Annotated in this window: 394 protein-coding genes, 12 tRNA genes, 1 other RNA gene, 4 pseudogenes and 1 riboswitch (1 of these 412 running past the window's edge); of the genes and pseudogenes, 161 read left to right on the top strand and 250 right to left on the bottom strand. The window is 65.6% G+C overall.

Features of this window, described 5'->3' with window-relative positions:
* The first annotated feature begins 298 nt into the window (after positions 1–298).
* From FS388_RS12935 to FS388_RS12900, 8 genes are all read left to right on the top strand, one after another.
* Positions 299–646: a helix-turn-helix transcriptional regulator gene (locus tag FS388_RS12935; RefSeq protein ID WP_146341785.1), complete on the top strand. Its 348-nt coding sequence runs from the start codon at positions 299–301 to the stop codon at positions 644–646.
* Positions 647–698: 52 nt separating this feature from the next.
* Positions 699–1,307, top strand: a complete 609-nt coding sequence (locus tag FS388_RS12930; RefSeq protein WP_146341784.1) for an ABC transporter substrate-binding protein — start codon at positions 699–701, stop codon at positions 1,305–1,307.
* Positions 1,294–1,755, top strand: a complete 462-nt coding sequence (locus tag FS388_RS12925; protein WP_146341783.1) for a hypothetical protein — start codon at positions 1,294–1,296, stop codon at positions 1,753–1,755. The genes FS388_RS12930 and FS388_RS12925 overlap by 14 nt, the downstream gene beginning before the upstream one ends.
* Positions 1,745–2,785, top strand: a complete 1,041-nt coding sequence (locus FS388_RS12920; protein WP_146341782.1) for an ABC transporter substrate-binding protein — start codon at positions 1,745–1,747, stop codon at positions 2,783–2,785. Before FS388_RS12925 ends, FS388_RS12920 begins: the two co-directional genes overlap by 11 nt.
* Positions 2,782–3,630 (top strand): siderophore-interacting protein, encoded by an 849-nt coding sequence (locus FS388_RS12915; RefSeq protein ID WP_146341781.1) that lies wholly within the window; start codon positions 2,782–2,784, stop codon positions 3,628–3,630. The genes FS388_RS12920 and FS388_RS12915 overlap by 4 nt, the downstream gene beginning before the upstream one ends.
* Positions 3,631–3,658: 28 nt before the next feature.
* Entirely contained in the window at positions 3,659–4,714 is a 1,056-nt protein-coding gene (locus FS388_RS13310; protein ID WP_146341780.1) for an iron ABC transporter permease, read from the top strand.
* Positions 4,711–5,772: an iron chelate uptake ABC transporter family permease subunit gene (locus FS388_RS12905; RefSeq protein WP_146341779.1), complete on the top strand. Its 1,062-nt coding sequence runs from the start codon at positions 4,711–4,713 to the stop codon at positions 5,770–5,772. Before FS388_RS13310 ends, FS388_RS12905 begins: the two co-directional genes overlap by 4 nt.
* Positions 5,773–5,940: 168 nt before the next feature.
* Positions 5,941–6,702 (top strand): lipoate--protein ligase family protein, encoded by a 762-nt coding sequence (locus FS388_RS12900; protein WP_146341778.1) that lies wholly within the window; start codon positions 5,941–5,943, stop codon positions 6,700–6,702.
* Between the two features lie 81 nt (positions 6,703–6,783).
* On the opposite strand, the gene FS388_RS12895 is transcribed toward FS388_RS12900, so the two are convergent.
* From FS388_RS12895 to FS388_RS12885, 3 genes are all read right to left on the bottom strand, one after another.
* A complete protein-coding gene (locus tag FS388_RS12895) occupies positions 6,784–7,422 on the bottom strand; it encodes an MBL fold metallo-hydrolase (protein ID WP_146341777.1) in 639 nt (212 codons plus the stop codon).
* 58 nt (positions 7,423–7,480) lie between these two features.
* A complete protein-coding gene (locus FS388_RS12890) occupies positions 7,481–8,578 on the bottom strand; it encodes an S-(hydroxymethyl)mycothiol dehydrogenase (protein ID WP_146341776.1) in 1,098 nt (365 codons plus the stop codon).
* Positions 8,579–8,707: 129 nt separating this feature from the next.
* Complete coding sequence (locus FS388_RS12885; RefSeq protein ID WP_146341775.1) at positions 8,708–9,289, bottom strand: vitamin K epoxide reductase family protein; 582 nt, start codon at positions 9,287–9,289, stop codon at positions 8,708–8,710.
* Positions 9,290–9,639: 350 nt separating this feature from the next.
* On the opposite strand from FS388_RS12885, the gene FS388_RS12880 reads away from it, so the two are divergent.
* From FS388_RS12880 to FS388_RS12835, 11 genes are all read left to right on the top strand, one after another.
* On the top strand, positions 9,640–12,294 hold the full coding sequence (locus tag FS388_RS12880; protein WP_146341774.1) for an Rne/Rng family ribonuclease: 2,655 nt from the start codon (positions 9,640–9,642) through the stop codon (positions 12,292–12,294).
* Positions 12,295–12,394: 100 nt separating this feature from the next.
* Positions 12,395–12,706: a 50S ribosomal protein L21 gene (rplU, locus tag FS388_RS12875; protein ID WP_146341773.1), complete on the top strand. Its 312-nt coding sequence runs from the start codon at positions 12,395–12,397 to the stop codon at positions 12,704–12,706.
* A gap of 50 nt (positions 12,707–12,756) precedes the next feature.
* On the top strand, positions 12,757–13,014 hold the full coding sequence (rpmA, locus tag FS388_RS12870; RefSeq protein WP_146341772.1) for a 50S ribosomal protein L27: 258 nt from the start codon (positions 12,757–12,759) through the stop codon (positions 13,012–13,014).
* Between the two features lie 202 nt (positions 13,015–13,216).
* Positions 13,217–14,803, top strand: a complete 1,587-nt coding sequence (obgE, locus tag FS388_RS12865; protein WP_146341771.1) for a GTPase ObgE — start codon at positions 13,217–13,219, stop codon at positions 14,801–14,803.
* On the top strand, positions 14,800–15,945 hold the full coding sequence (gene proB, locus FS388_RS12860) for a glutamate 5-kinase (RefSeq protein WP_146341770.1): 1,146 nt from the start codon (positions 14,800–14,802) through the stop codon (positions 15,943–15,945). The genes obgE and proB overlap by 4 nt, the downstream gene beginning before the upstream one ends.
* Positions 15,942–17,264, top strand: coding sequence for a glutamate-5-semialdehyde dehydrogenase (locus FS388_RS12855; RefSeq protein WP_146341769.1), 1,323 nt, complete (start codon positions 15,942–15,944; stop codon positions 17,262–17,264). The genes proB and FS388_RS12855 overlap by 4 nt, the downstream gene beginning before the upstream one ends.
* A gap of 27 nt (positions 17,265–17,291) precedes the next feature.
* On the top strand, positions 17,292–17,468 hold the full coding sequence (locus FS388_RS13090) for a hypothetical protein (RefSeq protein WP_168198716.1): 177 nt from the start codon (positions 17,292–17,294) through the stop codon (positions 17,466–17,468).
* Between the two features lie 62 nt (positions 17,469–17,530).
* Positions 17,531–18,175, top strand: coding sequence for a nicotinate-nucleotide adenylyltransferase (gene nadD / locus FS388_RS12850; RefSeq protein ID WP_146341768.1), 645 nt, complete (start codon positions 17,531–17,533; stop codon positions 18,173–18,175).
* A complete protein-coding gene (locus FS388_RS12845) occupies positions 18,172–19,500 on the top strand; it encodes a hypothetical protein (RefSeq protein WP_146341767.1) in 1,329 nt (442 codons plus the stop codon). Before nadD ends, FS388_RS12845 begins: the two co-directional genes overlap by 4 nt.
* A gap of 11 nt (positions 19,501–19,511) precedes the next feature.
* Positions 19,512–19,892, top strand: a complete 381-nt coding sequence (rsfS, locus tag FS388_RS12840) for a ribosome silencing factor (RefSeq protein WP_146341766.1) — start codon at positions 19,512–19,514, stop codon at positions 19,890–19,892.
* A 50-nt stretch (positions 19,893–19,942) separates the two neighbouring features.
* Positions 19,943–20,015: transfer RNA gene (locus tag FS388_RS12835), tRNA-Ala, on the top strand.
* Positions 20,016–20,120: 105 nt separating this feature from the next.
* Here the strand turns inward: FS388_RS12835 and FS388_RS13370 are convergent.
* On the bottom strand, positions 20,121–20,243 hold the full coding sequence (locus FS388_RS13370) for a hypothetical protein (protein WP_256369555.1): 123 nt from the start codon (positions 20,241–20,243) through the stop codon (positions 20,121–20,123).
* 249 nt (positions 20,244–20,492) lie between these two features.
* Between FS388_RS13370 and FS388_RS12820 the strand changes: the two genes are divergently transcribed.
* Both FS388_RS12820 and FS388_RS12815 read left to right on the top strand, forming a co-directional pair.
* Complete coding sequence (locus FS388_RS12820; protein WP_146341765.1) at positions 20,493–21,959, top strand: aldehyde dehydrogenase; 1,467 nt, start codon at positions 20,493–20,495, stop codon at positions 21,957–21,959.
* Between the two features lie 118 nt (positions 21,960–22,077).
* The gene (locus FS388_RS12815; RefSeq protein ID WP_146341764.1) at positions 22,078–23,931 is read left to right on the top strand and encodes a DUF2075 domain-containing protein; all 1,854 of its coding nucleotides are present in this window, start codon (positions 22,078–22,080) and stop codon (positions 23,929–23,931) included.
* A gap of 14 nt (positions 23,932–23,945) precedes the next feature.
* On the opposite strand, the gene FS388_RS12810 is transcribed toward FS388_RS12815, so the two are convergent.
* On the bottom strand, positions 23,946–24,260 hold the full coding sequence (locus FS388_RS12810) for a hypothetical protein (protein ID WP_146341763.1): 315 nt from the start codon (positions 24,258–24,260) through the stop codon (positions 23,946–23,948).
* A 43-nt stretch (positions 24,261–24,303) separates the two neighbouring features.
* Here FS388_RS12810 and FS388_RS12805 point away from each other — a divergent pair, with 43 nt between their 5' ends.
* A complete protein-coding gene (locus tag FS388_RS12805; RefSeq protein ID WP_146341762.1) occupies positions 24,304–25,056 on the top strand; it encodes an SOS response-associated peptidase in 753 nt (250 codons plus the stop codon).
* A 14-nt stretch (positions 25,057–25,070) separates the two neighbouring features.
* A complete protein-coding gene (locus FS388_RS12800) occupies positions 25,071–25,610 on the top strand; it encodes a DUF4269 domain-containing protein (RefSeq protein ID WP_168198715.1) in 540 nt (179 codons plus the stop codon).
* Between the two features lie 157 nt (positions 25,611–25,767).
* Here the strand turns inward: FS388_RS12800 and FS388_RS12795 are convergent, their stop codons facing one another.
* A complete protein-coding gene (locus FS388_RS12795) occupies positions 25,768–26,622 on the bottom strand; it encodes a hypothetical protein (protein ID WP_146341760.1) in 855 nt (284 codons plus the stop codon).
* A 535-nt stretch (positions 26,623–27,157) separates the two neighbouring features.
* On the opposite strand from FS388_RS12795, the gene FS388_RS12790 reads away from it, so the two are divergent.
* The 6 genes from FS388_RS12790 to FS388_RS12765 all read left to right on the top strand — a co-directional run bounded on the left by FS388_RS12790 (position 27,158) and on the right by FS388_RS12765 (position 33,916).
* A complete protein-coding gene (locus FS388_RS12790; RefSeq protein WP_146341759.1) occupies positions 27,158–28,075 on the top strand; it encodes a metalloregulator ArsR/SmtB family transcription factor in 918 nt (305 codons plus the stop codon).
* On the top strand, positions 28,072–29,550 hold the full coding sequence (sufB, locus tag FS388_RS12785) for a Fe-S cluster assembly protein SufB (RefSeq protein ID WP_146341758.1): 1,479 nt from the start codon (positions 28,072–28,074) through the stop codon (positions 29,548–29,550). Before FS388_RS12790 ends, sufB begins: the two co-directional genes overlap by 4 nt.
* Positions 29,551–29,670: 120 nt before the next feature.
* A complete protein-coding gene (gene sufD, locus FS388_RS12780) occupies positions 29,671–30,954 on the top strand; it encodes a Fe-S cluster assembly protein SufD (protein WP_146341757.1) in 1,284 nt (427 codons plus the stop codon).
* 51 nt (positions 30,955–31,005) lie between these two features.
* Positions 31,006–31,761: a Fe-S cluster assembly ATPase SufC gene (gene sufC / locus FS388_RS12775; protein WP_146341756.1), complete on the top strand. Its 756-nt coding sequence runs from the start codon at positions 31,006–31,008 to the stop codon at positions 31,759–31,761.
* Between the two features lie 77 nt (positions 31,762–31,838).
* Entirely contained in the window at positions 31,839–32,165 is a 327-nt protein-coding gene (locus tag FS388_RS12770) for a metal-sulfur cluster assembly factor (protein ID WP_146341755.1), read from the top strand.
* Between the two features lie 152 nt (positions 32,166–32,317).
* Positions 32,318–33,916: an ABC-F family ATP-binding cassette domain-containing protein gene (locus tag FS388_RS12765; RefSeq protein ID WP_146341754.1), complete on the top strand. Its 1,599-nt coding sequence runs from the start codon at positions 32,318–32,320 to the stop codon at positions 33,914–33,916.
* Positions 33,917–33,925: 9 nt separating this feature from the next.
* Here FS388_RS12765 and FS388_RS12760 read toward each other — a convergent pair whose 3' ends face one another.
* The 3 genes from FS388_RS12760 to FS388_RS12750 are packed head-to-tail and all read right to left on the bottom strand — an operon-like array spanning position 33,926 to position 35,504.
* Complete coding sequence (locus tag FS388_RS12760) at positions 33,926–34,831, bottom strand: SURF1 family cytochrome oxidase biogenesis protein (protein ID WP_246836225.1); 906 nt, start codon at positions 34,829–34,831, stop codon at positions 33,926–33,928.
* A complete protein-coding gene (locus tag FS388_RS12755; RefSeq protein ID WP_146341753.1) occupies positions 34,828–35,091 on the bottom strand; it encodes an acetone carboxylase in 264 nt (87 codons plus the stop codon). Before FS388_RS12755 ends, FS388_RS12760 begins: the two co-directional genes overlap by 4 nt.
* On the bottom strand, positions 35,091–35,504 hold the full coding sequence (locus FS388_RS12750) for a DUF3099 domain-containing protein (protein WP_168198714.1): 414 nt from the start codon (positions 35,502–35,504) through the stop codon (positions 35,091–35,093). Before FS388_RS12750 ends, FS388_RS12755 begins: the two co-directional genes overlap by 1 nt.
* 79 nt (positions 35,505–35,583) lie before the next feature.
* On the opposite strand from FS388_RS12750, the gene FS388_RS12745 reads away from it, so the two are divergent.
* From FS388_RS12745 to FS388_RS12735, 3 genes are read left to right on the top strand one after another with little or no spacing between them, the layout of a single operon-like run.
* The gene (locus FS388_RS12745) at positions 35,584–36,291 is read left to right on the top strand and encodes a beta-ketoacyl-ACP reductase (protein WP_146341751.1); all 708 of its coding nucleotides are present in this window, start codon (positions 35,584–35,586) and stop codon (positions 36,289–36,291) included.
* 24 nt (positions 36,292–36,315) lie between these two features.
* Complete coding sequence (locus FS388_RS12740; RefSeq protein WP_146341750.1) at positions 36,316–37,077, top strand: SDR family oxidoreductase; 762 nt, start codon at positions 36,316–36,318, stop codon at positions 37,075–37,077.
* A 9-nt stretch (positions 37,078–37,086) separates the two neighbouring features.
* On the top strand, positions 37,087–37,311 hold the full coding sequence (locus FS388_RS12735) for a hypothetical protein (RefSeq protein WP_146341749.1): 225 nt from the start codon (positions 37,087–37,089) through the stop codon (positions 37,309–37,311).
* Between the two features lie 21 nt (positions 37,312–37,332).
* Here FS388_RS12735 and FS388_RS12730 read toward each other — a convergent pair whose 3' ends face one another.
* From FS388_RS12730 to FS388_RS12720, 3 genes are all read right to left on the bottom strand, one after another.
* On the bottom strand, positions 37,333–38,301 hold the full coding sequence (locus tag FS388_RS12730; RefSeq protein WP_246836224.1) for a M56 family metallopeptidase: 969 nt from the start codon (positions 38,299–38,301) through the stop codon (positions 37,333–37,335).
* Positions 38,302–38,339: 38 nt separating this feature from the next.
* Complete coding sequence (locus FS388_RS12725; protein ID WP_146342033.1) at positions 38,340–38,678, bottom strand: BlaI/MecI/CopY family transcriptional regulator; 339 nt, start codon at positions 38,676–38,678, stop codon at positions 38,340–38,342.
* Positions 38,679–38,769: 91 nt separating this feature from the next.
* Positions 38,770–41,283 (bottom strand): DNA topoisomerase (ATP-hydrolyzing) subunit A, encoded by a 2,514-nt coding sequence (locus FS388_RS12720; RefSeq protein WP_146341748.1) that lies wholly within the window; start codon positions 41,281–41,283, stop codon positions 38,770–38,772.
* Positions 41,284–41,366: 83 nt separating this feature from the next.
* Here FS388_RS12720 and FS388_RS12715 point away from each other — a divergent pair, with 83 nt between their 5' ends.
* Together FS388_RS12715 and rraA are read left to right on the top strand one after the other, a co-directional pair.
* Positions 41,367–44,099 carry a GNAT family N-acetyltransferase gene (locus FS388_RS12715; protein ID WP_146341747.1) on the top strand — a complete coding sequence of 911 codons (2,733 nt, stop codon included), beginning with the start codon at positions 41,367–41,369 and terminating at the stop codon, positions 44,097–44,099.
* Between the two features lie 51 nt (positions 44,100–44,150).
* Positions 44,151–44,621, top strand: a complete 471-nt coding sequence (gene rraA / locus FS388_RS12710; protein WP_146341746.1) for a ribonuclease E activity regulator RraA — start codon at positions 44,151–44,153, stop codon at positions 44,619–44,621.
* A gap of 3 nt (positions 44,622–44,624) precedes the next feature.
* Here rraA and FS388_RS12705 read toward each other — a convergent pair whose 3' ends face one another.
* Genes FS388_RS12705 through FS388_RS12695 form a run of 3 tightly spaced genes read right to left on the bottom strand, consistent with a single transcriptional unit; the run spans position 44,625 to position 49,490 of the window.
* Positions 44,625–45,662: an NAD(P)-dependent oxidoreductase gene (locus FS388_RS12705; RefSeq protein ID WP_146341745.1), complete on the bottom strand. Its 1,038-nt coding sequence runs from the start codon at positions 45,660–45,662 to the stop codon at positions 44,625–44,627.
* Positions 45,659–48,409, bottom strand: a complete 2,751-nt coding sequence (locus FS388_RS12700) for an alpha/beta fold hydrolase (RefSeq protein ID WP_146341744.1) — start codon at positions 48,407–48,409, stop codon at positions 45,659–45,661. Before FS388_RS12700 ends, FS388_RS12705 begins: the two co-directional genes overlap by 4 nt.
* 7 nt (positions 48,410–48,416) lie before the next feature.
* Positions 48,417–49,490: a 3-oxoacyl-ACP synthase III gene (locus FS388_RS12695; RefSeq protein ID WP_146341743.1), complete on the bottom strand. Its 1,074-nt coding sequence runs from the start codon at positions 49,488–49,490 to the stop codon at positions 48,417–48,419.
* Between the two features lie 101 nt (positions 49,491–49,591).
* On the opposite strand from FS388_RS12695, the gene FS388_RS12690 reads away from it, so the two are divergent.
* On the top strand, positions 49,592–50,203 hold the full coding sequence (locus FS388_RS12690) for a DUF5998 family protein (RefSeq protein WP_146341742.1): 612 nt from the start codon (positions 49,592–49,594) through the stop codon (positions 50,201–50,203).
* On the top strand, positions 50,203–51,420 hold the full coding sequence (locus FS388_RS12685; RefSeq protein WP_246836223.1) for an alkaline phosphatase family protein: 1,218 nt from the start codon (positions 50,203–50,205) through the stop codon (positions 51,418–51,420). The genes FS388_RS12690 and FS388_RS12685 overlap by 1 nt, the downstream gene beginning before the upstream one ends.
* Positions 51,421–51,429: 9 nt before the next feature.
* On the opposite strand, the gene sepH is transcribed toward FS388_RS12685, so the two are convergent.
* Positions 51,430–52,662, bottom strand: coding sequence for a septation protein SepH (gene sepH / locus FS388_RS12680; protein WP_168198713.1), 1,233 nt, complete (start codon positions 52,660–52,662; stop codon positions 51,430–51,432).
* A gap of 282 nt (positions 52,663–52,944) precedes the next feature.
* Between sepH and FS388_RS12675 the strand changes: the two genes are divergently transcribed.
* The 8 genes from FS388_RS12675 to dxs all read left to right on the top strand — a co-directional run bounded on the left by FS388_RS12675 (position 52,945) and on the right by dxs (position 62,420).
* Positions 52,945–53,241, top strand: coding sequence for a DUF4193 domain-containing protein (locus FS388_RS12675; RefSeq protein WP_146341739.1), 297 nt, complete (start codon positions 52,945–52,947; stop codon positions 53,239–53,241).
* Between the two features lie 6 nt (positions 53,242–53,247).
* Entirely contained in the window at positions 53,248–53,727 is a 480-nt protein-coding gene (locus tag FS388_RS12670) for a DUF3093 domain-containing protein (protein WP_146341738.1), read from the top strand.
* A gap of 58 nt (positions 53,728–53,785) precedes the next feature.
* On the top strand, positions 53,786–54,238 hold the full coding sequence (gene dut, locus FS388_RS12665) for a dUTP diphosphatase (RefSeq protein ID WP_246836222.1): 453 nt from the start codon (positions 53,786–53,788) through the stop codon (positions 54,236–54,238).
* A 59-nt stretch (positions 54,239–54,297) separates the two neighbouring features.
* Positions 54,298–55,146 carry a DUF3710 domain-containing protein gene (locus FS388_RS12660; protein WP_146341737.1) on the top strand — a complete coding sequence of 283 codons (849 nt, stop codon included), beginning with the start codon at positions 54,298–54,300 and terminating at the stop codon, positions 55,144–55,146.
* A gap of 2 nt (positions 55,147–55,148) precedes the next feature.
* Positions 55,149–55,916 carry a DUF3159 domain-containing protein gene (locus tag FS388_RS12655; RefSeq protein WP_146341736.1) on the top strand — a complete coding sequence of 256 codons (768 nt, stop codon included), beginning with the start codon at positions 55,149–55,151 and terminating at the stop codon, positions 55,914–55,916.
* Positions 55,891–57,345: a class I SAM-dependent RNA methyltransferase gene (locus FS388_RS12650; protein ID WP_146341735.1), complete on the top strand. Its 1,455-nt coding sequence runs from the start codon at positions 55,891–55,893 to the stop codon at positions 57,343–57,345. The genes FS388_RS12655 and FS388_RS12650 overlap by 26 nt, the downstream gene beginning before the upstream one ends.
* A 134-nt stretch (positions 57,346–57,479) precedes the next feature.
* The gene (locus FS388_RS12645) at positions 57,480–60,311 is read left to right on the top strand and encodes an aconitate hydratase (RefSeq protein WP_146341734.1); all 2,832 of its coding nucleotides are present in this window, start codon (positions 57,480–57,482) and stop codon (positions 60,309–60,311) included.
* A 111-nt stretch (positions 60,312–60,422) separates the two neighbouring features.
* Positions 60,423–62,420, top strand: coding sequence for a 1-deoxy-D-xylulose-5-phosphate synthase (gene dxs / locus FS388_RS12640; RefSeq protein ID WP_146341733.1), 1,998 nt, complete (start codon positions 60,423–60,425; stop codon positions 62,418–62,420).
* Positions 62,421–62,462: 42 nt separating this feature from the next.
* Here the strand turns inward: dxs and FS388_RS12635 are convergent, their stop codons facing one another.
* Genes FS388_RS12635 through FS388_RS12625 form a run of 3 tightly spaced genes read right to left on the bottom strand, consistent with a single transcriptional unit; the run spans position 62,463 to position 64,843 of the window.
* Complete coding sequence (locus FS388_RS12635; protein ID WP_146341732.1) at positions 62,463–62,885, bottom strand: ubiquinol-cytochrome c reductase iron-sulfur subunit; 423 nt, start codon at positions 62,883–62,885, stop codon at positions 62,463–62,465.
* The gene (locus FS388_RS12630; RefSeq protein ID WP_146342031.1) at positions 62,885–64,120 is read right to left on the bottom strand and encodes an HRDC domain-containing protein; all 1,236 of its coding nucleotides are present in this window, start codon (positions 64,118–64,120) and stop codon (positions 62,885–62,887) included. Before FS388_RS12630 ends, FS388_RS12635 begins: the two co-directional genes overlap by 1 nt.
* A 30-nt stretch (positions 64,121–64,150) precedes the next feature.
* Complete coding sequence (locus tag FS388_RS12625) at positions 64,151–64,843, bottom strand: DUF3000 domain-containing protein (RefSeq protein ID WP_146341731.1); 693 nt, start codon at positions 64,841–64,843, stop codon at positions 64,151–64,153.
* 164 nt (positions 64,844–65,007) lie between these two features.
* Here FS388_RS12625 and FS388_RS12620 point away from each other — a divergent pair, with 164 nt between their 5' ends.
* From FS388_RS12620 to FS388_RS12605, 4 genes are all read left to right on the top strand, one after another.
* Entirely contained in the window at positions 65,008–66,657 is a 1,650-nt protein-coding gene (locus tag FS388_RS12620; RefSeq protein ID WP_146341730.1) for an NAD-dependent epimerase/dehydratase family protein, read from the top strand.
* 104 nt (positions 66,658–66,761) lie between these two features.
* Positions 66,762–68,444 carry a catalase gene (locus FS388_RS12615; protein WP_146341729.1) on the top strand — a complete coding sequence of 561 codons (1,683 nt, stop codon included), beginning with the start codon at positions 66,762–66,764 and terminating at the stop codon, positions 68,442–68,444.
* 144 nt (positions 68,445–68,588) lie between these two features.
* Positions 68,589–69,797 (top strand): D-arabinono-1,4-lactone oxidase, encoded by a 1,209-nt coding sequence (locus FS388_RS12610; RefSeq protein ID WP_146341728.1) that lies wholly within the window; start codon positions 68,589–68,591, stop codon positions 69,795–69,797.
* 22 nt (positions 69,798–69,819) lie between these two features.
* A complete protein-coding gene (locus FS388_RS12605; protein ID WP_146341727.1) occupies positions 69,820–70,239 on the top strand; it encodes a sensory rhodopsin transducer in 420 nt (139 codons plus the stop codon).
* 1 nt (position 70,240) lies between these two features.
* Here the strand turns inward: FS388_RS12605 and FS388_RS12600 are convergent, their stop codons facing one another.
* The 5 genes from FS388_RS12600 to FS388_RS12580 all read right to left on the bottom strand — a co-directional run bounded on the left by FS388_RS12600 (position 70,241) and on the right by FS388_RS12580 (position 74,210).
* Entirely contained in the window at positions 70,241–71,095 is an 855-nt protein-coding gene (locus FS388_RS12600) for an NAD-dependent epimerase/dehydratase family protein (RefSeq protein WP_146341726.1), read from the bottom strand.
* 110 nt (positions 71,096–71,205) lie between these two features.
* Entirely contained in the window at positions 71,206–71,475 is a 270-nt protein-coding gene (locus tag FS388_RS12595; protein ID WP_146341725.1) for a Rho termination factor N-terminal domain-containing protein, read from the bottom strand.
* A gap of 6 nt (positions 71,476–71,481) precedes the next feature.
* Complete coding sequence (locus tag FS388_RS12590) at positions 71,482–72,381, bottom strand: SDR family oxidoreductase (RefSeq protein WP_146341724.1); 900 nt, start codon at positions 72,379–72,381, stop codon at positions 71,482–71,484.
* Positions 72,382–72,437: 56 nt separating this feature from the next.
* A complete protein-coding gene (locus tag FS388_RS12585; protein WP_146341723.1) occupies positions 72,438–73,628 on the bottom strand; it encodes an alcohol dehydrogenase catalytic domain-containing protein in 1,191 nt (396 codons plus the stop codon).
* Positions 73,629–73,778: 150 nt separating this feature from the next.
* The gene (locus FS388_RS12580) at positions 73,779–74,210 is read right to left on the bottom strand and encodes a DUF3054 domain-containing protein (protein ID WP_146341722.1); all 432 of its coding nucleotides are present in this window, start codon (positions 74,208–74,210) and stop codon (positions 73,779–73,781) included.
* Between the two features lie 159 nt (positions 74,211–74,369).
* Between FS388_RS12580 and FS388_RS13495 the strand changes: the two are divergent.
* The 5 genes and pseudogenes from FS388_RS13495 to FS388_RS12560 form a co-directional block, all read left to right on the top strand.
* Positions 74,370–74,561: pseudogene (locus FS388_RS13495) on the top strand (hypothetical protein); the annotation flags it as partial.
* A gap of 3 nt (positions 74,562–74,564) precedes the next feature.
* Positions 74,565–75,278: a hypothetical protein gene (locus FS388_RS12575; RefSeq protein ID WP_210410202.1), complete on the top strand. Its 714-nt coding sequence runs from the start codon at positions 74,565–74,567 to the stop codon at positions 75,276–75,278.
* Between the two features lie 81 nt (positions 75,279–75,359).
* Entirely contained in the window at positions 75,360–75,842 is a 483-nt protein-coding gene (locus tag FS388_RS12570) for an NfeD family protein (RefSeq protein ID WP_146341720.1), read from the top strand.
* 39 nt (positions 75,843–75,881) lie between these two features.
* On the top strand, positions 75,882–77,114 hold the full coding sequence (locus FS388_RS12565; protein ID WP_146341719.1) for an SPFH domain-containing protein: 1,233 nt from the start codon (positions 75,882–75,884) through the stop codon (positions 77,112–77,114).
* Positions 77,115–77,236: 122 nt separating this feature from the next.
* Positions 77,237–77,578, top strand: a complete 342-nt coding sequence (locus FS388_RS12560) for an RNA polymerase-binding protein RbpA (protein WP_146341718.1) — start codon at positions 77,237–77,239, stop codon at positions 77,576–77,578.
* A 74-nt stretch (positions 77,579–77,652) separates the two neighbouring features.
* Here FS388_RS12560 and FS388_RS12555 read toward each other — a convergent pair whose 3' ends face one another.
* The 5 genes from FS388_RS12555 to adh all read right to left on the bottom strand — a co-directional run bounded on the left by FS388_RS12555 (position 77,653) and on the right by adh (position 84,582).
* On the bottom strand, positions 77,653–78,390 hold the full coding sequence (locus FS388_RS12555) for a polyprenol monophosphomannose synthase (protein ID WP_146341717.1): 738 nt from the start codon (positions 78,388–78,390) through the stop codon (positions 77,653–77,655).
* A 10-nt stretch (positions 78,391–78,400) separates the two neighbouring features.
* Positions 78,401–79,615 (bottom strand): hypothetical protein, encoded by a 1,215-nt coding sequence (locus FS388_RS12550; RefSeq protein WP_146341716.1) that lies wholly within the window; start codon positions 79,613–79,615, stop codon positions 78,401–78,403.
* Positions 79,602–82,538, bottom strand: coding sequence for an RNA helicase (locus FS388_RS12545; protein WP_146341715.1), 2,937 nt, complete (start codon positions 82,536–82,538; stop codon positions 79,602–79,604). Before FS388_RS12545 ends, FS388_RS12550 begins: the two co-directional genes overlap by 14 nt.
* A 39-nt stretch (positions 82,539–82,577) precedes the next feature.
* A complete protein-coding gene (locus FS388_RS12540) occupies positions 82,578–82,967 on the bottom strand; it encodes a DUF779 domain-containing protein (protein ID WP_146341714.1) in 390 nt (129 codons plus the stop codon).
* Positions 82,968–83,058: 91 nt separating this feature from the next.
* The gene (gene adh, locus FS388_RS12535) at positions 83,059–84,582 is read right to left on the bottom strand and encodes an aldehyde dehydrogenase (protein WP_146341713.1); all 1,524 of its coding nucleotides are present in this window, start codon (positions 84,580–84,582) and stop codon (positions 83,059–83,061) included.
* 146 nt (positions 84,583–84,728) lie between these two features.
* Between adh and FS388_RS12530 the strand changes: the two genes are divergently transcribed.
* Positions 84,729–85,934 (top strand): GAF domain-containing protein, encoded by a 1,206-nt coding sequence (locus tag FS388_RS12530; protein ID WP_146341712.1) that lies wholly within the window; start codon positions 84,729–84,731, stop codon positions 85,932–85,934.
* A gap of 53 nt (positions 85,935–85,987) precedes the next feature.
* Here FS388_RS12530 and FS388_RS12525 read toward each other — a convergent pair whose 3' ends face one another.
* Together FS388_RS12525 and FS388_RS12520 are read right to left on the bottom strand one after the other, a co-directional pair.
* A complete protein-coding gene (locus FS388_RS12525) occupies positions 85,988–86,932 on the bottom strand; it encodes a heme o synthase (RefSeq protein WP_146341711.1) in 945 nt (314 codons plus the stop codon).
* A 65-nt stretch (positions 86,933–86,997) separates the two neighbouring features.
* The gene (locus tag FS388_RS12520; RefSeq protein WP_146341710.1) at positions 86,998–89,058 is read right to left on the bottom strand and encodes a type IIA DNA topoisomerase subunit B; all 2,061 of its coding nucleotides are present in this window, start codon (positions 89,056–89,058) and stop codon (positions 86,998–87,000) included.
* A gap of 129 nt (positions 89,059–89,187) precedes the next feature.
* Here FS388_RS12520 and FS388_RS12515 point away from each other — a divergent pair, with 129 nt between their 5' ends.
* Positions 89,188–89,394 (top strand): hypothetical protein, encoded by a 207-nt coding sequence (locus FS388_RS12515; RefSeq protein ID WP_146341709.1) that lies wholly within the window; start codon positions 89,188–89,190, stop codon positions 89,392–89,394.
* 65 nt (positions 89,395–89,459) lie between these two features.
* Here FS388_RS12515 and FS388_RS12510 read toward each other — a convergent pair whose 3' ends face one another.
* The 3 genes from FS388_RS12510 to FS388_RS12500 all read right to left on the bottom strand — a co-directional run bounded on the left by FS388_RS12510 (position 89,460) and on the right by FS388_RS12500 (position 93,558).
* Positions 89,460–90,884, bottom strand: coding sequence for an RNA polymerase sigma factor (locus FS388_RS12510; protein WP_371708782.1), 1,425 nt, complete (start codon positions 90,882–90,884; stop codon positions 89,460–89,462).
* Between the two features lie 409 nt (positions 90,885–91,293).
* On the bottom strand, positions 91,294–92,328 hold the full coding sequence (locus FS388_RS12505) for a DUF4192 family protein (RefSeq protein ID WP_146341707.1): 1,035 nt from the start codon (positions 92,326–92,328) through the stop codon (positions 91,294–91,296).
* Positions 92,329–92,442: 114 nt separating this feature from the next.
* A complete protein-coding gene (locus FS388_RS12500; RefSeq protein ID WP_246836221.1) occupies positions 92,443–93,558 on the bottom strand; it encodes a PAC2 family protein in 1,116 nt (371 codons plus the stop codon).
* A 148-nt stretch (positions 93,559–93,706) separates the two neighbouring features.
* Here FS388_RS12500 and FS388_RS12495 point away from each other — a divergent pair, with 148 nt between their 5' ends.
* From FS388_RS12495 to sucB, 3 genes are all read left to right on the top strand, one after another.
* Positions 93,707–95,260 (top strand): leucyl aminopeptidase, encoded by a 1,554-nt coding sequence (locus tag FS388_RS12495; protein WP_146341706.1) that lies wholly within the window; start codon positions 93,707–93,709, stop codon positions 95,258–95,260.
* Between the two features lie 96 nt (positions 95,261–95,356).
* Positions 95,357–96,721 carry a dihydrolipoyl dehydrogenase gene (gene lpdA, locus FS388_RS12490; RefSeq protein WP_168198712.1) on the top strand — a complete coding sequence of 455 codons (1,365 nt, stop codon included), beginning with the start codon at positions 95,357–95,359 and terminating at the stop codon, positions 96,719–96,721.
* Between the two features lie 43 nt (positions 96,722–96,764).
* Entirely contained in the window at positions 96,765–98,585 is a 1,821-nt protein-coding gene (gene sucB, locus FS388_RS12485) for a 2-oxoglutarate dehydrogenase, E2 component, dihydrolipoamide succinyltransferase (protein WP_146341704.1), read from the top strand.
* Here the strand turns inward: sucB and FS388_RS12480 are convergent.
* Complete coding sequence (locus FS388_RS12480) at positions 98,536–99,543, bottom strand: protein kinase (protein ID WP_168198711.1); 1,008 nt, start codon at positions 99,541–99,543, stop codon at positions 98,536–98,538. The two genes, sucB and FS388_RS12480, sit on opposite strands and share 50 nt — an antisense overlap.
* 82 nt (positions 99,544–99,625) lie before the next feature.
* Here FS388_RS12480 and lipB point away from each other — a divergent pair, with 82 nt between their 5' ends.
* The 7 genes from lipB (at position 99,626) to FS388_RS12445 (ending at position 107,136) form a co-directional block, all read left to right on the top strand.
* Positions 99,626–100,384: a lipoyl(octanoyl) transferase LipB gene (gene lipB, locus FS388_RS12475; RefSeq protein WP_146341702.1), complete on the top strand. Its 759-nt coding sequence runs from the start codon at positions 99,626–99,628 to the stop codon at positions 100,382–100,384.
* Between the two features lie 56 nt (positions 100,385–100,440).
* Complete coding sequence (gene lipA, locus FS388_RS12470; protein ID WP_146342029.1) at positions 100,441–101,421, top strand: lipoyl synthase; 981 nt, start codon at positions 100,441–100,443, stop codon at positions 101,419–101,421.
* Positions 101,422–101,470: 49 nt separating this feature from the next.
* Positions 101,471–102,277 carry a DUF4191 domain-containing protein gene (locus FS388_RS12465; RefSeq protein WP_146341701.1) on the top strand — a complete coding sequence of 269 codons (807 nt, stop codon included), beginning with the start codon at positions 101,471–101,473 and terminating at the stop codon, positions 102,275–102,277.
* Between the two features lie 188 nt (positions 102,278–102,465).
* Positions 102,466–103,098 (top strand): 30S ribosomal protein S4, encoded by a 633-nt coding sequence (gene rpsD, locus FS388_RS12460; RefSeq protein WP_146341700.1) that lies wholly within the window; start codon positions 102,466–102,468, stop codon positions 103,096–103,098.
* Positions 103,099–103,203: 105 nt separating this feature from the next.
* A complete protein-coding gene (alaS, locus tag FS388_RS12455; protein ID WP_146341699.1) occupies positions 103,204–105,900 on the top strand; it encodes an alanine--tRNA ligase in 2,697 nt (898 codons plus the stop codon).
* A complete protein-coding gene (ruvX, locus tag FS388_RS12450) occupies positions 105,897–106,355 on the top strand; it encodes a Holliday junction resolvase RuvX (RefSeq protein ID WP_146341698.1) in 459 nt (152 codons plus the stop codon). Before alaS ends, ruvX begins: the two co-directional genes overlap by 4 nt.
* 40 nt (positions 106,356–106,395) lie before the next feature.
* Positions 106,396–107,136: a hypothetical protein gene (locus FS388_RS12445; protein WP_146341697.1), complete on the top strand. Its 741-nt coding sequence runs from the start codon at positions 106,396–106,398 to the stop codon at positions 107,134–107,136.
* Here FS388_RS12445 and FS388_RS12440 read toward each other — a convergent pair.
* From FS388_RS12440 to FS388_RS12380, 13 genes are all read right to left on the bottom strand, one after another.
* Positions 107,100–109,400 carry a bifunctional (p)ppGpp synthetase/guanosine-3',5'-bis(diphosphate) 3'-pyrophosphohydrolase gene (locus FS388_RS12440; RefSeq protein ID WP_146341696.1) on the bottom strand — a complete coding sequence of 767 codons (2,301 nt, stop codon included), beginning with the start codon at positions 109,398–109,400 and terminating at the stop codon, positions 107,100–107,102. The two genes, FS388_RS12445 and FS388_RS12440, sit on opposite strands and share 37 nt — an antisense overlap.
* Before the next feature lie 22 nt (positions 109,401–109,422).
* A complete protein-coding gene (secF, locus tag FS388_RS12435) occupies positions 109,423–110,616 on the bottom strand; it encodes a protein translocase subunit SecF (RefSeq protein ID WP_146341695.1) in 1,194 nt (397 codons plus the stop codon).
* A complete protein-coding gene (gene secD, locus FS388_RS12430; protein ID WP_146341694.1) occupies positions 110,616–112,556 on the bottom strand; it encodes a protein translocase subunit SecD in 1,941 nt (646 codons plus the stop codon). The genes secF and secD overlap by 1 nt, the downstream gene beginning before the upstream one ends.
* Positions 112,556–112,933, bottom strand: a complete 378-nt coding sequence (gene yajC / locus FS388_RS12425) for a preprotein translocase subunit YajC (protein ID WP_146341693.1) — start codon at positions 112,931–112,933, stop codon at positions 112,556–112,558. Before yajC ends, secD begins: the two co-directional genes overlap by 1 nt.
* Positions 112,934–112,984: 51 nt before the next feature.
* Positions 112,985–114,055 carry a Holliday junction branch migration DNA helicase RuvB gene (gene ruvB, locus FS388_RS12420; RefSeq protein WP_146341692.1) on the bottom strand — a complete coding sequence of 357 codons (1,071 nt, stop codon included), beginning with the start codon at positions 114,053–114,055 and terminating at the stop codon, positions 112,985–112,987.
* A complete protein-coding gene (ruvA, locus tag FS388_RS12415) occupies positions 114,042–114,683 on the bottom strand; it encodes a Holliday junction branch migration protein RuvA (RefSeq protein ID WP_146341691.1) in 642 nt (213 codons plus the stop codon). Before ruvA ends, ruvB begins: the two co-directional genes overlap by 14 nt.
* 62 nt (positions 114,684–114,745) lie before the next feature.
* Positions 114,746–115,432, bottom strand: coding sequence for a crossover junction endodeoxyribonuclease RuvC (ruvC, locus tag FS388_RS12410; protein WP_246836220.1), 687 nt, complete (start codon positions 115,430–115,432; stop codon positions 114,746–114,748).
* Positions 115,433–115,436: 4 nt separating this feature from the next.
* The gene (locus FS388_RS12405) at positions 115,437–116,198 is read right to left on the bottom strand and encodes a YebC/PmpR family DNA-binding transcriptional regulator (protein ID WP_146341689.1); all 762 of its coding nucleotides are present in this window, start codon (positions 116,196–116,198) and stop codon (positions 115,437–115,439) included.
* A 76-nt stretch (positions 116,199–116,274) separates the two neighbouring features.
* Positions 116,275–116,889: a phosphatidylinositol phosphate synthase gene (gene pgsA / locus FS388_RS12400; protein ID WP_371708387.1), complete on the bottom strand. Its 615-nt coding sequence runs from the start codon at positions 116,887–116,889 to the stop codon at positions 116,275–116,277.
* The gene (locus FS388_RS12395) at positions 116,889–117,452 is read right to left on the bottom strand and encodes an HIT domain-containing protein (protein ID WP_146341688.1); all 564 of its coding nucleotides are present in this window, start codon (positions 117,450–117,452) and stop codon (positions 116,889–116,891) included. Before FS388_RS12395 ends, pgsA begins: the two co-directional genes overlap by 1 nt.
* Positions 117,453–117,458: 6 nt before the next feature.
* Positions 117,459–119,465 (bottom strand): threonine--tRNA ligase, encoded by a 2,007-nt coding sequence (gene thrS / locus FS388_RS12390; protein ID WP_146341687.1) that lies wholly within the window; start codon positions 119,463–119,465, stop codon positions 117,459–117,461.
* 48 nt (positions 119,466–119,513) lie between these two features.
* Positions 119,514–120,401, bottom strand: coding sequence for an Fpg/Nei family DNA glycosylase (locus FS388_RS12385; RefSeq protein WP_146341686.1), 888 nt, complete (start codon positions 120,399–120,401; stop codon positions 119,514–119,516).
* Positions 120,394–120,867, bottom strand: coding sequence for a ribose-5-phosphate isomerase (locus FS388_RS12380; protein WP_146341685.1), 474 nt, complete (start codon positions 120,865–120,867; stop codon positions 120,394–120,396). The genes FS388_RS12385 and FS388_RS12380 overlap by 8 nt, the downstream gene beginning before the upstream one ends.
* A gap of 156 nt (positions 120,868–121,023) precedes the next feature.
* Between FS388_RS12380 and FS388_RS13365 the strand changes: the two genes are divergently transcribed.
* Positions 121,024–121,575 (top strand): globin, encoded by a 552-nt coding sequence (locus FS388_RS13365; protein ID WP_256369554.1) that lies wholly within the window; start codon positions 121,024–121,026, stop codon positions 121,573–121,575.
* Here the strand turns inward: FS388_RS13365 and FS388_RS12370 are convergent.
* Positions 121,572–122,231: a hypothetical protein gene (locus tag FS388_RS12370; protein ID WP_246836219.1), complete on the bottom strand. Its 660-nt coding sequence runs from the start codon at positions 122,229–122,231 to the stop codon at positions 121,572–121,574. The genes FS388_RS13365 and FS388_RS12370 overlap by 4 nt on opposite strands.
* A 94-nt stretch (positions 122,232–122,325) precedes the next feature.
* Between FS388_RS12370 and FS388_RS12365 the strand changes: the two genes are divergently transcribed.
* Complete coding sequence (locus FS388_RS12365) at positions 122,326–123,339, top strand: acyl-CoA thioesterase II (RefSeq protein WP_246836218.1); 1,014 nt, start codon at positions 122,326–122,328, stop codon at positions 123,337–123,339.
* Positions 123,340–123,345: 6 nt separating this feature from the next.
* Here FS388_RS12365 and FS388_RS12360 read toward each other — a convergent pair whose 3' ends face one another.
* The 5 genes from FS388_RS12360 to FS388_RS12340 form a co-directional block, all read right to left on the bottom strand.
* Positions 123,346–124,602 (bottom strand): glycosyltransferase, encoded by a 1,257-nt coding sequence (locus FS388_RS12360; RefSeq protein ID WP_146341683.1) that lies wholly within the window; start codon positions 124,600–124,602, stop codon positions 123,346–123,348.
* 157 nt (positions 124,603–124,759) lie between these two features.
* A complete protein-coding gene (locus tag FS388_RS12355; RefSeq protein ID WP_146341682.1) occupies positions 124,760–126,166 on the bottom strand; it encodes a 3-oxoacid CoA-transferase in 1,407 nt (468 codons plus the stop codon).
* A gap of 94 nt (positions 126,167–126,260) precedes the next feature.
* The gene (locus FS388_RS12350; RefSeq protein ID WP_210410200.1) at positions 126,261–127,112 is read right to left on the bottom strand and encodes an SDR family NAD(P)-dependent oxidoreductase; all 852 of its coding nucleotides are present in this window, start codon (positions 127,110–127,112) and stop codon (positions 126,261–126,263) included.
* Positions 127,113–127,147: 35 nt separating this feature from the next.
* Positions 127,148–128,113, bottom strand: a complete 966-nt coding sequence (locus FS388_RS12345) for a hypothetical protein (RefSeq protein WP_210410199.1) — start codon at positions 128,111–128,113, stop codon at positions 127,148–127,150.
* 227 nt (positions 128,114–128,340) lie between these two features.
* Complete coding sequence (locus tag FS388_RS12340) at positions 128,341–128,598, bottom strand: hypothetical protein (RefSeq protein WP_146341680.1); 258 nt, start codon at positions 128,596–128,598, stop codon at positions 128,341–128,343.
* Positions 128,599–128,878: 280 nt separating this feature from the next.
* Between FS388_RS12340 and FS388_RS12335 the strand changes: the two genes are divergently transcribed.
* From FS388_RS12335 to FS388_RS12285, 11 genes are all read left to right on the top strand, one after another.
* On the top strand, positions 128,879–130,039 hold the full coding sequence (locus tag FS388_RS12335; protein WP_146341679.1) for an NDMA-dependent alcohol dehydrogenase: 1,161 nt from the start codon (positions 128,879–128,881) through the stop codon (positions 130,037–130,039).
* Positions 130,040–130,083: 44 nt separating this feature from the next.
* On the top strand, positions 130,084–131,553 hold the full coding sequence (locus FS388_RS12330; RefSeq protein WP_146341678.1) for an aldehyde dehydrogenase: 1,470 nt from the start codon (positions 130,084–130,086) through the stop codon (positions 131,551–131,553).
* Between the two features lie 20 nt (positions 131,554–131,573).
* Positions 131,574–132,695 (top strand): NDMA-dependent alcohol dehydrogenase, encoded by a 1,122-nt coding sequence (locus FS388_RS12325; RefSeq protein WP_146341677.1) that lies wholly within the window; start codon positions 131,574–131,576, stop codon positions 132,693–132,695.
* Between the two features lie 10 nt (positions 132,696–132,705).
* Complete coding sequence (locus FS388_RS12320) at positions 132,706–133,248, top strand: UGSC family (seleno)protein (protein ID WP_146341676.1); 543 nt, start codon at positions 132,706–132,708, stop codon at positions 133,246–133,248.
* 29 nt (positions 133,249–133,277) lie between these two features.
* Complete coding sequence (locus FS388_RS12315) at positions 133,278–134,384, top strand: zinc-binding dehydrogenase (RefSeq protein WP_146341675.1); 1,107 nt, start codon at positions 133,278–133,280, stop codon at positions 134,382–134,384.
* 14 nt (positions 134,385–134,398) lie between these two features.
* Positions 134,399–135,397 (top strand): amidohydrolase family protein, encoded by a 999-nt coding sequence (locus tag FS388_RS12310; protein WP_146341674.1) that lies wholly within the window; start codon positions 134,399–134,401, stop codon positions 135,395–135,397.
* A gap of 212 nt (positions 135,398–135,609) precedes the next feature.
* A complete protein-coding gene (locus FS388_RS12305) occupies positions 135,610–137,427 on the top strand; it encodes an ABC transporter substrate-binding protein (RefSeq protein WP_146341673.1) in 1,818 nt (605 codons plus the stop codon).
* Complete coding sequence (locus FS388_RS12300) at positions 137,424–138,461, top strand: ABC transporter permease (RefSeq protein ID WP_146341672.1); 1,038 nt, start codon at positions 137,424–137,426, stop codon at positions 138,459–138,461. The genes FS388_RS12305 and FS388_RS12300 overlap by 4 nt, the downstream gene beginning before the upstream one ends.
* 88 nt (positions 138,462–138,549) lie before the next feature.
* Positions 138,550–139,344: an ABC transporter permease gene (locus tag FS388_RS12295; protein WP_146341671.1), complete on the top strand. Its 795-nt coding sequence runs from the start codon at positions 138,550–138,552 to the stop codon at positions 139,342–139,344.
* A gap of 26 nt (positions 139,345–139,370) precedes the next feature.
* Positions 139,371–140,498, top strand: a complete 1,128-nt coding sequence (locus FS388_RS12290; RefSeq protein WP_210410198.1) for an ABC transporter ATP-binding protein — start codon at positions 139,371–139,373, stop codon at positions 140,496–140,498.
* On the top strand, positions 140,495–141,631 hold the full coding sequence (locus tag FS388_RS12285; protein WP_146341669.1) for an ABC transporter ATP-binding protein: 1,137 nt from the start codon (positions 140,495–140,497) through the stop codon (positions 141,629–141,631). The genes FS388_RS12290 and FS388_RS12285 overlap by 4 nt, the downstream gene beginning before the upstream one ends.
* A 67-nt stretch (positions 141,632–141,698) precedes the next feature.
* Here the strand turns inward: FS388_RS12285 and mftB are convergent, their stop codons facing one another.
* The gene (gene mftB, locus FS388_RS12280; protein ID WP_146341668.1) at positions 141,699–141,974 is read right to left on the bottom strand and encodes a mycofactocin biosynthesis chaperone MftB; all 276 of its coding nucleotides are present in this window, start codon (positions 141,972–141,974) and stop codon (positions 141,699–141,701) included.
* A 7-nt stretch (positions 141,975–141,981) separates the two neighbouring features.
* Positions 141,982–142,095 (bottom strand): mycofactocin precursor MftA, encoded by a 114-nt coding sequence (mftA, locus tag FS388_RS12275; RefSeq protein WP_146341667.1) that lies wholly within the window; start codon positions 142,093–142,095, stop codon positions 141,982–141,984.
* Between the two features lie 181 nt (positions 142,096–142,276).
* Between mftA and mftR the strand changes: the two genes are divergently transcribed.
* Both mftR and FS388_RS12265 read left to right on the top strand, forming a co-directional pair.
* Positions 142,277–142,891, top strand: a complete 615-nt coding sequence (gene mftR / locus FS388_RS12270) for a mycofactocin system transcriptional regulator (protein WP_146341666.1) — start codon at positions 142,277–142,279, stop codon at positions 142,889–142,891.
* Between the two features lie 4 nt (positions 142,892–142,895).
* A complete protein-coding gene (locus tag FS388_RS12265) occupies positions 142,896–144,542 on the top strand; it encodes an FAD-dependent oxidoreductase (protein ID WP_146341665.1) in 1,647 nt (548 codons plus the stop codon).
* A 13-nt stretch (positions 144,543–144,555) separates the two neighbouring features.
* On the opposite strand, the gene trxB is transcribed toward FS388_RS12265, so the two are convergent.
* The 5 genes from trxB to mftC form a co-directional block, all read right to left on the bottom strand.
* On the bottom strand, positions 144,556–145,545 hold the full coding sequence (trxB, locus tag FS388_RS12260) for a thioredoxin-disulfide reductase (protein WP_146341664.1): 990 nt from the start codon (positions 145,543–145,545) through the stop codon (positions 144,556–144,558).
* Between the two features lie 134 nt (positions 145,546–145,679).
* Positions 145,680–147,167 carry a mycofactocin biosynthesis glycosyltransferase MftF gene (mftF, locus tag FS388_RS12255; protein WP_146341663.1) on the bottom strand — a complete coding sequence of 496 codons (1,488 nt, stop codon included), beginning with the start codon at positions 147,165–147,167 and terminating at the stop codon, positions 145,680–145,682.
* Positions 147,168–147,193: 26 nt separating this feature from the next.
* Positions 147,194–147,958 (bottom strand): mycofactocin biosynthesis peptidyl-dipeptidase MftE, encoded by a 765-nt coding sequence (mftE, locus tag FS388_RS12250; RefSeq protein ID WP_146341662.1) that lies wholly within the window; start codon positions 147,956–147,958, stop codon positions 147,194–147,196.
* Positions 147,955–149,253, bottom strand: a complete 1,299-nt coding sequence (gene mftD, locus FS388_RS12245) for a pre-mycofactocin synthase MftD (RefSeq protein WP_146341661.1) — start codon at positions 149,251–149,253, stop codon at positions 147,955–147,957. The genes mftE and mftD overlap by 4 nt, the downstream gene beginning before the upstream one ends.
* Before the next feature lie 33 nt (positions 149,254–149,286).
* Positions 149,287–150,603 carry a mycofactocin radical SAM maturase gene (mftC, locus tag FS388_RS12240; RefSeq protein WP_246836217.1) on the bottom strand — a complete coding sequence of 439 codons (1,317 nt, stop codon included), beginning with the start codon at positions 150,601–150,603 and terminating at the stop codon, positions 149,287–149,289.
* A gap of 207 nt (positions 150,604–150,810) precedes the next feature.
* On the opposite strand from mftC, the gene FS388_RS12235 reads away from it, so the two are divergent.
* Together FS388_RS12235 and FS388_RS12230 are read left to right on the top strand one after the other, a co-directional pair.
* Positions 150,811–151,713 carry an SDR family oxidoreductase gene (locus tag FS388_RS12235; protein ID WP_168198710.1) on the top strand — a complete coding sequence of 301 codons (903 nt, stop codon included), beginning with the start codon at positions 150,811–150,813 and terminating at the stop codon, positions 151,711–151,713.
* A 115-nt stretch (positions 151,714–151,828) separates the two neighbouring features.
* Positions 151,829–152,635, top strand: coding sequence for an IclR family transcriptional regulator (locus tag FS388_RS12230; protein WP_146341659.1), 807 nt, complete (start codon positions 151,829–151,831; stop codon positions 152,633–152,635).
* A gap of 18 nt (positions 152,636–152,653) precedes the next feature.
* Here FS388_RS12230 and FS388_RS12225 read toward each other — a convergent pair whose 3' ends face one another.
* Entirely contained in the window at positions 152,654–154,153 is a 1,500-nt protein-coding gene (locus FS388_RS12225; RefSeq protein ID WP_246836216.1) for a DUF2079 domain-containing protein, read from the bottom strand.
* A 100-nt stretch (positions 154,154–154,253) separates the two neighbouring features.
* Positions 154,254–154,326: transfer RNA gene (locus FS388_RS12220), tRNA-Arg, on the bottom strand.
* A 194-nt stretch (positions 154,327–154,520) separates the two neighbouring features.
* Here FS388_RS12220 and FS388_RS12215 point away from each other — a divergent pair.
* Entirely contained in the window at positions 154,521–154,961 is a 441-nt protein-coding gene (locus tag FS388_RS12215; RefSeq protein WP_146341657.1) for a single-stranded DNA-binding protein, read from the top strand.
* Positions 154,962–155,058: 97 nt separating this feature from the next.
* On the opposite strand, the gene ettA is transcribed toward FS388_RS12215, so the two are convergent.
* A complete protein-coding gene (ettA, locus tag FS388_RS12210) occupies positions 155,059–156,741 on the bottom strand; it encodes an energy-dependent translational throttle protein EttA (protein ID WP_146341656.1) in 1,683 nt (560 codons plus the stop codon).
* A 140-nt stretch (positions 156,742–156,881) separates the two neighbouring features.
* Positions 156,882–157,448, bottom strand: a complete 567-nt coding sequence (locus tag FS388_RS12205; RefSeq protein WP_371708781.1) for a type IIL restriction-modification enzyme MmeI — start codon at positions 157,446–157,448, stop codon at positions 156,882–156,884.
* Positions 157,449–157,465: 17 nt separating this feature from the next.
* Here FS388_RS12205 and FS388_RS12200 point away from each other — a divergent pair.
* The 3 genes and pseudogenes from FS388_RS12200 (at position 157,466) to FS388_RS12190 (ending at position 159,714) form a co-directional block, all read left to right on the top strand.
* Positions 157,466–158,646, top strand: a pseudogene (locus tag FS388_RS12200) (IS3 family transposase).
* Positions 158,647–158,670: 24 nt separating this feature from the next.
* Positions 158,671–158,889 (top strand): annotated as a pseudogene (locus tag FS388_RS12195) (integrase core domain-containing protein); the annotation flags it as partial.
* A 69-nt stretch (positions 158,890–158,958) separates the two neighbouring features.
* On the top strand, positions 158,959–159,714 hold the full coding sequence (locus FS388_RS12190; RefSeq protein WP_146341654.1) for a sulfite exporter TauE/SafE family protein: 756 nt from the start codon (positions 158,959–158,961) through the stop codon (positions 159,712–159,714).
* A 17-nt stretch (positions 159,715–159,731) separates the two neighbouring features.
* Here FS388_RS12190 and FS388_RS12185 read toward each other — a convergent pair whose 3' ends face one another.
* The 4 genes from FS388_RS12185 to FS388_RS12170 are packed head-to-tail and all read right to left on the bottom strand — an operon-like array spanning position 159,732 to position 162,734.
* Positions 159,732–160,829 (bottom strand): ABC transporter ATP-binding protein, encoded by a 1,098-nt coding sequence (locus tag FS388_RS12185; RefSeq protein WP_146341653.1) that lies wholly within the window; start codon positions 160,827–160,829, stop codon positions 159,732–159,734.
* Complete coding sequence (modB, locus tag FS388_RS12180; protein WP_146341652.1) at positions 160,814–161,488, bottom strand: molybdate ABC transporter permease subunit; 675 nt, start codon at positions 161,486–161,488, stop codon at positions 160,814–160,816. Before modB ends, FS388_RS12185 begins: the two co-directional genes overlap by 16 nt.
* Before the next feature lie 6 nt (positions 161,489–161,494).
* Positions 161,495–162,340, bottom strand: a complete 846-nt coding sequence (modA, locus tag FS388_RS12175) for a molybdate ABC transporter substrate-binding protein (RefSeq protein WP_146341651.1) — start codon at positions 162,338–162,340, stop codon at positions 161,495–161,497.
* The gene (locus FS388_RS12170) at positions 162,330–162,734 is read right to left on the bottom strand and encodes a molybdopterin-binding protein (protein WP_146341650.1); all 405 of its coding nucleotides are present in this window, start codon (positions 162,732–162,734) and stop codon (positions 162,330–162,332) included. The genes modA and FS388_RS12170 overlap by 11 nt, the downstream gene beginning before the upstream one ends.
* Before the next feature lie 676 nt (positions 162,735–163,410).
* Here FS388_RS12170 and mgtE point away from each other — a divergent pair.
* Positions 163,411–164,778, top strand: a complete 1,368-nt coding sequence (gene mgtE, locus FS388_RS12165) for a magnesium transporter (RefSeq protein ID WP_146341649.1) — start codon at positions 163,411–163,413, stop codon at positions 164,776–164,778.
* A gap of 726 nt (positions 164,779–165,504) precedes the next feature.
* On the opposite strand, the gene FS388_RS12160 is transcribed toward mgtE, so the two are convergent.
* The 3 genes from FS388_RS12160 to FS388_RS12150 form a co-directional block, all read right to left on the bottom strand.
* Positions 165,505–166,950: a glyceraldehyde-3-phosphate dehydrogenase gene (locus FS388_RS12160; protein WP_146341648.1), complete on the bottom strand. Its 1,446-nt coding sequence runs from the start codon at positions 166,948–166,950 to the stop codon at positions 165,505–165,507.
* 120 nt (positions 166,951–167,070) lie between these two features.
* Positions 167,071–167,435, bottom strand: an RNA gene (gene rnpB, locus FS388_RS12155) — RNase P RNA component class A.
* Positions 167,436–167,467: 32 nt separating this feature from the next.
* Positions 167,468–168,457: an aldo/keto reductase gene (locus FS388_RS12150; protein WP_146341647.1), complete on the bottom strand. Its 990-nt coding sequence runs from the start codon at positions 168,455–168,457 to the stop codon at positions 167,468–167,470.
* A 117-nt stretch (positions 168,458–168,574) separates the two neighbouring features.
* On the opposite strand from FS388_RS12150, the gene FS388_RS12145 reads away from it, so the two are divergent.
* Positions 168,575–169,345 carry a YaaA family protein gene (locus FS388_RS12145; RefSeq protein WP_146341646.1) on the top strand — a complete coding sequence of 257 codons (771 nt, stop codon included), beginning with the start codon at positions 168,575–168,577 and terminating at the stop codon, positions 169,343–169,345.
* Here FS388_RS12145 and FS388_RS12140 read toward each other — a convergent pair whose 3' ends face one another.
* Both FS388_RS12140 and FS388_RS12135 read right to left on the bottom strand, forming a co-directional pair.
* A complete protein-coding gene (locus tag FS388_RS12140; protein WP_371708370.1) occupies positions 169,346–169,795 on the bottom strand; it encodes a reverse transcriptase-like protein in 450 nt (149 codons plus the stop codon).
* A gap of 65 nt (positions 169,796–169,860) precedes the next feature.
* Complete coding sequence (locus FS388_RS12135) at positions 169,861–170,703, bottom strand: Nif3-like dinuclear metal center hexameric protein (RefSeq protein ID WP_146341644.1); 843 nt, start codon at positions 170,701–170,703, stop codon at positions 169,861–169,863.
* A 51-nt stretch (positions 170,704–170,754) separates the two neighbouring features.
* Here FS388_RS12135 and msrA point away from each other — a divergent pair, with 51 nt between their 5' ends.
* The 3 genes from msrA to epsC are packed head-to-tail and all read left to right on the top strand — an operon-like array spanning position 170,755 to position 172,848.
* Positions 170,755–171,318 (top strand): peptide-methionine (S)-S-oxide reductase MsrA, encoded by a 564-nt coding sequence (gene msrA, locus FS388_RS12130; protein ID WP_146341643.1) that lies wholly within the window; start codon positions 170,755–170,757, stop codon positions 171,316–171,318.
* 13 nt (positions 171,319–171,331) lie between these two features.
* Positions 171,332–172,258 carry a cysteine synthase A gene (gene cysK / locus FS388_RS12125; RefSeq protein WP_146341642.1) on the top strand — a complete coding sequence of 309 codons (927 nt, stop codon included), beginning with the start codon at positions 171,332–171,334 and terminating at the stop codon, positions 172,256–172,258.
* Positions 172,259–172,260: 2 nt separating this feature from the next.
* Entirely contained in the window at positions 172,261–172,848 is a 588-nt protein-coding gene (gene epsC / locus FS388_RS12120) for a serine O-acetyltransferase EpsC (protein WP_146341641.1), read from the top strand.
* A gap of 69 nt (positions 172,849–172,917) precedes the next feature.
* On the opposite strand, the gene gndA is transcribed toward epsC, so the two are convergent.
* The 3 genes from gndA to zapE all read right to left on the bottom strand — a co-directional run bounded on the left by gndA (position 172,918) and on the right by zapE (position 176,492).
* Complete coding sequence (gndA, locus tag FS388_RS12115) at positions 172,918–174,378, bottom strand: NADP-dependent phosphogluconate dehydrogenase (protein WP_146341640.1); 1,461 nt, start codon at positions 174,376–174,378, stop codon at positions 172,918–172,920.
* A 47-nt stretch (positions 174,379–174,425) separates the two neighbouring features.
* Positions 174,426–175,346, bottom strand: coding sequence for a polyphosphate kinase 2 (gene ppk2 / locus FS388_RS12110; RefSeq protein ID WP_146342022.1), 921 nt, complete (start codon positions 175,344–175,346; stop codon positions 174,426–174,428).
* Between the two features lie 78 nt (positions 175,347–175,424).
* The gene (gene zapE / locus FS388_RS12105; RefSeq protein ID WP_146341639.1) at positions 175,425–176,492 is read right to left on the bottom strand and encodes a cell division protein ZapE; all 1,068 of its coding nucleotides are present in this window, start codon (positions 176,490–176,492) and stop codon (positions 175,425–175,427) included.
* A 172-nt stretch (positions 176,493–176,664) separates the two neighbouring features.
* Here zapE and FS388_RS12100 point away from each other — a divergent pair, with 172 nt between their 5' ends.
* A complete protein-coding gene (locus tag FS388_RS12100; RefSeq protein ID WP_146341638.1) occupies positions 176,665–177,558 on the top strand; it encodes a sulfurtransferase in 894 nt (297 codons plus the stop codon).
* A 98-nt stretch (positions 177,559–177,656) separates the two neighbouring features.
* Entirely contained in the window at positions 177,657–178,106 is a 450-nt protein-coding gene (locus tag FS388_RS12095; RefSeq protein WP_146341637.1) for a SufE family protein, read from the top strand.
* A gap of 6 nt (positions 178,107–178,112) precedes the next feature.
* Here FS388_RS12095 and FS388_RS12090 read toward each other — a convergent pair whose 3' ends face one another.
* Positions 178,113–179,525, bottom strand: coding sequence for a S9 family peptidase (locus FS388_RS12090; RefSeq protein WP_146341636.1), 1,413 nt, complete (start codon positions 179,523–179,525; stop codon positions 178,113–178,115).
* Positions 179,526–179,599: 74 nt separating this feature from the next.
* Between FS388_RS12090 and msrB the strand changes: the two genes are divergently transcribed.
* Both msrB and FS388_RS12080 read left to right on the top strand, forming a co-directional pair.
* Entirely contained in the window at positions 179,600–179,983 is a 384-nt protein-coding gene (gene msrB / locus FS388_RS12085) for a peptide-methionine (R)-S-oxide reductase MsrB (RefSeq protein ID WP_371708365.1), read from the top strand.
* Entirely contained in the window at positions 179,980–181,329 is a 1,350-nt protein-coding gene (locus FS388_RS12080; protein ID WP_146341634.1) for a replication-associated recombination protein A, read from the top strand. Before msrB ends, FS388_RS12080 begins: the two co-directional genes overlap by 4 nt.
* 77 nt (positions 181,330–181,406) lie before the next feature.
* Here the strand turns inward: FS388_RS12080 and FS388_RS12075 are convergent, their stop codons facing one another.
* The 4 genes from FS388_RS12075 to FS388_RS12060 are packed head-to-tail and all read right to left on the bottom strand — an operon-like array spanning position 181,407 to position 185,765.
* Positions 181,407–183,131: a cytochrome bc complex cytochrome b subunit gene (locus FS388_RS12075; protein WP_146341633.1), complete on the bottom strand. Its 1,725-nt coding sequence runs from the start codon at positions 183,129–183,131 to the stop codon at positions 181,407–181,409.
* Entirely contained in the window at positions 183,128–184,213 is a 1,086-nt protein-coding gene (locus FS388_RS12070) for a ubiquinol-cytochrome c reductase iron-sulfur subunit (protein ID WP_146341632.1), read from the bottom strand. The genes FS388_RS12075 and FS388_RS12070 overlap by 4 nt, the downstream gene beginning before the upstream one ends.
* A gap of 55 nt (positions 184,214–184,268) precedes the next feature.
* A complete protein-coding gene (locus FS388_RS12065) occupies positions 184,269–185,066 on the bottom strand; it encodes a c-type cytochrome (RefSeq protein ID WP_146341631.1) in 798 nt (265 codons plus the stop codon).
* A 51-nt stretch (positions 185,067–185,117) separates the two neighbouring features.
* Positions 185,118–185,765, bottom strand: a complete 648-nt coding sequence (locus FS388_RS12060; protein ID WP_371708362.1) for a heme-copper oxidase subunit III — start codon at positions 185,763–185,765, stop codon at positions 185,118–185,120.
* 184 nt (positions 185,766–185,949) lie between these two features.
* On the opposite strand from FS388_RS12060, the gene trpD reads away from it, so the two are divergent.
* Positions 185,950–186,987 carry an anthranilate phosphoribosyltransferase gene (gene trpD / locus FS388_RS12055; protein WP_146341630.1) on the top strand — a complete coding sequence of 346 codons (1,038 nt, stop codon included), beginning with the start codon at positions 185,950–185,952 and terminating at the stop codon, positions 186,985–186,987.
* Positions 186,988–186,999: 12 nt separating this feature from the next.
* On the opposite strand, the gene def is transcribed toward trpD, so the two are convergent.
* The 7 genes from def to FS388_RS12020 form a co-directional block, all read right to left on the bottom strand.
* Positions 187,000–187,608, bottom strand: a complete 609-nt coding sequence (gene def / locus FS388_RS12050; protein WP_146341629.1) for a peptide deformylase — start codon at positions 187,606–187,608, stop codon at positions 187,000–187,002.
* Between the two features lie 4 nt (positions 187,609–187,612).
* Positions 187,613–188,050, bottom strand: a complete 438-nt coding sequence (locus FS388_RS12045) for a cytochrome c oxidase subunit 4 (protein WP_146341628.1) — start codon at positions 188,048–188,050, stop codon at positions 187,613–187,615.
* Between the two features lie 2 nt (positions 188,051–188,052).
* Positions 188,053–189,777: a cytochrome c oxidase subunit I gene (ctaD, locus tag FS388_RS12040; protein ID WP_146341627.1), complete on the bottom strand. Its 1,725-nt coding sequence runs from the start codon at positions 189,775–189,777 to the stop codon at positions 188,053–188,055.
* Between the two features lie 2 nt (positions 189,778–189,779).
* On the bottom strand, positions 189,780–190,655 hold the full coding sequence (gene coxB / locus FS388_RS12035; RefSeq protein ID WP_210410197.1) for a cytochrome c oxidase subunit II: 876 nt from the start codon (positions 190,653–190,655) through the stop codon (positions 189,780–189,782).
* A gap of 240 nt (positions 190,656–190,895) precedes the next feature.
* The gene (locus FS388_RS12030; RefSeq protein ID WP_146341625.1) at positions 190,896–191,291 is read right to left on the bottom strand and encodes an iron-sulfur cluster assembly accessory protein; all 396 of its coding nucleotides are present in this window, start codon (positions 191,289–191,291) and stop codon (positions 190,896–190,898) included.
* A gap of 115 nt (positions 191,292–191,406) precedes the next feature.
* The gene (locus tag FS388_RS12025) at positions 191,407–192,036 is read right to left on the bottom strand and encodes a DUF3043 domain-containing protein (protein ID WP_246836215.1); all 630 of its coding nucleotides are present in this window, start codon (positions 192,034–192,036) and stop codon (positions 191,407–191,409) included.
* Between the two features lie 4 nt (positions 192,037–192,040).
* Positions 192,041–193,123: a quinone-dependent dihydroorotate dehydrogenase gene (locus tag FS388_RS12020; RefSeq protein WP_146341624.1), complete on the bottom strand. Its 1,083-nt coding sequence runs from the start codon at positions 193,121–193,123 to the stop codon at positions 192,041–192,043.
* 64 nt (positions 193,124–193,187) lie between these two features.
* Between FS388_RS12020 and FS388_RS12015 the strand changes: the two genes are divergently transcribed.
* Complete coding sequence (locus FS388_RS12015; RefSeq protein ID WP_168198708.1) at positions 193,188–194,276, top strand: alpha/beta hydrolase; 1,089 nt, start codon at positions 193,188–193,190, stop codon at positions 194,274–194,276.
* A 4-nt stretch (positions 194,277–194,280) separates the two neighbouring features.
* On the opposite strand, the gene FS388_RS12010 is transcribed toward FS388_RS12015, so the two are convergent.
* Genes FS388_RS12010 through leuA form a run of 3 tightly spaced genes read right to left on the bottom strand, consistent with a single transcriptional unit; the run spans position 194,281 to position 197,603 of the window.
* Positions 194,281–195,069 (bottom strand): isoprenyl transferase, encoded by a 789-nt coding sequence (locus FS388_RS12010; RefSeq protein ID WP_146341622.1) that lies wholly within the window; start codon positions 195,067–195,069, stop codon positions 194,281–194,283.
* 23 nt (positions 195,070–195,092) lie between these two features.
* A complete protein-coding gene (gene recO / locus FS388_RS12005; protein WP_146341621.1) occupies positions 195,093–195,839 on the bottom strand; it encodes a DNA repair protein RecO in 747 nt (248 codons plus the stop codon).
* 30 nt (positions 195,840–195,869) lie between these two features.
* On the bottom strand, positions 195,870–197,603 hold the full coding sequence (gene leuA, locus FS388_RS12000) for a 2-isopropylmalate synthase (protein ID WP_146341620.1): 1,734 nt from the start codon (positions 197,601–197,603) through the stop codon (positions 195,870–195,872).
* 282 nt (positions 197,604–197,885) lie between these two features.
* Here leuA and FS388_RS11995 point away from each other — a divergent pair, with 282 nt between their 5' ends.
* Genes FS388_RS11995 through FS388_RS11980 form a run of 4 tightly spaced genes read left to right on the top strand, consistent with a single transcriptional unit; the run spans position 197,886 to position 201,810 of the window.
* Complete coding sequence (locus FS388_RS11995; protein WP_146341619.1) at positions 197,886–198,902, top strand: ABC transporter ATP-binding protein; 1,017 nt, start codon at positions 197,886–197,888, stop codon at positions 198,900–198,902.
* A complete protein-coding gene (locus tag FS388_RS11990; protein ID WP_146341618.1) occupies positions 198,899–199,666 on the top strand; it encodes an ABC transporter permease in 768 nt (255 codons plus the stop codon). Before FS388_RS11995 ends, FS388_RS11990 begins: the two co-directional genes overlap by 4 nt.
* 10 nt (positions 199,667–199,676) lie before the next feature.
* Complete coding sequence (locus FS388_RS11985; protein WP_246836214.1) at positions 199,677–200,714, top strand: heme A synthase; 1,038 nt, start codon at positions 199,677–199,679, stop codon at positions 200,712–200,714.
* A gap of 58 nt (positions 200,715–200,772) precedes the next feature.
* Entirely contained in the window at positions 200,773–201,810 is a 1,038-nt protein-coding gene (locus FS388_RS11980) for an LLM class flavin-dependent oxidoreductase (RefSeq protein WP_146341617.1), read from the top strand.
* On the opposite strand, the gene FS388_RS11975 is transcribed toward FS388_RS11980, so the two are convergent.
* Positions 201,795–204,803, bottom strand: coding sequence for a bifunctional [glutamine synthetase] adenylyltransferase/[glutamine synthetase]-adenylyl-L-tyrosine phosphorylase (locus FS388_RS11975; RefSeq protein WP_146341616.1), 3,009 nt, complete (start codon positions 204,801–204,803; stop codon positions 201,795–201,797). The genes FS388_RS11980 and FS388_RS11975 overlap by 16 nt on opposite strands.
* Positions 204,804–204,828: 25 nt before the next feature.
* Complete coding sequence (gene glnA / locus FS388_RS11970) at positions 204,829–206,169, bottom strand: type I glutamate--ammonia ligase (RefSeq protein WP_146341615.1); 1,341 nt, start codon at positions 206,167–206,169, stop codon at positions 204,829–204,831.
* 81 nt (positions 206,170–206,250) lie between these two features.
* Between glnA and panB the strand changes: the two genes are divergently transcribed.
* Positions 206,251–207,126 carry a 3-methyl-2-oxobutanoate hydroxymethyltransferase gene (gene panB / locus FS388_RS11965; protein WP_146341614.1) on the top strand — a complete coding sequence of 292 codons (876 nt, stop codon included), beginning with the start codon at positions 206,251–206,253 and terminating at the stop codon, positions 207,124–207,126.
* An 18-nt stretch (positions 207,127–207,144) separates the two neighbouring features.
* On the opposite strand, the gene FS388_RS11960 is transcribed toward panB, so the two are convergent.
* Complete coding sequence (locus FS388_RS11960) at positions 207,145–207,321, bottom strand: SPOR domain-containing protein (protein ID WP_146341613.1); 177 nt, start codon at positions 207,319–207,321, stop codon at positions 207,145–207,147.
* Between the two features lie 70 nt (positions 207,322–207,391).
* Here FS388_RS11960 and map point away from each other — a divergent pair, with 70 nt between their 5' ends.
* From map to FS388_RS11930, 6 genes are all read left to right on the top strand, one after another.
* Positions 207,392–208,282 carry a type I methionyl aminopeptidase gene (gene map, locus FS388_RS11955; protein ID WP_146341612.1) on the top strand — a complete coding sequence of 297 codons (891 nt, stop codon included), beginning with the start codon at positions 207,392–207,394 and terminating at the stop codon, positions 208,280–208,282.
* A gap of 14 nt (positions 208,283–208,296) precedes the next feature.
* Entirely contained in the window at positions 208,297–209,169 is an 873-nt protein-coding gene (gene ppgK / locus FS388_RS11950) for a polyphosphate--glucose phosphotransferase (RefSeq protein ID WP_146341611.1), read from the top strand.
* Between the two features lie 47 nt (positions 209,170–209,216).
* Positions 209,217–209,290 (top strand) — tRNA-Val (locus FS388_RS11945).
* 117 nt (positions 209,291–209,407) lie between these two features.
* Complete coding sequence (locus FS388_RS11940) at positions 209,408–209,827, top strand: hypothetical protein (RefSeq protein WP_146341610.1); 420 nt, start codon at positions 209,408–209,410, stop codon at positions 209,825–209,827.
* Positions 209,828–209,930: 103 nt separating this feature from the next.
* Positions 209,931–210,155, top strand: coding sequence for a hypothetical protein (locus FS388_RS11935; RefSeq protein ID WP_146341609.1), 225 nt, complete (start codon positions 209,931–209,933; stop codon positions 210,153–210,155).
* Positions 210,156–210,284: 129 nt separating this feature from the next.
* Complete coding sequence (locus FS388_RS11930; protein ID WP_146341608.1) at positions 210,285–211,301, top strand: MDR family oxidoreductase; 1,017 nt, start codon at positions 210,285–210,287, stop codon at positions 211,299–211,301.
* Here FS388_RS11930 and FS388_RS13360 read toward each other — a convergent pair.
* On the bottom strand, positions 211,279–211,551 hold the full coding sequence (locus FS388_RS13360) for a LysR substrate-binding domain-containing protein (RefSeq protein WP_168198707.1): 273 nt from the start codon (positions 211,549–211,551) through the stop codon (positions 211,279–211,281). The genes FS388_RS11930 and FS388_RS13360 overlap by 23 nt on opposite strands.
* A 58-nt stretch (positions 211,552–211,609) precedes the next feature.
* Positions 211,610–212,128, bottom strand: a pseudogene (locus tag FS388_RS13490) (LysR family transcriptional regulator); the annotation flags it as partial.
* A gap of 69 nt (positions 212,129–212,197) precedes the next feature.
* On the opposite strand from FS388_RS13490, the gene FS388_RS11915 reads away from it, so the two are divergent.
* From FS388_RS11915 to pepN, 3 genes are read left to right on the top strand one after another with little or no spacing between them, the layout of a single operon-like run.
* Positions 212,198–213,106, top strand: coding sequence for a DMT family transporter (locus FS388_RS11915; protein WP_246836213.1), 909 nt, complete (start codon positions 212,198–212,200; stop codon positions 213,104–213,106).
* 40 nt (positions 213,107–213,146) lie between these two features.
* Positions 213,147–214,139, top strand: a complete 993-nt coding sequence (locus FS388_RS11910) for an aldo/keto reductase (RefSeq protein WP_146341606.1) — start codon at positions 213,147–213,149, stop codon at positions 214,137–214,139.
* A 60-nt stretch (positions 214,140–214,199) separates the two neighbouring features.
* Complete coding sequence (pepN, locus tag FS388_RS11905; RefSeq protein WP_246836212.1) at positions 214,200–216,905, top strand: aminopeptidase N; 2,706 nt, start codon at positions 214,200–214,202, stop codon at positions 216,903–216,905.
* Here pepN and tatC read toward each other — a convergent pair.
* From tatC to FS388_RS11840, 13 genes are all read right to left on the bottom strand, one after another.
* Positions 216,884–217,633, bottom strand: coding sequence for a twin-arginine translocase subunit TatC (gene tatC / locus FS388_RS11900; protein ID WP_146341605.1), 750 nt, complete (start codon positions 217,631–217,633; stop codon positions 216,884–216,886). The two genes, pepN and tatC, sit on opposite strands and share 22 nt — an antisense overlap.
* 100 nt (positions 217,634–217,733) lie before the next feature.
* Positions 217,734–217,985 (bottom strand): twin-arginine translocase TatA/TatE family subunit, encoded by a 252-nt coding sequence (gene tatA, locus FS388_RS13385; RefSeq protein WP_146341604.1) that lies wholly within the window; start codon positions 217,983–217,985, stop codon positions 217,734–217,736.
* A 47-nt stretch (positions 217,986–218,032) separates the two neighbouring features.
* The gene (locus FS388_RS11890) at positions 218,033–219,052 is read right to left on the bottom strand and encodes a YafY family protein (RefSeq protein WP_168198706.1); all 1,020 of its coding nucleotides are present in this window, start codon (positions 219,050–219,052) and stop codon (positions 218,033–218,035) included.
* A 156-nt stretch (positions 219,053–219,208) separates the two neighbouring features.
* Positions 219,209–219,448 (bottom strand): WYL domain-containing protein, encoded by a 240-nt coding sequence (locus tag FS388_RS11885; RefSeq protein ID WP_168198705.1) that lies wholly within the window; start codon positions 219,446–219,448, stop codon positions 219,209–219,211.
* The gene (locus FS388_RS11880) at positions 219,448–219,978 is read right to left on the bottom strand and encodes a hypothetical protein (protein ID WP_146341601.1); all 531 of its coding nucleotides are present in this window, start codon (positions 219,976–219,978) and stop codon (positions 219,448–219,450) included. The genes FS388_RS11885 and FS388_RS11880 overlap by 1 nt, the downstream gene beginning before the upstream one ends.
* 7 nt (positions 219,979–219,985) lie before the next feature.
* A complete protein-coding gene (locus FS388_RS11875) occupies positions 219,986–220,387 on the bottom strand; it encodes an FKBP-type peptidyl-prolyl cis-trans isomerase (RefSeq protein WP_146341600.1) in 402 nt (133 codons plus the stop codon).
* Complete coding sequence (locus tag FS388_RS11870) at positions 220,387–221,634, bottom strand: FKBP-type peptidyl-prolyl cis-trans isomerase (protein ID WP_246836377.1); 1,248 nt, start codon at positions 221,632–221,634, stop codon at positions 220,387–220,389. The genes FS388_RS11875 and FS388_RS11870 overlap by 1 nt, the downstream gene beginning before the upstream one ends.
* A 71-nt stretch (positions 221,635–221,705) precedes the next feature.
* Entirely contained in the window at positions 221,706–223,196 is a 1,491-nt protein-coding gene (gene pafA, locus FS388_RS11865; protein ID WP_146341598.1) for a Pup--protein ligase, read from the bottom strand.
* A 3-nt stretch (positions 223,197–223,199) separates the two neighbouring features.
* A complete protein-coding gene (locus FS388_RS11860; protein WP_146341597.1) occupies positions 223,200–223,400 on the bottom strand; it encodes a ubiquitin-like protein Pup in 201 nt (66 codons plus the stop codon).
* 45 nt (positions 223,401–223,445) lie between these two features.
* On the bottom strand, positions 223,446–225,176 hold the full coding sequence (gene dop / locus FS388_RS11855; RefSeq protein ID WP_146341596.1) for a depupylase/deamidase Dop: 1,731 nt from the start codon (positions 225,174–225,176) through the stop codon (positions 223,446–223,448).
* On the bottom strand, positions 225,173–226,729 hold the full coding sequence (arc, locus tag FS388_RS11850; protein ID WP_146341595.1) for a proteasome ATPase: 1,557 nt from the start codon (positions 226,727–226,729) through the stop codon (positions 225,173–225,175). The genes dop and arc overlap by 4 nt, the downstream gene beginning before the upstream one ends.
* Complete coding sequence (locus FS388_RS11845) at positions 226,716–227,729, bottom strand: tRNA (adenine-N1)-methyltransferase (protein WP_371708350.1); 1,014 nt, start codon at positions 227,727–227,729, stop codon at positions 226,716–226,718. Before FS388_RS11845 ends, arc begins: the two co-directional genes overlap by 14 nt.
* Before the next feature lie 47 nt (positions 227,730–227,776).
* Positions 227,777–228,472 (bottom strand): HAD family phosphatase, encoded by a 696-nt coding sequence (locus FS388_RS11840; RefSeq protein ID WP_246836211.1) that lies wholly within the window; start codon positions 228,470–228,472, stop codon positions 227,777–227,779.
* Positions 228,473–228,525: 53 nt separating this feature from the next.
* On the opposite strand from FS388_RS11840, the gene FS388_RS11835 reads away from it, so the two are divergent.
* Positions 228,526–229,494 carry a PAC2 family protein gene (locus FS388_RS11835; protein ID WP_246836210.1) on the top strand — a complete coding sequence of 323 codons (969 nt, stop codon included), beginning with the start codon at positions 228,526–228,528 and terminating at the stop codon, positions 229,492–229,494.
* 30 nt (positions 229,495–229,524) lie between these two features.
* Here FS388_RS11835 and mshC read toward each other — a convergent pair whose 3' ends face one another.
* The 6 genes from mshC to FS388_RS11805 form a co-directional block, all read right to left on the bottom strand.
* Positions 229,525–230,796: a cysteine--1-D-myo-inosityl 2-amino-2-deoxy-alpha-D-glucopyranoside ligase gene (gene mshC, locus FS388_RS11830; RefSeq protein ID WP_146341592.1), complete on the bottom strand. Its 1,272-nt coding sequence runs from the start codon at positions 230,794–230,796 to the stop codon at positions 229,525–229,527.
* A gap of 100 nt (positions 230,797–230,896) precedes the next feature.
* Positions 230,897–231,169, bottom strand: a complete 273-nt coding sequence (locus FS388_RS11825; RefSeq protein WP_146341591.1) for a hypothetical protein — start codon at positions 231,167–231,169, stop codon at positions 230,897–230,899.
* 79 nt (positions 231,170–231,248) lie between these two features.
* The gene (locus FS388_RS11820; protein WP_146341590.1) at positions 231,249–231,494 is read right to left on the bottom strand and encodes a DUF5703 family protein; all 246 of its coding nucleotides are present in this window, start codon (positions 231,492–231,494) and stop codon (positions 231,249–231,251) included.
* Positions 231,495–231,560: 66 nt separating this feature from the next.
* Positions 231,561–232,880: a M20/M25/M40 family metallo-hydrolase gene (locus FS388_RS11815; protein ID WP_146341589.1), complete on the bottom strand. Its 1,320-nt coding sequence runs from the start codon at positions 232,878–232,880 to the stop codon at positions 231,561–231,563.
* Positions 232,881–232,916: 36 nt separating this feature from the next.
* Positions 232,917–233,105 carry a hypothetical protein gene (locus tag FS388_RS11810; protein ID WP_146341588.1) on the bottom strand — a complete coding sequence of 63 codons (189 nt, stop codon included), beginning with the start codon at positions 233,103–233,105 and terminating at the stop codon, positions 232,917–232,919.
* Complete coding sequence (locus FS388_RS11805) at positions 233,102–233,485, bottom strand: hypothetical protein (RefSeq protein ID WP_210410196.1); 384 nt, start codon at positions 233,483–233,485, stop codon at positions 233,102–233,104. Before FS388_RS11805 ends, FS388_RS11810 begins: the two co-directional genes overlap by 4 nt.
* A 132-nt stretch (positions 233,486–233,617) precedes the next feature.
* On the opposite strand from FS388_RS11805, the gene FS388_RS11800 reads away from it, so the two are divergent.
* Positions 233,618–234,202 carry a MarR family winged helix-turn-helix transcriptional regulator gene (locus FS388_RS11800; protein WP_146341586.1) on the top strand — a complete coding sequence of 195 codons (585 nt, stop codon included), beginning with the start codon at positions 233,618–233,620 and terminating at the stop codon, positions 234,200–234,202.
* Between the two features lie 124 nt (positions 234,203–234,326).
* On the opposite strand, the gene FS388_RS11795 is transcribed toward FS388_RS11800, so the two are convergent.
* The 5 genes from FS388_RS11795 to FS388_RS11775 are packed head-to-tail and all read right to left on the bottom strand — an operon-like array spanning position 234,327 to position 240,261.
* Positions 234,327–235,331 carry a sugar phosphate isomerase/epimerase gene (locus tag FS388_RS11795; protein WP_146341585.1) on the bottom strand — a complete coding sequence of 335 codons (1,005 nt, stop codon included), beginning with the start codon at positions 235,329–235,331 and terminating at the stop codon, positions 234,327–234,329.
* 22 nt (positions 235,332–235,353) lie between these two features.
* Positions 235,354–236,553 carry a Gfo/Idh/MocA family protein gene (locus FS388_RS11790; RefSeq protein ID WP_146341584.1) on the bottom strand — a complete coding sequence of 400 codons (1,200 nt, stop codon included), beginning with the start codon at positions 236,551–236,553 and terminating at the stop codon, positions 235,354–235,356.
* Positions 236,554–236,570: 17 nt separating this feature from the next.
* Positions 236,571–237,629: a substrate-binding domain-containing protein gene (locus FS388_RS11785; RefSeq protein ID WP_146341583.1), complete on the bottom strand. Its 1,059-nt coding sequence runs from the start codon at positions 237,627–237,629 to the stop codon at positions 236,571–236,573.
* A gap of 59 nt (positions 237,630–237,688) precedes the next feature.
* On the bottom strand, positions 237,689–238,744 hold the full coding sequence (locus FS388_RS11780; RefSeq protein ID WP_146341582.1) for an ABC transporter permease: 1,056 nt from the start codon (positions 238,742–238,744) through the stop codon (positions 237,689–237,691).
* Positions 238,741–240,261, bottom strand: a complete 1,521-nt coding sequence (locus FS388_RS11775; RefSeq protein WP_146341581.1) for a sugar ABC transporter ATP-binding protein — start codon at positions 240,259–240,261, stop codon at positions 238,741–238,743. Before FS388_RS11775 ends, FS388_RS11780 begins: the two co-directional genes overlap by 4 nt.
* A 107-nt stretch (positions 240,262–240,368) precedes the next feature.
* On the opposite strand from FS388_RS11775, the gene FS388_RS11770 reads away from it, so the two are divergent.
* Positions 240,369–241,589, top strand: a complete 1,221-nt coding sequence (locus tag FS388_RS11770; RefSeq protein ID WP_146341580.1) for an ROK family protein — start codon at positions 240,369–240,371, stop codon at positions 241,587–241,589.
* Between the two features lie 126 nt (positions 241,590–241,715).
* On the opposite strand, the gene FS388_RS11765 is transcribed toward FS388_RS11770, so the two are convergent.
* The 4 genes from FS388_RS11765 to FS388_RS11750 form a co-directional block, all read right to left on the bottom strand.
* A tRNA-Leu gene (locus tag FS388_RS11765) sits at positions 241,716–241,802 on the bottom strand.
* Between the two features lie 84 nt (positions 241,803–241,886).
* Positions 241,887–242,144 carry a type B 50S ribosomal protein L31 gene (locus FS388_RS11760; protein WP_146341579.1) on the bottom strand — a complete coding sequence of 86 codons (258 nt, stop codon included), beginning with the start codon at positions 242,142–242,144 and terminating at the stop codon, positions 241,887–241,889.
* A gap of 139 nt (positions 242,145–242,283) precedes the next feature.
* Complete coding sequence (locus FS388_RS11755) at positions 242,284–243,171, bottom strand: sulfite exporter TauE/SafE family protein (protein ID WP_146341578.1); 888 nt, start codon at positions 243,169–243,171, stop codon at positions 242,284–242,286.
* A complete protein-coding gene (locus FS388_RS11750; RefSeq protein ID WP_146341577.1) occupies positions 243,171–243,956 on the bottom strand; it encodes an ABC transporter ATP-binding protein in 786 nt (261 codons plus the stop codon). Before FS388_RS11750 ends, FS388_RS11755 begins: the two co-directional genes overlap by 1 nt.
* Before the next feature lie 86 nt (positions 243,957–244,042).
* On the opposite strand from FS388_RS11750, the gene serB reads away from it, so the two are divergent.
* From serB to pgl, 6 genes are all read left to right on the top strand, one after another.
* Positions 244,043–244,756 (top strand): phosphoserine phosphatase SerB, encoded by a 714-nt coding sequence (gene serB, locus FS388_RS11745; protein WP_146341576.1) that lies wholly within the window; start codon positions 244,043–244,045, stop codon positions 244,754–244,756.
* 186 nt (positions 244,757–244,942) lie between these two features.
* Positions 244,943–247,069: a transketolase gene (gene tkt, locus FS388_RS11740; protein WP_246836209.1), complete on the top strand. Its 2,127-nt coding sequence runs from the start codon at positions 244,943–244,945 to the stop codon at positions 247,067–247,069.
* A gap of 31 nt (positions 247,070–247,100) precedes the next feature.
* Complete coding sequence (gene tal / locus FS388_RS11735) at positions 247,101–248,219, top strand: transaldolase (RefSeq protein WP_146341574.1); 1,119 nt, start codon at positions 247,101–247,103, stop codon at positions 248,217–248,219.
* Between the two features lie 67 nt (positions 248,220–248,286).
* Complete coding sequence (locus tag FS388_RS11730) at positions 248,287–249,933, top strand: glucose-6-phosphate isomerase (protein ID WP_146341573.1); 1,647 nt, start codon at positions 248,287–248,289, stop codon at positions 249,931–249,933.
* Complete coding sequence (gene zwf, locus FS388_RS11725; protein ID WP_146341572.1) at positions 249,930–251,471, top strand: glucose-6-phosphate dehydrogenase; 1,542 nt, start codon at positions 249,930–249,932, stop codon at positions 251,469–251,471. Before FS388_RS11730 ends, zwf begins: the two co-directional genes overlap by 4 nt.
* Before the next feature lie 101 nt (positions 251,472–251,572).
* Positions 251,573–252,382: a 6-phosphogluconolactonase gene (gene pgl, locus FS388_RS11720; protein WP_146341571.1), complete on the top strand. Its 810-nt coding sequence runs from the start codon at positions 251,573–251,575 to the stop codon at positions 252,380–252,382.
* A gap of 79 nt (positions 252,383–252,461) precedes the next feature.
* On the opposite strand, the gene secG is transcribed toward pgl, so the two are convergent.
* From secG to FS388_RS11660, 12 genes are all read right to left on the bottom strand, one after another.
* On the bottom strand, positions 252,462–252,713 hold the full coding sequence (gene secG, locus FS388_RS11715; RefSeq protein WP_146341570.1) for a preprotein translocase subunit SecG: 252 nt from the start codon (positions 252,711–252,713) through the stop codon (positions 252,462–252,464).
* Between the two features lie 62 nt (positions 252,714–252,775).
* Positions 252,776–253,588: a triose-phosphate isomerase gene (tpiA, locus tag FS388_RS11710; RefSeq protein ID WP_146341569.1), complete on the bottom strand. Its 813-nt coding sequence runs from the start codon at positions 253,586–253,588 to the stop codon at positions 252,776–252,778.
* Positions 253,589–253,617: 29 nt separating this feature from the next.
* The gene (gene pgk / locus FS388_RS11705) at positions 253,618–254,844 is read right to left on the bottom strand and encodes a phosphoglycerate kinase (RefSeq protein ID WP_146341568.1); all 1,227 of its coding nucleotides are present in this window, start codon (positions 254,842–254,844) and stop codon (positions 253,618–253,620) included.
* 90 nt (positions 254,845–254,934) lie between these two features.
* Positions 254,935–255,942: a type I glyceraldehyde-3-phosphate dehydrogenase gene (gene gap, locus FS388_RS11700; protein WP_146341567.1), complete on the bottom strand. Its 1,008-nt coding sequence runs from the start codon at positions 255,940–255,942 to the stop codon at positions 254,935–254,937.
* A gap of 160 nt (positions 255,943–256,102) precedes the next feature.
* Entirely contained in the window at positions 256,103–256,726 is a 624-nt protein-coding gene (locus tag FS388_RS11695) for a superoxide dismutase (RefSeq protein ID WP_146341566.1), read from the bottom strand.
* Between the two features lie 159 nt (positions 256,727–256,885).
* Positions 256,886–257,863, bottom strand: coding sequence for a DNA-binding protein WhiA (gene whiA / locus FS388_RS11690; RefSeq protein WP_146341565.1), 978 nt, complete (start codon positions 257,861–257,863; stop codon positions 256,886–256,888).
* A gap of 113 nt (positions 257,864–257,976) precedes the next feature.
* Positions 257,977–259,026: a uridine diphosphate-N-acetylglucosamine-binding protein YvcK gene (gene yvcK / locus FS388_RS11685; protein ID WP_146341564.1), complete on the bottom strand. Its 1,050-nt coding sequence runs from the start codon at positions 259,024–259,026 to the stop codon at positions 257,977–257,979.
* Between the two features lie 9 nt (positions 259,027–259,035).
* Positions 259,036–259,908, bottom strand: a complete 873-nt coding sequence (rapZ, locus tag FS388_RS11680; RefSeq protein WP_146342015.1) for an RNase adapter RapZ — start codon at positions 259,906–259,908, stop codon at positions 259,036–259,038.
* Between the two features lie 61 nt (positions 259,909–259,969).
* Complete coding sequence (uvrC, locus tag FS388_RS11675; RefSeq protein WP_146341563.1) at positions 259,970–261,955, bottom strand: excinuclease ABC subunit UvrC; 1,986 nt, start codon at positions 261,953–261,955, stop codon at positions 259,970–259,972.
* Between the two features lie 3 nt (positions 261,956–261,958).
* On the bottom strand, positions 261,959–262,705 hold the full coding sequence (locus tag FS388_RS11670) for a lysophospholipid acyltransferase family protein (RefSeq protein ID WP_146341562.1): 747 nt from the start codon (positions 262,703–262,705) through the stop codon (positions 261,959–261,961).
* A complete protein-coding gene (gene uvrA / locus FS388_RS11665; protein ID WP_246836375.1) occupies positions 262,702–265,593 on the bottom strand; it encodes an excinuclease ABC subunit UvrA in 2,892 nt (963 codons plus the stop codon). Before uvrA ends, FS388_RS11670 begins: the two co-directional genes overlap by 4 nt.
* Positions 265,594–265,755: 162 nt before the next feature.
* Entirely contained in the window at positions 265,756–266,472 is a 717-nt protein-coding gene (locus FS388_RS11660) for a type 1 glutamine amidotransferase (RefSeq protein WP_168198704.1), read from the bottom strand.
* A gap of 47 nt (positions 266,473–266,519) precedes the next feature.
* Here FS388_RS11660 and FS388_RS11655 point away from each other — a divergent pair, with 47 nt between their 5' ends.
* Complete coding sequence (locus FS388_RS11655; RefSeq protein WP_146341560.1) at positions 266,520–267,218, top strand: HAD hydrolase-like protein; 699 nt, start codon at positions 266,520–266,522, stop codon at positions 267,216–267,218.
* Positions 267,219–267,272: 54 nt separating this feature from the next.
* On the opposite strand, the gene FS388_RS11650 is transcribed toward FS388_RS11655, so the two are convergent.
* Entirely contained in the window at positions 267,273–268,556 is a 1,284-nt protein-coding gene (locus tag FS388_RS11650; RefSeq protein ID WP_146341559.1) for an MFS transporter, read from the bottom strand.
* A gap of 139 nt (positions 268,557–268,695) precedes the next feature.
* Between FS388_RS11650 and FS388_RS11645 the strand changes: the two genes are divergently transcribed.
* The 3 genes from FS388_RS11645 to FS388_RS11635 all read left to right on the top strand — a co-directional run bounded on the left by FS388_RS11645 (position 268,696) and on the right by FS388_RS11635 (position 272,598).
* Entirely contained in the window at positions 268,696–269,265 is a 570-nt protein-coding gene (locus tag FS388_RS11645) for a TetR/AcrR family transcriptional regulator (RefSeq protein ID WP_146341558.1), read from the top strand.
* Positions 269,266–269,335: 70 nt separating this feature from the next.
* Complete coding sequence (locus tag FS388_RS11640) at positions 269,336–270,001, top strand: MBL fold metallo-hydrolase (protein ID WP_146341557.1); 666 nt, start codon at positions 269,336–269,338, stop codon at positions 269,999–270,001.
* A complete protein-coding gene (locus FS388_RS11635; protein ID WP_246836208.1) occupies positions 269,998–272,598 on the top strand; it encodes an RNA helicase in 2,601 nt (866 codons plus the stop codon). The genes FS388_RS11640 and FS388_RS11635 overlap by 4 nt, the downstream gene beginning before the upstream one ends.
* 38 nt (positions 272,599–272,636) lie before the next feature.
* Here FS388_RS11635 and FS388_RS11630 read toward each other — a convergent pair whose 3' ends face one another.
* The 8 genes from FS388_RS11630 to polA form a co-directional block, all read right to left on the bottom strand.
* Entirely contained in the window at positions 272,637–274,019 is a 1,383-nt protein-coding gene (locus FS388_RS11630; protein WP_168198703.1) for a GNAT family N-acetyltransferase, read from the bottom strand.
* Between the two features lie 31 nt (positions 274,020–274,050).
* Complete coding sequence (gene uvrB, locus FS388_RS11625; protein WP_146341555.1) at positions 274,051–276,189, bottom strand: excinuclease ABC subunit UvrB; 2,139 nt, start codon at positions 276,187–276,189, stop codon at positions 274,051–274,053.
* Between the two features lie 7 nt (positions 276,190–276,196).
* Positions 276,197–276,793, bottom strand: a complete 597-nt coding sequence (coaE, locus tag FS388_RS11620) for a dephospho-CoA kinase (RefSeq protein WP_146341554.1) — start codon at positions 276,791–276,793, stop codon at positions 276,197–276,199.
* A gap of 10 nt (positions 276,794–276,803) precedes the next feature.
* Positions 276,804–278,921: an MMPL family transporter gene (locus FS388_RS11615; protein WP_146341553.1), complete on the bottom strand. Its 2,118-nt coding sequence runs from the start codon at positions 278,919–278,921 to the stop codon at positions 276,804–276,806.
* A 96-nt stretch (positions 278,922–279,017) separates the two neighbouring features.
* Entirely contained in the window at positions 279,018–279,344 is a 327-nt protein-coding gene (locus FS388_RS11610; protein WP_146341552.1) for a GNAT family N-acetyltransferase, read from the bottom strand.
* An 84-nt stretch (positions 279,345–279,428) separates the two neighbouring features.
* On the bottom strand, positions 279,429–281,246 hold the full coding sequence (locus FS388_RS11605; protein WP_146341551.1) for a BCCT family transporter: 1,818 nt from the start codon (positions 281,244–281,246) through the stop codon (positions 279,429–279,431).
* A 169-nt stretch (positions 281,247–281,415) separates the two neighbouring features.
* Positions 281,416–282,936 (bottom strand): 30S ribosomal protein S1, encoded by a 1,521-nt coding sequence (gene rpsA / locus FS388_RS11600; RefSeq protein ID WP_146341550.1) that lies wholly within the window; start codon positions 282,934–282,936, stop codon positions 281,416–281,418.
* Between the two features lie 214 nt (positions 282,937–283,150).
* Positions 283,151–285,949 (bottom strand): DNA polymerase I, encoded by a 2,799-nt coding sequence (gene polA / locus FS388_RS11595; RefSeq protein WP_256369552.1) that lies wholly within the window; start codon positions 285,947–285,949, stop codon positions 283,151–283,153.
* Between the two features lie 45 nt (positions 285,950–285,994).
* On the opposite strand from polA, the gene FS388_RS11590 reads away from it, so the two are divergent.
* A complete protein-coding gene (locus FS388_RS11590) occupies positions 285,995–286,522 on the top strand; it encodes a hotdog fold thioesterase (RefSeq protein WP_146341549.1) in 528 nt (175 codons plus the stop codon).
* Between the two features lie 38 nt (positions 286,523–286,560).
* Here FS388_RS11590 and FS388_RS11585 read toward each other — a convergent pair whose 3' ends face one another.
* The gene (locus FS388_RS11585; protein WP_146341548.1) at positions 286,561–287,667 is read right to left on the bottom strand and encodes a glycosyltransferase family 4 protein; all 1,107 of its coding nucleotides are present in this window, start codon (positions 287,665–287,667) and stop codon (positions 286,561–286,563) included.
* Between the two features lie 40 nt (positions 287,668–287,707).
* On the opposite strand from FS388_RS11585, the gene FS388_RS11580 reads away from it, so the two are divergent.
* Both FS388_RS11580 and FS388_RS11575 read left to right on the top strand, forming a co-directional pair.
* Positions 287,708–287,778, top strand: a tRNA-Gly gene (locus FS388_RS11580).
* A gap of 106 nt (positions 287,779–287,884) precedes the next feature.
* The gene (locus tag FS388_RS11575) at positions 287,885–288,979 is read left to right on the top strand and encodes a glycosyltransferase family A protein (RefSeq protein WP_168198702.1); all 1,095 of its coding nucleotides are present in this window, start codon (positions 287,885–287,887) and stop codon (positions 288,977–288,979) included.
* Here the strand turns inward: FS388_RS11575 and FS388_RS11570 are convergent.
* The 11 genes from FS388_RS11570 to FS388_RS11520 all read right to left on the bottom strand — a co-directional run bounded on the left by FS388_RS11570 (position 288,915) and on the right by FS388_RS11520 (position 299,323).
* Positions 288,915–289,877, bottom strand: coding sequence for a glycosyltransferase family 2 protein (locus FS388_RS11570; RefSeq protein ID WP_146341546.1), 963 nt, complete (start codon positions 289,875–289,877; stop codon positions 288,915–288,917). The genes FS388_RS11575 and FS388_RS11570 overlap by 65 nt on opposite strands.
* Positions 289,877–291,094 carry an LCP family protein gene (locus tag FS388_RS11565; RefSeq protein ID WP_146341545.1) on the bottom strand — a complete coding sequence of 406 codons (1,218 nt, stop codon included), beginning with the start codon at positions 291,092–291,094 and terminating at the stop codon, positions 289,877–289,879. Before FS388_RS11565 ends, FS388_RS11570 begins: the two co-directional genes overlap by 1 nt.
* A gap of 10 nt (positions 291,095–291,104) precedes the next feature.
* Entirely contained in the window at positions 291,105–291,824 is a 720-nt protein-coding gene (gene rnc / locus FS388_RS11560; protein WP_146341544.1) for a ribonuclease III, read from the bottom strand.
* A 5-nt stretch (positions 291,825–291,829) separates the two neighbouring features.
* Positions 291,830–292,033 carry a 50S ribosomal protein L32 gene (rpmF, locus tag FS388_RS11555; RefSeq protein WP_146341543.1) on the bottom strand — a complete coding sequence of 68 codons (204 nt, stop codon included), beginning with the start codon at positions 292,031–292,033 and terminating at the stop codon, positions 291,830–291,832.
* A 40-nt stretch (positions 292,034–292,073) separates the two neighbouring features.
* Positions 292,074–292,616 (bottom strand): DUF177 domain-containing protein, encoded by a 543-nt coding sequence (locus FS388_RS11550; RefSeq protein ID WP_246836207.1) that lies wholly within the window; start codon positions 292,614–292,616, stop codon positions 292,074–292,076.
* Between the two features lie 158 nt (positions 292,617–292,774).
* Positions 292,775–293,683 (bottom strand): UTP--glucose-1-phosphate uridylyltransferase GalU, encoded by a 909-nt coding sequence (gene galU, locus FS388_RS11545; protein WP_146341541.1) that lies wholly within the window; start codon positions 293,681–293,683, stop codon positions 292,775–292,777.
* Positions 293,684–293,744: 61 nt separating this feature from the next.
* On the bottom strand, positions 293,745–294,221 hold the full coding sequence (coaD, locus tag FS388_RS11540; RefSeq protein WP_146341540.1) for a pantetheine-phosphate adenylyltransferase: 477 nt from the start codon (positions 294,219–294,221) through the stop codon (positions 293,745–293,747).
* A 4-nt stretch (positions 294,222–294,225) separates the two neighbouring features.
* Positions 294,226–295,419: a glycosyltransferase family 4 protein gene (locus FS388_RS11535; RefSeq protein WP_146341539.1), complete on the bottom strand. Its 1,194-nt coding sequence runs from the start codon at positions 295,417–295,419 to the stop codon at positions 294,226–294,228.
* A 34-nt stretch (positions 295,420–295,453) separates the two neighbouring features.
* The gene (gene rsmD, locus FS388_RS11530; RefSeq protein WP_146341538.1) at positions 295,454–296,011 is read right to left on the bottom strand and encodes a 16S rRNA (guanine(966)-N(2))-methyltransferase RsmD; all 558 of its coding nucleotides are present in this window, start codon (positions 296,009–296,011) and stop codon (positions 295,454–295,456) included.
* Complete coding sequence (locus FS388_RS11525) at positions 296,011–298,176, bottom strand: ATP-dependent DNA helicase RecG (RefSeq protein ID WP_146341537.1); 2,166 nt, start codon at positions 298,174–298,176, stop codon at positions 296,011–296,013. Before FS388_RS11525 ends, rsmD begins: the two co-directional genes overlap by 1 nt.
* Before the next feature lie 19 nt (positions 298,177–298,195).
* The gene (locus tag FS388_RS11520) at positions 298,196–299,323 is read right to left on the bottom strand and encodes an LCP family protein (protein WP_146341536.1); all 1,128 of its coding nucleotides are present in this window, start codon (positions 299,321–299,323) and stop codon (positions 298,196–298,198) included.
* Between the two features lie 97 nt (positions 299,324–299,420).
* Here FS388_RS11520 and FS388_RS11515 point away from each other — a divergent pair, with 97 nt between their 5' ends.
* Positions 299,421–299,951 carry a DUF3515 domain-containing protein gene (locus tag FS388_RS11515; protein WP_146341535.1) on the top strand — a complete coding sequence of 177 codons (531 nt, stop codon included), beginning with the start codon at positions 299,421–299,423 and terminating at the stop codon, positions 299,949–299,951.
* 90 nt (positions 299,952–300,041) lie between these two features.
* Here FS388_RS11515 and aceE read toward each other — a convergent pair whose 3' ends face one another.
* On the bottom strand, positions 300,042–302,768 hold the full coding sequence (gene aceE, locus FS388_RS11510) for a pyruvate dehydrogenase (acetyl-transferring), homodimeric type (RefSeq protein ID WP_146341534.1): 2,727 nt from the start codon (positions 302,766–302,768) through the stop codon (positions 300,042–300,044).
* A 183-nt stretch (positions 302,769–302,951) separates the two neighbouring features.
* On the opposite strand from aceE, the gene FS388_RS11505 reads away from it, so the two are divergent.
* Positions 302,952–303,401, top strand: coding sequence for a DUF3052 domain-containing protein (locus FS388_RS11505; protein ID WP_371708327.1), 450 nt, complete (start codon positions 302,952–302,954; stop codon positions 303,399–303,401).
* A 2-nt stretch (positions 303,402–303,403) separates the two neighbouring features.
* Positions 303,404–303,886: a redoxin domain-containing protein gene (locus FS388_RS11500; RefSeq protein ID WP_168198701.1), complete on the top strand. Its 483-nt coding sequence runs from the start codon at positions 303,404–303,406 to the stop codon at positions 303,884–303,886.
* On the opposite strand, the gene FS388_RS11495 is transcribed toward FS388_RS11500, so the two are convergent.
* The 21 genes from FS388_RS11495 to ffh form a co-directional block, all read right to left on the bottom strand.
* The gene (locus tag FS388_RS11495) at positions 303,880–305,478 is read right to left on the bottom strand and encodes a hypothetical protein (RefSeq protein ID WP_146341531.1); all 1,599 of its coding nucleotides are present in this window, start codon (positions 305,476–305,478) and stop codon (positions 303,880–303,882) included. The genes FS388_RS11500 and FS388_RS11495 overlap by 7 nt on opposite strands.
* Positions 305,463–306,230, bottom strand: a complete 768-nt coding sequence (locus FS388_RS11490) for an ABC transporter ATP-binding protein (RefSeq protein ID WP_146341530.1) — start codon at positions 306,228–306,230, stop codon at positions 305,463–305,465. The genes FS388_RS11495 and FS388_RS11490 overlap by 16 nt, the downstream gene beginning before the upstream one ends.
* Before the next feature lie 74 nt (positions 306,231–306,304).
* Positions 306,305–307,561, bottom strand: a complete 1,257-nt coding sequence (locus FS388_RS11485) for a beta-ketoacyl synthase (protein ID WP_146341529.1) — start codon at positions 307,559–307,561, stop codon at positions 306,305–306,307.
* A 56-nt stretch (positions 307,562–307,617) separates the two neighbouring features.
* Positions 307,618–307,863 carry an acyl carrier protein gene (locus FS388_RS11480; protein ID WP_146341528.1) on the bottom strand — a complete coding sequence of 82 codons (246 nt, stop codon included), beginning with the start codon at positions 307,861–307,863 and terminating at the stop codon, positions 307,618–307,620.
* A 38-nt stretch (positions 307,864–307,901) separates the two neighbouring features.
* Positions 307,902–308,963: a beta-ketoacyl-ACP synthase III gene (locus tag FS388_RS11475; protein WP_246836206.1), complete on the bottom strand. Its 1,062-nt coding sequence runs from the start codon at positions 308,961–308,963 to the stop codon at positions 307,902–307,904.
* 23 nt (positions 308,964–308,986) lie between these two features.
* Positions 308,987–309,922 (bottom strand): ACP S-malonyltransferase, encoded by a 936-nt coding sequence (locus FS388_RS11470; RefSeq protein ID WP_146341527.1) that lies wholly within the window; start codon positions 309,920–309,922, stop codon positions 308,987–308,989.
* Between the two features lie 84 nt (positions 309,923–310,006).
* Positions 310,007–311,170 carry a CdaR family transcriptional regulator gene (locus tag FS388_RS11465; RefSeq protein ID WP_146341526.1) on the bottom strand — a complete coding sequence of 388 codons (1,164 nt, stop codon included), beginning with the start codon at positions 311,168–311,170 and terminating at the stop codon, positions 310,007–310,009.
* Positions 311,171–311,216: 46 nt separating this feature from the next.
* Positions 311,217–311,735, bottom strand: coding sequence for a DUF3145 domain-containing protein (locus FS388_RS11460; RefSeq protein ID WP_146341525.1), 519 nt, complete (start codon positions 311,733–311,735; stop codon positions 311,217–311,219).
* A gap of 112 nt (positions 311,736–311,847) precedes the next feature.
* Positions 311,848–312,780, bottom strand: a complete 933-nt coding sequence (locus FS388_RS11455) for a tyrosine recombinase XerC (protein ID WP_146341524.1) — start codon at positions 312,778–312,780, stop codon at positions 311,848–311,850.
* A gap of 10 nt (positions 312,781–312,790) precedes the next feature.
* On the bottom strand, positions 312,791–314,062 hold the full coding sequence (locus tag FS388_RS11450; protein ID WP_146341523.1) for a DNA-processing protein DprA: 1,272 nt from the start codon (positions 314,060–314,062) through the stop codon (positions 312,791–312,793).
* Positions 314,059–315,654: a YifB family Mg chelatase-like AAA ATPase gene (locus tag FS388_RS11445; protein WP_371708322.1), complete on the bottom strand. Its 1,596-nt coding sequence runs from the start codon at positions 315,652–315,654 to the stop codon at positions 314,059–314,061. The genes FS388_RS11450 and FS388_RS11445 overlap by 4 nt, the downstream gene beginning before the upstream one ends.
* A complete protein-coding gene (locus tag FS388_RS11440) occupies positions 315,654–316,013 on the bottom strand; it encodes a YraN family protein (protein ID WP_146341522.1) in 360 nt (119 codons plus the stop codon). Before FS388_RS11440 ends, FS388_RS11445 begins: the two co-directional genes overlap by 1 nt.
* Before the next feature lie 135 nt (positions 316,014–316,148).
* Entirely contained in the window at positions 316,149–316,838 is a 690-nt protein-coding gene (locus tag FS388_RS11435) for a ribonuclease HII (protein WP_146341521.1), read from the bottom strand.
* A complete protein-coding gene (gene lepB, locus FS388_RS11430; RefSeq protein WP_246836205.1) occupies positions 316,835–317,569 on the bottom strand; it encodes a signal peptidase I in 735 nt (244 codons plus the stop codon). Before lepB (FS388_RS11430) ends, FS388_RS11435 begins: the two co-directional genes overlap by 4 nt.
* Entirely contained in the window at positions 317,566–318,192 is a 627-nt protein-coding gene (lepB, locus tag FS388_RS11425; protein WP_168198700.1) for a signal peptidase I, read from the bottom strand. The genes lepB (FS388_RS11430) and lepB (FS388_RS11425) overlap by 4 nt, the downstream gene beginning before the upstream one ends.
* Before the next feature lie 14 nt (positions 318,193–318,206).
* Entirely contained in the window at positions 318,207–318,605 is a 399-nt protein-coding gene (gene rplS / locus FS388_RS11420) for a 50S ribosomal protein L19 (RefSeq protein ID WP_146341519.1), read from the bottom strand.
* A gap of 276 nt (positions 318,606–318,881) precedes the next feature.
* Entirely contained in the window at positions 318,882–319,583 is a 702-nt protein-coding gene (gene trmD / locus FS388_RS11415; protein WP_146341518.1) for a tRNA (guanosine(37)-N1)-methyltransferase TrmD, read from the bottom strand.
* Positions 319,584–320,144, bottom strand: a complete 561-nt coding sequence (rimM, locus tag FS388_RS11410) for a ribosome maturation factor RimM (protein ID WP_146341517.1) — start codon at positions 320,142–320,144, stop codon at positions 319,584–319,586. It lies immediately after the preceding gene.
* 13 nt (positions 320,145–320,157) lie between these two features.
* Positions 320,158–320,400 carry an RNA-binding protein gene (locus FS388_RS11405; protein ID WP_146342008.1) on the bottom strand — a complete coding sequence of 81 codons (243 nt, stop codon included), beginning with the start codon at positions 320,398–320,400 and terminating at the stop codon, positions 320,158–320,160.
* 11 nt (positions 320,401–320,411) lie between these two features.
* Positions 320,412–320,876 (bottom strand): 30S ribosomal protein S16, encoded by a 465-nt coding sequence (rpsP, locus tag FS388_RS11400; protein ID WP_146341516.1) that lies wholly within the window; start codon positions 320,874–320,876, stop codon positions 320,412–320,414.
* Between the two features lie 151 nt (positions 320,877–321,027).
* A complete protein-coding gene (gene ffh / locus FS388_RS11395) occupies positions 321,028–322,611 on the bottom strand; it encodes a signal recognition particle protein (RefSeq protein WP_146342007.1) in 1,584 nt (527 codons plus the stop codon).
* A 19-nt stretch (positions 322,612–322,630) separates the two neighbouring features.
* Here ffh and FS388_RS11390 point away from each other — a divergent pair, with 19 nt between their 5' ends.
* The 4 genes from FS388_RS11390 to FS388_RS11375 all read left to right on the top strand — a co-directional run bounded on the left by FS388_RS11390 (position 322,631) and on the right by FS388_RS11375 (position 326,262).
* On the top strand, positions 322,631–323,047 hold the full coding sequence (locus FS388_RS11390; protein WP_146341515.1) for a hypothetical protein: 417 nt from the start codon (positions 322,631–322,633) through the stop codon (positions 323,045–323,047).
* 10 nt (positions 323,048–323,057) lie between these two features.
* A complete protein-coding gene (locus FS388_RS11385) occupies positions 323,058–323,666 on the top strand; it encodes a hypothetical protein (RefSeq protein WP_146341514.1) in 609 nt (202 codons plus the stop codon).
* Between the two features lie 23 nt (positions 323,667–323,689).
* Positions 323,690–324,853 (top strand): signal recognition particle-docking protein FtsY, encoded by a 1,164-nt coding sequence (gene ftsY, locus FS388_RS11380; protein ID WP_146341513.1) that lies wholly within the window; start codon positions 323,690–323,692, stop codon positions 324,851–324,853.
* Between the two features lie 161 nt (positions 324,854–325,014).
* Positions 325,015–326,262 (top strand): ammonium transporter, encoded by a 1,248-nt coding sequence (locus tag FS388_RS11375; RefSeq protein WP_146341512.1) that lies wholly within the window; start codon positions 325,015–325,017, stop codon positions 326,260–326,262.
* A 134-nt stretch (positions 326,263–326,396) separates the two neighbouring features.
* On the opposite strand, the gene FS388_RS11370 is transcribed toward FS388_RS11375, so the two are convergent.
* The 5 genes from FS388_RS11370 to FS388_RS11350 all read right to left on the bottom strand — a co-directional run bounded on the left by FS388_RS11370 (position 326,397) and on the right by FS388_RS11350 (position 331,772).
* The gene (locus tag FS388_RS11370) at positions 326,397–326,627 is read right to left on the bottom strand and encodes a hypothetical protein (protein WP_146341511.1); all 231 of its coding nucleotides are present in this window, start codon (positions 326,625–326,627) and stop codon (positions 326,397–326,399) included.
* Positions 326,597–327,754 (bottom strand): hypothetical protein, encoded by a 1,158-nt coding sequence (locus tag FS388_RS13485; RefSeq protein ID WP_371708780.1) that lies wholly within the window; start codon positions 327,752–327,754, stop codon positions 326,597–326,599. Before FS388_RS13485 ends, FS388_RS11370 begins: the two co-directional genes overlap by 31 nt.
* Before the next feature lie 1,245 nt (positions 327,755–328,999).
* Positions 329,000–329,728, bottom strand: coding sequence for a hypothetical protein (locus FS388_RS11360; RefSeq protein ID WP_146341510.1), 729 nt, complete (start codon positions 329,726–329,728; stop codon positions 329,000–329,002).
* Positions 329,729–329,965: 237 nt separating this feature from the next.
* The gene (locus FS388_RS11355; protein ID WP_146341509.1) at positions 329,966–330,415 is read right to left on the bottom strand and encodes a hypothetical protein; all 450 of its coding nucleotides are present in this window, start codon (positions 330,413–330,415) and stop codon (positions 329,966–329,968) included.
* 115 nt (positions 330,416–330,530) lie between these two features.
* A complete protein-coding gene (locus tag FS388_RS11350) occupies positions 330,531–331,772 on the bottom strand; it encodes an MFS transporter (protein WP_371708319.1) in 1,242 nt (413 codons plus the stop codon).
* Positions 331,773–331,961: 189 nt separating this feature from the next.
* Here FS388_RS11350 and FS388_RS11345 point away from each other — a divergent pair, with 189 nt between their 5' ends.
* From FS388_RS11345 to FS388_RS11315, 7 genes are all read left to right on the top strand, one after another.
* Positions 331,962–332,762: a hypothetical protein gene (locus tag FS388_RS11345; protein ID WP_146341508.1), complete on the top strand. Its 801-nt coding sequence runs from the start codon at positions 331,962–331,964 to the stop codon at positions 332,760–332,762.
* 38 nt (positions 332,763–332,800) lie between these two features.
* Positions 332,801–333,151: a hypothetical protein gene (locus FS388_RS11340; protein ID WP_146341507.1), complete on the top strand. Its 351-nt coding sequence runs from the start codon at positions 332,801–332,803 to the stop codon at positions 333,149–333,151.
* Positions 333,144–333,722, top strand: a complete 579-nt coding sequence (locus tag FS388_RS11335) for a hypothetical protein (RefSeq protein WP_146341506.1) — start codon at positions 333,144–333,146, stop codon at positions 333,720–333,722. Before FS388_RS11340 ends, FS388_RS11335 begins: the two co-directional genes overlap by 8 nt.
* 57 nt (positions 333,723–333,779) lie before the next feature.
* Positions 333,780–334,796 (top strand): ATP-grasp domain-containing protein, encoded by a 1,017-nt coding sequence (locus tag FS388_RS11330; RefSeq protein ID WP_168198698.1) that lies wholly within the window; start codon positions 333,780–333,782, stop codon positions 334,794–334,796.
* Positions 334,715–334,993 (top strand): acylphosphatase, encoded by a 279-nt coding sequence (locus tag FS388_RS13480; RefSeq protein ID WP_146342004.1) that lies wholly within the window; start codon positions 334,715–334,717, stop codon positions 334,991–334,993. Before FS388_RS11330 ends, FS388_RS13480 begins: the two co-directional genes overlap by 82 nt.
* Positions 334,994–335,036: 43 nt before the next feature.
* Positions 335,037–335,720 (top strand): ATP-grasp domain-containing protein, encoded by a 684-nt coding sequence (locus tag FS388_RS11320; RefSeq protein WP_146341504.1) that lies wholly within the window; start codon positions 335,037–335,039, stop codon positions 335,718–335,720.
* Positions 335,721–336,659: 939 nt separating this feature from the next.
* Positions 336,660–336,884 (top strand): hypothetical protein, encoded by a 225-nt coding sequence (locus FS388_RS11315; protein ID WP_146341503.1) that lies wholly within the window; start codon positions 336,660–336,662, stop codon positions 336,882–336,884.
* A gap of 4 nt (positions 336,885–336,888) precedes the next feature.
* On the opposite strand, the gene FS388_RS11310 is transcribed toward FS388_RS11315, so the two are convergent.
* Together FS388_RS11310 and FS388_RS11305 are read right to left on the bottom strand one after the other, a co-directional pair.
* Positions 336,889–338,124 carry a sugar-transfer associated ATP-grasp domain-containing protein gene (locus FS388_RS11310; protein WP_168198697.1) on the bottom strand — a complete coding sequence of 412 codons (1,236 nt, stop codon included), beginning with the start codon at positions 338,122–338,124 and terminating at the stop codon, positions 336,889–336,891.
* Between the two features lie 247 nt (positions 338,125–338,371).
* Entirely contained in the window at positions 338,372–341,686 is a 3,315-nt protein-coding gene (locus FS388_RS11305) for a chromosome segregation SMC family protein (protein ID WP_146341501.1), read from the bottom strand.
* 41 nt (positions 341,687–341,727) lie between these two features.
* On the opposite strand from FS388_RS11305, the gene FS388_RS11300 reads away from it, so the two are divergent.
* Positions 341,728–342,840, top strand: coding sequence for a sugar-transfer associated ATP-grasp domain-containing protein (locus tag FS388_RS11300; protein ID WP_168198696.1), 1,113 nt, complete (start codon positions 341,728–341,730; stop codon positions 342,838–342,840).
* 9 nt (positions 342,841–342,849) lie between these two features.
* Here the strand turns inward: FS388_RS11300 and FS388_RS11295 are convergent, their stop codons facing one another.
* Genes FS388_RS11295 through ileS form a run of 10 tightly spaced genes read right to left on the bottom strand, consistent with a single transcriptional unit; the run spans position 342,850 to position 354,850 of the window.
* Positions 342,850–343,362: a hypothetical protein gene (locus FS388_RS11295; protein WP_146341499.1), complete on the bottom strand. Its 513-nt coding sequence runs from the start codon at positions 343,360–343,362 to the stop codon at positions 342,850–342,852.
* Complete coding sequence (locus tag FS388_RS11290) at positions 343,355–345,022, bottom strand: hypothetical protein (RefSeq protein ID WP_146341498.1); 1,668 nt, start codon at positions 345,020–345,022, stop codon at positions 343,355–343,357. Before FS388_RS11290 ends, FS388_RS11295 begins: the two co-directional genes overlap by 8 nt.
* Positions 345,023–345,063: 41 nt before the next feature.
* A complete protein-coding gene (locus FS388_RS11285; protein ID WP_146341497.1) occupies positions 345,064–346,266 on the bottom strand; it encodes a glycosyltransferase in 1,203 nt (400 codons plus the stop codon).
* Positions 346,267–346,276: 10 nt separating this feature from the next.
* Positions 346,277–347,317, bottom strand: a complete 1,041-nt coding sequence (locus tag FS388_RS11280; RefSeq protein ID WP_246836203.1) for an ABC transporter ATP-binding protein — start codon at positions 347,315–347,317, stop codon at positions 346,277–346,279.
* Positions 347,318–347,323: 6 nt separating this feature from the next.
* On the bottom strand, positions 347,324–348,298 hold the full coding sequence (locus FS388_RS11275; RefSeq protein WP_146341496.1) for an ABC transporter permease: 975 nt from the start codon (positions 348,296–348,298) through the stop codon (positions 347,324–347,326).
* A 16-nt stretch (positions 348,299–348,314) separates the two neighbouring features.
* A complete protein-coding gene (locus FS388_RS11270; RefSeq protein ID WP_146341495.1) occupies positions 348,315–349,271 on the bottom strand; it encodes a hypothetical protein in 957 nt (318 codons plus the stop codon).
* A 17-nt stretch (positions 349,272–349,288) separates the two neighbouring features.
* Positions 349,289–349,702 carry a nucleoside-diphosphate kinase gene (gene ndk, locus FS388_RS11265; protein WP_146341494.1) on the bottom strand — a complete coding sequence of 138 codons (414 nt, stop codon included), beginning with the start codon at positions 349,700–349,702 and terminating at the stop codon, positions 349,289–349,291.
* Complete coding sequence (locus FS388_RS11260; RefSeq protein ID WP_146341493.1) at positions 349,699–350,178, bottom strand: DUF4233 domain-containing protein; 480 nt, start codon at positions 350,176–350,178, stop codon at positions 349,699–349,701. The genes ndk and FS388_RS11260 overlap by 4 nt, the downstream gene beginning before the upstream one ends.
* Positions 350,178–351,590, bottom strand: coding sequence for a folylpolyglutamate synthase/dihydrofolate synthase family protein (locus tag FS388_RS11255; protein WP_146341492.1), 1,413 nt, complete (start codon positions 351,588–351,590; stop codon positions 350,178–350,180). The genes FS388_RS11260 and FS388_RS11255 overlap by 1 nt, the downstream gene beginning before the upstream one ends.
* Entirely contained in the window at positions 351,590–354,850 is a 3,261-nt protein-coding gene (ileS, locus tag FS388_RS11250; RefSeq protein ID WP_146341491.1) for an isoleucine--tRNA ligase, read from the bottom strand. Before ileS ends, FS388_RS11255 begins: the two co-directional genes overlap by 1 nt.
* A 294-nt stretch (positions 354,851–355,144) precedes the next feature.
* On the opposite strand from ileS, the gene FS388_RS11245 reads away from it, so the two are divergent.
* Complete coding sequence (locus tag FS388_RS11245; RefSeq protein ID WP_146341490.1) at positions 355,145–355,852, top strand: MgtC/SapB family protein; 708 nt, start codon at positions 355,145–355,147, stop codon at positions 355,850–355,852.
* Between the two features lie 91 nt (positions 355,853–355,943).
* On the opposite strand, the gene valS is transcribed toward FS388_RS11245, so the two are convergent.
* From valS to FS388_RS11230, 3 genes are all read right to left on the bottom strand, one after another.
* On the bottom strand, positions 355,944–358,559 hold the full coding sequence (valS, locus tag FS388_RS11240; protein ID WP_146341489.1) for a valine--tRNA ligase: 2,616 nt from the start codon (positions 358,557–358,559) through the stop codon (positions 355,944–355,946).
* A 43-nt stretch (positions 358,560–358,602) separates the two neighbouring features.
* On the bottom strand, positions 358,603–359,205 hold the full coding sequence (locus FS388_RS11235) for a DsbA family protein (protein WP_146341488.1): 603 nt from the start codon (positions 359,203–359,205) through the stop codon (positions 358,603–358,605).
* 88 nt (positions 359,206–359,293) lie between these two features.
* Positions 359,294–360,748, bottom strand: coding sequence for a mycothione reductase (locus FS388_RS11230; protein WP_146341487.1), 1,455 nt, complete (start codon positions 360,746–360,748; stop codon positions 359,294–359,296).
* A 101-nt stretch (positions 360,749–360,849) separates the two neighbouring features.
* Here FS388_RS11230 and FS388_RS11225 point away from each other — a divergent pair, with 101 nt between their 5' ends.
* Both FS388_RS11225 and FS388_RS11220 read left to right on the top strand, forming a co-directional pair.
* Positions 360,850–361,179, top strand: coding sequence for a putative quinol monooxygenase (locus FS388_RS11225; protein ID WP_146341486.1), 330 nt, complete (start codon positions 360,850–360,852; stop codon positions 361,177–361,179).
* Between the two features lie 80 nt (positions 361,180–361,259).
* The gene (locus FS388_RS11220; protein ID WP_146341485.1) at positions 361,260–362,054 is read left to right on the top strand and encodes a ParA family protein; all 795 of its coding nucleotides are present in this window, start codon (positions 361,260–361,262) and stop codon (positions 362,052–362,054) included.
* Positions 362,055–362,094: 40 nt separating this feature from the next.
* Here the strand turns inward: FS388_RS11220 and FS388_RS11215 are convergent, their stop codons facing one another.
* The 12 genes from FS388_RS11215 to FS388_RS11160 all read right to left on the bottom strand — a co-directional run bounded on the left by FS388_RS11215 (position 362,095) and on the right by FS388_RS11160 (position 370,435).
* The gene (locus tag FS388_RS11215; protein ID WP_371708311.1) at positions 362,095–362,700 is read right to left on the bottom strand and encodes a MerR family transcriptional regulator; all 606 of its coding nucleotides are present in this window, start codon (positions 362,698–362,700) and stop codon (positions 362,095–362,097) included.
* Between the two features lie 100 nt (positions 362,701–362,800).
* The gene (locus tag FS388_RS11210) at positions 362,801–363,385 is read right to left on the bottom strand and encodes a bifunctional nuclease family protein (RefSeq protein ID WP_146341484.1); all 585 of its coding nucleotides are present in this window, start codon (positions 363,383–363,385) and stop codon (positions 362,801–362,803) included.
* A gap of 23 nt (positions 363,386–363,408) precedes the next feature.
* Positions 363,409–364,083: a MerR family transcriptional regulator gene (locus tag FS388_RS11205; RefSeq protein WP_246836202.1), complete on the bottom strand. Its 675-nt coding sequence runs from the start codon at positions 364,081–364,083 to the stop codon at positions 363,409–363,411.
* A gap of 187 nt (positions 364,084–364,270) precedes the next feature.
* Complete coding sequence (locus FS388_RS11200) at positions 364,271–364,714, bottom strand: FHA domain-containing protein (RefSeq protein ID WP_146341482.1); 444 nt, start codon at positions 364,712–364,714, stop codon at positions 364,271–364,273.
* Between the two features lie 134 nt (positions 364,715–364,848).
* On the bottom strand, positions 364,849–365,235 hold the full coding sequence (gcvH, locus tag FS388_RS11195) for a glycine cleavage system protein GcvH (RefSeq protein ID WP_146341481.1): 387 nt from the start codon (positions 365,233–365,235) through the stop codon (positions 364,849–364,851).
* Positions 365,236–365,279: 44 nt separating this feature from the next.
* The gene (gene clpX / locus FS388_RS11190; RefSeq protein ID WP_146341480.1) at positions 365,280–366,572 is read right to left on the bottom strand and encodes an ATP-dependent Clp protease ATP-binding subunit ClpX; all 1,293 of its coding nucleotides are present in this window, start codon (positions 366,570–366,572) and stop codon (positions 365,280–365,282) included.
* An 18-nt stretch (positions 366,573–366,590) separates the two neighbouring features.
* A complete protein-coding gene (locus FS388_RS11185; RefSeq protein WP_146341479.1) occupies positions 366,591–367,232 on the bottom strand; it encodes an ATP-dependent Clp protease proteolytic subunit in 642 nt (213 codons plus the stop codon).
* A 32-nt stretch (positions 367,233–367,264) separates the two neighbouring features.
* Positions 367,265–367,870, bottom strand: a complete 606-nt coding sequence (locus FS388_RS11180; protein WP_210410195.1) for an ATP-dependent Clp protease proteolytic subunit — start codon at positions 367,868–367,870, stop codon at positions 367,265–367,267.
* 183 nt (positions 367,871–368,053) lie between these two features.
* Complete coding sequence (gene tig, locus FS388_RS11175; RefSeq protein WP_146341478.1) at positions 368,054–369,403, bottom strand: trigger factor; 1,350 nt, start codon at positions 369,401–369,403, stop codon at positions 368,054–368,056.
* A 119-nt stretch (positions 369,404–369,522) separates the two neighbouring features.
* A tRNA-Pro gene (locus FS388_RS11170) sits at positions 369,523–369,596 on the bottom strand.
* A gap of 133 nt (positions 369,597–369,729) precedes the next feature.
* Positions 369,730–369,802: transfer RNA gene (locus FS388_RS11165), tRNA-Lys, on the bottom strand.
* A gap of 105 nt (positions 369,803–369,907) precedes the next feature.
* Positions 369,908–370,435 (bottom strand): hypothetical protein, encoded by a 528-nt coding sequence (locus FS388_RS11160; protein WP_146341477.1) that lies wholly within the window; start codon positions 370,433–370,435, stop codon positions 369,908–369,910.
* A 101-nt stretch (positions 370,436–370,536) separates the two neighbouring features.
* Between FS388_RS11160 and bcp the strand changes: the two genes are divergently transcribed.
* The 6 genes from bcp (at position 370,537) to FS388_RS11130 (ending at position 376,769) form a co-directional block, all read left to right on the top strand.
* Positions 370,537–371,010, top strand: a complete 474-nt coding sequence (gene bcp / locus FS388_RS11155) for a thioredoxin-dependent thiol peroxidase (RefSeq protein ID WP_146341476.1) — start codon at positions 370,537–370,539, stop codon at positions 371,008–371,010.
* A gap of 34 nt (positions 371,011–371,044) precedes the next feature.
* A tRNA-Leu gene (locus FS388_RS11150) sits at positions 371,045–371,126 on the top strand.
* 403 nt (positions 371,127–371,529) lie between these two features.
* On the top strand, positions 371,530–372,507 hold the full coding sequence (locus FS388_RS11145) for a DUF5996 family protein (RefSeq protein WP_146341475.1): 978 nt from the start codon (positions 371,530–371,532) through the stop codon (positions 372,505–372,507).
* A 149-nt stretch (positions 372,508–372,656) separates the two neighbouring features.
* Complete coding sequence (locus FS388_RS11140; protein ID WP_146341474.1) at positions 372,657–374,378, top strand: ABC transporter substrate-binding protein; 1,722 nt, start codon at positions 372,657–372,659, stop codon at positions 374,376–374,378.
* Between the two features lie 93 nt (positions 374,379–374,471).
* Entirely contained in the window at positions 374,472–375,980 is a 1,509-nt protein-coding gene (locus FS388_RS11135) for a malate:quinone oxidoreductase (protein WP_146341473.1), read from the top strand.
* The gene (locus FS388_RS11130) at positions 375,981–376,769 is read left to right on the top strand and encodes an alpha/beta fold hydrolase (RefSeq protein ID WP_146341472.1); all 789 of its coding nucleotides are present in this window, start codon (positions 375,981–375,983) and stop codon (positions 376,767–376,769) included. It abuts the gene before it with no gap.
* Here FS388_RS11130 and FS388_RS11125 read toward each other — a convergent pair.
* Genes FS388_RS11125 through FS388_RS11115 form a run of 3 tightly spaced genes read right to left on the bottom strand, consistent with a single transcriptional unit; the run spans position 376,741 to position 381,609 of the window.
* Complete coding sequence (locus FS388_RS11125; protein WP_168198695.1) at positions 376,741–377,334, bottom strand: hypothetical protein; 594 nt, start codon at positions 377,332–377,334, stop codon at positions 376,741–376,743. The two genes, FS388_RS11130 and FS388_RS11125, sit on opposite strands and share 29 nt — an antisense overlap.
* 7 nt (positions 377,335–377,341) lie before the next feature.
* Positions 377,342–380,440 carry an AAA family ATPase gene (locus FS388_RS11120; RefSeq protein WP_146341470.1) on the bottom strand — a complete coding sequence of 1,033 codons (3,099 nt, stop codon included), beginning with the start codon at positions 380,438–380,440 and terminating at the stop codon, positions 377,342–377,344.
* Positions 380,437–381,609 (bottom strand): exonuclease SbcCD subunit D, encoded by a 1,173-nt coding sequence (locus FS388_RS11115; protein WP_146341469.1) that lies wholly within the window; start codon positions 381,607–381,609, stop codon positions 380,437–380,439. Before FS388_RS11115 ends, FS388_RS11120 begins: the two co-directional genes overlap by 4 nt.
* A 99-nt stretch (positions 381,610–381,708) precedes the next feature.
* Positions 381,709–381,826, top strand: a riboswitch (TPP riboswitch).
* On the opposite strand from FS388_RS11115, the gene FS388_RS11110 reads away from it, so the two are divergent.
* The 3 genes from FS388_RS11110 to FS388_RS11100 all read left to right on the top strand — a co-directional run bounded on the left by FS388_RS11110 (position 381,816) and on the right by FS388_RS11100 (position 385,585).
* Entirely contained in the window at positions 381,816–382,481 is a 666-nt protein-coding gene (locus FS388_RS11110) for an ECF transporter S component (RefSeq protein ID WP_146341468.1), read from the top strand. (Overlaps the previous riboswitch by 11 nt.)
* On the top strand, positions 382,471–384,885 hold the full coding sequence (locus FS388_RS11105; RefSeq protein WP_146341467.1) for an ATP-binding cassette domain-containing protein: 2,415 nt from the start codon (positions 382,471–382,473) through the stop codon (positions 384,883–384,885). Before FS388_RS11110 ends, FS388_RS11105 begins: the two co-directional genes overlap by 11 nt.
* A 31-nt stretch (positions 384,886–384,916) precedes the next feature.
* Entirely contained in the window at positions 384,917–385,585 is a 669-nt protein-coding gene (locus FS388_RS11100) for an ADP-ribosylglycohydrolase family protein (RefSeq protein ID WP_168198694.1), read from the top strand.
* Here FS388_RS11100 and FS388_RS11095 read toward each other — a convergent pair.
* Genes FS388_RS11095 through clpS form a run of 6 tightly spaced genes read right to left on the bottom strand, consistent with a single transcriptional unit; the run spans position 385,573 to position 389,846 of the window.
* Positions 385,573–386,616, bottom strand: coding sequence for an exonuclease domain-containing protein (locus FS388_RS11095; protein WP_146341465.1), 1,044 nt, complete (start codon positions 386,614–386,616; stop codon positions 385,573–385,575). The two genes, FS388_RS11100 and FS388_RS11095, sit on opposite strands and share 13 nt — an antisense overlap.
* Positions 386,613–387,239, bottom strand: coding sequence for an RdgB/HAM1 family non-canonical purine NTP pyrophosphatase (rdgB, locus tag FS388_RS11090; protein WP_146341464.1), 627 nt, complete (start codon positions 387,237–387,239; stop codon positions 386,613–386,615). Before rdgB ends, FS388_RS11095 begins: the two co-directional genes overlap by 4 nt.
* The gene (rph, locus tag FS388_RS11085; protein WP_210410194.1) at positions 387,236–387,985 is read right to left on the bottom strand and encodes a ribonuclease PH; all 750 of its coding nucleotides are present in this window, start codon (positions 387,983–387,985) and stop codon (positions 387,236–387,238) included. The genes rdgB and rph overlap by 4 nt, the downstream gene beginning before the upstream one ends.
* Positions 387,986–388,040: 55 nt before the next feature.
* Positions 388,041–388,826, bottom strand: coding sequence for an MBL fold metallo-hydrolase (locus FS388_RS11080; RefSeq protein WP_146341463.1), 786 nt, complete (start codon positions 388,824–388,826; stop codon positions 388,041–388,043).
* Positions 388,827–388,836: 10 nt separating this feature from the next.
* Complete coding sequence (locus FS388_RS11075; protein ID WP_146341462.1) at positions 388,837–389,550, bottom strand: DUF2017 family protein; 714 nt, start codon at positions 389,548–389,550, stop codon at positions 388,837–388,839.
* Positions 389,550–389,846: an ATP-dependent Clp protease adapter ClpS gene (gene clpS, locus FS388_RS11070; RefSeq protein ID WP_146341461.1), complete on the bottom strand. Its 297-nt coding sequence runs from the start codon at positions 389,844–389,846 to the stop codon at positions 389,550–389,552. Before clpS ends, FS388_RS11075 begins: the two co-directional genes overlap by 1 nt.
* 18 nt (positions 389,847–389,864) lie before the next feature.
* Here clpS and FS388_RS11065 point away from each other — a divergent pair, with 18 nt between their 5' ends.
* Genes FS388_RS11065 through FS388_RS11055 form a run of 3 tightly spaced genes read left to right on the top strand, consistent with a single transcriptional unit; the run spans position 389,865 to position 392,251 of the window.
* On the top strand, positions 389,865–391,205 hold the full coding sequence (locus FS388_RS11065) for a nicotinate phosphoribosyltransferase (protein ID WP_256369551.1): 1,341 nt from the start codon (positions 389,865–389,867) through the stop codon (positions 391,203–391,205).
* 33 nt (positions 391,206–391,238) lie between these two features.
* Entirely contained in the window at positions 391,239–391,883 is a 645-nt protein-coding gene (locus tag FS388_RS11060) for an isochorismatase family protein (RefSeq protein ID WP_146341460.1), read from the top strand.
* A gap of 29 nt (positions 391,884–391,912) precedes the next feature.
* Complete coding sequence (locus tag FS388_RS11055; RefSeq protein WP_246836200.1) at positions 391,913–392,251, top strand: VOC family protein; 339 nt, start codon at positions 391,913–391,915, stop codon at positions 392,249–392,251.
* Positions 392,252–392,314: 63 nt separating this feature from the next.
* On the opposite strand, the gene FS388_RS11050 is transcribed toward FS388_RS11055, so the two are convergent.
* From FS388_RS11050 to leuC, 8 genes are all read right to left on the bottom strand, one after another.
* The gene (locus FS388_RS11050; protein ID WP_146341458.1) at positions 392,315–394,090 is read right to left on the bottom strand and encodes a DEAD/DEAH box helicase; all 1,776 of its coding nucleotides are present in this window, start codon (positions 394,088–394,090) and stop codon (positions 392,315–392,317) included.
* Positions 394,091–394,435: a DUF3039 domain-containing protein gene (locus tag FS388_RS11045; RefSeq protein WP_210410193.1), complete on the bottom strand. Its 345-nt coding sequence runs from the start codon at positions 394,433–394,435 to the stop codon at positions 394,091–394,093.
* 34 nt (positions 394,436–394,469) lie between these two features.
* Positions 394,470–395,633, bottom strand: a complete 1,164-nt coding sequence (locus FS388_RS11040) for a D-alanine--D-alanine ligase family protein (RefSeq protein ID WP_168198692.1) — start codon at positions 395,631–395,633, stop codon at positions 394,470–394,472.
* Positions 395,630–396,631, bottom strand: coding sequence for an NAD(P)H-dependent glycerol-3-phosphate dehydrogenase (locus tag FS388_RS11035; protein WP_146341457.1), 1,002 nt, complete (start codon positions 396,629–396,631; stop codon positions 395,630–395,632). The genes FS388_RS11040 and FS388_RS11035 overlap by 4 nt, the downstream gene beginning before the upstream one ends.
* The gene (locus FS388_RS11030) at positions 396,628–397,440 is read right to left on the bottom strand and encodes a 1-acyl-sn-glycerol-3-phosphate acyltransferase (protein ID WP_246836199.1); all 813 of its coding nucleotides are present in this window, start codon (positions 397,438–397,440) and stop codon (positions 396,628–396,630) included. Before FS388_RS11030 ends, FS388_RS11035 begins: the two co-directional genes overlap by 4 nt.
* Before the next feature lie 8 nt (positions 397,441–397,448).
* A complete protein-coding gene (gene murA / locus FS388_RS11025; RefSeq protein ID WP_146341455.1) occupies positions 397,449–398,813 on the bottom strand; it encodes a UDP-N-acetylglucosamine 1-carboxyvinyltransferase in 1,365 nt (454 codons plus the stop codon).
* Between the two features lie 108 nt (positions 398,814–398,921).
* Positions 398,922–399,521, bottom strand: a complete 600-nt coding sequence (gene leuD / locus FS388_RS11020) for a 3-isopropylmalate dehydratase small subunit (RefSeq protein ID WP_146341454.1) — start codon at positions 399,519–399,521, stop codon at positions 398,922–398,924.
* A gap of 85 nt (positions 399,522–399,606) precedes the next feature.
* Positions 399,607–401,067, bottom strand: a complete 1,461-nt coding sequence (gene leuC, locus FS388_RS11015) for a 3-isopropylmalate dehydratase large subunit (protein ID WP_146341453.1) — start codon at positions 401,065–401,067, stop codon at positions 399,607–399,609.
* 78 nt (positions 401,068–401,145) lie between these two features.
* Between leuC and FS388_RS11010 the strand changes: the two genes are divergently transcribed.
* Positions 401,146–401,892, top strand: a complete 747-nt coding sequence (locus FS388_RS11010) for an IclR family transcriptional regulator (protein WP_146341452.1) — start codon at positions 401,146–401,148, stop codon at positions 401,890–401,892.
* A gap of 19 nt (positions 401,893–401,911) precedes the next feature.
* Positions 401,912–403,267 (top strand): UDP-glucose/GDP-mannose dehydrogenase family protein, encoded by a 1,356-nt coding sequence (locus FS388_RS11005; RefSeq protein WP_146341451.1) that lies wholly within the window; start codon positions 401,912–401,914, stop codon positions 403,265–403,267.
* Between the two features lies 1 nt (position 403,268).
* Here the strand turns inward: FS388_RS11005 and thiL are convergent, their stop codons facing one another.
* Both thiL and FS388_RS10995 read right to left on the bottom strand, forming a co-directional pair.
* Positions 403,269–404,360, bottom strand: a complete 1,092-nt coding sequence (gene thiL, locus FS388_RS11000; protein WP_146341450.1) for a thiamine-phosphate kinase — start codon at positions 404,358–404,360, stop codon at positions 403,269–403,271.
* Positions 404,351–404,653, bottom strand: a complete 303-nt coding sequence (locus FS388_RS10995; RefSeq protein ID WP_146341449.1) for a MazG nucleotide pyrophosphohydrolase domain-containing protein — start codon at positions 404,651–404,653, stop codon at positions 404,351–404,353. The genes thiL and FS388_RS10995 overlap by 10 nt, the downstream gene beginning before the upstream one ends.
* A gap of 33 nt (positions 404,654–404,686) precedes the next feature.
* On the opposite strand from FS388_RS10995, the gene FS388_RS10990 reads away from it, so the two are divergent.
* Complete coding sequence (locus FS388_RS10990) at positions 404,687–405,412, top strand: TIGR02206 family membrane protein (RefSeq protein ID WP_146341996.1); 726 nt, start codon at positions 404,687–404,689, stop codon at positions 405,410–405,412.
* Positions 405,363–406,595, top strand: coding sequence for an aminotransferase class I/II-fold pyridoxal phosphate-dependent enzyme (locus FS388_RS10985; RefSeq protein WP_246836198.1), 1,233 nt, complete (start codon positions 405,363–405,365; stop codon positions 406,593–406,595). Before FS388_RS10990 ends, FS388_RS10985 begins: the two co-directional genes overlap by 50 nt.
* A gap of 1 nt (position 406,596) precedes the next feature.
* On the opposite strand, the gene FS388_RS10980 is transcribed toward FS388_RS10985, so the two are convergent.
* The 19 genes from FS388_RS10980 to FS388_RS10890 form a co-directional block, all read right to left on the bottom strand.
* The gene (locus FS388_RS10980; protein WP_146341447.1) at positions 406,597–407,517 is read right to left on the bottom strand and encodes a DMT family transporter; all 921 of its coding nucleotides are present in this window, start codon (positions 407,515–407,517) and stop codon (positions 406,597–406,599) included.
* Positions 407,518–407,567: 50 nt separating this feature from the next.
* Positions 407,568–408,416: an alpha/beta fold hydrolase gene (locus tag FS388_RS10975; protein WP_146341446.1), complete on the bottom strand. Its 849-nt coding sequence runs from the start codon at positions 408,414–408,416 to the stop codon at positions 407,568–407,570.
* Between the two features lie 228 nt (positions 408,417–408,644).
* Positions 408,645–408,720: transfer RNA gene (locus tag FS388_RS10970), tRNA-Glu, on the bottom strand.
* 64 nt (positions 408,721–408,784) lie between these two features.
* A tRNA-Glu gene (locus FS388_RS10965) sits at positions 408,785–408,857 on the bottom strand.
* A gap of 42 nt (positions 408,858–408,899) precedes the next feature.
* Positions 408,900–408,971 (bottom strand) — tRNA-Gln (locus FS388_RS10960).
* 70 nt (positions 408,972–409,041) lie between these two features.
* Positions 409,042–410,580: a glutamate--tRNA ligase gene (gene gltX, locus FS388_RS10955; protein ID WP_146341445.1), complete on the bottom strand. Its 1,539-nt coding sequence runs from the start codon at positions 410,578–410,580 to the stop codon at positions 409,042–409,044.
* A 74-nt stretch (positions 410,581–410,654) separates the two neighbouring features.
* The gene (locus FS388_RS10950; protein WP_146341444.1) at positions 410,655–411,419 is read right to left on the bottom strand and encodes a fumarylacetoacetate hydrolase family protein; all 765 of its coding nucleotides are present in this window, start codon (positions 411,417–411,419) and stop codon (positions 410,655–410,657) included.
* A 32-nt stretch (positions 411,420–411,451) separates the two neighbouring features.
* A complete protein-coding gene (locus tag FS388_RS10945) occupies positions 411,452–412,525 on the bottom strand; it encodes a branched-chain amino acid aminotransferase (protein WP_146341443.1) in 1,074 nt (357 codons plus the stop codon).
* 33 nt (positions 412,526–412,558) lie between these two features.
* Positions 412,559–413,632 carry a 3-isopropylmalate dehydrogenase gene (locus tag FS388_RS10940; RefSeq protein WP_146341442.1) on the bottom strand — a complete coding sequence of 358 codons (1,074 nt, stop codon included), beginning with the start codon at positions 413,630–413,632 and terminating at the stop codon, positions 412,559–412,561.
* 5 nt (positions 413,633–413,637) lie between these two features.
* A complete protein-coding gene (metG, locus tag FS388_RS10935) occupies positions 413,638–415,239 on the bottom strand; it encodes a methionine--tRNA ligase (protein ID WP_146341441.1) in 1,602 nt (533 codons plus the stop codon).
* Between the two features lie 11 nt (positions 415,240–415,250).
* Positions 415,251–416,840, bottom strand: coding sequence for a phosphoglycerate dehydrogenase (gene serA / locus FS388_RS10930; protein WP_146341440.1), 1,590 nt, complete (start codon positions 416,838–416,840; stop codon positions 415,251–415,253).
* Entirely contained in the window at positions 416,837–417,865 is a 1,029-nt protein-coding gene (gene ilvC, locus FS388_RS10925) for a ketol-acid reductoisomerase (RefSeq protein ID WP_146341439.1), read from the bottom strand. The genes serA and ilvC overlap by 4 nt, the downstream gene beginning before the upstream one ends.
* Positions 417,866–417,921: 56 nt before the next feature.
* The gene (gene ilvN, locus FS388_RS10920) at positions 417,922–418,440 is read right to left on the bottom strand and encodes an acetolactate synthase small subunit (RefSeq protein ID WP_146341438.1); all 519 of its coding nucleotides are present in this window, start codon (positions 418,438–418,440) and stop codon (positions 417,922–417,924) included.
* On the bottom strand, positions 418,440–420,344 hold the full coding sequence (locus FS388_RS10915) for an acetolactate synthase large subunit (RefSeq protein WP_146341437.1): 1,905 nt from the start codon (positions 420,342–420,344) through the stop codon (positions 418,440–418,442). The genes ilvN and FS388_RS10915 overlap by 1 nt, the downstream gene beginning before the upstream one ends.
* Positions 420,345–420,600: 256 nt before the next feature.
* Positions 420,601–422,352, bottom strand: coding sequence for a dihydroxy-acid dehydratase (ilvD, locus tag FS388_RS10910; RefSeq protein ID WP_146341436.1), 1,752 nt, complete (start codon positions 422,350–422,352; stop codon positions 420,601–420,603).
* A 107-nt stretch (positions 422,353–422,459) separates the two neighbouring features.
* Positions 422,460–423,083 carry an ANTAR domain-containing response regulator gene (locus FS388_RS10905; protein ID WP_146341435.1) on the bottom strand — a complete coding sequence of 208 codons (624 nt, stop codon included), beginning with the start codon at positions 423,081–423,083 and terminating at the stop codon, positions 422,460–422,462.
* A 34-nt stretch (positions 423,084–423,117) separates the two neighbouring features.
* Positions 423,118–423,198: transfer RNA gene (locus FS388_RS10900), tRNA-Leu, on the bottom strand.
* Between the two features lie 83 nt (positions 423,199–423,281).
* Complete coding sequence (pyk, locus tag FS388_RS10895; protein ID WP_146341434.1) at positions 423,282–424,820, bottom strand: pyruvate kinase; 1,539 nt, start codon at positions 424,818–424,820, stop codon at positions 423,282–423,284.
* Between the two features lie 181 nt (positions 424,821–425,001).
* On the bottom strand, positions 425,002–425,089 hold the final stretch of the coding sequence (locus FS388_RS10890) for a glutamate synthase subunit beta (protein WP_146341433.1). 1,376 nt of this gene lie beyond the right edge of the window; 88 of the gene's 1,464 nt are visible here — the last part of the coding sequence; its start codon lies off the right edge, out of view; its stop codon occupies positions 425,002–425,004.

Raw genomic sequence — 425,089 nt, 5'->3', positions numbered from 1 at the left:
GACGGCACCTTTTGGACCGTGGGCCCGGGGCAGGCCGTGTGGCTCACCGCAGGGACCCAGCACGCCGTCACCGCCTCCGCGTCGGGCTCATTCGGAGCCACGCACCTTCCCTCAGGGTTGGTTGGAGTACACGCCCCGGGCACGGGGGCGGCCTCTCTGGAGGACGCAGCGCGTGAACTTCTCGTCTACATGAACGCACAGGAGATGACGGAAGCCGTCCGCCTGCGATTCCAGCACGCATGTCTGGACCTTCTGCGCGCATCGGACCAGGTGCGGCCCGGAGTCGCACTGCCCCGGGATGCGCGCCCTCCAGCCTATGGTCGCTGTCCTCGCCCGCAACCCCGCGGACGAGCGCTCCCTGAAGGGGTGGAGTGAGACGCTTCACCTCAGCGAACGCACGATCAACCGGGCACTCCTCGACGACATCGGCATGACGTTCGCCCCGTGGAGACGCCTGCTGCGCATCGACCGCGCTCGATCGCTGATCGCTGACGGGGAGAGCGTCAGCACCACCAGCTGGAGAGTCGGATACGCCTCACCCAGTGCGTTCATCAGCGCCTACCGGCAGGTCGTGGGCGAGACCCCGGGCGGCAGAGGAGCGATGACGGGTGGACGAGACAGAGTGTCCACATTGCAACACATCTGAGTCACGCCGCTCCCTAAGCTGAGGCTGTCCTAATGTCGGTGAGGGGAGAACAATGCTGGTTCCATGGAAGGCGCGTCGCACTCGAAGCCTCAGCAGCGTATCGATGGCAGGGCTTCTGCTGGTCGGACTGCTGACGGGCTGCTCCGGCAGTCTTGAGGAAGCAGACCCGCAGGAGAGCGACCCCGGCGAGGCCCCGGCCGCAGGGGAGGAGGCAGGCAGCGCCTATCCGCGCACGATCGAGCACGAGTTCGGCGAGACCGTCCTGGAGGAGAAGCCTGAGCGCCTCGTGACTCTCGGCGCCCAAGACCACGACTACGCCTTAGCCCTGGGCAGCGTGCCGGTGGGCAACTCCGGCTTCACCTTCTACGAGGACGGAATCGGTCCCTGGGCCGAAGAGTACGTCGAAGACGCCGACCTGACGTTCTTCAGAGGCTCGGAACTGCAGCTGGAGGAGGTCGCGGCCCTTGAGCCGGACGTCATCACCAGCGTGACCTCCGAACTCCCGGAGGAGATCCTCGCGCAGCTCGAAGACATCGCCCCGGTCATCGGCCGACCGTCAGGTCCCCTCGAAGACGGAGTCACGATGGGCCAGGCCGCTGAAGCATTCGGCCAGATCCTCGATCAGAAGGATCAGGCCGCCGACCAAAATGACCGCCGCTGACGAGCACGTCAGACGTACGCGTGAAGCCCACCCGGAGTTTGAAGGGCTCACTGCCTCGGTGGTCCTCACCAGCTCGGATGAGAGCGGCTTCTGGATCCTGCTCGACAACGACCCACGAGGGAACTTCTTCACCTCGTTGGGGTTCGAGATCCCCGAAGCCGTCGCCGACATGGCCTCGGAATACGACTGGACGACCGAGATCTCCCACGAAAACGTCGAGCTCCTCGACGCTGACCTCCTCGTCGTCCTCGTCATTGACGAAGACCCCGACTTCGACCTCGTGGACTACAGCCCGCTGACCGAGAATCTCGAGGCGGTCCAGGAAGGACGCGTGGTCATCGCAGACCGCGACGAGCGCGGTGCCATCAGCTACAACTCGGTGCTGTCGAACCCGTACGCACTCGAGCACCTGGTCCCACGCATCGCGGAGGTGCTCGATGAGAGCTGAACCGCGCCGTTCCTCCCAGACCCTCCGCGCCCCCGCGAATCTCTCACAGTGTCTGCGCAGGCCGATCACATCTGAGCTGGACCGTCGCCGATTCCTCGGATGGAGCGCCTTCGCCTCGGCATCGTTCCTGGCGGGATGCTCCGCGTCCCCCGGCCGCGAGGCTGCCCCTGAGAACCGCACCGTACGCTACGACTACGAATCGTTCACCGGCCGAATCCCCGCCGACCCGCAGCGAGTCCTCGTCATCGAGGGGAGGGCCGATCTCGAATTCGCTCTGACCTGCGGCTACCCCGTCTTCGCCTCAGGCTTCTACTTCGGTCAAGAAGGTGCCCTCCTCGATGAGATGCAGGAGCTGATGCCTGCAGATCTCGAGACCATCGGCTTCGCCGACAGCGGAGAGCCCGACCACGAACTCATCGCCTCACTCGGCCCAGACCTCATCATCATGCGCCAGAACGCATACAGCAGCGACTTCTACGGCAACAGCCGACTGGAAGAGGTCGCACCTGTGCTCGCCGTCGAGAGCGGCTCCACCGGCTGGCAGGATGCCATGCGTGAGCAGGCCCGCATGCTCGAACGTGACGAAGCCGTCGACGAGGAGATCGCTCGCTACAACGAGCTGACAGAGACCATCCGTGAGCGTTCAGGCGAAGAGCTCAGCCGCATGAGCCTCATCTGCGGGACCGCCATGGACACCGCAGGCATGCTGGTCATCACCAACTCGTTGGGCAATGAAGTAGCGACCGACTTGGGCATAGAAGTGCCCATGTACGACCCAACAGACGAAGAGGGCTCATACGAACTGTCCGAAGAGAATCTCGGTGACCTCGCCGACGTTGGAACCCTCGCGGTGTTCGCCTTCGAGGAGCGCCCCGCACTCGGGCAGTCAGAAGCCTTCCGGAGACTGCCCGCGGCTCAGAACGAGCGCGTCTTCAATCTCGACCTCACCCTTAACCAGGGACTGGCCCGAGCCGCCTGCGCACTCGCCCGCCAGCTCGAAGAGATGGCCGCACCAGGAGGTGCAGGATGAGCCGAGCAAGCACCAAAGCCACGGGCGCCAGGATGCACCCGCCGCGCGAACGCCACCGAGCCTTCGCCTGCACCGTCCAGGCAGCGCGTGCCATCACACCCGGGATGCGCCGCATCACCCTGAGCGCTCCCGAACTCACAGACTTCCAGCAGGGCGCCAAGGACGAATTCTTCGCACTGATGATCCCGGCAGCCTATGGCCTGCGCCTTCCGGAGAGCACCCCGGAAGGAACCCCGCCGCGCGCTCTCGCCGCGATGATCCCTGAGGAGCAGAGACCCCTGCTGCGCTGGTACACGATCCGGGCACACCGCCCCGAGGCTGGTGAAGTCGACGTCGACATGGTGCTCCATGGGGAAGGCAGCAGCAGCGGACCCGGAAGCAGCTGGGCAGCAGAGGCGCGTCCGGGCGACATCGTCGGATTCTGCGAAGGAAACGGCATCTACTACCCGCCCGCTGGGGCCGAGACTCAGATCTTCTTCGCCGACGAGACCGCACTGCCCGCCCTGGCAGCGCTGCTGGAATCGCCGAAGCCCCACCCGGACCGGCCCGCGCCGAAGCCGGAGAGCACCCACGTCCACATCGAAGTGCCGGCGGCCTCCGAGATCCAACCGATCAGCACCGAGACCACGGTGCACTGGCACGTGCGCGATGACCGACCACCAGGTGCCGCTCTCACCGAAGCCCTTCACGGCATGGACCTGCCCGCACGAGCGGACTACGCCTGGGTATGCGCAGAAGCGGGAACCGTCCGCACCGTACGGAGGCACCTGGTGAGAACCCTCGGGATGCCCAAGGAGAAGATCTTCTTCTCCGGGTACTGGCGACGCGGAGAGGCCCGCACCTGAGGTGACAGCCACCATCAGGCCCGTCAGGATGACCACGGCACCGGACCGAGCCGAACGCACCGCATCACGTGCAGGACTGGCCCGCACCAATGCCCGGCGCGCAGGCGGCCTCGTTCTGCTGGTCGCGTGCCTCACCCTCGTTTGTCTGCTCAGCGTGTCCGTAGGATCAAAATCGATCCCCCCTGGCACCGTCTTCGAAGCGTTCAGCGACTACAGCCCCCAGCACGACGAGCTGTTCATCGTCCGCGAGCTGCGGCTTCCCAGAACCATCGTCGCCGTCGTCGTCGGAACCGCCCTCGGCGTGGCCGGAGCGCTCGTCCAGGCCCTCACCCGCAACCCCCTCGCAGACCCCGGCATCCTAGGCGTCAACGCCGGCGCGGCCTTCATGGTCGCCATCGGCATCGGAGTCTTCGGCGCCGCCTCCGTCCAGAGCTACGTCTGGTTCGCCTTCCTCGGCGCCCTCATCGTGACCCTCGCCGTCTACCTCATCGGCTCCGCCGGCCGCGGCCCCACAGACCCCGTCCGGCTGACCCTCGCCGGAGTCGCCCTCGGAGCCGTCCTATCCGGCGCCACGACAGGTCTCATGCTCATCGACCCGCAGACCTTCGACCACATGCGCGCATGGAACGCCGGAAGCGTCGTCGGCCGAGGCTACGGCGTCCTGCTGCCCGTAGTTCCGTTCATCGCCGCAGGTGTCTTCATCGCACTCGCCGTCACCCGATCCCTCAACGCGATCGCCCTCGGCGAGGACCTCGCCGTCGCCATGGGCGCCCGCGTCCGCACCACCCGGGTGCTCGGGGTGATCGCCGTGACTCTGCTCGCCGGCGGCGCGACCGCCCTCGCTGGGCCCATCGGATTCGTAGGACTGATGATCCCCCACGCGGCCCGCTGGATCACAGGTCCGGATCAGCGATGGATCTTTGCCTACACGATGATCATGGCACCTCTGCTGCTGGTGCTGTCCGACACCCTCGGCCGCATCGTGATGCGGCCCGGCGAACTGCCGGTCGGGATCGTCACAGCCTTCGTTGGCGCCCCAGTGCTCATTGTTCTGGTGCGCAGGAAGAGAGCGAGCGGGCTGTGACCGAGCAGCAGGGAAGCCAAGTCGACTTCGGCCGTGAAAGCAGAGTCCTCCGCGCGGGGCGCTGCTCGGTGCGACTCACCGTCCGCCCGCTTCTCGTATGCGCACTCATCGCAGCCATCACATGCGCCTTGGCCGTCTATGCCCTCTCGGCAGGCACCTACTCGCTGACACTGTCGGACATGGTGGACGTGCTCACCGGAGCCGACCAGAGCTTCAACAGGGTCGTAGTGCTGGAATGGCGGGCTCCGCGAATTCTGGCTGCCATCGTCTTCGGGGCGGCTCTCGGCGTCTCCGGGGCAATATTCCAATCGTTGACCCGCAACCCTCTGGCCAGCCCGGACGTGATCGGCTTCGCCTCCGGGTCCTATACGGGAGCCCTCATCGTCATCATCGTCATCGGAGGCGGCTACGGACAGGTCGCAGGCGGTGCGCTCGTCGGCGGCATCATGACTGCGGGCCTGGTGTATCTGCTGGCCTACAGGGGAGGCATCAAAGGCTTCCGGCTGATCATCGTGGGCATCGGCTTCTCCGCCATGCTGAGCAGCCTCAATACGTACATGCTGCTGCGAGCCGACCTCGACGTCGCCATGAGCGCGGCCGCGTGGGGTGCCGGCTCTCTGAATTCGACGTCGTGGGAACAGGTCGGCATCGGCAGCCTGGCGATTCTGCTCCTCTTCGGAGTCGTCGGCCCCCTGATCACCCCCATGCAGCAGATGGAGCTGGGCGACGATGCGGCGCGCGCCCTCGGGGTACGGGTGGAGCGGTCGCGGCTGATCCTGATCCTCTCCGGAGTCGGACTGACCGCGGCGGTCACCGCAGCCGTCGGGCCGATCGCGTTCGTCGCCCTGGCTGCGCCCCAGATTGCCCGGCGGCTCGCCCGGTCGCCCGGCATAGCTGTGTGGCCGGCAGCGTTCATGGGCGCGGCACTGCTCCTGGGGGCCGACATCCTCGCTCAGCAGCTGCCCCCAACGCCTCTTCCGGTCGGCGTGGTCACCGTCGTCATCGGGGGCGGCTACCTGATCTGGCTGCTGGTTCACGAGGTTCGACGACGGGCATGAGATCTGCGCCCTGAGCCCGACCCCAGGCAGGCCCGTCGTAAAGCGGCCCCCGCGAGCATCTCGCCGGGTAAACTCTTGCGGCGTGACAGCGATCCACTCCACCAGCGAAGCACCTGATCCCCCTGAGGGTCGCGCACGCCGACACACCATCAGGCTCGACGGCACCCGATGAGCGCATCTGGCAACGGCCGATCGGGTCGCCGCAGCACCCCCCGCGGCCCTCAGCTGCAGCTGATCCGACAGACTTCGAGCCTCGGCGCAGAGGCAGACCTCCAGCGGGCCCTCGACCTGCTGCAGAGCACGCGCGAGCCAGGCGTGGGGCCGATGCTGCGCATCTACCGCCCCCAGCCCACCGTCGCCTTCGGGCAGCGGGACGCGAAGCTCCCCGGTTTCGAAGAGGCCGCGCGCCGCAGCCGTGCCCTCGGGTTCGAGCCCCTCGTCCGTCGAGCCGGAGGCCGGGCAGCCGCCTACAGCCCAGGCTCCCTCGTCGTGGACCACATCGAGCCGGACGCAGACCCTATCCGCGAATCCCGAGATCGATTCGTCGCCTTCGGAGAGCTCTTCGCCGACGCGCTGCAGAACGCCGGACTGGACGCAGTGATGGCGCCCCTTCCCGCCGAGTACTGCTACGGAGACCACTCCGTGCACGGCATCCACCCGGACCAGGCCGACGTTCGCCTGAAGCTGGTCGGCACCGCCCAGCGACAAGTAGCCAGCGGGTGGCTGTTCTCCACCTCCATCGTCATCGAAGACGGACCCCGCATCCGGCGCGTGCTCGCCGAGGTGTATGACGCGCTCGGGCTGGAATGGGACCCGCTGACAGCAGGATCAGCCGACGAGCTCAACCCCGACCTCACCGTCTACAGCGTCGAACAGGCCATCCTCGAAACGTACAGCACCTACTGGAACGTGCTCGAACCCATCGGCTGACCATGCCGCCCCGCGCACAGAAACGCCCGGGCCCACGCATCATACGGATGGAGGCCCGGGCGAACCCGCTGGAGCGTCAGGTCACTCGGCGTTCTTCAGCGCCTCTTCGACGTTGGGCTTCTCCGTGCCGATCGTGGTCGACGGACCGTGCCCCGTGTTGACCTGCGTCTGATCCGGCAGCTCGAACAGGCGGGACTTGATGGAGTCCACAATGGTCTCGAAGCTGCTGTAGGAGCGCCCGGTGGCCCCGGGTCCGCCGTTGAACAGCGTGTCACCCGAGAAGAGGACGGGCTCACCATCGAGGTTCTCGGCGTAGTAGCACGTGGAGCCGGGGGAGTGGCCCGGTGTGTGAATGGCCGTCAGGACCGTCTCACCAATGGTGAATGTATCCCCGTCAGTGATCTTGACCTCCGGCTCAGCGTCTCCGTACACCTGCTCCCAAAGGACCTTGTCGTCCCAGTTCAGGTGGATGTCGCCGCCGACCCGGGACTGGACGTCCCGGACCTGCCGGATGTGGTCGTCGTGGGCATGGGTCAGCAGGATCGCTGCGACCCGACGGCCACCCACCTGCTTCTCCACCGCCTCGGCATCGTGTGCAGGGTCGATGATGATGACCTCCTCCTCCGTGCCGACGATCCACACGTTGTTGTCCACGTTGTGCGTCTCTCCGTCCAGGGAGAAGGTTCCGGAGGTCTCCAGGTGCTCAATGCGTGCGCTCATGAGGTCGTCCTCTCGTATCCGTAGTGGTGGTGCTGCATGTGCGGCGGGGCTGCTGATCTCAGGCGTCGATCTCCACCACCGACCGCAGCACCTCGCCGCGGTTCATGGTGTCGAAGGCAGTCTGAACGTCTTCGAGGCGGACCCTTTCGGTGACGAAGGCGTCGAGGTCGAGACGACCCTGCTGATACATGTCCACCAGCATGGGGAAGTCGCGGGAGGGAAGGCAGTCGCCGTACCAGGAGGACTTCAGGGAGCCGCCCCGGCTGAAGAAGTCCTGCAGGGGAAGCTCCAAGGTGAGGGAGGGGTCGGGGACGCCGACCAGCACGACCCGCCCGGCGAGGTCACGGGCGTAGAACGCCTGCTTGTAGGTGGCGGGCACGCCCACCGCGTCGATGACGACGTCCGCGCCGAAGCCTCCGGTCAGCTCGCGGATGCCCTCCACCGCATCGGTCTCGCCCGAGTTGATCGTGTGGGTGGCGCCGAGCTTCTTGGCGGTCTCCAGCTTCCGAGGGTCCAGGTCCACGGCGATGATCTTCGTCGCACCCGCGAGCTTCGCGCCTGCGACTGCGGCGGTGCCCACACCTCCGACGCCGATGACGGCCACGGACTCGCCGCGCTTCACCTCACCGGTGTTCATGGCGGCGCCGATGCCTGCCATCACGCCGCAGCCGAGCAGCCCTACCGCGGCGTTGGAGGCGTCGTCCACGTCGTCGACCACGGTGCACTGCCCGGCGGCCACGAGCGTCTTCTCCGCGAAGGCGCCGATGCCCAGGGCGGCCTCGAGCTCGGTGCCGTCCTCCAGCGTCATCCTCTGGGACGCGTTGTGGGTGTCGAAGCAGTACTGCAGCTGACCCTTCCGGCAGGCGCGGCACTCGCCGCACACGGCACGCCAGTTCAGAATGACTTTGTCGCCCACGGACACGTTGGTCACGCCGTCTCCGATCTCGGAGACGCGGGCTGTGGCCTCGTGGCCGAGCAGGTAGGGGAAGTTGTCCCCGACCTCACCCTGCTGGAAGTGCTGGTCGGTCTGGCAGACCCCGCACGTGAGAACGTCGACGACCACTTCTCCCGGGCCGGGATCAGGGATCACGATCTTCTCGACCGTAGCCGGAGCGTTCTTGGTGAGAGCGACGATTGCGTTGACGGTCTGAGGCACGGTGTTCTCCTTGAGCGGGGGCAGCCTAAAACCCCATTCAATCATTGGCGCCCCCAGGGGCTCGATCAGTTTCTTCTGTGAGCCCTGCCTCACCTCTGACCTGCGGGGAGGCTCAGCCCACGATTGGGCTCAGCCTGTGAACGCCCAGGAGAACTGGATCAGGATGCTGGCGAAGACCCCCAGGAAGATGAGAACCACCAGTGCCCACCACCACGCTGCCGTGAGCTCGCGGACGCGGGGAGGTGCCGGAATCACCCCGGTGAGGATGTTGCGGGTCGTCACGACCACGAAGAGAGGGATCACGGCCGACCACACGACCATGCAGTAGGGGCACAGAACCCCTATGACGTAGACGGCCGAGTACCAGAGCCAGATGCAGAATCCGAAGGCGAACGTCGCCCCGGCCTGCACGCCCCAGTGATACCAGCGCGGGAGCCTCGCTCCGGCAAGAACCGTCACCGCGACGAGCACCATCAGGGGAAAGCCGACGACGCCCAGAAAGATGTTCGGGAATCCGAAGGTGGAGGCCTGCCAGGCGTTCATCACCTCGCCGCACGAGACCCACGGGTTCACATCGCAGGCCGTGACGTGGTCAGGATCCCCCCACAGCAGCACCCGCTCATGGAGGAGGAGGAAGCTGGCCGCAGCTCCGACGAGCGCGCTGACCAGCAGCCACACCCCGTAGGCGCGGTCCTTCACAAGATGCGACATGCCCCCATGCTATGCCGTTCACCTGGTCATAGATGTGCATGTGCCATACTGAAAGACATCGAGGGCAGACCACACCTGATCCTTGAGAAAGCTTTGAATGCAGAGCTGCGGCAGGCGCCCGTCGTGAACCACCAGAACGAAGGTACGCACGGAAAGCCACAGAGCAAGTCGCCGCCGCAGATGCTGCGCAGACCATAGTCCGGCATCGGGCTCCCCGCGCAGAGCGCGCCTCACACAGCGGAGGCAGCGCCCGGGGAGGAGCAGGTCGGGCGTTCGAAGGACGAGACAGAGCCGTCGTCCGGCGTTGAGTGTGGCTCCGCTGGAGGTCGGCGGAAATGCATTGGCCCACCATGAGCAACGAGAACTCCACAGAATCCTCCGCCGAGACGGCGGAGGAGGTCTACAGCCCATTCTCCGTCCCTGAGCCCGGTCACCCTGGGGCGGACGCGTCGCCGAAGCGGCCCGCTGACCCTGAGCCGGCCGAAGACCCTCTGGACGTCCTGTTCCAGGCTCCTGACCTCTCGTCCGTGAAGCGGACGCCGAAGAAGGAGAAGGAGCCCGAGCCGGAGTCCCACGACGACGGCGGCGATGACGAGGACGACTCAGACCAGGAGTCCTCCCAGCAGTCGAACGCCGACTCCGGCGGCGACGGCGGCAGGAGGTCCCGGCGGAAGCGCCGCAGGGGAGGGCGCAACCGCGGACGCAGCGCCGACGAGTCATCGCAGGGCTCCGATGACGATTCCTCGGGCGGCGGCGACCGCTCTGAGCAGAAGTCTGACTCATCCGACGCAGACGGCTCTTCCGGCTCCGACGACGAGGGCCGCGCCGAGTCGACTGATGAGAGCGGCACCGTAGTCCGGCGGACCCGCAAGCGGCGCCGCGGCTCCTCAGACATGGAGATCGAGGACGAGGACGGCCACACCGTCACCCGGGTGCGCTCCGGACGCGAAGCAAGCTCCGACGCCTCGGACAAGGTCTCCTCCGTCAAAGGCTCCACCCGGCTCGAGGCCAAGCGCCAGCGCCGACGCGGGAACCGTCAGTCGAACCGTCGCGGGATCGTCACCGAGGCGGAGTTCCTGGCCCGCCGGGAGTCCGTGGACCGGAAGATGATCGTGCGCCACCGCGACGGACGCATCCAGATCGGAGTGCTGGAGGACGAGGTGCTGGCAGAGCACTACGTCTCGCACACCACCCAGGACTCCCTGATCGGCAACGTGTACCTCGGCAAAGTCCAGAACGTGCTGCCCTCCATGGAGGCTGCCTTCGTCGACATCGGACGCGGCCGCAACGCCGTGCTCTACGCCGGTGAGGTGGACTGGGAGTCTGCAGGCATCGGCAACGCACCCCGAAAGATCGAGAACGCCCTGAAGTCCGGCGACTCCGTCCTGGTGCAGGTCACCAAGGACCCCGTCGGGCACAAGGGCGCCCGGCTGACCAGCCAGGTCTCCCTGCCCGGGCGCTACCTGGTGTTCGTGCCAGGGGGATCCATGACGGGCATCAGCCGCAAACTCCCGGACACGGAGCGGTCGCGGCTGAAGAAGATCCTGAAGGAGAACATGCCCCAGAACTCCGGGGTCATCGTTCGCACTGCCGCTGAGGGCGCCTCCGAAGAGGAGCTCACCAACGACATCAACAGGCTTCGCGCACTGTGGGACTCCATCCAGGACCAGACCAACGACCGCAAGGTCCTGGCCCCTGAGATGCTCTATGCCGAGCCCGATCTCACCATCAAGGTCGTCCGCGACGTCTTCAACGAAGACTTCTCCTCCATGGAGATCCAGGACGACGAGACGTGGGACAACGTCGAGGCCTACGTCACCTACGTGGCGCCGCACCTGCTGGACCGCCTGAAGAAGTGGGACCCCGCCGAGCATGACGGGCAGGACATCTTCGCCCACCACCGCATCGACGAGCAGCTGAACAAGGCCCTCGGGCGCAACGTGAAGCTGCCCTCCGGCGGCTCCCTGGTCTTCGACCGCACCGAGGCGATGACCGTGGTCGACGTCAACACGGGCAAGTTCACCGGCTCCGGCGGAAACCTCGAAGAGACGGTCACCAAGAACAACCTGGAGGCCGCCGAAGAGATCGTGCGCCAGCTGCGGCTGCGCGACATCGGCGGCATCATCGTCATCGACTTCATCGACATGGTCCTGGAGTCCAACCGCGACCTGGTCCTTCGCCGGATGGTGGAGTGCCTCGGCCGGGACCGGACCAAGCACCAGGTCGCCGAGGTCACCTCGCTCGGACTCGTTCAGATGACGCGCAAGCGCATGGGCACCGGGCTTCTGGAGGTCTTCTCCTCTGAGTGTGAGCACTGCGCAGGACGCGGCATCGTCACCCACGAGGAGCCGATCCACCACCAGCCCGCCTTCAACTCGCAGGGCGAGCAGCGGTCCAACGGCAGCAAGAAGTCCAAGAAGCGCAAGAACAAGCCCAAGAAGGACGACGACTCCGGGCGGCAGACCGACCCCAGGGAGCTGAAGAAGCTCGAGCGGGCGAGCGCGGGCATGGCCAAGGTCGCCGCGGCCACCGCCGGAGCTGGTGAGTCCGAGAAGAACGACGAGCAGGCGCCTTCGGCGGACACCGGCAGCAGCTCCAAGAATGAGGGTCAGGCGAAGAGCGGGCAGTCGACGCTGAAGATCGGCGGCGAGCCGGTCGAGGTTCCGCGCGGTGAGAAGTCCGGCGCGCAGAAGCGCGCAGAGGAGCCTGCGGAGCAGCCCAAGACCTCCTCCCTCGACTCCTTGGAGGAGGCGCTGGCCTCGCGGAGCGAGCAGCCGCGGCGCAGTGCACCTGCTCGACGTCGCCGTCGCGCGGCGGGGTCGGCACAGGGCTCCGGGGGAGAGGTGCACCAGGTGCAGTCTGCGGAGAAGGAGCAGCAGAGTGCCAGCTTCTCCGCCGCAGCTCCCCAGAAGAGCGCCGATGAGAAGTCAGCGGCCAAGGCTGACACCGCTCCGATGATGCTCGGAGTGGGCGTGTCCGCCGATGAGATTGGCAAATCGGAGTAGAACCGCGTAGGATTGACGGCTGGTGCTATTGCGCCCAAAGTCTTTTTTGCGCGCTCCGCGCACGTATTTATTGCACGTTCAACGAGAGAAGTGAGTCCAAGTGGTGTACGCGATTGTCCGCGCAGGCGGCCGCCAGGAAAAGGTTTCCGTCGGAGATCTGGTGACCCTTGACCGCGTCGACGCCGAGGAAGGCAGCACCATTCAGCTGCCGGCAGTGATGCTGGTCGACGGCGACAAGGTCACCACCGGAGCTGACGAGCTCAACAAGGTGACGGTCTCGGCCGAGGTGCAGGGCAACCTGCGCGGCCAGAAGATCGTCATCCACAAGTACAAGAACAAGACCGGCTACCACAAGCGCCAGGGCCACCGCTCTGAGCTCACGCGGGTCAAGATCACCGATATCGCGGCCTGAGCCGTAGAATCGTCCTGATACAGGTTTAAGCGAGAGGCAGGCAAAACGCTATGGCACATAAGAAGGGTGCGAGCTCGACTCGCAACGGTCGCGACTCCAACGCCCAGCGACTGGGCGTCAAGCGCTTCGGCGGCCAGACCGTCAACGCAGGCGAGATCCTCATCCGCCAGCGCGGCACCAAGTTCCACCCCGGCAGCAATGTCGGACGCGGCGGCGACGACACTCTCTTCGCCCTGTCAGACGGATCCGTAGAGTTCGGCTCCCGTCGCGGCCGCAAGGTCGTCAACATCGTTCCAGCAGCCGCCTGAGCGGCAGTGCTGGTCTCGGCCTCTGATCAGAATCAGCGGCCAACCGGTCAGTGAGAGCTGACCACACACCGAAAGCCCCGCAGCTCACACGGCTGGCGGGGCTTTCGGTGTTTCAGGGCTGACGCCCTGTTCAGGCACGTAAGGTCAGCGCACCAGCAGGTGGCTGTGACAAGACGAGGATTCTCGTCGACGGGAGGTTCCAGTGGCGCATTTTGTTGATCGCGCGGTCCTGCACGCCGCAGGCGGAAACGGCGGACACGGATGCGTCTCCGTCCACCGAGAGAAGTTCAAGCCCCTGGGCGGCCCCGACGGCGGCGACGGCGGCGACGGCGGGCACGTCGAGCTGGTCGCCGACGCGCAGACCACCACGCTGCTCGACTACCACCACCGGCCGCACCGGCGCGCCGGCAACGGCGGCGTCGGAGAGGGCGACCACCGTCACGGGTCCAAGGGAGAGACCCTCGAGCTCCCCGTCCCCGAGGGCACCGTGGTCAAAGATCGCGAGGGCAACGTGCTGGCCGACCTCGTCGGCATCGGCTCCAGGATCCGCATCGCCGAAGGAGGACACGGCGGGCTCGGCAACGCACGCCTGGCTTCGAAGAAGCGCAAAGCCCCCGGCTTCGCGCTGCTGGGGACGCCGGGCGAGCAGGTGGAGATCGAGCTCGAGGTGAAGTCGGTGGCCGACATCGCCCTGGTGGGCTTCCCCTCGGCAGGCAAGTCGAGCCTTATCGCCGCGATGTCTGCGGCGCGCCCCAAGATTGCCGACTACCCGTTCACCACCCTGGTCCCCAACCTCGGCGTCGTCGAGGCCGGCTCCACCCGATTCACCGTGGCTGACGTGCCCGGACTGATCCCTGGCGCCGCCGAGGGCAAGGGGCTGGGCCACCAGTTCCTCCGCCACGTGGAGCGCTGCGCAGCCCTCGTCCACGTCCTGGACTGCGGCAGCCTCGAAACCGACCGTGACCCCCTTGGGGACCTCGACGCCATCGAGAAAGAGCTGGCCGCGTACGCCCCCGACGCGATCACCGGATCCGCGTCCTACGGCGTGGAGTCCCTCCTGCTGAACGAGCGGCCCCAGCTGATCGCCCTGAACAAGACGGACCTTCCGGATGGCCAGGCCATGGCCGAGATGGTCCGCGGCGAGCTTGAAGGGCGCGGCTGGAGGGTCTTCGAGGTCTCCGCAGTGGCACGCCAAGGCCTGCGCGAGCTCGGCTTTGCCATGGCCGAACTGGTGGAGGCCGCGCGCGCCCAGCGCGAGACCGAGCACGCCCCCGTCCAGGTCACGGTTCGACCGAAGCCGGTGGACGAGAAGGGCTTCAGCATCTCCCGTGAGGAGAAGAACGCGGCACCGCTGTGGCGAGTGCGCGGCGCAAAGCCCGAGCGGTGGATTCACCAGACGGACTTCAACAACGATGAGGCAGTCGGCTACCTGGCGGATCGTCTGGCTGCCATCGGCATCGAGGACGAGCTGTTCAAGCAGGGGGCCGCCCCAGGTGACTCAGTCGTCATCGGCTCCGACGACGACGGGGTGGTCTTCGACTGGGAGCCCACCATGGCAGCGGGTGCCGAGCATCTCGCCGGTCCGCGCGGCACCGACGTGAGGTTCGACGACCTGCACAGGCCCACTCGCGCCGAGAAGAAGCAGGAGCAGGCCGATCGTCGTGCGGCCAAGGCCCTCACACGCGAAGAGATGGCCGCGTTCTACGACCAAGACGACACCAGCGGCACTGAAGTGGTGTACAGCCACTGGGATCCCGACGCCGAAGATGACGAGCAGGAGTCTCGGTGAGGACCAAGCTTGCCGGCGTGGTGAGCTCAGCGGCGGAGCTCCCCGCCGCGCGCCGCATCGTGATCAAGGTGGGCTCCTCATCGCTGACCACCGTCGATGACGGAATCAACGTTGAGGCGCTGCTGCACCTGGTCGACGCCTGCCAGCAGCTGCGAGACGGCGGCACCGAAGTGGTGCTGGTCTCCTCGGGTGCGATCGCAGCCGGACTGGCGCCGCTGAGCATGCCCAGCCGCCCCACCGACCTGGCGGCGCAGCAGGCGGCCGCTGCTGTGGGACAGGGCCTGCTCCTGGCTCACTACACGCAGGGGTTCGCGCGCCACGGCTCACCGGTCGCTCAGGTCCTGCTGACAGTGGAGGACCTCATCCGCAGGGCCACGTACACCAATGCGCTGCGCAGCCTGGAGAAGCTGCTTGCCCTGGGTGCTGTGCCCGTGGTCAATGAGAATGATGCGGTGGCCACAGCCGAAATCCGCTTCGGCGACAACGACCGACTCGCGGCGCTGACCGCGAACCTCCTGCACGCCGACGCCCTGGTGATGCTCTCCGACGTCGACGCACTGTTCGACGGCCCACCTTCGCAGGGCGGCAGTCCCCTTCGGGACGTTCGCGGGGAACAGGATCTGACAGGTGTCACCCTCGGCCCGCGCGGCCGAGCCGGCGTAGGCACCGGGGGCATGGTCACCAAAGTGGAGGCGGCGCGAATCGTCACGGCCCACGGGATTCCTGCGATGCTGACCTCCGCGAAGAACGCCCCCAGGCTGCTGGCGGGAGAAGAGGTCGGCACCTTCTTCCACCCGAGGGGCCGGCGCCGCGGTGCGCGCACCGCATGGCTCGCCCACCTCGCATCGACGAAGGGTCGGATCGTGGTGGATGAGGGAGCGGTGCGAGCTGTCGCTGTAGGCCGAAGCTCCCTCCTTGCCGCGGGCATCACCGCCGTGGAGGGCGACTTCGAATCCGGCGACGTGATTGAAGTGGTCGATGCCCACGGAACGGTTCACGCCCGCGGCGTCACCGGGTACTCTGCGGAGGAGCTGCCTCAGATGATGGGCCGGTCCACGGCAGAGCTGGCCGCTGAGCTGGGCCCTGACTACGAGCGGGCAGTGGTCCATACTGATGACATGGCACGAGTGAGGAGCGTATGAGCGCCGAGACGTCCGACGAGCTGAGAACCGAGGTCACCCAGGGCGTCGCCGAGGTGAGCCGCCGCGCCCGAGAGGGTGCGCGTCCGCTGGGCTCCATGGACCGTCAGCACAAGGACCGCATACTTCTTGCCCTCGCGCGCGGTCTCCGCGAGTCTGTCGCCTCACTGGTCGAGGCCAATCGGCAGGACCTGGAGCAGGGGCGTGAGAACGGGCTCTCCAAGCCGCTGCTGGATCGTCTTCAGCTCAGCGAAGCACGCATCGAGGCCCTGGCCGAGGCCGTCGAGGACGTCATGGCTCTGGAGGACCCCATCGGACGTGTCCTGAACGGCCGAACCCTCCCCAACGGCGCCAGGCTGACCCAGACCTCTGTTCCCCTGGGCGTCATCGGAGTCATCTACGAGGCGCGGCCCAACGTGACCGTGGACATCGCCGCCCTGGCACTGAAGTCCGGCAACGCAGCGATTCTCCGGGGAGGCTCCGCAGCGTCCCACACCAACGAGATGCTCCTGAGCATCATTCGCAATGCTCTCCGAGCCTGCTCAGCTCCCGTGGACGCGGTGCAGTCCATCGACGAGTACGGCCGGGAGGGCGCCACCGCCCTGATGAATACCCGAGGCAGCGTCGACGTTCTCATTCCCCGCGGCGGCAGCGACCTCATACAGCACGTGGTGCAGAACGCCAGGGTCCCCGTCATCGAAACCGGCGAAGGCAACGTCCACGTCTACCTGGACGAGAGTGCGGACCCTGACATTGCTCGCAACGTCGCGATGAATGCAAAGACGTCGCGGCCCAGCGTCTGCAATGCCGCTGAGACCCTTTTGATCCACGAAGGCGCCGAAGGAGCGGCCGTCGAGGCGCTCCGGGCGCTGCACCGCGCGGGGGTGACTCTCCATGTGGACCCCCGTGCCCGCCAGTGGCTGCCGGACTACGGCCCCGACCTGGTCTCGCCCAACGACTACGGCGAGGTCCACGAGGTCAGCAGCGAACACTTCTCGACCGAGTTCCTGGGCCTGGAGATGGCGGTCGGGGTGGTCTCCTCACTCGATGAGGCCATCGATCACATCGCTCGATACTCCACAGGCCACACCGAAGCCATCGTGACCGACTCGGTGCGCAGCGCAGAGAAGTTCATCGCGGAGGTCGACGCAGCCGCTGTGGTGGTCAACGCGTCGACGCGGTTCACCGACGGCGGTCAGTTCGGACTGGGCGCCGAGGTGGGAATCTCCACTCAGAAGATCCACGCCCGCGGTCCGATGGGTATGGGCGAGCTGACCACCACCAAATGGATTCTGCGCGGCGAGGGTCAGATCCGTCCGTAGGTCCGCGATGTGGGTAGACTAGCGCCCATGAGTTTTCCTGTTCTGACCCTGCTCGCCGAGGAGCACAGCGAGGCGCTGTTCATGCCGGCCCCCTGGTTCGGCATCCTGATGTTCGCATTCCTGATGCTGGCTATGCTGGTGGCTCTGAGCTTCGCGCAGAAGAACCGCTCACCTCAGGCTGACCCCGAGGCCGGCGGTCACTGACCAGCTTGGCTCACACCTCCACCACTCCCGACCCGGGCAGCCGGCCCCCTCGACTGGGGATCATGGGAGGGACGTTCGATCCCATTCACCATGGTCACCTCGTCGCTGCGAGCGAGGTTGCGGCGGAGTTCGGCCTCGACGAGGTTATCTTCGTGCCCACCGGGCAGCCGTGGCAGAAGCAGGAGCGCGACGTCACGCCTCCGGAGCACCGGTACCTGCTCACGGTCATCGCCACGGCGTCCAATCCGCGCTTCACGGTCTCCCGGGCAGACATCAACCGCGGCGGAGCCACGTACACCATTGATACGCTGCGCGATTTCCGCGAGATGTATCCGACGGCCGAGCTCTTCTTCATCACAGGGGCCGACGCGATGGCCCAGATCCTGTCGTGGAAGAACGTCGAGGAGCTGTGGAGCCTCGCTCACTTCGTATCGGTGAGCAGGCCGGGCTACATCAACGCGGATCTGGGCCGCAGCGACCAGGTGTCTCTGATGGAGATTCCGGCCATGGCGATCAGCTCAACTGACCTGCGTGAGCGTGCCGAAACGGGAAAGCCGGTCTGGTACCTGGTGCCCGACGGGGTGGTTCAGTACATCGCGAAGCACAGGCTGTACCGCCCTGACTCGGCCACACACGCCCATGGTGCCCCCTCCAGCGACGCAGTGGGGCATAGCATGGACCAAAACGATCAGGAGGCGTCACGATGAGTGATTCAATCCCCGAGCAGATCAGCGGCGGAGACAATCTCCGTGAGCGCTATCTGCCGGTCTCCCGCAAGGAGCTGCGGCGCCGTCGTGAGGCCGAGCTGGCCGTGCACCGCGGCGCCTTCGAAGAGGCTGACGCGGCGGCGGACGAGCTGGACCCTCCGGAGACGGACGCGACAGCAGCGCCGGAGCCTGAGGCATCTGTGGAGGCGCAGGTGCCTGGGGTTCCGGACGACGCCGGTGAGGACGAACTGGCCCGCACGCTCAAGGACGTGCAGACCATGGAGGATCCCGCCGCCGGTGACTTGGCGGAGGCAGAGCGGGAGGCTCAGGAGGCCGATTCCGAGGAGGCGCCCGAGGCGGAGCGTCCTCTGGATGAGGATCCCGAAGCCACTCAGGAGTTTCAGCCCGGCGACTACGTCACTGCACCTGTCCAGCAGGTGGCGCACGACGCCGAATGGCCCGACGAGGAGCAGACCGAAGCGGCACCTTCCTACTCGGGGTCTCATTTCGGCCAGCCCGGACCGGCGGAGCGTGACGATGACGAAGCTGAGGAGGAGACCTCCTGGGCAGCTCCGGAAGATGCCCCCGAGGCGCCGCTGCCTGAGCCCGCGGAGCCGGACCAGTCACGGCCCGAAGAAGAGGTCGCCGATGCTCTCGGCGAGGACACCTGGGGCCTCGGTGACATCGACCACGTGCCGAGCTTCGAGGAGCAGGACTCCTCCGAGCCGGAGGCGAACGATGAGCCTGACTCCGGTGCCTCCACAGAGCTGATCACGTACCCGCAGGCCGACAGCGGTGAAGTCGCCCCTATTCCGGCATCGCGCCGGGCCTGGCGCCTGCTGCGGGAAACGTCGAGCATTCCCCGGCTCGATGAGGACATGCTCGCAGAGCTGGATGAGCTCACCAGCGAGATCAAGCTCCACGACGATCCGGAGAACGTGGACCCTGAGCTGCTGCGCCGCCAGCAGGCCTTCGCCGCGAAGGCGATGCAGGCCAACCAGGCGCGTCTGCGTCAGGAGCAGGCGGAGCGCGAAGCGAGGGAGGCCGAGGAGCGGCGGTGGCGTCGTCACCACCCCCCGGAGTCCGACGTCATTGCTTCCAAGACGGTCCGCGATGCCATGGACTCCGAGCACGACTACGTGGAGCTGCCGTCGGGCAGCATCGAACCGGTCGAAGCTCGCGGGGCCCACGGCTTGGATATCGACAAGCTCGTCGATGAGACCTCCAAGGAGGCGAACCGTCCCAACGTGATGCTGTGGCTGGTGATTGTTCTGGCGCTGCTGCTCGCAGCCGCCGTTGTTGTTCTGTTTACTGTGGTGCTTTGAGGCTTGGTGTGATGACTGTTCCTGACAATGTGATTGCTGAACTGCGGACCGCGGCGCACGCCGCGTCTGAGAAGTTGGCGACGAATATCTCCGGCCTGGATGTGGGGGAGAGGCTCGGCATCACCGATGCGTTCCTGATCTGCTCTGCGCCGTCGGAGCGGCAGATCAATGCGATCACCGATGAGATTGAGCTGAAGGTGAAGCAGGAGCACGGCTCCTCGCCTCTGCGGCGTGAGGGCAAGGACTCCGGGACCTGGGTGCTGTTGGACTACGGGCACATGGTGGTCCACATTCAGAACGAGGAGCAGCGTTCCCTGTATGGACTGGACCGCCTCTACGCAGACGTGCCGGTGGTGGACCTTGATTTGGCTCCCGGCTCTGAGCAGGTGTAATATATAGGGGTTGCCGACGCAGAGATGCTGAAGCAGTCAAGCAGGAAAATGGGGCATTGGCGCAGCTGGTAGCGCGCCTGCATGGCATGCAGGAGGTCATCGGTTCGAGTCCGATATGCTCCACAATCTGGAAAAAGACCCGCCCGGTGTGGCGGGTCTTTTTCGTGCGTCTCTGTCCGCCAGCGATAGAACGTCCGAAGACTGATCTGGACCGAAGCGGCGTGTGCGTCAGAGTGCAAGCAGCCCATCGACCACGTCAACGAGGTCGTCGCCCCGAACGTCCGGCGCGAGGAAGACTTCGCCAAGCTCACCTTCCAGCCGTTGGAACCGCATAATGAACGGTTCCAACATGGAAGCATGCTATCCCACCTCCTCGAGCCGTTCTCCAATGGGGCAAGGTCGAGCAGAGTCTCGAGCACATCGAGCACCACAGCATCTACGTGACCAGACATGAGGAGCTCATTCGCATCGGGGGCATACGTGTGTTCATCGTTGCTGCGGCAACACGCGGAGAGGAGTCCCACAGGATAAGAACGACTCTTGTAGCCCCTCGACCGCAGATCTATGATCCAAGTCACATTTCGCGTGAGGAGCCCGATCATGTCAGAGCAAGGGAACATCCGGAACAATCTCTGGATCAACGGACAATGGGTCGCCCCGGCAGAAGGGACGGCCTACGACGTAGAAGACCCCGCGACAGGCAAGGTGGTCGGCCAGGCCGCAGCCGCCTCGCCGGCTGACGCACACACGGCAGTGCGAGCAGCACGCGCAGCCTTCGACGACCAGCGATGGTCAGGCATGCCCGCGCGGGAGCGCTCCCGCATTCTGCTCAGAGCCGCATCCCTGATGCGTGAGCACACCGAGGAGCTCGCCCAGGCGGAGAGCCTCGACGTCGGCAAACCCATTACCTTTGCGCGGAACATCGACGTACCGAACGCCGCGGACCACTTCGAGTACTACGGGGCGCTTGCCCAGCAGCTCGACGGATCCGTCAGGAACACTCCGCTTCCGGCGCTGGCCTACACTCGCCGCGAACCCCACGGGGTTGTCGCAGCCATCAGCCCCTACAACTTCCCTCTGATCCTCAGCTGCTCAAAGATCGCCCCCGCACTTGCGGCCGGCAACACGGTGGTCCACAAGCCCGCACCCCACACTCCGCAGACCGCTCAGCTGCTCGCCGGCATCCTCCAGGAGGCGGGTGTGCCTGATGGGGTATACAACCTCCTCACTGGGCCCAGCCCGGAGCTCGGTGCGGCCTTGGTGGAGCATCCTGACGTCAACGCCATCGCGTTCACCGGCTCAACCGCTGTCGGCCGCCAGGTGGCACGGACCGCGGGGGAGCACCTGAAGCCTGTGGTCGCGGAGCTCGGCGGCAACGGTCCGAACATCATCTTCGAAGACGCGGACCTCGAGGCGGCGGTCAACACAGCCATCAGCGGGTTCATCTTCAACACCGGCCAGTTCTGCATGGCCGGCCCCCGACTCCTGGTCCAAGAGTCCGCCTACGAAGCGGTCCTGAACATTCTGGAAGGCGCCGTGCCGCACGTTCCGGTCGGCCGACCCAGCGACCCCGGAACCGTGATCGGCCCGCTCATCAGCAGGTCCCAGCTCGAAGGCGTCGAGGCCAAGATCCAGCAGGCGCTGGATCAGGGCGGGCGGCTCATCACCGGAGGTTCGCGCCTGGAGCAGGACGGCGGCTTCTACTTGGAGCCCACGGTGCTCGCCGACCTTCCCCAGGACGCGCCAATCATCCAGGAAGAGGTGTTCGGGCCGGTCCTCACCGTGCAGTCATTCAGCACGGAGGAGGAGGCCATTCGGCTCGCCAACAGCACCCCCTACGGTCTCGCGGCCGGGCTCCAGTCGCAGAACATCAGCCGCGCGCACAGAGTCTCGGCGAAGCTCGACGCCGGCATCGTCTGGGTCAACGGCTGGGGCATGCTCGATGCGGCAGTGCCCTTCGGCGGAGTCGGCGACTCCGGATGGGGGAGGGAGTCAGGGCCTGAAGCGCTGGCCTCCTACACACGCACCAAATCCGTCATCGTCGCAGTCGACCAGGAAGCCTCCTGACGACCGAAACAGCCAATGTCGCGCTGAGCGGCGTACGCCGCGGGTAGGCTGACAGAATGATGACGGCGAGGATGCGGCGCATCTGCGCCAGCCTGCCCCGACCTTTTGCGGGGTCGCCATGACGAAGACGTCGGAAACCCTGGACATCATCTCCTTCGACTTTGCTCCTGGGGCTGAGCACAAACTCCGCGAAGAAGGAACCCGCCTGCAGAACTGGCCGGCCGTCTACCTGATCAGGAACGAGCAGAACCGCACCATCTACGTCGGCGAATCCACTAATGTTTCCAAACGCATCAGCCAGCACTACGCCAACCATGAGAAGACCAAGCTCAGGGCGCTGCATGGTTCACGCGCCAGAGAGTCGCGCGTCATCTTGGACGACGAGTTCAACAAGTCGGCCGCCCTGGATCTTGAGGCTTTCCTCATCCAACACCTCGCGGGAGACGGCAAGTACCACCTGCTTAATCGCAATGACGGCATTGTCGATCGCAATTACCACGGCAAGAACAGCTTCCAAGCTCGATTCCGCGGCCAGCTTTTCGATCAGCTCAGACAGCATGAGATCTTTCGCAAGAGCATCGAAGAGATCGAAAACGACGACCTGTACAAACTCTCCCCGTTCAAATCACTTGAGGAAAACCAAGAACGAGCTGTTCGAGACATTGTCTCGCTGCTGCTGAGAAGTCTCAGCGGTAGGACCGCGGCAGGCTCCATCGTCGTCGAAGGAGACCCCGGGACGGGGAAGACAATCGTCGCAGTCTTCCTCCTCAAACTGCTCGTAGACATCGGCACAGCTGCTGACACCGATCCCGTGCAGGAGGAAGGTGAAGGGTCAGAGTTCAGCGAGTTCTTCACCCGAGAGAACCGGCTGGCCATCAGGTCCCTCCTGGAGACCGGTAACGGGATCGGCCTAGTAGTCCCTCAGCAGTCGCTGCGCGAATCGATACAACGGGTGTTCCGGCGAATCCCGCATCTCCGTGCGGACATGGTGGTCAGTCCCTTCACAGTGGGGAACTCCGACACCCGCTATTCCTTGCTCGTTGTCGACGAGACGCATCGCCTCTCTCAGAAAGCTGCCCAAGCGTCGGGCCCGCTGAACGGAACCTACCGCGACATCAACAGTCGACTCTTCGGGGATGAGCCCGACGGGGCACTTAAGACGCAGCTGGACTGGGTGCAGCGGCTGAGCGACCACCAGATCCTGCTTGCTGATCTGTCGCAGACCGTTCACGCCTCGGACCTGCCCAGGGAGCACCTTCGCGGCGTCATTGCCAAAGCCGAAGGGGAGGGCAAACACCACAGGCTCCGCTCCCAGATGCGAGTCCTCGGCGGCAACGACTACATCAAGTACATCAAGTCGCTCGTCGGCGGAGAACCCCCTCGTCATCCCACACGCTTCGGCAGCGATTACGAGTTCACCATGTTCGAGGATCCGGCGCAGATGCACCACGTGATCCGTGAACGCAATCAGGAGTTCGGGCTCGCCCGCATGGCAGCGGGCTACGCGTGGGAGTGGGTGAGCAAGAAGGACGGGTCGCTCACCGACATCCGCATTGGTGACTACCAGGCGCGCTGGAACTCGCGAGTGAAGGATTGGGTGGACTCACCCGGCTCGCTCGAGGAGGTCGGCTCCATCCATACCCTTCAGGGTTATGACCTCAACTACGCCGGGGTCATCATCGGCCCCGATCTGCGATACGACCCGGATGAGGACTCGCTATGGTTCGACCGAAGCAGCTTCTTCGACAAGCGGGCCATCTATCGCAATAAGCAGAAGGGACGAGACTGGACTCCCGAGGAGCTCCTCGAGTGGGTCCGCAATGTCTACTACGTTCTGCTCACTCGCGGCCGCCGTGGAACATTCGTCTACGTGTGCGATCACAACCTCCGCGAGTACCTTCGCCCGTATGTGCCCGATTTCGAATGGTCCGACCAGAAGGCCACATACAGGCGAAACCGCGACCACCGGTGACGTGAGACTTCAGATCACGGGCGCACCGTATCGACGGCCCATTCCCGTGCCTCGCTGATCTCGAGGTCGAAGGTGAGGATCTCGCCATTGTCTATATCTTTGGCCTGGACCTGGTACATCGGGCGCTCCAGCAGCTTCGCCGCGTCGGTCTTCGGCAGACGGCGGACCCTGGTCCACCACCCCTCATGGCGGCCGATCCAAAAAATGGGCCGCGAACAGACCACAAACCGGCGATCCTCAAAGATAAACTTCAGCGGGGCACCACCCGCAGTGGTCCACACCTGTGCGGTGCGCACCTGCTGCCCAGTCTCCAGAGTCTCAGCGCTCATAGAAACAAGAGTAGAACCAGATCCTGACACGTAAGCTGACAGCATGTGCGGCCGCTACGTCCAAGCTCGAGCCACCGGCGATCTCGCCGCCGCACTCCACGCCGACCACGACCCCGACTACCAGCACCAGCCCAGCTGGAACATCGCACCCACCGATACAGTCCCCATCGTTGTGGAAACCCTCGTCGACGGAGAAATCCTGAGGCGCCTCGGCCCCGCCCGGTGGGGACTGCTGCCCCCGTGGGCCAAGGACAGAACCTTCTCCTCAAGAACTTTCAACGCCCGTTCTGAAACCGTCACCACCAAACCCAGCTTCCGCTCCGCAGTACGGCGCAAGCGCGCCATCGTCCCAGCCGAGGGCTATTACGAATGGCGCACCGAGGGGCGGACGAAGACCCCGCACCTCATCAGACCCGCCGACGGCTCTCTCATGCTGTTCGCCGGCCTCTGGGAGAGCTGGACGGACGGAGAGGAGACGATCGTCTCCACCACCATTCTCACCGGCCCAGCACCCACAGCTGATGACGCAGTCCTGCGTGAGCTCGGTGCCCTGCACGACCGCACCCCACTGGCTATGACGCCCACACTTGCCGACCAATGGGTTCAGCCCGGCGAGCCCACCAGCACAGAGCTGGAAGAGCTTCTCGACGAAGTGCGCGGGGGAGTGCCCGAGGTGGCACGCCTCTGGGAGATTCACCCGGTCGGCCCCGAGGTCGGCAATGTGCGCAACAACGGCCCCGAACTCATGGCGCCCGTGCCGAGGCTGTTCTTTTCCCCTGAAAGCGACCCCGCATGACTGAGGCACCCTGCATGACTGCAGCAGAGGCTGAGCGACAGCTCTTAACCAGCGACTATCTGCGCAAGGGGAACAGCAGGCAGCAGCGCGCTGCCCGGACTCTGGACCAGCTGCCCCTCGATTCGATGCCGCAGGTCGAGGAATGGGCCCTAGCAGGCACCGTGCCGCTGGACATCGATCTCCCGAACTCCGACCTGGACATCCTTATATCGACCAGCCAGCCCGCGAAGGTTCGCGATGACCTCACGACCTGCTTCTCCCATCGGTCCGATTTCAGCTCGTGGGCACATGGCCGTGAAGCAGGTGCGTGGTGCGCAGCCTTCACCATGGGGACATACCCGATCGAATTCTTCATCCAACCCACTCCCGTCAGGAAACAGCGGGCCTTCAGGCACTTAGTGGCTGAATACGTGCTGCTCACCCGACACGGTGAGGAGTTCCGCGAACAGATTCGGCAGCTGAAGAGCAGCGGTATGAAGACTGAACCAGCCTTCGCCGCTGTCCTGGGCCTACGCGGAGACCCATATCTAGCACTGCTTGAATTGCCGCTATAACGACCTTGGCGCCCAACGCATGCGCCCATTTCCGCGTATTCGAAGCGTCTTAGCAAGCATCCCTCTTCCTGCCGTTCAACACGAGTGGCCGTGACTCGCTCTGCGGAAGGGCGCTGCCGAAGTTGGGACGCGAGCGTTGATTTCTGAGCCCGTGATCTTAGACGCAACGCGCCCCAGTTGGGGCCGGTGCTCCGCCCCCAACCTGGACATCAATGCGGAGGTTTCGCCCGCCCGGACAGCTTCCAACTTCGCGTATGTACTCGCTGGCTGACGCAATAGCACCAGATGCCACGACGCAAGCCACCACGTTAATGGCACAGATTGAGGCGGTCAGGACAGCTGTTGAGCCGGCCCTAATCGCGCTCTGGTCTGTTTGATTGAGCAGAATGTAGAACCCCTGATCTGTGTCGCCGAAGCTCAGATCTGGCGTGACGTGCCCCGGTTCAGTGGGAGGAGCGGAAGCGTTCTGAGAGATGCCGAAGACGCTTCCGTCAGTCAGCGAATACTCGTGAAAAGTAGTGCCATCAGACTGAGTGACGGTGTATGAAGCTCCCGTGTCCTTAAGGTCCCCTTCGATCGATGCCAAGTCCGCTGTCGAGAGGTGTACTTCTTCGGAGCTGAATGTTTGCTCTTCTGAAAGGGTCTCGGTGGAGGTCTGCTGGGTTTCGGGCTTCGCGCTTGCCGCGCCTGCATAGGCAGGCGGACCTCCGAAAAGGACCGCCAAGACTGATATCAGCGGGACTGCGGCCAGGCTGCGGCTAGTTGTCTTTGTATGCTTCATCTTGGACACCTTCGGTAGGGGACTTCCGTTCTCTTCCCGCACCCGCAGAGCATCTGCTTGGCGGCCGACCCAGGCATTGACCAGCGCACCGAGGAAAATGATGAAGAGCGCTGGTAGTACGTCAGCCGGGGCCCAGCTGGTGTTGGGCAGGAGAACTTTGAGAAGCAGGTAACCAACGCTCCCTCCCAGCATTACAACTGCAAATCGGGGAGCGAATTTTCGCGCTGGCATGATTTCAGTCTCCTTGCCCTTCTACTGGACAGATAGTCCCCTGGGGCGGACGTTCTGGGACCCGAGGCATGGGGTGGTCCGGCCGAGGGTTGGAGATGCCTGCGGGGTCGCCGGAGCCTTAGACCTCGCCAGATTCGCTCAGTTCCCAGCCGGAATGGGTCCCCCACACAGGCACATTTGGGACAGAAATGACCCAGTCTCGGCGAGGAACAAGTCCACGGAGGCGAGCACATCCTGCCGTCCGCGGCGACCAGGGCCACAGTCGCGTATACATCCTCCGACTCTTCTGACCTACGGCTGGTTCCCATATGACCCCGCCATGACTGACGATGCTGCCCCGGACATACCGGCTGAAGCCTGAACCATCACCTCCAAGGGGAGACGTGGGATGTCAGGGCGGGGAGCGCAGACATCACGGATGCACTCCCAGAAGAATCCGGTGGTGAGCAGACCTTACCGGGCGGAGACGCGCTGAAGGCCACCACTAAGGCCTGCCTTGCTGGTGCCGCAGATGCGAATAGGTCAGAATTGACTTATGCAATCGGAAGCCGGCACTCCAGCGCCAGCAGCGGAGACCCTCGCGCCCGAAGCGGACGGGTCCACCCGTGAGCGGGTGCTGCAGCTCGTCGTGGAGGAGGGGCCAATCTCTGCGGCCCAGCTCGGCAAGAGGCTCAGCCTCACCCCCGCAGCGGTCCGCCGGCACCTCGACGCCATGACCGAGCAGGGCATCGTCGAGATCAAAACCGTCACAGGATCCAAGCGCGCGGCCGGACGGCCCTCGCGCCGCTACGTGCTGTCCTCCCGCGGGCAGCAGATCCTGGGCGACGACTACCTGAACCTCGTCCGGGCCGCTCTCCAGGTGCTGGACCAGCACGCTTCCGGCGAGCCACTCGCAGAAGCAGGAGCCGACCCTCAGCTCACGCCCGTGGACCAAGCCGGGATCGATACCCGTCAGGAAGCGGCCGCCGACTCCTACGGGGCACGCACCCTCGCCAAGGAATACTTCTCCGGCTTCGAGGCCCGCTACTGGGAGCAGCTCAGCAGCATCGAGGACCTCGACGAACGCTCCGAGAAGCTCGCCGAGCTCTTCAACGACGACGGATTCTCGGGATTCACCCGGCTTGTGGGCCGCGACAACCCCCTTCTGGCCATGCAGTCCACCCAACTCTGCCAAGGTCATTGCCCCGTCCGGGAAATAGCCGCCGCCCATCCGGTGTTCTGCGAGGAAGAGACCGCCATGATCTCCCGACTGCTGGAGGTCGATGTCCGGCGGCTCTCAACCCAGGCCGCGGGAGCACATGTATGCACAACACACGTCCCGGTCGGACGCGAGAAGCTCGCTGCTGAACGCAGAGCCCGTGCAGAACAGGGACCACAGACCACCGCCGCACCCAGAAGGGGCGGCCGGAAGCGAATCGTAATCTCCCCGCGTCAACAAGAGAGGCTGTCATGACGGACACTCAGAAGGCTGAAGAGACCCTCAAGAACACCGACGACCCCGGAGTCATCTCCGAGATCCTCGAGTCCAACCCCGAGCTCAAAGACCTCGGCAAAGGCTACGAGTACGGGTGGTCAGACTCCGACGCCGCCGGCGCCGCCGCCAAGCGCGGCATCAGCACCGAAGTGGTCGCCGACATCTCCGGCAAGAAGAGCGAGCCCGAGTGGATGCTCAAGCTCCGCCAGAAGGGCCTGAAGTACTTCGACCGCAAGCCCATGCCCACCTGGGGCGCGGACCTCTCCGGCATCGACTTCGACCAGATCAAGTACTTCGTGCGCTCCACTGAGAAGCAGGCACGCACCTGGGAGGACCTCCCCGAAGACATCCGCAACACCTACGAGCGCCTCGGCATCCCTGAGGCAGAGCGCGACCGCCTCGTCTCCGGCGTGGCAGCCCAGTACGAATCAGAGGTGGTCTACCACCAGATCCGCGAGGACCTGGAGGAGCAGGGTGTCATCTTCATGGACACCGACACCGCCCTGAAGGAGCACCCCGAGTTCTTCGAGGAGTACTTCGGCTCCGTGATCCCCGTGGGCGACAACAAGTTCGCCGCCCTCAACACCGCCGTGTGGTCAGGCGGCTCCTTCGTCTACGTTCCCAAGGGCGTCCACGTCGAGATCCCCCTCCAGGCCTACTTCCGCATCAACACGGAGAACATGGGCCAGTTTGAGCGGACGCTGATCATCGCCGACGAGGACTCCTACGTCCACTACATCGAAGGCTGCACCGCACCCATCTACGACACTGACTCACTGCACTCCGCAGTCGTCGAGATCGTCGTGAAGAAGAACGCCCGCGTGAGGTACACGACCATCCAGAACTGGTCCAACAACGTGTACAACCTCGTCACCAAGCGTGCCGTGGTGGACCAGGGCGGCACCATGGAGTGGATCGACGGCAACATCGGATCCAAGGTCACCATGAAGTACCCAGCCGTCTACCTCACCGGTGAGCACGCCAAGGGCGAAACCCTCTCGGTGGCGTTCGCAGGCGAAGGTCAGCACCAGGACACCGGCTCCAAGATGGTGCACATGGCCCCCAACACCTCCAGCAGCATCGTGTCCAAGTCAGTGGCACGCTCCGGGGGGCGGGCCTCCTACCGCGGACTCGTCCAGATCAACTCGGAGGCTAAGAACTCAGCGAACTCCGTGGTCTGCGACGCGTTGCTGGTCGACACCATCTCCAAGACCGACACCTACCCGTACATCGACATCCGGGAGGACGACGTCACCCTCGGACACGAGGCCACCGTCTCCAAGGTCTCCGAGGACCAGCTGTTCTACCTCATGTCACGCGGCATGGCAGAGGACGAAGCAATGGCCATGATCGTGCGCGGCTTCATCGAGCCCATCGCCCGTGAGCTGCCCATGGAATACGCCCTTGAGCTCAACCGGCTCATCGAGCTGCAGATGGAAGGCTCAGTGGGCTGACCACCCCCTCGCACGCTGTCCGCGGTCCCACCCTTGGGGCCGCGGACGAGCTGTGAGAGGCTCACTCAGTCCCCACCCCTGACACCGCGTCAACACACACCACAGAGGGAAGAGAAAACGATGACCAACACCCCTGCCGAGCAGGAGGAGAAAGTCGCCGGAGTAGACGTCGGCGAACGCCGCATCTCCATTCCGGGCTTCACCGAAGAGGGCGAGACCCTCGCCGAGACTATGGACGACAGCCACAGCCACGGCGGCCTCGGCGAAAGCCAGGAGATCACCTCCGGCGCCGGCTCGCGCGCCAAGCGCACCGTGAGCTTCGACCCCGCCGACTACCCGCAGCCCACCGGCAGGGAAGAGGAGTGGCGCTTCTCACCGCTGAAGAAGCTGGCCTCAGTCCTCGAAGACACCCCCACCGAGGGCGCTCCCGTCGACTACCAGATCTCCGCCCCCGAAACCGCTGCAGTGTCATCCCTCACCGCCGACACCAGCCCTCGCGGATCCGTGCTGCAGCCTGCCGATCGCGCAGCTGCTATCGCCTCCAAGCAGACACCGGAAGCTCTCTACATCCAGATCCCCGCCGACACCGAGATCGAAGAGCCCATTCGCGTCGACATCACCGGAGTCGAAGCAGGCAAACGAGCCAACAGCCACATCGTCCTCGAAGCCGCCGCGCACGCCAAAGGCACCATCGTCCTCGAGCACCGCGGATCCGCGATCTTCAACGGCAACGTCGAGATCAAAGTCGGTGACGGCGCAGACCTCAAAGTCATCAGCCTCCAGCGCTGGAACAGCGACGCCATCCACACCGGCCAGCACGACGCCGAAGTGGGACGCGACGCGAAGTACAAGCACGTGGCCATCAGCCTCGGCGGCGAAATCGTCCGGCTCAACGTCAACTTCCGCTACGCCGCAGAAGGCGCCGAAGCCGAAATGTACGGGCTCTACTTCGCCGACTCCGGCCAGCACATCGAGCACCGCACCTTCGTGGACCACAACTCGCCGTCCAACAAGTCCAACGTGCTCTACAAGGGCGCGCTCCAAGGGCAGACGGCACGCACCGTGTGGATCGGCGACGTTCTCATCCGCAAAGAGGCAGAGAACACCGACTCCTACGAGAAGAACGAAAACCTGGTCCTCACCGACGGCGCCCGAGCGGACTCCGTGCCCAACCTGGAGATCGAGACCGGCGTCATCGACGGCGCAGGCCACGCATCCTCCACCGGACGCTTCGACGAGAACCACCTGTTCTACCTCATGGCCCGCGGCATCCCAGAGGAGATCGCCCGTCAGCTGGTGGTCCGCGGCTTCCTCCACGAAATCATCCAGAAGATCGGCGTGCCCGCCATCGAAGAGGCCCTCCAGGAGGACCTCGAGAACGAGCTCAAGATCCACGGCAACTGACCTCATCCCCGGTCGCCCGCACACTTCCCAGACACAGAAAAGGACACTGACATGTCTACCCTTGAGATCAAGGACCTCCACGTTTCCATCGAGACCGAGCAGGGCTCCAAAGAGATCCTGAAGGGCGTCACCCTGAGCATCACCTCAGGTGAGAAGCACGCCATCATGGGGCCCAACGGCTCCGGCAAGTCGACCCTGGCCTCGACCATCGCAGGCCACCCCCGGTACGAGGTCACCTCTGGCTCCATCACCCTCGACGGTGAGGACGTCCTGGAGATGGGACCCGACGAGCGGGCCCAGGCAGGACTCTTCCTGGCCATGCAGTACCCCGTGGAGGTTCCCGGCGTCACCATGACCAACTTCCTGCGCACCGCCAAGACCGCCATCGAAGGCGAAGCGCCCAAGCTGCGAACCTGGACCAAAGAGGTCAAGGACGCCATGGAGAAGCTCAAGATCGATGCCGACTTCGCCAACCGAAACGTCAACGAAGGCTTCTCCGGCGGTGAGAAGAAGCGCGTGGAGATCCTCCAGCTGGAGCTCTTCAAGCCCAAGTTCGCCATCCTGGACGAAACGGACTCAGGCCTCGACATCGACGCCCTGCACGTGGTCTCCGAAGGCGTGAACCGCGCCCACGAGAGCAACAGCATGGGCACGCTGCTGATCACCCACTACACGCGCATCCTCAACTACATCAAGCCCGACTACGTCCACGTCTTCGTGGACGGCCGAGTGGCCGAGCAGGGAGGCCCCGAGCTGGCAGACGAGCTCGAAGCCAACGGCTACGACCGGTTCCTCGCAGCCGCCTGATTTCCCTCAACGAGGAATCAACCCTTGTGCGACATCGTTATGACGCGCAGGATTGAATGCAGAGAAAGGAGCGGTACATGACTGACACCGCAACACAGGCGCCGCTCGAGGACGTCGAAGAGGCGCTCAAAGACGTCATCGACCCCGAGCTCGGCATCAACATCGTAGACCTCGGACTGCTCTACGGCCTCCGCTACGAGGAGGACGGCGCTCTGGTGATCGACATGACACTCACCACCGCCGCATGCCCCCTGACGGACGTGCTCGAGGAGCAGGTCGGCCAAAACATCGGCACCATGGTCGACGAATGGCGGCTCAACTGGGTCTGGATGCCGCCATGGGGCCCCGAGAAGATCACCGACGACGGCCGCGAGCAGATGCGGGCCCTCGGATTCAACATCTGATCAGGCTCCACGCCTCACACTGAAACCGCGCACATGCGGCCCGGCTCCCGACAGGGACCGGGCCGCTGTCGTGCCCGGAACGCACCAACCCCAGCCCGGTACACTGACACGGGCCTCCCGCACCCTCAACAACCCCCTTTGGAGCAGAACCCTTGATCAGCGTGTCCAACCTCGAACTGCGCGTCGGCGCGCGCCTGCTCATGGACGAGGTCTCCTTCCGGATCGACGCAGGGGACAAAGTCGGGCTCGTCGGCCGAAACGGGGCGGGAAAGACCACCATGACCCGAATCCTCGCCGGAGCCGGACAGCCCACCGACGGCACAGTCGAACGCCGCGGAGAGATCGGGTACCTGCCCCAGGACCCCAAGGTCGAGAACATGGACCAGCTCGCGCGCGAACGCATCCTCTCGGCCCGAAACCTCGACCAGGTCACCACCAAGCTGCGCGAAGCCGAGAAGGGCATGGCCTCAGAGGACGGAAACGTCCAAGAGAAAGCCATGAAGCGCTACGCCCGCCTCGAAGACGAATTCCAAGCAGGAGGGGGATACGCCGCCGAGGCCGAAGCAGCAACCATCTGCGCCAACCTCGACCTCCCTGAACGCATCCTCACCCAGCCGCTGCACACGCTCTCCGGCGGTCAGCGCCGGCGCGTCGAGCTCGCCCGCATCCTGTTCTCCCAAGCCGAGACGCTGCTGCTCGATGAGCCCACCAACCACCTCGACGCCGACTCCATCACCTGGCTGCGCGAACACATCAAGAACTTCCCCGGCGGAGTGCTGATGATCTCCCACGACGTCGACCTCATCGAAGACACCGTCAACAAGGTTCTGTACCTCGACGCCATGCGCCAAACGGTGGACGTCTACAACATGGGCTGGAAGAAGTACCTCGTCCAGCGTGAGCAGGACGAATCCCGGCGCAAGCGCGAATACGCCAACGCGGAGAAGAAGGCCTCCCAGCTGCGGCAGCAGGCTGACAAGATGAAGGCCACCGCGACCAAAGCCACTGCCGCCCAATCCATGCTCAAGCGCGCTGAGCGCATGATGCGCGGCCTCGAAGGGGAGCGGGCCACCGACAAGGTCGCCAAAATCCGCTTCCCAGAGCCCCAGTCCTGCGGCAAGACCCCGCTTATGGCGGAATCTCTCTCGAAGTCCTACGGCTCCCTCGAGATCTTCACCGGAGTCGATCTAGCCATCGACCGCGGCTCACGCGTCGTCATCCTCGGATACAACGGCGCCGGCAAGACAACGCTCATGCGGCTGCTCGCAGGAACCGCCGAGCCCGACACCGGGAACATCATCTCCGGTCACGGGCTCAAGCTCGGATACTTCGCCCAGGAGCACGACACCCTCGACACCGAGCGCTCCGTGCTGGAGAACATGAAGACGGCAGCACCGTGCCTCAACGACACAGATCAGCGAAAGATCCTCGGATCCTTCCTCTTCTCCGGGGACGACACCGCAAAACCGGCGTCAGTGCTCTCAGGAGGCGAGAAGACGCGCCTGGCCCTGGCCACACTCGTGGCCTCCAGGGCCAACGTGCTGCTGCTCGACGAGCCGACCAACAACCTCGACCCAGCCTCCCGCGAAGAGATCCTCGCGGCGCTGCGGACCTACGAAGGCGCGGTCGTCCTCATCTCCCACGACCCCGGTGCCGTCGAAGCGCTCGACCCCGAACGCGTCGTGCTGCTTCCCGACGGCGTCGAAGACCTCTACACAGCGGAGTACGAGGACCTCATCCAGCTGGAGTGAGGCCCGTCCTCACCGGCCCGCCATATGCTCGTCGACCCAGGCGTCTTCGGCATCCTCATCCGTCAGGCGTCCCTGCTGACGCATCCGCTCGGCCCGTGCGCGCCTGAGAACCTCACGCTTAGGTATGCCCGCCGGCAGCTCACCGTCGTCCTCCTCCGCATAAGCCACGTCATTGCTCCGGGCCTGCAGGCGGGCCGCATAGCCCCAGCCGACAAAGCTGAGCATGCCGAACGCGATCCACTGCATCGAATAGCCCAGGTGCGGCCCCTCGTCCACGCTGGGACGAGCGAATCCCCGAGGCTGCTCAGCCGGCTGCGGAGACTCCGATAACATCTCTCCGTAGGCGCCGCCCATGACGCTGTAGCCGACCTGATCCTCAATCTCGTCAAGCTCGATGGACGCCAGCTGGCCCTCGGGCGCATCACGGCCGATCTCAGGCTCGCCGGGCTTGATCCGCACCGTCACCTCGGCCTGCCCGCTCGGCGGCTCAGGGTTCGACGCAGGCAGCGATCCGTCCTCGCTTCCCGGGGCAAGCCAGCCCCGGGAAATGATCACCACGTCACCCGTCGAGGCCTCACGGAAGGGCACGACCTGCTCGTAGCCGACCTGCCCGGAGTTCGCACGGTTGCGGGCGAAGAGATGGTCCTGCGCCAGATACTCGCCGACGAGCTCCACGCTCTTCCACTCATCGTCCTCATCAGCAGAGGCGAAGATGTCCCGGGCCTCTGAGTAGGGAATGGGGCCCTGATCGTAGTTGGCCTGGATGGTCCCGATCTCATCCAATGCGGCATCTCGGCGGTCCCACTGCCATTGGCCCAAGAAGTAGCAGACCACCATGAAGAGGATGCAGACCGCGAACCACCCGATCCAGGTGGGTGAGGCCAAGAACGAATACCGCTGACGAAAGTCCGTCACTCCTGAGTCCCCTGGACAGCCTGGGACGGCTCAGCCTCAAGCGGCTCAGTGGATCGCCAGAACAGCCGAGCCTGCAGGAACTGCTCCAGCCAATCCCGGTGCTCACCGCATGCAAGCCATATCTTGCGACGCTCTGCGTCGTGAATCTTGGGGTTGTTCCACAGGACCTTCCAAGCGGCAGGTTCGCGGCATCCCTTGCGGGAGCATTCCGGCGCCTGAGGGCCTTCAGCGCCAGACGAGAGGGAGCCCAGCAGATCCATTACGGCTCACCCCTCTCCACCTCGCCGGAAACGATCTCACCTTCAATGACTGTGTCCCCGCTCTGCACGCCCACGGGCTCCTCGGGCTGCTCCTCCCACCATTGGCGGGGCTCATCCTCGGGCTCCTCATGCTCCGCGGTCAGCTGCCGCTGCGGATCAACGCCTTCGCGGGCCGCCCCGAGGTACCGATCCCCGCTGGCCGTGGCGCCGACCACCGCGGTGTAGGGCAGAATAATGGCTGCGACGACGAAGACGGCGGCCCACCATGACTGCCAGACCACCGCTGTAAGACCCGCGAGCAGGAAGCACACCATGCGCAGGCTCATCTGGACGGTGTAAGCCACCATCCGTGATCTCTGCTCCACACTGTGGCGCATCGGCGCGTCGGTGACGGAGTAAACGGGTTCTGACATCTGTCCTATTCTACCGCTCACCCCTGCGGCCCCGATAGGGTGAGCACCGGCAGACCGGCAGACACGAAGCAGGAGACACATGAGCGATCGATCCATACTGATCACCGGCGGAAATCGTGGCATCGGCCGGGCGATCGCCGAAGCCTTCATCGCCAACGGCGACAAGGTCGCCGTCACCACACGCAGCGGCGAAGCCCCGGAAGGAGCCCTCGGGGTCGCAGCAGATGTGACCGACTCTGCGAGCATCGACGCCGCCTTCAAACAGGTCGAGGAGGCCCACGGTCCAGTCGAGGTCCTGGTTGCGAACGCGGGCATCACTCGTGACACGCTTCTGATGCGTATGAGCGAGGACGACTTCTCCGAGGTTCTCGACACCAACCTCACCGGAGCCTTCCGCGTCGTCAAGCGCGCCAATAAGGGCATGCTGAAGCAGAAGAAGGGGCGAATCGTGCTGATCGGCTCCGTCGTGGGCCTCTACGGCACGCCCGGGCAGATCAACTACGCCTCCTCCAAGGCGGCCCTGGTGGGCATGGCCAGGTCCCTGACTCGGGAGCTGGGCGGCCGCGGAATCACAGCCAACGTGGTGGCGCCCGGATTCGTCCGCTCGGACATGACTGATGCACTGGACGAGGACACCCAGAAGAAATACCTGGAGTCCATCCCTGCCGGACGGTTCGCCGAAGCCGAAGAGGTCGCCAAAGTTGTCGCCTGGCTCGGCTCCGACGACGCCGCCTACATCAGCGGGGCCGTCATCCCGGTCGACGGCGGCCTCGGCATGGGTCACTGACAGAATCTCGAAAGGACTGATCGCATGACTTCACAGGATCTCGCCGGCAGGGGAGCCGTCATCACCGGCTCCTCCCGCGGCATCGGCGCCGCCACCGCTCAGCTCGTGGCAGAGCGCGGCGCAGGCGTTGTCGTCAACTATCGCGCCAAGGCGCCGCGCGCCAAGAAGGTTGTCAAGGGCATTGAGGAGGCCGGCGGCCGCGCGGTCCCGGTCCAGGCCGACATCACCGAGGCCGAGGGAGCACAGGCTCTTGTCGACGCGGCCGTCGAAAACTTCGGCAGTCTCGACCTGCTCATCCTCAACGCGTCCGGGGGCATGGAGTCCGACCGGGGTGAGGACTACGCGCTCATGCTCAACCGCGATGCGCAGGTGAACCTGGTGCGCACCGCACTTGAGGTCATGCCGCGCGGCTCCCAGATTGTGTTCGTCACCAGCCACCAGGCCCACTTCATCAACCAGACAGCAACGATGGACGCATACGAGCCCGTGGCCCGCTCCAAGCGCGCTGGTGAGGATGCCCTCCGGGAGATGACGCCTGAGCTCGATGAGAAGGGCGTCTCGCTGACAGTGGTCTCCGGCGACATGATCGAAGGCACCATCACTGCGACCCTCCTTGATCGGGCACAGCCCGGCGCTCTCGAAGCCCGCCGCGACGCGGCCGGCCGCCTCTACACCGTTGAGGAGTTCGCGGCCGAGATCGCCTCCATCGTGAACCGAGAGGGTCTCGAGCAGGCCCATACGGAGCTGGTGGGCGGCGCTGAGGACTTCCTGGCCAACAACACCTGAGAAATCATCATGACGCAGCAGCCCCCGCCCCAAGAGAGCCAAGTGCGGCGCCTGTTCACCCTCGCGGTCCTCTTCGGGCTGGGGGCGCTCGGAATGGTGCTCCTGAACCTCACCCTGGACTTGGGGCTCAGCTTCGCCCCGGTGTTTCTGAGCCTCTTCGCCGTCATATGGACAGTGATCGGTCTTTTCGCCTGGCGGTACGAACGAAAGCAGTCCGACAGCCCCGATCACTAGAGCCTCCGCCAGACTGTGCAGTCAGCTGACAAGGATCAGCGTCGTCGGCCCCACGAGAAGCAGAGCGCTCACCGCAAGCAGGCCGGCTGACGCAGGCCACGCCAGAGGACGGGGCCGCGTGAGCAGCCGCTGCAGCCTGATGCCGGTGATGAGTCCCGAATCGCCTGGCTGAAGATCGGCCCGCGTTCCGTCGCCTGAGGTGCTTGTGGTGGCAATGGACCGCAGAAGCACATCACTGCCGTGCTCGGCCAGCGCACCGTCGTCGGCCAGCATCTCGGTGAGCTCCAGAACGGCCTCACGCCCGTAGCGGGTCGTCGGAAGCCAGGGGAGAGCGCGGTACCACGCCTCAAAGGCCATGGTTAGCAGGTGGTGCCGCTGACGCAGGTGCGTCCGCTCATGCGCGACCACCGCGGCAAGCTCAGCATCGGTGAGCTGGTCCAGGAGGCCTCGCGAGAGCACAGTCACCGAGCCGGCGTTCGTCCGCCCGGGAAGGCAGTAGGCCAGGGGAGCGTCGTGCTCGATCACCTGGGCATCGAAGTCGGGAACGCTCGTCATCTCTCCGAAGGAGGGGGAGCGCAGCGGCGTCGAGAGGAGCTGAACCATCTGGCGGTGACGCGCTCGGGCCCTGCGCACCCGGTAGAACGTCCGGGCCAGAGTCAGCAGCAGATGGGCTCCCAGCACAAGGCCCAGGCAGAGAGCGAAGATGTGCCAGGGGTGGACATCCATGGCCGCCAGGGCCTCGTAGTCCTCTGCGGTGGTCAGCTCGACCGCGGTCCCAACTGCCTCCGGGAACGATGATCCGAACGGCGAGAGCCCGTAGATGATCGGCGAGCCCACCATGGACAGTCCGCCGCTCAGCGCAATAGCCTGCCAGAGCACCATCCAGACCCATGGAGAGCGTGCCCTGGCCGGCGCCTCATGAAGGAGCATAGGAACGGGCACAGCAAGGGCAACGGCTAGCAGGGCGAGGCCAAGGGCAAGAATCTCCACTGAGCGAAGATTCTATCTGCTGAGGTGAGGGCCGTGCGTCAGCTCAGAATGCGGCGCAGCGCAGCCGCTTCCTCTTCCGAAACGCCGCCGATGAACCGAGCGAGGACCGCTTCGCGGTCACCGGCCTGGCCGAGCACCTCGTTGAGCATCTCCACGGTGTGGTCCTCGCGTGAAGCCTCTGCCGTGTAGCGGTGGGGGCGAGACCCGCGGTCACGCCGGACGAGGCCCTTCTTCTCCAAACGGGAAAGCACCGTGAGGACTGTGGTGACAGCGAGGGCGTCATCCAGCTCATCACGCACATCGTTGGCCGACAGCTGGGAGCCCGTGTCCCACAGCAATGTCATCACCTGACGCTCAAGTTCGCCGAGACTGGCCATCATTCGGTGCTCCTTTCAGCAACGCACTACTACGATACTGCTGAAATCACCATTCTTCTACGCTCTGTAGTAAAAGTGTGTCGAATGTTACCTATGCCTCGGGGGCATAGACCGATGAGAGCGCCTCAGGGCTCGACGCCACCGCGGTGATCCGCTGCTCCAGAGCCACGCCTGAAGCGTCGCGCCTGGCCATCTCCGCCGGGAGTGTGCGCGCGGAGCCCGAGCTGTCCGCAGCCATAGGAGCCGCAAGAACGGCCGCGCCGACCATCAGGCGCTCCTCGCCGCGCAGGAACCGATGTGCCCGCACACCTCCCGTCGCCCTGCCCTTGATGGGGAACTCAGAAAGCTCAGACACTTTGATCGTCCCGCTCTCCAGGCCCTCCAGGGTGCCGTCACCGGCTGCCGCCGTCACCACCACCGCGGCACCGGGAGCATCAGCCACCGCAGCGGGGATGGCGCCGAACCCGATGACCTCGTCGCCCGGCGCCAGCTTGATGCCCGCGATGCCCGAGCCGGTACGCCCCTGCGGACGAACCTTGTCGGCGCCGAATCTGAGCAGCTGAGCGCCCGCAGTGATCAGGACCATCTGGTCGGACTCATCAGCGGACGGGACGGCGGCCACCACCGTGTCCTTCTCCTTCAGAGCAATGACCTCCCACTCATCCCGGTTGGCCGGGTAGTCAGGATTGATCCGCTTGATGCGCCCCTGGGCCGTGGCCACCGCAAGGACCTTCTCAAGGGGCACCAGCCCGACCACCTGCTCCCCGCGCGCCAGGCTGAAGTAGTCCTTCGCCTTTCCGCCCTGGTTCAGGTTGATGGTGCCGCCTGCAACCTCCAGAACGGGCATGTCCATCACAGAGAGCCTGATCATCCGACCTGCCGTGGTGATGGCGCCGACTGCCTCACGAGCGGTCGCCGGGACCAGGGAGCTCAGCGCGTCGTGCTTTCTGCGCCGTCCCGGGTGCACCAGCTGCGCACGATCAGCGGTGCGAGCGAGCATGCCGGAGGTGGAGAGCACAGCCCAGCACGGAGCGTCCGGGATCCGCAGCGCGGCTTCAGGATCCTCACCCTTGGCCGGCGTGAGAGCAGGCACAGGCTCCGCGTCCTCCGTCTCCACCAGCTCAGTCCGACGCTCGTCGCCGTACTTGTCGGCGATGCTGTCGAGCTCGTCAGCCACAGTGGTCCGCAGGACCTCCTCAGAGTCCAAGATCGCGGCGAGGTGTGCAATCTCCTCCTCAAGCCGCTGCTTCTCCTTCTCCAGCTCGAGAGTCGAATAGCGAGTGAGCTGCCTGAGCCGCAGCTCCAGGATGTGCTCAGCCTGCGCCTCGGAGAGATCGAAGACCGTCATGAGCCGCTGCTTCGCCGTAGGTCCGTCCTCAGCGGCACGAATGATCTGGATGACCTCATCGATGTCCACGATGGCGATCAGCAGCCCTTCGACCAGATGCAGACGGTCCCGTCGCTTGGAGAGGCGGAACGCTGTGCGACGCCGGACCACGTCGATGCGGTGATCCACGTAGACCTGCAGCAGCTCGAGCAGGCCCATGGTGCGAGGCTGCCCGTCCACCAGAGCCACATTGTTGATGCCGAAGCTGTTCTCCAGAGGCGTGAGCTTGTACAGCTGCGCGAGGACCGCCTGGGGATTGAAGCCGGCTTTGAGCTCGATGACCATGCGCAGTCCGTGCTTGCGGTCCGTCAGGTCCAGAACATCCGACACCCCCGCGAGCTTCTTGGCCTGCACCGCCTCCTTGACCTTTTCGATCACCGTTTCGGGCCCCACCATGTAGGGAAGCTCATCGACGATGATGCCGGTTCGCCGGGGGGAGACCTGCTCAATACGCGTCTTCGAGCGGACTTTGAAGGACCCTCGCCCCGTCCTGTAAGCATCTCGGATGCCGTTCAGGCCGACGATGCGTCCGCCTCCGGGGAAGTCCGGGCCGGGGATCAGCTCCATCATCTCTTCGAGCGTCGCCTCGGGGTGAAGGATGAGGTGCTTGGCCCCGGACACCACCTCCCGGAGATTGTGCGGGGCCATGTTCGTCGCCATGCCCACAGCGATGCCGCTGGCCCCGTTGACCAGGAGGTTGGGGAATGCGCTGGGAAGAACAGACGGCTGCGTGAGCTGATTGTCGTAGTTGGGCTCGAAGTCCACGACATCCTCATCGAGGTCCGCGGTCATCGCCAGGGCAGCGGGAGCCATACGCGCTTCGGTGTAGCGCGAAGCGGCCGGGCCGTCATCCAGGGACCCGAAGTTGCCGTGGCCGTCCACCAGCGGCAGGCGCAGCGCCCAGGACTGCGCCATGCGCACCAGAGCGTCATAGATGGCGGAATCGCCGTGGGGATGGAGCTTGCCCATCACCTCACCGACGGTCCTCGCCGACTTCACATGACCCTTCTCGGGGCGAAGACCCATCTGGGACATCATGTACAGGATGCGGCGCTGCACCGGCTTCAGGCCGTCCCTTGCGTCGGGAAGGGCCCTTGAGTAGATCACCGAGTACGCGTACTCGAGGAATGAGGTCTCCATCTCCGAAGAGACGTCGATGTCGGTGATGTTGTCTTCCGGGGTCACCGGGGGTGCGGTCTCAGTGCTGCGGCGGGCCATAGGCTGGTGCTTCAGATCCCTCAGGTTCGGCGTGTTCGATCATCGCAGACGATGACGCCGCGGCGGCGGCTACAGTTGATCGTATGGGTTCAACGGCAGCTCGGCGTGGATATCCGGCCCATTGGGAGGCCGATGTCGTCCTGCGCGACGGCGCTGCGGCGCAGCTGCGCCCTGTCTGGGAGGAGGATGCCCCGCGGCTTCAGCGGATGCACGCGGAGCAGTCGGAGTCGTCAAGATACCTGCGCTACTTCTCCTACAAGCCGAGCCTCTCAGCTGCTGAGCTGGAGCGATTCACCGACGTCGACCATGCGGATCGGGTCTGCCTGGTCGTTCTGGTGGCTGACCGCTCCGGCGAAAGTGACATCATCGGTGTGGGCGGCTATGACCGCATCGGCTCCACTGACGAGGCAGAAGTCTCCTTCTACATCTCCGACGCGCACCAGGGGCGGGGCGTGGGCTCCATCCTTCTGGAGCACCTCGCCGCGGCAGGCCGAGAGCGCGCACTCACCCGCTTCTCAGCGGAAGTCCTCCCCGCCAACCGGAAGATGCTCTCCGTGTTCCATGAGGCGGGCTACGAGATCGATCGCAGCTTCGAGGAGGACGTCATACTCGTCGGCTTCAGCATCGATCCCAATGACCGCTCCCGCCAGGTCATGGAAGCACGGGAGCATCGGGCCGAGGCTCAGAGCGTGGCTCAGCTGCTGAATCCGCAGCAGGTCGCGGTGATCGGCAGCTCCCGGCTCTACGGCTCCGTGGGCTACCACCTCCTCCATCACCTCATGGAGGCACGGTTCACAGGCGGCGTGCACTCGGTCAGCCCCGAAGCGTACGAACGAACTGACGACGATGCGTCGTCGCGTTCGATGCTGGACCACATTGAGCCAAAGATTGATCTCGCGGTGATCGCCGCCGAGCCTGACCGGATGATCGCCGCCGTCACCGACTGCGGCCGGGCCGGCGTCAAAGGCGTGCTGATCGTGACGGAGACCAGCGGAGACCATCAGCGCGAACTCGTCCGGCTGGCGCGCAGCTACGGAATGCGCTTGGTCGGCCCGGCGTCCATGGGACTGATCAGCACTGACCCCGACGTGCGGCTCAACGCCTCGCGGCTGCCTCAGATGCCCATCCGCGGAGGAGCCGGAATCTTCAGCCAATCGGCGTCCATGGGCCTCTCCCTCATAGCTCAGGCTCAAAGACGCTCTTTGGGTGTGACATCGGCGATCTCGGCAGGCAACAGGGCCGACGTATCCGGCAACGACGCCATGCAGCATTTCGAAGACGACTCAGCCACACGCACCGTAGGCATCCACCTCGAATCCTTCGGCAACCCGAGAAAATTCGTGCGAATCGCCCGACGACTCTCGCAGGCGAAACCCGTGGTCGTCTCAAAGTCGGAGCTGATGGGTGTGCGGGTGCCTCCCGGCCATGAGACACGCACCACCGCGGCGCCGCCCGCGGCAGTCGACGCCATGCTCGAACGCTCGGGCGTCATCCAGACAGCCAACAGCGACTCGCTCATGGACGTGCTCCAAGTGCTCGCCACTCAGCCCATACCCGCCGGCCCGCGACTCGGCATCCTCACCAACTCGCCCTCCATGGGCCGACTTCTGGCCGACTCCGCCGAAGCCGAAGGGCTCGACCCCACCCGCGTGGACCCGGACCTGTGCATCGAAGGCACTGAGGACGAGGCTCGAGCCGCCCTTCAGCAGGCGCTGCAGGCGCAGTTCGACGACGACTCAGTCGACGCGGTGGCGCTCTGCCTGCAGCCCACCATCCCCGGCGCGCAGCATGATTTCTATCGCGCCATCTCCGACGTAGCACGTCAGCAGACGAAGCCCATGGTCATGTCCCTCATCGGGGTCACCGATCCGCATGTGCCTCTGAACTTCATCGGCAACGCCGGACCCGTCATCGAAGACGGTGCCCTGCAGCAGGGAGTCCCCGTCTTCTCCTCGCCGGCACGCTCGGTGACTGTGCTCAGCAAGATCGCGGCCTACCGCACCTGGCGCGAGCGCGGAGTCGGCGAGCCCGTCGTGCCCGAGGGGCTGGAGGGTTCGGCGGCCTACCGCGCGGCAGAGGCACTCATCGCCGACTGGGTCCCTGCAGAGGGGGAGACCCTGCTCGATCAGAAGCAGACGCAGGAGCTCCTCGGCCTCTACGGAATCGAGCTCATGGGTGCAGCCCGGGTGGCCACAGCTGACGAGGCCTGCGATGCCGCCCGCCGAATCGGGTTCCCTGTGGCCCTGAAGACGACGCATCCGTACCTGAGGCAGCGGCTCGACCTCGGGGGAGTCCAGCTCGGACTGGAGGACGAGGCGGACCTGCGTCGCGCTGTCGTCGAGATGCGCCGCACACTGGCGCCGCTGACAGGATCGAATGCTGCCGATGAGCCTGACTTGGAGGTTCAGGCGATGGCTCCCACCGGGCAGGCCTGCACGGTCCGTGGACTCGAGGACCCGCTCATCGGACCCGTTGTGTCATTCGGCATGTCGGGCGATGCGTCCGACCTGCTCCAGGACTGGGCGTACGCAGTCCCTCCGATGACCGATCAGGACCTCGACCAGCTCGTCACAGGACCGAAGGCCGCAGTCAAGCTGACAGGCCACCGCGGACTGCCCCGCGTGGACATGGAGTCAGTCAAGGACGTGGTTCAGCGCATCGCCTCGCTGAAGGACAACCACTCGGAAGTCTCGCGACTGGAGCTCACTCCTCTGCTAGCCTCGCCGGAGGGGGTCCGTGTTCTTCACGCGTCGGTGCACCTGCGCGAGCCGGACCAGCGCACCGATTCTCCACGCCGGGTGATCTCCAGATACTGAGCGTCGTATGTAATATGCGGGGGTACGACAAAGACGTCGAGAAGGGAAGCCATGAACTCAGACTTCAGCACCTGCGACCTCTACGATGAGGACGAATCCCTGCAGTCCCTGCCCCTGCAGATGCAGAACCTCGGAGGTCTGCAGCGCTTCACCGGCCCGATCCGCACCGTGCGCTGCTATCGCGACAACGGCCTGCTGAAGTCCATCCTCAACGGTCCGGGTGACGGCGCCGTGCTGGTGGTCGACGGAGACGGGTCGCTCGAGTCTGCCCTGATGGGGGACATGATCGCCGAGGCCGCGCTGGCGAACAGCTGGACTGGAGTGGTCATCAACGGTGCGGTGCGGGACAAAACCGCCTTGTCGCAGCTGACGATAGGAGTCCGTGCGCTCGGCACCAATCCGAGGAAGTCGGCCAAGCAGAGCGTAGGAGAAGCGGACTCGGTCCTCAGCTTCGGAGGCGTGACGTTCCGTCCCGGAGCAACGCTGTGGAGCGACGAGGACGGAATCCTCGTCACGGCCTGAGGATCAGAGGACCTGCCCAGTTCGCCGCACATGACGGGCCAGGCGCTCCAGCCCCTCGTCGAGGGTGATCTGCGGCGTCCAGTCCAGGATCGCACGCGTGCGTCGCTGATCGAACCAGTGTGCTGTGGAGAGCTGCTCAGCAAGGAAACGGGTCATAGGCGGCTCATCGGCGTGCGGACCCGTGGCAGCCCACAGCTTCTCGACCACCCAGCCAGCAGCCTTCGCCGCAGCCGGCGAAACCCTCATAGAGGGAGCCTTCGCGCCACCGGCCTGGGCGATGCCCGCCAGAAGCTCACCGATCGGCCGCGGCTCGCCGTTGGTGACGACAAGCCTGCGGTCCTCCACCGGCCCCTTGGCAATCTGCGGCAGGCGTCGGAGGCCGGCGACGAACGCATCCACGGCATTGTCGATGTACAGGGTGTCCACCAGCGGCGCGCCCGTGCCGAGCAGCGGAAGCCTTCCTGAGCGCGCACGATCGACGATCCGTTTGGTGAGCTGACCGTCGCCGGGACCCCACACCAGGTGAGGACGCAGAACCAGCACCTTCATGCCCACCTCGGCGTAGGACTCGGCGATCAGCTCAGCCTGCGCCTTCGTCACGGCGTAGCTTCCCTCAGCATGCTCAGGATCCGGGCGCCCTGCTTCGGCCCCGATCAGCGACGAACCGGCATGCGCCACACTTGGGGAGGACACGTGCAGCACGTGCTCCACCCCGGCGCCCCAGGCAGCCTCGAAGAGTGTGTCCGTGCCGCGAAGATTGACGTTCTCAAAGTCCTCGTGCTTGCCGGAGACCGACACCTTGGCCGCCATATGGACCACAGCGTCCTGGCCGTGGACAGCAGACGCCACATCGACCGGCTCTGTCAGCGAACCTCGGACGTCCTCGGCCCCATCGACGCCGGACGCGGACCGCTGGAACGTCCGCACCTCAAAGCCCGCTTCGAGGAGCCCACGGGCGACGCTGCGTCCCAGCAGCCCCGAAGCGCCGGTCACCAGCACTCGGGAGCCCACAGGCAGCTCAGAAGCAAATGCCGGACTCATGGCGAACCCACCTTCTCTCCCGCCAGGACCCGTTCGGCCCACTCTGCGAGGACTCCGCGTTCGATCTTCGAGTTGTGCCTGATGTCGGTGGGAAGCTCCTCGACCACCAGCACCGCAGAGACCGCGAGGGGGGAAATCTCGCGCACGCGGGCTGAGAATTCGGGCGAGGCCAGAGGCGAGGACCCATACGAGAGAGAGGCGCCGGACTCCGGCTCCACGATCACTGCGACAGCTTGGGCGCCCTCGGGCCCCACCCCGACCGTGGCCGAGCGGGCGACGCCGTCCAACGAATCGACGGGGGTCTCCACCACGCCGGGGCCGAAGGGACCCTCGGCTGTCGTCATCACATGCTGCAGGCGGCCCTGGATCCACAGCCGGCCGGCTGCGTCGACGTGGCCGACGTCGCCCGTGCGATGCCAGCGCAGCCCCTCGGCGTCATCGCGGGACGACCGACGCTCGGTGTGCCACAGCCTGTCGTAGCCCGCTTTGAGGTGAGCGGCGGAGACCACCAGTTCGCCCAATACGCCGACGGCATCCTCGGGGGCGCTGAGCTCCTCAGAGGGCCTCCCCAGCTCATCCAAAGCCGCCACGGCAAAGCGGACGCCCTTCACCGGTCGGCCCACACAGACGCCGGCTTGGCCTGTGGACATCGCTTCGTGCACCTCATCGCGCGTGATGTCCGCTTGGAGCAGACCCTCGGTCATGCCGTAGGGGGTGTGAATCTCCGCTGAGGGGAAGATGCTCTGCACCGAGTCGAGAATGTCCGGGTGCACGGGTGCGCCCGCCGAAAGGACAAGCCTGATGTGCCTCAGCGCCTTGGTCTGCTTCGCCGACAGGTCGCCGGCAGTCGCCACTACATTCCGCAGTGCCGCAGGGGATCCGAAGAACATCGTCGCCTCGCCGGCCAGGGCAGCATCAGCCACCGCAGACGCGGTCAGAGTCGCGGGCTTGGTCACCGACATGTCCGGCGTCACCGAGGTGGCCCCGATGGCCGGCCCCAGCAGAGCGAAGGGAGCGAAGCCTGCAATCAGCGAGGCGCCCGGCTTCACGTCGAAGGTCCGACGAAGCAGGGCCACCAGAGCACCGAGCCGCGCATGGGTGTATCGCACGCCCTTGGCCGGCCCCGTTGAGCCGGAGGTGAAGAGGATCGCGGCGTCATCGCTGGGCTCAGGACGCGGCACCTGATCCAGAAGCGCGCCGGCGTGACGTCGCAGCAGCCTCTCCACGGACGCTTCAGTGCCCAGCAGGGCGGACTGGCGGTCGGACAGGGCCGACACACTGATCCTGCGGCCCGGCCAGCCCAGCGCACGCGCGGCCGCCAGACCCGGTCGCGCACCGATCACCCACGCGGGGCGCGCACTGCGTGCTGCCCGCGTCAGACCCTTGACTCCGAGCCCAGCATCAGCAACCACAGCCACCGCCCCGAGGCGGAGCAGGGCATACAGAATGACGGTCAGATCGTTGCCGGGCTGCACCAGCAGCGACACACGGTCCCCGCGTCGAACACCCTGCTCGTGCAGGCCGACGGCCAGAGCCTCAACCTTCTCCCTAAGCTCACCCCAGGTCACGGATTCGCCGCTACGAGTCATGTCGACCGCAGCAGGCTCGGTGCGGCGCCACGTGAACGTCAGCTCAGTCAGCTGGTGGTGGAGCGGGGTGACCTCACCTGCCGGGGGAGGGGACTGGCGCTGCTCAGCCGGTGCGTGAGATGCGCCGAAGACATCCCCCAACCATTGAAAGAGCGGGCCGGTCAGGTCTCGATCCTCGATGAGAAGATGGCTCGCACCCTCATAGCGGTGAAGGTCAGCGTGCGGGACGCGTTCACGCAGGTCGGCGAGATAGCGATCCCGGAAGACGGGATCCTTGGGCCCCCACAGAAGAAGCGTCGGCTTGTCCCAGGCGCTCAGACCGCTGGAGATCTCCTCAAGAACCGTCCTGGAGCTGTGTGCCGCCAGCGCCGGAATATCGGCCACGAATCCTCCGATGCCGCCTCGACCCAGTCGGGAGACATAGGGGGAGCGGTACGCGGCAGCCACCTCCGGAGGAAGCCCCTTGGCCGATCCCTGAGGTGCGGCGAGGGCCAACGTCGTGCGCAGGAACGCATCTGTGAGCACGGTGGCCGAAGGAAGCACCGCAGGGGACATTGCCGCCCTCAGCGCCGGCGGAACCGGTTCGCCCGAGGGGTGATCGACCGCAGTATTGAGCGAGACGGCGGCGTCGACCACGTTGCTGTGCCGGACGGCCCAACCCAAGGAGATGATTCCGCCCCAGTCGTGGCCGAGGGTCACCAAGGGATGTGAGACGTCGACGTCGAGCTCGTCCATGAGCCCGTCAAGATCCCCCAGCCGCTCCTCGAGACGCCGATACCCGGAGGCGAAGGCGGAGGGAGGCTCAGTGTGCTCGAGGCGATCGGAGAACCCCATGTCCAGCTGATCCGGCGCAATGACTCTCCACGCGTGGCCGGGACGTGCCTGCTGCAGCGACGCCGCCAGCACGCTGCGCCACAGGTATGACCAGGTCGGGTTGCCGTGCACAGCCAGGATGGTGCCGGTGGCCTCAATCCCCCGGGCAGCGAGCTCAGGGCCCGTGTCAAGGACGTGGAAGGTGTGCTCCCCGTCGTCGGTCTTGGCTGTCACGAGCCGCGACCAGGCGGGGTCGAGCCCCGGCAGGGGAGTCTCGGTGAGCGTCTTGAAGGGCAGCCGCGCAGAGGCAGCCGGAATGCTGCGCCACCAGGGGAAGCTCGCCATCAGTGCCTCACCATTCGATCTCGACCATTGCTGTGTTGAGACCCGACCCTACCCCCATGCAGAGGACGCGCGAGCCCCTCTCCAGGCGGCCTGCGGCCTCCTCCCTCGCCAACGTGATCGGCAGGGATGCGGGCCCCACGTTTCCCAGCTCCGGGTAGGTGACGGGCACCTTCTTCTTGTCCAGCTTCGCCGCCTTGATGATCGACGACGTGTGCAGCTGGGAGACCTGATGGGTCACATAGGAATCCATGCCGTTCCAGTCGAAGTCTTCCTGAGCGTCCTCCCAGGCGTCCATGACCAGCTCCAGGCCGCCTTCCAGAAGGCCTCGGGCATCGGTGAACATACCCCGATGGTCGCCGACGCAGAGCTCGTGGTGCTGCGTGGCCGCACGCGTGACTCCGCCCTTGATCCGGTGACCCTCCGGATGCTCGTCCGCCGGCCCGATCACCGCTGCGGCGGCGCCGCACCCAAGCGTCAGCGACGCAAACTCCTTCATGAAGTCGTCGCGGGCCACGTGCTCCAGGGTGTTGATGCGCTCGATCGTGGCATCCTGCACTCGGCGAGCGTCCTCTCCATTCACGATGAGGACATAGCGCGCCTGGCCCGCATCGATCAGCGAGCTGCCCAGCGTCATAGCATTGACGAAGCCCAGGCACGCATTCGTGATGTCGAAGTTCATCGCGGAGCTCGGCAGGCCCAGCTCATGATGGACGCCTACCGCCACCGATGGCTCCAAGTGCTCCCGAGTGACCGAGGTGTTGATCATGACGGAGACGTCTTCGCCGGATATCCCAGCCGCCTTCAGCGCTCGGCGCGCGGCCTCAACGGTGCCCGTGCGGACCTCGTCATCGCTGCGCCAGTTGCGCCGCGCCCGGACCCCGGCGACGCGCTGGAGCAGTCCTGCCGGAAGCTTCAGCCGCTTGCGGGCGTCGGCCAGGCGTGCGTCGAGATCCTTGGACGATACGACGACCGGCGCCTCAACCTCCGTCACTGAGAGAAGGGCAGCGTTGCGGTGGTGGAACGTGGCGTTCCCACCGGCGGAGCGTGCGGCTGGGGAGGAGGCTGGTCGGGTCTGAAGCACCCCGCCATTATCCAGAATGCCCCCTGCCGGAGCGAACTTGGCGCGCCCTTTCTGCTCAGCGCAGATCCTCGGGGCCGAGCGGCGGCGATACGATGGCCTCTATGACTCTGACCCGGAGCCTCAAAGAGGCTATCGATCGAGGCGGCTTCTACCCAGACCTGGTGCACCACACGGTCGCCGAGGCTCTCGACGGACGTGAAGCGAGCCACCAGATCGTTCACGTGGACACCCATTTCGATATGGAGGAGGTCCACCGCCACATCACCGTGCTCGCCCTGGCCGACAATGTGGTGGTCGTCGCACACCTGGACGATCACGACGCCGACGAAGATCCCAACTTCGCCCACGACGACGGCGGAAGACGCAGCTCGGGGGAGGTTGTGGCGCGCATTTCGACAGAGGTGGTGCCGGTGGCCCGAATGGGCTCAGTGATCCTCTCCGAAGTCCACAGGAGCCCCCAGAACTTCCGGCCGGACCGAGGCCTGATCGAAGTCACACTGACGATGAACTGGTCCGGCGGCGCTCGGCTCGACACGATGCCTGCGGACTGCGGCAACCCCGAGTGCATGGCTGATCACGGCGACACAGGGAACGTGTCTCCCGAGGACATCACCCTGCGCATCGCCTCTACGGCCGAGGGGGACACAGCTGTCCGGGAGGCCCGGGCGTTCGTCCGGGCCCTGCGGCGGGCCCAGGTGCACCAGACCCGCTGATGGCCACCGCACTTCCGGCTCCGCCCGACTACGCCGGCGCCCACCTGCGCCACGTCATGACGTCCGCAGCCGCTGCTCTGGGCGTGGAGGGCTTTGAGAACCGGCTCGGAGTGCCCGAGTCCAGCATCGCCGTCGTCGTCATGGTCGACGGGCTCGGCGACGAGAATCTGGCTCGGCACACCGGGCACGCACGCTTTCTCGCCTCAGCCTGGCGAAGCGGCCGAAGCGCCCGAACCCTGGATGTGGGGGCTCCAGCCACCACGGCCGTCTCACTGACCTCCCTCGGCACAGGGCTCACCCCGGGGGAGACAGGAATGCTCGGCTACGACCTCTACGCCCCACATCTGGGGCGCGTGGTCAACATGCTCAGCGGCTGGCCCGACGACCTCGACCCCTCATCCTGGCAGCCCCATCCCACGGTGCTCCAGAGGGCGCAGTCCGCGGGGGCTGAGGTCCTCACCGTCTCACGGCCGCAGTTCCGGAGCTCCCAGCTGACCCGCGCATCACTCTCAGGCGGGGAGTTCCGGGGCGCTGAGCGCATCGAGCATCGATTCGCCGCCGCCGCCGACTGGATCGGCGGGCACCGGAAGTCAGGGGGAACTCGGCGCGGGCCGGCCACCCCGCTGCTGGTGTACCTCTACGTCGACGAGCTCGACCGAACAGGCCACCGAGAAGGAACAGCCTCACCGCGCTGGCGCGAATACCTTGAGGGACTCAACGCCGCGGCCGAGCGATTCAGCATGCAGCTGGCGCAGCGGTTCGGCGAGAGGGCGACCGTGCTGCTGACGGCGGACCACGGCATGGTCGACGTGCCGCACGCTGCGGGCATAGACGTCGCAGAGCGCGAGGACCTGCTCGGGGGAGTCGAGCACACAGCCGGAGACCCACGGATGATGTACCTGCACACGCTTCCCCACGCCGATCCGGGGCAGATCGCCGACCTATGGCGCCGCGCCCTCGGAGAGTCCGCCTGGGTGCTCACCCGTCAGGAAGCCGTCGACGCGGGATGGTTCGGCCCCGTGAACGACACGGCCCTGCCGCGCATCGGAAATGTCATCATCGCGGCGCGCGATGACATCGCTTTCTTCGACACGAGGCGCAGCGGCCCCGGAGTGCGCGAGATGGTAGGCCAGCACGGATCGCTCACAGAGCTGGAGAGGAAGGTTCCTCTCCTGGAGCTCACAGGCCGCACCTTCGACCCGGCGACCCCCGTCTGACCGCCGGCCTCAGTCTGATTTGCTGCCGAAGAGGATGTCGTCCCAGCTCGGCATCGAGGGACGACGGCTCTTCCTTCGACCCCGCTTCGGCGCGTCGTCCGCCTCCGTGCCCGCCTCCGCACCAGCGTCCGCCTCGGGCCGTTCCAGGGGAGTCGTCTCCTGATCGTCTGCGTAGCTGAAGCCCCAGGCGTCGACGTCCTGAGCACCTGAGGCCGGCTCAGCCTCGGAGCCGGTCTCGGCCTCAGGCGCACCAGCTTCTTCGGACCCTCCCCGTCGCTGGATCTCGTCCAGGCCCGGGAGGGTCTCGGTGACGTGCTCCTCCGGATCCTCATCCTCCACCGGTTCGACGGGCTGCAGCCGCGGCGCCACCGGCGCTTCCTCATCGCGAGTGATGAGGGTCGCCAGTTTGTCGTCCGCGGCTTCGTCGGTGCCGAGTCTCTGTCCGCGGCGCGCGCGCAGAATGTCCAGAAGGTCCTCCGCGTCCGCGCCTGCAGGCATCTCATGGCCTGCCCCCGCATCAGGAACCCTGCGCGAAGCCGGAGCCGACGCCGAATCGACGTCGAAAGGCTCCTCCACGGCAGCCAGTCGACGGCCCGGCTGCCTGCGCGAGGCATCCCGAGGAAGTGAGGAGAGCGCCTCAGCCCACTTGTTCTGAGGATGGAGGGCACGGGTGGTCGGGTCGTAGCTCCACAGGGCCGGCGGCTGCTCCCCCACGCTCTCGGAGTGAGCCGTCGCCGGGTCCAGATCGAAGTCGCAGCTGACCGTCCAGAGACCGTCCTCCCGGCGCCACGCGTCCCACGAAGCCGTTCCAGGGGGAGCGCCGACTGCGCGCAGCCTCACGCGCACCATCGCCTCCAGCGTCGCCGGAGCGTCGCCGAAGGCCAGTCGATGATTCTCCGATGAGGAGCTGCGGGCAATGACAGCGGCTCGAGCACGAGCACCGTGGAAGGCCCGCTCGTCGGCCACGGGTCCTGCGAAGCGGATGACATATTCACGATCATGGCCGCTTGCCTCCACGACCTCCTCGACAGAGGCGCCGGCTCGGAGGCGCGCCTGGATCTCTCGAGGCCCGAAGGCTCCGGGCTCCTCAACCCGCGCGGCACGATGGGCGCCGGTGCCCCCCACCGCTGCGCGGAGCGCTTCGCTGATCTCCACGCTGTACTCGACGCCGTCCTTGTCAGAGAGCAGTAGGACCGGGGGGCGCTGCTGCGACTCGACCCCGACTATCCGGAGCTGCTGCATCCTGAACGGACCTCCCCATGAAGGCGTGCAATAACTGATGTAGGCACGGCCGCCTCCGCGGGCAGACCGTCCTGATGGGCCACCATACTCCGCGCCGGCGCAGCCCACACCTGAGCCGCTCAAGCCGAGGTTGAGGCCGTCCGGCGTCCCTTCATTTCGCCCCTGACAGAATGGATTTGTCCCTGCACGGCTCATAAGACACAATCTGTGCGACCTGAAGTGTCCCCCCACCGGTGCACCGACCTGTGCGGGGCGTCCGGACTCACGAGTGGAGCAGCAGATATGGCTACCGATTACGACGCGCCGCGCAAGAACGACGACGAGTCCAACGAAGACTCCATCGAGGAGCTGAAGAACCGCTCCGGCAGCCGTCAGTCCGCCGTCGTCGATGAGGACGAAGCGGAGGCGGCGGAAGGATTCGAGCTGCCCGGAGCCGACCTCTCCGACGAGGAGCTCCAGGTACGCGTCCTTCCTGCGCAGACCGATGAGTTCACCTGCGGATCATGCTTCCTGGTCCGCCACCGCTCCCAGGCTGTGGAGCGCAACGGCGTGCTGATCTGCGCCGACTGCGAGGCCTGAGCACCCATGCCCGAGGACCCGATCTACTCGGAGAAGCTCTGGCCAGCCTGGTGGCTCTGGACAGCAGCTGTGATCATCGGGGCCAGCTTCTCGACCATCTTCTTCCCGATCGATGTCTTCTGGGGCGTCCTGGCGATGATCGTAGGCATCGCCTTATGCGTCTTTGCGCTCATCATCACCACCCCCCGGGTGGAGGTGACAGAGACGCATCTGCGCGCGGGTCGCGCCCGCATCGAGCGGAAGCACCTGGGCAGAATCGTCGGCCACACCGGGGACGCGGCCCGGAATCAGCTGGGACCGGGCTTCGACGCGCGGTCCTACCAGTGCGTGCGAGGCTGGATCGGCTCCGTCCTGACGGCCGAGATCACAGATCCCAAGGACCCGACGCCGTACTGGCTCGTATCCACCCGCCAGCCCGAGGCTCTGGCATCGGCCCTTGCCGGTGCGGCAGAGTCCGGCCGGACTGCATCGCCCGGCACACTCTGAGCCCCGCGCTGACGATCTCCTCGACGATCAGCTCTCCTCGGCCAGTAGACTCATTCCTGTGACCACCCCGTACGACGCCGTCGACGTCCCGCTCCGCCTCCTGGACTCTGAGCTTCCTCCGCCCTCCTATGCGTCCGAGGGCGACGCCGGCGCGGATCTCCGAAGCACGGAAGACATTGTTCTGCAGCCGGGGGAGCGGCGCATGGTGCCGACAGGCGTTGCCCTCGCCATCCCCCCAGGGTGGGTAGGCCTCGTCCACCCGCGCTCCGGCCTTGCGGCCAAGCACGGCATCGCGCTGGTCAACGCGCCGGGGACGATCGATGCCGGCTACCGCGGTGAGATCAAGGTCCTCCTCCTGAACACCGACAGGGCAGAGTCTGCGGCTTTGGCCCGCGGAGACCGCATCGCCCAGCTGGTGCTTCAGCGCGTAGGCCAGGCAGTCTTCAGGACAGTCGAGGAGCTGCCCGGCAGCGAGCGGGGAACAGGCGGATTCGGCTCCAGCGGACGCTGACCACACGCTTCACGGCCGAACAGAACGGCCAGGCAGAGACATACAGCGAAGGAGAGACCATGGCGCTTTTCGGCAGGAAGAGCAAAGACTCGGCCAACAAACCCGCAACCATCAGGGAGGCCCTCGCCCACGACGCCGAGGACCCCGCCGACCAGGTGGACATCACAGAGGCTGATGCCGGGCGTCCTGACGATGACGCAGATGTGGTGTCCTCGCCGGACCCTCAGCAGCTTGCCGCCGGGGAGGAAGGTGCTCAGCGGGCAGCGTCGATCCTCTCCGAACGGACACCGCGCGACGTCTCGGACCTGACGTCGACGAAGGGATACATCAACTTCGGCTCGCTCCTGGTGCCAGGAGTGAAGAACCAGCAGGTACGGCTGGACATCGACCAGAAGTCGAAGAAGATCGTGTCGCTGACTATCAGGATCGGCGAGGCCAGCCTGCAGGTCCAGGCTTTCTCGGCGCCGAAGTCCGGCGGAACATGGGATCACGTCCGAAGCCAGATCGAGGAGTCGGTCGTCAAGCAGAAGGGGCGGGCCAAGCACGTCGACGGACCCTTCGGCAAGGAGCTGCACGCCCGGGTGCCCACCACGCTGAAGGACGGCAGGCAGGGCTGGCGAGCTGCCCGGTTCATCGGCTTCGAAGGTCGCCGCTGGTTCCTGCGCGGCGTGATCGGAGGCAAAGGGGCGATTGACCGGAAGGCCGCAGCCGGGGTCGAGACGCTGTTCTCCCACTTGGTCGTCAATCGCGGCGACGAGCCTCTTCCCCCTCGTGAGCTCCTGCCGCTGAATCCTCCCGAGGGCGCAAAGCGCGTGCGTGTGCCCCGCAGAGGACAGGCCGGACAGCGAGGCAATGCGACGCCGACCAACGGAGTGCACCCCGGATCACCTGGAAACGCGCAGAACTGACCATGGCGGATCAGCAGAGCAGCCGACAGGCGGAGACGCCCGACGAAGATAAGAGCCGCGCCGATGAGGTGGGGGAGCAGCTGTCTGCCCAGGCGGCCTCCAAGCTGCACGCCCGGGACGACGGGTCCCTTGAGGTGTGGAGCTCCCTCGGCGGGTGGAGAGGCCTCGCTGAGGCAACCCTCCCGCCGGCCGCCTTCCTCCTTGTCTTCCTGTTCACGGAGGAGCTGGGCCCAGCCCTGCTGAGCTCACTGCTCGTGGCCGGCGCCTTCGGGATCGCCCGGCTCATCCAGCGGGGCACGCTCGTCCAGTCCGTCTCCGGAATAGTGGGAGTGGGACTGTGTGCGCTCGTCGCGCAGCAGACCGGGGAGGCGCGTGACTTCTACGTTTTAGGAATCCTGGTCAACGTCGTCTACACCACGGCATTCGTCATTTCGATCGCGGTGCGCTGGCCTGTGGTGGGGCTGCTCTTCGGGTTCATCCGCGGTCAGGGGGTCGCGTGGCGCCATCAGGCCAATCTCAGGCGTCGCTACGCACTGGCCACCTGGATCCTGGTGGCCATCATGGTCGCGCGCTTCGCAGTTCAGGTTCCGCTCTACGTGGCCGATGCCTTCGGCCCGCTGGGGACCTCGCGTCTGGTGATGGGTGTGCCTCTGTGGGCCCTCGGCCTCTGGCTGGGCTGGATGATCACACGGCCTGAGTCCGCAGGAGAAGCAGCCGACACCGACGAAGGTTCGGCCGCACGCGATGACCGCGAGCCCGTCCGTGACTGACCTGCTCACCCTTGAGGTGGGCCCGATGGCCCACGGCGGTCACTGCGTCGCCCGACACCAGGGGCGCGTCGTGTTTGTGCGGCATGCCATTCCGGGAGAGACCGTTCGAGCAGCGGTGACCCAAGGGGGAGCGTCCGCGAAGTTCTGGCGGGCCGACGCGGTGTCCGTGATCGAGCGCTCGGAGCATCGGCGCACGCACCCCTGGCCAGCTGCCGATGCCCACACGGCGCACGCCTCCGGAGCTCTGCCGGTGGGTGGTGCGGAGCTGGGCCACATCAGCCTTGCCCATCAGCGACGCCTGAAGGCCCACGTCTTCCGCGATCAGCTCGCGCGCATCGGCGACCTCACCCTCGACCGAACACTGCTGGGCGGGTTCGACCGAGACCATCTCACCGCCGAGGGAGAGCCCCGGGTGACAGCCCTGGACGGCTCCAGCGACGGGCTGCACTGGCGCACACGCGCGGACTTCGCCGTGACCCCAGAGGGTCAGCTGGGTATGCATCCCCATCGGGAGCACGAGGTCATACCCATTTCCGATATGCCTCTGGCGGTGGAGGCTCTGACCGAATCGCCCGTCTTCGGCTGGGACTTCTCAGGCGCGGAGCACGTCGATCTCATCGCACCCGGCGCCAGAGGGCCCCTGACCGTGATCGTCCGAACCCGCGGAGAGGTCTCCAGCCTTGAGGAGCGTCTGGTCGACGCTGCCGGCAGCTCCCCGGGAGAGTTCAATCTTGTCCTCGCGCGCATCAGACCATCGGAGCCCCGCCGCTCACCCCGCCGAGAGAGTTCGCGACGACGCCAGAACTCGGGGCTGCGACTCGTGCATGAGACGCTCCTGGGCCGGCATACCGTCGACGAGCCCCTTCCTCACCCTGTGGCGGCGCCCGACGGCCCTCGTACCCATGTGACGCTGCGAGCGGAGAGCTTCTGGCAGATCCACCGGCGTGCACCGCAGGCACTCATCTCCGCAGTCGACCGGATGGCCGACATCGGCCCCGGGGAGTCCGTGGCCGATCTGTATGCGGGGGCGGGACTGTTCACCGCGTGGGCCGCAGAGCGCGTAGGGCCCACCGGCCATGTGCTCTCCGTCGAAGCGGCCGAGGCATCCTCCGCCAGTGCGAAGGATCTCTTTCAGGGCCTCAATCATGTCGAGGTGCTGAAGGCACCGGTCGAGCGAATCCTGTCGCGCCTCCGGAGCTCAGACCTGGTCCTCCTGGATCCGCCGCGGGCAGGGGCAGGTGAGCGCGCCATTGCGGGAATCGACGCGGCGGCCCCGAGACAGATCATCTACGTCTCGTGCGATCCTGCCTCCTTCGCCCGAGACGCCAAAGCCCTTGCGGTCCGAGGATGGCGCCTGCGAGACCTTGAGGTCATCGATATGTACCCCAACACTCACCACATGGAGTCCGTCGCCGTCTTCGCGCGGTGACGACAGACCTGTGTCTGCGGACACGCCAACGATTCACGTGTGAGTAGGATGGTCTCTGAATCACGACGAGGTCATCGGTCGCGCCCAAGTCCGAGGCCCGCGTCAGTTCGGACAACCAGACAAAGGAGTCCCGCATGAGCACTGTGGACAGCTTCGGAGCAAAGGACGTTCTCAACGTCAACGGCGCCGACTACGAAATCTATCGACTGGACAAGGTCGAGGGCTACGACACCCTTCCCTACAGCCTCAAGGTGCTGCTGGAGAACCAGCTGCGCACCGAGGACGGCGCAAACGTCACCGCTGAGCACATCAAGGCCCTCGGGTCATGGGACAAGGACGCCCAGCCGAACGTCGAGATCCAGTTCACCCCCGGACGGGTGCTCATGCAGGACTTCACCGGAGTTCCCTGCGTGGTGGACCTCGCCACGATGCGCGAGGCCGTCGCTGACCTGGGCGGCGATCCCGAGAAGATCAACCCGCTGGCTCCGGCCGAGATGGTCATCGATCACTCCGTGCAGATCGACGCCTTCGGATCCCATGATGCGATCGAGCGCAACATGGACATCGAGTACCAGCGCAACGGCGAGCGGTACCAGTTCCTGCGCTGGGGACAGACCGCCTTCGAGAACTTCAAGGTCGTTCCCCCAGGGATGGGAATCGTCCACCAGGTCAACATCGAGTCCCTTGCCCGCGTGGTCATGACCCGGCAGACTCAGAACGGCCTGCAGGCGTACCCCGACACATGTGTGGGCACTGACTCCCACACCACCATGGAGAATGGACTGGGCGTGCTCGGCTGGGGCGTCGGCGGCATCGAGGCCGAGGCAGCGATGCTCGGCCAGCCGATCTCCATGCTCATCCCTCGCGTGGTCGGCTTCCGCCTCACCGGCGAGATCCCCGCGGGTGCCACCGCCACCGACGTCGTGCTGACGATCACGCAGATGCTTCGTGAGCACGGAGTCGTCGGAAAGTTCGTCGAGTTCTACGGCGACGGCGTGGCCGAGGTTCCGCTCGCCAACCGAGCCACGATCGGCAACATGAGCCCTGAGTTCGGCTCCACTGCGGCGATGTTCCCCATCGACCAGGTGACGATGGACTACATGCGGCTCACGGGCCGCACCGAGGAGCAGCTGGCCCTGGTCGAGGCCTATGCCAAAGAGCAGAAGATGTGGCACGACCCGTCGAAGGAGCTTCGCTTCTCCGAGCAGCTCGAACTGGACCTCTCCACCATCGTCCCGTCGATCTCCGGTCCAAAGCGTCCGCAGGACCGCATCGAACTCACCGATGCGAAGGAGCAGTTCCGCAAGGACATCCACAACTACGTCGACAACGGTGCCGACACCGCCGAAGGCACGGTCGACGAGGCCGTGGAGGAGAGCTTCCCCGCGTCCGACGCGCCCACTCCCGCAGCCGGGCAGGAGCAGGACGCCGCCGACAAGCCCCGCACCGGTCAGGGCGGTCAGCCCGCCGCCGGCCGTCCGTCGAAGCCTGTGGCCGTCAAGATGCCCGACGGTCGGGAGTTCCACCTCGACCATGGCGCAGTCTCGATCGCCTCGATCACGTCCTGCACCAACACATCGAACCCCAATGTGATGCTCGCCGCCGGCGTGCTCGCGCGCAACGCGGTGGAGAAGGGGCTCGTGCAGAAGCCCTGGGTCAAGACCTCCATCGCCCCCGGCTCAAAGGTTGTCACCGACTACTACGAGCGCTCAGGCCTGATCGAATACCTGGAGAAGATCGGCTTCTTCATCGTCGGGTACGGCTGCACCACCTGCATCGGAAACTCCGGGCCTCTTGAGGATGAGATCTCGAAGACCGTCCAGGACGAGGACCTCGCTGTGACCTCCGTTCTCTCCGGAAACCGAAACTTCGAGGGCCGCATCAACCCCGATGTGAAGATGAACTACCTGGCCTCGCCTCCGCTGGTGGTCGCCTACGCGCTGGCCGGATCGATGGACTTCGACTTCGAGAACGAACCCCTGGGTCAGGATTCCGAGGGCAAGGACATCTACCTGAAGGACATCTGGCCCGACCCGACTGAGGTCCAGACCATCATCGACGAGTCCATCGACACGGAGATGTTCACTTCCAAGTACGACACTGTCTTCGACGGAGATCACCGCTGGAAGGCGATGGACACCCCCGAAGGCTCCACCTTCTCGTGGGACGAGGCATCGACCTACGTGCGCAAGGCGCCCTACTTCGACGGTATGGACATGGAGCCTGGCCCGGTGACCGACGTCAAGGGAGCTCGGGTGCTCCTGAAGCTGGGCGACTCCGTGACCACGGACCACATCTCCCCAGCCGGCTCCTTCAAGTCGGACACACCCGCAGGCCGGTACCTTCTGGAGAACGGCGTGGAGCGCAAGGACTTCAACTCCTACGGCTCGCGACGCGGCAACCATGAGGTGATGATCCGGGGCACCTTCGCCAACATCCGCATCAAGAACGAGCTGCTGGACGGCGTGGAGGGCGGCTTCACCCGCGACTTCACTCAGGACGGCGCACCTCAGGCGTACGTCTACGACGCTGCGGAGAACTACCAGGAGGCAGGGATTCCCCTCGTCGTCCTGGGAGGCAAGGAATACGGCTCAGGCTCCTCCCGCGACTGGGCGGCAAAGGGCACCCGGCTCCTCGGAGTGAAGGCCGTCATCACCGAGTCCTTCGAGCGCATCCACCGGTCGAACCTCATCGGTATGGGCGTCCTGCCGCTCCAGTTCCCCGAGGGCGAGTCGGCGGACACTCTCGGCCTCACCGGCTTCGAGACCTTCGACATCGAAGGCATCGAAGCGCTGAACAATGGAGAGACTCCGGCAACGGTCAAGGTCACTGCCACGAAGGACGACGGCGGCACTGTCGAGTTCGACGCCGATGTGCGGATCGACACCCCGGGCGAGGCAGGCTATTACCGCAACGGCGGCATCCTGCAGTACGTGCTGCGAAGCCTGGTGAAGAACGCCTCCTAGGCGTCAGCGCCCATCAGAAGCGGCGAGGGCGGGGTCAGACCATACGGTCTGACCCCGCCCTCGCTCGTCGCGTGTTGGGACCGTGCAGGTCGGGCTGGGTACCATAGCCGAATGAGCATTCTGCCCACTATCGGGGCTCCTCAGGACCTGAGCCGACTCAACGCCGAGCAGCTCGAGAATCTTGCGGAAGAGATCCGCGCATTCCTCATCGCCAATGTCTCCGCCACCGGCGGCCATCTCGGCCCGAACCTGGGCGTCGTCGAGCTCACGCTCGCCATCCACCGAGTGTTCGACTCTCCTCGGGACTCCGTCATCTTCGACACCGGGCACCAGTCGTATGTGCACAAGCTGGTCACCGGACGGCAGGACTTCACGACGCTTCGCAAGGAAGGCGGGCTCTCCGGGTATCCGGATCGCGACGAATCCCCCCACGACATCGTCGAATCCTCGCATGCCTCCTCCTCACTCTCCTGGGCAGATGGGATCTCGCGGGCTTATCAGCTGCAGGGCGAGGGCGACCGCTTCGTCATTCCCATCATCGGCGACGGCGCGCTGACCGGGGGCATGGCCTGGGAAGCCGTGAACAACATTGCCGCCGACAAGGACCGGCGCGTGGTGATCGTTGTCAATGACAACGGGCGCTCCTACGCACCGACCGTCGGCGGGCTGGCCGACCAGCTCTCCAAGCTGCGCAGAGGCGTGCTGGACAAGGTCCGCACGCACCGCGCCTACGAAGACATGCTGGACGGCACGAAGCGCCGCCTTCAGCAGGGCGGCGCGGTCTCGCGGATGATGTACCGCAGCCTTCATGCGGCGAAGAAGGGAGCCAAAGACTTCTGGAGTCCCCAGGGACTCTTCGAGGATCTCGGCATCAAGTACATCGGGCCCGTCAACGGCCACGACCAGCGCGCCCTCGAGGATGCCCTGGCTGACGCTCGCAACTACGGCGGACCGGTGCTCGTGCACGCCATGACGGAGAAGGGCCGAGGATTCGCGCCCGCCCGCGCGGACACAGCCGATCAGATGCACGCCGTGGGCGTCATCGACCCCGAGACCGGGGATCCCGTCTCGCGCGGCTCCGCCCGCTCATGGACATCCGTCTTCGAAGAGGAGATCGCAGCCATTGCTGAAGAGCGGCAGGACGTCGTGGCTCTCACCGGGGCCATGATGATGCCCGTAGGACTCTCCACGATGGCCAAGCGGTTCCCGGACCGGGTGTACGACGTGGGCATCGCCGAACAGCACGCAGTCGCGTCGGCGGCGGGTCTGGCGTACGGCGGCCTCCACCCGGTGATAGCCGTCTACGCCACATTCCTCAATCGCGCGTTCGATCAGCTTCTGATGGATGTGGCCCTGCACAGGGCAGGAGTCACCCTCGTGCTCGATCGCGCCGGCGTCACAGGTCCCGACGGGCCGAGCCACCATGGCATGTGGGACCTGTCGCTGCTTCAGATCGTGCCGGGCCTGCGGATCGCGGCGCCTCGTGACTCCACCCGACTGCGTGAAGAGCTGCGCGAAGCCGTGGCTGTCGAAGACGCCCCCACCGTGGTGCGCTTCTCCAAAGGATCGGTCAATGACGAGATTCATGCCCTCGAGCGGCTCGACGACGGGGTCGACGTGCTGCACAGCACTGCGGCGGCTACGAACGGCGACTATGCGAACGACGTCCTGATCGTCTCAGTGGGAACAATGGGGGAGCTGTCCCTCGACCTGGCCAAGAGGCTGGAGGACCAAGGGATCACTGCCACCGTCGTCGACCCGCGCTGGGTGCTTCCGGTCCCGGAGACGGTCGTGTCCCTTGCCGCACGCCACCGGATCGTGGTGTGCATCGAGGACGGCGTCAGAGCAGGAGGCGTGGGCTCCCGAATCCGGCAGGAGATGCGAGCTGCCGGAGTGGACACCGCTCTGAACGAAGTGGGACTGCCGGTGACGTTCCTCGCCCATGGGTCCAGGGACCAGGTGCTCGAGAGAGTCGGACTCACCTCTGCCCAGATCGCCCAGGACACTGTGGCCCAGGTCCTCGGCACCAAAGTGCCCTTCGCGCGTCGCCTGCCGGGAGAAGCGATGCCCACCGGAGAGATCCCTCTCTTTCAGCAGCGCCCGCACTGAGCGTCGATCCGACCCCTGGCACCGCCCGGATCCGGGCACGCCTCAGGTGAGCCGTGCCCGGATCGTCCCCTCGCTGATCTCCGCATCGTAGGACGTCAGTCCACGGGGTGCTGGTCCGGCGATCCGCTCACCCGTGAACTCGAACTGGGAGCCGTGGCACGGGCATTCGAAGCGATCCTCGTCCATGCCGACCGTGCACCCCTCATGGGGGCAGACGGCTGAGAACACCATCACCGAGTCTTCGTCCGGGCGATTGACCAGAAGCGTGTGCTCACCCACCTCCGCAATGCCCGCCTCTCCAACCGGCAGGCTCTCCGCTGGTGCGATGTCAGTCCAGTCCTGGTCGTCGCCGGCGTCCTCGGAGTCTCTTCCGCCGCCGCAGGCAGTCAGCGACAGCGCCCCTGCCCCCAGAAGAGCTCCTCGGAGGAACTGCCGCCGAGGAGAGCAGCCGGTGAAGCACGACATCAGTCGTCGACCGGTTCTGGGTCGAGCAGGGCGACGGTGACGATCGCTGCGGTCTGCTGGATCTGCCAGGGACGCGCTCCGAGGGCCTCGAGCGCCGATGCCACGGTGTCGAAGTCCACCGGATTCGGCGGTGTCCAGCAGAGCTGCTTCAGCGCCGCGGGGGTCAGCAGCGTCTCAGGCATGACGTCGATCTGCTCCGCATGACGATGCACCCGCGCCCGCGCAGTCCGAAACTGCGCGAATGCCTCGGGGTTCCGGTCGCGCCACGTTCTGGGCGGGGGAGGGGCGCCCCCGCCCCGGGCCTGCTTGACGGGAAGATCGTCCGAACGCGCGCCGGCCTGAACGGCAGCGAGCCAGCGCCGCGCCTCCTTCTTGGCGGCACGGCCGTGGAATCCTTGGACATCGAGCAGCTGGGGCACAGTCCGCGGCTGGGCATCGGCGGCTGCGATCAGCGCGGAATCGGGGATCAGGTGCCCCGGAGCGACGTCCTTGCTCTCCGCGAGCGATTCCCGCACGTTCCACAGCTCCCGGAGTACGGCGAGCTTGCGCGGCGACTTCAGCCTGTTCAGTCCGGACGTCCTCCGCCACCTGTCTTCGGGCGGCTGCTGAGCAGGTTTGAAGGTGCGCAGGTATTCGAACTCCTGCTCAGCCCACTCCGTCTTTCCCTGATCGTCCAAGAGCTGGCTGAGCTCCTTGCGAAGCTCCACGAGCAGCTCTACGTCCAGGGCTGCATAGCGGAGCCAATCCTCCGGAAGCGGCCTTCTGGACCAGTCCGCTGCCGAGTGCTCCTTGGCCAGGCGCAGACCCAGCAGGTTCTCGACCACCGCCCCGAGACCCACTTTGGGAAGGCCAGCCAGCCGTGCGGCGTGCTCCGTGTCGAAGAGGCGGGTCGGCTGCATGCCTACCTCCTCCAAGCAGGGAAGGTCCTGGGTGGAGGCATGAAGAATCCACTCGGCATCGCCCAACGCCTCCTGAATGGGAGCGAGCGGCTCCAAGGCGTCGAATGCCTCGGGGTCGATCAGCCAGATGCCCGAGTCCTCCCGCTTGAGCTGCACCAAGAAGGCCCGCTGACCGTAGCGGAACCCCGAAGCACGTTCGGCGTCCACTGCAACGGGTCCCTGGCCCTGGGCCAGGGCCTCCGCCGCTCTCATCAGCCCCCGCTGCGTGCTGATGACCCCAGGAACGCCGTCCTGGGGCTCGGTCAGCAGGGGGAGCGCTTCGCTGTCCTGCGGCATTGACTGCTCGGGGTGAGGGGGCACGTTCTCCTATATTCTCCGGATGTGCGGCATCGCAAGCACGCCGTCGGGCTGTGAGGGAAGCCCGGCGAATGAGCAGACCATGTCCGCCCAGGCTTCCAGGTGAGCGCCGAATCCCTCGCCGGCCGGCGTCCACGACGCGCGCAGCTCCACATCATTGGTCGACTCGCGCGAATTCAGGGACCCGAACGATTCAGACAGAATCCTTGTCGCCGTTCCCCCTGCGGCCGTGTGCTCCACGCCGTGCTGGGCCAGTGAGTCAGAGAGCCAGGTCCACGCCACCTCGGCAAGAAGGGGGTCGTTCCCCATCTCGGGCTCCAGCTCAGCTCTGATGTAGATCACCACGCGAAACGTTCCGCCCCACAGGGGCTGCCCGGCCGGGTCGTGAAGAAGGATGAAGCGCCCGCTTGCCAAGGTCTGACCCGAATCTGTGTCCGGACGCTGCGCGCCGGAGGCGACCGGGGCCGAGGACCCGTCGACCGAAACTTCTGCCCGAAGCGCCACAGCGTATGGAGCGAGTCTGACGGGAGCCGGAACCTCTTCGACGAAGGCCTCGTGCCGCGGTGCGGCAGCACGAAGCTGTTCCAAGGCGGACCTGAAGCTGCCGGGAAGGCCGGATGGCTCAGGCGAGTCGGCCGCGTCGCTCGCCGGCTGTGGGGCGAGACGTGCCGCCGCCTCGGCTGCGGGCCCGAAAACACTCACGTGCCCAGGCTAGGCAGGCCGGGGAGCATCGGACCGCAGGCACGCCGTGGCGGTCGCCCCAGAGTCGCAGGCATCCAGGCGACGCACACGCGAGATCCAGGATCGGGTGGTGTGGTGGTGGCAGCGCCCAGAGCAAGAACGTTTCTGCAGGAGGATTTACAGGTATGCGCATCGCCGTCGTCGGAGCAAGCGGAAATCTCGGAACCGCCGTGCTGAACGAGCTCATGGAGCGCGGTGAGGCTGACAGCATCAGGGCCATCGCCCGTCGCCGTCCGAACACCGATGTGGACCCCTACCGGCAGGCCGATTGGCTGAGCATCGATGTCCAGTGGGAGGAATCCGTGGACGAGCTCACGGAGGCCTTCGACGGAGCCGATGCGGTCATCCACCTTGCCTGGCTCATTCAGCCCAACCACGACCGTGAGCTCCTGCGCCGCGTCAACGTCGACGGAACCGCCCACGTCCTCGAGGCGGCTGCCAGGGCGGGGGTGAAGCACGTGGCCCTCGCATCCTCTGTGGGTGCGTACTCGCCGGTCGAGGATCACGAGCTGCGGGACGAGACCTGGCGCACCGACGGCATTCAGACGGCCCACTACAGCGTGGACAAGGCGGCTCAGGAGCGAGCCGTCGATGCGTTCGAGGCCGAGCATCCCGACGTCGCGGTGGCTCGGATCCGCCCCGCTCTGATCTTCCAGGGAGCAGCGGCTTCGGAGATTCAGCGCTATTTCCTGGGCAAGCTTCTGCCCAACAATCTTCTCGGGACGGTCAGGCCGCCCCGCCTTCCTATGCCCGACGGCATCCGACTGCAGGCTCTCCATGCTCGGGATGCTGCGGCCGCCTTCGTCGAGGCTGTGCTGCGAGGTGCGCACGGCCCCTTCAACGTGGCAGCCGATGACATCCTCGACGGCGAGGCCCTCGCATCCGCGCTGTCGAACACGGAGGCTGCCCAGCAGGCTGAGATGGGCAAAGTGGACTCTGCGTACAAGGCCGTGGAGAAGAGCTCATTCCCCGTGCCGAGCTTCCCGATCCGCCCTCTGATCAAGCTGGCCCATCGCAGCCGTCTGCTCCCCATGGACGAGGGCTGGCTGGACATGGCGATGCGGTCCCCGCTGATGAATACGGACCGGGCCCGTGAGGAGCTCGGCTGGAAGCCGACCAGGACTGGCCTGGAGGCACTCGAGGACCTGATCGACGGCATGTCCCGAGGCAATGGTGCAGATTCGGGCCCGATGCGGGCCGAGACGAAGGACCCGGCGTCGCAGGCGAACCTGCCGCTGCCCGGGGCAGACCACTCATTGGATGAGGATGCGGTCAGCAGCGACCTCCTGGGCCAATATCTCAGAGACCACCTGTCGGGGGCCGCGGCGGGCCTGGACCGCATCACGGCGATGGCGGAGGGGTATCAGGACACCCCCGTGTACGCGCAGCTCGCCGCCGTGGCCGAGAGCATCGCCGGTGAGCGTGCGTGGCTTGAGGGCCTGATCGAGCGGCAGGGCTTCACCCGGCCCACGATCATGGAGCAGGCGGCCTCAGCCGCGGAGAAGCTTGCTCGGCTCAAGCCCTTCGGCACGGGTGTGACGGATCGCTCTCCCTCGGAGATGGTTCTTGAAGTTGAGCTGATGATGGGGGCCATCACAGCAAAGATGCATGCCTGGCTCGTGGTGGCCGACTACTGCGAGGAGCTGGGGGTCAAGCGCGACGTGGCGGACGAGCTCCTCGAGACCGCAGAGGCTCAGCGGGAGACGCTGGCAGGCGTCCACGAATACGCCCGACGGAGGGCGTACCGCCCCGATGCCAACGCCTTTCCCAAATAGAAGCTCCGGCGCAGGAGCCGACGTGCCCGGTGCGTGACAGTTCTGACTCATTCAGAATAAGCGTTAGACTGAGGCCCTCCACCCAAGGACGAAAGGAGTGCCCCATGGCTGAGCAGACACTCACCACCCGACAGGGCCACCCAGTTCAGCACAACCAGAACATGCGCACGGTCGGCTCACGCGGACCCGCCACACTGGAGAATTACCACTTCCTCGAGAAGATCTCCCACTTCGACCGCGAGCGGATTCCCGAGCGCGTCGTGCATGCGCGCGGATTCGTAGCCTACGGCGAGTTCGAGGCAACCGGCATGATCGGCGACGAGCCCGCCTCGAAGTACACCCGCGCCAAGCTCTTCCAGGAAGCCGGCAAGAAGACCGACCTCGCCATCCGCTTCTCCACCGTGATCCACGGCCGCGACTCAGCAGAGACCCTGCGGGACCCCCGCGGCTTCGCCGTGAAGTTCTACACCGAGGACGGCAACTGGGACCTCGTCGGGAACAACCTGGCCGTGTTCTTCATCCGTGACGCCATCAAGTTCCCCGATGTGATCCACTCCCTGAAGCCGGACCCCGTCTCCTTCCGACAGGAACCGGCGCGCATCCTCGACTTCATGAGCCAGGCGCCTGAGTCGATGCACATGCTCACCCACCTCTTCAGCCCTCGAGGCATCCCGGCCACGTACCGGCACATGGAGGGCTTCGGCGTCAACACCTATAAAATGATCAACGCCGAGGGTGAGTCGGTCCTCGTCAAGTACCACTGGCATCCCAGAGCCGGCGTCGCCTCCCTCAGCAGCGAGGAGGCCGCCAAGGTGCAGGGTCAGGACCTCGGCCACGCCAGCCGCGACCTCTTCGACTCCATCGAGCGCGGCGAGCACCCCCAGTGGGACTTCTACGTCCAGATCATGGAAGACGCGGAGCACCCCGAACTGGACTTCGACCCCCTGGATGACACGAAGATCTGGCCGGAGGACCAGTTCCCGCTGCGCCACGTCGGCACCATGACGCTGAACCGCAACGTGGACGATCACCACAACGAAAACGAGCAGATCGCCATGGGCACCGGAGTGCTGGTGGACGGGCTCGACTTCTCGGACGACAAGATGCTGATCGGCCGCACCTTCTCGTACTCGGACACCCAGCGCTACCGGGTGGGCCCGAACTACCTGCAGCTGCCCGTGAACTCGCCCAAGGGCGTCAAGTCGGTGCACACCCACCAGCGCGGCGGCCTCATGTCCTACGGCGTTGACCTCGCCGAAGGCCAGAACCCGCACGTAAACTACGAGCCCTCCATTACCGGCGGTCTCACCGAGGCGGAGAAGAAGCCGAACAACCAGCCCGAGATCACCGGTCGCGTTGCTCCTGCGAACATCGAGCGCCGCAACGACTACATGCAAGCACGCGCCCGCTACGTCACGATGAATGCGTGGGAGCGCGACGGGCTGGTCGAGGAGCTCGGCGGCATGATTCAGGAGGCCGCACCGCAGGTGCAGGAGCGCTTCCTCTGGCACCTGTTCATGATCCACGATGACTACGGCACACGCGTCGGCGAGTTCATCAGCAAGAGCGCCGATGACGTCAAGCACCTCGAACCCCTGTCGACGCAGACGCTCACGGAGGAGGAGCAGAAGCGCCTGCAGAACCTCGGTCGCAACGGTGACGAGTTCGACTCCACCGTCTGGGGCACGTGGACCTCTTCGGTGGTCAACCACCAGGTCACCGCAGAGCAGGTGATGAACGGCCTGGGCAGCCTCGAGTACACCCGCGAGGACGCACCGGCCGCCTGACCGGGAGCGCATCCCACTCTGACAGCTGAAGGGCCCCGCAGCGTGACGCTGCGGGGCCCTTCAGCATTTGCCCAGGCTCGACCGTTTGACTGGGCAGCTGAGCAGAGATCATCTCCGTACGACAGGTCTATGAGGTCGAAGCGTATGCCAGACACCTTCCGAAACTGGTCCGGGAGCATCAAGTTCACCCCGAAGAGCAGAGCCGCCCCGCGAAGCTCCCGCCAGGTGCAGCAGCTCGTTGCCAAAGCGCGCGCCGAGGGGAAGACGCTGCGGCCCGTGGGCTCGGGCCACTCCTCGACTCCGCTGTTCAACACCCCCGAGACGCTCGTCTCCCTCGAGAGGCTCTCCGGCGTGAAAGCTGCGGACTATGAAAGCCGCACCGCACGGGTGCTTCCCGGAACCGGGCTGCGGGATCTGGGAGCGATGCTGGGCGAGCACGACCTCGCCATGATGAACCTCGGCGACGTCGACTATCAGGCCATCGCAGGAGCACTCTCGACAGGAACCCACGGGTCAGGCATCTCACTGGGCAACCTCTCGTCAATGGTCATCGGCGGGGTGCTTGTCAACGGACTGGGGGAGGAGATCCCGTTCGGCGTCGACGCGGGTGAAGGCGAGGACCATGACCTCAGCCGTGCCGCGGCGCTCAGCCTGGGGACGCTGGGAATCATCACTTCCCTCACCCTGCGGCTCGAGTCCTCCTACATGCTGCACCGACAGAACTTCATGATCCATATCGATTGGGTCCTCGAGCACTTCGCCGAGCTGGTGGAGCAGAACCGCAGCTTCGACTTCTACTGGTACCCGCGCTCCGACATGGCTCAGGTCCGTCTTCTCAACGAGCCGGGAGAGGAGCCGACCCTTCTGCCTCCCGGTGAGCTGAAGAAGGAGGTGACAGGACCCTCCTACGAAGTGATCCCGAATGACCGGCACCTTGTCTTCGAGGAGATGGAGTACATGCTGCCCTTCGACGAGCAGCTGGCCGCCTTCCGCGAAGTGCGGGAACGCGTGAAGTCGGAGCATCGCGCTCTTGTCGGCTGGCGGGTGCTGGTGCGCACGATTGCGGCAGACAACGTCATGATCTCCAATGCCCAAGGGCGAGACACCATGACCATTGCGCTGCTGCAGAACAATACTCTGCCGTTCAAGGAGTATTTCGATGACATCGAGCCGATCTTCCAGCGGCACGGCGGTCGGCCGCACTGGGGCAAGAAGCACACGATGAAGGCTCCTGAACTGGCGCGGCTCTACCCGGAGTGGGAGCGGTTCCAACAGATTCGGAAGCAGATGGACCCGGACGGAGTCATGATGAACGACTATCTGAAAGAGCTTCTCGGAGAGGAAGGCGAGTAGAGACGTGGCGCTGAAGCACTCCATGAAACGTGGCAGCTCGAAGGAACGTGCACGCGGGCGCAAGCGCGATGCGGGACTGGGACGCACCTCCTGGGTCTTCTCCGCCGGCTTCGCTCCCAGTCAGAGCACAGGCCAGGAGCCTGAGTTCACCTCACGCAATACCCTCTGTCTGCTGAACACTGCGTTCGAGGAGGCCTGCGTTCGCCTCACCGTGTTCCACGATGACGCAGAACCCGTCGGGCCGTACGAAATCCTCGTGGACCCAAGACGAGTGCGGCACCAGCGGATCAACGATCTCATCGAACCCGAAGCCGTCCCGCTGGACGCGCCGTTCGGCCTCGTCGTCGAGTCTGATGTTCCGGTGGTGGCTCAGCTCTACTACTTCGACTCGCGGGGAGGCGCCCTGAGCGCCTCCCACCTGAATCCGGCTCCGGCGGACTGATCTAGCCTCGCTCTGCCTCGGCGGCATCGATGAGCGCGCCATACCCTTCGCGGAACGTCGGGTAGCGAAGTCCGTCCCGCGGAAGAAGCGAATGGAGCAGGCTGGCATCGATCGTCTTGCCCGAAAGCGTCCCGTTGCCCGAATCTTCCGGCACGGGCACTCCGAGACGGGCGGCAACGTAGGTGAGCACCTCACCCATCGTGGACGGTGCGCGATCCACCGCGTGGACCAGCGACGGAGGCTCCTCCAGCTCGAGGAGCGTCACGATGGCGCTGGCCAGATCGTCTGAGTGGATCCTGTTGGTGATGCGTCCGTGATCGGCCGGCTTGCCGGCCCGGACGCGGTCAATCGTCCGTGTCCGCCCGGGCCCGTATATCCCTGCCGGCCGCACCACGGTCACCTCCGGAAACTGCGCGTATGCATCGCTCTCTGCACTGTGAAGAACCTTGGCTGTTGCTCTTTTCGGCGACGGCGGGGTCTGCTCGGTGACAGTGTCACCGTCCCAGTCGCCCAGGACACCGGTCGATGAGACGAACACCAGGCGGGGGAGCGGGCGCGGCAGGATCGAGGCGAGGCCTGCGAGAGTCTGCCGGTACGCGCGCTCATACCCCTCATGAGTGGGCTCGTCCGCTGTCATGGCAATAACGACGGCATCTGCCGCCGGCAGCTCGTGCCTGCGGTCGGGTTCAGCGAGATCCATTCCCAGCACCGGGAAGGGGAGCCCATGAGGCTTCGGGCGGCGCCTGATGCCGGTCACTGGCGTACCCTGTGCGTGCAGCAGCGTCCCGACCCGTTCACCCAGGTCGCCGCATCCGGCCAGCAGCACATGCTGCAGCGGGCTTGTTCTCGCTGTCATTCGGAGCTCCTTGAGGGTCGAATGAGTCCCCGGAGCAGACTGCTCGGGCGGACACATATGGCGGAACCAGAATACTGAGATCCCGGTCCCGCCACGAACGATGAGCGCGCCTAGCGGTCTCGCAGGGCTTCGATCAGCTCATCCTTCTTCATCTGTGAGTAGCCGTCGACGTCGAGCTCCTTGGCGCGCTGCTGAAGCTCCTCCACGGTCCTGTCCTCATAGTTCTCAGAGTTGCCGCCCTTCTCGCCCTGCTTCTGCCGCCCCTCTTTGGCGGCAGAGTTGGCGATGCGGGCTGCCTTCTCCTTGGAGTACCCCTGGTCCTCACGGAGCTTCTCGTAGAGCCCTTCGTCCTTGACTGAGCTGCGCTCCTCCTCAGGCATCTGAACTCACGCTCCTGTGAACGGCTTGCCGCCGGTGACGGGGATGACGGCGCCCGAAGTGTAGCTCGCCTCCTCGGAGGCCAGGTATACGTAGGCTCCAGCGAGCTCGGCCGGCTGCCCGGCGCGCTCCATAGGGGTGTCGCCGCCGAAGTTCTCCACCTTTGACTCGGGGAAGCCGGTGGCCGGGATGAGAGGGGTCCAGATCGGTCCCGGAGCGACCGCGTTGACGCGGATGCCGCGAGGCGTGAGCTCTTGTGCCAACGACTCCGTGAAGGCGACCTGGGCCGCCTTCGTCATCGCGTAGTCGAACAGCGGGGGAGCGGGGCCTGCTGCCTGCACGGATGTGGTCGTGATGATCGAACCGCCCTCGGGGATGTGCGGCACCGCGTGCTTGGTCAGCGCAACGTGAGCGGTGAGGTTGGTGCCGAACACCTTCTTCACGTCATCCATGGATACGTGCTCGATGCCGCTGCGCTTGCGCTGGTAGGCCGCGTTCAGAATGAGCACGTCGATTCCGCCCAGGTCCTTCAGCGCATTGCCGACGACGCCTTCCGCAGCGTCGTCCTTCGTCAGGTCAGCCGCGTATGCGTGCCCGCGCCGGCCAGCATCGTGAACATGCTTGAGCGTCTCTTGGGCGTCCTCCTTCTCCTCCGGGAGATGGACGAACGCTATGTCGGCCCCCTCCCGCGCGAAGGCGATGGCGGTTGCTCGCCCGATCCCGGAGTCTCCGCCGGTGATCAGCACCTTCTTCCCCTTGAGGCGATCGGCGCCGACGTAGGAGTCTTCGCCGTGGTCAGGGGTGGGTGCTGTTTCGCTGTCCAGGCCTGGCTGACCCACATCCCCATGCGCGGGGAACTGATCGTCATGATGCTTGGTGGTCGGGTCCGTCTGGTTCTTCTCAGTCATGGCGTCCTCCTCGGGATCGCTCGAACGGTTTCAGAAGCTCTTCGAGACGCAGGCCTTCAGCTTGCCTGGGGGTCGAGGACGACCTTGATGCAGCCGTCCTCCTTCTTCTGGAAGGTCTGGTACGCCTCAGGCGCCTGGTCAAGGGGGAGATGGTGAGTCACGAAGTCGTCGACGCCGAGAGGGTCCTTCGTGTCCTCCACGAGGGGGAGAATGTCGTCGACCCAGTTCTTGACGTTGGCCTGACCCATAGTCACTCGGATCTGCTTGTCGAACATGGTCAGCATCGGCAGGGGAGAGGCCTGGCCGCCGTAGACGCCGGAGAGGCTGATGGTCCCACCCCGGCGCACCAGATCGATGGCTGTGTAGACAGCACCCAGCCTGTCCATGCCCACGGTGTCCATCATCGGCTGCGAGATCTTCTTCGGCATGAACTGTGCGCCGAGCTGCGCGAACTTCGCCACCGCGGACTGGACACCTCCGTGGGCCTCCATGCCGACTGCATCGATGACAGCATCGGGCCCGCGTCCCTGTGTCTTCTCCTTGATGGTCGCCACCGCGTCCTCGGTCTGGGGGAAGACCTCGATGCCGTGGCGCGCTGCCATCTCTCGGCGCTCGGCTTCGGGCTCAATGGCATACACCGTCATGCCCAGGTGCCGTGCGATGCGCGCGCAGAACTGACCGATCGGTCCGAGGCCGAGCACCGCGACGCTGTCGCCCTTCTTAACCCCGGCGTACTGAACTGCCTGCCACGCGGTGGGCAGCACATCCGAGAGGAAGAGGTAGCGGTGGTCGGGAAGCTCGTCGCCGACCTTGATGGGCCCATAGTCGGCGTGGGGCACACGAAGGAACTGTGCCTGCCCGCCGGGGATCGCGCCGTAGAGCTGCGAATATCCGAACAGCGGCGCACCGGTGCCCATGTCTGTGTTCTGCGTCGTCTCGCACTGGGTCTGGAGCCCCTTGCTGCAGAAGTAGCAGTTGCCGCAGGCGATCTGGAACGGAACGACGACCCGGTCGCCGACCTTGAGGTCGGTTCCGGACCCGGTCTCGACGACGCGCCCCATCGGCTCGTGGCCAACGATGTCCCCAGGCGTCATAAAAGGGCCCAGGACTTCGTAGAGGTGAAGATCCGAGCCGCAGATCGCGGTGGAGGTCACCTCGATCACGGCGTCGCTGGGCTTTTCGATGGTCGGGTCGGGGACGGTCTCGACCGACATCTTGTGCGTGCCTTGCCAAGTTACTGCTTTCACGCTCTAACGCTCCTTTATGGAATGTGGTGCAACTCGTGATGAGCTTTACCCACACTAGAGAGACCGACCTTGGCAGGTGCTGGACGTATGCATGAGATCCGGTCAGAGTCTGCCGGGCGTCGCCGCGGAGCCCCTCGGATCGCTATTATGTCAACTTGTGGACATGCGCTCTGCTCGGCCCGCCAGCAGCTTCGAGATCGCTCGACGCCCCATCAGCAGAACGCCGAGGCTGAGGGTGGCCACCACGACGAAGCTGGTCTGCACACCTCCGTCAGTGAGCAGAAGGCGCAGCAGCATGCCAATAAGCACTGTGCAGGCCACCACGACGACGCCATGGGGCCACAGCCGGTGTGGGGAGCGAGGGCTTCCACTGATCAGCCACGCGAGCGCCAGCGCGGCGAGGAACGGCCATGCAGTGGACAGGATCTCCCATGGACTGAGTCCGGATTCGTGCGAGCGGTTGCCCACCACGGCGAAGATCACCACGAGGCCGGCGTCGGCTGCGAAGGCTGCGGAAGCAGAACCTGTGCGGGCTCGCTTGTCAGCGTCGTGGCTCGCTCGGCGGCCGGGGGTGTGGGTCATCCGTTCAGGGTAGCCGGGAGTCGCACTCACCCTTACGTTGACATAATGTAGATTATCGGTCATTCAGGCAACGCGTGAGCGCGGTGATGAGCACCACCCGCCGCGTGCAGTCTGTCCTGAGCACGTGACAGCCAGCATTCGGGTCTAGCCTTGGGCATCATGGATGACGCGACGCTGACCGCCGCAGCGAGCCGGAGCGTGCAGCGCACGTGGCCGGTGCTGTGCCCAAACTGCCGTCAAAGACTCATCGTCACACCCGGACCCGGACCCGGAGGCGGACCGGAACGCCTCTCAGCACTGCTATGCCCCGCCGGCCACCGCTTCGATGCGGCCAGGCAGGGTTATGTCAACCTCATGTCCGGAGCGGGCACCCGCCTCACCCCGGATACCCCGGAGATGATCATGTCCCGTGAGCGGGTCCAGCGCTCCGGCATCTTCCAGCCTGTCCTCGACTGCCTGAAGACCCTTGTCGTCGCAGCGGATGAGATGGTTGCGGACTGCGGCGCGGGCACCGGCTACTATCTGCACGGCCTCCTGGATGAGAATCCCACCCGCAGCGGCATAGCTCTCGACATCTCCGCAGCGGGCATGAAGCGCGCGTCCAAGCATCCACAGACCCTGGCGCTGGTATGGGACCTCTGGAAGCAGCTGCCCCTCAGCAGCGGCTCGATCACCACCGTTGTCAACGTCTTCGCGCCTCGGCACCCAGCTGAGTATGCACGCGTCCTGCAGCCCGGCGGACAAGCCCTCATCGTCATTCCCCTGCCGGATCATCTCCACGAGCTCCAGCAGCACGGTCTCATCTCTCAGCAGCGGGCCAAGCGCGATCACGTGATCGCTGACCTGGAGCCGCACATGGGTCGCCCCGTCAGCACCCAAGAAGTGCGCACCGAAGTCAGCGTGGACTCCGTCTCCGCCGCCGACCTGATCCACATGGGCCCAGCAGGACATCACCGCACACGAGCGGCAGTCGAGGAAGAGATCGCATCCTCCGACGTCGCACGCGTGACCGTGGCGGTAGAGGTGATGGTGTGGACGAAGGCCTCTGCCTCTGCACACGAGGAGTAACACCTGTTTCGTCCGAGCCTCCGCACCGCTAAGGTGAGATGACTAGGGTCAGCAGCAGAGACGAATGAAGGTGAGCCGCACATGATCGAATGGTTCGGCGAGAACCTCTGGGCAGCGTGGTTGGCCCTGTGCTTCATTCTCCTGATGTTCGAAGTCTTCAGCCTCGACCTCATCTTCATCATGCTTGCCGCGGGAGCAGTGGCAGCGGGAGCCGTCGCTTTGGCGGGCGGCGCTGTCTGGGCGCAGCTTCTGGTCGGCGGAGTCGTCGCTCTGCTGATGATCGGAGCTATCCGGCCCGTCGCACTGAAGCACCTCAAGAGCCGATCGCCCGAGACCCTCACGGGCGTCGACCGGCTGACCGGGATCGAGGCCGCCGCGGTCGAGACGGTCACTCAGACGTCCGGCCTCGCAGAGGTCGACGGAGACACCTGGACCGCCCGAGCGTCCGGCGACTTCATCCTGGAGCCCGGTGCGCCGGCCGTCGTCGACTCAGTGGACGGCGCGACGGTGTACCTCTCCCCCATTCGTTCCATCGACTGGAACCCGGAGCCCGAACAGGCTTGACCCCTGCCCCTGCCCAATAACCCCTAGGAACGGACCTCTATGGACTTCTTACTCCTCATTGTCGGCGTCGTCTTCCTGCTCTTCGTCGTGGTGATCCTGGTCAACTCGGTCAAGATCGTCCCGCAGGCGCGGGCAGGAATCGTTGAGCGCCTCGGCAAGTATCACCGAACGCTCCAGCCCGGCCTGGCGCTGCTCGTCCCTTTCCTCGACAGGCTCGCCCCGCTCCTGGACATGCGTGAGCAGGTCGTATCGTTCCCGCCGCAGTCGGTGATCACCGAGGACAACCTGGTCGTGGACATCGACACCGTGGTCTACTTCCAGCTCACGGATCCCAAGGCTGCCAGCTATGAGATCCAGAACTACATCGTCGGCGTCGAGCAGCTGACCACTACGACCCTGCGAAACGTCGTCGGCGGAATGAACCTCGAGAAGGCTCTCACCTCACGAGATGACATCAACTCGATGCTCCGCGGCGAGCTCGACAAAGTCACCGGGCGCTGGGGCATCCGCGTCGCCCGTGTGGAGCTTAAGGCCATCGACCCGCCGCACAGCATCCAGGACTCCATGGAGCAGCAGATGCGTGCCGAGAGAAACCGCCGCGCAGCGATCCTGACTGCCGAAGGAAACAAGCAGTCTGCCGTGCTCAACGCTGAGGGCGAGAGGCAGGCGGCCATCCTCCAGGCGGAGGGTGAGGCGCAGTCCCGCATCCTGGGCGCGAACGCTGAAGCCCAGGCCATCGAGACCGTGTTCAATGCTGTGCACGCCTCAGAGCCGTCGCCTGAGCTGCTCTCCTACCAGTACCTGCAGTCCCTCCCCGAGATGGCCAAATCGGAGTCGAACACCATGTTCTTCATCCCCGGCGAGTTCGGCGAGGCGCTGAAGAGCCTTGCGGGTGCCTTCGGCGGAGGAAGCGGCGGCGAACAGGAGGTCTCCTTCGAGGAGAAGGAGAAGATGAGGGAAGCACGCGCCGAGCGTCTGCGCGCACGGCGCGAGGAAGAACAGGCCAAGACCGGCAGAGCGGCACGGCCGGGCATTTCGCACTCCATCGCCGACCTCGCAGAATCTGCGCGAGCAACCTCCGTCACGGACGACGCGGCACAGTATGAGTCTGCCGCCGACTTGGAGGATGCCGCACGGCAGGCTAAGCCGGGTCGACAGAGCGGCAAGCCGTCCCTGGGCGAGGAGTCTGCCGAGGACGTCATCGCCCGCGTGTCTGAGGAGAGCCCAGGTGCCGCACCCTCGACCGGCAGCGGAGACCAGCAGAGCAGCTGAACCCCTTCCCCCAGCAGGTCACAGCCGTTCAGGGTCCCGTGGAATAATCTGCGGGACCCTGCTGGTTGGAGTAGGGAGACCAGCACCACAGAACGTAGTCGACGAAGAGAGCCGAAAACCCGATGAGTGATCGCAGTCTGCGCGGCATGCGCCTCGGCGCCCAATCCATGGAGACAGAGACGGGCGTCGAGCCAGCGCCCCGCCAAGATGTGGAATACGTCTGCGAGGATGGCGAGAAGATCGTCGTCACCTTCGCCTCCGACGCGGACCTGCCCACCACGTGGACAGCCTCGAGCGGCAAAGTGGGCGTTCTCGCCCAGGGCGACAAGCCCGACGAGGAGCCCGAGAAGCCCGCCCGAACCCACTGGGACATGCTCCTGGAACGGCGCTCGACCGACGAGCTTGAGGAAATTCTTCAGGACCGTATGAAGATTCTGCGCGAACGCCGCGGCGAAAAGGTCTGAGACTCGCCTGAGCCGCTGACAGTGAAGGCCCGCCCCTCAGGGGGCGGGCCTTCACTGTCAGCACGGCCGAACGTTCACCGGGTTCCGGCCAGCTTCCCAGCGAGCGTCGAGGCCCGGGCCGCCAGGCCCCACCTGGTCACGTTGGTGACGGCCTCCACCACGATGCCGCCGCTCATCTTCGACTCGCCGACCGTTCGTTCGACGAAGGTGATGGGCACCTCCCGAATCGTCTTGCGCTGACGGGCAACGCGGAAGGTCATGTCCACTTGAAAGCCGTAACCCGCCGACTTGATCGACTTCAGGTCAATGTCCTCCAAGGTGGAGCGCCGGAATACACGGAAACCCGCAGTGATATCTCTCACATTGAGTCCGAGCATGGTGCGGGAGTAAAAGCTGCCCGCTCGCGAAATGAGCTCACGGTGCAGCGGCCAGTTGACGACAGAGCCCCCCGGGACCCATCGCGACCCAATGACGAGGTCTGCTTCGTCGAGCAGGGCGATGAGATCCGGCAGCTGCTCGGGCTGGTGCGAGCCGTCGGCATCAAGTTCGACGAAGGCGTCGTAATCGCGTCGGAGCCCCCACGTGAATCCGGCGATGTAAGCTCCGCCCAACCCGTCCTTCTTGGTCCGATGAATGACGTGGACCTTCTCGTCGGCGGCCGCCATCTCTTCCGCCAGCTGGCCTGTGCCATCAGGGCTGGAGTCATCGACGATGAGCACGTCGGACTCAGGCAGAGCGGCCCGAAGCCGGTCGAGCGTCACCGGCAGGGCGTCGATCTCGTTGAAGGTGGGAATGACGGTCAGGATCTTCATGCGGACCACGTTAGCTCACTGCCTCCCCGCGAATGACCGTCGCTCTCCACCGAGGCAGGCCTCCCTCCTCATCGCGTCCGGGGAGGTACGGGAGCAGCGGTGTGCGGGCACGGGTATCTGTGCTCCACGCCGACACAGCCGAGTGGGGAGTCTGCACTGACAGGGAGTCCGCCTCCCACACCACATATGTCGCCTCCGACCCAGGATTCAGGGTTCCCGCCTCCGGCTGGCCACCTGGCAGGGAGCGGAACGCTCCTCGGGTCTGCGCATTGAAGCCGGCACGCACAGACACCGGGTCGCTCTGGTGATGCACGTGCTCACTGATCAGCTGCCACGGGCTCTCCCCCTCAGGCGGGGCCGCCGACGTAGGGACTCCCACGCTCAGGGCAGTGGAGAGATGGATGGCCCGCCGGGCGAGCACCTGCGCCCCAGTGTTGAGCAGGTCTTCCCAATGAGCCCGCTGCGAGGAGTCGAAGCCGACCAGGACCGTGGGGTTCTCAGCGCTCGGGGTGTGCTTCAGCTGCCGGAGCTGGGACGTGGTTGCTGCGAGAGACTGGACCACCTCCCCCGGGTCCTCACCGGTGACGTCAATCAGAAGCTGGCGGGACTCCTCCGCCATCCAGGTGCGGACACCGATGAGGTTCTCGGCCACCTCCGCATAGGACACGGCCACAGAGATGCGTCGGCCCTCCGCCTCTTCGACCTCGTGGGCGTCCCCCAGCAGCGTCAGGAGTTCGTTCAGTGCCCTCAGACCGCCCGCTCCGGCCACATCGTGCAGCCCGGAGAGCTGCACAACCGGGTATGTGTCCATCGGATGCGCGGCCGCCGTGCGCAGAGAGCTGGTCAGTCCCGTGACGACGCTCTGCAGCGACTCACCTGTGAGCAGCTCCGCCGGGATGGCCAGCCCCATTCTGAGGGTCGTGTAGCCCAGAGCTGCTGCGGCGTCGAGACGCTCGGCCAGATCACCTGAGTCCCCCTCAGCGACACCGCGCGTAATCCACCCAACGAATCCGGGCGCAACCAGCGTCCGGTCGAGGTCCTGCTCCTGGACGACACCCTCGGGATACTGCTCCTTGAGCCGAGAGGCGGTCTCGTCGGATCCGAGCCACGCCACGTGTCCCTTCTCGACGAGCATCGCCTCGGCGTAGGGCTCCGCAGTGGAATGGATCGTCCCGTTGTTCAGAAGGTGCACGCTCTCGAGCGAGGCGGCTTCATTCATCGTCAAGTTCTTCGTCCTCCATGGATTGGTACGCGACTGAGGAGTATGCCACCACTCCCCTGCTGATGAGGCTGACCGCGTCCTGGCAGGCCGTGGCGAGCTTGCTGGTGGCCGTCGGCACCTTTGACAGCTGGTCGAGCGCGTCGATGCACTGCTTGGCCCACCGCACAAAATCTCCGGCGGCCAAAGGGGACTCCTCAAGGGCGGCTCGGAGGCTGGCGCCCGAGGCCCACCGATGCATCGGCAGCGTCAGGCCCATCTCCGGCGCAGCAGTCGGCTCGAGGTGATGCCGCTTCTCCAGCGCTTCCAGCTCGGTGTGCACCTCCAACGCTTCGCGGACCGCACGCGTGAGACCCGTCGTGGGCATCTGCGGCATCGCGCCCTCGTCCTCGCGCTTTGCCTGGTAGACCAGCAGGGTTGCGAACGACGCAAGCTCCTGCGGTCTCAGCGCGCTCAAGGCACCCCGCTCCACAAGCATCTCCGTGAAGAGATCCCGCTCGCCGTAGATGCGCCGGAGCCTCTGTCCCCGCTCCGTGACGACGAACTCCTCGGCCCGGAACTCATCCGCCACGGGCGCCGCCGTCGGCATCCGTTCATCGTCGGCGGGCACCATGTGCCCGAGGTCGAAGAGCACCCCGCACACTCGGTCGAACGTCTTCGCGATGGAGCCGGTGCGCAGATCAATCTTGGCCTTGAGCTGATCCGTCTCCCTCTGCAGCTTCCACCAGCGCTCCGCCCAGCGGACGTGGTCCTCCCGATCGCTGCAGGAGTGGCAGGGATGCTTGCGAAGGGCGTTTTCGAGCTGCTCGGTGTGTTCGCTGTCACCCGGCTGTTCGGCGAAGCCGAACCCAGGCTGCGGTGCGTTCTGACGAGGCGGAACCCGCTCCTGCAGGGCGGCCCTGAAGCTGGAGGCGAGATCCCTGCGGATCTTGGGCACCTTGACCTGGGGTTTGCGAGGAAGCCGTATGGAGGAGATCACCTCAGGCGGCTGGGCGAAATCCTCGACTGTGATGCTGCGAAGCTTGCCGTCATGGGTCACAACGCCGGGCCGCGGGTCGTGCTCCGGCGCGGCATGGACGACCAGGCACTCCCCCAGATGACGCTTCGCCTTGCCGACCGAGCCGACGTCGACGATGTCCCCAGGCTCGAGGGCGGAGAGGACACGCACGATGTCCCGACGTCGCTGACGGTTTCTTGCCTTGGCCTGGTCCTTCTGCTGCTCGTTCAGCCTGCGTCTCAGCTCGAAGTACTCCTTGAAGCTGCCGAGGTGGCACTCCATGGATTCCTCGTAGCCGGCCAACGAGGACTCGCGCTTGGCGACGTCGCGCGCCAGGCCCACCACGGCACGGTCGGCCTGGAACTGCGCGAAGGAGGACTCCAGAATGGTGCGGGCCCTGCGCCGTCCGAACTGAGCCGTGAGATTCACGGCCATGTTGTAGCTCGGGCTGAACGAGGAGTTCAGCGGGTAGGTGCGCTTCGACGCCAGACCTGCCACCTGCCGCGGATCCATGCCCGGCTGCCAGACGACCACCGCGTGCCCTTCGACGTCGATGCCGCGTCGGCCCGCACGTCCGGTCAGCTGCGTGAATTCGCCTGGCGTGATGTCGACGTGCGACTCGCCGTTGAACTTGTCGAGCTTCTCCAGAACGACGGTCCGGGCTGGCATGTTGATGCCCAGGGCCAGCGTTTCTGTGGCGAAGACCACCTTGAGCAGTCCCTCGGCGAAGAGGCTCTCGACCAGCTCTTTGAAGGGAGGCAGCATGCCGGCGTGGTGAGCGGCGACACCGCTGACGAGCGCCTCCCGGAATGTGTCGAAGCCGAGCACGGAGAGATCTTCGGCCGGCAGCTCCCACCCCATCGCTTCAACTCGTGAGCTGATTTCGGCCGCCTCTTCCTTCGACGTCAGTCGCAGGTCCTGCTGGACGCACTGCTCCACTGCGGCCTCGCAGCCAGCCCTGGAGAAGATGAAGGCGATGCAGGGCAGCAGAGCCTGGCGGTCCAATGCGCGGATCATCTTGGGGCGAGAGAGCCTGTGCGTGCGCGATGGGGCCCCTGACAAGCTGGAGACCTGAGAGGACCCGCCTCCGCGCGCAGACGTGCGCTGCTCCCGCTGCGGACCTCCTCGGCCTCTCCCACGACCACGATGGCCGCCCGGGCGGCGCGAGCCGGGTGACTGCTGCAGCTGGACCATCCGCTGAAGCTGCGGATTCACGAGTGCCTGACGGTCGTCAGCCTCCTCCTCGTCAGCCTCGCCGGTGAACAGGTCGTACAGCTGGTGATCCACCACCATGTGCTGCCACAGCGGCACGGGACGGTGCTCTGAGACCACCACGGCGGTCTCGCCGCGCACGGTGTCCATCCATGCGCCGAACTCTTCTGCGTTGGAGACCGTGGCCGAAAGCGCAGCCACCTGAACCGACTCCGGCAGGTGGATGATCACCTCTTCCCACACGGCGCCGCGGAAGCGGTCAGCCAGGTAGTGCACCTCGTCCATGACGACGTACCGAAGCTGCTCGAGGGTCGATGAGTCCTGGTACAGCATGTTCCTCAGGACTTCGGTGGTCATCACGACCACGTCCGCTTCGGAGTTCACCGAGGTGTCGCCGGTGAGAAGCCCCACACGCGCGGCGCCGTAGTCCTCAACGAGCTCCTGATACTTCTGGTTGCTCAGCGCTTTGATGGGAGTGGTGTAGAAGGCCTTCTTGCCCTGGGCCAGGGCAAGGTGAACCGCGAACTCCCCGACGATCGTCTTGCCGGCTCCCGTGGGCGCGGCGACCAGCACCGCCTTTCCGGCTTCCAGTTCACGGCATGCCTGCACCTGAAATTCGTCCAGGTCGAAGGCCTGCGCCGCCCTGAAGGCACCCAACTGTGTCTTGGCCTCCGCGGCGCGACGGCGAGAGGCTGCATAGCGTTCGGCCGGTGAGCTCATGGCTCACACCCTATCGGCCGGAACTGACCATCCCCTTGTCTAGCCCGACTGGACGGGCGCCAAGCTCTCGCTCTCCTCCTCAGTGAAGAGACGGGACCTCACGAGGAAGCGGTGACCGGTGGGACCCTCAATGCTGAACCCTGCTCCCCTGCCCTGCGTGACGTCGATGGTGATGTGGGTGTGGGACCAGTACTCGTACTGCGCTTTGGAGATCCAGACCGGGACGGGCTCGCCCGTTCCCGCATCCAGCTCCCCCAGAAGAACGTCCGCCGGACCCGTGGCGAAGGTTCCCTGGGTGTAGCACATCGGGGCCGAGCCGTCGCAGCAGCCTCCGGACTGATGAAACATCAGAGGTTGGCCATGGTCCTCGCGCAGCTGCCGCAGGAGCGCAGCAGCCTCTTCGGTGATCGCGACACGTTCGGCACTCATAGGGGCCTCCTTCAGACTTTGGGACGTCGCTCACTCGGCGGGATGGCCGGTGCGCACCAGCTGCGATGCGCACCGGCCCCTGCCGTCTGGATCAGAAGAAGCCGAGCTTGTCCTCTGAGTAGCTCACCAGCATGTTCTTCGTCTGCTGATAGTGCGCCAGCATCATGAGGTGGTTCTCACGGCCGATGCCCGACTGCTTGTATCCGCCGAATGCCGCATGCGCCGGGTACTGGTGGTAGCAGTTCGTCCAGACCCTGCCTGCCTGAATGTCTCTTCCTGCACGATACGAAATATTGGCATCGCGGGACCACACACCGGCGCCGAGTCCGTAGAGCGTGTCATTGGCGGTGGAGATGGCATCGCGGTAGTCGGAGAACCCCGTCACCGACACGACAGGACCGAAGATCTCCTCTTGGAAGACGCGCATTCTGTTGCTGCCGCGGAAGATCGTCGGCTCCACGTAGTAGCCTCCGGCCAGGTCTCCGTCCAGCTCGGCCCGAGCACCTCCAGTCAGCACCTGGGCACCCTCCTTCTGGCCGATGTCGAGGTAGCTGAGGATCTTCTCCAGCTGGTCGTTGCTGGCTTGGGCTCCGACCTGGGTGTCGGTGTCCAGAGGGTTGCCCTGAACGACGGCCTTCGTCCTCTCCACCGCTGCTTCGAGGAAGCTGTCGATGATGCTGTCCTGGATGAGCGCTCGTGAAGGACAGGTGCACACCTCGCCTTGGTTGAGCGCGAACATCGTGAAGCCTTCAAGTGCTTTGTCGTAGAAGGCGTCATCGGCCCGGCTTACATCCTCGAAGAAGATGTTCGGACTCTTCCCGCCGAGCTCCAGCGTGACCGGAATGAGGTTCTGGGATGCGTTCTGCATGATGAGCCGACCCGTGGTGGTCTCACCGGTGAAGGCAATCTTACGGATCCTCGAGCTCGATGCCAGCGGAGCGCCGGCCTCGGCTCCGAAGCCGTTGACCACATTGAGCACGCCATCAGGGAGCAGGTCTGCGATGAGCTCCATCAGCAGCAGGATGCTGCTGGGAGTCTGCTCCGCGGGCTTCAGGACGACCGCGTTGCCTGCCGCCAGCGCGGGCGCAAGCTTCCATGTGGCCATCAGAATGGGGAAGTTCCACGGGATGATCTGCCCGACGACGCCCAGCGGCTCGTGGAAATGGTAGGCGACGGTGTCGTTGTCTATCTCACTGATGCCACCTTCTTGGGCTCGAATTGCACCGGCGAAGTAGCGGAAATGATCGACAGCGAGCGGGAGATCCGCAGCAAGGGTCTCTCTGACCGGCTTGCCGTTCTCCCAGGTCTCGGCCACAGCAAGCATCTCGAGGTTCTCCTCGATCCTGTCCGCGATTCGAGTGAGAATGAGCGCGCGCTCTGCCACCGATGTCTTGCCCCACGCCGGGGCGGCCTTGTGAGCTGCATCGAGGGCCAGTTCGATGTCTTCGGCGGTGGACCTGGGGACTTCCGTGAATGTTCGTCCGTTCACGGGCGAGGGATTTTCGAAGTACTGTCCTTTGACGGGAGCGACCCAGCCCCCTCCGATGAAGTTCTCGTATCGGGGCTTGAAGCTCACGACACTGCCTTCAGTGCCCGGCTGCGAGTATGTGCCCATGGTGGCCTCCTTCGACGGCTCGACTGGTGTGAGTTAGCTCACACTCACGAGGCTAGGGTGCCTGAGGTTGCATATGCGTTGCATAGCCCCACGCGCACCGCTCCGCTAGAATGTGATGTGCCACACACCCTCGAGGCGGAAGGGCAATGATGAGGGCAGTTCCTGATCAGCCTGATACATGGAACGCCCTTGCGCCCGGGCTGCGTGCATCGTGGCGACGGTCGGCTGAGTACCTGAGCGACCCCGCGGCCGCCCTTGCGCCTGTGGACACCTCCGATGACGACCTCGAAAGGCTGCGGGCATCCAGCCCCCTTCAGGGCGTACTGCCGGTCCTCGACCAGCTGCTCATCCGCCCCGCATCCGAAGCTGGCCTCATCGTCGCGATAGGCGACGCCCAGGGTCGCCTTCTGTGGGTCAACGGGGACCGCCAGGCTCTGAGGCGCGCGGAGGCCTCCGCGTTTCAGCCCGGGGCCCGGTGGTCCGAACGCGCCATCGGCACCTCCGCCCCGGGCGTAGCGCTGGCGACGGGACGAGGCGCCCAAGTCCACCAGGGCGAGCACTTCGCGTTCTCCGCGCATCAGTTCTCCTGCTCAGCCGCACCGATTCGCAATCCGCACACCGGCGCGGTTCTCGGCGTCGTGGATCTCACGGGCGGACCCGAAGCGGTGGCCGTCCATTCGCTCCCCCTCATCTATGCCGCGATCTCCGCCGCAGAGGCAGAGCTGAAAGTGCTCACCAGCGATACTGGGCTGGCCCAGCTCATCACCTTGGGCACAGCAGTTCCGCTGCTGAGCACCGGCAGCCATCGAGTGCGTCTCAGCCTGCGGCACGCTGAGATCCTGACACTGCTTGCCTGGCACGGGGATGCTGACCGGGGCAGGGGCCTCAGCTCCGGGGAGCTTGCCGAGATGCTCTTCGGCGAACGCGGCCACGAGGTGGCGCTCCGCGCTGAAATGGTGCGACTGCGCCGGGCGCTCGCGAAGGTCTCGGACGGTGCAGGCGTCGATCTGCTCTCCAAGCCCTACCGGCTCACGTCGCCCTGCGAACTCGATGCCCTCACCGTGCGCCGGGCTCTGGCGTCGGGCGCCCGCAGCCTCGCTCTGGACATATACGGGGGCCAGCTCCTCCCCGGCTCCGAGGCGCCGGGAATCCTCATGCTGCGCCGAGCTTTGGAGGCTGAGATGCGGGAGACGATGCTTGCTGACGGCAGTGCGGAGGATCTCTGGAGGTACCTCCAGCTTCCTGAGACAACGGGAGACCTGCAGGCCCTCTATACCGCCCTTAAGCTCCTCCCGACGAACTCTCCGCAGCGCGCGGCCCTGGTTGCACGGGCCGGGCACGCACGGCTCTGAACCTGGTGTCTGCGCGCCTCCTCATCCCATGGTGAGGCGAACGAGAGCTGGATTCAGCCCATCAGAGGATTGCCGATGAAGGGATCAATCCACAGGCCGACGAAGAGGAGGGTGAGATAGAGGATCGACAGGTGGAAGACCTTCATGGCTTCCTTCTGCTTCAGGCTTCCGAGCTGGGCCTTGCGGTGCAGCACGTGGCACTCCCACACAAACCATGCTCCGGAGATGGCTGCCACCGCCGTGTACGTGATCCCAGCCCATCCCAGCGGCACGAGCAGGAGCGAGCAGACGACGGTGGCCCAGGCGTACAGCACGACCTGAACCGACACGGTGTCTTCCGTGGCGACCGCACCGAGCATGGGCACGTCGGCCTTCTGATAGTCGGTCCGGTACTTCATGGACAGCGGCCAGTAGTGCGGCGGGGTCCACAGGAAGATGATCACGAAGAGCACCAGGGCCGGCCAGTCCAAGGTTTCGCGCACAGCAGCCCAAGCGATCACCACGGGGAAGCATCCTGCGATGCCGCCCCAGATGATGTTCTGCTCAGTTCTGCGCTTGAGGACCATGGTGTAGACCACCACGTAGAAGAAGATGGCCGTCGCTCCGAGGAGCGTCGCCAAGGGGTTCGTGCCCACCCAGAGCACAGCCAGTGCGAGCAGGCCCAGCACCGAAGCGAAGACCAGGGCCTCACGCGGGCTCACCTCTCCGGTGACCAGCGGCCTCTTCTTCGTCCGGTTCATCAGCCGGTCCATGTCCCGATCCAGATAGCAGTTGAAGGCGCCGGCTGAGCCTGCCGCCATCGCACCGCCGATCATTGTGGCCACCGCGATCCAGAAGTCGGGGATCCCGCGCTGGGCGAAGAACATAGTGGGCAGAGTGGTGACGAGCAGAAGCTCGATCACACGAGGCTTCGTCAGTGACCAGTACGCTGCAGCCTTGCGCTTGAGCCCGGTCGAAGCGGGTGCGTCAGCTGCGGTGCGGGCGGGGGAAGTGGTCACCGGGACAGTCTAGCTGTTCTACGCCCTGTAGAAAACGTTCTGTGACAATGCGCACGATGGGCGCCTCAGGCGTCGATCCTATCCTTGTCGAGCGCACGCGACCCTTCGATGATGAAGTCCTTGCGCGGAGCGACGACGCTGCCCATCAGCAGGTCGAATGCCTTCTCCGCGGCATCGGCATCTTCGACCCGAATGCGTCGCAGGGACCGCCTCTGCGGGTCCATGGTGGTCTCCGCGAGCTGATCGGCGTCCATCTCTCCGAGTCCCTTGTACCGCTGGATCGGCTCCTTGTAGCGCAGGCCTGACGTTTCCAGCTCGGCCAGCAGCGCGATCAGCTCGGACTCCGAGTATGTGTAGCGAACATCGTTGGGCCTGCTGCCCGGCTGCACAATCTCCACCCGGTGCAGGGGCGGCACTGCGGCGAAGACCCGGCCTTCTTCGATCATGGGACGCATATAGCGGAAGAAGAGCGTCAGAAGCAGGGTCCTGATGTGGGCGCCGTCAACGTCAGCGTCGGTCATCAGCACGACTTTGCCGTAGCGAACCGCACTGACGTCGAAGCTGCGCCCCGTGCCGGCCCCGATGACCTGGATCAGCGCCGCGCACTCCTGGTTCGACAGCATGTCGGAGACGGAGGCCTTCTGAACATTGAGAATCTTGCCGCGGATGGGAAGGAGAGCCTGGTAGTCCGAGGATCGCGCCAGCTTCGCGGTGCCGAGCGCCGAATCGCCCTCGACGATGAAGAGCTCCGAGGACTCGACCTCCTTAGCCCGGCATTCGACGAGCTTGGCCGGCATGGATGAGTTCTCCAGGGCGTTCTTCCGCCGCTGGGTCTCCTTCAGCTGCCGCGCGGAGATTCTGGACTTCATCTCAGAGACGATCTTCTCGAGCAGCACAGAGGTCTGCTGCTTGTCAGCCTTCTTCGCGGAGGCCAGCTTCTTCTCGAGCTCGCCGGCCACAACCTTGGACACGATCTGGCGCGCCGCGGGCGTGCCGAGAATCTCCTTGGTCTGCCCCTCGAACTGCGGCTCAGCGATGCGAACTGTGATCACGGCTGTCAGGCCTGCGAGCACATCGTCCTTCTCCAGCTTGTCGCTGCCTGCCTTGAGCTTTCGCGCATTTGCCTCGACCGCCTTGCGGAATACTCGAAGCATGGCCTGCTCGAAGCCGCTGAGATGCGTGCCGCCCTTGGGCGTGGCGATGATGTTGACGAAGCTGCGAACCGTGATGTCGTAGCCGGTCCCCCACTGCAGGGCTATATCCACCTCGCAGTCGCGCTGAACCTCCTGCATCTGCCCGTCGACCGGGACAGTTTCGGCAAAGGTGCCGTGCCCCTGTATGCGCCAGGTATCCGTGACCGGCGCGTCCGGCGTCAGGTGCTCGACGAATTCGCTGATGCCTCCGTCGTACTGGAAGACCTGCTCCGCTCGCTCAGCACCGCGGAGGTCCTTGACGACGATCTTCAGGCCGGGCACCAGGAACGCCGTCTGCCTGGCGCGAGCGAAGAGCTCCTCGTCATTGAAGGCGGCGTCGGGTGTGAAGATCTGCCGGTCGGCCCAGTAGCGAACGGTGGTTCCGGTCATGCCGCGCTTGGCCCTGCCGGAGACCTGCAGCGGCGATCCGGCCTGAGCCGCTTCGAAGTGGTCAGTGGGCTTCGAACCGTCGAAGGTGCCCGGCTCGCCGCGGCGGAAGGACAGGGCGTGAACCTTGCCGCCACGGGTGACGGTGGCGTCGAGACGGGCCGAGAGCGCGTTGACGACCGAGGCGCCCACGCCGTGAAGGCCCCCGACTGCGTTGTAGCTTCCGCCTCCGAACTTGCCCCCGGCGTGCAGCTTGGTGAAGACGACCTCGAGTCCCGACAGGCCGGTGCGAGGTTCGATGTCGACGGGGATTCCGCGTCCGTCGTCGCTCACCTCCACCGAATCATCCGCATGCAGGGTGACGGTGATGGCCGAGGCGTAGCCGGCCAGCGCCTCGTCGACTGAGTTGTCGATGATCTCCCACAGGCAGTGCATCAGCCCCCGGGAGTCGGTCGATCCGACGTACATCCCGGGGCGCTTCCGCACAGCTTCCAGACCCTCGAGAACAGAGAGGTGCCGGGCGCTGTAGTCGTCGCGGGATGCCATGGTGCTCAGGGTAGTCGCCGGGGTACGCGGTGAGCGAAAGGCGCGCCCCTCCCCCTGTGTTGGGGACTTTTCTCGAGGTCGACATGGTTGGATGGTCTGACATCGCTTGACGCAACGCTAGGAGGCGACATGACAAGCACCACCGGCACGCTCGAGGGTCAGACTCAGCTGACCGCCCTGGACCGCTGCGACCGCTGCGGCGCACAGGCGTACGTGCGCGCAGAGCTCGCTTCCGGAGGAGCACTCCTGTTCTGCAACCACCACGGACGCGCCGTCGAAGGGACCCTGCGCCCGAAGACGCTCAACTGGATCGACGAGTCTGACCGCATCAGCTGACAGCGCCAAGCTACACGTGGGGCCCCCGACCGATCAGGTCGGGGGCCCCACGTGTCTGAGGATCGTCAGTCGAGATAGTCGCGAAGAACCTGGCTGCGGCTCGGGTGCCGCAGCTTGGACATTGTCTTGGACTCTATCTGCCTTATACGCTCCCGGGTGACCCCGTAGACCTTGCCGATCTCATCCAGCGTCTTCGGCTGCCCATCGGTGAGCCCGAAGCGCATTGCGACGACGCCTGCCTCGCGCTCGGCGAGCGTATCCAGGACGGAGTGCAGCTGCTCCTGAAGGAGCGTGAAGCTCACCGCATCGGAGGGGACGACAGCTTCTGAGTCTTCGATCAGGTCGCCGAACTCTGAGTCGCCGTCCTCGCCGAGAGGAGTGTGCAGAGAGATCGGCTCACGCCCATACTTCTGGACTTCGACGACCTTCTCAGGCGTCATGTCCAGCTCCGCTGCCAGCTCTTCGGGGGCGGGCTCGCGTCCGAGGTCCTGCAGCATCTGCCGCTGGACACGCGCAAGCTTGTTGATGACCTCGACCATGTGGACCGGAATACGAATGGTGCGTGCCTGGTCGGCCATTGCACGGGTGATGGCCTGGCGAATCCACCACGTGGCGTAGGTCGAGAACTTGAAGCCCTTGGTGTAGTCGAACTTCTCCACAGCACGGATCAGCCCCAGGTTGCCTTCCTGAATCAGATCCAGGAAGAGCATGCCGCGGCCCGTGTAGCGCTTGGCCAGGGAGACGACAAGACGCAGGTTCGCCTCGAGAAGGTGGTTCTTCGCCTTTCTGCCGTCTGCAACGATGAGCTGCAGGTCGCGCCGCAGCTTGCGGTCCGTGATGTCGTCGTTGGCCAGCTTGTGGTCGGCGAAGAGGCCAGCCTCGATCCTAAGAGCCAGGTCCACCTCCTGCTCGGCGTTCAGCAGCGCGACTTTGCCGATCTGCTTGAGGTAGTCCTTCACCGGATCGGCGGTGGCACCTGCCGAGACGACCTGTACGGCGGGCGCATCGTCATCATCCGCATTGGAGATGACGAAGCCGCGGCCGGAGGTCGACTCGTCCTCCTTGGGCTCCGCTGTGTCAGTGTCGACCAGCTTCTCGGCGTCTTCGCCCTCCTCCTCGGCCTTCGCCACAGCATTGGCGAGCGCCTGGGTGGGAGAATCCTCCTCACTGTCCACTTCAGCGAGGATCTCGTCGACAGCGTCAGTGGCTTTGCGCCGACCGCCCCCGGCCTTCTTGGCGGCAGGGGCCTTCTTGGCAGCTCCAGCCTTGGTCGAGGCGGTCTTTTTGGTCGCGGTCGACTTCTTGGCCGCAGAACCGGCCTTGGTCGAGGACTTGGAGGCTGTCGACTTGCTCGCCGCGCTGGTACGGGCAGTTGTCTTCTGCTCGCCGACTGCGGCAGTCTCTTCCTCGGTCTTGCTAGTGGGCACGTTGACCTTCCGACTCGACACGTTCGCTTTCCCGAGCTTCGCAGCACGGACAGGCACTGCCAGACCCCTCTTGAGCCCAACACGCCTATGACCCTGTCAAGCCCGGCTGACGGGCACGCTCATCACGTTCGCCGCCAAAACGCCGGATCTGCAGGGTCTTAGGTGTCCTAACGATACGCAGTCAGCGCTCATTCCCGAAATGCGAAGCAGTTTTCGGCGAGGCGCCGCGGTCCGACTTCCACCAGCTGTAGCTCTGGACCTTCACGCGGGCCCATGGGGAAACGCCGAAAACCCCGAGAGAATCTGTCGACCAGCTCCGCCATGGTGCAGTCGGAGCTGTCCCCGAATTCCCTGCGGATCAGGTCCACAGCTTCGCTCGATACGGAGCTTCTGCCCTTCACCCACTCAATCCATGCTTTCAGAGTCAAGGCGGCCTCACGCTCTTCGGCCTCCGCATAGGGCAGCAGCTCTTTCAGCAGAGCCTCAAGAACTTCGATTCCCCTCCAGTCGGGACGGGATCCCGTTGCGCCGAGCCAGCAGTTTGCGTAGTCCTGCAGAAGGCGGTCCAACGCCTGCGCGTCCAACCCCTGGGGCAGTCTCGGGGCGAGTCTGCCCCAGAGTTCACCGTCTTCGAGACGCGCGGCCCCCCTGGGTCCCTGCGCAGCTCCTCGTGAAAGAGCGTTCCTGCAACGGCCGCCGGGTACCCCACAGAGGCCAGCGGAACGAGAGCATCTCGGACTCTCTTTCGGGCCAGCGTGCGCAGCATCGACGCGGCTGCCTCCTCCGCTGTGTGCAGCCACATCGAGGGCTCAGAGCCTCGGCCGCGTGAGAGCGCCTCGCCCCACAGCGTGAGCTCGTCCTCCACGCTCTCGGACGCGGCAGCGGTCTTCACCATCCTGCGCACCACACGCTGCGACGCCTCCGATGGAGCATGCACAGGGGTTAGGAACTCGTCCAGCAGGTCCGCCGGACCGGCCGCAGCACCTGCCCGGACGGTCAGCTGGGGAAGACGCTCGAGCGAGGAATCGAGCTCCGCGGAGATGCTGAAGCCCGGATACGGACAGCACGTCTCGTCGCGGCAGGTGTAGTTCCGCACAGCGTCGCCTCCGGCATGCCACACGTGAAGAAGCTCGACGCCGTACTCGGAGTCGAGGCAGCCCGCCAGCGTGTGGACGAGACCGTCATACAGCTGGCTGTGGAGCGGCGACGGCGCATGCTGTGTGAAGAGGAGAGCTATGGCCGTCTCGGGCGAAGGCTGCGAGTGTGGGCCGGCGAGCCATTCGGCGCACTGACGGGCCATTGCATAGGGATCCGCCGCACCTCCGGCGAGGTCTACGCGGAGGTGCCCGCCGCTCGAGCCTCCCGCGAGTCCGATCAGGACCAACGACTCCTGCGGCATGTACCCGAAGGTGTGCTGCACGAGGGCCAGGGCGTCGCCCGGACGGTCGAGATGAGCGGAAGGCAACTTCTCCTGGGGCTGGGAGCGCGGGGCGTTCTCTGCTGTCATGGAGCAAGCGTGTCGTCGATCGCGGACAGGCGTCTGCGCCCCCGGGCCGGGCTGAAGGAGCCGGCGCGGCTCTAGGCGCCTTCCTGCCCCGTGGAAAAGTCGTCGCAGCGACAGTCAGTCGCGAGGGCCCTCGTCTTCGTCTGAGCCGTGCTGGGAGTCATTGCCCAAGGTTTCGTCGATGTCGCCCTCTGGCCCCCTGAAGATACTGTCGCCCGGCTGAGAGCGCAGGTACTGCTCAACGGCAGCCCCCAGCTCCTCGGCATCCGGCACCGCATCGTCACTGTGCACCAGCAGAGAGCGCTGCTGCTTGGTCGCGTACTGGTCGAAGTTCTGCTCCAGCTGCTCCACCACCTGCGCAACCTGAGGATTCTGCTGGACCTGGCGCGTAATGTCCGATTCGACCGCGCGAGCAGCCTCACGCAGATCATCAGTCGGAAGCATCAGCGCGCTCGCGGCGCCGACGTACTCCAGCGCGGCCACTGCCACTTGGGGGTACTTGCCCGACGCCAAATAGTGGGGCACGTGAACGGTGTACCCGACCACGTCATGGCCGGCGGCATCGAACCGGTGCTCCAGCATCTGAGAAAGGCCCGCCTCGACTTGGGCATTGGGCGACCACGTCGAGATGCCGCTCACCAGGTCCTCGCGATTGCCGTGGGCCGTCACTCCCAATGGACGAGTGTGCGGAGCAGGCAGCCCCAGCGCATCGGCGAAGACTGTCAGGCTCACCCCGAGATGGTTCGCCAGCTCGAGCAGCGTCTCCGCCACCTTCTCCCAGTGAAAGTCAGGCTCATCCCCGGTCAGAAGCAGGAAGTTTCGCCCCAGGGCGTCCTGCAGCTCGTACAGATCCAGCCGCGGCCCCTGGAATTCTGAGAAGCGGCTGTCGGTGAAGAGCATCCGCGGTCGACGGGACCGATAGTCGAACAGGGCGTCCACATCAAAGCTGGCCATCTGCCGGTGCGGCAGCGCAGAGAGCAGCGAGTCGGCCATCTGCTCGGAGAGCTGGCCGGCGTCGGTGTGTCCCGCCACAGACACCAGCATGCTCAGGCCTTCGGCACTGCTGGGACCGTCCTGCCCGGGCTCGTTGGAGCGCAGGACAAGTTCTCCCGCCTGACCGCCGTCCTCATCGGGGTGCGCCTCGTTCTGAGGCTCGGCGTGCAGGTGCAGGAGGCTGAAGCGGTCTCCATCGACACCTGACTGGCCGGGATCGAACTGATCGTTGGGGCCCACACTGCTCCTTCGCCGGGTAGCCATTCTGTTCCTTGGGATGTGTGAGGAACAGTCTGCCCACGTCCGTCATTCCCGGCGCCGCGCCACGCCCGGTCTGCGCCGAAGAGCGCCGGTTGTGCCGACGGCGCCGACGAGTAGGATCGGGCACGTGATCAACGACTTCAAACCTTCACTGTCCGCTGTCTCCTCCGCCGTCGAGAAGGTCGACGCAGACGCGTTGGTGCTCGGAGTGGCAAAGGGGCCGAAAGGCCCCGTGCTCCTGCCCAACCCGTTGGCTGACAATGCCGCGCGAAGCGTCGCCGACTCGCTGCAGGCTCTCGGCGCCTCAGGCTCCGAGGACCAGATTCTGCGCCTCCCCGGCGTCGACGGCTTCAAGTCCGAGACGCTCGTTCTGGTGGGAGTGGGAACTCTGACGGGCGAAGTCGACGGCGGCGTTTCGACGGAGGCCCTGCGGCGCGCGGCGGGATCCGCGGTCCGGCAGCTCTCGGGAGCCGACTCCATCGCTCTTGCACTTCCCTCGGCCACTGTCGAACAGGTCTCCGCTGTCGCAGAGGGCGCTGCGATCGGCGCGTACAGCTTCAACCACTTCAAAGGCAGCGAAGATGCTCGCCGCAAGGGACCTGCCTCGGAGGTCGTGGTGCTGACTCCGCTGAAGGAGAAGCACACCAAGGCAGCCATGGCCAGGGCCGGAGTGGTCGGCCATGCGGTTCGGGCCACTCGGGACCTCGTCAACACTCCCCCAAGCCACCTGTACCCGGAGTCCTTTGCGCAGATTGCGGAGAAGGCGGCGAAGGACTCGAAGACCAAGGTGAAGGTCTGGGCCCCCAAGGATCTGGAGAAGGAGGGCTTTGGGGGTCTGCTCGGAGTGGGCAATGGGTCCTCCCGGGGACCCCGGATGGTCCGCATCGAGCACGCACCCTCGCGGCCCGCCGCGCACATCGCCCTGGTCGGCAAAGGCATCACGTTCGATTCGGGGGGTCTCTCCCTCAAGCCGGCCAATGCAATGACTACCATGAAGCTCGACATGGCCGGGGCCGCGACGGTCCTCTCCATCGTGCTCGCCGCAGCCGAGCTCAACCTGCCGATCAGAGTGACGGGATGGCTCTGCCTTGCGGAGAACATGCCCTCCTCGACGGCGCAGCGACCGGAAGACGTGATCAGCATCTACGGGGGCAAGACGGTGGAGGTGCTGAACACCGATGCCGAAGGGCGTCTGGTCCTGGCCGACGGCATCGTTGCTGCCTCTGAGGAACAGCCGGACGCCATCGTCGACGTGGCCACGCTCACCGGCGCTCAGATGATCGCCCTGGGCAACCGCACCTTCGGCGTCATGGGCCACGAGAGTCTCCGCGACAGCCTCGTAGAGGCGGCCGGCGTGGCCGGGGAGTCCGCATGGGGCATGCCGATTCCTGAGGAGGCGCTCGCAGGGTTCCGCTCTGATGTGGCGGACCTGACGAACACTGGCGCACGCGAGGGAGGCATGCTCAACGCCGCAGCCTTCCTCCGAGAGTTCGTCGGCGACCGGGCAGACGCGGATGAGGATGCGCTGGACCCGGAGACACGGCGGATCCCATGGGCCCATGTCGATATCGCTGGCCCCTCCTTCAACGACAAAGGCCCCTACGGTTACATTCCCAAGGGAGGCACAGGAGTGACTGTACGGACGCTGATTTCGTATCTCGAAGGCCTGGCCCGAGCCTGATCGCCGAGCCTATCGGCGCGGATTCGCACTGATAGGCTGACTTCCAGCGAAGAGGGCGATCCAGCCCTTCAACGTCTCACTCAAGGAGCACATATCGTGGCCGAAGAATTCGACGTCCTCGTTCTCGGCGGAGGGAGCGCCGGCTATGCCGCCGCCCTTCGCGCAGTGCAGCACGGCTTCAGCGTCGGACTGATCGAGAAGTCAAAGCTCGGCGGGACATGCCTGCACACCGGGTGCATACCCACCAAGGCATACCTGCACGCCGCTGAGATCGCCGACGAGGCGCGGTCCTCAGAGAAGTACGGCGTCAGAACCACCTTCGAGGGCGTCGACCTTGCGAAGGTGAAGGAGTACAAGGACGGAATCGTCGCCGGCAAGCACAAAGGCCTCACCGGTCTGCTGAAGATGCGGAAGATTCAGGTGATCGAGGGGGAAGGCAAGCTCGTGTCCCCCACAGAGATCGACGTGGACGGCACCAGCTACAGCGCTCAGAACATCGTCCTGGCGACCGGTTCGACGGCGAAGACGTTCGGCCTGCCGCTGAGCGACAAAGTCATCACATCCACCGAGGCGCTCGAGATGGAGGAGCTCCCCAAGTCAGCGATCGTTCTGGGCGGCGGAGTGATCGGCTCCGAATTCGCCTCAGTATGGAAGTCCTATGGGGTCGACGTCACCATCATCGAAGGGGCGCCCAGCCTGGTCCCCAACGAGGACCCTGACATCATCAAGCAGCTCGAGAAGACGTTCAAGGCTCGCGGCATCTCCTTCAGCACCGGAACCTTCTTCAAAGATGTGGAGGAGACCGCCGACGGGGTGAAGGTCACGCTGGAAGACGGCACGACGTTCGAGGCAGACCTGTGCTTGGTCGCGGTGGGCCGAGGACCGGTCACCGATGGCCTGGGGCTCGAGGACCAGGGCATCACCCTGGATCGAGGCTTTGTCATGACGGACGACCGCCTTCACACCGGCGTTGGAAACATCTACGCAGTGGGCGACATCGTCCCCGGCCTTCAGCTCGCGCACCGGGGCTATCAGCACGGCATCTTCGTTGCTGAGGAGATCGCCGGCAACAGCCCTATGACTGTGCTGGACATCAACATCCCCAAGGTGACGTACTGCGAGCCCGAGATCATGTCCATCGGCTACACGCAGCCGATGGCGGAAGAGACCTACGGCAAGGACCAGATCGAGGTCACCAAGTACAACTTGGCCGGCAACGGGAAGTCGTCCATCCTCGGGACCGGCGGAATCATCAAGATGATCGCTGTCAAGGGCGGCCCGATCGTGGGAGTCCACGGCATCGGCACCCGCATCGGTGAGCAGATCGGCGAAGCGCAGCTGATCGTCAACTGGGAGGCATACCCCGAAGACGTAGCCAGCCTTCTCCACGCACACCCCACCCAGAACGAAGCAATGGGTGAAGCGGCGATGGCGCTCTTCGGCCACCCCCTGCACGGATAACGACCACTCGTCGACCACTCATATCGATTAGGAGCCGGACATCATGTCTGAGACTGTGAACCTTCCCGCCCTTGGTGAGTCCGTCACCGAGGGCACCGTGACCCGCTGGCTCGTCGAGGTCGGAGAGGAGGTCGAGGTCGACCAGCCCATTGTGGAGGTGTCCACGGACAAGGTCGACACCGAGGTCCCCTCACCTATGGCCGGCACCATCGAGGAGAAGCTCGTCGACGAGGACGAGACCGTGGAGGTCGGCGCCCCGCTCGTCAAGATCGGCGACGGCTCGGGCGGCGAGTCCGACGGGTCAGAGGGCGCTGAGCAGGACGACAGCGCCGATGAGTCCAACCAGCAGACGAAAGAGGAGCCCGAGGAGACTGCCGACTCGGCCGAGGAGGAGACCGCCGAAAGCGGCGCCGCAGACACCTCTCCTGCCGCGGAGTCAGGCTCCGGAGGTGGAGGCGATGGTGAAGAGGTCACCCTCCCCGCCCTGGGCGAGTCCGTGACAGAAGGCACTGTCACGCGTTGGCTGGTTGCCGTGGGCGACGAGGTCGAGGTCGATCAGCCGCTGCTCGAAGTCTCCACCGACAAGGTCGACACTGAGGTTCCCTCCCCCGTCGCAGGAACAGTCCAGGAGCTCAAGGTCTCTGAGGATGAGACCGTCGAGGTGGGAGCGGTTCTCGCTCTCATAGGATCCGGATCTGCAGGCGGCGGTTCCGCGCCCAGCGCCGAGCCCGAGCCCGAGCCGGAATCTGAGCCTGAGACTCAGCCGGAAGGTGAGCCCGAGCCGGAATCGCGGAAGGACACCGCCCCGCAGGAGGAAGAAGCAGCTGAGGCCGCATCCTCTGAGCAGGCGTCCGCAGACGACGCGGTGGAGTCGAGCAGTCATGAAGACCCCTCCCCCGTGGAGAAGGAATCTGCTGCGGCCTCCGATGCTTCCGGCGAAGCATCCGGAGAGAGCTATGTGACTCCCCTCGTCCGGAAGCTTGCGAAGAAGGAGGGCATCGACCTCTCCGAGATCCAAGGCACCGGAGTCGGAGGGCGCATCCGCAAACAGGATGTGCTCGACGCGGCAGAGTCCAAGAAGTCGGAGCCGGCCCAGGGCGAAGCAGCTTCGCAGCCCGCTCCGGTGCAGCCCGACACCTCACAGCGCGGCAAGACCGAGAAGGCACCGCGCATCCGTCAGGTCATCGCCCAGCGCATGACCGAGTCGCTGCAGGTCTCGGCTCAGCTGACTCAGGTCCATGAGGTCGACATGACTCGCATAGTCAACCTCCGGTCCAAGGCCAAGGCGTCCTTCCAGGAAGCCAACGGAGTGAAGCTGACCTACCTTCCCTTCATCGCTCAGGCCGTGACGGAGGCCCTCAAGCAGCACGCAGTCCTCAACGCTCAGTACGACGCGGACACCAAGGAGATCACGTACCACGACGCTGAGCACCTTGCGCTTGCTGTCGACACTGACAAGGGTCTCTTCGTCCCCGTGGTCAAGGACGCCGGAGAGCTGAACCTCGGCGGCCTCGCCAAGAAGATCTCCGACGTCGCGCAGCGGACCCGTCAGGGCAGCATCTCTCCCGAGGAGCTCAGCGGCGGAACCTTCACGATCACCAACCTGGGCTCGTTCGGGGCACTGTTCGACACCCCGATCATCAATCAGCCGCAGGCTGCGATCCTGGGCACCGGAACGATCGAAAAGCGGCCTGCCGTAGTGGCCGACGCCGATGGCAACGAGAGCATCGGCATCCGCCACCTGATGTACCTCTCGCTGACGTATGACCACCGCCTCGTCGACGGTGCAGACGCCGGCCGGTTCCTTCAGACGCTCAAGGCGAGGCTCGAAGAGGCTCGCTTCGAAGGAGAGCTCGGCCTCTAGCACGAGGCGATCCCCTTCGGCCTGCGCGCAGCAGGCGACTGAGGCCGCCGGCGAGTGATTCTCGCCGGCGGCCTCTCCTCTTCCCCGGCGGACCAGAGGGAAGCATCGTCGGCAGCTCTGCCAGGACTTCCTCATCAGTCTGAGCGCGAAGGTTCAGCGGCTCGGGATCAGCCGAAGCATAGACCTCTGCGGCAAACTCCCAGGCACCAGGCATATCGCCGTCCCCTGCTTCCAGACACTCCTCGAGGAGGTCAGCAAGCCCCTCGCTCACCTGGGGACAGATCACTCGCAGCGGCGTGCGGCGACGACCCCGGCCCGGCGCCTCGCCGGCCAAGCACAGCCAGGCGACCCTCGCCAGCGCCCTGACATCCTGTTCGCCGCTCACCGCATCATTGCCCATGCCCAGCAGATACGCGTCTCCCAAATCGGCAAGCACGGGTTTCCCCTCAGGCGTCAGGAGAATGTTCGCGGCCGTGACATCGCCATGGGAGGCACCCTGGGTGTGAAGATGGGCGCATGCCTCCGCGATAGGGCTCAGCGCGGTCACCATCCGCGAGGGCGAGAGCACACCGCCATGGGTCAGCAGACCCGCCAGGGAACCCGCAGCAGCGACGTCGAGAAGCAGTCCGCGGTCGCCGTCCCCAGTATCCAGAGCGATGCCCCAGGCCCGCACCAGATGCGGATGCGCCAGCGGGACCATGGCGTCGAGCTCCGCTCGAAGGCTGTGCGACGACGGCGCGCTCCGAGGAGACTCCAGAGGCACCTTCAGCGCCAAGACCTCCGGAACAGCATCCCCCGACGAGATCCACATGCACCCCGATGCCTCCGTCTCAAGACGCCGAACCTGCCATACCGCGCAGCGGCCGCCGATGCCCAGCAGACGTTCGCTCCTCAGACCAGCCACCCGCGGGCGGTGGGGAATCGACACTCTGCCGAAGTCGGAGGGCTCCAAAGTCATAGGATCAGCATTCAGCAGATCGCTGAACCCTGCAGAGCCTTTCCACAGATCGCGCCAGTCCATAGGGCGTAGAGTGGGCGGCATGGCTCTTGAATACCGGCGCCTGGGCTTCGACCCGCACCTGGTTGATTATGCAGACGCGTTCGCGCTTCAGAAACAGCTCCACGTTGACGCAATGGCGGACCCCTCACGCTCCACAGTCCTCCTCCTGGAGCATGCTGACGTCTACACGGCCGGTAAGCGCACCGAGGACCACGAGAAGCCCCGCGACGGCACACCAGTGGTGGAGGTTGATCGCGGGGGAAAGATCACCTGGCACGGACGAGGGCAGCTCATCGGCTACCCCATTCTCCACCTCAAGCACCGGACTCTCGTGAAGAAATATGTCTGTGCCCTCGAGGACACCATTATGAAGGTGCTTCGAGAGAGCTACGGCATCACCTCCACCCGGGTGGAGGGGCGCGTCGGAGTCTGGATCGTGGGCGACTCGGCATCCGGAACGCCCGACCGGAAGATCGCAGCGATCGGCGTGCGCAATCACCGCGGAGTCACCACTCACGGCTTTGCGCTGAACTGTTCGAATGCGCAGTCTCCGTTCGAGAACATTGTTCCCTGCGGCATCGATGACGCTGAGACAACGTCCATCACCCGGGAGATCGGGCGTGTGGTCACGCCCGCGGACGTCGTCGATCAGATAGAGCAGGAATTGCGTGCGGTCCTTCCACGTTTCGTCAAGGAGAGCGCAGACCAGGAAAGCAGCGGCTATGCCGACCCGGCGGCCAACTCCGAGCGGGCCGCCCCCTCTAACACCTCGACCTTGAAGGAAGGTTCCATCACGTGAGCGGATGCGCACCGACAAACTCAGCCTCCACCTCCATCGCACCAGAGGGCCGACGCATGCTTCGCGTCGAGGCCAAGAACGCCGCGGTTCCGGTGGAGCGCAAACCGGAGTGGATGCGGACCAAGGTCAAGATGGGCCCGGAGTTCGCCGCCATGAAGAAGCGCGTCGGCGGGTCCGGGCTGCACACCGTGTGCGAAGAAGCAGGGTGTCCCAATATCTTCGAGTGCTGGGAGGATCGTGAAGCGACCTTCCTCATCGGAGGATCAGCCTGCACACGACGCTGCGACTTCTGCGAGATCGACACCGGCCGGCCCGCGGCGCTCGATGAGATGGAGCCGCTCCAGGTGGCACGATCGGTCGCCGAAATGCAGCTCCGGTACGCGACGGTGACGGGGGTGGCCCGGGACGACCTCGCCGACGAGGGAGTCTGGCTCTACGCCGAAACGATCCGCAAGATACACGAGCTCAACCCCGGCACCGGCGTGGAGATCCTCATCCCTGACTTCTCCGGCAAGGAGGAGAACATCGCAGGCATCTGCGAGGCCAAGCCAGAGGTCTTCGCGCACAACGTCGAAACTGTTCCGCGCATCTTCCGACGCATCCGTCCGGCGTTCCGCTACGAGAGGTCTCTCGACGTCCTCACCCAGGGCCAGCGCCACGGCATGATCACCAAGTCCAACCTCATACTCGGCATGGGTGAAACGCGAGAAGAGATATCCGAGGCGCTGCGCGATCTGCACGACGCGGGCTGCGACCTGCTGACCATCACCCAGTACCTGCGCCCGACGCCCCGCCACCTTCCCGTGGACCGGTGGGTCAAGCCCCAAGAGTTCATGGAGATCTCCCAGGAGGCCGAAGAGATCGGCTTCCTCGGCGTGATGTCCGGCCCCCTTGTCCGTTCGTCCTACCGCGCCGGCTCGCTCTGGGCGAAGGCGATGCAGAGAAAGGGCTTCGACATCCCTGCGGAGCTTGCCCACATTGAGCCCTCCGGCCAGACCAAGCAGGAAGCCTCCACACTCGTCGCCGCAGGCTTCTGACCGATCCGCAGACGCACAGGCACGGCGATCCGGTACCCTGGAACGCATCATGGCAAAGTCCGAATCCTCCCCCACGCTCACCAAAGAGCAGGCCAAGGCCGAGCTGAAGCAGCTCCGCGCGCAGAACAAGCGGCAGAAGGCCGAGAAGAAGTCGCAGAAGAAGGCCAATAAGGGAAAGAAGAGCGGCCAGGACGGCTTCTTCTCCCGCATCAAGCAGGTCTTCAGCATGACGCGCACCTACGACCCGAACATCGGGTGGTGGATGGCGCTCGCAGCACTGCTGGCTTTCGCCGTCACATTCGTGGTCGCGACCCTGCTGCTCAACTGGATCACAGGCCTCCTGGTCGGCCTCCCCAGCGCCTTGCTGGGCGCCCTCATTGTGATGAACCGACGCGCGGAGAAGGCCGCCTTCGCCCGCATCGAAGGAAGACCAGGCGCTGCTGCAGCAGCCCTGGGCACTCTCCGGCGAGGGTGGATCGTCGAGGAGGAGCCCATCCAGATGGACCCCAAGACACAGGATGCTGTGTTCCGGGTCATCGGCAAGCCAGGCGTCGTTCTCGTCACCGAAGGTCCGGCGGGCCGCGCCCAGAAACTGGGCGAGAAGACTCGCAAACGTCTCAAGCCCGTGCTCCGCAACGAGGTGCCGGTCCATGTCGTGCAGACTGGACGCGGGGACAAGCAGGTTCCGCTGTCCAAGCTGACCAAGCACATCAAGAAGCTGGACAAGAAGCTCACCAAGCACGAAGTGCACGAGGTCGACCGGCGCATGTCCGCTCTCCCCTCGGCTCGGCCGCCGATTCCCAAAGGTGTGGATCCCTACAGAGCGCGACCGGACCGCAAAGCCCTCCGCGGCTAGGTGGTAGAGTAGGCGGCTGTCTGGCAGGCGCGGGCTCAGCCCGTTGTCGTAGTCACCGAGCAATCGGCAGCTCGAGCTCTCCTTCAGGTCGTGAACCTGTTCCGGAGGCCAGGTACCGCGCACATCACTGCTGTGCGCGGCGCAATAAACACAATGCCGTCGCCATTGAGCAGAAAGTTGCATGATCTATGCCTAAGACCCCATTGCGCGCCCGACGGACGGTGAAGGCCTCCCGCGCCCTCGGCGTTGCGCTGACTCCCAAGGCCCAGAAGTACCTCGACCGTCGCCCCTACGGTCCCGGTCAGCACGGCCGTACGCGTCGTCGCACCGACTCGGACTACGCAGTGCGTCTGCGCGAAAAGCAGAAGCTCCGCGCCCAGTACGGCATCCGTGAGTCCCAGATGCTCCGCTACTACGAAGAGGCGAAGCGCCAGTCGGAGGGCCTGACGGGTGAGAACCTGATCGAGCTCCTCGAATCTCGCCTTGACGCTCTCGTGCTCCGCTCGGGCTTCGCTCGCACCATCGCCCAGGCGCGGCAGTTCGTGACCCACCGTCACATCACCGTGAACGGCAAGCGCGTGGACCGGCCCTCATACCGCGTCAAGCCCGGTCAGATCGTGCAGGTCCACGAGCGCTCCGAGAAGTTTGAGCCCTTCCAGGTTGCCGCTGCCGGCGCGCACCAGGAGGTCCTCCCGTCCGTTCCCGGCTACCTGAGCGTGGATATCGAGAAGCTTCAGGCCACCTTGGTCCGCAAGCCTGCACGCGCGGAAGTTCCCGTGACGTGCGAAGAGCAGCTGGTCGTCGAGTACTACGCCCGCTGAGTCCTTTTCATGGCTGAGAGAGCCCGCCGCTGCCTCCGGGCACGGCGGGCTCTCTCATTCCCGCTAAACTTGCACGGCACCGCATTCGAATGAGTTGGAGGACCAGTGAAGTCTGAGGAGATCGCCCGCACCTGGTACGACTACTTCGGTGCCCGGGGGCACGAAAGGGTTCCCTCGGCGTCGTTGGTCTCTCCTGACCCCTCGCTGCTGTTTACGGTGGCCGGCATGGTGCCCTTCATTCCCTACTTCCTCGGTGCGGAGACGCCTCCCTACAGCCGTGCTGTCTCGGTGCAGAAGTGCATCCGCACAGCCGACATCGAAGAGGTGGGCAAGACTGCGCGGCACGGAACCTTCTTCCAGATGTGCGGCAACTTCAGCTTCGGCGACTATTTCAAGGAGAAGGCCATCCCCATGGCCTGGGAGCTGCTGACCGGCTCTCGGGACACGGACGGATCGAGTCCGAGAGGATTCGGCCTCGACCCCGACCGCCTCTGGGTCACCGTCTACCAGGACGATGACGAGGCCTACAGCATCTGGCGGGACGACGTCGGCGTTCCCGAGAACCGGATCCAGAGGTTCGGTCCCGAGGACAACTACTGGAACACCGGGCAGCCGGGTCCAGGCGGGCCATGCTCGGAGGTTTACTACGACCGCGGGCCTGCCTACGGGATCGAAGGCGGCCCCGCAGCGGACGAGACACGCTACGTCGAAATCTGGAACCTCGTCTTCATGCAGGATCGACTCTCGGCAGTGCATTCCAAGTCGGAGTTCGAAGTGGCCGGTCCTCTTCAGAGCAAGAGCATCGACACCGGCCTCGGCCTCGAGCGCCTCGCCATGGTCCTCCAGGGCGTGGAGAACATGTACGAGACGGACCAGGTCCGACCAGTCCTTGACCGTGCCGCCGAGCTGGCCGGCATCACCTATACCTCGACAGAAGACCCTGAGGATCCCAACCACAGCAACGACGTGCGGCTCCGCATGATTGCCGATCACGTCCGGTCCGCTCTGATGCTGATCAGCGACGGGGTCCGGCCCTCCAATGAAGGAGGAGGCTTCATTCTTCGCCGCCTCATCCGACGGGTGATCCTGGCGATGCGCCTCCTCGGGGCAGAAGACTCCACGTTCGGCAGCCTGATCAGCGTGTCCCGCGATGCGATGAAGGGCGTCTACCCTGAGGTCGAGCAGCGCTTCGACACCATCCTTCGCGTCGCCGAGAAGGAGGAGCAGGCCTTTCTCCGTACGCTCTCAGCGGGCACTGCACGCCTGGACTCGGCAGTCGGAAGCGCGAAGGCACAGGGCGGACGCCTCTCTGGCGAGGACGCGTTCGCGCTGCACGACACCTACGGCTTCCCGATCGATCTGACCCTTGAGATGGCCGAAGAAGCCGGCGTTGATGTCGACCAGGACACTTTCCGCGAACTGATGGCGGAGCAGCGGCAGCGCGCGCGGGCAGACGCGAAGGGCAAAAAGTCCGGGCACGCGAACACCGAGGTCTACCGAGAGCTGCTCCGGGACGTGCCGACCCACTTCACGGGGTACACCGAGCACACCACCGAATCGCGCATCCGCGGCCTCGTCGTCGACGGGGCCGAGGCCTCCTCGGCGGGCGCAGGCCAGGAGATCGAGATCGTCCTCGACGCGACGCCCTTCTACGCCGAGGCGGGCGGTCAGGCACCCGACACTGGGCGCATCACCGGCGACGGCTTCATCCTCGAAGTCAGTGACGTCCAGTCCCCTATCAAGGGGCTGTCGGTGCATCGGGCCAGGGTCCTCGAGGGCGAGGTTCCAGCCGGAGCAGAGGCGCTCGGCACCATCGACGTCCGGCGACGCCTTGATGCGCAGAAGGCGCACTCGGCGACCCACCTGATCCACGCGGCACTCCACGATGTTCTCGGACCCGACGCCGTGCAGGCCGGCTCGTTCAACAAGGAGGGCTTCCTCAGGTTCGACTTCACCCACGACGAGGCCCTCTCCCCCGGAGCCCGCCAGGAGCTGGAGGAGATTACGAACTTGGCCGTTCGGGACAACTTCGCCGTGGAGACGAAGACGATGGCGCTGGATGAGGCTGAGGCGATAGGCGCCATGATGCTGTTCGGAGAGAAGTACGGCGACCAGGTGCGGGTGGTCGAGATGAACGGTCCATGGTCGCGAGAGCTCTGCGGGGGAACCCACGTCTCCTCCACCGCTGAGATCGGGACCGTTGCGCTGATGTCGGAAGCGTCCGTGGGATCGGGCAACCGTCGCGTCGAAGCTTTGGTGGGCCTGGATGCCTTCAAGCACTTCGCAGCCGAGCGTACGCTCGTGAGCCAGCTCACCGAGATGCTCAAGGTCCCCGCGGATCAGGTGCCTGACCGCATCGCCTCGACGCTCTCGAAGCTCCGGGAGGCCGAACGTGAGCTTGAACGGCTTCGGGGCGAGCAGCTGCGCGCCGCAGCAGGCCAGCTTGCCGACCAGGCCGTCGATGCTGACGGCGTCTCCGTCGTTGCGCACCATGCCGGGAGCGCCACTGGCGACGACCTCCGCCAACTCGTCATGGACCTGCGTCAGCGCTTCGGATCGCGAGCGGCCGTTGCGGCTGCAGCCGGGGAGTCCAAAGGACGTCCCGTCGTCGTCATCGGGACGACAGAGGCAGCCAGGGAAGAGGGCCTGAGCGCAGGCGATCTGGTCAAGGTAGCCTGCGGTGTGCTGGGCGGCGGAGGCGGCGGCAAGCCCGACCTCGCACAGGGCGGCGGCCAGGACGCCTCCGCCATTCCGGCAGCTCTGGACGCCGTGGTCGCCGCCGTTCGTGCACGCAGCGCATGAGCAGTCCGCCTCGCCCCGGCGTCCGTCTCGCAGTCGACGTGGGCGACGCGCGTGTGGGGCTCGCTGCCTCCGATCCTGATGCACTGGTCGCCACGCCCGTGATGACCCTCCGCAGAGACGCGCGGAGAGGCTCTGACCTGCGCATGCTCGTGAAGATCGCGCAGGAGCGTCGCGCCCGCGTCATCTATGTCGGGCTGCCCCTCTCCCTCTCAGGCCAGGAGACCCCCTCGACGCAGAAGGCGCGCGAGTATGCCGCAGAATTGACCCAGCGCCTCGAAGAGGCCAGTGTCGGCGCGGAGGTGACTCTTGTCGATGAGAGGCTCTCCACGGTGAGCGCGCAGAGCAAGATGCGCGCGGCCGGGGTCGAGGCACGTGACCAGCGGGACAGCATCGACCAAGCAGCGGCGGTCGAGATCCTCACGCATGCCCTGGAGGTTTTCCACAGGCAGCCGTGAGTCCGTTGCTCTCGCAGCCAGGTCGGGAGATGCTGACGCTATGGACGCTGCGCAGAGCCGGACGGATCACTTCTATCGCCCCGGCTCGCCCTTCACGTCAGCCGAGCTTCAGACCCTCGCCTCCGAGGGCGCGCTGAGACCGGTTCTCGCCGACGTATTCGTACGCGCGGCGGTGAGAGGCTCCCGCAGCGTCAGAGCCCAAGCGGCGCACGCGCTGCTCGGACCGAAGATTCGACCACGAGCCACACTCTGCGGCGAAACTGCCGCTTGGGCTCATCTCAGCGGGAGCGCACCGCAGCGCATCAATATCATCGCCCCCGGCGCCACGCCACGGCCGAACCTGAGAGAACCGATACTCTGGCAGGTCCACAGTGTGCCCCTGGAGGAGGAGGAGCAGATGCGACTGGGCGGGGCAGCCTTGACCACACCTGAGCGCACCGCAGAGGACATCTTCCTCGGGATCGGGACGGTGGGCACGCGCAAGCCCGCTGACCGACTCATCACCGTCAACGGATGGCTGCGGGAGGACCTGTGCTTCTGGCCGCAGCGTCCTGGCAAGGACGAGCACGTCTACACGCCCGGAGACGACGAGCAGAATACTCTGAGCCGCCGGCTCGACCTGATCGGCCAGCTTCTCCAAGGCGTCGACGACCTGGAGGCCATGGCTGAGAGGATCGTTGAACGGACCAAACGCTCAGCGAACGGCGAAAAGGGACGCGCCGCACGCATCGCAGAGCTCCTCGATCAGTGTATTTCTCGACGCTTTCCGACAGTTCGGTAGACGTCGTACACGCCGTCGATCCTTCGCACCGAGTTCAGCACGTGGTTGAGGTACCGCGGATCTCCCATCTCAAAGCTGAAGCGGGACACCGCCACACGGTCCTTCGACGTCTGCACAGTGGCCGAGAGAATATTCACGTGCGACTCCGCGAGTATCCGTGTGACATCGGAGAGGAGCGACTTGCGGTCCAGCGCCTCCACCTGAATCTCGACCAGGAAGACCGACGACTTGGTCGGGGCCCACTCGACATCGACGAGCCGCCCCGGCTGTTCGCGAAGCTGGCTGACGTTGCGGCAGTCTGCCCGGTGCACCGAAACTCCCTGACCACGGGTCACGAACCCTTCGATCTCGTCCGGCGGAACGGGTGTGCAGCAGCGGGCCAGCTTGGCCAGCACATTGCCTGCACCCTTGATGACCACTCCGGCATCCGAGTACTCCGTGGGCCGCGGCGCCGGCGACGTGATGGGGGTGGTGTCATGCTCCTCGTCCTCGGCATCCTCTGGGTCGAAGAGGCTGTTGAGGTGCTCGATGACGTTCTGCGTCGACACGTGTTCTTCGCCGACCCCGGCATAGAAGCCCGAAATGTCCGAATAGTGGAGCTCCCCAGCGACTGCTGAGAGGACCTCAGGGTTCATCACCTTCTGCAGGGGCAGGTTCGATTTCCGGATCGCCTTGGTGAGCATCTCCTTGCCGCGCTCGATGGACTCTTCACGGCGCTCCTTGGAGAACCAGTGACGAATCTTGTTCCTCGCGCGAGGCGACTTCACAAACATCAGCCAGTCGTACGAGGGTCCGGCGCCCTCCGCCTTCGAGGTGAAGATCTCCACCCAGTCGCCGTGCTGCAGCTCTGAGTTCAGCGGTACGAGCTTTCCGTTGACTCGAGCGCCGATGGTCTTGTGGCCCACATCCGTGTGAATGCTGTAGGCGAAGTCCACGGGCGTCGCTCCCGCAGGCAGTGAGATGACCTCGCCCTTGGGCGTATAGACGAAGACCTCTTTGGCGTTGATCTCGTAGCGCAGCGAATCCAGGAACTCGTCCGGGTCCTTGGTCTCGGACTGCCAGTCGACCAATGAGCGCAGCCACCCGATGTCAGCTGTGGCCTGCGACTGCTGACGGGCCTCATTGGGGCTGTCTCCGGGGCTGACCGCCGTCCCGCCGTCAGCGCTCAGCGATGCGGGCGCTGCAGTTCCGTCCTCTTTGTACTTCCAGTGCGCCGCCACACCGTACTCGGCGCGCCGGTGCATCTCGTAGGTTCTGATCTGAACCTCAACCGGCTTGCCGGAGGGACCCAGCACTGTCGTATGCAGCGACTGGTACATGTTGAACTTGGGCATCGCGATGTAGTCCTTGAAACGCCCTGGAAGGGGATTCCAACGCGCATGAAGGGCACCCAAGGCCGCATAGCAGTCACGGACCGAGTCCACCAGAACACGGACGCCCATCAGGTCATGGATGTCGTCGAACTCTTTGCCGCGCACGATCATCTTCTGGTAGATCGAGTAGTAGTGCTTCGGCCGTCCCGTGATGGTGGCAGCGATGCTGGCCTCATTGAGGTCATCGGCAATGGTCGCGCGGACCTCGGCGAGGAACTTCTCTCTCTGCGGGGTCCGATCCCCCACCAGACGAACGATCTCCTCATACACCTTGGGGTAGAGGGCAGCGAAGGAGAGATCCTCAAGCTCCCACTTGATGGTGTTGACTCCGAGGCGGTGAGCCAGCGGCGAGAAGATCTCCAGCGTCTCCTTCGCCTTGCGCGCGCTGGACTCCGCGGGCACGTAGCGCCATGTGCGGGCGTTGTGGAGCCGGTCGGCCAGCTTGATCATCAGGACACGTATGTCCTTGGCCATAGCCAGGACCATCTTGCGCACCGTCTCAGCCTGTGCAGCATCCCCGAACTTCAGCTTGTCGAGCTTCGTCACGCCGTCGACGAGCAGCGAAATCTCTTCGCCGAAATCTTTGGTCAGCTGCTCCAGGGAGTACTTGGTGTCTTCGACGGTGTCGTGCAGCAGGGCAGCCGCCAGGGTGGGCCCGTCCAGGCCCAGCTCGGCCAGGATGGTCGCCACCGCCACCGGATGGGTGATGTAAGGATCGCCCGACTTGCGCTTCTGACCCTCGTGATGGTGGTGGGCCACGTCAAAGGCCCGCCGAATGAGGGCAAGATCAGCCTCAGCACTGTTCGCCTTGACCGCGCGCACCAGAGGCTCCAGCAGCGGCGAGTCGTCTGAGTGGGCCAGGGTGCCCACTGACCGGGTAGGTCGCGTCATGATTCGCTTATTCTAAGCGCTTTCATGGCTCTCTACGCTCCCCACCTTGACGTCCGCCTTCAACGTCACGGGCGTCGGCGGCGAACAGCGACTCCCAGTCGGGCACTTCGGCCTCTTCCACGTCGGGGCCTGCCGTCTCTGACTCGGTCTCGGGCAGAGGCGGGAAGGAAACCGGCTGCCCGTCGTCTCCCAGCGGAGTGCCTGATGCTGTGATGGTGCGGATGCCCCCCTGCGCCATTCGCTCATCGCGCATCGACAGGACCATCTGGGTATGCTCGCGAATGCTCGCGTCTCCCCGGCGGATGCGGGCGTACAGCGGAGCCTGGACGAAGATCGTCGCAACGGTGCCCACGATGATGCCGGTGAAGAGCGCCAGCGCGATGTCCTGAAGGGTTCCCGCCCCCAGCAGCCATGCTCCGATGAAGAGAATCGACCCCACGGGCAGCAGCCCGACGACTGAGGTGTTCACAGATCGGACCAGGGTCTGATTGATGGCCAGATTCGTCCGCTCGGTGAACGTCTGGTCCTTCTGATCATGCAGCGGGGTCAGGTTCTCTCTGATCTTGTCGAACACAACCATCGTGTCGTACAGGGCGTAGGAGAGGATCGTCAGAAACCCGATGACTGCGCTCGGGGTGACCTCGAAGCCGGTCGCCGAGTAGATGCCGACCGTCGTGACGACGACGAAGCCCAGCCCCGTGAGGGCTGCCACAGACATCGTCCAGGTTCGGAAGTAGGCCGCCATATAGAGCGCGACCAGCACCAGAAAGACGACCAGTCCGATCATCATCTGCTGAGAGACGTGCTCGCCCCACACTGGACCGACGAATGTCGACGAGACCTGGTCGGCACTGACGCCGTAGCCGTCCTGCAGCGCATCGGCTACCTGGATCGTCTCTGCGTCGTCCAGCTCATCGGTCTGCACCCGCATGGTGCCCGGTGCAATGTTCGTGACCGTCGCGTCCTGGCCGGTGGTATCAGCCACGGCCTCCTCACCGATCCCGGGCTCTGTCTGCTCAGTCTGGGAGATGGTGAACTCGCTGCCCCCCGTGAACTCGATGCCGAGATTGAAGCCGCCGCGGAGAAAGGGGATCGCGATGGAGATAAGGACCAAGGCAGCCGCAATCGCGAACCAGATGTTGGAACGCTGAATGAAGGGGTAGGCCTTCTCCCCCGTGTAGAGCTGGTTGCCGGCCTTGGCAAAACCTGCTGCCATCAGTCGTCCCTCCTTTCCTCGGAGGACGGAGAGGCAGAGGCGCTCAGCACCTGTCCGTCCTCTGTCTCGGCCCGCTCTCGGCGGCGGGCCGCACGCTCACGGGCACGACGACGCTCGGCGATCGTCATCTCGGCCCATTCCTCCTCGCTGTGCTCAGGAACCTCTTGGGCACGATCTGCCGCAGCGGACTCCTGCTCGGGGGTCTGCGCCGGCACCCCTGCTGCCTGGGGATCCGAATACACGACCTGGCTGCGCGAGAAGCGGCCCGCTCCCTTATAGAGCACGTCGACGCCCAGCTCCCGCGCCGAGAGACCGGAGAAGCGCTTCCCCGAGGCGAAGAAGCGTCGTCGCGCAAGAAGCTGCATCAGGGGGTGGGTGAACAGGAAGACGAGGATCACGTCGATGAGGGCCGTGAGACCCAGAGTGAACGCGAAGCCTCGCACATTGCCCACTGCGACGAGGTAGAGAACCACAGCAGCGATGATGTTCACCGCTTTGGACGCGAGAATCGTTCTGCGGGCCCTCTGCCATCCGGATTCGACCGCGCCCGCCAGAGAACGGCCTTCACGGAGCTCATCCTTGACCCGTTCGAAATAGACGACGAAGGAGTCGGCGGTCAGGCCGATGGAGAGAATGAGCCCGGCGATGCCCGCCAAAGAAAGCCGGTATCCGTCCGACCACCCGAGCAGGGAGATGGCCCACCAGGTCAGCGCGCCGACCACGATCAGTGACGGCATGGTCACGGCGAGGGCAAGCGCCCTGTACTGGTACACGGCATATCCCGCCGTCAGCAGAAGACCGATCAGGCCTGCGAGGAGGCCCATCCGCAGCTGGTCGGCTCCCAGCGTCGCAGAGATCTGCTGCTCCGACTCGATCTGGAAGCTCATGGGCAAGGAGCCGTAGCGCAGCTGCTCTGCCAGCCCCCGCGCTTCGTCCTCGGTGAATTCCCCGCTGATCTGCGCGTTGCCGTCGTAGATGGGCGCGTTCATGGAGGGCGCGATGATCACGTGGCCGTCCAGAACAATGCCGAAGTGGTTGCGGTCGCCTTCGAGCCCATAGAGCCTGGAGGACGAATCCGCGAAGAGCTGAGTGCCCTCACTGTCGAAGCTGACGGTGGTGATCCAGTTGTTCTCCTCCAGCCCGAAGTCCGCGTCGGCGATGAACTCGCCCGGGACGTCAACGGGCCCCAGGAGGAATGTCGCACCGGTGTCCGGGTTGCAGGTGATGATGGGTTCCTCATCGGACCAGTCCGCGCGATCATCGAGGGAGATGTCGTCGCTGCACCGGTAGTTCTCGAACTCAGCGGCGAGCTCGGGCGTGACCCAGTTCGGGTCAGATGCATCCGTGGGCTCACCAGTCGGCTCGTCGAAGTCCTCCGGCTGGGCCTGGGCCTCCTCAGCTTCGGCGGCCTCCTCCTCGGCCTGCTGCGTCTGCTGGTCCAGCTGCTCCTGGAGAGCGTCGAACTCGTCGTCGCTCATGTCCTCTTCAGCGGCATCGAGTGTGTCCTGGCGCATCTGCTCCTGCTGCTGCAGTGAGTAGATGGGGTCGTTCCCCTGCTGCAGCACCGGACGGAACTCCATGTCGGCACTGGCCTGGATCAGCTCCCGTGTGGCCTCGTCGGGAGTTCCGGGGAGATTCACGACGATGTTCTCCGAACCCTGAACTGCGATCTCGGCCTCGGCGACGCCCGTGCCGTCCACTCGCTGACGAATGATCTCGACGGCCTGCTCAAGCTGCTCGTCGTCGACCTCCTCGCCCGTCTCCACCTGCGGGGAAAGCACCATCTGCGTGCCGCCCTCGAGATCGAGCGCGAGCAGCGGCGCCCATTGGGCCCGTCCGTCCTGCACTCCGTAGAGGAGCAGACCGCCCATTGTGACGAGGATGATCAGCAGCGCAGTCAGCGCCGCGAGCGCCCGACGCACGGGCTTGGGTGCAGACATCAGTCGCGGGGCCGGGACGTGTCGTCGTCTGTGGAGTCGCCTGACTCGCTCGGCGCCGGCTCGGTGATCTGCTGGACGGCCCCGAGGAGGAAGTCTGCGCGGTTGCCGGAGGAGAACTCAAGAGTGAGCCTCTGGCGCTCCTCATCGCGGTGTACGACAGTGCCGACGAGACCACCGGCGGTGACCACCTCGGCGCCCACTGTGGCCTGCGCGTGCGCCTGCTGCTGCTTATCGCGCATCTTCTTGCCGCGACGGAAGGTGAAGACCATGAACAGGACCAGAAGGCCCAGCATGATCCAGATGAACGGGTCGCCGGCCGCGTTGCCCGCGGGGTCGCCGTTGCCTGCCAAGAGCGTGAGAAGAGGAAGATGATTCACAACGCGCCAGATTATCAGGTCAGACCCGAAGCGCGCCCTGCACCGTGAGGTTCACGACATGGTGCCGGGCAGCGGGTTCTGCGGAGGCGCCGGCTCTGCGCCCGGCGGCGTCAGTCCCAGATGCCTCCAGGCGGCCTCTGTCGCGACACGGCCTCTTGGGGTTCTGGCGAGCAGACCCTCCCGAACAAGATATGGCTCCGCGACCGTCTCCACCGTTTCCGTCTCCTCGCCCACGATGACTGCCAGTGTCGAAAGCCCCACGGGACCGCCGCGGAAGGTGCGGCACAGGGCATGGAGCACCGCCCGGTCGAGACGGTCCAGCCCCAGCTCATCGACCTCATAGGTGTTCAGCGCCTCCGATGCCGCCCCCAGATCCACGAGCGGCACCTGTTTCACCAGCGCCCAATCTCGGACTCGTCGCAGCAGCCTGTTCGTGATGCGGGGGGTGCCCCTGGACCGGGAGGCAATCTCGGAGAACGCCTCATCCGTCACGCTGATGTCGAGCATTGCGGCCGAGCGCCGGAGAACCTTCTCGAGGTCGTCGGCGGAGTAGTACTCCAAGTGAGCTGTGAAGCCGAAGCGATCACGGAGCGGACCCGGCAGAAGCCCCGCGCGCGTCGTGGCCCCGACGAGGGTGAATCGGGGCAGCTCCAGAGGAATGGAGGTGGCTCCGGCTCCCTTGCCCACGATGATGTCGACGCGAAAGTCCTCCATCGCCAGGTAGAGCATCTCTTCCGCCGGTCGGGACATGCGGTGTATCTCATCGATGAAGAGCACCTCGCCCTCGGTGAGCGACGAGAGGATGGCTGCGAGGTCGCCGGCGTGCTGGATGGCTGGGCCGGAGCTGATCCGCAGCGGCGCGGCCATCTCCGCAGCAATGATCATCGACAGGGTGGTTTTGCCCAAGCCGGGAGGGCCGGAGAGCAGGACGTGATCAGCAGCGGTGTCCCGCATGCGTGAAGACTCCAGCACTAGGGACAGCTGATTGCGCACCGTCGGCTGCCCGACGAAGTCGTCCAAGGTTCTGGGGCGCAGTGCCGCTTCGAGCTGCTTCTCCTCCGCCCCGGGGGCAGGACTCACCAGAGGTGAGCCTCCCGCGTCGGAGCGCTCAGCGTCGGACATCTGATGCTCCCGCGCCGCTCAGGCCGCGCAGGGCCGCACGCAGCAGCGTTGAGGTGTCCGCCTCGGAGAGTGTCGGCTCGGCGTGGAGCGCCGCACCCAGTGCCTTCTCGGCATCCTTCTCGCTCCAACCCAGAGAGACCAGCGCAGCAGTCACTTCGGCGGATGCCCCACTCGGCGCAGACCCCTCTGATTGCGGGGCGCCCGGAGCCGCACTTTCGACCTCATCGAGAACAAGCTTGCCGGCCAGCTCGAGAAGGATCCTCTGCGCCGTCTTCTTGCCTATGCCCGGCACGCGGGTGAAGGCGGCGGTGTCCGAGTCGCGAATTGCGCGACGGACATCCTGCGGAGAATGCACGGAAAGCACGGCGAGAGCAAGCCTGGGACCCACGCCGGAGATCGACAGCATCGACGTGAAGATCTCTCGCTCCCCCGTCTCGGCGAAGCCGAAGAGCAGAGGGGCCTCGTCCTGGCGGGGCACGTAGCTGGTCCTCAGCATGACCTGCTCGCCGACGCGCAGCTGGGACAGGGTCTGTGCCGTCGCGCTGACATGCAGGCCAAAGCCGGAGACGTCGATGACGGCGTGGTCCAGCCCAGTGTGGAGGACCTCACCCCTAATGCTTGAGATCACGCCGTCGTCTCCTTCGCTGCTGAGTCCCCTATTAGAACAAACCTTCGAGTACTCTAGCGGCCTCAGCGGCCCTGAGCTCGCTTCTCAGCGGCGCGCCACGCCTTCTGGGCAGGGGTTTCGGCTCCGCCGCGCGCCTCTGCGGCCTTCTGCAGCGTGGTCTTCGCTCCCTGATGAGTCCGGGTGCCCGCCGACATGCTGTACGCGGCCCCCACCCCTGAGCGCCACGCATGGCAGATGGCCACCGCATACGCATCGGTCGCGTCGACCGGTGTGGGCAGCGTCGGCAGGCGCAGTATGCGCTGAACCATCCGTGCCACAGCAGCCTTGCCCGCGGTGCCGTCGTCGGTCACCGCCGCCTTCACCTCTGAGGGCGTGTGCCAGGCCACCGGAATGTCCCGCGCGGCAGCCGCGGCAATGATGACCCCCACCGCCTGCGCTGTGGCCATGGCCGTCGGAGCGTTGCTGCTCGCAAAGACCCGCTCGACGGCAACCACGTCAGGGGCGAACGAGTCGAGAAGCTTCTCCGCGGCCCTCTGGATGCTCAGAATGCGCCAGGCCAGATCCTCGTCGGGCTTGGTGCTCGTCACCTGCACATGGACCGAGGAGCCGCTTCGGTTGGGCGCCATCTCGATGACGGCGAACCCGCATCGTGTCAGCCCCGGGTCCACGCCGAGAATCCGCTGGAGCGTACGCGACCTGCCCGCCGTCCCCGACAGGCCACCTGACTGCTGGGAAGCGCGGACGCTCACACGCTCAGCCTTCGGCGTCCAGGGCCGCGAGCGTCTCCTCGCTGAGATCTGCGTTGGTGTGGATGCTCTGAACATCGTCGAGATCGTCCAGGGCGTCGTGCAGCCTGAGGAACTTCTTGGCGTCCTTGAGATCAAGATCGACCTTGATGTCGGAGAGGAAGGCCACCTCGTCGCCGTCATAGGATATTCCTGCCTCATCCAGACTCTTCGTCACCGCCTGAAGGTCGCCGGGCTCAGCGCGCACCTCGAAGCGATCGTCCTGGTCGTACACCTCCTCGACGCCCGCGTCGAGGACAGCCGCGAGCACATCGTCCTCTGAGACTCCGTCCCGCTGAGGCACAGATACGACGCCTTTGCGCTGAAACATAAAGGCGACCGAGCCCGGATCCGCCAGAGTGCCCCCAGACTTCGACACTGCCGTCCGCACATCCGCAGCGGCACGGTTGCGGTTGTCCGTCAGGCATTCCACCAGCAGCGCCGAACCGGCAGGACCGCGCACCTCGTAGGTGACTTCTTCGTAGTCCACGGCGTCGCCGGAGAGGCCGGCGCCCCGCTTGATGGCACGGTCGATGTTGTCATTGGGCACCGACTCCTTCTTGGCCTTCGACACTGCAAGCTCCAGCGCCGGGTTTCCCGCAGCGTCCGGGCCGCCGTTGCGGGCCGCAACTTCGATCTGCTTGGTATAGCGCGCGTTGATCTTCGCCCGCTTCGCGTCGACCGCAGCCTTGCGATGCTTCGTGTTGGCCCATTTGGAGTGTCCGGCCATTATTCTCCTCGTAGTCGGCGGGATGATCGTTTCAGCTTCCGACCAGGCTAACGGAGAGGGCTCCCTCCGTCCTCCATCAGCCGGCGCGGGGCTCGTTCGCCTGCTGTGCAACAGTCGTGATCCTCTGCGCCACGGTGATGCCCGACGCTATGGCGAGAAGCACAAGCACCACGTGCAGGACCCCCTCATGGAGCCCCAGGCCCACGAGTCCGGCAGTCACCAGAGTGGAAACCATGCGTTCCGGGCGCTCCGCAATTCCGACGTTCGCGTCGAAGCCCATCGACTCTGCGCGTGCACGGATGTATGACACCAACAGTCCCAAGACCATGCAGATGGCTGCGGCCGACCCGATCATGGCGTTCTCACCGGTGGTGTAGAACCACATCATCAGTCCCAGAAAGACCGCACTGTCCTGCACTCGGTCCAGAACCGAGTCGAGGAAGCCGCCGAGGACGCTGCTCTGCCCGCCCAGCCGAGCCATGAGGCCGTCGACCAGATCGCTGAACACGAACAGGGTGATGACGACGGTCCCCCAGAACAGCTCACCCAAGGGATACAGGATCAGAGCGCCGCCGCTGACACCGAGGGTGCCTATCACGGTCACCGCATTGGGGGTCAGACCTACGCGGAGCAGAAGGCGTGCCACAGGCGTGAAGAGGCGAGAGAAGAACGAGCGTGCGTGCTTGAGCATCAGTCGGAGCCTTCGGCGACGTCGGGGGTCCACGTCGTGGCAATGAGCTCACGAGTCTGTCCCAGCGTGGCGGAGAGATTCTTCGTCTGCGCGATGATCGGCATGAAGTTCGCGTCTCCCTGCCACCGCGGGACCACGTGCTGATGCAGATGCGGCGCGATCCCTGCACCTCCGGCCTGCCCCTGGTTGATGCCCAGATTGAAGCCCATAGGCCGCGCCGCAGCTGTGAGGACGCGCATGCTCGACTGAGCCAGCGAGGTGAATTCGCGGGACTCTTCAGCGGTGAGGTCGGTGAGGTCCGGGACATGCCGGTAGGGGCACACGAGCAGGTGGCCCGGATTGTAGGGATACAGATTCAGCAGAACGAAGCACGTCTTACCGCGGTGGACGATGAGCGACTCCTCGTCGGTGCGCTCGGGACCCTGGCAGAAGGGGCAGTCGCCCTCACCTGTGACCTGGTTCTGTCCGCGGCTCTGATACGCCGCCCGATGCGGGTTCCACAGGCGTTGGAAGCCGTCGGGCGCGCCCGCCAGCTCAAACTCGTCGAAGACCTCTGAATCCATGGCTGCTCAGGCTTCGTGGTCCTCTATGGCCCGCACGATCTTTGCCACAGCGTCGTCGATCGGCACCTGATTCTCCTGGGTGCCGTCGCGGTAGCGGAAGGACACGGCCTGCGCCTCCTGGTCCTCTCCCCCGGCAATCAGCACGAACGGAATCTTGTCCTTCGAGGCCGTGCGGATCTTCTTGGGGAACCGGTCCGACCCGTCGTCCAGCTCAGCACGGACGCCGAGCGCCTGGAGCCGCCGGATCACCTCCCCGAGGTGATCGTTGAACGGCTCAGCCACCGGAATCCCCCGGACCTGAACGGGTGCCAGCCATGCGGGGAACGCACCGGCGTAGTGCTCGAGCAGAATGGCGAAGAAACGCTCGATCGACCCGAAGAGGGCTCGGTGGATCATGATGGGCCGCTGCCGTGAGCCGTCCTCGGCCGTGTACTCCAGCTCGAAGCGCTCGGGCAGGTTTGGGTCGACCTGAACGGTGGAGAGCTGCCACCTGCGCCCGATCGCATCCGTGACCTTCAGGTCGATCTTCGGTCCGTAGAAGGCCGCCTCGCCGGGGATCTCCGTCATTTTGAGCCCAGAGCCGACCGCTACGTTGCGCAGGGCCTGAGTCGCCGATTCCCAGTACTCCTCGGAGCCCACCCATTTGCCGCTGTCGTCATCCTTCATGGATAGCTCAAGCTCGAACTGCTCGAGCCCGAAGTCCCGCAGAAGGTCGACGACGAACTCGACGACTTTGGTGACCTCTGCCTCGAGCTGGTCCGGCCGCACGAAGAGGTGAGCGTCATCCTGAGTGAACCCGCGCACACGCGTGAGGCCGTGGAGGGCGCCCGAACGTTCGTTGCGGTACACCGTGCCGTTCTCCGCGAACCGCAGGGGAAGGTCGCGGTAGCTTCGCCCGCGCTCCTTGTAGATGAGGATGTGCATGGGGCAGTTCATGGGCTTGAGGTAATAGTCCTGCCCCTGCTTCGTGACGTTCCCGTCCTCGTCCGTCTCCTCGTCCATCGAGATCGCAGGCCACATGTCGTCTTTGTAGTTGGCAAGGTGGCCAGAGGCGGCGAACAGGTCTGCTTTGGAGATGTGCGGCGTGTAGACGTAGGTGTAGCCGCCCTGCAGGTGCTTCGTGCGGGCATGCTGCTCCATGATTCCCCGCACGAGACCGCCTTTGGGGTGCCAGACCGACAGACCCGAGCCGATCTCCTCTGGGAAGCTGAAGAGATCGAGCTCGCGCCCCAGTCGACGGTGATCCCTGCGCTCGGCCTCCGCGAGCCTCTCCTTGTACGCCTTGAGGTCATCCTTGGTGGGCCAGGCAGTTCCGTAGAGGCGTTGAAGCTGAGGGTTGCCCTCCTTGCCGCGCCAGTAGGCGCCGGCGGCCCGCATCACGGAGAACGCGTTGGCTATCAGCTTTGTGCTGGGCACGTGCGGGCCGCGGCAGAGATCGGACCAGACTCGCTCCCCGCTGCGGTCCACGTTGTGGTAAATGGTGATTTCGGGGCCGCCCACTTCAACGCCGGCACCTTCGGCAGCCGTCTCAGCGTCGTCGCCCTCGCCGAGCAGCTCCAGCTTGTAGGGCTCCTCCGCCATCTGGCGCTTCGCCTCATCCAGGGTCACGACCTCGCGTTCGAAGCGCTGCCCCTGGTTGATGATCTTCTTCATGGTCTTTTCGATGCTCTTCAAGTCATCTGGGGTGAACGGCCTCTGGGCATCGAAGTCGAAGTAGAACCCATCTCGTATGTAGGGGCCGATGCCGAGCTTGGTCCCTTCGAAGAGCTGCTGGACCGCCTGGGCCATGACATGCGCCGCCGAGTGGCGCAGCACATCGAGACCCTCCGGCTCAGAGACGTCGACTCTCTGCACGTCAGCGCCGGCGGGCACTTCGCGGGCAAGGTCCCACAGTTCGCCGTCGACCCGCATCACCGCAGTGGACTTATCATCGGCGAACAGATCCGTTCCGGTGGTGCCCTGTGCGACCGTCGTGGGTGCGCCGCTGACTGTGATGCTGATCTGCTCGGACACGGGGCTTCGGATCTCCTGCGGGTTGATGCGTCGGCTGACCCGGCGATTCTACGGGACGACCTGGCACCCGGGGCACCAGTACAGACGTCTGCCCTGCAGCTCTTCAGCACGTATGCGCGCCGCGCATCGCAGACAGGCTGTGCCCTCGTGCTTGTAGACCCAGTGGGGGCGCGGACCGGCGGCCGCGCCGGCGCCCGGCCTGAGAGTCCGTATCGCACCCTCAGCCACGCCGTCCCGCATCTGCCGGGTGAGCCTCGTCCAGAGGTCGCGCACGCGCTGCTCGGGAATCTCGGCCGCACCCGCGTGCGGGCTCATCCGTTCCAGGAACAGGGATTCGGCGCGGTAGATGTTTCCGACCCCCGCGATGACGGCCTGGTCCATGAGAGCCGCCCCGATGCTCACGCGCCGCCGGGCAAGACGCCGAAGGAAGAGCTCGAACGGAGCCTCTTCAACCCCAAGGCCCGCTTGTCGCAGCGGATCCGGCCCCAATCGCTCCAGCACCGAGAGGTGCTCGTCATACGTGACCACTCGGCACACCGCGGGTCCCCGAAGGTCAGCCCAGCCGTCGCGCCCCCGTACGCGAGCTCGGACGGCACCCTGGGGAGCTTCGGGAACGATCCATCCCTCATCGTCGCGCTCACCGCCTCCTCCCGCGCGAGCGGCGCGGGGGGCTCCCACTGCGCCTACGCCGGCGAACTGCTCATCGCCGCGGAAGCTGAAGGCGCCATAGAGGCCGAGGTGGATCTGCCACACCGCATCGTCCACGTGGACGAAGAGCTGCTTGCCGTGAGCTTGGGCCCGCTCGGGAACGCGCTCGGTGAGCATAGCCGCGCCCTCGGCGAACCTGCCCTGAGGTGAGCTCACCTGCCAGCTCCGGCCCGCGAAGAGCCGGCTGATCACCTCGGCGAGACGATGAAGGGTGTGGCCCTCAGGCACCGATGGCGCCGGTGCTCTCGTACTGGGAGATCTTTCCGATCCGGCGGGCGTGACGCTCCGCCTCGGACCACTGAGCAGTCAGGAACGCTTCGGTGATGGCCGTGGCCTCAGGCAGTCCGTGCTGGCGTCCTCCCAGGCCAAGGACATTGGCATCGTTGTGCTCACGGGCCAGCTGGGCTGTTTCGCGGTTCCACGCGAGCGCCGCACGGATGCCGCGGACCTTATTCGCCGCGATCTGCTCGCCGTTGCCCGAGCCTCCGAGAACGATGCCCAGCGAATCCTGCCCCTCAGCCCGTTCGGCAGCCACGGCCTCGGCGGCGGGCAGGACGAAGTCCGGGTAGTCGTCCTCAGCGTCGTAGTCGGTCGGCCCATGGTCGATGACCTCATAGCCGAGCTCGGTCAGATGCTTGACCAGATGGGCGGAAAGCTCCATACCGGCGTGGTCGGTGGCGATGTGAACGCGCATAGGGATCCTTAGGTGAGGTTCCGGAACAAACACCGGACATTCTATGCTGTGCAGACTATGTCCGATGAGCAGCAGCCCTCCCGTTTGCCTCAGTTCTCCCAGCGTCTGGGCGCACCCATCGCTACAGTCCGCCCCGCCGGAAGGCCGCCCTCCCGCGTGACCGGCCTCCCTTCCCAGGAGGATGAGGCCCAGAGTCAGGAGCCGTCCGGCGAGAGCGACGCCGCTTCGGCTCCGACGAACGCAGAAGGAGCACCCACCCCGCCGAGGCCCACGGACCTCGGAGTCCTCCCCGGCCCGGACGGTCAGCCCGTCGAGGGAGACGGCACGGAGGACGTCGATCCGAACAGCTTCTACGCCCAAGTCGGCGGCCGGAGGACGTTCCAGAGGATCGTCGATTCGTTCTATGCGCAGGTCGCCGAGGACGAGGATTTTCGAGCCATGTACCCCGAGGAGGACCTTGAGCCGGCCAAGCACCGGCTCCTGACGTTCCTCGAGCAGTATTGGGGCGGTCCGCGCACCTACCAGGCAGAGCGTGGCCACCCTCGACTGCGCATGCGCCACATGCCCTTCACCGTCGACAGCCGGGCGCGCGACAAATGGCTGACGTTCATGGGCAACGCGGTGAAGTCAGCGGAGCTCTCACCCATGCATGAAGAGGTCCTGTGGGACTACCTCGAGCGCGCAGCCCACTCGATGGTCAACGCCTAGTTCAGCTGAGTGCCTGAGGAGCGGGCGAGGATGTAGCCGCCCTTCGAGGTGAGCCGGGTCCATCGCCCCAGGGTGTGGACACTGGTGACTGCGTCGTCGGACCCTAAGAATCCTAGAGAGAGGGCGCCGAACGCAGCGCCTGCAGGGATCGGCGGCGTCTGGGTCACAGGCTCGCCCCAGACGCGCTCCCTCACCTGCTCGACGGCAGCGGCACCGGCGGAGCTCGGCACCGCGTCGGCAATCTGGGTGATGCCGCGCTCTGCGGTCTCTCGGAGCAGCGCATCGGTGACAGTTCCCTGGGGCTCCCAGCCGGAGCGGGGCGGGGTGACGGCGGCCCATGGGGCATTGACCTGTGACGGAGGCAGAGCAAGCTCAAGGTCAGAGCTGGTCAGGCGCGCCAGACGCTCCGTGATGGAGCCCAGTTCAACCGTCACGTCGGCTGAGGAGCTCTCGCCCAGCGCCATGGTGCGCAGTCCGAGAACGGCGGGCAGCCGGCCCATCAGGGAGCTGGGAGTCATCACGGGGACCCAGGCAGCCACGACGCTGCCCGCGGCTTGGAGCCGGATGCCCTGCTGCTCGATCCTCTTAGCCCGCGCGACGTAGGTCGACAGGTCCTGCAGGGCGGCTGCCTCAGCGAATTTCAGAGTCTGCGTCATCTCCTTCATTGTCGCAGGCACACAGCCAAGAGGGCGCCTCAAAGGGTATTGTGGCGACGAATTACCCGACGGTAGGCACAGCAGAGGGAGAGCGATGGCCGGCAGCGTCAATGACGAAGAGATGGAGAGCGCGCAGCCTGCGCCGGACGAGACGATGAGGCAGTTCACGTCCATGTTCGAACTCGAGGCGCTCGAGCAGGCGGACAGATTTCGCGCTCCGACATATGCGCAGGCATTCTGGCGGGTCTTCGGCGGCCAGGTTCTTGCACAGTCGGCTGCCGCGGCCATGCACACTGTTCAGCCCGAGCGGGCCATTCACTCCGTCCACGGCTACTTCCTCCGGCCAGGGGACGCAAAGAAGCCCATCGAGATCAGTGTTGAGAGGCTCCGCGACGGTGGGTCGTTCTCGGCACGAAGGGCGCAGGCCTACCAGGACGACCAACCGATCCTGTCGATGATCGCGAGCTTCCAGGTCAGCGCACACAGCCCCGCGCATCAGATGCAGATGCCGACGAATCTGCCCGCGCCCGAGGAGCTCCCAGAACCGGCTGAGCTGCTGGCCCACGTGAAGCATCCCGTGGTTCAGGAATGGGGCGTGGGCCGCCCGTTCGACATACGGCATATCGACCGCCCGGTGTATTTGGAAGCAGACCGGGATCGCCGCCCCACATCGGCGGTGTGGCTGCGCACGAAGGGGACGCTCCCGGATGATCCGAACATACATCGGGCCGCCATCCTCTACGCCTCGGACTACTTGCCCTTCGAGCCGATGATGCGCCAGCACGGGCTGTACTGGGCAAAGCCGGGGCTGAAGATGGCCTCCCTGGACCATGCGATGTGGTGGCACCGACCAGCGCGGGCGGACGAGTGGCTGCTCTTCGTGATGGATTCGCCTTCGGCGCAGGGCGCACGCGGGCTCGCCACCGGGTGGATCTTCAATCGGAACGGAGATCTGGTGGCCTCGGTGGCTCAGGAAGGGATGATCCGGGCGCCGCAGGGCCTGAAGCCGTGGATCCAGGAGACGGTGCAGCGCACCGCGGCGCGCACTCCGAAGGAGGCGCATGCGAAATACTCCGAGACCTGGCGCTCCCGCTATCTCGGGCGGTGAGTGAGCTCACCCGCAGAGTGCCGGCACTGCTGCGCAGTATGCCCTGAGGGCGGCCTCCGCCGTGTCGGACCACGAATGCCCCGACGCCTGCGAGGCGGCCGTCTCGGAGTAGCGGGCCCACGCCCTGCGGTGGATCACCAGCCAGTTCATCTGCTCGGCCCAGCTGTGGGGATTCAGATCACTCACCAGCCGACCTGTACGCCGGTGTGTGACGAGTTCGCTCAGTCCCCCCACGTCGTGCGCCAGCACCGGTGTGCCGCAGGCCAGAGCTTCGAGAGCGACAAGGCCGAATGATTCGGATCGGCTCGGGACGAGCACCGCATCGGAGCGGCGAAACAGCTCGGCGAGGTCTGGGTGGGGCAGGGGGTCCACGAATCGTACGCGATGCGCGATGCCCTCTCGGTCGGCCAGCTGCCGAACATCGAGAGCGTCGGGACCGGACTGCCGCCCTGCCACGGTGAGCTCCACCGGCTGCTGCGGATGCATGCGGCCCAGCTCTGCGACAGCCGAGACTGCGACGTGGGGTCCCTTGTGCTCCTGGAGTCGCCCTGCGAATGTCAGTCTCAGAGGTCGACCGTCCAAGGGACCGATGCGGGGGTCCGCACCCTGAGGGGGATGGAAGATATCGACGTCCACACCTGGGCGAACCTCGACCACCCTCTCCTGAGGCACGCCGAAGACTCGCACCAGGTCGGCGGCATCGCCTGACGTGTTGGCAGTCAGTGCGGCAGCCGCCTCGGCGATCTTGGTTTCCGCTGCGTGTCTGCGCGGATCCTCCCACAGTCGAGCGTCGAGCTCCTGCTTGACCTGTCCGATGGTGTGCATCGTGTGCACGAGCTCCGCATTCAGCTCCTCCGCCATCTGCAGGCCCGCCAGTCCCGAGATCCAGTAGTGGGAATGGAGGACATCGACACGGCCGGTGCCGGTGCTTACGAGACTGAGTACGGCGCGGCGAGCCAGGTCGTCGAGACATTCGAGCAGCCGGTTCTTATCCTGCTGACACGTGTGAGCGACCGGGAGCACGTGGATCCTGCGCCCATCCTCGAGCTCAGTGACCCGGTCAGCCCTGTCAGGCCCGTCCAGGTCGGTGGTGACCAGGTCAACTTCGACGCCTTGGGCGGCCAGGGCTGCGGACAAGGCATTGACATACACGTTGAGACCCCCAGCGTCGCCGATCCCGGCCTGCGCCAGCGGAGACGTATGAAGACTGAGCATCGCGACGCGGCCCGGTCTTCCGGCGATTCCGGCCTGGTGTGTGTCCAATATGTGTGTCCTCCAGCCTGAGTTCTGCGCTCGAGCCCGGATCTCAGCCGGCGCTCCAAGTCCGCCTCAGGGTATCGGACCAGACAGCCGCCCAGGCCAGCGGGGGCCCTGGACGGGTGCGCACGTCACCTCCGACAGTCGTGTCCGGTCCTGAGACTCACCATGCTTCCTGCATCACACCAAGATCTTCTGCCACATCGACTTCCATCGCCGTCAGCTCAAGAATCTCCTCAGCGGTGAAGCCGGCGGCAACCTCTTCAAGCACGAACCGCCCGTGCTCACTGCGTCGCAGGAGCGCCAGATCAGTCACCACGACGCTGGTGCACTCAGACGCGGTAATGGGGTAGTCGCACTCCTGCACCAGCTTAGGACGTCCTTTGGAGTCCACATGCTCCATGGTGACAATCACCGACTTGGCGCCGACGGCGAGATCCATGGCTCCCCCGATGCCGCCGCCTGGACGCCCTGGGTGCATCCAGTTCGCCAGATCACCGTTGCTGCCGACCTGATAGGCCCCCAGGATGACGGCGTCCAGTCTCTTTCCGCGTGCAATTTCGAATGATGTGACCGAGTCGAAGAAGCTCACGCCGGGCAGAACATCGATGAAGTTCCCTCCAGCATCGTGAAAATCTGGGTCCGCCCTCTCGATATCGGCGAACCCCCCGTAATTCAGCATCCCATTCTCTGCATGCAGGACAACGTCGCGCCCGTTCAGATAGTTCACGACCTGATTCGGCAGACCCGCCCCAAGGTTGATGATGCTCCTGTCCTCGAGGAGAGCCGCCGCCCGACGTCCGATCTCAGCGCGCGACAAGGCGGGCTTGCCGCCGTACTCACGGTGAGAGTCCGCCGAGCGGGCTGAGCGCTGAGGCAGGGAGGAGACGTCGACCGTCGTGGTGGTCCTGACCACACGGGCGATGAAGACCCCGGGGAGGTGAATCTCTTCGGGCTTCAGCTCACCCACCTCGAGGATCTCCTCCACTTCGATGATCGCTGTCCGCGCCGCCTTGGCAAAACTGTCGTTGAAGTTTCGGCTGCCGCCGCGGAACTGGACATTGCCGAACCGGTCCGCCCGGTATCCGCGGAGTATGGCGAAGTCGGTGGTGATGCCGTGCTCCAAGATGTGGGGTCGCCCACCGAAATGGCGAACCTCTTTGCCCTCTGCCACTTTGGTTCCGGCACCGACTTCTGTGTAGAACGCGGGAATACCAGCACCGCCGGCGCGCATACGCTCCACAAGGATTCCCTGCGGAACCACCTCAAACTCCAACGTGCCGGCAAGAATCTGCTCCTCGGCCAAGGTGGGCGGCCCGGGACGGGAGGAGAAGCTGGCGACGAGCATGGAGATCTGTTCGTTCTCGGCCAGCAGCTGCGCGGTCGGCGCCCCCTGGCTCCCCAATCCGTTGCAGTAGACGGTCAGGTCACGTGCGCCCTGGTCCTGCAGGGCTTCCAACAGGGTGGAGGGGAAGCGGTGGGAGATGCCGAACCCGGCGACCGCCACTGAGGCTCCGTCTGGGATGTCCGCCACGGCTTCGGCAGCGGTTGAGACGACTTTGTCTTCCATGAAGGGTCTCCAAATGGTGTCGAGGAATGTCACGTAGCCGAATAGACAGGAAGCAGGCCCGAGTTCAGGGCTCGCCTGGGGGTGCTGCGCCGCATCACTGCTTCTTCACCGTGTCGGCGCCGGCTGCGCCGGTGCTGCGCATCGCGAAACCCCCACCGTCGACCGAAAGAACCTGCCCGGATATCCACCGAGCCTGGTCTGTTGAGAGGAAAAGGGCAGCCGAGGCGATGTCCCATGGGTTTCCCTCAGTCTGAAGAGCAACATTCTTCCGACGAACCTCCCGCAGCTCTTCATCCATGCCGCGGGCCGCGAATGCACCCCAAATCATGCCTACGCGAATGCAGTTGACCCTGATGCCTCTCGGGGCCAAAGTGGCCGCGGCTCCTGTCGTGAGCTTCTCCACGCCCGCTTTCGCCACGCTGTAGGGCATCGCTGGACCGCGCCCCTCTGCGGCCCCCGACGAGACAGTGACGATGGAGCCTCCTGCCGTCATATGGGGCTCGGAAGCGACCATGAGCCTCCAGGCAGATTTCAGGTTCAGGTCGAATGCTCGGTCCCAGTCCTCCTCCGAAAGGCCGAAGACGCTTGTTGCGCCTCCTCCGCCGATGGAGGTCGCGACCACGTCCAAGCTTCCGAACTCCTCGGCAGCAGCAGCGACCGCTGCGGACGTAGAAGCTTGTGAGAGGACATCCGTCTCGAACGCTTTGGCAGTACCACCATCATCTTCGATGGCTGCGACCGTCCGTTCGGCGGCCACGAGATCCCGGTCGAGCACAGCGACCTTCGCTCCGGCTCTGTGGTAGAGCCACGCCAGGGCAAAGCCCACGTTGCCCAAGGGGCCGGAGAGCCCGCCCCCGGCGACCGCCGCTGTCCTTCCGGCCAACCACTGAGCATCGGATGAGGCCAGCGGGTCACTGAGAGGGACGGGAAACTCTTGGTTCGACATTGAACACTCCTTGATCATGTGAAAGGGACGAAGCGCTATGCTCCGGAGTTCTCGACCGGGAAGGATGCCGCTGACCAGTCGGAGAAGACTCGCACCACCATAGAGATCGCAGCGTTCGGGGATCCTGCGACCACGATGGGGAGAGCCTTGGGGCTGTTCTCGGCGAACACGCGGTGAAAATGCTCGTCATCAAAGGGACCGTCCGGCTGCTTCGCGCCGAGCCCCTTCCCCACCGACTTCAGCTGCTGCTCGGTCTTCCCGCAGTGCTCCACCAACCATTCGCGCACGTCCTGCTTGGAGTAGCCTGCCGTCGCCAGCACACGGGCATGGTCCGGGTTCATCACGATGCCCACGGAGGAGTGTCTGAAGATCCAGGGTCCTGACCGGGAAATGGTGTCCGCGAAGTCCCGCAGGATCTCAACAGGTTCGTGGAAGTGTCGGTTGTCAAGGAACTCACAGGTGCGGACGAGCATTGTGCTCACTCGGCTCTCGCCAGCGGCGGCGCCCAGCTCCACCGAGAGCGGCTCCCATGGGGAGTGCTCCTCATCCTCGCCGATGAGCTGACTCCAGCGACCCGGAACACCCTGGGTTGCCTGTTCGAGCTCATGGGGCAGCAGCCCGAAGCTGTTGCGGACCGTCAGGCCGACCGCTCGTGGGATGGTCATGTTGGGACGAAAGCCGGGACCGTACACGCCCCCGGTGCTGTTGATGCCCAGCTGCTCGCGAATCGGTCCATTGACAATGACCCAGGGTGCGGGGCCGGAGGTGGACTGCCATCCGCCGCCCAAGGCCGCACGTTCGTTCGTCAGCGCATCCCAGGTGGCCAGCACGACAGGGAAGTACTCCGGCCGACAGCCCGCCATGACGGCATGCACGGCGACCTCGCGCACCGTGGCTGTTCTCTTGAGCTGCGGCAGCTTAGCGATGACCTCATCAGGGGATCGCGACGTCTGAGCGAGAAATTCGTCGACGTGCGCTTCCGTGGCAGGCAGAACGGGCAATCCGTCTGACCAGCCGTGTTCGTAGAGGTAGTCGCTTACTCGGTGCGCATTCTGAGGATCGAGCTCTACCGCCTGTTGAGCGTTCACTAGGCTCCCTTTCAACCGTGTCGTGCGAGCAGATCGAGTCTGGGTCCGCTCAGCCCATGTGGCACGTATCACTATCCATGGAGGCCGGGAGAGGTGTCATGGACACTTCCGTGCCATGGAATGGCGTCAGGGGCGGCCGCTCAGTGTTCGTTGGGCAGGACAACACGGTCCAGGGTGTAAGGCGTGCCAGAGAGCGCCTCGCCCATGATTGCCTCCATCACCGGCGTGGGAGAGAGGCAGTCGGCGCAGGCTTCGGGCCCTGCCTCGATCTCCACAGTCACCTTCTCGTCCTCATTCAGGGACCATTTCAGGTGATAGTCGTCCTTCTCCATGGTCTCGCGGAAGTTGGCAAGCGCCTGATCGACCGACGACGAGCCGGCAGCGTTCTGGTCGTTCATAGTGGTGCTCCGATTCTGAGTTCCGCGGTGACGTTCACCGCGCACCGCGCACGAGCGGCACTTCGAATATGACCCTCCATGTGCCGGATGGGAAAGGACTTCCCGTGTGCTGGAAGGGGACTTTTTGGCCTAGCCAGGCGCTCATCGGAGCCCGGAGCGTTTCACCCTTCCATCCTGAGGAAGTGACGTGCACCACATTCCGACTTGTGAGCATCATGGACTACCAGGACATCTCCGCACCGGGGCTGCCCAGAGCGAAAATGACGACCGAAGGGGGCTCATGAGCACCACCGTTGATGCGCCGGGACCTGCCGAGCAGGCGCTGGAAACCATTAGAACGAAGGCTGTCGTCTGCTACGAGGGCGGAAAGCCGTGGGAACTGACCGAGTTGGAACTCGACCCCCCGAAGGCCAACGAGGTCAGGGTCAAGTGGTACGCCGCAGGCCTCTGCCACTCAGATGACCACATCCAGAAGGGCGATGCGCCGATGCGCATGCCGGTCGTCGGCGGACACGAGGGAGCTGGCGTCGTAGACGCCGTCGGCCCCGGGGTGACCAGAGTGGAATTGGGGGACCACGTCGTGGCCTCCTTCATCCCGGCGTGCGGCAACTGCCGCTACTGCTCCTCCGGCAGGCAGAACCTGTGCGACGACGGCAAGAACGCTGGGATCGGCATTCTCAAAGACGACACCTTCCGTTTCCACAAAGACGGAGTGGACTACGGCGGGCTCTGCGTGCTCGGCACCTTCACCCAGTTCTCGGTGGTCTCTGAGGCCTCTGTGATCAAGATCCCCAAGGACATTCCGTGGGAAGTGGCCTCACTGTGCGGCTGCGCCGTTCCCACCGGCTGGGGCACTGCGGTGCGGGCGGCTGGAGTGCAGGCGGGTCAGACGGTCGTCATCTACGGCGCCGGCGGCGTCGGCGCCAATGCGGTGCAGGGGGCTGCCATGGCTGGTGCCGAGCGCGTCATCGTGGTGGATCCGGTGGAGTTCAAGCGGGACATGGCGAAGGTCTTCGGCGCCACGCACACCTTCGAAACAGCGGAGGAAGCCTTGGAGTTCGTTCGAGGCATCACGTGGGGCGAACTTGCGGATCATGCGCTCATCACCGTCGGACAGCTGCACGACAAGGTCATCGCCGACGCGCTGAACATCATCGGCAAGAGCGGACAGGTCACCATCACCGCGGTGGGTCCGGGCAAGATCAGGGCCAATCCTGGCCAGTTCATCGGCTACCAGCGGCGCATCAAGGGTCACGTCTACGGCGCCTGCAATCCGCTGGTCGACGTTCCCCGCCTGCTGAGCATGTATCAGGCCGGCAAGCTCAAGCTCCATGAATTGGTGACCCGCACCTACAGCCTCGAAGAGGTCAATCAGGGGTATCAGGACATGCTCGACGGCAAGAACATCCGCGGGGTCGTTCTCATCGACCACGACGACTGATCCGCACCTCTCCTCATGAACAGAATTGACGAAGGACACGCATTATGACTGCCACAGCAGAAGCACCTCTGGACCTCGACCCTGAACTGCTCATCAGCGGAGCCCAGCTGATCGGCGGCGAATGGGTCCCCGCCTCCAGCGGGGAGACCATCGAGGTCATCAACCCCGCCAACGGCCACGTGATCGCCACCATCCCGCGCTCCGACGCAGCAGATGTGGACCTTGCGGTCCAGGCCGCCGAGAAGGCCCTCCCCGCCTGGCGCGATCTCAGCGCCACGCGCCGAGCCGATCTCATCTTCGCGTGGGCGGACCTCGTGGAGCAGAAGGTCCAAGAGCTGGACCAGCTCGAGTCCCAAGAAGTCGGTCGACCCGCGAGGGGCATGGTTCCCATGGCGAGCCAGCTGCGCTTCATCGCCGGGCAGGCGGACAAGGTGCAGGGCGTGTCCCTTCCCACCCACTCCCCTGACACCCTTGGATTCACGCTGCGGGAACCCTTCGGCGTCGTAGGCGCCATCATTCCGTGGAACGCCCCCGGGCCCATGTTCGCTGTCGAGGTGGGCGCCGCCATTGCGGCAGGGAACACCATCATCATCAAGCCTGCCGAAGACGCCCCGCTGGCAGCCCTTGCGCTGGCCAAGCTTGGCGTTCAGGCCGGCATACCGGCCGGCGTCGTCAACGTGGTCACCGGCTACGGGGCCGAAGCTGGAGCCCCCATTCCGGCCCACCCAAAGGTCACGCGCATGGGGTTCGTCGGCTCGCCGCAGACTGGACGCGCAATTATGGAGTCCTGCGCCAGGAATCTCACTCCGCTGCACTTGGAGCTGGGCGGCAAGTCACCGCAGGTGGTCTTCGACGACGCCGACCTGGACCGGGCCATCTCCGGCATGGCATTCGCCATCACCATCAACACCGGTCAGGTCTGCGCGGCCGGGTCGCGCGTGGTGGTTCAGCGCAGCATCCATCAGGAAGTGGTGGAACGCCTGGCAGCGGAACTGCAGAAGACCACGATCGGTCCCTGGTACGAGAACGTGAGCATGGGGCCGGTGGTGAACCAGAAGCAGTATGAGCGCGTGCTGGGGTACATGGATGTCGGCCGACAGGAGGGCGCCGACCTCGTGATCGGAGGCGGCAAGCCATCCGGTGACAAGTACGCGAACGGGTTCTTCGTCGAGCCGACGATCTTCGACAAAGTGGATCCCGACAGCCGCCTGGCACAGGAGGAGATCTTCGGTCCTGTTCTCTCGGTGATTCCGGTCGACGACGACGACGAGGCCCTCCAGGTCGCGAACAACACCGAGTACGGACTCGTGTCTTCGGTGTGGACAAGCGACACCGGGCGCGCCGTGAAGTTCGCCCGCGGACTGCAGGCCGGCCAGGTCGGCATCAACAGCCCTATCGGCGCCGGCGTCATCGGCGGGCCTTTCGGAGGCTACAAGAACTCCGGCTTCGGCCGAACAATGGGAGCCGACTCCGTCCTGGAGTGGACCCAGGTCAAGACCGTTTCAATCCGCTGAAGTGAGGCTGCGTACAACTCATGACTGACACCATTACTACTCGCGCCGCCGTGACCCACCAGGCGCACACCGGCTGGGAGATCACCGAGCTGGAGCTCGACGCACCCAAGGCCTTTGAGGTGCGCATCAAGTTCTACGCCTCGGGGCTCTGCCACTCCGATCATCACATCACCGAAGGCGACGCTCCGGTGCGTATGCCAGTGGTGGGAGGACACGAAGGCGCTGGGATCGTCGAATCCGTCGGCGAGCACGTCAGGCGCGTCAAGCCGGGGGACCGAGTGGTGTGCTCGTACATCCCTGCCTGCGGCACCTGCCGACCATGCTCGGAGGGCCACCAGAGCATGTGCGTCAAGGGTCTCAACGCCGGCACCGGCATGTTCCTCGACGGCACATTCCGATTCCACAAGGACGGCGAGGACTACGGGGGGTTCTGCTCACTGGGGACGTTCTCCCAGTACGCAGTGGTGTCCGAGTACGCCGTCATCCCGCTCTTCGACGACATTCCCTTCGACCTGGCTTCGATCTCCGGGTGCGGAGTGCCCACCGGTTGGGGCTCAGCGGTGTACGCCGCGGGAGTCCGTGCCGGGCAGACTGTCGTCGTCTTCGGCGCCGGCGGTGTGGGCTCCAACGCGGTTCAGGGAGCACGCTACGCAGGTGCTCGCGACGTCATCGTGGTGGATCCCGTGGAGTTCAAGCGCGAAAACTCCAAGACATTGGGCGCCACTCATGCGTTCGCCGATGCTGCGGAAGCACACGACTTCGTCGTCGCCCATACCTGGGGCCAGCTGGCCGATCATGTCATCCTCACCCCGCATATCGTCACCGAGGAGATGGTCAACGCGGCAGTCCAGATGACCGGAAAGGGCGGCAAGGTCACCATCACCGGCATAGGCCGCGGAGAGGCCGTCACGCTGCCCGGCGGCTTCCTGATCGGGTACCAGAGAGAGATACGCGGGGCCCTCTTCGGCGACTGCAATCCCACCTACGACATTCCGCGCCTCCTCCGGATGTACATGGAGGGCGACCTCAAGCTCGACGAACTCATCACCCGCCGATACACCCTCGACCAGGTCAACGATGCTTATCAGGACCTCGTTGACGGCAAGAACATCCGCGGTGTGATCATCCACGAAGAAGAATAGGAACACAGCCGTGACACCGAATGGAATCCTGAACCCCACTCAGGTCTCAGCCGGGGCCGATGAGTCGGCGAAAGCCCACGCACAGCGGACCTCCGAGCTCAAAGGGCTCCGTGTTGGCCTGCTGGACAACACCAAGCACAACGCCCTCCTCTTCCTCCAGGAGGTGGGAAGTCTCCTCACCGAAGAATACGGCGCCAAGGAGGTGAGCATCGTAGAGACCAAGCAGAACTTCTCGGTGCCGGTCGATAGAGACATCATCGACCGATTCAAAGAGTCTTCTGACGTTGTCGTGATCGGCATAGGCGACTGCGGTTCGTGCAGTGCCGCAGCAGTGGCCGACGGCATTCAGTTCGAAGGAGGCGGCCTGCCCGCAGCGGTGGTGATCACTGATGCATTCGATACGACGGGCAGGTCTATGGCCAAGATTCAGGGGGACGCCGAGTATCAGTGGATCACCACGGAGCATCCTGTCGCGCCGCTGAGCGAGGACGAGGTCAAGGAGCGCGCACGTCAGCTGACGCCCTCCATCGTTGAGACCCTGACCTCCGCCTGACCACACTCACACATCACGAGGGAGCAGACATGGCTGAAATGGTGCGCGCCGCTGTCCAGACCGAACCACGAACGATCGAGATCCGCGAATACCCACGTCCCACCATCGGGCGCGACGATGGACTGATTCGCGTGGAGGCCAACGGAATCTGCGGGTCCGATGTCGAGATATTCAGCGGTGAGCTGGGCGGCGCCCGTGGCCCGTTCATCCCTGGTCATGAACCGATGGGAATCATCGAAGAGCTGGGCGAGCTCGCCTCCGAGCGGTGGGGCGTCGAGGTCGGAGACCGCGTGGGCCTGGAAGTCATTGTGCCGTGCCGCCAATGCAGGGACTGCCTGATCGGCCGATACCAGGCATGCCGCTTCCGGCAAGGCGGACACGGTGTGACGCCGGTCGCGGTGGAGCCCATTCTGTGGGGCGGCTTCGCGGAGCACATGTACCTCTCCCCCACCTCGGTGATGCACAAGATCGACAAGAGTCTGCCCGAGGAGATCGCTGCCATGTATAACCCCATTGGCGCCGGCGTCCGATGGGCGGTCGATCTGGGAGGGGTGGGCCTGGGCGACACGGTGGTCATTCTGGGAGCGGGCCAGCGCGGCCTCGGAGCCGTCATCGCCGCCAAATCTGTAGGGGCGTCGAAGGTCATCATCACCGGCCTGGAGAAGGACCAGCACAAACTGGCTTTGGCCCGGGAACTCGGGGCCGACCACGCCGTCGTGGTCGACGGCCCAGATGCCGTGGACATTGTTGAGTTCGTCGGGGATGTCACCCACGGCGCAATGGCTGACGTGGCCGTCGAACTGACTCCCATGGCGGCGGGTCCGGTGAACGATGCCCTCAGATCCGTCCGGCACGGAGGAACGGTGGTCTTGGCGGGGCTGAAAGGGGGGCGGGAGATCCCCATGGTGACGGACACCATCATCCAGCGCGGACTGACCTTCAAGGGCGCGTTCGGAGTGGACGCTCCCGCGCAGCGCAAAGCCATCGAGATCATCGAATCGGGGCGCTTCCCTCTGGAGAAGCTTCACACCCACACCTTTGGGCTGGAAGAGGTGGGCGAGGCCATCGACACTCTGTCAGGCAGGGCAGGCAGCGGCGATGCCGTCCACGTCTCCGTTCATCCTCACAAGAACTGATCGGGAGAGCACTGATGATCGTTGACGCACATGCCCACTATCTGCCCAAGGACTACCCTGCAGACGCACCCGCCTGCTTTCCCGCCATGGAAGCCGTGCCCGACAGCACTGATCGTCAGCTGATCTTCGGACAGATGAGGTTCCGGGCGAAGGACGTCTTCTTCGAAGCAGAGAAGCGCCTGGAGGCTCAGGACGCTTCCGGGGTGGACGTCGAGGTGATCAGCCCCATGCCTCCCCTGCTGCGCTATGACCTTCCGTCACCGGACGGACTGGCGCTTGCCCGTCACACCAATGAGTTCACCGTCGAGCTGACCTCGCATTCGCCGCAGCGACTCATCGGTCTCGGCATGGTCCCCATGCAGGATCCAGAGGCAGCCACGACGGAGCTGAAGCACATCAAGGAGATGGGCCTCGCCGGGGTGGAGATCGCCTCCAATGTGCTGGGCAGCTCCATCGGCGACGAGAAGTTCCTGGAGTTCTTCAAGGAGCTGGAGCGCTTGGATCTGGCCCTCTTCGTCCACGCTATGCCCTCCCCCAATGACCGACTCCCGATGTCTGCCATGGGCACCTACGTAGTCGGCATCGAGGGCATGTATGCGGCCGCGTCGCTGATCCTCGGCGGCACAGCAGCTGCCTGTCCGAACCTGCGCGTCTCCTTCAGCCACGCCGCCGGCGGCTTCCCCATGATGCTTCCCCGCGCCAACTATTTCTGGGGCGGCTCATGGAATGAGGAGCCGAAGAACCTGGAGCGTGCGGTAATGCCGGATGATGGACCTTCGCCTCTGGAATACGCCAGGCGCTTCTACTACGACTCGATGGTCTTCGACCGCCGGACCATCCGGTACCTCATCGACCTCCTCGGCTCGGACCGTCTCATGGTCGGCTCAGACTTCCCGGCCATGCTGCGCGAGGAGCCGGCCGCGAAGACGCTGAAGTCCATGGATCTGCCTGCCGCCGAGTGGGAGAACATCAGCCATCACAACGCCTACCGATGGCTGGGCCTGTCAGCCTGACGCCGATCGTCGACCCGTGCCCGCAGAAGGCTCTGCAGGCACGGGTCATGTGCGTTCGTGGGCGTCCTCCCGGACTCCCGTATTGCACTTCCTCCCGACGGAAGGAATGTGATTCGGCTCACACACATCCGTCAGGCTTTGAAGACCGGAGGAACATACTCCGGTGGATGCTCGGGAAGTACTCCGCACTATCGTTCTAAGGGGAACTTGTCATGAGGGACACAGACTCGTCAGCACGTCAGCCCGCCTACCTGCGGCTCCTCACGGTCGCCGCAGTGGGAGCCCTAGCGCTCGTCTCGTGCGGCGACGACGGGGGCGGCGCCGCTGGCGGGAACGGCAACGGCAACGGCGACGGCAGCGCCAACGGCGATGGAGAAGAAGCCGGCGAACCGCAGCAGGGCGGGGAGCTCACCGCGATTCTGGACGCCGCCTTCGCCGGAGACTGGTCAACGGGCCTCGACCCCGCCAGGAGCAACAGCGTAGGGGCCAACCTGGGCCAGAACGCGGCAATCTTCGGCGGGCTCTTCCTTCTGGAGCCCGAAGAGGACGGGGACGGCGCAGAGCTTGTGCCGAACCAGGCCGAAAGCGCGGAGTGGTCGGAGGACGAGCTCACACTGTCTGTCACCCTCCGAGAGGGGATTGAGTTCTCCGACGGCACGCCGATGGACGCCGATGCCGTCGTGTGGAACTGGATTCGAGCGATCAGCTGGGGCAGCACTGCCACAGTGGACGTGGACTTCGACTTGGAGCGGGAAGCGCCCGAACTGGACGACGAATGGCTGGACAGCCTCTTCGACGCCCTTCCCGATGACGTGGACGAAGATCTCATCATGTCTCGGCTGGGCGCCATTCAGGCCGTCGATGACAGGACTGTGGAGATTCACCTGTCGAACCCCAACGCCGCGCTGCTCAATGGCTTCCCAGGAACGAACCTGAACTATGTCGGCTCACCCACAGCCTACGCAGAATCGGGCGGGGAAGAGTTCAGCAGGTCACCCGTGGGGGCAGGCCCCTTCATCGTCACGAGCAACCAGCAGAATGAGCGGCTGGAGATGGAGCGCAACGACAACTACTACCAGGACGATCTCCCCTACCTTGACGCGCTGAACTTCCAGTCCGTCGGGGGTGACCAGGTCGGCTACCAAACCATTCAAGCTGGTCAGGGAGACGTTGTTGAAGGTCTGAGCGACGTGAACCTCATCGGCGAAGCTGAACAGAACCCAGATCTGAGCGTCCACCTTGGTGCTCCCACCTCCCCGTATGTGGTTCAGCTGAACACCCGCACCGAGCCCTTCGACGATGAACGCGCTCGCGAGGCCATCTACTACGCCACCGACTTTGAGGCCATCAATGAAGGGCTCTTCAACGGCGAGGGTGACATGAGCGAGTCCTTCACGGCCTCCGGCGGGCTGTTCCACCACGCAGAAGTGCCCGGCTACCGCGAACACGACGTCGAGCGGGCCGCCGAGCTGGTGGAGGAGATCGGCGGTCTGGAAGTGGAGCTGAGCACCACCGATCTCTCCACAGCACGGCAGGTCACCACAGCGCTGCAGACACAGTGGCAGGAAGCAGGCATCGATGTGATCATCAACTCCGCTGGTTTGGGGGACATCATCACCAACTTCGTCGGCGGGGAGTGGGAATCCGTCCTCCAAACCGCCGGCGCGTGGGACCCTGCCGCCGGCATCGGCGTGAACGTCCGCTTCGGCTCGACCTCCCCATACAGCGGCACGCCGCTGCCTGAGGGCGCTGAGACCGTGGAAGAAGCACAGGCGGAAGGCTTGGAGACCGAGCTTGATGAGCTGCTCAATGAGGCGGCCTCCACGACTGACGAAGATGAGCGTCAGGAGCTCTATGAGGAGATCTCCGAGTACATCTCAGAAGAGGCCTACGCACCCTTCGGCCCCGCCTTCAGCCCCGCCCAGGTAGTTCGCGATGGCGTCTATGGTCCGGGGCTGACCGAACCCATCCCCGCCCTCGCGGTGAACCAGCAGGTCCTCTACGACCGCGTTTGGATAGAGCAAGAATGACCTCGAATGCCGACACGCAGGTCACCAGCCCTCGGTCCAAGAAGCCCGGCAGCTTCTTGGGCCGGGCGGCCGGCTCCCCGCTCCTGAGGCTCATCGGCCGCAGGGTGCTGCTGGCCGTACCGCTTCTTCTTGCAGTGAGTATTCTCGTCTTCATCCTGCTCGAAGCCATGCCAGGGGATCCTGCCCGGAATGAGGCCGGCATGGACGCCACGGAGGAGCAGGTCCAGGCGGTGCGCGAGCGCATGGGGCTCGACCGTCCGGCTCCCGAGCGCTACATCACGTGGCTGTTCGGGTTTCTCCGAGGTGACCTCGGCGTCTCATCCGTGAATGGCCGACCGGTCGCCGAGCTGCTCTCCGAGCGACTTCCCGTGACGCTTGAACTGGTCGGATTGGCGTTCGTGCTCTCGGTGGCGCTGGCTCTGCCGGTCGCGCTTCTCGCTGCGCGGAAGCCCGGCGGAATTGTCGACCGTCTCATCATGGTGCTCTCCATGACTCTGCTCGCCATACCCAACTTTGTGATGGCTCTGCTTCTTGTTCTGGTCTTCGCAGTGACCCTGCAGATGCTGCCGGCCATCGGCTATGTTCCTGTCCAGGTCAGCCTGATCGACAATCTGCGCTCCGTCACCCTGCCGGTGCTGGCTCTCGCCATCCCGATGGCATGCTTCTACGCTCGCTTCCTTCGAGGTGATCTGGGCGAGCAGCTGCTCGGAGCCGGCTACATCGATACAGCTCGCGCCAAGGGCGCAGGCATCTGGCGGATTCTCTGGCTCCATGCATTCAGGAACTCCAGCTTCGGGCTGCTCACACTCGTGGGACTGAACATCGGAGCACTCATCGGCGGAACGGTCATCATTGAGCAGATCTTCGCCATGCCCGGCATGGGAATGCTGATGCTGCAAGGCGTGATCAGCCTGGATCTTGCGGTCGTGCAGAGCTGCGTGTTCATCTTCGCGGCGGTCGCAATATTCGCCAACCTCTTCGTCGACATCATGTATGCCGTTCTCGACCCTAGGATTCGATATGGCAGTCACTAGTGCACCAACCAGGCCCGAACTCGGAGCCGCCGCCCCTGCTCCGACCTCACCGCGAGCCGGCGTTCGCTGGTCCACGTTCAGGCGCCGCATGATCACCTGGCTTTCGGGCAGCACCGTCGTACTGCTGATCCTGCTCTGCTTTGTGGGGCCGTACGTCCTGCCGCTGCAGTCCCCGGTGGGGGGCAGCGTGCTGGACAGCGCACTGCCCCCCGGGTCGCCCGGCCACCCTCTGGGCACCGACGTCAACGGCAACGATGTCCTGTCGCGGCTCATCCACGGCGGCCAGGCCTCTCTCACCGTCGGCATAGCCGTCAACGTCATAGGCTTGGTGGTCGGCGGATCGGTCGGAGCGGTCTCGGGCTATCTCGGAGGAAAATCCGACACCGCGATCATGAGAGTCCTGGATGTTCTCATCGCGTTCCCCTCACTGGTCCTCGTGATCGTCTTGGCTCAGGTCTTGGGGCCGAGCCTGCCGAACACCATCATTGCGCTGACAGCATTCAGCATTCCCGCCGTGGCGCGCATCGCACGCTCATCGACGATGAAAGTCATGAGCATGCCGTATCTCCAGGCGGCTCAATTGGCGGGCAGCCCGTGGTGGCGCATTCTTTTCCGCCACATCGTTCCCAATATTGTGCCGCAGCTGACGAATTTCCTGATGCTTGGCATGGCGATAGTGATCGTGACGGAGGGTGCGCTGTCCTTCTTGGGCCTGGGCATCCCCGCACCCAACCCCAGTTGGGGAAACATGGTCTATGAGGCCCAACAGTCAATGTCCGCCACCCCGCAGCTTGTGCTGTGGCCTGCCCTGGCACTCTTGGTGACCGTGCTGTCGTTCAACCTCTTGGGCGAGAGCATTCGAGATGAGGTGAACACACGATGAGCTCACTGCAGGCAGAGAGGAGCCACGTGGATCAGAACGAGCCAGGACCAGAGAATGCGCCAGTGCTGACGGTTGAGAACCTCCGAGTGGTGTTCGCCAAACACGGTCGCGAGGTCCAAGCAGTCAATGGCCTGAACTATCAGCTGTCCCCCGGCCGGACTTTGGCCATCATCGGCGAGTCCGGCTCCGGCAAGTCGGTCGGAGTGCGGGCCCTGATGGGGCTCCTGCCGCCGAGTGCGAAAGTGACCGGATCGGTCCGGCTCAACGGGCGGGAGCTCGTCGGTCTCAGCGAGAAGGCTCTGATGAGCGTGCGCGGACGAGAGATCGCCATGATCTTCCAAGACCCGGCGGCATCCCTCAACCCGACGATGAATGTGGGAAGCCAGATTATGGAGGCAATACGGCTCCATAGCCCGATGAAGAAGCACGCCGCCGAAGCGAAGGCCATCGAGCTTCTCAAGCTGGTGCGTCTGCCCTCGCCGGAAACGCGGATCAGTCAGTATCCCCACCAGCTCTCCGGGGGCATGCGGCAGCGCATCGTCATCGCGATAGCGTTGGCCTCGGACCCCAAAGTTCTCATCGCGGACGAAGCCACGACAGCATTGGACGTCACCACCCAGGCTCAGATCATGGAGCTGCTCGTGGACATTCAGGAGCGGCTGGGAACTGCGGTCATCATGATCAGCCACGACATCGGCCTGGCTGCGAACTATGCGCACGATGTGATGGTGATGTATGCAGGCAAGGTCGTCGAGCACGCGAACACCAAATCCTTGTTCAGCAACGTGCAGATGCCCTACACCAAGGCACTCCTGGGGGCCGTTCCGCAGCTCACCACAGTCCCGCATTCCAAACTCACGGTCATCGGAGGACACCCCCCGGACCTGAGCAGCCTGCCGCAGGGGTGCCCCTTTGCTCCACGCTGCCCCCGCGCCACGGACGTGTGCACGGAGGAGGAACCGCCATTGGCGCAGCAGAACGACCAGCACAGCTACGCGTGCTGGCATCCCGTCGGCGGTCAGCGGCTGGAGACTGCGGGAACCGCAGAGCTTCTCACGGCAGAGGGGCAGCAAGGCGCCCATTCCGAGGAGCCAGCATCGACAGAAGGACGCGATGGATTCGCGTCATCACTAGATGAAAGAGCCAAACGATGACCGGCAGATCAGCGAACATCGGCACTGTGCCCTCCGCATCCACACGGGAAGTGCCAGATTCCGCCGCGCACAGTGGGGCGGCTTCGGAGCAGGAGCCGCTGCTCGTGGTCAAAGATTTGGTCCAGGAATACGCCACCCGCGGGCCGGGAGGCGTGAAGACCGGAACAGTGCATGCGCTATCCGGCGTCTCGTTCGAGCTGTACCCGGGCGAAGCTCTGGGCATCGTCGGTGAGACGGGCTCCGGAAAATCGACATTGGCCCGCGCCGTGATCAACGTGGAGGAGCCAGTTTCGGGGACCGTCGAGTTTCGCGGCAGGCGCATGAGCGGCATGTCCCGAAAGGACCTTCGGGCCGTCCGCGCCGAAATGCAGATGGTGTATCAGGACCCCTTCGGCTCGCTGAACCCCCGCTGGCGCGTGTCTGATGTCATCTCCGAACCCATGCTGGGGCATACCAATATGTCCAAGCAGCAGCGTCGGGAGCGCGTCGAGAAGCTCCTGGAGATCGTCGGCCTCGACCCCAGCATCTACTGCAATCGCCGACCCATAGAGCTTTCCGGCGGGCAGGCCCAGCGCGTAGCCATCGCCCGCGCTGTCGCGCTCGAGCCGGCTCTCATCATCTGCGATGAGGCCATCTCCTCCTTGGACGTGCTCATTCAAGCCCAAGTGCTCAACCTCTTCGAGGAGCTGCGCCAGGACATTGGCCTGGCCTACCTCTTCATCGCTCACGACTTGGCCACGGTCAAGCAGATCAGTGATTCAGTCGCAGTGATGCACCTCGGCCAACTGGCAGAGATCGGACCGGCCGAGACCATCTATGACGCTCCCCGGCACCCCTACACCCGCGCCCTGCTGGATTCGATTCCGATACTGAACGTCGAGACCGGAGAGGCCAAACGGCCCGTCCCGCTGAAGGGCGATCCGCCGTCCCCGCTGGACCCCCCGTCCGGCTGTCGCTTCCGCACGCGCTGCCCTTTGGCGCAGGATATCTGCGCCGAGGTTGAACCGATCCCCAGCGACGTGGACGACGGCAGCCGCAGGCCGCACAAAGTCGCGTGCCACTTCCCGCTGGAGCCTGGCCAGATGCTGCCGAACCGGCCGGCCCGGCCGGCGGCGGCCGCGGCATCGGTGTAGCTGCCCCGCAGACGCAGAGGAGGGGCTGGAGATGATCATCTCCAGCCCCTCCTCTGCGTCTGTTCGTCTAGGCTTCTTGGGCGACCACCATGTTCGAGTCCACCAAAGAGCTCACGGCCCTGATGTAGACGTCCTGATACGGTTCCGCTACGCCGGCGGCGACGATTGCCGCACGAGCACTGGGCTGGTCGCGCAGGGACTCGACGATCTGCACCAAGGTGCGGTCCTTGAGAAAGGACAGCTTGCGGGTTCCAAAGTGGTACAGCAGGGCGCCGAACGGCTCAGGCCGCACCGACACCTGTGAACTCAGCTTCCACGCCGATTCTGGGTCAAACACTGTCACGGGAGACTCAGTACACGCCGCACATGCCGTCGATGGAGACTTCCTCGATCAACGAATCCGCCTCCACTGTGCTCTCTGTGTCCTCTGCGTCCGTTCGGTCGGGCTCGATGTGGTCGTTCATGGGACAGTCCTTTCGATTGAGCCGTCAGGAAATTCGAGACAGCGGATTCAGAACGTGATATGCATCATAGTATTGGCACAGAGTGTCGATGAGAAGAGATGGAGGGAAAAACCCCCTCCGACTACTGTCAGGCGGAAGAGTGATGTGGGACTTGAGCGAGTCGTGCTGAGGTGAAGGTGTGATGCAGGCTGTTGCAGCAGCGCCAGGCAAGAGCCCTCCCAGGCGGGTGGGCAGAGCGCGACTGACCACTGCTGACAGCCTGGGCCGCACTGGTCTGGATCTCTTCATCAAGTATGGATTCGACCATGTCACGGTCGAAGACATCGCGGAAGCCGAAGGCATTGGCCGTCGCACCTTTTTCCGATACTTCTCTTCTAAGAATGACTTGCCATGGGGCGATTTCGACGGTCTCCTGCTCCGGATGCGTTCCCGGCTGGCTCAAGCACCCGCAGAGACCCCGCTCTTCGACGCACTGCGGGAATCGGTCGTCGACTTCAACCGCTTTCCGCACGATGAAGTCCCTTTTCTGCGTCAACGCATGACGGTCCTCCTGACCACCCCGACCCTGGTGGCCCATTCTGCCCTCCGGTACCAGGCCTGGAGGAGGGTGGTGGCAGAGTTCGTGGCAGAGCGTCTCGGCGTGGCGCGGGACTCCCATATGGCGATCACCCTGGGCCAGGTGTGTCTGGGCATCAGCCTGTCGGCCTACGAGGAGTGGCTGGTCGATGATTCACTCGTGCTGGCTGACTTGATCAGCGGCGGTTTTCACGACGTCCGCGCAGTGTTCGCCGGCTGACGACATGACCAAGCACTACGACGTCGTGGTGGTAGGCGGCGGAGCCTCCGGCTGCGCCCTTGCGGCCCGACTCAGCGAGAACCCAGACATGTCTGTTCTGCTCATCGAAGCTGGGCCAGTCCCCGGAGCGGGCGAGACGCACACCGGAGACACGCAGCCGGCGAGCTCCCTCCAGTCAGCCGGCTCAGGCCACGACCTGAACTGGGACTACCCCAGTTCCCTGTTCGAGGGGCGGGAGTGGAAGGTGGCCCGCGGCAGGGCCTTGGGCGGGTCGATGGCCATCAATGGGGGGTACTTCGTAAGGGCCCACCCGGGAGACTTCGCCGAATGGGCGGCCGCCTCCGGCGACGATCCGCGCCACTCGTCATGGTCGTACCCCAACGCCCTCCCGATTCTCCGAGCACTCGAGACGGACCTGGACTATCCGGATTCGACGCTGCATGGCAGAACGGGGCCCATGAAGATTGCTCGCGCGTGGACACAGTCTCCGCGCGAGGGTGCATCAGGACCATTGGACGACTGCTTCCTCGCCGCAGCGCTCAGCGGCGGTGCCGTGTGGGAAGCGGACAAGAACGCCGGTGGCATACCCGGTATAGGTCCTGTGCCGATGAACTCAATCGGCGGTGTCCGACTGCATCCCGGGATGCAGTACGCGGCACCGGCCAGGGAGCGGCCCAACCTGGAGGTCCGGGGCAGCTCTCGCGCGCTCAGACTGCGCCTTCATGGACGGCGAGTCGTCGGAGTTGACGTCAGTGCTGCTGCCCATGGAGGCATTGCCGCCGGCGTGGAGAGCATCGACTGCGGAGAAGTGGTGCTCACCGCAGGGGCTATCGCAACACCGCAGCTGCTCCTTCTGTCCGGGATCGGGCCGGCCGAACAGCTGCACCGTCACGGAGTGAGCGTGCGTGCAGACCTTCCCGGCGTGGGCCAGGGAGTGAGCGAGCATCCGGACGTCAGCCTCCCCCTGGTGGTGCGCCCGGGGGTTGAGCAGACCGACGCCGCAGCAGCTTTCACGCTGTCCTGGAACTTTTCTGCCGGAACCCGGCGAGACGGTGCGCCGGGGGGCGGAACGCGGCAGGCCGCTGAGCCCCGATCAGCAGAACGAGGTGATATCGAGCTGCTCCTGACGTCGGTGCCCCACAGCCGCCTCTTCGGAATTGAAACTGAGCTCGCGCGGCGAACCTACTCGCTGATGGTCGGACTCCAGCGCCCCGAATCCCGAGGTCTGATTTCGCTCCGTTCGAACAGTCCGTTCACTCCGCCGAGCATCGACTACCGCTTCCTCACTGCCGAGGAGGACCTGGAGAGGCTCCGCGTCGGCATGCGGACCGCGGTGGATGTGCTGGACGCGGAACCTGTGCGCGCACTTCTTGCGGATTCAGCCGGAGAACATCTGGGGGCGGTGATGGACGACAAGGCGACGTGGCAGAGGTGGCTGCGCGCACATATCGGTCTCCGCTTCCACACGTGCGGCAGCGCGAGGATGGGACCGGCGTCCCGCGCCGACTCTGTGACGGACTCCGCAGGAGTGGTGCACGGCGTGGAAGGTCTGCGAGTGGCGGACCTGTCTCTGCTGCCCTCAGCTCCCTCGCGGGGACCGGCGAACACTGCAGTGTTCATCGGAGAGATGATCGCGCGCGCCATGGCGTAGCGGTCCGGCTTCGTCACCCCGCGGTCTGCAGAGCCGCGTCGTCGGCCGCGTCGGACTCCGCCGCATCAGCCAGCCAGTGCTCCACGTCGATCGCAGCGGTGCAGCCTGAGCCTGCCGCAGTGACGGCCTGGCGATACGTGGGGTCCAGAACGTCCCCGGCAGCGAAGACGCCGGGGAGGGAGGTCCTGGAGCTTCGACCGTCGACCCAGGCAGTGCCCGCGTCAGTGAGCCTCAGCTGGTCTCGGAACAGCGCCGTGCGGGGGTCGTGACCGATCGCGACGAACACTCCTGTGACGTCGAGCACGGACGCATCTCCGGTCACGGTGTCCCGGAGAATCAGGCGACTGACCTTGTCTTCGCCCTGAACCTCGGTCACCTCCGCGTTCCAGAGGAAGCTGATCTTCTCATTGGCCTTCGCCCGATCCTCCATGATTCTGGAGGCTCGAAGCTCCTCACGGCGGTGCACGACCGTCACACGGGAGGCAAACTTGGTCAGAAAGAGGGCTTCCTCCATGGCGGAGTCGCCGCCGCCGACCACGGCGATGTGCTGCTCACGGAAGAAGAAGCCGTCGCAGGTGGCGCACCAGCTCACTCCGTGCCCTGAGAATTCCTTCTCCCCGGGCACGCCCAGCTCACGGTAAGCCGACCCGGTGGCGAGAATGACGGCCCTCGAGTGCAGCACGGCTCCGGCGCCGGTGGTGATCTCCTTGATGGGGCGGTCCAGGATCAGTGCCGCGGCGTCCTCGTGACGGATGTCGGTGCCGAAGCGACGCGCCTGCTGCTCCATCTTCATCATGAGGTCGGGCCCCATGATTCCTTCGGGGAAGCCTGGGTAGTTCTCCACATCGGTGGTGTTCATCAGCTCACCGCCTGCGGTCACCGATCCGGCCAGCAGTATGGGCTTCAGGTTGGCTCGGGCCGCGTAGACGGCAGCGGTGTAGCCCGCAGGGCCGGAGCCGACGATGATGAGGTCATGGACCAGGTCTGGGGTCTGTTCTGTCACGATGGGTCCTTCATGCTAGAGAGTGCTGCGTCACTCACTCATGGTCACCGGCTTCGCGTCCTCGAACAGAGTTCGTTCCATCACATGGAACGTGGAGGAGGCGGCGACGGCCCCGTGCGGCCGCTGCGCAGCAGCTAACCCCGGGACCGCTTGGGTCGCGTCGGCAGCAGCGCTCGGACTGAACGCGCACGCCACGCCCCGATCCACACACCCAGGCCGTAGGCGCAGTCGTCCAGCCGACGGGCCAGGGCGAAGCGGAAGGGGTCCATCCGGGGTTTCAGCCGCCCGTACTCCCATCCTGCATCTGCAAGTGCGGCCATCAGCACAAGACGGCGAGCGCGCGGAGAGATGCTCGCGGCAGCTGCGACCGCAGGCCACCAGTGGCGAAGCGTCAGTGCCAGACCCTGGGCTGCCGCGGAGGTCAGTCCGAAGGTCGACAGCCGGAGGGCCAGCACCGTGCGTGCGCCCAGCTCTGGCGTCGTCCTGCGCAGCCGATGGAGATTGACCGCCGTGGCGATCAGGGTGGCGGCGGATGCCGCAGGCACTGACCAGGCCCTCTGGGCTGCGAGCGCGCCCAGAACGATGCCCGCCCATGGAGACATCACAGCAGGGGCGACGAGTGCTCCGTGCCGCTGTGCCAGCAGCGCCGCTCCGGTGCCGTAGATGAACTTGCGGCCGAGCCAGGCTTCCACGCTGGAACGGTGCTGGTGCTCGACGACGGACTGCGGCTCGTAGCGGACTCGCCACCCGTCATGGACCAGGCGCCACACGAGGTCGACATCCTCGGCCACTCGCATGTCAGCGCGGAAGCCTTCCCCGATTGCTCTGGTTCGGGCGAGCAGGCAGGTGGTCGAGAGCCAGGAGTGTGGCGAGTGCGGGCGCACTGAGGAGGCATCCGGACCATGGTCCAGTGAGGACCGGGCGTTCTCGTACCTCAGGACCCAGCTTGACTCTTTCTGCGGAAGGCCCCGAACGCGGGGAGCTGCGGCAGCGAGCTGCGGATCTGCGAAGTGTCGCAGCAGCAGGGGGATGCTGCCGGCGCGCAGCACGACGTCTGTGTCGATGAACACGACGAATTGAGTCTGCACCTGTGCCAGCCCATGGTTTCTCGCGGCCGCGGGTCCTCCGTTCTCAGGGAGTCTCATGACCTGGGCGCCGAAGGTCCTGCAGAGAGCTGCGATCTGCGGGCTGGCGTCGCCGGAGGCGTCGTCGACGACGATCACCGAGGAGGTGGGAAGCTCCGCGGCGACACTCTGCAGCAGCCTGCGCAGCGCCTCGGTTCTGCGAAAGCAGGGGATGACGACGGTGATGTCAGCGGTGCTCAGTGCTGGCAGGGTCTCCGGCTCGGGATCGGCCATGCCGGCCCTCACCAGGTATCCGGCTACACGTTGGCTGGTCGCCCCCGTGATCGTGAGCCGCCGCCCCTTCTGAGGCAGCGTCTTTCGGTCATGGTCCGAATCTGCATGCGAGAACGCCTGTGCCGCCTGGGGGGTGAGCCGCGCCACTCGGGAGGGGGAGCCTCCCATGAGGATCCGTCCTGCGTCGAACACGTATGTGTGGGCGTTGAGCCGCACTGAGGCGCCGAGCGGCAGAGCCAGCCTGTCCTCTCCCGGGGTGCTCATATGCTCACTGCTTCGTCAGTCCTCTATCATCCTGATCGCTGCTCCGCCGGCAGGGCGAGACAGCCGGTCTCTGCCACATTCCATGCCCGGTAGCGACGATAGACGCTCTCGACGACAGAGCTGAGCAGCTCTTCTCCCTCGGCTGGATCGGCGCCTGTGGGGTCACCCAGCACACCGTTGGACGCCACTGCTTTGACCCCGCCCGCCATCAGGTCAGGCAGAATCTTCTCCAACGGCTCGGTGACGCCTGGTTCTGCCTTGGACAGGTGAACGAGATCAGGCTGAATGTGCAGCATCAGTGAGGTCTCCACTCGGCCCGCGTGCGCGTCCTCTTCCGGACCGGGCAGGCCATAGCCGTTGGCGCACGGCAGCCATCCGGTCTCCCTGCCCTCGTAGCGAAGGCGGGGCACCGCACGGGACAGGGACGCCACGTTCCCACCGTGACCGTTGACAATCACGAGCCTCGCCGCCCAGTCCGACACAGAGCGGCCGTATTCCAGCAGCAGACCGCCCAGTGCTTCATGCCCGATCGAGATGGTGCCCTGAAAGCCGGCATGCTCCCCGCTGGCTCCGTAGGCGACCGCGGGAGCGATGAGGACGTTCTCGGAGTCGGCGCTGAGACGCTGCCCCAGATGCTCGGCGACAGCCTGCGCGATGCGGGTGTCAGTATCGACCGGCAGGTGGGGGCCGTGCTGCTCGGTGGATCCCAGCGGCAGCAGAACAACGGGCTCGTGAATCTCCGGCCACGGCCATCGGCTGAGCTGCAGCTGGGGCCCGACGGTCTGCATCATTGGCTGCTGAGGGCGGCAGTCGGTCGAGGCTGCGGGGCCGGCCCCGTCGCAGCGGCGTCGCTGGCGGCTGTTGTGCGACTCGTCGAGTTCCTGGTGTCGACCACCGGACCCGCAGTGTCACGGGGCTCCCCCAGGCGCAGGAAGAATCCTTCCGGCACCACAAGGTCGTCGGGAGAGAGATCGTGAATCGACGCCTTGCCCTGCCCGAGAACCGCGGCCTCCAGACCTCCGCGCATGATGTCCAGGACGTTTTCGACGCCGGCTTGACCATTCGCGGCCAGACCCCAGAGGTAGGCCCGCCCGATCATCACCGCCTTGGCACCCAGTGCCACGGCCTTAGCCACATCGGAGCCGCGGCGGACACCGCCGTCGAGGAGCACTTCGATCTCGTCGCCCACGGCCTCCGCAATGCCGGGCAGCACACGGATGGTCGCCGGCGTTGTGTCAAGGTTGTTGCCCCCGTGATTCGATACTGAGATCGCGGTGACGCCGGCATCCACAGCACGTTTTGCGTCGTCGATGCGGGTGACGCCCTTGAGCATGAATGGTCCGTCCCACTGCTCGCGCAGCCAGGCGACATCTTCCCAGGTAGGCGGTGGGGTGCCCATCCATTCTCCATAGGCGCCGAAGAAGGTGGGCGCTTCTCCCCCGGGTGCCTGGAGATTCGGTGCGGTGAGGTCGGGAACGCGGCCAGATTTCAGGAAGCTGTAGAGCCATTTCGGGCGAGTGAGCGCCTGGGGCGCAAACTTCATGGCTGTTCTGAGGTCCAAGCGCTCGGGGATCCAGGGGCTCCCCCAGTCCCGTCCGTTGGAGAAGGACCAGTCCAGGGTGGCGATAATGCCTCGAGCGCCGGCCTTCTTTGCGCGGTCCATGCGCTGCAGCATCTGCTCCCGGGTGCCGCACCAGTACATCTGGAAGAGCGTGTTCTCGTTCGCCGCTGCGACGTCTTCGACCGACTTTGATGCGAAGGAGCTCAATCCGATGGCGGTGCCCCTATTGGCGGCAGCGCGCGCCACCGCGATCTCTCCTTCTGGGTGCACCGCCTGCACTCCTGTGGGGGAGATCAGCACAGGCATGGAGAGCTGCATGCCCATGACTTCTGTGCTCAGTTCGCGGTGAGGCTTGTGCCCGGCCACGTGCGGCGCGAAGCCGATCTGAGCGAAGGCTTCCTTGTTCTGCTCGATGGTCACGCCCTTCTCTGAACCGGCTATCAGCGCGCCGTATACGGAGGGCGGCAGGTGCTCCTTGGCCCGCTGCTCGGCGAGGGAGACTGTTTCGAACCAGTGGTTGGCCATGGGGTCGCTTCCTTAGGTGACTTTGGGCTTGAATTACTCGGCGGCCGCCTGGTCGGGCGCGAATCCGGCCAGCGGATTGTCATTGCATGCGGAGACAGGAGGGGCGCTCGGCGCCGGCGGCTTGGCCCCAATGGTGACGGAGACTTTGCGGTTCGTCGTAGGCCGGCTCGAGCCCGCTCGTGGTCTTGGCGGTGAGGTGCGGTGCGAGTGGTCCCCAGAGGGCTTGGGGAGCTCAGCGCCGTCGCGATCGTTGAGCAGCTCCTCGCCGAAGCCGCGCACGCATTCCGGGTCCGGGCCGTCCAGGGGCAGTCCGGTGAAGAATTTCGCGGCCATACAGCCGCCCTTGCAGCTGTCGAAGAAGGAACAGGTCGAGCAGGCTCCGCCTGCCTGCGGTTCGCGCAGATCCTTGAACAGCGTCGACTCTTTCCAGACCGTTTCGAATCCGCCCTCGTCACGTACATTCCCCGCAAGGAAGTCATCGTGGATGGCGAAAGGACACGCGTAGACCTCGCCGATAGGGTCAATGAGGCAGACCACGCGTCCTGCGCCGCAGAGGTTGAGTCCAGGCAGCGATTCGCCGAAGGCAGAGAGGTGGAAGAACGAATCGCCGGTGAGAACATCCTCACCGTGGGCCAGCAGCCATTCGTAAAGCTCCCTCTGCTGCTCCTTCGTCGGGTGCAGGTCGTCCCACACGTCGACGGCCCGCCCCGAGGGGCGAAGCCGTGTCAGGCGCAGCTGGGCTCCATATCGATCCGCAATCGCTTTGAACTCGTCCAACTGGGGGATGTTCCATCGTGTGCAGACGACGGAGAGCTTGAAGTTCTTCATACCCGCGTTCTGCAGATTCTCCATGGCTCGAATGGCCATGTCGTACGAGCCTGCGGAGCGAATATAGTCATTCACTTCGGCGTCCGCGCCGTCCAAGGAAATCTGCACATCCACATAGTCGTTCGCCGCGAGCATCTCTGCATTCTCGGGAGTGAGCTTCACGCCATTTGTGGAGAACTTCACGCCGACGCTGTTGCTCGTGGCGTACTCGAGCAGCTCCCAGAAGTCGCTTCGGACCGTAGGCTCTCCACCACCGATGTTCACATAGAAGACCTGCATCTTCTGCAGCTCGTCGATCACGGCTTTGCACTCCTCGGTGCTGAGCTCGCGGGGGTCCCTGCGGCCCGAGCTGGACAGACAATGCGTGCATGTGAGGTTGCACGCGTAGGTCAGTTCCCACGTCAGACATATGGGCGCATCCAGCCCATATTCGAAGTGGTCCACCAGGCGCATCGGCTTCGCGCCAGCAGGAGCCCCCGCGGAAGCTGAAGGTCGGGCCATGGCAACGGGCTCTGCCGTCATGAGAGCTGCCTTTCGGTTGCATCGACACATTGCAGAAGTCCCACTCTGACGGAGGCCGAACAAGCACCCATCAGTGTGACGCATCCCACACTAATGGCACCGAGTGCCATCCGTGTGGTGCTCCTTCTGCCTCACGGAAGACACCCCCCTGACTGCCTCGGCCGATGGTGGCATCAGAGCATGGATGCAGAAGTGCCGATGCGAAGTATGGATAAGAAAGTGGCCGTCGTGACCGGCGGCTCAAGCGGCATCGGCCGAGGCATCGCCTTAGCTTTCGCCGAAGCCGGCATGAAGGTGATCGTGACGGGCCGGCGCCAGAGCCTGCTGGATGAGACCCGCGACCTGTTCCGCTCGAAGGGCCTCAAGGTCGAGGGCCAATGCGTGGATGTCACTGACCTTGGAAGTATGCGTGGACTGGCGGATGACGTGCAGACTCGCTACGGCAGAGTGGACGTGCTGGTCAACAATGCCGGAATCGGCCTGACCGGTCCGGTGGCAGACGCCACCGAAGATGACTGGAACTGGGTCATCGATGTCAACATTCGTGGCGTCGGCCACAGCATCCAAGCGTTCCTGCCGAAGATCCAGGAACACGGCGAGGGAGGCTGGATCATCAACACGTCCTCGATGGGCGGACTGCTGCCCATCGTCGCCGGCCTGTACTCCATGACGAAAGCCGCCATCATCGCTCTCTCTGAGGCGCTGCACATTGAGCTGCTTGATCAGCAGATCGGCGTTTCTGCCTATCTGCCCGGACCGGTGCACAGCAACATCGCCCTCGGCACCAGCACGAGACCGTCGCACTACGGCGAGTCGGGGTATGCGCCCGCTTCAGCCGAGTTCGCAGCAAGGGCCAAGCAGCAGCCGTACATGTCTGCCGAAGAGGCCGGCCGGCGGGTGCTCCACGGATTACGACGTGGGGACATGTTTATTCTGACGCACCCCGAATTCAAGGCCGGAGTCGTGAAGCGCCACCGAGCGATTGAACAGTCCTTTCCCCAGGAACCGATCCACGAAGACCGCGCAGCTGCGATTCCCTTCCTCACGGACTCCCCCGTCTACTGGGAGGAGAACCGGAGTTCGCCCCCTGGGCCCCCTTCACCCTCGTAACGGACCCGCAGCTATGAGCCCCTGCCGAGACTTTCTCGGGCCTGTTGTGATTTACGACACTGCGTGCCATAGTGATCGAGAGATCATACAGTGTCGTATGTTAGGGGTGCCGTGAATGAACGACCTTGCCGAACCGAAGCTGACTGCTGCGGGCCGAGTCCTAGCGCTGCTGGACGCCTTCACCAAAGCAGGCAATCCACTTTCCCTCTCAGAGATAAGCCGGCAGGCGGGACTCACGCTGACCACCACACACCGCCTGGTGAAGGAAGTAGTGCAGTGGGGCGGGCTGGAGCTTGACGAGTCGGGCCGCTACTACCTGAGCGGCAAGATGCTGGGACTCGCTTCCACGTCTCAGGCGATGTGCCTGCGAGAACGAGCGCTTCCGCACCTCATGGAGCTGCACTACCAGACAGGCATGAGCGTACAGCTTGCCGTTCGCGAGAAGCATGAGGTGATGTATGTGGAAGCCCTGCGCGCTCACCCGAACTACACCGGGCGGAACAAGATGGGCGGCCACTTTCAGCTCCACGTCACGGCCAGCGGACTCGTTCTGCTTGCCCACGAACGCGATGAATACGTTGAGGATTACCTGCAGCATCCGCTGAAGCGCTACACCGAACACACTATTGCCGATCCTGGCCACCTTCGCTCCACGCTGAAAGACATCCGGCAGCAGGGGTACTTCGTGGCTCATCGCTGCGTCTCCCCGTCGGCTGGCGGGATAGCGGCACCGATTGTCGGACTCGACGGCGAGGTGCGCGCTGCCGTGGGCCTCACCTACGAAGTCGGGAAGGTCAACCCTGCAGCGCTGGTGGATCTGGTCCGGGTCAACGCCACTCGGATCACACGGGCTCTGCGTGAAAAGCCTCAGCTGGATCCGCGAACGGTGGATTTCAATCGTCGCCAGGCAGGCATCGCCTGACGAGCCGGGTCCTGCGCACTACCTCTCCAGATAGTCGGAGCATTTGTCGGCGGCAGGGAGGTCTCGGCGGAGCAGCCACAGGCCTTCGTCATCCTCCACGACGGGCTCGAAGCCCAGCCGCTCAGCCCGATCGAAGGCCTCGTCAGGGCTCAGCGGACTGCTGCCGCCGAGCTCTTGGACCCGGTCATCGATGATCAGCCACTGAAGATCCTCCTCGGCAGTCGTGCCATTCAGCCCCGCGTAGGTGCGGTCCGTCAGATGCGGAACTGCGGTGTCGGCAGCCTCGACGCACGCGTCGTCAGGAACCATCTCCACCACGCGCTGATGAGCGAGAGCTCGCTCTCCCATGCTCCAGTTCTGGCCCGTCACGGTGTGGTGGAAGGGGAAGACCTGGGGGAATGCGAGCGTGCCGACCACTGCCGCTGCACACATCGCCGCAGGGACGGCGTAGGCGACGGCGGCCCGGTATGACGTTCTTCGAGGCCCCCTATAGGTATTCCCCCACGGGACTGGAGGCAGCAGCTGCCGCTGGTGGACGATCCGTCGAGCCACATCCATCGCTGCCAGCAGGAAGATCGGCGCAAGGATGGCGTCGTACTGGTACACCGGCGCCCAGACGTTGAGCCGGTCGTTCCACAGCCTGGACAGCAGGACCGGCAGTCCCAGCAGCACGTAGGGACTCAGCAGAGGAAGCATCAGAGTCGGCAGAAGGTGGAGAAGCCACAGGCCCACCTTCAGAGGATGGTCGAAGAGGGCGGCCACGGCCTGCCAAGGCTGTGTGACGATCGTGAGGAGAGCGGCCGTCGCGCCAGCTCCGAGGGCCGTGTACTCCCAGTACTGGAACTCCCCCGCCGGCGCGAAGTGGGGAATGACGACTCCCACGGCGAACCACAGGCCCAGCAGGCCCAGTGCCGCTGTGGCCAGCGCACACTTCCATGCCCCTCTGATGAGAAGAACCGCAGACAGAGCGAGCAGAGTCGCCCCCATGTCCTCGCGCACCAGCAGAAGCAGAGCGCCCAGGCTCACGGCGTACGCGAAGCGGCGACGCTCCACCGCCCATATGATCCAGGCGACGAGAGGGACACCGAAGGCAATCTCGTGAAAGTCCCAGTTCACCAGTGCTTGGAACGGCCAGAACAGGAGCAGCCCTGCAGCTCCCATGAGTGCGGGTCCGTGGCTGAACCACCCACGGATCACGAGATAGACAGGAATCGCTGCCGAGACCAGCAGAAGGACCATCCCGACGTTGAGCACCCGCGGGTCGTCCCAGAGCCAGTAGAGCGGTGCGAAGAGCGCGATGATGGGGTGAAAGTGATCGCCGAGGAGATGGAAGTCCTCGCCCTTGATGGGAACGATCGGCGCATTGAAGAGCGAATACTGCCGCACCGCCTGGTCGAAGATGCCCAGGTCGTAGCCCTTCGCCTCGAAATTCCGGAACCGCAGCAGTGAATGGGTGAGAGAGAGCGCTGCAGCTGCCGCCATGACGAGCCCAAGGTGAAGCTGATGGCGCAGAGGCAAGGGAGGCTTCTCCTTCGAGGCGAGGCTCGGGTCCAAGGGTTCCGGGGCATCCCGGGCCCATCATGCGCTGGGGCCACGGCCCTCGTACGATCCAGCACTGCGCCCCGGGAGGGATTCGAACCCCCGACCAGCGGATTAGAAGGCCGCTGCTCTATCCCCTGAGCTACCGGGGCAATGACCTGACCAGTCTACTCGAGCTCTGTTTTGCACGCCGCATCGAATTGCCGGCCGACTCCCAAGCGCGTCCACGGGCGGTCACGATCCGGCCGCGCCTCTCCAACGACGCGGCAGAGTTCGACAGACGACGCTCACAGTCCACCTGTGAATCGTCGCCTGATCACCAGCCGCGTCAGAAGGAGAGCACGTCATGACGGACACCATCGTCGTTCGGGGCAACGTGGGAGCAAGCCCGCAGTCCCCCTCGAGCGAGGGCAGCTTTGCGAGCTTCCGGATCGCCTCGACGCACAGCGTCTACAGCGGCGGACAGTGGGAGGAGCGCAACACCACCTGGTACACCGTGAAATGCTGGCAGCGCTTGGCCTCCAATGCCTGCGCGTCGCTCAGCAAAGGAGACCCCGTCATAGTGGTGGGCCGACCGCAGCTGCGGTCGTGGCAGAGTGACGACGGCAAGAGCGGGCAGGACCTGGAGATCTTCGCGGAGAGCGTCGGCCACGATCTCTCGCGAGGGACCGCCGCGTTCACCCGAACGGGGCATAAGGCTGGCGGCGCAGGCAGCGACGGGACTGCCGCCGAGCCTGAGACCGTGCCGAACTGGGAGGCAGCATCAGGCGAGGACCCCCCGTTCTGAGCCCGCACGCCCCGGCGGGGAGGCACCTGTCGTCGGCGGACCGACCGCTAGGGCCGACCACAGCCGTCAACGTGCATCCCCGCCCGGCGAGGAGGGGTCAGTCGCGGGTGAGGCGCCGGTGCGTCACACGGCTTGGCCGTGCGGCGTCGGCGCCGAGCCGCTCAACCTTGTTCTCCTGGTAAGCCTCGAAGTTCCCCTCGAACCAGTACCAGTTGGCGGGATTCTCGTCGGTACCCTCCCACGCCAGGACGTGGGTGGCCACACGGTCCAGGAACCACCGGTCGTGGGAGATGACCACGGCGCATCCCGGGAACTCCAGCAGAGCATTCTCCAGGGAGCTGAGGGTCTCGACGTCGAGGTCGTTGGTGGGCTCGTCGAGCAGGAGGAGGTTGCCGCCCTGCTTGAGAGTCAGTGCCAGGTTCAGGCGGTTGCGCTCTCCTCCGGACAGCACCCCGGCCTTCTTCTGCTGGTCCGGGCCTTTGAACCCGAAAGCGGAGACGTAGGCGCGCGAGGGCATCTCCACGTTTCCGACCTTGATGAAGTCAAGACCGTCGGAGACCACCTCCCACAGGCTCTTGTCGGAGTCGATGCCGCCGCGGTTCTGGTCCACGTATGAGATCTTCACAGAATCGCCGACCGTCAGGTCGCCGGCGTCGTGATTCTCCATACCCACGATGGTCTTGAAGAGCGTCGACTTCCCGACGCCGTTCGGACCGATGACGCCGACGATGCCGTTCCTGGGGAGCGAGAAGGAGAGCCCGTCGATCAGAATGCGATCGCCGAATCCCTTCCTCAGCTCCTCCGCCTCGATCACCTGCGTGCCCAGGCGAGGTCCGGGCGGGATCTGGATCTCTTCGAAGTCGAGCTTCTTGGTGCGCTCGGCCTCCTCAGCCATCTCCTCATAGCGGGCCAGGCGAGCCTTGGACTTCGCCTGGCGGCCTTTGGTGTTGGAACGAACCCACTCGAGCTCGTCCGAGAGCCGCCGTGCCAGTTTGGCGTCCTTTTTGCCCTGTACCTCCATGCGGGCCTTCTTCTTCTCCAAGTATGTGGAGTAGTTGCCTTCGTAGGGGTAGAGCCGACCGCGATCCACTTCGCAGATCCACTCCGCCACGTGGTCGAGGAAGTACCGGTCGTGAGTGACGGCCAGGACAGCGCCGGGGTAGGAGGCGAGGTGCTGCTCGAGCCAAAGAACCGACTCGGCGTCCAAGTGGTTGGTGGGCTCATCGAGGAGGAGCAGGTCCGGCTTGGCAAGCAGGAGCTTGCAGAGGGCTACTCGACGGCGCTCGCCGCCGGAGAGATGGGTGACGGCCTCCTCGCCCGGGGGACACCGCAGCGCGTCCATCGCCTGCTCGAGCTGGGAGTCGAGATCCCATGCGTTGGCGGCATCGATGTCACCCTGCAGCGCGCCCATCTCCTCCATCAGGGCGTCGAAGTCAGCGTCCGGATCAGCCATCAGCTCAGAGATCTCGTTGTACCGCACGAGCTTCTGGTAGATCTCGCCGACGCCTTCCTGCACGTTGCCCAGGACGGTCTTGTCCTCGTTGAGCGGGGGCTCCTGCTGAAGGATTCCGACCGAGTAGCCGGGCGACAGCCGCGCCTCACCGTTGGACGGCTCGTCGAGGCCGGCCATGATCTTGAGAATCGTTGACTTGCCCGCACCGTTCGGACCGACGACGCCGATCTTCGCCCCCGGGAGGAACGACATCGTCACGTCATCGAGGATGACCTTGTCGCCCACTTTTTTTCGGGCTTTGACCATGGTGTAGATGAACTCTGCCATTTATAACGAAACTCCCTATGGATATCGGCCGGTCTTAATACGGCCACCCTAGTGGAACAGCACCCTTCCGGACACATGGAGTCCTTGGGCCATGTCAGGTGGCAGAGAACCACCTCCTAGCTAGCCGCCGCTCACCACGGTTAGTCCGCTTTCAACATTTCTGCGTATCGAGCGAAGAGGAGTTCCTGACGTTCCTTCTCTGACTGGCACATCCCTTCAGCTCCGAAGGCGCGATCCACTGCAGCATCGAGCTTGTCGTGCGCCTTGATGAGAGCCGGGTCCATCACCAGGGCGTTGTAATGGTCTGCCAAGGAGCGATACGGGTGGCGCTCTCTTGCTTTCAGAACCGCTTTACTTGCGGAAATGATCTCCTCCTGAAGGCCATCGCCGACGGCCGGGAGTGGGAGCGTGTACCAAGACAATGTCGAGCCGAAGCGGAGGTCGGATTTGATACGCCCTCCGATAGTCCTCTGCCAAGTGATAAACATGGAGGAAGACATGATCGCGAAATTGAATCCTGCCGGATCCGCGATGGTGAAATTTGCGTCTCCAGCAATGACCTCAGGGCCGAAATGAGAAACAGTGAAGTAGACCCGGCTCTCCGAAACATGTCGAGGCACACACACGTAGGGCACTTCTTGTTTGGCTCGCTGCCGGAACAGATGGGGTCTGCTGACGGTTCGGTTGACTTCCTGACTGCTAAGAATGCAGAGAGGATAGTCCCGTGCCGAAGATCTACTCCGAGGAGTTCAAAGCCTCCGCGCTGGAGCTGCTCGATTCCGGGATGACACAGAAGCAGGTCTGCCAGGACCTGGGCATCTCGAAATCATCGCTGCAACTGTGGGTGAACCATCAACGCGCAGAGCAGCACGGGTTCGTCCCTGCGGAGAACACCGCAGACCGGGCCGAGCAGACGAAGATGCTCAAACGCATCCGTGAACTCGAACAAGAAAACGAGATCCTTCGGCGAGCCACGGCGTACTTGTCGCAGGCAAATCTGAAGGTCGGGCAGGCCCGCCCAAAATGATGTTCCCGCTGGTCCGTGACCTTGCCGCCGCCGGTGTTCCGGTGGCGGTGACCTGTCGGGTGTTGGGGTTCTCCAAACAGGCGTTCTATCAGTGGGCGGTGAACCCCGTCTCGGAGCGTGACTGGCAGGAGGCCGAGCTGCTCAACGCCGCCTATGACATCCAGGCTGATGATCCCGAGTTCGGGCACAGGTTCATCGCTGATGAGCTCTGCGCGGCCGGGCATCGTGTGTCAGAGCGCAGGGTCTGGCGACTGTGTTCTCAGCAGCGGATCTTCTCGGCCACCATCCGCAGAGCCAGAAGGATGAACAAGAAGCCGGGTCCGCCGGTGTGTGATGACCGGGTGGAACGCGATTTCACTGCGACTGCTCCGAACCAGCTATGGCTCACGGACATCACGGGGCATCGGACCGCGGAAGGCAAGCTCTATGCCTGCGCGGTCAAGGACGTGTTCTCGAACCGGATCGTGGGCTACTCGATCGGAGCACGGATGAAGTCACACCTTGCGGTGGCCGCGTTGAACGATGCGGTGGCCCGCCGAGGAGCGCGCGCAGTGGCCGGATGCACGGTTCATAGCGACCGAGGGTCTCAATTTCGTTCCAGGAAATACCAGCGGATGATTAAGGTTCATGGTCTGCTCGGATCGATGGGCAGAGTTGGCGCTGCAGGTGATAACGCGGCGATGGAGAGCTTCTTCTCCACGCTGCAGAAGAACGTCCTCAACAAGCGCTGCTGGTCCTCGCGCGATGAGCTCCGCAGGGAGATCATCTACTGGATCGAGCGAACGTATCACCGGCGTCGTCGACAGCGTCGTCTGGGTAAGCTGACTCCGGTTGAGTACGAGACCGTTTACAGAACGACTGTCGCTCTGGCGGCATAAACCCCGAGGTCAATCGAACCGTCAGCAGACCCAGTCAATGGGCTGTACAAGACCGAGTTGATCTACTCCCAGCCCTCATGGCGATCCCTGACCGAGGTCGAGTTCGCCACGATGAACTGGGTTCACTGGTGGAACACCACCAGGCTTCACGAACACCTGGGCCACCAGACACCCGCTGAGATTGAAGCGGCATATTACGAACACCAGCGGGAGGAACTTCCCGCACCCATGCAGCGGAACTAAACCCAGTACGGTTCAAGAAACCTCCCTACTTTGGTCGGCTCCTCCGGTCGTTCGTTGCCGCTAGCGTTCATGATCGGAGCTCTGGTGGGGGTTCTCGGTGGGTTGATAGGGCTTGGTGGCGCCGAATTCCGATTGCCCTTCCTGATCGGCGTATTCGGTTTCGCAGCGCTGCATGCCGTAGTGATGAACAAAGCGATGAGCCTGGTAGTCGTGGTGACCGCCATCCCCGCCCGCTTGATCGTGACCCCACTGGAGCAGGTGAGCCCACACTGGGACGTCGTGATAAACCTCCTCATCGGGAGCTTTATCGGCGCCTGGGTGGGGGCCACTTGGGCCACCAAAATCGCATCAGAAACTCTTTACAAGGTGCTGGGCACACTGCTGCTTCTGATTGCTGTGTTGTTGGCAGTGACCCATATCTGGGCCACACCCACGTTGGAGCTGACGATAGGGGCGCAATGGGCCGCCGGTGTCGTTGCGGGGTTCATATTCGGTGTGGTGGCAGCACTTATGGGAGTGGCCGGCGGGGAGCTACTCATCCCCACTCTGGTCTTACTCTACGGGATCGATATCAGCACTGCGGGCACCTTATCTCTGCTGGTGTCATTGCCGACGATGCTTGTCGCGTTCGCTCGATTTAGCCGCGATGACAGCTTCCAGGTACTCCGGCGTAACCCGGGCTTCTTCTTATCAATGACTGCCGGATCGATACTGGGCACGATTATCGGTGGGCTGCTCTCCGGAGTGGTCTCTGCTGCGGTGATTGTGCCGCTTCTCGTCGCGCTGTTGGTGTTCTCTGCCTGGAAGGTATGGCATCACAAATAGTCGCGAAAGGACTCTGTCTAGGAAGTCTCCGTGGGGGCGTGTGCACTCGCGATGATGTGGCACCGCTCGATGACCACGTCCACGGTCACCAGCGAGCCCGCCTGCAGGATGCTGTGAGAACCTGAACCCAGCGCATAGGCGGTGATCACCGGGTTGGTCGCGACCCGGATCTGGTGCAGCGAGCCGCGCTCCCTGATTTCGGTCACTCGTGCTGTGAATCGGTTGGGAGCTGGCGTCGGCGTCGGGGCGTCTGACATCAGCGAGACGTTCTCCGCCCGGACGCACAACGCCACGGACTCGCCCACCTCGAGCCCTTCCGGGTTGCCGGTGAGCAGCACCAGGTCCCCCACACGGACTTCGACGTTGCCTCCCACACGTTCGGTGATCTCGCCCCGGAGGATGTTCTCCACCCCCACCGCCCGGGCTGCTGGGACCGTGGCCGGACGGTTGAACACCTCCTCCACCGACCCGATCTGTTGGACCCCGCCGTCAACGAGGCTGATCACTCGATCTGCCAGCGCCCAGGCCTCGGCGCGGTCATGAGTGACCAGCAGCGCCGGGGTGCCCGTGGCAACGAGGATCTCGCGCAGCTCCCCGCGCAGCTGATCGCGGGTTGGGGCGTCCAACGCGCTGAAGGGCTCATCGAGGAGCAGTAACTTCGGCGCCGATGCCAGCGCGCGGGCCAGCGCCACGCGTTGCGCCTCCCCGCCCGAGAGGCTCGCGGTGTCTCGGCCGAGCAGATGACCGGCGCGCGCATTCTCCAGGGCCGTTCGGACCCGCTGTTCGCGCAGTGATTGCGGCAGCTTCGCGATCCCATAGGCGACGTTCGCTTCGACGGAGAGGTGCGGGAACAGCGCATGGTCCTGGAACAGGTACCCGATCCCGCGCCGTCGCACGGGAACGGTGCTCTGGCCCTGCTGCCACACCTGCGCGCCCAGTGCGATGTGCGCGTCATCTCCGGGGTGGGCGAGACCTGCGATACAGCGCAACAGCGTCGTCTTTCCTGCACCGGAGGGGCCGAACACCACAGTGATCGGGGTATCCACCTCAAGGGGCAGCGACAGATCCACATCGAGGACCTCGTGGCGGATCCGCACGCTCAGACTCTCGGCCATGTGGTCCTTCCCTTGCTGTTAAGCCCATAAGTCAGCCCGAGGACAACGACGGAGAACAGCAGCAGCCACAGGCTCGTGGTGGCCGCGGTGTCGTAGTCGAAGGCCTGGACGCTGTCGTAGATGGAGATCGCGATGGTCCGGGTCTCACCGGGGATGTTACCGCCCACCATGAGCACCACGCCGAACTCGCCGATCGTGTGCGCGAAGGTCAGCACCGCGGCGGTGGTCAGCCCGGTGCGGGAGAGCGGCAGCACCACACGCAGGACCGTTGATGCCCAGGAGCGCCCCAGAACAGTGGAGGCCTCGAGCAGTCGCCGATCCACGCCGACGAAGGCCGCCACCATCGGCTGCACTGCAAAGGGGAGGCTGTAGATCACCGAGGCGATGAGCAGCCCGTTAAAGGAAAACGCCAGCGGGGACCCGGTCAGCTCGATCCACCATCTCCCGATCGGTGACTGGTTCCCCAGCGCCACCAGCACATAGAAGCCCAGAACCGTAGGGGGAAGCACCAGCGGCAGCGCTACCACCGCTTCGATGATCGCGGTCCAGCGCTGCTTCGAATACGCCAGCCACGCCGCCAGTGGTACCGCCAGGACCATCAGGATCAACGTTGTCAGCACTGCCAGCTGGATGCTGAGCTGGACAGCATCCCAGTCCATCCCGGCTCAGTCCTCACCCGCAGGCGGATAGAAACCGTAGTCAGAGAGGGTTGCCTGCCCCTGCTCCGAGCCGATGAAGTCCACGAAGTCTTCGTCCTCGGCGGTTGCGTCATCGAGGAGCATCCCGCCCTGGCGCAGGGTGGGAAAAGAATCCAGCGGCACCTCGGCGTAGCTGCCCGCACCGGTCATCGGCGGCGAAAGCGCCAACGAGAGCGCCACGATGCCTACATCAGCGTTGCCGCTGAGCACGAACTCCGCCGCCTGGGCGATGTTCTCCCCGAGCACCAACTTGGTCTGCAGCTCCTCAGCCACACCGGCAGTCTCCATCGCGGATTCGGCGGCCTCCCCATAGGGGGCATGCTCCGGATTCGCGATAGCCACCGTGCGCACATCCTCTGAGACCAACCCCTCAATTCCAGCCTCGACATCCGCCGGGGAATCCTCAGGCGCCCAGACGACCAACCGGCCCACCGCGTAGTCGAACACCGAGTCCGGGTCGCCGAAGCCGTCCGCGGCGAGATCCTGCGCCAGGTCGATGTCCGCGGAGAGATATACGTCGAAGGGCGCTCCATTGCGGATCTGAGCCGCGAAGTTCCCAGATGACCCGTAGGTCACCGCCACCTCGACTCCTGGATGGTCTTCAGCAAATTCCTCGATCAGTTCGTCGAGGGCGTACTTGAGGTCTGCCGCGGCTGCCACGTTGACCGTCGATCCGGCGGCATCGGGATCGGTGGTTGATCCGGCGGTCTCGGACGCAGCAGACCCGCAACCGGTGACCGCGAGGATGAGCCCGAGCGCAATGCCGGCGCGCACGCGCCACGACCGGGGACCGGACAGGTTCTCACCGATCATCGACGATCTCCCCCAGTTCGACCACGGCGTTGGTGGCCTTCACCACGACGGTCGCCGGAACGCCAGAGGTGAGACACATCTCTTCAGCAGCATCGCGGGTCATCAGAGAGGTCAGCCTGAAGGCGCCAGCAGCCACCTCGACCTGCGCCATCACCCCATCGGTCTTCACCTCGGTGACGATCCCCTCGAGCCGGTTCCGCGCCGAGACACGTGACCCATCGGAACCGGACACCGAGCGCGACCGCGCGTAGGCGGCAACGGACTCACCGCTGACAGCGGTCCGTCCTGATGAGTCAGGCACTGCGCCGAGGGTGCCCACTTTGATCAGCCGACGGACGGTGTCTGAGCTGACACCGAGGAGGCGGGCGATATGAGAGATTCGCAGTTGCGTCATAATCAGCATCATAGCGTGGCAAACACAGCATCAGCCTCCTCTTCGGGACATCACATTCTCTTGAACTGGCATTGGAGCCACGTAGTCGAAAATCTCCAGGACCAGGTCGCCGCTCAGAGTAGTGAATAGAGCGGGAGCAACGCTAGGCGCATCATTTTGGAGACACATCGGTGTCATCGCCCGATGCTTGCAGATGGTGTCGGCGCGAACTGGGAGCATGTCGAGAACCCTCTTATAGTTGGCTGGAAACATGTGCCGATGGTAGTTTCAAAGCGGTTCGCATTGAAGACACTTTTCGTGGGCTCATTCTTTGGAGAACATCCTGTTTTGTGATCCGCATCATGGTGGCCTTGTGGCCCCGCAACGTTGAGAGGGGAGTCTGACATGGACGAGTCTTCTAGTCCCGGCGTCGACCGCCTGCGCTCCGCTCCCTCTCGTCTGCCCTGATTCTCATCGCTGATTAGCGTCTCACTGCAATAGGTCCGTATGGGCTTCTGTGGGGCTACTCATTCGCTGAGCTCATTGGCGATAGATCATGGGCCGGAGCATTCGCGTTCGGCGTCCTTAGCCCTCCGCTTTTTGACCACCGTTGAAGATGTTCATGGCCGCGTGCCCCCTTGCCCGATATGCCGGGGGAGAGGTGTCTCCGTGCGCCGATGTTTTAGGGAGTACTGTCATGTCCACCGACGTCCTAAGTGACCTGATTAGCGCCAACGCCACAGACCAGGTCCGCACCTGGGTCCATGGAAATCACGCTGTCCGCGTGACCGAAGAGATCGCCCGCCTTGACCCGTCTGAACAGGCCGTGGCGTTTCGGCTGATGGAGAAGGACAAGGCGTTGGAAGTTTTTGAGCGCCTTGACCCGGAACACCAGAGGACCCTGCTCGAAGGGCTCAAAGAAGAGCGAGTGCAAGAACTGGTCGCAGCGATGCCGGCTGACCGTCGAGCCCGGCTCCTTGATGAAGTTCCTGCCAAGGTCGCGACTCGGCTGATGGAAGGCCTCTCCAGGGACCAGCGGGACACCACAGCTGAACTGCTGGGCTATGAACAGGGCACCGCAGGGCGCATGATGGTCCCGGCCGTAGTCACCGTCTCACCAGAGAGCACCCGCGAGGCTGCCCTGCAGAAACTCCAAGACCGCCCCGGACGTTCCGATGAATACTCTGTACTGCCGGTCACTGACCAGCAGCGGCGCCTGGTGGGCATCGTCTCACTGAGCGACATTGTGACCAGCCCTCAGGGGACCCCGGTCCAAGACGTGATGCTCACTGATGCTTACAGCGTCACCGCGCATCAGAGCCGGGAAGACGCTGGCCGGCTCATCCAGGATGCTGACCTTCTCGGATTGCCGGTGGTGGACTCTGAAGACCGAGTCATCGGAATCATCACCGTCGACGATGCCATGGAAGCGTTGGAAGAAGAAGTCACTGAAGACGCCTACCGTGCCGGTGGTGCAGAACCACTGGGCAGGCCCTACCTGGCGGCGACCGTCTTTGGACTGGCCCGAAGCCGAGCGGTGTGGCTGTTGGTGCTGGTCCTGGCCGCAGTGCTCACCGTCAATGTGCTGGAGTTCTTCGAAGAGACACTCGAGTCGATGGTGGTGCTGGCCCTGTTCATCCCGCTGCTGATCGATACCGGAGGCAACGCAGGTTCTCAGGCAGCCAGTGCGATGATTCGTGCACTTGCGGTCGGCGAAGTTCGCTTCCGAGACTTGCCAAGAATTCTGTGGAGGGAAGCCCGCGTGGGGCTGCTGCTTGGAGTGATGTTGGCAGCCATAGGGTTCCCGATCGCCTCGATATTCTATGGCACTGACATCGGACTGATCATCTCCCTGACGCTGTTGGTGGTCTGCTTCTGGGCTTCAAGCGTCGGAGGGATCCTGCCGCTGATCGCCACACGGCTGAAGATCGACCCGGCAGTGTTCTCAGCCCCTGTGGTGACCACCCTGGTGGACGCCACAGGGCTGGTCATCTACTTCCTGATCGCCAACGCAGTACTCGGTGACCAGCTGAGCACTGCCGCCTCAGCCCTACCGGAGTGGTAAACGGCGGATTCACAGAGCGACAGAAGCAGTCGGCCCCCTAGAGGTATAAGGGCGTGACGTTGTTGACACCGGCCGGGGCCAGGTGTCGCGGTTCGGTGCAAGAGGGGGGTTCTGTGCACGACCTCTGAAGCTTCGCTGAGGTTTAACCGGCTGCGCTTAGGGTGTGTGGTGGGCACGGCATAGCTGCTCTCGTTGCCCCGGCTCCTGTAACCGGGGGCAGGAGCCAGGGCCGTGGTGTTGGAAGGCTGTAGATAGTAGCACTTTCAGAGTCATGCCGCATAGCGCGGTGGCGTATTCGTCTCGGATGAACTGGAGTACGGACGGCGCGGTGGTGGTCTAGTGCTTCAGACACCGGTCGACCATGGGTTCGAATTCCTTGGGGATAATCCTTCGTCGCCGTAGCTCCTTGGCGCTCATGACGGGATGACGGAGGCGCCGGATCAATCGAGAGGGCGAGTCCCACCTATCGATCCTCGCCGACCCGCTCCGTGCCGAAAGCGCGCTCAAAGCGTTCCGGATGGACCGCCGTTTCAGTCCTTATTCATGTAGGGACTACGCCTCACCGGTGGTCGCTCTGCCGCTTCGGGTTCGACCACGACCTCGGGGGCGTCGTGGTCGCGTTCCTCTTGGCGACGTTGGTGCTCCTTGGGTGGGAGCACCTTCTTCTGCCATGGGCTCCACCCTAAGCCATCGCGACCAGGCGACCCGCCCCTGCGCCCGTGCGGCTCAGGCGGCCGAGGGGTACTTCGCCGGAGCTGACGACGTAATATGCTCCAGGACGCGAACGACCTGAGCCGAGTAGCCGAACTCATTGTCGTACCAGACGTAGAGGATCGCCTGACGACCGTTGGTGATGGTGGCGAGGCCGTCGATGACGCCTGCAGCTCGGGAGCCGACAAAGTCGGTCGAGACGACTTCTGCGGAGTCGATGTAGTCCACCTGCGAATGGAGCGGCCCTTCCAGGGACTCCCTCCGCAGGAAGGCATTGAGCGAATCCTTGTCAGCCTCACGATTGAGCTCGAGGTTCAGGACTGCCATCGACACGTCCGCTGTGGGCACTCGAATGGCGTTGCCGGAGAGCTTCCCCTCGAGAGCAGGCAGGGCCTTGGAGACCGCCTTCGCGGCTCCGGTCTCCGTCAGGACCATGTTCAGCGCCGCAGAGCGGCCGCGCCTCTCGCCCTTGTGGAAGTTGTCGATGAGGTTCTGGTCGTTCGTGTAGGAGTGGACGGTCTCGACATGGCCATGGTCGATGCCGTACTTGTCGTGCATCAGCTTGATGATCGGCGTGATCGCGTTGGTGGTGCAGCTCGCCGCCGAGATCAGCGTGTCGGAGTCAGCGACATCAGTGTGGTTGACGCCGTAGACGATGTTCTTGATGTCGCCCTTGCCGGGTGCGGTGAGGAGGACCCGCTCCGCGCCCGGGGAGCTCAGATGCCTCCTCAGACCCTCCTCATCACGCCACATCCCCGTGTTGTCCACGACGACGGCGTTTCGGATCCCGTATGCGGTGTAGTCGACGTCCTCGGGCTGGTTCGCGTAGATGACCTGGATGTACGTGCCGTTTGCGATGATCGCGCTGTTCTTCTCGTCCACACGAATGGAGCCGGCGAAGGGCCCGTGCACGGAATCGCGTCGCAGCAGGGAGGCTCGCTTCGCGAGATCGTCGCCTTTGCCCTGACGGACGACGACGGCACGCAGGCGAAGCCCGGACGCGGACGAGGCGTGGCCGATCATGATGCGGGCGAGGAGTCGGCCGATGCGCCCGAACCCGTAGAGAACCACATCTGTCGGCTCGGGGGTCCCCTCCCCTCGTCGCCCGACGACGTCGGCCAGCTCCGCGCGCAGGAACGTTTCGAGCTCCGTGGCGCCCGACCTTTTGAATGCGTTGTTCAGCCGCGCCAGGTCGACACTGGCTGAGCCTAAGTCGAGACGGGAGAGGGCCTGGACGAGCGGAAGCGTCTCTGAGATGGGAAGCTCCTGCTCGTCCACCTGACGAGCGAAGCGGTGCGCCTTGAGGATGTCGATGGCTGACTGGTTGACCAGCTGCCGCCCATAGATTCCGGTGACGACGTTGTTCTCCCGGTAGAGCTGACCGATGAGGGGAATCATCGCCTCTGCCTGAGCCTCTCGCTCATTCCAGGAATCAAGGTGCTCGGTGATGGATGCTGACAATGCAGTTCTCCGTTTCTAGACGCCGTTGTCTATGCCGCGAAGCAGTCTACGGGAACGGCGACGCCGCGGCGGCTAGGTGTGATGCCGGTCGCACCAGTGTGTTTTCGGCGCAGAAACGGAGGGGCAGGCCGACCGATAAGCCGGGTTCTGTCTCGGACCATCATCTATCTGGGCACCACGTTGCCGCGGGCCTCAAGCGGCCAACCCGGATGCTCGGGCGGGCAGCCCTCAAGCACATCCTGTTCGGCCTTGCTCCGGATGGGGTTTGCCGAGCCGATCCAGTCGCCTGGATCGCTGGTGGTCTCTTACACCACCGTTTCACCCTGACCAGCACGCAGCTGGCGGTCTGTTTTCTGTGGCACTGGCCTGCGGGTCTCCCCGAGTGGGCGTTACCCACCATCCTGCCCTGCGGAGCCCGGACTTTCCTCGACAATCCTCGGACGCTCGGAGAGCGCCCTGGGTGCCGCGATGATCTGGCCGACCTGCCCCGATCTATTCTACGTCCTGCCGGGCAGGCTCAGCTCCGCGGCAGCGGGGCGTGGGAGGAGATGAGGTTCTGCTCGAGCAGCTCCTCCCAGAAGTCACCTGGTATCTGTGCACGCGAGGCCGCTATGTCCTCAGCGATCCTCGACGGCCGGCTGGACCCGGGGATCACGGCCGCCACTGCCGGGTGCGCCGAGGAGAACTGGATCGCGGCATCCTTCAGGCTGACACCGTGGTTCTCGGCGACAGCGGTCAGCTTCGTCACACGCTCCTTGACCTCGTCCGGAATGGGTCCGTAGTCGTAGTTGTCTCCGCCCAGCAGCGCACCGGAGTTGAAGGGCCCGCCGACGATCAGCTTCGCGCCTGCCTCCTCCGCCTGAGGGAGCATGCGCTGAAGGGCCCTCTCGTGCTTGAGCAGCGTGTACTGGGTGGCAGAAAGACTCATGCTCGGCGGGGTCTCCTGGAGCGAGAGCGCAAGCTCAATGGGCTCGGTGGTGTTGACGCCCAGACCCCATCCGGAGATGACGCCTTCCTTCTGCATCTGCGCGAGGACGCGGAAGGCGCCGGTGCGCGCCTGCTCGAAGAGCCCGATCCAGTCATCGCCGTGGAAATCGGGTGATGTGTCGTGCACGAAGACGAAGTCGAGACGATCAGTGTTCAGACGCCTGAGGCTGTCCTCGATGGACCGCTTGGTGGCGTCTGCGCTGTAGTCGGTGACGATCCTGTTCTGGTGCCCGTCCTCGAACAGCCCAGACTTCTCCTCGGTCTCATCCAGGACGACTCGTCCAACCTTCGTGCCCAGGAGGAACTCGTCGCGGCTCTTTCCGGAGAGAGCCTCTCCCAGGCGCTCCTCCGCCAGCCCCGCACCATAGAAGGGTGCCGTGTCGAAGTACCTGATCCCCTCGTCCCAGGCGGCCTGCACCGTAGCCTGCGCCTCGTCGTCCGGGATGGAGCGGAACATGTTCCCCAGGGGAGCAGTTCCGAATCCAAGCTTGTCCTTCATGAGTTCGTTCAGATCTGCCATTGCGGTGGTGTCCTTCTCTCGTCTCGGGGAGGGACGCCGGACGTTTCCGACGATCCGCAGTGACCCTCCCAACGAGGCGATGCCATGTGTTGTTCCCGCCCTTGCTAGCCTTCTTCGGTGCTGATCTTCCTGCCGCCCAGCGAGGGCAAAACACCGCCGGCCGACAACGTCGACGAACCTCTGGACCTGCGGTCGCTCACCATGCCGGAGCTCGCCGATGAGCGCAGACAGGTGGTGGATGCTCTGATCGAGGCCAGCGGCCGCGAGGACGCGCAGAGCGTCCTCAAGGTCGGCAGCAGGGTCCTGGGCGAAGTCGAGGCCAATCAGCACATCTGGCGGGCTGCGGCTGGGCCTGCACATGATATCTACACCGGTGTGCTGTTCGACGCCCTCGAAGCCAGAACGCTGACACCCCCGCAGCTGAAGCGGGCGACGGAGCAGGTCCTGATCTTCTCCGGCCCGTTCGGGGCCACATCGTTCACCGACCGCATCCCGATGTTCCGCTGCTCCATGGACGTGAAGCTGGACCCGCTGGGAAAGCTGGGCAGCTGGTGGAAGAAGCGGCTCGCGGAGCCCCTGTCTGCTCGAGTGGGCGACCAGCTGGTCATTGACTGCCGCTCATCCTCGTACGCACAGGCATTCACGTCCGCTCCGGAGCAGACCTTGGTGGTCAACAGCTTCACCGAACGCGACGGGGAGCGGAAAGTCGTCACTCACTTCGCCAAGCACGCACGGGGTCAGCTCACCGGGATGCTGCTTCGGGCCGAGCCGCAGCCCCAGACGATCGCTGACGTGGTCAGCGTGGCCTCTGAGCAGTGGGAGGTCGAGGTGCGGCCTGCCGAGGGCAGAACGCCTCATCAGCTGAACCTCATCACCGCCGAGGACTGATCAGGAGGGCCTTACGGAGCTCGTCGACGGATTCCACTCGGCGCCCGCAGCCGATGCGTCCATCGCCTCGTTGCTGAGCGTGTCAGCGGCAGCGTTCTTGGCCCGGGGGATCCACGTGTAGGTGACCTGCATGGGAGGCAGAATGGTCGCAGCCTCGGCGGCGAGACGCTTCATATCCTCGTGCTTGATCTTCCACCGCCCGGACATCTGCTCCACCACCAGCTTGGAGTCCAGGCGCGCCTCCACGCGGGCGGACGCGTCGATGTCACGGACGAGCTTGAGCCCCTCGATGAGACCGGTGTACTCCGCCACATTGTTGGACGCCTTACCCAGCGGAACTGCAACAGAGGCGAGGATCTGCCCGTCCTGGTCCCGCACCAAGGCTCCGGCTCCGGCGATTCCCGGATTTCCGCGGCTTCCCCCGTCGGCTTCTACTATCAGATCGCGCACGTGCATCCCCTCACCTCGCCGGCAGCTGGGCCGGTCAGCAGCCCGCTGTTCTGTGCCCCGAAATACTACCCGGGGGTGAGAACGAAGTCCCAAGGATCGGTGTTGATGCCGGAGACCGCCACCTCCACCTCATACCCACGTTCGGAGAGGACTCGATCCAGCGCCTGCGCTGCCGCAGGCAGCCAGAGCCACTCCGAGGCGAAATGGGAGACGTCGATCAGGTAGGGACGGCCGCCGCGGGCCCTCTCGCGGGCCTCAGATGCTGGATGGTGGCGCAGATCCCCTGTGATGTAGACGTCAGCGCCGGCGTCGTGCGCCGCCGTGATCAGCGAGTCGCCCGCGCCTCCGCAGAGGGCTATGCGCTGGACAAAGGCATCCTGGTCACCGGCGACCCGCACTCCTCCCGCCACCGACGGGAGGGCGCCGAAGACCCTGGAGGCGAACTCGCCCAGAGGCATCCCCGGCTCCAGGCTGCCGATCCTGCCCAGACCCTCTTCCGTGAGACCCTCCTCGGCGGGCTTCAGCGGCTCCTGGTCGCGCAGGCCGAGTATCTCCGCGAGCACGTCGTTCACGCCCCCCACTGCAGAGTCACCGTTGGTGTGGGCGGTGAGAAGCGCGCATCCTGACTCGATCAGCCTGTGCACCACGGCACCCTTGGGATCACTGGCGTCGACGCTCGTCACTCCGCGCAGAAGCAGCGGGTGGTGGGTGATCAGCAGCCCCGCCCCAGCGTCGCAGGCCTCGTCCACGACGGCGGAGACCGGGTCCACGGCGAAATGGATCTTGGCCACCGGGGCATCGCGTCTGCCGGCCACCAGCCCCACGGCATCCCAGGATTCGGCGAGGGAATGGGGCCACAGCTCCTCGGCGGCATCGATGACCTCCTGGAGGGCGGGAGTCTTAGGCATGCGCCCAACTTAGCCCGGAATTTGTAGCCGGCGCCAAAGGTTGCCTGAACTATGACTGAGAGCAAGTCCCACGCAGACCGCACCCGGACCGTAGTGCTGGGGTCGGGGTGCTTCTGGTGCCTCGATTCCCTGGCCCGCCGTCTGAGGGGTGTTCACAGGGTGCGCAGCGTCTACACCGGCGGGACCGGCCCGGCAGCCTATGAGGCTGTCAGCGCGGGCTGGACCGGACACGCCGAGGCGGTGGAGATCACCTTCGACCTTGAGGCGCTTCCGCCCGAGGTCCTCTACGAGGTCTTCTTCTCAACCCACGATCCCACCTCGCTGAACCGTCAGGGAGGGGACGTCGGCCCCCAGTACCGATCCGTGATGTTCTACACCGATGAGGCTGAGCGTCAGGAGTTCGAGCATGCGGCCCGGTCAGCTCAGTCCAGCTACACCCAGCCGATCGTCACCTCCTTGGAGCCGTTGGGAACGGTCTATGAGGCCGAGCCCGAACACCAGGACTTCTACACGCGCCGCCCGGCGCTCGGCTACTGCCAGTTCGTGATCGACCCCAAGATCGCCCACCTCCGCCGGCGCTGGCCCCAATGGCTGGCCGAAGAAACCCCTGCATGAAAGGCTATGAAGCATGCTGAACAACATCACCGAAGCCATCGGAAACACTCCCCTGGTCCGACTGAACCGACTCGACGCTGACCTTCCGGGCAACGTAGCCCTGAAGGCCGAGTTCTACTCGCCGGCCTCCTCCGTCAAGGATCGCATCGGCAAGGCCATCATCGACGCCGCCGAGGAGTCGGGCGACCTCCGTGCGGGAGGCACCATCGTCGAAGGCACGTCGGGCAACACCGGCATCGCCCTGGCCATGATGGGCGCCGCACGGGGATACCGCGTGGTGCTGACGATGCCAGAGACCATGTCGACGGAGAGGCGGGTCATGCTGCGCGCCTATGGGGCTGAGATAGTTCTGACGCCGGGCGCTGAAGGCATGCGAGGAGCCGTCGAGCGCGCGAAGCAGATCGTGGCGGAGACCGAGAACGCCATATGGGCCAGGCAGTTCGCGAACCAGGCGAATCCCAAGGCGCACTATGAGACGACGGGCGAGGAGATCTGGCGCGACTCCGACGGCAAGGTCGATGTGTTCGTCACGGGCATAGGCACCGGCGGCACCATCACCGGCGCCGGACGCAGACTTCGCGAGTACAACCCCGACCTGCACATCGTCGCCGTCGAGCCCGAAGACTCCCCCATCCTCTCCGGAGGAAACCCCGGCCCCCACAAGATCCAGGGCATCGGCCCGAACTTTGTTCCCGACATCCTGGACCGCGAGATCTACAACGAGGTGATGCAGGCCAACCTCGAGCGGTCGATCGCCGCAGCTCGCGACCTCGGCACGAAGGAGGGCATTCTGGGCGGCATCTCGACCGGGGCGAATGTGGCGGCGGCCCTCGAGGTCGCAGCCCGCCCAGAGATGCAGGACAAGCTCATCGTGAGCTTCGCATGCGACTTCGGCGAACGCTACATCTCCACCATGCTCTACGAAGACATCAGGGGCTGACCATGGGCCTCCTGTCACGGATTCGAGAAGACATCAGCCACGCACGCTCCCATGATCCCGCTGCGCGAAGCAACGCCGAGATCGTTCTCGCGTACTCCGGCCTCCACGCTGTGTGGGCCCACCGCGTGGCGAACAGGATGTGGAAGGTCGAACGGCTCAAGACCCCCGCCAGAGTCGTGTCACAGGTGGCACGAGGTCTGACTGGAATAGAGATCCATCCGGGTGCCACGATCGGACGTCGCTTCTTCATCGACCACGGTATGGGCGTCGTCATCGGAGAGACGGCCGAGATCGGCGACGACTGCATGCTGTATCAGGGAGTGACCCTCGGGGGCACGTCGCTGGAGCAGACGAAGCGACACCCTACCCTCGGCCACGGCGTCACCGTCGGCGCCGGCGCCAAAGTGCTCGGACCGGTCGAGATCGGTGAGGAGTCCGCCGTCGGGGCCAACGCCGTGGTGGTGAAGTCTGCCCCGGCGCATTCAGTGCTCGTCGGCGTCCCCGCCAAGGATCGAAAGCGGAGCGAAGAAGAGCACCAGCCGCTGGTCGACCCGGCCAACTATGCCTTGGACCCGGCCCTCTTCATCTGAGGCGTCAGCGCGGTCAGCGAACGTCAGGAGGCCCGGCCGAAAGGCCGGGCCTCCTGACGTTGGGCGAGCTCAGGCCTCAGTCTCTGAGCGATCCTGGCTCCACCGGGTGTGGAACGTTCCAGGCTTGTCGATGCGCTGATAGGTGTGCGCACCGAAGTAGTCCCGCAGGCCCTGAGTGAGGGCGGCCGGCAGCCGCTCCGCGCGCAGGCTGTCGTAGTACGCCAGCGCAGAGGAGAAGACGGGCGCAGGCACGCCGTAGGTGGCTGCGGCTGCGACGACGCGGCGCCACGCGGGCAGGCATTCTGCGATCGCTTCGGAGAACTCAGGAGCCAGCAGCAGGTTGACCGGCTGGTTCCCGGACGGGGCATCGTAGGCCCGCATGATGGTGTCCAGAAGGTCCGCCCGAATGATGCAGCCGGCCCGCCACAGAGATGCGATGGTCCGCATGTCCAGGTCCCAGCCGTACTCCTTGCCCGCAGCCGAGAGCATGTCGAAGCCCTGGGCGTAGGAGACGAGCTTCGAGGCATAGAGCGCTTTGCGGATATCCTCGACGAACTCCTGGCGGGCGTCGCCGGAGCCGTAGAGATCCTCAGCCGAGACGGCACCGGTGATCCCTGCGCCGAAGACCTCCGAGGTCACCGCACGAACGTCGCGCTGCGATGAGATGGAGCGGGCGAAGACGGACTCGGCGATCGTCGTGACCGGTGAGCCGACTTCGAGGCCGGAGATCGCTGTCCAGCGTCCCGTCCCCTTCTGTCCTGCCGAGTCGACGACCACGTCAACGAGTGGACGCCCTGTGAGCTCATCCTCCTGCTCCAGCACCTCGGCGGTGATCTCAATGAGGTAGGAGGCGAGATCCGTCGTGTTCCACTCCCGGAAGACGCCGGCCTGCTCGGCGGGCTCCATTCCCGCCAGAGCACGCATCAGGTCGTATGACTCGCCGATGACCTGCATGTCGGCGTACTCGATCCCGTTGTGGACCATCTTGACGTAGTGCCCCGCGCCGTCTGTTCCGACCCACGCGCAGCACGCCTCACCGTGATAATCAGCAGCGATGCTCTCGAGCATCGGGCCCAGGGACTCGTACGACTCCTTGGATCCGCCGGGCATGATGGAAGGCCCCAGCAGAGCCCCCTCCTCACCCCCTGAGACGCCTATGCCCACAAAGTGCAGGCCCCTTTCGCGCAGCGCCGCCTCGCGACGGCGGGTCTCCTCGTAGAAGGAGTTTCCGGCGTCGATGACGATGTCATCCTTGTCCAGCAGCGGGATCAGGTCGTCGATCACGGCGTCGACGGGAGCCCCGGCCTTCACCATGATCAGCACCCGGCGCGGCCGCTCGAGCGATTCCACGAGCTCCTGGAGAGTCTCAGTCCGAACGAAGTCGCCTTCTCCTCCGTAGCTGTTGATGAGCGTGTCGGTCCGAGCTGCGGAGCGGTTGTGCAGAGCGACCGTGTATCCGTTGCGAGCAAAGTTGCGTGCCAGATTGGCACCCATGACGGCAAGGCCGGTCACGCCGATGTCAGCACCCAATGTGCCTCCTAGGTCGATGATTCGTTCTTCGAAGCATCCTATCTTTACTAGTCGCCCACCGCGTCGCGGCCGCGCTGGACGATCTGCGAGTCCGGCTCGCCGACGACTTCGTGATCCTTGCCCTCGTACTCGAACTGAGAGAGGAAGTACCGCATGGCGTTGAGCCGGGCCCGCTTCTTGTCGTTCGACTTGATCGTGATCCATGGCGCAGGGTCGGTGTCGGTCCGCCGGAACATCTCCTCCTTGGCCTCGGTGTAGTCCTCCCACCGATCCAACGATTCGAGATCCATCGGAGAGAGCTTCCACTGACGTACGGGGTCGATCTGCCGAATGGCGAAGCGCGTCCTCTGCTCCCTCTGAGTCACTGAGAACCAGAACTTTGTGAGATGGATGCCCGCATCGATGAGCATCTTCTCGAAGACCGGCGCCTGCTGCATGAAGATCTCGTACTCCTGGTCCGAGCAGAACCCCATGACCCGCTCCACGCCTGCACGGTTGTACCAGGAGCGATCGAAGAGCACCATCTCCCCGGCCGTGGGCATGTGGTAGGCGTACCGCTGGAAGTACCACTGTCCGCGCTCCCGATCCGATGGCCGGTTGAGAGCCACCACTCGGGCGGTGCGTGGGTTGAGGTGCTCAGTGAAGCGCTTGATGGTGCCGCCCTTGCCCGCTGCGTCGCGGCCCTCGAAGACCAGCACGTGCTTGAGCCCGTAGTCCTCGGCCCAATACTGGAACTTCAGCAGCTCCACCTGCAGGTGGTACTTCTCGATGTCGTAGATCGTGCGATCCATACGGGCGTCGTACGGATAGTTCTCCTGCCAGGTCTCGACGGCACGGCCCTGAGGATCGATCAGGTCGGGGTCCGGGGTATGGCCGTCCTGGACGGTGTATCCCCCGTCACGCAGCTGGTCGATGAACTCGCGAAGATTCTTCCTGGCGCCGGAGTCGATGCCGGCCCAGGGTTCCATATTGGCCATGGCGACGCCTTTCTGAGGTGCCTGGGAATGCTTCAGCATCGAAGCACTCCCATGTGAACTGAGCGTGAACTACAGCGCCTCCTCCCCCATATGACCGGCCCGGGCGAGGGCGGTCAGGCGGGAGACGGCGCGATGATACTTCTTCATGTACCCCCCGGACATCATCTCCTCGGTGAAGAGCTTGTCGAACGGCACCCCCGAGGCGACGATCTTGACGTCCTGGTCGTAGAGGCGGTCGGCGAGCACGACGAAGCGCAGCCCGAGAGCCTGGCCCTCGATCGTACTGACGTCCTTGACAGCCCATACGTCCACGTCGCTGAGGAGCTGGCGGTAGCGGCTCGGATGGACGCTGGAAAGGTGTTCGCAGAGGGTGCCGAAGTCGTCCGCTGCGATCATGTCCTCTCCGTAGTGCTTCTCGGCGAAGGCCTCCACGCGTCCGTTGGAGAGCGGCTCAGGAGCCTCCGGAAGACCGCGATGGCGGTAGTCTTCGCCATCGACCCTGATCACCCGGAACTGGTCGGCGACCACCTGAATCTCACGTTTGAAGTCGCTGGCGGCGAATCGGCCCTCGCCCAGCGCTCCGGGGAGCGTATTCGACGTCGCGGCGAGCTTCACCCCCGCGTCGGCAAGCTCTCGCAGCAGGCGGGACATGATCGTGGTGTCTCCTGCGTCATCGAGCTCGAACTCGTCGATGCATACGAGCTGATACCCCTTGAATACATCGACCGTCTGGCGGAAGCCCAGCGCCCCGACAAGGTTGGTGTACTCCACGAAGGTTCCGAAGGCGCGCTGATCGTGCGGGACTCCCTGCTCCCCTGCCGCGTGATACAGCGAGGCGAGGAGGTGCGTCTTCCCCACGCCGAAGCCCCCATCGAGGTAGATGCCCTGGGGTCCTGAGGGCTTGGTGCCGGCGCCGAACATCTTCTGGAGGAACCCGCCCGAGGAGCGCTTCTGCGTGACCGACTCCGCGAAGCCGCGCAGCGCGTCCACCGCCTCAGCCTGAGAGGGGTGATCGGGGTCGGGGATGTAGGTGTCGAAGGACACCTCAGCGAAGCGAAACGAGGGCTCCAGTCCGGCCACGAGGTTCTGGGGGCTGACCTGGGGCCTGCGTGCGGCCAGCGGTTCGGCGAAAGGCATGGAGGCCACTCTACTGAAGCTGGAGGTGCTGATCCGCCGATTCCTTTGAACAAAAGGGTATGAACATATGACTTCTCATGACATATGCTCTTCACGCAGGCAGCCGCGTCCGACTACTGTGGATCACGGAACACTTTCTCCCCGACCAACATGCAGAAAGGCGAGACAGCCGATGGCAGACAATGACTTCTCCCAGTACGCCAATCCCGATGCCCTCGTATCCACAGAGTGGGCCGCAGAGCACAAGGACGACGACGGCGTGGTGCTCCTCGAGTCCAATGAGGATGTGCTGCTGTACGAGACCGGGCACATCCCTGGCGCCCAGAAGATCGACTGGCACACAGATCTGAACGACCCCGTCACCAGGGATTTCATCAACCCTGAGCAGTTCGCCGAGTTCGCCGCCTCCAAAGGCATCACTCCGGACACGACCGTCGTCTTCTACGGCGACAAGTCCAACTGGTGGGCAGCGTACGCCCTGTGGGTGTTCACCCTCTTCGGGCACAAGGACCTGCGGCTGATCGACGGCGGCCGCCAGAAATGGGTCGACGAGGGGCGCGAGCTCACCACCGACGTCCCCTCCCCCGCACGCAGCGAGTACCCAGTGCCCGCAGAGCGCAACGATGGGGAGTTCCGCGCCTACCGCGAGGACGTCCTGGAGCAGATCGGCAGCGCCCCGCTCGTCGACGTCCGCTCCCCCGCCGAGTACAGCGGAGAGGTGACCTCCGCTCCTGGCTTCGAGGACAAGGAGGGCGCGCTCCGGGGCGGCCACATCCCCACGGCTGCCTCCGTGCCTTGGGCTCGTGCAGCCAACGAGGACGGCACGTTCAAGTCGCGCGACGAGCTCCTTGCCATCTACAAGGATGAGGCGGGAGTCGGCGAGGCAGACGAGGTCATCGCCTACTGCCGGATCGGTGAGCGCTCGTCGCACACCTGGTTCGTGCTCCAGCACCTGCTCGGCTACGACAAGGCTCGCAACTACGACGGCTCCTGGACGGAGTGGGGCAACGCAGTGCGCCTGCCGATCGTCACCGGCACGGAGAGGGGCGAGGCTCCCGCCGCGTAGGGAGCCGCTCATACGCATCAGCGCCCGTATGGGGCATGGCCAGTAGGCTGTGCCCCATACGCGTGCCTCTCCCGCATCTCATCTTCAGAAAGAGCCCTATGACTGAGCAGACAATGCCGCAGCCCCTCCAAGAGATCGTCGACGAGTTTCAGGCGGTGGAGGACAGACAGCGCCTGGAGCTCCTTCTCGAACTCTCCAAGGAGCTTCCCGAGGTGCCGGAGAAGTACCGCGAGCACCTGGATGAGATGGAGCAGGTGGAAGAGTGTCAGACGCCGCTCTTCCTCACGGTTGAGTTCCACGACGAGAACGGGACGGCAGAGCTGATCCTGGCCGCCCCCGCAGAAGCGCCGACAACTCGCGGCTTCGCCTCGATCATCCATCAGGGACTGAACGGACTGACCTATGAGCAGATTCTTGCCACGCCGGACGATCTGGCGGATCGACTCGGCCTCAGCAGAGCCATCACCCCCCTGCGCCTGCGCGGGCTCCGCGCCATGCTGGGGCGCATCAAGCACAACGTGAGGAATCACGTCGGCGCTCAGCGCTGAGGCCCTTCACTCGGTCATACGTGTGACAGCCTCGATCTCCATCGTGTCGGGGTCGGGGTCCGGCGAGGCAGACCGGTCCTCTCCCCCGGGGACCTCAGCATTGAACAGATCAGTGACCCACTGCACCACCTTCGAGTCCCACCTATGGGGCTTGTGGTTCCATTCTTTGACGTGCTTGGCGCGGGTGAAGGGTACGAAGCTGACACGGTCGCTGATCTCGGCGAGCTGCCGACTGGGGCCGTAGGGCACGACCTCGTCGTCGATGCTGTGAAGGATCAGGGTTCGGTGCCTCAGCTGCTCGGCACGGTCGATCCAATTCATCATGCGCAGGTCCAGAGGCGAGGCCAGGCCGGTGACGCGCCGACCCGCCTTGTGCGATATGAACAGCCTCGTCAGGCGGCCCACCGGCTCAGGCAGGTGAAGCGCGCGGGCGTGGTGGCTCAGCACGTCGATCCAGTCGACCACGGGTCCTGTCAGGACAAGCCCTCGCACTTTGGAGGCGATGGGCGAACGATCGACCGTCTGCAGACAGATTGCCCCGCCCATAGACCACCCGAAGAGGACGATGTCCTCCGCCCCATGTTCCAATGCGTATCGCACACCCGCTTCGACATCGGGCCATTCCGTAATGCCCAGGCCATAGCGGCCGTCAGGGGTCGGCGGAGCTTCGCCGTCGTTGCGGTAGGAGATCAGCAGCGAATCGACGCCGAGCTGCTGAGCCGCCGGAAGGGCTCTGATGCCTTCGGTGCGTCGGCCTCCGCGCCCATGAACCATAACGGCCCATATGTTTCGCCCGCTCAGGGCCCCACGGGGATTCCGTGCCGGCACATACCACGCCGGAGCAGGACCGTCTGGCAGCTCAATGACGACCTCCTCTGCCTCGAAGCCCGCCTCCTGGGGCGTCAGATGCGGATTTGCGGACCACCAGCCACGAACAGCAGTGCGCAGATCGCCGCCGGCGACGTGTTCGACCTTTCGGGCAAGCGTCCCGTCCCTGGCCGTGAAGCTTGTGATGCGCCCTACACGCGCAAAGCCGCGGCCCCCGTGGAAGAAGAGGCCGTACACACCGTCGACGACCGTGTGAGAGGTGGCGGGGAGAATGACCTCGTCGCCGTCGGGACCCTTGACGACTGCCAGCACCTCAAGGTCCTCCACGCGCTCCTTCACCGGCGTGACGACAGTCCGCGCGAAATAGCCTGCCACCGCAGACGCCGCCGCTGTGAGGGTCAGGCCCGTGCCGAGCCCGACTGCCGCACCGAGAGCACCGGCTCCGATCCATGGGGTGGGCTCGGGTTCGCTTCGGGCCCTGCGGATGGCCCGCTCGCCCAGGCGCTTTCCTCTGAGACGGAGACGTCGGAATGAGAGGGAGGCCCCCTGGGCCGCCGAACTGATGCGGGAGGGCTCTGCGTCCGTATTCATCCAGTCTTCACCTCACAGAAGGGTCGGGGCCGCGTTCGAGACCACTTTAGGCGCTGGCTCTTAGAATGGTGCACATGAGCACAGACCCATACCGGGACAAGCTGAACGACTTCGAGTATCAGGTGCTGCGTCAGGGCGGCACTGAGCGTCCTTATACGGGCGAATACTGGGACAACAAGGAAACTGGGATCTATTACTGCCGCGCGTGCGGAGACAAGCTCTTCGAGTCTGACACGAAGTTCGACTCACGCTGCGGGTGGCCGAGCTTCTATCAGCCCGCTGAGGGCTCCAACGTGACCTACATTCGCGACGAATCCATGGGCATGACCCGGATCGAGGTGCGGTGCGGATCCTGCGAGTCCCACCTCGGCCATGTGTTCGAGGGTGAGGGCTTCGAGACGCCCACTGACCTCAGGTACTGCATCAACTCGATCTCCATGACATTCGAGAAGGAATGACAGGCGATCTCTTCTCGGCGTCATCCGGGGAGCATGCCCAGCGACGCGGACACACGCCGCTGGCTGTTCGTATGCGCCCCGAGTCGCTCGGTGAAGTCCTGGGCCAGCAGCACCTTCTGAAGGATGGTTCGCCCCTCCGGGTTCTCACCGAGGAGAGCTCGGGACCCGCAGGTCCTTCCTCGGTCATCCTCTATGGCCCTCCCGGCACAGGGAAGACGACCATAGCCCATGTAATTGCCCGCGGGGGGTCCCGACGGTTTGTGGAGCTGTCCGCCATCCGCGCGGGCGTCAAGGATGTTCGCCAGGTGATGGACCAGGCCCTCAATGACAGGGACCTCAACGGCGTCACCACGGTGCTCTTCCTCGACGAGATCCACCGCTTCAACAAGGCCCAGCAGGACGCCCTGCTTCCGGGGGTGGAGAACGGTTGGGTGATCCTGGTCGCCGCGACCACTGAGAATCCGTCCTTCAGCGTCGTGGCACCTCTGCTTTCAAGGTCTCTGCTGCTGACGCTTCAGCCCCTCACTCGCGACGACCTCGAAGGGCTCCTGCATCGAGCCCTCCACGAGGAGCGGGGCCTCAACGCTCAGTTCGAGCTGGAGGCCTCTGCGAAGGATCACATCCTGAGGGTCGCGGGAGGCGACGCACGACGTGTCCTGACGACGCTGGAGGCAGCCGCTGCCACTGCGTCCGGCCGAGGAGCGTCCGTCATCTCACCTGAGGATGCCGAGCAGGCTGCGGATTTCGCCGTCCAGCGCTATGACAAGGACGGAGACCAGCACTATGACATCGTTTCGGCCTTCATCAAGTCGCTGAGGGGATCGGACGTGGATGCGGCGCTGCACTATCTGGCGCGGATGGTTGTCGCTGGGGAGGATGCGCGCTTCATCGCCCGACGGCTCGTGATCGCCGCATCCGAGGAGGTCGCCATGGCGGATCCCTCAGCCCTGCAGACCGCCGTCGCCGCAGCGCAGGCGGTGCAGCTGCTCGGCATGCCGGAAGCCCGAATCGTCCTGGCTCAGGCCACCGTCCATATTGCGACGGCCCCGAAGTCGAATGCGAGCTATAAGGCTCTTGATGAGGCCATTGCCGACGTCCGAGCTGGCCGAAGCGGCGCTGTGCCGATGCATCTGCGCGACGGGCACTATAAGGGTGCGGAGCGCCTGGGACACGGCAAGGGCTACGTGTATGCGCACAGTGAGCCTCACCATGTGGCGTCGCAGCAGTACCCGCCGGACGAGCTGGTGGGCGTTGACTATTACACGCCGAATGCCCTGGGCCATGAGAAGGCGGTGGCCGATCGCCTGCAGAGACTGCGCAGCATCGTGCGAGGGACGGGCTCCTAGTCCTCGCTGCTCACCGTTCTGAGTACGAGTGAGGCCCCGAACCCGCAGGGGTTCGGGGCCTCACTCGTACTGTGCGTTCAGCTCCGTGCGGGGCTTTCGACGGCTCCCGCTGAGCTCGCGGCCTCGAGCTGGTCGGGCTGGTGCCCGTGGTGCTCAAGCGCCTCGAGATACTCTCCGCGGGATACGGGTTCAACACGGTCCTCGAAGAACATCCTGTTGAGCCGAGCCCTGAGCTTCTCGACCGACGTGACCTTGCCCTTTGCGTTGGGGCGGGGGCCGGACGGCGCTGGAGCTTCGTATGCCACGAGCGTCCAGAGCTCGTAGTCGCTGAGCATCTTGTGACGCTCCGAGAACCCGCCGTCGGGGCTGACTTCGATGACGCCGGCTTCGTGACCGTGGAGTGCGGTCTCCCGGTCCTTCCGCTGGAGAGACAGGCAGATTCTCTTGGTCAGGATGTAGGTGAGCGGGATTCCGAGGAAGAACGCAGCCCAGGACCAGTACACGAGGTCATTGACTGACAGCTGGAAGTGAGTGGCGATCAGGTCGTTTGACCCCATTCCCCACATCAGGCCGTAGAAGAACACTGTGGCGACTCCCACTGCGGTACGGGTCGGAGCGTTGCGCGGACGGTCCAGGAGGTGGTGCTCCCGCTTGTCGCCGGTGATCCAGGCCTCGATCCAGGGCCAGGCGAACATGCCTGCGAACATGATGCCGATGATCCCCATGGGAAGCAGGATCGGCGTTGCGATCGCGTTTCCGCCCCACGGCGTGGGCAGCACGAACTCCAGAGACATCTCACCGATGTAGCCCGGCATCATGCGCAGCGCACCTTCGAGGAACCCGATGTACCAGTCCGGCTGTGCCCCGGCCTGAACAGGCGAGGGGTCGTAGGGCCCGTAGTTCCACAGAGCGTTGATCTGGAAGGTTCCAGCAATCAGGGCCAGAATTCCGGCAACGATGAAGAAGAATCCGCCGGCCTTCGCGGCGTAGACCGGTCCCACGGGGTAGCCGACCACGTTGCGTTCGGTCCGCCCCGGACCAGGGAACTGTGTGTGCTTGTGCACCACAACCAGGAACAGGTGAACTGCGATCATGATGAGAATCAGCGCGGGCACTATGAAGATGTGCAGGCTGTACATCCTGGGAATGACCTCACTGCCGGGGAATTCCCCGCCGAAGATCAGGTATGACATGTACGTGCCGATGACCGGAATGGCCCTAAAGGTTCCGTCGGCGATCCGCAGTCCGTTGCCGGAGAGGACCTCGTCGGGCAGACCATACCCGGTGAAGCCGGCGAGCATTCCGAGCATGAGCAGCGTCGCGCCGACGAGCCAGTTGATCTCGCGCGGCTTGCGGAAGGCTCCGGTGAAGAACACTCGCAGCATGTGGACAGCCATCGCCATGACGAACAGCAGGGCACCCCAGTGGTGCAGCTGGCGCATGAAGAGTCCGCCGCGCACGTCGAACGAGAGCTCCAGCGCCGTGGCGTAGGCGCTTGACATCTCCAGTCCCTGCAGCGGGGCGTATGCGCCCGAGTAGCGCGTGGTGGACATCGAGGGGTCGAACCAGAAGGTCAGGAACGCACCGGAGAGAACCGTGATGATGAAGCTGTACAGCGCAACCTCACCGAACATGAACGTCCAGTGGTCAGGAAAGACCTTACGGCCGAATTCCCGCACCATGCCTGTGCCGGCAACTCGCTGGTCCAGGTAGTTGGCGATCTTGCCTCCGCGCGTGCGGGGCTCGTAGGTGTCGACTTCGAGGTAGTCAGCCTCGGAGTACTTCTTCGTTTCGGCACTCATCCGTCGTGACGCTCCCAATAGGTAGGACCAACAGGTTCTGTGAAGTCGCTGCGCGCAATGAGGAAGCCTTCGTCATCCACCGTGATCGGCAGCTGCGGAAGAGGCCGCCCAGCAGGGCCGAAGACGACCTTGAACTCCTGGGCCGCGTCGAAGGTCGACTGGTGACATGGACACAGCAGGTGGTGGGTGTGACGCTCATACAGAGCAATCGGACAGCCCACGTGGGTGCAGACCTTCGAACAGGCGATGATGCCCTCGTAGGTCCAATCCTCGCGGCCGGGCGAGGTGTGCTCAAAGTCATCAGGGCTGAGACGCATGAGCAGAACGACGGACTTGGCCTTCTCTGAGAGCCGCTGCCCGTGAGATGTGATCTCACGGAGGTTCTCCGGGATGACGTGCACGGCCGAGCCGATAGTGAGATCCGCGGCGCGAATGGGTGTCCCCGTAGGGTCCCTGACCAGACGCGTCCCTTCTTCCCACAGGGTGTGACGGAGGCGTTCGGGGCTGAAGTCCTCTCCGTACGCCCTGTCGAGGTCGCGGAACATGGCGACGAAAGGAAGGGGCGCCAGAAGGGCGGCCAGAGCAAGCGAGCCGACCATGAACGGCCGACGCTTGACCTGCGACTCCTCGGCCACGTCGTTGAGGATGCCAGCTGCCTCCTCGCGGTCCTTCTCGGTCCTCAGCGGCTTACGCGCCTCAACGACCTCGTGGTCGGGCATGAGGGTCTTCGCCCAGTGCACGATCCCGAGGCCGATGCCGAGCATGGCCAGAGCGGCCCCGACGCCCAGAAGCGTGTTCTGGACCCGAAGCATTGCCATCTGATCGAAGTAGTCCGCATACTCCTCGGCCGTCCGGCCGATCGCGAAGTATCCGACGAAGAAGACGACAGTGCCGATGATGGACAGTATGAAGAGAACGGACACCTGCCGCTCTGCTCGCTTAGCCGACTTCTCGTCCACGTCAGCCGTCCGCGGAGCATGCGGCGGCAGACCCGGGTTCTCGATGGCGAACTTGCCATCTGATCCCGTGTCGGCAGTGACGACGGCGCCAGTTTCCCGTCCGCCGTGACCGTTGTCCACCATAGTTGTGTTGTCCTTTGCTCTTCTCAGTCGATGCTTGTTGGGGTGCTCAGCGGTCTCAGCTTGAGCGCGAGGTCAGCCAGACCATGGAGCCGATCAGGAGCGCCAGTCCGAGGGTCCAGATCAGGAGTCCCTCGGAGACAGGTCCCAGGAACCCCAGGGAGAAGCCTCCGGGAGATCCTTGCGCCTCATACGTCTTGAGGAATGCAATGATGTCCTGCTTGTCCTCCGGTGGGATGTTCGCATCGTTGAATACAGGCATGTTCTGCGGGCCGGTAGTCATGGCTGTGTAGATGTGAACCTCGTCCACTCCGTGCAGCGACGGTGCGTACTTGCCTTCGGTCAGGGCGCCGCCTGCGGCTGCAGCGTTGTGGCACATCGCGCAGTTGATGCGGAAGAGCTCGCCGCCGCGAGCCGGGTCACCGGCGTCGGCATCCAAGTACTCCTCATCCGGGATTCCGGGGCCCGCACCCAGCGAGGCGACGTAGGCCGACAGCTGCGTCGTCTGCTCGTCGTTCATCTGCGGTGGCTTGGCCTGTGCCTGAGGGCCCTGCATCTGCATGGGCATCCGGCCGGTGCCGACCTGAAACTCCACCGACGCAGCGCCGACGCCTACGAGCGATGGACCCTCACTGGTCCCTTCGGCGTTGATGCCGTGGCAGGTGGCGCAGTTTGCGACGAACAGACGTTCGCCTTCGTCCACCTGGTCTGCGGTGTAGTCGCCCGGGAGCTCAGATGCCTGGGCCTGGTTGACTGTCGTCGCAGCGGCGTAGAGTCCGCCGGTCAGCAGCAGTCCCAGCAGGAGCAGCACGGCAAACGCAGCCGGGTGGCGGCGCTTCTGCGAGAGTGCCTTCACGTGGGGTCCTTTGCTTGTAGGTGTGGTGGTAAAAGTGTGCGGATCGCTCGATCAAACGAGCATCGGAAGAATGTAGACAACCGCGAAGAGCGCGATCCAGACCACATCCACGAAGTGCCAGTAGTACGAGACGACAACGGCGGCGCTGGCTTCCTTGTGTGTGAACTTCACGGAGAAGTAGGCCCGCACGATGACGTACAGGAAGGCGAAGAGTCCACCGAGAACATGCAGCCCGTGGAAGCCCGTTGTGATGTAGAAGGCCGAACCGAAGGAGTTCACGCCGATGGTCACTCCGTGGTCAACAAGCTCAGCGAACTCGAAGGTCTGTCCTGCGATGAAGACCGCGCCCATGAGGTAGCTGAGGAAGTACCACTCAACCATGCCCCAGCCCTTGATCTGGAAGAGTCCCCCAGTGCGTCGGGGCTGGTGCCGCTCGGCAGCGAACACGCCGAACTGCGCCGTCACGGAGGAGGCCACGAGGATCACGGTGATGGTGAGCGCCAGCGGGAAGTCAAGGCGCTGGCTGTACTCGGCCCACATGTCCGGCTGGGTCGACCGCAGCGTGAAGAACATCGCGAAGAGGCCTGCGAAGAACATCAGCTCACTGGTCAACCAGACCATGGTTCCTACAGAGACCATGTTCGGACGATTCGGCAGCGTGCGTGCCGTGGCTGCTGGGGCTTGGGTTGCGGATGTCACGCATTCATTATGTCCTGAAACCGCACCTTGGCGCACTCTCAAGGATGGGTGTGGCGGAGCTGGATGTAGGCACGTACCGCCTGCTTGCCCCGTCGTTGCTGGGATCCGTGGGTGTGCCTCGCTTCGAAAATGGTCCAAATATTTCTACAGTTCGTAGAAATAGCCCCACCGATAGGGTGGGCGCATGCCTGAAATGACCTCGTGGCCAGAGCTCCTCGAAGCACTGCTGAGCCGAAAGAGCCTGACATCCGATACTGCCCGAGCCGCAATGCGCCGTCTGATGTCGGGCGGGCTGGCGGAGGCAGAGATCGCAGGATTCCTCGTCGCCCTTCGGGCAAAGGGCGAGACCGGACCAGAGCTACGGGGCCTTTCAGACGCAATGCTGGACGAGGCTCTGAGCATCTCGGTCCCTGGCCCTGCGCTGGATATCGTGGGGACCGGAGGCGATCAGCTTGGCACGGTGAATATTTCGACGATGAGCTCCCTCGTCGCAGTCGGCGCGGGCGCGAGAGTCATCAAGCACGGCAATCGCGGTGCTTCCTCCACCGCCGGGGCAGCGGACGTCATCGAAGCACTGGGAGTCGACCTGGACCTGCCCATCGACCGTGTCGCGCAGTCTGCCGAGCAGGTGGGAATCACGTTCCTGTTTGCGCAGGTCTTCCACCCGGCCATGAGGCACGTCATGCCGGCGCGCAGAGCACTCGGCATCAGGACAGCGTTCAACTTCCTCGGACCTCTCTCCAATCCCGCACGCGTCGAGGCCCAGGCGCTGGGCTGCGCCGCCCTGGAGATCGCCCCGAAGATGGCAGACGCCCTGGCCGCCCGCGGAACCCGAGGTTTGGTCTTCCGGGGTCAGGATGGGCGCGACAAGATGACAACGTCAGCGGCGACTGATGTGTGGGAGATTCGAGGAGAACGCATCACTCACTCCGAGATCGCGCCCGAGGATGTGGGCCTGGAACGCGTCGCCGTAGAGGCACTCGCAGGCGGCACGGCCTCGGACAACGCGCAGATCGTTCAGGACGTCCTCAGGGGCGCCGGCGGACCCATCAGGGACGCCGTGATTCTCAACGCAGCAGCAGGACTCACGGCCCTGGACGTGCACGCCGACGGGCATGTAGCGGACCGGTTGAAGAGCAATATGGCCAAGGCGTCGCAGTCCATCGATTCGGGCGCTGCCGCTGAGACCCTCCGGCGGTGGGTGGACTTCACAGCAGGCTGAGGCAGCTGACCGCTAACTCTGCTCCGCCAGCTGAGGATCCTCATCGTATCCGAAGGGGTCGGGATCCTCTCCGGGCATCCAGGAGTGGCCCGGCACGGTCCATCCCTCCCTCTTGACAGCCTTCTTCCACCGCTTCGCCCAACGTGGCTTAAGACGGTTTACGTACAGGTAGCCGTCCAGGTGGTCGTACTCGTGCTGCATGATCCTGGCAAACCACCCGTGCGCCTCGAACTGAAGGCGCTCACCGCTCGTATCGAACCCTTGGATCTCAATGTGATCGCTTCGCTTCAGCGGGTAGCTGTATCCGGGCGCTGAAAGGCAGCCTTCCACTTCATCCTCAGGATCAGGGTCGTCCTGAGATACTCGCCCGATCAGCCGAAGTCTGGGGTTGATGATCACTCCCCGGTGAGGAACGTCGCCGGTGTCGCCCTGCCATTTCCAAAGGAAGATGCGCAACCCCACTCCGACCTGCGGCGCCGCCAGACCAACACCGTGGGAGGCGTCCAGCGTCTCGTCCATGTCCTGCACGAGACGCCGCACGTCGTCGTCGATCGTTTCCACTTCCTTCGCCCGCTGATGAAGAACGGGTTCGCCATGGACGACGATAGGCAGCACTGACATCCGATCAGTGCCGGTAATGTCCGCGGTTGTTCTCGAGAACCCATCCGCTGATGAAGAACAGGATGGGGATGAGCGAGAACATGAAGACCCACCAGTCGACGGCAAAGCCGAAGAACATGAAAGCCAGCGCGCCGCCGAGTCCCAGGGGCCACCAGCTCCACGGCGTGAACTCACCGTAGTTGCCGGTCATCTGGTGAATCTCGCCCTCGGGGTTGTCAGCATCCATAACCTCAGGCTGGTGCTTCGCCGTGGAGCGGAGGTACCACCAGAGCATGAATCCAAGCCCGGCCGTGAGCAGGAGGCATATGAATCCGACCCACTCGATCCCGAGTTCCTGCCCGGATCCGACAGTGGCCCAATTCAGGGTGATGAAGGCATAGATGACGGCCACCAGCAGGACGAAGGCGCCGATCCCGCCGAACAGTGCAATGTTTGTTCTCATGCTCAGATACCTGCCTTGTCCTGCTGGTCTGCAGGCCCGAACACCTTGCCTGCGGGCGTATCAAGGGTGTGCCGATCGGACAGCTCCGGGTGGTGAAGATCCAGTGCCGGACGCTCAGACCTGATCCGCGGGAGCGAATAGAAGTTGTGTCGAGGAGGTGGGCAGCTGGTCGCCCATTCCAGCGATCCGCCGAAGCCCCATGGATCGTCGACCAGGACCTTCTTGCCCTTGCGGGCCGTGATCCACACGTTCCAGAAGAAGGGAATGAGGGAAGCGCCGAGGAGCATGGAGAAGACGGTGGAGAACTGGTTCATTCCGGTGAATCCGTCTTCGATCATGTAATCGGCGTACCTGCGAGGCATGCCCATGACCCCGAGCCAGTGCTGCACCATGAATGTCCCGTGGAAACCGATGAACAGCATCCAGAAGCTGATCTTGCCGAGCCTCTCGTTGAGCATCTTGCCCGTCCACTTAGGCCACCAGAAGTGGAAGCCCGCGAACATGGCGAAGACCACGGTGCCGAAGACGACGTAGTGGAAGTGCGCGACCACGAAGTAGGTGTCCGAGAGGTGGAAGTTCAGGGGTGGGGAAGCAAGGATAATCCCTGTCAGACCGCCGAAGAGGAAGGTGACGAGGAACCCGAGACTCCACAGCATGGGAGTCTCGAAGGTAATGGATCCTCGCCACATCGTGCCTATCCAATTGAAGAACTTCACCCCAGTCGGCACCGCGATGAGCATCGTCATCAGCGCGAAGAAGGGAAGCATCACTGCCCCTGTGACGTACATGTGGTGCGCCCACACCGTCACGGACAGCGCAGCAATGGCGATCGTGGCGTATACCAGGCCCTTGTATCCGAAGACCGGCTTTCGGCTGAAGACCGGGAAGATCTCGGAGACGATCCCGAAGAAGGGCAGGGCAATGATGTAGACCTCCGGGTGGCCGAAGAACCAGAAGAGGTGCTGCCACAGAATCGCTCCGCCAGACTCCGGGTCGAAGATATGTCCGCCCAGACGACGATCCATCGCCAGGCCGAAGAGCGCCGCCGCGAGAGGCGGGAATGCCATGAGTACCAGGATGGAGGTGATCAGGGCGTTCCACGTGAAGATCGGCATGCGCCACATGGTCATACCGGGCGCCCGCATGCAGATGATCGTCGTAATGAAGTTGACGCCGCCGCCGATCGTGCCGAAGCCCGTGAGCGCGAGCCCCAGAACCCATAGGTCCCCACCGAGTCCTGGTGAGTATGTCGTGTCGGAGAGCGGGGCGTAGGCGAACCAGCCGAATGAGGCTGCTCCCTGCGGAGTGAGGAAGCCTGCCAGCGCCACCAGCGATCCGAAGAGGAAGAGCCAGTAGGCCAGCGCGTTCAAGCGCGGGAAGGCGACATCCGGAGAGCCGATCTGCAGCGGCACCATCACGTTGGCGAAGCCCGCGAAGAGGGGCGTGGCGAACATCAGCAGCATCACGGTGCCGTGCATCGTGAAGAGCTGGTTGTACTGCTCCCTCGTCTGGAGGAACTGCATGCCGGGCTCGAAGAGCTCGGCTCGGATGATGAGAGCCATCACCCCGCCCACGCAGAAGAAGATGAACGACGTGATGAGGTAGAGGTACCCGATCTTCTTGTGATCGGTGGTCGTCAGCCAGCTGACGATGACCTTGCCCTTTGAGACGGGGACCGCTCGCGTACTGTCCCGCGCGTCGTCAGCGGAGTACTCCATAGTCGTCATGGTCAGTCATCCCCTCCGGTGATGGTGGCCTGATCGTGCAGGTTGGGGTTGCGGTCGTACGTGTCGTCGAGGTGGCCCTCTTCGAGGGTCTCCAGGTGCTCAACGAACTCGTCCTCTTCGACCACTTCCACGTTGAAGAGCATATTCGAGTGATACTCCCCGCAGAGCTCTGCGCACTTGCCGTGGAAAGTCCCCGTCTCCTGCGGAGTCAGGTACATGTAGTTGGTGCGGCCTGGGACCATGTCGCGCTTCTGAAGGAAGGCGGGAACCCAGAAGGAATGGATGACGTCGCGTGAGGTCAGTTCGAACTCGACGGACTGGTCCACAGGAAGGTACAGCGTGGGAAGGGTGTCGACCACCTCTTCGCGGGGGGAGCCGTCCTCATAGGTGAGATCGCCCTGCACACCCGCGTAGTGGACCACATACTCCTCGCCGGCCTCAGAGGTGTAGGTGTAGTTGAAGTCCCAGGCCCACTGCTTGCCCACGACGTTCACCTGAACCTCTGGCTCGGCGTAGGGCTCATCCACTTCGCGCTGCGCCTGGTCCGTGTAGTAGAAGAACACGGCGACCATCACAAGCGGAAGCACGGTGTACATGATCTCCAGAGGGACGTTGTACGCGAGCTGCCTGGGGTAGCCGACATCGCCCTTGCGGCGGCGATAGGCAACTATGACCCACAGCATGAGGCCCCAAGTGAGGATTCCTACGAGGAGGGCGGCGATCCACGAGTTGACCCAGAGGTCCGTCAGCAGCGCAGTGTTTGACGTCGTGTCCCGTTCGCCCGGGAGCCAGCCCCTGCTGGCCGGCGGATCTTCATCGCAGGCGGTGAGCGCCAGAAGGGCTGCTCCGGCTAGTGCGGCGCCCTTGAGGCTATTCATTCCTCGGCTGCCGGTTCGTGTGTGCGAACTCAAAGACGGCCCTTTCCTTTTATGCAAGCGAGCGAGTGACCCGCGCGCTGAACCTTGGGTGTAAACGCTGGGGTCCAGACTACTACGTCATGTAGAAGCGCGCTTGCTCTGACACTGCTTCAGACCCGACCGCATACAGAAGGTCCGCATGCCCTGGGGCATGCGGACCTTCACGAGGTTCTACATGACGTAGAAGTTACGCCGGCCGCCTCAGTGGAAGGAGTCTCCACAGGCGCATGATCCGCCGGCGTTGGGGTTGTCGATGGTGAAGCCCTGCTTTGAGATGGAGTCCTCAAAGTCAATCTTTGCGCCTTCGAGATAAGGCACGCTCATTTTGTCGACTACTACCTCGACGCCGTCGAATGCACGCAGGGCATCTCCGTCAAGCACTCGCTCGTCGAAGTACAGCTGGTAGATGAGTCCGCTGCATCCTCCGGGCTGGACGGCCACGCGCAGCCGAAGGTCGCTTCGGCCCTCCTGCTGCAGGAGCGAAGACACCTTCTCGCTCGCGGTCTCAGACAGCTCAACCTGGTGAGTCTTGTGGCCGTCGACTTCTGCGCCGCGCAGCTCAGTGGCTTCGGCGGCATCCTGTGTGGGAGTGCTCATGGTTCTTCTACCTTCCCGACGGACGTACACGTCTGGTCTTCAGTCAGATGGGGCCGTCTTGTTCACTCTAGCAACGCGACCCTGCCTCGCGGCATTCCCGCCAGCGGCGAATCGATCAGGCCGGATATTCGCCGCGGCCATTCATAGGCTTCGGAAGCCGCAGCCTGCGGAGCTGCATGCTTCGCATCGCGGCGTAGAAGCCCAGCCCCTTCTCCACATTCTCTGGGCCGAACTTCGCGGCAGCCAGCCGCTTAGCCCGTCGTGCCACCCAGAAGGACTCCACGATGACCGCAAGGATCAGGCCGTAGAGGGCGAGGCCCAGGCTGGCCATGACCTGATCGCCGAGAAGTAGGGAGACGAAGAGGAAGACCACCATGAGGATGAGCAGCCACTCCCCGATCCCGTAGCGGGCATCGATGAACTCGCGGACGAATCGCTTCTGGGGACCCCGGTCCCGGACCGGCATGTGGCGCTCATCCCCGGTCTCCATGGCGCGCCGGGTCTTGGCGCGCTCGTCGGCCAAGGCTTGGCGCTGGGCCTTGCGAGCGGCCTTGCGGTCCGCCTGAACCAGCGGCTGTCTCCTGGCCGCGACCTGGTCCCTGCGCCTCGGCGTGGGACCGCCCTTCTTCTCAGGGAACTTGTTTGCTCGCGCCTGGGCCGCCGCGGCAGCATCGCCGGCGTCGGCGTGGGCACGCGCCTCTTCCTCGAGGACTTCGTTCTGTGATTTTCTCTTGCTGAACAGCACGCGCTCAGTCTACGGCAAGGCTCTTCAGATGCCTGTTGATGCGACGCACCCACAGCGGACCTTCATAGACGAAGCCGGTGTAGCCCTGCACGAGGTCAGCTCCGCTCCGGAGCCGTTGATCCACATCCGGACCGCTGACTGCGCCCCCGACCGAGATGATGGTCGCTGAGGCGGGAAGTCGCCTCCGGAGGCGCGCCAGGACCTCGAGGCTTCGTTCTGCCAGGACGGGCCCGGAGAGACCACCCGCTCCCATCGCCTGCACCTCGGAGGCGGGGGTGACGAGCCCCTTCCTGGAGACACTGGTGTTGGTCGCGATGACACCGTCCAGCGACAGCTCGCCGATGAGATCTGCCACCGCATCGATATCTTCGTCAGCCAAGTCGGGCGCGATCTTGACGAGAAGCGGCACATGCTTCTCAGTCACCGAGTCCGCCGTGCGGCGAACAGCCTCCAGCAGCGGCCTCAGGGCATCGATGCTCTGAAGCTGTCTGAGTCCTGGCGTGTTGGGTGAGGAAACATTGACGACGAGGTAGTCGGCGACAGGTGCCAGCAGCCGCGCGGAATCGACATAGTCATCGAGGGCCGAGTCCAGCGGAACCGCTTTGGTCTTGCCGAGGTTGACCCCTACTGCGGGGACGTGCCTGCCGCGACGGCGCAGCTTCGCGAGGCGGTGCCGCGTGGCCTCGAGGCGCGCACGAACAGCTTCAGCACCGTCGTTGTTGAAGCCCATCCGATTGATCAGGGCGCGGTCCCGCACGAGCCGAAACATTCGGGGACGAGGGTTTCCGGGCTGGGCCTGGCCGGTGACCGTGCCGACTTCGATGTGCCCAAACCCGAGTGCGGCAAGAGGGAGCACCGTTCGCCCGCCTTTGTCGAAGCCGGCGGCGAGGCCGAAGGGAGAGGGGAACTCGAGCCCCATCGCCTCCGTCCGCAGCCGCGTATCGGGGCGAGTGAGATGCTCGAGGGCGCGATCGGCGCCCGCACGGCAGACCGCGCTGAGCCCCAGCACCGCCAATCGGTGGGCGTTCTCGGGGTCAAGCCGAGAGAGCACCGTGCGGAAGACGAATCGGTAGACCGGGGCTGCCATGGCCCCGATCCTATCCGCACGTCAGTTCAGCATCTCCTCAGAGAAATCTCTTAGCCTGATCGGCATGTCATCTGAGGTCTCCGCCGATGCCCCTGCCCTCTACCCCGTCCCCGCCCAGCACAGAACAGGCCGCGCTTTTGAGACTGATCGGGCAGAGCTGCTCGAGGAAGGACCGGAGGGTGCGTGGGTCTCGGATGTGCTTGCGGGCTGCGTCAGGCGCACAATCCCCCTGGGCGCCGACAACGAGGGGCCCCTCAGCGCAACGCTGGTGCGCATGGATGAGCCTCGCCCCGATCGCCCTGAGACCCAGCACCGGGCGCCTGTGCTGCACCTGCATGGATGGACCGACTATTTCTACAACCTCCCCATGGCGCGCTCCTGGGCTCATGCGGGACACCAGTTCTACGCCCTGGACCTGCGCAAGTACGGCCGCAGCCTCCGAGCCTCCCAATCGCCGGGCTACGTAGAGGACCTCACCCACTACTACGCCGAAATCAATGAAGCCGTCAGAATCATCGGTCAGGAGAATCCGCAGGCACCTGCTCCCATCATCCATGCACACTCGACCGGAGGGCTGGTCGCGGCACTGTGGGCCCAGGAGCACCCTGACGCGGCGGGGGCGCTGGTGCTCAACGCTCCATGGCTGGAGGTCCCCGGCGACCTGCCGGCACGAGCAGCTGTTGACGGGCTCGTGTCTCCCCTGAGCCACATCAATCCCACGGCGGCGCTTCGCGTGCCGCGCTTGGAGAACTATTGGGAGTCGCTGAGCGTCGAGGCTCACGGCGAGTGGGACCTCCACCCTGCGTGGCGTCCCCGGAAGTCCTTCCCGATGACGGCCGGCTGGATGCGTGCTGTCACGACGGGCCACCGGCGGGTCTACGAGGGGCTGGACCTCAGCATTCCCGTGCTGGTCCTTCTGTCCGCCGGCACCGTCTATCGCAGGCAGTGGACACCGGAGTACCAGGAGAACGACGGCGTGCTCGACGTCGAGCTTCTGGCTCGCCGCGCGGTGCGGCTGGGACATCTGGTGACCGTAGCGCGCGTGCCGGGTGCGATGCACGATGTGTTCGCATCCGCTGAGCCGGTGCGCACGCAGGCCTTCGACCAGGTGCACCGGTGGCTGAAGGCATACGCACCGGCGCAGCGCAGCTGAGCCTTCAGCCAGCCACGCTGTCGACGGCACCGCCGTAGCGCCGGTCGCGCCGGGCATATATTTTCATGGCCTCCCACAGCGTGGTGCGGTCCACATCCGGCCACAGGGTGTCCAGGAACACCATTTCTGCATAGGCAGACTGCCACAGAAGGAAATTGCTGATGCGCTGCTCCCCCGAGGACCGCAGAAACAGGTCCACGTCGGGCATGTCGGGTTCGTCGAGATGCGCAGCCACCGTTGACTCTCGGACCCTCCTGGGGTCCAGCTCCCCAGTCGCTGCCTTCTGAGCGATCCTCTGCACTGCGTCGGCAATCTCGGCGCGCCCGCCGTAGTTCACACACATGGTCAGGGTGGCTCGCGTGTTGTCCTGGGTCAGCTCCTCGGCAGCTTCAAGCTCCCGGATGACGGACCGCCAGAGCTTCGGACGACGCCCGGACCAACGGATGCGAACGCCCCAGGCGTGCAGCACGTCGCGCTGACGACGCAGCACCTCTTTGGAGTAGCCCATGATGAATCGGATCTCATTCGGGGAACGCTTCCAGTTCTCGGTGGAGAACCCGTACACGCTGACGTGGCTGACACCGGATTCGACAGCGCCAGCCATCACTTCCATCAGCGCATGCTCACCGGCACGGTGGCCTTCGGTGCGCGGAAGGCCTCGCTGGTTGGCCCAGCGGCCGTTGCCGTCCATGACGACTGCGACGTGCCTCGGCACCAGCGCAGCCGGCAGCTGCGGGGCAGTCGCGCCGTCCGGGTGCGGCCACGGGTCTTCGTACTTATGCTTCGATGCCATCGGCGATCATTCTGCCAGGCTGGTCACACGAGTGCCCTCAAGCTGGCGAAGCGACGTTCCAGATGATGCTGGGCATAGTCGACGACGGTGCCCACCGCTTCGTGCCTCAGAGCCAGCGGAGACTGCCCGACCTCCTCCCACCGCCCCTGCTGCAGCGCCTCGAGCAGCTGGGGAGCTCCCGCACTGAGGCTCCGGGTGCCCGGAGGCCTGCAGTCTGCGCACACCGGGCCGCCTGTGGGCGCGTGGAAGCCGCTGTGGGCACCCGGTCGGCCGCAGGCCACGCAGGCGGACCATGTCACGCGCCACCCTGCGCTCGAGAGTGCCCGGAGCAGGTAGGAGCTCATAATGAGATCAGCGGGGTGGTCTCCGCGGGACAGCGCACCGTATGCCCCGTGCAGCAGCTCGAACTGCTGACGCCGCGCTTCGGTCTCATGCTCGGCCAGACGCTCAGCGGCCTCAGCCATAGCTGAGGCCGCTGTATAGGCGTCGAAGTCAGCAGCGATCAGCGGACCGTAGGCGAAGCGGCCCTGCGCCTGAGAGATGATGTCCAGGCTTCGTCCGTGGATGAACTGAACATCGGCCACCATGAACGGCTCCAGGGTGGCGCCGAATTTGGACGTCGTGCGTCGAACACCCTTTGCTACTCCGCGCACCAGTCCGTGGGAGGCGGTCAGACACGTGATGATGCGGTCCGCCTCCCCCAGCTTGTGGGTGCGCAGCACCAGGGCCACGTCCCGGTAGCTGCGCGATGAGAAGGTGCTTCCTGCCACCGCTCCAGCGTACGCCTGGCACCGGCGCGGCTATTCGCGCATCGCTCTGTTCACACCGCTGATGACTGCCTGGAGGCTGGCCAGGGTGGTGTCATGGTCCAGCCCGACGCCCCACAGGACGCGGTCTCCCACGGCGAGCTCCACGAAGCTGGCTGCCTGAGCGTCCCCTGAGGCGCTCATTGCGTGCTCCGTATAGTCGAGAAGCCTCACATCGATGCCGTCGCGCTGGAGGACGTGAAGCAGGGCCGAGATGGGTCCGTTGCCCTGCGCCTGCTCAGAGCGCGCAGACCCGTCGACGATCAGCTCGACGTCCATGCTGAAGTCCCCGCCTGCGTTCGAGGAGGTCCGGACAGTTCCAAGGCGGTAGCGCCCCCACTGGTTGCCCTCCGCTCCTGCAGGCAGGTATTCGTCCTGGAACATTCGCCAGATCTCGGCGGGTGAGACCTCTCCCCCGCCCGTGTCCGCCCGTTTCTGGATCACGCCGGAGAATTCGACCTGGGTGCGGCGCGGAAGATCGATGCCCCGCTCGGTCTTCAGGACGTATGCGACGCCGCCCTTGCCCGACTGAGAGTTGACCCGAATGACGGCCTCGTAGCTTCGGCCGATGTCCTTGGGGTCGATGGGAAGGTACGGCACGGCCCAGGTGAGCGCGCTTCGGTCCTTGCCCTCGGCCTCAGCACGGGCATCCATATGAGCGAATCCCTTGTTGATCGCATCCTGGTGCGAGCCTGAGAAAGCCGTGAAGACGAGGTCTCCCGCCCACGGTGAACGCTCCGGGACTCGCATCTGGTTGCAGTATTCGGCGGTGCGCTTGATCTCGTCCATCTGGGCGAAGTCGATCTGCGGGTCCACGCCTTGGCTGAACAGGTTCATTCCGAGCGTGACGAGGTCCACGTTGCCGGTCCGCTCCCCGTTGCCGAAGAGGCATCCTTCGATGCGGTCCGCGCCCGCCATGTAGCCCAGCTCAGCGGCGGCGACTGCGGTGCCGCGATCGTTGTGGGGGTGCAGCGACAGAATGACGGAGTCACGCGGGGTGAGGTTCCGGTGCATCCACTCGATGGAGTCGGCGTACACGTTGGGGGTGGCCATCTCGACGGTGGCGGGCAGGTTCACGATGACCGGCTTGTCCGGGGTGGCTCCGAGGATGCCGAGAACTTCGTTCGAGATGTGCGCAGCGAAGTCGAGCTCGGTGCCGGTGAATGACTCGGGACTGTACTGGTACCTGATCTCGGTATCGTGGGTGAGGTTCTCTTCGAACTTCCGGCAGAGTCGCGCTCCCTGCGCGGCGATGTCGACGATGCCGGCACGGTCCTTCTTGAAGACCACTTCCCTCTGCACGATCGATGTGGAGTTGTACAGGTGCACGATGGCCTGGGGCGCCCCGTCGATTGCCTCGAACGTCCGCTCGATGAGGTGCTCGCGGGCCTGGGTCAGCACCTGGATGTATACGTCGTCGGGGATCTTGTCCTGCTCGACGAGCTGACGGACGAAGTCGAAGTCGGTCTGAGAGGCGGCGGGGAACCCTACTTCGATCTCCTTGTAGCCCATGGAGACCAGCAGATCGAACATGCGATGCTTCCGGTCGGGGCTCATAGGGTCGATCAGTGCCTGATTGCCGTCACGAAGGTCCACAGCGCACCACCGAGGGGCTTGGGTGATGATTTTGTCGGGCCAGGTCCGATCGGGGAGCGAGACCGTGATCTGATCGTGGAAAGGCTCATATCGCTGATAGGGCATCTGGGAGGGCTTCTGCAGCTGGCGCATGGGGGTTCCTTCTCGCTTCGGTGCGGCTTGGACGGTCGGCCAAGGTCATGCCGTACTCCGCAGCAGGGACTCGGCCATCAGTGTGCGCTCTCGGCGCTGCACCTTCGCTACCCGCTGCGGCGAAGAAGCAGTAGCTGTAGTCCACGATGCGTCTGCATAGTGTTGAAGCTAACACGGAGCACCCGGCCGCCACACCCCATTGGAGAGCCGTCCAAAATGTGAACCTGGCCATGCGTGTTCTACGACATGTAGAAAAGCGAGGGGAAGTCGTAGAATATGGCGATGCCTTCTGCCGTCTCCGCGCCCTGCCTCGCTCTGAGCGACGTACGCTATGCCGTCGGCTCTGCGCGCGCGGGCTCGGGCGTCAAGGAGATCCTCTCGGGCGTCGACCTGGCGGCGCGGCGGGGCGAGGTGACGGTCATCATCGGGCCCAATGGGGCCGGGAAGACCACGACGATGGGCATAGCTCAGGGGCTGGTGCGGCCTTCGGCGGGCACCGTGAGACTTCTGGGCGAGGATCCCTATCGGGCAAGCGCGCAGCTGCGCTCCCGCGTCGGGGTGATGCTTCAGGACGGAGGGCTGCCGCAGTCCGTGAAGCCGCGGACTCTTCTGACGCATGTCGCGAAGCTGCATCGCTCCGCCTGGCCGCTGGAGGATCTGACCCGCCGGCTCGATCTCGGCGGGTTCCTGGACCGAAGCATCCGTCGGCTCTCCGGCGGACAGCGGCAGCGCACAGCTATGGCGGCCGCGCTGATCGGCCAGCCCGAGGTCGTGTTCCTGGATGAGCCTTCGGCGGGGCTCGACCCTCAGTCTCGCCACCTGGTCTTCGACCTCATTGAGCATCTGCGCGCTCGCGGTGTGGGGATTGTGCTGACCACCCACCTGCTCGAAGAGGCACAGCGCCTGGCGGACTCTGTCTTCATCCTCAAGGACGGCGCCGTGGTCCGCCATGGCACCGTCGCCGAACTGACCCGCGATGACGATCCGCCCGAGAGGCGCAATCTTCCCCCGGTGGAGCAGCGCGAGGAGCTCTCCAGCGGCTCCCCCGCCCGCAAACTGGTGTTCGCCTCGCCTCGGATCCTGACCTCCTCAGAGTTAGCGCGCGCACCATTTCCGGCCGCGCTCGACGGCGACGCCTCCAACAAAGCGGGCGCAAAGTGGGCTGTCTACGGCATCTCGTCCCCGAGCGAACTGGCGGCCGTGACCGCTTGGTGGGAGCAGATCGCGCTCATGCCCACAGAGATCAGCTTCGAAGCACGCACTCTGGAGGACGTGTTCTGGGAGGTGAGCACCCCATGACCGTCGAGCCGCCCCATGAGTCGAGTGCTCCCGCCCCGGCCTCGGCGCCCGTTCGGGTCTTGGCGCAGGGGCTGTACGAGACGCGCAATGTGCTCCGCAACGGCGAGCAGCTGCTTGTCAGTCTGCTTCTACCTCTCATGGTCCTCATCGGCGTTCATCGTCTCGATCTCGTGGCCGGCGACTCGATCCCTTCGATCGACGTGCTCACCCCAGGGGTCATCGCCCTTGCCGTCATGGCGACGGGCTTCACCGGGCAGGGAATCGCCGCAGGGTTCGAACGCCAGTACGGCGTGCTGGCATACATGTCGACCACGCCGCTGGGGCCCACTGGGCTCATCCTCGGCAAAGCCGTCGCGGTCCTCGCCGTGATTGCGGTGCAGCTGATCGTACTGGGCACCGCCGGCATCGTGCTCGGCTGGAGCCCCGATCCGGTCGGAGTTCTTTGGATGCTGCCTGCCGTGGTGGTGGGGGCCGCGGCGTTCACGGCGCTGGGACTGCTGATCGCGGGAACGGTGCGCGCGGAAGCAACTCTCGCGCTGACGAACGTTGCGTGGGTTGTGATGGGCGCTGCCGGCGGAAGCGTATTTCCGCTCAGCCATGACGGCCTGGGCGCGGCCATGCTTCTCATCCCCTCTGCCTCGCTCGGCGAGCTGCTGCGCGCGGCGAGCATCAGCGGCGAGCTTGCCGTCATCCCGCTTCTGATCCTGGCCGGCTGGGCTATCCTTGCCGTGCTGGCCGCCCGACGCTGGTTCCAGTGGAGATAGGTGATTCACCGTGGAGACCCTGACCCTGCCCTTCCGCACGATGCGGAGACGCATCGCAGCGACGCTCTCGCCCCTAGTGCGCTGGCTTCCCCAGGAGATCACCCGATGGACCCTGTGGTTTGCGTGGGCGTCCCTGATCGCCAACATCGGCATCATCCTCACGGGCGGCGCGGTGAGGCTCACCGACTCCGGGCTGGGCTGCCCTGAGTGGCCCCTGTGCACCGAAGACTCCCTCGTGTCCACTCCGGAGATGGGAATCCACGGGGCGATCGAATTCGGCAATAGGCTGCTCACCTACGTGCTGGTGATCATCGCCGCCGCCATGCTGCTCTCCGTCATCAGGCTGCGCCGCACGCACAGGCCGCTGACTGTGATGTCGGCGATCATCGTGGCAGGCATACCGATCCAGGCCATCATCGGCGGCATCACCGTCTGGACCAACCTCAACCCCTGGGTCGTGGCGCTGCACTTCATCGTCTCGGCAGGCCTGGTCATGGTCGCCACCTGGATCCTCAGCCGGGTGCGGCTTGAGCTCCGCTCAGGCGGGCGCGCAGATGTGCCCCTTGCCTACGGTGCCGCCGACCGAATCGCGCGGGCGACCGCCTGGACCATCCTGGGGGCGGCGTGGGCGGCCGTCGTGCTGGGCACCATCGTCACGGGCACAGGGCCTCACGCGGGCGACCCCGGCTCCCCCCGCCACGACTTCGACCCGCAGCTCGTCACCCAGCTGCATGTGGTGCCGGTGTATATTCTGTGCGCGGCTGCCGCGCTGCTTCTCGTGCGCACCATACGGGCAGACGCCTCCTCCGCTCAGCGACGCGCCGCCTGGTTCCTTCTCACCGTCATCGTGCTCCAGGGAGCGGTCGGCTACTGGCAGCATTTCACGGGACTTCCCGTTCAGCTCGTCTGGGTGCACATGCTGGGGTCCGCTCTGACGATGGTCGCAGCCGCAAACGTATGGGACCGAACACTGGCGCGGTACCGAACCCGAGGACTCGGCGATCTGACGGCCCCACGGACGGCCGCGGCCGAACCGGCACTGAACTGACAGGCGCTCGGCCCACTCGGGGCGGAATGGCATCGGGCTCCATCCTGTTGGCCTCCATATGACTTCAGCACAACGCCCGCTCTCGCTGCTCGACCTCGCCAAAGTCACTGACGAGGAAACGATCGGCGAGGGCATCGCCCGATCTCTGCGCCTGGCCCAGACAGCAGACAGCCGCGGATACACGCGCATATGGTTCGCGGAGCACCACAACATGCCTCACGTAGCCTCATCGGCCACCTCCCTGCTGATTCAGCACATCGCGGCGAACACTCGAAGCGTTCGCGTCGGTGCGGGAGGAATTATGCTCCCCAACCACTCGCCCCTGGTCATCGCAGAGCAGTTCGGCACACTCGCTGAGCTCTACCCAGACCGCATCGACCTTGGGCTGGGACGAGCCCCGGGCACCGACGGAGCCACCATGCACGCGCTGCGCCGTGACGGCACCGAATCCGACCGGTTCAGCTCCGACGTGGTGGAGCTCTCCGGATATCTCACCGGAAGGTCCCGGGTGAAGGGCGTCAATGCCTACCCGGGCTGGCGGACCGATGTGCCGCTGTGGATCCTCGGCTCATCGCTGTACGGCGCCCAGCTGGCGGCGCAGCTCGGCCTTCCGTACGCATTCGCCTCGCATTTCGCACCCCAGATGCTGGACCAGGCAGCGCAGACGTACCGGCAGAACTTCGATGCCGCACACTCGCTCGCAGGCCCGGGCGCCGAGCCGCACTTCATGGCCGCTGCCAATGTCATCGCAGCCGATACGGAGCAGGAGGCCGCAGATCAGCTGCGAGCCGCGCAGAACGGGTGGATCAAGGCCATGCTGGGCAGGAACCGTGAGCTGACGGCGCAGGATGTCGAGGCGCTGCGCGACCATCCGGCGGGCCAGCAGGTCCTGGGCATGCTCAAGGAGACCGCAGCAGGCACTCGGGATGACGTCGTGGCGTGGTTGGACGCATTCGGCGACCGCGTTGAGGCGGACGAGCTGATGCTCGTCAACCTTGCCCCGGAGGAGGACGCCCAGCACCGCACTCTCGACCTGCTCGCTCCCTCTGAGCCCGCGCCGGACCAGCCTGAGACGCCGGCCTACTCGGTCGCGTAGAAGAGCCGCTCGAAGACTGCTCGAGCTCGGCGAGTGCTGCGCAGGTAGTGCTCCTCAAAGTCGGCTGCGCGTCCCGGCCCGAACCCGCACCAGCGCGAGACCGCTTCAAGGTCGCGCCGGGCACTGGGCAGCACGTCGATCGTTCGCAGACCCCACACCTTGTTCCCGGAACGGACCCGGGTGCACAGCTTCCACGCTTCGGCCAACGTGTTGGCGTCGATCGGGCTGAGCAGCTGGTCGTCGACGAGGGCGTCCAAGCCCTGGAGCGTGGATGATGTGCGCAGCCGGGGAAGCTCGTGAGCGTGCTGGAGCTGCATCAGCTGGACCAGCCATTCGACGTCTGAGAGGCCGCCCCTGCCCAATTTGACGTGACGATTGGGGTCCGCGCCCCGAGGCAGCCGTTCTGCCTCCACGCGGGCCTTGATCCGGCGGATCTCTCTGATCTCCGACTCAGTGGGCGCCGTGCCGTAGCGCACCTCATCCGCGACACGGACGAAATCAGCGGCCAGCTGAGAGCATCCGGCAATAGGACGCGCCCTGAGTAGAGCCTGACGCTCCCACACCGCGATCCAGCGGCGGTAGTACTCAGCATAGGAGTCAAGGGACCGTGACAGTGGGCCCTGCTTACCCTCGGGCCTGAGATCGGCATCGATCTGGAGCGGGCTCTCTCCCCTCACGGGTGGCTTCACCGGCGCTGACAGAAGCGCGGTCAGCCGCTGGGTCAGCTTCTTCGCCTGGCCGGCAGCCCCGGAGGGCTCCACACCCTCCTTTGCGCGATGGACGAAGAGAGCGTCCATATCGGACCCGTACCCGATCTCCTGTCCGCCCTGGCGACCCATGGCCACCACGAGGAAGTCGATCTGCTGACCGGACTCGCCGTACACCTCCTGCTCCGCAACGCGCAGCGCGCCCAGGGTGACCAAGCGATCCGCATCGGAGAGGGTACGCCCCACCTGCTCGGCAGTGAGAAGACCTACGGTGTCAGCGATTGCGGTCCGCAGAACCTCTCGCTGGCGGATCAGACGCACGAGTCGGACCCCCGCAGTGGGGTCCCCGCCCTCGCGCTCTGTGTGTCGAGCGAGCGAGTGCTGCGCCTCGGTCCACAGCGCCTCGAAGCTGCGCGGCGCGAGCCGCTCATCGTCTCCGAGCCATCGGGCGGCCTCCGGCGAGTGCTCCAGAAGGTCCGAGATGAAGCGTGAGCCCGAAAGAATGGCGGCCAGCCGCTCAGCGGCGACCGAGGAGTCCCGCAGCATCGTCATGTACCACGGGCTGCTGCCCAATGAGTCGGAGAGCCGGCGGAAGGCCAGCAGCCCCGCGTCGGGGTCGACGCCCTCGGCCAGCCACCCGAGCATGGCGGGCAGAACCCTTCGCTGCAGCTTGGACCTGCGGCTGACTCCTGACGTCAGGGCCTGGATATGCCGCACCGCGCCCGGTGCATCCATGTACCCCAGGGCTGCGAGCCTGGCCTGAGCAGACTCGGGCGAGAGTCGAACGTCTTCGTCAGACAGTGCGGCCGTGGTCGACAGCAGCGGGCGGTAGAAGATGCGTTCGTGGAAGCCGGTCACCTCGCGCGCAACGGCCTTCCATTCGTCGAGCAGTTCGCCGGGGGCCCGTCGGCGGGTCTCCTGAGGGCCTCGGACGGCATGGGCGAGGGCCCTCAGATCGGCCTCCTTCTCGGGCATCAGGTGCGTCCGGCGCATGTTCGACATCTGAATGCGGTGCTCGTACAGGCGAAGCCGACGATAGGCCGCAGACATCTCCTCGGCGTCATGGCTGGAAACGTACTCCCCGGTCTCCAGCGCCGCGATGGCCGAGACTGTGTCCCGCACTCTGAGGGAGGCATCGACACGTCCATGGACGAGCTGCAGGAGCTGGACGGTGAATTCGATGTCCCGCAGCCCGCCCCGGCCGAGTTTTATTTCCCGCGCCGCGTGGTCTGAGGAGATGTTCTCGAAGACTCGGCGCCTCATCGCTTGGACGTTCTCGACGAAGTTTGTCTGGGCGGAGGCCTCCCACACCAGCGGCCAGATGGCGTCCATGTAGTCCTCCCCCAGCGAGGCGGAGCCTGCGATGGGGCGCGCTTTGAGCAGTGCCTGGTACTCCCAGCCGTGAGCCCAGCGGGCGTAATACTCCTTGTGAGAGTCCAGGGTTCGGGACAGCGGGCCGTCTTTGCCCTCAGGACGGAGATTGGCGTCGACCTCCCAAAGCGCCGGCTCGCCCGAGTTGGCGCCGATGATGCGCGATATGCCGGCCGCCAGGTCGGCTGCGAGCGTCTGGGCGACGTCGTGCTCCATACCCTCGGGCGCTCGGTGCACGAAGATGACGTCTACGTCGGAGACGTAGTTCAGTTCGCGAGCACCGCATTTTCCCATGCCGATGACGGCCAGCTCCACCTCCGAGGCCTCCGGCCTGCGTCTGCTGAGCTCTTCGTGGGCAATGCGCAGGGCCACCTCGACTGCCGCGCCGGCCAGATCCGCGAGCTGACGCGAAGCCCTGGGCTGGAACTCAGCGGGGTCTTCGGCGATGAGGTCTTCGAGCGCGAGTCGGGTGAGCTCGCGGCGGTACGCCACACGCAGGGCGGTCCCCGGCTGCTCCGCTGTGCAGGCAGATGCCAATCGTGCGTGCAGCTCCTCGGCGGAGGGGTCGCGATGCTCACTCGCATCGGAGAAGGGGCGAGGGCCTTCGATGAGGAGATCGACGTGCTGGGGGTGCCGGATGAGGAACTCGCTGAGCGCCTGGGACGCTCCCAGCAGTCGGAGCATAGGAAGGGCTGCGGACTGACCTTTCCGGAAGAGCTCGAGAACCTCCGGCGCCCGTTCCGCGAGACGGATCAGCAGCAGCAGCGCCTGATCGGGGTCCGGTGCGCAGCGCATCTGCTCAACCAGATCCTCGGTGGGGATGGCCTCCAGCTGGCTGTCCGCCAGGAACCTCTTGGCACGGGCAGTGTCCTGGAACCCTGCTGCGATCAGTCTTCGAACAGATTGCTCCTGCATGCCGGGCTCCTCTCTGCGCGCGGTATCAGACCGCGCCGAGGTAGCTGCTCACCTCGAACGGCGAGACGTTGACCCGGTAGGCGTCCCACTCCTGGCGTTTGTTCCGGAGGAATATTTCGAAGAGCTGCTCACCGAGAATCTCGGCGACCAGCTCCGAGTCCTCCATCTGACGGAGGGCTTCGTGCAGGGTGCCGGGAAGAGGCTTGATGTCCATGGCGCGGCGCTCGGCCGATGTCAGCGACCAGACGTCCTCGCTGGTGGGGTCGGGCAGCTCGTAGCCCTCGCGGATGCCTCTCAGGCCGGCGCCGATCACCGCAGCATAGGCAAGGTATGGGTTCGCGGCGCTGTCGATGCCTCGGAACTCCACCCGTGCGGAGCCACCCTTGTTGGGCTTGTACAGCGGCACGCGCAGCAGTGCGGAGCGGTTGTTGTGGCCCCAGGAGACGTGGCTGGGGGCTTCTCCCCCTCCCCACAGGCGCTTGTATGAGTTCACGAACTGATTGGTCACGGCGGTGATCTCAGGGGCGTGCGTCAGAACGCCGGCGATGAACTGACGCGCCGTCGCAGAGAGGTTGAACTCGGTGTTCGCAGCGTAGAACGCGTTGGTGTCGCCCTCGAAGAGGCTGAAGTGAGTATGCATCGCCGAACCGGGATGATCGCTGAACGGCTTCGGCATGAACGTGGCGTACTTGCCGTGCTGGAGCGCCACCTCCTTGACGATGGTGCGGAACGTCATCATGTTGTCGGCCATGGTCAGAGCGTCCGCGTAGCGCAGGTCGATCTCGTGCTGGCCCGGCCCCACCTCGTTGTGGCTGAACTCCACAGAGATGCCCACTGCTTCGAGCATGTTGACGGTATGGCGCCGCAGGTCCTGGGACACAGACCCGGTCAGGTGGTCGAAGTAGCCGGCCTGATCAGCGGGGTGCAGGCTCCCGCTGCTGTCAGGGCGGTCCGAGTCCAGCAGATAGAACTCGACTTCTGGGTGGGTGTAGCAGGTGAACCCCATCTCCGCAGCGGCATCGAGCTGGCGCCTCAGCACGTGTCGCGGATCCCCCGCGGCCGGCTCTTCGTCAGGCGTCAGAACGTCGCAGAACATACGAGACGTGGGCTCGTCCTCTCCCCGCCAAGGAAGGATCTGGAAGCTGGAGGGATCGGGCTTCAGGAGCATGTCCGACTCGGAGATGCGTGAGAGTCCCTCGATGGAGGAGCCGTCGAAGCCCAGTCCTTCGCTGAAGGCTCCTTCGACTTCGGCAGGCGCCAGCGCCACAGACTTCAGGGACCCGACCACGTCGGTGAACCAGAGGCGCACAAACCGGACATCGCGCTCCTCGATGGTGCGCAGTACAAACTCCTGCTGGCGATCCATTGGCTCAAGCCTCCCTGCTGGGTGTTTCGTGCTATCGATCGTCACTCTACCCAAATGCGGAGACACAGTACTGTTGCACCCATGAGTTCCGAATCACCTTTGCATGGGGAGAAGACTCCTGCGGATCCTCAGACGGGGCAGCGCAGCGCTGAAAGAATCGCCCCCGCTCGCATTCGCACGCACCACCTGCTCCAGCTCAAGGAGGCTGGGCAGAGGTTCACGATGCTGACCGCCTACGACGGGAGCATCGCCTCAGCGTTCGAGGAATCTGGGGTGGAGGTGCTCCTGGTGGGAGACTCGGCTGCCAACGTGATGATGAAGTCGGGGACGACGCTGCCGATCACGGTGGACGACATGATGGTGTTCGCCCGGTCAGTGACCAACGCCGTGCAGCGCCCGCTGGTCGTGGTGGATCTTCCGTTCGGCTCGTATGAGATCTCTTCGCAGCAGGCTGTGGAGACGTCCGTTCGCTTCATGAAGGAGGCCGGCGTGCACGCGGTCAAGCTCGAAGGTGGGGCTGAGAGGGCCGAAGCCGTCAGGGCGATCGTCGACGCGGGCATCCCGGTCATGGGCCACGTAGGCTTCACCCCGCAGTCAGAGCACGCCATGGGGGGCTACCGCGTGCAGGGACGCGGCGAGGCTGGACAGAAGGTCATCGATGATGCGTTGGCCGTGCAGGGGGCAGGGGCGTTCGCCGTCGTGATGGAGATGGTGCCCGCCGACGTCGCCGCGGAGGCCGAGAGGCAGCTGACCGTCCCGACGATCGGCATCGGAGCCGGGAACGCCACCACGGGACAGGTCCTGGTGTGGCAGGACATGCTCGGGCTCAATGGTGGACGAGTTCCCCGGTTCGTGAAGCAGTACGCGGATCTGAGAGCGGTCGTTCACCAGGCAGTAGCCCAGTATCGCGAGGACGTCGAGTCGGGCGCCTTCCCTGCCGAGGAGCACTCCTTCTGACGCCTCCGGGACCGCCCGCTAGCCCTCTCGCTCCTCTTTGAGCATCTCGTCGTAGCTCTCGGACCGCTCATGAGCCTGCTCGAGCGCCTGCTCAGCGGCCTGCCGGCTGGAGTAGGGCCCCATGAGGTGCTTCCAGCTGGACCTCCGTCCCTCCTCCACCTCACCTGTGGTCACGTTGTACCAGTACTCAGACATGCGCTCAGGATACGCCCATGCCCTTCTGCGACGGGAATGCAGCGGGGCCGGAGCAGATAGGCTGTCAGGCATGTCACCAGCTGGTTCCGCCGCCCCTGTCGGCACGCTGACCAAAGGCACAGTCTCTCCGCGACGATCGGTGCCGCCGCAGATCCCACAGCCGGAGTACGTCGGAAAGCAGGCTCCCGAGAGCTACACCGGACCGGACGCCTTCGATCAGGCCACCGTCGAACGGATCCGAGCAGCCGGCCGGCTCGCCGCCGACGCGATGGTCGCGACCGGGAAGCTCATCCAGCCAGGGGTCACCACCGACGAGCTGGACGCGTTCGCCCATGACTTCCTGACTCAGCGCGGGGCATACCCCTCCTGCCTGGGCTACCGCGGCTTCCCCAAGTCCATCTGCACCTCCGTCAACGAAGTGGTCTGCCACGGCATCCCTGACTCGACCGTGCTGACCGACGGCGACATCGTGAACCTGGACATCACCGCCTACCTCGACGGTGTGCACGGCGACCACAACGTCACGTTCACCGTCGGCGAGGTCGATGAGGAATCGCGACTCCTCGTGGAACGGTCGCACGAGGCCATGATGCGGGGCATCCGCGCGGTCAAGCCCGGCCGTCCCATCAATGTGATCGGACGAGCCATCGAAGTCTACGCACGACGGTTCGGCTACGGCTCGGTGCGCGAGTTCATCGGCCACGGCGTGGGCCCCGCCTTCCACACCGGGCTGGTGATCCCCCACTACGATGCGGCTCCCGAATACTCGCAGCCGCTCGAGCCCGGGATGGTGTTTACTGTTGAGCCGATGATCACTCTGGGAACCCGCCAGTTCGAGCTGTGGGAGGACGGCTGGACGGCGGTGACGCGCGATCGCCGACGAACTGCTCAGTTCGAGCACACATTGGTTGTCACTGAAGACGGCGCAGAGATCCTGACCCTGCCCACCGAGAACGCCTGAGGAGAAGAGGGACCATGACCTCTGCTGCTGTGAATCGTCCTGCCGGGGGCGCCCCGGCCGCTGAAGCTCTCGGCCCGGCGAGCGCCGCGCTGAGGGATCTCCCGCGCTGCGCGATCGGCGTCGACGTCGGCGGCACAGGGATCAAAGGCGGCATCGTCGACCTCGAGGCGGGAGACCTCATCAGCAAGCGGGTCCGCTTCGACACGCCCCAGCCAGCTACTCCTGAGGCCGTGCGGGACACCGTGGACCGGGTGCTGCAGAAGCTCGCCTCCCACCCCGAGTGCCCCGCGGAGGAGCAGCTCGCGGTGGGAGTGACATTCCCGGCGATTGTGATCGATAACGTAGTCCTGTCCGCGGCCAACATCGATCCCTCATGGATCGACTGCGACGCAGGCCAGCTCCTGAGCGCCCTTCCCGGCAGAACAGCGTGCCTGAACGACGCGGACGCTGCAGGGTTGGCGGAAGCCCGCTACGGCGCCGGCGACGGCAAGAGCGGCACCATCATGATGATCACCCTGGGCACCGGGGTGGGGTCAGCCTTGGTCCATGACGGTGTGCTTGTTCCCAATTCTGAGCTGGGTCACGTGGAGCTCGACGGCGTGGTAGCAGAGACGGTGTTCTCCGCACGTGCCCGGGAGAGGAACCAACAGCCGTGGGACGAGTACGGAAAGGGCCTGGCTCGATATCTTGCGCACCTGTGGCGCATCCAACCGGTGTCTCAGTTCATCATCGGTGGGGGCATCTCCACTCGGGCTGATGACTTCCTTCCCTACGTGACGGGCCTGCGCGCAGAGGTGTCCGTGGCCAAGTTCCAGAAGAACGCAGGAATCGTCGGCGCTGCGCTCTTCGCAGCCGAACAGGCTCAGGCGGCAGGTCTGCGCGAGTAGCTGCTGACAGCTGCGTCTCCGCTACACTGGGTGACCGCATCCAGCACGCGCCGATAGCTCAGTTGGTTAGAGCACTGCGTTTACACCGCAGGTGTCGGGGGTTCGAGTCCCTCTCGGCGCACTCAAGAGCCGTGGCGATGTCTCGCACCTGTCCCCCACTGCTTCGAGCCCATACGCTCCCCTCAATGTGCACCGCCCGTACACCTGACTGCTGCGCGGGCGGGCGTAGAGTGCCGGCATGAGCACACACGGCACCCCTCTCGCCCGGTCCTCCTTCGCCCGCAGCTCGACTCGCATCGCACTTGGGGCCGCGCTGGTCGGCGCAGGTGTCAGCCACATGACGGTCGCCCGCGAAGAGTTCCAGGCCCAGGTGCCGGAGTTCGTTCCGCTGTCGAAGGACGCCACGGTCCTCGCCTCGGGCGTCTGCGAGGTCGGCTTGGGCCTCGCACTGGTGTTCCCCGGCAGGCATCGACGAACGGTGGGACGGGTCGCCGCAGGATTCTTCACGGCCATCTTCCCCGGCAACATCGCCCAGTGGTACCACCGGCGCGACGGCTTCGGTCTGGACACCGACCGAAAGCGCGCGATTCGTCTGCCCTTCCAACCGGCGCTCGTGGCCGGCGTGCTGTGGGCCACCCGCCCACCTCGCCTGCGCTGAAGCCCCCGAACGCACGCTGGAGGGTACGTGCGGGCAGCATCCAGGGGGTGCTCATCTCAGGCTGTGCATGATGTGGGGACCCCAATATCAAAGGAGTTCCAGCATGTTGCAGACGATTCACGATCTCGGCTTCCGCTCAGAGCACGCGTACAACGCAGCCCTCATCTCCGTGGGCGTCTCCGCAGGCAGCTGGGTCATCTCCCGCTTCGCCGGCGACGAGTCCAAGCCGCAGGCAGACCGGTGGGGCATCTTCGTCGGTCACTGGGCTCCCACCTTCTTCGGACTGGGCCTGGCCCTCTCGCAGCTGGAGAAGCGCGGCAAGCGCTGAGCGCGCCCTGAGCGTCTGACGCTGAGGCCCCGGTTCGCATATGCGGCCGGGGCCTCAGCGCGCCTGCCCTGCGGCGCGGAGCCCGCCCACCCATTTCCCCCCGAACGGGAAATCACTACAGTGGCGGACATGAGCTTCCACGCCGCAGTGATCGAGCAGGAGACCGAGAAGGGCAAGATCCTTCAGCACACAGCGGAAGTGAGGGAGCTGTCGGACGACTTCCTCAGCCCCCATGCCGTGACCATCGATGTCACCCACTCGGGAATCAACTACAAGGACGGTCTGGCCATTGCCGGCAAGCCCGGTGTCGTCCGCGCTTCACCGCTGATCCCAGGCATCGATCTGGTCGGCACCGTCGTCTCCTCCGAGGACGAGCGCTGGGCAGCCGGCGATCATGTTGTCCTGACCGGCGACGGCCTGGGTGAGACGCAGCACGGCGGCCTGGCCCAGAGGGCGCGGGTGTCCGGAGATCACCTCGTTCGGGTTCCCGAGAGCATCAGCCACTCTCGTGCCGCCGCGATCGGCACAGCGGGCTTCACGGCGATGCTTTGCGTCCTGGCCCTCGAGGACGGGGGCATAACTCCCGAGTCCGGCGACATCGTCGTCACAGGCGCCTCAGGGGGCGTCGGCTCCGTGGCCGTGGCGATCCTGGCGCGGCTCGGCTACCGCGTCACGGCCGTCACAGGGCGCGTGGAGGAGCATGGCGACTACCTGCGCGGCCTCGGCGCCGCCGACGTCATCCATCGTGAAGAGTTCGCCGACCCCGGAAAACCGATGCAGAAGGCCCGATGGGCAGGCGCCGTGGACAGCGTCGGCTCCACTCCCCTGGCAAACGTCCTCGCCCAGACGTCGAATGAGGGCGTAGTGGCTGCATGCGGACTCGCCGCAGGAACGGACCTGCCCACAAGCGTGGTGCCGTTCATTCTTCGCGGCGTGACCCTCAGAGGCGTCAACTCCGTGACACAGCCGCTGGCGGTGCGCGAACGCGTATGGCACCGGCTCAGCACGGATCTGCCCCTCGATCTCCTCGACCAGATGACCGAGACGATAGGCCTGAACGACGTCTTCTCGCAGGCTGAGAAGATCCTCGCCGGAGAGGTCCGGGGTCGAACAGCAGTTCGGGTCACTGAGCGAAAAGCCGGCTGAGAAGCACCTCCGCGGCCCCTACCAGCGGGTTCGGAGCCTGCTTCGGCCAGATCATCGATACCTGGGCGGTCGGACCTCCGGCGATCCTGAGGTAGCGCAGCCCTTCCGGGCGGTGCTGCTGTGAGGTTGCGGACGTCGTCACACCGATGCCCCGCCCCCCAGCCACGGCGTCGAGCCACGAGTCGGTGGAATCCACCACGAGTGCCGGTGGGGAGCCGGATGGCTCCCCACGCCCGATCCAGCGGCACATCCGACCCCGTATTGAGCACCAGAGGGCGGCCGGCGAACTCATGAGGGGCGACCTCGCCCCGGTCGGCCCAGACGTCGTCATCAGCGACCGCCACCATCAGCGCCTCCTCCCCCAACGCCGCAGACCCATACCGTCGCCCCTCGGGCACGGAACGCACCACCGCAGCATCGACGAGCCCTTCAGCCACCCCTGCGCTCGGGGCGCGGCCGTGCACCAGAACAAGATCCGACTCGGGATTGTCCCGCCGCCACAGCCGCTGCAGCTGCGGCGTGCGCCCCCCGGCAACGGTGGCGACGTAGCCGAGCCGCAGCTGCACGGCGCCTCGGGCGGTCTGCTCCGCCGCTGCGGCGAGCTGGAGCAGGCTTCGCACCTGGGGAAGCGCGCGCCGCCCCTCCTCGGTCAGGGCCGCCTCCCGGGGCATTCGACGCACCAGCTGGACGTTCCACGCCTCCTCGAGCGCCCGCAGCCTGCGCGAGACCTGAGCCTGCGAAATGCCCAGAGTGATCGCGGCGTCCGTCAGCGTCCCCTCGTCTGCGATCGCGATGAGGCACTGTGCGTGGCGCAGATCCCAATCCATACACTCAGCGTATAGCAGACAGAGTGCATGCATTATGCGCAACCGGACGTCTGACTGAGACTCGTGAGCATGAGCAGCGGACTCCAGGGACGCCCAGGGCGGGGCTTCACTATGATCGGTACCAGCGCAGCCAGCACCCAGGCGGGCGCAGCGATCGGATCGCTTGCTTTTCCCACCCTGACGCCTCTGGGTGTGGTGGCCGCGCGGCAGGTAGTTGCTGCGCTGGTCCTCAACAGCCTCGCCCGCCCCAGCCTGCACCGGCTCACCCGCGCCCAGTGGGGGCCCATCGCCCTTCTCGCCTTCTTCTTCGCGGGGATGAACACCGCTCTGTACACGGCTGTGGACCGGATCGGCCTGGGCATGGCGGTGACCATCGAGTTCCTCGGTCCGCTGGCCGTCGCCATAGCGGCCTCACGCCGAGCTCGCGACGTAGGGTGCGCCGCCATCGCGCTTCTCGGCGTCGTCCTGCTCACACGCCCCAGCCCGACCAGTGATTTCGTCGGCCTGGGCATCGCCCTCTTCGCGGCTGTCTGCTGGGCCGGCTACATCCTCACCAACAGGGTGGTGGGTCGGCGCGTCCCGGGGCTGACCGGAACGGCCGCAGCGACGATTCTCTCCTCCGTCATGACAGTTCCCTTCGCCATCGGAATAGTCATCAGCGTCCAGCCTCCGCTGGAGGCGTACCTGTTCGCCGCGGCGGCCGGCGTCCTGAGCACTGCTGTCCCCTATTCGCTGGATCTCATCGTGCTTCGTCACATCAGCCCGCTGGTGTTCGGGCTAGGCATGTCGCTGAACCCTCTCTTCGCCGCGCTCCTGGGGTCGGTCTTCCTCGCTGAGGATCTGCCCCTCATGGCATGGGCCGGAATCGGACTCGTCGTGGCCGCGAACGTGCTGATCATGCTGAGCATGCACCCGCCGCGGCTTCTGCGCAGACGCCGCCCGATGGACCTTCAGGCGGGCGGGACCACCCTGAGGTGACCCTGCGCAGAATACGCTCCGCCGGTGTAGCCTCCTGAGTATGGATACTCGCACTCTTGGAGGAACTGGACGCAGCGTCTCTGTCATCGGCCTCGGCACGTGGCAGATCGGCGGAGACTGGGGGGACGTCTCCGACGCTGATGCCCATGGGGTCCTGGACGCGGCGGCGGAGAGCGGCATCACCTTCTTCGACACCGCCGATGTCTACGGCGACGGCCGCAGCGAGCAGAGGATCGGACAGTGGATGAGGTCCAACCCTGACTGGAAGGGCACTGTCGCCACCAAGATGATCCGCCGCGCGCCGGAGCCGACCTTGGAGCACGCCACCCTGGAGAACTTCCGTGCATGGACCGACAGGTCTCGGAAGAACCTGGGCGTGGAGACCCTGGACCTCGTCCAGCTGCACTGCCCCACCGATGACGCCGTGTTCTCCTCGGATGCCGTCTATGACGCTCTGGACACACTCGTCGAGGAGGGGGCGATCGCCTCCTACGGAGTCAGCGTGGAGACCGTGGATCAGGCGCTCACAGCCATCGAACGGCCGAACCTGGCAACGGTGCAGATTATCCTCAACGCGTTCCGGCAGAAGCCCCTCGAGGCGGTGCTTCCCGCCGCCCAGGAAGCCGGGGTGGGAATCATCGCGCGTGTGCCCCTGGCCTCCGGCCTGCTCGCTGGGCGGTACAGCAAGGACACCACGTTCGCCGCCGACGATCACCGAAGCTTCAACCGGCGGGGAGAGGCCTTCGACGTCGGCGAGACGTTCGCCGGGGTCGACTTCGAGAACGGCGTCGAAGCTGCCCGCGAGTTCACGGAGATCGCCCGGGACACCGGGTGGCGCCCGCCCACGGCCGCCCTGGGCTGGGTGGCTCAGCAGTCCGGGGTCTCCACCGTCATTCCCGGCGCCCGCAATGCCGCCCAGGCGCAGACCAACGCCGAAGCCGGCACCATGAACGCGCTCCCGGAGAGATTCTTCGAGGCCGTTGCAGAGCTCTACGAACGGCGCATCAAACCCGAGGTCCACCACCGCTGGTGAGCCGCCGCGGTCCCACGGTGGGCGAGCTGCGCAGGCGGGTCAGGCCCGAGGCGTGCTTGAATGGCACGTATGACGCAGACGCCCGAAGCCCCAGGTGAGAACGCGAGCCGGCTCGATGACGACAACCTGACCCGCCACGAGGCAGCCGAACGCGCTGCCGCTGTGAGCGTGCAGTCAGTGACCGCCCATCTGGACCTGTCGGGGGCGGAGCGGCCCGCTGCGGCCACCTTCCCCGTGGAGGCGACTCTGCATATCACCTACGATGCATCGGCCAGCGAGCAGACTCCGTTCCTCGACTACCTCGGCGCATCGGTCGAAGCGCTGACGATCAACGGCGAGGACCGCGACGCCTCGACAGCCGCGGGGGACGCACGGATCCAGCTCGACGGCCTGGCAGACGGCGAGAACACCATCGTCGTGCGCGCCACATCGAGGTACTCCCGATCGGGCGAGGGCCTCCACCGGTACGAGGATCAGGACGGCAGCGTCTACCTGTACAGCCAGTGCGAGTCCGCCGACGCCCGGCGAATACTCCCGGTCTTCGATCAGCCGAACCTGAAGACCAGGTTCACCTTCAGCATCACCGGCCCCGATGCCTGGCTGCTGCGCTCCAACTCTCCCGTCTCATCCCAGGAGACGGCCGGCAAGGGCATGACGACGGTGACGTTCGCCGAGACCGCCCTCATGTCCAGCTACCTCATCGGGTTCATCGCCGGTCCGTACCATGAGGTGACGGACGAGTGGGCGCACCCCGATCGAGACCTGACTCTGCACCTCACGGTGCTGGTGCGCCGAGCCATGGCCGACCACCTCGACGCTGAGAACCTCTTCACCATCACGAAGCAGGGCCTGACCTTCTTCCATCAGGAGTTCGGGTACCCCTACCCGTGGGGCGGCGCCGAGCCCAACGCCGAGGGCAGTGCCCGCGGGAAGTACGAACAGGTGTTCGTCCCCGAGTACAACGCCGGCGCCATGGAGAACCCGGGCCTGGTGGTCTTCACCGAGCGGCTCATCTTCGACACCGCCGCCACGGAGGCCCAGCATGAGCTGCGCGCCAACGTCATCATGCACGAGATGGCGCACATGTGGTTCGGCGACCTGGTCACCATGCACTGGTGGGACGATCTGTGGCTCAAGGAGTCCTTCGCCGACTACATGGGCTCGCTCGCTGTTGACGAGGCCACGGACTTCGACACCGCCTGGGTCGCGTTCGCCAACGGTCGGAAGGCGTGGGCCTACGTCCAGGATCAGCTCCCCACCACCCATCCGATCGTCGCCGACATTCCTGACCTTCAGGCAGCGCACCAGAACTTCGACGGAATCACCTACGCCAAGGGCGCCAGTGTGCTCAAGCAGCTCGCCGCCTACGCCGGGCGCGACGCGTTCCGCCAAGCGGCCCAGCGATACTTCGCACGGCACGCCTTCGGAAACACCGGCCTCAGCGACTTCCTCAGCGTGCTCCACGAGACGACGGGCAAGGACATGCACGCCTGGTCACAGGCATGGCTGGAGACAGCAGGCATTCCGATTCTCGAGGTCGAGGTGTCCGAGGACGCGGTGAGCATCCGTCAGACCGGCACCGACCCGTCCACCGGCGGCCAGATCGCCCGCCCTCACGTGGTGGAGGTCGGACTGTACGTCCTCGACGATGACGGGCAGCTCAGCCTGCACTCCTCCGCCCCCGTGGAGATCAGCCCTGAGGCTCCCGACGGTCTCACACCGGTGCCGGGACTGGTGGTTCCCCAGGACCAGCCGCGCCTGGTCCTGCCCAACGATCAGGATCTCACCTATGCCAAGCTGAGCCTGGACCCGGAATCAGTCGCCGCAGCGCTGACTCTGCCGCTCAATGACCCACTGGCACGAGCGACGGTGTGGGCCTCCATGTGGTCCATGGTGCGCGATGGTGAGCTGCCCGCTCCAGAATTCATCAAGGCCGTGTCCGAGCTGGGTCTTCAGATACCTGAGGCGGCCGTGGTCTCCTCGCTGCTTCGCCAGGCAGACGCCGCTGCGGAGCGCTACACCCCGGCCTCTCATCGGCAGGATGTCGAGAGCCGGTTCGCCGCCCGGCTGGCGGAATTCATCGCGGAGCAGAACGGCGGGGATGCGCAGCTGGCTGCCGCAAGGACATTGGCGTCCCTCTCCCTCAGGCATGGATCCCAGCTGGACCTGCTCGCGGGCCTTCTGGACGGCGAGGCCTCCGCGCACGGAATCCTGGGGCTGGAGATCGACGAGCAGCTGCGGTGGGCGTTCCTCCAGGCGCTCGTGGCCCACGGCAGAGCCGCGCAGGAACATGTGGATGCTGAGCTTGAGGCGAAGCGGACAGCCCGCGGGGCGATCGCCCACCGCATGGCACTGGCATCCCGACCGGAACGCAGGGTGAAGGATTCTGCCCTCCAGCAGGCCCTTTCGGGCACGGACGAAGATGGCCAGGAGCTTTCCAACGATCATCTGTCAGCTGTCATCGACGGATTCGGGGCCGACCCGCAGAATCTCACCTCCGGCTACGAGCCCGAGTACTTCGCCTCGCTGAACCGCGTGTGGGGCTCCATGACGCTCGGGAACGCTGGTCGTGTGGTCCGCGGCCTGTTCCCGTCAGTCGCGCACCTTGAGCCGGGCCAGACGGCCTCCGAGCATCCGGCGGCCGTCCGCACTGCCGCCTGGCTCGAGGAGAATCCGGACGCCCCGCGTGCACTGCGCCGGCTGATCCTGGAGGAGCAGGACGCACTCCTGCGCAGCCTCAGCGCTCAGGCGAACGTCGGGTCCTGAGCCTGCCTCTTCGACTTACGACGGTCCAGCAGCAGCGTCAGACCGATCGCCAGGCCGAAGAGCAGGCACAGGGGCGCCATGATGATGAACATGGTGATGACCTCGCCTCCAGGCGCGGCGATCGCAGAGATGACGGCGATGAGCATGACCACCCATCGCCAGGAGCGCAGAATCTGGCGGCCGGAGACCAGACCCATCATGTTCACCCCGACGAGCACGACCGGCAGCACCATGGCAGCGCCGCAGGCGAGGAACAGGTGCAGCACGAACGTGAAGTAGACATCCGGGGCGATGAAGTTGGTGGTCCCCTCGGGGTTCAGCGCGAAGAAGAACCGGATCGCCTGGGGCAGCACTGTATAGGCCAACCAGATGCCCGCCAGGAACAGCGGCACTGAGGCTGCGATGAATCCGATCGCGTAGCGCTTCTCCGTCTTCCGCAGGCCAGGCATGATGAATGCCCAGATCTGGTAGAGCCAGACCGGTGACGAAATGACGATGCCGGCGAACACTGCAATCCGGACCAGCATGTCTAAGGGCTGGCCGACCGCGTTGAAGGCGATGGCAGCCTGGCGGGATTCGTCGTCGGCGGCATAGCTGAGGACCGGCTCTGCGATGGCGGAGAAGATCCAGTCGTAGAGGAAGCCTCCGGCGACGGCGCACAGCACCACAGCTGCGCAGGAGATCAGCAGGCGATTGCGAAGCTCTCGGAGGTGATCCTTCAGAGCCATACGCCCCTCGGGATCCCGGCGTGATCGCCTCTCTCTGGGCGAACGGTCGCCGGCTCCGGGAGCCGCACCGGCTCGACGTTCGGAGGCTGCGGTCATCCGCTCAGCGCTGGTCGTGGCGCTCAGACTCCGGGGCGGGCCGCGCAGTGCGCTCCCCGTCGATCACGCGTCCCTCGACCGCCGGCGACTCGTCGCCGCGCCCCTCAGAGGCAGTGTCGTCCTTCTTGAACTCTTTGACCTCGTCCTTGAAGATCCGAGCCGACTGGCCCATCGACTTGGCCAGCTTGGGCAGCTGGCTGGCGCCGAAGAGCAGCAGGACGATCAGGAGAACGATGAGCAGGTGCTGCCAAGACATGGTGCGGCCTTCCTTTCTGACGTTCCGGCCATTCTACGCCGCTCAGCTCAACGCCGAGCTTCGTCGCCCCCTTGGGCGTCGCGCAGCTGCTGCTGGGCGCGGGCGTACACCTGCTGGCGCAGCTCTCGGGGCTGGAGCACCTGAATATCCCCGCCTGCGGCGACGACGTACCCGACGGCGGCCTCAGCACTGCTGAAGTGGGTGCCGATGGTCACCGTGCCGGACTTCTCGCGATGAATGCGGGAAGGGGCGAAGCGCTCCGCCGTCCCGGCGGCCGGGGGCGAGAATCTGAGGACCACGCTGATGGACTCGTCCGTGCGCGGAGCAAGGGCCCGCGGCGCCGCGGTCCGCGCAAGGGCGTCTGCGCGTTGGCTGCGCAGCACGTCAGGCAGCGTCTCGATCTGTTCGATGCGCTGGATCCGGAAGAGACGCTCCCCCTCCGCCTGTCGGCACCACGCACGAACATAGACGCCGGGGCCGTCGTGAACGATCTGCACGGGTTCGATCACGCGTTGGGTCCTGCTGCCGGCGGCGTCGCTGTAGCGAATCCTGACGCAGAAGCCGCCGGCCGCTGCGGCACGGATGCTTTCGAGGGACACGTTCTCCGCAGAGGTGCGGGCCAGGGCCATGGAGTCCGCTGCGCTGACGAGCTCCGGGGGGACGACCCCAGCGATCTTGCGCCTCAGGCTGCGCACGGCAGGCCCTGTGCCGCTGTCGTCCGGCGCGCTCATGCGTTCCAGCGCCTGCAGCGCCATGAGCACGCCGAGCGCACCGTAGCGCGTCAGAGACACCGGACGGGACATGGTGTCCACCGCCGTGCCGGCCGGGCCGGTGAGCCTCACGGGAATGTCCCGGGAGAGATAGTCGCTGCGGAAGCGCTCAGGCTCCAGCGGCGGAAGCGGGTGGACCTCGAGGTAGTCGCCGGAGTAGCCGTCGCCGAAGGTCCCCGCCATACCGAGCGACAGCAGGTCCCGGTGCAGCTGCTCGGCGGTGATGCTGAACCGGCGCATCAGATCGGAGGGCCGCAGCTGCTGACCGCTGAGAAGCACGGCGGCCATGTTGATCACGCGATCCACCTTCGCCCCTGCGGCGTCGGCGGGCCGCTGCGCCGCAGCCGGGCGAAGTCTCGGTGCTTTGGGGGCAGAGCCTTCGTGCGCCGCCAGCACACCCGTCAGGACGGTGCTCAGGCTCTCATGCTCCGGGGATGTCGGCGAGAACCCGTGCTATGTCCTCCTGCGCGTCCCCTGCCGCGGCGGCTGCAGCGTCTGCCGCGGCACGGTGCTCGGGGTCATCCTTCTCAGCGGCCGGATGTGGGAGTGGATCCGGTCCATGCGGAAGACTCGATGAGCTTCCTTGTCGAGATCGAACCCGTAGAGGTACCAGTGGCCGCGGACTCCGGCCCCCAGGCCCACGATGCGGCGCTCGGTCGGGCTCGAGCTTCCGCGTCCGGTGTAGTGGAACATCAGCGCCCCACCCATGCCGATCGCGGCGAGCTCCAGGAGACGGTCGATCTCCTGCTCAGAGCCGATCGATGTCTGAAGCGACACGGGGGCGCGCTCAGCGCAACGTCATCCTGGGGGTCAGCCTCGGGAATGAGTGCCCAGAGGGCGTGCTGAAGGCCGCGGATATTGGATTCGGCGAAGACAGCGTGAGCCTGTCGCAGCACGAGCCGCTCCGCGGGCTCCAGCCGCAGGTCCGGAAGTCCGTACTGGTCCGGGTCGATGCTGTAGCGGTAGTCCCCTGCGCTGCTGATCTCGGTCAGCGGAACTCCGGTGGCCCGCAGGTACTCCTTGTCCCGGCCGAACATCCGCTCGAACGAGTCGTCGTCCTGCCCGGAGGCTCTGAGCTCTATGTAGCTCTCAACCCGTTCTCGGAGCTCGCCGCGTGTGATCCCGGCGCGGCCGGCGTCCAAGACGGTCTTGGCGACCGAGAGTGCCCTGACGACGCCGTCGTCGGCCTGCTCCTCCTGCACCGCTTTGGGCCCGTCTGTCACGCGCGTGTCAGTTCTTCTCCACCCGCATGAGGTCGACCACGAAGATGAGGGTTTCATTCGGGCCGATGGCCGCGCCGGCGCCCTGCTCGCCGTAGGCAAGGTGGGGCGGGATCTCAAAACGCCGACGGGCGCCTTCCTTCATCCCGATCAGGCCCTGGTCCCATCCCTGGATGACCTGACCGATGCCAGCAGTGAAGTCCAGCGTGTGGCCGCGGTTCCAAGAGGCATCGAACTCTTCGCCCGTGGAGAAGGCTACGCCCACGTAGTGGCAGGCAACCATGTCACCCGGTGCCGCCTCGGGACCGGAACCGGGGATCAGCTCTTCGATGACCAGCTCCTCCGGGGGCGTCTCCCCCGGGAAGTCGATCATGGGTTTGCTGCGGTCGTATGCGCGTTCCCCAAAAGACATCAGTCCTGGTCCTCCTCGTTCTCGTCTTCGCTCTCATCGGCGTCCTCGTCGGCTGTCTCCTCGGCGTCGCCGACGAACTGCTCCAGCTCGTCGATCGATTCGACGCCGAGCTGCGCCGCGAGCATCTCCAGCTCCTCGGCCGAGATGCCCATCTCATCGGCCAGCTCCTCCAGCTGCTCACGCTCCTCGTCGGAGAGGTCCAGCTCCTGGGGGGCGGGCTGCTGCTCCTGCTGCTCCTGCTGCTGGGCCATCACGTCGCTGACGGTCTCAGCGTCGATGATCTTGACCAGGTCGACGACGAAGATCAGCGTCTCGTCCGGGCCGATCGCCTCACCCTGACCGGACTCTCCGTAGGCCATCTCGGGCGGAATCACCATCAGGACACGGTCACCGACTCGGTGACCCGGAATGCCCTCATTCCAGCCCTCAATGGCCCCCTGCTGGGTCATGGCTGAGACTTCCTCATCGAGGGAGAATTCGAAGGGCTCGCCGGGCTGTCCGTCTTCGCTCCACGAGGAATCGAACTCCTCGCCCTCGGACCAGGTCCATCCACGGTACTGGGCGAAGACGTAGTCATCCTCACCGATCTCGTCGCCGTCACCTTCGATCAGCACCTCGGTGCTCAGGTCCTCCGGCGGGTCAGCCAGCTCCTCCTCCGCCAGGTCAGGGGAATCTCCGACGGAGGAGTCGATCTCAGGAAGGTCCCCGGACTGCTCGGCCTCTTCGCCGTCGGCGTGCGCCGGAGCCTGGCCCTCCAGGTGGAAGATGTAGAGGGAGTTCTCCTGGCCCTCTGCCGCCTCCGCGGGACCGGCCTGCAGATAGACCGCCACATCAGAGCCGATCGTCACGCCGTCGGCGCTGAGCGCCTCTCCGATGAACTGGTTCTGGCCCTCGGTTCCGAGGAACGCCGGAAGCGGCAGATACGGGGTCAGATCCTGTTCATAGGAATCCTGAAGGACCGTGCCGTCCTCGGGGTCCACGGCCACCAGCTGGTAGTCCAGCAGGGAGTCCTCGGAGACCTGCTCCCCGTCGCCGGCGTTCACCACGCGCGAGGCGTTCTCCTCGAGCTCAATATCGTCATGTATCAGGACCTCAGGGGCGCCTTCATCCTGAGGAGAGACGTCGACCCCGGAGAGCGCGTCAGCATCGCCGAGGCCATCGCCCTCAGCGTCGCCGCAGGCGGAGAGGACGAGAAGCGCAGCAGTGCTCAGCGCAAGGCTTTGGGAGGTCAGGCGAGACGTAGGCATCACCGAGGAACTGTACCTTGGGCGCGCGGCCTCAAGCACGCTGTCGACGGCGCTTTACGCCCACCGCAGATTCACGCTGCCGGAAGCCCCGCCTGCTCATCCGTCTCGCTGCGGACATACAGATCGGTCAGCGCCAGCGACGCTGCTGTGCCGTCGCGCTCATCGATGCTGCGCCGCCGCAGCTGACGCTCCCGATCCCCAAGCTTGTCAAGAAGAGCGTCTACACGAGCATCGGCCGAAGCGAACGGATCCTTGAGCATGATGGCCTCCAAGGGCCGGTCCACCAGCTTGTGATGGACCCAGTCGGTCTGCGCCTCCGCCCCGAAGGCCCGCGCGGCGGAGAGGAACTCGCCGCGCAGGGCCGCCCGGGTCGGCGGCGGGGTCACCATCGCCTGGCGCACCTGAGCGGGCGTGGTGACATCAGTGGCCCGTGCTCGCCGCTGCAGCAGATGGAAGAGGCCTCGATCCGGGCTCACATCGTGATACGCCATATCGACCTGTTCGAGCTTGGGATGGTTGAGGCCGATCCCCTGCCGCGCAGCGATCTCATCGACGAGCCGCTTCTTGATCGCCCAGTCGATGTCACGGTCGACCAGGCTGTGATCACCCGTGGCAACGGCCTCGAGCGTGCGCTCCCACAGCTCAAGGACAGAATCCACGTGCTCATGGTGGGCTCCGCGTTCAGCGACGAACGTCTTGGCCCTCTCCAGCAGGCCCCTCTGGATGGCGACCGCGCTCATCGGCTCAGCACCACGGATGCGAACCTGGGCGGTGCCGCTGAGGTCGTGGCTGATGTGACGGATGGCCCCGATCGGGTTCTCCATCTCGTAGTCGCCGATGGGAACTCCCGCCTCGATCATGCGCAGCACGAGGTCGGTGGAGCCGTAGCGCAGCAGGGATGTCGTCGTCGACATGTTCGAGTCCCCGACGATCACGTGCAGCCGCCGGTGCTCGGCCGCATCCGCGTGCGGCTCGTCGCGGGTATTGATGATGGGCCGGGAGCGGGTCGTCGCCGAGGAGATGCCCTCCCACATGTGGTCAGCTCGCTGTGAGAACGCAAAGTGCGCCTCGCGGGTCTCATCCGCCGGCACCACTCGCCCCGCACCGGTCAGGATCTGGCGGGTGACCAGAAACGGAAGCAGAATCCCTGACAGGCGTCTGAAGTGTGTGGTGCGCGGAATCAGATAGTTCTCATGGCTGCCGTATGAGTTGCCTGCCGAGTCCACGTTGTTCTTCAAAACGTAGACGGCTCCGTCGAAGCCGTCCTCTGCGATCCGACGCTCGGCCGCCTGAGCGAGATCGTGCATGATGACTTCGCCGGCTCGGTCCGCGGCAATGAGATCAATCAGATCTGAGCACTCCGCGGTCGCGTACTCGGGGTGAGAGCCCACGTCCAGATACAGCCGAGCACCGTTGGGGATGAAGATGTTCGAGCTCCGGCCGAACTCGACCACGGGACGAAACAGGTACCGGGCGAGCTCGTCTGGGGGCAGTCCTCGTCCGCTGGTGGGCCGATGCGTGATGCCGAACTCGGTCTCTACGCCTATGACGCGGCGATCCACCGCCTACTGGCCGCCCTTCTGGACGAAGCCTTTGACGAACTCTTCCGCGTTGGACTCCAGGACGGTGTCGATCTCGTCGAGCAGCGAGTCGAGCTCATCGACGCGCTCAGCCGCCTGAGGGTTTCCGCGCACCTGGCCGGAGTCCTCCGTCTGCGGGCCGTTGTCGCCTCCTGGACGCTGGGGCTGCTTCTGCGGCTGGGCCATGGGATTGGGTCTCCTCACCGGGGTGTCATGCGGTCTCGTGCCAGTCTACGACCCACCCGCCAGGCCCTCGAGCGCCTCTATCACGGCCGCGTCGTCGGGGGCGGCGCGCAGGACCTCCTCGGCCTCTGCCCTACTCGCTGCATGAGGACTGGCGAGGGGGATGCGGACCAGTCGGCTGCCGCTGCTCTCGCGCAGCAGCACCTGATCCCACGAGACGCCGGCCACGAGATGCGCATAGTCGGACACGAGCGTCCCGCGGAGCCAGGCGCGCGTCTCCTCAGGAGGGTGCGCGGCAGCCCATGCGAGCTGATCATCCGTGAAGAGGCGCCGCATGCGTCCTGCTCTCACCAGCTTGTAGTAGAGCCCCTTCTCCTCCCTGAGGTCGTGGTACTGAAGATCGATCAGGCCGAGGCGAGGCGCATCCCATGCCAGGCCGTCGCGGCGGCGGTACGATTCGATCAGCTGCAGCTTCGCCACCCAGTCCACCCTGTCGGCCGCGCTCGAGACATCCGCTTCGAGATCAGTGAGCAGCTGCTCCCAGGCGTCAAGGACCTCTGCGGTCTCCGTGTCAGGGGCCGCCTGCGCAAGCTCAGCGGCGCTCTCCTGACCTGCGCGCTCCTTCGCCGCTTCGAGATAGAGGCGCTGGATCTGCAGGGCCGTCAGCTCACCCCGATCGGTGTGGACCGCTGCGGTGAGGCTGGTGTCGTGGCTGATGCGCTTCAGGGCCGCGACGGGGTCGGCGAGTCGGATATCCGGTGCGCTGCCGGACTCGATGAGGTCCAGCACCAGGGCGGTGGTCCCCACGCGCATCCAGGCGGAGTACTCGCTCATGTTGGAGTCGCCGATGATCACATGGAGACGCCGCCAGGTGTCGTAGTGCGCGTGGGGCTCATCCCGAGTATTGATGATCGGCCGTCGCACGGTGGTCTCCAGGCCCACGTTCTCCTCGAAGAAGTCAGCGCGCTGCGAGATCTGGTAGCCGGACGTCTGGCCCTGCTGCCCGATGCCGAGCCGCCCCGCTCCGCACAGGATCTGCCGCGTGACGAAGAAGGGGAGCAGCCCGTCCACGATGTCGTCGAAATCGGTGGAGCGAGGGACGAGATAGTTCTCGTGCGCCCCGTAGGAGACCGACTTGTTGTCCGTGTTGTTCTTGTAGAGGAGCACCTGGGGTGCGCCCTCCTCCTGGGAGAGCCGCCGGGCGGCGTCGCAGGCGATGCGGTCCCCGGCGACGTCATAGAGCACAGCGCGCTTGGCCCCGATCGCCTCGGGCGCCGAATACTCGGGGTGCGCGTGGTCGACGTAGAAGCGCGCGCCGTTGGCCAGCACCAGGTTCATGAGAAGCTGCGGCTGCCCGTCCCTGAGCTGAAAGAAGTCGCCTCGCCAGTGAGGAGAGCCTGGGGCAGGCGATCCTGCACGGCCCTCTCGCTCGGCCGCATCGGCCGGACTGGGGTCCCCGCCTGGGATGTTGCCCAAAGCATCCCTGACGTCCCCGGCTCCCGCCTCCTGCTCGGCGGCGTAGGCCAGAGCGTCTGAGCTGTCCGTCAGCTGACTGGGGTGGGCGGCCGACCGCGGAAGGACCCAGCCGCGAGCGTCCACCAGCGGCGACTCGGACTGGTAGTCCCATTCTGTGCCTGCGACGGAGGAGCCGGACTCGGTGGCGTGGGCCGCGTACGCGTTCACCAGTTCGATGGAGAGCGCCACATGGCTGGCACGTGGATTGTTGGGGGCGTGGATGCCGTACTCGGTCTCCATGCCGATGAGGCGGCGTACCGTCATGCGTGCAGCCCCAGTCCTGCCTGCAGCGTCTTCTGCTCAGCGATCTCCTCGTCCATGGCAGCCTCCAGATGGTGCGGGGCGATCCCCTTCGACTCCGGGCTCTGACCCTCAGCGATGAAGTCCTTGATGGCACCCTTCTTGGCCCGGTCGATGACGTTGCTCAGCACCGCGCCCGACATGAAGTCAGCCTGAGCGGGGTACAGCCGGGAGACGACGAGGTCGATCAGCGCCTCCCGCGCCGCTTCGGACGAACCCCATTCAGCCACCAGCGCTGCGCGCAGCGGCACAGCAGCACCGAGATGGATGCGCAGAATGTCGCGAGCCCCCTCGGCTGAAGGACGCCGGACCCGTATCTTCACGTCGAGTCGGCCCGGCCTCAGAATCGCCGGATCGATCATGTCTTCGCGGTTTGAGGCGCCGATGACGATGACGTTGTCGAGGGACTCCACCCCGTCGATCTCCGCGAGCAGCTGCGGCACAATCGTGGTCTCCACGTCCGAGGAGACTCCGGAGCCGCGGGTGCGGAACAGTGCCTCCATCTCGTCGAAGAACACCACCACGGGCTGCCCTGAGGAGGCGCGCTCACGTGCCCGGGCGAAGATGATGCGGATGTGCCGCTCCGTCTCACCGACGTACTTGTTCAGCAGCTCCGGGCCTTTGATGTTGAGGAAGCTTGCGCTCTCGCCTCCGTCGTTGAGCGAGGACGCCACCGCTTTGGCGATCATCGTCTTGCCGCAGCCGGGCGGCCCGTAGAGCAGAATGCCCTTCGGCGCCTGAAGCCCGTGCTCCTGGTACAGGTCGGCGTGGAGGAAGGGCAGCTCGACAGCGTCACGGATCTGGCCGATCTGCTCAGCCAGGCCGCCGATCTGTTCGTAGGAGACGTCCAGCGACTCCTCAAGCACGACATCCTCCACCTCAGAGAGGGAGACGACTTCGGTGGCTGTGCCGGTTCGCAGGTCCACCACCACTGCGTCTCCGACCTCTGCCTGGGCAGACTGCTCGGCATCGCTGCCGCCTCGCCGGCCGGCGGCCTCCGAGAGCGCGACGACACGCTCCTCCTCGCCCCGTGCGATGATGACGAGCCGCCCGTCGGGCAGCACCTCCTTGACCCTCGCCACCTCACCGGTGCGGTCGGGGTCGAGGACGGAGACGATCGTCAGGTTCTCGTTCAGCAGCACCTCCGATCCGGGATGCAGCTCTGCGGGCTCGATGAGGGGCGAGACGCTGACCCGCATCTTTCGCCCGCCGTGCAGAATGTCGCAGCCGGCTCCGGAGGCCGCCTCGATCTCCCGTCCCTCGACGCGGTCCCGCGCAGGCCGGTACCCGATGATGGTCCCGAACGTGAAGGGCGCCTGACCGTCGGCCTCAAGAGCGCCTCTCAGCTCTGTGATCTGGTTCCGGGTCGCTTCGAGCATGCCGGTGAGCCGCTCATTGCTGCGGCCTGCGGCCTGAAGCTTGTCCTGAGCGTCCTTATGGCGGGAGCGCAGACTGTCCAGCTGCCTGTGGGCATGCTCGAGCCTGCTTCTGACGTCGGCGAGCTCATTCTCCGTCACGACGCGTTGGCACCTCCTTGGCTCTGTCGGCGAGGGTCTGGGCGTGAACAGCGGCGCGGCGGGCTTTCTTCCCCGTCACATTGCGAGTGCTGAGGGTCTTGTCGTCCCACACGGCATCGTCGTCGAAGGCGGGCCACGCCTGGCGGTCCTCTGCGCTCGGCGCTGAGACCTTCTCGCGCTTGGCCAGGGTGAGGGGCGTCTGATCGTCCGCCAGCCTGCGGGTCGACAGCAGAAAGCCTGTGTGCGCCACCATGCGGTGATCGGGGCGGACTGCCAGGCCGTCCAGGTGCCAGGTGCGCAGCATGGTCTCGTGCGCCTCGGGCTCCGTGAAGCCTTTCGAGGCACGGAGCTGTTCGGCCAGGCGCGACAGCTGTGTGACGGTGGCCACGTATGAGACCCAGACTCCTCCCGGGGCGAGGACGGTCTTGACCGCGTCGATGCACTCCCACGGTGCGAGCATGTCCAGGATGACACGGTCGACGCTGGCTGGGCTCTCGAACTCAGGGGCCTTCTCCTGGAAGTCTCCCAGCTCGATGCCCCAGCCGGGGTGGGCCTCTCCGAAGAAGGCCTCGACGTTGCCCCGCGCGATGTCGGCGAACTCTGCGCGCCTCTCGTACGACCTCAGCGTGCCGGCGTCTCCCACTGCGCGCAGGAGGCTGATGGACAGCGCCCCGGACCCCACTCCGGCTTCGACGACGTGGGCGCCCGGAAAGACGTCGGCGACCTGGACGATCTGCGCGGAGTCCTTGGGGTAGACGACCGTGGCGCCCCTGGGCATGGAGAGGACGAAGTCGTTGAGCAGGGGCCTGAGGACCTGATACTCATACCCTTTGTCGTTGGCCACCACGATGCCTTCCGGCTGGCCTATGAGCACGTCGTGCCGCAGCACGCCCTGATGCGTGTGCCATTCTCCGCCTTCGGCGAGCGTGATGGTGGAGGGCTTTCCCCTGCGGTCGGTCAGCTGAACGCGCTGTCCGGGCTGCAATGGTCCTTGGCGCATGTGAGCGCCTACGGCTTGTCCGGGCGATGGAGTGGAGGAATTCGTCATCAGACGGCTGTCGGCTCTTTCGTCAGGAGGTTCTGGAGGTCGGCGGCGCTCAGGCCGGAGAGGCTCTCGGCCAGGTGCCACTGATCGCTTTCGGGCAGGGCTGAGTAGTGGGGCACAGCCAGCGTCACGAGGCCTGAGCCGGCAGCTGCGGCGGTCCCGGGGATCGAGTCCTCAACTGCGATGCAGCGGGTCTTGTCCAGGGCCTCACCGGTGAGGCGCACGTGCTGCTCGGACATCTTCTCGAAGCCTAGGAGGTACGCCTCAGGATCAGGCTTTCCGCGGCTGACCATGTCGCCGGAGATGATGAACTCCAGGTGGTCCTGGGGAAGCCGCTCGGCGATCGCGGATGCCAGACGGCCCCACGACATCGTGACCATCGCCTGGCGGACTCCGGCGGAGCGGAGGCTGCCCAGGAGTTCGAGCGCACCCGGCCGCCAGGGGATCTCGTGGGCGCAGCGCGCGATCACACGGTCCATGAGGGCGTCCACAATGGAGGCGGTCTCCATGCCAACGCCCGCATCCTGCAGGACGGAGGCGCTGAATTCGAGGGCCTGGCCCACCAGCAGCTGCGCCTTGGCCTCGTCCCACTGGCCGCCCCACGCTTCGACGAGGTCATATTCGGCCTGTATCCAGTAGGGCTCTGTGTCTACGAGGGTCCCGTCCATGTCCCAGAAGACCGCCTGAAGTGAAGACATGCCGATCATCCTACGGCTTCCGCCTGAGGGGCTGGCGCACTAGTGTGAAGAGCGTGAGCGAGGAATTCCCAGAGCCCGAGGACCGTCGGCAGGAGCCGTCCGACTCGGAGCACCCGGACGCCCCGTCGGTGAGCACCGACCGGGCACAGCTTCTCGCGTCCCACCTCCGGTCGATCATCGCGGACGGGTCGGAGACTCCGCGGCCTCCCCGGGTCATGCTGATGGCTTTCGAGGGCTGGAACGATGCTGGCGGGGCCGCCTCGGCTGCCATCCGGGCCGTCGCGTCTGCGCTCGACGCCGAGGTGATGGAGAAGCTGACCGAGGAGGAGTATTACGACTTCCAATTCTCCCGCCCAAAGATCATTCGGAATCAGGGGCATCGGGAGATCATCTGGCCCTCCACGACCATCCTGCGCGCCGAGGTCTCCGGCGGGGATTTCGAGCTGCTCTTCGTTCACGGGGTGGAGCCCAGCTTTCGGTGGCAGTCCTATACGGCGGACCTGCTGACCAAGGCAGCTGAGTACGACGTCGATGCCGTCGTGCTGGTGGGCGCACTGCTGGCTGATGTCCCTCACACCCGTCCCATCCCCGCCTCCTTCTCTGCTGAGGACGAGACTCTGCAGGAAGCCATCGATGTGGATGCTCCCACTTATGAGGGGCCGACGGGCATCGTCGGAGTGCTTGCCCATACGGCCTACCAGGCGGGCATCCCCGCCGTCTCGCTGTGGGCTGCGGTGCCGCACTACGTGGGCCAGGCGCCCTCGCCGAAGGCTCAGCTCGCTGTGATGCGCAAGCTCGAGGAGCTGCTGGGCTTCGGCGTGGACACCGGCGAAGTGGCTGAGGATGCGGCCGCCTGGGAGCGCGGCGTCGATGAGCTGGCCGAAGAGGACACGGAGATCGGTGAGTACGTGAAGCGCCTCGAGGAGGCCACTGACACCACGAACCTGCCGGAGGCCACCGGCGACGCGATCGCCGAGGAGTTTGAGCGATACCTCAAGCGGCGCCGACCGCCGGAGTCCTGACGGCGGACTCCGGAGCGCGGTCGCGCAGTCTCACGCCTCGAGGCTGATGCCCAGCAGCGCGTCCACGAGGTCGATCGTCTGCCGCCTGGAGGTTCCCCCCGGAAATTGCCCAGCGGCCCACAGGTCGAGTATGTCCAAAGCCGCCGGCGCGTTGAGGTCTCCCGAAAGGGCCGACATGAGCGCGTACTGGAGGGGACTGGGATGCGAGGGATCCGCGTCGTAGTCCTCGGCGTGCGCGACGGCGCTCTTCCAGCGCCCCAGGCGCGCTTCGGCGAAAGCGAGATCGTCGGGGTGGAAGCTCCAGTCGGCGCGCCAGTGGTGGCTCAGCAGCAGCGCTCGGATCGCCTGCGGATCGTGTCCCTTCGCGGTGAGCTCGGAGACGAGGACCAGATTGCCCTTGGACTTCGACATCTTCTCGCCGTTGAGGCCGACCATGCCGGTGTGGGCGTAGTGCTCCGCCAGCGGCACCCCGTCTGCGGCTGTCGCATGCGCTGCCGAGAACTCATGGTGCGGGAATCGCAGGTCCGATCCCCCACCCTGCACACTGAACGGCGCAGGAAGATGACGACGGGCGATCACCGAGCACTCGATGTGCCAGCCGGGTCGCCCCTCGCCCAGGGTGCCCCCGTCCCAGCTCGGCTCGCCTTCGCGTCGCGCCAGCCACAGCAGAGGATCCAGCGGGTCGCGCTTCCCTGCGCGTTCGGGGTCGCCCCCGCGCTCCGGAAAGAGCTCCTCCATTGATGTGCGGTCGTAGTTCCCGATGCTTCCGAAGGTCCATCCCGTCCGGGCTTCTGCGCTCGCGATGTCGAAGTAATAGTCGGGGGTCGCGGTGCCCTCGGCGGGAACCGGATAGGCGATTCCCTCACTGAGCAGGCGCTCCACATCCTCAACCACCCCGGGAATCATCTCGACTGCCCCCATGTAGGTGTTGGGCGGAATCACACGCAGCGCGTGCATATCGGAGCGGAACAGGTCGGTCTGGGACTCAGCAAGCATGCGCCAGTCCACCCCTGTCGCATCGGCCCGCTCGAGCAGCGGATCGTCGATGTCGGTGACGTTCTGGACATAGTTGACGTCGAGGCCGCACGCACGCCAATAGCGCACGAGGATGTCGAACTGCACGTACGTATTGGCGTGACCCAGGTGGGTTGCGTCGTAGGGAGTGATGCCGCACACATACAGCGATGCCGTGCCGTCGCGGGAGACGACGGGGGTCCTCGTCGCTGCCGGGGTGCTGTGGAGTTCGAGAGTCTCGTCCACGGCGGGGAGGGAGGGCACGGGCGGCGCGGGCCACGATCTCACGCGGTACGTCCTTAGGGTTCAGGCGACAGGTCCAACAGGGGACAACTCAGCAGGGGGGTCGGACATTCCGTCCGCTCAGGACCCGCTGAGCCGGGGCGTCTCAGTCGTCGCCGAGGCTCTCCAGATCCTCTTCCTCGTCCTCGTCGTCGAGCTCGTCGTCCGCGTCCGCCTCCTCGTCGTAGAGGTCCAGCGGCGTCACTTCGCCTGTGGCTGCGAAGAGGGCGTCCTCATACGCCTCAAAGGCATCGCCGATCGCGTAGAACGCCTTCTCGACCGCCGGGTCTTCCTCCCCACGGCGGTTGACGGCTGCTGAAAGGTGCTCGCCGAGGGCATCGGTGAGAGCGTTCAATGCGATGCGGGGATCTGCGCTCATGGGGCCACACTATCAACGGCCCAGCGGGCCGGTAAGCCCCAATGTGTGAGCACTCGGGATCGGCGTCCGCCGGGCGCAGTCAGAGGGTCCTGCGCACGCGCATCAGGCGACGCCTGAGCCAGTATTTCCGGACTCCCCCGGTGTACAGGGCGCTGCGTCGGAGCTCCCAGCGCCCGTACTCGGCGTGGTCGATCACCTGCCGCCTCACCTCGGCGAGGGACTGTCGGGGCTGACAGGTGAGCACGAGGTACTCCCAACCGCTGCCGTCCTCATCCTCGGGGGTGTACCAGCTCTCGACCGGCTGCTGCCCTGTCTGGTGCGGCATTGACGCTCCTTCACCTGTGATGCGTGATTCTGGGCGACGTGCTTGTCGACCCACACTACTGCAGGATCATTGCTGGGCGAGGAACCGGTGCAGCGTCCGGACTCCGAATGTCAGCGACTCGACGGGAACCCTCTCGTCCACCCCATGGAACATCCCGGTGAAGTCCAGCTCAGCGGGCAGCTTCAGCGGGGCGAACCCGTAGCCGGCGATGCCCAGCACAGCCAGATGCTTGTTGTCGGTCCCTCCGCCCAGCATGTATGGCAGCACGACGCCCTCCGGGTCCTCATGCTTCAGGGCGCTGACCATCTGCTCCACGAGGGCGCCGGAGAAGGGCAGCTCCAAGGATCGGCCTTCGTTGAGAAGTTCGAATCGGATCTTCTCACCGGCCAGCTCCCTGAGCACGGCGGCCACTTTGGCGTCCTGGTCGGGCAGCGTGCGCGCATCCACGAGCGCGCTGGCTTCGCCCGGAACGACGTTGTGCTTGTACCCGGCCTCCAGCTGCGTGGGGTTCGAGGTGTTCTGGAGGGTCGCGCCCACGAACTTCGCGGCCGAGCCCAGCGCATCGAGAAGCGGCTGGGGATTCTTCTCATCGAAGGGAATGCCTGTGAGGTCCGCAAGCTGTTCGAACAGGGAACGAGTCGTCTTGGTGTACTCGATGGGCCACTCATAGCCGCCGATGGCCGCGACAGCGCGGGCAAGGGTGACGACGGGGTTGTCCCGCTGGACAGCTGAGCCGTGTCCGGCTGTGCCCTCAGCGATCATCCTGGTCCAGTGCAGGCCCTTCTCGCCGGTCTGGATGAGATAGGCACGTGTGCCCGCCACGTCGGTGGAGAATCCTCCCACTTCGCTCACGGCCTCCGTGGCGCCCTCGAACAGCTCTGGACGGTTCTCCACCATCCATGCGGCGCCGAATCTCCCGTTGTCCTCTTCGTCTGCGAAGAACGCAAAGATCAGGTCTCTCTGCGGCTGGTGCCCCTCACGGCTCATGCGAAGCATAGAGGCAAGGATCATGGCGTCCATGTTCTTCATGTCCACGGCACCGCGGCCCCAGATGAGACCGTCCCGCAGCTCAGCTGCGAAGGGATCCTCCTGCCAGTCCTCGGCCTGCGCGGGCACCACATCGAGGTGCCCATGCACCACAAGCGCCCCGGCATCCGGGTCCGAGCCGCGCATGCGCGCGAAGACGCTCGCCCTTCCCGGTGCGGATTCAACGATGGTGGGCTCCAGGCCTGCTTCCCGCATCACCTCGGCGCAGTACTCTGCCGCGTCGCGCTCACCGTTCGAGCGCCCGCCTCCCCAGTTCTGGGTGTCGATGCGGATGAGATCGCGGCAGAACCTGATGACGTCTTGCTCCGCCCTTGCGGCGGGCTGCTCGCTCCCAGTCATGAGACCACCCTAGAGGGTGCTCGTCTGCGCCGGGTGTCAGGCTGCGGGGATGGGTCCGGGTTGGGCTGCGGGTCTGGGGGCAGCCTGCAGGTTCTGGTTCAGGGCTTTGGACTGCTGGGCTCGGGTGTGGAGCCGGCGGCAGGCGATGATCACCACGATCAGGGCCATCAGAACAAGGGCCACCGTGAGGTAGGCCTGGGCTGTGGCTATGGCCGCGGTCCTCACAGCCCTGCACCTTCCAGCTCGTCCCGGCTCAGAGTCCGCCCGGAGGGAAGGACGAAGCTGATGTCCTGGGAGGCGAACACCAGATCCAGGATCAGCTCCATATTGGGCACCACACCATTGATGATGGTGCCCATCACCTCCCGGGTGTCGTCCTCCTCGTGCAGAGTGCACCGCAGACCCAAGTCCGGGGCCTGAGTGCTCCCAGAGATCTCCACGATCGCTGAGGCAACCGCCGGGTGGGCCATCAGCCCCGCCGAGACCGCCTTGGCCGCCTGGTCCAGCCGCACCCTGTCATCATCCACGTCCTGGCCCGCATCCTTGGGGGCCGTCGGTGCTGGGCTCACCTTATGATCCTGTGCTTCTTCGACCTGCTCGCTCATCGTCTTCTCATCTCAAATTCATCTATAAGGTGTACAACTTTTAGACAGCCTAACAGTTAATGAGGTCAACTGTTAGGCTCCTCACTGATCAGTTCGGACAGCCGCCGCATCCGGCGAAGACCTGAAGGAACCATGAAGGACAAAGAGACCCCCACCCTGCAGCCCGCCCAGGCTCAGCCGCAGCAGGCAGTGACCAACCCCGAGGCCGCCTCCGGCACCGGCTACTGGTACCTACGCACCCAGGAGTCCTACTCCGCCATCGACCTGCTGAACCTGCTGCGCAGCTACCGCGACGAAGAAACAGCCATGCGCGCACGCACCCAAGGCTCGATGGGCATGAAGGACACCGACATGAAGGCCCTGAGGTTCCTGCTGCAGCAGCACACCGCCGGGCACACCCCCCGGCAGAAGGACCTCGCCGCGACACTGGAGCTGACCGCCGCATCAGTGACCGCCCTGGTCGACCGCCTCTCCGCCCACGGCTACGTCCAAAGAGTCCCCCACCCCGAGGACCGCCGCTCCGTCGGGCTGAAAGTCCTCCCCGCCGCTGACCGAGACGTACGAAGCACCCTGAGCCGCATGCACGCAGACATGATCACCGCCGCCGAAGAGCTCACCCCCACCGAACGAGCCGGCGCCGCAAAATTCCTCGAAAAGCTCATCCAAGCCGTCAGCACACACCACGGGACCTCCGCGACCCACGCGCCCACACACTGAGACGCCCCCAACGATGCGCAGAGAGAGTGCCTGGACCGCGCCGGCGCATGGATAGGCCCCTGACCCGATGATTGGAGGCAGGGGCCTGCCCGCTGGTGCCGGCTCGGCCTTGGAGTAGGCGAAGTCAGCGCGTTGAAAAAGCAGCGTCGAACGCTGCCGCTGACGGTTCCAGCGCGTTGGCGCGCACAAACTCCAGAGCCTGCGGCGCGCCGACCAGCCGGTCCATTCCTGCGTCCTCCCACTCCACGGAGAGCGGGCCCTGATAGCCGATCGCGTTGAGCATCCGGAAGGCGTCCTCCCACGGCACGTCGCCGCGGCCCACGGAGATGAAGTCCCAGCCGCGGCGCGGATCACCCCACGGGAGGTGGGAGGCCATACGTCCGCTGCGACCATCCGTCAGTCGCTTCTTCGTATCTTTGCAGTGCACGTGATAGATCCGGTCCTGAAAGTCCCAGAGGAACCCGACTGGGTCGATGTCCTGCCACACCATGTGGGATGGGTCCCAGTTCAGGCCGAAGGCCGTCCGGTGCCCAATGGCTTCGAGGGTCCGCTGCGTGGTCCAGTAGTCGTAGGCGATCTCCGAGGGGTGGACTTCGTGGGCGAACCGCACCCCCACCTCGTCGAAGACGTCCAGGATGGGGTTCCACCTGTCCGCGAAGTCCTGGTATCCCGCCTCCACCAGCTCCTGGGCCACAGGGGGGAACATTGCCACATACTTCCAGATGGAGGACCCGGTGAACCCAGTCACCGTGCCGACGCCCAGCCGTGAGGCGGCATGAGCCGTAGCCTTCAGCTCCTCCGCAGCTCGCTGTCGCACACCTTCCGGGTCACCGTCACCCCACACTCGGTCGGAGAGAATATCCCGGTGCCTGGCGTCGATGGGATCGTCGCACACCGCCTGACTCTTGAGATGGTTCGCGATGGTGAAGACCCGCAGCCCGTTCTTCTCCAGGATGTCGAGCCGGTTCTGCACGTAGGCGTCGTCCTCGGCGGCCTTCCACGGATCCAGATGATCTCCCCAGCAGGCGATCTCCAATCCGTCATAGCCCCATTCGCCCGCCCGCCGGGCCACTTCCTCGAACGGCAGGTCGGCCCACTGGCCGGTGAACAATGTGACTGGTCGTGCCATGGGATTTCTCCTTACAGGTTGGTCAGGTTCCTACAGATGTCCAGGCCGAGGAGTTGCCGGCCGAACGCTCCACTGCGTCCAGGACCCGCTGCACATGGAGACCGTCCTCGAAGCTGGGTGTGGGCTGCTCACCGCTGGCCAGCGCGCGGACGAAGTCCACCACCTGATGCGTGAAGCTGTGCTCGTAGCCCAAACCGTGGCCGGGGGGCCACCATGCCTCGAGGTACGGATGGTCGGGCTCAGTCACCAGAATCCGCCGGAAGCCCGACGTCAAGGCGTCGGCGTTCGCCTCGTAGAGGTGCAGCACATTCATGTCCTCGAAGTCGAAGGCCAGGGCGCCGGATGTTCCGGAGACCTCAATGCGCAGAGCATTCTTGCGCCCCCAGGCGTATCGGGTGGCCTCCAGGGTGACCGGTGCGCCAGACTCCAGACGGGCCATGGCCAGGGCCGCATCATCGACAGTCACCGGGCCCCGCTGATCGCCGGCTGTGCCGTGCAGCCCCCTGAAGGATTCGGCGACTGGACGCTCCCTCACGAAGGTGTCCAGCATCCCTGAGACGCCGGCGAACCGCTCTCCGGTGATGAAAGTCGTCAGGTCCACAGCGTGTGCCCCGATGTCGCCCAGCGCACCGGAACCCGCCACCTCCTTGTCCAGCCGCCACGACAGCGGACTGTTCTCGTCGGCCAGCCAATCCTGCAGGTATTGGGCCCGCACCTGCCGGACATCGCCGATGCGGCCCTGGGCCACCAGCTGGCGGGCCAGCTGCACGGCAGGGACCCTGCGGTAGGTGAAACCCACCATCGCCTGCACTCCCCTGCTCTGCGCGTCCCGCGCGGCCCGCGCCATGGACTCCGCCTCGGCCACGGTGTTGGCCATCGGCTTCTCCACCAGCACGTGCTTTCCGGCGGCCAACGCGGCGGCAGCTATTTCGGCGTGGGTGTTTCCGGGTGTGCAGATGTCCACCACATCGATGTCCTCGCGATTCACGGCGCTGCGCCAGTCCGTCTCCGCCTCGGCCCAGCCGAGCTGGTCCGCCGCAGCCTGTGCCGCCTCGGCGCTGCGGCCGACCAGCACCGTAAGCTCCGGAGCCAGCGGCAGATCGAAGAACCTGGGGGCGCTGCGCCACGCGTGGGAGTGGGCTCGCCCCATGAAGGAGTATCCGATCATCGCCACACCGAGCCGCCTCGACCCGGGCCGCGTCGCGGTCTGCTCGCTCGTCATGTCTCCTCGCCCTCCGCTCAGGACTCGAAAGCGGAGTCAAGGTACTGCTCCACGTTGTCGGCGGTGACCACCGGTGCGTGGAGCTGGATCTCACGCGGCACCTCGATCTGGATCAGGTCTTCCATGGCGCGGTCCTGAGCGAGCAGCCGAGCCAGGCGAATACCGTCTGCGGCCTGAGTCGAGGGGTAGATGACAGTGGCTTCGACCACTGAGTCCTCGCTCTGAATCTCGCGCATCATGTTGGCAGAGCCGGCTCCGCCCACCATGAAGAACTCATCGCGGCCGGCGTTCTCAATCGCTGCGAGCACGCCGACTCCCTGATCGTCGTCGTGATTCCAGATGGCGTCGATCTCCGGTGCGGCCTGCAGGAGGTTGGCCGCACTCTCCTCACCGCCGGCGACGGAGAAGTCGGCAGCGACCCGGTTGCTGACCTCAAGCCCGCAGTCGGAAAGCGCATCCTCGAAGCCTTCGCTGCGGTCCTGGGTCAGGGGCAGAGAGTCGATTCCCGCGATCTCGGCGACCACAGCATCACTGTCGCCCTCCATCCGTTCACAGATGTACTCACCGGCAGAGACCCCCATTCCGTAGTTGTCACCGAGAATCGTGGTCCGAGCGGCGAACTCGGAGGAGAACTCACGGTCGACGTTGACCACCGGGATTCCGGCCTCCATTGCGTCGACTGCCACCTCGGTCAGAGCCGCGCCGTCGAAGGGCAGCACCACAATCGCATCAACACCGTCGTTGATGAACTGTTCGATCTGACTGATCTGGATGTTGACGTCATCCGAGCCCTCGGAGACGCGCAGATCCACGTCCTCGAACTCTTCGCCCTGCTCCTGAGCCGCCTGGGTGATGGCGCCCATCCAGCCGTGGCCTGCGGCAGGGCCGGAGAAGCCGATCACCACCTCCTCACCGGGTTCTTCGTTCGCACCGGCTGGGGCAGCGTCTGCGGCTCCGCTGTCCTCATCGTCGTTGACGGACTCAGGGTCATTGTTGAGACAGCCGGTGACCAGCAGTCCGGCCGAGATCATTGCGGTGGCGCTCAGCCACCATGTGGTGCTGCGGGTGCGTGACATGTTGTTCTCCTCGTTTTCTTGAAGGTGAATGGTCGGCGCTGCGCCGTTGAGCAGAGGGACTAGGTGCGCCCGTCACGGGCGAAGCGCTGCTGGAGCAGGACTGCGACCACGATGATCGCTCCCGTGGCCAGAGCCTGTACGGACTGGTCCAGGTTGTTCTGGACGAAGATGTTCGTCAGCACCGCGAAGACCAGGACGCCCAGCACGGTGCCGACAATGGTTCCCCGACCACCGGCAAGCAGGGTGCCTCCGATGACGACCGCGGCGATGACGTCCAGCTCAATGAGGTACCCGTGGTTGGAGGAGCCGGCGGTGGTTCGCGAGAGCATCATGACCGCGCCGATGCCGGCGCAGAGTCCGGCGAGGGCGAAGACCATCATCTGATGGCGCTTGACCTTGATTCCGGCCAGCCTGGCCGCCTCGCGGTTTCCGCCGATGGCGATGGTCCGCCTGCCGAAGGTGGTGCGGTTCAGCAGGAACCAGCCGGCTGCGGCCACCAGCAGAAATATCCAGACGATCACCGGAATGCCCAGCGCGTCGCCGCGGAATGTGCTGAGGAAGTCTGGGACGCTGACGATCTGCGTCTGCCGCCCAGAGATGACTTCTGCAAGCCCTCGGGCGGCCACCAGCATCGCCAAGGTCGCTATGAACGCGACGACTCTGCCGTACGCGATGATGACGCCGTTGATGATCCCGCACGCCGCCCCGACCGCGAGCGCAGTGAAGACCATGATCGACCAGTGATAGTCGTTGGCCAGAGCCTGTGTGCCCAACGTCGAAGCCCAGACAGTGGCCAGGCCCATCACAGAGCCTACGGAGAGGTCGATGCCCCCGGAGGTGATGACGAAGGTCACCCCGATGCTGATCACCCCGATCACCGCCGCCTGCCGCAGGATCACCATCAGATTGTCCACGCTGACGAAGCGTTCCCCTCCGGTGATGATCCCGATGATCATCAGCGCCACAAGCGCCAGCACCAGCCCAAGGCTGTGGCCGAGGCTGAGCCGTGGTCTGGCAGCCGTCGCGGTCTTCTTCTCCCCATCGGAGCTCAGGTCACGGCTCGAAGCACTTGATTCCTCCGATGCGGCCTCGCGGGTGCTCTCTTCGGTGCTCATGCTGCGCTTCCTTCCATGACGAGGTCCAGGACCTGATGCTCAGTGATGTCGGCCGCCGGCCCCTGATGGACCACCGAGCCGTCTGCGACGACGAGCACCCGGTCTGCGAGGCCCAAGACTTCCTCGATTTCGCTGGAGACCAGCACGACGGCGGTTCCCTGCAGCGCAAGCTCTCGAATCAGTCGGTAGATGTCGGCGCGCGCGCCCACGTCGACGCCGCGGGTCGGCTCATCCAGCAGAAGCACCTCACAGCCGTGCACCAGCCACCGGGCCAGCATCGCCTTCTGCTGGTTTCCTCCGGAAAGCGTGCGGGTCTGCCGCTCAACGTCAGGGGGCGAGAGATCCAGCGCCTCCGCCTTCTCCCGGGCAGCGGCTCGCTCAGCCTTTTCGTCGAGCAGGCTCCCGCGGGCGAAGCGCGCAAAGGTCGACAGCGTGATATTCCGGTAGATGGGCTGCTCCAGCAGCAGCCCCTGGCTCTTGCGCTCCTCCGGAGCCAACCCGATGCCGCGGTTGACCGCATCAGTGATGGAACCGGCGCGCAGCGCCTCTCCCCTGACGCTCACGGTCCCCGAGGTGCGACGGCGGGCTCCGTAGACCGCCTCAAGTATCTCTGAGCGGCCCGCCCCGACCAGCCCTGCAAGGCCCACCACCTCGCCCGGACGGACACTGAAGGTGACCGGCTCGAAGACGCCTTCCACTGCCAGCTCGCCGACTTCCAGGACAGGCTTGTCTCCGGTGGGCCCGCTCGGCGCGCCGCCGAAGTCGGCAATCACTTCCCGACCAGTCATCAGGGAGATCAGGTCAGCAGTGGGCGTCTCAGCGACCTCGAGGCCGGTAGCAGCAGTTCGACCGTCCTTGAGCACCGTGATGCGGTCGCCGATGCGCCTGATCTCCTCCAACCGGTGGGAGATGTAGACCACCGCCACGCCTTCTGCGGTGAGCGAGGCGACTACTCGGAACAGATTGTCGACCTCCTCAGGGTCCAGGACTGCGGAGGGCTCATCCATGACGATCAGCTGTGCGTCGTAGGACAGGGCGCGAGCCATCGAGACGATCTGCTTGCCGGCTGCCGGCAGTTGGCCGACTGTGCGATTCGGAGGAATCTCAGGGTGGCCGAGCCGGGCAAGGAGGTCCTTGGTGCGCTGCAGTGTCTCCCGGCGCTGGAGCACGCCGGAGGCCGCGAGCTCATGCCCGAGAAAGATGTTCTCGGCGACAGAGAGCCCGTCGACGACGTCCAGCTCCTGATACATGGTGGCTATGCCGAGCCGGAGTGCGTCCATCGTGGATTCGATGGCTACTGATTCGCCCTTCCATGTGATCTCACCCGCATTGGGCTGATGCGCCCCAGCGAGCACCTTGATCAGGGTCGACTTGCCGGCGCCGTTCTGACCCAGCAGGCAGTGCACTTCCCCGGCACGGATGTCGAGGTCGACGCCGTCGAGCGCCTTCGCCCCAGGAAAGTGTTTGATGATGCCGCTCATCTGAAGAAGCTCGGAACGCCCATCTGGTGTGACCATGATCACAAACCTAGGCACACTTCTGTCATGCGTCAAGCAAAAGCTGTCGAACGACTGTTAAATGTTGGGAACGGATCGATCAGAAGCGTGAGTGGTTTACTGTCCCTATGTCATTCGCAGTAATACCCGATGGGCAGAGCCGGGACCTTTTCGCAGCGGCCCGGGCCGCTCCCCTGGCCAGCGCAGGGAGTCTGCTGCAGCTGCTGCGAGACGGCGTCCCCCGAACGCGCGCCGATCTGGCGCTGCAGACGGGTCTTGCCCGGTCGACGATCTCCGCAAGGGTGGAGGAGCTCCTCGCCTCGGATCTCATCGCCCCGGCGGGAGAGAGCTCTTCCACCGGCGGGCGGCCGCCGTCCACCTTCGCGTTCAACCCTGCGGCTCGCTGCGTACTCGCCGTCGACCTCGGAGGCACGCATGCTCGAATCGCCGTCACGGACCTAGCGGCTCGCATCCTGATCGAGGAGGAGCAGGAACTCTCCATCTCCCTGGGCCCGGAGCGCGTGCTGGACGCCGTGCTCGACGTCGGCGCCCGCCTGCTCGCAGAGGCGAATCTCCCTGCCGAGAAGCTCATCGGCATAGGCATGGGGCTTCCCGGCCCGGTGGAGTTCGCCACAGGGCGCCCCACGAGTCCACCGATCATGCCGGGGTGGGACGGCTACGACGTCCCGGCGCACCTGCGCAGGACCTTTGATGTGCCCATCCTGGTGGACAACGACGTCAACACCATGGTCTTGGGCGAACACGACATGATCTACCCAGAGGTCTCGCACATGATGTTCGTCAAGGTCGCCACGGGCATCGGCGCCGGCATCATCAGTGACGGCCGCCTGCAGCACGGCGCCTTGGGCGCGGCCGGGGACATCGGCCACATTTCAGCCTCTGCCGAGAGCACCACGCCCTGCACCTGCGGCAACCTGGGCTGCTTGGAGTCAGTCGCGTCGGGCTATGCCATCGCTGCCCAGCTGCGCGAGCGGGGCAGAGACGTTCCCCATCATGCCGCCCTGATCGACCTGGTGCGCGCAGGAGACCTGGAAGCCATGCACCTGGTGCGGGCAGCCGGACGAACTGTCGGGTCTGTGCTGGCCAGCTGCGTGAACATGCTGAACCCGGAGCTGATCGTCATCGGCGGTCTGGTGGTCACGGCCGGAGAGCACTTTCTGGCCGGCATGCGGGAGGCGGTCTACTCGCGGTCACTGCCGCTGGCTACACAGCATCTGCGGATCGTGCCCACTCAGACCTCCGGTCGAGCTGGTGTTCTGGGAGCGTCAGCTCTGGTGACGGCGCACACCCTGACCCCCGCGAACGTCAATACGCTGCTCGCCTCCTGATGACCTGATCCGTCAGCTCGCGCCGCATCGCGGCCGAGCAGCCGCTCGTATCAGCCAAGCGCCAACTCATATCCACATGAAGAAGGCCCCTGACCTGTTATCCCAGGTCAGGGGCCTTCTCGTCTGTGCGCGGAGGGGGACTTGAACCCCCACCCTCACTATTGGAGGACTAGCACCTCAAGCTAGCGCGTCTACCTATTCCGCCACCCGCGCAGGTGGTGCGTTCCCGTTTTCAGAACCACGAAAGATTAGCACGGGAACGCACTGGACAACCAATCCTGGTTGCCTTCAGCGTTCCTACTTCTTGCCGCCGAAGCCGGAGAACCGCTTGTTGAACTTGTCCACACGACCGGCGGAGTCCATAATGCGCTGCTTGCCCGTGTAGAACGGGTGTGAAGCGGCCGAGATCTCGACGTCAATCACCGGGTAGGTGTTGCCGTCCTCCCACTCCATCGTCTTCTGGGAGGTCGCCGTGCTGCGCGTCAGCACCTTCTCGCCCGAGGAAAGATCGTTGAAGATGATGGGCTGGTACTTGGGGTGGATGTCGTTCTTCATAATGGTGTCCTTTTCGGGTGCCGCTGGTCTCCCTCAGCCGGGAAGCCGCCAGAAGCTAGGAAGCAAAAGATTCTTGGCCTTTCGACCAAAGAGACATGCTATCCCACACCAGCGTCTTCGCCCAAGCTCGTGCGAACCCTCAGAGCAGATCGTTGACCATGACGCCCAAGGCCACGAGTCCCAGGATGATGATGACGCTGCGCAGCACGACGGGATTCAGCCGCCGACCCACCCAGGCTCCGACCAGCCCGCCCAGCGTGGAGCCGATCGCGATGACCAGCACCACGCCCCAGAGAATGACGCGATCCTCCGGCTCCCTGATGAGATAGTCCACCACTATGTAGCTGAGCGCAGCGGTGAGGTTCACGAAGGCCACCAGCAGGTTCTTGACGCCGTTCGCGTGCTGGATCGTCGCGGCCAGGAAGATGCCCAGAAGCGCCATCAGCAGAATGCCCTGAGCTGCCACGAAGTACCCGCCGTAGATGCCGGCGAGGAGTACCAGAAGCACCAAAGGCCACCTGACCGAATCGGTGGCCTTCTTCGCCGCCGCCTCCGGCGAGTCCCCAGGCTGCGGAGTCTGAGGGTCGGGGTCCCCCGTGCGCTCTGCGGCCCGCCGCTTCACCCACCGGGACAGTCGAGGCTGGACGATCACGAGCAGCAGCGACACCACGATGAGCACAGGGGCGACGCGGCCGAAGACCTCCTCGGGAAGCGTGATCAGCAGCGTCGCACCGATGACTCCGCCGACGAATGACGCCGGGATCAGGCGCCGCAGCACCGGCTTGACCTGCGATATTTCGCGCCGATACCCCCATGCGCCGGTGAAGTTGCCTGCGATCAGGCCCATGGCATTCGACACAGTGGCCGAGACGGGGGGAACGCCCATGGCAACGAGCACCGGAAAGGTCACGAGGGTTCCGGAGCCCACCACGGTGTTGATGGCACCGGCCCAGATCCCCGCTAGCAGGATCAGGGCCAGCAGTCCGATCCCCATCCCGTGGAGCTCAAACTCGAGCAGGGCCTCCATCAGCTCTTCATGAAGGCGCTGAAGCGGCCCTCACGCTCGATGACCTCAAGCGGCGTGTCGAACGTGCTGCTCAGGTTCTCCGCGGTGAGCGTATCGCGGAGCGCTCCGGCGGCGACCGTCTCCCCGTCGCGGAGCAGGAGAACGTGGGTGAAGCCCGGGGGAATCTCCTCCAGGTGGTGAGTGACCAGGACCGTGGCGGGCGAGCTGTCGGACGTCACAAGACCGGCCGTGCGAGCCACCAGAGCCTCACGGCCGGCAAGATCGAGACCAGCGCCCGGCTCGTCCAGAAGCAGGAGCTCCGGGTCAGTCATCAGAGCTCGAGCGATCTGGACCCGCTTCCGCTCCCCCTCAGACAGCGTCGAGAACGGCCGGTCGAAGACCGTGCCCACGCCCCACTCATTCAGGAGCTCGAACGCGCGCCGCTCGTCGAGCCGCTCATAGTCCTCATTCCACCGGCCGCTCACCCCGTAGGCGGCAGTCAGCACCACGTTCAGCGCGGTCTCCTGAGGAGGAATGCTGTTTCCGACGACGTTCGAGGAGAGCCCGATGAGCGGCCGGAGCTCAAACACATCCACCTGCCCCAGCGTCTCGCCGAGAATGGTCGCCGTGCCGGTCGTGGGAAAGAGGCGTGCAGCCGCAATCTGCAGAAGGGTCGTCTTCCCCGCGCCGTTGGGGCCCAGAACCACCCAATGCTCACCGGGGCCGACCTGCAGATCAATGTTGTTCAGAAGCTCTTTTCGCCCGCGGCGCACGGTGGCACCGGCAATATCAAGGACCCGACTCATGGGCCCCACACTACCCAACCGCCTCCCCCTCGCCGGCGCACGCGCACTGCTCCTCCGAGCGCCTCGCCCCGATAAGCTGTTCCCTCATGAGCGCCCATGACCTCTCCCCGCTGACCCACGGCATCGAACTGCGCCGGAGCTTTGACGCACCCGATGCGCCGCTCATGCTGATCATGGATGTCGACTCGACGCTGATCGATCAGGAGGTCATTGATCTCCTGGCGGCCCACGCGGGCCGTGAGGCTGAGGTCGCTGAGGTGACAGAGCGCGCGATGGCCGGGGAGCTGGACTTCGCAGCCTCCCTGCATGCGCGCGTCGAAGCGCTCTCCGGTCTGCCGGAGGGGATTCTTGCCGAAGTCGTGGAGCAGGTGACGCCGACTGCAGGGGCAGTGAGCCTCATCGATGCCTTCAGAGCCCGCGGCTGGCCGGCCTATGCCGTCTCAGGAGGGTTTGCTCAGATTCTTGAGCCTCTTGCTCGCCGTTTGGGGCTCACCGACTTTCGGGCGAATCACCTCGAGATCTCCGAAGGGGCTCTTACGGGACGTGTGACGGGTCCCATCGTGGACCGCGAAGCCAAGGCCTCGCACCTTCGACGATGGGCGGACGAGCAGGGGATTCCTGCGCGCTCCGTCGTAGGGGTCGGCGACGGGGCCAACGACATCGACATGGTGCGGACGGCCGGCATCGGCGTCGCATTCTGCGCCAAGCCAGCCCTGAACGATGTCGCCGACGTGCTGGTGACAAAGCGTGACCTCACACTGATCAGCCGCGTTCTCGGCCTCACGCCGCCCCAGGACTGAGGTGAGGGAGCGGCAATCCGCAACTCATAGGAGACGGCTAGGCTCTGCGACGGTAGGCTGGTCGATGAGTCCAGCGTCACAATGAGGTGGCGCACATCTGACCAGAGCTTTGTCAGAGGGCGGCGCTGGATCTTCTTCCGGCGCCCACAACAACACCGAAGCACCATCCTTGGGAGGACACCCGCTGTGACCGAATCCGCAGTCCGCAACTCTGCCGCATTCACCGACCTCGACCGTCGTGCCGTGGACTCCATCCGAGTCCTGGCCGCGGATGCGGTGGAGAAGGTGGGCTCAGGCCACCCCGGCACCGCGATGTCGCTGGCCCCCGCGGCCTACCTGCTCTTCCAGAAGGTGATGCGCCATGACCCCTCGGATCCTCACTGGCTGGGTCGCGACCGCTTCATCCTCTCGCCCGGCCACACCTCGCTGACGCTGTACCTGCAGCTGTTCCTCTCCGGCTACGGGCTGGAGATGGAGGACATCAAGGCTCTGCGCTCCTGGGACTCGAAGACCCCAGGGCATCCCGAGTTCGGCCACACCGACGGCGTGGAGATCACCACGGGACCCCTGGGACAGGGGCTCGCCTCCTCCGTGGGCTTCGCCTACGGGCAGCGCCGCCTGCGCGGAATGCTGGACCCCGACGCTGCCCCGGGAGAGTCCCCCTTCGACCACAGCGTCTGGGTCATCGCCTCCGACGGCGACCTTCAGGAGGGCGTCACCTCTGAGGCATCGTCCCTGGCAGGCCACCAGCAGCTCGGCACCCTGAACGTCATCTGGGACGACAACAAGATCTCCATCGAGGACGACACCAACATCGCCTTCACCGAAGACGTCGCCGCGCGATATGAGGCGTACGGATGGCACGTCCAGCGCGTCGACTGGCTGAAGACCGGCGACTACCAAGAGGACGTCGACGAGCTCGCCCGCGCCGTCGATGCGGCCCGAGCCGAAACCTCCAAGCCCTCGCTCATCTGCCTGCGCACAGTCATCGGCTGGCCCGCGCCGAACAAGCAGAACACCGGCGGCGTCCACGGCTCCGCCCTGGGCGCAGACGAGGTCGCCGCCACCAAGGAGTTCCTCGGCGCTGACCCCGAGAAGCACTTCCACATCGACGACGACGTGCTGGCGCACGCCCGTGAGGTCACCGCCCGCGGCAGGGACGCCCGAGCATCGTGGGAGAAGAAGTACCACGCGTGGCGGGAGGCGAACCCGAAGAACGCGGAGCTGCTGGACCGGCTCGAGTCAGGCCGACTGCCCGAAGGGTGGGAGCAGGCCATCCCTGAGTTCCCAGCCGGCGAAGCTCTCGCCACGCGAGCGGCCTCAGGCAAAGTCATCAACGCGATCGCACCGGTCCTTCCTGAGCTGTGGGGCGGATCAGCCGACCTTGCAGGCTCGAACAACACCCTGATCAGCGGCGAAGACTCCTTCGGACCCTCAGCCGCTTCGACGGGCAAGTTCAACGCCCGCGACTACGGCCGCAATCTCCACTTCGGTGTGCGCGAGCACGCAGCCGCGGCCATCACCAACGGTGTGCAGCTCTCCGCTCCGCTGCGGACGTACAACGGCACCTTCCTCATCTTCTCGGACTACCAGCGCCCCGCCGTCAGACTGGCGGCCCTCATGGGCGTGGGCTCGATCTTCGTGTGGACCCACGACTCGATCGGACTCGGCGAGGACGGGCCCACACACCAGCCGATCGAGCAGCTGGCATCCCTCCGCGCCATTCCCGGACTCGATGTCGTGCGTCCTGCAGACGCGAACGAGGTGGGAATCGCATGGCGCGAGGTGATGAAGCGGGCGGACCGCCCCGCTGGTCTCGCGCTGACGCGCCAGGGCGTCCCCACGTATGAGCGAGGGTCCGGGCCGGCCACGGCAGAGGCGTTCGGCTCCGTCGAAGGGGCCGCACGCGGCGCCTATGTCCTGGCCGAGGCGGTCAAGGACGGTCAGGCTGTCAGCCCCGACGTCGTGCTCATCGGCACCGGCTCCGAGGTCTCCCTCGCAGTCGAAGCGCGCGAGGCACTGGCGCAGAAGGGAATCGCAGCCCGCGTCGTCTCAGCACCGTGCCTCGAATGGTTCGAGGAGCAGGATACCGAATACCGGCAGTCAGTGATCCCATCCGAGGTGAGGGCCCGCGTGGCGGTCGAGGCAGCATCTCCTATGTCGTGGCATCGCTACGTCGGAGACGCCGGCAGGACCGTCACCCTGGATCACTTCGGCGCCTCAGCCGACTACAAGACCCTCTACAAGGAGTTCGGCATCACCGCCGAGGCTGTCGCCCAGGCCGCCGAAGAATCCATCCACGCAGCCGCTTGATCCTCACCCGCGGCAGGAAAGGAACACAGACATGACGAACGAAAACACTCAGGCACTGTCCGACGCCGGAGTCTCCATCTGGCTGGACGATCTCTCCCGGGAGCGCCTCAACGACGGCTCACTCGCCGCCCTGATCGAAGAGCGGAACGTCGTCGGAGTCACCACCAACCCGACGATCTTCGAAGCTGCCCTCTCCAAGGGTGATGCCTACGAGAACCAGCTCAAGGAGCTCGCCGCCCAGGGCGCCGACGCTGAGCATGCAGTCTTCGACATCACCACCTCCGACGTGCGGGAAGCATGCGACGTGTTCTCCGGCGTGTACGCCGCCACTGACGGCGTCGACGGACGCGTATCCATCGAGGTGGACCCCAGAATGGCCCGCGACGCCGACAAGACCATCGCTGAGGCGAAGCGTCTCTACGACGCAGTCGGACGCGAGAACGTCATGATCAAGATCCCCGCGACCGTGGAGGGCATCGAAGCGATTGCGGCGACGCTCGCCGCCGGCATCAGCGTCAACGTGACGCTGATCTTCTCGCTGGAACGCTACCGCGCGGTGATCAACGCCTTCATGCTCGGCCTGGAGAAGGCGCATGCCGACGGGCTCGACATCTCCAAGATCCACTCCGTCGCCAGCTTCTTCGTCTCCCGCGTCGATGCGGAGGTCGACAAGAGGCTTGAGCTCGCCGCCGAGGAGGGGAAGCCCGACACCGCCAAGCTGAAGTCCAAGGCCGCCCTGGCCAACGCCCGCCTGGCGCACCAGATCGCCAGCGAATCGTTCACCTCGGAGCGCTGGCTCCTTCTGGCTGAGCGCGGCGGCCGGCCCCAGCGCCTCCTGCTTGCCTCCACCGGCACGAAGGACCCGAGCCTGTCCGACACGCTGTACGTCACAGAGCTGGCGGCTGCAGGCGTGGTGAACACTATGCCTGAGAAGACCCTCGAGGCCCTCGCCGATCACGGGAAGGTCGAGGGCGACACCATGTCCGACACCTACGTCGACTCCAACCGCGTGCTGGACGGCGTCTCGGCCGCAGGCATCAGCTACCGGGACGTGGTCGACCACCTCGAGGCGGACGGACTCGCCAAGTTCGACAAGTCTTGGGAAGGCCTGCTCGAGACGACGGCCGAAGGCCTCACCCGCAACTCCTGAAGGCTCTAGCGCCCTACGACCCCCTGTCACCGCGTCTTCGTTCCAAACGGAAAGGTTCAACCGCGTCATGAGCTCTTTGTCCCTGTCACTGCTCGGAGCTGCCCGAGAGGCGGCCGATGCTCACGTCCCCGGTCTCGTGGACCACGAATTCGCCTCACGCCTGGGCGCCAAGGACCATACTCTGTGGGGGCAGGCCGCCGAAGACGAAGCATCCAAGCGTCTCGGGTGGGTCTCCCCCTTCTCTGCGGCGCGTGATCTCATCCCCCAGATCGCGCAGCTTCGGCAGGAGCTGAGCGATGAGGGCGTCGAGCGCGTCGTTCTTGCGGGCATGGGCGGCTCCTCGCTGGCCCCCGAGGTCATCTGCGCCACGGAGGGTGTCGAGCTCGTCGTGCTGGATTCGACGGACCCGCAGCAGGTTTCCGCCGCGCTCACGGACCTGGGCCGAACGGTTCTGGTCGTCTCCTCGAAATCCGGCTCGACCGTGGAGACGGATTCGCAGCGCCGCATTGTGCAGAAGGCCTTCGCCGACGCCGGCATCGACGCATTCTCAAGGACAGTTGTCGTCACCGACCCCGGCTCGCCCATGCAGGAGCAGTCTGAGTCCGACGGCGTGCGAGCCGTCTTCCAGGCTGACCCCAGCGTAGGCGGCCGCTACTCCGCGCTCACAGCTTTCGGGCTCGTGCCGGCAGGGCTGGCTGGGGCAGACATCGAGACCCTCGTGGACGACGCGGAGGATGCCGGCGAAGTCCTCTTCGCAGATGACCCTTCGAACCCGGGCCTGCAGCTCGGCGCCGCCCTCGGCGGCACGTCGCCGCTGCGGGACAAGCTGGTTGTCGCGGACGCCGGCTCGCCCCTTGTGGGGCTCGGCGCCTGGATCGAGCAGCTCATCGCCGAATCGACCGGGAAGCAGGGAACCGGGGTTCTGCCGATCATCGTTGCCGACGGCGAGCCGGAGCTCTCGCGCGACGCCGACGACGTTCTTGTCACCGAGATCGTGGATGCAGATGCCGACGAGAGCTCCTCGGTGGACGGCGATGAGGCAGACACCGTCGTGTCTCCCCACGTGATCCGGACCGGAGGAAGTCTGGGCTCTCAGTTTCTGCTGTGGGAGACGGCTACAGCTGTCGCGGGTTCTCTGCTCAGCCTGAACCCCTTCGACCAGCCCGACGTCGAATCCGCGAAGAACGCTGCCCGAGGCCTCCTCGACGGCGGCCTGCCGGAGCCCGAGAAGGCTGCTGTCGACGGTGCCGTGGAGATCAGGTCCTCAGGCAGCGATTCGCTGCTGAGCGAGGACAGCCCGGGGCTGACCGCTGCTCTCAAAGCTCTCCTCGAGCAGATTCCCGCATCCGGCTACCTCGCCGTGATGGCATACGCGGACCGAACCTCGGAGAAGTCCCTCGAAGAGATCCGTCCGCAGCTCGCGGCCGCCTCCGGGCGGCCCGTCAGCTTCGGGTGGGGACCCCGCTTCCTGCACTCCACGGGACAGTTTCACAAGGGCGGACCCCACGTGGGCGCCTTCCTTCAGATCACAGCCGCCGCCGACGCTGACCTTGACGTCCCCGACCGGCCCTTCAGCCTCAGCCAGCTCATCTCGGCACAGGCTCAAGGCGACGCCCAGGTGCTCGCTGGTCATGGAATGCCCGTCCTGCAGCTCCACCTCACTGACCGCCGGGCAGGAATCGCCCAGCTGCTCGAGGCAGCTTCGTCACTATGAGCACAGCCGCAGACGCACCGACACAAGGGAACGGACGCGCCAACACACCGGCCGGCCCCTGCGCCGTGGTGATGTTCGGCGTGACCGGGGATCTGGCACGCAAGAAGCTGCTGCCCGCCATCTACGACCTGGCCAATCGGGGACTGCTGCCCCCAGGCTTCTCCTTGGTGGGCTACGGGCGCCGCGGATGGTCGCATGAGGACTTCGCCGATGAGGTCGAGACACACGTGCGTGCCGGCACGCGCACGGGCTTCGACGAGGAGACGTGGCACAGCCTGCGCGAGGGACTGAGGTTCATCCCGGCGGAGGGGTTCGACGACGATGAGGCCTTCCGGCGACTGGGCGAGACGCTCGATGATCTGAAGACGCAGCGAGGCACCGAAGGCAACCATGCGTTCTACCTCTCCATACCTCCCAACTCCTTCGAGACCGTCTCCGAGAAGCTCTCCACCCACGGTCTGGCGCATCGCAGCAAGCATGCGGCCGATCCCTGGTCCAGAGTCATCATCGAGAAGCCCTTCGGCCACGATGAGGAATCGGCTCATGAGCTGAACGTCGCCGTCGAAAAGGTCTTCGACCCCGACTGCGTCTTCCGCATCGACCACTACCTGGGCAAGGAGACGGTCCAGAACCTGCTCGCCCTCCGCTTCGCCAACCGGCTCTTCGAACCCCTCTGGAACAATCAGCACGTCGACCATGTGCAGATCACCATGGCGGAGAACTTCGGCATCGGCGGACGCGCCAGCTACTACGACGGCGTCGGCGCCACGCGCGACGTCATCCAGAACCACCTTCTCCAGCTCCTCGCCCTCACCGCCATGGAGGAGCCGATCAGCTTCGACGCCGATCACCTCCGACGGGAGAAGGAGAAGGCCCTTGAAGCCGTTCAGGTGCCCGAGGATCTGGACGGTTCGAGCGCGCGGGGCCAGTACACCTCAGGCGAAGTGCACGGGCAGCGCATCACCGGCTTCCTTGAGGAGGAGGGCTTCGACCCACGCTCCACCACGGAGACCTTCGCCGCGCTGAAGCTGAACGTCCAGACCCGCAGGTGGGCAGGCGTTCCCTTCTACCTCAGGAGCGGCAAGTGTCTTGGCCGACGGGTCACTGAGATCGCGGTGATGTTCAAGCGAGCTCCCAATCTCCTCTTCACCGAAACCGACGAGGCCGAGTTCGGCGGCAACGCGCTGATCATACGGATCCAGCCGAACGAAGGCGCCACCCTGAGGCTCACCTCCAAGGTTCCCGGGACCACCATGGAAGTGCGAGACGTCGACATGGACTTCAGCTACGGACGGTCCTTCACCGAGCAGTCGCCCGAAGCTTACGAACGCCTCATCCTGGACGTGCTCCGAGGCGAGCCTCCCCTCTTCCCGCGCCACCGCGAGGTGGAGCTCTCATGGAGGATCGTCGACCCGTTCATCAAACGATGGGAGTCGATGAGCGAGCAGCCCGAAGCCTACGCGCCCGGCACATGGGGACCCGAGGCTGCCCACACGCTGATGCTCCGCGACGGACGCGAGTGGCGAGTGCCCGCCTGAGGACGAGGCCACCCCCTGTTCACCGGACATGGAGGTTGACCTCCTAGCGTGAGGCGCAATCAACAAAAGTTGTACAGACGCATCCCCAGGAGGATCAATTCATGCTTCACGTCAAGGAACACGCTGCGGTTCCCGCAACAGACATATACGCCGATCTGACAGAGCTGACGCACAGCGTCGCGAGCAAACTCCTCAGCACGCTCAGATCAACGGTGGAGGATGAGGGCTTCGCCCACGTGGCTCTCACCGGCGGAGGGCCCGGCATCGGCGTGCTCAAGGCTGTGGCCGAGCACCTCGCCTCCGAGGAGGGCTCGCGCACAGCGCCTGACTGGAGCAGAGTGCACATCTGGTGGGGCGACGAACGCCTCCTCCCTGGTGGCGAAAGTGACCGGAACGACCAGCAGGCCCGCGAAGCACTGCTCGACGCTCTGGTAGCCCACCACGGGCTTCCGGAAGAGAACATCCACGCCATGCCCACCTCAGAGGACGCCGCCAACCCAGAGGCCGGAGCTGAGATGTACGCGCAGCAGCTTCAGGCGCACGCTCCTGCAGGAGGCAGCAATGGCCTTGCGCTCCCCAAACTCGCCGTCCACCTGCTCGGCGTGGGGCCCGACGGCCACATCAACAGCCTGTTCCCCCATAAGGACGCGCTGCACGTCACAGGGCAGGCGGTCACCAGCGAAGATGATGCCCCCGCCGAACTCGGACCGCCTATGCGCGTCACCCTGACCTTCGACGCCATCCACTCCGCAGAACGCGTATGGCTCGTGACCGCCGGGGATTCGAAAGCCGAAGCAGTCTCAAAGGCGTTCGACGAGGACACCCCCGTGGAGGAGATCCCCTCGAAGAACGCTCGCGGCATCGGTGAAACCGTATGGCACCTCGACAGAGCGGCAGCCAGCCGCCTCTGAGGCCCGGAACTGCAGACGAGAGGGGCGGGACCGACAACTGCATTCGGTCCCGCCCCTCTCGTCTGCAGAGACGCTCAGATCAGACGTCCATGCCGCCCGTCATCATCAGACCAAGGGCCACGATGATCACGCCCCACACGACGCCGAGCGTCACGGTCAGGCGATTCAGATTTCGCTCCGCCACGCCGGAAGCACCCAGCGAGCTGGTCACGCCGCCGCCGAACATGTCGCTGACGCCGCCGCCACGCCCCTTGTGCAGGAGGATCAGCAGAATGAGGAGCAGACTGACACAGGTCAGCAGAACCTGAAGGGTGAGGGTGACGAAGTCCACTCAAGACCTTTCTTCGGGGAGAACAGCACAGACCAGCATAGCCCCTAGGGGCCTGCGCGCGCCTACGCCGTGACGTGCTTCTCAAACTGGGCGATCTTCGCGAACTCCTCTGCGTCCAAGGAGGCACCGCCGACCAGGGCTCCATCCACATCTGCTCCGGCGAGTATCTGAGCCACGTTCGAAGACTTCACGGATCCGCCGTACAGGAGCCTAACTCCTCGCGCGAACTCCTCGGAGTACAGCTCCTCGAGGCGGCGGCGGATGGCCTCCGCCATCTGCTGAGCATCTTCCGGGCCCGCCACTTTGCCAGTGCCGATAGCCCATACAGGCTCATAGGCGATGACCAGCTCGCTCAGCTCATCCGAGGCGGTCCCGGCCAGTGCGGCATCCACCTGGTCCAGCGTGTGCTGCACATGGTTTCCGGCCTCGCGGACCTCAAGGCCCTCCCCCACGCAGAGCACAGGCGCGAGCCCATGACGAAGCGCGGCCTGCAGCTTGGCGCTGAGGACCTCGTCCGTCTCCTGATGGACTTCGCGCCGTTCAGAGTGACCCACGAGGACGAATGAGCAGCCCAGCTTCTCCAAGAAGCTTCCCGGGATGTCTCCGGTGAACGCCCCGGAGTCCTGCGGCGAAAGGTCCTGCGCGCCGTAGGCGAGGCTCAGCTTGTCGCCGGCCACCAGGGTCTGGACGCCGCGAAGGTCCGTGAAGGGCGGAAACACCGCAACCTCCGTACGCTCATAGTCGTGCTTCGCGTCGTCCAGGGTCCACGCGAGCTTCTGGACCAGGGCGATCGCCTGCATGTGGTCCATGTTCATCTTCCAGTTGCCCGCGATCAGGGGCTTGCGGACAAACTGTCCGTTCTTCTGCAGAGTCATACGAGTCCTTTGTTGGCGTTCTTGAAAGGTCAGAGACCCAGTGCTTGGATGCCGGGGAGCGTCTTGCCTTCGAGATACTCGAGGCTCGCTCCACCGCCGGTGGAGATGTGTCCGAAGCCTGACTCATCGAACCCTAGGGTCCGCACTGCCGCTGCGGAGTCGCCGCCGCCGACCACGCTGAAGGCCTCGGCCTTAGAGAGTGCGTCCGCCACGGTGCGCGTCCCGTGGGAGAACGCCTCCATCTCGAAGACTCCCATCGGTCCGTTCCAGAAGACCGTCTTCGACGCGGCGATGCTCTGAGCAAACAGCTCCGCAGACTTCGGCCCGATGTCCAGGCCCAGAGCGTCGGCTCCGTGGCTGCCCGTCTCCAGAGCGTCCACAGAGAGAACCTCACGCTCAGCGTCGGGAGCGAAAGCGGACGCCATCACAATATCGGTGGGCAGCACAAGTCGGCAGTCGTGCTCAGCCGCGAGGTCCATGAAGCGGCTGACCGTGTCGAGCTTGTCATTCTCCACCAGGGACTTTCCGATGCCGAAGCCCTGCGCCTTCAGGAACGTGAAGACCATTCCTCCGCCGATGAGCAGCGTGTCAGCTTTGGGGAGAAGGTTCTCGATGACTGCGAGCTTGTCCGACACCTTCGATCCCCCGAGAATCACCGTGTACGGACGCTCCGGGCTCGTGGTCAGCCGTTCAAGCACCTTCAGCTCCGACGCCACCAGGTCTCCCTGGTACGCAGGCAGCTCCGCAGCAATGTCCACCACGGAAGCGTGAGCCCTGTGCACCGCACCGAAGGCGTCATTGACGAAGGCGCCCTCAGGTCCGGTCAGCGCAGCGAGCTCGCCAGCCAGCGTCTGACGCTCGCCCTCATCCTTCGACGTCTCACGAGGGTCGAAACGCACGTTCTCGAGGAGAAGCACTTCGCCGCTTCCGAGAGCGTCTGCTGCCTCACGGGCGGAGGGACCGGTGAGGTCCTCGGCCCGCCTCACCGTCACTGAGCTGAGTTCGCCCATGCGATCAGCGACCGGCGCCAGTGAAAACTCAGGGACCGGCTCGCCCTTCGGACGGCCGAGGTGCGCGGCGACCAGCACTTTGGCCCCGGCGGCTGCCAGCCTCTCCAGCACGGGAAGCGAAGCACGTATGCGGCCGTCGTCGGTCACCGCACCGTCTGCCAGCGGAACGTTGAGGTCTGAGCGAACCAGCACCGAACGGCCCTGGACACCTTCATCGAGGAGGGACTCGAGAGTCTTTGCTGTCATAGTGATCAGACTACCAATCGCTGCGGAGGCAAACAGGCCCCGGCCCATAGGTGGGTCCGGGGCCTGAGATCTGCGCCTGAGGCCGCAGGATCAGAGCTTGCCTCCCATGAAGACAGCCATCTCCGCCAGACGGGAGGAGTAGCCGTACTCGTTGTCGTACCAGGAGAAGACCTTCACGGTATTGCCGATCACCTTCGTGAGCGGAGCATCAAAGATGCTGGCGTGCGGGTCGCCGACGATGTCGCTCGAGACCAGCGGGTCCGTGCTGTACGCCAGAGCTCCGGCCAAAGCTCCCTCCGCTGCCTTCTCGAACGCAGCATTCACCTGATCCACGGTCACGCCGTCCTTCTCCACCGTCACGGTGAGGTCCGTGCCGGAGCCCGTGATGACGGGAACGCGGACGGCGAACCCGTCAAGCTTTCCGTCGACCTCGGGGATGACCAGCCCGATGGCCTTCGCGGCGCCAGTCGACGTGGGCACCATGTTGACGGCTGCGGCGCGAGCACGGCGGGGGTCGCTGTGCGGGGCGTCGTGGAGACGCTGGTCGCCGGTGTAGGCGTGCACTGTGGTCATGAGGCCCTCGACGATTCCGAACTCGTCGTTGAGCACCTTGACCACTGGGGCCAGGCAGTTCGTGGTGCAGGAAGCGTTCGAGACCACCGTGTGGTTCTCGGAGTCGTATGTGTCCTCGTTGATCCCCATGACCAGGGTCGCGTCCACGCCCTTGCCCGGTGCGGAGACGATGACCTTCTTCGCCCCCGCTTCAATGTGCTTCGAAGCGGACTCTTTGTCAGTGAAGAAGCCGGTGGCCTCGATGACGATGTCAACGCCCAGGTCGCCCCAGGGAAGGTTGGCCGGCTCGCGGTCCGAGAAGAGCTTGATGCGGCTTCCGCCGACGACCAGTTCGTCCCCGTCCATCGAGACATCGGTCGGGAAGCGTCCCAGCACTGAGTCGTACTTGGTCAGGTTGACCAGCGCCTCCGGGGCGGTCAGGTCATTGATGGCCACCACTTCGAGGTCCTGGCCCTGGTCCTGGATGACGCGGAGAAAGTTGCGGCCGATGCGTCCGAAGCCGTTGATCGCGATTTTTGTTGCCATAGGGTCCTCCTGGAGAGTTCTTCCGTGGGCTGAAACAGCAATTGGGGACCAGCGGCCATGCGTAGCGTGGCTGCTGATCCCCAACATCGTTGTTGCTGATATGAAGTTAGTATCTCATGCTTCGAGCGTGATGTGCATCACGCTGTGCAGTCGGGCCTGATCAGGGAGCGATCAGCGAGGATGCCCCGGAGCGGGCTGCGGAGAGTCGCTCCGCCACATCGTCCCAGTTGACGATGTTCCAGAAGGCCTTCACGTAGTCCGGCTTCACGTTCTGGTAATCGAGGTAGAAGGCGTGCTCCCACATGTCCAGCATGAGCAGCGGCGTCGTGGCCACCGGCACACCGTTCTGCTGGTCGTAGAACTGCTCGATGACGAGGTTCCCGCCGATGGGCTCGTAGGCCAGGATGGCCCAGCCGGAGCCCTGGATGGTCAGCGCGGCCTGGGTGAACTGATCGCGGAATGCCTCGAATGAGCCGAAGTACTCGTCGATTGCGGCCGCCAGCTCGCCCTCTGGCCGCTCCTGACCGTTGGGGGTCAGGTTCTTCCAGAAGATGGAGTGGTTGGTGTGGCCGCCGAGGTTGAACTGGAGGTTCTTCAGCAGCAGCGGCGTGGTGGAGTAGTCACCCTTCTCGCGCGCCTCTGCCAGCTTCTCAAGCGCGGTGTTGGCGCCGCCCACGTAGGTGTTGTGGTGCTTGGAGTGGTGCAGCTCCATGATGCGCCCGGAGATGTGAGGCTCCAGCGCGCCGTAGTCATAGTCCAGCTCAGGAAGTGTGTACTCAGCCATGGTTCTTCCTCCTTGGTTGCGGAATACGTCGAGGTCAGTGCCTCGCTCCGGGTCTCATCATATGCACGCCGCAGGCCGAAATTAACCCTTTCACGCGATACGGCATGAACTGTTCACCCATGGAGAAAAATACAGAATAAAGCCAGTTTTTAGGCAGTCCTAATCAATCATGTCGTCCGGCACGTCGGCGTTGGTGTCTGGGATGCCCAGCTCCTCAGCGCGCTTGTCCGCCATCGCCAGCAGACGCCTGATCCGTCCCGCGACGGCGTCCTTGGTCATGGGCGGATCCGCCAGGCGCCCGAGCTCGTCCAACGACGCCTGCTTGTGGCCCAGGCGCAGCCGGCCGGCGTACTCCAGGTGCTCAGGCACCTCATCGCCCAGGATCTCAAGGGCGCGCGCCACTCGCGCACCCGCAGCCACAGCCGCCTGGGCGGAGCGGCGGAGGTTCGCGTCGTCGAAGTTCGCCAGCCGGTTCGCTGACGCTCTGACCTCTTTGCGCATCCGCTTCTCCTCCCACACCAGGAGGGTCTGGTGGGCGCCCATGCGCGTCAGCAGCTGCGCGATGGAATCGGCGTCGCGGATGACGACGCGGTCTGCGCTGCGCACCTCACGCGCTTTGGCCGTCAGCCCCAGGCGACGCGCGGCGCCCACCAGCGCCAGTGCGGCCTCCGGCCCCGGACACGTGACCTCCAACGAGCAGGAGCGTCCGGGCTCGGTCAGCGAGCCGTGCGCGAGGAACGCGCCTCTCCATGCCGCGACGGCATCCGCCACAGCACCGTTGACGACAACCGCCGGCAGACCTCGCACAGGGCGTCCCCGCCCGTCGAGCAGCCCCGCCTGGCGAGCCAGCGAGTCACCGTCGCGGACCACGCGCACAACGTAGCGCGAACCCTTCTTCAGGCCGTTTCCTGAGACGACGATGACCTCGCACGAATGGCCGTAGACCTCGTGGAGGGCGGCGCGAAGACGACGAGCCGTGGCCGCGTGGTCAAGCTCGGCCTCGATGACGATGCGGCGCGAAATGACGTGAAGCCCCCCGGAGAACCGCAGCATGGCTGAGACTTCTGCCTTGCGCTCGGATGTGGTGGAGACCTCCGTGCGGGAGAGTTCGTCCTTGACCGACTCGGTCAGCGCCATGTCTTCGAAGAGTCCTTGGGGTCGTGGTCGGGCGGGCATACAGCCACGTCATCGTACTGGAAGAGGGTATCCCCCATCGGTGCGGTCGGCCAGACGCATCATGCTTTCAGCGCTCAGTCCCGCGCCTCGTGGAAAACCTCGTTGAGCGCAATGGCCAGTCGCAGGATGTCATGGACCTCAGGCTCATCGCCTCGGCGAACCTTGGCGTAGGTCACCTGTGCGCCCAGTCTGGAGGCGGCCTGCTCGAGGCCGGGGCGCTCAGCCTCGGCGATGCAGCGGGGGTCCGCAATCACGGAGTCGATGTGCACCTCGGGAGCGTAGTCGTGCAGCACGTCGAGATGATCCGCGGGGGTCATTCCGATCGTCTCATCCGTCTCCGACAGCAGATTCATGACCACGCATCGCCTCGCCTCAGTCTCCGCCAGCGCGCTGCGCAGCTCCGGAAGCATGAAGTGAGGCAGCACGGAGGTGTACCAGGATCCGGGGCCGAATACGACCCAGTCGGCGAGCTCAATGGCCGTCACAGCCTCCTTGCAGGCCTCAGCCTCCTGGGGGTGCAGCCGCAGGTCCGTGAGTCGGCCGAGCCGACCCGCCTTCGCAAGCTCCGCCTGAGAGTCCATGCGCACCAGCTCACCGTCGTCGCAGGAGCCGGTGCGCACCAGTCCCGACATCGTCAGCGGTGTGCGCGACATCGGAAGCACCTGGCCCCGAGCGCCGAGCAGCGCCCCCGCCCAGCGGAGCCCGTCGACGGAGTCGCCCAGCAGCTCCCAGAGGGCAACGATCAGGAGGTTTCCGACCGCGTGATTGTCCAATCCCCCCTGACCGTCCTTCGACCGGAGGCGATGCTGCATCACTGAGGCCCATGTGCGTCCCCACTCGTTGTCATCGCAGAGAGCCGTCAGCGCCATACGCAGATCCCCTGGAGGCAGGACGTCCATCTCCTCGCGCAGTCGGCCGGAGGAGCCGCCGTCGTCTGCGACGGTGCAGATCGCAGTGAGGTGCTCCGCAGCGATCACGCGCAGCGCCCGCAGGGTCGACTTCAGCCCGTGGCCGCCGCCGAGGGCTGTCACACGGAAGCTCGTCCCGGACGAGCCCGAGGCGGACTCAGCGAAAGCCCCGATGCTGGGCAGTGGCCCGGTGACGGTGATGGGTCCGCTCGACATGTTCCCGGCCTACTCGCGTCCGAGGTCCCGGTGCACCACGTTCACGGTGACCGAGGGGAGCTGATCGAGGCGACGTGCAAGCTCCTCGCCGATCGCCACCGAACGGTGCTTTCCTCCTGTGCATCCCACGGCCAGCGTCGCGTAGTGCTTGTTCTCCCGGCGATAGCCCTCAAGCACCGGCTGCAGGGCCTGGACGTACAGGTCGACGAACTCCCCTGCGCCCTCATTGGTCAGAACATAGTCCCGCACGTTCTGGTCCTGCCCTGTGTAGGGCCTCAGCTCGGGAACCCAGTGCGGGTTGGGGATGAAACGCACGTCGGCGAGATAGTTCGCGTCCGCGGGCACTCCGTACTTGAAGCCGAAGCTCATGACGTTGAGCCGCAGAGTCACGGGCCCGTCATCGCTGAACAGCTCATTGACCGCACTCGCCAAACCGTGGACATTCAGGTCAGTGGTGTCGAGCACCAGATGGGCTGAGTCCTTGACGTCCTTCAGGACTTCGCGCTCAGCGTGTATGCCGTCGACTATGCGACCTTCGCCCTGGAGCGGGTGGGGCCGCCGACCCTGTTCGAAGCGGCGGACGAGGAGCTCGTCGGATGCGTCGAGAAACAGCAGCCGGTAGCCGATCCCCGCGGCAGTGACCTGCGCCAGGGAATCCCGCATGTTCGAGTAGAGACGGCGGGAGCGGACGTCCAACACCACGGCGAGCTTCTCCACGGAGCCCGGGTTCCGGGCGATCAGGTCCATCATGGTCGTAATCAGCTCAGGGGGGAGCCCCTCGACGACGTACCAGCCCATGTCCTCGAGGGCGTGGGCTGCCGTGGTGCGGCCTGCGCCTGACATGCCGGTGACGATCAGCAGCTCGCTCTCCGGCGGCTTCATGGGAGCCAAGTCATTGATCACATCTTGAGCCTACCTGTCCCTGCGCCGGCGCGTCACCGAATCACTCCCCGGGAGAGGACTCGCCGTCGGGATCTGACTCAGGAGCATCGCCTCGCAGATGCCTCAGGATCTTCTCCGCACTGGCCAGACCCAGCCCCGGCACCGCTGCGACGTCCTCCGGAGCTGCCTGGGTGAGATTCGCGACGGAGCCGAAATGCTCCACCAGGGCCGCCCGCTTCTTGGGGCCCAGACCCGGGACATCGTCCAGCGCCGAGTGCGTCATCTGCTTGGACCGAGCCGTGCGGTGGTAGGCGATGGCGAACCGGTGAGCTTCGTCCCGAATGCGCTGAAGCATGTAGAGACCCTCTGAGCTGCGCGGAAGGACGAGGGGAAAGTCATCGCCGGGCAGCCATATCTCCTCCAGACGTTTGGCCAGGCCGACGACCGGCATATCCATCAGTCCGAGTTCGTCCAGCGCTGCGCGTGCCGCGTTGACCTGCGGCTGCCCGCCGTCCACCACCACCAGACTCGGCGGATACGCGAACCGCACTGCCTCCCTGTCCACCGCAGTGGACTCCTTCGCCTCAGCGTCGATCTCACCGCTTTCTGCGACGGCCTCCTCGGAGACGGGGCTCTCGGCCTTCTCGAGCTCTTTGAGGTAGCGCGAGAAGCGTCGAGCGATCACATCTCTCATCGCTGAGGTGTCGTCGCGTGCCGCTGCGCCTCGGACTGAGAAGCGGCGATAGTCCTTCTTCTTGGGCAGGCCGTCCTCAAGGACCACCATCGAGGCGACCACGTTGGTGCCTCCGGTGTGCGACACGTCGAAGCACTCGACGCGCAGCAGCGGCTCACTCAGATCCAGGTGCTCCTGCAGCTCGCGCAGCGCCGCGGACCGGGTGGTGAGGTCGCTGGAGCGCCGTGTCTTGTGCAGCCGCAGCGCCTGCTCCGCATTCTCGGCGACCGTTCCGAGGAGCGCCGCCTTGTCACCCCGCTGGGGCACGCGAAGACTGACCTTCGCCCCCCGCATCTCGGAGAGCCAGAGGCCTATCTCCTCGTGATCATCGGGCAGTGCAGGAACCAGCACCTCACGAGGGATGCGCTCGGCATCCGGCATGTCGCCGTACACCTGCAGCAGCAGCTGCTCGATGAGCCTCGCCTCGTCGATGTCCTCCACCTTCTCCGAGACCCAGCCCCGCTGACCGCGGATTCGACCCTGACGCACGTGGAAGACCTGGACGGCCGCTTCGAGCTCGTCCCCCGCGACGGCGAAGATGTCAGCCTCGGTATCTTCGGGCAGCACGACCGCATTGCGTTCGAAGACTCGGCGCAGAGCCTGCAGATCATCCCGGTGGCGTGCCGCGTCCTCGTACCGCAGCTCTGCAACGGCTGCTTCCATCTGCTGCTCGATGCGCCGCATGTGCTTCTCCGGGCGACCTGACATCACCTCGACGAACTCCTCGGCCAGCCCTCGGTGCTCCTCCGCACTGACTGCGCCGACGCAGGGAGCCGCGCATTTGTCGATATAGCCGAGCAGGCAGGGACGCCCGGACGCCTCCGCGCGCTTGAAGACGCCTGCGGAGCAGGATCGCACCGGGAAGACGCGCAGCATCGTGTCGACGGTCTCGCGGATCGCTTTGGCGGGGTGGAAGGGGCCGAAGTACTTCACGCCCTTGCGCTTGTCCCCTCTCATCACCTGAACGCGCGGGAACTTCTCGTTCATCGTGACCGCAAGGTAGGGGTAGGACTTGTCGTCCCGGTACATCACGTTGAATCGAGGGGTGTGCTGCTTGATCCAGGTGTACTCCAGCTGGATAGCCTCCAGCTCGGAGCCCACGACGGTCCATTCCACACGCTCAGCGGTGTGGACCATGGCATAGGTCTTCGGCGGCAGCTGCTTCGGCGAGGAGAAGTACGAGTTGAGCCGGGAGCGAAGACTCTTGGCCTTGCCGACGTAGATCACACGCCCCTGCGCATCGATGAACCGATACACACCGGGCTGCGTGGGGATCTCCCCTGGTTTCGGCCGGTAGGAGGAAGGGTCAGCCATGGATCAGCCGCCGGTGCCGCCCTCGGTGGTGTCGCCGGCTTCCGCGGGGCGGGCGTTGTAGGAGTCGACGCGCTCCTGCCCGGACAGCTCAGCGATGGCGTCCATGATCTGAGCCGTCGCGTCTCGACGCGCCTTCAGCGGCTGCTTCTCCATCCTCTCGAACCTGAGGGGCTCCCCCGCGTGCACCTCGAAGCTTCGGATCCGAACACGGTTCGAGTCGGGAGCCTGCAGCTCCTCAGTGCCTCGAAGACCGACCGGTATGACGGGCGCCCCGGTGGCAAGCGCGAGCCAGCCCACACCGTTCTTTCCTCGGTAGAGCCTGCCGTCGCGGCTCCGGGTGCCTTCCGGGTAGATGCCGACGCCGGAGCCGGACTGGACCATCTCGCCCAGCCCGTACAGGGCCTCCACCGCACCCGACTGCTTGTCCCGGTCGACGGGGACGGAGCCGAATGATTCGAAGAAGAGCTTCATGCCGCGGCCCTTCAGGCCGGTCTGGGCGAAGTACTCAGCTTTTGCGAAGAAGCTCACGGGTCTGGGGAAGATGCCCTGGATGAGAACGGAGTCCAGGAAGCTGAGGTGGTTGCTGGCCACGATGAACCCGCCCTCAGAGGGAACGTGCTCCAGACCGGTCACGGTCGGACGGCAGAGCATGCGAATGACTCGCCCCCCGGCCTTTCGCACACGTTCGTGCTTCGCACGTCGGTCGCCTCCGACGGCGGCGTGACCGGGGGTCCCTTCAGCGGTGCTCATCGGGGTGATGGTAGCAACATCTGGGCCAGGTAGCGCCCGGTGTGCGACCCCGTCTCCTCGTGCTGCTCGGCAACCTGCTCGGGAGTGCCCTGGGCAACGATCCTGCCGCCGCCGCTTCCTCCCTCGGGGCCGAGGTCGATGATCCAGTCAGAGGACTTGATGACGTCCAGGTTGTGCTCGATCGTCACCACGGTGTTGCCCTTCTCCACGAGGCCCTGAAGGACTGCGAGGAGCTTGCGGATGTCCTCAAAGTGAAGTCCGGTGGTCGGTTCGTCGAGCACGTAGATGGAGCGGCCGTTCGAGCGTTTCTGCAGTTCGGAGGCAAGCTTGACCCGCTGGGCCTCGCCGCCGGAGAGGGTGGTTGCGGACTGCCCCAGCCGGACGTACCCGAGGCCTACATCGACCAGCGTGCTGAGATGCCGTGAGATGGGTGCGAAGGCGGAGAAGAACTCGGCAGCCTCTTCGATAGGCATGTCCAGCACCTCAGCAATATTCTTGCCCTTGTACTGAATCTCCAGGGTCTCCCTGTTGTACCGCGCACCCTGGCAGACTTCGCAGGGCACATAGACGTCCGGCAGGAAGTTCATCTCGATCTTCAGCGTGCCGTCGCCCGTGCAGGCCTCGCACCGTCCGCCCTTGATGTTGAAGCTGAACCTTCCCGGCTGGTACCCGCGCGTCTTCGCTTCGTTGGTCTGCGCGAAGAGCTTCCGGATGTGGTCGAAGACACCCGTATAGGTGGCGGGGTTTGAGCGGGGCGTCCGTCCGATGGGGCTCTGGTCGATCTGGATGATCTTGTCGAGGTGCTCGGCCACACCTTCGATGCGGCGGTGGCGGCCCGGCACCTGGCGGGCATTGTTGAGCTTGTTGGCCAGCGCCTTGGAGACGATCTCGTTGATGAGGCTCGACTTCCCGGAGCCTGAGACCCCGGTGATGCCGAGGAAGATGCCCAGAGGCAGGTCGACGGTGACGTTGTCGAGGTTGTTCTCGGTGGCTTCGACCACTCTCAGCACGCGGGAGCTGTCGACGGGACGCCGCTGCTCCGGAACGGCGATGACCCGCCGGCCGCTGAGGTAGTCGCCGGTGATCGATGCCTCGTTGGAGCGGAGTCTCTCGACTGAGCCCGAATGGACGATGCGTCCCCCTCGCTCGCCGGCGCCCGGGCCGATGTCGACGGTCCAGTCCGCCTGCGCGATGGTGTCCTCATCATGCTCGACGACGATCAGCGTGTTGCCGAGATCGCGCAGCCGCGTCAGCGTGCCGATCAGACGGGTGTTGTCCCGCTGGTGGAGACCGATGCTCGGCTCGTCCAGGACGTAGAGGACGCCCACCAGACCGGAGCCGATCTGCGTCGCCAGACGTATTCGCTGCGCTTCGCCGCCGGACAGCGTCCCGGCGGCCCGCTCCAGGGTCAGGTAGCTGAGCCCCACGTCGAGGAGGAACTGCAGGCGAGCGTCGATCTCCTTCAGGACCTGCTCGGCGATGGTCTTGTCTCGGGAGGAGAGCTCCATGCTGTGGAAGAACGCGGCGCATTCATCCAGCGGGTACCGCGCCACCTCGGCGATGGACCGCCCCTCCACCAGGACCGACAGTGAGCCTGGGTTCAGCCGCTGCCCCTCGCAGGCCGGGCAGGGAATCTCCCGCATGTACTGCTCATACCGGTCTCGGGCGTTGTCGGTCTCGACCTCCTCGTGCTTGCGCTGGATCCAGCTCAGCACTCCCTCGAACCCGGTGGAGTACTTGCGCTCACGCCCCCAACGGTTGCGGTACTGAACCACAATCTTGTGATTCCGCCCGTGGAGCAGCGCCTTCCGAGCCTTCTTGGACAGCTCCTTCCACGGTGTGCGCATGGAGAAGCCGAGCTCAGAGGAGAGCCCCTCGATCATGCGGACGAAGTAGTCCTTGGTGGTCGAGCCCGTCGACCACGGTGCGATGACGCCGTCCTCGAGGCTCAGCGAGTCGTCCGGGATGACCAGATCCTCGTCGACCTCGAGACGAGAGCCGATCCCACTGCATGCATCGCACGCCCCGAATGGGGAGTTGAACGAGAAGGAGCGCGGCTCAATCTCATCGATCGGCAGCGGATGCTCATTGGGACAGGCGAGGTTCTCTGAGAACTGCCGCATCTTCGGTCCCGTCAGACCTTCCGGCACTCGCTCATTGGCGGGGGTGCCGTCCGAGCTGAGATCGACGAGCTCGATGCTCAGGCGCCCCTCGGCCTGCTTGAGAGCGGTCTCGATGGAATCGGTCAGGCGCTGGCGCATGCCGTCCCGAATGACGAGCCTGTCGATGACGACGTCGATGGTGTGCTTGTACTGCTTCTCCAGGGTCGGAGGATCGTTGAGCTGCACGACGTCACCGTCCACGACGGCGCGGGAGAATCCGGCACCGGCCAGCTCGCGGAACAGATCCTTGAACTCACCCTTGCGTCCGCGGACTACGGGCGCAAGCACCTGGAAGCGCGTTCCCTCCGGAAAGGCCAGCACCTGGTCGACGATCTGCTGCGGCGTCTGCCGCTCGATGCGCTCCCCGCACTCCGGACAGTGCGGAACGCCGATGCGCGCCCAGAGCAGGCGCAGATAGTCGTGGATCTCTGTGACGGTGCCGACCGTCGAGCGAGGGTTCTTCGAGGTGGACTTCTGGTCGATGGACACCGCCGGGGAGAGTCCCTCGATGAAGTCGATGTCCGGCTTGTCCACGCGCCCGAGGAACTGCCGGGCGTAGGCCGAGAGCGATTCGACGTACCGACGCTGCCCCTCGGCGAAGATGGTGTCGAAGGCCAAGGACGACTTCCCCGAGCCCGAGAGCCCGGTGAACACGATGAGCGCGTTGCGGGGCAGCTCGACGCTGACATTCTTGAGGTTGTGCTCGCGCGCGCCCTGGACGACGATCCGATCCGCTTCGGCGCTCCCGGCAGCGCCGTTCTCGGCAGCCCGCGCAGCGGCGTCGTCGTAGTAGGCGTCCACGGACTCGATCACGGCGGAGGCAGTCTCAGTCACCCGGCATAGTGTATGGGCCGACCCATGATCGAACAAACATTCGAGGACCTCGTCCTAGGGCGATGCCGCCTCAGCGCGGCACACCTCGACGAAGCGTTCGGCCACAGGCTGAAAATGAGCCTCGATGTCCTCTGCCCGGCGGGCGAACGAGGCCAGGATCTCCTCCGGGCCCCTGCCCGCGGCGAGGGAGCCGGGCCCGAGGGCCCAGGCAGCGAGGGTCTCCTCATCGGGCTCGGGATGGAACTGGACGGACCAGGCGCAGTCTCCCATGCGAAACGCCTGCACCGGCGCATCGGTCCCCTCGATCAGGTGCACGGCACCGGCCGGAAGCTGCGCGATCTCCTCCTGGTGCCAGAGCACGGCCTGAGGGTGCTCCGGCAGGCCGCGGAACAGCCGGTCCTCCTGCGCCTCAGGCCTGAGGGTCAGCTCGGCAACTCCGAGCTGCGGAGCAGTGCGTCGAAACACGTCCACGCCGTAGCCCGCGGCGCACAGCTGGGCACCCAGGCAAATATTCAGCGTAGGCAGGCGAGCGTCCACCGCCGTCCTCTGCAGGGCTCGGACATCGGGCAGCCACGGCCATCGGTCATCGTCGTGCGGGGCGGCGGTCCCTCCGAGCACGATGAGGCCGTCAGCGCCTCCTGCGCGCGGAGGCACCTGGTCGCCTCGGTCCGGCCTGCAGATGCGCAGATGAGCGCCCGCCGCCTCCAGCCACAGGCCGAGGCGCCCCAGGCCGACGGTCTCTTCGTGCTGGATCACCAGAATGTCGGTCACTCGGTGAGTGTAGGGGCACCGGCGCCGCCCGTGAAAAGATATGGCGGATGAGTGCTCCTGCTGTGATCTTTGACCTGGACGGCACACTGGTGGATCCTGCCGGTGCCATCACCGGAGGCATATCCGCCGCCCTGGAGGCGCACAACATTCGGGTTCCAGACGAAGACCGGCTGAGGAGCTTCATCGGGCCGCCGCTGGCCACGAGCCTCAAAGCGCTTCCCGGAGTGACTGAGGAGCTGGTGCCCAAGCTCATCGAGCATTACCGGGAGGGCTACATGCGCGAGGGCATGGCAGCCTCCGAGGTCTACCCCGGCATCCGAGACCTTCTGAGCAGCCTGAGGGGCCAGGGCTGCGCCCTCGCCGTCGCCACATCGAAGCCCGGCCCACAGGCTGAGCGTCTGCTCGACATTCAGGGTCTGCGCGGCTCGGTCGACGCTGTGGCCGGCTCAGATCCGGACGAAAGCGTTCCGCACACCTCCAAGGGCCCGATCATCGCCTCCGCTCTCCAGCAGCTGGGCCTTTCGAACACCGACGCCTCCTTGCCGGGCTTGGTCATGGTCGGCGACCGGAAATTCGACGTGGAGGGGGCAGCTCGCCATGGGATCCCCTGCATCGGGGTCACCTGGGGCTACGCACTCGACGGAGAGCTCGAAGGGGAGGGCGCCGCTGCGCTCGCGCACTCCGCAGAAGACCTTGCCGCCGAGATCCGGCACTTTACGACCTCTGCCGCGGCGCCCTCATCCTGAGCGCATGAAGATGGGCTGAACAGGGCCTCCCCGCACCGCTGTCCTCTGCAGGTCCTACTCCTGAGCATTCTGCGCGCCGACATCTCCTTGACGGAGGACTGCGATCTCTTGGGTGCGTGTGCTGATGGCCTTGGAGGGAGCGAGCGCCGCGGAGAGGCCGGTCAATGCGGCCGCGCCGGCAAAGGCGAGCGCCGCGCCGGCGCTGTCGATGAGACTGCCCAGGAGGGCGCCCCCGATCGCCTGCCCCAGTGCGAGCGTGAGGAATGAGAGCCCGACGCCGGAGGCAGGCTGCTGATGGTAGGTACTGGCTGCGGTGATGAGCAGGAGGCCGGTGGTGGCGATGTACGCGGCTCCGAACAGGCCGGAGGCCGCCACGCTGAGGGCGACCATTTGGGGCGCTGAGCCGATCAGAGCCGTCGTGGCTGCGATGCACAGGCAGCTGACAGCCCATGCACGCGTGAGCCCGAGTCTGAAGGCAAGATCGCCGGCGCCGGCGCCCAGCAGTCCGCATGCTCCCAGCGCAGCCCATGCGAGCGTGGAGCTGATCTCTCCCTGGCCTCCGGTGTCGATGAGGACGTCGCGTCCGAATACCCAGACTGCCGCCGTTCCCATGCCGAGCATCCATGAGGTGACGAGCAGCTTCGTCGCGCCCTCGGGAAGAAGCGGGTCCGGCAGCATGTCCTTGACCAGGCGGCGCCGGCCGCCGTGCCAGCGGACCGCGACGGTGTATGTCTTCGCCTCGCGGGTGCGAGGAACGCTGAAGGCGGCCCACAGCGTGACGATCAGGGCTGCGAGGCTGAAGGCGAGCCACGCGCTCCGCCAGTGCTCGAGAGTCAGCAGGGCGACCGGGGCCGACAGTGCCACGCCGAGCCCGGTCCCTGAATTCACGATCGCCTGTGTGCGGTCGCGGCGAACGCGCGGCACACGCAGAGCAACCGCATGGGCGAGCGGCGGAGAGACGATGCCGGTGCTGAGCCCTCCCAGGGCGACTCCGAGGGTCAGCACGGCCGCGGAAGGCGCGAGCGCCACGAGCGCCATGCCGATGGTTGCCAGCGCTCCGGCCAAGACGGTGAGCCGCCGGCTGCCGAAGCGGGGGGTGAGCATCATGGCCGGATAGATGGCAATGCAGTAGATGCCATAGCTGAGAGAGCCGATGAGTCCCACCTGCGTGGGATCGAGGCCGAACTCCGTGCGGAAGGCCGGGACGAAGAGACCATAGGCGAAGCGCGCGACGCCGTAGGAGACGGCGATGAGCGCCAGGCCTGCTCCTGCGAACTGGGAGGCTTGGCGGCGAGTCAGGACGTGGGGCGCGGCTGGGGACTGTTCGGCGACTGTCACGGGGCGACTCCGCTCATGGGCACTCCTAGAATTGGCGCGTGAGCTTTCTGCTCGGCTGAGCCGAAAGAGAAGATATACAGATCAGTAACCTGCTGGGCCGAAGCTACGGGTTACGGATCTGTTTAGTCAAGGAGTGCGCATGGACCACCAGCCCATCGACCTGGACAGCCTGACCCCGGGGGCTCGCACGATCCTCGACATCGCCTCGCAGCTGTTCTACGAGCAGGGCATCCATTCGGTCGGTGTGGACACCATCGCCGCTGAAGCGAGGGTGACCAAGCCCATCCTGTACAAGAACTTCGGCAATAAGGACGGGCTGATCGCCGCTTACCTGCAGAACCGGCACCAGTGCTGGTGGCCCGAGCTCGAGGCCGCGATCGGCAAGGCGGACTCCCCCCGAGCTCTCGCGCTCTTCGACGTCTACATGCAGGATGCCAAGACCATCACGCGCGGCTGCGCATATCTGAATGCCGCGGCGGAGCTGCCTGCGGACCACCCGGCATATCCCATGATCCGCCGGCACAAGCACGCGGTCTGCGAGCGCCTGAGGGAGCTCATCGAGGAGGACCTCCCCGAGACCCCGAATGTTCAGCGCTTGGCTGACCACCTGTTTCTGCTGGCGGAGGGCGCGTTCGCTCACCACCGGATCTATGGGGGCAGCCTGCTCTCCGAGGCGCGGGAGATCGCGGCGGGCCTGCTGTCGTCCTGACCCTGCCGTCGACAGGATTCGACGCACCTCACTGGCGTGTCCATCGGCGGTGGCACATAGACTGAGCGGCATGCCCGCGGAAAGCTCCCTGATACACGACCTTCCTGCCGTGACGATTCGTCGCATCGCGGTCTCCGATATGAGCAACAATGTGTACCTGCTGACGGCCAAGAAGTCAGGCGTGCAGGTCCTCATCGACGCAGCGGACGACGCGCCGGCGATCAGGGAGCTCATGGGCCGCGCCGTCGGCGACACCCCCTGCTCGCCCGGTGTGAAGGCGGTGCTCACCACGCATCAGCACTGGGATCACATCCGCGCGCTTCCGGAGTTCGACGTCGCCGGCGTCGAGCTTCTCGCCGGCGAGCGCGACGCCGGCGAGATCGAGGCGCAGCAGGGTGTGGCGGTGGACCGTCTGCTGACACATGGAGAGACGGTGACCTATGACGGGGTCACGCTGGAGGTCATCCACCTGCGCGGTCACACGCCCGGCTCCCTGGCCTTCGCCCTGAACGTCGAGGATGGGCCCACGCACCTGTTCACGGGGGATTCGCTCTTTCCCGGCGGCGTGGGCAAGACGTGGTCGGATGAGGACTTCGTGCAGCTGATCGATGATGTGGAGGCGCGGCTGTTCGCCGTCTACGAGGATGACAGTGTGGTCCATCCTGGTCACGGCGATCCCACGACGCTGGGCACTGAGCGTCCGCATCTGAGCGAGTGGAGGCGGCGGGGCTGGTGAGCGCACCGACGAAGCTCGAGAAGCTGTCCGACTCCTGGGCCGCCCCTGGGCCCGAGGAGCTGTTCGCAGCCTTTGAGGCGTGGGTCTCCTCGCAGGAGCTGAGCCTCTACCCGGCTCAGGAGGATGCGGTCGCGGAGCTGGCGGAGGGTCACCATGTGATCATGGCGACGCCGACGGGGTCGGGGAAGTCGCTGGTGGCGCTGGCGGCGCACTTCTTCGCACTGTCCCGAGGCGAGCGCAGCGTCTATACGGCGCCCATCAAGGCGCTGGTGTCTGAGAAGTTCTTCTCGCTGGTGGAGGTCTTCGGCGCGGAGAACGTCGGTATGGTCACCGGTGACTCGTCGGTGAACGCGGATGCGCCCATCATCTGCTGCACGGCAGAGATTCTCGCCAATGAGGCGCTTCGTGAGGGGCCTGCGGCGAACGTGGGCCCGGTGATCATGGATGAGTTCCATTTCTACGCGGACCCGCATCGCGGATGGGCGTGGCAGGTGCCCCTTGTTGAGCTTCCGCAGGCGCAGTTCCTGCTGATGTCGGCGACCCTCGGGGACACGTCGGGGTTTGAGAGACGCATCGCTGAGCATACGGGCCGCGATGTCGTCACCGTCTCTTCGGCCGCAAGGCCGGTGCCGCTGGACTACGAGTACTCGACCACCCCGCTGGTTCAGAAGCTGGAGCAGCTTGCTGAGACGGGGAAGGCTCCCGTGTATGCGGTGCATTTCTCGCAGCGTGCCGCTGCTGAGCAGGCCTCGGGGCTGATGAGCCTGAGCCTGCTCTCCAAGGATGAGCGGGAGCGGCTTGCCGAGCGCCTTTCTGGGTTCCGCTTCTCGAAGGGATATGGGAAGGATTTGGCGCGGCTGCTGAAGTCGGGGGTGGGTGTCCACCATGCGGGCATGCTGCCGAAGTACCGCCGTCTGGTGGAGCAGCTCGCCCAGGAGGGCCTGCTGAAGGTCATTTCGGGCACTGACACCCTCGGCGTGGGGATCAACGTGCCGATCCGCACGGTGCTGATCACTGCCCTGTCGAAGTTCGACGGCGAGCGCGTGCGCCAGCTCAACGCCCGCGAGTTTCATCAGATCGCGGGGCGGGCCGGTCGGGCCGGGTACGACACGGAGGGCACTGTGGTGGTGCAGGCGCCTGAGCATGTCATTGAGAATGAGGCTGCTCTTCGCAAGGCGCAGGCGAAGCACGCCGGGGACGAGGCCAAAGTGTCCCAGGCCATGAAGTCCAAGCCGAAGAAGAAGCCTCCGGAAGGCTTCGTCTCGTGGAGCGAGAAGACGTTCGAGAAGCTGACGGAGGCTCAGCCGGAGCCCATGGTCTCGCGCATGCAGGTGACCTACGCGATGGTGCTGCACCTGCTGAACCGCCCCGAGGACCCGATCGTGGCAATGCGGCGGCTGATCACCTCCTCAGATGAGTCGAAGGCCCGGCAGGCTCAGCTGCAGCGCCGGGCTCTGGAGATTCTGCGTGAGCTGCTGGCCGCGGGTGTGCTGGAGAAGTTCGACGAGCCGGATGAGGACGGTCGGACTGTTGACCTCACGGTGGAGCTTCAGGACAACTTCGCGCTGAACCAGCCTCTTGCCCCCTTTGCGGTGGCAGCCCTGGAGCTGCTGGACCCGGAGTCGGAGACCTATGCGCTCGATGTCGTCAGCGTCATCGAGTCCATTCTCGACACTCCGTATCAGGTGACGGGTGCTCAGGTGAAGAAGCTCAAGGGCGAGCGGATCGCGGAGCTGAAGGCTGAGGGGGTGGACTACACGGAGCGGATGCGGATCCTCGACGATATGACGCACCCGCAGCCGTTGGCGGAGCTGCTGACCCAGCAGTTCGAGGTGTACCGATCCTCCGCCCCGTGGGTGGCCGACCATGAGCTGGAGCCGAAGTCGGTCGTCCGGGACATGGTGGAGCGGGCGTTCACGTTCATCGACGCGATCAACTTCTACGGGCTGGCGCGCAGCGAGGGCGTGCTGCTGCGCTACCTCACCGACGCGTACAGGACCCTGCGGCAGACCGTTCCTCGGGAGAAGGTCAGCGAGGAGCTGGAGGATCTCACCGAATGGCTGGGCGAGCTCGTCCGCCAGACAGACTCCTCCCTCCTGGAGGAGTGGGAGCGCCTAGCGGCCGGCGACGACCCGGCGCGGCTGGCCGAACTGGAGCGCAGGCAGCAGGAGAATGCGGAGCCGGCAGCGCCTTCGGGGGTCACCGCCAATGAGCGGGCCTTCACCGTCATGGTCCGCAACGCAATGTTCCGGAGGGCTGAGCTGTTCGCTCAGGAGAAGGAGCGCACGCTCGCGGAGCTGGAGCCTGCCGGCACTGAGTTTGCTTCCGCCGACCGGTGGGGCGAGGCTCTGGACGCGTTCTTCGGCGAGTACGAGGACGTCTATGTCGATGCCAAGGCTCGCGCGGCGGGCCTCTTCCGTGTGACGAAGGACCCAGCGGATGCTCCCGACGCCGAGGGCCGCTTCTGGCATGCCTCCCAGGTGCTGGATGACGACCAGTCCAACCATGATTGGGCCATCCACGCCTGGATCGACCTCAACGCCTCCGACGAGGCGGAGACCCCTGTGGTCAGGGTGTGGAGGGTCGGAGAGCTCTGATCCCACCGGGCTGCGGCCCTGTCCGGGGGGCCGAGTGCTCAGAAGTGTGTGGCGCAGTGGGGCGCGGTGGGCAGGTCCATGACAGCAGAGATCAGGTCGAGGTCCGCCGGGGCCGCTTCGGCGCGTCCAGCACTGTGCATGGTGCGCACACTGACATCGCCCAGGTACATGGAGCCCAGGGTCTCAGCATCGGTGCGCAGCAGCGGCCCGCTGTCCCTGTCCCCCGTCACGGCGGCGACCTGGGCTGAGCCGGCACGCACGACGACGCGCCAGCGTCCCGACACGATGCCCAGCGGGTCCGCGACCTCGAGGGTGAAATCGCCGTCGGCGCCCCAGGCCCGATTCTCCAGGGCCTTCTGAACGTCCAGGACTCGCACCCAGAGCACATCGCTCTCCCGCGCAGCACGGCGGGCTCGAGGGTTGACGAGCGCCCATCTCAGCGGGTCCTCAGCGGGAGCGCCGTCCCAGCTGATCCGCTCCACCATATCCATGGCAGACAGGTGCCGGATGAGTTCGATCTGCGACTCAGCATCCACCGCGATGAGGTCGCTGATACGCATCGTGAACGGCTCCTCATCCCACCCCCTGAAGGTGAACACGGCGTACCCGCCGATGCGGCCGTCATCCTTGACGTGAATGATGGCCCGGGCACCGCGCCACGGGGTGGTGATGTCATCGGGGGTCCACTCCCCCGTCCCGTAGCGGCGATAGTCCGGCAGCCGGCCCACCGATCCGCGGGTGACGGCGTGGTGGCCGGCGAAGACTTCATCGATGACGTCGCCCAGCTTGGAGGGGTCGGCCGTGAGCACCCGACCGGAGGGCTGGCGGCGGAGCCCGAACGCTTCTCCGGCGCGGCTGACGTTGATCCGCACCTGGTGCTCCCGGGTGGCGGGTCCGAATCCGAAGCGGCCGTAGATGCTGCCCTCAGAGGCGGTCAGCAGTGCCACAGCCTTGCCGTCCTCGACCGCGGCGGCGAGCCGGCTGGTCATCAGATGCTTCAGGATGCCTCGCCGCCGGTATGAGGCGTCCACCGTCACCCCGGTGATGAGGAACGCGTCGATCAGCTGCGGCCCGCCGGCGTTGAGCGTCTTGTCGAAATCGATGAATGTGCCCACAGGGTGCTCGGAGCCGTAGGTGAGCTGCTCGTGGGCTTCGCCCCAGTGCTTCAGCGACGCGCTGCCCGGGTCCACGTAGACGCCGGTGATGCGCTGCCCGTCCCCGACGAGCACCTGCTCCTGCAGCCTCATCCGTTCGTCGGTGGGCGTCGATTCGTAGAAGCCGAGCGCAACAGCTCGATGGAATGCTCCGGTCCCCGCGTCCGGGTTCCCGTCTGCGTCCAGGGCGGGAGCGAAGGTTCTGGCAGTCAGCCCCTCCGCCAGCGGAGTGACCTGCGGAGGCTGCGGCTGCGATGCGGTGCTCACATCCATACTCTAGCGGAGCCTCCGCTGCCCATCACTGGTTGGCCTGCATGGCTCGGAGCTCCTTCTTCAGATCCCCGATCTCGTCGCGCAGCCGGGCCGCCACCTCGAAGTTCAGCTCCTCGGCAGCGTTGTGCATCTGTGCTGAGAGCTGCTCGATGAGCTCTGCGGTGTCCTTGGCCGGAGTGTTGGAGATCGCGGACTCCTTCGCTCCGCCGGGCTGGTCAGAATCCGCACCGTCGTCATCCTTCTGGAAGCCGGTCCACCCGCGGTGGCCCTTGCCGTACTTGAAGCCCGTAGCGAGCCCACCCATGCCCTGCAGCAGGTCAGCGGTGTCCGCATCCTCCCTGGCAAGGAGATCTGTGATGTCCGCGATCTGCTTCTTCAGCGGCGTGGGATCGATGCCGTGCTCTTCGTTGTACGCGATCTGCTTCTCCCGCCGCCGATCCGTCTCGTCGATCGCGCGCCGCATCGAGTCTGTGATCCGATCGGCGTACATATGCACCTGACCGGACACGTTGCGGGCGGCTCGGCCGATCGTCTGGATCAGCGAGGTCGTGGAGCGCAGGAAGCCCTCCTTGTCCGCATCGAGAATGGCGACCAGAGAGACCTCCGGGAGGTCCAGTCCCTCACGCAGAAGGTTGATGCCGACGACGACGTCGTATGTTCCCTTCCGCAGCTCACGAAGAATCTCCACACGCTTGAGCGTGTCGACATCCGAGTGCAGATACTCGACCCTGATGCTGTGCTCCAGGAGGTACTCCGTGAGGTCCTCGGCCATCCGTTTGGTCAGCGTCGTGACGAGGACGCGCTCATTCCGGGCCGAGCGCGCCTTGATCTCGCCCAGCAGGTCATCGATCTGGCCCTTGGTCGGCTTCACCACCACTTCGGGGTCCACAAGCCCGGTGGGACGAATGATCTGCTCCACCACGCCGTCGGACTGCCCCAGCTCATAATTGCCGGGGGTGGCGGAGAGATAGACGGTCTGCCCGATCCGTTCGAGGAACTCATCCCACTTCAGCGGCCGGTTGTCCATCGCCGAGGGCAGGCGGAAGCCGTGCTCGACCAGGGTGCGCTTGCGGGACATGTCACCTTCGTACATGCCGCCGATCTGCGGAATGGTCACATGGGACTCATCCACGATGAGCAGGAAGTCGTCGGGGAAATAGTCCAGCAGACAGTGCGGTGCGGTGCCGGAGCCGCGGCCGTCGATATGCCGCGAGTAGTTCTCGATGCCGTTGCAGAACCCCATCTGCTGCATCATCTCCAGGTCATAGGTGGTGCGCATGCGCAGCCGCTGCGCCTCCAGGAGCTTGTTCTGCGCCTCGAGCTCAGCCAGCCGGTCCCGCAGCTCGTCCTCAATCCGGGTGATGGCTGCCGCCATGCGCTCGTCTCCGGCCACGTAGTGGGAGGCGGGGAAGATGTACATCTCCTCCTCCTCGCGCACCACAGTCCCAGTCAGCGGGTGGAGAGTGTGGATCGCTTCGATCTCGTCGCCGAAGAATTCGATGCGCACCGCAAGCTCCTCATACATCGGGATGATCTCAACGGTGTCGCCGCGCACACGGAAGGTTCCCCGGTGGAAGTCGGTGTCGTTGCGCACGTACTGCATCCCCACGAAGCGGCGCAGCAGTTCGTCGCGCTCAATCTGCTGCCCACGCTTCAGAGCAACCATCTGGGAGATGTACTCCTCCGGAGTCCCCAGACCATAGATGCACGAGACGGTGGCGACGACCACAGCGTCGCGGCGGGTCAGCAGGGCGTTGGTCGCTGAGTGCCGCAGCCTCTCCACCTCGTCGTTGACGGAGGAGTCCTTCTCAATGAACGTGTCCGTCTGAGGGACGTACGCCTCGGGCTGGTAGTAGTCGTAGTAGGAGACGAAGTATTCGACGGCGTTGTGCGGGAGGAGCTCGCGGAACTCGTTGGCCAGCTGGGCGGCCAAGGTCTTGTTCTGGACCATGATGAGCGTAGGCCGCTGCACCTTCTCGATCAGCCACGCAGCCGTCGCCGACTTGCCCGTGCCGGTGGCGCCCATGAGGGTGATGTCCTTCTCGCCGCCCTCGACCCGCTCAGCCAGCTCCTCGATAGCCTTGGGCTGATCGCCGGAGGGCTGATAGGGACTCTCAACCTTGAACGGCGCGACGGTGCGGCTGATCTTCGGGGCTAAAGACATAGGGGGATCAACGCTCCAGTCCGGCGAAAAATTCGTCCACCTGCTGATGAAGCTCCTCCAAGGTTCCCGAGTTGTCGAGAACGACGTCGGCGGCGGCGACGCGCTGAGCATCCGTGGCCTGCGCTTCGATGCGACGCTCAGCCTCCTCCGGCTCCATGGAACGGTCTTCGACCAGGCGCCGCATCCGCTCAGCATGGGGGGCGGTGACGACGACGACTGTGTCGAAGCGATCCTGCTGCCCGCCCTCCACCAGCAGTGGGATGTCTTCGACCACTACGCTGCCGGCCGGGGCAGCCTCGCGCTGCAGCTGTGCCTCATGCCGGACGCGCGGGTGGATGATCGCGTTGAGGCTCATGCGCGCGTCCTCATCGTTGAAGACCACCTGCGCCAGCGCCGCACGATCAAGCGCGCCCTCCTCAGTCAGCACACCGCGGCCGAACGTCTCCACGATCTCTGCCAGCCCCTCAGTGCCCGGCTCCACCACCTGACGCGAGAGCAGATCAGCATCGATGAGGATCGCTCCATGCTCGACGAGCCGGTCCGCGACCGCAGACTTTCCGGATGCGATCCCCCCGGTCAGACCCACACTCACACTCTTGGACATGCTCCCGAGTCTACGGCCCCGCTGCGCCTGAGCGGCTCCGTGACAGCTGCGACGGCCACCAGATGCGGCGCCCAATATCGGCGCACAGGGCCGGGACCTGCAGCGTCCGGACCACGAACGTGTCGATCGCCACGCCCAATGCGACCAGGAAGGCCAGCTGCACCATGAACATCAGCGGCAGCACGGCAAGCGCCGCAAACGTGGCGGCCAGCACCACGCCTGCGGAGGTGATCACCCCGCCGGTGACCACCAGGGACCGAAGCACGCCCTCCGAGGCCCCATGCTTCGGCGTCTCCTCCCGCGCCCTGGTCATGAGGAAGATGTTGTAGTCCACTCCCAGCGCCACCAGGAACATGAATCCGTACAGCGGAACGGTGGGATCGGCGCCGGGGAAGTCGAAGACATGGTTGAACACCAGCGCCGAGATGCCCAGGGCAGCCAGATACGAGAGCACCGTGGTGACGACCAGAATCACAGGCGTCACTATCGAACGGAACAGCAAGATGAGGATGAGCGTCACTGCCAGCAGGACGCTGGGCACAATGACCGTCAGGTCCCGCTGCGCCGTCTCGTTCGTGTCGAGCTGCGTAGCGGTCGTTCCGCCCACCAGAGCCTCCTGGTCGAGCTGCTCGAGCTCGCCGCGCAGCGCACTGACCGTCTGCTCCGCCTCAGGCGAGTCCCCCGGGCTGCTCAGCGTGGCCGAGATCTGCACCCAACCGTCGACCTCCTGGGCCTGCTCCGCATCCTGGGCGGGTGCTTGGCCCTCAGCAAGCAGCTGAGCCGACGCGACGCCGTCGGTGTCCTGCACAGCATCGAGGGCAGCCTCTGCCTCACCGCTGCGCACGAAGACGTTGGTCGGCGCGCCTGTTCCTGCGTCGAAGTGCTCCTCCAGAAGCTCCTGGCCGGACTTCGTCTCGGTCTCTCCCAGAACCACTTCGGACTGAGCGATCCCATCCGCTCGCAGCTGGCCCACGCCCGCGGCGGCCAGCAGAAGCAGAAGCGTCACGGTGACCCAGATGACGCGCGGACTGCGCCTGACCAGTGAGGCCGCGCGGCTCCACAGCTTGTACTGACCGGCCGATCCCTCCGCTGTCGCGTGCGGCGTCTTGGGCCAGAACGCCGGACGGCCGAGGAGGGCAAGCATGGCAGGAAGGAACGTCAGCGTCGCGGCCATGGAGAAGACGATGCCGGTGGCCGCCACGGGACCGAGGGCTCGGTTGGAGTTCAGGTCTGACAGCAGCAGGCACAGCAATGCAGCGGCGACAGTGCCTCCTGAGGCCAGGATGGGCGGTGCCGAGCGTCGCACAGCTGTCCAGAGGGCGCCGAACCGGTCGCTCCTGCTCGCCAGCTCTTCGCGGTAGCGGGCCACCAGAAGCAGGGAGTAGTCGGTCGCGGCGCCGATGACCAGAATCGACAGGATCCCCTGCACCTGGCCGTTGAGCTGAATCCACCCTGCGTCCGCCATGAAGTAGATGACCGTGATCGCCGCGCACAGCGCGCCCACGGAGGATAGGAGCACCAGAATCGGCAGAAGGGCCGATCGGTAGACGCTGACCAGGATGATGAACACCGCCACCACCGCGACGAGCAGCAGCAGGCCGTCGACCCCCGCGAATGCCTCAGACAGGTCGGCCGACAGTGCTGCGGGCCCGGTGACGTATGCGTCCCAGTCCTGCTCGGGCAGCTCGCTGCTGATGAGCTCACGCAGCTCGGTCAGCGCACCCTCCTCTGCGGCGACCTCGTCCAGGAGGACGGTCAGCTGTACCGCCTCACCGTCTTCGGAAGGCTGCGGCGGCGTCACCTCGATCACGCCCTCAAGGTCGGATGCGGATTCACCGGCAGCCTGCATCTCCGCCGTCAGGTCCTCCGTCAGCTCCCCGTCGACCGGGGCTGCGATGACCGTGGCGGGGACCGCATCGTCATCCCCGAAGCGCTCCTGAAGCTCGAGGGCCTGGGTCGACTCCGCATCAGCGGGGAGGAATGTGGCCTGGTCGTTGGTGGTGACTTCGGAGATCGCCCCGAACGTCTGGCCGCCCCACGCAGTCCACGCGAGCCACAGGAGCGTCAGAACTGCGGGGATGAGGACACGGACAGGGGTGCGTCGGGAGCTTTGCGTGGAGGCAGTCATCGTAGAGAACAGAGTACTGCCTGCGAGAGAGACTCAATCCGGCTGCGCAGCGGCGGCTCGCGGACGCACGTGCGGACCAGGTGATGCGAGGCGTCGTCAGAGCGAGAGCTCTTTGCGACGCTCCTCGGGGACAAGCTCTGCGTGCTCCGGGTTCTTACGAATGAAGGACTGCACCATGGGGCAGCGCGGTATCACGGCCAAGCCGCTCTCGGCGGCGCGTTCGAGCGCCCCGCCGACGAGTCGGCTGCCCACTCCCCTGCCCTGATAGGAATCCTCGACCTGAGTGTGGACGAAGGCTCGGAGCCTGTCGCCCAGATCCTGGTACTCCAGGAAGCCGGCGGTCTCTCCGTCCATGAGCAGGACGTACCGCTCCTGGTCGGGCTGATCCTTCACCTCGTGCGCATCATCCGGCTGCGAACTCATGGATCCTGTATAGCACCACGCCTCAGAACGCACCAGGGGTCCGGGCCGAACGGCTCGGCACGGACCCCTGGTGCGCGGCACTGATCAGATGTGGGGAGGACGCTCTCCTGGAGCGGGCTGCCCGGTGGTGGGGTCGATCCTGATGTTCTCACCGGTGCGCAGTCGGTACTCCTGGACGAGCTCCGGCTGCTCCGCGTGATCGACCTCCGGGGCGTTCTCGGGCTCCGTGCCGGCGGCGTAGTCCGGGGCCACGACAGCCTCAGCCAGCTCAGGGTCGCCCTCCTCCATGCGTCGCTCGTACTCCTCCGGCGGGAGCGTCTTGAGCCAGCGCCGCGACGGCAGGTGGCTCACCTCGCCGGCGTCCTCCCTCATGGCCCGGTTCAGGCTGTACATCATGAAGAACGCGAGCACGAAGAACGGCAGCCCGAAGACCAGAGCCACGTCGCGAAGAACTTCGACACCGCCCTCACCGGTGAAGACGATCAGCACTGCCGCCACAACGCCGATGTAGATGGCCCAGATGGCGCGCTGGTGAGGCGCGGTGGTGCCCTTCGGCCGTCCGTCGCCGTCGTAGCCGTTGCACATGTCATCCAGCACCAGGGAGGCGGAGTCCAGGGACGTGATGAAGAAGACGCCCACCAGCATGATGGCGATGGCACTGGTGAGTGTGGCGAGCGGGTAATGCTCCAGCAGCGCGAACATCGATGTTTCCGCACCGGCATCGACCACACCCTCGACGAGCCCGCCCTCTCCGAAGAACTCGATGTCGAAGACAGCCGTGGCCCACGTGCCGAACCAGATGATGCTGAACAGCGTGGGAAGCGCCAGAACTCCGGCGACGAACTGCCGGACGCTGCGACCCCGGGAGATGCGGGCGATGAAGATCCCGACGAAGGGCGCCCATGAGATGGTCCAGCCCCAGTAGAAGATGGTCCAGTCCTGCTGCCATCCGCTGTCCGCGAGAGTGTCGTTCCAGAACATGACTTCGGGGAGGATGCTGACGTAGATTCCTGCGGCCTCGACCATGCCGCGCAGAAGGAAGATCGTCGGCCCGGTGATGATGACGAACAGCAGCAGCAGCACACTCGTGCCGATGTTGAAGTTCGACAGCACCTTGATGCCCCGGTCAATGCCGACCACGGCAGAGATCGTGGCGATGACGGTGACGGTGCCGATGATCACCACGAAGGCCCACCACACATCTGGCAGGCCGGTCAGCTCCGCGAGGCCGGCGTGGACCTGGGTGGTCCCGAGGCCGATGGACATGCCGATGCCGAATATGGTGCCGACGATCGCGAAGATGTCGATTCCCTTGCCCACGGGACCGTGAATGCCGTCGCCGAGAATGGGCTGGAAGAGGGATGAGACGCGAGGGGGAAGATTGCGTTTGTAGATGAAGTACGCGAACGCGAGCCCCGGGAGGGCGAAGATCGTCCAGGTGTGCAGTCCGAAGTGGTAGAGGGTGAAGCCCACCGCCTCTCGGGCTGCCTCCTCGGTGTAGCCCTCGATGCCCATCTCCGCGCCTCGCGGCGGGGTGTCGAAGTGGAAGGCAGGCTCCGCAACGGCCCAGAACATGAGAATGGTGCCGATGCCGGCTGCGAAGAGCATCCCGAACCACGCCAGATCCGAGTGCTGCGGCTTCTCCTCATCGGCGCCCAGCTTCAGACGCCCGAACCGACTCACGCCGATGTAGATGAGGAAGAGCAGGAATATGGAGACGCCCAGGATGAAGAACCATCCGAAGTTCTCGAAGATCCACGTCGCCGCGGTACCCCAGGTCTCCCCCATCTGATCCGGAATGATGAGCGTGACTGCGACGAACGCCAACATAATGATCGACGAGGAGAAGAACAGAAGAGGGTTTGTCCGCAGTCGAAGCAGGTCGTGGACCTTGTGAAGCATTATGACCTTTCGGTATGTACCTAGCACTCAGTCCGAGCACCTGTGCGATTCAGCTCTGAACGAATCTCCACATTATGCAGTGTGTGCACAAAAAACAATGACCCCTGGAGAAGCCTCCAGGGGTCATTGATGGTGATCACCGGGTCACAGCCCGGCGGATCGTACGTGCTTAGTTGCCGGTGAGCTTCTCACGAAGCGCAGCAAGCGCCTCGTCCGAGGCCAGGGTGCCGGCGTCAACGGTCTCCTCGGCGGAGGAGTAGTTGCTCTGGCCGGACTCTGGGGCGGGACGACGCTCGGAGCGCGAGGAGGAGGATGAGGACGAACCGGTGGAGACGGATGCCTCGGCGGCTGCCTCGGCGTCGGCCTCGACAGCCTTGCGAACCTGGTCCTTGTGCTGCTCCCACCGCTCGGCGGCGGCTGCATACTGGGCCTCCCAGGCTGCGCGCTGCTCGTCGTAGCCTTCCATCCACTCGTTGGTCTCCGGGTCGAAGCCCTCGGGGTACTTGTAGTTCCCCTCGTCGTCGTACTCGGCGTCCATTCCGTAGAGGGCGGGGTCGAACTCCTCAGCGTCCGGGTCGACGTCCTCGTTGGCCTGCTTCAGCGAGAGGCTGATGCGGCGGCGCTCGAGGTCGATGTCGATGACCTTGACGAAGACCTCGTCGTTGACGGAGACGACCTGCTCTGCGAGGTCCACGTGCCGAACGGCCAGCTCGGAGATGTGGACCAGGCCCTCGATGCCGTCCTCGACGCGCACGAAGGCGCCGAAGGGAACGAGCTTGGTGACCTTGCCGGGCACGATCTGGCCGAGGGCGTGAGTGCGGGCGAAGGTCTGCCACGGGTCTTCCTGGGTGGCCTTCAGGGACAGCGAGACGCGCTCGCGGTCCATGTCCACCTCGAGGACCTCGACGGTGACCTCGTCGCCCACCGACACAACCTCGTTGGGGTGGTCGATGTGCTTCCAGGACAGCTCCGAGACGTGAACGAGTCCGTCCACGCCGCCGAGGTCCACGAAGGCGCCGAAGTTGACGATCGAGGAGACGACGCCGTTGCGGACCTGGCCGCGCTCCAGCTTGTTGAGGAAGGACGAGCGGACCTCGGACTGGGTCTGCTCCAGCCATGCGCGGCGAGACAGAACCACGTTGTTGCGGTTCTTGTCGAGCTCGATGATCTTCGCCTCGATCTCCTGGCCGATGTAGGGCGCAAGGTCACGGACGCGGCGCATCTCCACCAGTGAGGCAGGGAGGAAGCCGCGCAGGCCGATGTCGAGGATGAGGCCGCCCTTGACGACCTCGATGACGGTGCCGGTGACGACGCCGTCCTCTTCCTTGACCTTTTCGATGTCTCCCCAAGCACGCTCGTACTGCGCGCGCTTCTTGGACAGGATCAGGCGGCCTTCCTTGTCCTCCTTCTGGAGAACGAGAGCCTCGACCTGGTCACCGACCTGAACGACTTCATCCGGGTCAACATCATGCTTGATGGACAGCTCGCGGGAGGGGATGACGCCTTCGGTCTTGTACCCGATGTCGAGGAGAACCTCGTCGCGGTCGACCTTGACGATGGTTCCTTCAACCATGTCGCCATCGGTGAAGTACTTCATCGTGGCGTCGACGGCAGCCAGGAACTCCTCGGCAGTGCCGATGTCGTTGATGGCGACTTGAGGGGCACCGGGGGCGGTTGCGGTGGTGGTCATGTAGTAGGGGCTCCGATATGGATTGTTCTTCTAGGGTCAGTGCACAGTTCTTCCTTAGCACTGAGCGACGGACAAATGACAAAAGCTCTTCTGTGTCAGAGGTCGGATCGACTCTGTGCGCAGAACGCGCCCGGTCAGTCTATACCGCTGAGACAACCGTCTCAACTGTCGCGAAAGCCTCCTCGATCGCCGCTGAATTCAGCCCCTCGCGGAGTCAGTGTGCGGCCTGGTGCCAGGTCGCACCGGTCCCCACGTTGACGTCCAGCGGAACATCCAGCTCGGCGGCCCCGGCCATGTTCTCCACGACCAGCCTCTCCACGTCCTGGCGCTCACCCTCGGCGACCTCAAGCACAAGCTCATCGTGGACCTGGAGGAGCACGCGGCTGCGCAGCTGCGCCTGCGCCAGCGCCGAATCAACGTCAATCATGGCGCGCTTGATGATGTCGGCGGCGGAGCCTTGGATCGGCGCGTTGAGAGCCGCTCTCTCTGCCATCTGGCGGAGCTGGCGGCTCTCGCTGGTCAGATCCGGCAGGTACCGGCGCCGTCCGTAGATCGTGGAGGTGTAGCCGTCGCTCTTGGCCTGAGCGACGATGTCGCGCAGATAGTCGCGCACGGCGCCGAAGCGTTCGAAGTACTCGTTCATCAGGTCGCGGGCCTCATCGACGCCGATGCTGAGCTGCTTCGACAGCCCGAAGCTGGAGAGGCCGTAGACCAAGCCGTAGCTCATGGCTTTCACCTTGGACCGCTGCTCGAGGCTCACGTCCTCCGTGCCGACCCCGAAGACACGGGCTCCCACGAAGCTGTGCAGATCCTCGCCTGCGCGGAAGGCCTCAATCAGCTCCTGATCCCCGGAGAGATGAGCCATGATGCGCATCTCGATCTGGGAATAGTCTGCGGTGAGGAGCGTCTCATAGCCCGAGCCCACCACGAAGGCGTCGCGGATCTTCCGCCCCGCCGACGTGCGGATCGGAATGTTCTGCAGGTTCGGGTGCAGGGACGAGAGCCTTCCGGTGGCGGCCACCGTCTGGGCGTACGTCGTGTGGATCCGGCCGTCGTCGCCGATCGCCTCCGTGAGACCAGTGACCGTCTGGCGCAGCTTGGAGGAGTCCCGGTGGCTCATCAGGTGCACCAGGAACTCGTTCTGCGTCTTGGCCAGAAGCTCCTGAAGGGTCTCAACATCGGTGGAGTAGCCCGTTTTGTTCTTCTTCACCCCCTGGGTGGGCAGCTCGAGCTCGTCGAAGAGCACCGTCTGGAGCTGCTTGGGCGAACCGAGATTCACCTCGTGCCCGACCACGCTGTACGCGGCCTCAGCCGAGGCGCCGATCGCGCTTTCGAACTCGGCGTCGAGCTCCGCCAGCTTGTCCTCAGAGACCGCGATCCCCGTCAGCTCCATCTGCAGCAGAATCTCAGCCAGGGGAAGCTCCAGCTCGTAGAGCAGCCCCTCTGCCCTGCGGTCAGCGAGCTGAGAGTGCAGAGCCCCGGACAGAGGGTGCAGCAGCATCCCATGGACCGCGGCGCGTGCGAGGTCAGCCTCGGAGACCCCGGCCAGCGGCTCGTCGTCGAACAGCGACTGCTGGGAGGTGGCCTCCTCCTGGTTCTTGAACTCCTCACCGCCGATGTAGTCCTTGGGCTCCACGGATCCGTTCAGATGCTGAGCCACGAGGTCTGAGAAGCTGAAGCTGCGCCGGTCCGGCTGGATGAGGTAGCCGGAGAGGAGGGTGTCCTCCACTGCCCCCCTGAGCCGAAGGCCCCGCCATGCGAGGCGTTTGCCGGCGTCCTTGAAGTCATGGACGAGTTTGGGGGACGCGGGGTCCGCCAGCCAGGCCGCCAGCTCCGACTCGAGCGCCTGGTCGGCGTCGGTGAGAGAGATGGCCGCACCGGCGGCCGGACGCTCGGGGCTGCTGCTCGCGGCGACCAGCGCCACCGCGATGGCCTCCGCACTGCGGGCAGCGTCATCGCGCTTGGCTTTGGTCGACAGAGACTCATATGACGTGTCGATGATCACAGCGAGCCCCAGGGGCCCTTCGTGGGCATGGAGGAAGCTGCGGAGCCCTTCAGCGTCGGAGACCACCTTCACCTCGGGAAGGGCGTGAGTAGGCTCCGCGTCGAGATTTGCGTCGGGGAACCGTGCCGAGAACGTCTCAAAGAGCCTCTCGCGGATCTGGTTGAACTCCAGGGCGTCGAACAGCGGCTCGACGGCCTCTCTGTCAGGAGGAGTGAGCACCGAGTCCTCCAGAGTCACCGGCACGTCGAGGTCCCTCACCAGAAGATTCAGCTCCAGGTTCCGTTCGACGTCGGCGAGCGCGGCCCGCAGGTTCTCGCCGGCTTTGCCCTTGATCTCGTCGGCGTGGTCGATGATGCCTCGGGTGGAGCCGTACTGGCCGATCCACTTCGCGGCGGTCTTGGGGCCCACTTTGGGCACGCCGGGAAGGTTGTCGGCCGACTCTCCCACCAATGCCGCGAGGTCGGGGTACTGTCCGGGGCTGACGAGGTACTTGGCCTCCACCCCTTCGGGGTCGAGGCGAAGGGTTTTGGACAGGCCGGTGGTCGGATAGTCCAGGTGGGTGCTGTCGGTGACCAGCTGCAGGGCGTCGCGGTCTCCGGAGACGATGAGGCTCTGCCACCCGGCGGCTTCGGCCATGGTGACGTAGGTGGCTACGATGTCGTCCGCTTCGTAGCCCTCGACGGTGACGGCCGGGATGGTCAGGGCTTCTGCGACCTCCTGGATCAGTCCGACCTGTCCCTTGAACTCTTCGGGGGCTTTGTCCCGCCCGCCCTTGTAGTCGTCGTAGGTCTCGTGGCGGAAGGTGGGGGTGTCGAGGTCGAATGCGAGCAGCACGTGGGTGGGCTGCTCCTCCCTGATGAGTTTGAGCAGCATGTTGGTGAAGCCGTAGATGGCGTTGGTGTACTGCCCTGAGCTGGTCAGGAAGCCTTCCGGCGGGAGGGCGTAGAACGCCCGGAACGCCATCGAATGCCCGTCGATCACCAGCAGCTTGTTGCCCTCAGAAGTCACAGCACCACCCTACCGCTGGCGCGATGAGTCAGTAGGGTGGGCGCTATGACCGAGAAGATCGAGTATCAGCCCGGATTCCCTATGGCCGCTGTGCCCACCCCCGTGCCCGATGATGCGGAGCGCGATGCTCGTATGGAGGCTATGGGATTCGCCCCCGAGTATCGGAAGTACTTCCGCATCCAGGGCACTCCCCCGCTTGCGGCCAAGGCCGGAATCGTCTTCGAAGAGATGAGTCCGGAGAAGATCGTCTCGAGGATGCCTGTGGCCGGCAATGAGCAGACCATCGGCATCATGCACGGCGGGGCGCACCTGCTCCACGCGGAGACGGTCGCCTCCATCGCTGCTCTGCTGCATGTGCGCATCAGCCTCGAGGACGAGAACAGGATTGTGGTGGGCACGGAGCTCAACGCCACGCATCATCGGCAGGCCCGCGAGGGGCACACCTACGCCACCTGCACTCCCATCAGCGTGGGGCGGCAGATGACGAGCCACGAGATCGTCATCACCAATGAGGACGGCAAGCGGCTCTCCACCGCACGGATGACCAACCTCATCATCGAGCCCAAGGGCTGAGCCGACCGGCGCTCCGCTCCTCCGGGGGGGGTCGGCGGCTACCGCCGGATGAGCCGCACGAGCGCCGTCTCAATCGCCTCAGCATGGCGCTCCGCGGTGTAGCGCTCGCGCACCAGTCTCAGCCCTTCATCGGCCATCTGCCGCAGCTGCGACGGGTCGGCAAGCGCGTCTGTGAGCACTGCACGCAGATCCTCGGCCGAACCGTCGTAGCAGCGCCCTGTGCGCCCTTCGATGACCGCTTCGATCTCGGGCGAGGAGTCGGGGTGCCCCGCTTCGGCGACCACCGGGACTCCGAAGCTCAGCGCTTGGATGACATTGAGCCCCGCCCCTCCGATCGACAGGGCCAGATGGGCCTGGGAGTAGAGCTGCCTGAGCTGTTCGACGTCATACACGGGGCCGAGGAAGTCGGCATCGAGCTGCTGGTCGGCGAAGAGCTGCTCGAGCCTGGGCCGCTCAGAGCCGTCGCCGATCACGATCACGCGAGGCCGCGGCTGCCCCTGAGGCCATGCGGCCAGGGCCTCCGCAAGGGGGTCGAGCCGGTGCCGCGGGGTCAGCCGCGAGGAGTAGATGACAGTGGGGGCCTCACTGGGCGGCGGCTCTGAGCGCGCGGACAGGGCTGCTTGGGGGTAGAGCGAATTGAAGACGACGTGGATCTTATGCGACGGAACTCCGTATTCGACGCCGAGCTCCTCGGCGCGCTCGCCATAGACGAGCAGGCCGTCGACGAGGCGGTAGAAGGCCAGACGGGTGCGGCGCTTCCAGCCGCTCTCAGGACGCTTCCATCCGTGGCCCCACAGAATCACTGTGCGCCCACGCAGCTTGCCCACCGCGCCGGCGACCCATGCCGAGAGGGTGTAGAACCGGCCCTCCAGCACGTAGGCGTCCTCCTCGCCGCGCCACACGGCCGCGACGTCGCCCACCTGCCACCACCAGGGGCCGAGGCTCAGGGTGCGCACTGCCGACACGCTGCGCAGCACGTCCTGCGCGGCGGACTCGATGCGCTCCGCCGATGAGACCTCGGTGTTCGAGAAGCGTCCCGTCAGCCTCAGCGTCAGAGGCTCCGAGCGCAGAAGCCGTCGGATGAGGGGCTCCCGATAATGCGACACGGTGGGCTGGATCTGGAATCGGACACTCGGTTTGGGCACATGGCCAGCCTAGATGCTACGGTAGTCAGGCGCTCTGCAGGGGGGTGTAGCTTAATGGTAAAGCCCCAGCCTTCCAAGCTGGCTACGCGGGTTCGATTCCCGTCACCCCCTCTCATTCGATGCTCTTCAGAGCATTGTGCTCACGGACGACGTGGTGGGGGCTTCTTCGCCCGGCGATCAGCTGTCGGGCCCTCCCCTACGCTGTAGCGTGGTCTTCGTGAATCCTCAGCTGAGTGTCGTCATTCCCGTGTACAACAATGGCGAGCTCCTGCGAACGACGTCCTTCCCGTCGCTGACGGCGTCTGAGCACTTCGATCAGATGGAGATCCTGCTGGTCGACGATGGCTCAACCTACGCCGCGACGCGGGAGGCCGTCGCGGAGCTGGCCGCAGCGCACACCAACGTCAGGGCCCACTTCTTCGATGACGGCGGGTCCGGCTCCGGGGGCCGTCCGCGCAATATGGGACTCGACCTGGCCTCCGCGCCTCATATTGCCTTCTTGGATCCGGACGACGCAGTGCTCAACGACGGCCTCTGGCAGCTCGGCCTCGCGCTGGAGCGGCACCCCTCGGCTCAGCTGGCCATCGGCAATCAGCTCAGAACGTACAGCGACCGGACCGAGCACGTGGACAACCTGCGCCACTACACGCACTCGCCCCGCGGCGGACTGCTCTACGCGGCCGGTGGGGACGTCCTGGCCGCGGCGAAGTTTCGACCCACCAACCTGTCATCCTTCGCGGTGCGCCGCGACTGGCTGCGCGCAGCCCGCATCCGACAGGTCCACCGTGCCGCCGGTCAGGACTCGCTGTTCTTCCTGCAGGTCTTCAGCGCTGCCGAGGTGTTCGTCGCCTGCCGGACGAACACGTACGAGTATCACGCTGAGGTCCCCGGCTCCATGGTGAATGCCCTCACCGACGAGTACTTCCGAAAGTGCCTCCTGCGTGAACGCGCCCAGAGAACCTGGCTCGACGATGAAGGGCTCCTTGAGACGTATGTGCGCTCCGGGTTCGAGCGCTCCTTCGTCTGGTATCTCCGGCAGCTGCGCCGCACCCCGTCCGAGCAGCGCCGGCAGGCGGCCAGTACGCTGACGCGGATCGCCGAGCTGTACGTGGAGGACCCTCTGCGCCACCGGTGGCGCTACCCGCAGAGCATGGCGTTCTTCCGTCGGCCGGGCGTTCCCTCGCCGGAGGGGCTCAAGCCCTGGGCGGCGGCCGCCCGTCGCCGAGCAGCCGAGGGCTCCGCCTCGCTCAGGGACGCGTTGGCGGCTCGTCGGCGGCGGGCCGGGCGTACTCTTCCCGGCCACGACCGATGAGCGAGGCAAGCATGCCGACGCCTTCGCAGAGGTAGTAGTCGTCGGTGTACGTCACCTGACGGGGTCCCAGTCTCGCCCGCGTGCGCCGCAGCGCCCCATAGAGAGCCCGAGCGGCTCCCTCGGCCCCGATGCTCAGGCTCACGCGGACAGTGCCCGCGACGGTCGGCGCCGTACGCAGACGACGCTTCAGCGCTCGCACATGGCCCCCTCTCAGAGCACGGGAGCGCAGCCACTCGCGAGTGGCCCGCTCCGCAGGCACGTGCTCGGTCGCAGCGGCTTCGGCGCACCACCAGAAGACAGCGCCGGCCTCCCTCAGCCGATCGAAGAGATCCGAATCCTCCCCGCCGACGGTGTTGAACGCAGCATGGAAGCGCAGACCCAGCCCGCCGCGGGAAGCCGGGGCGAACCACTTCGCCCGCACAAGCGTGTTGTTCGTCGCCAAACGCTTCGGGCCGGGGCCTGTGGGCCTGTCCGTGCGGCGCACGAATCCGTACGTGGAGATCCACTCAGGCTCCGGCCCGTCGAAATCGGCAACGACGGGGCCGCTGACGGCGTCCGCCGAGGAGGCCCGCGCACAGGCCAGGAGCGCATCGAACCAGCCGGGATCCACGGTCTCGTCGTCGTCGAGAAAGATCACGGCCGAAGCCTCGGCGGGCACAGCATCGAGGCTCGTATTGCGGGCCCGGACCAGCCCGGGCTTCGGCTGATGAATATATGCGCCGGAGGGGAAGCAGTCGTCGAGAATCGGGCGGGCGTCAGGGGTCGGCGCGTTGTCGACCAGGATCAGGTGCCTCACACCCTCCCGCTCCAGCGAGCGAAGCAGGCGTGCCAGGAGCTCGGGCCTCCTGTAGGTGCAGACCAGCACCCACACGTCCTCAGCGCTGAGAGCCGGGTGCATCAGCGGCCGCCGGCCGGGGCGCTGCCCGCAGCGCCGGCCTCAGCGTTCTCGCCGTCATCCTCATCAGGCTCGTCATCCTCGGCCTCGTCGGGCACCCCGAACTCGCCGTTCTCCTGCTCCTCGACCAGCTCAATGTAGTCCATGAAGCCGCCCATATTCTCCTGGGCCAGCGACGTGCGCAGCAGGCTCATCATCTCTTCGTCGGGCATGATCACCTGCGCGCCTCCGGAGGTGGTCGCGTGCTCACCGCCAGGCATGGTGAACATGTGAATGTCGCTTCCCCGCACGTCCCGCATGCCTACGGCGTATCCCGCGACCGACTCGGCATTCAGGGCCTCATCCACATCCAGATAAGGGGTCATCCCCTCGACCACGCTGTGGATGCGCTGCGGGTTGGACAGCGTCTCCGCGGAGAGGAAGCGCTCAATGATGGCGCGCACGACCCGCTGCTGGTTCTCCACCCGGACGTAGTCCCCCGTGGGGAAGGACTGGCGCTCTCGGACGTAGCGCAGCGCGTTGCTGCCCTCCAGGCGTATCGTGCCCTCCGGGTAGAACGCTGGGTTGCGCTGCCCGGCCGAGAAGCTGTGGGGGTTGTCGACATAGACGCCCCCGAGTGCCTCCGTCAGGTCCGAGAAGCCCTCGAAGTCGACGACCGCCACGTGGTCGATATGGGTGTAGAGCATCTCTTCGACCAGGTCCACGGCGAGCTCGTACCCGCCCAGGCCCAGGGCCGTGTTGACCCGACCCATTCCCTCGCCGGGCACCTCCACCCACAGGTCCCGCATGATCGACATGACGTAGACGCCGGAGCGGTCCTCCGGGATGTGGACGAACATCATGGTGTCTGAGCGTTCGCTGCCTTCGCCTGTGGCGTCGCGATAATCATCCTCGTCGTCGCCGCGCGAGTCGGTGCCCATCAGCAGCATGTTGATGGTGCCCTCAGGCGTTCGGTAGGCCGAGTCATCCTCGAGATCCAGCCCGTCGATCACATTGCGGTTCTCGTCGAACGTCGTCTGAAGATTCCGCAGGTACGAGAAGGACACGACGACGGCGATGACGAGCAGCACCGCCAGCACGGCTGCTGCGATGCCGGCGATCTTCCATCCGCGCCGCCGTCTGCCGCCGGGCTGACCCGATTCGGCCTCCCCCTCCGCATGCGGATCGGGGGCGGGTGCGGCGCCTGAGGCGCGGCGCGCCCGGTACGGCTCTTCGGTCACGAGTGCCTCCTCAGCCTCGTCCGAGCACAAGCGTCAGGATGTCGGCGTCGTCCGCCGAGCTGATCTGATCAGCCGTCAGACGAGCAGCCTCACGCTCGGCGTCTTTCTTCGAACTGCCGCTGCCCGTGCCGTAGGGGACGCTGCCGATGGTCAGGACAGCAGTGAAGGTTCGGCTGTGGTCAGGACCCTCGCCCTCGACCATGTAGCGGACCTCTCCCAGACCCTGGGCCGCCGCGAGCTCCTGGATCGTCGTCTTCCAGTCCTTGCCGGCCGTCATCGCCTCTTTGTCCGAGAGAAGCGGCGTCACCAGTCTCAGCACCAGCTGGCGGGCCGTCTCCACATCCGTGGAGAGGTAGGAGGCTCCGATCAGAGCCTCCATGGTGTCGGCGAGGATCGAGTCCTTGTCCGACCCGCCGGTGCGCTGCTCGCCCTCTCCCAGACGCACATGGCGTCCCACTCCCAGGCGACGAGCGATGCGAGCCAGAGCCCGAGTCGAGACGAGTGCGGCACGCAGCTTGGCAAGATCGCCCTCGGGCAGATCGGGGTACGTGCGGTAGAGGTAGTCAGTGACGGCCAGCCCCAGCACGGAGTCGCCCAGGAACTCCAGCCGCTCGTTGGTGGGGATCCCATCGTTCTCGTATGAGTACGAGCGATGCGTCAGGGCAAGACGAAGAGTCCCGGGGTCGATGCTGACCCCGAGACTCTCCAGAAGCTCTTCAGCCGATGCCACCCGTATCAGGCGTCGGCGACTTTGCGACCCTTGTATTCATAGAACAGCGGGGTGTCGGCAGAGTCAGTCACCAGCTTGGCCTGGTGGGGACGGCTGTAGACGACACGGCCGTTCTCCACGGTCTTGACCAGGGTCGGCACGTCAGCCTTCCACTGGGACCGGCGGTGACGGGTGTTGGAACGGGACTTCTTCCGCTTCGGAACAGCCACGGTTACTCTCTTCTCTCTCGGTGACGGTCAGGTCAGGTCTTCAGGCGGACGATCTGTCGTCGTCAGCCTCGTTCAGTTGTTCTGCGAGTCCGGCCAGCTCGGCCCATCTAGGATCGAGCTGCTCGTGCTCATGCTCGAGGTCCTCCTCCATGCGGAAGCCGCACTGAGAGCACAGTCCGGGACAGTCGTCCCGGCACACGGGCGCGAACGGCAGAGCCGAGACCATCAGGTCCCGCAGCACCGGTTCGAGGTTCACCGTGAGGTCGGAATCGACCGCACGGGTCTCATCCTCGTCCTCTGCCGCTTCCTGGACGTTCTCTGGCCAGGCGAACAGCTGGGTGACATCGACGGTCAGCGGGAAGCTGATGGCATCCAAACACCGTCCGCACTGACCCTGCACCAGCCCAGCGGCGGTGCCGCTGGCAAGCACGCCTTCGTGGACTGAGTCGAACCTCAGCTCCACGTCCAGCTCGCTGTGCTCTTCGATGCCGACCAGCGGAGTGCCGAAGCCTTCGGGGGCATCGGCTGTCCGCCGCACCGTCTCGCTGCTGCCCGGGCTGTCCCGGAGCTCCTTGACGTTCACGCGCAAGTCAGCCGGATGCAGCGCAGAGTTCTTCTGCGGATGTATCACAGCGCTCTACTCTACCAGGGTTGATGCATGCGGCGTAAACACACCAGTACTCCGCTTTACGCACCAGTGTGCCCGGGAGCGCCTGGCCCGATACGGCTGCGGCGCTCGGATCAGCTGAGCCCCTGAATGAACTCATGCTGCAGCCAGTCACGCAGCTCCGGGCCCAGATCCTCGCGCTCGGACGCCAGAGTCACCACCGCTTTGATGTAGGAGAGCTTGTCGCCGGTGTCGTAGCGGCGCCCCCGGTAGATCACGGCGTGGACTCCGCCGCCCTGGTCCACAGGCTTCTTGGCCATGGCTTCCAGAGCATCGGTCAGCTGAATCTCGCCGCCCTTGCCCGGTGCGGTCTGCTCGAGCTCATCAAAGATGGCCGGGTGCAGCACGTAGCGGCCGATGATTGCGAGATTCGACGGTGCATCCGCAGCGTCAGGCTTCTCCACCAGACCCTGCACCGGCACGACACCGTCGGCGGCGGAGGTGTCCGCACCGCCAGGGTCGATCACGCCGTAGGCGGAGACATTCTCGACCTCCATGACGGCGATGACAGAGCCGCCGCGCTCCTGCTGCACCTCGATCATCGGGGTCAGCAGGTCGTCGACGGGATCGATGAAGTCGTCGCCCAGCAGGACGGCGAAAGGCTCGTGGCCCACGTGCTGCCGAGCGCAGAGCACTGCGTGCCCCAGACCCTTGGCCTCACCCTGACGGACGTAGTGAATGTCTCCCAGGTGGGTGGCCTTCTGGACCGAGGCGAGCTTCTTGGAGTCGCCCTTCGCCTCCAGCGCCGCCTCGAGTGCGGGGGCGCGGTCGAAGTGGTCCTCCATGGCCTTCTTGTTCTGGCCGGTGATCATCAGAATGTCGTCCAGCCCGGCGCGGGACCCTTCTGCCACTACGTACTGAATGGCGGGCTCGTCCACCACCGGGAGCATCTCTTTGGGCATGGCCTTAGTGGCAGGAAGGAAGCGCGTACCGAGTCCGGCAGCTGGTATTACGGCTTTCCGTATCTTCGACGTTGAGCTCATGTTCACACCATACCCCGCTCATTCTTTGCTTTCTGGGAGCTTCCTGAATGAGGTATGCAGCTCATGCATTGCCCATCAGTCGGCGGTAGACGGCCCGCGGCACAAACTCAGAAACGTCGCCGCCAAGACTGTGCACCTCTTTGACCAGCGTCGACGAGAGGTGCGAATGACGGCCGTCAGCGGCCAGGAAGATCGTTTCCACGCCTGCCAAATGCCGATTCATCGTGGCCATCGAAGCCTCATAGCTGTAATCCTGGGGACCGCGAAGACCCTTGACCACCGCGCTGGCACCGACCTCTTTGCAGAAGTCGGTCAGCAGCACACCGGAAGGAAGGGGCTGGACCGTCACACCACGAAGGTAGCTGAACGTCTGCGCCGCCATCTCCAGCCGAGCCGCCTGGTCCATCAGAGGCCTCTTCGAGGAATTTGTCGCCACCGCCACCACCACCTCGTCAAAGAGGTTGGCGGCCCGTGCGATCACCTCGACATGGCCGTTGTGCAGCGGGTCGAAAGTTCCAGGACAGACAGCCGAATACATGTATTCACTCTATATCTTTCCCCACGGCCTCCAAGACTCCGAGGAAACGTGTGAAAAGGAGATCTCTGTCGAATTCGCTGCGAGCAAGCGCCAAAGCGGCCTCGGAACCGGCGAGGAGGTCGAGGCCTCCTGTGTCCACCCAGTCGATGAGACGCTCGGCGGCCTGGGCCGGATCACGCGGCAGCTCCCATCCTGCGCCGGCGCGTGCCAGCACCTCAGGCAGCCACCCCGCGTGATTGAACAGGACCGGGCGAGCCGCCGCCAAGGCGTCGAAGACCTTGTTCAGCGAGTTGATCTCCAGGGCAGGGTTGTCCACCAGCGTCGAGACGGCGAAGTCAGCGGCGGGCAGCATCCTTTCGATCTCCGTGCGCGGGATCTTTCCCGGCAGCACCGCGTAGGCGTCGAGGCCGTAGCTTCGGGCGATGTCTCGCGTGCGCTCTGTGTCAGCACCCTCACCGTAGGCAACGACGCGGAAGCGAGCGTCGCGCTGATGCAGCTCACCCGCCAGACGGACAAGCCAGGGCACGTCGTAGGTGATGCCGAAGCTTCCCGCGTAGAACAGGACGACGTCATCAGCTTCCCACCCCAGCTCCTCTCGGATCTCAGCCCTGCGGGCGCGGCCCTCGGAGAAGTTCTCCAAGTCCGAAGCGTTGGGCACCACCGTCGTCCTGGCTCGGGGCCAGACGCGCCGGACGCCCTCCTCCATGCCGGGAGACAGCGCGATCACGTGGTCCGCGGAGCGATAGGCCAGCTTCTCCAGCGTTCGAGCGGCCAGGATCGTGATCGGGTTCTTCACGAAGCCCAGGGCCACCGGCGCCTCGGGCCACAGGTCACGCACTTCGAAGACGAACGGTGCGCGACGAAGCTTGGACGCTATGATCCCCGGCACTGCCGTGGTCAGCGGCGTCGAGGAGGCGAAGACGACATCAGCATCCGCCTGAGCTGCGCTCAGGGTGGCACGAGCCATGAACGAGATGAAGGAACGGACGCGCTGCTGGAACGCCATGGCGTTCTCGTAGGGCACAGCCAGCCTCCGGATCGTGACGCCTTCGAGGCTCAGGTCCTCCGCTTTGCTGCCGCCGCATATCACCGTGACCTCGTGCCCGGCGCGCACCAGACGGCGCGCGAACTGCCACGGCCTCTGCCAGCCAGGCTCCCAGGGGAAATTGAAGTGCTGATGAATATAGACGATGCGCAAGCCCGCTCCTCTCCGATCGGTGCAACTCTACCGGTCACACCGAGGGGGTCACCTCCGCGAGCCACAGAGCTGTGGAGCCGTAGGTGCGCTGGTGGAAGGCGCTCATGCCCGCGGGCCACAGCGGCTCGGGTGCGCGCGAGTCGCGTTCGACGACGACTGTGGCAGCCTCATCCAAGTGCGGCACCGATGCGGCGAGCACTTTGGCCAGCGCCGCCTCGTCGAGCGCATAGGGCGGATCGAGGAAGAGGAGCTCAATGGGCTCACCCGCTCTCGATGCAAGATACTTGAGCGCCTCCCCCTTGACAGCTCGCACAGCGTCCCCGAAGGGTTCAGCGTTTCGCCGCAGAACTCTCCAGGCTGCCTCTGCCCGTTCCACCGCTTCGAGGACGCGGGCTCCCCTGGACACCGCCTCCAGCCCCAGCGCCCCCGACCCGGCGTAGAGGTCCGCCACGACCGCATCATCGATGGCGTTGATTCCCTCAAGACGCGAAAAGAGAGCTTCCTTCACACGGTCGGAGGTGGGCCGGGTGCCCTGGCCCGGCACCGATGCCAGCCGGCGGCCCTTCTGCGTCCCCGAAATGATGCGCGCCACTACGTCTCCTTCATTCCTCCGTCGAGATCATCCATCCACTCACGGACGGCGTCGCGCAGCGCCGGCTGCCCGTCCCAGGTCGGATCCTGCTCCGAGAGCTCAGCGACGCTCTGCCCGGCCTGATCGATCACGCTCTCATGCTCGACCACCGAGAGCAGCCTCAGGCGCTGACTCCGGCCTGCCTGCGCGGCCCCGAGCACGTCTCCCTCCCTGCGCCGAGCCAGATCCAGCCGGGCCAGCTCCATCCCGTCAGTTGAGACGGCGACGTCGTGAAGCCGCTCGAGAGATGGGTGGCCCTCCGGCAGCCGAGTCACCAGCAGGCACATGTTCTCGGGCGTGGGACCTCGTCCGATCCTGCCCCGCAGCTGATGGAGGGTGGAGATGCCGAAGCTCTCAGCATCAAGGATGATCATCAGCGTGGCGTTGGGCACGTCGACCCCCACCTCGATCACTGTCGTGGTGATGAGCATGTCGAGGTCGCCGCGCTCGAAGGCTCCCATCACCTCTTCCTTCTGCTCGGCCGGCATCTGTCCGTGCAGAGTCGCGCGTCGCAGCGGGGCCGTCTCCGGGTGCTCTGCAAGGACTGACTCGATCCGCTGCACCGATGCGGCAGGATCGCCCGACCCCTCCGCGTCCTGGATCTTGGGACAGACGATGTAGGCCTGCCGGCCCTCTGCCGCTGCCTGGGCCGCGCGCTTCCAGATGCGGTCGACCCAGTGCGGCCCTCTGCTGATCGGAGCCACGTGGGTCGTGACTGGGTGGCGGCCTCCCGGAAGCCCTTCGAGCGTCGTCAGCTCAAGGTCGCCGAAGACGGCCAGTGCGACGGACCGGGGAATGGGAGTCGCGGACATCACCAGCATGTGGGGGCGCGGAGTCTGCCGATCCCGCAGCGCATTGCGCTGGTCCACCCCGAATCGGTGCTGCTCATCCACCACCACCAGACCCAGTTCTGCGAATCTCACGCTTTCCTGCAGGATCGAGTGGGTGCCGATCACCAGACCGGCAGCGCCCGAGGCGATGTCCAGCAGGGCCTGCTTCCTCGCCGCGGCAGACATGGAGCCCGTGAGCAGTGCGATCCGGACGGTCGGGCCCGGTGTGTGGGACATGAGGGTGCCGTCGCTGGAGAGGTGTCCGAGCATGCGCCGCAGTGAACGCTCATGCTGGGCAGCCAGGACCTCCGTAGGGGCGACGAGAGCCGCCTGCCCACCCGCATCGACGACCTGCAGCATCGCTCTCAGCGCTACGAGAGTCTTCCCGGAGCCGACTTCTCCCTGCAGGAGCCGATTCATAGGGGTGCTGCTTCCCAGTCCGCGCATGAGAGTCTCTCCCACGTGTCGCTGACCCGCCGTAGGGCTGAACTCCAGCTGGTCGTCGAAGGCTGAGAGAAGCCCCTCCGAGCGGGGAGGATACGGCCGGGCAGGGACCTCGTCGGCGACCTCGCGCTGACGGTGCCGCACGCCCTGTAGGATGACGGCTTCCTGGAACCGAAAGTAGTCGACGCCCCGGCGGTGCTCCCCGGACGACATCGGTCGATGAACGAGCGCATAGGCCTCCGCCAGGCTCGGCAGCCCGTGCTGCGCCGCCGCGGACCGAGGCACGGGGTCTGGCCATTCGTCGAGGTCCGCGGTGTCGAGGACCAGTTCGACCGACCGGCGCACTGCCGGCGAGGAGACGCCGGCAGTGGCGGGATAGAGCGGCATGGGACCCTGCCTCAGCTCGGCCGAGGCATCGGCGCCGCCCGCGCCGTCGGCGGAGCTGAGCACCTCGAAGTCAGGGTTGTTCAGCGTCAGCTCCCCGCCGTAGGCCCCGACCTTTCCGTGGAAGACCGCCGAGGAGCCAGCCTTGAGCTTCGTTCGGGCCTGATAGCCCTGGAAGAACGCCATCCGAAGGTGCTGGCCCTGCTCGTCGGCCGCAGTGACCTCCACGATGATCCCTCGACGACGCTGCATGCGCCGCTCGGACTGGCTCACGACCTCTGCCACGAAGGAGACGTGCTCGCCTTCGACGAGATCGGCGAAGCTGGACAGCTTCCCATAGTCCACCCACCTGCGCGGCAGGTGGTCCAAAAGATCCTTCGCCGTCGAGAGTCCCAGCTCACGGGACAGCTTCGATGCGGTCTTCTCGCCCAGAATGCGGCCCAGCGGCGCGTGCGGTCCGACCATCATTGCGGTAGTGGCTCTGCTCCTACTCCGCTGAGGACAGGTACTCGCCCAGAGTGCCCTCGTCGATGTGGCGGGCGATCTCTGCCATGGCGGCCTCGTCCTGGTGGAAGATCCACTGCCCGTCGGACGAGTAGCCGTGGCCGGCGTTCGGCACGGTCCCGAAGTTCATGTTCTGCGCCGCCCCCCGCATGGAGAAGGCAAGCTCGGCGGCAGCTCCTGCTCCCAGCTCCTCATCGACCACCAGGTGTGAGGAGAAGGTCCCGATCATGTCGTGCACACGCACCGGGTTGGCGAGGTTTCTCGGGCTTGCCGCCTCGTTCACGACGGCTCTCACCAGCGCCTGCTGGTTCTCCACTCGCTGGAGGTCGCCCTGGGCAAAGCTGGAGCGGTGCCTCACGAAGGCCTCTGCCTGCTCGGCATCCATGTGTTGGGTGCCCGGCGCAAACGTGTACCCGTACTGCTCGAAGGGCGAGTCCTGCGGGTTGTTCACCGTGACGCCGTCCAGGTCCTCCACCAGCCCGGTGAAGCCCTCAAGGTCGATGGCCATGACGTGGTCGATGCGTGCGTCGAAGAGGCTCTCAAAGGTGGCCACCGTAAGCCACGGCCCCTCGGGGTCCGCCAGCGCCAACGGAGCATTCACCTTATGCCAGCCGTAGCCCCCTGGAACCTCAACCCACAGGTCGCGCGGCACGGACATGACGTTCACGCCGCTGCGATCGGCTGGGATGTTGATGAACATCATGGTGTCGCTTCGTCCGCCGCCCGGGACTCGTGGAAGATTCTCATCCTCTCCGGAGCCGCCGCCGGAGTCGGAGCCGAGAAGCAGTATGTTGACCGTTCCGTCGTCATTCGCCTCGGGCCGGTCCTCCTCCGGCGGAGTCACCGCCGTCTCGCCGTCCGCCGTCGAGGGGAAATGATTGACGCTGCCCTGATAAGCCCGCGACAGTGCGAAGAGATAGGCACCCGCTGCGATCAGCGCGCCGATCACCAGGAGGGCCATGATCCCGAGCACAATCCGCCCATTTCGTTTCTGCCGGGAACGCTCAGGGTCCAGCGGGCGGCCTGGGCCGTCCTGGAAGTAGAAGCTGTCGTCAGCAGGGGGGCCTGCGTAGCCTCCGTGCCTCGGGGCGCCGGGGTGAGCAGCGGTCATTCGTTCTCCTATGGCCAGTGCGCTGCTGTGACACGGATCGGGGCGACGTCAGATCCGAGCATGGCGCAGGTGCTGTTGACATAGCAGAATACCCCCGATGCCGATAAAACCCCGACCGACCCATACGACACACCGTGCAACGCCGGCGGCAGCTCTGCTTGCGGCCGCCGCGGGGATCTCCGGGTGCGCCGCCACAGCCAGCGTGGAGCCGGCCCCCCAGGCTCACGACCCCGCGTGCGCGGACATGATGCTGCAGCTTCCGGAGAACCTCGGAGAGAGCCAGCAGCGGCCCACCGACTCGCAGGGAACGAGCGCGTGGGGTGAGCCGTCCGACGTCGTTCTGCGCTGCGGAGTGGAGCCCATCGGCGCCACGGATGAGCCGTGCCAGCGCATTGACGGCGTCGACTGGGTCTTCATCGAGCAGGAGGACTATTACCAGGCCGTCACCTTCGGACGGGAGCCGGCTGTCGAGGTCCTGCTGGGACTGGGCGCGGTGTCCTCCGCCACAGCGATGCCCGCCCTCTCCCCCGCCGTGGCAGAGATTGAGCAGACGAGCGAATGCCTGGACTACGAGCAGACTCTCGACGGCGAGGGCGTCGAGGCGGAGCCTGCTCCCCCTGCCGAATAGACGAAGTGCGCCCCCCCCGATGAGGCGGGGCGCACTTCGGCGCAGCTCCTGATGCCTCAGACGATCTCTGAAGCGCTGACGGGTCCTGGGTCAGGCATCGCCGCCGGTTTCGCCCGATGTGCCGGCCTTGGGGTCCGCCAGATCGTACTTCTTCATGGCCTCACCGGCCTTGTCGTTCTCCCCGAGCATCTGCAGGGCGCGCACGACCATCGAATGTGCATCGATCTTGAAGTGGCGCCGAGCAGCGGCACGGGTGTCGGAGAAGCCGAAGCTGTCTGCCCCGAGCGTCGCGAACGCGTGCGGCAGGAATTGCCTGATCTGGTCCGGAACAGCCGTCACGAAGTCCGTTGAGGCAACGATCGGCCCTTCGGCGTTCTCGAGCTGGCGCGTCACGAAAGGCACCGCTGGCTCCTGATCGGCAGAGAGCATCGCAGCCTCCTGCACCCTCACTGCCTCACGTCGCAGCTCATTCCAGCTGGTGACGCTCCACACATCGGCCGAGACGCCCCAGTCCTCGGCGAGCAGCTCCTGAGCCTCCAGTGCCCACGGGACCGCCACACCGGAGGCGAGCAGCTGAGCTTTGGGGCCCTCGACGTCCGAGGCCTTCAGTCGGTAGATGCCGCGCTTGAGACCCTCTACGTCAAGATCCTCCGGCTCGGCCGGGTGGATGACCGGCTCGTTGTAGACCGTGAGGTAGTACATGACATTGCGGTCACCGTCGTGCTCGCCGTACATCTCGTGGAGGCCCTGCTCCATGAGGTGAGCGATCTCGTAGCCGTACGCCGGGTCGAAGTGCTTGACCGCCGGATTCGTGGACGCCAGCAGGGGCGAGTGTCCGTCCGCGTGCTGCAGCCCTTCGCCCGTAAGGGTGGTGCGGCCGGCCGTGGCCCCGACGATGAATCCGCGGGTCATCTGGTCCGCCGCGGCCCAGAATGAGTCACCGGTGCGCTGGAAGCCGAACATCGAGTAGAAGATGTACAGCGGGATCATCGGCTCACCGTGGGTGGAATAGCTTGTGCCGGCGGCGGTGAACGCAGCGGTCGCCCCCGCCTCGTTGATGCCGGGGTGAAGCAGCTGACCCTGAGCCGACTCCTTGTAGGAGAGCATGAGCTCGCGGTCCACAGAGAGGTAGTTCTGGCCCTTCGGGTTGTAGATCTTGGCCGTCGGGAAGAACGAATCCATGCCGAAGGTGCGTGCTTCGTCGGGCACGATGGGCACAATGCGGTCGCCGAAGTCCTTCTCCCGCATGAGATCCTTCAGCAGACGCACGAACGCCATCGTGGTGGCAGCCTTGTTCTTCCCGGAGCCCTTCTTGGCCCCGGCATAGGCCTTCTCGCCCGGCAGGGCGAGCGTCTTCTCGGCCACACGGCGCTCAGGCACCGGACCTCCGAGCTTCTCGGTGCGCTCGCGCATGTAGACGACTTCGTCCGCGTCCTCACCAGGGTGGTAGTAGGGGACGTTGTAGGGATCGGCGTCGATCTGCTCATCGCTGATCGGGATCCGCAGCGTGTCGCGGAACCGCTTGAGGTCATCCACCGTCAGCTTCTTCATCTGGTGCGTGGCATTGCGACCTTCGAAGCTCGGGCCGAGCCCATAGCCCTTGACGGTCTGGGCCAGGACGACCGTGGGCTGCCCCTCGGTCTCGACGGCTGCCTTGTAGGCTGCATAGACCTTCTGGTAGTCGTGCCCGCCGCGCTTGAGGTTCCAGATGTCGTCGTCGGACATATCCGCGACCATCTCTTTGGTCTTCTCCGAACGGCCGAAGAAGTGCTCGCGCACGAACTCTCCCGACTCCGCCTTGTAGGTCTGGTAGTCCCCGTCGAGCGCCTCGTTCATGACACGGACAAGTTCGCCGTCGTCGTCCTTCTCGAGGAGCGAGTCCCACTCGCGGCCCCAGAGAACCTTGATGACGTTCCAGCCCGCTCCGCGGAAGAACGCCTCCAGCTCCTGAACGATCTTGCCGTTGCCTCGGACGGGCCCGTCGAGTCGCTGCAGGTTGCAGTTGATGACGAAGTTCAGGTTGTCGAGCTTCTCGTTGGCCGCCAGCTGCAGGAGCCCGCGCGATTCCGGCTCATCCATCTCGCCGTCTCCGAGGAACGCCCAGACGTTCTGGTCGGACGTATCTTTGATGCCGCGGTTGTGCAAGTAGCGGTTGAACTGTGCCTGGTAGATGGCGTTCATCGGCCCGATTCCCATGGACACGGTGGGGAACTGCCAGAAGTCCGGCATCAGGCGAGGGTGGGGGTAGGACGAGAGGCCGTGAGGGGCCTTCGAGATCTCCTGACGGAACCCGTTGAGGTGCTCCTCAGTCAGCCGGCCCTCGAGGTATGCGCGTGCGTAGTTGCCGGGGCTGGAGTGGCCCTGGAAGAAGATCTGGTCGCCGCCGCCGGGGTGGTTCTGCCCGCGGAAGAAGTGATTGAGGCCCACCTCGTAGAGGGTGGAGACGCCGGCATAGGAGGAGATATGTCCGCCGACCCCTATGTCCTCGCGCTGGGCACGGTGGACCATCACGGCGGCGTTCCACCGGAGCACGCGGCGGTAGCGCCGCTCCATCTCCTCGTCGCCGGGGAACTTCGGCTCCTGATCCTTCGGGATCGTGTTGACGTAGTCCGTGGTGGTGACCATCGGAACGCCGATGGACTTGGCGCCTGCCCGCTGCAGGAGCGAGCGGACGATGTACTCGGCGCGTTCGGTGCCATGGGTCTCGACCAGCTGGTCGAAGGACTCAAGCCATTCGCCCGTCTCCTCCGGGTCGACGTCTGGCAACTGGTTGGTCAGGCCGCTGCGGATGTGGGAGTTCTCTTCTCCAGCGCTCACAGAGGTCACCTTTCGTCCTCGGGCCGGCCTCCGTGGTGCTGAGGACCGGTCGCTTGGAGCCCCGCCGGGGTGTGGCGCGGGCAGTTCTTGCGCCACTCTACCGGGAACGCGGACGGACCTGTATGCCTTCACATGGTGTCTCAGTGCACCCAATGCGGCGCTCTCTGGCGTAACGTGGTGCACGTGGCACAGTCACTGAAGCAACCCGGAAAGGAAGCGTCCGCCAACGCCGCGGGCCAAGACTCGCTCCTCGCGGAGCTGCAACTCAGCGCCGATTCGCTGGTGCAGGAGATCGGAGTGGACGACGATGTCGACGACTCCCTCCGCGACGGGCTCGAAGAGCAGTTGGATGAGCCTCTCATCGACGAGGACGAGCAGGAGGTCGTAGACGCCGTCCTGCTGTGGTTCCGCGACGGCGATGACGACCTCACCGATGCGCTGATGGATGCTCTGACCACCCTGGATGAGAACGGCGTCGTGTGGCTCCTCACCCCTCGCAAAGGCCGCGACGGATACGTCGCACCGGTCGAGATCCAGGACTCCGCCCCGAACGCCGGCCTGCACGTCACCACCTCCGCAGGGGTGAGCGAGCAGTGGGCCGCGGCACGGCTGGTGCATCGGAAGTCCTTCTGAGCGTGACGAGCGCCGCTGCCCTCAGGGGCGTCGCCGCTCCCGGCATCTCAGCGCGGAATCAGCACGGTGAGACTGTGGACCTCGCGTCCTGCGCCGGCCGCCCCGTCCTAGTGATGTTCTACCCATTCGCCTTCAGCAGAGTGTGCGGGTCCGAATTGTCAGAGCTTTCGGGCCGCTGGTCCGAGGTCAGAGCCCTTGACGCCCTGGTGCTGGCCGTCTCCTGCGACGCCGTGCATACCCTGCGCGCCTTCGCGGAGGAGCTGGGCGCCCCGGACGGACTGGAGCTGCTGAGCGACTTCTGGCCCCACGGGGGCATCGCCCGCCGATTCGCCGCCTTCTCTGAGACCAACGGGGCCCCCAGGCGAACAAGCTTCATTCTGGACAGCACCCTCACCGTGCAGCACGTCATAGAGTCCGGCCCCGCCGAAGCACGCAGCCTCGACGAGACGCTCAGCCTCCTCAGCGGCCTCCAGTCAGCTCACTGAGCGACGACTCTCTGATATATCTCCGGGAGCGTGCGCTCGTACACGCGGGCGCCGACGGCGACCCCGGCCAGGAGGAGCCCCACGCCCTTCAGCACAGCGAACGCACCCAGCACCCAGGCCCACACCGTCAGGCCGGTGACACTCCACACCACCGCGAGAACGATCTCCGGCACCAGCAGCACAGCCGCAATCAGGCTGCTCAGCAGCATGACCAGCATGGACCGCCCCATGGCCCCCTGCGGCACCTGGGTAGGAGGGTCGCCCGGCCTAGGCACCGGATAGATCATCCCCGCAGAGAAGACGGCGGCAAGTCCCAGCATGGTCAGCAGAACCCCCACAGAGAGCGCCGCGACCACGGCTGCCTGCTCAGCCGTGCCCACAACAAGGAGGGGCAGAGCGGCCACCACGATGCACAGAGGCACACCGAAGATCGATGCCGCTGCGACTCTCCCCGCCCGATCTGCACGCCCGTCCAGCCCTGTCGTCACGTGCAGCGAGAAGGCGGAGTGGTCGTACGCGATGTCCGCACTGGCCGAATATCCGAGAACCCATGCGACGAAGGGTCCCAGAGCGAAGAGCATCCACTGCTCGCCTGTCTGGAGATGCATGAATACCCCGAGCCCCACCATGACGGGGATCATGACCAGCCCCGCACTGTAGCGGGGGTCCTTGAACCAGTATGTGAGCTGTCGTGCCGCCACCGCGCCCGCCGGTGTGGCCGGAAAGCGCCCCAGCAGCCCCAATCGTCCCTGGCGCGCGTGCTTGACGGAGCCGCCCGTGCCCGGCGACCTCTCTGTGATCGATATGAGAGCCGCACGGGTGACCGCTGCTGCGGCTCCGCACGCCGCCGCAGCGATCGCCAGCCTCACCGCTGCCAGGTGCCAGTCGCCCGCGGCAGCATCGGCAGGAATGGCATAGAGGGCACCTAAGGGGGTCCAAGCAAGCCAGTGGGCAACCGCATCCGCAGCGTCTACGACGGTGGTGACGGCCGCGAGCGCTCCCTGCGTAATGGGGTAGGCGCCGACCATGGCGCACAGCGCAAGGATCGAGAGGAGATCGCGGGAGCGACGGCCGGCCAGCCACGCTCCTGCTGCTGCCGAAGCAGCCTGATGCAGCAGTCCGAGCATCACCAGGGCGAGGGGAACAGTCGCAGCAGCGGCGATCACTGCCACCGCCGAGGAGCGCCACGCCAGGACGTGGCCGACCATCCACCCGAGGGTGAGGATCAGGCCGATGTTGAGCATCCCTGCCAGCGTGAGACCAAGCACCAGCACCGAACGCGGCACGGCGAATGAGACGAACCGCCGAGGATCCATCAGGCGGTCTGAGAAGAAGACGGGGACGATGAGCCACAGCGCGGTGACCCCGGAGCCTGCCAGCACAGCGGGAGTCACGACATCAGCCGGAGAGCCGCGTCCTGCGACCCCTACCAAAAAGACGTTCACCGCGAGCACGCCGCCTAAGCCGAAGACGAGCATCATCACAGTCCCCAGAGCACCCCAGACGGAGGTGCCGAGAGCGTTCCAGGAGAGACGCAGCTTCAGCCGGAGCAGGGCAGCCACGTACCCCCCGGTTCTCAGCGCCGGAGCCATCCCAGGCCCTCCCCCACTCGGTCCGCACCGACCAGGTCGACGAACACAGATTCCAAGTCGTGCCCCCCGGCGACATCCGAGAGGGTTCCGGCGGCCTTCAGCCGCCCCTCGGCGATGATGCCAACGTGGGTGCACATCCTCTGCACGAGCTCCATCACGTGAGAGGAGAGGATCACTGTTCCGCCTGACGCGACGAAGGTCTCCAACAGGCTTCGGATGGTCCGCCCGGATACAGGGTCGACTGCTTCGAACGGCTCATCCAGCACCAGGAGCTGGGGCGAGTGGACGAGGGCCGTCGCAAGGGCAATCTTCTTGGTCATACCGGCTGAATAGTCCTGCACGAGCTTCCCGGCGGCCTCCTCGAGACCCAGGACACGCAGTAGATCCTGCACCCTCTCGGCAACCAGACCTCGAGGCATTCCCCTCAGAAGCCCGGAGTAGGTGACGAGCTGCTCTCCCGTGAGCTTCTCGAACAGAAGGGCGCCGTCTGAGAGGACGCCGACTCGACGCTTGGCCTCTGCGGGGTCATTCCAGACGTCGACCCCGTCGATGCGCACCTTCCCGGCATCGGGCCTCAGGAGGCCTGTTGCCATGGAAAGGGCAGTGGTCTTGCCCGCCCCGTTGGGGCCGACAAATCCCCACAGGGAGCCGCGCGGCACGGTCAGGTCCAGGCTCTCGACCGCAGTTGCGGACCCGAATCGTTTGGTCAGTCCGCTGAGCTGCAGAGCGGGCGGGTGAGCGGCAGTGTCCATGGGAAACCACCGTAGAAGAAGCCCGGAGGGCGAGAATCATCCTCGCGGATGATCTTCGCGCCCTGCAGGGACACCTAGACCGTGCGGAAGGCCGTCACAGCGTTGTGGCCGCCGAAGCCGAAGCTCGAGCACATGCCGAGCTGGTCACCCTCGCCGAGCTTCCGCGGGGAGCCGGTGACCACATCCAGGGGTATTTCAGGATCCTGGTTGTCGAGGTTGATCGTGACAGGGGCTGCGCGTTCGGCAAGCGCCTTCACGGTGAGGACGGATTCCACGGCGCCTGCGGCGCCGAGGAGGTGTCCGGTCTGGGACTTGGTCGCTGACACGCAGATGCTGTCCAGGTGCGCGCCGAACGCAGATTTCATGGCCGTGTACTCGGGGACATCGCCCTTGGGAGTGGATGTCGCGTGAGCGTTGACGTGTGTGACGTCCTCAGGCGCAGCTCCCGCGGACTCGAGCGCAGCATGAATGGCCCGCGTCGCACCCAGCCCCTCGGGGTCGGGAGCCGTGATGTGGTGGGCATCGGAAGTGACAGCGCCGCCCGCCAGCTCGGCATAGATGCGCGCGCCGCGCGCCTTGGCATGCTCCTCCGTCTCCACGACCAGGGCTCCCGCGCCCTCGCCCATCACGAAGCCGTCCCGATCGACGTCATAGGGACGCGATGCGGCCGCGGGGTCATCGTTGCGGCGGGAGAGCGCCTGCATGTTGCCGAATGCGGCCATCGGGAGAGGGTGAATCGAGCCTTCGGTTCCGCCCGCCAGAACGATGTCGGCCTCGCCCCGACGCAGCATGTCTATGGCCAGCACCAGCGATTCGACGCCTGACGCGCAGGCCGAGACGGACGTGCGGGCTCCCGCACGTGCTCCGAATGCCAGGCTGATGGCGCCGGCGGCGCCATTGGGCATCAGCATCGGCACCGTCATCGGCAGCACACGTCGAGGGCCCTTCTCGCGCAGAGTGTCCCAAGCATCCAGGAGCGTCCACACTCCTCCGATGCCGGTGGCGAATGAGACGGCGAACCGCAGCGGGTCGATGCCGCTCTCCGCGGAGTCCCCGGAGAGGCCGGCGTCGCTCCATGCTTCGCGGGAGGCGACCATCCCCAGCTGCGTCGAGCGATCCATCCGCTTGGCCTCCGGCTTGGAGAGGACCTCTTTGGGGTCCACGCTCACTTCTGCGGCGAAGGTCACGGGCAGGTCGTACTGCTCGACCCAGTCGTATTCAAGGGTGTTCGCCCCGGAGGTGCCAGCCAGCGCGTTCTGCCACAGCGTGGGCACATCGCCGCCGATCGGTGTGGTGGCGCCGATTCCGGTGATGACTAGCTTCTTGGACATTGCTGAAGGTTCCTCCGGGGCTTCGCTGGAAAGATGAGCGCGTCTGCTGGGGGGGGTCAGCCCTGTGCGTTCGCGATGTAGCTGACGGCGTCCCCGACCGTCGTGAGGTTCTTGACCTCTTCGTCTGGGATCTTCACGTCGAACTTCTCTTCGGCGTTGACGACGATGGTCATCATGGAGATGGAGTCGATGTCCAGGTCCTCGGTGAAGGACTTGTCGAGCTGGACCTCGTCGGTCTCCAGGCCGGTCTCCTCCTCAACGATCTCTGCCAGTCCTGCGAGGATTGCGTCTTTGTCAGCCACTGTGGGCTCCTTTCGGGTTGGTGTTCCTAGTGAGTGTCTTATGGGATGCGGACGATCTGAGCCCCGTATGCCAGGCCGGCGCCGAAGCCGATCTGGAGGGCCAGTCCGCCCGAAATCTCGGGGTTCTCCGCACGGAGCCGATGGAGGGCCAGAGGCACCGATGCTGCGGAGGTGTTTCCAGCATCGACAATATCGCGGCCGACCAGGACATGCTCGGGAAGACCCAGCTGTTTGGCCAATTCATCGATGATTCTGATGTTCGCCTGGTGCGGAACGAAGGCCGTCAGGTCGCTCGGCTCTATTCCTGCCGCGCGGACGGTCTCCTTCGCCACCTTTGCCATCTCCCACACTGCCCAGCGGAAGACGGTCTGGCCCTCTTGGCGCAGGGTCGGCCACAGGCGCGACTCAGCGTCCAGCAGCGTGGCCGCGTCACCGCTGGCCTGCGCTTCGGCAAGGGTGTCGCGGAGCCTGAGCAGCGAGGAGTCCATAGAGACCGCATCCCACTTGTCTCCCTCGGAGCCCAGGATGCTGGGTGAGATCCCGGGCTGCTCGGATGGGCCGACGACGACTGCTCCGGCACCGTCGCCGAGCAGGAAGCTGATGGAGCGGTCGTGCTTGTCGATGAAGTCTGAGAGCTTCTCCACACCTACGACGAGCACATGGCTGGCCAGGCCGGAGCGGACCAGGGCATCGGCCTGACCGACGCCGTAGCAGTATCCGGCGCATGCTGCGGAGATGTCGAAGGCCGCTGCATTGATGCCCAGGCGTGCGGCCAGGGCGGCCGCAGCCGAGGGAGTCTGAAAAGGGTGGGTGACGGTCGCCACGATCACGGCGCCGATCTTCTCCGGGGAGATTCCGGCGTCCTGGATGGCGTCTCGCGCCGCGCCCTCGGCCATGTCGACCACGGACACCTCGGCGGACGCACGGTGACGGGTGACGATCCCTGTCCGTTTGCGGATCCATTCGTCCGAGGAGTCGATCCATTGGCAGATCTGCTCGTTGTCCACCATGACGTCCGGGCGGTGGGCGCCCAGTCCCAGCACTGCGGTGCCGGCGACGGGGGCAGGTTGGGCGAGCGCGGAGTGCTGGTAGGCGTTCACGGCGGGTTCTGTGATCCTTCGGGTCAGGCGGTGTGCTCGGTGATGAAGTCCTGGGCTGCCGGCAGGTCCTCGGGCGAGGTGACGGCCAGCGAAGCCACACCTCTGAGCCCGCGCTTTGCCAGTCCGACCAGTGCTCCCCCGGGGGCGAGCTCGAGGATTCCTGTCACTCCGCGGGACTTCATCGTATCCATGCAGAGGTCCCAGCGAACCGGCCGGGTGACTTGGTCGACGATGCGGGACATCATGTCTTGGCCGTCCGTGACCTCGGTGCCGTCGCGGTTGGAGAGCAGCGGGACGACGGGCGGAGCTGCATGGATGTCCTGAGATGCCGCGGCGAGCTTCTCCCGGGCCGACGCCATGTAGTCGGTGTGGAAGGCGCCCGCGACCTTCAGCGGCATCACCCGTGCCCGAGATGGCGGGTTCGCTGCGAGGGCCTCCATCGCTTCGTGGGAGCCGGCGGCGACGATCTGGCCGCCGCCGTTGACGTTTGCGGGCGTCAGTCCTGCGCTTTCGATCGCTGCCAGCACCTCGCTCTCGTCGCCCCCGAGCACTGCGGCCATGCCGGTCGGGTGCGCACTGGCTGCCTCTGCCATGGCGGTGCCGCGCACGCCGATGAGCTGGAAGGCATCGCGGCGAGTGATGGAGCCGGCGACGGCGGCTGCTGAGATCTCGCCCACGGAGTGCCCGGCGACGATGACCCGGCTGCTGGCGCCTGCCAGCTGCTGGGCGGTCACGCCGAGCGTCTGGGCGGAGATGAGTGAGGCGGCGACGATGAGCGGCTGCGCAACTGCTGTGTCCCGCACCGTCTCCTCGTCCGACTCGGTGCCGTGAGCGACGAGGTCCGCTCCGGCGAGCTGCGCGTCGGAGGCCAGGTCGGCGCGCACATTCTCCAGCTCGAGCCACTGGCTGAGCATTCCGGGCTTCTGGGATCCCTGTCCGGGGCATACGATCGCGAGCACGTGCCCACCTTTCCAGCCGAGGACTGCTCTGAGGGTTGTAGGAATCCTACAGAGCCGGCACCGGGCCGTGACTCTGACTGCGCGTCACAGCCGCCCGAGGGCCAGCGCGGTCTGCAGCACGTAGGCGTCCCGCGGCTCCATCGGGTCCCAGCCGGTGACCTCGGTGACTCTCTTGAGCCGATACCTGACGGTGTTGGTGTGCACATAGAGCTCGCGCGCTGTCGCCTCGAGGCTGTGCCCGCCCTCGACGTAGGCCTGCACGGTCTCCAGCAGGCTGTGCCCGGCCTCTGCCAGCACTCCATGGATACGGCTGACGAGGGTCCGCTTGGCCTTGTCGTCTCCGGCCAGGGCCCGCTCGGGGAGCAGGTCCTCGGCGTTGACCGGCCGGGGCGCCTGTGACCACGCGGGCGCGGCGCTGTACCCGCTGAAGGCAGCTGTCGCGGCACCTGCAGCCGTGGCGATCGGGCCCTCGTGGTGCGCGTAGACGATGGGACCATCGCCGAAGTGAGGCTCCACCTTCGCGACCGCCGGGGCCGGGTCGTCGGCGCCGCCGAGGAGCAGGATCAGACGGTCCCCCTGGACTCCGGCGACGGCGTCGGCGGCGAACCGGATGGATTGGCGCCGGATGTTCGATATGAAGAGGGCGTCCGACTCCTGCGGCGCCTTCCCCACGATGACGCTCAGCCCTGCCTGGGACTGCCAGCCGACGGCGGCAGCGCGGGAGGAGATCTGCTCTGAGGGCTCGTCCCGGAGCAGAGCGTCGACGAGCAGCGCCTCCAGCCGTGAGTCCCACGCCCCGCGCGACTCTGCTGCTCGCGCATAGACATCGGCTATCGCGAAGGCGACTTCTCGCGAGTATCTCAGGACTGCCTCGAGCACGAGGGGCCGGTCCGGGGCCGGCATGAGGCCGGGAAGCCGCTGTTCGACAGCCTCGACGATGACGCGGATCAGCTGGAGCGCTCTGTGGAGGGAGATGCTGCGCATCAGGTCCGTGGGCGCAGGGCCGAGAAGCTCATTGACCAGAGGGATGGAGCGTGAGTCCTGGTCCTCCAGCCAGGCGACCAGTCCCGAGATTCCTCGCTGGGCGATGAGGCGCAGGGAGGCCCGCTCCTCGGTGCTGAGGGTGGCGTACCAAGACAGTTCGTTCTCGAGGTGCTCTCCGACGATCGTCGTCAGAGGCGAGAGGCTGCTGCGGAGAGTGCGGAGCGCCTCATCTGAGATGGCGACGGGGGCGGGGAGGGCGGTCACTCCGCCACCTTAGATCACGAATTTGTGGAGATTCTACAAAGCGCGCTCAGCCGACTCGTGAAAGCCACTGAACGGGCGCTCCTTCGGCGGCGTGGCGGAACGCTTCCAGCTCTTCGTCCCAGGCCTCGCCCAGGGCGAGGGACAGCTCCTGGTACACGACGGAGGGGTCGCCTGCGCCCATTTCGTAGGCATAGCGGATACGGTCCTCGGAGACCATGATGTTCCCCGCCGTGTCAATGGTGGCGTGGAAGATCCCCAGCTCAGGGGTGTGCGACCACCGCGAGCCGTCGCAGCCCGCGGAGGGCTCCTCGGTGATCTCGAAGCGCAGGTGTGCGAGACCCCGCAGCGTTGAGGCGAGCTTGGCGCCCATCCCCTGGGAGCCGTGCCAGCTCAGCTCTGCGCGGCACGTCCCGGGGGCAGCGGGCTGCTGCACCCAGTCGAAGTCGACGCGCGTGTCGACCAGCGAGGCGACGGCCCACTCGACGTGCGGGCACAGCGCTGTCGGGGCCGAGTGGATGTGAAGCACACCACGGGCACCCCGCGCGTCTGCAGCGTATGTGTTCATGTGATCCTCCACGTGTCTGTTGGTGCGTCTTCCCCAACGACCGAACAGATGACTCACATGGAGGATGTGGACACATCGTAACAGCTGCCCCGGCGCCTGCCGAGAGCTCCGTTCACGCGCGCGGGTGGGCCTGGGTGTAGGCCTTCCGCAGCTTCTCGGACGACACATGGGTGTAGATCTGGGTGGTCTGCAGGCTGGAGTGGCCCAGGAGCTCCTGCACGGCGCGCAGGTCGGCTCCCCCGTCGAGGAGATGTGTGGCTGCGCTGTGGCGCAGGGAGTGGGGCCCGCGAGCCCCGGTGGTGCCGAGCCCCTCTAGGGCTTCGTCGACGATGCGGCGCACGACGCGGGGGTCGATGCGGGCTCCGCGCGCGCCCAGGAATACCGCACTGCCGGCCGAGGGTCCCGCCAGTTGGTCCCGTACAGCGAGCCACCGGTCGAGGGCCTCCGCGGCGGGCCTGCCGTAAGGGACGGTCCGCTCCTTGTCGCCTTTGCCCCTCACCCGCAGAGTGCGGCGGCTCTGGTCGAGATCGGCGATGTTGAGGCCTGTCAGCTCGGACACGCGGATGCCTGCGGCGTAGAGGGTCTCGACGAGGGCCTCGTTGCGGGCGGCGAGCGCGTATTCACGGGGGCTCTCTTCCCGTAGGTCGGCGTGGCCGAGGCGCAGAGCTGCCAGGGCATCGGCGACCTGGTGCATGTCGTCGGCCTGGAGGATGTCGGGGAGGTGGGTTCCGCGGCTGCCTGTTCTCAGTCGCAAGGCGGGATCCTCCGACAGGTAGCCGCGCCGGAGGGCCCATGCGGTGAATGCGCGCGCGGCGGCGACCTTTCTGTTCAGGGTGCTGCGGGCGAGACCGGCATCGTGCAGCTCTGCCAGCCAGGTGCGCAGCGATCCGAGGGTGAGCTGTCGAAGGGGGCCGCAGCTGTCGGCGAGCTGGGTGAGGTCAGAGACGTAGCTGCGGAGCGTGTTTGCGGACAGGCCGCGCTCGTGCTGGATGTGGGCGGCGAACTCTTCGAGCAGAGGGTCGCCCGCACTGTCTGCCTGCGCCATGCTGTGCACTCTACTCGCAGCGGCCCCATTCGCCGTTGGAAGCGCGCACCAGGCCGTTTGCCTGCAGGCGGGTCAGGCCGCTGAGGACCTGCGGGACGGGGAGCCCGGCCTCCTCTGCGAGTCGCCCTGGGGTGATCAGCCGCCGTCGCGGGAAGGCGTCGTAGAGGAGCCGGTCGGGTTCGCTCATGCGGTCGAGACGGTCCCGGAGCGGCTGAGCGTCGGTCAGCTTCGGCTGGGCTGGTGCTGCTGCGGCCGTGGGCATGACGTCCGCGCTGCTGATCATGTGGACGATGTCGAGGGCGTTGGTCACCAGGTGGGCCGGCGCCTCCTGCAGCAGCCGGTGGGTTCCGGCGGAGGCGGCGGAATGGATGTCTCCGGGGACTGCTCCGACAGGTCGGCTGAGGGCGAGCGCATGGTTTGCGGTTGAGAGTGCGCCGGAGCGAACTCGGGCCTCGACCACGACCGTAGCGGCGCTGAGGCCGGCGATGATTCTGTTCCGGTGCAGGAACCGGTGGCGTGTGGGACTCGCGCCCGGAGGGAGCTCGGAGAGCAGAAGGCCTCGGCCGGAGATCGCCTGAAGAAGCCGTTCGTTGCCGGCGGGGTAGAGGCGGTCGACGCCGCCGGCGAGGACTGCCAGGGTGGGGGCGCTTCGGTGGTCGGCGGCGCGTGCTGCTGCCAGTGCACCACGATGTGCCGCGGCGTCGATTCCGTAGGCCCCTCCGGAGATGATGGCGACTCCGTGGGAGGCGAGCTCCTCGCTCAGCTCGTAGGCGACCCGCGCGCCGTAGTCCGTCATCTCCCGGGCGCCTACGACTGCCACCCTTCGGTGCGGGGCAGGCATCCTTGTGCTCAGTTCCTCCATGGGGTGCTGGGGCGAGGCTCCCGCGGGCGCCGTTCGAAACCATAGGCCCAGGGGCGCCGCAGGATGGAGCTCATCCAGCTGCCGCGGCCATGCTGCGTCCTCAGGGATCAGAAGGTCCCCGCCGAGCTGGCGGATGCGCCGCAGGTCTCGTGGGCCGTCTGCCTGTCGGACCCGCGTGCGCCAACGCGCCAGGCCATGCCGGAGGGACCGCTGCCTCTGGCTGAGGCCGGCACGTTCGGCCGCTTCGGCAACGCCCTGCTGGTATGAGGCCGGCGGGGCGCTTTCAGCCCGTATCAGCTCCCACGCGGTTTGGGGGCCCAGGAGCGACACCATGAGACACCCGAGAAGGTCACCGGGTTCGATCACCCGGCTGAGGCTTGCCCTGGCTTCGCGCACGGAAAGGCTGAGGTGTTCGCTCATCGGACATCTCCTGCGCTGAGCCGCAGCTGCATGGCTGCGTCGATGTCCTCGGCCGCGGGCTCATCCCTGCTCTGGGTGTCTGCGAGCGTCCACGCCAGGCGGAGTATGCGCACGTAGCCGCGCAGCGAGATGAGCGCACGGTCCAACGCTGCGTCGAGCTGCGCGGTGACTGGCCGCGGCATCCGCAGCTCATCGGAGAGGAGCTTGAGTGAGACCTGGCTGTTCAGCTGCAGGCCGTAGGGCGCCAGTCGTTCGCGCTGGCGTGCCCGTGCCTGCCGGACCCTTGCCAGCACCTGTGCCGACGTTTCGCCCGGCTCCGCGAGCGCGAGGGCCGAGGAGCGAGGTCTCTCCACCCTGACCTGGAGGTCGATGCGGTCCAGCATCGGGCCCGATATGCGGCGAAGATACCCTCTCCTCTGCGCCACGGTGCAGGTGCACTGGAGCCCGCGCCCGGAGTTCATGCCGCAGGGGCATGGGTTGGCAGCGAGCACCAGTTGGAATTGGGCGGGGAAGATCACCTGCCCAGCGGAGCGCTGCAGCGCGATGCGGCCTGTTTCGATCGGCTGCCGGAGAGAGTCCAGGACGTGTCGTTGAAATTCGGGCGCCTCATCGAGGAACAGCACGCCTCTGTGGGCGCGGGTCACAGCGCCCGGCGTCGGCATGCCGGTGCCGCCGCCGATGATCGCGGCCGCTGAGGCGCTGTGGTGCGGCGCTTCGAAGGGCGGGGTGCGCTGCAGCCCGGTCAGCTGAGCCTGAGCTGCCGAACTGACGGAGGCGATGGCGGTGGCTTCCATGGCATGCTCATCCGTCAGCGGAGGCAGTATGGAGGGAAGCCGCTCAGCAAGCATCGTCTTTCCGGCGCCCGGGGGTCCGAGAAGGAGCATGTTGTGCCCGCCCGCCGCGGCGGCCTCAAGGGCGAACCGCGCCTCGAGCTGGCCTCGGACCTCTGAGAGATCCGGCAGCTGCTCGGCCGGGTGCGCCTCATCGGTGCTCACACCGCCGACGAGGCGGCTGATGCCGAGCGTTCCTTCGAGCGCTGCACCAGTCAGGCTGGGCGAGCGAAAAGCTGCCGCCACGTCCAAGACGTGATCAGCGGAGAGCACCTCAGCACCGGGAACCAGTGCGGCTTCGGCAGCGTTCTCCTGAGCGACGACGATGGTCCCCAACCCGGCGTGCACAGCAGCTGCAGCAGCCGGGAGGACCCCTCTCACCGGTCGCAGGCGGCCATCCAACCCCAGTTCCGCCATAAAGAGCACGTTCTCGGTCTCGGACACCTTTCCGTCGGCAGCCCACGCACTGACGAGGATGGCGAGATCGAGGCCCGAACCGGCCTTCGGAAGCGACGCCGGGAAGAGGTTCACCGTCAGGCGGCGCGCCGGCAGGCTCAGACCCGCGTTCTTCGCCGCCGAACGGACTCTGTCCTGACTTTCTCTCAGGGCCGCGTCCGGGAGCCCGAGGAGCACGAAGGAGGGGAGGCTCTGGCCGATGTCCGCTTCGACTTCGATCAGACGGCCTTCGGCGCCGATGACCACGGCCCCGCGTGCCCGCCCCATCGACGTCGTGCGCGGGGCGGACGGAGCGTGGCCCGTCATCAGACCACCCCGACGAGGTGCTCGATGCTCACAGCTTCGGCGCCGCGGGTGGGCATCACGATTCCGACTGCGTCGACCCGGTGAGGCATGCGCAGGGAGTGGGTCAGGGCGTACTCGCGGACAAGCAGGTGAAGACGCCGCAGCTTCTTCCCGTTCACGGCTTCGAGAGGGTGCCCGTAGCCGATGCCTCGCCGTGTCTTGACCTCCACGCCCACCAGTGTGCCCTCGTCGAGAGTGACGAGGTCGAGTTCGCCGGTGGGCGTCCTCCATCTGCGCTCCACCACGCGGTGGCCCTTCGCTTCGAGGAAATCGGCAGCCAGCTGCTCCCCGTCCCACCCCGTTCGATCCTTGGCGTGCATGCGCTCTCCTCTCCGTCGCCGAAGACCAGCCTCCGTCGCCGGAGCGGCCGGCACGGAATCTTCAGCGCGGCCCGAGCACACGTCGGCGCGTCATCGCCTACAACTCGCCCTCAGTGCAATACCGAGCGGGGAGGGTCACAGACCCGGCAGCGCGGGAGCTCCCAGATTCCAGGACCGCCGGTGGTGCTGACTCGGTCCGTGGACCTGAATAGCCGCCCTATGGGCGCTCGATCCGTACCCCTTGTTCGACTCCCAGCCGAATTCGGGATGCTCGTGGGCAAGTCCGCGCAGCAGCTCATCACGCTCAACTTTCGCCAGCACAGATGCGCAGGCCACCGTTTGGCTCTTCTGATCTGCCTTCGGCATGGTGCTCACGCGCGGATCCGCACCCGATGTCAGCCAATCGTGCGTCCCATCAAGCAGCACCGCGTCCAAGGTGCGCCCCATCGACCGCTCCACCGCTTCCACCCCGGCGCGACCGGCGGCTCCCAGCGCAGCCGTGAGCCCCTTGGCGTCGATCTGGTCTGCGCTCTGATGCTGGACGCTGTGGGCGGCGGCGTGTTCACAGATGGTCGGCTGCCACCTGACTCGGGCTGCCGGGGTGAGGAGCTTGGAGTCGCGGACCCCGTCCAGAAGCGGCCAGACGCCGGCGCTCAGCACATCTGGGGAAAGCCGTTCGAGGTCGATAACGACCACGCCGATCGTGACCGGGCCGGCCAGAGCGCCTCTGCCGACCTCGTCGATTCCAGCGATCAGCCGAGCTCCCCGCTCTGCCAGGAGCTGCAGCTCGGGCTTCAGGGTGGCATGGGCGGCCGACTGCGTCATGGAGCCTCTGGGGGGCGCGCCGCTCCGGCCGGCTCCGGGACCGATTCGAACGGCTCGTCCTGCGAGGCGCCGCCGGCGAAGCGATCGAAGGGCCACACCGTGCCCAGGTGCCTGCCGATCACGTCCTCCTCGGGAACCGCTCCGGCATTCGGCTCGTCGACATGGGCCCGCGAGTCCGCCGAGGCGCCGCGGTTGTCTCCGAGCAGCCACACGTGCCCTTCGGGCACCTCCACACTGAACTCCTGCTCGCTGGGGCTGTGGCCATCATTGATGTAAGGCTCATCGACCGGCTCGCCGTTGACGAGGATCCGGCCCTGTTCGTCGCAGCACTCCACGGTGTCCCCGGAGAGTCCGACGATCCGCTTGACGACGTAGTGGCTTGAGGTGTCGGGCATGAGACCGATGAAGATCAGTGCCTCCTGCCCGAGATTCGTCTCGGGGCTCTGCTCCGGCCCCCACCACTGACGGGTGTCTTCGAAGACCACGACGTTACCGCGGTCCAGCTCCATCGGTCCGGGTGCGAGGAGGTTGACCACAATGCGGTCATCGACCTCCAGAGCAGGCTCCATCGACTCGGACGGAATGTAGAACGCTCTGAGGAGGAAGGTCTTGACGATGAAGCTGATGAGCACAGCCAGGCCGATGATGATCGCCGCTTCGATGAGCAGGCTCACCATGGGATGGCGCTTCCGCCCACCGCCGCTGGGCGCCTGAGCAGGCTGATCAGTCAAAGGGACTCCTCGAGGCTTCGGCGTTCTGACAGCGGCCAGACAACATCCGTCACCTGCCCAATAATGCGGTCTTCCGAGATCATACCGCCGCCTGGGGCGCCGAGCAGGGCGCGCGAGTCGACGGATTCGCTGCGGCTGTCCCCCAGAACCCACATGCGCTCCTCCGGCACCTCAGCCTCGAACGACAGCTCCGAGGCGAGCTCGTGCGGGGGCAGATAGGGCTCTTCCAGGGGTTCTCCGTTGAGGGTGAGCTGGCCATCGTCCGTGCAGCACGCGACGGTGTCTCCTCCCACGCCGATGACGCGCTTGACAAAGACCTGCGGAGGAGCGCCCATGCTGACCCAGTGGGCCATCTGCTGGCCGAGTCGGCTCAGCGGCGAGCGCTGCCCCTGGTACGGGGTGAAGGACCCTTCCCCGTCGAAGATGATCACATCCCCGCTCTGGGGGCCACGCTGACCCGGGTACTGCTTATCCACGGCGACTCGCTCCCCGTGGTGGAGAGTGGGGTCCATCGAGTCTTGGTTCACGACGTAGACGTCGATCCAGAAGACACGGATCGCCGTGGAGACGAGAAGGGCTGCGGCCAGCACGGCAGCCAGCCGCAGCCCCCAACGTCTGATCACGTCTGCAGTGAGGCTCAGGCCTCGGAAGCTGCCTCTTCGACGTCGCGGCCCTTGGCGCGGGCCACTGCTGACTCGCGCTTCTCCTTGATGCGGGCCGCCTTGCCGTGGCGCTCACGCATGTAGTAAAGCTTGGCGCGGCGGACGTCGCCGAGCGCCGAGACCTCGATCTTCTCGATCACTGGGGAGTGCACCGGGAAGGTACGCTCCACGCCCACGCCGAATGAGATCTTGCGGACGGTGAAGGTCTCGCCGACGCCGTGGCCCTGGCGGCCGAGCACATAGCCCTTGAAGACCTGAACACGAGTGTTCTTGCCCTCGATGATGTTGACGTGGACGCTGACGGTGTCGCCGGGGCCGAAGTCGGGGATGTCGTCCCGAAGGCTAGCCTGGTCCAGGAAGTCGAGCTTCTGCATTGCATCTCCTTGGGACGGGCTGCCACAGGTCAGTCGCCCCGATATCAGGGACCTGGGACGATAGCGCAGCAGACGCCGCGCCCTCGCCTCGAGTCATAAAGCTGGTGGACGGGTCCGGCGGTCGCCGGAATTCCGCGGCCCGGCTGTTCGGCGCGCCTCCCCCGTGGCAGAGGTCAGCGCCCAGCGGGCACAGCCAACAAGTATGTCACAGGGGTCCCCGCGGGGGAAATGTGCCGGCAAGATTCCCCGAGGACACATGAGCCGATGGTGCCGTCCTCAGGCCCGTCGTGCCCAGAGGTCAGGTCTCAGCCGCTGCGTTCGCTCCTCAGACTTCTGGCGGCGCCAATCAGACACGCGGGCATGATCGCCGCTGAGGAGCACTTCGGGCACGTGCAGACCCCGCCAATCGGCGGGCTTCGTGTAGACCGGGTACTCCAGCAGGCCGTCGGCATGGGACTCCTCCGTGAGGGATTCCGCATTCCCGATGACTCCCGGCACGAGGCGAGCAATTGCCTCGACCATGACGACGACGGCCGCCTCTCCCCCGTTGAGCACGTAATCGCCGATGCTCACCCTGCGCACCTCGAAGTGGTCCTCTGCCCATGCGGCCACTCGCTCATCGATTCCCTCGAACCTGCCGGGGGCGAAGACGAGGTGCTCATGGGCGGCGAACTCGTGGGCGAGGCTCTGGCTGAGGACCTCCCCCGAGGGAGTGGGGATGATGAGGGTGGGGCGTGTGCCCGCGGCCCGGGACGAGAGCACCGATTCGAGGGCCAGGGCCCACGGCTCAGGCTTCATCACCATGCCCGCTCCACCCCCGGCAGGGGGCGAGTCAACGGTGCGGTGCCGGTCTGCGGCGTAGTCGCGGAGCTGGTGGCGCCGCACATCCAGCAGCCCGTCCTCCTGAGCTCTTCCGATCAGCGAAAGGTCAAGGGCGTCGAAGAACTCCGGAAAGATCGAGATCAGGTCGATGCGCACTCAGATGAGCCCTTCGGGCGGGGTCAGCGTGATGATGCGCTCATCGGCGCTGATGTCGGGGACGATCTCCTCCACGAACGGGATGAGCACCTCGTCCCCCGCCTCGGTCCTGACTGCGAGAAGATCCTGCGCCGGGCCGGTCACGAGCTCAACCACAACGCCGTAGGGATGACCGTCAGGGCTCTGACAGACCATTCCCTCAAGCTCGTGGGAGTACCAGCCCTCCTGCTCGTCTTCGTCGGGGATCTCGATGTGCAGGGTGGAGCCCCTCAGAGCCTCTGCAGCATCACGGTCCCGCACGTCCTCGAAGGAAAGCATGCAGATCTTCTTGTTCCACCGCTGGGAGGACACAGTGAGCTGCTGCGTGGTCCGGTCCTCGGTGCCCTTGCCGGGCCTGCGCTCCAGCACCGCACCGGGGCCGAGCCTCGCCTCAGGCTCGTCGGTGAACAGCTCGACGGTGACTTCCCCGCGCACGCCGTGGGGCTTACCAATACGAGCGACCCGCAGCCCTTCCCTCTCCGGGCTGGGCTGCGGGTCGGATCCGTATTCAGTCTGCGCCATGATTCTGCTGAGGTCAGCGGCGACGGTCCGTGTCGACGACGTCGACGCGGACATCCTGGCCGCCGGGCAGGGCCGAAACCACTGCGCGCAGCGCTTTGGCAGTTCGTCCGGCACGACCGATCACGCGTCCGAGGTCCTCCGGGTGGACCCGGACCTGGACGGTGTCGTAGCGACGTCCATCCTTCTGACGCACATCGACGTCGTCGGGAGAGTCGACGATGCCGCGCACCAGGTGCTCAACAGCATCAGTGATCACAGACGACATGATTACTCGGCTGCCTTCTCCGCGGCGACTTCCTCTGCTGCGTCGGGAGCGGGAGTCTCCTCGGCGGATGCTTCAGGCGCCTCAGCGGGAGCCTTCTCATCGGTGGGGTTCTCGGTGCTGCCGGTGTTCTCGACGATGACCGAGCCCTTCTCGGGGACGGTGTACTCCTGAGGAGCCTCCTTGGTCCGCAGAGTGCCCTCTGAGCCTTCGAGGCCCTTGAACTTCTGCCAGTCGCCGGTGACCTTCAGCAGCGCCATGACCTGTTCGGTGGGCTGAGCACCGACGGAGAGCCAGTACTGCGCGCGCTCTGTGTCGATGTCGATGAGCGAAGGCTCCTGGGTGGGGTGGTACTTGCCGATCTGCTCGATCGCGGCACCATCACGCTTGGTGCGCGAGTCGGCGACGACGACCCGGTAGTGGGGTGCACGGACTTTGCCCATGCGCTTCAGACGAATCTTGACTGCCACTTGTGTAGCTGCTCCTTGAGTCTTGTGGTCACAGTCGGTCATCTCTGGCAGTGTGGGGCTGCTGCGCGGTATGCCGCTGTGGAGACATTGCTCAGTGACAGGGAATGAGAGGGTCCCCCGGCCTGTGCAAAGTACTAGGGAATTATGCCATCTACTTGAGGTATTTCTCGAATCCTTTGGGAAGGGAGAGATCCTCGGGGCTCACATCCTGCTGCGGGGCTCCGAACGCAGAGCCGCTGGCCGGCTTCTCGCGGCGGCGCTGCTCGGCATCGCGGGCCTCCTGCGCGGCCTTGGCCGGGTTCCCGGACTTCGCCTTCTTCTTCGGCTTGCCCTTGGCCGCCTTCTTCCGTCCGCCGGCAGGCGCACCGCCGCCCATCCCGGACGGCATTCCCGGCATGCCTCCGGGCATTCCGCCGCCGCCCGCCATCTTCTTCATCATCTTCTGGGCCTGCCCGAAGCGTTCGAGGAGCTGGTTGACCTCCGAGACATGCACGCCTGAACCCTTGGCGATGCGTGCCCGACGGGAGCCGTTGATGATCTTGGGAGCATTGCGCTCGTGAGGCGTCATCGAGCTGATGATGGCCTCAATGCGGTCGACCTGACTGTCGTCGAACTGGTCGAGCTGCTGACGCATGCCCTGCGCCCCAGGCATCATGCCCAGGAGCTTCTTCATCGAGCCCATCTTCTTGAGCTGCTGCATCTGAGCGCGGAAGTCCTCCAGGGTGAAGTCTTCCTGGTCAGCGAACTTCTGGGCCATCTTCTCGGCCTCAGCCTTGTCCCAGCTCGCCTCGGCCTGCTCGATGAGGCTGAGCACGTCACCCATATCGAGGATGCGCTTGGCCATACGGTCCGGGTGGAAGACCTCGAAGTCCCGCAGACCCTCACCGGTCGAGGCGTACATCACCGGCTTGCCGGTGACCTCTGCCACGGAGAGGGCGGCACCGCCGCGCGCATCGCCGTCCAGCTTGGTCAGGACGACGCCGGTGAAGTCGACGCCTTCATTGAATGCCTGTGCGGTGTTGACCGCGTCCTGGCCGATCATGGCGTCGATGACGAAGAGGGTCTCGTGAGCGCCGACGGCGGCCTTGATGTCCCCGGCCTGCTTCATCAGCTCAGCGTCGACTCCGAGTCGGCCGGCGGTGTCGATGATGACGACGTCATGCAGCTTCTCGCGCGCCGCGGCCACGCCTTCTCTTGCCACCGCGACTGGATCTCCGGTGGGGACCTCGGCCTCGGAGGAGACGCCCGGATGCGGAGCGTGCACGGGGACCCCGGCCCGCTCGCCGCCGATCTGCAGCTGGCGCACCGCGTTGGGCCGCTGGAGGTCGCAGGCCACGAGCATCGGGGTGTGTCCCTTGGACCTGAGGTGGTGCGCGAGCTTTCCGGCCAGGGTGGTCTTGCCGGCGCCCTGCAGCCCGGCGAGCATGATCACCGTGGGCGGCTGCTTGGCGAAGGCCAGCTCACGCGTCTGACCGCCGAGGATTCCGACGAGCTCCTCGTTGACGATCTTGACGACCTGCTGGCCGGGGTTCAGCGCCTGAGCGACCTCCTCGCCCAGGGCGCGCTCCTTGATCCGGCGAATGAACTCACGGACGACTGACACTGCGACGTCGGCGTCGAGCAGGGCGCGACGAATCTCGCGGGCGGTGCCGTCGATGTCGGCTTCGGTGAGACGCCCTTTGCCGCGAAGATTCTTGAAGGTCGCGGCGAGGCGGTCGGAGAGGGAGTTGAACACGATCATCTAGGGTATCAATGTGAGCCAAAAAGACGACGCCCGGGTTGTTCAGGCGGCTTTGGCTGCCCACGAGCAGCTGCTGGAGGGCGCGGAGCAGGGGCATCGACGTGCCGCGTCCGGCATCCGTCGCACCCCCGGTCTGAGCCGCGGCGCTGCCCCTGCGATCGCTTTGGCGGGGGCGCACACCGCGCGTTCCGCCTCCTACGCACAGCGTGCGGCATTCATGCGCGAGATCCAGGAGTTTCCGGCGAGCGGCCTGCGTGCGCTCACCGGGTTCGACATGAGAAATCTTCGCGTCCCGCCGCACATCGGCTTCCGCGCGCTGCCGGACGAGCTGCGTCCACGGTCCACCAAGCCAGTGTCAGCAGCGGAGGCAGACGGCTCAGCGCCTCGTCCCAGCTTCTTCGACATCATCCACGGCACCGCTCAGCATTAGGAGATGATCCATGACACACGCGAGCTCAGCCGACGAGGAGCAGACCCGCACCGACGAAGCCTCCTCCGAGGATGCCTCGTCGTCCACGCTCACGGAGGCAGATGCGACGCCGCCTGAGGACCTCGGGAAGAACGCGCACGACGTCGTGGTCTCGCTCATCGCCCATCAGCGGGATCTGATCATTGAGCTTCGGAGCGTCTACGACCGCCTCGACGAGGTGCGGAGCGTGGAGTTCCGAGACCTGGAGGAGCGTGTGCGCTCAGCGCTGGGGGGACTCGAGGATGTTCCGGAGAGGCTCTCGGCTGTTCGTGCGGACCTCGGGAACCTGGCGGAGCGGCTCGATGAGCAGGGCGTAGTGTTCGCCGATCAGGTGGAGGCGCAGCGCGCCAGGAATGAGAGCCTCCAGGCGCGCCTGGAGCGGCGTGAGCAGCAGCTCGAGCAGCTGACCGAGAAGCTGGATCGGATCGAACGCCGGCTGGAGGAGACTGAGGCCGCGTCGAGCGACCACTCCCGCGCCCTTGAGGCTCTCGCCGAGCAGGCGAACTCGTCCGTGCTCGGCGCACTGCCGGAGCGAGCGCGCACCACCGCGCAGAAGGTGTCTCGCCGCCTCAGACGCTGATCCTGTATGGGACACTGAGGCGCGTGGAAACTTCTGTTCTGATCTCCTTCATCGTCCTGGCCGTTCTGCTCGTCAGCCTTCTCGGATTCTTCCTCGTCAGCGGCTCCGACCTCTTCCGACGGTCACAGCAGCGCTATCCCACCACCCGGGATGCCGATGATGCTCCGGAGGCGGATGAGCCCACCGGCGACACCCTGGTCGAGGAGGCCCCCGAGGGTGACGCTCCCCCCGTTCCCGCCGAGCCGGAGCTGGACCGCCCGGAGCCTGCAGAGGGGCGCCTTGCCCGGCTGCGGGCGCGCCTGGTCAAGTCGAACAGCGTCTTCGGCAAGACCCTGCTCGCACTCCTGAGCCAGGACGAGATCGACGACGACGTCTGGGACGAGATCGAGGAGACTCTCCTCACCGCGGACCTCGGCGCCGAGGCGGCGATGAGCCTCGTCGAGACGCTCCGTGAGCGCGTCAAGGTCGAAGGCTCAAGGGACCCTGCGCGTGTGCGGGAGCTTCTGAGGGAGGAGCTCGTGAAGCTCGTCGACCCCACCTTCGACCGTGAGCTCACGACGACGGCAGAGGGCCGGCCGGCTGTGGTGATGGTGGTCGGGGTCAACGGAACCGGCAAGACGACCACCGTGGGCAAACTTGCCCGAGTGCTGGTGGCCGAGGGCCGGACTGTGGTGCTGGGCGCAGCGGACACGTTCCGCGCTGCCGCAGCCGAACAGCTGACCACGTGGGGCGCCCGTGTGGGTGTCCCCACTGTCTCGTCGGATGTGGAGGGGGCGGATCCCGCCTCTGTGGCCTTCGAGTCCGTGGCGAAGGCGCAGGAGGACAACGTCGACGCCGTGCTGGTGGACACTGCTGGCCGGCTGCAGAACAAGGCCAATCTCATGGACGAGCTCGGCAAGGTCAAGCGTGTGGTCGAGAAGCGGTCGCAGGTCGACGAGGTGCTGCTCGTGCTGGATGCGACAACGGGCCAGAACGGGCTCTCGCAGGCCAAAGTCTTCTCGGAGGCAGTCAGCATCACCGGCATCGTCCTGACCAAGCTCGACGGCACCGCACGCGGCGGCATTGTGGTGGCCATTCAGCAGCAGCTGGGGGTGCCGGTGAAGCTCGTGGGGCTCGGTGAGGGCCCGGACGATCTCGCTCCGTTCGACGCCGAGTCGTTCGTGGACGCGCTCCTCGAGGACCAGTGATGCACAGCCGGGCCTCACATGTGGCGAAATGCCTTTTCGCAGGAAAAAGTTAACGTTCTTGAAACACGAGGGCCGCTGAGGCGAAACACGTGCCCTCCAGGATAGAAGTCATCTCGCACCGGTGAAGGCCATCGGTAGACGACGTTTCCTGGAGGGACATTATGGAAGCTGATGTTATTTGGGTTGTCGTAGCAGGCGCCTTGGTGCTGTTTATGACCCCCGGACTCGCTCTGTTCTACGGCGGTCTGTCCCAGACCAAGTCCGCCGTGAACATGATGATGATGAGCTTCGCGGCTATGGGACTGGTCGCGATCACATGGACCCTCTGGGGCGACGCGATCTCGTTCGGCTCATCGGTCGGGGGCCTCTTCGGCAACCCCGCTGACAACTTCGCTGCGATGGGATCCTTCGAAGCGGCCGGCGACGAGCTCGTATGGGTCGGCTTCGGCGGTACCTTCGCGATCATCACGACTGCGCTGATCTCAGGCGCCATTGCAGACCGGGCGAAGTTCTCCGCGTGGATGATCTTCGTTCCGATCTGGCTGACTCTGGTCTACGCACCCCTGGCCCACTGGGTCTGGGGCGACGGCGGACTGCTGGTCGAAGGCGGACTCATCGGCGACGCCGTGGGTGAGGCTGTTGACTTTGCCGGCGGCCTGGTCGTGCACATGTGCGCCGGCCTGGCGGCTCTGGCTCTGGTCCTGGTGATCGGACCTCGCTCACGCTTCGCGGAGATCACTGAGAACAAGGCTCACAACGTTCCGTTCGTGCTGCTGGGCGCCTCGATCCTGTGGTTCGGCTGGTTCGGCTTCAACCTGGGTGAGGCTGGCAGCACTGACGAAATCTCCCTCAACTGGCTGAACACCATGCTGGCTCCGGCAGCGGCACTGGTCGCGTGGCTGCTCACCGAGTGGGCCCGCGGCAAGAAGCCCACCCCTGTGGGCGCTGCCTCCGGAATTGTTGCTGGTCTGGTGGCCATCACTCCCGCCGTCGCCCACGTGGCACCAGTCGGTGCGATCATCCTCGGCGCCATCTCCGGCGTGATCTGCTGCTTCGCCGTCGACATCAAGTGGGGCAAGTTCGACGACACTCTTGATGTGGTCGGTCTGCACTTCGTGGCGGGCCTCTGGGGCACAGTGGCCATCGGCCTCTTCGGCTACGAGGACATCTACGGCGAGGGTCGCTCCGGCATCCTGGTCGGCGGAGGCTTCGAGCTCCTGGTCGCTCAGGTGGTGGCAGTGGTCGTGACCGCGATCTTCACGTTCGTGGCTACATTCATCATCGGTCTGGCGATCCACAAGACGATCGGCTTCCGGGTGGACGCAGAGGTCGAGGAGGCCGGCATCGACGTGGCGGCTCACCAGACCGAGGCCTACTCCTACATCGAGAGGACCTCAGCGGGTCACTGATTCGCTTCAGCTCTCTCTGCGCCTAGGTGCAGCAGAAGGGGCGGGTTCCAGCACTGCGCTGGAGCCCGCCCCTTGTGTGTGGCCCGCGGCGCGGACTGCAGTGCTGTCCCCGTGCCAGGCGCTCTTGGACGGGGTCAGTTGCCAACCATGATGCACATGTCCGCGAGAGCGGGTTGAACGATCTGATCCACTATCGAGGCTGCGGAGCCCGTCAGCACCTCGTGACCGCCGGAAATGACGGAAGGGACCGAGATCTCCGCGACCGAGACCTCGTCCGCGCTCACATGGACATCGACTGCCCCCCAGCGAAGCTCAGGGATGGCCCGAACGGCGCTCACGGCGAGCGCAGCCGCACTTTCAACCATGTGGCTCGCGACGTGGGACCCATACTCTGAAGTTGCCAGCAGACTCTCCCGACGAGAGGCAAAACGCGGAGGATTGTTCCCTCCGCCGCCTCAGAAGTAACGGGAAGTCCTCCACTCCGGATGACGTTGAGCGCGACCTGTGGGTGCTTCAGAAGCCGGCGCACGATGTTGAGGTCGTAGTCGGTCCAGGGGCCGAAGCTCCAACGAACACCTCCGTCCCGAGCCTGGGCTGTCCAGAGACGCGTGCCCTCCCTCGCAATCGTGAAGCCGCGACTCTCCAAGAGGGCCTGTGCCTCCCGAACCAGGTCGATCGGCTCCGTGATCGTTGTGCTCTCGAACCGACCACGGTCTTGCGTCGCGGGGCAGCGACCCCATCGTCTTGGCGCGTCCTCAGGACAGCTTCGCTGAGGCGGCTGTGCCAGAGATAGCTTGCCAGTTCCTTGGGTTCGCCCCGCGACGGATAGTGATGCCCTGCAATGCCGCTTCCTGTGTTGATCTCTATGACGTAGGGAATGTCTCCGGCAGCTGAGACAACGATGTCGACCCCCGCGTGCCACACCCCCGATGCTGGCCACAGCAGCGCTCGCCGTGTCCTTGAGCGAAGCTGGCACTTCTTCGGAGCACTCCACGGTGTCTCCGCCTGAACTCAGCCCGCCCACATCCCGAACAGTCACGGCCCTGCCCATCGGCAGAACGCTTTCGGGGTCGCTGCCCTGCCGGGCCAAATGGCTGCGTGCCACATCGTCGAGCGGTATGAGGCTCTTCATCAGGTGCGGCGAACGGCGTCGTTCCTCGTTCTTCTCAGCGATGAGCTCAGCGATCGTCGACTGTCCGTCTCCGACGACGTGAGGGAGAACCCGGCGGACGACGCTGAGACACTCGGCAGCGGTCGCGATGCATCGGTATTCCTCGAACGGCTGAACGAACTCTTCCACCAGGACGTCGTTGCCGAGCGCGTGGACACTCTCGAAGGCGGAGGTGATGCTCTCCGGCGTCGTGAGGTTCACGAACACGCCACGACCCTTGTTTCCGCTGCGCGGTTTGATGACCAGCGGGCATTGCCACGCTTGGGCCAGCTCGTGTGCGCGGCCTGCAGAGCGGACGACCTCGCTGCGAGGAGCCCTCACGCCTGCATCTCGAAGCAGCTTTCCTGTCCGGTACTTGTCTGAGACGAAAACCGTCGCTGCGGCGGACTCGTTGGCGTGGGCTCCGTCAATCAGCACCCGGACTCCGTGGTGCTCGGCGACCGCTCGTGCCGGGCTAACCCACTTGATGTCCGCGCCTTCGGCATGGGCCTGCTCTGCAACCAGGGCACTGCTGAGTCGCCGGCCGAGCGCGGCGTGGTGGCGCACGGACTGACGGTGGATTCCGAAGTCATCCGCCTCCGCGTGCGAAAGAAGCTCCGTAAGACGAGCTGCTGCGTCGGACTGCGAGGGGCCCTTTCTGCGCTTCCGGCTGCCGCCCGACGGGCCACTGTCCTACCGGAAGGTGAAGGTGACGACCGAGATCGTCTTCACCACAGCCTGCGCCCGCTTGGCCGAACCCCCTCGGCCCTCGCCATGCGAGGTGCTGTACGACTCTGCGGAAGTCCTCCGGAAGTGACGGGGGGCATATGCCGGCCCGCTCTCATCGACTCCGGCATAGACCGGATAGAGCTTGAGTGACACGGACCGTTCCCGGCGCCCTGGACGCCGGGACAGCTCGAGCACGGCCACGAAGCTGCACGCGACGAGATGCCGTTCAACCTGTGGGCGTGCAAAGCGCCTGTCCGGCGCCGCTGCCCCGCGACCCAGGCCGTAGACGAGCCAACCGCCGTTCCGGTGCTCGACTTCCTGGAGGCAATGGCTTCCCAGCCGACCACGAGATCAGCCCCTTGGGACTGCTTGATCTTTCCTTCGCGCTTCTGGGCGCGTGTTCGCCAGCTGTACTTTGCGGGCCAATGGGGAAACGCCACCTGAAACACGTCGGGCCGAGTGTGCGGAATCGATGGGGAGTCTCCCGAGGCTCCGTCCACCCTGATCTCGCCGCCGCCTACCCTTTTGGGCAGTCGGACCGTCCCTGCCGCGTCCTCGAACACCCCGCTGGCACCGAGAATCACCTCGTCAGCCGCAGTGCGGTACCGCTGCAGGTTTTCGTTCTCGAGCTGGTCGCCGTCAGGCTCCCCAAGGAGCAGCGTGCGGTGCACCTCAGGGGCCGACCATGACGCACCTGCTGAAGAAAGCGCCTGCTCCGATGCGCAATAGGGCGCGCCGACGAGCGATCGTGCTGGCCTTCCATGGATCCTCTCAATGTTCAGTCTTACTTAAGCTTCTATTCAGCCTTTCATGAATTTTCTGCTCCCGGAGGACAACACACGCGCACAGCCGTACCGATCACTCGGAGACTCCGAACCCTAGGTGCACTGGCCCCGTATACTCTTCGACCTGCGAGAACTCTTCGCCGAGAACTCGGGCGATTCGTCGGAACCATTCGCGAACGGACTTCTCCTCCCCTGCCACGACCAGACGGGGCTCGGGCTCGCGGAGCACGAGTCTGCCGCTCACCCCTGCCCTGCGGTACTCACTGCGGATCTTCCGGCGGAGCGCGGGCGGAAGGCTGAGGCCTGCCGCGAGCCGACACTGCCGCCGGACCGGCAGGCCGTGCTCCGGGAGTGGATTCAGCTCGACCGAGGCCGCCGTTCCGTTCAGGATGGGCTGAAGAAGATCAGCCCGATCAAAGGTGAGCATCTCTGCGCCCGCCGTGCTCGGGCGGCGCGAACCCGGGAAGAAGTTGTCGATGACTGCTTCCGGGACATCTCTCCCTCGGCCGTGGGTCGGATACATGTTCACGCCGATATGAGCTCGCGAATTCATCTCGATGATCACGAACTCGGTCTCCCGACCCCCTGCGTTGTCCGGATCCCAGAGAATGTCGACTCCAGCCGCAGGGAGGCCTGGTATTGCGGACACGGCGCTCACAGCGGCGGCCTGCATATGCTCCGGAAACGCGTCCGTCACGTCCACCACATCACCCCCGGCGCTGGCGTTGGCCTTCTGCCGCAGCTGAACGTCAGCATCCCGCAGGGGCACAGAGTCCATCGTGAGACCCTGCTGCGCCACCATGGAGCGCACCTCATAGTCTTTGGCGATGAGCCCTCCGGACAGGAACGGATTCTGTCTGCGAAGCCGATTCTTCTGATCGATCAGTTCGCCAACCGTGTGAGTTCCATCGCCTGAGACACGTGCGGGAATGCGCTGACAGGCCGCGATAAAACGGTCGCCCACTACGAAGGCACGGTAATCACCGCCGAAATGATGGCGCTCGAGGACGATGTGCTCAGACCCAAGGTCGTCGACGAGTTACGTGTAGTACTCCTGGAGCTGCTCCACCGACTGGATGTTGGCGAAGACCCCTCGCCCCCTGGAGCCCCTCATGGGTTTGAGGACGACCGGGTAGCCGAGCGATTCGGCGTGGGCCCTCACCTCCTCGAACGTGGTCTCCGACGCAGCGAGCGCGAACGCCTCCGGCACGGGAACGCCTGCGGCCCGGAGGGCGGCGGTGGTGTCGTACTTCGACTCCACGATGCTGTATGCCTCTTCGCTGATCTCGCTGGCGGCCCGCGACCGGTCAAAACGGACGGTGCGCGCACCGTCCGACACCTCCAGCTCCTTGCCGCTGGGAGCGAGGAACGTCACCTTCAGCCCTCGTCTCCACGCCTCCAGCGCCAACGTGTGGGTCGATACGGTGCCAGCCCCGAATCCCGAGCGGACGACCGAGGGCTGAAAGTGCTCCGGCCACTGAAACTCCATGCCTATCCTTCTTCCTTGCCGCTCAGACGGTAAAAACGCGGTGGTCCCGAGTCACCGGATACGAGTGTGCGGATGATCAGTCGACGGACCCTAGTATCCGCCTCCGCGGCTGAGACTACGATGCGGCAGGCCGTCCGCCGCTCTCCTCCCGGGTCAGGGTCTCCGGGGCGAGGCTCCAGGCTGCGGCGCCGAGCATCAGAATGAGGCCGGTCAGACCGAACGCCCAGGCGTAGCCCAGCTGGTCCACCAGCAGTCCTGCGAGAAGCGGTCCGATGATCGCCCCCAGGTCCTGGACCATCTGGAATGTGGAGATGACAGTGCCGCCGTTGCGCCCCTCCCCCACGAGATCGCCCAAAGCGGCCTGCTGGGCGGGGACGATGAGCCCGGTGCCGGCGCCGCCGATGACGCTGAGGAGCAGCAGCACCCAGGGCTCGGGGGCTAGGCCCAGGGTACCGGTGGCTGCGCCCGCAACGAGCAGTCCCAGGATGATGGGTGGGCGGCGGCCCCATTCGTCGGATCGTTTGGCGAGGGTCAGCACCACCACGACGTTGCCCGCCGCGAAGCAGGCCAGCGTGACGCCTGCCAGCTGGGCGGAGTCGATGAACCAGCCCGTGCCGACGAATGCTGAGGCGGCGAAGAGCGGCACCACGGAGTTCCGCAGGCCGAATGTCGCCCACCCGTTGGCGAATCCGGAGGCTAGCGCTGCCCGGTAGCTGCCGTGGCCGAGAGCCTCCCTGACAGACGCCCGCTGCCGCTCGTCCTTGTTCTTCCGATCCTCGAGGCGGGACTTCCGAAGCATGAAGAAGACAACGGCTGCTGCGATGACCAGGGCAGCTCCGTACACCAGGAACGGCACCTCTTGGCCGAAGACCAGCAGAGCTGAGCCCAGCAGGGGACCTGCGATATTGCCGATGAGGAATGCCGACGCGTAGGCGCCCATAACCCTCCCGCGGATGGTGGGCGGGGACTTTCGGGCCAGGAACGTCATGGCAGCGACGGTGAAGAATGTGGATCCGATGCCGCCGACTGCCCGAAAGGCCAGCAGCAGCTCATAGGTGGGCGCGTACGCGGTCGCGATCATCGAGACCGCGACGATGAGGAGGCCGATGACGTAGACCGGGGTCTCCCCCAATGCTTGGGTCAGGCGCCCAGACGCCGGAGCGAAGAGCAGGCGGAACAGGCCGAAGGCCGACACCACGGCCGAGACTGCCATGGCGGATACCCCGAAGTCAGATGCGTATTGGGGAAGAATCGGCGAAACGATCCCGAATCCGATCGCGATGATGAACGCAGAGACGATCATCACCTTGAGCTCGGCCGGGATCGGCGGTCTTGAGATGTGTTCGCCTGCAGTCACAACATGTTGCCAACACCCCTGCCCCTGCTTATGTTCCTGGAAGCTCCGCAAATATCTGTCCCTGGGCCGCCGCACCGCCGCGGCAGCTTCTGCCGGCAAGCATCTCCCCTTGGTAAGCTCGGCAGGCTCGGACGTGCAGATGATCGACGAATGCAGGAACCGGAAGGGATTAACGTGCCGAAGGACAGCATGACGGAGCCGGAGGTGGAGGCGGCAGGGGTGCCGATCCCCTCCCGGCTCATTGACGGCTACCAAGTGCATCGCGCGGCTCTGGCCCGCGATCTTGATGTGCTCTCGCTCCCCCGCCAGGTGCTCCTGGCAGGAAGATCGCGCTCAGTCCCGGCAGAGATCTCCTTCACCCATGGCGTGCCTGAGGCCTCAGACCTCGCTGCGGTCACCTTTGCCCAGGATCACCGCCTCAAAAGGGCACTCCTGGACCGGGCCGAGGTCCCCACCCCGCCTGGCGCGTCGTTCTCCTGGCAGAGCCTCAAGAAGGCGGAGAAGTATGCGGAGAAGCTGGGCTATCCGGTCGTTCTGCGCGAGGGCGTAGGAGAGAACCCCGTGCGCGCCATCGGCGGGATCACGTCAGGCGACGAGCTGCGCAGCGCGTTCATGACGCTGCGCCGACGGGACAAGGCAGACCGCACTCCCGGCAGCAACCCGTACGTGGCCGGCTACGCCACCACTCGCCTGACCTTCACATACGATGACGACGGCCATGAGGTCGCACCGCTGAAGTCCCGGATGCTGGTGGAGAAGCAGATGCCGGGCCGCCCCATCCGCGCGTTCATCGTCGGAGATTCGCTCATCGCCGCTGTCGAGCTTGATGTGGATCACTCTACGGGTGTGCGCAGCGTCACCGATGAGCTGAGCGCCGACGACGCCGCCCTGTTCGTGAGAACTCTTGCTGCGGTGCCGGGCCTGGCATTCGCCTCCATAGACGCCGTGGCCAATCCCAACGCCGGCCAAGAGGGCGAAAGCCCCTCCTGATCACCAGCATCTCAGAGCGGCCCCGAATCGAGACATACATGACTGCCGACGCTTCGCTCGGTGACACGCTCGGTGACGCACTCGTGGCCTACCAGGCGGGGCGGGCGGGCTTCGAGCTGCCTGCACCAGTCGACGCCGTGACCCGATCGCTCGACATCGAAGGCCTCCGCCACGCAGAGCGCGTGGGCGAGGAGCTGCCTCGCATCGCACAGGACCACGGCGCCACGCTCAGCGTGCACGGCGTGGACCAGGTCACAGGCGAGCTCAGGGCAACCGCGAAGGGAAGCCCCGATGTCCTCGCAGCGCTCGCTGAGCTCCTCATGGCGGGCCACCTCGCCGACGACAGAGCCGCGGCCGTCAACTTCTCGAAGGGAACCCACGTTGTCTGAAGCACACAAGAGCACGGGCCCCATCTCACTCGTTCGCTTGGTCCGCCTGCGCCAGGACGAGGCCAAGGCCCGCCCTTCCCGCGTCTACGCGCAGGTCGTAGGTGAGCGTGCCGGCGCGCAGGTGTCCGCTCTGGGACAGTCGGAACTTGTGCACCACGGGGAGCACCTGGTCGTCCCTTCTGCAGCGTGGGAGGCCGGCGAGAGGGCGCTCGAGGCGCTTCTTGCTGCGGACATCCCGCGCGGAGACGCCGGTCAGCTTCGCGCGCTCGTTGAGGGACTCACCCGGGCACACTCCGCCGAGGTCGAGGAGCTCCAGGAATCGCCTGGGCTGGAGGCTCTGGCCCGCATCGAAGCAGCGATGACGGAGGCGCTCGTAGAGTTCAGCACCCAGGAGCAGGGCTCGGGCGACGAGCTCGGTGCGCTGCTGCGGAACCGCCTTCCGCAGGTGAACCGCTATTTTGTGGCGCCCGAGCCTGCGGCCCCGCATATGAGGGTCAGCCGGCGAACGTCTTCGACGATGCCCCGTACATCGCGCCGCTCCCCAAGGACGGGACGAAGGGACACCTCTTGAGCGTGAAGCGCTCCGCTACGGACTTCCAGCACCCGCTATCCGAACGGCGCGTTCGTGGTGACCGACCCAGCATCCGAGAAGCGGCTGAGCTTCAAATGGGGCCGCTCTCCTCTCGCAAGCGGCGTGGCACTGTCGATCTGCAGCTACAAAGAGGCCACCCGTCGGCTGCTTCAGCGCATCGACGTCCCAGTGCCGCAGGGTCGAGTCTTCTCCACTGCAGACCGCGAACTGGCGATCGAATACGCCGACCGCATCGGCTATCCGGTGGTCTGCAAGCCCGTGGCAGGGCTGCGCGGCATCGGTGTAGTCGCAAATATCCAGAGCCGCGACGAGCTCCAGGACGCGCTGGAGCTCTATCAGCAGAGTGAGCTGGGAGACGACGACTTCGTCATCGAGGATCACGTCCCCGGCGAGGACTACCGCATCGTCGTCATCGGCGACGAAGTCGTGGCCTCCGTGGTCCGCGCACCTGCCTCTGTCACCGGGGACGGTGTCCACACCGTGGCCGATCTCATCGAATACAAGAATCGCGCCCGCCAGGACAACCCGCATCTGAGCTCCCGTCCGATCAAGGTCGGCGAGTCCCTCCAATACCAGCTCAACCTGGCTGGACTGACGTACTCCTCCGTACCCGAAGCCGGACGGACGGTGCTCTTGGCGAATTCCGCGAATCTCTCCCAGGGCGGCGACAGCTTCGAGATCGCCGATGAGATGCATCCCTCCATCAAGGAGCTTGCGGTAAAAGCAGTGCAGGCCGTTCCGGGCCTTGGATTCTGCGGCCTCGATATGCTCATCGAAGACCACCGCAAGCCCACGTGGGAGCAGCAGTGCACTGTGATCGAGCTCAACGCTCACGCCGCCATCGGCAGCGCCCAGTACCCCATGTGGGGAACCCCGCACCGGTCGCGAAGAAGTTCTTCGAGGCGACCGCTGCAGCCGCTGACATTGCGCTCCCGCCGCAGCAGGTCGACACCCTCACCCTCCGCTTCGACATCCGAGGCCGGGTCACGGGCGTCGGGTACCGGAAATGGTTCGGGCGCCGCGCCCGTCAGTTCGGTCTCACCGGCTACGTGAAGAACGCAAGCAGAAAGCGTGTCGAGGCCGTCGTGTCCGGCCCGGCCGACGCAGTGTCAGCTCTCGGCTACCTCTCCTCAAAGGGACCCACAAAGTCCGTGATCACGTCCGTCGCGATGACTCGTGCGGAGAGGCCGGAGTCGGAAGAGTTCCGCATCATCCAGGCCCCACCGTGCGAGGCTTTCTGCGCCGCCTGAGACGCCAGCTGCGTAGGCTAATCTGAGCTGATTACGCGACGCAGTGTGCGCTTATCACGAATGGGGATCACGTGAGCCTCACGGATACTTTTCCGACATCGTCAAGGACGAGCCTAACCTCTACGAGGATGAGGATTCGCAGGAAGTCATCGCGCAGCAGCTCGAAAAGGGCCGCAACGTCGGGACACTTGTGACCTCGCGGGCCGCTGCGCGAGACGGCGCAGACGTCACCTGGTACGGGACGTACACTGCCGTTGCGGAGAAGGATGGCCGGCGAGCGCTGCTTCGCGGTCACATGTGCACGGACACCGTGACGGGCGGGCTCATCGTCAAGGACAAATACCTGACGAAGCGGCTGCTCGAGTCTGCTGGAGTCTCCACCCCACGAGGCGATATTGCCTCCTCATCCGAAGAGGCCTTGCGCATACAGTCGAAGCTCGCTGCCCCCGTGGTGATCAAGCCTCGCTTCGGCGGCCAGGGCAAGAACGTAACGGTCAACGCCAGCACCGCCGATGAGATCGTTCAGGGCTACGAGGACGCGAATACGGATGGTCGTGGTGTGCTTGTGGAGGAGTACATCGATGGCATCGAGTTTCGGCTCATCGTCACCCGGAGAAGTGCTTCGGTGCAGTGCGTCGGCTGCTGCCCCACGTCGCGGGGACGGACGTGCAACGGTTCTTCAGCTCATCGAGGCCAAGAACGAGCTTCGCCGAAGAAACCCCAATAACTGCATGCTGATGATTCCCGTCGACAGGACGACGGAGAGGCACCTGAAGCGCCAAGGGCTCACGCTCGATTCGGTCCTCCCGAAGGGGAACGAATCACTGTGCGCAACGTAGGAGGAATCAGCAGCGGCGGCGAAGCGAGTGAGTGCCTCGATCTCCTTCACCCCTCGGTTCTCGCTGTCGGACGTGACGCGATCCGCGCCATCCCGACCATGGATTGGGGCGGTGCGGACATCCTCGTCGCCAAGGACACGGGAGAGCCTTACCTGCTGGAGCTCAACACCAACGCTGCGGTCAGCAACTCCACTTACCCGGTCTACGGAGAGCCCAAGGACGTGGCAGGTCCTGCCTGGGAGCGGCTCCTGGCATCTGCCCCCATCGACGGCGTGAAGAGCACAGAGCTGACGCCGCCCCCTCACCCACTGACCTTCTGCCCGAGCTGCTTCCCTCCGACCTCCGGGCGGGCGCCTCTGCCCTGGACATCCGCACCCACACCCTCGCCCACCATCTTGAGACCAAGGGCTGGAGCACGGAGTTCAAGGCGAACCGCCTTATCGTTGCGGCACGCGAGGGCCAGCGTGACAAGTGGTTCAACGGGATCATGGACGAGCGCTTCCGGGCGAGTGCGAGCGCGCTGCTTCGTCGGCACCACCTCACTCAGCAGATACTCCAGGAAGCCGGGGTCGCTGTTCCTCGCTCACTCAAAGTCCAGTCGTTGGAAGACCTCAGGGCCTATCACGAGCGGACTGAGACTGATCTGACGCTGATCTCGCGTGAAGCAGGATGGTACGCACGCCGCCCTATGACCCGAGCATCTCCGTGTATCCGGGTGCGGAGGGCGAGAACCTGACAGCACAGCGGGTGCAGACGGGATCACGATTCAGGGTCTGCGCATCGCGGAACGAGCCTCTTGCTCTCCTGGGCCCGACGGAAGCGGGGCCATGCTCCCCGGTCTGGCGCAGCGCATAGGCTCAGCCGCTATCGATGCTGTTCGAGCCATTCCGTCGCTGCCATGGGGCTTCGTCGACGTCGTCGTGCGCGACTCTCAGAAGAGGTCAGTGATTGTCGAGGGCATCTCCGTCAAGCCTGACCTTCGTGACTTCCCTGTCCTGGTCGCGGGGTCCGCAGAAAAGATGCTGGACGAGATCGCCGCCCTCAGAGGCTGACGTCTTATGCTCCGTGGTCCGGTCGAATGCTTGAGAGCAGCTCGGAGGTGAGGTCCCCGAAGAGAGGCTGACCGGCCGCCAGCTGATAGAGCCACACGGCGCCGCGGAAGTTGCACTCAATCAGCACCGGCTCCGCGTCAGGGTCGACGCCGATGTCCCAGGACAGCAGGTCGAAATAGGGAACCGAAGCATGAAGCTCCCGCGCGAAGTCCAGGACCTTGCCGTATGCGGGAACAGCGGACATTTCGCCGAAGACAGTCCCAGTGCTGGGATGGGCCGTGGCGATCATTCCGTGCTCGTTGATCCCGTAGTCGCTCAGGGTGCCGTCCCTCTGCACGCCCACGCAGAGACCGCCTGTGCCGGCGTTGTCATTGATACGACCGTCGACTCCGAACCGGGCGAAAGTCAGGAGGTGATGAACCTCGCCTCCCCAGCGCAGGGTGACCACTCGCAGGGTGTTCAGCGAATTTGGGTGCGGCTCCGCGAGCGTCTCATGCTGACGGACGATCTCCTGAACCATGAAGTTCTTCCGATAGCGCTGCGCCAGATCCTCGAGGTCAGTCTCCCTGCTCCCCAGCTTGAGCCGGTCTCCCCCAAGGTGCTCGATGACGTCCACGCCCCGCCCATTGTCCATGCTGGTCGGCTTGATGATGCCCCTGCCGACGCGGGCGAGCGTCTCGATGACCTCCGACTGGTGGGGCAGCCAGGCGGCATCGCCGTCGTAGTACCTGCCGTCGATGCACACGAGGGACGTGACCGGCTGCCTGCTGGTGGGCAGCAGTCGGCTGAAGAGCACTTTGTCCGAGTAGGCCTGGATGGTGCTCTGGCCGGGATTGAGCAGACGCCAGATGGTGCGGTACTCCGATTGGGGAACGACTCTCACATCGGCGCCGCCGGTGACTGCGGAGAACGCAATGTGGAAGCTGGGGTCGATGTCGACTCCCCACTCTGATTGCCAATAGTCTCGAGCTGCCTGCACCTCAGTCGTGTCCGCCCCGCTGAGCAGACCGCTGCGGTGCAGCGCGGGGAACTGGCGTGATTCGGGGTCCACGCCCAGAGATCTGTAGTAGTCGATCTCTTCTGCGTCTTCCAGGAGGAACTGTTCACGCCTGAGCCGGAAGCGTCGTTCGCCCTTCGCCTCGTCGGACGCCTCAGCGTCGGCCTCGATGCCGTCCTGACCCTCGATGAGGCCGACCACTCTGGCTTGGAAGTCCTTGAGACCGTCTGGCCTGAACGCCACGACTTCTGCCGTGCCGTCCGATCGTCGGCGGGCCCAGCCCACCGTGCCGGTCAGGGCGGCGGCCGTTCGGACCCCGCGAAGGGTCCGCTACTCCTCCGCAACCCTGCGGAGCAGAATCCGCAGACCGGTGGGGTTGTGCAAGTGCTCAATATTCGATCCGACCGCGTCGTATGACATCGTGCCTGCCTTCCAGTGCTCGAGGACCGCATCGTAGCTCCACCAGCACAAGGCACCCTGAAAGTCAGATCTATCTGCTCAAGCGCTGGGAGATGACGCGGGTGGATCCGTCCTGCCGCATCGACACACCATAGAGCGCGTCAGCGATCTCCATCGTCCGTCTCTGGTGAGTGATGACGATGAGCTGAGAGGACTCACGAAGCTCCTCGAAGATCACCAGCAGCCGCGAGAGGTTGGTGTCGTCCAGCGCGGCCTCCACCTCGTCCATCACGTAGAAGGGGCTGGGACGCGCTTTGAAGATCGCCACCAGCAGCGCCACAGCCGTCAGGGACCGTTCGCCCCCGGAGAGCAGGGAGAGGCGCCTGATGCGCTTGCCGGGCGGCCGCGCGTGGACCTCCACGCCGGTGTTCAGGAGATCCTCTGGGTTCGTCAGCTCGATCCTTCCCTCGCCGCCGGGGAAGAGCCGGGAGAAGACCCGTTCGAACTGCTCCTTGGTGTCCGCGAACGCCTCGGCGAAGACCTTCTCGACTGTGGCGTCGACGTCGCGGATGATGTCCAGCAGGTCCTGCCGCGACTTCTTCAGGTCCGTCAGCTGATTCTGCAGGTAGGTGTGCCGCTCCTCCAGTGCCGCATGCTCCTCCAGCGCCAGCGGATTGACCTTGCCCAGGGACTTGAGGTCCTTGCGGGCCTGAGCGAGACGCGCCTCCTGCTCGCCTCTGTCGTAGGCACGACCGCCTCCGCCGTCCGGTCCCTCCGCCTCATCCTCATGTTCAGCCGGAACGGGGACAGGCACGTCGGGGCCATAGTGTTCGATGAGATACTCCGGCGTGAGGCTGAGATCCTCGTCCGCACGAGCCTCAGCAGCCTCCAGGGCGAGGCGCAGCTCCGTCTGCTTCACCTCAGCGGCGTGCAGGCGGGACGCCACGTCCTGAAGCTCGGCGTCCTGGACGTGACGCGAGGCGCGCACCTCCTCGAAAGAAGCAGTGAGGTGCCGGTGCAGCGCCTGGGCCGCGTCGATCGCCTCCTGCGCCGCGGCCAGCTGGGCGACGATCCGGTCCACCGCGTGCTCCGCTTCGGTCCGCACCTCCTCAGCGGCCTGCGACTTCTCCGCCTTCGCTGCGGCAGCTCTCTGCACCTGCTCTCTGCGCTGAACCTCCTGCTGAGCCTGCCGACGCAGCGACGCAGTCCGTTCGAGGAGCTGCCGGTGCTGCTCCTCGACGGCACGCAGAGCCAGACGTGCGTCCACCTCATGCCGCCGCCGATCTGCGGCCCCTGCGCTGAGACGATCACGCTCCTGGGTGGAGGGGTCTTCGATGACCTCGTCCGACTCAGCTGCTTCCAGACGCTCAATCAGCTCGTGCCTCTGGGCCCGCAGCTCCGTGATGGCTGCCTCAGCATCCTCGATCTCCTGCGCCGACTCGGCAATGCGCTCCCTGGCGCGCTCCACCTCAGCGGAGAGTCGTCGCAGCTGCTCACCTGTCGACGCCACAGCTGCCTCGTTGGCCTGATGGGCCTGCTGCGCCTCCGCGGTGCGCTGCTCGGCGGCGCTGAGCGTCTCAGCGCTGCCCGCAGCTGCGGCCTCGGCCGCCTCCAGCTCCTCCTGACCCTGCCTGATGAGCACTTCGAGCTGCTCAATCTGTTCGGTCAGGGTGCCTTCGGCGGCTCTGCCCGCTCCCCCACGTATGCGCTCGCCGTCCTTGATCACCGCTTGGCCGATCGTCAGCGCCGCGGAGAACTCACCGCGGTCCACCAGCTCACGGCCGAAGGCGGCGTCCCCCACCAGCACCGCTTCGGCGAGTGCCTCCCGGAGCTGCCCATCGTCGCTTCCGGCGCGCACCACATCGACGCTGAAGGCAGCCCCCTGATCATTGAGGGCGACCGCGTGGTCGGCGGCGGCGAGCGCCGATTCGAGCCCTGAGAGGCGAGCACGGCGCTCAGAGACGGTGATCTCAGCCTGGCGAGCGGCGGCGCGCGCCTGCTCGTAGTCCTCTCGGTGCTTCCCCTGCGCCGCTCGCGCGGCCTCGTAGGCAGCCTCAAGCTCTGCACCGCTGCTGTCGGCCTCCTCATTGCGCTGACGAAGCTGTTCGAGGTCCGCCGCCGAGGCCTCGAGAGCGCCCTGGTCGGAGCGGCGCTGAGCTCGCGCGCGGTCGCCTCGCTGCTGAGACGCTTCGAGGCGACCATCGATGGCGTCGACGCGGCCGCGGAGGGTCGCCAGCCCGGTGCGCCGGTCCGCCGCAGCCCGCAGCTGCTCAGTGATGAGGGTCTCCTCGGCGGCGAGCGCTGCTTCCGCCTCGGCCCGCGTCGTGCCCCGTCTCTCCAGCTCTGCGGCGGCCTCCTCTGCCTCGGTCTGCTTCTGGGCGGCCTCGCCGGCGACCTGTTCGGCCTGGGTCCGCAGCTGCTCGGGGTCTCGGGAGCCGGAGAAGTCGACGACGGAGGACGCGGCGAGGCTTGCGGCCCGCTCCCCCGCCAGGGAGGCCGCAGATCGCAGGCGCTCCTGGGCCTGGGCGAGCTGGTGGTGGCCGGCTGAAAGCTTCTCTGCGGCAGTCCGGGCCTCCTCAGCCTGCGTGGTCAGTCGCTGCATCGATGCGTCGTGCGCCTCGATCTGCGTCCGCAGCTCCTCGGCTCGGGCTGTGTCTGACTCCTCGCCCCGGCTGGACTCTGCGAGGGCGCCTGCGGCCTGGACGAGATCATCGGCGATGAGGCGCGAGAGCGCGTCGCGCAGATCATGCTGGATGCGCTGGGCCCGCCGGGCGACCTTGGCCTGCCGGCCCAGCGGGGCGAGCTGGCGCGAGGCCTCGTTGATGAGGTCCTCGAGGCGCTCGAGCTTTCCCTGCATGTTCTCGAGCTTGCGCACGGATCGTTCGCGGCGCCGCCGGTGCTTGAGCACTCCGGCCGCCTCTTCGATGAATCCGCGTCGCTGCTCGGGGGTGGCGTGGAGGATCTGGTCCAGCTGGCCCTGGCCGACGATGACGTGCATCTCCCTGCCCAGGCCCGAGTCGGAGAGCAGCTCCTGAATGTCCAGCAGCCTGGCGGAGGATCCGTTGATCGTGTACTCGGATCCGCCGGTGCGGAACATCGTCCGGGAGATGGTGACTTCGGAGTACTCGATGGGGAGCAGGCCGTCGGTGTTGTCGATCGTCAGGCTGACCGAGGCACGCCCCAGCGGTTGGCGCTCAGAGGTGCCGGCGAAGATGACATCCTCCATGGAGCCGCCCCGCAGGGACTTGGCCCCCTGCTCGCCCATCACCCAGGAGAGGGCGTCCACCACGTTGGACTTGCCCGATCCGTTGGGGCCCACCACAGCAGTCACCCCGGGCTCGAACTCGAAGGTGGTGGCGGAGGCGAAGGATTTGAACCCCCGCACAGTGAGCGTCTTCAGATGCATAATCCCCACCATTGTGCCCGATGCCCGATACGATCACGGTCATGGCTTTTCTGAACAGCGCCCTTCGTTCCGGTGTCCGGAACTACCGGTGGCAGCGGCGCAAGCTCGGTGCGGCACGACGGTTCCTGCGCAAGGAGTTCCGCTGGGAGACGGACTTCTCCTCCCGCAGCCCCCAATGGTGGCGCGAGGGCTTCCTGTCGCGCTCGGCCACGCTCTACGGGCTCGACCGGGGCAATGACCCATCCCTCTACGTCAACGACGTTCAGCGCTACCTGCGCACCAAGAACATGGTGAACCCCCACCTGCAGGAGGCCATGAACAACAAGTTCAACTTCTTCCTGCTGATGAACAGCCTCAGCCTGGAGGCCCAGGTGGTCCCCTTCCTGGGGATATGCAGCCGCGGACGAGTCCATGGCTTCCCCGATGTGACCCACCAGCCCACCGCCCAATTCCTCGAGAAGACACTGTCAGAGCGCCCGCACATCTTCGCCAAGCCGCTTCATGGGGCTGAGGCCAATGGCGTGCGTTCCATCAGGCGGGACCAGAACGGCTATCGGATCGACGGCAGCGCCACCACCCTCGACGAGATCACAGCGTGGGTGGAGTCCTTCCACAAGCCGCTGCTCTTCGAGGCGGCTGTGCCGCAGCACGAGGTTCAGTCAGCTCTGAACCCGGAGGCGACCAACACGATCCGCGTGCTGACCATGCCGGATCTGGACAAGGACCACGAGCCGTTCATCGCGCGGGCAGTGCACCGCATCGGCACATCACGCTCCGGGCACGTCGACAACTGGACCAAGGGCGGGCTCAGCGCCGCAGTGGATCTCGAGACGGGTCAGCTCTCCCAGGCGTCGCGACTGCCTGAGGACAACGAGCTCGAATGGTTCTCCCACCACCCGGACACGGGCTCCGCCATCGAGGGCATCACCGTGCCCTTCTGGGAAGAGACGAAGAAGCTCGTGCTCGACGGCGCCCGCAAGCTCGGATTCCTCGAGTACATCGGCTGGGACATCATCATCTCTCCGACGGGGCCGGTCATCCTCGAGGCCAACATCAACTCAGGCATGAATGTGCTGCAGGTGCATGGGCCCCTGCTCGCGGACCCTCGGGTGAAGCGCTACTACACAGCGCGCGGCGCCGTTGTGGAGAGCTGAGCCGCAGCCTCAGCCGCGACGCGTGTGGACGCGGGTCAGCCTCAGGAGCTCCCGCACCTGACGCCGCACCGGTGCGGCGCTGCCCAGCAGGAGGGTGCGCTCCTCTCCTGCGAAGGCCTCAACCTGGCCGAGCAGCTCCTGCCGATACGTGACCATGTGAGTGACCACCGCGGCCAGCGGGTGCTCGAGATCATCTGCCGAGTCGACCAGCATGACGGTCGGAATGCTGCGACGCTCAGCGAGGATCAGAGGATCGATGAAGCGCTCGGGCAGAGCCGTCTCCCCCTCAGGGGCGGAAGCGAGCACGAGATCCAGACCGATGGCGGGCACAGCCGCACCCTCTGCCAAGTCCCGCAGGTGCCGCCACGGCGACGTCCGATGGACAGGCCCCAAGCCGCCCACCTGCGGGCGCACCGAGCTGCGCAGCTGCCTCATGCCGCGCCTGGCGCCCCGTTTGACCCTGCGAAGATGCGGCGAGGCCCGTCGGCGCAGCCATGATGTCTCAACCGGCTTGTCAGGCACGATGGACCCCCAGCGGATCGGCGTCGGTCAGCCGCGGGCCGTAGTCCTCGAGCCACAGGCTGAGCATGGACAGACCCTTGAGCAGGTGCTGGGTTCGGGTCGTGCTCAGCGCCCGCTGCCACGCGACGAGCCCCGACCCCTCCTGCGGGTCAGCGTCGCGCAGTGCGGGGCTCAGCAGCAGCGAGGCCGGCCCCGACCGGATGAGTCCGGCAACGGCCCGGGCCCCCTCCCGGCTGGCCATCCTCCTCTTGTGGTGATGCATGCCGAGCAGATCGTCGGCCGTCGGCATCCCCGCCAGGCGGGCGTCCGCCGCTTTGAGGAGCTGCGGATACCACGCGCCCTCAGCCTTGGCCTCGTGCGGCAGCTGCAGCGCCGCCGAGACGACCGCGTCGCTGATCATCGGCATGATCGTGGGCCGGGAGCGGCCGAGCACGCGCGCCGGAGCCAGCGCGATGCCGGGAACGGTCCGCATGAGATATGACGCCAGCGTGTGGCCGTTGGGATGCGACTCGTACGGCCGCGCCACCTCCACGGCGCGCGAGCGGGCCGAGCCCCGCAGGCTCGCAGTCAGTGCCGAGGAGAGCACCCTGTTGGCCTCGAGCAGATAATGGGACCGAGACGCCGCGCGCTGGGCGCTGAGGCTCTCCGAGGAGCTCCTCACCGAAGAGTCCGCGAACCCGCCTCCGAAGAAGACCCCTCCCCCGATTCCGTCGAAGATCGGCCCCTCCGCCGCCCCAAGACGTCTGGCCACCGGGGTCAGCCACACGTGGAAGGACGCCTGATGGTCCACCGCGTCGGCGTAGGCGCGCAGATCCCTGTCGACCTCGTCATACCTGCCGGTGACGATGCGCTGGCCTACGCCGAGGGCGTGCGCGGCACGTGCGCCGACGATCTCTTCGAGGGCCGACCCGGTGTCCGAGCTGGTCGTCCACGCGGTGACGCTCTCCGCATCAGGGGCCTCACGCAGAGCCAAGGCCGTGAGCATCCGTGAATCACGTCCGCCGGAGAGCATCGGATTGGACGCGCCCGCCGCCGCGGCCGGCCGCATGAACTCTGCCATGTCAGCAACAACCTGCTCGGTGACCGCCTGCATATCCTTCACGGGACGCGGCTCGTGCTCAGCCCAGCTCCACCGGGCCTGCCGACGACGCGGCGGCGAGTTCCCCTCTGAGGAGACTTCCGCGTACTCCATGGGCTGAAGCCGGCGCATGCCCTCGAAGGTGGTGTGCCCGCCGACCGGCGCCCCGAAGGAGAGGATCTCCGCCCAGGCCTGCCAATCCGGGGTGAGGCGGTCCAGGGCATGGGTGAGCCAGCGCAGCCGCGTGGAGAAGAGCACCGCGGTGTCCACCTCTGCGGTGTAGAGCACCTGCGCACCTGAGACGCTTCCATGCAGGATCCCGCCTCCGGCTGCGTGCATCAGCAGCCCGCAGGCATCAGCGTGCGCGGCAGCCTCAGTCCACGGCCGCCCCGCCCTGTGGTGCGCGGACCCTGCCGCGTTCCACAGATGGTGCACGGAGCCGTCACCGGCCTCGAGCGCTGGGAGCGCTGCGGTGCTGCGCAGTCGCCAGCCCTTCTCGTCACGGCTCGTTCGCCATTGGGCGCCCTCATCCGAAGCTGCAGCGAGCATGCGCTCGAAGCCGCGGGCGGCGGTGGGAGTCATTCTGCCCAGTGCACCGCACACCTCGACAGGATGGTCGGCGGTCATGGCGTCACGACTCCGAGCTCTGTGAGTCGCCTCAGATGGGCCTGCGGACCGTAGCGCGCCACATAGTCGCGACCGGCCTGCGCCTGGCGCCGGAACATCTCGGGCGAGTCCCAGCACTCCTGCACGATGCCTCGCACCTCATGGGGCTCCGCGTAGAGGGCCGCATCCCCGTAGACAGTCTCGAGGTAGGGCGGGAGCACCACCACGCATCCCGCGGCGAGCGCCTCCATAGCCGCCCGGCCGAAAGCCTCCCGCCAGGAGGGGTGATGCATGAAGACCCAGAAGTCCACACGCCGGAGGAACTCGCTCGGCTCCTCCTCCCCGAACGGCAGCACGTTCCAGCGCGCGGGCAGCTCTCCGAGGATCGTTTGAGGGATCTCGGCGCCGCCGAGGATCTCCACGCGCACATCATCGGCATCGGGGTAGGCGGCCAGGAGGTCCTCACGGGTGTCCGGCCACTTTTCGCGCTGTGGCCGCGAATGGCGTCCGATGACCGGCACGCCGTCTCCGGGGCTGCGCGCAAGGCCCGCCGCCGGGAGGCGACCGAAGATGTTGGGCCAGTCCTCGGCCCGCAGGACGATGCTCTCCGCGTCCTGGGCGAGGCTTTCGCGGACCACTGAGCTGATCGGTGCCCACACCGGTGCCGCGCCGAATGCGGCACGAGCACGCGCGTCGGCCAGGGCCACGTCGTATTCCGTGTGCCCTGCGGCGTCGGCGGCCGGATGGTTGGCCACCATGACCACCTGCTCCGCCTGAATCTGGGGGAAGCGGGACGCGGCGGTCGCCATCGCCTTGGGGTGGCGGATGATGAGCAGGCCCGCTCTGAGGGGCTCGGATGGGGAGACGAGGTGCACACCCTCAAGGTTCATGACTCGCCGAATGTGCGGGCTGAAGCCTGTGGAGAGACTCGTGATGCCGCTCTGCGCGTGGATCAGCGCGGTGGTGAGGCCGGCGTCGTGCTGGGCGATGACTTCCTCCGCCAGGGATGCTGTAGTGCCCCCGGGAAGACGCATGTCTGTGAGCATGGCAATGTCGGCCGTCTCCGTCGGGGCGGGCCCGTGGGCCTGCTGGCGGGCCCTGAGCACATGCACCTCGCCGGCCAGTTCGTCCACCTGCTCTCGCAGCCGGTGGAGCTCCGTGCCTGCCGCTCTCCGGTAGGCGCGGCTCGCACTTCGGCGCAGACGGCCGATACCGCTCATGGCGACCACGTCAGTTCGCGCGGGCGCCGCTGGCTTTGGTGGGCCGGCTGCCGTCGGAGAACTCGATCTCCACCGGTGCGAGCTTGAGCATGGTCCGGTCGTAGACGATCTGGGCGGACCGTGTGCGCCCGCTCGACTTGTGATCGGTGTACTCCTGGTACTGCGAGCACACCCACTCCGGGTCGCCATCGGCGAGGAGGCGTCCCTGCTCGATCCAGATGACGCGGGTGCACATCTGCTTGATGGTGCCCAGCGAGTGGGAGACGAGGAAGACGCAGCCTGCTTGGGAGCGCACCTCGTCGAGGCGATCCTTGGTCCGCGCGCGGAACTGCGAGTCGCCGGTGTTCAGCGCCTCGTCGATCAGCAGAATGTCCGGGTCCTTGGCGGTCGCGATCGCGAACTGCAGCCGGGACGACATACCCGCAGAATAGGCCTTCAGCGGCATATCGAGCGCCTCGCGCAGACCCGAGAGCTCGACGATCATCTCGAACTTCCGCTCGGCCTCTGCCGGCGTCATCCCCATGGCGAGGCAGCCGAGCTTGATGTTCTCGCGCCCTGAGATCTCTTTGACCAGGGCGGCGTTCACACCGAGCATCACCGGAGTCGAGGTAGCGTAGACGTCGCCTGAAGAGGGGCGAATCTTACCGGTCAGCAGCTTCATGAGCGTGGACTTTCCGGAGCCGTTCGTGCCGATCACGCCGACCGTCTCACCGCGGTTGACCACGAAGCTCAGCGGCTGGAGGGCCGGAACCTCCAGCCACCCGGAGCCGAGCGCCTTCTTGATCTGTCGAGCGAAGCGGCCCTTCTCCTTCAGGTGCTGGTTGTCCGACCGCACCCTGTACGTCATGGAGGCACCGTCGACTGCTACGGCGACCTTCTGGGATTCCAGCCGCTGCACCACCGGAGCGCTCTGGGTCAGGGGGGCGTCATCCCAGTGAATCTCTTCGATGAAGCCGAAATCGTCCGCCGCCCCGTGATCGGGGTAGTCGTGTCCATTGCCAGCGAGCCAATTGGCGCGGCGCGGGGTGTAGCTGGTCACCGTCTGATCCATCGAGCCTCAGCGCTCCCGGCCGTAGGTCTCTTCGCCCTGCCAGAAGACGAGGAAGCCGATCACCATCAGGCCGACGGCCCAGCTGCCCAGGACCACCCAGCGCATGGGGTCAGCGAAGCCGTCGTAGATCCACGCGTGGCGAATGATGTCGAGCACGCAGAAGGCCGGATTCAGATGCATCACGGTCACGAGCCACCCGTGCCCCGCGTCAGCGAAACGGTCAACCCCGAAGATCACGGCAGAGGTGTAGAACCAAATGCGCGTGCCGATGGTGATCAGGTGCCGCACATCGTTGTGGGCGTTCACCGCCCGAGCCAGCAGAAGTCCCAGTCCGGTCATCACCATCAGGGCCAGCAGAATCGCCGGGAAGAAGAGCAGCCAGTGCCAGGTGATCGTGATATTCACGACACCCTCCTCCAGCCCTCCGATCATGTAGTCGCCGAGGAAGTAGACCAGCACAGCCATGAGCAGGAAGACCGGTATCGAGGCGAAGAGCTCGCGAACCGTGGCTGAGATGGGCAGCGCGGCGCGCGGGAAGTTGAAGGACTGCACCACGCGCTGGTTGTTGGCGATTGAGGTGGCGCCCCCGGTGACCGCGCTCGTGATGAATCGGAAGGTGAAGACACCGATGATGAGATAGCCGATGAAGTTGATGACGCCTCGGCTGGTCTCCAGAATGATCCCGAAGATGGTCAGGTAGACCAGTGCCTGAAGCATGGGGTTGATCAGCATCCACGCGCGACCCAGCGAATCCAGGTTGTTCTGCGAGGAGACGCGGGAGCGTGAGTCGTAGAACAGGAAGTGGCGAAAGTGCCACAGCTCCTTGAGGTACTGGCCCAGAGACGGGCGAGCCCCTACGCGCAGGAGGCGACTGCCGTCGAGCTCCAGCACTCGGCGCGAGCCGATGCTGAAGCTGGAGTCGCTGACATCCTGACCCGTCGAGCCTTGAGACGGCCCCGGACGGAGGTCAGTCTGAGTCATTGAGAGAGTCCCTTCCTCATTCGAGCTCGTCCCATTCTAGCAACGCCGGGCTGAACGACTGATCCCAGTACTCGCTGCGCAGACGGAACTGCTCGCTGATGTGGCGGCCGATGCCCTGACGGGAGCCCAGGGCCGGATAGGCGTGCATGCGCATGCTGGCCGCTGGGTCCATGCCGAACACCGCGGCGTCGGCGGCGCTGCGGAGGCTCGAGGTGAGGATGTCCACCGAGCCTGAGCCGTAGCCCGGCACGGATGCGGCAGCCTGACGAGCCACCTCGGTCAGCTCCGCGGAGATCACTGCTGTCACATCCACGGGAAGCATCCCCGTGAACAGGTCGCTGTTTCGCCGAAGGATCCGCAGCTCCTTGTGCCCGAGGACCGTGTCGAGAGTGAGGTCGGCGGCCGTGATCAGGGCCGGCGTGACCTCACGGGGCAGCGCAAGGGCCAGTGCACGGTTGCGCCTGCGGTGCTCGAAGCTGCGCGTCACCAGCTCGCGGACGGTGCTGCGCCCGTCGCCGACGACGAAGAGCGGCACCTGGACGGCAGCCGCGGTCGGTTCGGTGCCCACGGTGAAGAAGCGGACCGCCAGACCCTCGTTGTGGGGTGCGTCTGCGCCGGCAGCCGCCTCATAGGCGGGCACTTCCGCCGCGGCCAGGTACTCCTGCAGCAGATCCCAGGAGCTCGTCGCCTCAAGCGCCTGCGCGCTCACCAGCGTCGTCAGACGCCCATAGCCGCCCCCTCGGACCTCCTTGGCCCTCAGATAGACCTGTCCGACCCCGGGGAGAGTGAGCACCGTGAAGCCTCGGCGCTGCAGCTGCTTGGTGACGAACGCCTGGTGAGAGGTGGCGCGCGGGTATTCGTTCAGCTGCTCCCAGCGCGGGAGAACCCGGTCTGCGATGAATCGCCCAATGGGCCGCTGAGCGTCAGGAAGGTCCGCTGCGCTCCTCACTGCTGCCTCACCCCGTTCACGCACGCTCAGCTCCGCTCGGCTCAGCCGAACCAGATTCTGATCTCACGCGCGGCCGACTCAGCGGAGTCTGAGCCGTGCACGAGGTTCTTCTGGACCTTCTCCCCCCAGTCGCGGCCCAGGTCGCCGCGGATCGTCCCTGGAGCGGCGGCGGTGGGGTCTGAGACGCCGCACAGCGAGCGGAAGCCGGAGATGACGCCGTCACCCTCCACCACGGCGGCCACGATGGGGCCTGAGAGCATGAAATCGACCAGAGGCTGATAGAACGGCTTGCCCTCATGCTCGGCGTAGTGCTCCGCCAGCTGCACCTGCGTTGCGGCGACCTTCTTCAGCTCCGCGACGCGGTAGCCCTTCTGCTCCACTCGCCGCAGGATCTCGCCGGTCAGACCGCGCTCTACGCCGTCGGGCTTGATGAGCACCAGAGTTCGTTCGCTCATGAATCGTTCTCCTCACGTTCAGCGGCCAATTGTTCTTCCATCCGGTATCTTTCCATCTTTTCGACGTCAAGCCTTGCGCCCGTGCGCACCGCGTACCACCAGCAGGCCAGGAAGCCCAGCCCCGGGATGAGTGCCAAGGGCGTCCACAGGCCCTCCTCGGTGATGAGCGCCGTCCAGAGGAATGCCGAGATCATCACGAACTGCAGGACCCAGCCGATCGCGTACCCGAGGGGGCGGCGAAGCAGCCCGCATGTGAGCACCAGCAGCACCGCGATCAGCCCCGAGCCGGCCAGCAGCCACCAGGCGTACCAATAGTGCTGGTTGAGCCCCCAGGCGGTCAGCCCGAAGAACAGCATCAGACATGCCTCCAGGCACAGCACCGAGGAGGCGAAGAGCGTCTTCACCGAGCGCGGGGGGCGCGTCTGCCCGGGCCTCCACTCCCGCTGGGCCTTGGTCAGCCGGCGGCGCTTGGCCATCAGGTGTCCTTCCTGAGACGGTCGTCCTCTGCACCCAGCAGGGTGCGAGCCTCTCCCACCAGTGTCACCGATCCGGTGATCAGCACGCCGCCGGTGACGGTGGCGCCGTCCTCGTCGACACGGGACACGGCCCAGTCGATGGCTTCGTCGAGCCGCTCAGTGCTGTGCAGGTCCTCATCGCGGAAGCCTGCGTCGGCAGCCATCAGGCGCAGCTCCTCTGCGGGCACCGCACGGGGCGAGACGGACTGTGTGAGGCATATGTCGCTGGCCAGGTCCCCGTACTGCGTGTACAGGGCCGCGAGCATGGCGCGGACGTCCTTCTCCTGGAGGATTCCGACCACCAGCACCAGCTTGTCCAGCCCGAAGCTCTCCTTGAGCGCTTCCGCGGAGGCCTCGATCCCGGCGGGGTTGTGGGCAGCGTCGGCAATGATCGCCGGCCCGGTTCGGAGGGTCTCCAGGCGACCGGGGCTGGTGATGTGCTCGCATGCCAGCTGGAGGTTCTCGAGATTCAGCTCCTGCTCGGCTCCGCCGATGAAGGCCTCCAAAGCCGCCACCGCAAGGCTGAAGTTCTGGGCCTGATGAGCGCCGTGCAGGGCCAGGAGCAGATCGGGGTAGCGCCCTGCGAGCCCCTGGACGGTGACCTGCTGGCCGCCGACGCCGGGGAGCCGGGACTCGACGCCGAACTCCACCCCCTCGAAGCGGAAGGGAACTCCTGCCTCACGCGCTGCCTCGAGCAGCACATCGGCGGCCTCAGGAACCTGCGCGGCGGAGACGAGGAATCCGCCGGGCTTGATGATGCCGACCTTCTCGAGGGCGATGTCATGCTCAGAGTCTCCGAGCAGGTCAGTGTGGTCGAGACTGATGGGGGTGACGACTTGGACGCTGCCGCTGACCACGTTGGTGGCGTCCCATGCTCCGCCCAGGCCCACCTCCAGGACCATGACGTCCACCGGCTCGTCGGCGAAGACGGCGAAGGCCAGCACGGTGAGGCACTCGAAGAGGGTCAGCGGCACCTCGCCGTCCGCGCTCAGCCTCTCATCGACCATGCCGATATGAGGACGGATCTCGTCCCAGATGCGCACGAAGGTCTCATCGGAGACGGGCACTCCGTCCACGCTGATCCGTTCGGTGACCGATCCCATGTGCGGCGAGCTGTACCGACCCGTGCGGAGATCATGGGCCAGGAGTCCCGCCTCGATCATCCGAGCAGCGGAGGTCTTGCCGTTGGTCCCGGTGATGTGGATGGCTGGGGCGGAACGCTCAGGGTTGCCCAAGAGGTCCATGATCATGCGCATCGGCTCCAGCCGGGGCTGCATGTCGTTCTCGGGGGTTCGGGACAGAAGCTCGGCGTAGACCGATGCGACCGAGAACTGGTCGTACGGCTCGCCCGGGGTCAGCGGCTGTTCGGGCATCAGATGCTCTCCATGACGACGACGTGTGCTTGAGGTTCGGCGGCCGAGGGGTCCTCGACCAGGTCCAGGTCTGCGGTGAGCGTCTCCTCGGTGACCAGCTGCGCGTGCTCATCCACCGCGGCGATCACCTCGGGCAGAGCCGTCAGCGTGGTGCGGATGCGGTCGGACACGTTGAGATCGGCGGCCTTGCGCGCCGCCTGCACGGTTCGGATCACGTCACGGGCCGTACCTTCAGCCACAAGCTGCGGGGTGAGCTCGGTGTCAAGGACGAGGAATCCGGCGGGCAGCGTCGTGACGGCCTTGTCGCCCGCCTCCTCCGAGACCGTGGTGGTCAGCTCATACTCACCCTCGTGAAGCTGCAGGCCGCCGGCCGTGACGGAGCCCTCCTGCACGGACCAGTCCCCGGATTTGGCGCCCTTGATGGCGTGCTGGACATCCTTCCCGAGCCGGGGTCCCGCCGCGCGGGCGTTCACCACCAGCTGCCGGCCGATGCCGAAGTCAGCCTCGTTGGTCTGCGCGGCTTCGAGAAGCTCGACTGACTTGAGGTTCAGCTCGTCGGCGATGATCTCCTGGTACGTGCCCGACAGCTCCTCGGCCTCGGGAACCACCACGGTCAGACGCTCGAGGGGCTGCCGCACCCTTATCTTGGCCTGCTTGCGCAGGGCGGAGCCGGCCGAGGTGATGGCTCTCGTACGCTCCATCCGATCGACGGCCTGCTCGTCGCGCAGGTAGTCCTCCGGGTTGGGCCACTCCGCCAGGTGCACAGAGCGCCCTCCGGTCAGACCTCGCCAGATCTCTTCGGAGATCAGCGGAAGCATCGGCGCGGCCACACGGACGCAGGTCTCGAGGGCCGTGAAGAGCACGTCGTAGGCCGTGAGGTCCTCGGAGTAGAACCGCGCCCTGGACCGACGGATGTACCAGTTCGTCAGGGTCTCCGCGTAGCGGCGGAGTGCCTCGGTGGCCTCCGCGATCGCGAACGCGTCGAGCGCGTCCGTCACCTCACGCACCAGATCGCCCGTGGCGGCGAGGATGTAGTGGTCCAGAGGGTTCTCCACCTCATCCGCCCGGACGCTCTTCGCCTCGTAGCCGGCTCCGCCCCGGGCGGTGTTGGCGTAGAGGGCGAAGAAGTGCCATGCGTTCCACACCGGCAGCAGCACTTGGCGCACACCCTCACGGATGCCCTCCTCGGTCACCACCAGGTTTCCGCCGCGAAGAATCGGGGAGCTCATGAGGAACCAGCGCATCGCATCGGAGCCGTCGCGGTCGAAGACCTCGTTGACGTCCGGATAGTTCTGCAGCGACTTCGACATCTTCTGACCGTCGGAGCCCAGCACGATGCCGTGGCTGATCACGTTGGTGAATGCCGGCCGGTCGAAGAGAGCCGTGGCCAGGATGTGCATGGTGTAGAACCAGCCGCGCGTCTGGCCCACGTACTCGACGATGAAGTCGGCGGGATGATGCCCTTCGAACCACTCCGCGTTCTCGAAGGGGTAGTGCACCTGCGCGAACTGCATGGAGCCGGAGTCGAACCAGACGTCCAGCACGTCCTCGACCCGCACCATCATGGAGCGTCCGGTGGGATCGTCGGGGTTGGGCCGGGTCAGGCCGTCGATCCATGGGCGGTGCAGATCCGGCTCACCCGCGGCGTTGCGCGGGTAGTCGCCGAATGCCTCCTTCAGCTCCTCCAGCGAGCCGTACACCTCAGTGCGGGGGTAGGCGGGGTCGTCGGAGACCCACACGGGGATGGGGCTCCCCCAGTACCTGTTCCGGCTGATGGACCAGTCGCGGGCGTTCTCGAGCCACCTGCCGAACTGACCGTGCTTGACGTTCCCTGGGATCCAATTGATCTGCTCGTTGAGCTCAAGCATCCGCTGCTTGACCTGGGTGACGGCGACGTACCAGGAGGTCACAGCTTTGTAGATGAGCGGGGTCCGGCATCTCCAGCAGTGCGGGTAGGAGTGCACATAGGACTTTTCGCGCACGAGACGGCCGTCGGCCCGAAGGCTGTTGATGATCGTGCGGTTCGCATCGAAGACCTGGACTCCGGCGATGTCAGCCAGTGGGGCGCGCCCCGACGGCGTGGGCTCGGCGAACATAGGCAGGAACTTCGCCGCGGAGTCCACCGAAAGGATGACCGGGATGCCGGCAGCCTCTGAGGACCGCTGGTCCTCCTCACCATAGGCCGAGGCCTGGTGCACCAGTCCGGTGCCGTCTGTGGTGGTGACGTAGTCCTCGACCAGGACCCGGAAGGCGTGCTGGGTGCCCCAGGCCTCCTCATCGGTGTAGTAGTCCCAGAGGGGCTCGTAGCGCACTCCCGCGAGCTGCTCGCCGCGGTATGCCGCGCCGACCGCCTGCTCGGCCTGCTGAGCGTCCTGGAATCCGAGGTCTTCGGCATAGGCGCCGAGCAGCTCGCGCGCCAGGACCACCTTCCCCGGCACGGTGCCCTCCGCCGGAGCCTCGACGACGACGTAGTCGACATGCGGGCCGACGGCGATGGAGAAGTTGGTCGGCAGCGTCCACGGAGTGGTGGTCCAGGCGAGCAGGTGAGCGCCCAGCAGCTCATCCGGACCCTCTGTCACGGGGAAGGCGGCGGTGACCGAAGGGTCTTGGCGGTCCTGATAGACCTCGTCGTCCATCCGCAGCTCATGGTTGGAGAGCGGGGTCTCGTCCTTCCAGCAGTAAGGGAGCACCCGGAACCCCTGATAGGTCAGGCCCTTGTCGTGGAGCTGCTTGAACGCCCAGATGACCGACTCCATGAAGTCGACGTTGAGGGTCTTGTAGTCGTTCTCGAAATCGACCCAGCGGGCTTGGCGGGAGACGTAGCTCTCCCACTCCTTGGTGTATTGAAGGACGTTGGAGCGGCACGCATCGTTGAACGTGTCGATCCCCATCGCCTCGATCTCGGCCTTGTCCCGCATGCCGAGCTCCTTCATCGCGGAGAGCTCTGCCGGCAGGCCGTGGGTGTCCCAGCCGAACCGCCGCTCGACGCGCTGGCCGCGCATCGTGCGGTACCGCGGGACGAGATCCTTGGCGTATCCCGTCAGCAGGTGCCCATAGTGCGGAAGACCATTGGCGAAGGGCGGGCCGTCGTAGAAGACGAACTCTTCCCCCTGCCGCTGCTCGACGGATGCTTTGAACGTCCCGTCCTCGTCCCAGTACGTGAGGATGCGCTCCTCAATCTCGGGGAAGCGCGCGGAGGCAGGGGCCCCACGCTCCTTGCCGGAGGCAGCGCGTGGGTAGACGGGAGAAGTCTCGGTCATGGAGTCCATCCTGGTCGGGCCGAACAGAGTATTCAGTGCTGCCGCAAGGACGCTGCGAGCCGGAGCTCGAGGCGCGGTACCACCTTGCTTGCACAGGCCGGCAGTGCCGGCTCTGCGCCTCTCCACGACTGCTGTGACGGGCATACCCGTCCGGGTCTACTCAGTGGCGACGGCGGCACCGTCACGGACCTTTCTTCCGGATGCTCCCCGGTGATGGCCGGATCAAAGCGGATTCGGCTCAACAGTCTACTAGAGGACTTGTGCGCCGAAGAGGCACCTTCTAGCGTCAGGGCAATGGACATCGAACTGCTGCGCGACACAGCCGCGGAGGAGGCGCTGCTGCTGATCTGCGCCTTCGTGCTCTCCGCCGTCATCGGCATCGAGCGCGAGGTGCGCCAGAAGTCGGCGGGAGCGCGCACGCACATCCTGGTCGGCCTCGGCTCAGCGCTCTTCACCCTGGTCTCCGCCTATGGCTTTGCTCACATCCTCGCGGACGGAGTCATCCTCGATCCCTCTCGCATCGCGGCCCAGATCGTCTCCGGGATCGGGTTCATCGGAGCGGGCGTGATCTTCGTCCGTCAGAACATCGTTTCGGGCCTCACCACTGCGGGCTCCATCTGGGTCACCGCAGCAGTGGGCATGGCCTGCGGCGCGGGGATGCCGCTGATTGCGGCGATCACCGTGGCACTGCACCTGCTGGCTATGACAGTGGTGACGTGGCTGGTGCGGCGGCTCCCCCAGCATGGCCGCACTCAGCGCTTCGAGGTGCGCTACCGGGACGGACACGGCATCCTTCGGGAGATCCTCCGCGCAGCCTCCGATATGGGCTACGAGACCGGTCTTTCGCAGACGAAGCGGGAGGATACTGAGGACGGCCCCGTGGTCGACGCCACCATGACGTTCAGCCGTTCGCAGTACCAGTCGCCGGGCATGCTCATGCAGTCCCTCACCGAGCTCAGAGGCGTCCTCGAGGTCCGAGCCCTCGAGAATCAGCTGGACTGATCGCGGCCTCCGGAGCACAACGAGCGGCGGCGCGGGCCCGGGCTTTTCTGCCCTGGGTCCGCGCCGCCGCTGTTCAGGAGGAGTTCGCCTCCTACGCCTCAGAGGCTGCGTACTCCGCGCTGGTGAGCTCCGCGGCGTCTCCCCCGGCGACGAGCACGAGCTGCTCCGCCTTGACCGCCGACTTCAGATCTTCGAGAGCCGCGGAGACCTGCGGCAGCTGGACCTCTGGGAGGGCCAAGGTGCCTGTGAGGATCGGGGTGCGCTGCTTGACCTGCGCGTCGGACTTTGCCCGGCGCACTGCAACGAGCGCGTCAGCCACCGCGTCCAGGGCGACTGCCTCGCCGGCGGCGGCGTGCAGGCCCTCCGAGCTCGGCCATTCCGCCCCGTGCACGGAGCCGCTGCGCCACCATCGCCAGACCTCATCGGTGGCGAACGGAAGAACGGGCGCAAACAGCTTCAGCAGCGTGTCCAGAGTGGTCGCCAGGGCCGCGCGGACCGATGCCTGCGCGTCCTCGCCCTGACCGCCGTAGGCACGGTCCTTGACCAGCTCCACATAGTCGTCGGTGAAGCTCCAGAAGAACTGCTCTGTGAGCTGGAGGGCCCTCGCGTAGTCGTACTCGTCGAACCGTTTCGTGGCCTCATCCACCACCGTGGCCAGCTGGGCCAGAAGTGCCTGGTCAAGCGGGTGCGCGACGCCTTGGGCCGAGGATGCGTCGTGGACGATGTGCTCCTCCGTGACGCCCATCCCGAACGCGAACTTCGAGGCGTTGAGCAGCTTGATCGCCAGACGGCGGCCGATCTTCATCTGCGCCTCCTCGTAGGCGGTGTCCGCCCCGAGCTTGGCGCTGGCGGCCCAGTAGCGGACCGCGTCGGTGCCGAACTTCTCCAGGACCTCATCGGGCACGACCACGTTGCCTTTGGACTTGGACATCTTCTTACGGTCCGGGTCCAGGATCCAGCCGGAGATTGCGGTATTGGTCCACGGGACCGACTCGTGCAGCGAGTGTGCCCGCACAGCGGTGGAGAACAGCCAGGTACGGATGATGTCGTGCCCCTGCGGCCGGAGATCGTAGGGGAAGACGCGGGTGAACAGCTCGTTGTCGCGCTCCCACTTGCCGGCGATCTGAGGGGTCAGCGAGGACGTCGCCCAGGTGTCGAGCACGTCCTGCTCGCCGACGAAGCCGCCGGGAACGCCCCGCAGATCCTCCGTGAAGCCTGGAGCCGCGTCCGAGGAGGGGTCGACGGGCAGCTGAGCCTCCTCGGGCAGGAGGGGGTGCTCATAGTCCGGTTCGCCATCCTCGTCCAGGCGGTACCAGACCGGGATCGGCACGCCGAAGAAGCGCTGGCGGGAGACCAGCCAATCACCGTTCAGACCCTCAACCCAGTTCTCGTAGCGGGAGCGCATGAACGCGGGGTGCCAGTCCATCTGCCGGCCGCGCTCGATCAGCTCGGCGCGGCGGCCCGCATCACGTCCGCCGTTGCGGATGTACCACTGCCGGGAGGTGACGACCTCGAGCGGCTTGTCGCCCTTCTCGTAGAAGTGGACGGCGTGGGTGATCTGCTTGGGCTCTCCGCGCAGGAAGCCGGCCTCGCCCAGCATCTCGACGACCGCCTCCTTGGCCGAATGGACTGTTTTGCCGGCCAGCTGCTCGTAGCTGAGGCGACCCTGCGCTGAGGCGATCCACTCCGGCGTCTCTCGTGCGAAGCGGCCGTCACGGCCGATCAGAGCGCGGGTGGGAAGCTGCAGCTCACGCCACCAGGTCACGTCGGTCATGTCGCCGAACGTGCAGATCATGGCGATGCCGGAGCCCTTCTCCGGGTCGGCGAGCCGGTGCGCGGTGACTTCGACCTCCACCCCGAAGAGCGGAGAGGTCACCGTGGTGCCGAAGAGCGGCTGGTATCGCTCATCGTCAGGGTGGGCCACCAGGGCCACGCAGGCGGGGAGCAGCTCCGGCCGTGTGGTCTCGATGACGACCTCGCTGCCGTCGGCGGCGAAGAAAGGGATGGCCTGGTAGGCACCGGGCCGCTCCTTGGCCTCCAGCTCGGCCTGGGCCACTGCGGTCCGGAAGGTGATGTCCCACAGCGTCGGCGCCTCTGCGGTGTAGGCGTTGCCAGAATTCACGTCGCGCAGGAAGGCGCGTTGGGATGCCGCACGCGAGTTTTCGTCGATGGTCCGGTAGGTCTGGCGCCAGTCGACGGAGAGGCCCAGGCGGGTGAAGAGATCTTCGAAGACCTTCTCGTCCTGGACGGTGAGCGTCTCGCAGAGCTCGATGAAGTTCTGCCGGCTGATGGCGTCCCAGTCGCGCTGGTTCTTCGCCGGCTTCGTCGGCGGCGTGTAGTCGGGGTCGTACGGCTGGGAGGGATCGCAGCGCACGCCGTAGAAGTTCTGGACCCTGCGCTCGGTCGGCAGACCGTTGTCGTCCCAGCCGAGGGGGTAGAAGACCGTTTTGCCCCTCATCCGCTGGAAGCGGGCGACCACATCGGTCTGAGTGTAGGAGAACATATGGCCCACGTGGAGGGACCCCGAGGCCGTCGGCGGCGGGGTATCGATGGAGTAGACCTGCTCGCGGGGGGCCGTCTCGTCGAAGTGGTAGAGCCTCTCGGCCTGCCAGGCCTCGTTGAGCGTGGCCTCGAGGCCTTCCAACGCGGGCTTTTCGGGAACAGCGGGGGTGATGGGCGAGTCCGTGCCCAGGGATTCGTCAGACATGAGCCTCAGTCTCTCACGCGCGGACTCGCCCCCCGTGCTGTGCTCAGCCGAGCTGCGGCGACTCGGTGCGGGAGCGCTTCAGCTCGAAGAAGTAGGGGTACTCGGCGAGCGCGACCGCGCCGTCGAAGACCTTGCCTGCTTCCTCGCCCTCGGGGACCCGGGTGATCACCGGACCGAAGAATGCGGTGCCCTTGAAGGCGACGACCGGGGTGCCGACGTCCTGGCCGACCCGCGAGATCCCTTCGTGATGGGAGGCGCGCATGCGCTCGTCGTTGGTGTCCGTCTTCGCCTGCTCCAAGAGGGAGGAGTCGGCGCCGATGCTCTCCAGAGCCTGAGCTGCGGCGGCTTCGAAGTCTCGGTTTCCGCGGTGGTGGATCTCGGTGCCCACTGCGGTGTAGAACTCACCGACCTTCTCCTCGCCGTGCGCGAGCTCCACGGCTGTGGAGGCACGGGCCGGAATCCAACGGGCCAGCTGCTCAGCGTCCTCGGCCGGGCTCGGGTTCTTGTCCTCGTTGAGCACTCCGAGGCTCATCACGTTCCAGTGGACCTCAATGTCGCGGACCTTCTCCACTTCGAGGATCCAGCGGGAAGTTGCCCACGCGAAGGGGCATAGGGGATCGAACCAGAAGTCAACACGCTCTGCCATCGGTACTGTCCTTTCGACGTATTCAGGGTGGGTGCCTCCGTGCCAACTGCTGAGGGCGCCGCGTTGTTCCTCCCCGACGCTGGGTCCGCTACAGCGGTGCGCTGTCCGGAATCGGGACGTCCAGACCCAGCAGCGCGTTCTCGATGACCTCGGTCAGCGCGGGGTGGATCCAGTACTGGCCTCGTGCTGCGGTGTAGGCATCCTGCCCGAGGCTCATGGCTTGGACGATCGGCTGGATGAGGTTCGACGACTGCGTTCCGACGACATGGGCGCCGAGGATCTCACCCGTGCGACGGTCCGCGAGGACCTTGGCCAGACCGTGCATGTCCTCCATGGCCCAGCCGTAGGCGGTGTCGCCGTACTTCTGGACTTTGACGGTGACGTTCGCCTGGCCTATCGAGTCGACTGCCTCGGCCTCGGTCATCCCGACGAACGCGATCTCCGGGTGGGAGAACACAGCGGCAGGCACGGCGAAGGTGCGGGCCTGCCTGAGATCCCGAGGATTCTCCAGGTTGTGCGAGACCACCCGCGCTTCGTGGTTGGCCACATGTTTGAGCATCGCCTCGGAGCAGATGTCCCCGGCTGCGTACAGGCCTGGGACCGGCCGGCCTTCGGACAGCACACGCTGGTGGGCGTCGACGGCCAGCCGTCCGTCCTCATGGAGGTCCAGGCCCACGTCGGCAGCGCCGATCAGATCCGTGTTGGGGGTCCGCCCCGTGGCGACGAGCACGCAGTCGGCGTCGTAGGTCTCAGCCCGACCGTCCGAGGTCACCACGTGGGCGGTGACCCCACCCTGCTCGGAGTCGGGCTCGTGCGGCTCCAACGAGGCGAGGGTGCGCTGGTATCGCACGGTCCAGTTCTTCTCGGCCTGGGCCGAATACGCCTGGGCGATCTCTTCGTCGAGCTGGCGCATCAGCCCCTGGCTGCGGTTCACTTGGACCACGCTGCTGCCCAGGCCGGAGAAGATCGCCGCGAACTCGCAGGCGATGTAGCCGCCGCCGACGATGAGCACGCGCTCAGGCAGCTCTTCCAGCCGCATGACGGTGTCCGAGGTATGGACCTGGGGCAGCGTGATGCCTGGCACCTCAGGAATGACCGGCCGCGATCCTGCGGCGATCACAAGCTGCTCGGCGCGGACCTCGGTGCCTGTCGTCTCCGAGCGGAAGGACCTGTGTCCGGTCAGCGTGACCTTCTCCTGGAGCAGGTGCACATTTTCAAGACTCTCCCGGTACTCCCGCCCTCCTGACGAGATGGCATCGATGCGGCCGAAGATTCTGTCCCGTATGGCGGGCCAGTCGGCGCGGGCCTCCCCCATCGTGACCCCGAGGCGGGCTGCTTCGTGGGGTGCGCGGGCCAGTGCGGACGGACGGACGAACATTTTGGTGGGAATGCACCCCACGTTCAGGCACGTGCCCCCGAAGGCGCCGGTGGCATCGATGCCCTTGTCGGCCAGGACCACCTCTTTGTCGTTCCAGAAGGGTGTGATGAGGGAATTGCCGGAGCCGGAGCCGATGATCGCCAGGTCAGGTCGCAGTGTTGCCATGATCCCCATCCTAGGTCGGCGGAGCCTCGGAATGGTGTGGGAGCATCTGCGGTTGCAGTGCTGGACATTCGCTCATTCTTTGGAAAGGAGAGACCACAACGATGATTCTGATTGTGGTGAAGTTCCCGGTGAAGCCGGAGTATGCGGAGGAGTGGCCTGAGCTGACTCGCGAGTTCACCGAGTCGACCCGCGCCGAGCCCGGCAACAAGTTCTTCGAGTGGTCGCGCAGCCTGGAGGACCCGAACGAATATGTCCTCGTGGAGGGCTTTGATGACGACGCCGCCGAGGCGCATGTCACCTCCGACCACTTCCAGCGTGCGATCAGCTCTGAGGGGCCGATGTTCGGGGCCCTCGCCTCGACCCCGCGCATCATTTCCCGCAGCATCGACGCTGATGGCTGGGAGGAGATGGGCGAGATGCAGGTCAGCTGACGGCCTCAGCATCCTCAGCGACTCTCCGACGTGCCCCCGCGGTTGCACCGTGGGGGCACGTCGCGTCTTAGGATGGGCAGGTGCAGATCTTAAGCGTCTCCAGTTTGAAAGGCGGGGTCGGCAAGACCTCGGTCACCATGGGCCTGGCTTCGGCCGCCCTCAACGCAGGGGTCAAGACGCTGGTGATCGACCTTGATCCGCACGCTGATGCGACCACGGGCCTTGCCGTAACCCGGGGCACCGGCAAGGAGGCGGGCCTGCTTCTGCGGGAGTACCGCAGGGCCGACATCACCCAGCACACCATCCCTTCCGGGTGGGTGGAGCTGCTGCCGGAGGACCGGCAGGAGGAGGCTGTCCTCGATGTGGTCGCCGGCTCGGCAATCTCCGCAACCTTCGACCGCCCGGATATTCGTCCGCGGGATATGAAGCGCCTGAAGACACTCGTCGACAAGCTCGAAGGGTACGACCTCGTGCTTGTCGACTGCCCTCCGTCCCTCTCAGGCCTGACCCGCATTGCGTGGGGGGCTTCGAACCAGGTCCTGCTGGTGGCGGAGCCGAGCCTCTTCTCCGTCGCGGGCACAGAGCGCACCATGCGCGCTATCCGCATGTTCTCCAACGAGTATGCCCCGCAGCTGACTCAGGCCGGGGTCGTGGTCAACCGTGCACGCGCCGACTCGGTCGAGCATGAGTATCGCCTGCTGGAGATGGAGCGGCTCTACGCGGACAAGATGATGCTCCCCGTGCTCGAGGAGAACCCCTTCTGGCAGCAGATACAAGGGGCCGCATACCCGGTCCACCAGTGGCCCTCGGACCAGGTGCGGGACATGGCGAAGAGCTTCGACGAACTGCTCAAGCAGCTCATCAAGGTCGACTGAGCAGGCGGCGCGCTCCGAGCGGAGGCTCGGAGCGCCGCAGCTATGAGGCTTTTCGCGCCCGCATCTGCGAAAGCTCGTCAGTGCCCTCGAAGGCTCTCTCGGGCTCGACCTGGGCGGCGTCCGCGTGGGCTTCGGTGCGTTCGCGGGGCAGCTCTGCGAGCGATCCCTCCACCTCTCGCCACACCCGTCCGACGGCAATGCCGAATACGCCCTGTCCGCCCTGGACCAGATCGATCACCTCGTCCTGCGATGTGCATTCGTACACCGAAGCGCCATCAGACATCAGGGTGATCTGCGCCAGGTCTTCGACACCTCGCTCGCGCAGATGCTCGATCGCCGCCCGGATCTGCTGCAGCGAAACCCCGGTGTCCAGCAGACGCTTGACGACTTTCAGCACCAGAATGTCGCGAAATGAGTACAGACGGGCCGAACCAGATCCGGACGCATTGCGCAGCGAGGGCTGCACGAGCTTGGTCCGGGCCCAGTAGTCCAGCTGGCGGTAGGTGATTCCGGCCGCAGAGCAGGCGATGGGGCCGCGGTAGCCCATCTCCTCATCAAGGTCGGGGAGGCCGTCGTCGAACAGCCGGTCCTGAGCTGCGGGCTGCTGACGCGCCCTCCGAGTCTCAGAGCTGAAGTCCAGGCTCACCGGTCACCTTCTCATCACGTATCGAGGGGGAAGCTTATGATCTGCCCATCAGTCTAGCGCCGCAGACTCGGCATGGGACCCGCTGGTGCCGCGCGTGTTGCTACCGGCCGTTGCCTCCGTGCCCTGAGCTGCCGAAGTCATCAGGCTCTGCCTCGCTGAGAAACCTCTGAAACTCGGCGATCTCCTCCTCAGAGATGGGAGACCTGTTCGCAGGCTCTCCCTCAGGGTGAGCGGATTCTGCCGGCGCGTCATGGGGATCTGCTCTCGCACTGAATGCGACGCTCCGCAGAGTGTCGCGACGCATCGTGACAGGACACTTGGCCCGCACAGCGACGGCGATGGCATCGGAGGCACGCGCATCGAGCGTCCTGCCGGAGCTGAGCGCGAGCGTGCCCCGGTAGGTTGAGGCGTCCATCAGGCTGATCTCTACGTGCGCCACTCCTCCGCCCAGGGTCTCAAGCACATTCGTCAGCAGATCGTGGGTCAGAGGACGCGGCGGAATCTCGCCCTGGAGCGCTCGTGCTACGGCTGCCGCCTCGGAGGGCCCGACCACGACGGCGAACTGCTGACGCCCCTCCGAGTCCTGGTCGGCAGCGCGCAGGATGATCACAGGCTGACTGGAGGGCAGCTCGACACGCACACCGACGATGTCCAGCATGACCTGCTCACCGGGCCGATCCTCCATGGCACCAGTGTAGGCCTCTGAGCTCAGCCGCGGTCGATCTTTTCGACGGCGGAATCCATGATGGATGAGCGAAGCTCCTTCAGCGACTGCAGCATCTCTTTGGACGACTCTGCCACCCGCGCCCTCGCGGCGGCGTCCTTGCGCATCGCGTGGGGAGCCATGGCGCGAGCGATGAGATCCAGCTCGGAATCGGCTGAGCGCCGGATTCCTACGAGGTGCTTGGGCTCCAGGCCGTACCGTGCGAGGACGCGGACGGCCTTGACGGCTTTGAGGTCCTGATGGCTGTAGTTGCCCTGCTCGTCCGCCGCGATGATGCGGAACTTCTCCAGGGTGTCGAGCATTCCGCGAGTGGCGCCCGAGAGAGCTCGGAGCTCTTTGCGGCTCATTGGCCGCATCCGGCCGGTGATCTGCCCTGCTACGTCGTCGGTGATGTCGCGGGGACCGACCGGAGCATGCTCCGGGAGGGCCTCCGGCTTCTCCCCGCGGTCGATGGCGTCCATCGTCTCTTTGATGACGTCCAGCGGCATATACCTGTCCCTCTGGAGGGCGAGGATGAACCGCAGACGCTCGACGTCGGAGGCTGAGTACTTCCGGTACCCGGAGTCGGTGCGGGCGGGTTCGACAAGATCCCGCTCTTCGAGGAACCGCAGCTTGGAGGCTGAGAGATCGGGATATTCGTTCTGCAGTTCACGCAGCACCTCGGAAATGGTGAATACGTGCGCCTCTGCGGGCGCTCTGGTATCGGTACTCTCGTTCTTCGCCGCCTGTTTCGGCGTGCGAGCAGGCCTTGCGCTCACTGCGTGTCCTCTTTCAGGCTCAGGGGAAGGTGAAGCCATGAAACACAATAACGCCCTGTGCCCTTTTCAGCAGTTATTTCAGCTCGACTTATTTCGATGAGGCGTAGAACGTGAGGCGGAATTTGCCGATCTGAACGACGTCTCGGGGCTGGAGGAGGTGCTGATCCACCCGGTTGTGATTGACGTAGGTGCCGTTGAGGCTGCCCAGATCCTCGAGCACGAAGCCTTCGGGAGTCTTGTGGAATCTCACGTGCCGCCGAGACACAGTGACGTCGTCGAGGAGTATTTCGGCCTCCGGGTGACGGCCCACCGTGGTCACGTCTCCGTCCAGCAGGAACCTGGCTCCCTGATTGGCGCCGCTGTGGGCGATCAGGAGCGCAGAGCCCGGAGGCAGTGCCCCCAGGGCGCGGCTGTCGACGTCTGAGAGATATGCCTCGAGGCTGCCCGTTGTAGTGGGCGGCAAGGAGATGGATGTGGTCTCACCGGCCCCGTACCGCCGTCCGCGTGCCCGTTCTGAACTGGCCTGTTCCACGCTGCCCTCCTCTGCCGATCATGCGCGCTTGACCTAGGGTCACAACTATATAACAGACAGAGACATAGATTAACCTTCTTCGACGCACAGATTCAGCGTCGGCGGTCAGGATGCGAAGAACGGACGGGTCTTGCTCAGCCAGCCCCCTGTGAGTACTGCTCGGCGGACAGAAGCGCCTTATAGCCGGACTCTGCGGCGAGCCGCATTTCGAACAGCCATCCCCCGCCGTAGGGCTCGGCGTTGACCGTCTGCGGCTGCTGGTCAAGCTCCGAGTTCACCGCCGTGATCTCTCCGGCGACAGGGGCATAGATGTCGGAGACCGACTTGGTGGACTCCACCTCGCCGACGACGTCCCCTGCTGCGACGGCTGCTCCGACGGCAGGGTGGTCGACATAGACGACTTCGCCCAGGGCATCCTGTGCGAAGTCGGTGATGCCCACTCGCACGATGCTGTCTTCGTTGGGCTCGCTCACCCATTCGTGCTCGGAGCTGTATCTCAGGTTCTCCGGGATGCTGCTCATGCCAGGTTCACTCCGTTCTTCGGGCCGCTCGAGCGGCGAAGGGTTCAGGCGGTCTTCTTGTGGAGCTTCTTTGCTTCGGAGCGGCTCAGCATGACGGGCTCCGCACCCTCAGCCACGACCTCCTCGGTGATCGTGATGGTGGCGACGTCCTCGTGGTCGGGAAGCTCGAACATCACCGGGTTGAGCACGGTCTCCAGAATGCTGCGGAGTCCGCGGGCGCCCGTGCCGCGCACCTCTGCCATCCCGACGATCGCGCGGATCGCCGCGTCCGTGAACTCGAGCTCCACATCCTCCAGCGAAAAGATCTTCTGGTACTGCTTGATCAGGGCGTTCTTAGGCTGCGTGAGGATGGCGACCAGCGCCTCGGTGTCCAGCTCCTCCACGGTGGCCACTACTGGCAGGCGTCCGATGAACTCTGGGATCAGGCCGAACTTGTGCAGATCTTCAGGCTCAAGGTCGCTGTAGGTGATCTCCTCGCGGGTGATCGTCGACAGCGGGGCACCGAAGCCGAGACCTTTCTTCCCGGTCCGCGACTCAATGATCTCTTCCAGTCCGGCGAATGCGCCCGACACAATGAACAGGACGTTCGAGGTGTCGATCTGGATGTATTCCTGGTTGGGGTGCTTCCGTCCGCCCTGCGGCGCGACCTGCGCGGTGGTGCCCTCGAGGATCTTCAGGAGGGCCTGCTGGACTCCTTCACCGGAGACGTCTCGTGTGATCGAAGGGTTCTCCGACTTGCGGGAGATCTTGTCGATCTCATCGATATAGACGATGCCCTGCTCCGCCTTCTTCACGTCCCCGTCGGCGGCCTGAATGAGCTTCAGAAGGATGTTCTCGACATCTTCGCCCACATAGCCGGCCTCCGTGAGGCTGGTCGCATCGGCCACGATGAACGGAACCTGCAGCTTCCTGGCCAGAGACTGTGCCAAGTAGGTCTTCCCCGATCCGGTGGGTCCGACCATCAGGATGTTCGACTTGCCGATCTCCACGTCGTCGAAGTCGCCCTGCGAGATGCTTGCCGTCTTGGACGCGCTGCCGGTGATCTGCACACGCTTGTAGTGGTTGTGGACAGCCACAGCCAGGGTCTTCTTGGCTGCGTGCTGTCCCACCACGTACTCGTCGAGGTAGCGGTAGATCTGCTTGGGGGTCGGAAGCTCGAAGGTGTCCGTCTCCTGGACCTCGTTGAGGTGCTCCTCGATGATCTCGTTGCAGAGCTCGATGCACTCGTCGCAGATATACACACCGGGGCCACCGATGAGCTTGTAGCGGACCTGCTTCTGGTTCTTCCCGCAGAAGGAGCACTTGAGCAGGTCGCTGCTCTCGCCGATTCGCGCCATAGTCCCCAGCCTAAGCCACTAGGAGGGCAGTTTGCGGGAGGTCAGAACGTCGTCCACCAGACCGTATTCCTTGGCCGCGTGCGCCGAGAGGAACTTGTCACGGTCGATGTCTTCTCTGACCTGCGCGGCGGTCTGGTTGGTGTGATGCGCCAGGACCTCTTCCATCCACGTACGGATGCGTCGAATCTCGTCTGCCTGGATGGCGAGGTCCGTGGCTGTGCCGCGAGTGCCTCCCGTAGCCGGCTGATGGATCAGAACGCGACCGTTGGGCAGTGCGTACCGCTTCCCGGGTGTGCCGGCCGCGAGCAGGACTGCCGCAGCTGAGGCGGCCTGGCCCAAGCACACAGTCTGCACGTGGGGCCGGATGTACTGCATCGTGTCGTAGATAGCGGTCATGGCGGTGAATGATCCGCCGGGCGAGTTGATGTAGAGAGTGATGTCCCGCTCGGAATCCATGGACTCAAGCACGAGCAGCTGAGCCATGATGTCGTCGGCCGAAGCGTCGTCCACCTGAGTGCCCAGGAAGACGATGCGCTCCTCGAAAAGCTTCGCGTAGGGGTCCTGACGCTTGAAGCCGTAGGGAGTCCGCTCCTCGAACTGAGGCATGATGTAGCGGGCGGAGGGCATCTCGGGCGCGTTCTGAGAAAAGTCGAAGTTCATGCTGGTGCTCCTAAAGTTCCGTCGTCGTTCTCTCAGACTCCCCCGCCGCCGGAGACGGTCGAGGAGCGCTGGGCGATCTTGTCGAAGAAGCCGTATTCGAGGCCTTCATGTGCGGTGAACCACTTGTCGCGGGCATTGTCCTCAAGGATCGTCTCCACGGACTGCCCGGTCTGTTCCGCGGTGAGCTCCGCCATGACCTGCTTCATGTGCTGAATGAGCTCCGCCTGGATTCGCACATCGGACTCGGTGCCTCCGATGCCGCCCGAAGGCTGGTGCATCAGGATGCGAGCATGCGGGGTCGCGAAGCGCTTGCCGGGTGTGCCCGAGGACAGCAGGAACTGTCCCATGGATGCCGCGAGGCCTGTGGCCACGGTGACGACATCATTGGGGATGAACTTCATGGTGTCGTAGATGGCCATGCCGGCCGTTACGGACCCGCCGGGCGAGTTGATGTAGAGGTAGATGTCGCGCTCGGGGTCCTCTGCGGAGAGAAGCAGCATCTGGGAGCAGATGGCGTTCGCGTTGTCGTCGCGAACATCTGAGCCCAGCCAGATGATTCTCTCTTTGAGGAGACGGTTATAGATGTAGTTGTCCTGGGATTCCGGAGCCACGCTCTGGGCGGTGGGCAACTCAGACACTGGGGTACCTCCACTGTGGTCTGCTGTCATTCTCGTCACTGAACACTAGCCCACGGGAACGCCGGCTCTGGGCACTTACGCGGGGCTGTTCGCCGTGGGCACATGCAGTCTCTGGCGGTGTATGCGCAGAACCCCCGGCATCGCGCGGACGCCGGGGGTTCTGCTGCTGAGATGCTCGGAGGACTACTTCTCCTCGGAGGACTCCTCTGCGGCGATCTCCTCGCCGTCCTCGCCCTCAGAGGGCGGGGTGACGAACGAGGTCAGGTCCACCTCGTTGCCGTCGCTGTCTTTGACTGCAGCGTACTCAAGGACTTTGGCCAGTGCCTTGCGCCGACGGACCTCTCCGAGGATCATCGGGATCTGGCCGGCCTGCTCCAGCATCTGGGCGAACTGGTTGGGCTCCATGCCGTACTGGCCGGAGGTCGCGACGATGTATTCGATGACCTCGGACTGCTCGACTCCGACTTCCTCGCGCTCGGCGACGATGTCCAGCACCATCTCGTTGCGGAAGGCGTCCTCGGTCTGCTTGCGGATCTCCTCGCGGTGGGAGTCCGTGTCGTGGTCGTCGCCCTCCGAGTGGCCCTGGCCGCTGAAGTGCTGCTCGATCTGCTCGTTCACCACGGATTCCGGGACGGGGATCTCCACCAGACCGATGAGCTTCTCGAGGACCTTGTCGCGGGCTTCGACGCCCTGCTCCTCAAGCACGGTCTGCTCAGCCTTGGACGCGAGGTCCTCGCGAAGCTCGTCGATGGTGTCGAACTCTGAAGCCATCTGAGCGAACTCATCGTCAGCTTCGGGCAGCTCGCGCTCCTTGACTGCAGTGAGGGTCACTGTGACCTGGGCCTGCTCGCCCGAGTGCTCGCCGCCGGCGAGGGTCGTCTCAAAGGTTGCATCCTCTGACGGCGACAGGCCTTCGAGGGCCTCGTCGAGTCCCTCGAGCATGTTTCCGGCGCCGACCTGGTAGCTCAGGCCGTCGGCTGAGTCGACTTCCTCGCCGTCGACCTTTGCGCTCATGGCAATCGTGACGAAGTCCTGCTGCGCAGCGGGACGGTCCACATCCTTGAGGGCGCCGAAGCGGTCGCGCAGCTCGTCGAGCTCCTTCTGCACCGCAGCCTCGTCGGCTTCGCGGGCCTCAACCTCGACCTCGAGGCCTTTGTAGTCGGGGAGCTCGATGCGGGGCTTGATGTCCAGCTCGCCGGAGAACTTCAGGACGCCCTCTTTGGTCTTCACATCGGGAATCTCGTCGACAGACACCTCAGGCTGCGAGAGCGGCGTGATCTCGGCGTCGTCCAGGCCGGCGCGGTAGAAGTCCTGGAGGCCGTCGTTGATGGCCTGCTGCACAACGTATTCCCGCCCCACACGCTGGTCGATGATGGCAGCAGGGACCTTGCCCTTGCGGAAGCCTGGAACCTGAACCTGTTCGGCAATGCTGCTGTAGGCGGCCTTGATCTTGGGCTCGAGCTCTTCGCTCGACACCTCGACCGTGAGCTTGACTCGGGTCGGGTTCAGTTCTTCAACGGTGCTCTTGACCACGTTTATGGGCTCCTGGGTCTACGGGTTACGGGTTGGCGTCCGCGCAGCGCAGCCGATGGATCGGCTCGTCAGGTCTGAAGGATGCGGCTGCATTCGCGCAGCCGCATCCTTCGACACCGTCGGGGCGACAGGATTTGAACCTGCGACCTCCTGCTCCCAAAGCAGGCGCTCTACCAAACTGAACTACACCCCGCCGCTGCGGACACGGACCGATACACAGTACCCGTTAGGAGCTGAGCCGCGCCACTGCGCGGAACTGAACCGCCCGAAAGCAGAGAAGCCGCCGATCAGATGACCAGCGGCTTCCGCTTCGCACGATCTCAGCGTGGGCCCCGCGGGACTTGAACCCGCAACCTGCAGATTAAGAGTCTGATGCTCTGCCAGTTGAGCTAGAGGCCCCAATCAGGGGTATCTGATTCGTGCAGTCTGCTGCCCAAGCGCGCCGGGGCAACGACAGGAAACCTTAGCACGGGCTCACGGTGACCGCCAACCGCACATGGCCCCTCACGGCCGCAGGGGGTGCTCGACGCTGTTCATGAAGTGATCGAGGAAGTCGTAGAAGTCCTCCACATCCCTTTTCTGATGCAGCGGAAGCCCTGGAAGGCCGGAGAATTCCACGGTTTCCCGAATGTCGAGATTCAGCTCTGTGCCTGCAGAGAGCACGATGCGGACGGTGGTGCCCTCCGTGGCCATTCCCGCCAGGTTCGTGAGATTCACAGGCACTGGGACCCTCGGCGCAGCGTCAGCGGAGGTGCCGGGCTCCATGCGGGGCAGCGCCTCATCGAGGTCGACAGGGCAGAGGACCATCTCCACCGGCTCACGCCGATAGCCCACCAGGAGATGCCGAGCGGCGCCGACAGCCTCCATCGCGGAGAGCTCGGGCCCCTCGAGGGACCACAGACCGGCAGCCGGAGCATTCTCGGCGTAGAGGAGGTTGTAGGCCCCGAAGTTCATGACGGATGCGTCGAAGGTGGAGCGCAGCGCGGCCACCAGACGCCGCTCCGCCTCGCCGCGCTCACTCTTGATCACCATGCACCCATTCTATGAAAGGGGTGTGACAGATGCGTGAACGTGCTCGGCCGGAGCCGTAGGCTGGAGCCGACACTGCCCGCGACATGCCGAAAGGAAGCCCCATGACTGCTCAGCTTGAACCAGGGGACCTCGCCCCAGACTTCACCCTGCCCTCAGCAGGCGGCAGCACCGTCACCCTCTCGGAGCTGCGCGGCGAGAAGGTCGTCGTGTACTTCTACCCCAAAGCTTCGACGCCCGGGTGCACCACCCAGGCCTGTGACTTCCGAGACTCCCTGGCCTCCCTTCAGGGCGCAGGCTATAAGGTGCTCGGCGTGTCCCCGGACGGAGTGCCCGCACTGGAGAAGTTCGCCGCAGACCAGGAGCTGCAGTTCCCCCTTCTCTCCGACGAGGACCACGCCGTCGCCGAATCGTACGGAGCATGGGGAGAGAAGAAGAACTACGGCAAAGTGACCGAAGGGCTCATCCGGTCCACCGTCGTGATCGATGAATCTGGGAGCGTCTCGCATGCGCTCTACAACGTGAAGGCCACCGGCCACGTCGCACGTCTGCGGAAGACGCTCGGCCTGGACAGCTAAACTGGAAGGCCGTTGTGCTCACGCACGACGGTACGCGCGAGTGGCGGAATTGGCAGACGCGCTGGATTTAGGTTCCAGTGTCTTTTGACGTGGGGGTTCAAGTCCCCCCTCGCGCACAGGCAAGCTGCCTACGCCCAGCCCTGCGAACTGATCATCCACCACACCGTGGAGGAAGATCCTCTCCCTCTCATCTCGAAACTGGTGCTTCTGCACCGTCTTCGGCAATTCTTGCCGAATTCAGAGGGACTCGCCGGACCAGAATCTGGGAGCAGACCCTCTCAATCAGGGCCTGGACGCGGGTGCGGAGCAGGCCTAATCTGTTGTGTGAGAGCCCTAGCTATCTATAGGCAGGGGGCGGGACTCCGACGACGGCGTCGCCACCCAGGCGGTTCGGCGACTCTCATGGGAAAGGACCAGCATCCTATGATCCCGAGTGAGCGATGGTCACGCGTGTGAGCGCCGCCCGCGGCGAAGAGTGCCCGCGACTCGACGGCCTGCGCGCCCACGGAGTCCACGTCGATGAGATCCGGGCTGCTGACCGTGGCTGAGCACCATGGATCCGCAGGACAGGCATGGCCGCGTCTGCGAGTTGAGGACTGGGCAGAGACCCGGAGCACGCTGCACATGTGGACTCAGATCGTGGGCAAGATTCGGCTGGTCCACGCACCCCTGCTCAACCACTGGTGGCAGGTCACCCTGTACGTCAGCCCCAGAGGCCTGACCACGTCGATGATTCCGCACCCTCGTGGAGCATTCGACATGGAATTCGACTTCATCGACCACCAGCTGGTCATCCGTACCAGCGAGGGGTCGGTGCGGACCGTGGCGCTCGAGCCCAAACCTGTGGCGATCTTCTATTCGGAGACGATGGCGGCCCTCACCGACCTCGGCATCGAAGCGCGAATCCAGTCACAGCCCAATGAGGTCGATCCGGCGATTCCCTTCGCAGAGGACTACGAGCACGCCTCCTACGACGGCGTCTCGGCACGGCTGTTCTGGCGCCAGCTGCTCCTGGCGGACAGGGCTATGGGCGAATTCCGCTCCCACTTCGTGGGCAAAGTCAGCCCCGTGCACTTCTTCTGGGGCTCGATGGACCTCGCCTGCACACGATTCTCCGGCCGCACCGCCCCGCCGCATCCGGGCGGTGCCCCGAACTGCGGCGACTGGGTCATGGTGGAGGGATACTCCCACGAGCTGAGCAGCTGCGGGTTCTGGCCCGGCGGTGGGGAAGAAGGCGCGTTCTACGCCTACGCGTATCCCGAACCGGCGGGCTTCTCCGAGTTCCCGGTGGCGCCTGCCGACGCCTCCTACAGCGTCGAGGGCGGACAGTTTCGTCTGCCCTACGAGACCGTTCGCAGGACCGATGACCCGGCGGACACGCTTCGCCGGTTCCTGCACAGCACCTATGAGGCCGCCGCTGAGCGGGGGCAGTGGGACCGCAAGGCGCTCGAGGACCAGCCCGACCGATGGAGCCATGAGCAGACCCGCGGCCGCTGACCTCGCAGCTCGACGTGTCAGGCTGAGCTGCACTGCCACGGCTGTCCCGAATGCTTCACCCCGACTCTGCGGAGATGCGTCGGGCCTGAAGGCACAGGCGATATGCTTGCGCACTGCACAGACGGCGAAGCTGAGCGTGAACAGGACCGGTGTTCACGGCGTTCGTCATTCCTGCGGAGACGGGGGCGGAGATGGTTCAGCTGGACAGGCGCCGATTCCTCGGCGCAGCCGGCCTAGGAGGCGCCGCGGCGGCGGTCGCGTCCTCCGCGCTCCCTGCCATGGCCGCCCCGGCCGACGATTCGTCCGCTTCGCAGAATGATGGTGACCGGCCTCCCTCCCGGGGCGAGCTCATCATCGGCGCGGTCTCCCCTGCGGGCTCCCTGGACCCAGGGCTGGCTGTCGACTCCGAGACGGAGCGGATCTGCCGGCAGATCTTCGAACCCTTGGTGGGCATCAACCAGGACACCGGCGGTGTGGCACCGCTTCTCGCCGAAGAGTGGGAGACCAGCCGCGACGGCCTGGTCTACACTTTTCGGCTCCGCGAAGGCGTGACCTTCCACGACGGGACCGAGCTCACGGCCGACGTGGTTGCCGCCAACATCCGGCGATGGGGCAGGCTGGACTACCTCTACGGATTCGGAGCAGTCTCTGCCTCCACTCCCCTGGCCTTCCCGACGGCATTCGGCGGCTTTGCCGAGGAGGACAGCTGCGTACTGGAGTCGGTCGAAGCAGAGGATGAGCTCACTCTGGTGCTCACCCTCACTGAGCCGGTGGTGTATCTGCTCCAGGCCCTGACCCAGCCGGCCTTCGGGATCGCCTCGGAGACCGTCCTCTCCGAATCCGATCCGGGTCTGGTCTCCAGAAATCCCATCGGCACCGGCTGCTATCAGCTGGTCGGACGCAGCGAGGACGGCCGAAGCCTGAGGCTGACCGCGTTCGAAGACCACTGGGGCGACGCTGCAGGTGCCACCTCGGTCACCGTGAGAGCGCTGGGCAAATCGTTCGACAGACTCCGAGAGCTCAACCGCGGCCGGATCGATGTGTACGACCACATCACCGCCGACAACCTCCGGCCATTGGTCCAGGCAGGCCGCCTCATCCTGCAGCGCGACCCCTTCTCCATCCTCTACCTGGGCATGAACCTGGAGCACCCCATCATGGGGCGTCCTGAGGTCCGGGAAGCGATTGCCCGCTCCGTCCGCCGAAGTGCCCTCAGCGAAGCGATCCTCCTCGAAGGCTCCCGGCCTGCCTTCCAATTCACTCCGCCCGCGCTCGGAGTCCACTCCGACGCCGCCCCGCGCTACGACCGAAGCCCCACAGCAGCCGCCGAACTGCTCGAAGAGGCCGGGTACGAGGGTGAGCCGCTGCGGTTCTACTACCCCATGGCGACGACCCGCAGCTGGCTCCCGCGTCCCGAAGCTGTCTACGCGTCCCTGGCACGCGATCTGACGGATGTGGGCCTGGTCATCGAGCCCCGCCCCGTGCGCTGGGACGACGGCTACATCGAAGAGATGCTCGCCGACGATGAGCGGGCCCTCCACCTCATGGGGCGCAATGGAGGGTTCCGCTCACCACACAGCTTCTTCGGCCCCCTGTTCGGGCAGAACGGCCTGGGGATGCCCAACCGGGAGTTCAACTACGACTCGGAGGAGGTCTGGGAGCTGATGGCCCAGGCCCGCGGCGAGCAGGACGATGAGGCGCGCGCGGAGCTCTACCGCGAGCTCGCCGTCGTCCTGGCCGAAGACCTGCCGGCGGTGCCGCTGGCCTACCCCATCTCGGGGCTCGCCCTGGGCCGTCGCGTGAGCGACTACCCCATGTCTCCGGTCCTCAACGAGCAGTTCGCAGACATCGCGCTCGCAGGCGAACGCTGAATCTGGAGCCCGCCGAATCTCGGGTAAGGTCGAGGCGACGAAACACTGATCACTTCCCACGGATCACACAGACAACGAGCAAAGGGGAGCACTGTGAACCAGTCGGCAGCGACGCCGGAGGCTTCAGGCCCTGAGAACCGATACGACGTCATCCTCATCGGCGCGGGAATCATGTCCACCACGCTCGGCAGCCTGCTCAGCGAGCTGGAGCCTCACTGGTCCATCGGGCTCTTCGAGAAGCTCGAAGGGGGCGGCCAGGAGTCCTCGGACCCCTGGAACAATGCCGGCACAGGCCACGCCGCTCTCTGCGAGCTGAACTATACGCCTCAGGGCAAGGACGGCTCCGTCTCGACGGCCAAGGCCAAAGGCATCAACGAGCAGTTCCACGTGTCCAGGCAGCTGTGGTCCCACTGGGTGCAGAACGGAACGCTCAACGACCCGCGGACCTTCATCAACGCGCTGCCGCACATCAGCTTCGTCTGGGGCGACACGAACGCGGAGTACCTCAAGGTCCGGTACGAGGCGATGAAGGCGGAGCCCCTGTTCTCCCACATCGAGCACACCGAGGACCAGGCAACCATCGGAGAGTGGGCGCCTCTGCTCACCGAAGGCCGCGACGCGGAGCAGCGTGTGGCCGCGTCGAAGTTCCACGACGGCACCGACGTCGACTTCGGCTCGCAGACCCGGCAGCTCGCAGCTCACCTCCAGAAGTCCGGCGCAGACATTCGATACGGCCACGACGTCACCGGCCTCTCCCGCGCCCGCGATGGGCGATGGGTCGTCTCTCTCAAGGATCTGTCCACCGGGAAGAAGCTCAAGGCATCCGCGCGGTTCGTCTTCGTCGGGGCCGGAGGCGGGGCCCTCAGCCTGCTTCAAGGGTCCGGCATCGAAGAGATCAAGGGCTTCGGCGGCTTCCCCGTGTCGGGCAAGTTCCTGAAGACGACTGACCAGTCCATCGCGGAGAGGCACCACGCCAAAGTCTACGGGCTGGCGTCGGTGGGTGCCCCTCCGATGTCTGTCCCCCACCTCGACACTCGCTTCGTGGACGGCGGACGATCGCTGATGTTCGGCCCCTACGCAGGCTTCTCCCCCAACTTCATGAAGTCCGGCTCATTCCTGGACCTGCCGCTGTCTGTGCGGCCCCACAACATCCTCACCCAGCTGGGCGTGGCCAAGGACAACCGGGACCTGGTGACCTTCCTGCTCAAGGAGGTCGCCAAGTCCCAGAGGCAGAAGATGGAGGAGCTCTACAAGTTCGTCCCCGACGCCGGTCCGGACTCGTGGGACATGATCACCGCAGGGCAGCGCGTTCAGGTGATGAAGAGGAACGACGAGGGGAAAGCCGTCCTGCAGTTCGGCACCGAGCTCATCGCCTCCGCCGACGGGTCGATCGCTGGGCTTCTCGGAGCCTCACCGGGGGCCTCAACCGCTCCCAGCATTATGCTGCGCCTGCTGGAGCGCTGCTTCGGAGGGCTCGTGGACGCGTGGAGGCCCAAGCTCGAAGCGATGGTCCCCTCCTACGGCAGACTGCTGAATGAGGAGCCGCAGCTGTTGGAGGAGATCAGCAGCAGCACCGCTGCGACACTGCGCCTCAACGGCTGAGTGGGCCGGCTGCGCTACCCGGCACCCAGGTCATTCACCACGGACCTCGGTGCCGCCGCACACGTATGGGAGCACCCCAGTCCGCTCGGCGATCCGGTGCTTCTGGTCCACGGCTACGGGTCCAACACCCTGTTCAACTGGGTGAAGACCGGGTGGCTGGACCCTATGGCCGACCTGGGCCGGAGCATCATCTCCATCGACATGCCGGGCCATGGCGACGCCAAGAGCACTGATCCGGCCGGAATGCGCACCGGGGACCTCGTCGACGACCTGCACCAGGTGATCACTCAGCATGGGAGGCGTGCTGCCGTGCACGGCTATTCATTGGGGTCCCGCGTCTGCTGGGCACTCGCGCACGAGACACCATCATCCGTGTCGTCTTTGGTGATGGGCGGATCTCCGGTCTCGCCCAAGCCGTACCGGGTGGACGCCGACCAGGCCAGGGCCTGGGCACGCGGAGGACCCGAGCCGGTCGACAAGCACACACGACGCTTCATCACTCATGCTGCGGCGATCCCTGACCAGAACCTTCCTCACGCTGTGGAGCTGCGTCTGGCTCTCTCAGAGGAGGAGGTCGCCCCGGCCGACACGGTGCCGAGCGTTCCGACCTTGGTCGTGGCGGGAAGCAAGGATCCCGCAGCGGACGAGGCGCCTCAGCTGGCCGACTGGGTGCAGCAGATGGGAGCTCCCGCCCGCTTCGAGGAGATACCCGGCAGGAACCACATCAATGTGCTGACATCTCGAGACTACAAGGCCGCCGTCAGCCGCTTTCTCGAGGATCAGGCCTAGCTTCGCCGTCCTCGGGCTCAGCAAAGGGCTGCCTGAATGCGGTCTCGGGCAGCTTCATCGCTGTCAGCGGCACCACGGCGGCGCATATCACTGCCGAGGCGATGAGCATGCCGCCGGAAGAGGCGGCGAGCAGCCAGACGACAGCCAGCACAGCGGCGATGACTCCGGTCAGCCTGTTCAGCCGCGCATGCCGGGAAGCTCCCGGCAGGATCGGGGCAGTGAGCCCTCCCACAAGGGCGAGCCCCATCACCAGTGCGGCGGCCGTCGCATCCGGAGCCAGGTGACGGGAAGCGAACTCCGAGGCCCTCAGCAGGAGGATGAGCACGCCGGCGTGAAGGACGCTGCTGCTCAGCAGGATGCTGCGCGGATGAGCGTACCTGCGCAGCGTCGCGCGCAGGCCGATCGCCGCGAACAGCCCTCCCAGGGCGAACAGGGCCGAGGCGACGGCGAGGAGCTGCTCCCCGCGCGGAAGGAGCGCCGCCAGAAGTCCGGGCACAAGGAGCACAGCAGGAACATGACAAGCAGCGCGCAGCAGCCGCTGCCCTGCACTCGACTTCATGCTCATGGTGACCTCACCCAGGAACTCTCATCGTCAGGGTCGAACCGACTCGAGAGGCCCGGACGATCAGCTGGGAGGGTATCTGAGTGTGCATCTCGGCCACGTGACTGACCACTCCCACCCGCCGGCCCTCGCCCTGCAGACTCGTGAGGGCGACCATCACCGCGTCGAGGGTCTGCTCGTCGAGCGAGCCGAAGCCTTCGTCGATGAACAGCGACTCCATCTCCACTCCCCCCGCCTCAGCCTGGACGACCTCCGCGAGGCCCAGCGCCATCGCCAGCGACGCCATGAAAGTCTCCCCGCCCGACAGTGAGGAGGCTGGCCGGCGCTCATCAGAGTGCTCATCATGGACCTGCAGGTCCAGGCCCTGTTTGCTCCCCCCTGACCCGGTGTCCTGGTGCAGCAGCTGATACCGGCCCTCTGACATCGCCCCGAGGTGACGTGAGGCCGCCTGCGCGACCTCTTCGAGCTTGGCCGCCAGGACGAATGTGGTGAGGGTCATCCGCATGGGGTTGTCGTGCCCGCGACCGTTGAGGGTCTCTGCCAGAGCCAGGAGGCGGGTCTGCTCCTCGGCCTGGTCGGCTTTGGCCTGAAGGCTCTCGTTCAGGGACGCGATGCACCCGGTCACTGATTCGCGTCGGGCGTCGAAGGTGGTGAGGGCGTCCCTCGCCTGCTCGAGACGATCCTCCGCGTGCACGGCTGCCTGCTGGACCTGCTGGAGCTCGTCTGCGTCGGGAGCCTGCTCGCCGGCGGACTGGCGGGCCTGGCCGCCCTTCACCTCGGGCTGCTCGGCTTCGTAGTCGAGCCGCTGCCCCTGAGCGTCATGCTCCTTGACCGCGCCGCGGAGCCGAGTGAGCTCCTCCTCGGGCAGCTGGGCTCTCCGAAGGTCGGTCGAGTCGGCGAAGTCGGATTCGGCCAGCTCGCGTTCGGCGGACTGCGCGGCGGTACTGGCGGCAGAGGCGGCAGCCGACTCAGCACTGACGGCATCGACGGCCTGCTGGACGGCGGCCTGCAGCTCCTTCACGGCCTCGAGGCGGGCGCTGACGCTGGGGTGGCCCCCGCGGAGCCGGGCGAGCCGGTCTTCGAGCTCGGCGGCAGCGGTCCGGGCGCGTTCGGCCTCCGCCTGTGCGCTCTGACGCTCATGCTCCAGGGAAGTGAGACGGCGCTGGGCTGCGTGGAGCTCCTCTGCGGACCTTTCCAGCTCGCGGGCGATGCGCTGCTGCTCGCGGCGGGCTTCCTGGGCCCGACTGAGCTCCTGGTGCGCGGATTCGAGGCGCTGCGCAGCCTCCTCTGCGCTGGTGTGCGCATCGCTGTCCTCTGCCTCCCCGCCGAGCTCCTCGAGCAGCTCGTCGTACTGCTGCTGAGCGGTGCGATGCGCCGCCGCTGCGGCGACTGCTTTCTGGTGGGCAGCTGTCATCCGCTGCTGGGCCTCGTCGACCTGCTCGAGAGTGGCGCCCTCCTCCTCATCCGCGGCGTGCGGGGCAGGGTGCTCGACAGAGCCGCACACCATGCAGGGCTCTCCGGGCTCGAGCCGGCCGGCGAGCTGGGCCGCCATGCCGCCCCGGTAGGCCCTGACTGCCCGCTGGTAGTCATCATCCTGGGCCCTGTACTGCTCATGGGCCCGCTCCGCTTCGGCCTGACGGCGCTCCTGCTGCTCAGCGGCCCGGTCGCGTCGTGCCATGAGCTGGACGATGGAGTCTGCGTCGGTCACTCGCTCCCGGGCGGACTCCGCAGCGGCGTCGAGAGCGGCCTCGTCCTGCCGCCGTTCTGCCAGCTCCTGCCGGCTCTTCGTCAGCTGGTCCACGTTGGCGGTCAGCTCCTCCGCGCTCTGCTGGGCCTGGGCCGCGGTCAGCGCGGACTGCTCGGCACTGCGGAGCTGATGGCTGTGACGGGCTTCGAGCTCTTCGGCCTCCTCCTCCGCCAGCCGGGTGCGCAGCCCCGTCAGCGTCTCAGCGGCCTGCTGGAGAGCAGAGTGATCGGGCGTTCCCCCGAGGTCCACGACAGCAGGGGCGTCTGCATCGCTGTCGACGGCACCCGACCATCCGGCGCTGAAAGTGTCGGAGGCTTTCTGCGCCGCCGCCTTCGCCTGGTAGGCGGCCTGCTGATGACGCTCCTGAGCCCTGGTCGCCTCCCGGAACCACTTCTCCACTGTGCGGGCCTGTTCATGGCGGGCGCAGCGGGCCCGGTCCTCATCTGCCTGGTCGGAGGCGGCGGCATACGTCCGCCGCGCGTCCTGGTGCTCTGCCCAGCGGCGCAGCTCCCGTCGGCGCGCGGACAGCTCCTCCGCCAGGGCTCGGGCCTTATCTGCGGCCTCCCGGGCAGCCTCGAGGCGCCCGGTGAGCCGGCCGCGGCGCTCCTCCGCCCGGACGGTGACACGCTCCCCGAGCTGCTCTGGAGGGACATCGTCAAGGTCGGCCTCCTCCGTCCCTGCGCCCTCCTCGGCGGGGGGCATCAGGAGCGAGGCGGCGTCGCTGCGCAGGCGGGCAGTGAGCTGCTCGATCTGGGCTTCGATGCGTTCGCTGCGGGCCCGGGCCTCCTTGGCCTGCTCGTTGAGGCGCTCCTCCAGGCGTCGGAACCGGAAGGTGTCGAAGAGCTGTTCGAGGAGTGCCTGCTTATCGGCACTCTTGGCGTGCAGAAAGTCAGCGAAGTCTCCCTGAGGAAGCAGGATCACTTTGGTGAACTGCTTCAGGCTCAGCTGGAGGATGCCGCTGAGTTCAGCAGTAGCGGCTTTGATGCCTGAGACTCCGACGTCCCAGCCGTCCCCCGTCCATCGCTTCAGGCTGAGCGTAGGGTTGACCATCGTCTTGCGCCCCGCCCGGATGAACGAGGGTGTCCGACGTACCCAATAGCGATGCCCGCCGACGGAGAACTCCAGTTCCACAAAAGGGGCTCGCTCATCAGGCGCGTGGTGTGATTTGAGAAGGTTATGGTCTCTCAGCCCCGCTACGTTCCCGTAGAGGGCAAATGTCACGGCGTCGAGCACCGACGTCTTCCCGGAGCCGGTGCGGCCGCGCAGCAGGAACAGACCCTCGGCGCTGAGCTGATCGAAGTCCACGGTCTCAGTTCCGGGGAACGGCCCGAAGGCGCACAGAGTCATGGCGTGAAGCTTCATGCGCGCACCTCCTGGAGGGCTTCGGCGATCAGCTGCTGCTCAGCCTCATGAGGGCTCCGGCTGCGCACATGCTCCAGGAAGCCTGCGACCACCTCAGCATCGGTGCGGGCCTGCTGCAGCTTCTGCGAGTAGGTGGACCCGCTGGTGAGCCGGCCCGCCCCTGCATAGCTGAAGCTGGCCAGGTATGGGTAGCACTCCTGGACGCGCTGGAAGGCCTGCTCGGGCCGCTGCTCATCAGTGAGCTTCACCTGCACGTAGGCGTGTGACCACCGCTCCAGCGTCTCCGCGCCGAGGATCTCCTCGATCGTGCCGGAGAGGCGCTTGAGGGGGCGGCCGATGCTCCAGTCAAGGGCCGCGGCGCTTCCGTCGGCAGTGTCGTAGATCCACGCTCCCTTCTCCTGCTCCGCCTCGGAGAATGAGTAGCGGATCGGCGACCCGGAGTACCTGACGGTGTCCGTGAGGGCCTGCCGTCCGTGGAGGTGGCCCAGGGCTGCCCAGTCGAAATCGTCGAAGATCTCCAGCGGGACCACCGAGAGGCCGCCGACGGTGTCCTCGTGGTGCTCCGGCTGCTCCCCCGCGGCGACATCCGCACCGATGTTCCGCTCTGATGCGGAGGCCGTGCCCTTGGCGGCGAAGAGGTGCGCCATCACAATGGTGCGCGCCTGGGGGCTGCGCTCGGCACGATCGACCCGGATCCGTTCGGCCACGGCCCGGGTCACGGCAGTGTGGTGGGCACGCTCACAGCCGAGCTCCGCGGCGTGAAGCTGCGGCTCCAGGTAGGGGACGCCGTAGACCAGCACCGGGCCGTGCTCATCCTCCAGCTCAACGGGCACCCAGGCGTCTTCGAGTGCGCTGCGGATGTGCACCCCCGAGCTGCGCATCAGGCTTCGCCCGAACCCCAGCCGAGCCGCCGAGTCGTGGTTTCCGGAGGTGACGATGACCTTCGCACCCAGCTCCACGAGCCGCCCGAGGGTTCTCTCCAGCAGCTCCACGGCCCACTCCGGCGGCAGCGCCCGGTCATAGACATCGCCGGCGATCAGCACGGCATCGATGTTCTGCTCCCTCACCTCGGCGCACACGGCCTCACACAGCTGCTCCTGCTCAGTGCGCAGGCTGAAGCCGTGGAAGCCACGCCCAAGATGCCAATCGGAGGTGTGCAGGAAGCGCATAGGCCAAACCTACCGGTGCGGACGGACAGCCACGTGCGCGCAGCCCCGTGCTAATGTGACGCCCACCACCGCTTAGGCGGTGACAACTGAATACCGAACTCTGTCCGACAGGGGAGCGGCCGCCGATCACCGGCCAGTCGCTGAGAGTGGGCTTGAGGCCCAGACCCTTGAACCTGATCAGGCTAGAACCTGCGAAGGAAGTCGCTATGAACTCTTCTTCAGCGCTCTCACGCGCATCTGCACGGTCCGCATCCGCACGCCGCTCCATGCGCTGGAGCGTCTCCGACATCGTGGTGGCGTCCACACTCGCCGTCGCCTCCGGGGTCATCTTCTGGGGCTGGAACCTCAGCTACCACTTCGTGGGCAGCCTCTTCGCCTTCTATCCGCCGGTGGAGACGCTTGTCCACGGCATGTGGCTCTTCCCCGCCGTCCTCGGCGCTCTCATCATTCGCAAACCCGGTGCGGCGATCTACTGTGAGATGGTCGCCGCCGCCGTCTCCGCCCTCCTGGGCTCCCAATGGGGCCTCACCGTGCTCTCCTCCGGGTTCATGCAGGGGCTCGGGGCCGAGCTCATCTTCCTGGCCGTCATGTACCGGCGCTTCAGCATCGAGATCGCACTCCTCGGCGGGGCCGCCTCCGGGCTCACCGGCGGCATCACCTACCACTGGATCGTGCCCATGTACGCCTACGCACCCCTGGAGACGGCCATCCACATCGGCTGCTTCATGCTGTCCGGGGCCATCGTCGCCGGGCTTCTCCCCTGGCTGGGCACCCGGGCGCTCGCCGCCACCGGTGTTCTGGGACCGATGGCCTCGAGGAAGGCGCACCGCGAATCTCCGCTGGGCCGGACAAGCCCCCGCCGTGACCTCTGATCCGGCGGCCGTCCGGCCGAGCACCCGCACCACGACGCCGCAAGCTCCCTCAGCTGGAGCACAGGTTCTTGCCCGGGGTTGGACATGGCACCATCCCGACCGGGACTCCCCAGCGGTCGCAGGTCTGGACCTGCATATCCGACCCGGCGAGAAGGTCCTCATCGCAGGACCCTCCGGAGCAGGCAAATCCACCCTGCTGCACGGACTCGCCGGTGTTCTGCAGGACCAGGGCGCCGAAGCCCAGGGCGATCTGCTCATCGACGGCGCACGCCCCGAGGAGGCACGCGGCCGGGCCGGGCTCATGCAGCAGGACCCGGAGGCCGCCGTCGTGCTCTCCCGCCTCAGCGACGACGTCGCCTTCGGCCCGGAGAACCTCGCAGTCCCCCGGGACGAGATTCCGGACCGTGTCGCCGAAGCGCTGCGGGCCGTGGGGCTCGGTCACCTCCCCCGTGACCATCCCACCGCTCAGCTCTCCGGCGGTCAGAAGCAGCGGCTCGCACTGGCCGGCATCCTCGCGATGCGCCCGGGTCTGCTGCTGCTCGACGAACCCACCGCCAACCTTGACCCTGAGGGTGCCGACAAGGTCCGCGACGCGGTGATCGCCGCCGCCGAACGCACCGGCGCCACCCTCGTCGTCGTCGAGCACCGGCTGGCCCGCTGGGCCGAGCACATGGACACGCTGGTCGTGCTCGCCCCAGGAAGCGGAGTGAGCCGGCGAGCGCCCTCGTCGACTCTCAGCACAGACGGTGCCCTGCGAACGGAGCTCGCCGAGGCGGGCCTCTGGGTCCCAGGGTGGGACGGATCGCCACGGTCAGTCCCTGGTGACGCCGAGGGGATCTCCGCGCCGGCTGGAGGTGCTCAGCAGTCGGGAGTGCAGGGCAGCGATGTCGTGCTCCGGGCCGAGGGGCTGGCCGTCTCACGGCACAGTCCGCGCAGAGGGTGGCGGCGACGTCACTGCCCTGCCCCGGTGCTCACCGGGGTGAACCTCACCCTGAGCGCTGGCCGGGCGGTGGGCATCACGGGGCCGAACGGAGCTGGCAAATCCACCCTGCTGCTGTCACTGGCGGGCCTGCTGCCTCCGCACGCCGGCACGCTCACCCCGGACCCGCATGCGTGGAATCCGGCACAGCTGATCAGTCGTATCGGGATGGTTTTTCAGGAGCCTGAGCACCAGTTCGTGAAGCCCACTGTGGCCGAAGAGCTGAGGCTCTCCGCGGAGAAGGCGCGCACCGTCGACGGCCGGCCGCAGTTCGCTGAGACGGATGTCGAGGCACGAGTGGCCCAGCTGCTGCACCGCCTGCGGCTGGAGCAGCTCGCCGACGCCAACCCGTTCAGCCTCTCGGGGGGCGAGAAGCGCAGGCTCTCCGTAGGCACCGCCTTGGCCTCCGGTCCGCAGATGCTGCTGCTCGACGAGCCGACGTTCGGGCAGGACGCCCACACCTTTGCGGAGATCGTCGACCTGCTGCGTGAGCACCTCGCCGCGGGCGGGGCTGTGCTGGCGGTCACGCACGACGCCGCATTCCTGGAGGCCCTCGACGCTGAGACTGTCGACATCGGGCAGTTCCGCAGCCGCCCCGCAGAAACGCCCTCAGCCGAACGGGGGACCACGGAGCTTCCCGGGCTGGGCTCCGCGCGGAACTCCTCGTGGCTGGGCCGACGCAGCCCTCTTGCGAAGCTGGCAGCACTTGCTCTCATCACGTTGGCCCTGGTGGCGACCATCGATGCGGTCTCGGCGGCTGTGGTCGCAGCGACCAGCTTTCTGATGCTCGGGCTGGCGGGAATCCGTCCGTTGGCCTTCCTCGGCCGTATCTGGCCCTTTGCAGTCGGGGCGGTGATCGCCGTATGGGGCACCGCGATCGCCGGTGAAGAGTCCGGGCGGGTGCTGCTGGACCTGGGCTTCACGACAGTCAGCAGCGGCTCGTTGCTGCTCGGCGTCGCCCTGGGGCTCCGAGCCTTCGCCATCGTGCTGCCCAGCGTCATCATCCTCTCCACCACCGATCCCACCGACCTGGCTGACTCGCTGGCCCAGCAGCTGAAGCTACCGGCGCGATTCGTCCTGGGCGCACTCGCTGCGATGCGGCTCATGGGGCTGCTGGCAGAGCATTGGAGCACCCTGGGCCATGCGCGTCGCGCCCGCGGCATCGGTGCCAAGAAGGGCCTCCTAGGGGGAGTCTCCGGCACCCTGTCCCAAGCGTTCGGGCTGCTGGTCCAGGCGATCCGGACAGCCACACGCTTGGCCATCACCATGGAATCCCGGGGCTTCGGCGCCGGGCCGCGCACCTGGGCACGACCAGCGCGTCTGGTGCCTACGGATGCTCTCGTGGTGCTGGCAGGCGCGGGAATCGCGGCCGCGGCCACTGCCGCGTCGCTGCTGGCGGGCACCTGGAACCTGGTCTGGGCCTGAGTCCGTGCTCGACGGCGGATACCCTGTCCGGGTGAACAGAGACACGCTGACCGACGAGGAGCTGATCGCGCAGTTCCAGGGGCAGATGACCGCACTGCTGCCCGGCCGGGATGAGCCGATCCACGCTGAGACGCTGCTGACCCTCTGCCTGGCCGACGGACTGCTTGAGGTCCTCGAGTGGTCCGCCGAAGGAACGGGGGCAGACCCGCTGGCAGCGATGTGGCTGGCCTGTCTGCGCTGGCACCGGGCCGTCACCGGGTCCTTCCCCGAAGGCTCCCCGCAGCCCCCGCGGCGGCCCACCGACCACGCTCTGGCGCTCATCCTGCAGGCCGGCGGAAGCCCGCTCGTCCCCGGCAGCGCAGAGAGTTCGCTGCGCGGGCTCGCCTCCGCGGACATGGCCTACCCCAGCTCCCCTGCCCAGCCGGAGGCATACGACACGGCCGTGCTCTCCCGAGCCGTTCCGATCGGGCTGTTTCCCTATGTGGGCGTCGAGACGCGGAAGAAATGGGCTCAGGAAGCCATCAGCCTGACCCACGGTCACCCTGACGTCGTTGCCGCCGCGCAGTCGCGGGTCGCAGAGGTCACCGCCGGAGAGCACTCAGAGCAGGATCTTTCCGAGGAGCAGTCCCGGCACGAGCTGCTGAGCGTCGTCGTCGAGGACCTTGCCCGCCGGTGGCGCCAGGCCGCTCAGGGCGCGTAGGGCCAAGCCGCCCCGGCCAGCTGTCGGAACGCCCGCTCGGAGACCATCCGGATGCTCTGTCCGGTCTCTCTGCGCTTGAGCGCATCCTTGGCCTTGTTGGAGCCCAGCGGTCCCTGCGGGTCCCGATCAGCGGCGAGGTCTGCTTCGTCGAACCCGTCGCCGATGACAAGGATGCTGGTGGAGCCTGTCACTCGTGAGGAGGTGGTGCCTCCGCAGCCGGCGACCAGCTGCTTGGCTTCGCCGCGAGGAATCACCAGGTTCCCGGTAAAGCTGACATGCTCGCCGAAGAACGGGTGCGACGGGTCCGCGTCCTGGTTCGCCGGAAGGTTCCGGCCCTCCTCCTGCCAGCGCATCAGATCGGGCAGCTCCCTGCCCCCCAAGGGGACGGTCGCATCGAAGAGGTCACCGTAGCCGCGGATCTGCCGGGTCGCCCGGGACTCACGCACTCGCGGCGCCGTCCAAGGCTCCAGCACCTCAGGCTCGATGCTCGCGGCACCGAACAGTGCGCGCGGATCCGGAGTCTGCTGACGACGTGCAATGTCGACCACGATGGCAGCAGAGGCTCGGGCATCCCAGAGCGCGTGGTGATGATGCTTCAGGTCGAAGCCCGCTTCGGCTGCCGCCTTCGGCAGGGCGTGCGAGGGGAGCTGGTACACGGCCCGGGCCAGGCGCACCGAGCAGAGTCCGCTGAGGCCCGGTCCGTCGATCCCGGAGACTTCGAGAGCGGACTCGAGGACTTCGAGGTCGAACGTGACGTTGTGCGCCACCAGCGTGTCCGCACCGATGAATGCGGCCACCTCGTCGAACGCCTCTCCGAAGCGGGGCGCGGAGGCGGCAGCCTCTGGGGTGATCCCATGGATGCCGATATTCCTCGGATCGAACCGGTCGAAGCCCTCCGGCGGTCTGAGCAGCGTGTAGTGCGTCTCGGCTTCGACGCCGTCCCGCACCCGCACCAGACCGATGGCGCACGGAGAGCCGCGAAAGCCGTTGGCGGTCTCAAAGTCCACGGCGGTGAAGTTCAGCCCCCTCACGCCCCCGCCAGAACCTCCACGATTCGGGGGGCGAGCGCGGAGAAGGCTCTGCCGCGGTGCGAGATCGCGTTCTTCTCCTCCATGGACAGCTCGGCCGCGGAGCGCGACTCTCCGGCAGGCTGCAGGATGGGGTCATAGCCGAATCCGCCATCGCCTCGTTCGGCGGTGAGCAGCTCACCCTCCAGGCGGCCCTCTGCCGTGTGCTCAGCACCGGAGGGGGTGACGAGGGATGCGACGCATATGAAGGCTGCAGCGCGGTGGGCCTGCGGCACATCGGCAAGCTGCTGCAGCAGCAGGCGCCGATTGTTCTCGTCCGAAGCCTGCTCCCCGGCCCAGCGCGCGGAAAAGATTCCGGGTGCGCCGCCGAGCACGTCCACGGCTAGCCCCGAATCATCCGCAACGGCCGGCAGTCCGGTCTGAGCAGCCACCTCGCGGGCCTTCAGCAGTGAGTTCGCCTCGAAGGTGACGCCGGTCTCTGGAATCTCTGCACACCCGGCTGTGACAGCGTCGACGACTGCGGCGTCCAGGTCCAGGCCGGCGAGCGCGGGCTCTTCGGCCAGCAGGGCACGAAGCTCGCGCACTTTGCCCTGGTTGCGTGTCGCGAGGACGAGCCGGGCACTCATGCGGCGTCCAGCGCCTGCTTCTGCATCTCGGAGAGCTGGGCGCACCCCGCGACGGCGAGGTCCAGAAGCTCATCCATCTGGCTGCGGGTGAAGGGCGCTCCCTCGGCGGTGCCCTGCACTTCGACGAAGTCGCCGGATCCGGTGACGACGACGTTCATGTCAGTCCCAGCGGTGGAGTCCTCGGTGTAGGGCAGATCGAGCACAGCGTGGCCGTCGGGCAGGACGCCCACACTGATCGCTGAGACCGAATCGGTGAGGACCTCGGCCTTCCTGCCCACGTGACCCTCCTGGCGAGCCCATTCGATGGCCTCCACCAGTGCCACGTAGGCACCAGTGATCGCTGCCGTGCGTGTGCCGCCGTCGGCCTGGAGCACGTCGCAGTCCAGAGTGATCATGTTCTCCCCCAACGCCTTGGTGTCCACCACGGCCCGCAGGGCGCGGCCGATCAGCCGGGAGATCTCGTGGGTGCGGCCGCCGATCTTTCCCTTCACGGATTCGCGCGAGTTTCGGGTATTGGTGGCCCGCGGCAGCATCGCGTACTCAGCGGTGACCCAGCCGGTCCCCCGGCCGCGCAGCCAGCGCGGCACGTCGGACTCGAAGCTGGCGGTGCACAGCACCCTGGTGCCGCCGAAGTCGATGAGAGCACTTCCTTCGGCCTGCGAAGACCAGCCGCGTGTGATGGTCACGTCGCGCAGCTGGTTGGCCAGGCGGCCGTCATGGCGGAGGTAGTCGGACGTAGTGCTCACAGTGGTGCTCTCCTCGATGTGTGTGTCGGTCGCTGCTCTGCCGGCTCCGGATGCATCAGATGCGGTAGGAGGCGCCGGGCGCAACAACGGCAGTCTCACCGGAGTAGTGCGCCGCAGCCGCCTCGAACACCTTATCCGGGTCCGTCCACACCGGGATGTGGGTCAGGAAGAGCCGCTTCGCCTCCGCATCGGCGGCGGTGCTGCCGGCGCGTGCACCGGTCAGGTGAATTCCCCGCAGCTCCTCATCCCGGCCATCCTGGTAGGCAGCCTCGCAGAGGAAGATATCAGCTCCCCGCGCAGCCTCAGTCAGCCCTTCGCACGCGTCGGTGTCGCCTGAGTAGGTCAGAGTCCGCAACTCGCCGCTCTCGTCGACGGCCTGAACACGCAGGGCGTAGGCCTCCGGTGTGGGGTGCCATACGGCATACGGGGTGATGGTGAACGGTCCGACAGTGTGGGGCTGCCCGTCCGCCCAGTGTCTGAAGTCGAACTCCTCAGACATGCCCGGATCGGGGTCGATGCCGTAGACCTCCGCCGCTCGGCGGGCGGTCTCCTCCGGGCCGAAGATGGGGATGAGTCCGGGGCCCGAACCGCCGGGATGCCACTTCGCTGCGACGTGCAGTCCGCAGATGTCGCTGAAATGGTCGGGGTGAAGGTGAGAGAAGGCGACCGCATCGATCTCGTCGAGGCGGATGTGACGCTGCAGAGCACCCAGGGCCCCATTGCCCAGGTCGAGAAGCAGGCGCCATGTCCGACCCGCGTGCTCTGCGGTGAGCAGGTAGCAGGATGCCGGAGACTCCGGACCCGGGAACGAGCCGCTGCAGCCGATGATGGTGAGCTCCATGCCGCTCACCCTACCGCCCGGCGTGGCCTCTCTCCTGCTCCTCGTCGTCGGGGAGCACATCGAGCATCGCGGAGAAGAGCGACTCCTGAAGCCAGGTGATGAAGGTGTAGATCTCCGCCATGAACGCCTCAGTGCTTCGACTGGCTCCCGAGGCCGCCAGCTGATGGACCTTTCTGGCGTCCGCGTCATCCTCGATGCCCAGACGCACCGACAGAGTCAGGCGCAGGTCGTTGAGTGCGCGGCCGAAGGCCGGAGCCTGCTCCTCCTTCAGGCGCACCGTGCCTGACTCCAGGAGCATCCGGGCGGTGCGCAGGTCACTGATCTTCGACTCGCGCAGGGAGCCCTCGGCGAGCCGCCGCAGCTGCCGGGCCTCCTCCCCGTCCTCGTGAGCGTCGGGAAGGAGGCGGGCCAGGACGCCGTCGGCCGGCGGGTCCAGCCCGGGAGCTGGGATGTCGGGCCCTTCGTCCGCCGGAGCTCCTGTCCCCTCGTCCATGCCTTCGCCCAGGCCGGCGAGCTCGGCACGAAAGTGCGTGAACACCGGATCGGCGAGATCGGCGTGCTCGGCGTGCTCGGCAGGAGCCTCGCCGGAGGCCTCGGCGACCTCCTCGGCGCGCGCCTCGAGCAGCTGGATCACATCAGCGCAGAGCCCTGAGAGCAGGCGACGCTCATGGGTGGTCAGCTCAGCGCGGTATCCGTGCGTGGTGGCGTGAAACGCTCGTGCCATCAGCCGGCCTCCTCGAGGGTCGCCTGCAGACCATAGTTGTGCATCGCCGTCACGTCCTGCTCCGCCTTCTCCCGACCGGCTGTGGCCACCACAGCGCGGCCTTCGGTGTGCACCTTCATCATCAGCTCCTGCGCCCGCTCCTTGGAATGGCCGAAGTAGCTGCGGAAGACCCACGCCACATACGACATCAGATTCACCGGGTCATTCCACACGACCACGTGGAAAGGACGCTGCGGTGTCAGCACAGCAGCGAGATCCGTGTCACTGCCCGTGAGGGTCGCACCGTCAGTTGTCATGCCGTCTAGTCTAGGTTCGTGAGCCCCTCCACCGCACTGCTGACCGACCAGTACGAGCTGACCATGGTGCAGGCCGCGCTGCGCTCCGGCGCGGCGCACCGCCGCTGCGTGTTCGAAGTCTTCGGCCGCCGCCTGCCCGGAGGGCGCCGGTACGGGGTGGTCGCCGGCACCGGCCGGCTCCTGGAAGGCCTGGAGCGCTTCCGCTTCGACGACGATGCGCTGGCCTTCCTCCGTGAGCGGGGCATCGTGGACGAGCCCACCTTGGACTATCTCGCCGGCTACAGGTTCTCCGGCAGCATCAGCGGCTACGCCGAGGGCGAGATGTGGTTCCCGCACTCCCCGGTGCTGCGGGTCGAGGCGACCTTCGCCGAAGCATGCCTGCTCGAGACATACATCCTCTCGGTCCTCAACCACGACTCAGCGATCGCCTCCGCCGGGTCACGGATGGTCCAGGCAGCCGGCGGGACCGTCTCGGACGGCGGACGGCCCTGCGTGGAGATGGGCTCCCGCCGCACCCAGGAAGCGGCTGCGACGGCCAGCGCACGCGCAGCTGCCGTCGTCGGCTTCGCGGCCACCTCCAACCTCCAGGCCGGGCACGACTACGGCATCCCCACTCTGGGCACCGCCGCCCACGCGTTCACCCTCCTCCACGACTCCGAAGAGGAGGCGTTCGCCGCGCAGGTCGAAGCGTTCGGCCCTGAGACGACCCTCCTCGTCGACACCTACGACGTCGAGCGCGCGGTGCGCACCGCGGTCGAGGTCGCAGGTCCGCGACTGGGCGCGGTGCGGCTGGACTCCGGCGATCTCGTCGAGCAGGCCTTCATGGTCCGAGACCTTCTGGACTCACTCGGGAACACCGCCACACGGATCATCGTCTCCTCCGACCTGGACGAGCACGCCATTGCACGTCTCGCCGCGGCACCGGTGGACTCCTACGGGGTGGGCACGCGCCTGGTCACCGGAGCGGGCGCTCCCACGGCGGGCATGGTCTACAAGCTCGTTCAGCATGAGGACAGCTCCGGGGGCCAGATCCCCGTGGAGAAGGCTTCAGAGGGCAAGAGCAGCCGCGGAGGCGTCAAGGTGCCCATGAGGACCTACGGCGGCAGCGGAGCAGCAGAGGCGGAAGTCATCGGCATAGGCGCCGCCCCGGAGACCGCAGCCGAGGCCCGCCGGCTCCAGGTTCCGCTGGTGGTCGAGGGCGAGCTGCAGCCGGGATTCACCGGCGCGGAGGGAGTCCGGCGCGCCGCTTCGCGGCACCGGGAGTCCTTCGCAGAGCTCCCGAGGGCCGCCCACCGGCTCTCCAAGGGCGACCCGGTGATTCCGACCATCCACCAGTCACCTCTGCCGCTTCTTTCGTAGCCTTGGGCCCACCGGGGTCTATACACTCGAAGCATGGCTGAAGCACTCGTGATCGTGGACGTACAGAACGACTTCTGCGAAGGCGGCGCGCTCGCCGTGGAGGGCGGCGCCGCGCTGGCGGCCGAACTCTCCGAGTTCCTCGAGGACAGCCATGGCGAGTACGACGTCATCGTCGCCACACAGGACTGGCACATTGAGCCCGGCAGCCACTTCAGCGACGCCCCGGACTTCCAGCGCACCTGGCCCGTGCACTGCGTCGCCGGAACCCGCGGGGCCGACCTCCACGACGATCTCGACACGGAGCGCATCCAGGCACGCTTCCTCAAGGGCCTGTTCGACGACGGCTACTCAGGATTCGAAGGACGGCTGGGCGACCCCGACCGGACCGGCCTCAAGGAGGGCGAGAAGGAGAAGGCCGTCGCGCCAGCCGATGTCATCGAAGAGGGCGCCCCGGACCTCAACACATACCTGCAGCAGCAGGGCGTGGAGACCGTCACCATCGTTGGGATCGCCACCGATCACTGCGTCAGGGCGACGGCCCTGGACGCGGCGGACAACGACTACGAAGTCAGGCTGCTGAAGAATCTGACGGTCGGCGTCGATGAGGACCGCATCGCAGAGACCTACGAAGAGCTCCGTGAGGCCGGAGTCGAACTGCTCCGCAGCGACGAGCTCTGAACACGTTGAAGATCACAAGGCGAACCACAGTGCTCGATGCGGCCAACGTGACCGCAGAGGCACAATTCTGGGCAGACATCCTGGGCGGCGAGGCCGCAGGGGACCACGAGTGGCAGTCCGTGCGCCTCCCCGACGGTACAAAGCCTGTGGCGGTGCAGCTCTCGCCCGAGCACAGGCCGAGCCATTGGCCCGACGAGCCGGTGAATTCCCACATGGACCTCTGGGTGGAGAGCATCACCACCGCGCATCAGGAGGCTCTTGAGCTCGGCGCGGAGCTTCTGCAGAGCGGCACCAATACCCTTCGCGGAAGCTTCAGCGTCTACAGCTCACCTGCAGGACACCCGTTCTGCCTGTGCTGGGACGCGTAAGGACACCTGTTGATCCTGTCCTGATGCTCATCCAGCACGCCTGGCGAACAATCCCGAGACGCCTCAGGCACGGGTGAACCACAGCTGGACGGTCCTGAGGCGCTCCTGAAGCTGTGACTGGTCAGCCTGAGGGACAGCGGGTCCGCCGCACTTCTCCCGTAGCTTCGTGTGGATGCTGCCCTGGTGCATCCCTGTCTTCGCCGCGTAGGCGGACACGGACTTGTTGAGCTTCGCGCGGAGGTCCTTGAGCTGGCGGTGGTCGACCACGTCCCGCTGCCGCTGAGCAGCCGATGGGCTTCTCCTCATCTGCTCGGCCTGCTGCTGGCGCAGCAGCTCAGAGACCTGCTCCGGCTCCAGAAGCCCCGGAATTCCCAGGAAGCCCAACTCCTCATCAGAGCCTACGTCTCCCCCCAGGCCGAACTCCTCGCCGTCGAACATGACCCGGTCGAATGACGCCGACGAACCCAGAGCCGCAAACTCTCCGCGGGTCAGCTGGTCCGATGCCTTGTCCTCGCCCTCCTGCTCGTCGAGGGGGTCGATCAGCTCGTCGCCCTCAGCGGGCCCCTCATGCTCCGTTCCCAAGGCGTGGTCCCGCTCCGCCTCCAATTCGTTGGCGAGGTCGGTGAGCACAGGAACGGACGGCAGGAAGACGCTGGCCACCTCCGCCTTCTTGCGCAGGCGCACGAAGCGGCCGACCGCCTGGGCGAAGAACAGCGGGGTGGACGTCGAGGTGGCGTACACCCCGACGCAGAGCCGGGGCACGTCAACTCCCTCCGAGACCATTCGCACAGCCACCATCCAGTACCGCGACCCGTCGGCGCCGAACTCCTCGATCTTGTTCGAGGCCTCCTTGTCGTCCGAGAGCACCACTGTGGTTCTCTGCCCCGTCAGAGCGTCGAGCTGAGCGGCGTAGGCACGAGCATCCTCGTGATCCGTGGCAATGACGAGACCGCCGGCGTCCTGAATGCGATCCCGGACCTTGAGAAGCCGCTGATGGGCCGCGCGCAGCACCGCAGGGATCCAGTCCCCCTCAGGGTTCAGGGCGGTGCGCCAGGCATGCTGCGTGATGTCTTTGGTGGCGGCGCCGCCCAAGGTCGCCTCCATCTCCTCCCCGGAGGAGTTCCGCCATCTCATCGTTCCCGAATAGGTCATGAAGACCACCGGACGGACGACGTGGTCGTGCAGCGCGGGCCCGTACCCGTATGAGTAGTCGGCCTTGGATCGGCGGACGCCGTCGTTGTCCTCTACGTAGTCCACGAACGGAATGGGAGAGGTGTCAGACCGGAAGGGCGTGCCGGTGAGCGCAAGACGTCGCGCCGCAGGATCGAAGGCCTCCCTGACCCCGTCTCCCCACGAGAGGGCGTCGCCGGCGTGGTGGATCTCATCGAAGACGACGAGCGTCCGAGCCGCCTCGGTCTTGTTGCGGTGCAGTGCCGGCTTGTTGGCCACCTGTGCATACGTCACGGCCACACCGACGAACTGGGCTCCGTGGCGACCGTCGCTGTTCTTGAAGTTGGGGTCGATGGCCAGGCCTACGCGTGCTGCGGCGTCCGCCCACTGACGCTTCAGGTGCTCCGTCGGGGCCACCACGTAGAGCCGGCTCACCTCACCGGACTCGAAGAGCAGCTTGGCGACCCTCAGCGCGAAGGTCGTTTTGCCGGCCCCAGGGGTAGCAACAGCCAGGAAGTCCTTGGGCCGGCGGCGCACATAGAGGTCAAGGGCCTCCTGCTGCCACTGCCGCAGCGTGGGGGCGGTGCCATGAGCCGCGCGGTGCGGCAGGGCAGGCGGAAGTTCCGATCCGACGTCGGTGCCGACGTCGAAGAGAGACGGTTCGCTCACCTACTTCTTGCCGAAGCCGAAGAACCCGCGACCGCCGCCCTCGCCGGAGTCGTCCTTGCCGGACTCGCCGAACTCCTCGTAGATCTCTTTGCACTCAGGGCACACGGGGAAACTCTTCGGATCGCGTGAGGGAACCCACACCTTGCCGCAGAGCGCCACCACGGCGTTGCCCTCGACCATGGACTGAGTGATCTTGTCCTTCTTCACGTAGTGGGCGAACCGCTCGTGGTCCCCGGGCTCGGAGACCTGGGGCGTAGTCTCCCGCTCAATGGTTGCCGCACCCCCAGTGGAAGGGGCTGATGCTGGGTCAGCGGTGCGCATGGTGATGTCGTCAATGCCGATCATGGTGAAGGACCTCCGTCAGTCGATGCACGCCATTCTATCGAAGGCCCGTGGGGCGCTCCAGGGCGAGTTGGATGAGCTCTGTGATGAGCTCCGGGTAGGAGAAGCCGCTGGCCTGCCACATCTGCGGGTACATGCTGATGGGCGTGAATCCGGGCATGGTGTTCACTTCGTTGACGACGATGCGCTCGCCTTCGGCGGCCGCAGCATCATAGAAGAAGTCGGCGCGCGCCAGGCCCTCACCATCGATGGCCTCGAAGGCGATCACCGCCTGGCGGCGGATCTCATCGCTGACCTCATCGGGCAGATCTGCCGGGCATGAGAGATCGGCTGCGGCGGCGTCGGTGTACTTCGCCTCGAAGTCATAGAACTGATGGTGCTCAGCACCGCTGTGCACCACTATCTCGCCGCACACCGACGCCCGCGGCGCGGCGTGCGCCGCTGCTCCGAGGACGCCGCACTCGATCTCCCGGCCGGAGACGCCCTGCTCGACGATCACCTTGGCATCGTGCTGGTGGGCCTGAGCGATCGCTTCGACGATCTCCGACCAGCTGTCGACCCGGCTCACGCCCATTGACGAGCCGCCCCGGGCGGGCTTCACGAACACCGGGAGGCCCAGGCGCTTCACCCGGTCGACGCAGGCTCCTGCGTCGGAGGCCCACTGCCGCGCGGTGATGGTCTCCCACGGACCGACGCGGAGCCCGGAGGCCTGGAACGCAAGCTTCATGAAGTGCTTGTCCATTCCCAATGCGGAGGCCAGCACACCGGCACCTACGTACGGCACTCCGGCGAGCTCCAGCTGCCCCTGGAGGGTGCCGTCCTCGCCGTAGGGACCGTGCAGCAGCGGCAGGACCGCATCGACGTGTCCCAGCTCAGCAGCCGTTCCGTCGGCATGCAGCTCCACCAGAGAGGTGCCTGATGCGCCTGCATCACGAGCGGAGGAATGGAGGATGACGGAGGACCGGGTCGGCTCCACGCGGGGAAGATCACCGGCGCCGAACGCGTGCGTGCGAGGGTCCGCCGTGGGACGCGTCCACTGCCCTGCCTCGGTGATCCCGACCTCGACCACGTCGTACTTCTGCGTGTCGATGGCGTTGAGCACCCCGGCTGCGGTGACGCAGGAGACCGCGTGCTCGGAGGACTGGCCGCCGTAGAGGACCAGGACGCGCGGTTTGGCCGTCGGCTCGGATGGCACGGTCAATGCACCTCTGCTTTCAGATCCCGGGCCAGGAGAGACCCGACGATGTTGTCCACGGTCATGGATCCTTCGAGCACCGATACCACCGCTTCGCAGATCGGCATGTCCACCCCATAGCGGCGCGCCAGATCCAGGACGGCTGCTGCGGACTTCGTCCCCTCGGCCGTCTGGGTCATCGCTTCGCTGACCTGCCCGGGCGTGAGCCCTTCTCCCAGCAGACGCCCCGCGGTGCGGTTGCGGGACAGCGGCGACCCGCAGGTGGCCACCAGGTCTCCCAGGCCGGCAAGCCCGGCGAAGGTCTCCTGGCGTCCGCCCAGGGCCAGCCCCAACCGCGTGGTCTCCGCGAGACCGCGGGTGATGACGGAGGCTTTGGAGTTGTCGCCGAGCTGCTGCCCGTCGCAGATGCCCACTGCCAGACCGATGATGTTCTTCAGAACTCCTCCGAGCTCCGTGCCGATCACGTCAGAGTTGACGTAGGGCAGGAAGTAGGAGGTCTGACAGAGCTGGGACAGCTGCTCGGCGACGGAAGAGTCTGAGCAGGCGATCACCGACGCTGTGGGCTCCTCGCGCGCGATCTCTGCTGCGAGGTTGGGGCCCGAGAGCACGGCGATCCTTTCCGGAGGCAGCCCGAGCTCATCGTGGATGACTTCGGACATGCGCAGGTCGCTGATGCGTTCGAGGCCCTTGATGAGCGAAACCACGATCGCCCCCGGCTTCAGGCTCCCCTTCAGATGCGACAGCCGCTCACGCAGGCTCTGAGCCGGAACGGCCAGAAAGATCACCTCAGCCTCGCGGACAGCTCGGTCCGCATCCGAGGTGGCACGGATGCCCGTGGGCAAAGACACCTCGGGCAGATACGCGCTGTTGGTCCGGTGCGTGCTGATCTCGTGGGCGACCTCCTCGCGACGCGCCCAGAGCGTGACGTCCTGGCCGGCGTCGGCGAGCACTTTGGCGAAGGTGGTCCCCCAGGATCCTGCTCCGAGAACCGCAGTGGGACTCATTCGTCCGATCCCTCCCCGGTGCGATCCGCGTGCCTGTCCTGCTGCTCAGCCCGGGCCCGCAGCTGATCGCGAGGCACGCGCTGGCTGATGTTTCTGTCCCATATCAGCTCAGGAGCGGGTTCGCCGCGCAGTCGGCTGACACCTTCGGTCAGTGCCTGCTCGATGCGCTGGGTCGCCTGGGCCAGCACAGTGCGGCTCAGCGGCCTGCTGCGCAGATCGGACATGTCCAGAGGTTCGTCGGCTCGCAGCGTGTAGGAGCGGCGCGGCAGGATCCTCGGGGCTTTGGCGCCAAAGGGCAGGAATCGGTGGGTGCCCCAGTGGGTCAGGGGAACGATGGGAGCCCCGGTGGTCAGAGCCAGACGCGCGGCGCCGGTCTTCATGCGCATGGGCCACTGGTCAGGGTCGGTGGTGAGGGTGCCCTCAGGGTAGATCACCACGGCCCCGCCCTCCTGGATGATGCCGTGCGCGATGTCCAGCGACTCCCGGGACCTGTCGCGCGCATTGCGCGTCACCGGTATGAGCTGCAGCTCACTCATGAGCGTTCCGAGGACGGGAACGCGGAACAGCGAGTCCTTGGCCATGATGTGAGGGGTGGTTCCGCTGCGGTAGACCGCGTGCAGCACCGCGAGCGGATCGATGAGGCTCACATGATTGGCTACGACGATGCAGCCGTCGGAGGGGATGTTCTCGAGTCCGTGCCACTCCTTGCCCATCAGAGCGTTCATGCCGGGCCGAACAAGACCTGCCGCGAGGTGCCAGGCCGGAGATCGGCGAGCCGTCTCCTGCGCCGAAGATCCAGTGGCGTCCACCTCTGGACTCATCCGCCCGCGGCGATGGCAGGCTGAGGGGCCGACGAAGCCCCACTCTTTTCGATGTGGATGTCCGCACCGAGAGCTTCGATCTTGTCGATGAAGTGCTCGTACCCGCGGTTGATGATCTCGATGCCGGTGACGTTGGACGTGCCCTTGGCAGCCAGCGCCGCGATCAGGTGAGAGAATCCGCCGCGCAGGTCAGGAATGTTGATGTCGACACCGGTGAGCTCACTGGCTCCTGAGATCACAGCGGAGTGGAGGAAGTTGCGCTGGCCGAATCGGCAGGGGTTGGAGCCCAGGCACTCGCGGTGGAGCTGGATCGAAGCTCCCATGCGCGTGAGCGCATCCGTGAAGCCGAACCGGTTCTCGTAGACGGTCTCGTGCACGATGGACACGCCGTGAGCCTGCGTCAGGGCCACCACCATCGGCTGCTGCCAGTCAGTCATGAAGCCCGGATGGACGTCGGTCTCCAGCACTAGGGGCTGGAGCTGCCCGCCGCCGTGCCAGAACCGGATCCCCTCCTCGTCCACCTCGAACTCTCCGCCGATCTTGCGGTAGATGTTGAGGAAGCTGGTGAGGTCGCGCTGCGCTGCGCCCTTGACGTAGATGTCGCCGCGGGTGACGAGAGCAGCCGAGGCCCAGGACGCGGACTCGTTTCGATCGGGAATCGCCTGGTGGCGGAATCGTCCCAAGCGAGAGACGCCTTCGATGCGGATCGTCCGGTCTGTGTAGACCGTGATCATCGCTCCCATCTGCTGCAGGATCGCGATGAGGTCATGGATCTCCGGCTCCACAGCGGCGTTGCGCAGCTCAGTGATGCCCTCAGCCAGCACAGCAGTCAGCAGCACCTGCTCGGTCGCGCCCACCGATGGGTAGGGAAGCTCGAGCTTGGCACCGCTGAGGCCCTTGGGCGCTGAGATGTGGATGCCGTTGGGCTGCTTGTCCACCACAGCGCCGAAGTTGCGCAGCACTTCGAGGTGATAGTTGATGGGGCGATCGCCGATGCGGCACCCGCCCAGATCAGGAATGAATGCTTCGCCGATCTTATGCATCAGCGGCCCGCAGAACAGGATGGGGATCCGCGAGTCCCCGGCATACGCGTCGATCTCGGAGTATTCGGCCAGGTAGGTGTTGCGCGCATCGAGGCTCAGGTCCCCGGTCAGCGGGTCAGCGTCCACCTTGACCCCGTGAATCTGCAGCAGATTCCGGACGATCTCGACGTCCTTGATGTCAGGCACGTTGCGAAGCTCGGAGACTTCGCTGCCCAGCAGAGACGCCACCATGGCCTTGGGCACCAAGTTCTTGGCACCGCGGACGTGCACCGTGCCTTCGAGGGGCTTCCCGCCCTGAATTGTGAGCAGCTTGCCCATATGTATGACGTGGTCCCTTCGATCCAGCGGATTCCAGCCCTGCCACTGTACCCGATGGGGTTCGGGGGGCTCTTCAGCTTCGCGGACGGCGGAGGCGCCCGCCGGCGGCTACACCTTAGCCGGAAGCGTCGCGGGTTTGAACCCCGGCCGGGTTCCCTCGAAGGCGTCGATGGAGGCTTTCTGACGGAGCGTCAGGGAGATGTCGTCCAGGCCCTCCAGCAGGCGCCACCGCGTGTAGTTGTCGATGTCGAAGGTGGTCTCGACGCTGCCGCAGACCACCGTGCGGCCCTCCAGGTCCACTGTGATCTCAGCGCCGGGCTCACGCTGGAGCTCCTTGAAGATGAGCTCGACGTCTGGCTGAGCGACCTTCGCCGCGAGGAGGCCCTGCTTGGCCGCGTTGCTGTAGAAGATGTCGGCGAACCGGGAGGAGATGACCACCTTGAAGCCATAGTCCCGAAGCGCCCACACGGCATGCTCACGGGATGACCCCGTGCCGAAGTCGGGGCCCGCGACGAGGACGGTGCCGTGCTTGAAGGGCTCCCGGTTGAGGACGAAGTCCTCCTTCTTCCTCCACGCGTAGAAGAGGGCATCCTCGAACCCGGTCTTGGTGATGCGCTTCAGGAAGACGGCGGGGATGATCTGGTCAGTGTCGACGTTCGACTGGTTCAGCGGCACGCCGATGCCGGTGTGCGTCGTGATGGGTTCCATGGGGAGCCTTCCTCGATGGTCTGCTGCGGGGCCGGGCCTGCGTGAGCGGCCCTGAGGAGAGCGGGGCGGATGCCGCCCCTGCGGATTAGGCAGGCACCGGCGCGCCTGCGCCGACGTCGGAGGGCGACGAGAGCGTGCCGCGGATCGCGGTAGCGGCGGCCACGACGGGCGAGACCAGGTGGGTTCGACCGCCCTTGCCCTGCCGTCCCTCGAAGTTTCGGTTCGAGGTGGAGGCGCACCTCTCGCCCTCTGCGAGCTGGTCGGGGTTCATGCCCAGGCACATCGAGCATCCGGCGAACCTCCACTCCGCCCCGAAGTCCTTGAATATCCGGTCCAGGCCCTCGGCCTCAGCGTCGAGCCGGACCTTCGCGGAGCCTGGAACAACAATCATCCGCACATCGGGGTCCTTCTCGCGCCCCCTGATGATCTCTGCGGCCTTTCGCAGGTCCTCGAGGCGCGCGTTGGTGCAGGAGCCCAGGAAGACGGTGTCGACCCGAACGTCGCGCATCGGTGTGCCCGGGGCCAGATCCATGTACTGCAGGGCACGCTCAGCCGACTCGCGGTCGACCGGGTCGTGGAAGTCGGAGGGGAACGGCACTGCCTCGCTGAGGCTCACGCCCTGCCCCGGATTGGTGCCCCAGGTGACGAACGGCTCCAGCTCATCGGCGTCGATGATGATCTCCGCATCGAACTGGGCCCCCTCGTCGGTGCGCAGCGAGCGCCAGTACTCGACGGCGTCGTCCCAGTCCTTGCCGGTGGGCGCGTGCGGGCGGCCGGCGACGAATTCGAACGTCGTCTCGTCGGGAGCGATCATGCCTGCCCTCGCCCCGGCCTCGATGGACATGTTGCAGATCGTCATCCGAGCTTCCATGGACAGCTGCTCGATGGCGGTGCCGCGGTACTCGAGGACGTAGCCCTGGCCGCCGCCGGTGCCGATCTGGGCGATCACGGCCAGAATGATGTCCTTCGAGGAGACTCCCGGACGCAGGCTGCCGTTCACCGTCACAGCCATCGTCTTGAACGGCTTCAGGGAGAGCGTCTGGGTGGCCAGGACGTGCTCCACCTCCGAGGTGCCGATGCCCATCGCCAGGGACCCGAAGGCGCCGTGGGTGGAGGTGTGGGAGTCCCCGCAGACGACGGTCATTCCCGGCTGGGTCAGTCCGAGCTGAGGGCCGACCACGTGGACGATTCCCTGGTTGTCGTCGCCCAGCGAGTGGATCCGTATGCCGAACTCCTCCACGTTGGCGCGCAGGGTGTCCACCTGCTTGCGGCTGATGGGGTCGGCGATCGGCTTGTCGATCTCAAGCGTCGGCGTGTTGTGGTCCTCAGTCGCAATGGTGAGGTCCGGGCGCCTCACGGGACGGCCCGCCAGACGGAGCCCCTCGAACGCCTGAGGGCTGGTGACCTCGTGAATCATGTGCAGGTCGATGTAGATCAGGTCCGGGCTGCGCTGCCCGTCCTTGTCCTCTCCGCGCACGACGACGTGGTCGCGCCATACCTTCTCCGCCAGAGTGAGCGGCTGATCCGCGGATGCTGTCTGTGCCATAGTTCTAGAGAACCACCAGCATCGCCGCGGCTCTAGACCGACACCCTCTGGTCTCACTATTCGGACTATAGTGAGACCATGGCACACAGCATCCTGCACTCCCCCTCAGGGATCGGAGTGGTGGACAAATCGGTGATGATCATGGACGCCCTCGAGGCCGGTCCCGCAACTCTTGCTCAGCTGGTGGAGGTCACAGGTCTGGCCCGGCCGACCGTTCACCGTCTGGCATCGGCACTGGTCCACCACAGGTTCCTCTCGCGCGACGTGCGCGGCCGCTACGTGATCGGCTCCCGCATGGCCGAGCTCGCCCAGGCCGCCGGCTCCGATCAGGTGGTCTCCGCTGCCGGGCCCATCCTGCTGAAGCTGCGCGACGCCACGGGCGAGTCCTCACAGCTCTTCCGGCGTCAGGGCGACTCTCGCATCTGCGTGGCCTCGGCGGAGCGGCCCATCGGTCTGCGCGACTCCATACCGGTGGGCACCCAGCTGTCCATGAAGGCAGGATCGGCCGCTCAGGTCCTGCTGGCCTGGGAGGACCACGACCGACTCGTCGAGGGCCTCCGAGACGCCCGGTTCACTCCGACCGTCCTCGCCGGGGTGCGCCGGCGCGGCTGGGGGGAGTCTCTGGGCGAGCGCGAGCCCGGCGTGGCCTCGGTCTCAGCCCCGGTGCGGGGTCCCTCCGGGCGCGTTCTCGCGGCAGTGTCCATCTCCGGCCCCATCGAACGGCTCTCCCGCCAGCCGGGCCGACGGTTCGCCCACGTGGTGTCTGCCGCGGCTCAGCAGCTCACCGAGCTGGTGCGGAAGAACCCCGAGAGCGACCTGCAGTAGGCCGGCCGTCACCCCGGACATGCGCCGAACCGCTAAGGTGGCGTCCGTGACTCTCAATATTTCTGTGATCGGCACCGGATACCTGGGCGCCACGCACGCGGCGTGCATGGCCGAACTCGGCTTCGACGTCCTCGGCGTGGACGTCGACCCTGAGAAGGTCGACTCCCTCTCGCGCGGCGAGCTTCCCTTCCACGAGCCCGGTCTGCCCGAGCTGATCCGCAAGCACGTCGACTCCGGCCGGCTTCGCTTCACCGCGGACGTCTCTGAGGCCGGCTCATGGGCCGACGTCCACTTCATCTGCGTGGGCACCCCGCAGGTAAGAGGCGGCACCGGCGCGGACCTCACCTACGTCGACGCTGCCACGACCGACCTGGTCGCCTCCATCACCAAGGACTCGCTCGTCGTCGGCAAATCCACCGTCCCCGTCGGCACCGCCGCCCGGCTCTCAGGGCTGGTGGCCGAGACCAAGAACGACGGGGTGAGCGTCTCGCTGGCATGGAACCCTGAGTTCCTGCGCGAGGGCTTCGCCGTGGAGGACACCCTGCGCCCCGACCGTCTGGTGGTGGGCACAGGGTCCGAGGCCGACGAGGCTGTTCTGCGGGAGGTGTACGCCGAAGCCCTGGGGCGCGAGACCCCCTGGATCTCCACAGACTTCGAAACGGCTGAGCTCGTCAAGGTCGCCGCCAACGCGTTCCTCGCCACCAAGATCAGCTTCATCAACGCCTTCGCAGAGGTCACCGAGAACGTCGGGGGCAACATCACCACCCTGGCCGACGCCATCGGATTCGACACGCGCATCGGCCGCAAGTTCCTCAACGCCGGAGTCGGCTTCGGCGGAGGCTGCCTGCCCAAGGACATCCGTGCGCTGCAGACCCGCGTGGCCGAGCTGGGCCTGGACCACTCGATGAAGTTCCTCGATGAGATCGACCAGATCAACCTGCGCCGCCGCAAGAAGGCCGTCGCACGAGCCTTCGAACTCCTGGACCAGGACGTGGTCGGCAAGAAGATCGCCGTGCTCGGCATCACCTTCAAGCCTCTCTCCGACGATGTGCGCGACTCCCCAGGGCTGGACGTCGCCGCGCGCCTCTACAACGCAGGCGCGGATGTGGCCGTCTTCGACCCCGAGGGCAACCACAATGCTGCCAAGCGCTACCCCCGGCTGGGCTACGTCCAGAGCCTGGAAGAGGCGGTCCGGGATGCGGAGGTGGTCATGCTCACCACAGAGTGGAACGAATTCAAGTCGCTGACGCCTGCCGATCTTGAGCCCCTGGTGGCGTCCAAGCGGTTCATCGACGCCCGCAATGTCCTCGACGCCAAGCACTGGGAGGCCGAGGGCTGGTCCTTCGCCCAGCTCGGCCGCAAGTTCGAAGGCTGACCTAGCCCTTCAAGGAGTCCCAGCCCGGACTGCTCATGCCCCAAGGGGTGAGCACTCCGGGCTGGTCTGCGTCTGAGGCGATGACGGTGCCGATTCGGCTGAAGCCCTCCGGAAGCTCGGCCTGCGGCGGGAAGGTGACGAGGAGGGAGTAGTCCTCGCCTCCGGTGAGAACCCATTCCAAGGCCAGCTCCTCGTCCCGCTCGAGGCCCTGGGCTGCCTCGGCGAGCTGCTCGGCCCGCGCCCGCAGCGCGTCCTCATCGAGCTCAAGGCGCACTCCGGAAGCCTTGGCCAGCCTGTCAGCGTCTCGGAGGAGTCCGTCCGAGATGTCCATCCCGGCACTTGCACCCGCAAGCACGGCGATTCGTCCCTCGACGAGCGGCGGGTGCGGCCGCTTCTGGGCGGCGAGCGCCCGCCGGACAGTGGGAGTCGAGCTCCAGTGATGCGGATCGGGGCTGTCGAGCTCAGTGTCCGGGCTCTCCAGCAGTGCCAGGCCGGCTGCGGCGTAGCCCAGATTTCCGGCCACCGTGAGCAGGTCCCCGGGGCGCGCTCCGTCCCGGCGGAGCCCTGGCGAACCGGTCAGGCCCGGTATCTGCGCAGGCAGCTCCCCGACTGCAGTGATGGTTATGGCGATCGTCTCGCCCGAGCCGAGGTCTCCCCCGGCGATGACGCACTGTTCGGCCCCGGGCTGGGAGCATGCACGGATGATGCCGTGGGTGAAGTGCTCCGCCCAGTCTGCACTCACATCGCCCGGCAGCGTCAGGGAGATCAGCAGCGCGGTGGGCTCTGCGCCCATGCCGTTGATGTCGGAGAGGTTCTGGGCAGCGGCCTTGGTTCCGACGTCCATGGCTTCCGCAACGGGGTCGCTCCACCAGGTGCGCCTGAAGTCTTGGCCCTCGCTCATGGTGTCCGTGGTCATGACGATGCGGCTGCCCGGGCTCGGGCTGAGCACCGCTGCGTCGTCGTTGCCCGGGCCCAGCTCCAGCCCCACATGGCCGCGACCGGCGTTGAACGGCTGGACCACCCCCATGAGGGCCCCAAGAACCGCGTCCTCGCCTGCTTCGGCGACGGTCTGCCCTGCATCGTTCACGCCCATTTCAGCCACTTCTCCTCCACGGCCTGCTCCACGTCCACGTCATTGTGGTGAGCCAGCAGGAGCAGCTGCCCCAGGACGTCTGCCACCTCAGCGTCGAAGGCGTCACGGCGCTGCTTCTCGGTGGTGCCCCGATCACGTCCCATGCCGCGCAGGTCGATGAACGCTTGGGTAAGCTCTCCGACCTCTTCCTGGAGCTTGAGCATGAACCATTCGCTGGTGCGGTCGATGCTGTTGCTCTGCGCATACCGGGATGAGATGGGCTCCAGTGCGTCGATGATCTCCGAGATCTGCATCGCTCCAGCGTATCCGGCAGACTGAAGTGTGTGATGTTCGGAACTGCGCACCTCATTCTTCTGGGCCTCGCTGCTGTGTGCGCAGCGATGACCCTCTGGGGCGTGCCGAAGCTGACCCGCCCCGATGTGGTCTTCCGGACTGCCGGTTGGCTTCTGCTGGTCCTGTCGGTGCTGTACACAGTGTGGCGCCTGCTGCCGGGCCAGTTCAGCTGGGACGGATCTCTTCCGCTTCACTTCTCGGACGCTCTGAGGTTCATCTGTGCCGTGGCCCTGCTCTCGAGGCCCCGCTGGGCGGTGGCGATCGCCTACTACTGGGGTCTGACGCTGAACTCACAGGCGCTGCTCACTCCCCATCCGAGCATGCTGGGGGGCGTGTCGGTGAACATGATCTTCTACTGGGTTCTGCACATTGCGGTGCTGCTGGTGCCTCTGGCGCTTCTGCGCTGGGGCTGCCGACCGAGCTGGCGCGATTTCGGCACGGCGTACGCGGCAGCGGTGCTGTGGACTGCGCTGGCCATGCCGATGAACCACCTGCTGGGGACCAACTACGGCTTCCTGAACCGTCCGCCGGAGGGGGGTTCGCTGATCGATCTGCTGGGCCCGTGGCCGGTCTATGTCGTGTGGCTCGCCGTCTTGGCTGCTGTGCTGTGGGCCGCCATGACGTGGCCGTGGACGCGCAGGAGGGAGCAGCCCGTCTACGATGAGCTGGATGTCTCAGCCACCATGGATGCGCGCAGCCGCAGGCGCAAACGTATATGACCAAGAGTCCGGCCGCGTGCTGCCCACGATCTACGAACGGACGACGGCTCTCGGGCAGCAGCATGGGGCGGTGAATCTCGGCCAGGGCTTCCCGGATCAGGAGGGTCCGGCGTGGCTGCGGCAGCTGGCAGCTGAGGCGGTCGGCACCGACGCTGGGCCGTCGAATCAATACCCTCCGGGGATGGGCTTCCCGTGGTTCCGGGAGGCGGTGGCAGACCATCAGCGGCGGTGGTACGGGGTCGCATTGGACCCGCAGACCCAGGTGATGCACACCACGGGCGCAACGGAGGCGATCACCGCCTCCATCCTGGCCTTAGCGGAGCCCGGCTCTGAGATCCTCACGTTCGAGCCGTTCTACGACTCCTACGGAGCTGTCGCCGCATTGGCGGGGGCCGAGCTGCGGACGGTTCCGCTGCGGGCCCCGGGGTTCCGCCCGGACACGGCAGCTTTGGAGGCAGCCGTGACGGCGCGAACGTCGATGATTCTGGTGAACACGCCCCATAACCCCACGGGGACAGTCTTCACCGAGGCGGAGCTTGAGACGATCGTGGACATCGCGCGCAGGCATGATCTGGTCGTCATGGCGGATGAGGTCTACGAGCATCTGGTGCTCCCGGGCGCGGACTCTTCGCACCGCACGATCCTCAGCATCCCCGGAGCTGAGGAGGTCGCCGTGGCAGTGGGCTCAGTCGGCAAATCGTTTGCGGTCACCGGATGGAAGGTCGGATGGCTGACAGGAAGCGCGGACCTGGTGAACCGCGTGCGGGGAGTCAAGCAGTTCCTGAGCTTCTGCTCGGGACCTGCTTATCAGTTCGCAGCGGCGGAGGGCCTCCGAGATGACCATGGGTTCTTCGCGCAGAACAGGGACGCTCTGGGGGCTGGCCGCGATCAGCTCACGGAGGGGCTGGCGGGTGCAGGGTTCGCCCCGTTCGCGGCGGAGGCGGGCTATTTCGTGCTCGCCGACGTCCGGCCGGTCACGGACCTGACGGCCGCAGAGTTCGCCGTCCAGCTGGCTCAGGAGGCCGGCGTCGCAGCGATTCCGGTGTCTTCGCTGACGCTGCCCGCCACCCAGCAGGACCGCGGCGACGAGCTCAACCACCTGCTGCGATTCGCATTCTGCAAACGCCCGGAGACGTTGGCAGAGGCGTTGAACAGGCTGGCGTCCTGGAGCAGCAGCCGCTGAGTCATACGGCGCGGCGCCGGTGGCGCAGCTGAGCCAACCCCACCCCGGTGAGGCAGATCGCACCTCCGATCATGGCCAGAGGCGGGGGCACCTCCCCCAGCGTCACCAAGGACATCAGGATGACGACCGCAGGGACTGCCAGCGACGCCGATGCCACCCGACCGGTGGGGAACCGGGTCATCGCATAGCCCCAGAACCAGAATCCCAGGGCGCTGGGCCCGATACCCATATACACTGCCGCCCATACGGTGGCCGCTGAGATCTCTCCTATGCCTGCCGCGGCCGCCGGGGCGAAGGGAAGCAGGGCCACCGTCCCGGCGAGCGCTCCGAGCCATGTGGTGGTGAGCGGATCGAGGTCCCGCAGGACCATCTTCTGCAGGAGCATTCCTGCGGCATAGAGGATCGCGGCCCCGAAGGCGAGCACCAGACCGGTGACAGCCAGCTGGCCCACTCCCCCTGCCACGCCGATGAGCGCGATGCCGGAGAGGGAGATGATCATGCCCGCGAACAGGGGGCGGCTGAACGCCTCTTTGAAGAAGACGACTGCGCCGATTCCGACGATGAGCGGCGCGAAGTTCACCACGAGGGCTACGGTGCCTGCGTCGAGGTAGTGGCCTGCCCAGTTGAACAGCAGCGTGTAGAGCCCGAACCAGAGCGCCCCGAAGGCCGCAGCGAAGCCCAGGGCGGCTCGTGTGGGTCTGGGGGGCCGGCCTCGGTGCACGATCAGAGCCAGGACGGTGAGCGTCAGCGACGCTGCGATGAGCCGGATGAGGGCGAACGGTCCGGGGTCGATGCTGGGAGCGGCCCAGCGGGTCACGACGAACGTCGAGGCCCACATGAGGACGGGCGCAAGGATGGCCAGCAGAGGCAGGATGACACGCGGCGCCGCTGGGGCGGTCGCGGTGGTGGAGGCCTGGGTCACGCTTCATCTTCGCATTTCCGTGGACGTGACCAGGCCCCCGCCGCGCGGACCTATTCGCCGAGGAAGGTCGTCAGTGCCGCGTTGAACTCCTGCGCATGGGTGGCGTTGAATCCGTGCGGCGCCCCGTCGATGACCTGCACCGTGCTGTGGGGCACGGCTTCGTGGGTGCGCTTGCCGGACCCTTCGAAGGGAACGATGGCATCCGCACCGCCGTGGAGGACGAGGGTCGGCACCGTGACAGTCCTGAGGTCATCGCGGAAGTCGGTGGTGCCGAATGCGCCCATGGCTTGGAGCGCCGCGGAGTGGTCGGCCTGGCGGCACTGCGTGATGGCCTCGTGACGCACCGGTTCGCTCACCATCGGCTCCGCACCTCCGGCAGGTGTGAAGAAGTCACGGGTGAACTGGTCGAAGAATGCCTCCGAGTCAGCCTCAAGCTGCTCGGACATCTGCTGAGCAGTCGCTTCGTCGAGCGGCCCCTCGGGGTTCTCCTCCGACTGCATCATCATCGGGGTCACAGCTCCGGCGAACACGATGCTGTGCAGTCGCTGCTGGCCGTGCCGCGAGACGTATCGGGCGACTTCGCCTCCGCCCATGGAAAATCCGACGAGGGTGACGTCCTGGAGGTCCAGCTCATCGAGAAGTCCGGCAAGATCGTCCGCGAACGTGTCGTAGTCGTACCCTCCAGCCGGCTTGTCGCTGCGGCCGAAGCCGCGACGGTCGTAGGCGATGACTCTGTAGCCGGCCCCGGTCAGGGCCTGCTTCTGGTTCGACCATGCGTCGGCGTTCAGCGGCCAGCCGTGGATGAGCACAAGGGGGCGGCCCGGGCCGCCGGTGTCCTCCACGTGCACGCTGACATCCTTCAGGCCGAGGAGCCGTGTGTTGACTGCTGCTTCTGACATGGCATGGTCCTTTCCGTCGAGGAGGTGACCCCTCGCACACTACGGAGAGCGCATCTGTGCCGGCTGGACACATAGGTGGAGGATCCTGATCAGCTGCGGGCGCGCCGGTCGATGGTGGCAGCACGCTGCGGAGTACGGTCTGAAGCATTGCGTGAGTGCGAAGATCGGGTGGGTCAGCCACAACGAAAATGCCAGGCCATCGAATCAACGATGTCCTGGCATTTCTGGTGGTGACCCCAGCGGGATTCGAACCCGCGTTACCGCCGTGAGAGGGCGGCGTACTAGGCCGCTATACGATGGGGCCCTATGCAATTTGATATCACATGGCTCGGCCCCGGAGCTTTCACTCCGAGGCCTGCGCCGCGCGGTGACCCCAGCGGGATTCGAACCCGCGTTACCGCCGTGAGAGGGCGGCGTACTAGGCCGCTATACGATGGGGCCGCAATATGTGATTCTTTGGATACTTCTAAAAGAAATAATCCGCTGGGCTACTAGGACTCGAACCTAGAATAACGGTACCAGAAACCGCCGTGTTGCCAATTACACCATAGCCCAATGCTGTGCGATCTCCGTCGCGCAACAGCACTGAAGTCTACCGGAAGAGCTGAGCGAAGCACAACTCGACTCAGCGGGCCTCCACCATGCCGCGGAATCGGGCCAGCCGAGCCATCGAAGACTCCTTGCCGAGCAGCTCCATCGACTCGAACAGCGGCGGGGAGACCTTTCGACCAGACACCGCAGAGCGCACCGCACCGAAGGCCTTGCGAGGCTTCAGGCCCAGGCCCTCCACCAGCGCCTCGCGCAGGGTCTCCTCGATGCCCTCCGTCGCCCACGCGGAGCCGTCGAGCCCATCGAGGGCTCCGGATGCCGCATCGAGCGTCTCGAGAACAGCATCCTTCTCTCCCAGACCGCTGAACGCCTTATCCTCGACCACCAGAGACTCGTCCGGCCGGAAGAGGAACGCCATCATGTCGGCCCCCTCGGACAGCAGAGCGATCCTTTCCTGCACCAGCGGTGCCGCCCCATCCAGAATGCGTCCCTGCTCCTCGGTCAGGTCCTCGCCGACGAGGCCATCGGCCTGCAGGTAGGGAACCAACCGGTCACGGAAGTCCCCGGGCTGCAGCCGACGAATATGGGTGCCGTTGATCGCCTCCGCCTTCTTCGAGTCGAAACGGGCCGGATTTCCCAGCACATCCTTGACATCGAAGTGCTCGACCAGCTCGTCCACTGTGAAGATGTCCTCATCCGCCGAGAGCGACCATCCCAGCAGCGCCAGGTAGTTGAGGAGCCCTTCGCGGATGAACCCGCGATCCCGGTGATGGAAGAGGTTGGACTCGGGATCACGCTTCGAGAGCTTCTTATTGCCCTCGCCCATCACATAGGGCAGATGGCCGAAAGCAGGCATGTGCTTCGCCACGCCCACGGCGTGCAGGGCTCGATACAGAGCGATCTGACGCGGTGTCGAGGACAGCAGGTCCTCGCCCCTGAGCACGTGGGTGATCTCCATCAGTGCGTCGTCGACGGGGTTGACCAAGGTGTACAGCGGTGCGCCGTTGGCTCGCGCCACCACGAAGTCGGGCGAGGAGCCCGCCTGGAACGTGATCTCCCCGCGCACCAGGTCCACGAATGAGAGGTCCTCGTCGGGCATCCGCAGCCGAAGGACCGGCTGACGACCCTCCGCGCGGAATGCTTCCTTCTGCTCCTGCGTCAGGTCCCGGTCGAAGTTGTCGTAGCCGAGCTTGGGGTCGCGGCCAGCCGCCTGGTGCCTCTGCTCCACCTCTTCGGGAGAGGAGAAGGACTCGTAGACGTGCCCGGCCTCCACCAGCCTGCTCAGCACGTCCTGGTAGATCTCGCCGCGCTGGGACTGCCGGTACGGCCCGTGGGGCCCGCCGGTCTCCACACCCTCATCCCAGTCGATGCCCAACCAGGAGAGCGCCTCGAGCAGCTGCTGGTACGACTCCTCCGAGTCGCGGGCAGCATCGGTGTCCTCGATGCGGAAGATCATCCGGCCGCCGGTGTGCCGCGCATACGCCCAGTTGAACAGTGCCGTGCGGATCAGCCCTACATGCGGGGTGCCCGTAGGCGACGGGCAGAAACGCACCCGAACCGGTGTCTCAGCATCCACAGCGGGGATATCAGAAGGGGCGGGCACAGGTTTGCTCATCACAGTTTGAAGCTCCTAAACAAGAAGAATTGCAGCGGCACGGCGAGGCGAGGAGGTCGGACTGGCGAGGGCTCTCATCGCCGGAACATGTTGCGAAGCGTTCCGATGCCTTCGATCTCGCCCTCAAATGTGTCTCCCTCAGTGAGAAGGCCAACACCGGCGGGAGTGCCGGTCAGGATCACGTCGCCGGGCAGCAGGGTCATGGCCTGCGAGATGTAGGAGATCAGGAACGGTACGTCGAAGACCATGTCCGCAGTGGTGCCGTCCTGCACGGTCGCACCGTTGAGGCGGCCGGAGATCCGGAGATCCGAGGGGTCCAGCTCAGTCTCAATCCAGGGGCCCAGAGGCACAGAGTTGTCGAAGCCCTTGGCGCGTGCCCACTGACCGTCCGTGCGCTGAGCGTCGCGGGCAGTCACGTCATTGGCGACCGTGTACCCGAAGATGACCTCCGGCACGCGCTCCTCCGGGACCTCCTTCGCGATCCGGCCGATCACGACGGCCAGCTCCACCTCATAGCTCACCTCTTCCGTGAAGGCAGGCATCGTGATGGGCTCTCCGGGGCCGGCCACAGAAGTGTTGGGCATCAGGAAGAGCATCGGCGAGGCGGGAAGCTCGCTGCCCATCTCCTTCGCGTGATCCTCATAGTTCCGGCCGACCCCGACCACTTTGGAGCGAGGGAGCACCGGTGCGACCAGCCGCACGTCGTCGACCTGGTGGACGTTGCCGGTGGGGTGGACCCCGCCGTACAGCGGGTCACCCACAAGCTCCGTCAGGGTGTCATCTTCGTTCAGCAGCCCATATGAGGGCTCATCGTTGACCACAAATCGGGCGATACGCATAGGTTCAGCCTACCGCCCGCAGAGCAGAGAAATCAGGCGAGACGGTGCAGCCACCCGTGACGGTCCTCCACAGTGCCGCGCTGAATGCCCAGGAGCTCTTCGCGCAGGCTCATGGTGACGGAGAAGTCTCCCTGCATGGTGATCGTCCGGTCACCGTCGAGAAGCTCTCCGATGGGGGTCACCACCGCTGCGGTCCCGCAGGCGAAAGCCTCCGTGATCGTGCCGTCCGCGGCGCCCTCGGCCCATTCGGACAGCCCGACGCGTCGCTCCTCCACGCTGAAGCCCCGGTCCTTCGCCAGCTGGATGATCGAGTCGCGGGTGATGCCCTCAAGAATGGTGCCCGTGAGCTCCGGTGTGATCAGCGTGCCGTCGCTGCGCACGAGGAAGACGTTCATGCCTCCCAGCTCCTCCACCGCATTCTCGTGGAGAGGGTCGAGGAAGAGCACCTGGTCGCAGCCCTTGTCGATGGCCTGCTTCTGCGCGACCAGCGAACCGGCATAGTTGCCTCCGGTCTTCGCCGCACCGGTCCCTCCGGGGGCAGCGCGCACGTAGTCCCGCGTGACCCAGATGCGCACCGGGCGCAGCTTGCCCCCAAAGATGTTCCCGGCCGGAGATGCGATGACCCGGTAGCTGAAGGTCTGGGCTGGGCGGACACCCAGGAACGGCTCATCGGCGAACAGGAACGGCCGCAGGTACAGAGACTCCCCCTCCCCCGTCGGAACCCATGCCTTGTCCTCTGCGACCAGCTGCTCCAGCGACTCGACGAACGTGGAGACCGGCAGCTCCGGCAGCGCCATGCGTGCGGCGGAGCGCTGAAAGCGCAGAGCGTTCTGGTCGGGACGGAACGTGTACACGCTGCCGTCGTCGTGCTTATAGGCCTTGAGGCCTTCGAAGATCGTCTCCGCGTAGTGCAGGACGGCCGCCGCGGGGCTCAGCTCCAGATTCCCGTAGGCCTCCACCCGGTGGTTCTGCCATTCGCCGTCCGCCCTCCAGTCGACCACAGCCGTGTGGTCGGTGTAGGTGGTGCCGAAGCCCGGGTCCTTGAGGATCTCGACGATGCGGTCCTCAGGGGTGGGGCTGGGGTGCGGGACGAGTTCGAAGGTCATAGCGGACTTCCTCTGGGGGTGGCGGGCGGGTTCTCAGGCGGTGCGGCGGCGCAGCTTCTCCACGAAGGCATCGCCTCTCCGGCTGGTGGTCAGGTCGGCTGCGCTCTGCGCGGCCCACTCCGTCAGCTGCTCATTGACGGCTGACTCTATGCGCTCGGCCGGCTCTTCCATCCCGAGGTGCTCCAGCATCAGCTTGGCCGAAAGCACAGCTGCCGTGGGGTCTGCGATCTGACGGCCGGCGATGTCAGGAGCGGATCCGTGCACGGGCTCGAACAGGGAGGGGAACTCCCCCGAGGCGTTGATGGACCCGGAGGGCGAGAGGCCGATTCCGCCGGTGATGGCACCGGCGAGGTCGGTCAGGATGTCGCCGAAGAGGTTGTCGGTGACGATGACGTCGAAGCGCTGCGGGTTGGTGACCATGTGGATGGTCGCGGCGTCGACGTGCATGTAGTCCCACGTGACCTGCGGGTGCAGGGCGGCCACCTCCTCAGTCAGTCGCTGGTAGAGGCTGCCGGAGTAGGTCATGACGTTGGTCTTGTGGACCATCGTTACGTGCCGGCGGCGACCCTCGGCCCGCTCGAAGGCGTCGGCGATGACCCGCCGGACGCCGTGGGCGGTGTTCACCGAGACTTCATTGGCGATCTCGGCGGGCGTGCCGCCGCGTAGGGTCCCCCCAGTCCCGGCATAGGGCCCTTCTGTGCCCTCACGGACCACCACAAAGTCGAACGGCTCATCGGACGCCAAGGGGGTGGCCACCCCGGGATAGGTCCGGACGGGACGCAGGTTGATGTAGTGGTCCAGGCTGAAGCGCAGCTTCAGCAGCAGCTCGCGCTCGATCAGCCCGGAGGGGATCTCTGCGCTGCGGGGGTCGGCGCCGACTGCACCGAAGAGGATCGCATCATGCGACTTCAGCTGCTCCAGACTTTCCCGCGACAGGGCCTCGCCGGTGGCGAGCCAATGCTCTGCTCCCAGCGGATACTCGGTGTAGCTGACCTCTATGGGCTCCTGCTCGAGCGCCGCGTCGAGGACCTTCTTGGCCTCTGCTGTGACCTCCGGACCGATTCCGTCGCCCGGGATGACTGCAATGCTGAACGTCTGCTCCGCCATGATTCTCACTTCTCCTCTTCGTGTCGGGGGAAGATCGGCTTCGGCTTGCTGATCGCCGTGCCGGGCTTCAGCCGCTCCCCGAAAGCGGCGAAGGATCGGGGTCCTTCATTGGACGCATTCGTGCGGCCCGCGTCCCCGTCCCCTTCCACGCCCAACGCGTCCAGCAGCTGCGCGGCCGAGTCCGGCATCACCGGCTGGGCCAGCAGCGCCACCCGGCGCACCACCTCGGCGGTGACGTAGAGGACGGTGCTCATCCGGGAAAGATCCGTCTTGGCCAGCTGCCATGGCGCCTGGTCTGCGAAGTAGGCGTTGGCCTCTCCGAGCACGAACCATGTTCGCTCAAGAGCCCGGTGAAAGTCCTGGGTCTGGTAAGCCTCCCGGGAGAGCGGCAGCAGAGCCTGGGCCTGCTCCAGGATCGCCTCGTCAGCCTCTGCGAATGCCCTGGGCTCAGGGACGGCACCCTCGCAGTTCTTGACGATCATGCTCAGGCTGCGCTGGGCGAGGTTCCCCAGGTTGTTGGCGAGGTCGGAGTTCTTGCGCCCGACCACCGCGTCATGGGTGTACGAGCCGTCCTGGCCGAAGGGGAACTCGCGCAGCAGAAAGAACCGCACCGCGTCGAGTCCATAGGTCTGCACCCACGCCTCGGGGGCCACCACGTTGCCGACCGACTTGGACATCTTCTCGCCCGCGTTGTGCAGGAAGCCGTGGATCATGACTCGCTTGGGCAGATCCAGTCCCGCGCTCATCAGGAACGCCGGCCAGAAGATGCAGTGGAACCGTGAGATGTCCTTGCCGATGACGTGAACGTCTGCGGGCCAGAACCTGCTGAACGCGTCCGATTCGGTGTCCGGGAACCCCACGCCGGTGAGGTAGTTCGTGAGCGCATCGACCCACACGTACATGACGTGGTCCAGGCTGGTCTCGGCCTCAGTGAGATCCTTGGGCACCGGAACGCCCCAGTCGAAGGTGGTGCGCGAGATCGACAGGTCGTCCAACCCGTTCTCGACGAAGCGGATCACCTCGTTGAATCGGCTCGAGGGTCCCCCGAAGCCCGGATTGGCGGCGTAGAAGTCCAGAAGCGGCTGGGCGTACTTCGACAGCCTGAAGAAGTACGACTCCTCCTGGGTCCACGTGACCTCCGTGCCGGTCTCAGAGGCGTAGCGAACACCGTCCTCTCCCACATGGGTCTCATCGTCGGCGAAGAAGCGCTCGTCACGCACCGAGTACCACCCGGCGTAGGTGTCGAGGTAGATGTCGCCCGCCTCCACCATGCGCCGCCAGATCGCCTTCGACGCCTCATAGTGGTCCTCGTCCGTGGTCCGGATGAACCGGTCGTAGGAGATGTTCAGCACCTCGTCGTCGACATGCTTGAAAGCCGCCGAGTTCCTTGAGGCCAGCTCGAGGGGCGTGATGCCCTCCTTGGACGCTGACTGCTGCATCTTCTGACCGTGCTCGTCGGTGCCGGTGAGGAACATCACCTCGAAGCCGTCGAGCCGCTTGAACCTGGCCATCGCATCCGAGGCGATGTACTCGTAGGCGTGACCGATGTGCGGCTCCCCGTTGGGGTAGCTGATTGCGGTGGTGATGTAATAGGCGGGCTTGGACATCCGTCTCTTTCTCAGTCCTCGAGGTTGACTTCGGCTGCCAAGGAGGCCTGCACCTCGTGGGCGATCTCGTCGAGCACCCCGGAGGGCAGGGCTGCGTCAATGGCAAGCACCGCGAGCGCACGGCCCTCCTTGGTGCTCTGGGAGACCTGCATGCCCGCGATGTTGATGCTGTGCTCGCCGAGAATCTTGCCCAGCGATGCCACGACGCCCGGCCGGTCTGCGTATTCGAACACCACCAGGTGATCCGTCAGCGTGACCTCGAGGTCGTAGCCGTTGATGCCGACGACCTTCTCGACCTGCCGCGTGCCCGTCAGCGTTCCTCGGACTTCGAGGTTGGTGCCTGAGGATGTCGCAGCGCGCACTGTCAGCGCGTTGCGGTAGTCCTCCACCTCAGTGGTCGTCGAAAGACGAGTGGAGATGCCGCGCTGCTCGGCGAGCACCGGGGCGTTGACGTAGGACACCGGCTCGGTGACCACATCCGTGAAGACGCCTTTGAGCGCCGCCAGCTGAAGAGCGGTGACGTTCTTCTCGGCGATCTCGCCGGCCGCCTCCGTCTCGATGTCGGTGAACGCTTCGGTGGACAGGGCCGCAAGGACCCGGCCCAGCTTCTCGATCAGCGGGATGCCCGGACGCACCAGCTCATCGATCGCGCCGCCTGCGACATTGACCGCATCCGGCACGAGCTCGCCGGCGAGGGCGAGCCGCACCGACTTGGCCACTGAGACTCCCGCCTTCTCCTGCGCCTCCACAGTGGACGCGCCCAGGTGCGGGGTGACGACGACGTTCTCATGGTCGAAGAAGGAGAGCCCGGTCGCGGGCTCCTTCGAGAACACGTCGATGGCCGCTCCGCCGATCTCTCCGGCGCGCAGGGCCTCATCCAGCGCCTCCTCATCCACCAGTCCGCCGCGAGCGACGTTGACGACGAAGGCCGTCTCCTTCATCTTCGCGAAAGCGTCCCGGCCCAGCATCCCGATGGTCTCGGGAGTCTTGGGCATGTGGATGGTCACCGCATCCGAGGTGGCCAGCAGCTCGTCGAGCTCCACAAGCTGGGCCCCGAGCTGGTGCGCCCGGGCGGAGGTCACGTAGGGGTCGTAGGCCACGATCTCCATGCCGAAGGCAGCCATGCGTTCGGCCACCAGCCCGCCGATGCGACCCAGGCCGATGACGCCCAGGGTCTTGTCCTGCAGCTCCAGGCCGGTGTACTTGGAGCGCTTCCACTCGCCCCCCTTCAGCGCCTGATGCGCGGGGGAGATGCTCCGGGCCAGTCCCAGAATATGGGCGCAGGTCAGCTCCGCGGCCGAGACGATGTTGGAGGTCGGCGCGTTGACGACCATCACACCCGCCTCCGTGGCCGCCTTGATGTCCACGTTGTCCAGGCCCACTCCTGCCCGGGCCACCACCTTGAGGCTCTTCGCCGCAGCGAATACCTCGGCATCGACCTGAGTGGCAGAGCGGACCATCACAGCCTGAGCATCGGCGATGTCGGTCAGGAGCCGGTCCCTGTCGGCGCCGTCCGACTGGCGAATCTCGAAGTCGGGCCCCAGCGCCTCGACGGTGGCTGGGGAGAGCTCCTCAGCGAGGAGCACGATGGGCTTGCTCATCGCTTGGTCTGGCCCTCCTGGTAGTCGTCCGCCTGGTCGCTGATCCAGCTGAAGAGCTTGCGCAGCTCACGGCCCGTGGGCTCGATCGGGTGAGATTCGTTCTTCTCCCGCAGCTTGGCGAACTCCGGGCCGCCGGCCCGCTGGTCGTCCATGAACCGCTGCGCGAAGCTGCCGTCCTGGATGTCCGCCAGGACGGCCTTCATGTTCTCCTTGACCTCGGGGCTGATCACACGGGGGCCGGAGACGTAGTCGCCGAATTCGGCCGTGTCAGAGATGGACCAGCGCTGCTTGGTCAGGCCGCCCTCGACCATGAGATCAACAATGAGCTTCAGCTCGTGCAGGACCTCGAAGTACGCGATCTCGGGCTTGTAGCCGGCCTCGGTCAGCGTCTCGAAGCCGTACTGCACCAGCTGCGAGGCGCCGCCGCAGAGCACTGCCTGCTCGCCGAAGAGATCAGTCTCGGTCTCCTCCGTGAAGGTGGTTTCGATGACCCCGGCGCGGGTGCCGCCGATGCCCTTGGCGTAGGCCAGAGCGAGGTCCTTCGCGGTGCCGGTGGCGTTCTGCTCCACAGCGATCAGGGCAGGGACGCCGCGACCAGCCTCGTACTCGCGCCTCACCACGTGACCGGGTCCCTTGGGGGCGACCATGGCGACGTCGACGTTCTCCGAGGGCTTGATGAAGCCGTAGCGGATGTTGAAGCCGTGGGAGAAGAACAGGGCGTCGCCGTCCTGCAGGTTGGGCTCGACATCCTCGGCGAACACCTTCTCCTGGTGCTGGTCCGGAACCAGCATCATGACGATCTGGGCCGTCGCTGCCGCCTCTGCCGGCGTCGCGACCTTCAGCCCCTGCTCCTCTGCCTTGGGCCGTGACGACGACCCTTCCTTCAGGCCGACGACGACGTCGACGCCGGAGTCGCGCAGCGAGAGTGCGTGTGCGTGGCCCTGCGAGCCGTAGCCGATGACGGCCACAGTCTTCCCGGAGAGGACCGAAATGTCAGCGTCGTCGTCGTAGTAGAGGTCAGCCATGGGGATATCTCCTCGATCAGTGATTCGGTTCGGAAAAAAGAGTGCGCCTCCGCACTCTAGCGGAGGGCTTTGTCAGCCATCGATCTGCCCCCGCGTGAGATCGCCAACGTGCCCGAGCGAACGATCTCCCGGACGCCGAAGGGCTCCAGCACGCTCAGGAGCGCATCGAGCTTATCGGCGGCTCCAGTGGCCTCCACGGTCAGCGACTCGTGAGAGACGTCGATGATGCGGGCGCGGAACAGCTCCACCGCCTGCGTGACCTGCAGCCGCGCCGCGGCATCTGCGCGGACCTTGATCAGCAGGTGGTCGCGCTGGACCGAATTGCCCGGGTCCAGCTCGACGATCTTGATGACGTTCACCAGCTTGTTCAGCTGCTTGGTGATCTGCTCCAGAAGGTGCTCATCGGCATCCACCACCACCGTGATGCGCGAGAGGCCGTCGACCTCCGAGGGCCCTACCGCAAGCGAGTGAATGTTGAAGGCCCGGCGGGCAAAGAGGCCCGAGACCTTGAACAGCACGCCGGGAACGTCCTCGACGAGCACCGAAAGGGTGTGCCGCTTCGTCTCATCCGCCATCAGTCGTCCTCTTCCTCAAAGTCCGGGGTCATGTTCCGCGCGACCTGGATGTCTGAGTTCGACACACCGGCCGGCACCATAGGCCACACCATCGAATCTCGAGAGACCACGAAGTCCACGACCACAGGACGATCGTTGATGGCGTTTGCCTGCGCGATCACCTCGTCGATGTCCTCCTCCCGCTCGCAGCGGAGGCCCACGCAGCCGTAGGCCTCGGCAAGCTTGACGAAGTCAGGCACCCGCACGACCTCGTCGCCCGCGTCGTTGGTCGAGGTGTTCAGGTGAGTGTTGGAGTAGCGCGACTCGTAGAACAGGGTCTGCCACTGGCGCACCATGCCGAGCGAGGAGTTGTTGATCACCGCGACTTTGATGGGAATGCGGTTGATGGCACACGTCGCCAGCTCCTGATTGGTCATCTGGAAGCAGCCGTCGCCGTCGATGGCCCACACGGTGCGGCCGGGCTCACCCACGGCTGCGCCCATGGCTGCCGGCACGGCATAGCCCATGGTGCCCAGGCCGCCGGAGTTCAGCCACTGACGAGGGCGGTCGTAGCTGACGAACTGCGCAGCCCACATCTGGTGCTGGCCAACACCGGATGCGTAGATGGCCTCCGGTCCGCTGGCTTCGCCGATCTTCTTGATGATCTGCTGAGGCGCGAGGCCTCCGTCCTCCGGCGCGGTCCAGCCCAAGGGATAGGTTTCACGCAGGCGGTCGATTCTGTTCCACCAGGGAGACAGGTCCGGACGATGCGCATCCAGCTCCTGCCGCAGAGCGGCGGTGAGGTCCGGGATGATCTCCTCGAGGGAGCCCACAATGGGCACGTCCGCGTGACGGTTCTTGGAGATCTCTGCGGGATCGACGTCTGCGTGAATGACCTTCGCCTCCGGCGCGAAGCTGTCCAGCTGCCCCGTGACCCGGTCATCGAAGCGCGCACCGAGAGTGATCAGCAGGTCCGACTGCTGCAGCGCCGCCACCGCAGAGACCGTCCCGTGCATGCCCGGCATGCCCACGTGCAGGGTGTGGGAGTCGGGGAAGGCGCCCCGTCCCATGAGAGTGCTGACCACCGGCGCGCCCAGCAGTTCGGCGAGCTCCCGGAACTCCTCGTGAGCCTCGGCCTTGATCAGGCCGCCGCCGATGTAGAACACCGGCTTGTTGGAGGCTGCGATGAGTTTGGCGGCTTCGCGGACCTGCTTGCCGTGGCCCTTGGTGACCGGTTTGTAGCCCTGCAGCCCCATCTTGGGCGGCCAGGAGAAGGTGGTGCGAGCAGACTGGGCCGATTTCGTGATGTCCACGAGCACCGGTCCAGGACGCCCTGAGGAGGCCAGGTGGAACGCCGAGGCGAGCACGCGTGGGATCTCGTCAGGGTCCTGCACGAGGTAGGTGTGCTTGGTGATGGGGGCGCAGATGCCGGCGATGTCAGCCTCCTGGAAGGCGTCCGTTCCGATGACGGAGGCGTTGACCTGCCCCGTGATCGCGACCATCGGCACTGAGTCCATGTGGGCATCGGCGATCGGCGTCACCAGGTTGGTGGCACCCGGTCCGGAGGTGGCGAAGCAGACCCCCACCTTCCCGGTGGCCATGGCATAGCCTTGAGCTGCGTGGCCGCCTCCCTGCTCATGGCGGACCAAGATGTGGTTGACCTGCTCGGAGTCCATGAGCGGGTCATAGGTGGGAAGGATGGCGCCGCCGGGAATGCCGAAGACGTCGGTGACGCCGAGCTCTTCGAGGGAGCGGATGATGGACTGGCTCCCGGTCACGGCCTCAGGCGCTACGCTGCGCCCGGGGCCGTACAGTCGGTGCTCGGCGGTGGTGATGCGGCGCCGTCGCTCCTCACGGGTTTCGGCACCGCTGTGGGGAGAGGCTGCTGCCGGTGCTGCGGGCCTGGCATCTGATGCAATGCTCATCTCATCTTCCCTGTCATTCGTCGCTGCATGGGTGGGGCTGGGCTCAGCACAGACGAAACCCCGGCGTGCAGGGGCTTCCCTGTGCCGGGGCGGATGGTTGCGTACGCAGTGTGCGGCAGTAACCAGTCAGTGCCCGGCGGGGGCGATGACGGGTACCGCTACTAGTTCGCTGCGCATAGAAACCATCGTTCTCCGACGTGTGACCTATGTCAACCCTGTGAGAGTCGTCTCACCATATGGAATTGCGCGGCGAGGTTCAGCCGCAGGAGGCTCCCTCGGCCGCAGAGCGCACCAGCTTCGCGTACTTGCCCAGCACACCCGTGGTCACGTACGGAGGCAGCGGCTTCCAGTCGGGCGCTGCCATCCGCTCGGCGAGAACCGACTCCCCGACCTGCAGATCGATGGTGCGGCCTGCGATGTCCACCCGGATCCGGTCACCGTCGGCGACGTAGGCGATAGGCCCGCCGTCCACAGCTTCAGGGGCTATGTGCCCGATGCACAGGCCGGTGGTGCCTCCGGAGAACCGCCCATCGGTGATGAGCAGCACGTCCTTGCCCAGACCGGCGCCCTTGATGGCACCGGTGACGGCGAGCATCTCACGCATGCCCGGACCACCCTTGGGCCCTTCGTAGCGGATGACCACCACATCCCCGGCCTGGATCTCACCCTCATCCAACGCCTTCAGTGCGGCCTGCTCACGCTCGAAGACGCGAGCGGTGCCCTCAAAGACCTCCGCATCGAAGCCGGCAGACTTCACCACGGCGCCCTCGGGGGCCAGTGAGCCGCGCAGCACCGCGATGCCCCCATTGGGGTGGAGGGGGTTGTCGAGATGGCGAATGATCTTTCCGTCGATGTCCGGAGGACTGATCGCCTCCAGGTTCTCTGCCACCGTTCTGCCGGTCACGGTCATCGCGTCTCCGTGGAGCAGCCCAGCGTCGAGAAGCGCCTTCATCACGACCGGCACCCCGCCGACCTTGTCCACGTCAACCATGACGTGCTGGCCGAAGGGCTTGAGATCTCCCAGGTGCGGGACTTTGTCTCCGATGCGGTTGAAGTCCTCCAGCTCGAGACCCACACCGGCCTCCGAGGCGATCGCCAGCAGGTGCAGCACCGCGTTGGTGGAGCCGCCGAATGCCATGGTCACGGCGATGGCGTTCTCGAACGCCTTCTTCGTGAGGATGTCGCGAGTGGTGATTCCCTGCCGCAGCATCTCGACAACGGCCTCTCCTGAGGCGCGCGCGTAGGCGTCCCGCCGACGGTCTGCTGACGGCGGCGCCGCAGAGCCGGGAAGCGACATGCCCAGTGCTTCGCCGATGCAGGCCATGGTGTTCGCGGTGTACATGCCGCCGCAGGCACCTTCGCCGGGGCAGATGGCACGCTCGATGACGTCGAGGTCCTCTTCGCTCATGGTGCCGCGTCCGCATGCGCCGACCCCTTCGAAGGCGTCGATCAGGGTCACTTCCTTCTCGGTTCCGTCCTTGAAGCGTGCAATGCCCGGCATGATCGAGCCTGCGTAGAGGAACACGCTCGCAAGGTCGAGGCGCGCTGCTGCCATCAGCATCCCCGGCAGGGATTTGTCGCAGCCGGCAAGGAGCACTGATCCGTCCAGCCGCTCGGCATTCATCACCGTCTCCACGGAGTCCGCGATCACCTCGCGCGACACCAGTGAGTAGTGCATGCCCTCGTGTCCCATCGAGATGCCGTCGGACACGCTGATCGTCCCGAACTCCATGGGGAAGCCGCCTCCGGCGTGCACACCCTCCTTGGACGACTTGGCCAGTCGGTCCAGCGACAGGTTGCAGGGAGTGATCTCATTCCACGAGCTCGCGATGCCGATCTGCGCCTTGGACCAGTCATCATCGCCCATGCCTACGGCGCGGAGCATGCCACGGGCCGGCGCCCGGGTGTAGCCGTCGGTGACCTGCCAGGAACGCGGCTTCTCCGGTGAGGAAGGGCCTGTCACAGGCTGGGGCGGGGTGAATCGGGGCTGATCAGTGGGTGCGGACATGACCACGATTCTATGCGGGGATCCGAACCGCTGCAGTGCACCCCACGCCCGTCTCAGTATTCGAGTGCGGGCCCCGGCGGCGGTTCGGAGACTTCGGACGGCGCGGGTCAGCCCATCTGGTCGACGACGGTCTCAGCGACCTCGCGCATCGTCAGACGACGGTCCATGCTCGTCTTCTGGATCCAGCGGAAGGCCTCCGGCTCGGTCAGATCCATCTTCGTGGTGAGCAGCGATTTGGCGCGCTCCACGAGCTTCCTGGTCTCGAACTTGTCGCTGATGTCAGCGACCTCGTCCTCCAGCGCGCGAATCTCTTCGAAACGGGCGACAGCCACCTCGATGGCCGGTATGAGGTCATTCTCTCCGAAGGGCTTGACCACGTAGGCCATCGCCCCGGCCTCCCGGGCCGACTCGACGAGGTCCCGCTGGGAGAAGGCCGTGAGCATCAGGACGGGGGCGATGCGGCCCTCCGCGATCTGCTTGGCGGCGCTGATGCCGTCCATGACGGGCATCTTGACATCCATGACGACGAGGTCCGGCTGGTGCTCCCGCGCAAGGGCGACCGCCTTCTCCCCGTTCTCCGCCTCGGCAACCACCTCGTACCCGGCGCCGGTGAGGATCTCGACGATGTCGAGCCGAATGAGCGTCTCGTCCTCAGCGACCAGCACACGGCGACGCCCACCGTCTGCGGGGACGGCGTCGGCTTCGGCGTCGTGCTGATTCTCTTCAGTCAAGGTGCTCCTTCATCGGGGCGTTGCAATCGGTCTGTGCCCGAAGTGGGACTCGAACCCACACACCAGTGGTACTCGATTTTGAGTCGAGCGCGTCTACCAATTCCGCCATTCGGGCCGGCAGCGGGCGGCCTATGAGCCGCCCAGCCGCTCCATCTTAGCTCTCCTGCGCCGCGGGCACAGAATCAATCTTCCGCACTTCTAGAGCGCTGAGTGCGCAGAGTGCGCCGATGCGGCGCTCTGGCTGGGCCAGGGACCCACAGGCTCACGAGCCGGCATCACGTCTGCGTCACCGCGCCGCAGCGCGTCGATGTTGGCGCCGCCGTCGGGAAGATCGCCGATCTTGTGCACCTTGACCATGTTCGTGGTCCCGGCTTGGCCTGGAGGGGAGCCGGCAGCGATGACCACCAGGTCCCCCACCTCCGCAACGCCCTCTTCGAGGAGCTGCTTGTCCACCTGTGAGGTCATGCGGTCGGTGTGCGAGGCGAACTCGACCCATCGCGGCTGCACCCCCCAGGAGAGGGTCAGCGTGTTCTGCGTGTGCTCCACGTGTGTGAAGGCGAAGATCGGCTGCCGGGGGCGAAGGCGGGACAGCCGCTGGGCAGAATCGCCGGAGCGCGTGAAGGTGGCGAGGTATGCCACGTCCAGCTGCTCGGCGATCTCGTTGGCGGCCCGGGTGATCGCTCCGCCGCGGGTCTTGGGCTTGGTGCCCAGTTGGGGGATGCGGTGGAGGCCGCGCGCTTCAGTGGTCTGAATGATGGAGCTCATGGTCTCCACGGTGCGGACCGGGTACTTGCCGATCGAGGTCTCGCCCGAGAGCATTACGGCATCGGCTCCGTCGAGGACTGCGTTGGCGCAGTCGGAGGCCTCGGCGCGGGTGGGACGAGGGCTCTCGATCATCGATTCCAGCACCTGGGTGGCCACGATCACAGGCTTGGCCCACCGGCGAGCGAGCTCCACGGCACGCTTCTGAACGACCGGCACCTCCTCGAGAGGCAGCTCCACGCCCAGGTCGCCGCGGGCAACCATGATCGCGTCGAAGGCGTCGATGACATCCTGCAGGGCGTCGACGGCCTGCGGCTTCTCGATCTTGGCGATGATGGGGACGTAGCGGCCCTCCTCCTCCATCACCTGATGCACTGCTTCGACGTCGGCAGCGTCTCGCACGAAGGACAGCGCCACCATGTCGAAGCCGGTGCGCAGCGCCCAGCGCAGGTCCTCCTCGTCCTTCTCCGACAGTGCCGGCACCGAGACGGCCACACCGGGAAGGTTGATGCCCTTGTTGTTCGAGACGGGACCAGGAACGGTCACCTCAGTGATCACGTCGGTATCGGTGACCTCAACTGCCCGCAGGGCGACCTTGCCGTCATCGATCAGCAGCGTGTCACCCGGGGCCACATCGCCCGGCAGCTTCTTGAACGTCGTCGAGCAGCGCTCCTGTGTGCCTTCGACGTCCTCCGTGGTGATCGTGAACCGATCTCCCTCGCCCAGCTGATGAGGGCCGTCTGCGAAGCGTCCCAGGCGGATCTTGGGGCCCTGCAGGTCCGCGAAGATCCCCACTGCCCGGCGAAGATCCTTCGACACTTCGCGAACGGTGCGGTAGGTGTCCTCGTGCACGTCGTAGTCCCCGTGGGACATGTTCACGCGGACGACGTCGACGCCGGCCTCGATCAGTTGGCGGGTCTTCTCATATCCGGCGGTGGCCGGGCCGAACGTGGCGACGATCTTTGCGTGTCTCATGCCTCACCTTTCAAGGGGTCGGTCAGTCAGGTTGAAACTGGCACGACACCACGCTGTGTCAGGTCCAGACAGGCTGAGCCTACCGCAGAACGCAAGGGGCAGGGAGGCACATCCCGGCGCTGCAGATCGGCGGCGGCCGAGGCAGATTCGGGAGCCCGCGCAGTGCTCCGGACGCCCTCGTCTAGGTCAGAGAGATCGCACGGTCGCTCGGCTTCACCGGGTAGGGAAGCCTGGTGGATCCCTCGAGGTACTCGTCGACCTTCGACGCT

This window comes from Nesterenkonia sp. NBAIMH1, from assembly GCF_007922635.1.
Lineage (GTDB): Bacteria > Actinomycetota > Actinomycetes > Actinomycetales > Micrococcaceae > Nesterenkonia > Nesterenkonia pannonica.
Note: the sequence above shows the minus strand (reverse complement) of the source record. Positions and strands in the feature narration are given on the sequence as shown.

Excerpts from the sequence above, each read along its gene's own strand:
- rpsA (WP_146341550.1), bottom strand. The coding sequence starts at position 282,936 with ATGACCACCACCGCAACCGCCCCCGGTGCCCCTCAAGTCGCCATCAAC.
- coaD (WP_146341540.1), bottom strand. The coding sequence starts at position 294,221 with ATGTATTCGGCTGTCTGTCCTGGAACTTTCGACCCGCTGCACAACGGC.
- FS388_RS12705 (WP_146341745.1), bottom strand. The coding sequence starts at position 45,662 with ATGAGTCCGGCATTTGCTTCTGAGCTGCCTGTGGGCTCCCGAGTGCTG.
- FS388_RS11485 (WP_146341529.1), bottom strand. The coding sequence starts at position 307,561 with ATGTCCAAGAAGCTAGTCATCACCGGAATCGGCGCCACCACACCGATC.
- FS388_RS11360 (WP_146341510.1), bottom strand. The coding sequence starts at position 329,728 with ATGGTGGCGCAGCAGGGTCTCACGATGGACTCTGTGCCCCTGCGGGAT.
- whiA (WP_146341565.1), bottom strand. The coding sequence starts at position 257,863 with ATGGCGCTGACCGAGTCGGTCAAGGACGAACTCTCCCGCACGGAGGTC.
- leuC (WP_146341453.1), bottom strand. The coding sequence starts at position 401,067 with ATGGCACAGACAGCATCCGCGGATCAGCCGCTCACTCTGGCGGAGAAG.
- adh (WP_146341713.1), bottom strand. The coding sequence starts at position 84,582 with ATGGGCACATACTCGCAGCCGGGCACTGAAGGCAGTGTCGTGAGCTTC.
- FS388_RS12330 (WP_146341678.1), top strand. The coding sequence starts at position 130,084 with ATGACTGCCACAGCAGAAGCACCTCTGGACCTCGACCCTGAACTGCTC.
- FS388_RS10950 (WP_146341444.1), bottom strand. The coding sequence starts at position 411,419 with ATGCGTATCGCCCGATTTGTGGTCAACGATGAGCCCTCATATGGGCTG.
- clpX (WP_146341480.1), bottom strand. The coding sequence starts at position 366,572 with ATGGCGCGAATCGGCGAGAGCAGCGACCTGCTCAAGTGCTCCTTCTGC.
- nadD (WP_146341768.1), top strand. The coding sequence starts at position 17,531 with ATGGGAGGGACGTTCGATCCCATTCACCATGGTCACCTCGTCGCTGCG.
- FS388_RS12700 (WP_146341744.1), bottom strand. The coding sequence starts at position 48,409 with ATGGCGAGCTTCCCCTGGTGGCGCAGCATTCCGGCTGCCTCTGCGCGG.
- FS388_RS12380 (WP_146341685.1), bottom strand. The coding sequence starts at position 120,867 with ATGCGCGTTCACATCGCCACCGACCACGCCGGTATGGAGCTTTCCGCC.
- FS388_RS11450 (WP_146341523.1), bottom strand. The coding sequence starts at position 314,062 with ATGAGCGAACACCTCAGCCTTTCCGTGCGCGAAGCCAGGGCAAGCCTC.
- ilvN (WP_146341438.1), bottom strand. The coding sequence starts at position 418,440 with ATGGCGGATGAGACGAAGCGGCACACCCTTTCGGTGCTCGTCGAGGAC.
- rapZ (WP_146342015.1), bottom strand. The coding sequence starts at position 259,908 with ATGAAGCCGCCGGAGAGCGAGCTGCTGATCGTCACCGGCATGTCAGGC.
- FS388_RS11045 (WP_210410193.1), bottom strand. The coding sequence starts at position 394,435 with ATGATCGGCATTGACGACATCACCATGCGCACCGCTGACCCAGCATCA.
- FS388_RS12655 (WP_146341736.1), top strand. The coding sequence starts at position 55,149 with ATGGCGGATCAGCAGAGCAGCCGACAGGCGGAGACGCCCGACGAAGAT.
- map (WP_146341612.1), top strand. The coding sequence starts at position 207,392 with ATGTCACCAGCTGGTTCCGCCGCCCCTGTCGGCACGCTGACCAAAGGC.
- FS388_RS11935 (WP_146341609.1), top strand. The coding sequence starts at position 209,931 with ATGTTGCAGACGATTCACGATCTCGGCTTCCGCTCAGAGCACGCGTAC.
- ppgK (WP_146341611.1), top strand. The coding sequence starts at position 208,297 with ATGACCTCTGCTGCTGTGAATCGTCCTGCCGGGGGCGCCCCGGCCGCT.
- FS388_RS11210 (WP_146341484.1), bottom strand. The coding sequence starts at position 363,385 with ATGGAGGATCGGCCCGGTGAGCAGGTCATGCTGGACATCGTCGGTGTG.
- FS388_RS12230 (WP_146341659.1), top strand. The coding sequence starts at position 151,829 with ATGAACGACCTTGCCGAACCGAAGCTGACTGCTGCGGGCCGAGTCCTA.
- FS388_RS11185 (WP_146341479.1), bottom strand. The coding sequence starts at position 367,232 with ATGAACTTCGACTTTTCTCAGAACGCGCCCGAGATGCCCTCCGCCCGC.
- FS388_RS12790 (WP_146341759.1), top strand. The coding sequence starts at position 27,158 with ATGCAATCGGAAGCCGGCACTCCAGCGCCAGCAGCGGAGACCCTCGCG.
- FS388_RS11280 (WP_246836203.1), bottom strand. The coding sequence starts at position 347,317 with ATGGATCAGACGGTGACCAGCTACACCCCGCGCCGCGCCAATTGGCTC.
- bcp (WP_146341476.1), top strand. The coding sequence starts at position 370,537 with ATGACTGCTCAGCTTGAACCAGGGGACCTCGCCCCAGACTTCACCCTG.
- FS388_RS12135 (WP_146341644.1), bottom strand. The coding sequence starts at position 170,703 with ATGCCTAAGACTCCCGCCCTCCAGGAGGTCATCGATGCCGCCGAGGAG.
- FS388_RS12715 (WP_146341747.1), top strand. The coding sequence starts at position 41,367 with ATGGGTTCAACGGCAGCTCGGCGTGGATATCCGGCCCATTGGGAGGCC.
- FS388_RS10990 (WP_146341996.1), top strand. The coding sequence starts at position 404,687 with ATGTTCGGAACTGCGCACCTCATTCTTCTGGGCCTCGCTGCTGTGTGC.
- FS388_RS11305 (WP_146341501.1), bottom strand. The coding sequence starts at position 341,686 with ATGCATCTGAAGACGCTCACTGTGCGGGGGTTCAAATCCTTCGCCTCC.
- FS388_RS12530 (WP_146341712.1), top strand. The coding sequence starts at position 84,729 with ATGATGAGGGCAGTTCCTGATCAGCCTGATACATGGAACGCCCTTGCG.
- FS388_RS12020 (WP_146341624.1), bottom strand. The coding sequence starts at position 193,123 with ATGGCAGCCCCGGTCTACCGATTCGTCTTCCGCACGGTGCTCTCTCGG.
- FS388_RS12030 (WP_146341625.1), bottom strand. The coding sequence starts at position 191,291 with ATGAGCACTCCCACACAGGATGCCGCCGAAGCCACTGAGCTGCGCGGC.
- tatA (WP_146341604.1), bottom strand. The coding sequence starts at position 217,985 with ATGTCTTGGCAGCACCTGCTCATCGTTCTCCTGATCGTCCTGCTGCTC.
- FS388_RS12540 (WP_146341714.1), bottom strand. The coding sequence starts at position 82,967 with ATGAGTGCCGAACGTGTCGCGATCACCGAAGAGGCTGCTGCGCTCCTG.
- FS388_RS11035 (WP_146341457.1), bottom strand. The coding sequence starts at position 396,631 with ATGAGTCCCACTGCGGTTCTCGGAGCAGGATCCTGGGGGACCACCTTC.
- leuD (WP_146341454.1), bottom strand. The coding sequence starts at position 399,521 with ATGGAACCCATCACGACGCACACCGGCATCGGCGTGCCGCTGAACCAG.
- FS388_RS11800 (WP_146341586.1), top strand. The coding sequence starts at position 233,618 with ATGAAGGACAAAGAGACCCCCACCCTGCAGCCCGCCCAGGCTCAGCCG.
- modA (WP_146341651.1), bottom strand. The coding sequence starts at position 162,340 with ATGATCGGTGAGAACCTGTCCGGTCCCCGGTCGTGGCGCGTGCGCGCC.
- FS388_RS12305 (WP_146341673.1), top strand. The coding sequence starts at position 135,610 with ATGAGGGACACAGACTCGTCAGCACGTCAGCCCGCCTACCTGCGGCTC.
- FS388_RS11520 (WP_146341536.1), bottom strand. The coding sequence starts at position 299,323 with ATGACCGCTGCTCACCCCGGCGCCCCGAGGCACGGAGGCTACGCAGGC.
- FS388_RS12845 (WP_146341767.1), top strand. The coding sequence starts at position 18,172 with ATGAGTGATTCAATCCCCGAGCAGATCAGCGGCGGAGACAATCTCCGT.
- FS388_RS12560 (WP_146341718.1), top strand. The coding sequence starts at position 77,237 with ATGAGTGATCGCAGTCTGCGCGGCATGCGCCTCGGCGCCCAATCCATG.
- FS388_RS12150 (WP_146341647.1), bottom strand. The coding sequence starts at position 168,457 with ATGGCAGATCTGAACGAACTCATGAAGGACAAGCTTGGATTCGGAACT.
- FS388_RS12740 (WP_146341750.1), top strand. The coding sequence starts at position 36,316 with ATGACTTCACAGGATCTCGCCGGCAGGGGAGCCGTCATCACCGGCTCC.
- zapE (WP_146341639.1), bottom strand. The coding sequence starts at position 176,492 with ATGCCTTTCGCCGAACCGCTGGCCGCACGCAGGCCCCAGGTCAGCCCC.
- FS388_RS12045 (WP_146341628.1), bottom strand. The coding sequence starts at position 188,050 with ATGAGAACAAACATTGCACTGTTCGGCGGGATCGGCGCCTTCGTCCTG.
- FS388_RS11230 (WP_146341487.1), bottom strand. The coding sequence starts at position 360,748 with ATGGCAACACTGCGACCTGACCTGGCGATCATCGGCTCCGGCTCCGGC.
- FS388_RS11750 (WP_146341577.1), bottom strand. The coding sequence starts at position 243,956 with ATGAGTCGGGTCCTTGATATTGCCGGTGCCACCGTGCGCCGCGGGCGA.
- FS388_RS11915 (WP_246836213.1), top strand. The coding sequence starts at position 212,198 with ATGAGCAGCGGACTCCAGGGACGCCCAGGGCGGGGCTTCACTATGATC.
- rpsD (WP_146341700.1), top strand. The coding sequence starts at position 102,466 with ATGCCTAAGACCCCATTGCGCGCCCGACGGACGGTGAAGGCCTCCCGC.
- sucB (WP_146341704.1), top strand. The coding sequence starts at position 96,765 with ATGTCTGAGACTGTGAACCTTCCCGCCCTTGGTGAGTCCGTCACCGAG.
- FS388_RS10985 (WP_246836198.1), top strand. The coding sequence starts at position 405,363 with ATGTCTCAGCCACCATGGATGCGCGCAGCCGCAGGCGCAAACGTATAT.
- mftF (WP_146341663.1), bottom strand. The coding sequence starts at position 147,167 with ATGAGCACCCCGGGAGAGGACAGGCTGGCTCTGCCGCTCGGCGCCTCA.
- FS388_RS11255 (WP_146341492.1), bottom strand. The coding sequence starts at position 351,590 with ATGCCCGAACAGCCGCTGACCCCGGGCGAGCCGTACGACCAGTTCTCG.
- FS388_RS12610 (WP_146341728.1), top strand. The coding sequence starts at position 68,589 with ATGCCAGACACCTTCCGAAACTGGTCCGGGAGCATCAAGTTCACCCCG.
- ettA (WP_146341656.1), bottom strand. The coding sequence starts at position 156,741 with ATGGCAGAGTTCATCTACACCATGGTCAAAGCCCGAAAAAAAGTGGGC.
- FS388_RS12465 (WP_146341701.1), top strand. The coding sequence starts at position 101,471 with ATGGCAAAGTCCGAATCCTCCCCCACGCTCACCAAAGAGCAGGCCAAG.
- FS388_RS11235 (WP_146341488.1), bottom strand. The coding sequence starts at position 359,205 with ATGGCAGAGCGTGTTGACTTCTGGTTCGATCCCCTATGCCCCTTCGCG.
- FS388_RS13360 (WP_168198707.1), bottom strand. The coding sequence starts at position 211,551 with ATGTGCCGCTGGATCGGGCGTGGGGAGCCATCCGGCTCCCCACCGGCA.
- tal (WP_146341574.1), top strand. The coding sequence starts at position 247,101 with ATGACGAACGAAAACACTCAGGCACTGTCCGACGCCGGAGTCTCCATC.
- lipA (WP_146342029.1), top strand. The coding sequence starts at position 100,441 with ATGCTTCGCGTCGAGGCCAAGAACGCCGCGGTTCCGGTGGAGCGCAAA.
- FS388_RS11655 (WP_146341560.1), top strand. The coding sequence starts at position 266,520 with ATGAGTGCTCCTGCTGTGATCTTTGACCTGGACGGCACACTGGTGGAT.
- ppk2 (WP_146342022.1), bottom strand. The coding sequence starts at position 175,346 with ATGGAACCCTGGGCCGGCATCGACTCCGGCGCCAGGAAGAATCTTCGC.
- FS388_RS11460 (WP_146341525.1), bottom strand. The coding sequence starts at position 311,735 with ATGAACACATACGCTGCAGACGCGCGGGGTGCCCGTGGTGTGCTTCAC.
- FS388_RS11995 (WP_146341619.1), top strand. The coding sequence starts at position 197,886 with ATGCCTTCTGCCGTCTCCGCGCCCTGCCTCGCTCTGAGCGACGTACGC.
- FS388_RS12915 (WP_146341781.1), top strand. The coding sequence starts at position 2,782 with ATGAGCCGAGCAAGCACCAAAGCCACGGGCGCCAGGATGCACCCGCCG.
- FS388_RS11375 (WP_146341512.1), top strand. The coding sequence starts at position 325,015 with ATGGAAGCTGATGTTATTTGGGTTGTCGTAGCAGGCGCCTTGGTGCTG.
- FS388_RS10995 (WP_146341449.1), bottom strand. The coding sequence starts at position 404,653 with ATGCAGATCTCGGAGATCATCGACGCACTGGAGCCCATCTCATCCCGG.
- FS388_RS12930 (WP_146341784.1), top strand. The coding sequence starts at position 699 with ATGCTGGTTCCATGGAAGGCGCGTCGCACTCGAAGCCTCAGCAGCGTA.
- FS388_RS11975 (WP_146341616.1), bottom strand. The coding sequence starts at position 204,803 with ATGCAGGAGCAATCTGTTCGAAGACTGATCGCAGCAGGGTTCCAGGAC.
- FS388_RS12855 (WP_146341769.1), top strand. The coding sequence starts at position 15,942 with ATGAGCGCCGAGACGTCCGACGAGCTGAGAACCGAGGTCACCCAGGGC.
- secD (WP_146341694.1), bottom strand. The coding sequence starts at position 112,556 with ATGTCTGCACCCAAGCCCGTGCGTCGGGCGCTCGCGGCGCTGACTGCG.
- FS388_RS11355 (WP_146341509.1), bottom strand. The coding sequence starts at position 330,415 with ATGGAGTTTCAGTGGCCGGAGCACTTTCAGCCCTCGGTCGTCCGCTCG.
- FS388_RS10945 (WP_146341443.1), bottom strand. The coding sequence starts at position 412,525 with ATGACCTTCGAACTCGTCCCGCACCCCAGCCCCACCCCTGAGGACCGC.
- coaE (WP_146341554.1), bottom strand. The coding sequence starts at position 276,793 with ATGTCCAAGAGTGTGAGTGTGGGTCTGACCGGGGGGATCGCATCCGGA.
- FS388_RS12615 (WP_146341729.1), top strand. The coding sequence starts at position 66,762 with ATGGCTGAGCAGACACTCACCACCCGACAGGGCCACCCAGTTCAGCAC.
- sufC (WP_146341756.1), top strand. The coding sequence starts at position 31,006 with ATGTCTACCCTTGAGATCAAGGACCTCCACGTTTCCATCGAGACCGAG.
- FS388_RS11440 (WP_146341522.1), bottom strand. The coding sequence starts at position 316,013 with ATGCACGCCAAGGATCGAACGGGGTGGGACGGGGAGCAGCTGGCTGCC.
- FS388_RS12315 (WP_146341675.1), top strand. The coding sequence starts at position 133,278 with ATGGCTGAAATGGTGCGCGCCGCTGTCCAGACCGAACCACGAACGATC.
- serA (WP_146341440.1), bottom strand. The coding sequence starts at position 416,840 with ATGAGCAAGCCCATCGTGCTCCTCGCTGAGGAGCTCTCCCCAGCCACC.
- metG (WP_146341441.1), bottom strand. The coding sequence starts at position 415,239 with ATGTCCAAGCCCGCCTATTACATCACCACCGCAATCAGCTACCCCAAC.
- FS388_RS12370 (WP_246836219.1), bottom strand. The coding sequence starts at position 122,231 with ATGACGCAGACTCTGAAATTCGCTGAGGCAGCCGCCCTGCAGGACCTG.
- FS388_RS12620 (WP_146341730.1), top strand. The coding sequence starts at position 65,008 with ATGCGCATCGCCGTCGTCGGAGCAAGCGGAAATCTCGGAACCGCCGTG.
- FS388_RS12900 (WP_146341778.1), top strand. The coding sequence starts at position 5,941 with ATGAGCGCATCTGGCAACGGCCGATCGGGTCGCCGCAGCACCCCCCGC.
- FS388_RS11370 (WP_146341511.1), bottom strand. The coding sequence starts at position 326,627 with ATGGTTGAAAGTGCGGCTGCGCTCGCCGTGAGCGCCGTTCGGGCCATC.
- ctaD (WP_146341627.1), bottom strand. The coding sequence starts at position 189,777 with ATGACGACTATGGAGTACTCCGCTGACGACGCGCGGGACAGTACGCGA.
- FS388_RS11960 (WP_146341613.1), bottom strand. The coding sequence starts at position 207,321 with ATGTCTGAGTACTGGTACAACGTGACCACAGGTGAGGTGGAGGAGGGA.
- FS388_RS11615 (WP_146341553.1), bottom strand. The coding sequence starts at position 278,921 with ATGACTGCCTCCACGCAAAGCTCCCGACGCACCCCTGTCCGTGTCCTC.
- ilvD (WP_146341436.1), bottom strand. The coding sequence starts at position 422,352 with ATGTCCGCACCCACTGATCAGCCCCGATTCACCCCGCCCCAGCCTGTG.
- FS388_RS12590 (WP_146341724.1), bottom strand. The coding sequence starts at position 72,381 with ATGACTGAGAAGAACCAGACGGACCCGACCACCAAGCATCATGACGAT.
- FS388_RS11110 (WP_146341468.1), top strand. The coding sequence starts at position 381,816 with ATGAACTCTTCTTCAGCGCTCTCACGCGCATCTGCACGGTCCGCATCC.
- mftA (WP_146341667.1), bottom strand. The coding sequence starts at position 142,095 with ATGAACGACCACATCGAGCCCGACCGAACGGACGCAGAGGACACAGAG.
- FS388_RS12215 (WP_146341657.1), top strand. The coding sequence starts at position 154,521 with ATGACGGACACCATCGTCGTTCGGGGCAACGTGGGAGCAAGCCCGCAG.
- FS388_RS11605 (WP_146341551.1), bottom strand. The coding sequence starts at position 281,246 with ATGCTTCACAAGGTCCACGACCTGCTTCGACTGCGGACAAACCCTCTT.
- FS388_RS12770 (WP_146341755.1), top strand. The coding sequence starts at position 31,839 with ATGACTGACACCGCAACACAGGCGCCGCTCGAGGACGTCGAAGAGGCG.
- FS388_RS11260 (WP_146341493.1), bottom strand. The coding sequence starts at position 350,178 with ATGGCCAAGCGCCGCCGGCTGACCAAGGCCCAGCGGGAGTGGAGGCCC.
- pyk (WP_146341434.1), bottom strand. The coding sequence starts at position 424,820 with ATGAGACACGCAAAGATCGTCGCCACGTTCGGCCCGGCCACCGCCGGA.
- FS388_RS12285 (WP_146341669.1), top strand. The coding sequence starts at position 140,495 with ATGACCGGCAGATCAGCGAACATCGGCACTGTGCCCTCCGCATCCACA.
- FS388_RS12750 (WP_168198714.1), bottom strand. The coding sequence starts at position 35,504 with ATGTCAGAACCCGTTTACTCCGTCACCGACGCGCCGATGCGCCACAGT.
- lipB (WP_146341702.1), top strand. The coding sequence starts at position 99,626 with ATGGCTCTTGAATACCGGCGCCTGGGCTTCGACCCGCACCTGGTTGAT.
- def (WP_146341629.1), bottom strand. The coding sequence starts at position 187,608 with ATGTCAGTGCTGCCTATCGTCGTCCATGGCGAACCCGTTCTTCATCAG.
- FS388_RS12185 (WP_146341653.1), bottom strand. The coding sequence starts at position 160,829 with ATGGCCGAGAGTCTGAGCGTGCGGATCCGCCACGAGGTCCTCGATGTG.
- FS388_RS12565 (WP_146341719.1), top strand. The coding sequence starts at position 75,882 with ATGGACTTCTTACTCCTCATTGTCGGCGTCGTCTTCCTGCTCTTCGTC.
- mgtE (WP_146341649.1), top strand. The coding sequence starts at position 163,411 with ATGTCCACCGACGTCCTAAGTGACCTGATTAGCGCCAACGCCACAGAC.
- FS388_RS12810 (WP_146341763.1), bottom strand. The coding sequence starts at position 24,260 with ATGAGCGCTGAGACTCTGGAGACTGGGCAGCAGGTGCGCACCGCACAG.
- ruvB (WP_146341692.1), bottom strand. The coding sequence starts at position 114,055 with ATGTCCGACGCTGAGCGCTCCGACGCGGGAGGCTCACCTCTGGTGAGT.
- FS388_RS11490 (WP_146341530.1), bottom strand. The coding sequence starts at position 306,230 with ATGGACACTGCCGCTCACCCGCCCGCTCTGCAGCTCAGCGGACTGACC.
- FS388_RS12570 (WP_146341720.1), top strand. The coding sequence starts at position 75,360 with ATGATCGAATGGTTCGGCGAGAACCTCTGGGCAGCGTGGTTGGCCCTG.
- cysK (WP_146341642.1), top strand. The coding sequence starts at position 171,332 with ATGCTGAACAACATCACCGAAGCCATCGGAAACACTCCCCTGGTCCGA.
- FS388_RS11445 (WP_371708322.1), bottom strand. The coding sequence starts at position 315,654 with ATGACGGGCCACGCTCCGTCCGCCCCGCGCACGACGTCGATGGGGCGG.
- FS388_RS11910 (WP_146341606.1), top strand. The coding sequence starts at position 213,147 with ATGGATACTCGCACTCTTGGAGGAACTGGACGCAGCGTCTCTGTCATC.
- FS388_RS12660 (WP_146341737.1), top strand. The coding sequence starts at position 54,298 with ATGGCGCTTTTCGGCAGGAAGAGCAAAGACTCGGCCAACAAACCCGCA.
- FS388_RS12920 (WP_146341782.1), top strand. The coding sequence starts at position 1,745 with ATGAGAGCTGAACCGCGCCGTTCCTCCCAGACCCTCCGCGCCCCCGCG.
- FS388_RS11590 (WP_146341549.1), top strand. The coding sequence starts at position 285,995 with ATGACCGAGAAGATCGAGTATCAGCCCGGATTCCCTATGGCCGCTGTG.
- FS388_RS12090 (WP_146341636.1), bottom strand. The coding sequence starts at position 179,525 with ATGAATACGGACGCAGAGCCCTCCCGCATCAGTTCGGCGGCCCAGGGG.
- FS388_RS11285 (WP_146341497.1), bottom strand. The coding sequence starts at position 346,266 with ATGAGCGGTATCGGCCGTCTGCGCCGAAGTGCGAGCCGCGCCTACCGG.
- FS388_RS12325 (WP_146341677.1), top strand. The coding sequence starts at position 131,574 with ATGACTGACACCATTACTACTCGCGCCGCCGTGACCCACCAGGCGCAC.
- FS388_RS12340 (WP_146341680.1), bottom strand. The coding sequence starts at position 128,598 with ATGAACGACCAGAACGCTGCCGGCTCGTCGTCGGTCGATCAGGCGCTT.
- FS388_RS12895 (WP_146341777.1), bottom strand. The coding sequence starts at position 7,422 with ATGAGCGCACGCATTGAGCACCTGGAGACCTCCGGAACCTTCTCCCTG.
- FS388_RS11730 (WP_146341573.1), top strand. The coding sequence starts at position 248,287 with ATGAGCTCTTTGTCCCTGTCACTGCTCGGAGCTGCCCGAGAGGCGGCC.
- FS388_RS10975 (WP_146341446.1), bottom strand. The coding sequence starts at position 408,416 with ATGTCAGAAGCAGCAGTCAACACACGGCTCCTCGGCCTGAAGGATGTC.
- FS388_RS12795 (WP_146341760.1), bottom strand. The coding sequence starts at position 26,622 with ATGCCAGCGCGAAAATTCGCTCCCCGATTTGCAGTTGTAATGCTGGGA.
- FS388_RS11780 (WP_146341582.1), bottom strand. The coding sequence starts at position 238,744 with ATGAGCACCGAAGAGAGCACCCGCGAGGCCGCATCGGAGGAATCAAGT.
- FS388_RS12600 (WP_146341726.1), bottom strand. The coding sequence starts at position 71,095 with ATGACAGCGAGAACAAGCCCGCTGCAGCATGTGCTGCTGGCCGGATGC.
- epsC (WP_146341641.1), top strand. The coding sequence starts at position 172,261 with ATGGGCCTCCTGTCACGGATTCGAGAAGACATCAGCCACGCACGCTCC.
- FS388_RS11825 (WP_146341591.1), bottom strand. The coding sequence starts at position 231,169 with ATGAGCGCAGATCCCCGCATCGCATTGAACGCTCTCACCGATGCCCTC.
- FS388_RS11160 (WP_146341477.1), bottom strand. The coding sequence starts at position 370,435 with ATGGTGATCAAGAGTGAGCGCGGCGAGGCGGAGCGGCGTCTGGTGGCC.
- sufD (WP_146341757.1), top strand. The coding sequence starts at position 29,671 with ATGACCAACACCCCTGCCGAGCAGGAGGAGAAAGTCGCCGGAGTAGAC.
- coxB (WP_210410197.1), bottom strand. The coding sequence starts at position 190,655 with ATGAATAGCCTCAAGGGCGCCGCACTAGCCGGAGCAGCCCTTCTGGCG.
- FS388_RS11695 (WP_146341566.1), bottom strand. The coding sequence starts at position 256,726 with ATGGCTGAGTACACACTTCCTGAGCTGGACTATGACTACGGCGCGCTG.
- FS388_RS13090 (WP_168198716.1), top strand. The coding sequence starts at position 17,292 with ATGAGTTTTCCTGTTCTGACCCTGCTCGCCGAGGAGCACAGCGAGGCG.
- FS388_RS11805 (WP_210410196.1), bottom strand. The coding sequence starts at position 233,485 with ATGAGCGAGCAGGTCGAAGAAGCACAGGATCATAAGGTGAGCCCAGCA.
- FS388_RS12685 (WP_246836223.1), top strand. The coding sequence starts at position 50,203 with ATGGCCACCGCACTTCCGGCTCCGCCCGACTACGCCGGCGCCCACCTG.
- tpiA (WP_146341569.1), bottom strand. The coding sequence starts at position 253,588 with ATGACTCTGCAGAAGAACGGACAGTTTGTCCGCAAGCCCCTGATCGCG.
- FS388_RS12670 (WP_146341738.1), top strand. The coding sequence starts at position 53,248 with ATGCCCGAGGACCCGATCTACTCGGAGAAGCTCTGGCCAGCCTGGTGG.
- FS388_RS12075 (WP_146341633.1), bottom strand. The coding sequence starts at position 183,131 with ATGAGTGCCGAAACGAAGAAGTACTCCGAGGCTGACTACCTCGAAGTC.
- FS388_RS12095 (WP_146341637.1), top strand. The coding sequence starts at position 177,657 with ATGACTGAGCAGACAATGCCGCAGCCCCTCCAAGAGATCGTCGACGAG.
- FS388_RS11840 (WP_246836211.1), bottom strand. The coding sequence starts at position 228,472 with ATGTCTTCACTTCAGGCGGTCTTCTGGGACATGGACGGGACCCTCGTA.
- trpD (WP_146341630.1), top strand. The coding sequence starts at position 185,950 with ATGCCTGAAATGACCTCGTGGCCAGAGCTCCTCGAAGCACTGCTGAGC.
- sufB (WP_146341758.1), top strand. The coding sequence starts at position 28,072 with ATGACGGACACTCAGAAGGCTGAAGAGACCCTCAAGAACACCGACGAC.
- clpS (WP_146341461.1), bottom strand. The coding sequence starts at position 389,846 with ATGACAACTGACGGTGCGACCCTCACGGGCAGTGACACGGATCTCGCT.
- FS388_RS11125 (WP_168198695.1), bottom strand. The coding sequence starts at position 377,334 with ATGAGCATGAAGTCGAGTGCAGGGCAGCGGCTGCTGCGCGCTGCTTGT.
- FS388_RS11145 (WP_146341475.1), top strand. The coding sequence starts at position 371,530 with ATGAGATCCGGGCTGCTGACCGTGGCTGAGCACCATGGATCCGCAGGA.
- FS388_RS11930 (WP_146341608.1), top strand. The coding sequence starts at position 210,285 with ATGAGCTTCCACGCCGCAGTGATCGAGCAGGAGACCGAGAAGGGCAAG.
- FS388_RS12070 (WP_146341632.1), bottom strand. The coding sequence starts at position 184,213 with ATGGTGGACAACGGTCACGGCGGACGGGAAACTGGCGCCGTCGTCACT.
- FS388_RS12755 (WP_146341753.1), bottom strand. The coding sequence starts at position 35,091 with ATGGATCTGCTGGGCTCCCTCTCGTCTGGCGCTGAAGGCCCTCAGGCG.
- FS388_RS11845 (WP_371708350.1), bottom strand. The coding sequence starts at position 227,729 with ATGCGCCAAGGACCATTGCAGCCCGGACAGCGCGTTCAGCTGACCGAC.
- FS388_RS12350 (WP_210410200.1), bottom strand. The coding sequence starts at position 127,112 with ATGTCGAACCAAGAGTTTCCCGTCCCTCTCAGTGACCCGCTGGCCTCA.
- FS388_RS11525 (WP_146341537.1), bottom strand. The coding sequence starts at position 298,176 with ATGATGGTCGGACCGCACGCGCCGCTGGGCCGCATTCTGGGCGAGAAG.
- mftD (WP_146341661.1), bottom strand. The coding sequence starts at position 149,253 with ATGGCCAACCACTGGTTCGAAACAGTCTCCCTCGCCGAGCAGCGGGCC.
- FS388_RS11495 (WP_146341531.1), bottom strand. The coding sequence starts at position 305,478 with ATGGCTCCGGCGCTGAGAACCGGGGGGTACGTGGCTGCCCTGCTCCGG.
- ilvC (WP_146341439.1), bottom strand. The coding sequence starts at position 417,865 with ATGGCTGACCTCTACTACGACGACGACGCTGACATTTCGGTCCTCTCC.
- FS388_RS11815 (WP_146341589.1), bottom strand. The coding sequence starts at position 232,880 with ATGACTGGGAGCGAGCAGCCCGCCGCAAGGGCGGAGCAAGACGTCATC.
- FS388_RS11980 (WP_146341617.1), top strand. The coding sequence starts at position 200,773 with ATGACTTCAGCACAACGCCCGCTCTCGCTGCTCGACCTCGCCAAAGTC.
- gap (WP_146341567.1), bottom strand. The coding sequence starts at position 255,942 with ATGGCAACAAAAATCGCGATCAACGGCTTCGGACGCATCGGCCGCAAC.
- FS388_RS12480 (WP_168198711.1), bottom strand. The coding sequence starts at position 99,543 with ATGACTTTGGAGCCCTCCGACTTCGGCAGAGTGTCGATTCCCCACCGC.
- FS388_RS11290 (WP_146341498.1), bottom strand. The coding sequence starts at position 345,022 with ATGACTCCCACCGCCGCCCGCGGCTTCGAGCGCATGCTCGCTGCAGCT.
- FS388_RS12265 (WP_146341665.1), top strand. The coding sequence starts at position 142,896 with ATGACCAAGCACTACGACGTCGTGGTGGTAGGCGGCGGAGCCTCCGGC.
- FS388_RS12520 (WP_146341710.1), bottom strand. The coding sequence starts at position 89,058 with ATGGCATCCCGCGACGACTACAGCGCCCGGCACCTCTCTGTTCTCGAG.
- tatC (WP_146341605.1), bottom strand. The coding sequence starts at position 217,633 with ATGGCTCTGAAGGATCACCTCCGAGAGCTTCGCAATCGCCTGCTGATC.
- serB (WP_146341576.1), top strand. The coding sequence starts at position 244,043 with ATGAGCGCCCATGACCTCTCCCCGCTGACCCACGGCATCGAACTGCGC.
- ruvX (WP_146341698.1), top strand. The coding sequence starts at position 105,897 with ATGAGCAGTCCGCCTCGCCCCGGCGTCCGTCTCGCAGTCGACGTGGGC.
- FS388_RS12595 (WP_146341725.1), bottom strand. The coding sequence starts at position 71,475 with ATGCCTGAGGAGGAGCGCAGCTCAGTCAAGGACGAAGGGCTCTACGAG.
- leuA (WP_146341620.1), bottom strand. The coding sequence starts at position 197,603 with ATGCGCCAGCTGCAGAAGCCCTCCCAGATGCCCTATCAGCGATATGAG.
- FS388_RS11645 (WP_146341558.1), top strand. The coding sequence starts at position 268,696 with ATGGACCACCAGCCCATCGACCTGGACAGCCTGACCCCGGGGGCTCGC.
- rsfS (WP_146341766.1), top strand. The coding sequence starts at position 19,512 with ATGACTGTTCCTGACAATGTGATTGCTGAACTGCGGACCGCGGCGCAC.
- FS388_RS13310 (WP_146341780.1), top strand. The coding sequence starts at position 3,659 with ATGACCACGGCACCGGACCGAGCCGAACGCACCGCATCACGTGCAGGA.
- FS388_RS10915 (WP_146341437.1), bottom strand. The coding sequence starts at position 420,344 with ATGAGCATTGCATCAGATGCCAGGCCCGCAGCACCGGCAGCAGCCTCT.
- pgl (WP_146341571.1), top strand. The coding sequence starts at position 251,573 with ATGCTTCACGTCAAGGAACACGCTGCGGTTCCCGCAACAGACATATAC.
- FS388_RS12800 (WP_168198715.1), top strand. The coding sequence starts at position 25,071 with ATGACTGCAGCAGAGGCTGAGCGACAGCTCTTAACCAGCGACTATCTG.
- FS388_RS12650 (WP_146341735.1), top strand. The coding sequence starts at position 55,891 with ATGACCGCGAGCCCGTCCGTGACTGACCTGCTCACCCTTGAGGTGGGC.
- uvrB (WP_146341555.1), bottom strand. The coding sequence starts at position 276,189 with ATGTCTTTAGCCCCGAAGATCAGCCGCACCGTCGCGCCGTTCAAGGTT.
- murA (WP_146341455.1), bottom strand. The coding sequence starts at position 398,813 with ATGGGCAAGCTGCTCACAATTCAGGGCGGGAAGCCCCTCGAAGGCACG.
- secF (WP_146341695.1), bottom strand. The coding sequence starts at position 110,616 with ATGGCAGCAGGTTTTGCCAAGGCCGGCAACCAGCTCTACACGGGGGAG.
- pepN (WP_246836212.1), top strand. The coding sequence starts at position 214,200 with ATGGCACGTATGACGCAGACGCCCGAAGCCCCAGGTGAGAACGCGAGC.
- dop (WP_146341596.1), bottom strand. The coding sequence starts at position 225,176 with ATGACGGTACGCCGCCTCATCGGCATGGAGACCGAGTACGGCATCCAC.
- FS388_RS12555 (WP_146341717.1), bottom strand. The coding sequence starts at position 78,390 with ATGAAGATCCTGACCGTCATTCCCACCTTCAACGAGATCGACGCCCTG.
- pgk (WP_146341568.1), bottom strand. The coding sequence starts at position 254,844 with ATGACAGCAAAGACTCTCGAGTCCCTCCTCGATGAAGGTGTCCAGGGC.
- FS388_RS12575 (WP_210410202.1), top strand. The coding sequence starts at position 74,565 with ATGTCCGGAGCGGGCACCCGCCTCACCCCGGATACCCCGGAGATGATC.
- FS388_RS12605 (WP_146341727.1), top strand. The coding sequence starts at position 69,820 with ATGAAACGTGGCAGCTCGAAGGAACGTGCACGCGGGCGCAAGCGCGAT.
- FS388_RS11275 (WP_146341496.1), bottom strand. The coding sequence starts at position 348,298 with ATGACTCAGACTGACCTCCGTCCGGGGCCGTCTCAAGGCTCGACGGGT.
- FS388_RS11940 (WP_146341610.1), top strand. The coding sequence starts at position 209,408 with ATGAGCACACACGGCACCCCTCTCGCCCGGTCCTCCTTCGCCCGCAGC.
- FS388_RS11820 (WP_146341590.1), bottom strand. The coding sequence starts at position 231,494 with ATGCCGCACCAGACAGGGCAGCAGCCGGTCGAGAGCTGGTACACCCCC.
- galU (WP_146341541.1), bottom strand. The coding sequence starts at position 293,683 with ATGAGCTCAACGTCGAAGATACGGAAAGCCGTAATACCAGCTGCCGGA.
- msrA (WP_146341643.1), top strand. The coding sequence starts at position 170,755 with ATGACTGAGAGCAAGTCCCACGCAGACCGCACCCGGACCGTAGTGCTG.
- gcvH (WP_146341481.1), bottom strand. The coding sequence starts at position 365,235 with ATGAGCAGCATCCCGGAGAACCTGAGATACAGCTCCGAGCACGAATGG.
- FS388_RS12925 (WP_146341783.1), top strand. The coding sequence starts at position 1,294 with ATGACCGCCGCTGACGAGCACGTCAGACGTACGCGTGAAGCCCACCCG.
- FS388_RS12580 (WP_146341722.1), bottom strand. The coding sequence starts at position 74,210 with ATGACCCACACCCCCGGCCGCCGAGCGAGCCACGACGCTGACAAGCGA.
- FS388_RS11610 (WP_146341552.1), bottom strand. The coding sequence starts at position 279,344 with ATGAGTTCGCAGCCGGATGATGCGCACGAGGTGAAGGATCAGCCCGAC.
- FS388_RS12815 (WP_146341764.1), top strand. The coding sequence starts at position 22,078 with ATGACGAAGACGTCGGAAACCCTGGACATCATCTCCTTCGACTTTGCT.
- FS388_RS11345 (WP_146341508.1), top strand. The coding sequence starts at position 331,962 with ATGACGGAGCCGGAGGTGGAGGCGGCAGGGGTGCCGATCCCCTCCCGG.
- gltX (WP_146341445.1), bottom strand. The coding sequence starts at position 410,580 with ATGAGCAAACCTGTGCCCGCCCCTTCTGATATCCCCGCTGTGGATGCT.
- modB (WP_146341652.1), bottom strand. The coding sequence starts at position 161,488 with ATGGACTGGGATGCTGTCCAGCTCAGCATCCAGCTGGCAGTGCTGACA.
- ileS (WP_146341491.1), bottom strand. The coding sequence starts at position 354,850 with ATGACCGAGACTTCTCCCGTCTACCCACGCGCTGCCTCCGGCAAGGAG.
- FS388_RS12310 (WP_146341674.1), top strand. The coding sequence starts at position 134,399 with ATGATCGTTGACGCACATGCCCACTATCTGCCCAAGGACTACCCTGCA.
- FS388_RS11885 (WP_168198705.1), bottom strand. The coding sequence starts at position 219,448 with ATGTTCCACTACACCGGACGCGGAAGCTCGAGCCCGACCGAGCGCCGC.
- mftR (WP_146341666.1), top strand. The coding sequence starts at position 142,277 with ATGCAGGCTGTTGCAGCAGCGCCAGGCAAGAGCCCTCCCAGGCGGGTG.
- FS388_RS12395 (WP_146341688.1), bottom strand. The coding sequence starts at position 117,452 with ATGGATTCAGAGGTCTTCGACGAGTTTGAGCTGGCGGGCGCGCCCGAC.
- FS388_RS12720 (WP_146341748.1), bottom strand. The coding sequence starts at position 41,283 with ATGGCCCGCCGCAGCACTGAGACCGCACCCCCGGTGACCCCGGAAGAC.
- FS388_RS11245 (WP_146341490.1), top strand. The coding sequence starts at position 355,145 with ATGGACATCGAACTGCTGCGCGACACAGCCGCGGAGGAGGCGCTGCTG.
- FS388_RS11060 (WP_146341460.1), top strand. The coding sequence starts at position 391,239 with ATGGCTGAAGCACTCGTGATCGTGGACGTACAGAACGACTTCTGCGAA.
- FS388_RS11785 (WP_146341583.1), bottom strand. The coding sequence starts at position 237,629 with ATGTCACGCACCCGCAGCACCACATGGTGGCTGAGCGCCACCGCAATG.
- FS388_RS12335 (WP_146341679.1), top strand. The coding sequence starts at position 128,879 with ATGAGCACCACCGTTGATGCGCCGGGACCTGCCGAGCAGGCGCTGGAA.
- FS388_RS12190 (WP_146341654.1), top strand. The coding sequence starts at position 158,959 with ATGATCGGAGCTCTGGTGGGGGTTCTCGGTGGGTTGATAGGGCTTGGT.
- FS388_RS11120 (WP_146341470.1), bottom strand. The coding sequence starts at position 380,440 with ATGAAGCTTCACGCCATGACTCTGTGCGCCTTCGGGCCGTTCCCCGGA.
- FS388_RS12440 (WP_146341696.1), bottom strand. The coding sequence starts at position 109,400 with ATGACGCGACCTACCCGGTCAGTGGGCACCCTGGCCCACTCAGACGAC.
- uvrC (WP_146341563.1), bottom strand. The coding sequence starts at position 261,955 with ATGGCTGACCCTTCCTCCTACCGGCCGAAACCAGGGGAGATCCCCACG.
- FS388_RS12675 (WP_146341739.1), top strand. The coding sequence starts at position 52,945 with ATGGCTACCGATTACGACGCGCCGCGCAAGAACGACGACGAGTCCAAC.
- FS388_RS11225 (WP_146341486.1), top strand. The coding sequence starts at position 360,850 with ATGATTCTGATTGTGGTGAAGTTCCCGGTGAAGCCGGAGTATGCGGAG.
- rdgB (WP_146341464.1), bottom strand. The coding sequence starts at position 387,239 with ATGAGTGCCCGGCTCGTCCTCGCGACACGCAACCAGGGCAAAGTGCGC.
- FS388_RS12405 (WP_146341689.1), bottom strand. The coding sequence starts at position 116,198 with ATGGCCGGACACTCCAAATGGGCCAACACGAAGCATCGCAAGGCTGCG.
- FS388_RS11760 (WP_146341579.1), bottom strand. The coding sequence starts at position 242,144 with ATGAAGAACGACATCCACCCCAAGTACCAGCCCATCATCTTCAACGAT.
- FS388_RS11515 (WP_146341535.1), top strand. The coding sequence starts at position 299,421 with ATGCCGATAAAACCCCGACCGACCCATACGACACACCGTGCAACGCCG.
- panB (WP_146341614.1), top strand. The coding sequence starts at position 206,251 with ATGAGTTCCGAATCACCTTTGCATGGGGAGAAGACTCCTGCGGATCCT.
- FS388_RS11775 (WP_146341581.1), bottom strand. The coding sequence starts at position 240,261 with ATGGTCACACCAGATGGGCGTTCCGAGCTTCTTCAGATGAGCGGCATC.
- FS388_RS12300 (WP_146341672.1), top strand. The coding sequence starts at position 137,424 with ATGACCTCGAATGCCGACACGCAGGTCACCAGCCCTCGGTCCAAGAAG.
- FS388_RS12235 (WP_168198710.1), top strand. The coding sequence starts at position 150,811 with ATGGATAAGAAAGTGGCCGTCGTGACCGGCGGCTCAAGCGGCATCGGC.
- FS388_RS11795 (WP_146341585.1), bottom strand. The coding sequence starts at position 235,331 with ATGGCACGACCAGTCACATTGTTCACCGGCCAGTGGGCCGACCTGCCG.
- FS388_RS12820 (WP_146341765.1), top strand. The coding sequence starts at position 20,493 with ATGTCAGAGCAAGGGAACATCCGGAACAATCTCTGGATCAACGGACAA.
- FS388_RS12015 (WP_168198708.1), top strand. The coding sequence starts at position 193,188 with ATGTCATCTGAGGTCTCCGCCGATGCCCCTGCCCTCTACCCCGTCCCC.
- rimM (WP_146341517.1), bottom strand. The coding sequence starts at position 320,144 with ATGGCGCAGACTGAATACGGATCCGACCCGCAGCCCAGCCCGGAGAGG.
- FS388_RS12295 (WP_146341671.1), top strand. The coding sequence starts at position 138,550 with ATGATCACCTGGCTTTCGGGCAGCACCGTCGTACTGCTGATCCTGCTC.
- sepH (WP_168198713.1), bottom strand. The coding sequence starts at position 52,662 with ATGCAGCAGCTCCGGATAGTCGGGGTCGAGTCGCAGCAGCGCCCCCCG.
- FS388_RS11315 (WP_146341503.1), top strand. The coding sequence starts at position 336,660 with ATGCTCCCCGGTCTGGCGCAGCGCATAGGCTCAGCCGCTATCGATGCT.
- thiL (WP_146341450.1), bottom strand. The coding sequence starts at position 404,360 with ATGGGCGTGAACGATGCAGGGCAGACCGTCGCCGAAGCAGGCGAGGAC.
- FS388_RS11455 (WP_146341524.1), bottom strand. The coding sequence starts at position 312,780 with ATGGCGCAGGCAGACAGTGCGGGCGACCCTCTGCTCGAAGAGTTCGCC.
- FS388_RS12805 (WP_146341762.1), top strand. The coding sequence starts at position 24,304 with ATGTGCGGCCGCTACGTCCAAGCTCGAGCCACCGGCGATCTCGCCGCC.
- FS388_RS13370 (WP_256369555.1), bottom strand. The coding sequence starts at position 20,243 with ATGTTGGAACCGTTCATTATGCGGTTCCAACGGCTGGAAGGTGAGCTT.
- msrB (WP_371708365.1), top strand. The coding sequence starts at position 179,600 with ATGAGCACAGACCCATACCGGGACAAGCTGAACGACTTCGAGTATCAG.
- FS388_RS11435 (WP_146341521.1), bottom strand. The coding sequence starts at position 316,838 with ATGACGCAGTCGGCCGCCCATGCCACCCTGAAGCCCGAGCTGCAGCTC.
- FS388_RS12010 (WP_146341622.1), bottom strand. The coding sequence starts at position 195,069 with ATGGCATCGAAGCATAAGTACGAAGACCCGTGGCCGCACCCGGACGGC.
- FS388_RS11385 (WP_146341514.1), top strand. The coding sequence starts at position 323,058 with ATGACACACGCGAGCTCAGCCGACGAGGAGCAGACCCGCACCGACGAA.
- FS388_RS12630 (WP_146342031.1), bottom strand. The coding sequence starts at position 64,120 with ATGCCGCAGGACAGCGAAGCGCTCCCCCTGCTGACCGAGCCCCAGGAC.
- FS388_RS11080 (WP_146341463.1), bottom strand. The coding sequence starts at position 388,826 with ATGGAGCTCACCATCATCGGCTGCAGCGGCTCGTTCCCGGGTCCGGAG.
- FS388_RS12885 (WP_146341775.1), bottom strand. The coding sequence starts at position 9,289 with ATGTCGCATCTTGTGAAGGACCGCGCCTACGGGGTGTGGCTGCTGGTC.
- FS388_RS11115 (WP_146341469.1), bottom strand. The coding sequence starts at position 381,609 with ATGCGCTTCCTGCACACCTCCGATTGGCATCTTGGGCGTGGCTTCCAC.
- FS388_RS11340 (WP_146341507.1), top strand. The coding sequence starts at position 332,801 with ATGACTGCCGACGCTTCGCTCGGTGACACGCTCGGTGACGCACTCGTG.
- FS388_RS12100 (WP_146341638.1), top strand. The coding sequence starts at position 176,665 with ATGGCAGACAATGACTTCTCCCAGTACGCCAATCCCGATGCCCTCGTA.
- FS388_RS12545 (WP_146341715.1), bottom strand. The coding sequence starts at position 82,538 with ATGAGCTCACCGGCCGAACGCTATGCAGCCTCTCGCCGTCGCGCCGCG.
- FS388_RS11755 (WP_146341578.1), bottom strand. The coding sequence starts at position 243,171 with ATGGAGGCCCTGCTCGAGTTTGAGCTCCACGGGATGGGGATCGGACTG.
- FS388_RS12080 (WP_146341634.1), top strand. The coding sequence starts at position 179,980 with ATGACAGGCGATCTCTTCTCGGCGTCATCCGGGGAGCATGCCCAGCGA.
- glnA (WP_146341615.1), bottom strand. The coding sequence starts at position 206,169 with ATGGATCGCCAGCAGGAGTTTGTACTGCGCACCATCGAGGAGCGCGAT.
- FS388_RS12725 (WP_146342033.1), bottom strand. The coding sequence starts at position 38,678 with ATGGCCAGTCTCGGCGAACTTGAGCGTCAGGTGATGACATTGCTGTGG.
- dxs (WP_146341733.1), top strand. The coding sequence starts at position 60,423 with ATGAGCATTCTGCCCACTATCGGGGCTCCTCAGGACCTGAGCCGACTC.
- rpmA (WP_146341772.1), top strand. The coding sequence starts at position 12,757 with ATGGCACATAAGAAGGGTGCGAGCTCGACTCGCAACGGTCGCGACTCC.
- FS388_RS11010 (WP_146341452.1), top strand. The coding sequence starts at position 401,146 with ATGGCACACAGCATCCTGCACTCCCCCTCAGGGATCGGAGTGGTGGAC.
- FS388_RS12170 (WP_146341650.1), bottom strand. The coding sequence starts at position 162,734 with ATGACGCAACTGCGAATCTCTCATATCGCCCGCCTCCTCGGTGTCAGC.
- FS388_RS11640 (WP_146341557.1), top strand. The coding sequence starts at position 269,336 with ATGCCCGCGGAAAGCTCCCTGATACACGACCTTCCTGCCGTGACGATT.
- FS388_RS11770 (WP_146341580.1), top strand. The coding sequence starts at position 240,369 with ATGTCATTCGCAGTAATACCCGATGGGCAGAGCCGGGACCTTTTCGCA.
- FS388_RS11860 (WP_146341597.1), bottom strand. The coding sequence starts at position 223,400 with ATGGCCCAGCCGCAGAAGCAGCCCCAGCGTCCAGGAGGCGACAACGGC.
- FS388_RS10940 (WP_146341442.1), bottom strand. The coding sequence starts at position 413,632 with ATGGCGGAGCAGACGTTCAGCATTGCAGTCATCCCGGGCGACGGAATC.
- FS388_RS12515 (WP_146341709.1), top strand. The coding sequence starts at position 89,188 with ATGACAAGCACCACCGGCACGCTCGAGGGTCAGACTCAGCTGACCGCC.
- valS (WP_146341489.1), bottom strand. The coding sequence starts at position 358,559 with ATGTCTGACGAATCCCTGGGCACGGACTCGCCCATCACCCCCGCTGTT.
- mftC (WP_246836217.1), bottom strand. The coding sequence starts at position 150,603 with ATGACGGCAGAGCCCGTTGCCATGGCCCGACCTTCAGCTTCCGCGGGG.
- FS388_RS12690 (WP_146341742.1), top strand. The coding sequence starts at position 49,592 with ATGACTCTGACCCGGAGCCTCAAAGAGGCTATCGATCGAGGCGGCTTC.
- zwf (WP_146341572.1), top strand. The coding sequence starts at position 249,930 with ATGAGCACAGCCGCAGACGCACCGACACAAGGGAACGGACGCGCCAAC.
- FS388_RS12445 (WP_146341697.1), top strand. The coding sequence starts at position 106,396 with ATGGACGCTGCGCAGAGCCGGACGGATCACTTCTATCGCCCCGGCTCG.
- FS388_RS12880 (WP_146341774.1), top strand. The coding sequence starts at position 9,640 with ATGAGCAACGAGAACTCCACAGAATCCTCCGCCGAGACGGCGGAGGAG.
- mftE (WP_146341662.1), bottom strand. The coding sequence starts at position 147,958 with ATGATGCAGACCGTCGGGCCCCAGCTGCAGCTCAGCCGATGGCCGTGG.
- yvcK (WP_146341564.1), bottom strand. The coding sequence starts at position 259,026 with ATGTCGAGCGGACCCATCACCGTCACCGGGCCACTGCCCAGCATCGGG.
- FS388_RS11075 (WP_146341462.1), bottom strand. The coding sequence starts at position 389,550 with ATGGCACGAGCGTTTCACGCCACCACGCACGGATACCGCGCTGAGCTG.
- FS388_RS11300 (WP_168198696.1), top strand. The coding sequence starts at position 341,728 with ATGGCTTTTCTGAACAGCGCCCTTCGTTCCGGTGTCCGGAACTACCGG.
- FS388_RS12745 (WP_146341751.1), top strand. The coding sequence starts at position 35,584 with ATGAGCGATCGATCCATACTGATCACCGGCGGAAATCGTGGCATCGGC.
- pgsA (WP_371708387.1), bottom strand. The coding sequence starts at position 116,889 with ATGCTCAAGCACGCACGCTCGTTCTTCTCTCGCCTCTTCACGCCTGTG.
- FS388_RS11570 (WP_146341546.1), bottom strand. The coding sequence starts at position 289,877 with ATGCACCCGGCTCTCAGCGCTGAGGACGTGTGGGTGCTGGTCTGCACC.
- FS388_RS11670 (WP_146341562.1), bottom strand. The coding sequence starts at position 262,705 with ATGAGCACCGCTGAAGGGACCCCCGGTCACGCCGCCGTCGGAGGCGAC.
- FS388_RS12935 (WP_146341785.1), top strand. The coding sequence starts at position 299 with ATGCGCGCCCTCCAGCCTATGGTCGCTGTCCTCGCCCGCAACCCCGCG.
- FS388_RS12355 (WP_146341682.1), bottom strand. The coding sequence starts at position 126,166 with ATGGAAGACAAAGTCGTCTCAACCGCTGCCGAAGCCGTGGCGGACATC.
- FS388_RS12735 (WP_146341749.1), top strand. The coding sequence starts at position 37,087 with ATGACGCAGCAGCCCCCGCCCCAAGAGAGCCAAGTGCGGCGCCTGTTC.
- rraA (WP_146341746.1), top strand. The coding sequence starts at position 44,151 with ATGAACTCAGACTTCAGCACCTGCGACCTCTACGATGAGGACGAATCC.
- rplS (WP_146341519.1), bottom strand. The coding sequence starts at position 318,605 with ATGCAGAAGCTCGACTTCCTGGACCAGGCTAGCCTTCGGGACGACATC.
- FS388_RS11875 (WP_146341600.1), bottom strand. The coding sequence starts at position 220,387 with ATGTCTTTTGGGGAACGCGCATACGACCGCAGCAAACCCATGATCGAC.
- FS388_RS11990 (WP_146341618.1), top strand. The coding sequence starts at position 198,899 with ATGACCGTCGAGCCGCCCCATGAGTCGAGTGCTCCCGCCCCGGCCTCG.
- FS388_RS12635 (WP_146341732.1), bottom strand. The coding sequence starts at position 62,885 with ATGTCGTGCTTCACCGGCTGCTCTCCTCGGCGGCAGTTCCTCCGAGGA.
- FS388_RS12365 (WP_246836218.1), top strand. The coding sequence starts at position 122,326 with ATGGCCGGCAGCGTCAATGACGAAGAGATGGAGAGCGCGCAGCCTGCG.
- FS388_RS11790 (WP_146341584.1), bottom strand. The coding sequence starts at position 236,553 with ATGACGAGCGAGCAGACCGCGACGCGGCCCGGGTCGAGGCGGCTCGGT.
- FS388_RS11005 (WP_146341451.1), top strand. The coding sequence starts at position 401,912 with ATGCGCCGAACCGCTAAGGTGGCGTCCGTGACTCTCAATATTTCTGTG.
- FS388_RS12645 (WP_146341734.1), top strand. The coding sequence starts at position 57,480 with ATGAGCACTGTGGACAGCTTCGGAGCAAAGGACGTTCTCAACGTCAAC.
- FS388_RS11870 (WP_246836377.1), bottom strand. The coding sequence starts at position 221,634 with ATGCCTACGTCTCGCCTGACCTCCCAAAGCCTTGCGCTGAGCACTGCT.
- ndk (WP_146341494.1), bottom strand. The coding sequence starts at position 349,702 with ATGAGCGAACGAACTCTGGTGCTCATCAAGCCCGACGGCGTAGAGCGC.
- FS388_RS12505 (WP_146341707.1), bottom strand. The coding sequence starts at position 92,328 with ATGACAGCAGAGAACGCCCCGCGCTCCCAGCCCCAGGAGAAGTTGCCT.